General features: G+C 52.7%; 343 protein-coding genes, 8 tRNA genes, 4 pseudogenes and 1 riboswitch (1 of these 356 only partly in view). Of the genes and pseudogenes, 205 read left to right on the forward strand and 150 right to left on the reverse strand.

Features of this window, described 5'->3' with window-relative positions; all coding sequences use genetic code 11:
- On the reverse strand, positions 1-2,203 hold the 5' portion of the coding sequence (gene fadE / locus J1778_RS17795) for an acyl-CoA dehydrogenase FadE (protein ID WP_217174300.1). Its footprint begins 266 nt before the window's first position; only the first 2,203 of its 2,469 coding nucleotides appear in the window; it begins with the start codon at positions 2,201-2,203; its stop codon lies beyond the left edge, outside the window.
- Positions 2,204-2,472: 269 nt separating this feature from the next.
- Here fadE and lpcA point away from each other — a divergent pair, with 269 nt between their 5' ends.
- The gene (lpcA, locus tag J1778_RS17800; RefSeq protein ID WP_120163197.1) at positions 2,473-3,051 is read left to right on the forward strand and encodes a D-sedoheptulose 7-phosphate isomerase; all 579 of its coding nucleotides are present in this window, start codon (positions 2,473-2,475) and stop codon (positions 3,049-3,051) included.
- Between the two features lie 140 nt (positions 3,052-3,191).
- Positions 3,192-3,959 carry a class II glutamine amidotransferase gene (locus J1778_RS17805; RefSeq protein ID WP_015696178.1) on the forward strand — a complete coding sequence of 256 codons (768 nt, stop codon included), beginning with the start codon at positions 3,192-3,194 and terminating at the stop codon, positions 3,957-3,959.
- Here J1778_RS17805 and dpaA read toward each other — a convergent pair.
- The gene (gene dpaA, locus J1778_RS17810; protein ID WP_217174301.1) at positions 3,930-4,655 is read right to left on the reverse strand and encodes a peptidoglycan meso-diaminopimelic acid protein amidase; all 726 of its coding nucleotides are present in this window, start codon (positions 4,653-4,655) and stop codon (positions 3,930-3,932) included. The two genes, J1778_RS17805 and dpaA, sit on opposite strands and share 30 nt — an antisense overlap.
- 280 nt (positions 4,656-4,935) lie before the next feature.
- Between dpaA and dinB the strand changes: the two genes are divergently transcribed.
- A complete protein-coding gene (gene dinB, locus J1778_RS17815; RefSeq protein WP_217174302.1) occupies positions 4,936-6,021 on the forward strand; it encodes a DNA polymerase IV in 1,086 nt (361 codons plus the stop codon).
- Between the two features lie 3 nt (positions 6,022-6,024).
- Here the strand turns inward: dinB and pepD are convergent, their stop codons facing one another.
- Positions 6,025-7,485 carry a beta-Ala-His dipeptidase gene (gene pepD / locus J1778_RS17820; RefSeq protein WP_217174303.1) on the reverse strand — a complete coding sequence of 487 codons (1,461 nt, stop codon included), beginning with the start codon at positions 7,483-7,485 and terminating at the stop codon, positions 6,025-6,027.
- A gap of 293 nt (positions 7,486-7,778) precedes the next feature.
- On the opposite strand from pepD, the gene gpt reads away from it, so the two are divergent.
- The 6 genes from gpt (at position 7,779) to J1778_RS17850 (ending at position 12,854) form a co-directional block, all read left to right on the forward strand.
- Positions 7,779-8,237 (forward strand): xanthine phosphoribosyltransferase, encoded by a 459-nt coding sequence (gpt, locus tag J1778_RS17825; RefSeq protein ID WP_112290918.1) that lies wholly within the window; start codon positions 7,779-7,781, stop codon positions 8,235-8,237.
- Between the two features lie 177 nt (positions 8,238-8,414).
- Positions 8,415-9,665, forward strand: coding sequence for an esterase FrsA (gene frsA, locus J1778_RS17830; protein ID WP_217174304.1), 1,251 nt, complete (start codon positions 8,415-8,417; stop codon positions 9,663-9,665).
- A gap of 63 nt (positions 9,666-9,728) precedes the next feature.
- Complete coding sequence (gene crl / locus J1778_RS17835; RefSeq protein WP_217174305.1) at positions 9,729-10,130, forward strand: sigma factor-binding protein Crl; 402 nt, start codon at positions 9,729-9,731, stop codon at positions 10,128-10,130.
- A gap of 122 nt (positions 10,131-10,252) precedes the next feature.
- Positions 10,253-11,356 (forward strand): glutamate 5-kinase, encoded by a 1,104-nt coding sequence (gene proB / locus J1778_RS17840; protein ID WP_217174306.1) that lies wholly within the window; start codon positions 10,253-10,255, stop codon positions 11,354-11,356.
- A gap of 10 nt (positions 11,357-11,366) precedes the next feature.
- Positions 11,367-12,620, forward strand: coding sequence for a glutamate-5-semialdehyde dehydrogenase (gene proA, locus J1778_RS17845; protein WP_217174307.1), 1,254 nt, complete (start codon positions 11,367-11,369; stop codon positions 12,618-12,620).
- Between the two features lie 158 nt (positions 12,621-12,778).
- Positions 12,779-12,854: transfer RNA gene (locus tag J1778_RS17850), tRNA-Thr, on the forward strand.
- Positions 12,855-13,269: 415 nt separating this feature from the next.
- Here the strand turns inward: J1778_RS17850 and J1778_RS17855 are convergent.
- The 3 genes from J1778_RS17855 to J1778_RS17865 form a co-directional block, all read right to left on the reverse strand.
- Positions 13,270-13,749: an Hcp family type VI secretion system effector gene (locus tag J1778_RS17855; protein ID WP_217174308.1), complete on the reverse strand. Its 480-nt coding sequence runs from the start codon at positions 13,747-13,749 to the stop codon at positions 13,270-13,272.
- 194 nt (positions 13,750-13,943) lie between these two features.
- The gene (locus J1778_RS17860; protein WP_217174309.1) at positions 13,944-14,603 is read right to left on the reverse strand and encodes a hypothetical protein; all 660 of its coding nucleotides are present in this window, start codon (positions 14,601-14,603) and stop codon (positions 13,944-13,946) included.
- 550 nt (positions 14,604-15,153) lie between these two features.
- Positions 15,154-15,570 (reverse strand): hypothetical protein, encoded by a 417-nt coding sequence (locus tag J1778_RS17865; protein WP_217174310.1) that lies wholly within the window; start codon positions 15,568-15,570, stop codon positions 15,154-15,156.
- Between the two features lie 314 nt (positions 15,571-15,884).
- Between J1778_RS17865 and J1778_RS17870 the strand changes: the two genes are divergently transcribed.
- The 4 genes from J1778_RS17870 to J1778_RS17885 are packed head-to-tail and all read left to right on the forward strand — an operon-like array spanning position 15,885 to position 18,360.
- The gene (locus J1778_RS17870; RefSeq protein WP_238484785.1) at positions 15,885-16,076 is read left to right on the forward strand and encodes a hypothetical protein; all 192 of its coding nucleotides are present in this window, start codon (positions 15,885-15,887) and stop codon (positions 16,074-16,076) included.
- A 3-nt stretch (positions 16,077-16,079) separates the two neighbouring features.
- The gene (locus J1778_RS17875) at positions 16,080-17,609 is read left to right on the forward strand and encodes an S-type pyocin domain-containing protein (RefSeq protein WP_217174311.1); all 1,530 of its coding nucleotides are present in this window, start codon (positions 16,080-16,082) and stop codon (positions 17,607-17,609) included.
- The gene (locus tag J1778_RS17880) at positions 17,609-17,860 is read left to right on the forward strand and encodes a DUF7683 domain-containing protein (protein WP_217174312.1); all 252 of its coding nucleotides are present in this window, start codon (positions 17,609-17,611) and stop codon (positions 17,858-17,860) included. Before J1778_RS17875 ends, J1778_RS17880 begins: the two co-directional genes overlap by 1 nt.
- A 32-nt stretch (positions 17,861-17,892) precedes the next feature.
- Complete coding sequence (locus tag J1778_RS17885) at positions 17,893-18,360, forward strand: DUF6392 family protein (protein WP_217174313.1); 468 nt, start codon at positions 17,893-17,895, stop codon at positions 18,358-18,360.
- A gap of 65 nt (positions 18,361-18,425) precedes the next feature.
- On the opposite strand, the gene paoC is transcribed toward J1778_RS17885, so the two are convergent.
- From paoC to J1778_RS17905, 4 genes are all read right to left on the reverse strand, one after another.
- Positions 18,426-20,624: an aldehyde oxidoreductase molybdenum-binding subunit PaoC gene (gene paoC / locus J1778_RS17890; protein ID WP_217174314.1), complete on the reverse strand. Its 2,199-nt coding sequence runs from the start codon at positions 20,622-20,624 to the stop codon at positions 18,426-18,428.
- A 3-nt stretch (positions 20,625-20,627) separates the two neighbouring features.
- Positions 20,628-21,578, reverse strand: a complete 951-nt coding sequence (locus tag J1778_RS17895; protein ID WP_217174315.1) for an FAD binding domain-containing protein — start codon at positions 21,576-21,578, stop codon at positions 20,628-20,630.
- Entirely contained in the window at positions 21,575-22,114 is a 540-nt protein-coding gene (paoA, locus tag J1778_RS17900; protein WP_217174316.1) for an aldehyde dehydrogenase iron-sulfur subunit PaoA, read from the reverse strand. Before paoA ends, J1778_RS17895 begins: the two co-directional genes overlap by 4 nt.
- A 150-nt stretch (positions 22,115-22,264) precedes the next feature.
- A complete protein-coding gene (locus J1778_RS17905; RefSeq protein ID WP_217174317.1) occupies positions 22,265-23,176 on the reverse strand; it encodes a LysR substrate-binding domain-containing protein in 912 nt (303 codons plus the stop codon).
- Between the two features lie 155 nt (positions 23,177-23,331).
- On the opposite strand from J1778_RS17905, the gene J1778_RS17910 reads away from it, so the two are divergent.
- Both J1778_RS17910 and J1778_RS17915 read left to right on the forward strand, forming a co-directional pair.
- Positions 23,332-24,819, forward strand: a complete 1,488-nt coding sequence (locus tag J1778_RS17910) for a UbiD family decarboxylase (RefSeq protein WP_217174318.1) — start codon at positions 23,332-23,334, stop codon at positions 24,817-24,819.
- Positions 24,820-24,866: 47 nt separating this feature from the next.
- A complete protein-coding gene (locus J1778_RS17915; RefSeq protein ID WP_217174319.1) occupies positions 24,867-25,586 on the forward strand; it encodes a DUF554 domain-containing protein in 720 nt (239 codons plus the stop codon).
- Between the two features lie 178 nt (positions 25,587-25,764).
- Here J1778_RS17915 and J1778_RS17920 read toward each other — a convergent pair whose 3' ends face one another.
- Positions 25,765-25,992: a hypothetical protein gene (locus J1778_RS17920; RefSeq protein WP_217174320.1), complete on the reverse strand. Its 228-nt coding sequence runs from the start codon at positions 25,990-25,992 to the stop codon at positions 25,765-25,767.
- Positions 25,993-26,641: 649 nt separating this feature from the next.
- On the opposite strand from J1778_RS17920, the gene J1778_RS17925 reads away from it, so the two are divergent.
- Both J1778_RS17925 and J1778_RS17930 read left to right on the forward strand, forming a co-directional pair.
- On the forward strand, positions 26,642-26,875 hold the full coding sequence (locus J1778_RS17925; protein ID WP_217174321.1) for a putative hemolysin: 234 nt from the start codon (positions 26,642-26,644) through the stop codon (positions 26,873-26,875).
- Between the two features lie 135 nt (positions 26,876-27,010).
- Positions 27,011-28,168 (forward strand): M20 aminoacylase family protein, encoded by a 1,158-nt coding sequence (locus J1778_RS17930; protein ID WP_217174322.1) that lies wholly within the window; start codon positions 27,011-27,013, stop codon positions 28,166-28,168.
- 82 nt (positions 28,169-28,250) lie between these two features.
- Here J1778_RS17930 and J1778_RS17935 read toward each other — a convergent pair whose 3' ends face one another.
- Positions 28,251-30,038 carry a methyl-accepting chemotaxis protein gene (locus tag J1778_RS17935; protein WP_217174323.1) on the reverse strand — a complete coding sequence of 596 codons (1,788 nt, stop codon included), beginning with the start codon at positions 30,036-30,038 and terminating at the stop codon, positions 28,251-28,253.
- A gap of 296 nt (positions 30,039-30,334) precedes the next feature.
- Between J1778_RS17935 and J1778_RS17940 the strand changes: the two genes are divergently transcribed.
- From J1778_RS17940 to J1778_RS17950, 3 genes are read left to right on the forward strand one after another with little or no spacing between them, the layout of a single operon-like run.
- Positions 30,335-32,683, forward strand: coding sequence for a type I restriction-modification system subunit M (locus tag J1778_RS17940; protein WP_217174324.1), 2,349 nt, complete (start codon positions 30,335-30,337; stop codon positions 32,681-32,683).
- Positions 32,680-34,017: a restriction endonuclease subunit S gene (locus tag J1778_RS17945; protein WP_217174325.1), complete on the forward strand. Its 1,338-nt coding sequence runs from the start codon at positions 32,680-32,682 to the stop codon at positions 34,015-34,017. Before J1778_RS17940 ends, J1778_RS17945 begins: the two co-directional genes overlap by 4 nt.
- A complete protein-coding gene (locus tag J1778_RS17950) occupies positions 34,014-37,262 on the forward strand; it encodes a type I restriction endonuclease subunit R (protein ID WP_217174326.1) in 3,249 nt (1,082 codons plus the stop codon). Before J1778_RS17945 ends, J1778_RS17950 begins: the two co-directional genes overlap by 4 nt.
- Before the next feature lie 45 nt (positions 37,263-37,307).
- Here the strand turns inward: J1778_RS17950 and J1778_RS17955 are convergent, their stop codons facing one another.
- A complete protein-coding gene (locus tag J1778_RS17955; RefSeq protein ID WP_217174327.1) occupies positions 37,308-37,604 on the reverse strand; it encodes an Rdx family protein in 297 nt (98 codons plus the stop codon).
- A 49-nt stretch (positions 37,605-37,653) separates the two neighbouring features.
- Positions 37,654-38,556, reverse strand: coding sequence for a LysR family transcriptional regulator (locus J1778_RS17960; RefSeq protein ID WP_217174566.1), 903 nt, complete (start codon positions 38,554-38,556; stop codon positions 37,654-37,656).
- A gap of 122 nt (positions 38,557-38,678) precedes the next feature.
- On the opposite strand from J1778_RS17960, the gene J1778_RS17965 reads away from it, so the two are divergent.
- Both J1778_RS17965 and J1778_RS17970 read left to right on the forward strand, forming a co-directional pair.
- Positions 38,679-39,776, forward strand: coding sequence for an NADH:flavin oxidoreductase/NADH oxidase (locus J1778_RS17965; protein WP_112290884.1), 1,098 nt, complete (start codon positions 38,679-38,681; stop codon positions 39,774-39,776).
- 191 nt (positions 39,777-39,967) lie between these two features.
- Positions 39,968-40,471 carry an SRPBCC family protein gene (locus J1778_RS17970; RefSeq protein ID WP_217174328.1) on the forward strand — a complete coding sequence of 168 codons (504 nt, stop codon included), beginning with the start codon at positions 39,968-39,970 and terminating at the stop codon, positions 40,469-40,471.
- Between the two features lie 80 nt (positions 40,472-40,551).
- Here J1778_RS17970 and J1778_RS17975 read toward each other — a convergent pair whose 3' ends face one another.
- The 12 genes and pseudogenes from J1778_RS17975 to J1778_RS18025 all read right to left on the reverse strand — a co-directional run bounded on the left by J1778_RS17975 (position 40,552) and on the right by J1778_RS18025 (position 47,541).
- Positions 40,552-40,800: a hypothetical protein gene (locus J1778_RS17975; protein WP_217174329.1), complete on the reverse strand. Its 249-nt coding sequence runs from the start codon at positions 40,798-40,800 to the stop codon at positions 40,552-40,554.
- A 327-nt stretch (positions 40,801-41,127) separates the two neighbouring features.
- Complete coding sequence (locus tag J1778_RS24640) at positions 41,128-41,661, reverse strand: VENN motif pre-toxin domain-containing protein (RefSeq protein WP_238484786.1); 534 nt, start codon at positions 41,659-41,661, stop codon at positions 41,128-41,130.
- 284 nt (positions 41,662-41,945) lie between these two features.
- Entirely contained in the window at positions 41,946-42,410 is a 465-nt protein-coding gene (locus tag J1778_RS17985) for an SMI1/KNR4 family protein (protein ID WP_217174330.1), read from the reverse strand.
- A gap of 9 nt (positions 42,411-42,419) precedes the next feature.
- Positions 42,420-42,647: an HNH/ENDO VII family nuclease gene (locus tag J1778_RS17990; RefSeq protein ID WP_217174331.1), complete on the reverse strand. Its 228-nt coding sequence runs from the start codon at positions 42,645-42,647 to the stop codon at positions 42,420-42,422.
- A 52-nt stretch (positions 42,648-42,699) separates the two neighbouring features.
- Entirely contained in the window at positions 42,700-42,939 is a 240-nt protein-coding gene (locus J1778_RS24805; protein WP_338019652.1) for a hypothetical protein, read from the reverse strand.
- A gap of 231 nt (positions 42,940-43,170) precedes the next feature.
- A pseudogene (locus tag J1778_RS24810) lies at positions 43,171-43,344 on the reverse strand (hemagglutinin repeat-containing protein); the annotation flags it as partial.
- A gap of 157 nt (positions 43,345-43,501) precedes the next feature.
- Positions 43,502-43,768: a hypothetical protein gene (locus J1778_RS18000; protein ID WP_113878396.1), complete on the reverse strand. Its 267-nt coding sequence runs from the start codon at positions 43,766-43,768 to the stop codon at positions 43,502-43,504.
- On the reverse strand, positions 43,761-44,078 hold the full coding sequence (locus J1778_RS24750; RefSeq protein WP_217174332.1) for a DUF4258 domain-containing protein: 318 nt from the start codon (positions 44,076-44,078) through the stop codon (positions 43,761-43,763). The genes J1778_RS18000 and J1778_RS24750 overlap by 8 nt, the downstream gene beginning before the upstream one ends.
- 352 nt (positions 44,079-44,430) lie before the next feature.
- Positions 44,431-44,757: a zinc ABC transporter substrate-binding protein gene (locus J1778_RS18010; RefSeq protein ID WP_217174333.1), complete on the reverse strand. Its 327-nt coding sequence runs from the start codon at positions 44,755-44,757 to the stop codon at positions 44,431-44,433.
- A 35-nt stretch (positions 44,758-44,792) separates the two neighbouring features.
- Positions 44,793-45,347 (reverse strand): ParB N-terminal domain-containing protein, encoded by a 555-nt coding sequence (locus J1778_RS18015; protein ID WP_238484787.1) that lies wholly within the window; start codon positions 45,345-45,347, stop codon positions 44,793-44,795.
- 217 nt (positions 45,348-45,564) lie between these two features.
- Positions 45,565-45,894: pseudogene (locus tag J1778_RS18020) on the reverse strand (two-partner secretion domain-containing protein); the annotation flags it as partial.
- A gap of 21 nt (positions 45,895-45,915) precedes the next feature.
- Positions 45,916-47,541, reverse strand: a complete 1,626-nt coding sequence (locus J1778_RS18025; RefSeq protein ID WP_238484803.1) for a ShlB/FhaC/HecB family hemolysin secretion/activation protein — start codon at positions 47,539-47,541, stop codon at positions 45,916-45,918.
- Between the two features lie 378 nt (positions 47,542-47,919).
- Between J1778_RS18025 and recC the strand changes: the two genes are divergently transcribed.
- Genes recC through recD form a run of 3 tightly spaced genes read left to right on the forward strand, consistent with a single transcriptional unit; the run spans position 47,920 to position 57,142 of the window.
- Entirely contained in the window at positions 47,920-51,381 is a 3,462-nt protein-coding gene (recC, locus tag J1778_RS18030; RefSeq protein ID WP_217174335.1) for an exodeoxyribonuclease V subunit gamma, read from the forward strand.
- Positions 51,378-55,094, forward strand: a complete 3,717-nt coding sequence (gene recB, locus J1778_RS18035) for an exodeoxyribonuclease V subunit beta (protein ID WP_217174336.1) — start codon at positions 51,378-51,380, stop codon at positions 55,092-55,094. The genes recC and recB overlap by 4 nt, the downstream gene beginning before the upstream one ends.
- Positions 55,091-57,142, forward strand: coding sequence for an exodeoxyribonuclease V subunit alpha (recD, locus tag J1778_RS18040; RefSeq protein ID WP_217174337.1), 2,052 nt, complete (start codon positions 55,091-55,093; stop codon positions 57,140-57,142). The genes recB and recD overlap by 4 nt, the downstream gene beginning before the upstream one ends.
- Before the next feature lie 52 nt (positions 57,143-57,194).
- On the opposite strand, the gene J1778_RS18045 is transcribed toward recD, so the two are convergent.
- The 4 genes from J1778_RS18045 to J1778_RS18060 form a co-directional block, all read right to left on the reverse strand.
- Positions 57,195-57,437 (reverse strand): hypothetical protein, encoded by a 243-nt coding sequence (locus J1778_RS18045; protein ID WP_217174338.1) that lies wholly within the window; start codon positions 57,435-57,437, stop codon positions 57,195-57,197.
- Between the two features lie 124 nt (positions 57,438-57,561).
- Positions 57,562-57,669 carry a small membrane protein YniD gene (yniD, locus tag J1778_RS18050; protein WP_013574326.1) on the reverse strand — a complete coding sequence of 36 codons (108 nt, stop codon included), beginning with the start codon at positions 57,667-57,669 and terminating at the stop codon, positions 57,562-57,564.
- Positions 57,670-57,693: 24 nt separating this feature from the next.
- Positions 57,694-57,843, reverse strand: coding sequence for a hypothetical protein (locus J1778_RS18055; protein WP_165353117.1), 150 nt, complete (start codon positions 57,841-57,843; stop codon positions 57,694-57,696).
- Positions 57,844-57,940: 97 nt separating this feature from the next.
- Entirely contained in the window at positions 57,941-59,185 is a 1,245-nt protein-coding gene (locus J1778_RS18060; RefSeq protein WP_217174339.1) for an MFS transporter, read from the reverse strand.
- 115 nt (positions 59,186-59,300) lie between these two features.
- On the opposite strand from J1778_RS18060, the gene J1778_RS18065 reads away from it, so the two are divergent.
- The 3 genes from J1778_RS18065 to J1778_RS18075 are packed head-to-tail and all read left to right on the forward strand — an operon-like array spanning position 59,301 to position 62,387.
- Positions 59,301-60,209 (forward strand): LysR family transcriptional regulator, encoded by a 909-nt coding sequence (locus J1778_RS18065; RefSeq protein WP_217174340.1) that lies wholly within the window; start codon positions 59,301-59,303, stop codon positions 60,207-60,209.
- 16 nt (positions 60,210-60,225) lie between these two features.
- Positions 60,226-60,717, forward strand: a complete 492-nt coding sequence (locus J1778_RS18070) for a GNAT family N-acetyltransferase (RefSeq protein ID WP_217174341.1) — start codon at positions 60,226-60,228, stop codon at positions 60,715-60,717.
- A 47-nt stretch (positions 60,718-60,764) separates the two neighbouring features.
- A complete protein-coding gene (locus J1778_RS18075) occupies positions 60,765-62,387 on the forward strand; it encodes a sensor domain-containing diguanylate cyclase (protein WP_238484788.1) in 1,623 nt (540 codons plus the stop codon).
- A gap of 85 nt (positions 62,388-62,472) precedes the next feature.
- Here J1778_RS18075 and J1778_RS18080 read toward each other — a convergent pair whose 3' ends face one another.
- Positions 62,473-62,745, reverse strand: coding sequence for a hypothetical protein (locus tag J1778_RS18080; RefSeq protein WP_217174342.1), 273 nt, complete (start codon positions 62,743-62,745; stop codon positions 62,473-62,475).
- 90 nt (positions 62,746-62,835) lie between these two features.
- The gene (locus J1778_RS18085) at positions 62,836-63,564 is read right to left on the reverse strand and encodes a DUF3053 domain-containing protein (protein WP_217174343.1); all 729 of its coding nucleotides are present in this window, start codon (positions 63,562-63,564) and stop codon (positions 62,836-62,838) included.
- Positions 63,565-63,740: 176 nt separating this feature from the next.
- Between J1778_RS18085 and J1778_RS18090 the strand changes: the two genes are divergently transcribed.
- Positions 63,741-64,802, forward strand: a complete 1,062-nt coding sequence (locus J1778_RS18090) for a DUF1615 domain-containing protein (protein WP_217174570.1) — start codon at positions 63,741-63,743, stop codon at positions 64,800-64,802.
- 365 nt (positions 64,803-65,167) lie between these two features.
- Entirely contained in the window at positions 65,168-65,380 is a 213-nt protein-coding gene (gene cspE / locus J1778_RS18095) for a transcription antiterminator/RNA stability regulator CspE (protein WP_056781364.1), read from the forward strand.
- 731 nt (positions 65,381-66,111) lie between these two features.
- Here cspE and J1778_RS18100 read toward each other — a convergent pair.
- The 4 genes from J1778_RS18100 to J1778_RS18115 form a co-directional block, all read right to left on the reverse strand.
- The gene (locus J1778_RS18100) at positions 66,112-66,249 is read right to left on the reverse strand and encodes a hypothetical protein (protein WP_162940740.1); all 138 of its coding nucleotides are present in this window, start codon (positions 66,247-66,249) and stop codon (positions 66,112-66,114) included.
- Between the two features lie 536 nt (positions 66,250-66,785).
- Positions 66,786-66,989 carry a hypothetical protein gene (locus tag J1778_RS18105; protein WP_217174344.1) on the reverse strand — a complete coding sequence of 68 codons (204 nt, stop codon included), beginning with the start codon at positions 66,987-66,989 and terminating at the stop codon, positions 66,786-66,788.
- Between the two features lie 135 nt (positions 66,990-67,124).
- Positions 67,125-68,375, reverse strand: coding sequence for an L-lactate MFS transporter (locus tag J1778_RS18110; protein WP_217174345.1), 1,251 nt, complete (start codon positions 68,373-68,375; stop codon positions 67,125-67,127).
- Positions 68,376-68,854: 479 nt separating this feature from the next.
- Positions 68,855-69,631 carry an alpha/beta fold hydrolase gene (locus J1778_RS18115; protein ID WP_217174346.1) on the reverse strand — a complete coding sequence of 259 codons (777 nt, stop codon included), beginning with the start codon at positions 69,629-69,631 and terminating at the stop codon, positions 68,855-68,857.
- Between the two features lie 281 nt (positions 69,632-69,912).
- Here J1778_RS18115 and J1778_RS18120 point away from each other — a divergent pair, with 281 nt between their 5' ends.
- From J1778_RS18120 to J1778_RS18165, 10 genes are all read left to right on the forward strand, one after another.
- Positions 69,913-70,278 (forward strand): hypothetical protein, encoded by a 366-nt coding sequence (locus tag J1778_RS18120; protein ID WP_217148112.1) that lies wholly within the window; start codon positions 69,913-69,915, stop codon positions 70,276-70,278.
- A gap of 219 nt (positions 70,279-70,497) precedes the next feature.
- Positions 70,498-72,444: a penicillin-binding protein 2 gene (gene mrdA, locus J1778_RS18125; protein ID WP_217174347.1), complete on the forward strand. Its 1,947-nt coding sequence runs from the start codon at positions 70,498-70,500 to the stop codon at positions 72,442-72,444.
- Positions 72,445-72,770: 326 nt separating this feature from the next.
- Positions 72,771-73,748, forward strand: coding sequence for a sensor domain-containing diguanylate cyclase (locus tag J1778_RS18130; protein WP_217174348.1), 978 nt, complete (start codon positions 72,771-72,773; stop codon positions 73,746-73,748).
- Between the two features lie 567 nt (positions 73,749-74,315).
- Positions 74,316-75,752: a sensor histidine kinase gene (locus tag J1778_RS18135; RefSeq protein WP_217174349.1), complete on the forward strand. Its 1,437-nt coding sequence runs from the start codon at positions 74,316-74,318 to the stop codon at positions 75,750-75,752.
- Positions 75,753-75,783: 31 nt separating this feature from the next.
- Positions 75,784-76,560: a two-component system QseEF-associated lipoprotein QseG gene (gene qseG / locus J1778_RS18140; protein WP_217174350.1), complete on the forward strand. Its 777-nt coding sequence runs from the start codon at positions 75,784-75,786 to the stop codon at positions 76,558-76,560.
- Positions 76,557-77,894: a two-component system response regulator GlrR gene (gene glrR, locus J1778_RS18145; protein WP_217174351.1), complete on the forward strand. Its 1,338-nt coding sequence runs from the start codon at positions 76,557-76,559 to the stop codon at positions 77,892-77,894. Before qseG ends, glrR begins: the two co-directional genes overlap by 4 nt.
- 154 nt (positions 77,895-78,048) lie before the next feature.
- Positions 78,049-78,387 (forward strand): nitrogen regulatory protein P-II, encoded by a 339-nt coding sequence (glnB, locus tag J1778_RS18150; protein WP_013574351.1) that lies wholly within the window; start codon positions 78,049-78,051, stop codon positions 78,385-78,387.
- Positions 78,388-78,797: 410 nt separating this feature from the next.
- Positions 78,798-79,319: a sorbitol dehydrogenase family protein gene (locus J1778_RS18155; protein ID WP_217174352.1), complete on the forward strand. Its 522-nt coding sequence runs from the start codon at positions 78,798-78,800 to the stop codon at positions 79,317-79,319.
- 26 nt (positions 79,320-79,345) lie between these two features.
- Positions 79,346-80,947: a GMC family oxidoreductase gene (locus tag J1778_RS18160; protein WP_217174353.1), complete on the forward strand. Its 1,602-nt coding sequence runs from the start codon at positions 79,346-79,348 to the stop codon at positions 80,945-80,947.
- 10 nt (positions 80,948-80,957) lie between these two features.
- Positions 80,958-82,358, forward strand: a complete 1,401-nt coding sequence (locus tag J1778_RS18165; protein WP_217174354.1) for a c-type cytochrome — start codon at positions 80,958-80,960, stop codon at positions 82,356-82,358.
- Positions 82,359-82,425: 67 nt separating this feature from the next.
- On the opposite strand, the gene hmpA is transcribed toward J1778_RS18165, so the two are convergent.
- Entirely contained in the window at positions 82,426-83,667 is a 1,242-nt protein-coding gene (hmpA, locus tag J1778_RS18170) for an NO-inducible flavohemoprotein (protein WP_274388778.1), read from the reverse strand.
- A 292-nt stretch (positions 83,668-83,959) separates the two neighbouring features.
- Between hmpA and glyA the strand changes: the two genes are divergently transcribed.
- Both glyA and J1778_RS18180 read left to right on the forward strand, forming a co-directional pair.
- Positions 83,960-85,213 (forward strand): serine hydroxymethyltransferase, encoded by a 1,254-nt coding sequence (gene glyA, locus J1778_RS18175; RefSeq protein WP_217148102.1) that lies wholly within the window; start codon positions 83,960-83,962, stop codon positions 85,211-85,213.
- Between the two features lie 163 nt (positions 85,214-85,376).
- Positions 85,377-86,537, forward strand: a complete 1,161-nt coding sequence (locus J1778_RS18180) for a 3-phenylpropionate MFS transporter (protein WP_217174355.1) — start codon at positions 85,377-85,379, stop codon at positions 86,535-86,537.
- Here J1778_RS18180 and csiE read toward each other — a convergent pair.
- Entirely contained in the window at positions 86,534-87,829 is a 1,296-nt protein-coding gene (gene csiE / locus J1778_RS18185; RefSeq protein WP_217174356.1) for a stationary phase inducible protein CsiE, read from the reverse strand. The two genes, J1778_RS18180 and csiE, sit on opposite strands and share 4 nt — an antisense overlap.
- Before the next feature lie 179 nt (positions 87,830-88,008).
- Between csiE and J1778_RS18190 the strand changes: the two genes are divergently transcribed.
- Together J1778_RS18190 and J1778_RS18195 are read left to right on the forward strand one after the other, a co-directional pair.
- On the forward strand, positions 88,009-88,680 hold the full coding sequence (locus J1778_RS18190) for a DUF1007 family protein (protein WP_217174357.1): 672 nt from the start codon (positions 88,009-88,011) through the stop codon (positions 88,678-88,680).
- On the forward strand, positions 88,671-89,690 hold the full coding sequence (locus J1778_RS18195) for a nickel/cobalt transporter (protein WP_217174358.1): 1,020 nt from the start codon (positions 88,671-88,673) through the stop codon (positions 89,688-89,690). Before J1778_RS18190 ends, J1778_RS18195 begins: the two co-directional genes overlap by 10 nt.
- A 96-nt stretch (positions 89,691-89,786) precedes the next feature.
- On the opposite strand, the gene suhB is transcribed toward J1778_RS18195, so the two are convergent.
- On the reverse strand, positions 89,787-90,590 hold the full coding sequence (gene suhB / locus J1778_RS18200) for an inositol-1-monophosphatase (RefSeq protein WP_217174359.1): 804 nt from the start codon (positions 90,588-90,590) through the stop codon (positions 89,787-89,789).
- A 127-nt stretch (positions 90,591-90,717) separates the two neighbouring features.
- On the opposite strand from suhB, the gene trmJ reads away from it, so the two are divergent.
- The 16 genes from trmJ (at position 90,718) to J1778_RS18280 (ending at position 107,272) form a co-directional block, all read left to right on the forward strand.
- A complete protein-coding gene (gene trmJ, locus J1778_RS18205; RefSeq protein WP_112288933.1) occupies positions 90,718-91,455 on the forward strand; it encodes a tRNA (cytosine(32)/uridine(32)-2'-O)-methyltransferase TrmJ in 738 nt (245 codons plus the stop codon).
- Positions 91,456-91,671: 216 nt separating this feature from the next.
- Positions 91,672-92,166, forward strand: coding sequence for a Fe-S cluster assembly transcriptional regulator IscR (gene iscR / locus J1778_RS18210; RefSeq protein WP_101076364.1), 495 nt, complete (start codon positions 91,672-91,674; stop codon positions 92,164-92,166).
- Between the two features lie 323 nt (positions 92,167-92,489).
- Positions 92,490-93,659, forward strand: coding sequence for an IscS subfamily cysteine desulfurase (locus J1778_RS18215; RefSeq protein ID WP_217174360.1), 1,170 nt, complete (start codon positions 92,490-92,492; stop codon positions 93,657-93,659).
- An 81-nt stretch (positions 93,660-93,740) separates the two neighbouring features.
- The gene (gene pepB / locus J1778_RS18220; protein WP_217174361.1) at positions 93,741-95,051 is read left to right on the forward strand and encodes an aminopeptidase PepB; all 1,311 of its coding nucleotides are present in this window, start codon (positions 93,741-93,743) and stop codon (positions 95,049-95,051) included.
- A 78-nt stretch (positions 95,052-95,129) separates the two neighbouring features.
- On the forward strand, positions 95,130-95,993 hold the full coding sequence (gene sseB, locus J1778_RS18225; RefSeq protein ID WP_217174362.1) for an enhanced serine sensitivity protein SseB: 864 nt from the start codon (positions 95,130-95,132) through the stop codon (positions 95,991-95,993).
- Positions 95,994-96,216: 223 nt separating this feature from the next.
- The gene (gene ndk, locus J1778_RS18230) at positions 96,217-96,642 is read left to right on the forward strand and encodes a nucleoside-diphosphate kinase (RefSeq protein ID WP_013574367.1); all 426 of its coding nucleotides are present in this window, start codon (positions 96,217-96,219) and stop codon (positions 96,640-96,642) included.
- A 245-nt stretch (positions 96,643-96,887) separates the two neighbouring features.
- Positions 96,888-98,087 carry a dual-specificity RNA methyltransferase RlmN gene (rlmN, locus tag J1778_RS18235; protein ID WP_274388779.1) on the forward strand — a complete coding sequence of 400 codons (1,200 nt, stop codon included), beginning with the start codon at positions 96,888-96,890 and terminating at the stop codon, positions 98,085-98,087.
- A 100-nt stretch (positions 98,088-98,187) separates the two neighbouring features.
- Positions 98,188-98,925: a type IV pilus biogenesis/stability protein PilW gene (pilW, locus tag J1778_RS18240; RefSeq protein WP_217174573.1), complete on the forward strand. Its 738-nt coding sequence runs from the start codon at positions 98,188-98,190 to the stop codon at positions 98,923-98,925.
- Positions 98,915-99,913, forward strand: a complete 999-nt coding sequence (gene rodZ, locus J1778_RS18245) for a cytoskeleton protein RodZ (RefSeq protein WP_217174363.1) — start codon at positions 98,915-98,917, stop codon at positions 99,911-99,913. Before pilW ends, rodZ begins: the two co-directional genes overlap by 11 nt.
- 42 nt (positions 99,914-99,955) lie before the next feature.
- Positions 99,956-101,077, forward strand: a complete 1,122-nt coding sequence (ispG, locus tag J1778_RS18250; RefSeq protein ID WP_112288928.1) for a flavodoxin-dependent (E)-4-hydroxy-3-methylbut-2-enyl-diphosphate synthase — start codon at positions 99,956-99,958, stop codon at positions 101,075-101,077.
- A gap of 133 nt (positions 101,078-101,210) precedes the next feature.
- Positions 101,211-102,485 carry a histidine--tRNA ligase gene (gene hisS, locus J1778_RS18255; RefSeq protein ID WP_217174364.1) on the forward strand — a complete coding sequence of 425 codons (1,275 nt, stop codon included), beginning with the start codon at positions 101,211-101,213 and terminating at the stop codon, positions 102,483-102,485.
- A gap of 13 nt (positions 102,486-102,498) precedes the next feature.
- Positions 102,499-103,119 (forward strand): YfgM family protein, encoded by a 621-nt coding sequence (locus J1778_RS18260; RefSeq protein WP_217174365.1) that lies wholly within the window; start codon positions 102,499-102,501, stop codon positions 103,117-103,119.
- Positions 103,120-103,130: 11 nt separating this feature from the next.
- Positions 103,131-104,312 (forward strand): outer membrane protein assembly factor BamB, encoded by a 1,182-nt coding sequence (bamB, locus tag J1778_RS18265; protein WP_217174366.1) that lies wholly within the window; start codon positions 103,131-103,133, stop codon positions 104,310-104,312.
- A gap of 210 nt (positions 104,313-104,522) precedes the next feature.
- Positions 104,523-106,007: a ribosome biogenesis GTPase Der gene (gene der, locus J1778_RS18270; RefSeq protein ID WP_217174367.1), complete on the forward strand. Its 1,485-nt coding sequence runs from the start codon at positions 104,523-104,525 to the stop codon at positions 106,005-106,007.
- 66 nt (positions 106,008-106,073) lie between these two features.
- Positions 106,074-107,030 carry an AEC family transporter gene (locus J1778_RS18275; RefSeq protein WP_217174368.1) on the forward strand — a complete coding sequence of 319 codons (957 nt, stop codon included), beginning with the start codon at positions 106,074-106,076 and terminating at the stop codon, positions 107,028-107,030.
- An 11-nt stretch (positions 107,031-107,041) separates the two neighbouring features.
- Complete coding sequence (locus J1778_RS18280) at positions 107,042-107,272, forward strand: zinc ribbon domain-containing protein (RefSeq protein ID WP_217174369.1); 231 nt, start codon at positions 107,042-107,044, stop codon at positions 107,270-107,272.
- Here J1778_RS18280 and J1778_RS18285 read toward each other — a convergent pair.
- The 3 genes from J1778_RS18285 to J1778_RS18295 all read right to left on the reverse strand — a co-directional run bounded on the left by J1778_RS18285 (position 107,257) and on the right by J1778_RS18295 (position 109,854).
- Positions 107,257-107,601 carry a protealysin inhibitor emfourin gene (locus tag J1778_RS18285; protein WP_217174370.1) on the reverse strand — a complete coding sequence of 115 codons (345 nt, stop codon included), beginning with the start codon at positions 107,599-107,601 and terminating at the stop codon, positions 107,257-107,259. The genes J1778_RS18280 and J1778_RS18285 overlap by 16 nt on opposite strands.
- A complete protein-coding gene (locus tag J1778_RS18290) occupies positions 107,602-108,636 on the reverse strand; it encodes a M4 family metallopeptidase (protein ID WP_217174371.1) in 1,035 nt (344 codons plus the stop codon).
- 135 nt (positions 108,637-108,771) lie between these two features.
- Positions 108,772-109,854 (reverse strand): LacI family DNA-binding transcriptional regulator, encoded by a 1,083-nt coding sequence (locus J1778_RS18295; protein ID WP_217174372.1) that lies wholly within the window; start codon positions 109,852-109,854, stop codon positions 108,772-108,774.
- A gap of 214 nt (positions 109,855-110,068) precedes the next feature.
- On the opposite strand from J1778_RS18295, the gene J1778_RS18300 reads away from it, so the two are divergent.
- The gene (locus tag J1778_RS18300) at positions 110,069-111,382 is read left to right on the forward strand and encodes an MFS transporter (protein ID WP_217174373.1); all 1,314 of its coding nucleotides are present in this window, start codon (positions 110,069-110,071) and stop codon (positions 111,380-111,382) included.
- A complete protein-coding gene (locus J1778_RS18305; RefSeq protein ID WP_217174374.1) occupies positions 111,379-113,760 on the forward strand; it encodes a glycoside hydrolase family 31 protein in 2,382 nt (793 codons plus the stop codon). The genes J1778_RS18300 and J1778_RS18305 overlap by 4 nt, the downstream gene beginning before the upstream one ends.
- Before the next feature lie 60 nt (positions 113,761-113,820).
- Here J1778_RS18305 and xseA read toward each other — a convergent pair whose 3' ends face one another.
- Positions 113,821-115,194, reverse strand: a complete 1,374-nt coding sequence (gene xseA, locus J1778_RS18310; protein WP_217174375.1) for an exodeoxyribonuclease VII large subunit — start codon at positions 115,192-115,194, stop codon at positions 113,821-113,823.
- Between the two features lie 168 nt (positions 115,195-115,362).
- On the opposite strand from xseA, the gene guaB reads away from it, so the two are divergent.
- Both guaB and guaA read left to right on the forward strand, forming a co-directional pair.
- A complete protein-coding gene (guaB, locus tag J1778_RS18315; RefSeq protein WP_015689478.1) occupies positions 115,363-116,829 on the forward strand; it encodes an IMP dehydrogenase in 1,467 nt (488 codons plus the stop codon).
- 104 nt (positions 116,830-116,933) lie between these two features.
- Positions 116,934-118,511 (forward strand): glutamine-hydrolyzing GMP synthase, encoded by a 1,578-nt coding sequence (guaA, locus tag J1778_RS18320; protein ID WP_217174376.1) that lies wholly within the window; start codon positions 116,934-116,936, stop codon positions 118,509-118,511.
- Positions 118,512-118,603: 92 nt separating this feature from the next.
- Here guaA and J1778_RS18325 read toward each other — a convergent pair whose 3' ends face one another.
- Positions 118,604-119,377, reverse strand: a complete 774-nt coding sequence (locus J1778_RS18325) for an NAD(P)H-dependent oxidoreductase (RefSeq protein ID WP_217174377.1) — start codon at positions 119,375-119,377, stop codon at positions 118,604-118,606.
- An 85-nt stretch (positions 119,378-119,462) separates the two neighbouring features.
- On the opposite strand from J1778_RS18325, the gene J1778_RS18330 reads away from it, so the two are divergent.
- Positions 119,463-120,356, forward strand: a complete 894-nt coding sequence (locus tag J1778_RS18330) for a LysR family transcriptional regulator (protein WP_217174378.1) — start codon at positions 119,463-119,465, stop codon at positions 120,354-120,356.
- A 47-nt stretch (positions 120,357-120,403) separates the two neighbouring features.
- Here J1778_RS18330 and J1778_RS18335 read toward each other — a convergent pair whose 3' ends face one another.
- A complete protein-coding gene (locus J1778_RS18335; RefSeq protein WP_217174379.1) occupies positions 120,404-121,063 on the reverse strand; it encodes a DUF3313 domain-containing protein in 660 nt (219 codons plus the stop codon).
- 138 nt (positions 121,064-121,201) lie between these two features.
- Positions 121,202-121,636, reverse strand: a complete 435-nt coding sequence (locus J1778_RS18340; RefSeq protein WP_217174380.1) for a GNAT family N-acetyltransferase — start codon at positions 121,634-121,636, stop codon at positions 121,202-121,204.
- 176 nt (positions 121,637-121,812) lie between these two features.
- A riboswitch (TPP riboswitch) is annotated at positions 121,813-121,911 on the forward strand.
- Between the two features lie 34 nt (positions 121,912-121,945).
- On the opposite strand from J1778_RS18340, the gene thiM reads away from it, so the two are divergent.
- Together thiM and thiD are read left to right on the forward strand one after the other, a co-directional pair.
- Positions 121,946-122,755, forward strand: coding sequence for a hydroxyethylthiazole kinase (gene thiM / locus J1778_RS18345; RefSeq protein WP_217174381.1), 810 nt, complete (start codon positions 121,946-121,948; stop codon positions 122,753-122,755).
- Entirely contained in the window at positions 122,752-123,552 is an 801-nt protein-coding gene (thiD, locus tag J1778_RS18350) for a bifunctional hydroxymethylpyrimidine kinase/phosphomethylpyrimidine kinase (RefSeq protein WP_217174382.1), read from the forward strand. The genes thiM and thiD overlap by 4 nt, the downstream gene beginning before the upstream one ends.
- Positions 123,553-123,559: 7 nt before the next feature.
- On the opposite strand, the gene J1778_RS18355 is transcribed toward thiD, so the two are convergent.
- The 3 genes from J1778_RS18355 to J1778_RS18365 all read right to left on the reverse strand — a co-directional run bounded on the left by J1778_RS18355 (position 123,560) and on the right by J1778_RS18365 (position 126,159).
- Positions 123,560-124,408, reverse strand: coding sequence for a hypothetical protein (locus J1778_RS18355; protein WP_217174383.1), 849 nt, complete (start codon positions 124,406-124,408; stop codon positions 123,560-123,562).
- 146 nt (positions 124,409-124,554) lie between these two features.
- Complete coding sequence (locus J1778_RS18360) at positions 124,555-125,241, reverse strand: GntR family transcriptional regulator (RefSeq protein WP_217174384.1); 687 nt, start codon at positions 125,239-125,241, stop codon at positions 124,555-124,557.
- A gap of 81 nt (positions 125,242-125,322) precedes the next feature.
- Positions 125,323-126,159 (reverse strand): AraC family transcriptional regulator, encoded by an 837-nt coding sequence (locus J1778_RS18365; protein WP_217174385.1) that lies wholly within the window; start codon positions 126,157-126,159, stop codon positions 125,323-125,325.
- A 272-nt stretch (positions 126,160-126,431) separates the two neighbouring features.
- Here J1778_RS18365 and J1778_RS18370 point away from each other — a divergent pair, with 272 nt between their 5' ends.
- On the forward strand, positions 126,432-127,841 hold the full coding sequence (locus J1778_RS18370; protein ID WP_217174386.1) for an MFS transporter: 1,410 nt from the start codon (positions 126,432-126,434) through the stop codon (positions 127,839-127,841).
- A 27-nt stretch (positions 127,842-127,868) separates the two neighbouring features.
- Positions 127,869-129,845, forward strand: a complete 1,977-nt coding sequence (locus J1778_RS18375; RefSeq protein ID WP_217174387.1) for a glycoside hydrolase family 127 protein — start codon at positions 127,869-127,871, stop codon at positions 129,843-129,845.
- 54 nt (positions 129,846-129,899) lie between these two features.
- Here the strand turns inward: J1778_RS18375 and J1778_RS18380 are convergent, their stop codons facing one another.
- The 12 genes from J1778_RS18380 to mdtD form a co-directional block, all read right to left on the reverse strand.
- Entirely contained in the window at positions 129,900-131,243 is a 1,344-nt protein-coding gene (locus J1778_RS18380; RefSeq protein WP_217174388.1) for an MFS transporter, read from the reverse strand.
- A gap of 79 nt (positions 131,244-131,322) precedes the next feature.
- Positions 131,323-132,612 (reverse strand): MFS transporter, encoded by a 1,290-nt coding sequence (locus J1778_RS18385; protein ID WP_095923005.1) that lies wholly within the window; start codon positions 132,610-132,612, stop codon positions 131,323-131,325.
- Positions 132,613-132,732: 120 nt separating this feature from the next.
- Positions 132,733-133,746: a Zn-dependent oxidoreductase gene (locus tag J1778_RS18390; RefSeq protein ID WP_217174389.1), complete on the reverse strand. Its 1,014-nt coding sequence runs from the start codon at positions 133,744-133,746 to the stop codon at positions 132,733-132,735.
- Between the two features lie 10 nt (positions 133,747-133,756).
- Positions 133,757-134,971 (reverse strand): D-mannonate dehydratase ManD, encoded by a 1,215-nt coding sequence (manD, locus tag J1778_RS18395; RefSeq protein ID WP_217174390.1) that lies wholly within the window; start codon positions 134,969-134,971, stop codon positions 133,757-133,759.
- A 187-nt stretch (positions 134,972-135,158) separates the two neighbouring features.
- On the reverse strand, positions 135,159-136,172 hold the full coding sequence (gene yiaK / locus J1778_RS18400) for a 3-dehydro-L-gulonate 2-dehydrogenase (protein WP_217174391.1): 1,014 nt from the start codon (positions 136,170-136,172) through the stop codon (positions 135,159-135,161).
- Positions 136,159-137,721, reverse strand: a complete 1,563-nt coding sequence (locus tag J1778_RS18405; protein ID WP_217174392.1) for an MFS transporter — start codon at positions 137,719-137,721, stop codon at positions 136,159-136,161. The genes yiaK and J1778_RS18405 overlap by 14 nt, the downstream gene beginning before the upstream one ends.
- A 241-nt stretch (positions 137,722-137,962) precedes the next feature.
- Entirely contained in the window at positions 137,963-138,853 is an 891-nt protein-coding gene (gene yegS, locus J1778_RS18410) for a lipid kinase YegS (protein WP_217174393.1), read from the reverse strand.
- Between the two features lie 388 nt (positions 138,854-139,241).
- Entirely contained in the window at positions 139,242-140,627 is a 1,386-nt protein-coding gene (trhP, locus tag J1778_RS18415; RefSeq protein ID WP_217174394.1) for a prephenate-dependent tRNA uridine(34) hydroxylase TrhP, read from the reverse strand.
- A gap of 190 nt (positions 140,628-140,817) precedes the next feature.
- A complete protein-coding gene (locus J1778_RS18420) occupies positions 140,818-141,156 on the reverse strand; it encodes a YegP family protein (RefSeq protein ID WP_217174395.1) in 339 nt (112 codons plus the stop codon).
- 168 nt (positions 141,157-141,324) lie between these two features.
- Entirely contained in the window at positions 141,325-142,044 is a 720-nt protein-coding gene (gene baeR, locus J1778_RS18425) for an envelope stress response regulator BaeR (protein ID WP_217174396.1), read from the reverse strand.
- Positions 142,045-143,430 carry an envelope stress sensor histidine kinase BaeS gene (gene baeS, locus J1778_RS18430; RefSeq protein ID WP_217174397.1) on the reverse strand — a complete coding sequence of 462 codons (1,386 nt, stop codon included), beginning with the start codon at positions 143,428-143,430 and terminating at the stop codon, positions 142,045-142,047.
- Positions 143,427-144,902 (reverse strand): multidrug transporter subunit MdtD, encoded by a 1,476-nt coding sequence (gene mdtD, locus J1778_RS18435; protein WP_217174398.1) that lies wholly within the window; start codon positions 144,900-144,902, stop codon positions 143,427-143,429. The genes baeS and mdtD overlap by 4 nt, the downstream gene beginning before the upstream one ends.
- Before the next feature lie 262 nt (positions 144,903-145,164).
- Between mdtD and J1778_RS18440 the strand changes: the two genes are divergently transcribed.
- Positions 145,165-146,118, forward strand: coding sequence for an aldo/keto reductase (locus tag J1778_RS18440; protein ID WP_217174399.1), 954 nt, complete (start codon positions 145,165-145,167; stop codon positions 146,116-146,118).
- 68 nt (positions 146,119-146,186) lie between these two features.
- Here J1778_RS18440 and yegD read toward each other — a convergent pair whose 3' ends face one another.
- From yegD to tal, 3 genes are all read right to left on the reverse strand, one after another.
- Positions 146,187-147,539 (reverse strand): molecular chaperone, encoded by a 1,353-nt coding sequence (yegD, locus tag J1778_RS18445; RefSeq protein ID WP_112288891.1) that lies wholly within the window; start codon positions 147,537-147,539, stop codon positions 146,187-146,189.
- Between the two features lie 137 nt (positions 147,540-147,676).
- Positions 147,677-149,671 carry a transketolase gene (gene tkt, locus J1778_RS18450; RefSeq protein ID WP_217174400.1) on the reverse strand — a complete coding sequence of 665 codons (1,995 nt, stop codon included), beginning with the start codon at positions 149,669-149,671 and terminating at the stop codon, positions 147,677-147,679.
- A 109-nt stretch (positions 149,672-149,780) separates the two neighbouring features.
- Positions 149,781-150,731, reverse strand: a complete 951-nt coding sequence (gene tal / locus J1778_RS18455) for a transaldolase (RefSeq protein WP_217174401.1) — start codon at positions 150,729-150,731, stop codon at positions 149,781-149,783.
- 385 nt (positions 150,732-151,116) lie between these two features.
- Here tal and maeB point away from each other — a divergent pair, with 385 nt between their 5' ends.
- Complete coding sequence (gene maeB, locus J1778_RS18460; RefSeq protein WP_217174402.1) at positions 151,117-153,396, forward strand: NADP-dependent oxaloacetate-decarboxylating malate dehydrogenase; 2,280 nt, start codon at positions 151,117-151,119, stop codon at positions 153,394-153,396.
- Positions 153,397-153,472: 76 nt separating this feature from the next.
- On the opposite strand, the gene uriH is transcribed toward maeB, so the two are convergent.
- The 4 genes from uriH to amiA form a co-directional block, all read right to left on the reverse strand.
- Positions 153,473-154,420 carry a uridine-preferring nucleoside hydrolase UriH gene (gene uriH / locus J1778_RS18465; protein ID WP_217174403.1) on the reverse strand — a complete coding sequence of 316 codons (948 nt, stop codon included), beginning with the start codon at positions 154,418-154,420 and terminating at the stop codon, positions 153,473-153,475.
- A 54-nt stretch (positions 154,421-154,474) separates the two neighbouring features.
- Complete coding sequence (locus J1778_RS18470) at positions 154,475-154,924, reverse strand: YaiI/YqxD family protein (RefSeq protein ID WP_112288886.1); 450 nt, start codon at positions 154,922-154,924, stop codon at positions 154,475-154,477.
- A complete protein-coding gene (gene hemF / locus J1778_RS18475; protein ID WP_217174404.1) occupies positions 154,924-155,874 on the reverse strand; it encodes an oxygen-dependent coproporphyrinogen oxidase in 951 nt (316 codons plus the stop codon). The genes J1778_RS18470 and hemF overlap by 1 nt, the downstream gene beginning before the upstream one ends.
- Positions 155,875-156,007: 133 nt before the next feature.
- Positions 156,008-156,892 (reverse strand): N-acetylmuramoyl-L-alanine amidase AmiA, encoded by an 885-nt coding sequence (gene amiA / locus J1778_RS18480; protein ID WP_120131685.1) that lies wholly within the window; start codon positions 156,890-156,892, stop codon positions 156,008-156,010.
- Positions 156,893-157,168: 276 nt separating this feature from the next.
- Between amiA and J1778_RS18485 the strand changes: the two genes are divergently transcribed.
- Positions 157,169-157,594: a GNAT family acetyltransferase gene (locus J1778_RS18485; RefSeq protein WP_013574419.1), complete on the forward strand. Its 426-nt coding sequence runs from the start codon at positions 157,169-157,171 to the stop codon at positions 157,592-157,594.
- Positions 157,595-157,787: 193 nt separating this feature from the next.
- On the opposite strand, the gene J1778_RS18490 is transcribed toward J1778_RS18485, so the two are convergent.
- The gene (locus J1778_RS18490; protein WP_217174574.1) at positions 157,788-158,186 is read right to left on the reverse strand and encodes a YgiW/YdeI family stress tolerance OB fold protein; all 399 of its coding nucleotides are present in this window, start codon (positions 158,184-158,186) and stop codon (positions 157,788-157,790) included.
- A gap of 204 nt (positions 158,187-158,390) precedes the next feature.
- On the opposite strand from J1778_RS18490, the gene J1778_RS18495 reads away from it, so the two are divergent.
- From J1778_RS18495 to J1778_RS18565, 15 genes are all read left to right on the forward strand, one after another.
- Positions 158,391-158,834 carry a DUF2919 domain-containing protein gene (locus J1778_RS18495; RefSeq protein ID WP_120161602.1) on the forward strand — a complete coding sequence of 148 codons (444 nt, stop codon included), beginning with the start codon at positions 158,391-158,393 and terminating at the stop codon, positions 158,832-158,834.
- A 144-nt stretch (positions 158,835-158,978) separates the two neighbouring features.
- Positions 158,979-159,608, forward strand: a complete 630-nt coding sequence (locus J1778_RS18500) for an RpoE-regulated lipoprotein (protein WP_217174405.1) — start codon at positions 158,979-158,981, stop codon at positions 159,606-159,608.
- Between the two features lie 105 nt (positions 159,609-159,713).
- The gene (locus tag J1778_RS18505) at positions 159,714-160,613 is read left to right on the forward strand and encodes a Dyp-type peroxidase (protein WP_217174406.1); all 900 of its coding nucleotides are present in this window, start codon (positions 159,714-159,716) and stop codon (positions 160,611-160,613) included.
- Positions 160,614-161,361: 748 nt separating this feature from the next.
- Positions 161,362-161,868 carry a fimbrial protein gene (locus tag J1778_RS18510; RefSeq protein ID WP_217174407.1) on the forward strand — a complete coding sequence of 169 codons (507 nt, stop codon included), beginning with the start codon at positions 161,362-161,364 and terminating at the stop codon, positions 161,866-161,868.
- A 100-nt stretch (positions 161,869-161,968) separates the two neighbouring features.
- Positions 161,969-162,640, forward strand: coding sequence for a fimbria/pilus periplasmic chaperone (locus tag J1778_RS18515; protein ID WP_217174575.1), 672 nt, complete (start codon positions 161,969-161,971; stop codon positions 162,638-162,640).
- Between the two features lie 43 nt (positions 162,641-162,683).
- Positions 162,684-165,236: a fimbria/pilus outer membrane usher protein gene (locus J1778_RS18520; RefSeq protein WP_420804089.1), complete on the forward strand. Its 2,553-nt coding sequence runs from the start codon at positions 162,684-162,686 to the stop codon at positions 165,234-165,236.
- A 28-nt stretch (positions 165,237-165,264) separates the two neighbouring features.
- Positions 165,265-165,771 (forward strand): fimbrial protein, encoded by a 507-nt coding sequence (locus tag J1778_RS18525; RefSeq protein ID WP_238484790.1) that lies wholly within the window; start codon positions 165,265-165,267, stop codon positions 165,769-165,771.
- A gap of 17 nt (positions 165,772-165,788) precedes the next feature.
- Entirely contained in the window at positions 165,789-166,748 is a 960-nt protein-coding gene (locus J1778_RS18530) for a fimbrial protein (RefSeq protein WP_217174410.1), read from the forward strand.
- 322 nt (positions 166,749-167,070) lie between these two features.
- The gene (cysP, locus tag J1778_RS18535) at positions 167,071-168,093 is read left to right on the forward strand and encodes a thiosulfate ABC transporter substrate-binding protein CysP (RefSeq protein ID WP_217174411.1); all 1,023 of its coding nucleotides are present in this window, start codon (positions 167,071-167,073) and stop codon (positions 168,091-168,093) included.
- Positions 168,093-168,923, forward strand: a complete 831-nt coding sequence (gene cysT, locus J1778_RS18540) for a sulfate/thiosulfate ABC transporter permease CysT (protein ID WP_112290699.1) — start codon at positions 168,093-168,095, stop codon at positions 168,921-168,923. The genes cysP and cysT overlap by 1 nt, the downstream gene beginning before the upstream one ends.
- Entirely contained in the window at positions 168,923-169,798 is an 876-nt protein-coding gene (gene cysW / locus J1778_RS18545; RefSeq protein ID WP_112290701.1) for a sulfate/thiosulfate ABC transporter permease CysW, read from the forward strand. Before cysT ends, cysW begins: the two co-directional genes overlap by 1 nt.
- Positions 169,788-170,882 (forward strand): sulfate/thiosulfate ABC transporter ATP-binding protein CysA, encoded by a 1,095-nt coding sequence (gene cysA / locus J1778_RS18550; RefSeq protein ID WP_217174412.1) that lies wholly within the window; start codon positions 169,788-169,790, stop codon positions 170,880-170,882. The genes cysW and cysA overlap by 11 nt, the downstream gene beginning before the upstream one ends.
- 115 nt (positions 170,883-170,997) lie before the next feature.
- Positions 170,998-171,882: a cysteine synthase CysM gene (gene cysM, locus J1778_RS18555; RefSeq protein WP_217174413.1), complete on the forward strand. Its 885-nt coding sequence runs from the start codon at positions 170,998-171,000 to the stop codon at positions 171,880-171,882.
- Between the two features lie 258 nt (positions 171,883-172,140).
- Positions 172,141-172,824 carry a response regulator transcription factor gene (locus tag J1778_RS18560; RefSeq protein ID WP_217174414.1) on the forward strand — a complete coding sequence of 228 codons (684 nt, stop codon included), beginning with the start codon at positions 172,141-172,143 and terminating at the stop codon, positions 172,822-172,824.
- Positions 172,805-174,160 (forward strand): HAMP domain-containing sensor histidine kinase, encoded by a 1,356-nt coding sequence (locus tag J1778_RS18565; protein ID WP_217174415.1) that lies wholly within the window; start codon positions 172,805-172,807, stop codon positions 174,158-174,160. Before J1778_RS18560 ends, J1778_RS18565 begins: the two co-directional genes overlap by 20 nt.
- Before the next feature lie 114 nt (positions 174,161-174,274).
- Here the strand turns inward: J1778_RS18565 and crr are convergent, their stop codons facing one another.
- From crr to cysZ, 5 genes are all read right to left on the reverse strand, one after another.
- A complete protein-coding gene (gene crr, locus J1778_RS18570) occupies positions 174,275-174,784 on the reverse strand; it encodes a PTS glucose transporter subunit IIA (RefSeq protein WP_112290707.1) in 510 nt (169 codons plus the stop codon).
- 48 nt (positions 174,785-174,832) lie between these two features.
- Positions 174,833-176,560, reverse strand: a complete 1,728-nt coding sequence (gene ptsI / locus J1778_RS18575; protein WP_217174416.1) for a phosphoenolpyruvate-protein phosphotransferase PtsI — start codon at positions 176,558-176,560, stop codon at positions 174,833-174,835.
- A 50-nt stretch (positions 176,561-176,610) separates the two neighbouring features.
- Complete coding sequence (ptsH, locus tag J1778_RS18580; RefSeq protein WP_013574433.1) at positions 176,611-176,868, reverse strand: phosphocarrier protein Hpr; 258 nt, start codon at positions 176,866-176,868, stop codon at positions 176,611-176,613.
- A 401-nt stretch (positions 176,869-177,269) separates the two neighbouring features.
- Positions 177,270-178,235, reverse strand: coding sequence for a cysteine synthase A (cysK, locus tag J1778_RS18585; protein WP_120132235.1), 966 nt, complete (start codon positions 178,233-178,235; stop codon positions 177,270-177,272).
- Between the two features lie 210 nt (positions 178,236-178,445).
- On the reverse strand, positions 178,446-179,231 hold the full coding sequence (gene cysZ / locus J1778_RS18590) for a sulfate transporter CysZ (RefSeq protein ID WP_217174417.1): 786 nt from the start codon (positions 179,229-179,231) through the stop codon (positions 178,446-178,448).
- Positions 179,232-179,454: 223 nt separating this feature from the next.
- Between cysZ and zipA the strand changes: the two genes are divergently transcribed.
- The 3 genes from zipA to J1778_RS18605 all read left to right on the forward strand — a co-directional run bounded on the left by zipA (position 179,455) and on the right by J1778_RS18605 (position 182,792).
- Positions 179,455-180,453: a cell division protein ZipA gene (gene zipA, locus J1778_RS18595; RefSeq protein WP_217174418.1), complete on the forward strand. Its 999-nt coding sequence runs from the start codon at positions 179,455-179,457 to the stop codon at positions 180,451-180,453.
- Positions 180,454-180,524: 71 nt separating this feature from the next.
- Positions 180,525-182,546, forward strand: a complete 2,022-nt coding sequence (gene ligA / locus J1778_RS18600; protein WP_217174419.1) for an NAD-dependent DNA ligase LigA — start codon at positions 180,525-180,527, stop codon at positions 182,544-182,546.
- A gap of 3 nt (positions 182,547-182,549) precedes the next feature.
- Positions 182,550-182,792, forward strand: coding sequence for a DUF3820 family protein (locus J1778_RS18605; protein WP_217174420.1), 243 nt, complete (start codon positions 182,550-182,552; stop codon positions 182,790-182,792).
- Positions 182,793-182,872: 80 nt separating this feature from the next.
- On the opposite strand, the gene J1778_RS18610 is transcribed toward J1778_RS18605, so the two are convergent.
- Positions 182,873-183,862, reverse strand: coding sequence for a bile acid:sodium symporter family protein (locus J1778_RS18610; RefSeq protein WP_217174421.1), 990 nt, complete (start codon positions 183,860-183,862; stop codon positions 182,873-182,875).
- Between the two features lie 96 nt (positions 183,863-183,958).
- Here J1778_RS18610 and J1778_RS18615 point away from each other — a divergent pair, with 96 nt between their 5' ends.
- Positions 183,959-184,885 (forward strand): LysR family transcriptional regulator, encoded by a 927-nt coding sequence (locus J1778_RS18615; RefSeq protein ID WP_217174422.1) that lies wholly within the window; start codon positions 183,959-183,961, stop codon positions 184,883-184,885.
- A gap of 26 nt (positions 184,886-184,911) precedes the next feature.
- Here J1778_RS18615 and J1778_RS18620 read toward each other — a convergent pair whose 3' ends face one another.
- Complete coding sequence (locus J1778_RS18620; RefSeq protein ID WP_217174423.1) at positions 184,912-185,253, reverse strand: FlxA-like family protein; 342 nt, start codon at positions 185,251-185,253, stop codon at positions 184,912-184,914.
- Between the two features lie 98 nt (positions 185,254-185,351).
- Entirely contained in the window at positions 185,352-185,930 is a 579-nt protein-coding gene (locus J1778_RS18625) for a nucleotidyltransferase family protein (protein WP_420804090.1), read from the reverse strand.
- 223 nt (positions 185,931-186,153) lie between these two features.
- Here J1778_RS18625 and eat point away from each other — a divergent pair, with 223 nt between their 5' ends.
- The 3 genes from eat to eutC are packed head-to-tail and all read left to right on the forward strand — an operon-like array spanning position 186,154 to position 189,788.
- Positions 186,154-187,563, forward strand: a complete 1,410-nt coding sequence (gene eat, locus J1778_RS18630; protein WP_217174424.1) for an ethanolamine permease — start codon at positions 186,154-186,156, stop codon at positions 187,561-187,563.
- Positions 187,564-187,584: 21 nt separating this feature from the next.
- Positions 187,585-188,967: an ethanolamine ammonia-lyase subunit EutB gene (locus tag J1778_RS18635; RefSeq protein ID WP_217174425.1), complete on the forward strand. Its 1,383-nt coding sequence runs from the start codon at positions 187,585-187,587 to the stop codon at positions 188,965-188,967.
- Positions 188,968-188,978: 11 nt separating this feature from the next.
- Positions 188,979-189,788, forward strand: a complete 810-nt coding sequence (eutC, locus tag J1778_RS18640; RefSeq protein WP_217174426.1) for an ethanolamine ammonia-lyase subunit EutC — start codon at positions 188,979-188,981, stop codon at positions 189,786-189,788.
- 104 nt (positions 189,789-189,892) lie between these two features.
- Here the strand turns inward: eutC and J1778_RS18645 are convergent.
- From J1778_RS18645 to J1778_RS18660, 4 genes are all read right to left on the reverse strand, one after another.
- Positions 189,893-189,968: transfer RNA gene (locus J1778_RS18645), tRNA-Lys, on the reverse strand.
- 7 nt (positions 189,969-189,975) lie between these two features.
- A tRNA-Val gene (locus J1778_RS18650) sits at positions 189,976-190,051 on the reverse strand.
- A 43-nt stretch (positions 190,052-190,094) separates the two neighbouring features.
- A tRNA-Val gene (locus J1778_RS18655) sits at positions 190,095-190,170 on the reverse strand.
- Between the two features lie 46 nt (positions 190,171-190,216).
- Positions 190,217-190,292: transfer RNA gene (locus J1778_RS18660), tRNA-Val, on the reverse strand.
- A 263-nt stretch (positions 190,293-190,555) separates the two neighbouring features.
- Between J1778_RS18660 and gltX the strand changes: the two genes are divergently transcribed.
- Entirely contained in the window at positions 190,556-191,974 is a 1,419-nt protein-coding gene (gene gltX, locus J1778_RS18665) for a glutamate--tRNA ligase (protein ID WP_217174427.1), read from the forward strand.
- Positions 191,975-192,063: 89 nt separating this feature from the next.
- On the opposite strand, the gene J1778_RS18670 is transcribed toward gltX, so the two are convergent.
- The gene (locus tag J1778_RS18670; RefSeq protein WP_113876956.1) at positions 192,064-192,855 is read right to left on the reverse strand and encodes a formate/nitrite transporter family protein; all 792 of its coding nucleotides are present in this window, start codon (positions 192,853-192,855) and stop codon (positions 192,064-192,066) included.
- A gap of 353 nt (positions 192,856-193,208) precedes the next feature.
- Between J1778_RS18670 and J1778_RS18675 the strand changes: the two genes are divergently transcribed.
- Positions 193,209-193,284: transfer RNA gene (locus tag J1778_RS18675), tRNA-Ala, on the forward strand.
- Positions 193,285-193,356: 72 nt separating this feature from the next.
- Positions 193,357-193,432, forward strand: a tRNA-Ala gene (locus J1778_RS18680).
- 145 nt (positions 193,433-193,577) lie between these two features.
- Here the strand turns inward: J1778_RS18680 and J1778_RS18685 are convergent.
- Positions 193,578-194,765, reverse strand: a complete 1,188-nt coding sequence (locus tag J1778_RS18685) for a NupC/NupG family nucleoside CNT transporter (RefSeq protein WP_217174428.1) — start codon at positions 194,763-194,765, stop codon at positions 193,578-193,580.
- 416 nt (positions 194,766-195,181) lie between these two features.
- On the opposite strand from J1778_RS18685, the gene J1778_RS18690 reads away from it, so the two are divergent.
- Positions 195,182-196,411, forward strand: coding sequence for an Nramp family divalent metal transporter (locus J1778_RS18690; protein ID WP_112290734.1), 1,230 nt, complete (start codon positions 195,182-195,184; stop codon positions 196,409-196,411).
- A 75-nt stretch (positions 196,412-196,486) separates the two neighbouring features.
- Here J1778_RS18690 and J1778_RS18695 read toward each other — a convergent pair whose 3' ends face one another.
- Both J1778_RS18695 and mgrA read right to left on the reverse strand, forming a co-directional pair.
- A complete protein-coding gene (locus tag J1778_RS18695) occupies positions 196,487-196,918 on the reverse strand; it encodes a DUF2502 domain-containing protein (protein ID WP_217174429.1) in 432 nt (143 codons plus the stop codon).
- 159 nt (positions 196,919-197,077) lie between these two features.
- A complete protein-coding gene (gene mgrA / locus J1778_RS18700; RefSeq protein ID WP_217174430.1) occupies positions 197,078-198,067 on the reverse strand; it encodes an L-glyceraldehyde 3-phosphate reductase in 990 nt (329 codons plus the stop codon).
- Positions 198,068-198,395: 328 nt separating this feature from the next.
- On the opposite strand from mgrA, the gene J1778_RS18705 reads away from it, so the two are divergent.
- The gene (locus tag J1778_RS18705) at positions 198,396-200,054 is read left to right on the forward strand and encodes an alpha-keto acid decarboxylase family protein (RefSeq protein WP_217174431.1); all 1,659 of its coding nucleotides are present in this window, start codon (positions 198,396-198,398) and stop codon (positions 200,052-200,054) included.
- Here the strand turns inward: J1778_RS18705 and J1778_RS18710 are convergent.
- Positions 200,043-200,930, reverse strand: coding sequence for a LysR family transcriptional regulator (locus J1778_RS18710; RefSeq protein ID WP_217174432.1), 888 nt, complete (start codon positions 200,928-200,930; stop codon positions 200,043-200,045). The two genes, J1778_RS18705 and J1778_RS18710, sit on opposite strands and share 12 nt — an antisense overlap.
- Positions 200,931-201,073: 143 nt before the next feature.
- On the opposite strand from J1778_RS18710, the gene J1778_RS18715 reads away from it, so the two are divergent.
- Together J1778_RS18715 and J1778_RS18720 are read left to right on the forward strand one after the other, a co-directional pair.
- Positions 201,074-201,547 carry a multidrug/biocide efflux PACE transporter gene (locus J1778_RS18715; RefSeq protein ID WP_217174433.1) on the forward strand — a complete coding sequence of 158 codons (474 nt, stop codon included), beginning with the start codon at positions 201,074-201,076 and terminating at the stop codon, positions 201,545-201,547.
- A 105-nt stretch (positions 201,548-201,652) separates the two neighbouring features.
- The gene (locus J1778_RS18720) at positions 201,653-202,351 is read left to right on the forward strand and encodes an aspartate/glutamate racemase family protein (protein ID WP_217174434.1); all 699 of its coding nucleotides are present in this window, start codon (positions 201,653-201,655) and stop codon (positions 202,349-202,351) included.
- Here the strand turns inward: J1778_RS18720 and J1778_RS18725 are convergent.
- Positions 202,348-203,610, reverse strand: coding sequence for an ion channel protein (locus J1778_RS18725; RefSeq protein ID WP_217174435.1), 1,263 nt, complete (start codon positions 203,608-203,610; stop codon positions 202,348-202,350). The two genes, J1778_RS18720 and J1778_RS18725, sit on opposite strands and share 4 nt — an antisense overlap.
- A 303-nt stretch (positions 203,611-203,913) precedes the next feature.
- On the opposite strand from J1778_RS18725, the gene glk reads away from it, so the two are divergent.
- The gene (glk, locus tag J1778_RS18730) at positions 203,914-204,879 is read left to right on the forward strand and encodes a glucokinase (protein ID WP_217174436.1); all 966 of its coding nucleotides are present in this window, start codon (positions 203,914-203,916) and stop codon (positions 204,877-204,879) included.
- Positions 204,880-205,062: 183 nt separating this feature from the next.
- Here the strand turns inward: glk and uraH are convergent, their stop codons facing one another.
- From uraH to J1778_RS18745, 4 genes and pseudogenes are all read right to left on the reverse strand, one after another.
- Positions 205,063-205,470: a hydroxyisourate hydrolase gene (uraH, locus tag J1778_RS18735; protein WP_217174437.1), complete on the reverse strand. Its 408-nt coding sequence runs from the start codon at positions 205,468-205,470 to the stop codon at positions 205,063-205,065.
- A gap of 240 nt (positions 205,471-205,710) precedes the next feature.
- Positions 205,711-206,037 (reverse strand): annotated as a pseudogene (locus J1778_RS24895) (LytTR family DNA-binding domain-containing protein); the annotation flags it as partial.
- Between the two features lie 86 nt (positions 206,038-206,123).
- Positions 206,124-206,481, reverse strand: a pseudogene (locus tag J1778_RS24900) (response regulator); the annotation flags it as partial.
- Positions 206,482-206,544: 63 nt separating this feature from the next.
- On the reverse strand, positions 206,545-208,248 hold the full coding sequence (locus J1778_RS18745) for a sensor histidine kinase (protein ID WP_217174439.1): 1,704 nt from the start codon (positions 208,246-208,248) through the stop codon (positions 206,545-206,547).
- Between the two features lie 113 nt (positions 208,249-208,361).
- Between J1778_RS18745 and J1778_RS18750 the strand changes: the two genes are divergently transcribed.
- The 3 genes from J1778_RS18750 (at position 208,362) to J1778_RS18760 (ending at position 210,961) form a co-directional block, all read left to right on the forward strand.
- Complete coding sequence (locus J1778_RS18750; RefSeq protein WP_113876967.1) at positions 208,362-208,898, forward strand: GNAT family N-acetyltransferase; 537 nt, start codon at positions 208,362-208,364, stop codon at positions 208,896-208,898.
- Positions 208,899-209,013: 115 nt separating this feature from the next.
- Entirely contained in the window at positions 209,014-210,273 is a 1,260-nt protein-coding gene (alaC, locus tag J1778_RS18755; protein ID WP_217174440.1) for an alanine transaminase, read from the forward strand.
- Between the two features lie 169 nt (positions 210,274-210,442).
- Positions 210,443-210,961 (forward strand): cytochrome b, encoded by a 519-nt coding sequence (locus J1778_RS18760; protein ID WP_217174441.1) that lies wholly within the window; start codon positions 210,443-210,445, stop codon positions 210,959-210,961.
- Between the two features lie 45 nt (positions 210,962-211,006).
- On the opposite strand, the gene J1778_RS18765 is transcribed toward J1778_RS18760, so the two are convergent.
- Complete coding sequence (locus J1778_RS18765; RefSeq protein WP_217174442.1) at positions 211,007-212,812, reverse strand: DUF4153 domain-containing protein; 1,806 nt, start codon at positions 212,810-212,812, stop codon at positions 211,007-211,009.
- A gap of 188 nt (positions 212,813-213,000) precedes the next feature.
- On the opposite strand from J1778_RS18765, the gene J1778_RS18770 reads away from it, so the two are divergent.
- A complete protein-coding gene (locus J1778_RS18770; RefSeq protein WP_217174443.1) occupies positions 213,001-213,459 on the forward strand; it encodes a nuclear transport factor 2 family protein in 459 nt (152 codons plus the stop codon).
- Between the two features lie 62 nt (positions 213,460-213,521).
- On the opposite strand, the gene csgG is transcribed toward J1778_RS18770, so the two are convergent.
- Genes csgG through csgD form a run of 4 tightly spaced genes read right to left on the reverse strand, consistent with a single transcriptional unit; the run spans position 213,522 to position 215,891 of the window.
- Positions 213,522-214,355 carry a curli production assembly/transport protein CsgG gene (csgG, locus tag J1778_RS18775; protein ID WP_112290757.1) on the reverse strand — a complete coding sequence of 278 codons (834 nt, stop codon included), beginning with the start codon at positions 214,353-214,355 and terminating at the stop codon, positions 213,522-213,524.
- Positions 214,356-214,387: 32 nt separating this feature from the next.
- Positions 214,388-214,780 (reverse strand): curli production assembly/transport protein CsgF, encoded by a 393-nt coding sequence (gene csgF / locus J1778_RS18780; protein WP_217174577.1) that lies wholly within the window; start codon positions 214,778-214,780, stop codon positions 214,388-214,390.
- Positions 214,781-214,840: 60 nt separating this feature from the next.
- Entirely contained in the window at positions 214,841-215,260 is a 420-nt protein-coding gene (csgE, locus tag J1778_RS18785) for a curli production assembly/transport protein CsgE (RefSeq protein ID WP_420804091.1), read from the reverse strand.
- The gene (gene csgD, locus J1778_RS18790) at positions 215,241-215,891 is read right to left on the reverse strand and encodes a biofilm master transcriptional regulator CsgD (RefSeq protein WP_217174444.1); all 651 of its coding nucleotides are present in this window, start codon (positions 215,889-215,891) and stop codon (positions 215,241-215,243) included. Before csgD ends, csgE begins: the two co-directional genes overlap by 20 nt.
- A gap of 718 nt (positions 215,892-216,609) precedes the next feature.
- Between csgD and J1778_RS18795 the strand changes: the two genes are divergently transcribed.
- From J1778_RS18795 to csgC, 3 genes are all read left to right on the forward strand, one after another.
- Complete coding sequence (locus J1778_RS18795; protein WP_238484791.1) at positions 216,610-217,254, forward strand: curlin; 645 nt, start codon at positions 216,610-216,612, stop codon at positions 217,252-217,254.
- Positions 217,255-217,433: 179 nt separating this feature from the next.
- A complete protein-coding gene (gene csgA / locus J1778_RS18800) occupies positions 217,434-217,910 on the forward strand; it encodes a curli major subunit CsgA (RefSeq protein ID WP_217174445.1) in 477 nt (158 codons plus the stop codon).
- A gap of 89 nt (positions 217,911-217,999) precedes the next feature.
- Positions 218,000-218,329, forward strand: a complete 330-nt coding sequence (gene csgC, locus J1778_RS18805) for a curli assembly chaperone CsgC (RefSeq protein ID WP_113876975.1) — start codon at positions 218,000-218,002, stop codon at positions 218,327-218,329.
- 11 nt (positions 218,330-218,340) lie between these two features.
- On the opposite strand, the gene J1778_RS18810 is transcribed toward csgC, so the two are convergent.
- The 13 genes from J1778_RS18810 to hycA all read right to left on the reverse strand — a co-directional run bounded on the left by J1778_RS18810 (position 218,341) and on the right by hycA (position 233,117).
- Positions 218,341-219,366, reverse strand: a complete 1,026-nt coding sequence (locus tag J1778_RS18810) for a HoxN/HupN/NixA family nickel/cobalt transporter (protein ID WP_217174446.1) — start codon at positions 219,364-219,366, stop codon at positions 218,341-218,343.
- A complete protein-coding gene (gene hypF / locus J1778_RS18815) occupies positions 219,359-221,689 on the reverse strand; it encodes a carbamoyltransferase HypF (RefSeq protein WP_217174447.1) in 2,331 nt (776 codons plus the stop codon). Before hypF ends, J1778_RS18810 begins: the two co-directional genes overlap by 8 nt.
- 169 nt (positions 221,690-221,858) lie before the next feature.
- Positions 221,859-224,030, reverse strand: a complete 2,172-nt coding sequence (gene fdhF / locus J1778_RS18820; protein ID WP_217174448.1) for a formate dehydrogenase subunit alpha — start codon at positions 224,028-224,030, stop codon at positions 221,859-221,861.
- Positions 224,031-224,053: 23 nt separating this feature from the next.
- On the reverse strand, positions 224,054-224,599 hold the full coding sequence (hydN, locus tag J1778_RS18825; RefSeq protein ID WP_217174449.1) for an electron transport protein HydN: 546 nt from the start codon (positions 224,597-224,599) through the stop codon (positions 224,054-224,056).
- A gap of 310 nt (positions 224,600-224,909) precedes the next feature.
- Positions 224,910-225,392: a hydrogenase maturation peptidase HycI gene (gene hycI / locus J1778_RS18830; RefSeq protein ID WP_238484792.1), complete on the reverse strand. Its 483-nt coding sequence runs from the start codon at positions 225,390-225,392 to the stop codon at positions 224,910-224,912.
- Positions 225,385-225,864, reverse strand: a complete 480-nt coding sequence (locus tag J1778_RS18835) for a formate hydrogenlyase maturation HycH family protein (RefSeq protein WP_238484813.1) — start codon at positions 225,862-225,864, stop codon at positions 225,385-225,387. Before J1778_RS18835 ends, hycI begins: the two co-directional genes overlap by 8 nt.
- Positions 225,864-226,661, reverse strand: a complete 798-nt coding sequence (locus J1778_RS18840; protein WP_217174450.1) for an NADH-quinone oxidoreductase subunit B family protein — start codon at positions 226,659-226,661, stop codon at positions 225,864-225,866. Before J1778_RS18840 ends, J1778_RS18835 begins: the two co-directional genes overlap by 1 nt.
- Positions 226,661-227,215 (reverse strand): formate hydrogenlyase complex iron-sulfur subunit, encoded by a 555-nt coding sequence (locus J1778_RS18845; RefSeq protein WP_217174451.1) that lies wholly within the window; start codon positions 227,213-227,215, stop codon positions 226,661-226,663. Before J1778_RS18845 ends, J1778_RS18840 begins: the two co-directional genes overlap by 1 nt.
- Before the next feature lie 15 nt (positions 227,216-227,230).
- Positions 227,231-228,955 carry a hydrogenase large subunit gene (locus J1778_RS18850; RefSeq protein ID WP_217174452.1) on the reverse strand — a complete coding sequence of 575 codons (1,725 nt, stop codon included), beginning with the start codon at positions 228,953-228,955 and terminating at the stop codon, positions 227,231-227,233.
- A gap of 44 nt (positions 228,956-228,999) precedes the next feature.
- Positions 229,000-229,953 (reverse strand): respiratory chain complex I subunit 1 family protein, encoded by a 954-nt coding sequence (locus J1778_RS18855; RefSeq protein ID WP_217174453.1) that lies wholly within the window; start codon positions 229,951-229,953, stop codon positions 229,000-229,002.
- A gap of 10 nt (positions 229,954-229,963) precedes the next feature.
- Positions 229,964-231,868, reverse strand: a complete 1,905-nt coding sequence (locus tag J1778_RS18860; RefSeq protein ID WP_217174454.1) for a proton-conducting transporter transmembrane domain-containing protein — start codon at positions 231,866-231,868, stop codon at positions 229,964-229,966.
- Positions 231,868-232,476 carry a 4Fe-4S dicluster domain-containing protein gene (locus J1778_RS18865; RefSeq protein ID WP_113877065.1) on the reverse strand — a complete coding sequence of 203 codons (609 nt, stop codon included), beginning with the start codon at positions 232,474-232,476 and terminating at the stop codon, positions 231,868-231,870. The genes J1778_RS18860 and J1778_RS18865 overlap by 1 nt, the downstream gene beginning before the upstream one ends.
- A gap of 170 nt (positions 232,477-232,646) precedes the next feature.
- Positions 232,647-233,117 (reverse strand): formate hydrogenlyase regulator HycA, encoded by a 471-nt coding sequence (hycA, locus tag J1778_RS18870; RefSeq protein ID WP_217174455.1) that lies wholly within the window; start codon positions 233,115-233,117, stop codon positions 232,647-232,649.
- Between the two features lie 328 nt (positions 233,118-233,445).
- Between hycA and hypA the strand changes: the two genes are divergently transcribed.
- The 6 genes from hypA (at position 233,446) to flhA (ending at position 239,238) form a co-directional block, all read left to right on the forward strand.
- A complete protein-coding gene (hypA, locus tag J1778_RS18875) occupies positions 233,446-233,790 on the forward strand; it encodes a hydrogenase maturation nickel metallochaperone HypA (protein ID WP_217174456.1) in 345 nt (114 codons plus the stop codon).
- Between the two features lie 29 nt (positions 233,791-233,819).
- Positions 233,820-234,608 (forward strand): hydrogenase nickel incorporation protein HypB, encoded by a 789-nt coding sequence (gene hypB / locus J1778_RS18880; RefSeq protein WP_217174457.1) that lies wholly within the window; start codon positions 233,820-233,822, stop codon positions 234,606-234,608.
- On the forward strand, positions 234,599-234,877 hold the full coding sequence (gene hypC, locus J1778_RS18885; protein ID WP_217174458.1) for a HypC/HybG/HupF family hydrogenase formation chaperone: 279 nt from the start codon (positions 234,599-234,601) through the stop codon (positions 234,875-234,877). Before hypB ends, hypC begins: the two co-directional genes overlap by 10 nt.
- Positions 234,877-236,034 carry a hydrogenase formation protein HypD gene (hypD, locus tag J1778_RS18890; protein WP_217174459.1) on the forward strand — a complete coding sequence of 386 codons (1,158 nt, stop codon included), beginning with the start codon at positions 234,877-234,879 and terminating at the stop codon, positions 236,032-236,034. Before hypC ends, hypD begins: the two co-directional genes overlap by 1 nt.
- On the forward strand, positions 236,027-237,049 hold the full coding sequence (hypE, locus tag J1778_RS18895; RefSeq protein WP_217174460.1) for a hydrogenase expression/formation protein HypE: 1,023 nt from the start codon (positions 236,027-236,029) through the stop codon (positions 237,047-237,049). The genes hypD and hypE overlap by 8 nt, the downstream gene beginning before the upstream one ends.
- Before the next feature lie 104 nt (positions 237,050-237,153).
- A complete protein-coding gene (gene flhA / locus J1778_RS18900; protein WP_420804092.1) occupies positions 237,154-239,238 on the forward strand; it encodes a formate hydrogenlyase transcriptional activator FlhA in 2,085 nt (694 codons plus the stop codon).
- Between the two features lies 1 nt (position 239,239).
- Here the strand turns inward: flhA and J1778_RS18905 are convergent, their stop codons facing one another.
- The 3 genes from J1778_RS18905 to J1778_RS18915 are packed head-to-tail and all read right to left on the reverse strand — an operon-like array spanning position 239,240 to position 240,542.
- On the reverse strand, positions 239,240-239,785 hold the full coding sequence (locus tag J1778_RS18905) for a DUF4865 family protein (protein WP_217174462.1): 546 nt from the start codon (positions 239,783-239,785) through the stop codon (positions 239,240-239,242).
- Complete coding sequence (locus J1778_RS18910) at positions 239,782-240,189, reverse strand: tautomerase family protein (protein ID WP_217174463.1); 408 nt, start codon at positions 240,187-240,189, stop codon at positions 239,782-239,784. The genes J1778_RS18905 and J1778_RS18910 overlap by 4 nt, the downstream gene beginning before the upstream one ends.
- A gap of 29 nt (positions 240,190-240,218) precedes the next feature.
- The gene (locus tag J1778_RS18915; protein ID WP_217174464.1) at positions 240,219-240,542 is read right to left on the reverse strand and encodes a carboxymuconolactone decarboxylase family protein; all 324 of its coding nucleotides are present in this window, start codon (positions 240,540-240,542) and stop codon (positions 240,219-240,221) included.
- Between the two features lie 105 nt (positions 240,543-240,647).
- Here J1778_RS18915 and J1778_RS18920 point away from each other — a divergent pair, with 105 nt between their 5' ends.
- A complete protein-coding gene (locus tag J1778_RS18920; RefSeq protein ID WP_217174465.1) occupies positions 240,648-241,529 on the forward strand; it encodes a LysR substrate-binding domain-containing protein in 882 nt (293 codons plus the stop codon).
- 10 nt (positions 241,530-241,539) lie between these two features.
- Here J1778_RS18920 and J1778_RS18925 read toward each other — a convergent pair whose 3' ends face one another.
- Positions 241,540-241,740: a DNA polymerase III subunit theta gene (locus J1778_RS18925; protein ID WP_217174466.1), complete on the reverse strand. Its 201-nt coding sequence runs from the start codon at positions 241,738-241,740 to the stop codon at positions 241,540-241,542.
- 153 nt (positions 241,741-241,893) lie between these two features.
- Here J1778_RS18925 and yghX point away from each other — a divergent pair, with 153 nt between their 5' ends.
- The gene (gene yghX / locus J1778_RS18930) at positions 241,894-242,799 is read left to right on the forward strand and encodes a YghX family hydrolase (RefSeq protein ID WP_217174467.1); all 906 of its coding nucleotides are present in this window, start codon (positions 241,894-241,896) and stop codon (positions 242,797-242,799) included.
- A gap of 52 nt (positions 242,800-242,851) precedes the next feature.
- Here yghX and yghU read toward each other — a convergent pair whose 3' ends face one another.
- Together yghU and J1778_RS18940 are read right to left on the reverse strand one after the other, a co-directional pair.
- Positions 242,852-243,697: a glutathione-dependent disulfide-bond oxidoreductase gene (gene yghU / locus J1778_RS18935; RefSeq protein WP_217174468.1), complete on the reverse strand. Its 846-nt coding sequence runs from the start codon at positions 243,695-243,697 to the stop codon at positions 242,852-242,854.
- Positions 243,698-243,791: 94 nt separating this feature from the next.
- The gene (locus tag J1778_RS18940; RefSeq protein ID WP_217174469.1) at positions 243,792-244,853 is read right to left on the reverse strand and encodes a LacI family DNA-binding transcriptional regulator; all 1,062 of its coding nucleotides are present in this window, start codon (positions 244,851-244,853) and stop codon (positions 243,792-243,794) included.
- A 282-nt stretch (positions 244,854-245,135) separates the two neighbouring features.
- Here J1778_RS18940 and J1778_RS18945 point away from each other — a divergent pair, with 282 nt between their 5' ends.
- The 4 genes from J1778_RS18945 to J1778_RS18960 are packed head-to-tail and all read left to right on the forward strand — an operon-like array spanning position 245,136 to position 249,996.
- On the forward strand, positions 245,136-246,311 hold the full coding sequence (locus tag J1778_RS18945; RefSeq protein WP_217174470.1) for a Gfo/Idh/MocA family protein: 1,176 nt from the start codon (positions 245,136-245,138) through the stop codon (positions 246,309-246,311).
- A 2-nt stretch (positions 246,312-246,313) separates the two neighbouring features.
- Complete coding sequence (locus tag J1778_RS18950) at positions 246,314-247,381, forward strand: Gfo/Idh/MocA family protein (RefSeq protein ID WP_217174471.1); 1,068 nt, start codon at positions 246,314-246,316, stop codon at positions 247,379-247,381.
- A gap of 13 nt (positions 247,382-247,394) precedes the next feature.
- Positions 247,395-248,417, forward strand: coding sequence for a Gfo/Idh/MocA family protein (locus J1778_RS18955; protein WP_217174472.1), 1,023 nt, complete (start codon positions 247,395-247,397; stop codon positions 248,415-248,417).
- Between the two features lie 40 nt (positions 248,418-248,457).
- Positions 248,458-249,996: an MFS transporter gene (locus J1778_RS18960; RefSeq protein WP_217174473.1), complete on the forward strand. Its 1,539-nt coding sequence runs from the start codon at positions 248,458-248,460 to the stop codon at positions 249,994-249,996.
- 43 nt (positions 249,997-250,039) lie between these two features.
- On the opposite strand, the gene J1778_RS18965 is transcribed toward J1778_RS18960, so the two are convergent.
- Positions 250,040-250,567 carry a GNAT family N-acetyltransferase gene (locus tag J1778_RS18965; protein ID WP_217174474.1) on the reverse strand — a complete coding sequence of 176 codons (528 nt, stop codon included), beginning with the start codon at positions 250,565-250,567 and terminating at the stop codon, positions 250,040-250,042.
- Positions 250,568-250,664: 97 nt separating this feature from the next.
- On the opposite strand from J1778_RS18965, the gene J1778_RS18970 reads away from it, so the two are divergent.
- The gene (locus tag J1778_RS18970) at positions 250,665-251,543 is read left to right on the forward strand and encodes a LysR family transcriptional regulator (protein WP_217174475.1); all 879 of its coding nucleotides are present in this window, start codon (positions 250,665-250,667) and stop codon (positions 251,541-251,543) included.
- Between the two features lie 136 nt (positions 251,544-251,679).
- On the forward strand, positions 251,680-252,498 hold the full coding sequence (nlpA, locus tag J1778_RS18975) for a lipoprotein NlpA (RefSeq protein WP_217174476.1): 819 nt from the start codon (positions 251,680-251,682) through the stop codon (positions 252,496-252,498).
- A gap of 261 nt (positions 252,499-252,759) precedes the next feature.
- On the opposite strand, the gene J1778_RS18980 is transcribed toward nlpA, so the two are convergent.
- The 3 genes from J1778_RS18980 to J1778_RS18990 all read right to left on the reverse strand — a co-directional run bounded on the left by J1778_RS18980 (position 252,760) and on the right by J1778_RS18990 (position 257,321).
- A complete protein-coding gene (locus tag J1778_RS18980; RefSeq protein WP_217174477.1) occupies positions 252,760-254,490 on the reverse strand; it encodes a hypothetical protein in 1,731 nt (576 codons plus the stop codon).
- On the reverse strand, positions 254,487-256,175 hold the full coding sequence (locus J1778_RS18985; protein WP_217174478.1) for a hypothetical protein: 1,689 nt from the start codon (positions 256,173-256,175) through the stop codon (positions 254,487-254,489). The genes J1778_RS18980 and J1778_RS18985 overlap by 4 nt, the downstream gene beginning before the upstream one ends.
- Before the next feature lie 396 nt (positions 256,176-256,571).
- On the reverse strand, positions 256,572-257,321 hold the full coding sequence (locus J1778_RS18990) for a hypothetical protein (RefSeq protein ID WP_217174479.1): 750 nt from the start codon (positions 257,319-257,321) through the stop codon (positions 256,572-256,574).
- Positions 257,322-257,496: 175 nt separating this feature from the next.
- Between J1778_RS18990 and J1778_RS18995 the strand changes: the two genes are divergently transcribed.
- A complete protein-coding gene (locus tag J1778_RS18995) occupies positions 257,497-257,712 on the forward strand; it encodes a hypothetical protein (RefSeq protein WP_120133079.1) in 216 nt (71 codons plus the stop codon).
- Positions 257,713-258,047: 335 nt separating this feature from the next.
- On the opposite strand, the gene J1778_RS19000 is transcribed toward J1778_RS18995, so the two are convergent.
- From J1778_RS19000 to J1778_RS19015, 4 genes are all read right to left on the reverse strand, one after another.
- On the reverse strand, positions 258,048-260,723 hold the full coding sequence (locus J1778_RS19000; protein WP_217174480.1) for a DUF927 domain-containing protein: 2,676 nt from the start codon (positions 260,721-260,723) through the stop codon (positions 258,048-258,050).
- Between the two features lie 90 nt (positions 260,724-260,813).
- Positions 260,814-261,800 (reverse strand): phage integrase, encoded by a 987-nt coding sequence (locus J1778_RS19005; RefSeq protein WP_217174481.1) that lies wholly within the window; start codon positions 261,798-261,800, stop codon positions 260,814-260,816.
- Between the two features lie 38 nt (positions 261,801-261,838).
- Complete coding sequence (locus tag J1778_RS19010; RefSeq protein WP_013574516.1) at positions 261,839-262,105, reverse strand: derepression protein; 267 nt, start codon at positions 262,103-262,105, stop codon at positions 261,839-261,841.
- Positions 262,098-262,301 carry a host cell division inhibitor Icd-like protein gene (locus J1778_RS19015; protein WP_217174482.1) on the reverse strand — a complete coding sequence of 68 codons (204 nt, stop codon included), beginning with the start codon at positions 262,299-262,301 and terminating at the stop codon, positions 262,098-262,100. Before J1778_RS19015 ends, J1778_RS19010 begins: the two co-directional genes overlap by 8 nt.
- A gap of 198 nt (positions 262,302-262,499) precedes the next feature.
- Here J1778_RS19015 and J1778_RS19020 point away from each other — a divergent pair, with 198 nt between their 5' ends.
- Positions 262,500-262,706 carry a YlcI/YnfO family protein gene (locus J1778_RS19020; protein ID WP_071882950.1) on the forward strand — a complete coding sequence of 69 codons (207 nt, stop codon included), beginning with the start codon at positions 262,500-262,502 and terminating at the stop codon, positions 262,704-262,706.
- A 49-nt stretch (positions 262,707-262,755) separates the two neighbouring features.
- Here J1778_RS19020 and J1778_RS19025 read toward each other — a convergent pair whose 3' ends face one another.
- The 4 genes from J1778_RS19025 to J1778_RS19040 all read right to left on the reverse strand — a co-directional run bounded on the left by J1778_RS19025 (position 262,756) and on the right by J1778_RS19040 (position 265,870).
- Positions 262,756-262,974: an AlpA family phage regulatory protein gene (locus J1778_RS19025; RefSeq protein WP_013574519.1), complete on the reverse strand. Its 219-nt coding sequence runs from the start codon at positions 262,972-262,974 to the stop codon at positions 262,756-262,758.
- Positions 262,975-263,374: 400 nt separating this feature from the next.
- Positions 263,375-264,610, reverse strand: a complete 1,236-nt coding sequence (locus J1778_RS19030; protein ID WP_217174483.1) for a tyrosine-type recombinase/integrase — start codon at positions 264,608-264,610, stop codon at positions 263,375-263,377.
- A 177-nt stretch (positions 264,611-264,787) separates the two neighbouring features.
- Positions 264,788-264,862: transfer RNA gene (locus J1778_RS19035), tRNA-Arg, on the reverse strand.
- Positions 264,863-264,952: 90 nt separating this feature from the next.
- A complete protein-coding gene (locus tag J1778_RS19040; RefSeq protein WP_217174484.1) occupies positions 264,953-265,870 on the reverse strand; it encodes a formate/nitrite transporter family protein in 918 nt (305 codons plus the stop codon).
- Positions 265,871-266,118: 248 nt separating this feature from the next.
- Here J1778_RS19040 and ccmA point away from each other — a divergent pair, with 248 nt between their 5' ends.
- From ccmA to mlaA, 10 genes are all read left to right on the forward strand, one after another.
- Positions 266,119-266,760: a cytochrome c biogenesis heme-transporting ATPase CcmA gene (ccmA, locus tag J1778_RS19045; protein WP_217174485.1), complete on the forward strand. Its 642-nt coding sequence runs from the start codon at positions 266,119-266,121 to the stop codon at positions 266,758-266,760.
- A 21-nt stretch (positions 266,761-266,781) separates the two neighbouring features.
- Positions 266,782-267,441: a heme exporter protein CcmB gene (ccmB, locus tag J1778_RS19050; protein ID WP_217174486.1), complete on the forward strand. Its 660-nt coding sequence runs from the start codon at positions 266,782-266,784 to the stop codon at positions 267,439-267,441.
- A gap of 225 nt (positions 267,442-267,666) precedes the next feature.
- The gene (locus J1778_RS19055; RefSeq protein ID WP_217174487.1) at positions 267,667-268,404 is read left to right on the forward strand and encodes a heme ABC transporter permease; all 738 of its coding nucleotides are present in this window, start codon (positions 267,667-267,669) and stop codon (positions 268,402-268,404) included.
- On the forward strand, positions 268,401-268,661 hold the full coding sequence (gene ccmD, locus J1778_RS19060) for a heme exporter protein CcmD (RefSeq protein WP_217174488.1): 261 nt from the start codon (positions 268,401-268,403) through the stop codon (positions 268,659-268,661). The genes J1778_RS19055 and ccmD overlap by 4 nt, the downstream gene beginning before the upstream one ends.
- The gene (gene ccmE, locus J1778_RS19065) at positions 268,658-269,152 is read left to right on the forward strand and encodes a cytochrome c maturation protein CcmE (RefSeq protein WP_217174489.1); all 495 of its coding nucleotides are present in this window, start codon (positions 268,658-268,660) and stop codon (positions 269,150-269,152) included. The genes ccmD and ccmE overlap by 4 nt, the downstream gene beginning before the upstream one ends.
- On the forward strand, positions 269,149-271,122 hold the full coding sequence (locus tag J1778_RS19070; RefSeq protein ID WP_217174490.1) for a heme lyase CcmF/NrfE family subunit: 1,974 nt from the start codon (positions 269,149-269,151) through the stop codon (positions 271,120-271,122). The genes ccmE and J1778_RS19070 overlap by 4 nt, the downstream gene beginning before the upstream one ends.
- Positions 271,119-271,670, forward strand: a complete 552-nt coding sequence (locus J1778_RS19075; RefSeq protein ID WP_217174491.1) for a DsbE family thiol:disulfide interchange protein — start codon at positions 271,119-271,121, stop codon at positions 271,668-271,670. Before J1778_RS19070 ends, J1778_RS19075 begins: the two co-directional genes overlap by 4 nt.
- A complete protein-coding gene (locus J1778_RS19080) occupies positions 271,667-272,152 on the forward strand; it encodes a cytochrome c-type biogenesis protein (RefSeq protein ID WP_217174492.1) in 486 nt (161 codons plus the stop codon). Before J1778_RS19075 ends, J1778_RS19080 begins: the two co-directional genes overlap by 4 nt.
- Positions 272,149-273,363, forward strand: coding sequence for a c-type cytochrome biogenesis protein CcmI (gene ccmI / locus J1778_RS19085; RefSeq protein WP_217174493.1), 1,215 nt, complete (start codon positions 272,149-272,151; stop codon positions 273,361-273,363). Before J1778_RS19080 ends, ccmI begins: the two co-directional genes overlap by 4 nt.
- Before the next feature lie 34 nt (positions 273,364-273,397).
- Positions 273,398-274,165: a phospholipid-binding lipoprotein MlaA gene (mlaA, locus tag J1778_RS19090; RefSeq protein ID WP_217174494.1), complete on the forward strand. Its 768-nt coding sequence runs from the start codon at positions 273,398-273,400 to the stop codon at positions 274,163-274,165.
- 100 nt (positions 274,166-274,265) lie between these two features.
- Here the strand turns inward: mlaA and fadL are convergent, their stop codons facing one another.
- Positions 274,266-275,543: a long-chain fatty acid transporter FadL gene (gene fadL / locus J1778_RS19095; protein WP_112287131.1), complete on the reverse strand. Its 1,278-nt coding sequence runs from the start codon at positions 275,541-275,543 to the stop codon at positions 274,266-274,268.
- Between the two features lie 417 nt (positions 275,544-275,960).
- On the opposite strand from fadL, the gene J1778_RS19100 reads away from it, so the two are divergent.
- The 4 genes from J1778_RS19100 to sixA all read left to right on the forward strand — a co-directional run bounded on the left by J1778_RS19100 (position 275,961) and on the right by sixA (position 280,919).
- The gene (locus J1778_RS19100) at positions 275,961-276,293 is read left to right on the forward strand and encodes a YfcZ/YiiS family protein (RefSeq protein WP_217174495.1); all 333 of its coding nucleotides are present in this window, start codon (positions 275,961-275,963) and stop codon (positions 276,291-276,293) included.
- 209 nt (positions 276,294-276,502) lie between these two features.
- Positions 276,503-277,816, forward strand: coding sequence for an acetyl-CoA C-acyltransferase FadI (gene fadI, locus J1778_RS19105; protein WP_217174496.1), 1,314 nt, complete (start codon positions 276,503-276,505; stop codon positions 277,814-277,816).
- Positions 277,813-280,014 (forward strand): fatty acid oxidation complex subunit alpha FadJ, encoded by a 2,202-nt coding sequence (gene fadJ, locus J1778_RS19110; protein ID WP_217174497.1) that lies wholly within the window; start codon positions 277,813-277,815, stop codon positions 280,012-280,014. Before fadI ends, fadJ begins: the two co-directional genes overlap by 4 nt.
- Positions 280,015-280,430: 416 nt before the next feature.
- Positions 280,431-280,919: a phosphohistidine phosphatase SixA gene (gene sixA, locus J1778_RS19115; RefSeq protein WP_217174498.1), complete on the forward strand. Its 489-nt coding sequence runs from the start codon at positions 280,431-280,433 to the stop codon at positions 280,917-280,919.
- Between the two features lie 210 nt (positions 280,920-281,129).
- Here the strand turns inward: sixA and smrB are convergent, their stop codons facing one another.
- Positions 281,130-281,669 carry an endonuclease SmrB gene (smrB, locus tag J1778_RS19120; protein ID WP_217174499.1) on the reverse strand — a complete coding sequence of 180 codons (540 nt, stop codon included), beginning with the start codon at positions 281,667-281,669 and terminating at the stop codon, positions 281,130-281,132.
- A 203-nt stretch (positions 281,670-281,872) separates the two neighbouring features.
- Between smrB and prmB the strand changes: the two genes are divergently transcribed.
- From prmB to J1778_RS19150, 6 genes are all read left to right on the forward strand, one after another.
- Positions 281,873-282,805 (forward strand): 50S ribosomal protein L3 N(5)-glutamine methyltransferase, encoded by a 933-nt coding sequence (prmB, locus tag J1778_RS19125; protein WP_217174500.1) that lies wholly within the window; start codon positions 281,873-281,875, stop codon positions 282,803-282,805.
- A gap of 92 nt (positions 282,806-282,897) precedes the next feature.
- The gene (aroC, locus tag J1778_RS19130) at positions 282,898-283,983 is read left to right on the forward strand and encodes a chorismate synthase (protein WP_217174501.1); all 1,086 of its coding nucleotides are present in this window, start codon (positions 282,898-282,900) and stop codon (positions 283,981-283,983) included.
- A gap of 7 nt (positions 283,984-283,990) precedes the next feature.
- Complete coding sequence (gene mepA / locus J1778_RS19135) at positions 283,991-284,842, forward strand: penicillin-insensitive murein endopeptidase (RefSeq protein WP_217174502.1); 852 nt, start codon at positions 283,991-283,993, stop codon at positions 284,840-284,842.
- A gap of 44 nt (positions 284,843-284,886) precedes the next feature.
- Entirely contained in the window at positions 284,887-285,687 is an 801-nt protein-coding gene (locus J1778_RS19140; protein ID WP_217174503.1) for a sulfite exporter TauE/SafE family protein, read from the forward strand.
- 102 nt (positions 285,688-285,789) lie between these two features.
- Positions 285,790-286,347 carry an elongation factor P hydroxylase gene (locus tag J1778_RS19145; RefSeq protein ID WP_217174504.1) on the forward strand — a complete coding sequence of 186 codons (558 nt, stop codon included), beginning with the start codon at positions 285,790-285,792 and terminating at the stop codon, positions 286,345-286,347.
- Positions 286,348-286,371: 24 nt separating this feature from the next.
- On the forward strand, positions 286,372-286,650 hold the full coding sequence (locus J1778_RS19150) for a YfcL family protein (protein ID WP_217174505.1): 279 nt from the start codon (positions 286,372-286,374) through the stop codon (positions 286,648-286,650).
- Between the two features lie 102 nt (positions 286,651-286,752).
- Here the strand turns inward: J1778_RS19150 and mnmC are convergent, their stop codons facing one another.
- Entirely contained in the window at positions 286,753-288,783 is a 2,031-nt protein-coding gene (gene mnmC / locus J1778_RS19155; protein ID WP_217174506.1) for a bifunctional tRNA (5-methylaminomethyl-2-thiouridine)(34)-methyltransferase MnmC2/FAD-dependent 5-carboxymethylaminomethyl-2-thiouridine(34) oxidoreductase MnmC1, read from the reverse strand.
- 169 nt (positions 288,784-288,952) lie between these two features.
- Here mnmC and fabB point away from each other — a divergent pair, with 169 nt between their 5' ends.
- The 4 genes from fabB to J1778_RS19175 all read left to right on the forward strand — a co-directional run bounded on the left by fabB (position 288,953) and on the right by J1778_RS19175 (position 293,754).
- Positions 288,953-290,173 carry a beta-ketoacyl-ACP synthase I gene (fabB, locus tag J1778_RS19160; protein ID WP_095922883.1) on the forward strand — a complete coding sequence of 407 codons (1,221 nt, stop codon included), beginning with the start codon at positions 288,953-288,955 and terminating at the stop codon, positions 290,171-290,173.
- Positions 290,174-290,404: 231 nt separating this feature from the next.
- A complete protein-coding gene (locus tag J1778_RS19165; protein ID WP_217174507.1) occupies positions 290,405-290,890 on the forward strand; it encodes a DUF2946 domain-containing protein in 486 nt (161 codons plus the stop codon).
- An 85-nt stretch (positions 290,891-290,975) separates the two neighbouring features.
- A complete protein-coding gene (locus tag J1778_RS19170) occupies positions 290,976-292,451 on the forward strand; it encodes a PepSY-associated TM helix domain-containing protein (protein WP_217174508.1) in 1,476 nt (491 codons plus the stop codon).
- A gap of 175 nt (positions 292,452-292,626) precedes the next feature.
- Positions 292,627-293,754 carry an SLC13 family permease gene (locus J1778_RS19175; protein ID WP_217174509.1) on the forward strand — a complete coding sequence of 376 codons (1,128 nt, stop codon included), beginning with the start codon at positions 292,627-292,629 and terminating at the stop codon, positions 293,752-293,754.
- On the opposite strand, the gene pdxR is transcribed toward J1778_RS19175, so the two are convergent.
- Positions 293,747-295,225, reverse strand: a complete 1,479-nt coding sequence (gene pdxR, locus J1778_RS19180; RefSeq protein WP_238484793.1) for a MocR-like pyridoxine biosynthesis transcription factor PdxR — start codon at positions 295,223-295,225, stop codon at positions 293,747-293,749. The genes J1778_RS19175 and pdxR overlap by 8 nt on opposite strands.
- Positions 295,226-295,325: 100 nt before the next feature.
- Here pdxR and J1778_RS19185 point away from each other — a divergent pair, with 100 nt between their 5' ends.
- Positions 295,326-295,781, forward strand: a complete 456-nt coding sequence (locus J1778_RS19185; protein ID WP_217174511.1) for a rhodanese-like domain-containing protein — start codon at positions 295,326-295,328, stop codon at positions 295,779-295,781.
- A 16-nt stretch (positions 295,782-295,797) separates the two neighbouring features.
- On the opposite strand, the gene flk is transcribed toward J1778_RS19185, so the two are convergent.
- Both flk and J1778_RS19195 read right to left on the reverse strand, forming a co-directional pair.
- Positions 295,798-296,847 carry a flagella biosynthesis regulator Flk gene (gene flk, locus J1778_RS19190; protein ID WP_217174512.1) on the reverse strand — a complete coding sequence of 350 codons (1,050 nt, stop codon included), beginning with the start codon at positions 296,845-296,847 and terminating at the stop codon, positions 295,798-295,800.
- Positions 296,848-297,105: 258 nt separating this feature from the next.
- Positions 297,106-298,011, reverse strand: a complete 906-nt coding sequence (locus J1778_RS19195; RefSeq protein ID WP_217174513.1) for a DMT family transporter — start codon at positions 298,009-298,011, stop codon at positions 297,106-297,108.
- 128 nt (positions 298,012-298,139) lie between these two features.
- On the opposite strand from J1778_RS19195, the gene J1778_RS19200 reads away from it, so the two are divergent.
- From J1778_RS19200 to hisP, 15 genes are all read left to right on the forward strand, one after another.
- Positions 298,140-298,931 carry an AraC family transcriptional regulator gene (locus J1778_RS19200; RefSeq protein ID WP_217174514.1) on the forward strand — a complete coding sequence of 264 codons (792 nt, stop codon included), beginning with the start codon at positions 298,140-298,142 and terminating at the stop codon, positions 298,929-298,931.
- A 100-nt stretch (positions 298,932-299,031) separates the two neighbouring features.
- Complete coding sequence (pdxB, locus tag J1778_RS19205; RefSeq protein WP_217174515.1) at positions 299,032-300,159, forward strand: 4-phosphoerythronate dehydrogenase PdxB; 1,128 nt, start codon at positions 299,032-299,034, stop codon at positions 300,157-300,159.
- A 128-nt stretch (positions 300,160-300,287) separates the two neighbouring features.
- Positions 300,288-301,298, forward strand: a complete 1,011-nt coding sequence (locus J1778_RS19210) for an aspartate-semialdehyde dehydrogenase (protein WP_217174516.1) — start codon at positions 300,288-300,290, stop codon at positions 301,296-301,298.
- A gap of 2 nt (positions 301,299-301,300) precedes the next feature.
- Positions 301,301-302,131 carry a tRNA pseudouridine(38-40) synthase TruA gene (gene truA / locus J1778_RS19215; RefSeq protein WP_217174517.1) on the forward strand — a complete coding sequence of 277 codons (831 nt, stop codon included), beginning with the start codon at positions 301,301-301,303 and terminating at the stop codon, positions 302,129-302,131.
- 60 nt (positions 302,132-302,191) lie between these two features.
- Positions 302,192-302,860 carry a DedA family protein gene (locus J1778_RS19220; RefSeq protein WP_112287108.1) on the forward strand — a complete coding sequence of 223 codons (669 nt, stop codon included), beginning with the start codon at positions 302,192-302,194 and terminating at the stop codon, positions 302,858-302,860.
- 264 nt (positions 302,861-303,124) lie between these two features.
- Positions 303,125-304,039 carry an acetyl-CoA carboxylase, carboxyltransferase subunit beta gene (accD, locus tag J1778_RS19225; protein WP_217174518.1) on the forward strand — a complete coding sequence of 305 codons (915 nt, stop codon included), beginning with the start codon at positions 303,125-303,127 and terminating at the stop codon, positions 304,037-304,039.
- Between the two features lie 187 nt (positions 304,040-304,226).
- Positions 304,227-305,513, forward strand: coding sequence for a bifunctional tetrahydrofolate synthase/dihydrofolate synthase (folC, locus tag J1778_RS19230; RefSeq protein WP_217174519.1), 1,287 nt, complete (start codon positions 304,227-304,229; stop codon positions 305,511-305,513).
- The gene (gene dedD, locus J1778_RS19235; protein ID WP_217174520.1) at positions 305,503-306,294 is read left to right on the forward strand and encodes a cell division protein DedD; all 792 of its coding nucleotides are present in this window, start codon (positions 305,503-305,505) and stop codon (positions 306,292-306,294) included. The genes folC and dedD overlap by 11 nt, the downstream gene beginning before the upstream one ends.
- 265 nt (positions 306,295-306,559) lie before the next feature.
- A complete protein-coding gene (cvpA, locus tag J1778_RS19240) occupies positions 306,560-307,051 on the forward strand; it encodes a colicin V production protein (RefSeq protein ID WP_112288114.1) in 492 nt (163 codons plus the stop codon).
- A gap of 30 nt (positions 307,052-307,081) precedes the next feature.
- Positions 307,082-308,599: an amidophosphoribosyltransferase gene (purF, locus tag J1778_RS19245; RefSeq protein WP_217149816.1), complete on the forward strand. Its 1,518-nt coding sequence runs from the start codon at positions 307,082-307,084 to the stop codon at positions 308,597-308,599.
- Positions 308,600-308,730: 131 nt separating this feature from the next.
- The gene (locus tag J1778_RS19250; protein ID WP_217174521.1) at positions 308,731-309,303 is read left to right on the forward strand and encodes a UbiX family flavin prenyltransferase; all 573 of its coding nucleotides are present in this window, start codon (positions 308,731-308,733) and stop codon (positions 309,301-309,303) included.
- A 322-nt stretch (positions 309,304-309,625) separates the two neighbouring features.
- Positions 309,626-310,408: a lysine/arginine/ornithine ABC transporter substrate-binding protein gene (locus J1778_RS19255; protein WP_217174522.1), complete on the forward strand. Its 783-nt coding sequence runs from the start codon at positions 309,626-309,628 to the stop codon at positions 310,406-310,408.
- Positions 310,409-310,514: 106 nt separating this feature from the next.
- Entirely contained in the window at positions 310,515-311,201 is a 687-nt protein-coding gene (locus J1778_RS19260; RefSeq protein WP_217174523.1) for a histidine ABC transporter permease HisQ, read from the forward strand.
- On the forward strand, positions 311,198-311,914 hold the full coding sequence (locus J1778_RS19265) for an ABC transporter permease (protein WP_112288119.1): 717 nt from the start codon (positions 311,198-311,200) through the stop codon (positions 311,912-311,914). The genes J1778_RS19260 and J1778_RS19265 overlap by 4 nt, the downstream gene beginning before the upstream one ends.
- 34 nt (positions 311,915-311,948) lie before the next feature.
- Positions 311,949-312,722, forward strand: coding sequence for a histidine ABC transporter ATP-binding protein HisP (hisP, locus tag J1778_RS19270; protein ID WP_120507148.1), 774 nt, complete (start codon positions 311,949-311,951; stop codon positions 312,720-312,722).
- A gap of 67 nt (positions 312,723-312,789) precedes the next feature.
- Here the strand turns inward: hisP and pepT are convergent, their stop codons facing one another.
- Positions 312,790-314,022 (reverse strand): peptidase T, encoded by a 1,233-nt coding sequence (gene pepT / locus J1778_RS19275; RefSeq protein WP_217174524.1) that lies wholly within the window; start codon positions 314,020-314,022, stop codon positions 312,790-312,792.
- Between the two features lie 158 nt (positions 314,023-314,180).
- Here pepT and J1778_RS19280 point away from each other — a divergent pair, with 158 nt between their 5' ends.
- Positions 314,181-315,776 carry an ABC transporter substrate-binding protein gene (locus J1778_RS19280; RefSeq protein WP_217174525.1) on the forward strand — a complete coding sequence of 532 codons (1,596 nt, stop codon included), beginning with the start codon at positions 314,181-314,183 and terminating at the stop codon, positions 315,774-315,776.
- A gap of 200 nt (positions 315,777-315,976) precedes the next feature.
- On the opposite strand, the gene J1778_RS19285 is transcribed toward J1778_RS19280, so the two are convergent.
- Together J1778_RS19285 and yfcG are read right to left on the reverse strand one after the other, a co-directional pair.
- On the reverse strand, positions 315,977-316,873 hold the full coding sequence (locus J1778_RS19285; protein ID WP_217174526.1) for a TIGR01777 family oxidoreductase: 897 nt from the start codon (positions 316,871-316,873) through the stop codon (positions 315,977-315,979).
- A 153-nt stretch (positions 316,874-317,026) separates the two neighbouring features.
- The gene (gene yfcG / locus J1778_RS19290) at positions 317,027-317,653 is read right to left on the reverse strand and encodes a GSH-dependent disulfide bond oxidoreductase (protein ID WP_217174527.1); all 627 of its coding nucleotides are present in this window, start codon (positions 317,651-317,653) and stop codon (positions 317,027-317,029) included.
- Positions 317,654-317,966: 313 nt separating this feature from the next.
- Between yfcG and yfcD the strand changes: the two genes are divergently transcribed.
- Positions 317,967-318,581, forward strand: a complete 615-nt coding sequence (yfcD, locus tag J1778_RS19295) for an NUDIX hydrolase YfcD (protein ID WP_217174528.1) — start codon at positions 317,967-317,969, stop codon at positions 318,579-318,581.
- 38 nt (positions 318,582-318,619) lie between these two features.
- Here the strand turns inward: yfcD and J1778_RS19300 are convergent, their stop codons facing one another.
- Positions 318,620-319,636 (reverse strand): LacI family DNA-binding transcriptional regulator, encoded by a 1,017-nt coding sequence (locus tag J1778_RS19300; protein WP_113877039.1) that lies wholly within the window; start codon positions 319,634-319,636, stop codon positions 318,620-318,622.
- A gap of 353 nt (positions 319,637-319,989) precedes the next feature.
- Between J1778_RS19300 and J1778_RS19305 the strand changes: the two genes are divergently transcribed.
- From J1778_RS19305 to J1778_RS19325, 5 genes are all read left to right on the forward strand, one after another.
- Positions 319,990-320,433, forward strand: coding sequence for a PTS sugar transporter subunit IIA (locus J1778_RS19305; protein ID WP_217174529.1), 444 nt, complete (start codon positions 319,990-319,992; stop codon positions 320,431-320,433).
- 125 nt (positions 320,434-320,558) lie between these two features.
- Positions 320,559-320,840 carry a PTS sugar transporter subunit IIB gene (locus J1778_RS19310; protein WP_217174530.1) on the forward strand — a complete coding sequence of 94 codons (282 nt, stop codon included), beginning with the start codon at positions 320,559-320,561 and terminating at the stop codon, positions 320,838-320,840.
- 49 nt (positions 320,841-320,889) lie between these two features.
- Positions 320,890-322,266: a PTS ascorbate transporter subunit IIC gene (locus J1778_RS19315; RefSeq protein WP_217174531.1), complete on the forward strand. Its 1,377-nt coding sequence runs from the start codon at positions 320,890-320,892 to the stop codon at positions 322,264-322,266.
- 135 nt (positions 322,267-322,401) lie between these two features.
- Positions 322,402-323,235, forward strand: coding sequence for a transketolase (locus tag J1778_RS19320; RefSeq protein WP_217174532.1), 834 nt, complete (start codon positions 322,402-322,404; stop codon positions 323,233-323,235).
- Positions 323,228-324,181, forward strand: coding sequence for a transketolase family protein (locus J1778_RS19325; protein WP_217174533.1), 954 nt, complete (start codon positions 323,228-323,230; stop codon positions 324,179-324,181). The genes J1778_RS19320 and J1778_RS19325 overlap by 8 nt, the downstream gene beginning before the upstream one ends.
- Before the next feature lie 83 nt (positions 324,182-324,264).
- Here the strand turns inward: J1778_RS19325 and pta are convergent, their stop codons facing one another.
- Both pta and ackA read right to left on the reverse strand, forming a co-directional pair.
- Positions 324,265-326,409 (reverse strand): phosphate acetyltransferase, encoded by a 2,145-nt coding sequence (gene pta / locus J1778_RS19330; RefSeq protein WP_217174582.1) that lies wholly within the window; start codon positions 326,407-326,409, stop codon positions 324,265-324,267.
- Between the two features lie 177 nt (positions 326,410-326,586).
- Positions 326,587-327,789: an acetate kinase gene (ackA, locus tag J1778_RS19335; protein ID WP_217174534.1), complete on the reverse strand. Its 1,203-nt coding sequence runs from the start codon at positions 327,787-327,789 to the stop codon at positions 326,587-326,589.
- Between the two features lie 518 nt (positions 327,790-328,307).
- On the opposite strand from ackA, the gene yfbV reads away from it, so the two are divergent.
- The 4 genes from yfbV to J1778_RS19355 all read left to right on the forward strand — a co-directional run bounded on the left by yfbV (position 328,308) and on the right by J1778_RS19355 (position 332,284).
- Positions 328,308-328,763 carry a terminus macrodomain insulation protein YfbV gene (gene yfbV / locus J1778_RS19340; RefSeq protein WP_112289915.1) on the forward strand — a complete coding sequence of 152 codons (456 nt, stop codon included), beginning with the start codon at positions 328,308-328,310 and terminating at the stop codon, positions 328,761-328,763.
- A gap of 194 nt (positions 328,764-328,957) precedes the next feature.
- Positions 328,958-329,452 (forward strand): YfbU family protein, encoded by a 495-nt coding sequence (locus tag J1778_RS19345; protein ID WP_217174535.1) that lies wholly within the window; start codon positions 328,958-328,960, stop codon positions 329,450-329,452.
- 27 nt (positions 329,453-329,479) lie between these two features.
- Complete coding sequence (locus tag J1778_RS19350) at positions 329,480-330,133, forward strand: sugar phosphatase (protein WP_217174536.1); 654 nt, start codon at positions 329,480-329,482, stop codon at positions 330,131-330,133.
- A 318-nt stretch (positions 330,134-330,451) separates the two neighbouring features.
- A complete protein-coding gene (locus J1778_RS19355; RefSeq protein WP_217174537.1) occupies positions 330,452-332,284 on the forward strand; it encodes an SLC13 family permease in 1,833 nt (610 codons plus the stop codon).
- Here J1778_RS19355 and yfbR read toward each other — a convergent pair whose 3' ends face one another.
- Together yfbR and J1778_RS19365 are read right to left on the reverse strand one after the other, a co-directional pair.
- Positions 332,285-332,884, reverse strand: coding sequence for a 5'-deoxynucleotidase (gene yfbR / locus J1778_RS19360; RefSeq protein WP_217174538.1), 600 nt, complete (start codon positions 332,882-332,884; stop codon positions 332,285-332,287).
- 110 nt (positions 332,885-332,994) lie between these two features.
- Positions 332,995-334,209 carry a pyridoxal phosphate-dependent aminotransferase gene (locus J1778_RS19365; protein WP_217174539.1) on the reverse strand — a complete coding sequence of 405 codons (1,215 nt, stop codon included), beginning with the start codon at positions 334,207-334,209 and terminating at the stop codon, positions 332,995-332,997.
- A gap of 984 nt (positions 334,210-335,193) precedes the next feature.
- Between J1778_RS19365 and lrhA the strand changes: the two genes are divergently transcribed.
- The 22 genes from lrhA (at position 335,194) to menE (ending at position 360,416) form a co-directional block, all read left to right on the forward strand.
- Positions 335,194-336,138: a transcriptional regulator LrhA gene (lrhA, locus tag J1778_RS19370; RefSeq protein ID WP_217174540.1), complete on the forward strand. Its 945-nt coding sequence runs from the start codon at positions 335,194-335,196 to the stop codon at positions 336,136-336,138.
- A 714-nt stretch (positions 336,139-336,852) separates the two neighbouring features.
- Positions 336,853-337,296 (forward strand): NADH-quinone oxidoreductase subunit A, encoded by a 444-nt coding sequence (locus J1778_RS19375; RefSeq protein ID WP_015696460.1) that lies wholly within the window; start codon positions 336,853-336,855, stop codon positions 337,294-337,296.
- Positions 337,297-337,318: 22 nt separating this feature from the next.
- A complete protein-coding gene (locus J1778_RS19380) occupies positions 337,319-337,993 on the forward strand; it encodes a NuoB/complex I 20 kDa subunit family protein (RefSeq protein ID WP_013574590.1) in 675 nt (224 codons plus the stop codon).
- Positions 337,994-338,082: 89 nt separating this feature from the next.
- Positions 338,083-339,882 (forward strand): NADH-quinone oxidoreductase subunit C/D, encoded by a 1,800-nt coding sequence (gene nuoC, locus J1778_RS19385; protein ID WP_037036199.1) that lies wholly within the window; start codon positions 338,083-338,085, stop codon positions 339,880-339,882.
- A gap of 2 nt (positions 339,883-339,884) precedes the next feature.
- Positions 339,885-340,421, forward strand: a complete 537-nt coding sequence (gene nuoE / locus J1778_RS19390) for an NADH-quinone oxidoreductase subunit NuoE (protein WP_238484796.1) — start codon at positions 339,885-339,887, stop codon at positions 340,419-340,421.
- Positions 340,418-341,779 carry an NADH-quinone oxidoreductase subunit NuoF gene (gene nuoF, locus J1778_RS19395; RefSeq protein WP_217174541.1) on the forward strand — a complete coding sequence of 454 codons (1,362 nt, stop codon included), beginning with the start codon at positions 340,418-340,420 and terminating at the stop codon, positions 341,777-341,779. Before nuoE ends, nuoF begins: the two co-directional genes overlap by 4 nt.
- Positions 341,780-341,920: 141 nt before the next feature.
- Complete coding sequence (nuoG, locus tag J1778_RS19400; protein WP_217174542.1) at positions 341,921-344,647, forward strand: NADH-quinone oxidoreductase subunit NuoG; 2,727 nt, start codon at positions 341,921-341,923, stop codon at positions 344,645-344,647.
- Positions 344,644-345,621 (forward strand): NADH-quinone oxidoreductase subunit NuoH, encoded by a 978-nt coding sequence (nuoH, locus tag J1778_RS19405; protein WP_013574595.1) that lies wholly within the window; start codon positions 344,644-344,646, stop codon positions 345,619-345,621. The genes nuoG and nuoH overlap by 4 nt, the downstream gene beginning before the upstream one ends.
- Positions 345,622-345,635: 14 nt before the next feature.
- A complete protein-coding gene (nuoI, locus tag J1778_RS19410; protein ID WP_112289933.1) occupies positions 345,636-346,178 on the forward strand; it encodes an NADH-quinone oxidoreductase subunit NuoI in 543 nt (180 codons plus the stop codon).
- Positions 346,179-346,190: 12 nt separating this feature from the next.
- Entirely contained in the window at positions 346,191-346,751 is a 561-nt protein-coding gene (gene nuoJ / locus J1778_RS19415; protein ID WP_217174543.1) for an NADH-quinone oxidoreductase subunit J, read from the forward strand.
- A complete protein-coding gene (nuoK, locus tag J1778_RS19420; protein WP_004936014.1) occupies positions 346,748-347,050 on the forward strand; it encodes an NADH-quinone oxidoreductase subunit NuoK in 303 nt (100 codons plus the stop codon). The genes nuoJ and nuoK overlap by 4 nt, the downstream gene beginning before the upstream one ends.
- The gene (gene nuoL / locus J1778_RS19425; RefSeq protein WP_217174544.1) at positions 347,047-348,894 is read left to right on the forward strand and encodes an NADH-quinone oxidoreductase subunit L; all 1,848 of its coding nucleotides are present in this window, start codon (positions 347,047-347,049) and stop codon (positions 348,892-348,894) included. The genes nuoK and nuoL overlap by 4 nt, the downstream gene beginning before the upstream one ends.
- A 97-nt stretch (positions 348,895-348,991) precedes the next feature.
- The gene (gene nuoM, locus J1778_RS19430; RefSeq protein WP_217174545.1) at positions 348,992-350,521 is read left to right on the forward strand and encodes an NADH-quinone oxidoreductase subunit M; all 1,530 of its coding nucleotides are present in this window, start codon (positions 348,992-348,994) and stop codon (positions 350,519-350,521) included.
- Between the two features lie 6 nt (positions 350,522-350,527).
- The gene (gene nuoN, locus J1778_RS19435) at positions 350,528-351,988 is read left to right on the forward strand and encodes an NADH-quinone oxidoreductase subunit NuoN (protein WP_112289939.1); all 1,461 of its coding nucleotides are present in this window, start codon (positions 350,528-350,530) and stop codon (positions 351,986-351,988) included.
- A gap of 192 nt (positions 351,989-352,180) precedes the next feature.
- Entirely contained in the window at positions 352,181-352,696 is a 516-nt protein-coding gene (locus J1778_RS19440; protein WP_217174546.1) for a DUF1097 domain-containing protein, read from the forward strand.
- Positions 352,697-352,812: 116 nt separating this feature from the next.
- Positions 352,813-353,121: a DUF883 family protein gene (locus J1778_RS19445; protein WP_112289943.1), complete on the forward strand. Its 309-nt coding sequence runs from the start codon at positions 352,813-352,815 to the stop codon at positions 353,119-353,121.
- Positions 353,122-353,369: 248 nt separating this feature from the next.
- Positions 353,370-354,707: an isochorismate synthase MenF gene (gene menF, locus J1778_RS19450; RefSeq protein WP_217174547.1), complete on the forward strand. Its 1,338-nt coding sequence runs from the start codon at positions 353,370-353,372 to the stop codon at positions 354,705-354,707.
- A gap of 23 nt (positions 354,708-354,730) precedes the next feature.
- Positions 354,731-356,404, forward strand: coding sequence for a 2-succinyl-5-enolpyruvyl-6-hydroxy-3-cyclohexene-1-carboxylic-acid synthase (gene menD / locus J1778_RS19455; RefSeq protein ID WP_217174548.1), 1,674 nt, complete (start codon positions 354,731-354,733; stop codon positions 356,402-356,404).
- Positions 356,401-357,198, forward strand: coding sequence for a 2-succinyl-6-hydroxy-2,4-cyclohexadiene-1-carboxylate synthase (gene menH, locus J1778_RS19460; RefSeq protein ID WP_217174549.1), 798 nt, complete (start codon positions 356,401-356,403; stop codon positions 357,196-357,198). Before menD ends, menH begins: the two co-directional genes overlap by 4 nt.
- On the forward strand, positions 357,185-358,042 hold the full coding sequence (menB, locus tag J1778_RS19465) for a 1,4-dihydroxy-2-naphthoyl-CoA synthase (RefSeq protein WP_013574606.1): 858 nt from the start codon (positions 357,185-357,187) through the stop codon (positions 358,040-358,042). The genes menH and menB overlap by 14 nt, the downstream gene beginning before the upstream one ends.
- On the forward strand, positions 358,042-359,043 hold the full coding sequence (gene menC / locus J1778_RS19470; RefSeq protein ID WP_217174550.1) for an o-succinylbenzoate synthase: 1,002 nt from the start codon (positions 358,042-358,044) through the stop codon (positions 359,041-359,043). The genes menB and menC overlap by 1 nt, the downstream gene beginning before the upstream one ends.
- A complete protein-coding gene (gene menE / locus J1778_RS19475) occupies positions 359,028-360,416 on the forward strand; it encodes an o-succinylbenzoate--CoA ligase (protein ID WP_217174551.1) in 1,389 nt (462 codons plus the stop codon). Before menC ends, menE begins: the two co-directional genes overlap by 16 nt.
- Positions 360,417-360,467: 51 nt before the next feature.
- On the opposite strand, the gene J1778_RS19480 is transcribed toward menE, so the two are convergent.
- Positions 360,468-361,901 (reverse strand): catalase, encoded by a 1,434-nt coding sequence (locus J1778_RS19480; RefSeq protein WP_217174552.1) that lies wholly within the window; start codon positions 361,899-361,901, stop codon positions 360,468-360,470.
- A gap of 321 nt (positions 361,902-362,222) precedes the next feature.
- Here J1778_RS19480 and J1778_RS19485 point away from each other — a divergent pair, with 321 nt between their 5' ends.
- On the forward strand, positions 362,223-362,768 hold the full coding sequence (locus tag J1778_RS19485; protein ID WP_129639044.1) for a YfaZ family outer membrane protein: 546 nt from the start codon (positions 362,223-362,225) through the stop codon (positions 362,766-362,768).
- Between the two features lie 127 nt (positions 362,769-362,895).
- Positions 362,896-364,101, forward strand: a complete 1,206-nt coding sequence (locus J1778_RS19490) for a nicotinamide mononucleotide deamidase-related protein YfaY (RefSeq protein WP_217174553.1) — start codon at positions 362,896-362,898, stop codon at positions 364,099-364,101.
- A gap of 649 nt (positions 364,102-364,750) precedes the next feature.
- Here the strand turns inward: J1778_RS19490 and yfaE are convergent.
- The 3 genes from yfaE to nrdA all read right to left on the reverse strand — a co-directional run bounded on the left by yfaE (position 364,751) and on the right by nrdA (position 368,497).
- The gene (yfaE, locus tag J1778_RS19495) at positions 364,751-365,011 is read right to left on the reverse strand and encodes a class I ribonucleotide reductase maintenance protein YfaE (RefSeq protein ID WP_217174554.1); all 261 of its coding nucleotides are present in this window, start codon (positions 365,009-365,011) and stop codon (positions 364,751-364,753) included.
- Positions 365,012-366,142, reverse strand: a complete 1,131-nt coding sequence (gene nrdB / locus J1778_RS19500) for a class Ia ribonucleoside-diphosphate reductase subunit beta (protein WP_013574613.1) — start codon at positions 366,140-366,142, stop codon at positions 365,012-365,014.
- Between the two features lie 72 nt (positions 366,143-366,214).
- Positions 366,215-368,497, reverse strand: coding sequence for a class 1a ribonucleoside-diphosphate reductase subunit alpha (gene nrdA, locus J1778_RS19505; protein ID WP_217174555.1), 2,283 nt, complete (start codon positions 368,495-368,497; stop codon positions 366,215-366,217).
- A gap of 706 nt (positions 368,498-369,203) precedes the next feature.
- Here nrdA and J1778_RS19510 point away from each other — a divergent pair.
- Complete coding sequence (locus J1778_RS19510) at positions 369,204-372,944, forward strand: autotransporter outer membrane beta-barrel domain-containing protein (RefSeq protein WP_217174556.1); 3,741 nt, start codon at positions 369,204-369,206, stop codon at positions 372,942-372,944.
- A gap of 70 nt (positions 372,945-373,014) precedes the next feature.
- Here the strand turns inward: J1778_RS19510 and ubiG are convergent, their stop codons facing one another.
- On the reverse strand, positions 373,015-373,737 hold the full coding sequence (ubiG, locus tag J1778_RS19515) for a bifunctional 2-polyprenyl-6-hydroxyphenol methylase/3-demethylubiquinol 3-O-methyltransferase UbiG (protein WP_217174557.1): 723 nt from the start codon (positions 373,735-373,737) through the stop codon (positions 373,015-373,017).
- Between the two features lie 259 nt (positions 373,738-373,996).
- Between ubiG and gyrA the strand changes: the two genes are divergently transcribed.
- The 3 genes from gyrA (at position 373,997) to J1778_RS19530 (ending at position 380,560) form a co-directional block, all read left to right on the forward strand.
- A complete protein-coding gene (gyrA, locus tag J1778_RS19520; RefSeq protein ID WP_217174558.1) occupies positions 373,997-376,648 on the forward strand; it encodes a DNA topoisomerase (ATP-hydrolyzing) subunit A in 2,652 nt (883 codons plus the stop codon).
- 137 nt (positions 376,649-376,785) lie between these two features.
- Positions 376,786-379,644 carry a two-component system sensor histidine kinase RcsC gene (rcsC, locus tag J1778_RS19525; protein WP_217174559.1) on the forward strand — a complete coding sequence of 953 codons (2,859 nt, stop codon included), beginning with the start codon at positions 376,786-376,788 and terminating at the stop codon, positions 379,642-379,644.
- 268 nt (positions 379,645-379,912) lie between these two features.
- Entirely contained in the window at positions 379,913-380,560 is a 648-nt protein-coding gene (locus tag J1778_RS19530) for a hypothetical protein (protein ID WP_217174560.1), read from the forward strand.
- 83 nt (positions 380,561-380,643) lie between these two features.
- Here the strand turns inward: J1778_RS19530 and J1778_RS19535 are convergent, their stop codons facing one another.
- The 4 genes from J1778_RS19535 to J1778_RS19550 form a co-directional block, all read right to left on the reverse strand.
- Complete coding sequence (locus J1778_RS19535) at positions 380,644-380,838, reverse strand: hypothetical protein (RefSeq protein ID WP_217174561.1); 195 nt, start codon at positions 380,836-380,838, stop codon at positions 380,644-380,646.
- 285 nt (positions 380,839-381,123) lie between these two features.
- Positions 381,124-381,774, reverse strand: a complete 651-nt coding sequence (rcsB, locus tag J1778_RS19540) for a response regulator transcription factor RcsB (RefSeq protein WP_013574620.1) — start codon at positions 381,772-381,774, stop codon at positions 381,124-381,126.
- 4 nt (positions 381,775-381,778) lie between these two features.
- Positions 381,779-384,472: a phosphotransferase RcsD gene (gene rcsD / locus J1778_RS19545; RefSeq protein WP_217174562.1), complete on the reverse strand. Its 2,694-nt coding sequence runs from the start codon at positions 384,470-384,472 to the stop codon at positions 381,779-381,781.
- A gap of 37 nt (positions 384,473-384,509) precedes the next feature.
- The gene (locus J1778_RS19550; RefSeq protein ID WP_217174584.1) at positions 384,510-385,679 is read right to left on the reverse strand and encodes an MFS transporter; all 1,170 of its coding nucleotides are present in this window, start codon (positions 385,677-385,679) and stop codon (positions 384,510-384,512) included.
- Between the two features lie 686 nt (positions 385,680-386,365).
- Between J1778_RS19550 and J1778_RS19555 the strand changes: the two genes are divergently transcribed.
- Complete coding sequence (locus J1778_RS19555) at positions 386,366-400,207, forward strand: Ig-like domain-containing protein (RefSeq protein ID WP_217174563.1); 13,842 nt, start codon at positions 386,366-386,368, stop codon at positions 400,205-400,207.
- Positions 400,208-400,295: the final 88 nt, after the last annotated feature.

A 400,295-nucleotide genomic window follows, 5' to 3' on the forward strand; every position in this document is an offset into this window, starting at 1 on the left:
CGGCCAGAATATCCTGCAACGCTTCTTCCAGCAGACCGACCGGATTATGCTCGCTTGGCGTCAGATACTGACCACGCCCGATGCGGCTGCGGGTCGCGGAAGGCACCTGAAGAATACGTGCCAGTTCATGATCAAGTCGGTCAGACGGTGCGGCGTGTGAAAGGCCCAGCGGGAAAATCACCAGACGCATCACACCCGCCACGAAACGGTTCGGGAAGTTACGCAACAAATCGTCGATAGCCACTTCAGCCTGATGCAGACAATCCTGCACGCCCCAGTGAACCAGCGGTAAATCCTCTTCGTTACAGCCTTCTTCGTCATAACGTTTCAGCGTTGCCGTCGCCAGATACATCTGGCTGAGGATATCGCCGAGACGGGCAGAAATACGTTCGCGACGTTTCAGACTGCCGCCGAGCACGCCCATCGAAATATCAGACAGCAGCGCCAGGTTAGCGCTCAGACGGTTGATGTGCTGATAGTAACGCGCCGTTTTGTCGTTTACCGGCGTATCGCTGGTGCGCCCGCCGGTCAGACCGAGCCAGAAACTGCGCATTTTATTACTGCCGACATGGCCGATATGGCCGAACAGCGCACGGTCGAAATCGACCAGATCGTTTTTCTCAGCTGCTGCCATTTCACGCAGAACATAAGGATGGCAGCGGATCGCGCCCTGTCCAAAGATGATCATGCTGCGGGTCAGAATGTTGGCACCTTCCACGGTAATCGCAATCGGCGCGCCCTGATAAGAACGGGCCACAAAGTTGCTGGTACCGAGCATAATGCCTTTACCGCCGGTGATATCCATCGCATCCATCACGGCGCGCTGGCCGCGGTGGGTACAGTGGTATTTCACGATAGCTGACAGCACCGCCGGTTTTTCGCCCAGCATAATGCCGTTAGTAATCAAGGTAGCAGCGGCGTCCATCACATACGCGTTACCGGCGATGCGCGCCAGCGGTTCTTCGATACCTTCCATTTTACCGATAGGCAGTTTGAACTGACGGCGGATATAGGCATATGCGCCGGTCGCCAGCGCCAGAGATTTCAGGCTACCCGTGGAGTTAGATGGCAGGGTAATACCGCGACCGACAGACAGGCATTCCACCAGCATACGCCAGCCCTGACCGGCCATTTTCGGGCCGCCAATGATGTAGTCAATCGGCACGAAAATATCGTGGCCGCGCGTCGGACCGTTCTGGAACGGCACGTTGAGCGGGAAGTGACGATGGCCAATTTCGACACCGGCGGTATCTGTTGGGATCAGCGCACAGGTAATGCCCAGTTCGGTTTCGTTGCCGAGCAGATGTTCAGGGTCTTTCAGTTTAAACGCCAGGCCCAGCACGGTGGCGATAGGGGCCAGCGTGATGTATCGCTTGTTCCAGGTCAGACGCATACCGAGGACTTCTTTCCCCTGCCACTGGCCTTTACAGACGATACCGAAATCCGGAATAGCGCCGGCATCAGAACCCGCTTCCGGGCTGGTCAGGGCGAAACAAGGGATTTCCAGACCTTCAGCCAGACGTGGTAGATAATGATCTTTCTGTTCTTCAGTGCCGTAATGCTGCAGCAGTTCGCCCGGGCCGAGGGAGTTCGGCACACCGACGGTGATTGCCAGAATACCGGAAACACCGGCCAGTTTTTGCAACACACGTGCCTGAGCGTAAGCGGAGAATTCCAGGCCGCCGTATTCTTTCTTAATAATCATCGCGAAGAAGCGGTGTTCTTTCAGATACGCCCACAGTTCCGGCGGCAAATCCGCCAGTTCATGGGTAATCTGAAAGTCATTCGCCATGCGGCAGGCTTCTTCTACCGGGCCGTCGATAAAGCGTTGCTCTTCTTCAGTCAGGCGCTGTTCAGGATAATCCTGCAATTTTCTCCAGTCCGGCTTACCGCCAAACAGATCGCCTTCCCACCAGGTCGTCCCGGCTTCGATCGCTTCTTTTTCAGTGCGCGACATGGCCGGCATCACTTTACGGAAGGTACGAAGGGCAGGGGCTGAGAACAATGAACGACGCAGGGCCGGGATATTAAACGGCAGCAAAATGATCGCCAGCGGCAACAAAAGCCACAGCGTCCACAGATGAATGGCACCCATGACAGCGGTAAACGCCAGTAAAATCAGGCTGCTAAGGGCAAGATTGACCTTGTGGTAGAACAACACACCAAGGATCACGACAAATGCAACAATGCTAAGAACCATCATAGTAAAGCTCCTGAGTAGTAGGAGGTCTGACCTGTTGTAGGGATACAATGGTTTTAGTTCATGCTCATTTCTTTATCAATGTGTTTACATACTAATTACAACACAGCTCACAAACCGGCCGCACGAAGCGTCAAAAACTGAAACTATCGGAATCATTACCGCTTCATTGCTTCTCGCTGTTTCGGCTTTCCGTTAAACTGCACAGCGGAACGTTTTATTGCTATCGGCCGTGCGTAAACCGGCTGCAAATGGACATAAAAGAGGCTGCTATGTACCAGGATATTATCCGTACTGAACTGAACGAAGCTGCTGACACGCTGAATAAATTCATCAGCGATCCGGCAAATATTGAGTCTATTCAACGTGCAGCAGTGCTGCTGGCAGATTCATTCAAGGCGGGTGGGAAAGTGATTTCCTGCGGCAACGGCGGTTCACATTGTGACGCCATGCATTTCGCGGAAGAACTGACTGGCCGTTATCGCGAAAACCGTCCGGGCTATCCGGCGATTGCCATTTCTGACGTCAGCCACATCTCCTGCGTCGGCAACGATTTCGGTTACGAATACATTTTTTCCCGTTATCTGGAAGCGGTTGGCCAGAAAGGCGACGTTCTGCTGGGCATCTCCACTTCCGGTAATTCCGGTAACGTGATCAAAGCTATCGAAGCCGCGCGTGCCAAAGGCATGAAAGTCATTACCCTGACCGGTAAAGATGGCGGCAAAATGGACGGCTCAGCCGACGTGGAAATCCGCGTTCCGCACTTTGGTTTCGCTGACCGCGTACAGGAAATCCACATTAAAGTGATACATATCCTGATCTTATTGATCGAAAAAGAGATGGCAAAATAATTCGCCGCACGTGGGTAATACGGCGTTGAAATCTGGCTCAGAATGCTCATTTACTCTGTGTAAACTCCGCTTCTTCGCCAGATTTCGCCTTGTCTTACCTGAGTGCAGCGCATTATAAGAATAATAAAAGGAGGCAGGTGATGTGCGAATTGCTCGGGATGAGCGCTAACGTTCCTACTGATATTTGTTTCAGTTTCAGTGGGTTAGTGCAGCGCGGTGGCGGGACTGGCCCGCATAAAGACGGCTGGGGCATTACCTTTTATGAAGGTAATGGCTGTCGTACTTTTAAAGATCCGACGCCAAGTTTTAATTCGCCCATTGCCCGCCTTGTTCAGGAATACCCGATCAAATCCTGCGCGGTGATTTCTCATATTCGTCAGGCAAACCGTGGCGAAGTGGCGCTGGAAAATACCCATCCGTTTACCCGCGAACTGTGGGGACGCAACTGGACTTACGCACACAACGGCCAGCTTCGCGGTTACCGCCAGCTGGATACCGGCACGCTGCGCCCGGTCGGTCAGACTGACAGTGAATACGCATTTTGCTGGTTGCTGCATAAACTCACCCAACGTTATCCGCGCCGCCCAGCAAGCTGGCCGCCGGTATTTCGCTATATCGCGTCGCTGGCTGATGAGTTACGGCAGAAAGGGGTGTTTAACATGTTGCTGTCGGACGGTAATTTCGTGATGGCATACTGCTCGACGAATTTGCACTGGATCACGCGGCGGGCGCCTTTCGGTAAGGCAACGTTGTTGGATCAGGATGTGGAAATTGATTTTCAGCAGCAGACGACACCGGATGATGTCGTCACCGTGATTGCCACGCAACCGCTGACCGCAAACGAAACCTGGAACAAGATTGCTCCAGGTGAGTTCGCGTTATTTCATCGGGGCGAACGCCAGCTGTGAGGACAGCGGGGTGTTAGACAACGGCTGCAGCACTTCATATTTACCATCACTCACCACGACATTCGGTGGCTGATGGTGTTTCTCAAAGTACGCATATCCCGGCTGCAACTGGCTCCAGAAGCTGTAGTAGCTTGAGTTTTTGTGCGCCTTCATATTGGCATCGGTCATTTTGAACGGGTAAATGCTGATCTGCAGGTTACGCTGCCCGAACTGGAATGCCGCCTGCACATAGGTAAAGATTTCGTCCATGTAGCCGTCGGTCATGGCATAGCAACCGATAGACTTACAGTTCCCGTGGATCATCAGATACTTACCGGAATAGCCCTGCGAGATGTCGTAAGCGTTGGGGAAACCGATGTTGATGGCGCGATAAAAGCGGCTGTCGGGTTTCAGGTGGTGAATATCCACGTTGTAGAAACCTTCCGGGCTTTTGAAATCACCTTCGCGACGTTTATTTCCCAAACCGCCGGAAAAATCGCAGATGCCGTAGCTGCCGATCAGACGAAATTCGCCGTCGAGCTGGGCATACAATTCGAGTTTACGTTCTTGTTTGAAGATCTGGATATAAACCGGAGCGCCTAACAATTGCTTTTTAAGCGTCGCGTTGACCGGGACAGCATCGCTGGCCACGGCGTAATTTGCTGTAAATAAAGGCAAACTGAGGAGCATCGCAAGAAACAGCGCGATTCTGATCATTCTAAATCCTGCTTGGTAATAATTTCGATTATTTTGTCTACAGCTGAACTGCCTGTAAGACCGCCACTGATTTTCTTCTTATGTACTGCCTGTCTGAAACGATGCCATATTAATACTGATTAATTTTTTAGCAATCACCAAATAATGAATAATGAGTTTCCTAATCGGAAATTTATTACCTTGCCATGAATGGTGATGAATTGAGCGAAATTAACCAACATTTTCTGTGTTGGAAATCTCCACATTGAACTGTATACTTATACAGTCTTTGGGGAGGGCTATGCGTAAAATCATTCATGTGGATATGGACTGCTTTTTCGCGGCTGTCGAGATGCGCGACGATCCTTCCCTGCGCGACATTCCCATCGCCATCGGCGGCAGTCGTGACCGCCGTGGTGTCATCAGTACCGCCAATTATCCTGCACGCAAGTTCGGTGTACACAGCGCAATGCCTACCGGCATGGCCCTGAAACTCTGCCCGCATCTGAAAGTCATTCCCGGCAGAATGGACGCTTATAAAGAAGCGTCAAACCACATTCGTGAAATCTTCGCGCGTTATACGCCATTGATTGAACCGTTGTCACTCGACGAAGCTTATCTGGATGTTTCCGACGCTACCCAGTGCAACGGTTCCGCCACGCTTATCGCCGCTGAAATTCGTCAGGCGATTTTCGATGAAATCAATCTGACGGCTTCTGCGGGCATTGCGCCAATAAAATTTCTGGCAAAAATCGCCTCAGATCTGAACAAACCCAACGGCCAGTTTGTGATTACGCCCGATAAAGTGGACGCATTTTTACAAGATTTGCCGCTGAGCAAAATTCCCGGCGTCGGCAAAGTTACCGCCCAGCGATTGCAGGAGCAGGGGCTGATCACCTGCGGCGACGTGCAACGTTACGATCTGGCGAAACTGCTTAAACGTTTTGGCAAATTCGGGCGTGTGTTGTGGGAACGTTGTCAGGGGATCGACGAACGTGAGATCTCCCCCGAGCGGTTGCGTAAATCCGTCGGTGTGGAACGTACGCTGGCCGAAGATATTCACAGCTGGGAAGAGTGCGTGGCGCTGATCGAACGTTTGTATCCTGAACTGCAAACACGTTTAAGCCGTGTCAGCCCGGATCTGCGCATTGCGCGACAGGGCGTAAAGCTCAAATTCCACGATTTCCAGCAAACCACGCAGGAACACGTCTGGCCGGTACTGAATAAAGAAGATTTACTGAAAGTCGCACGTGATGCCTGGGAACAGCGGCGTGGCGGAAGAGGGGTCAGGCTGGTGGGGTTACATGTGACGTTGCAGGATCCGCAGATAGAGCGTCAGCTTCTATTGGATTTGAGCTCCTCCCCCTGCGAAGGGGGAGGAGCTTAAATATCATTTCTTTTCAGGGATCGCTTTCAGCAGGGCCGTCAGCAGTTTCCAGTACAGCTCGACGCTGGCGATTTCAACCTGTTCATCCGGCGAGTGCGGGCCGGTGATGGTTGGCCCGATGGAAACCATGTCCATCTCCGGGTACGGTTTTTTGAACAGACCGCATTCCAGACCGGCGTGGATCACCATGATGTTCGGGGTTTTATTGAACAGCGACTGGTAAGTTTCACGCACCAGCGTCATCACCGGTGAGCTTGGCTCCGGTTTCCAGCCAGGGTAGCTGCCTTTTGCCAGGCTTTTCGCGCCAGCCAGTTCACTCAGTGAGTTGAGCATGCTGACCACATATTCTTTACCGCTGTCGATAAGAGAACGGATCAGGCTGTTGATCGCCACTTCGTCATCTTTCATGGTGACAACACCGACGTTCAGCGAGGTTTCTACCACGCCTTTCACGTCATCACTCATGCGGATCACGCCGTTTGGCGTCGCGTTCAGCAGCGCAAGGAATTTCCCCTGAGTTTCAGCAGTCAGCGCTTTCGCGTTGCTTTCGGCCGCTTCTGTCACCAGGGCGATTTTCTTCTCAACCGCTGACAGTTCGAACTGAATGGTCGCCAGGAATTCCTGTGCTGCCGCTTTCAGTGCGTCTGTTTTATCCGCAGCAACGGCCAGAGTTGCAATCGCTTCACGCGGGATGGCGTTACGCAGTGTGCCGCCGGTGAAATCCAGCAGACGCAGGCCCAGTGTCTCGGCGTTGTCTGCCAGGAAACGCGCCAGCAGTTTGCTTGCGTTACCCAGACCTAAATGGATATCAGCGCCGGAGTGGCCGCCTTTCAGTCCTTTCAGGGTCAGCTTCAGCGTAGTGAAACCGGCCGGAACCGCTTCACGGCTCAGTGGCAATGTGGCGGTAAAATCAATGCCGCCGGCGCAACCCATGTAGATTTCGCCTTCGGTTTCAGAATCGGTGTTGATCAGGATTTCAGACTGTAACCAGTCTGGTTGCAGGCCGAATGCGCCTGCCATGCCGGTTTCTTCGGTCATGGTCAGCAGCACTTCAAGCGGACCGTGCTCTACGCTGTCATCAGCCAGAACTGCCAGCGCGGACGCCATGCCGATACCATTGTCAGAACCCAGCGTGGTGCCGCGGGCTTTTACCCAACCGTCTTCGATGAACGGCTGGATCGGATCTTTAGTGAAATCATGAACGGTATCGTTGTTTTTCTGCGGCACCATATCGAGGTGCGCCTGCAGGGCAACGGCTTTGCGGTTTTCCATGCCTTTTGTGGCCGGTTTACGCAGCAAAATGTTGCCGACTTCATCACGCTCAGCGTGGATACCCTTTTCCTGTGCCCATTCAACGATGTGTTTTGCCAGTTCTTCTTCATGATAAGAAGGGTGCGGAATTGAACAGATTTTGGCAAAAATATCCCACAACGGTTGTGGCGAAAGCTGAGACAGTTCAGACACTATAAGTCTCCTGTAACAGTCAGCTCATTCAGGCTCCGTTTGCAGGGGAACTGATTGAGATGCTGTAGGTTTAAGGTTAAGTAATCCCCGCCAGACTGTGTGGCGAGTGGCCTGACAGAATATCACTTAATCTTAACCTGTGCGCGGGGACGGGGAGAAATTCCGGGTTTTTTGGGGCGCTTTGACCAGATAATCGCTGGTTTTTGTGAGACGGACTCACTATAATCTCGCGCAACCTTTTTTCCCCCCATTATTTATTTAGAAGCCGTTAATTCACTGGCTGGGACACCTTTATGAGCGAAAAATACGTTGTAACCTGGGACATGCTGCAAATCCACGCCCGCACCATGGCTAAACGCCTGCTGCCGGCAGAACAATGGAAAGGCATTATTGCCGTCAGCCGTGGCGGTCTGGTCCCTGCAGCGTTGCTGGCTCGCGAGCTGTGCATCCGCCATGTCGATACCGTGTGTATCTCCAGCTATGACCATGATAATCAGCGCGAAATGCAAGTGCTGAAACGCGCAGAAGGCGACGGTGAAGGCTTCATCGTGATCGACGATCTGGTGGATACCGGCGGCACCGCGAAAGCGATCCGCGAAATGTACCCGAAAGCGCATTTCATCACCATCTTCGCCAAACCTGCTGGCGCACCGCTGGTCGATGATTATGTGATCGACATTCCGCAGAACACCTGGATCGAGCAGCCGTGGGATATGGGGGTCATCTTTGTGCCTCCATTAGTGGGTAAGTAATTTTCCCTTAGTGTTTATAAACGCCTGGCTTATTGCCGGGCGTTTTGCTTTTGTTGACTTGAAATCCTTTCCGCTTGACCTCACCCCTCACTTGTCGCAACGTGGTCGGGTTATAATCCCGTCCAGAAATGATCGCCTGCGGGCGACCTGCTGCTTGCTAACGGAGGATCTTGCATCATGGCTCCAGCCAACCTTACGGAAAAACTGTTTAAACCTTCCTTTAAATATCCGGAAACTTCGACGCTGGTTCGTCGCGTTCATCATCATAATACGCACCCGCCGATGCACACTGCGCTGGAAGGCGACACGGTAAATTGCTGGTACAGAACCATTAACCGCCTGATGTGGATGTGGCGGGGTGTCGATCCTTTAGAAGTCGAAGAAGTGCTGTCGCGGATTGCGGTTTCCAAAGCCGAGCACAGCGATCCGCTGCTGCTGGACACCGTGATTGGCTATCGTAACGGCAACTGGGTTTACGAATGGTCAAATCAGGCGATGGCGTGGCAGCAAAAAGCCGCAGAAGAAAAAGATCCGAACCTTGCCAGCGAATACTGGCTGAAGGCGGCAAACCTTTACAGTATCGCCGGTTATCCGCATCTGAAAGGCGATACCCTGGCAGAGCAGTCAGAAGCACTGGCCAATAAAGCCTTTGAGAAATCGTCAGAACATTCGCCGTATTCTCTCAAAGAGATCGAGTTCAAAATTCAGGGCGGGGCGCCGATCATCGGTTTTCTGCATCTGCCAAACGAAGGCAAAGCGCCGTTCCCGACGGTGATGGTGTGCGGCGGTCTGGATACGTTGCAAAGTGACCATCAGCGTCTGTTCCGTTCTTATCTTGCGCCGATGGGCATTGCGATGCTGACCATCGACATGCCGTCGATCGGGTTCTCGTCGAAGTGGAAACTCACTCAGGACACCAGCTTCCTGCATCAGCAGGTATTGCACCAGCTTGCTGATGTTGCGTGGGTCGATGCCAGCCGTGTCAGCCTGCTCGGTTATCGTTTTGGCGCGAACGTCGCGGTGCGTCTGGCCTATCTCGAACCGCGCCGTGTGTGTGCCGTTGCCACATTAGGCGCACTGGTGCATTCATTGCTGAGCGACCCGAAATGTCAGGAACAGGTGCCGGATATGTATATGGATGTGCTGGCCAGCCGCATCGGCATGTCGAGCGCGTCGGATTCCGCACTCAAAACCGAACTTAATCGATATTCTCTGAAAATGCAGGGGCTGCTGGGGCGCAGAACGCCGACGCCAATGCTGGCCGCCTACTGGGAAAATGACATCTTCAGTCCGAAGGCGGAAGCCAGGTTGATTGCGGATTCCTCATCGGAAGGCAAGCTTTTAGCCATTCAGAACGAGCCACTTTATGAGCATTTTGACAAGGCGTTGCATGAGATTTGTGAGTGGTTGCAAAAGCATATGCGTTAACTTAACAGTTGCTAATTCCTAACGTTTTGCTAAAAAGGATCGTCTTTCAATGGAGGTTGTACTATGACGTTACCAAGTGGTCATCCTAAAAGCAGGCTAATGAAACGTTTCGGTACACTGGGGCCGTACATTAGAGAAGGGAAATGCGAGAACGACCGCTTTTTCTTTGACTGCTTAGCTGTCTGTGTGAACGTGAAGCCCGCGCCAGAGAAGCGTGAATTCTGGGGCTGGTGGATTGAATTACAGGCCGAAGCTGAACGTTTTACCTATGTTTATCATTTCGGTTTGTTCGATAAAGATGGCATCTGGAAAGCGCAAAACATTAAAGATGCTGAAGTTCGTGAGAAGCTTGAGACGACATTAATAGGGTTCCACAAGAACCTGAACAAGATGATTGAAGAGATGTCGCTCAAACTGGAACCCGCTGATGATTTCAGCGAACAACCGGTGAAGCTCTCCGCCTGACTTTCCGTACTACCCATTCCCATACTGAATGCTGCTATTATAGCGTTATGCCGGTTGGCATAACGCTTCTCCCCTGTTAAAAAGACAAAGAAGCACTTCTTATTCACACTAATGGAACGATTATGAGTGGTAGTCAGACACTGGTTGTAAAACTGGGCACCAGCGTGCTCACTGGCGGTTCACGCCGCCTCAACCGTGCTCACATTGTTGAGCTTGTCCGCCAGTGCGCGCAGCAACATGCGGCAGGGCATCGGATTGTGATTGTGACGTCGGGCGCAATTGCCGCCGGGCGTGAACATCTTGGCTACCCCGAACTCCCCGCCACCATTGCTTCCAAACAACTGCTGGCTGCCGTCGGGCAAAGCCGTTTGATCCAGCTGTGGGAGCAATTGTTCTCTATTTATGGCATCCACATTGGTCAGATGCTGCTGACGCGTGCCGACATGGAAGACCGCGAGCGGTTCCTCAACGCCCGTGACACCATGCATGCGCTGCTTGATAACCATATCGTGCCGGTGATTAACGAAAACGATGCGGTGGCGACGGCTGAGATCAAAGTCGGCGATAACGACAATCTCTCCGCGCTGGCGGCAATTCTTGCCGGTGCCGATAAACTGCTGCTGCTGACCGATCAGCGCGGGCTTTTCACCGCCGATCCGCGTACCAACCCGCAGGCAGAGCTTATCCGCGAAGTCATGACGATTGATGATGAACTGCGCGGCGTGGCAGGCGACAGCGTTTCCGGTCTGGGCACTGGCGGTATGGCGACCAAATTGCAGGCGGCAGATGTCGCATGTCGTGCGGGTGTCGATACCATTATTGCCGCAGGCAACCTGCCGGGCGTGATTGGTGATGTGATTAACGGCGTGTCTGTCGGCACACGTTTTCACGCGATGCAGACGCCGCTGGAGAACCGCAAACGCTGGATCTTCGGTGCACCGCCAGCCGGTGAAATCACTATCGACGATGGCGCGGTTTCCGCCATGATGGAGCGCGGCAGTTCACTGCTGCCAAAAGGTATCCGCGAAGTGAAAGGCGATTTCTCGCGTGGCGAAGTGATCCGCATCCGCAATCTGAACGGACGCGACCTCGCGCACGGTGTCAGCCGCTATAACAGCGATGCGATGCGCATGATTGCCGGTCATCACTCTCAGCAGATCAGCGAAATTCTCGGTTACGAATACGGCCCGGTTGCCGTGCATCGTGACGACATGATTGTCAGTTAAGGAGCCACAGATGCTTAACGAGATGGGCAAAGCTGCGAAAGCCGCGTCCTGGCAACTCGCCACCCTCAGCACCGCGCAGAAAAACCGTGCGCTGATGCTGATGGCCGACATGCTTGAGGCCAACAGCCAGAGCATTATTCTTGCCAACGAACTCGACATGTCCGCCGCCCGCGAAAGCGGCATGAGCGAAGCCTTATTAGACCGCCTGTTGCTGACGCCCGCGCGCTTATCGGCGATTGCCAGCGACGTGCGCGATGTCTGCCGCCTGAGCGATCCGGTCGGGCAGGTGATTGACGGTTCACAGCAGGACAGCGGTTTGCGTCTCGAACGCCGCCGTGTGCCGCTCGGCGTGATCGGCGTGATTTATGAAGCGCGTCCGAACGTCACCATCGACGTCGCCAGCCTGTGCCTGAAAACCGGCAACGCCGTAATCCTGCGCGGTGGCAAAGAAACGCACCACACTAATCAGGCGACGGTTAATGTCATCCAGATGGCGCTTGAAGAGTGCGGACTGCCGAAAGCGGCGGTTCAGGCGATCGACAGCCCGGATCGCGCACTGGTCGCAGAACTGCTGCGTCTGGATAAATACGTCGACATGCTGATCCCACGCGGTGGCGCGGCGCTGCATAAACTGTGCCGCGAACAATCCACCATTCCGGTGATCACCGGCGGTATCGGGGTGTGTCATACGTTTGTGGATGAAAGCGCAGATTTCGATAAAGCGCTGACCGTGCTGGAAAGCGCGAAAGTGCAGCGTCCGAGTGCCTGTAACAGCCTGGAAACCGTGCTGGTGCATGAAGCCATTGCCGCCCGATTCCTGCCGGAACTGAGCGACAAAATGTCCCGCGCAGGCGTTACGCTGCATGCCAGCGAATCCGCAATGCCGTATCTGCAAAACGGCCCGGCGAAAGTGCTGGCGGTAACTGAAGAAGATTATTCAGATGAATGGTTGTCACTGGATCTGAACGTGACGGTCGTCGCCGATCTGGATGCCGCCGTGGCGCATATCCGCACCTACGGCACCGAGCATTCCGATGCGATCCTCACGCGTTCTATCAGCAGCGCCGACAGGTTCGTGCGAGAAGTGGATTCCTCAGCGGTATACGTCAACGCCAGCACCCGTTTCACCGACGGCGGTCAGTTCGGTTTAGGCGCAGAAGTGGCGGTCAGTACCCAAAAACTGCACGCCCGCGGCCCGATGGGATTAGAAGCCCTGACGACCTACAAATGGATTGGTTACGGCGACGATTTAGTCCGTCCGTAACAGTCAGCACCGGTGGATTTTTAGTCATGAAGCCGGTGCTAATCCCCTATTTTGCTTAGGGTGATGAGAAAAGCAGCAAACGCACTGCAGGGGGCTTGACGGCAGCGTCATATTTCACTAATTTAGCACCCCGTAGTCCCCCGGTAACACTCCAAAATGCCGACTTAGCTCAGTAGGTAGAGCAACTGACTTGTAATCAGTAGGTCACCAGTTCGATTCCGGTAGTCGGCACCATTTCAAAGTCTTTTCAAGTCAAGTCCCATTAATAAAACCCTTTAAAATCAAACAAAAAAATACCTTTTCCACTCTTTTGGTGTCAACCCGTGTCTATTGAAATGAACACATGATTGGGGTCACGATGCGGGGCATCTCGAGTTCGGTCTAAAAAACTGCGCCTGTTACCGCTCCACTTTGCTTAACCCACGCTGACTGCCGTGGAACGGTGAAGCTGATTTCATAAACTGTCTGACATTTTTCAGTAGCTGCCACATTGTCCTGTAACGGCGTTTACGCGGTACCGTTTCATGCAGCGTAAGCCACAAGAGTTCTATTCTGTTGACCCATAGTGAGTAAACTGGCTGATAAATAACAATAATCTTTGAATTTTACCTTCAGCCACTCCTGTATTACGCGCAGTTATATAGCCTGTTTATGCAACCCAGCGGTTGTTCCACGAATCTTTAAATATAATATTGCCCTCGCAACACTTCCAAGTAATAACTTCATAGCGCATTTGGATTGTTTCAAAGTGCGTTCCCGTCTGACCACCTTGGTATAAGTTCGGTGTAATTGACGTTATTTTTACATTTTCAAGAATTATATTAAAATACTCGGATTCGATGCCTGCATCTAAGATCTGGTACATCTTAAATGTTGCGGATTTCATGGTAAGCCCCTGGCTCAGTCCTTTGTATAAAAGCGGTGTAACCTTATCAAATTCCTTTTGAAATGATAAAGGTGAATGTACCCGCGTTCCCGTTAATCGTCCCGTATTCGAGTCGGTTGGGACCTGTACATTATGAGTCAACGACTTTAATTCTATGGCTCCGACTCGACCAGAAACTAAAGAACCGCCTATAACAGGTGATCCATTTTCATCAGTTAACCATAAATATGCTGGATTTGACATTTTACACACTTATAAATTGTGTAATTTCAAATAACTACATTGGAAAAAATTTATCTAATAATTTCCCCAGAAGATAGACACAGACGGCAAGCGTAAAAATAGAAAGTAGTCTCATTGTCCAGGTTTCGAAGTGGAAAAAGAAATATATTCCCAACCAGACAGCAATCGCGCCTACCAACGCACCCAATATCCCCTTAATGATGCCCATGGTCACCACTCACTTTAGATTCTACACGTTCCAGTATGTTATCAAAGGCGGGGATTCCCTGTTGTCGTCTTACGATCAGAGCATCCACAAAGGGTTTAAGTGCCGGTTCAAACATAAAGTAGAGTAAGTCATAATCTTTTACACGCAGCACCTGATATAATTCAGGTTCGTCTACGCTGAGCTGTTCCGATGTTCTTATACAGCGCTCCTTCATTCCTCCTATAAGCAAAATGTTACCTACAGCACCCCCCCGCAGAGCTACTGTCCAGCCAGCCCGCTGAGCAATTGCCTTAGCTATCGTTGATGAAATCGCAGAATTAGTAACGGCGCGCCCTATTATTGAGAATGAGCCAAGGCTCAACACCTTGTTTTGTTTGCTTACAGATACATATTGATCAAACTTTGAGAAAACAATCTCTATCGCATCTAGAATTCGGTCGTAATTAAGAATTCCGTTCCTCATCGCCTGGATTATTCTGATTGTTTCAGTTTCGTGAGAGTAATGTGAATCAGTGTCGAATACACCATACGCCATATAACCCAGATCGAGAGGTACGGAAATAGCACCGTTAATAAAACCTAATACTGAGTCAGGTGATATAATGATATCGGCAATTCGTGTGGCGATTTCCTCATAATTGCTCATGCTAATTCCTTTTATTAGCCAGTTCCCAGCGTGTGAGTATACTCCCCCTTTTGGCAGTGGATATATAAAAAGAGGTTTCCTCTGTATACATGCCAGCCCTCCCGACTCCACATCTTACGGTTTTGCCACTGCCATGGATTAGATTAGTATTAACCATAACTAATCCTCTGTCGTTTGACGCGAAATATTAATCACATCAATGATTAAGATATATTATGTGTTCCGGTAGTTGGCACCATTTCTGCTTTAATTTTTATATCATAAAACAATTAATTCATTTAAGACCTCACCTTCTGTCTATTTTTTTCCTTTTTTACCCAAAAAAATACCGACTTAGCCAGATCTCCTTTGCCTCAATCATGAGCCAGATCAGGATACTGTCAGCCGAATATCTAAAGTGCTGGATGTGCCTGTTGCCTATTTTTATGCCGAGGAAGACGAGCTTGCTGCGCTGATTATTGAATTCCACGGGAATAGAAAGTTGCCGGGAAAGCTAATTAGCATTCAGGCGTCAGATCATATCTCTGCCGCCTGTGAATTATCACCAATGCTATTTCTCTTCACTTTTCGCAGCAGCAATAAGTTTACCGCATAAAGCTTTATTTTCAGCCGGGCAGGACTCAGATGATAGTGTAATGATCTGATGCAGGTCATCCGTATCCAGCGTGGAATTGATATGCCTCACAACATACTTTTCAAATCCTGAATCGTGAATTATCAGAGATTGCAATTTTGCGTTTTCCGGCCATTCATCAACAAGTATTCTCGCGATTGCTTCTGAATTCCCTTCAGCAATACTGCCATCATCACATTGCGGGTAAGCGACGTAATTCTTTTGTATTGCTTCCCATGAATCCAGATTATCGAAAGCTAAATCAGCAGTTTCAGCATAAAGTACAGTACAACGCTTTGCATGAGTAGTGCCAGAAATGAGAGCCAGTGACAGAAAAATTAGGACAACTTTCATTCTATATCCATTCATTATCATGTGTTATTTTCTGCGATAGATGCGTTTTGATATCGAATTTATCTCGCTTGAAATAATTTAAAAGGCTATTTGTGCCATAAATATTTAATATACTTTTCACTCAATAACTAGGTAATAGTGATGGATATGACTATTGATTTTATCTATTTCTATAAATAAGCAGAATAACTTAATGTGGTTATATATTTTGATTTGTCTCAATGTTTGGGGATTTATATTTTTTGTTCGTTGTGAGTGTTTATTTAAGCTGCTTATTATACCGACTGAATTCACCTCAGCGGACGAAAATAAATATGGAAATGCAATTCACTAATGAACTGAATCAGGAATTACTGGATGTCATTAATGCCTCTCTTTTCACGGCTGAACAGCTGGCTGAAATGGATGAAAGCGCGAGGGCTGTGGTTGAGGAACAGGCCGCATTTGCACGTCAGCATCCTGTGATTGCGATTTACCGGCTGGCGGTTTCGGGCAGCGGAGCGTAACGGATGGGGTATCGTTCAAATTGTTATGGTCGCGGACAGGCGCTGCACGGTGATAAAACCACGACGGGCGCGGTGTGCATCACCTCACTGCCGAATGCCACAGAGCACGGACTTGGCGTGGTCCGCATCGGGGATGTCACAACTGACTGCCCGAAATGTGGTCGTCGCGGAAAAATCACCAGCGGAGAGCCGCATTGCATCTATGACGGTCTTGCTTCTGCCGTGGATGGTTCGCAGGTTTTATGCGGTTGCCCGCCGGGGACGAACCGGGTTATCGCGCCAGCCGGACAATGGATGGGGAGAGGTAAATCACCTTCCGAACTGGCGCGTGAAAAGTGGGAAGCAGAGCGTGCCGCGATATTACGGGTTCAGGCTGAGAAAGAAGCGGCAGAACAGGCCAGACGTTCGATGCCGGTGTTTGCGAAATCCGCGGAATGTGGCGCAGGAAATACCGAAGCACGAACCTGTGAGGAGCAACATCATAACTTCGGGCGGATGTCTTACGGCGTACCGACGCCGGTCGCTGGCATAAAGCCCGAAATTGAGCAGCATGCGCAGGCAGCGAAGCGTAAGAAACCAGCCGGGGATAAAACGCCGTGGTACAAAAAGTTTTTTGGCGCGAAGGCTGATACTCCCGCGCAGTCTGGCATGCCGCTGGCTATCCCTGTGGCAACGGGCAGCGGCACTGAGCTCATTGCGGCGGGCATGAATGCACTGCGCGGCGTGACGTCGATCCGCTCCGGCAGCCTGTTCGTGAATCCGGTAGCCGTGGGTGTCATCGGAATTTTTTATTCGAACAAGCTGAACGCCGGTGAGGAGGATATTTTAAGCGACAGCCAGCTTGCGGCGCTGGCCGGAAAATCTGCCCCGACGCGGATCCGCTTTCAGTGGGTGAAGGATAAATATGGCCGGTTAACACCGGTGGCTTATCACACCGGCGCTGACAGCGGACAGGATCAGGTTCGTGTGCGCGCCATGCGGTGGAACACGTTCACGGGTAATTATGAGTTCCGGGCGGATGGCGCGGAAAAGCCCACCATCATCTGGACGCCAGACGAGCTGGAGTTTAAAGCGCCCACTAATACCGGTAATCGTGACGAGCCGTATTTACCTTCGACCATCACCGTATTACCGTTACCCGGCGCGGAAGAAATGGGCAGTACCTCAACCTCGCTGCCGATCCCGGATGAATCCTCATTTGATGATTACATCCTGGTCAATCTGCCGCATGGCATGCCGCCGGTTTATATTTATCTGAGTAATGACCACAAATACCATGTGGCACCAAGAGGAAATCCTCCCTTGCCAGCATTTCCTGATGCTAAAAGGGCGCCACGAAAAACAGCTATACAAGGTGGGGGGGGATTAAGAGTTAGATGGAAAGATTCTAAAGGTAAGATTTATGAATGGGATTCACAACATGCTACCGTCGAAGTCTATGACAAAAGCGGGCGTAACCATTTAGGTGAGTTTAATCCTGAAACGGGGTTACAAACGAAACCAGCAGATTCAAGTCGGAGAGTTGAAAAATAATGATTGTTTATAGCATTGAAATCTTTGATGAGTTCAGCGAGGAGTTAGTGCGGGAGATAGAGATCCCTGAAGCTAACGTAGATTTTGTCGCTGAAATCATGAAATGGAATGCAACAGATAAAATTTCATTTATCCGTGGGATTGGGGGATTTAACGTTACAAAGACACAAGCATTAGAATTGGAATCTATGCTGGGGATTAAATTTTATGCAGAGCAAAAAATTATTCAAATTTCAGGTGGTGAGATTTAATCATTAACACCCATACGGTATTGATTATACAAATGACAGTGAATATTAAAGCACTGCTTCAATATCTGGGCAAAGGGTACTCGGAAATTGTTGATGCTGAATTAATTCCTTATAAAACTAATCCCAAGGGTGCATCTGGTTCACCAGTGATAATTCTTGAAATGGCAAAAGAAGGCCTATCTTTAGCGTTTAAACGTGAGGGACGCATCCTTATTGAAATAACAATGAACATTCAGCATGAAAAGGTTAATGGATGGGAGTTCCCCAATGAATTGCCGTCTCCGTTACAGAAAACTATGTCGCGGCAGTGGGTTCATGAAACTTTTGGAGAGCCAGAACGTAGCGTTCCTCCAAAAGTGATTATGAAAAAAGCATTTGGCTGGGTTGAGCTGTTTACTGTCGAAGGATTTGCCTTGCCGCTAAGCATGCAATTTGATTATGACCATATGGACAGAGTGAAGGAGGTAGCGTTTATACCCACCTCAGAACTCCGCTGGTAACCCCAAAAATTCCACTCATGCCCGCAGCACCTTCCTGCGGGCATAGATCTTTCTCTCTGACGAACTCACTCCAGATCCGGCAGCCCCTCAATCAGTTTATCCAGCGTCACCGGATAATCCCGCACCCTGACGCCTGTGGCGTTATAAATGGCATTGGCGATGGCGGCGCTGACGCCGCACAGGCCCAGTTCGCCGACGCCTTTGGCTTTCATGGGGGAAGAAACCGGATCGGTGTCGTCGAGGAAAATCACTTCCTGTTCAGGGATGTCGGCGTGTACCGGCACTTCATAGGCTGCCAGATCGTGATTCACGAAATATCCCAACTCTTTGTCGATATTCAGTTCTTCCGTCAGCGCAGCCCCGACGCCCATGGTCATCGCGCCGATCACCTGGCTGCGTGCCGTTTTCGGATTAAGGATCCGGCCCGCAGCGCAGACCGCCAGCATGCGGCGGACACGGGTTTCGCCGGTCGCGATATCCACGCCGACTTCGACGAAATGCGCAGCGAAGGTCGATTGCTGGAACGTCTTATCCAGCCCGCCGAACTCGATGGTGTCTTCCGCTGTGAGGGTGCCGCTGGCGGCGGCTTTGGCGAGCGGGGCGGTGCGCTCGCCCTGACAAATCAGTTCATCGGTAAACACGGCGTTATCCGCATCAAACCCGAGCTTTTCAGCGACAGCTTCGCGCAGTTTCACACAGGCAGCGTACACTCCGGCGGTGGAGGTATTCGCTCCCCACTGGCCGCCGGAACCGGCAGATACCGGGAAGTCGGAATCGCCCAAACGCACCACCACTTTTTCCATGGGAACGCCCATCATCTCAGCGGCGGTCTGGGCGATAATGGTGTAACTGCCGGTGCCGATATCGGTCATATCGGTCTCCACCGTTACGACACCCTGCGCGTCGAGATGCACCCGCGCAGCGGATTTATCCAGCAGATTGTTACGAAAGCCCGCCGCGACGCCCATACCGATCAGCCAGCGTCCGTCGCGAACCTGTCCCGGTGTGGTATTACGACGATGCCAGCCGAATTTATCTGCGCCGGTGCGCAGGCATTCAATCAACTGACGACGTGAAAAGAAACGTTCGGTATTGAGCGGATCCACCTGCGTGTCGTTGATAATACGAAACTCAACCGGATCGACGCCGGCTTTCTCTGCCACTTCGTCGATAGCGATTTCCAGCGCCATCAGGCCGGGCGCTTCTCCTGGAGCACGCATGGAATTGCCTTCGGGCAGATCCAGTTGCGCCAGCCGCAGTCCGATCAGGCGGTTTTTGCCCGCATAAAGCAGTTCGCTTTGCTGAACGGCCAGCTCCGGTGCGCCGCCTGGCAGGTTGCCGGACCAGCTTTCGTGGGCGATGGCGGTGATCCGGCCTTTTACATCCGTGCCTATACGGATGTGCTGAATAGTGGCCGGACGGTGCGTGGTGTTATTGGGGATCAGCGGTCGGGGCAACATCACTTTCACCGGCCGGTGTGCAGCACGGGCCGCCAGCGCCGCCAGCACGGCATCGCAGCGCAGAAACAGTTTGCCGCCGAAACCGCCGCCGATGTATGGCGAAAGCACCCGCACCTTCTCTTCGGGAATATTCAGCGTTTTGGCAAGTTCACTGCGACACCAGGCGATCATCTGGTTCGAGGTGCGCAAGATCAGCTTGTCGCCTTCCCAGACGGCCAGCGAGGCATGCGGCTCCATCGCCATATGGCTCTGATCCGGCGTGGTGTAAGTGGCGTCATGCTGCACCGGTGAAGCAACAAAGGCGGTGTCGAAATCACCTGCGGTTTTGTCTGGCGTATCTTCCGGCGGAGTGGTGACGGCAGGCTTTTGCTCTGCCAGGCTGTACGCACCTTGTTCACGCTGGTAGTCAACGTTGATCAATGACGCGGCGGCGCGTGCCTGCTCGAAGGTCTCCGCCACAACCACAGCAATCGCCTGATGATAGTGTTCAATCTGCGGACCGCCCAGCAGTGCGGCGGTATTCATCTCACCTTTGCCCAGCTTCCCGGCGTTGGCCGCGGTGACGATGGCCAGCACGCCGGGCGCGCTTTCGGCGTCATGCAGGTCCATCGCGGTGATCCGGCCTTTGGCAATGGCGGCCCCGAGGACATAACCGTAAGCGGCGCCCGGCACTTCATTCTGCCATTCATAGGCGTAGGGCGCGGTGCCGGTGGTTTTAAGCGGACCGTCGATGCGGTCATGCGCACGACCAACCACTTTCATCTGGTCGATCGGATTGTCTGTTGCAGGCGTGTCGAATTTCATCTGTTATGCCCTCGCTTCAGTCAGTACGGAGGCGAGCGTTCGCTTCGCCAGTATCAGCTTGAACGCATTCTCAGGCGTCGGTTGCGCAGCGGCGAACAACCGCGCGTAAACCTCTCCCGCACCGTTCGCCACCTGTGCATCGGCTTCTGCCAGCCTCCAGGGTTTATGCGCCACACCGCCGAGTGCGACACGACCGGTGCCGTCGGGCTGTACGATGGCAGCAACCGACACCAGCGCAAAAGCGTAAGATGCGCGGTCACGGACTTTGCGGTAAACATGCGTGCCTCCCGCAGGGGGCGGCAGGATAACGGCGGTGATTAGTTCACCTTTGGCCAGCACGGTTTCCAGATGTGGCGTATCGCCCGGTGCAAGGTAGAAGTCGGCCAGCGGAATGAGGCGCACCGCGCCGTCAGGGTTGATGGTTTCCACTACGGCATCGAGCAATTGCATCGCGACGGCCATGTCGCTCGGGTGTGTGGCGATGCAGGCCGCGCTTGCGCCGACGACGGCATGCTGGCGGCTGAAGCCCCTGATGGCCGCACAACCACTGCCGGGCTGACGTTTATTGCACGGCTGGTTGGTATCGTAAAAATACGGGCAGCGGGTACGCTGGAGCAGGTTACCGGCGGTAGTCGCCTGATTGCGTAACTGGCCGGAGGCTCCCGCCAGCAGCGCCCGCGACAGCACGGCATAGTCGCGGCGGATGCGCAAATCAGCGGCCAGATCGGTATTACGTACCAGCGCGCCAATGCGCAAGCCGCCGTTGCCGTCGGGTTCAATGGTATCCAGTGCCAGACCGTTGACGTCAATCAGATGGGAAGGTTGCTCGATCTCAAGTTTCATCAGATCCAGCAGGTTGGTACCGCCCGCAATAAATTTTGCACCGGGATGCTGTAAGGCACTGCTGGCAGCGTCGGCGGGCGTCTTGACCCGTTCATAGGTAAAAGCCTTCATGGTTTTTGTCCTCCGGCGACGTCTTCAATCGCGGCAAGAATGTTGGAATACGCGCCACAGCGGCAGATATTGCCACTCATGCGTTCGCGGATTTCTTCTGCGGTACGTGGAGGAGGAGAAACCAGATCCAGCGTGACGTGGCTGGGAATGCCGCTTTCGATTTCCTGTAACACGGCGACTGAGGAGCAGATCTGCCCCGGCGTGCAGTAACCGCACTGGTAGCCGTCGTGTCTGATAAATGCAGCCTGCATCGGATGCAGGTTGTCAGGCGTGCCAAGACCTTCAATGGTGGTGACGTCGGCGTCCTGATGCATCACTGCCAGCGTCAGGCAGGCGTTGATCCGGCGACCATCGACGATAACGGTACAGGCGCCGCACTGGCCGTGGTCGCAGCCTTTTTTAGTGCCGGTCAGTTGCAGGTTTTCGCGTAACGCGTCCAGCAGGGTAGTGCGCGTATCAACGACCAGCTGGCGGATCTGGCCATTCACTTTCAGTTTAAGATGGGACTGATGCGTTTCATTGTCATGGTTGCTCATGCCAGACCTCCGGTATTACAAAATTTGACTCAAAAAGGGGGTGACTTCGCGGGTGCCTTTGCGGCATTTTTTTATCACGAAGCCTTAAGCATAGTCGGCGATGGCGTTGGGATTAATCCTGAAGTCCGGCTTCTTCAGTTTGTTCTTCTTTCAGTCCTGCATTTTTCCCTTCACTGGCTTCGTCAGTTCCCGCGCATAACGGATGAAATCCGCCAGTGCTTTGTTTTTCAAATGCCGCTGCCAGCTGAGTGTCAGCGTAGTGGTGGCGCCGGGATCGGTCAGGAAACAGTAATTCACATCGGGGATCATCACTGAGCGCTGGGTTTCCGGGACTAACGTCACGCCCATGCCCATCGACACCAGCCCGATCGCCACCGACACATCGCGTGTGAACTGAATTTTCTGCGGCACAAATCCGGCCTGCTGACAGGCGTTGAGGGCTGACCAGCCGAGGCCGACACCCGCCGGGTCTTTCTGGATAAGGAACGGTGAGTCTGACAGTGAGGAAAGGTCGATTTTTTTTCCTGAACAGGCCGGATGGTCGCGCGGCAGCACAGCGATCAGCGGACGGGTGGCGACGTCGAGATATTCCAGCTCAGGAAACTGCGGCACCGGCGAACGCACCAGCGCGATATCCAGCTGATAATTGAGCAAAAGTGTTAGCTGCTCGTGAACGTTATGTTCCTCAATGACGATATCAATATCGGGTTTATGCTTGCGGTAACCATTAATTAACAGCGCCAGGGCCGGATCCAGAATCGACGATCCGACATAACCGAGTTTGAGTTGTCCTTTGTGCCCGAGGCGCAAACTGCGTGCGTTTTCGAGAAATTTATCGTAGTGGGTGATGGCGATGCGCGCTTCTTCCACCAGTTGCTGCCCCTCAAAGGTCAGCGCCACGTGGCGCTTGTCACGGGTGAAAAGGGGGATCCCCAGTGACTGTTCCAGTTGCTTGATGTGCTGACTTAATGCCGGCTGGGCGATGTTCAGTTGCAGCGCGGCTTTACCAAAGTGCAGCACTTCCGCCAGCACCACAAATGAGTGTAATTGTCGGTAATCCATAGGTCCTCCTGAGCGTTTTACTCATAATAATTCCTTATTAAAAAGCCGTGTATTCTTATTGGACTCTTATCACCAATCCTTTGCAAACTGAGGGGGCAGCGGCGATGAACAACATGCCGCTGCATCCTCGATGAGATGAATTTAAGGGGCATGAGATGTCTGAAAAACAAACAAAAGTGACTGATCTTCGTTCCGCGCTGGAGGTGTTGAGCCAGTACGATGACGAACTGATCTACACCGATGAACCTGTAGACCCGATTGCGGAGTTATCCGGTGTATACCGCTACGTTGGCGCACATGGCACCGTTGAACGTCCGACCCAAACCGGTCCGGCGATGATCTTTAATAAGGTCAAAGGTTACAACGATATGCGGGTGCTGATTGGCCTGCTGTCTTCGCGTAAACGTGTGGCGCGTCTGTTTGGCACCACGCCGGAAAATCTGGCGTTTATGCTGAAAGATTCCGTGTCGAATCCTATTCCGCCGATCGTTATTCCACGTGAAAAAGCGGTCTGTCAGGAAGTGGTTCATCTGGCGACGGATCCGGATTTCGACATTCTGAAAATCCTGCCAGCGCCGACCAATACGCCGGAAGATGCGGGCCCGTATTTCACTCTCGGCATGTGCTACGCCGCCGATCCTGAAACCGGGGAACATGACGTCACCATTCACCGCCTGTGCGTGCAGAGCAAAGACGAAATCTCCATGTACTTTGTGCCGGGCCGTCACCTCGACGTGTTTCGCCAGAAAGCCGAAGCCGCAGGTAAAGCACTGCCAATTACCATCAGCATCGGCGTTGATCCGGCGATTGAAATCGGTGCGTGTTTTGAGCCGCCAACCACACCGCTGGGCTTTGATGAACTGTCCATCGCGGGCAGCCTGCGTAATCAGGCCGTCGAACTGGTGGATGCTCTGACCGTCAATGCGCGTGGTATCGCCAACGCCGAAGTGGTTATTGAAGGTGAACTGGTGCCGAACTATCGGGTTCGCGAAGACCAGAACACCAATACCGGCAAAGCCATGCCTGAGTTCCCGGGTTACACCGGCGCAGCACAGGCCGAAGTGCCGGTGATTAAAGTGAAAGCTATCACGCACCGCCGTCATCCGATCCTGCAAACCTGTATCGGGCCGAGCGACGAACATACCAATATGGCCGGTATTCCGACCGAAGCCAGTATCTTGCAGATGGTAGAACGTGCGCTGCCGGGCTTTGTGCAGAACGTTCACTGCCCGTCACCGGGGACCGGTAAATACCTCGCGGTATTGCAGGTGAAAAAACGCTTTGCGGCGGATGAAGGTCGTCAGCGTCAGGCGGCTCTGCTGGCGTTTGCTGCCTTCTCTGAGCTGAAACACGTGATGCTGGTGGATGAAGACGTCGATGTGTTCGATCTCAACGACGTGATCTGGGCGATGACCACCCGCTATCAGGGCGACGTCAGCACCGTGTTTATTCCGGGGGTGCGCTGCCATCCGCTTGATCCGTCTTCCGATCCGGCGTTCAGCCCGTCGGTACGCGACCACGGTATTGCCTGCAAAACCATTTTCGACTGCACAGTACCCTATAACCTGAAAGCGAATTTCCAGCGCAGCGAGTTCCTCGAAGTGGATGTGAACCGCTTTATTCCAGGTTTTAATAAAAAATAAGCAGGCAGCGGCGGAACTATGAAGTTAATGACCAGGAGTAATAACTCATGATTATCGGACCTTATATCAACGGTTCCGCTGTATTGCTTGGCGGGATTGTCGGCGCGTTACTCAGTCACCGGCTGCCGGAGCGTCTGCGGACTTCCATGCCCCTGATTTTCGGTGCGGCCTCAATGTGTATGGGCATCGTGCTGGTGGTCAAAGTCAGCCACATGCCGGTGATGGTGCTGTCAGTGATCCTCGGCGCGATGCTGGGGGAACTCTGTTATCTGGAGAAAGGCATCGGCAAGCTGGGCAGCAAAGCCCGCAGTCTGGTGGAGATTTTTGTGAAGTCCGATCCGGGTGATCAGGAGTCTCAGGAACAGTTTCTGCAAAGTTACGTGGCGATTATCGTACTGTTCTGTGCCAGTGGCACCGGGATTTTCGGTTCCATGCATGAAGGCATGACCGGTGATACCAGCGTGCTGATCGCCAAATCGTTCCTCGATTTGTTCACTGCGGCGATTTTTGCCACCACGCTCGGCTTCGCCGTGGCGGTGGTCGCGGTGCCGCAGCTCATCATCCAGTTGCTGCTGGCGTACGGCGCAGTATTTATTCTGCCGCTGACCACGCCGGAAATGCAGGCGGACTTCTCAGCCGTCGGCGGTGTCCTGATGTTCGCCACCGGTTTTCGAATTTGCGGCATCAAAATATTCCCTGTCGCCAGTATGCTGCCGGCGCTGATCCTTGCCATGCCAATATCCAGTTTATGGGTTCATTTTTTCTGATTCAGACTATTTCCGCTGTCACCCGCCACTGAGTTTTCTTCGGCAGAGGGTCTCCCGCCTCTACCGGTGTATCGGGTAATAACCCGCTGCAGGGTAAAGCAGAAATGTGCAAATAAGCAGAGCAGTAACCAGCAGTATGCAGAAGAGGCGGCGATTGCCGCCTTTTTCGTGTCTGGGACTAACGGTATTTATGAAAATGATTATTGCGGATCTTGCGATTGATAAAACCATGTAGTCCGCTGCCGGCTTTTGCCATGGCTTTCATATGCTCAACGTCGCTCAATCCTGGCCGGATAGAATTGTAGATATAATGCCAGCCATCTTTAAATTTCACCGTGATGGCATCTTCCGTCGTCGTGAACGCGACGATACCCGAATTGCCTCCCCGGTTCTGGTACCTTTCCATATTCCCCTCCCTGATTGATGAGTTCATTCACGACCTAAATAATCATAGTCATATTTTTTTCTGGTTATGTGAGGTGCAGGTTTTTTAAGTTATTGGTTCATGCCATCAGCCGGGTGGCAAAAATATTCAATCTTCCTCTGAAGACGCGCAGGGAATTTACCCGCACGGTTTCAGGCTGACAGGACAAACGCAATAATGAATGATTCGCGCCAGTACTCTGCTCGCATCAGTGCCTGAGCACAGTGAACATTACCCTTTTATTAAAGGGATTAGCTGAAAGAGCCTGCATCATCCAACAATCTTTGAGGTGGCACATGTTTCCACCCTTCTGATATCGCTGGCGTCCCGGGATTTAATCACCTTTCAAAAATGTGATTCTCCTGGCAATCGTCATTCACCACGCCATCAGATACCTCATCGGCGCGATATATCGGGTAATAATTTTCCCCTGGCATTGGAATGGAAACAGCGACTTCAGTATTCGCGTGAGGCTGGGGCTTTCGCAGCAGATGCGGTGGCGCTTTCCTGAAAGCTGAACGCCTGATAAACGAAGCCCAAACAGCACACCTTTTAAGAATGCGGGAGTAGAAAACTGAAAGCGGCGGGGAATAGAATCCTCCGTCGCTTATTCTTTTTATGAAGGTTTGTTATGAAAAAACTCTTTCTTATCATCATGGTTTCAGCGCTGGCGGGGTGTGTCAGTGAACACCCTAAACCGCAAAGGCATCCGATCGGCATGGCGAATCCGGCCGCAGTCTATTGCCATGAGAGAGGCGGGAGATCGGTGAGTGTGCAAACCCCGCACGGTGTTCGTGCCGACTGCGTATTCCCGGATGGCAGGGGTATCGATGAATGGGAACTGTACCGCAGGGATCACGGATAATAATTAACGTGCCAGGCAGAGGCAAACAACCCGATTTCACGTTTATCGGTTCACGACGGGATGTGATACTTTGAACCCCTTACGTGCCGGTGAGAGCAACTCATCGCTTCGGATTCTGAACAGCACAGAGGGTTTATGGCGGTCATTTCCCAACACATTATTGAGCAGGCAAAACACTGGCGCAGGGACTTCCATATGCGCCCGGAACTGGGGCTGAATGAACATGGCACCGCAAAAATAATCAGTGAGCTGTTGCTGTCATTTGGTCTTGAAGTCCACACCGGCATTGCTGAAACCGGTGTTATCGCCACGTTGCGCAACGGCGAGGGGCCGTCCATTGGCTTGCGCGCGGATATCGATGCGTTGCCTATTCATGAACTGAATGATTTCGCTCACCAGTCGCAGAATCCGGGACTGATGCACGCCTGTGGCCATGACGGCCATACGTCGATTTTGCTGGGTGTGGCAAAACATCTTAGTGAGAGCCGCCATTTTCGCGGCACGGTGCATTTCATCTTCCAGCCTGCGGAAGAGAATTTCGGTGGCGGTGAAATGATGGTAAAAGAAGGGCTATTCGAACGCTTCCCGATGCAGGCGGTTTACGCGTTGCATAACTGGCCGGGCTTACCGGTCGGCGAAGTGGCGGTCAGTCAGGGGCCGATGATGGCGTCGCAGGATAATTTCTATATCACCCTGACCGGAAAGGGCTGCCACGCGGCGATGCCTGAACTCGGTGCCGATCCGGTGGTGGCTGGCGCGCAACTGATTCTATCTCTGCAAAGCCTGATCTCCCGCCGTCTGTCGCCGCTGGAACAAACGGTGATCAGCCTGACACAGCTTCAGGCCGGTGAAGCCATCAACGTGATCCCGGAAACGCTGCAAATGTCGGGAACACTGCGTTGCCTGAGCAGTAAAACCCGTGAAACCTGCTGGCAGCTGATTGAGGAATACGTCAAAGCGGTGCCGCAGCCGTTTGGTGTGAAAGGGGAAGTGCGCTGGGAATATGGCTATCCGGTCACGCAAAATCATGCGGCGCAGGCCGATATTGTGCGCATCGCGGCAGAAAATACGCCGGGCATTCAGAAAGTGCATTTCAACAACGCGCCGTCGATGGCTGCCGAAGACTTTGCTTATTTGCTCGAAGCCTGTCCGGGCGCGTACTTCTGGTTAGGTGCCGATGGCGCAACGCCTTCGGCTTCTTTGCACAGTCCGCGTTATGACTTTAATGACGACATTATCCCGCTGGGTATCGGTGTGCTGACGACGCTGGTTGAGCGGGAACTGAACGCATAACGCCTGCCAGATGCGTAAAAAAAGGCCGGACATTTCACAGTGTCCGGCCTTTTTGCTATTGGGAAAGGGTCAGCGGGAAAGGTTACACCCGGAAATGCCCCACGGCGATGGCCAGGCCGTTCGCTTGTTCCTGTAATGCCGAAGCGGCGCCGGTGGACTGCTGAACCATTGCGGCGTTCTGCTGCACCATGCCGTCGAGCTGAGTGATGGCGCGGTTAATTTCGTGAATGCTCAGCATCTGTTCTTCAGACGCGTGGGTGATTTCCAGCATCACGCTGCTGACATTCGACACATTACTGACGATCTCACTCATGCTGTCGCTGGCCAGCCTGACCTGCGCTGAGCCTGAAGCTACGCTGCTGACGGTGGATTCGATCAGCACTTTGATCTCCTTCGCCGCCTGTGCGCTGCGCTGTGCCAGACTGCGCACTTCACTGGCGACCACCGCAAAACCACGCCCCTGTTCACCGGCACGCGCGGCTTCGACCGCGGCATTCAGCGCCAGAATATTGGTCTGGAAAGCAATGCCGTCAATAACGCCGGTAATATCACCGATTTTCGACGACGCTGTTTCGATACTTTCCATTGTCCTGATAACTTTGGTCACCACTTCGTCACCACGAGTGGCGGCTTCAGACGCCGAACGCGCGGTGCCGGACGCCTGTTTAGCGGAACTCGCCGACTGAGAAACCGTGGCGGTGATTTGTTCCAGCGAAGCCGCTGTTTGTTGCAGGCTGGCTGCAGCGGATTCGGTACGTCCGGACAAATCGTTATTCCCTGCGGCAATTTCATCGGCGGCAATTTTGACGGATTCGCTGGTGGTGCGGATCTCCGACATCACCTTGCTGAGCTTATCGACAAAGGTATTGAACGCGTGCGCGATTTGCGTCACCTCGTCGTGGCCGTCCGCCGGCAGACGTTGCGTCAGGTCACCTTCGCCGGAACTTATGGCGTTGAGCGTATCTCGCACGACAGAAAGGCGGCGGAAGGATTTGCTGATAATCAGCCCGATAACTGCCGCGGAAATCAGCACAATCACAATCAGCGTAATCACCGACGATGTCAGCAGGGATCGCATTCCCGCCGTGGATTCTTTCTGGTCCTGCGCCACCAGCGTATACCATTCCGTGCCTGCTACCGGCATCGCGCGCACGCGTTTCACCACACCATTGAGTTCAATATTCTGCGGTGAATTCGCTGCTAACAGCGCCGGTAAATCCACGCCTTGCGCCAGGGCAGTAAAGGGTTTCAGCGCCAGACTGGCGTCAGGATGTGCAATGATAATGCCCGATTTATCCACCAGCATGCCGAAACTGCCCGGCGTCGGATGTATGGTATTGACGTTATTCACCACGCTGTCCATCGAAACATCGCCTGCCACAATCGCTTTCAGCGTGCCGGATGCCATTACAGGCACGGCGAAAGTAACCACTAACTTACCGGTTCCGGCATCGATATACGGTGGCGTAGCGACCGGATGTCCGGTGCCGGCTGCCTGCGTATACCACGGGCGACCGGTCGGGTCGTAATCTGCGGGCACACCGGTTGGATCGGAGAACTTCGCGGTTTTATTTGCGTATCCGACGTAGACGTTAGTAAACCCACCTGCGCTGGCGATTTGTTTGAGAACCGGGACCGGATCATCCGACAAAGCGACTTGTTGCAGTGAATCGATCATCCCTGTTTTAGAACTTACCCAGTCGCTTATCCCTTGCGTGTGGCTGGAGGTCAGGGCGTTCAGCGTACTGTCTGTCGCCTGACCGTTGTATTTGTTAGCAACGGTGTAACTCAGTAGCGTATTGATAACCAGTGAGCATGCCACGATGGCGATACAGGCTGTGATAATGCGTGAGCGGATGGTCTTTAACATGGGCGTTTCCCTGGAAGGAATCTTAAGTTTATGGTATCGGCAGGAAAGGGGAGAACTTGAAGTAAGTCACAAAAAATAAAGCGTGGTAGCAGTCTGAAAGAGAGCCTTTTGTGCTGGGAATGGAAAAAGGTATAAATAATTCCAATGAATGCTTCCCGCATTAATCATAATAAAAAATTATTTATTTTAAATAAGTCAGATCAATTACCTGTATTTTGATCTGTATTTGGTTTTTATATCTTCATTATCACTAATGTATTCGACTTACCTTTCCGAAAAATAGAAACGGACTTTCCATGTCTAAGATGGATTTTTCCCAAACCGCTGCCTTTATCTGGTCAGTGGCTGATTTGCTACGTGGTGATTTCAAACAGTCGCAGTACGGACGCATCATCCTTCCCTTCGCCTTACTGCGCCGTCTGGAATGCGTGCTGGAAAACAGCAAAGACGCGGTGGTGATACAGGCGCAAAAAGTTCACGCGATGGATTTGCCGGAAGAAGCGCAGGAAAAACTGATTTTGCGCGCCACCGGAGGACTGGCTTTCTTCAACACCTCGCCGATGAATCTCAGCACTCTCGGGCAAAAAGACATCCGGGATAATCTGGAGAACTATATTCAGAGCTTCTCCACCGATGCCCGCGAGATTTTTGAACACTTCAAATTCAGCGAATTTCTCAGTCAGCTCGACGAAGCGAATCTGTTATTCAAAGTGGTGCAGAAGGTTGCCGCGACCGACCTCAGCCCCGCGGCGGTATCCAACCACGATATGGGGCTGGTGTTTGAAGAACTGATCCGCCGCTTTGCCGAAGGATCCAATGAAACGGCGGGTGAGCACTTTACGCCGCGCGACATCGTCCGGCTGACCACTGCGCTGGTGTTTATGAAAGATGATGAGGCGCTGACCCGCGACGGGATCATCCGCACCATTTACGATCCGACGGCGGGGACGGGCGGCTTTTTATCGGCGGGGATGGAATACCTGCACGAGCTGAATCCGGGGGCCGTGATGCGCGCGTTCGGGCAGGAACTGAACCCGGAATCCTACGCCATCTGCAAAGCCGACATGCTCATCAAAGGGCAGGACGTCAGCCTGATCAAACTCGGCAACACACTTTCTAACGACCAGCTTCCCGCCGACAAATTTGACTACATGCTCTCCAATCCCCCGTTCGGCGTGGACTGGAAGAAAATCGAAACCGAGATCAGCGATGAACACACCGTAAAAGGATTTGATGGCCGTTTCGGTGCCGGATTACCCCGTGTTTCCGACGGTTCGCTGCTGTTTTTGCTGCATCTGATCAGCAAAATGCACGATGGCGGAAAAGATGGCGGCGGGCGCATCGGCATTATCCTTAACGGTTCGCCATTGTTTACCGGCGGGGCGGGCAGCGGTGAAAGCGAGATCCGCCGTTATATCCTGGAAGCCGACCTGCTCGAAGGCATCGTCGCGCTGCCGACAGACATGTTCTACAACACCGGCATTTCGACCTACGTGTGGATCCTGTCGAACAACAAAGACAGGACGCGTAAGGGCAAGGTTCAGCTGATCGACGGCTCAAATCTGTGCGGTAAAATGCGCAAATCGTTAGGGTCGAAGCGTAATCTGATGGGCGAAGATGACATCAGACTCATCACCCGCACCTTCGGCGATTTTGCGGTGATCAATCCGACCCCGCTGCATGAGCTGGGATTAGAGAAAGCGCCGGAACAAAAATCCAGCCGGGGTCGTCAGTCCGCCAGCAGTAAAAAAGACGCGCCGAAAACCTTCGCCAGCAAAATCTTTAACAGCACCGATTTCGGTTATCGTCGTCTGACCATTGAACGTCCTCTGCGCCTTTGCGCACAAATCACCGATCAGGCCATTGCCACTTTACGTTTTGCGCCTAAGCCTTTTAACGCACCGATGGAGCGGTTGTATCAGGATTTCGCCGCGCCGTGGAATGCACAGACTTATGGCGATTTTTCGGATATTGAAACTGAAGCCCGCGCCATCATCAAAGCCGATTTCCCTGAGCTGAAAGAGAAGCAGATTAAAGATCTGCTCGATGCCAAACTGTGGCTGGCGCAACGCACGCTGATGGAGAAAGCCCGTCAGATCCAGATGGCCTTTGGTGCAACTGACGGCGGTAAATACAGCGTCAGCAACGATTTCAATCAGTTTGATCACTCACTGAAAACCGCGCTCAGTGTTGCGTGCGTGAAGCTCGACACCCGAGAGAAAAAGCAGTTTATCGACGCGGTCACCACTAAAAATCCTTCAGCCGAACCGGTGGTGAAGAAAGTCCTGAAAGAGAGTGAACAGCCGTTGTATGGCGCGTTCCGCTACAAAGGCAAAGTGGTCGAATTCGAACCGGACGGTGATTTACGCGATAACGAAAACGTCCCGCTCGATCCCTCCGTCGCTACCAGCCTGCTTATCGAAAGCTATTTCGAACGCGAAGTAAAACCGCACGTCAGTGACGCCTGGATCAACGCCGACAAACGCGATACGAAAGACAACGAGATCGGCGTCGTCGGTTACGAGATCCCGTTCAACCGCCACTTCTATGTTTATCAGCCGCCACGCGATCTGAAAGAGATCGACGCCGACCTCGATGCGATCAGTGCCGAAATCATGGCGCTGTTGCAGGAGGTGCATTCATGAGCGGGCGGTATAAGGCGTATGGGGAATATAAGGAGTCTGGGGTTGAGTGGGTCGGTTCAATGCCTAGTCATTGGACAATAGAACCACTATTTTCAAATTGCGACGCCCCGATCGAAAAAAACTCAGATGGAAGAGAAAAAAATGTTCTTTCGTTGAGTTATGGAAATATTATACCCAGAGACGTTGATGATAATTTTGGATTGCTGCCAGAGTCTTTTAATACCTATCAACTAGTTTATCCTCAAAATATAATACTCCGTCTAACAGATCTCCAGAATGATAAAAGAAGTCTTCGTGTAGGATTTTCAAAACAACAAGGGATTATTACATCGGCTTATTTGAAACTTGTCTTTACGAAAAAAATGAGTTCACCATTCATGTATCGTCTTCTTCATTCTTATGATACGACAAAAGTGTTTTATGGCATGGGAGGGGGATTACGACAATCAATGAAGTTTGAAGATTTTAGGAGATTACCCCTTTTAATTCCATCCTTTGCAGAACAAACCCAAATCGCCGCCTTCCTCGATCACGAAACCGCCAAAATCGATACTCTAATCGGCAAGCAGCAACAACTGATTGAACTGCTGAAAGAAAAACGTCAGGCGGTGATCAGTCATGCGGTGACCAAAGGGCTGGATCCTGATGTGCCGATGAAAGATTCAGGAGTTGATTGGTTGGGGGAAGTGCCGGAGCATTGGAAAGTAATTTATATTAAGCACTTATCTGAGGTTAAAAGGGGAGCAAGTCCAAGGCCGATTGATGATCAAAAATATTTTGATGAAGAGGGAGAATATGCATGGACTCGTATTGCAGATGTATCTCTGGCTGGAATGTATCTGAAAGACACTCAACAACGACTTTCAAGTTTAGGGTCATCTTTGAGTGTGAAACTAGAACGTGGTGAACTCTTTCTAAGTATTGCTGGTACTGTCGGTAAACCGTGTATCACTACTTCAAAAGCTTGCATTCATGATGGGTTTGTATATTTCCCTTCTTTGAAAATTAATAACAAATACTTATTTTATATTTTTGATGCTGGGCAGGCATATCTTGGTTTAGGAAAGATGGGAACACAATTGAATTTAAATACGGACACTGTTGGCTGTATTAAGGTTGCATTACCTCCGAGCCTTGAGATTCATGAGATTGTTTCTTATATAGTAAAACAAAAAGAAAAATATGACCTACTAATTACAAGTGCATACGAGTTTATTGAATTAATACAAGAACGCCGTACCGCCCTGATTTCCGCCGCCGTCACCGGCAAAATCGATGTGCGCGACTGGCAGGTACCTGTCACGCAAACTGAATCCGACGAGGTGATGGCATGATGTCGGATCCGACCAAAGAACGGATTTTTCAGGATGAGATAATCGCGCAGTTGTGCGCTAACGGCTGGATCACCGGTAAACCGGACGGCTACGATCGCGAGCGGGCGCTGTATCTGCAGGACGTTCTGACCTTTGTGCACACCACGCAGCCGAAAGAGTGGGAGAAGCTGGCGCGGGTGTATCCGCAGGATACCGAACGTCATTTCTTCGATGCGCTGGTGACGCAGTTAAATAAAGCTGACAGCAACGCCACAGATAAACTTTCGCGCACCTACGGCACCCTCGGCGTATTGCGTCACGGACTGAAGATCCGCAATGCCAGTTTTACCTTTTGTCAGTTCAAACCCGAGCATGACCTGAATCCCGATACGCTAACGCGCTACCGGCAAAATATCTGCCGCGTGGTACCGGAACTGGTGTACAGCCCGTATGCCAGCGCGGAGCATTTTGCAGAAAGCGGGGTGAAAGCCAAAAGCTGGCGCATCGACCTGGTATTGTTCGTTAACGGTCTGCCGGTCGCCACGCTGGAGCTAAAATCCGAGTTCAAGCAGACAGTGCAAAGCGCCATCGCTCAGTACAAAGACACCCGTCTGCCGAAAGATCCGGCGACCAAAAAGCCTGAGCCGCTGCTGACATTCAAACGCGGGGCGCTGGTGCATTTCGCCGTCAGCCAGTACGACGTATTCATGACCACCCGGCTGGCGGGTAAAGATACCTATTTCCTGCCGTTCAACAAAGGCACGCCGGAAGGCGGAAAGGGCAATCCGACGCCCGCCGACCAGACCCGTTACGCGACGGATTATCTGTGGAATGAAGTGTTACTGCCCGATAACCTGCTGACCATTTTGGGCAGTTACGTGCATCTGCAAATCGATGAAAAAGAAGACTGGCAGGGACTCAAATACAAAAAAGAAGCGCTGATATTCCCGCGATATCATCAGTGGGATGTGGTGAATAAACTGGTGCGTGCCGCAACGGAAGAGGGCTGCGGACATAAATACCTGATCCAGCACAGCGCCGGTTCCGGCAAATCCAACTCGATTGCCTGGACAGCGCATCAGCTTTCGACGCTATATGCCGCCGGCGGCCAAAAGCAGTTTCATTCGGTGATTGTGGTCACCGACCGCACGGTGCTCGATGATCAGCTTCAGGACACTATTTACCAGTTTGAACATGCTGACGGTGTGGTCGGGCGCATCAATAATAAGACCGGCGATGGCTCAAAAGCCGAGAAGCTCGCCGCCGCGCTGGAAAACTCGCAGCCGATTATTATCGTCACCATCCAGACGTTCCCGTTTGTGCTGAAAGCGATTGAAAACAGCGTGAGCCTTAAACAGCGGCAGTACGCGATCATTGCTGATGAGGCGCATTCCTCACAAAGTGGTTCGACGGCGCGTCAGCTGAAAGAAGTGCTGATGCTGGAAAATACCGGCGACGACGTTGAGCTGTCTTCCGAAGACATCATGGACGCCACCATGGCTGCCCGCCGCGGCAGCAATAATCTCAACTATTACGCGTTTACCGCCACGCCGAAAGCCAAAACGCTGGAACTGTTTGGCCGTCTTCCCAACCCGGACGAACCAGCGTCCAAAACCAACCGGCCACAGGCGTTTCACGTTTATTCCATGCGGCAGGCCATCGAAGAGGGCTTCATTCTCGACGTGCTCAAAAATTACGTCACCTATCAGGTGGCTTATAAACTGGTGCAGAGACAAACGGATGCAGATAAAGAAGTCGACAGTAAAAAGGCCAAAACCCGGCTGAATCAGTGGGTACGGCTGCATGATCACAATATTGCGCAGAAAGTGAAAGTGATTGTCGAGCACTACAAAAATCACGTGATGAACTTACTCAGCGGGCAGGCTAAAGCCATGGTCGTCACCAGCTCGCGCAAGGAAGCAGTGCGCTACAAACTGGCGTTCGACAAATACATTGTTGAAAATAATTACCAGAAAATCAGCGCCATGGTGGCATTTTCCGGTGAAGTGGAATTTACCGAAAACGACCCGAACAGCAGCGCGCAGCTCGGGCAGAAATTCACGGAATCCAACATGAATCCCGGCCTGAAAGGGCGTGATATGCGCAAGGCGTTCGACAGCGACGATTATCAGGTGATGCTGGTAGCAAACAAATTCCAGACGGGATTTGATCAGCCGAAACTGTGCGCCATGTATGTCGATAAACCACTCGGCGGCGTCGAGTGCGTGCAGACCCTTTCCCGTCTGAACCGCATCTGTCCCGGTAAAGCCGAATCCGGCACTTTTATTCTCGATTTCTTTAACCAGCCGGACGAAATCCTCGCTGCCTTTCAGCCTTATTATCAGACCGCTGAGCTGATGGATGTGTCCGATCCGGCACTGGTTTTCGAACTGTTTGAAAAACTGCGCACCGGCGGGATTTTTCAGTGGAGCGAGGTCGAACAGTTTTGCACCGCCTTTTTCAGCAAAAACAAATCCAGCGCCGCCCTAAGCAATATCAGCAGACCCGCCGTCGTGCGCTGGGAGAAACGCTATGCCTCGGCGATTGAAGCCTATAAGCAGGCGAAAGATATGTTTGAGCGCACCAAAAAAACGCAGGATCCGGTAATTATCGCCAATGCGGAGAACACCTTTAAAGACTGTAAAAAGGAAAAAGACCGGCTGGAAATCTTCAAAAAAGACCTCGGCAGCTTTGTGCGCTTCTACGAGTTTATTTCGCAGATTATCGATTACGACAATCAGGATCTGGAGAAACTCAGCCTGTTCGCACGGCATCTGCGCCCGCTACTGCGGGAACAAAACGTGCAGGAAGATGACGTGGATTTGCAGAATGTGGTGATGAGCCATTACCGTTTATCGAAAATGCGCGAGCAAAGTCTGCGGCTTACCGACAGCAGTGCTGACGACCGGCTGCAACCCGGTAATGACGTCGGCTCGGCGAAACCCAAAGACAAGAAAGAGGATTTTCTGTCGCATGTGCTGGAGCGTTTAAACGAATTGTTTATTACCGATAATCTGACAGATAGAGATTTGATCAGCGGCTTACACACTGTGTGCGGCAAGATTTCTGAAAACCAGACGGTTATGACGCAACTTGCCAATAATACGTCTGAGCAGGTGATGCTGGGAGACTTTCCAAAAGCGGTCGATGAAGCCATCATGGACTGTAACGCCGCCCAGCAGGAAATCATGATGCAATATCTTTCCAGTCCCGCCATCGCTAAAGGTTATGCAAGAGTCATTTTAGATATGCTGAAGGCCGGTTAACACGTGAATGGGCTGCGGCGAAAGCCGCAGCGTCAATGCAACGTCTTACTCTTCACCTATCTTCTTCTTATCCACATGCCCCAGCGATCTCTCCGGGAAGCAGATATCGCGCACGCGCTGTTTGAGCGGCGCAGCATCCGGAAAACCGCCGTCACGTTTACGCTCCCAGATTAACTGGTCATCGACTTTAATCTCGTAGATCCCGCCGGTACCGGGGATCAGCGTCACGGACGCCAGATCGGTACTGAACGAATTCAGCAACTCCTGCGCCATCCACGCAGCGCGCAGCAGCCAGTTACATTGGGAACAATAAGTGATGGTGATGGCAGGCAGTTTTTCCATAGTGCGGACCCTTTTATGAGGATTTTATCGATGTTTTAGAAAGCAGATATTAATGTCCGCTACAGACCTGCGCCAGTTGTTGTCTAAGCCACTGATGCGCAGCAGAAAGATGCGAGCGTTCGTGCCACGCGGCGACTTTAGTAAAGCCGGGAATGTCCAGCGGTGGCGGCATCACTTCCAGTCCTGCCGCGTCGCGCACCAGCCGTTCCGGCACCACGGCGATTAAATCCGTGGTCTGTAAGACCGGCGGCAGCACCAGAAAACTGTTTACCGACAGCACCACATTGCGCTTTTTACCCAGCGCCTGAAGCGCGGTATCCGTCACGCCGGTAAAATTCTCTCCGCTCAGCGACACCAGCGCATGATCGTACTGACAAAAAGTCTCGAGTGAAATCTTCCCTTTATCCAGCGCCGGATGGCCTTTGCGCAGCGTACAAACGTACCGCTCATCGTATAAATGGCGGATATGCAGATCGGGTGGGGTTGTCTCCGGCGTCAGCAGCGCGAGGTCGATTTCACCGCGCTCCAGCCGACCCTGAATGGTCGAATCCTCAACCCGCTGGACTGACAGATGAATGCCCGGCGCCCGCTTCTGTAGCAGGGAAAAGAACGGCACGATAATGACGCTCAGCGCGTAATCGGTGGCGGCGAGGGTAAACGTCATCTCGCAGTCAGCGGGCACAAAGACTTCCGGCTGCAACAGCGCCTCGATTTCCGCCATCACCCGTTTAACCGGTTTAGCCAGCGCCAGAGCGCGTTCAGTTGGCACGATGCCGTAGCGCGCCCGCACAAATAAGGGATCGTCAAAGCTTTCCCGCAGACGCGTCAGCATGCTGCTCACGGCGGGTTGCGTCAGGGAAAGCCGTTCTGCGGCGCGGGTCACGCTGCGTTCGTCGAGCAATGCATCGAAAGTCTTTAGCAGGTTGAGGTCGAGACTTTTCAGATTGCGCATGGGCAGGGCACCGATTGAGTTATAACGAAATTTGATACGCACTATAATATTTCTACACTTCTGCTTATAGCTCTTTGGCAGCACTCTGTGTGCTGAATGTGCCAATCCACCGAGGAAAAATTATGTCTGCACTATTTACGCCGTTTACCCTCAAAGACGTCACCTTAAAAAACCGTATTGCCGTTCCGCCGATGTGCCAGTATTCCGCCACTGATGGCGTGCCGAATGACTGGCATCAGGTGCATTACGCCACGCTGGCACGCGGCGGCGCGAGCCTGGTGATTGTCGAAGCGACGGCGGTTTCACCGGAAGGCCGTATCACCCCGGGATGTCTGGGGATCTGGAACGATGAACAGGCCGCTGAACTGGCGAAGATCGCCAAATCCATCAAAGCCGCAGGCGCGGTACCGGGGATCCAGATCGGCCACGCAGGCCGTAAAGCCAGCGCCAATCTGCCATGGGAAGGGGACGACCATATTGCTGAAGGCGATCCGCGTGGCTGGGCGACCATCGCGCCATCCGCGGTAGCATTCGGCAAACATCTGCCAAAAGTGCCAAAAGAAATGACCAAAGCCGACATCCAGCGCGTGATGGCCGATTTTGTCGCTGCCGCAAAACGCGCGCGCGATGCCGGTTTTGAATGGCTGGAGCTGCATTTCGCCCACGGCTATCTGGCGCAAAGCTTCTTCTCCGTGCATTCCAACACCCGTACCGACGAATACGGCGGTGATTTCGCCGGTCGCAGCCGTTTCCTGATTGAAACTTTCGACGCCGTTAATGCCGTCTGGCCGAAAAACCTGCCAATCACCGCGCGTTTTGGCGTGATCGAATACGATGGCCGTGATGAAGAAACCCTGGCGGAATCTATCGAACTGACCCGTATTCTGCGTGAGAAAGGGCTGGATATGCTTAACGTCAGCGTCGGTTTCTCGACCTGGGAAGCACAGATCCCATGGGGTGCTGGTTTCCTTGCACCGGTGTCGCGCCGCGTGCGTGCCGAAGCCGGTTTACCGGTGGCAAGTTCATGGGGTGTCGCTTCCGCTGAAATCGCCGAACGCTGCATCAGCGAACAAGATATGGATCTGGTGATGATTGGCCGCGCTATGCTCGCCAACCCGCATTATCCGTATGCGCTGGCGAAAGAGCTGGGCGAAGACAACCCTTCATGGGTTCTGCCTGCGCCTTATGCACACTGGCTTGAGCGTTACAGCATCAGCTGATATTCGTTTTACATCAGCGCATTAACCCACAAGGCAGAAGCTTTCTTCTGCCTGTTTTTTTGTCCGGCGCTCAGATATAAAAATAATGAATATTTATTATCAAAATCGGTGATTTCCGTAATATCTCGGCGATGCGTATTCTTTGTGAACACCAGCCAGCAGGCTGTTCCACAGACATTAAGGAAACACACATGAATGCGATCAACTGGCCGGAAGGCTATATCCCCGGCGAAACCGACAACTTCGCGTCTAACGAAATGATCATCACCGGCGTGACCGTGGAAGAACTCTGGGCACAACTTGATAACACTGCCGCCTGGCCGGTTTACTACAGTAATGCATCTGATATTGACTTCCACGACGGCAGCGGACCGGGCCTGAGCGACGGCGCACGTTTTCGTTTCAGCACCTTTGGTTTTCCGGTGGAAGCGCAGATTAATGAATACGTCCCGCCGGTCAAAGGCCAGCCAGCGCGAATGGCGTGGCACGGCTGGGCAGAAGGCGATGCCGACACCCGTCTCGACGTGCATCACGCGTGGCTTATCGAAGAACTGTCCGGCGGCCGCGTACGTATCCTGACGCAGGAAACGCAAAATGGAAAACCCGCACGCGAACTGGCGATAACGCGACCTAATCCGATGATCAACGGTCATCAGGAATGGCTCGACGGGATGATTAAAGCGGCGCGGGGATAGCTGATCATCCGGCTGGCGAGTGAAAAGTAATAAGCTGACGTATAAAGTAAGATCCCGCCAACAAGGGCGGGATTGAGCGATCAACTTAAATCTAAAGAGACGAGTTGCCCGTCATCACCAAAAATAATTGTCACCATTCCGTAAGGGCAATCAGCCGTGATGACTTTGTTTTTAAGCTCTTCATCTATGCAGTGTGAAGTCTTCTGCGTTTGATCATCAAATCGGATTTCAAGGAAATAACCTTCGCCGTTGTTCACATGAGGCAATACATCTTTTTCACCTCGTGTCGCAAGATATTTTTGTATTTCTTCAATATGTATTTTTGCCATTCTCGTTAAACACCTCAAGATATAGGAACAAAAGAACCTTTCTCGATAAGATTTTTCACTTGGTTTGGCCTTATAGGGCCGACAGATATTATCTTCATTTCATTATTTGGTAGTGTGATGCGAAAAATTTTTCATCAACACTTTGTATTACATTGATATGGCCACTCCTTGCTTCATAAACGCATACTGCTGCGGGGTTGTTAGCTAACTTCTGGAGCTCCGCAGCGTTAAGCTTCCCAGATAAATTACCCAACCGCGTGTCATTTAATTGAGCGTACACTCGATCAGCTATATTAAAGATTCCAGTCACCTGAGCGCCTTTTGTCATTACCCAATTAAGGCTAGTGCGCGTTCAGCAGGTAATGAACTTAATAGTGCTAACGCAAAGTTTTCTGGATTTTTTGCATTCAATAATGCCATCACAGTGTCTGATCCTGGATTATTTTCCAAGATAGCTTTGATGACATCCTCAGGTAGATCGCCTTTTATGTATTGATTACGGATTGTTTGTTTTTCTTGAACAGTCAGATTTGGATCTTGCAAAAGCTCTTTTCCTAAAGAGGCGGCACCTTCAAAATACTTACCATCCTGAATACCAAAGGCATCGCCGAGGCTCAGCGCATTATTCTCAATCTCATTCTTCCCGCCCTTAGCCCCATCGATCCCCGAGCTTACATCTCCTCCGACGACGCCACCGGCGATCCCTGAGGCTAACGTTGCCAGCGCAACCACGCCTTGTTTCTCTTCTTCGCTCAGATTTTTGATGTCTTTGCCCGGATAGAGCGCTTCGGCGATGTATTTCGCGCCTGCGGCTGACAGCCCGGCACCGGCCGCGCCCGCAGCGGCATTGCCGCCTTGCATTTCGGCGACGACGGCACCGGCCAGCGCGTGGCTGATTATGCGCTGGGCGCCTTCGGCGGTGATCGCCTGTACGGCTTTCTGTTTATCGCTGCCGGTGCTGAAGTCATTTAACGCGGTGTCAGATTTTTAAAGAGCGTCTGGATTAACGACTTTAGGTCATTTACTAAGTGACTCAGACTTCACCTTTTAAGGAGACCAGCGGGGGTACGCATCGATGTGCTGCTGCAGAATGACAGATAAAAAAATCCCTACCGCAAGGGTTGGGATTTTCCTTTTTAGCTGTATTAACTTAATGCTGCTACGATTTGATCGTAAAAAAAGTCTCCAAAATCATCGTAATATGATTTAAAAGCTGCTGATTGTTCTTTTAGACCCGGAGCCCACAGTAAGATTATATTTCCTTGTTTTTTTGTACAGTCCATCACAACATAATCGCCATCACCTGTTGAACTTACAATCACATAATTTTCAGGTAAATTTGATTCTTGCCGCTCTTTAATGGTTAACCATATAGCATCGGGTATACCGGAATTGATAAAATCTGATTTTATGATTCCATAAAATTCTTGTCCTGCGATATCACCACAACCTAAGTTTTTTAGAAAAAACCTATAGCTATCAGGAAACTCAACACCAAGAGTTTTCTCTGCAAGATCAATAAGTTTTTCTTCTTTAACACCCTCAAAATCAGCATCATCTTGATGCTGATTTATTATAGAGATGGCCTTTCTAACATTATCGACACTCATAATTACCTACTATTTGAAATCATTAGCCCTCTGTTTCCAGTAATCAGAGCGCCATTTGTTAAATTCATTACGATCAATGCCGGAAGGTATTTTGTTATCATTAATATGAATAACACTATGATTATCCTTATGAAAACTCTGCGTAACTTCCGCTATCGGACCATCTTGCTTTTGTAACATATGATGAAGATTTACAGATTGACCATTTGAATCCAAAGGAGCGAGACCTTTCTCCATTCTTTGGATATTGGATCGCCCTCTGGAATCCACAGTATTAGGATCAAATAAATCAGATCGTGCCGTCCGCGACAGCGGAACCGGTGGTGCTGGTGGCGCTGCCGTCGTTGTTCAGCCCGGCGAGCATGCCGTTAGCCATATTGCCCATGAATTGCGACGTGGTGTGGCCGCTGGAGCTCATGCTGGCGCTGCTGCTCTCGACGCTGTAATCGGCTTTGTTGCGGATGTCGTTCCAGCCCAGCGTGCCGGTATCGAGGCGGTTTTTGTCCGACGCGGCACCGGAGGCAATCACGCCGCCGTTAAGCTGGGTGTGGTTGCCGACGGTGATGTCGAAGCCGCCGTTGCCCGCGAATATGCCGCTCTGGTCGGTGACGCTGGCATAGTCGGCGTTCATTTTGTCCTGCGTCAGGCTGATATACCCGCTGCCGCCACCGCCGCCCCAGGTGAAGCTGCCGCCCGCTGCGGCGCTCTGCTGTTTCGAATCGTAATGTTCGGTGTCCTGCAGGCTTTCGACCGTCAGGTTGCGGCCAATCTCAGCGGTGATCTGCTCACCGGAAACCTGAGCGCCTCTGATGTTCAGATCGTTACCGGCATTGATGTTCAGGTTGTTGCCTGCGCCGGTTTCGGAATTCGTCCAGGTGGTGCCGTCGCCGTGGTTTTTGCCTGCGGCAGCGTTGACGTCGGCGAAGATTCTGATGCCAGGTTTTTAAAGAGCGTCTGGATTAACGGCCTAGCTTATTTACTAAGTGAATCAGACTTCACCTTTTCCGGAGGCCAGCGGGGTAGGCAACGATGTGCTGCGGCTGAATGATAGATAACAAGATCCCGGCGACTAGGCCGGGATCTTGTTGTATTTAATGGGTTATTAATATATTTACTAACTTCTCAGCAATAGCACGTTCCACATCTTCATTACCATCCAAACACATGTAATCATTAACAACCCACCGAAGGTAAGTATAGATTTCGTTAACACTTTTTCCTTGATTAAGCATCTCAGAGATTGGGTGTACATATGAGTCATATTCATCCTGAGCGTCTGGTAAATCACTAACACCGATTGGATCCCAATCGTGCAGTAAAATGGTTCTTATTTTTTCATATAGCATTACATTATTCATTTTTCGGTGCCCCTGGAATAACTGTCACAACACTCCCAGTATTTGAGTTAACAATTACACGCAAATTATTTGTCGAATCATAGTAACCAGTCGTCCCAGATTTAGTGGAATATTGTGTTCCAGTCTTGATTGTATTTTCTATTGCTGATGGTGGAATTCCTCTTCCTTGCATACGGTCAACAGCATGGGCTGAGTAATTCCGTTCACCGATAACTGTGGATACGTTGGAGCCTTTAGTATTTATGGGATCCCCACTTCTTCCCGTAGGATTGTATGATCCACCACGTGGCCCTCCGCCTAAATCCACCATCCATCGGATCAACCAAGGATTTACAAGTCATTGGACTACAATTACGCCCCAGCGCATTATTCTCAACAACAACTTTATCCGTTGCGAAGTCGGCCAGTGCACACTAACTTTCCCAGTGCTATCAGTATATTGCAGGCCATTTCCGCCTGTGCATTCTGATGGTCGGACGCCCCCCCCCGACGTGCACTTTTGCACCCTGTAAGCCACTTTCCCCGGCGCTGTTAAAGAGCAGTCAACCACAACCGCAACAGTTTATTTGTGTGATCACTGCCAAACGACCACCGGTCGGGAAGTGGGGCTGACGGCTGACAGGTAAAAAAAATCCCAACCGCAAGGGTTGGGACCTATTTTATTATGGGCCAACCCACGTTAATTTTGGCTTCAAATCGTCAGGCACTATATTAAATAGCTCTTTTATATAAATACAATGCTGATTGTAATTTGGAGATATATCTTCATTACATTTTTCAAAGTAATATTTCGCTTGATTATTTAAAAACCATATATCGTGTTCTTTAAAATCCTTATCTAGGATAGTAAGCGTCAAATTATGAACAAGTTCAGCTTCCAGATAGCAAGATAAATCCACGCTTTTTTCTTTCTTTTCCAGCCGCTGTAGATTTCGTATATAAGGCAGTGCAAGCCCTAACATTTTTACGTATATCTCATTTTTATACATGTATCCATCCTCATGATTAATATGAATAAAACTCATCACTTTCTTGTCGGCATAGAAGAAGCTCCAGCCGGAGCATTTTTAGTCTGAGTCCATGAGCCATTTTGTATAAGCTTTTCTATATACGAAGCATCCCCTGTTTTATTGTATATTTCCTGAGCTGCAACCATCCTGTGATTACCTTCAGATATATAATAATTTCCTTTACTATCAACATATCCAGCAATACGACCCTCAGGCGCTGTAAATTTATAATTACCACTCACCATATCATTTTTAAGCTGATCCACCTGCTGTGGATTCCGTAATCCAACTTGCATACTTTTTATTGCGAACGGAATGCCGCCTTGGGATAAGTTGGTTACGGTAGCTTTTGCTAGTTGTACTAAATCCTTCGCCAGTAACCCACCCGAAACTAGCATGGCCTGATTTTCCGGATCTGAGACAAATACTGCAAACTTCGTCCAGCCTGGGCTGTTTACATCAATATTTGCCAGATCCTGGCCGTTCCACTGCTGAACATAGGCTTTTGCCTCGTTGCTGGTCATTACATCAGCACCGATATTATCCAACCAAGCTGGGCGCTTCGTCATATCGAAACCACCTTGGGCGATTTCTTTATCAATTTCCTGTGCTTCCAGCGGATCGTCTTTCAGCTTCTGATTAGTTTCCGCACTCTGCTTGTCACTGACTTGCTTCCATTTATCGATGATTGACTGGCAGTCACCACCCGATTTCCGGCAGTCCGCGAGTTCTTTATCGAAGGCCAGTGCCTGAGTTGAACTCAGCGCATTATTCTCAACCTCATTCTTCCTGCCCGGCCTTCAGATTAGGGTTGTTCTGGATCAGGCCGCCAAGCTGGCTTTGGGTCAGCCGGTCTGTGCCGTTATTGAGGATTAAGCCTTCGGTGCCGACGTTGAAATTCTGATACTGGTTATGGGATACGCCCGCCTGATTCGGTGTCGCGATGTTAACCACCGGCACGCCGTTTCCTGCCTGATCGACCTGCGTTGCGCCGTTTGCCACCTGCACACCTGCCGCCACGGCAGGCATCACCGGCTGAATGGCGAGAAAGGTCATCAGGGTGTAACTCATCAGACGACGCCAGACAGCGACCGGCGGTAACGTATTCTTTTCCATTTTCGATATCCTTATCAGAAATTACAGCACGACATTCAGGTGGTAATACACCGTGATGCGGTCAGGGGCTAAATCGCCGGGGTAACGCAGGGGCCAGCCGACGGTAAACTGGCTGGAGAAATGACCGGCGCTGCTGCTAAGCCCTACCGCGCCGCCCCACAGCGTGCCTGCCGCGTTAACGTCGTGATTATCATGATGCAGATATCCGCCATCAACCGCGGCCACAGCGTTGATGGCACCCAGCAAAGGCATATTGAACAGCGCCGTGTTGAGTTCATTTCGCCAGTAACCGCCGTTGTCACCGGAAAGATATTGCTCTTTGAAGCCGCGCACCGAGCTTTCACCGCCTATCGTCAGGCGTTCGCTGCCGTATAGACGGTCGCCGGTCCACTGACCGTAAACGCTGGAAAGGAAGGTGACTTTCTGGCTGACCGGCTTGTAGTAACTGCCGGACAGTGACCATTTGGAGAACTCTGCTTTGGGCGCATCGTCAGGTTTGTGTTGATCGTCTTCCGCGCCTAACCAGGGCACGCCGCGGCTGAATGTCGGGTTCAGCGTGGACAATCCTCCCCACAGTTTCTGGCTATGGTTGATGCCCACGCTGACATTGCTGAGCTTGCGGCTGCTGCTGGCCAGCGGTGCATCATTGAGATAGTTACGCGCCATATTGTTGCTGATCCCGACAGATACACCGGTTTTGATATCGCTGTTTCGAAATACGACGCGGGAAAGATTGACGCGATGGGTTTGGGAATCGCCGGTTGACCGCCAGCCGAAGCCCTGAGAATTCACGGTGTTGAGATAGTCGCTGTAGCTGTAACTGTAATTCATCAGCCAGTAGCCATAAGGCACGCTCATGCCAGCCTGCACGCTGCGGGCGTCGTGGCTGCTGGAGAAATCGCTGCTTTTCGCGCCGCTGACAAACCACTGATCCGCCAGTCCGAGCACATTACTGGCGATCAGCGAGCCGTTCATCTGGCCGGTACCGGTGCTTTTTTGCCCGCTGTTATCGAATCCCACCCCAATGCTAAGTGGAAACTCCGGCGTGGCGGTTAAATTCACAATGGAATAACCCGGTTGTTCAGCCGGAAGGATCTCAATCTGGACCGGCGTCTGGCGCAACCGGTTGATTTGTTCCATGCCTTGTTCAATATCGCGCAGATTGAGGATCTTGCCTTTAAGGCCAGGGAAAGCCATCGTCAAAATACGGTCGCTGTGTTTATCTAATTGAATATCCTGAAGCTTGCCTTCCATCACTGTAATATTCAGCTCTCCCCGTGAGAGATCCTGCTCGGAAAGAAAAGCACGGCTGGTGATATACCCGCGTTCGATATAGGCATCAGATATTTCCTGCACGAGCTGGGTAATTCTCTTAATGCCTAAACACTTTCCAATTAAAGGTTTCGTTAACCTGTCTTGAGCGCTGGAAGATAAATGATTGGCTTGAGTAATATTGATGGTGGAAATAGTAAAGCACGGTTTTTCGTCAGAGTGAGCCGGGGCGGGGACGGGTAAAGAGAGCGTCTGGCTTCTTTCCAGCTCATCACGCTGCATTTGCTGTTGTTGCAGGCGATCTCTTTGTTGTTGCTCAATATTGTCCCTGTCTGCCGGACTGAGCAGCGCGGCATGCACCGGAAAGGCGGCCAGAAAGAGAGCCCAGCACGTGGCTTAAATATTCATTGTAAATGTCCTTATTTACGAATCAATTAGTTTTAGTTATGCGACAAGGGCCTGACGCCGTCTTTATATCAGTTTACGTTTCATTACACAAAATCTCATTTCTTAATATTTCTTAAACTCAGATTTTTATTTCAGATAAATAGAAAATTATCAGGATTCTTAGTATTTTATGGAAATGCTTAATTAAACGATTGAATAAAAAGACCGGATAACTGAGAAATAAAGTTAACTCGCCGTGGGATGAGGGTGTCTTCAGGCCCGGCCTCTTTTCTTTTCTGTCCTTTCAATCCTTTCCAAATCAACGCAAAATCTCAACCCTGACAGGCGATAACAAGGGATGCGGGCGTGAATTCAGGTTTGATGGTATTACACGGAAATCACTCAGAAGCGCTGAGGGACGTGCTGGTCTCGTGGATGGCGGCGCATCCGCTGTCGCCGCTGGAAAACGAAGTGATTCTGGTGCAGAGCAACGGCATTAATCAGTGGCTGAAACTGGCGCTGGCGCGTGATGTGGCTGAAGGCGGTTGCGGCATTGCGGCGGCGCTGGATATCAAATTACCGGCACGCTTTTTCTGGCAGGTTTACCGTGCGGTGCTCGGTAAAGAACAGGTGCCGGAATCATCGCCGTTCGACCGTCCGCTGCTGACCTGGCGCCTGATCCGCCTGTTGCCCGAACTGCTTGCCGAACCGGTGTTTGCGCCGCTGGCCCGTTTCTTAAAAGATGACGGCGATATGCGCAAGCTGCATCAGCTCTCACAGCGGCTGGCGGATTTATTCGATCAGTATCAGGTTTATCGCGCCGACTGGCTGGAAGACTGGGGCAACGGGCTGGATGTTCTGCGCACCAGCCGCACAGGCAGCGAGCCGTTGCCGGAAAACCTGCTGTGGCAGCCGCAACTGTGGCGGGCACTGCTGGCGGATGTGCCTGAAAACGAGCGCAACACCAGCCGTGCGGCGCTGCATCAGCGGTTCCTGCAACACGCGCAAACCCTTCCTGAAGATCAGCGTCCGGCCGGATTACCCGCGCGGCTGGTGGTGTTTGGCATCTCCTCGTTACCGCAACAATCTCTCGAAGTGCTGGCGGTACTGGGGCGCTGGACACACATCTTTATGTGCGTGCATAACCCGTGCGAGCATGACTGGAGCGATATCATCGCCGATAAAGATCTGCTGCGTGCGGAACGCAAACGCCAGTTGCGTAAGCCGGGCATGCCGCAGGTGATTGCCGACGATGAACTCCATCAGCATGCCCATCCGCTGCTGGCGGCGTGGGGCAAGCAGGGCCGCGATTATATTGGTCTGCTCAATGAATATGACAACCACGAATCCTATGCCTCGCAGCTCGCACCGGTGATCCCGCGCATCGATCTCTTTACGTCGAACGGCACTGATACCCTGTTGCATCAGCTGCAGGAAGATATTTTGCAGCTGCGTCCGCTGGCTGAAACGATCGATGAATGGCCTCCGGCAGATGTTCAGCACGACGATTCCCTGCGTTTCTACATTACCCACAGCGCTCAGCGTGAAGTGGAAGTGCTGCATGACCGCCTGCTGGCGGCGCTGGCGGCTGACTCGACGCTGAAAGCCCGCGATATCATCGTGATGGTGCCGGATATCAACGGTTATGCGCCGCACATTCAGGCGGTATTTGGCCTGACAGAGCGCAGCGATCCGCGCTATATCCCGTTCACGGTTGCCGATCAGGGGCCGCGCCAGAACAACTCATTACTCGGCGCGCTGGAAAGCCTGCTGGAACTGCCGCAGTCGCGTTTTGCGGTCAGTGATTTGCTGGATTTACTCGACGTACCGTCGGTGCGTCAGCGCTTCGGGATTGAGGAAGAACAACTGCCGCTGCTGCACCGCTGGATCCGCGCCGCCAACGTGCGCTGGGGGCTGCATGCGGAACAGCGTCAGAGCCTCGAGCTGCCATTATCGCCGGAACAAAACAGCTGGTTCTTTGGCCTGCAACGTATGCTGCTGGGTTACGCGGTGGGCAGCGGCGAAGCCTGGGAAAACATCGAGCCGCTGGATGAAATCGGCGGGCTGGATGCGGCGCTGATCGGTCCGCTGTCGCATCTGCTGAACTGCCTTGATGACACCTGGCGTCAGTTGCGGGAACCTGCCGCACCGCAGGTATGGGGCGAGCGCCTGCGCACTATTCTTTCCCAATACTTTGCCGAAGATGACGGCGAGGACGGCTTTATTTTAGTGCGTCTGCACGGCGAACTGGAAACCTGGCTGGAAGCCTGCGAAAGCGTCGATCTGCAGGCTGAACTGCCGTTGTCGGTGGTGCGCGATCACTGGCTGGCGCAGTTCGACCAGTCAGGCCTGTCACAACCGTTTTTCGGCGGCGCGGTGACGTTCGCCACGCTGATGCCAATGCGTGCCATTCCTTTCCGCCACGTCTATCTGCTGGGTATGAACGACGGCGATTATCCGCGTAACCGCGTGCCGATGGATTTCGATCTGATGGGGCGCGATTACCGCACCGGCGACCGTTCGCGTCGTGAAGATGACCGCTATCTGTTCCTCGAAGCGCTGCTTTCAGCGCGTGAACGCTTACATATCAGCTGGGTGGGGCGCAGCATTCATGACAACACTGAGCGTCCGCCGTCCGTGCTGGTGGCACAGTTACGCGACCATCTGGCGGCAGGCTGGAAAGCCGAAAACGGCGAAGATTTGCTGCATGCGCTGACCGTAGAACATCGCCTGCAACCCTTCAACCGTGACTATTTCAGTCGGGAAAGTTCGCTGTTCAGCTATGCCCACGAATGGCGCGCCGGACTGGAAGCGGAAGCTGCGTCCGTGGCCACACAACCGCTGCAACCGGTCGAACAGGAAGGCGCGCTGACGCTGCGTCAGTTGTCGGATTTTCTGTCGGATCCGGTGCGCAGTTTCTTCCGTCAGCGGCTGAATATCTATTTCGAGCTGGAAGATCCCGGCAGTGAAGATCAGGAACCGTTCGATATTAATGCGCTGGAAAACTGGCGTTTGCAGGATGAACTGATCCGCGCGCAAAAATGGGCGCTGGAAGCGGGCGTTTCGCGTCAGGATGTTTTACGTGAGCAACTCGAACGCATTGAGCGGCGCGGCGAGCTGGCACCGGGCGAATTTGCGGCGGTACTGAGTGAAGATCTGGCTGAGCCGATGGACACCTTATTTGCCAGTTATCAGCAGATACTCGATGACTGGCCGCAACCGCTGGCAAATGAGGCGCTGGAGTCTGAAACCGGCGGCGTGATGTTCTCTGACTGGCTGAGTGAACTGCGCGCAAATGCGGCGGGCGACCGTGCGCGCGTGGTGCTGGAAAGTATCGGCATCATGACGAAGGAACGCAGTTACCGCTTCGACCGGCTGCTGCCTTACTGGGTCGCGCATATCGCAGGACATCTTGACGGAAAGCCGATGAACACAGTGATTGTCAGTAAAAACGGCACGGCTGAATTGCCGCCCCTTGAGATAGCTTTTGCACGCAATTTGTGGGAAACGCTGATTGAAACGTGGAAAGCGGGGCAACTGCGGCCGTTGCCGCTGGCAGTGAAAACCGCCTTTGTCTGGCTGAAAAAAGAGGGCACGGAGCAGAGTGCGCCGGACAGTGACGCCTGGTTTGCCGCCCGCGACAGTTATGAAAATCATGATCCGGCGAACATGAAATTTGGTGAGCGTGACAGCAACGCGTATCTGGCCCGCGCGTGGCCGGATTTCGCCTCACTCTGGTCAGACGGTGAATTTGCCCGTCTCGCCGAAACCCTGCTGGCACCGCTGAGAAATCACCTGTCACGCAGCAAAAAAGGAGCGAAGGAATGACGGAGCAGACGTTGCCATCCCCCCTGAACGTGCTGAATTTTCCGCTGACAGGCAGCCGCCTGATTGAAGCCAGCGCGGGTACCGGCAAAACCTTTACTATCGCCGCGCTGTATGTGCGGCTGGTGCTTGGGCACGGCGCGGATAACGCCTTCAGCCGCCCGCTGACGCCGCCGGAAATTCTGGTGGTGACCTTTACCGATGCGGCGACCAAAGAGCTGCGTGACCGTATCCGTGCGCGCTTGTCGCAAGCGGCGGGATACTTTTTAGGTAATCCTGAAGCAGAAAAAGACAGCGACGAATTTCTGCTAAACCTGCGCGCGGAATACACGCCGGAGCAATGGCCGGGCTGCGCCCGCAAGCTGCAACTGGCAGCGGAATGGATGGATGAATCGGCGGTTTCTACCATCCACGGCTGGTGTAACCGTATGCTGGGCGAGCACGCGTTCGACAGCGACAGCCTGTTTACCCAGACGCTGGAAACCGATCAGACCGAACTGCTGATGAATGTGGTGCGGGATTACTGGCGCAGTTTCTACTTCCCGCTCGGTGAGCAGGAAATCCGTACGCTGCGCGGCTGGTGGCGCGCGCCGGAAGATTTACACCGCAGCGTGATGTCGTTGCTGGAATATGCCGAAGAGTTAGGCTCAGACCTGACACCCGCCGAAGTGGTCGAAACGGTAAATAACCAGAAAGCGGCGGAACTGAGCGCGCTGAAACAAAACTGGCCAGAGTGGACGCAGGAACTGCGCACCCTGCTGGAAGGCGCGGTGGCGGCGAAAGTGGTCGATGGCAAAAAAATTCAGGCGCGTTTTTTCAATCCGTGGCTGGAAAAACTGCACACCTGGGCGACGTCTGACGAAATCATTCCTGACCTGAAAACCGGCTGGACGCGGCTGACACCGGAAGGGTTGGCCGAATGCTGGAAGCAGGGCCAGCCGCCTGAGCATCCGGCACTGACTGCGATGGAAACCCTGAAATCCCGCCTTGAGAGTTTGCCGGATGCACGCAGCGGTTTGCTGCAACACGCCTGCCGCTGGATAAAAAATCGTTTTGACCTTGAGCAGCAAAAGCGTGCGCAGATGGGATTTAACGATTTACTGACCCGTCTGGATTCTGCCCTGCGCAGCGACAACGGTGCGCGGCTCGCAGACATCATTCGCGCGCAATTCCCGGTGGCGATGATCGACGAATTCCAGGACACCGATCCGCTGCAATACCGCATTTTTGATACCGTCTATCGTGTGGCAGAAAACGCGCCGGAGCAGGGACTGATCCTGATCGGTGATCCGAAACAGGCGATATACGCCTTCCGTGGCGCGGACATTTATACCTATCTGCGTGCCCGCCGCGATACCGGCGGTCGCCACTACACGCTGGCGACCAACTTCCGTTCCACCCGCGCCATGGTCGCCGCGGTTAACGAAGTGTTTGAATTAGCGGAAAACCGCCGCGCCGGCGAGGGCGCGTTCCTGTTCCGTCAAGGTGATGAAAATCAGGTGCCATTCCTGCCGGTAGAAGCCAAAGGGCGTGCCGACACGCTGGTCATTGACGATGCCGAAGCCACTGCGCTGACGTTGTGGTATCCCGAAAATCAGACGGAAACGTTGCCTAAAACACAATACGTTCAACTGATGGCAGAAGGCTGTGCGGCCAAAATCGTCCAGTTGCTGCGTCAGGGGCAGCAGGGTTGTGCAGGGTTCGGTCAGCCCGGTGAAATGCTAAAACCGGTGATGCCGGGGGATATCGCGGTGCTGGTGAATACCGGCCGCGAAGCCTCGGCGATACGCCTCGCGCTGTCAAAAAGTGGCGTACGCAGCGTTTATCTTTCTGATAAAGAATCCATTTTTGAAAGTGCGCAGGCGGGCGAATTACAGTACTGGCTGGCGGCCTGCGCCGCGCCGGAAAACGACCGTCTGCTGCGGGCGGCTCTCGGGACGCCTTCGCTGAACCTGAGCTGGGAAGCGCTGGACCGGCTGAATCAGGACGAAAATGAGTGGGAACGCTACGTCCAGCAGTTTCAGGCGCTGCGTACCTGCTGGCGTAAACAGGGCATTCTGCCGATGCTGCGCCGCCTGATGTGGGAATTCGACGTGCCGCGCCGTCTGCTCGGACGCGGTGACGAACGTGCGCTGACCGATCTGCTGCATCTTTCCGAACTGTTACAACAGGCCAGTGTGCAGCTCGACGGCGAACATGCGCTGATCCGTTATCTGGCGGAACAATGTCAGGACGAACATCAGGGCGGCGATGCGCGCAAACTGCGTCTCGAAAGCGATGCGGATCTGGTGAAAGTGGTTACCGTACATAAATCCAAAGGGCTGGAATATCCGCTGGTATTTCTGCCGTTTGCCTGTGCATTCCGCGCCGTGAAAAAGCAGGATTCACCGCTGAAATGGCATTCGCCGGAAGGTGAGCTGGAAGTGGCACTGAGTGCATCCGACGAGCAGCTGGTGCTGGCTGACCGCGAGCGTCTGGGAGAAGACCTGCGTAAGTTTTACGTGGCGCTGACCCGTTCGCGTTACGCGCTGTGGCTGGGCATGGCTCCGCTGAAAGAGTTTGAAAAGAGCGCACCCGGCTATTTATTTTTCAGTGACCTTTTTAACGGCGGCGAGACGATGCAGGCTGACGAGTTGCCTGCCAGTTTGCAGGCACTGGAAACAGAGCATATCCGCGCGTGGCCGCTGCCGGTATCTGACGGCGCGGTGTATCGCAGCCAGCAGACATTGCCGGAACTCGGGCCGCGTCCGCCGCTGCGTCTGCATAAAGGTCCGCGCTGGTGGGTGTCGAGTTTCTCCGGCCTGCAAATCGCCCCGGCAGGGACGTATATCGCGCCTGAAACTCTGCTTCGCGACCCGCTGAACCGCGACCCGCAAAGAGAAATCGAAAGCGCCGCGCAGGACAGTTATCTGGAAGATCAGAAAACGCAGAACACTGCGAAGGATCCGCTGCATGAACTGTCGCAGCCCATGACTGGCGAAAATTTATATGCCTTCCCGCGCGGACCTGCACCGGGTAATTTCCTGCACGGTTTGCTGGAATGGGCGGGTGAGGAAGGCTTTGCCGTGCTGGCGGAGGATCCGGAAAGGATCGCCGATCAGGTCGCACGGCGTTGTAATACGCGGGGCTGGGAAAAGTGGATCGTGCCACTGACCGGCTGGCTGACGGCGCTGCTGACGCAGCCGTTACCGTTGCCGGGAGGCAATACTTTTACGCTGGCTGAGCTGCCGCCGTATCAGGTTGAAATGGAGTTCTGGTTCTCCCTGACCCGCGTGCCGACGCGTCGTCTTGATAAGCTGGTTCAGCAATACACGCTGGAAGGCGCGGAGCGGGCGCCACTGCTGGCGGAAGATCTCAACGGTATGCTGAAAGGTTTTATCGATCTGGTGTTTGAACATGACGGGCGTTATTACGTGCTGGATTACAAATCCAACTGGCTGGGTGATGACGCCAGCGGTTATGACCAGGAAAATATGACGCAGTCGATGCGCGATCACCGCTACGATTTGCAGTTCTCGCTGTATCTGTTTGCGCTGCATCGCCTGCTGAAATCCCGCATACCGGATTACGACTACGACCGGCATATCGGCGGCGCGGTGTATTTATTCCTGCGCGGCAGCCACGCGCCGGGTAACGGCGTCTGCGTTCAGCGGCCGGATAAAGCCTTAATGGAACAACTCGACGCTCTGTTCAGCGGCGCGGAGGAACACGCATGAAAATCAACAGCCGTGAAAAGATTGCCCGACTGCTGGCGAGCTGGGTGGAATGTGGCTGGCTGCGTGAACTGGATCGCGCCCTGGTGACGTTTCTGGCGAAAGAAGCGCCGGACGCGCATCCGTTATTATTGCTGGCGACCGCGCTGACCAGCTATCAGCTGGGGCGCGGTCATGTGTGTCTGGATTTGCAGGCCACGCTCGACGACAGTGCATTTTCACTGTCGCTGCCACCGGAAGGGGATCACGCTGACGGCGCGGTGATCTGCCCCGCGGCGGTGCTGGACGACCTGAGTTTGCAGGAATGGATGGCGGCGCTGGCGCACCCGACCCTGGTCGGGCACGGTGAGGGGAATTCTCCGCTGGTGCTGAGCGGGCAGCGTCTGTATCTGCGCCGGTACTGGCAGTACGAACAGAATGTGCGCGCGGCGATTGAACAGCGTCTGACCCGCAGTGCCCTGCATACATTACCGGCTGAATCCCTGCAGGCACCGCTGACGGCATTATTCCCGACGGCGGATTCTGCCACCGCCGACTGGCAGAAACTGGCCTGTGCGCTGGCGGCGGGCAATGCGTTCAGCATTATTACCGGCGGACCGGGCACCGGGAAAACCACGACGGTGGTGCGTCTGCTGGCGCTGTTGCAAACGCTGGCGCTGGAAGAAACCGGCCAGCCGCTGCGTATCCGGCTGGCTGCCCCGACGGGTAAGGCAGCGGCGCGTCTGAATGAGTCGATAGCCGGTGCGGTGTCTAAACTGGATCTCAGCGGGCTCGGTAACGGTGATGCGGTGCGTGAGAGCATTAATACTGAAGTGGTCACGCTGCACCGTTTGCTGGGCAGCCGCCCCGATACCCGCCATTTCAGGCATCATCAGGGAAATCCACTGATGCTGGATGTGCTGGTGGTGGACGAAGCGTCAATGGTTGACCTGGAAATGATGGCGGCGCTTCTTGCCGCGTTGCCAGACCACGCGCGTCTGATCCTGCTGGGTGATAAAGATCAGCTGGCGTCGGTAGAAGCGGGCGCATTGCTCAGTGAGTTATGTCAGCGTGCGAAGGGCGGTCATTATCTGCCGCAAACCCGCGACTGGCTGCAGAGTGCGACCGGTGAGCAGATCCCGGATACGCTGGTAGATCCGCAAGGGTCAGCGATGGATCAGGCGGTGGTCATGCTGCGTCACAGTTACCGTTTTGATGCACAAAGCGGCATCGGTCAGCTGGCGGAAGCGGTCAACGACGGTGATGTTAATGCGCTGAAACAGGTCTGGAAACACGGATATGCCGATCTCGCGCAACTGACATTACGCGCTGACGATGACAGCGAATTGCGCAACTGGGTAGTGAAGGGGTGCGCAGCACAGTTTCCTGCGGCGTCAAAACGCGAAGGCACCGAGCCTCCTGTCGGTTATCAGCATTATCTCAACGTAATGATTCAGGAGCGGCCTGCGGACGACGAACCGCCGGAAGCCTTCAACCGCTGGGCGACCAAAGTGCTGCTGGCCTACAGCCAGTTCCAGTTGCTGTGCGCCTTACGTGGCGGGCGCTGGGGCGTGGAAGGACTCAATCTGCGCATTGCTGAAATTTTGTATAAAGAAGGCTTGCTGGAGGCGTCAGTCGGCTGGTATCCGGGACGTCCGGTACTGGTGACCCGTAACGATTACAGCCAGCGCCTGATGAATGGCGACATCGGCATCACACTGGAAATCCCGCACCGGCTGGCCGACGGTTCGGTGGTGCCGGTGCTGCGGGTGGCGTTTCTGGCCGGGGACGGTACGCAGGATATCCGCTGGGTAATGCCGGGACGTTTGCAGGCGGTGGAAACGGTGTTTGCTATGACAGTGCATAAATCCCAGGGATCGGAATTTACCCATACCGCGCTGCTGCTGCCGGAGAATCTGAGCCCGATTTTAACCCGCGAGCTGATCTATACCGGCATCACACGCGCGCGTCACTGGTTCAGTCTGGGATGTGTCGGAGGCGTGAATGCGGTATTGCCGCAAGCCGTGCAGCGGCGCGTGTTACGTGCCAGCGGATTAATTGAAGGCGCGTAATACCTTGTTTAATAAATGATAAATTTACAGCGAAAAGGTTAAGAGTGGGAAGTCAGTATTCGTATTCGTGAATTCTGACGGGTTTACGCAGAGTACGGGCCTTGTTGCCCGCCACTTTGGTGGCTTTGTCCGGATCACCGGCAACAAATTCCAGCGTCGGTGAGTAATAAAAAGGCAGCCAGCCGCCGTAGCCATTCTCCCACTCCCAGCGAACCGGACAGGGCCACAGAATGTCTTCGTACATGATGTAATAGGTCCATCGCCCGTGAGGACGACGAGGTTTGCTGTTATTCATAAGCAGGCGCGCAGGCTCTTAAAAATCACTGCAGATATTCTGGCTCGCGCAGAAGAAGGTTTCAAGCCCGCTGACCGGGTTGTTGAATATTTAACCAGTGTTTATCGGTCAAATTTGCAAAACTTTACCCCCAGATCATCGCTGCCCAGCGCAACAGCATCAATGCGCCGCAGATACACAGCAATACCACGACCATTTTCCAGTGTTTGGTCATCATCCTTTTCGTTACCATTACTCCTCCTGCCATCAGGGCATTTTAGTGCGCCATGTGTTCATCCACATAGTGAATAACCTGCTCTTTCAGTTCAGGCACCGCCTGATCAGCCAGCCATTCAAACGCTATCAACAGCAGGGCTGCGGCGAGAATCACTGACAAAAGTATAACGGCTTTATTACGTGCTTCCATGGTTCTCATTGTTTCTGTTTTGCCTGTTTTTTAGTCTGCCAGAAAAAATGGCTTCTGGCAGACATTCAGGCGTCTGGTTCCGGAAAGGTTTAGGAAATTATACCTTTCCAGCCGTTTCTAAACTTTGATCCTGTTCCTGCTCACTAGGATTTTGTGCAGTTTTTGCATGACGGGCACCGGGCATGAAGCCGTGCTTTTTAGCTCGCCAGGCGATAATCAGCCCTGCCGCCAGCAGAATCAGCATTGTCTGTGGAAAAGTTTTAACGCCGACGGTTTCCAGCAAAATCCCTCCGGTTAAGCCGCCGCCCGCAATCGCCAGATTCCACGCCACGACCACCATCGACTGCGCCATGTCGGCGTGTTCACCGGTGGCATCGGCGATAGCCGTTTGCAGCAAGGTTGCCGCACCGCCGAACGTCAGCCCCCACAGCGCCACACATAAAACCACCAGCACGGGAGTCTGACTGAAAAACACCAGCATCAGGGAAATCAGGGCAAACAGCAGAAGGCTGAACAGGAGAGTCTGGCGCAATCGCCGGTCAACCAGCAGGCCGGTGATGCCAATACCTGCCAGCGCGCCAATGCCAAAGACCAGTAATATCTGATCAGCCCGTGCGCTAAGCCCGGATAAGTGCAGGAATGGCACGATGTAGGTGTAAAGCAGGTTATGCGTCAGCATCCACAGCAGGATGACCAGCAGAATACTGCGCACGCCAGGCATCATCACCACCTGAAGCAACGACTGGCGCTGGCTGGCGGCCTGTCCGGGATAGTCCGGTACTTTTCTGATAACCCAGACCACCAGAATCAGCGTGAGCGCGGACATCACGCCGAACGCCATCCGCCAGCCGAGCAAAGAACCCATCCAGGTGCCGAGCGGGACACCCACGGACAGCGCCAGCGGTGTGCCGACCATCGCTACTGACAATGCCCGCCCCTGTTGCTCAACCGGCACCATCCGCCGCGCATAGCCTGCCAGCAAACCCCACGCCAGACCCGCCGCGGCACCGGCCATCCAGCGGGCAACAAGCGTCAGGATGTAATGCGTGGAGAAAGTGGTGAGAGTGTTGAAAACCAGAAAGCCGACGATAGCCGTCAGCAACGCCGTGCGGCGGTTCCAGCCCCGGGTGAGTGCTGCAAGGGGGATCACCGCCATCAGCGAACCGGCGGCATACAGCGTGATTAACTGTCCGGCCATGGCCTGCGAAACATTCAGACCGTCAGCGATTTGCGGCAGCAATCCGGCGGGCAGGGTTTCGGTCATGATGGCGATAAAACCGGTCAGCGCCATCGCCAGTAAAGCCGAAAGCGGCAGCGGAGATTTCTGTGCAGCAGTGTTCATGGTGTTATCTCAGTTTCAGAAAGAGTTAAATCACGATAGAGAACTCCCTGTTGCGGAAAAAGTAGGGTAGATTTCCAGAGTATGCGGACGCTGATGTCCGCAATCGGAGGTGAGGGTGGAAAGTCTTAGCAGCCTGAATACGTTTGTGCATGTGGCGGAAACCCGCAGCTTTGTCGCCGCAGGGCGTATCTTAGGGATTTCCGCGTCGGCGGTGGGTAAAAGCATTGCGCGGATGGAAACCAAACTGAATGTGCGGCTGTTTCACCGCAGTACCCGCAGCGTGACGCTGACGGCGGAAGGTTCGCTGTTTCTCGAGCGTTGCCGGCGCATTGTGGCGGAACTCGAGGCGGCAGAAAGTGAGCTGTCGCAACTGGCGGAATGTCCGCGCGGCAGGCTGCGTCTGAGTCTGCCACAGGTCAGTACGCTGTTGTTGCCGGTGCTGGGCGAGTTTATGCGCCGTTATCCCGATATCGAACTGGATCTGGATTTCACCGATCGCATTGTTGACGTTGTGGAAGAAGGTTTCGATGCCGTGGTGCGAACGGGTCAGATGGCTGATTCACGGTTGTCGATGCGCAAACTGGGCACATTCCATCATCTGCTGGTCGGCGCACCGGCATACTTTGAGCAGTACGGCAGGCCGGCGAAACCGCATGATCTGGCCGATCACCGTTGTCTGCATTTCCGCTTTCCCAATAGCGGAAAACTCGAACCCTGGCCTCTGCCGGAATATCAGGATTTAGCGCTGCCGGTTTCGATGGTTTGCAATAATATAGAAACGCGTCATTGCTTTGCCCTGCAGGGGTTGGGCATCGCCTGTCTGCCGGATTTCAGTATCCGCAAAGAACTGGCCCGCGGGCAGTTGGTGACAGTACTGGATGAGTACGTGAAGCGCAGTGCCGACTTTTTTATTTTGTGGCCGTCGGGCGGTTATATGACACCGAAACTTCGGGTATTAATCGACTTTTTCAGCGAACGGGTATTCCCTGAAAACCCGGAGCTGGCACTGCTATGTCCTAATTAAACTCAGGGAGTGTGCGATGAGTCATTCTGTCTTAATTGAACGCTTTTCTGCTGCAGACCAGCGCGGCGTGATTGATGTGATTTTGCCGATTCAGAATCAGGAATTTGGCATTCCGATAACTGAACAGCAGCAGCCAGATTTGCACGATATTCCGCAGTTTTATCAGCGCGGAACCGGGGATTTCTGGATCGCCCGCTGTGAGGGAAAAGTGGTAGGGACGCTGGGCCTGAAAGATATCGGCAATGCACAGGCGGCGCTGCGAAAAATGTTCGTGAGCGCGCCTTATCGCGGCCGAGATTACGGCGTGGCGGCGCTATTGCTGAAGGCGTTACTGCAACATGCACAGGCTGAAAAAGTGAAAGAGGTTTTTCTGGGCACGACCGATAAATTTCTGGCAGCTCATCGTTTTTATGAAAAGAACGGATTTCAGGAGGTGCCGGTATCCGCGTTGCCGGAAGCTTTTCCGCTGATGGCGGTAGACAGTAAATTTTACCGGCTAACTTTCTGACGTTTTAATCGCCAGTAAAACCGTCCTGACTGCGGCATATCAAAAACATGAGTAAACATACTGCTATCCTCTGTAATATTCGTGGTCATTTGCTCAGCGGACAGAGAATGCGGCAGCACCGGCGGTTTGCTTTTGATCTTAAGAGACTGATATTGCTTCTGGCGCTGGTGAGTACGGTTATTACCTTGCTCACCAGTTATCTGGCAATTTTTCAGGTAGAAAAAAAACTTCTCATCGAATCGTCATTACGGGCGAGTCAGTCTTATGCGACCAGACTGTCGCTGACGGCCGACCTGTTTTTCAATGCGGCACAAAAACAGGTCGCTTACAGTGCGGATTTACTGGGCGATGAATTTGATAATATTGATGCCCTCACCGAAGAAGCCGACCGTTTACATGTACAGAGCAAGCGTTTCAGCTCGGTGCTGGTGGTGGATAAAACCGGTGTGGTGCGCGCAACTTCCAGAAATTCGGCGGAAATGGTCGGGTTAAAACTCGTGTCCGATGCCAATACGGCGGCACTTTTGACGCAAAATCCGGTGCTCAGTTCACCGTTTCGCACCGCGCAAGACAGTCACATTATGGTGCTTTCCTCGCCCATCCGTAACGCGCGTGGCGGTTATCTGGGGTACCTGGCGACAGAAATTGACCTCAGCAAAAGCAGCATTATCGATACGCTGATCAATGCCCGCAATTACCGCAAAGACGCCTATATCTATGTCATAGACCGTGAGGGCGATGTGTTGTATCGCGACGCATCGGGATGGGTCGAAAGCGTGCCGCAGGGACATGTGAATAAGGCGCTGTTAGGCGATCGTGAGCAGGGTTATCTGCGGATGGAAAATCTGCAAGGTGAGGCGTCGCTGGCGGGTTTCGCCACCATGGAAGTGGCGGGCTGGACGGTGCTGGTGCTGCATCCCGCCAGAGCCGATGTGGTGCTGTTGTACAACGTGATGATGCAGGTGTTGCTCTACACACTGCCCATTGTCATTCTGGTGTTCATCTGTATCTGGTTGCTGACGCGCTATATTTCGATGCCGCTTCGCCAGCTCGCGTCCCGTGCTGACACCATGGATTCCGAGGACGTTTCTCAGGAAATTGAACAGATCAACGCCTGGTATTATGAATCCTCCAAGCTGAAAACTGTGATGTTGCAGGGGATTCGCCTTTTGCATCAGCGCATCGAAAAGCTCAGCACCGAAGCGCATACCGACCCGATGACAGGTCTGCTGAACCGGCGCGGTTTTTATGAATTAGTGGATAAACAGCTGACAGAGGCTTCACGGATTGCGGTCATTACGCTGGATATCGATCACTTCAAAAAGATTAATGACACTTACGGTCACGATGTCGGTGACGTGGTGATCACGCAGCTTGCACGCCTGATTCTGGACAGTTCGCGGGAAGGGGATTTGCTGTGCCGCATGGGCGGCGAAGAATTCCTGTTACTGCTGCCCGGCGCGTCCGTCACGCAGGCTATCCAGCTCGCGGAACGGTTACGACGTCAGGTCGAGTCTCATCATTTTGAGGGGGCGGAGAACGTTACGATTTCGCTTGGGGTTACGCATTTCTATCCCGGCAGGGACAATATCGACGGTGCACTGAAAGCCGCGGATAAAGCGTTGTATCAGGCCAAGAATGAAGGGCGTAACCGGGTAATCAATCTGTAATGGCGGCTATTTGTAATGGCGGATAGCTGGAATGGCGGATAGTGATAAAAAGGCTCAGGCAGATTGCCCGGGCCTTTTTTGTGTTTTAGCGCGACCCCGGCAACAGAGACTCTGTGCACTTAAAGACATCTTCGCGGAATTTACGTGATGCGTCATCAAGATCGGCCTGATTCGCGACGTCAGCGCGGTTGGCTTCCAGCGCCTGATTGACTGCGACAGTAAACGCGTTTTCCTGGCTGGCATTGAGCACATTGCCGACGCAGCCAAACAGCAGGCGCATGGCAGAAATCTGCACCAGAAGTTCACGGTTTACGCGCTCGAGCTGGTCAACGCGCTTGTTCAGGGTATCGTCATTCATAGGTGTCTCCTTATTTAATTGCCGCACACCATAACAAAAGCATCGCCATGAAAAAACCGCCTTCCGGCGGTCTGTATGCTGGCTGCGGGTTTAACGCACCATTTGCTGCATCTGGCGGCTCAGCTTCATCAGTTGTGCATTGAGTGGCACCAGCTTTTGCTGGATAGCATTGTATTTGTCCAGCTGCTTCTGGTTGGCAAATTGCAAGCGGTTACCGGTGATAGTGACATTTTTACCCTGACTTTTAATGAAATCGGCTTTCTCGACGATCAGGTTCAGCACCTGTGGTAGCAGGTCGAATACCTGTTCAGTGATCGCCGACGGCTGAACGATGGTTTTATCGTAAGCCTGGTCATAGACTTTTTTCAGGTCATCAGGCTGTTTCAGTGCGGCATGTTGCGTGTCGGCCTGCGTTTTCAGCAGCATGATTTTTTCTTTCCAGCGTTCGCTGCTGTCCGCCATTTTCTTTAAATCATCACGCTGTTCAAGCAGGTTATTGACGCTGTTCACGCCATTCATCCCTGCAAAGACCGGCACCAGTGAGGAATCCAGTTCAATGTTCATCTGATGATGAAATCCGGTAATGATGGCGTAATCTTTACTGTAATCGCCAAACTCTTTCTGCTGCGCCTCGGTCAGCTGCGGCACAGCAAGAACGGGTTTATCCAGAATACGGGTCTGAAGAAAATCGATGAATGCTTTACGCTGTGCAGGCTCTTTATCGCCGCAACCGCTGAGGGCAAACATCATCAGCAACAGCATAAAAGGCAGCAAAAATACACGGTGAAGGGGGGGTGTCCGGGTCGCAGAATGCATCATTTCCTTGTTCCTTTATCTCCATCATCAGAGCTTTAACCTTAACGCATAAAGATAATTTTTTGCTAGATCAGCATAGCTATCTTCGCTAACGTCACTCTCAGAGTCATTTATCCAGGGAATGTATAACTTTGAAGCATAAGTCATTTTCGATAAAACACCTTGCGCCGCTGCTGGCTATGATGATCCTTGCCGGTTGTACATCAACGAAAAAAAGTGAGACGCCGGCGCAAAATCCGCATGATGTGAAAGCAGATATTGTGCGGCTGATGCCCGCCAGCGCGCCGGACAAAAAAGGCTGGGCGACGGATATTACCGCCGCATTCACCACGCAAAATATTCCGGCGACCACCGAAAACATCTGTTCGGTACTGGCGGTTGCGCAGCAGGAATCCAATTTCAATCCGAATGCGCCCGTGCCGGGTTTAGGCAAAATAGCGTGGAAAGAGATCGACCGTCGTGCCGATGCGGTTCATGTGCCTAATTTCCTGGTGCATACCGCGCTGCTGTTAAAATCGCCGAACGGAAAATCCTACAGTGAGCGTCTGGATAACGTAAAAACAGAGAAGCAACTGAGCGCTATTTTCGATGATTTCATTGATATGGTGCCGATGGGACAGAAGCTGTTTGGCAACCTGAATCCGGTGCATACCGGCGGTCCGATGCAGGTCAGCATCGCCTTCGCCGAGCAGAACGCTAAGGGATATCCGTATAAAATTGACGGCTCAATTCGTAACGAAGTCTTCAGCCGTCGTGGTGGTGTGTGGTTCGGCGTGAAACATCTGCTGGGCTATCCGACCCATTACTCGCAGTCACTTTATCGCTTTGCCGATTTCAATGCCGGCTGGTACGCCAGCCGTAACGCCGCGTTCCAGAACGCGGTCAGCAAAGTGTCAGGCATTCCGCTGGCGCTGGACGGTGACCTGATAAATTACGGCACCGATAAACCGGGCAGCACTGAACTGGCTGTACGCACGCTGAGTAAACGTCTGGATATCAGCCACGGTGCAATCCGCAAAGCGCTGGAGAAGGGCGAGCAGCTGGAGTTCGAAGACACGACGCTCTATAAGCAGGTTTATGCACTGGCGGATAAAACCACCGGTAAACGTCAGCCGCGTGAAATGTTGCCGGGCATTACGCTGGAAAGTCCGAAAATTACCCGCAAGCTGACCACTGCCTGGTTCGCTAAACGAGTGGACGGGCGACGTGCGGACTGTGTAAAACGCGCCAACGCCAGCTAATCGAAGGTAAACATTCTTAAAGCCTGCCAGATATTGGCGGGCTAATTATTTTTCTTTTCAGGCTACAGCCACCGTCAGTGGCGGCCTGCGCGTTATTTTATACAAAAATAAAAAACCGGGGAATATAACCCCGATGAAATTAACGCTTGCTTAATAAATCCCGCTGTGTGTAAATAGCGTCAACGGTTTGTGGTTAAGACCTATTTATGTAAGACATTTTAGTAAAGCAGTTCCTGGTTCAAGTGATATAGCAAATCCTTTCTCCGACGAATTTCCTTCTCTGATGCATCCATAAGTATTTCAAATAAAAACAGACCTATATTGCCCTATGGCATCATAAAATAAAAACGAAGAAGGTATTTTCTATGTCTAATAAAATGACTGGTTTAGTAAAATGGTTTGACGCTGGTAAAGGTTTCGGTTTCATCAGCCCTGCAGATGGCAGCAAAGACGTGTTCGTTCACTTCTCTGCAATCCAGAGCAATGATTTCAAAACCCTGGACGAAGGTCAGAACGTTGAGTTCACCATCGAACAAGGCCAGAAAGGCCCATCAGCCGGTAACGTTGTCGTTCTGTAATGTCGCCAGATATTGAAGTTAATACTCTGCAATAGCGAAGATGGGTTAAACCCGGAGCAGACAGAATAAATATTTCAGTATCGACATACTAAATGACAAAAATAAGCCCTGGCCAACGCCGGGGTTTATTATTTAAAAGCTTCTGAATTTATTTCCAGGAGCCACAACAGAAAAGCCGGTTGAATTATTCCCCTTCCAGTCGTTTTTTCTGTTGTGAAAAGGCCGTGCTCAGGCCGTGCAAAGTCGGAGTGTACGATGGACGCTTGCACCATAATATGACGGCCGGGAAAGCACCGGCAAATTCCCTTTATCCTTTGGGCTGGCTCTGCGTTGGCCGCCATCACTCACCCCAGTCACATACTAATGTATGCTCCCGGGGACTCGTTCTGTTGCCGCCTTGATCCAACCGCAAATGCTTGCGGGAATTCCCTTTATCCTTTGGGCTGGCTCTACGTTGGCCGCCATCACTCACCCCAGTCACATACTAATGTATGCTCCCGGGGACTCGTTCTGTTGCCGCCTTGATCCAACCGCAAAAGCTTGCGGGAATTGGTTACGTGCGTTTTTGCCGGAAAACAGGCAAAAAAAAGCCCGCACGCGGCGGGCAAAATAACAGGGTTCTACAGGGGTATTACACAGGGACATCACACAACATTTGATGGATTTAAGATATCAAACCCTGTGTATGGTTTTGTCATCACCCGGTAAGGTTAGTCCAGCAGATGTAAGGCTTATTTGTCGGCGTAATGCGAAATGACTTGATCGATTTTGGCGTCTGCCAGCGCAATTCCTTTCTGAATCAACGATTCAGAACCGATGCTTGCCAATACAATGACGACGGCAACAATCATTAATCCTTTGTATGTCATGTTTCAATCCTTCCGCTTTGACTGCTCAATGGCAGCATTATGCGGCGATACCGGTTGTATCGCCACGTGGCAAAACGGAAAAGGAAGAAAAAAGTTACGCGGCCAGGTGGCTGACAGTGAAATGCGTGACCAGACCGATGATGATCAGTAGCGCAATCGCAGCGGCGGTATAGAGGATAATGCGTTTAGGGCTGTAGAATTTCATTTAATATCCTTATTTTTACATTACATACAACGTTGCAGGATTAGAGAAACTCCATCATCAAAGCCATCATGTAACCAATCCCGACAGAGCCTCCGGCCATAATTAACCAAAATGCAGTTGCCTTCATTTCACACTCCTTGTGTTGGTTTGATCATTCAGATAATCAATTCACCGCAGAAATTATATCAAACATAAAAATTATGGGGATAAATATCTGCTCTAATTTTGATCACTTAGTCTGAAAAATCTCATAAAGTGCGGAGCGGTTCTGGTTCAGGAGGAAATCTGTCCGCAAAACGCAAGGCAAGCGCAGGGCTCAGCCACGGAAAATTTATTTCAGATAGTCGCTGCTGGCGGTCAGTTTGTTATGTGCGCTGGCGTCAATGGTCGTGGAAGGGCGGGTACCGCTTTCACTGGCTTTACGGTTCAGTTCAGAAGCCACTTCCTGCGAGCTGGAAGGGTGGAGTGCAGCGACGCTGTTAAACGTGGTCATTGCGATCATCAGGCTGAAAAGAGCGAGGGTGGTGCGTTTCATTTTGCAGGTGTCCGGTCTGTTCACATTTGTCATAAGGGTTGCGTGATTCAGCGGCCGATTTTATATGCTTTATTCATAAGAAACGGGAGCAAATTGTGCTCCCGTTCATCATTTATGATGCGCTCAGCTGCTGCTTTATACGTGCTGGAGCGTATTATGACCTGTTTCTGATTTATTCGGTAAGCGAATCGTGGCAGAAAGAACCAATGATACGATCAATAATGCGGTGATGATGCTGAACGTCACCGCGAAGCCACCGAACAGGGAAGCAACCAGGGAAGCAAAGATGCTGCCGATACCGAAGCCCAGATACAGCAGACCGTAATTTTTGGTCATGTTATTCAGGCCAAAGAAGTCGCTGACCAGTGACGGGTAAACGGTAATGGTACCGCCGAAGCTGAAGGCAACACAGGCGACGGAGAAGAAGAACATCATCTCGTTCATCTGAGTGAATAACATCAGACTCATCCCCGCCAGTGACACAATCTGCGCGATAGAAATAACGCGAATACGCTGCATTTTGTCTGACAACACACCCAGCACCAGACGACCACTCAGGTTAGCAATCGCAATCACGGTCACGGCGTTGGCCGCGGTCAGCGCATCCAGTTTAACCAGGCTCTGACCGATATCTTTCGCCACACCAATCACATACAAACCGCTCATACAGGCAGTCAGGAACATCAGTGCCAGCATCCAGTATTGCGGCGCGCGGATGGCTTCTGCCAGGGTGAAATCACGGGTGTCGTTGGTGCTGTCATTCAGGCTGTTTTCTTCACGGGTGACGTTTGCGGTTTCCTGTTTCGGCGCATCTTTCATCATCATCGCGCCGGCAATAACCATCACCATCGCGATGCCGCCCCAGATCATGAAGGTATTTTGCAGACCTTCAGTCGCCAGCAGATGACCGCAAACGAATTTGAATAACAGACTGCCCAGACCGTAAGCACCGATTGAACAGGCGGAGATCAGACCTTTGCGTTCAGGGAACCATTTCACGCAGTTGGTCAGCGTCAGCAGGTAACCGGCACCGTCCGCCAGACCGACCAGCACACCGGCGCTGATGTAAAGCATCAGAACATTGTCAGAATGTGCCGTCAGTGCAAAACCGGCAGCCATCAGCAAACCTGCGGCAATGGTCACGGTGCGCACGCCAAAACGTTCCTGAAGTTTACCGGCGACGGAAGAGGCCAGCGCCAGACACAGGCTCAGGATCCCAAAGGTCAGTGCCACGCGGCTCACCGGTTCACCCAGCTTCTCAGACAACTGACCGTTAAACAGACTCCAGGTATAAACAGAACCCAGTGCAAGCTGAGTCAGGATAGTGCCGATTAACGTCAGCACGCGTGTGCGGTTGTAATTCTGGATGCCAGATTGGTCACTCATAGTGGGTTCTCCCGGGCGAAGTAGATTCAATTAACTGTGGCTATGATAAGTCTGGCGATGTGGGGCGGCGCATTTGCGGAGTGAGATGCACGAGTTGCGGAATGAAATGCATCTATGATGGTATGAGTCGCCATTTTGGGGCTAAAAACACCCCAGAATTGGACTTAAAACACCGCTGCAGCCCTTGCGGGGCGCGGGTTTTAGTTGATCTGGATCACTAATCCGTCATTTAGTTTTTTCAGACCCGGTTACAAAGGTTTCGTTATTTCATTGGGCAGATAACGCAGGGCTCACCGGAATCTGGTCGTACCCTTCCGGCACTCCTCATTTTTACTTTCATGTGCTGGTTGAAAGCGCCGGGATACCGGAAAACATCAATCTGGCACTGCAATTACGTTCTGCTCCTGAGCCCAAACACGTCAGCTAATTTGCGTACCTGCCTGAGCATCAGGAAGGTATCACTGATTTTTTGTTATGACTTACAACGCCTGTGCATTCAGCGCGGTATTAATTGCCGCCGCCACACCCGTCGGGTTTTCCCACATCATCGAATGACCGGCCTGCGGCACGACAGCGGTCTGAATGCCATGCTGCGGCAGAATGGCGACATCAGGCTCAGGAAGTGAAAACTCACCAAACAATACCGTTGCCGGCATTTTCAGCTGATAAAGCTGTTCGCGCCACGACACCTTTTCGCCATTGACCAGCCCGACGGCCTGACGGTGGATCGCCAGCGGTGAGGCGATGCCCATACATCCTGCCCAGATGTGATCATTTCCGCGAACCGCCACCTTAATCAGATGCCCGTGGCCTTCGCGCAGATAGTCTTCTTCAGAATACTGGGCAACAGCGCGGCTGAACACGCCGCCACCGGCATCCAGATTCGGTTCCGCGACTATCAGGCGCTGGATCAGATCAGGACGTTGCGCCGCCACCATAATGGCGATACTGCCGCCCATGCTATGACCGATTAAGTTGACCTGCGGCACGCCGAGGCTTTCAAGCCAGACAATCACGCAATCGACATGTGCCTGCAGGCTGTAGCTGAAATCATCGGGCTTATCGCTGTAGCCTGAACCTGCCAAATCGAGCAACAGTGAGCGGCGCGGACGTAATGACGCATCAGTCGCCACGCGCGGAAAATCGCAGGAAGACGCACATCCCAGACCGTGAATAAAGACCAGCGGAACCCCCATCCCGGACAATTCATGGAAGCGTAAATGCATTTGCGTACCGGGTACTTTAAACGATTTCATCTCGATCCTTTGCTGACGGCCCACGTACTATTTTGCTTAAGAACAATCTGCGGATTATAGGCAGAAACCTCCTTACCGGCAGCACAAAAAATAAGTAAACAAACAGAGTATGAAAACAGGCAGAAAGCTTATTTTTTTGTCTAAATAATCACCAGCTAAACGTTACTCACTCAATAATTTGGCTTAAAGTATTTGGCCTGTGAATATTTATTTGGCAGGCGCTTTCTATCAGCCAGACAAGTGATAGCATGGGCCTCTTGCTCACTTTATGGATTTATCTGATGGTCAGGTTAGGCGGTTGTGTGGCGGTTATTTTGGCGCTGGCGTCGTTTTCAGCATCGGCTGTCACGCAGTATCAGTGCGTGTTAACTCATCATACTCAGTCTGATGATGGCAATGATGTTTCTGAAGTCGTGAACAAAAATGCCCAGGTTTATGATGCGGGGAATACGTTCAGTTTCTCACCGGATGGCAGCAAAATGGTCACCAGTCCTGAACTGACGGATATCATCGGCAAAGATAATCAGCCCATGAAAGCGGGCGCGCAGGATAACCTGATGTATATTCACGTTAAAGACAGCTTTGTGGTGGCAACCCAGACAGAAGGGTATGTCTACGGTGATTGCAAAGTGAATACCGCGAAGTAAAAAGCGTTAGCCCGCATTTATAATCCCTGTGGGCGCATGAGCCATGTCTCAGCGCCCTGCAATATCGCCCTGCAATAAATAGAAACACTCCTGCCAGTTCATTAGCACACTTCTTATAGTCGTCCGTGGCATGACGGGCTATCCTTTCGCACTTTTCCAGTCTCCGTTTATTCATTTCGCCCGCTTCAAGAAGCAGACAAAAAAGGTATTTGCCCGCTTATGGCCCTACTTAACGACGAAATTCGCGACCATACCGCCGAGTCCGTCCTTTTCGTTCGTCGTGCCGTGATTGCATTTTTGGTCGTGATCCTGCTGTCTTCTGCGCTGGTGTTTAATCTGTACCATCTGCAGGTGGGTATGCACGATTTTTACCAGACCCGCTCAAATCAGAATGACATCAAAATGCTGCCGATCGCCCCAAGCCGCGGGCTGATTATGGATCGCAACGGCGTGGTGCTGGCGCAAAATATTACCCTCTATCAGATTGAAGTGATCCCGGGCAAAGTGCCGGATCTTAACGCCACGCTGAACGCACTGAAACCGATTGTCGATCTCACACAAGACGATCTGGACAGTTTCCACGACGCCATGATCCACGGCCGTCGTTTTGCACAGATACCGCTGAAGCTGGCGCTGACCGATGTGGAAGTCGCGCGTTTTTCCGTGAACCAGTTTGATTTCCCTGGCGTTTCTATCAGTACGTATCAGCAGCGTCGTTATCCTTATGGCGCGGAGCTGGCGCACGTGGTCGGCTACGTGTCTAAAATTAACGATAAAGATGCCAAACGTCTTGATGCCGAAGGGATTTCGGAGAATTACGCCGCTGACCACGATATCGGCAAGCAGGGCGTTGAAAAGTATTATGAAAGTATCCTGCATGGCCGTACCGGTTATCAGGAAGTCGAAGTGGATAACCACGGCCACGTGGTGCGCCTGCTCAAAGAGGTTCCGCCGCAGGCCGGACAAAATATCTACCTGACGCTGGATCTGGGGTTGCAGCAGTACATCGAGAAAGTCCTGAAAGGTCAGCGTGCGGCGGTGGTAGTGATGGATCCCCGGGACGGCGGCATTAAAGCCATGGTCTCCAGCCCGAGCTATGATCCGAATCCGTTTGTGAACGGCATTTCTACTAAGCAATACAGTGCGTTACTGAAAAACCCTGACCTGCCGCTGATTAACCGTGTTACGCAGGGCCTTTATCCACCGGCCTCTACGGTCAAACCTTTTATGGCCACGTCGGCGTTGTTTGAAGGGGTGATCACACCGCAAACCACCTTCTTTGGTGCGCCGACCTGGACGCTGCCGGGCACCGAACGCCACTACCGCGACTGGCTTAAAACCGGCCACGGTATGCTGAACGTGACCAAAGCGATTGAGGAGTCTGCCGATACGTTCTTCTATCAGGTGGCCTATGAAATGGGCATCGATCGTATTCATACCTGGCTGAGTAAATTTGGCTACGGGCAGTCGAGCGGGATAGATCTCGACGAGCAATATAATGGCGTGCTGCCAAGCCGTGAATGGAAAATGAAAGTCCATAAAAAAGGCTGGTACCAGGGGGATACCGTTTCTGTCGGTATCGGGCAGGGCTATTGGGTCGCGACGCCAATTCAGATGGTGCGTGCGCTCAGTGCGCTGGTGAATAATGGTAAGCTGGAAACCCCCCATCTGCTTTATTCAGCGAAAAGCGGCAAAGTAATTACGCCATATAAAATGCCACCGACGCAGCAAATAGCGGATCCGAAATCCCCTGTCTGGGGAATTGTGAAAAACGGCATGTTTGGCATGGCAAATTTCCCGAATGGTACCGGCTATAAATTATTCCACACGGCGCCTTATCAGATTGCGGCAAAATCCGGTACATCGCAGGTTTTCAGCCTGCGTGAGAATCAGGTTTATAACGCTAAAATGACGCCGGTTCGCTTGCGTGACCACATCTTCTACACGGCGTTTGCGCCTTACAAACATCCGACGGTAGTGATGGCGCTGATCATGGAAAATGGCGGCGGTGACGGCGTGGTGGCCGGACCGACCGCGCGCGCCATACTCGACCATATTTTCCTGCCACCGCAGGCGACCATGTGCGATCCGGCCAAAGCGAATAATCCGGCTGACTGCGAACAACCCGTTCCGACACCTAATTCGCTGGGCTTTAGTGAGCATTAATTTGACTTAAGTATGGAACCTGCGACTTTACGGATTTATCCCAGCGAGGTGGTCTGTTAAAGCCGCAGACACTGTATTTCCGGCTTTCGGTTATCGCTGATTTAATTACGATACTAAAATTCCTAATGTAAAAATCGTACAATTCCTGCGACAGGTTTCATCTTGCACAGGTTTTTTGTTATTGTTTTTTTTCACCAGAATATAAAAGAGTCATTATCTCTAACTCTTTCTTTATTGTTTCTTTAAACCCGGGAAATCTGTTTCACCGCTTGGCTGATTTATAATGGCCTGATGTAAGGGTGGGGCATGAAATATGAGGTCTGTGAATGAAAACGCCAGAAATCCCCGCTGACGAGGCGAAGCGTATCCATGCGTTGCGCGCCTATAATCTGCTTGATACGCCACCCGAAGAACGCTTCGACCGCCTGACGCGTCTGGCCAGACGATTGTTTGATGTGCCGATTGCACTGGTGTCTTTAGTGGATGTGAACCGCCAGTGGTTTAAATCCTGTCAGGGGCTTGCTGTCACCGAGACTTCACGTGATGTGTCCTTCTGCGCACATGCCATTCTCGATAATGACATCATGCTGGTGCCCAATACCCTGAGTGATGAGCGTTTTTACGATAATCCGCTGGTAACCGGCGATCCTGGGATTCGTTTTTACGCCGGTTGTCCGCTGATCGTGCCGAACGGCAGTTCTCTGGGGACCTTATGCCTCATTGATGTTAAACCCCGTAATATGGGCGACGATGAGCGTCAGCTTCTGCGAGACTTAGCCAAAATGGCCGAGCAGGAAATCGGGGCGCTGCAAATGGCGACAATGGATGAACTGACGCTGGTCGCTAACCGGCGTGGCTTCGAGGCGCAGGCGCAACAGGCGCTTAACGCCTGTCAGAAGCTTGGCATACCAGCGACCATGCTTTTTTTCGATCTGAATGATTTTAAAGGGATTAACGATCGCTTTGGTCATGCGGAAGGGGATCGGGCCCTGACCGTTTTTGCCGGGATCCTCAGCGGCTTGCTGCGTGAAACAGACGTTGTGGGTCGTCTGGGTGGTGATGAGTTTGTGGCGTTGCTGACCAATGCCAGCCATCTGGAAGCTGCTGAAATTATGCAGCGTTTGCATGAAGCCGTTATTGGCTGGAATCTGCATGAACAGCGCGGCTATGACTTAAAATTCAGCGTCGGACAGATTGAATATGATGCCACCAGACATCCGTCTGTACAGGCCTTACTGGCAGACTCTGATCAGGCGATGTACAGCCATAAGCAGCTCAGTAAAAAGGTTGTCATCAGTCACTGACAGCCCCATGTCATAAAATGGCGACAATGTGCTTACTTGTTGTCTCTTTTTGGAGACATTTAATTTAATGATATTTAAAGGATATTTTTTTATTACTCTATTGTGTTGTTATTTGGCGACGCAAAGGGTGTTTATTCATCAGCTTAACCGTGCTTTTCCGGATGCCTGAAAATGAATTATCAATAAATATCTTTTAAATACAGAGAGATGATAATTTTTATTCAACATTGGCACGTAACGTGCTAGATTAGCGCAGTTGCTCATTCACCTGATTATGATTGGCTCACGCGAAAGCGTTGATATGCTCATAATGCCCGAATGACGCCAAAGAAACGGTGCCTATCGTTCACCCGACCGATAATCGTTGCGCAAGCACGTTATCAAGCATCGAACGACACGTTGAGTGAGGCACCACCTCTTCCGGTTTGCTGAACATCCATCAGGATGTTCAGCAATACCAACCTCTTCTGAATTTCCTGGTTTGTCCTCAAAACTCCTTAGCCCCTTCTCTGACACTGGCTGTTTAAACCGTTGTCCGCTAGCATGACTTTATCTGTGATAAATGAGATGAATGCGTTGAAAAGAGGACGTTTATTCCCCGGCTCCCTACGTCAGCTGGTACTGATGGCTTTCCTGCTGGTGCTGCTGCCGTTGCTGGTGCTGGCATACCAGGCGTATGACAGTCTCGATCAGTTGAGCCGTCAGGCGGCGCATATCAACCGCACCACGCTCAGTGACGCCCGCCGCAGCGAATCAATGTCCAGTATTGCGCTGGAAATGGAGCGCAGCTACCGCCAGTACTGCGTTCTCGACGATCCGACGCTTTCACGGCTTTATCAGAATCAGCACAAACAATATTCCCAGCTGCTGGATGCGCATGCTTCAGTGCTGCCGGATTTACATTACTACCAGACGTTGCGCACCTTGCTGACGCAGCTTACGCAACCGACCTGCCAGAATAACTCCCCGGATAAAGACTCTTCTGCGCGTCTTGAGAATTTCTCACGCACCAATGCCGAAATGGTACAGGCGACGCGGGAGGTCGTATTCTCACGTGGCCAGCAGCTGCAGCGCGCGATTGCCGAACGTGGTCAGTTCTTTGGCTGGCAGGCGCTGGTGCTTTTCCTGCTCAGCGGCGCGCTGGTGGTACTGTTTACCCGCATGATTATCGGGCCGGTAAAAGGTGTCGAACGGATGATTAACCGGCTGGGGGAAGGGCGTAGTCTGGGGGATGTCACCCGCTTTAAAGGCCCGCGCGAAATCCGTTCTCTGGTGCAGCGCATCGTCTGGCTGAGTGAACGTCTGGCGTGGCTGGAATCGCAGCGTCACGAATTCCTGCGCCATATTTCCCACGAACTCAAAACCCCGCTCGCCAGCATGCGTGAAGGAACTGAACTGCTGGCCGATGAAGTTGCCGGTCCGCTGACGTCAGATCAAAAAGAAGTGGTGGCTATCCTGAACAACAGCAGCCGCCATTTGCAGACGCTTATCGAACAACTGCTCGATTACAACCGCAAGCTGGCCGATGCGCCGACGCTGAGTGTGTCCGTTGACCTGACATCGCTGGTTAATGATGTCGTCACGGCGAACAGTTTGCCGGCGCGCGCCAAGAAGATCCGCAGTGAGGTCACGATTGATGCGCCGACCTGTCTGGCGGAGCCGACATTACTGCGGCGCGTGGTGGATAATCTCTATTCCAATGCGGTGCACTACGGGGCTGAATCCGGTACTATTTGGGTCCGCAGCCGGGAATTACACGGACGGGTTATTATCGAGGTGGCAAACACCGGAACCCCGATCCCGCAGGCCGAGCGCGCGATGATATTTGAACCTTTTTACCAGGGTAGCCAGCAACGAAAAGGGGCTGTGAAAGGCAGCGGTCTGGGATTGAGTATCGCCCAGGACTGTATTCGTCGCATGCATGGAGAGCTGCAACTGGTTGCCGTTGAGGATGCGGACGTTTGTTTCCGTATTGAATTGCCCCTGACGGCTGAGAAGAAATAATAATGATGCTATTTGCTGGCTGGTGCGTCTGATGAGCACATTGTCCTTTATCACCCCTGTCACCCTCCGTCTGGTACGCGCCGTGTTGCGCAGCCGGGCGTTTTTACTCAGCGCGCCACTGGCGCTGGCGGGCTGTGTCCCGCATTCTGCCGACAACCGTTATTTCCAGCAGGTGTCCGCTCAGGTCGTCCCTGACAGCAAAGTGATCGACTTTCGTATCGCTCCTTGTGAAACCCTGTGGACACTCGATGACAATGACGCCGTCACTAACTCCCTTTACTGGTTACGGGCGATGGACTGCGCCGACCGGATGAGCGATGCGCAGGCGCGCTATCAGGCGCAGCAGATGCCGGCGACCACCTGGGATCAGGTATTTAAACAAAGTATTCTGCTTTCCGGTGCGGATCCCGATCAGCAACAGCGCCGTGAGTTGCTGGCAAAAGTCAGCGCGTATCGCGGTCAGATGCCGGGACAAATTCGCCCGCTGGTGCAGTTATGGCGTGAACGTCAGAACTTACAGGTTGTGCTGGGTGATGAAAAAGCCCGTAATGCCCGCCAGCTGGCAGTGAATGAAGAAAAACTTCAGGCGATGACTGAGCAGCAGCAGGTTCTGGAAAACAATCTCGCCGATACCCGCCGTAAGCTGGAAAACCTGACGGACATTGAGCGACAGCTCTCTTCGCGCAAACAGATCCAGGGCGATTTGCCGGATAACGATGCAGCTGCGCCTGCTAAAGCGGCCTCCGGTAATCTGGTAAAACCGGCTGAGACTTACACGCCACCGGCTAAGGATTCGAACGCAAAATGACGTTACGTAAAGCAGCCAGTTTATTGCTGGTCGATGACGATCCAAGCTTATTAAAGTTACTGGGTATGCGTCTGACCAGCGAAGGTTTTCGTGTCACTACCGCCGAAAGCGGGGCGGAAGCCCTGCGCGTTCTGCACCGTGAACGTATTGATCTGGTGCTGAGCGATTTGCGTATGGATGAAATGGATGGCATGGCGCTGTTCGCTGAAATCCAGAAATTCCAGCCCGGAATGCCGGTGATTATTCTGACCGCGCACGGCTCTATACCCGATGCGGTGGCCGCGACCCAGCAAGGCGTCTTTGGATTCCTGACCAAACCGGTCGATCGCGATGCGCTGTATAAAGCCATTGATGAAGCGCTGGCACAGTCCAGCCCGTCGGCCGATGAAAGCTGGCGCGAATCAATTGTCACCCGCAGCCCGATCATGCTGCGTTTACTTGAACAGGCCAATATGGTCGCGCAGTCTGATGTCAGCGTGCTGATTAACGGTCAGAGCGGCACCGGTAAAGAAGTGCTGGCGCAGGCGATTCATGGTGCCAGCCCGCGCGGCAAGAAAGCCTTTATCGCCATTAACTGTGGTGCGTTGCCGGAACAGTTACTGGAATCCGAACTATTTGGTCACGCCAAAGGCGCGTTTACCGGCGCGGTAAGCAGCCGCGAAGGGTTGTTCCAGGCGGCGACCGGCGGAACATTATTCCTTGATGAAATCGGCGATATGCCGCTGTCATTGCAGGTGAAATTGCTGCGCGTGTTGCAGGAGCGCAAGGTGCGTCCGCTGGGCAGTAATCAGGATATCGATGTCGATGTGCGTATTATTTCTGCGACACACCGTGATTTGCCGAAAGCGATGGAGAAGGGCGAGTTTCGCGAAGACCTGTTCTATCGTCTTAATGTAGTCGGCCTGAAGCTGCCGACCCTGAGCGAACGCGCTGAAGATATTCCGTTGCTGGCCAATCATCTGCTGCGCGTCGCGGCGCAGCGACATAAACCTTTCGTTCGCAGCTTTTCAACCGATGCTCTTAAACGTCTGATGGCCGCCAGCTGGCCGGGCAATGTGCGCCAGTTAGTGAACGTGATCGAGCAATGCGTGGCGCTGACGTCTGCACCGGTGATCAGCGAAGCCCTGGTTCAGCAAGCGCTGGAAGGTGAAAATACCGCACTGCCGACGTTTGCCGATGCGCGTAATCAGTTCGAACTGAATTATCTGCGTAAGTTGCTGCAAATGACCAAAGGCAATGTCACGCAGGCGGCACGTATCGCCGGGCGTAACCGCACTGAGTTTTACAAGTTGCTTTCACGCCATGAGCTGGAAGCGACCGATTTTAAAGAGTAACGGGAATTTACTTTCAGCGGCTGGAGGTACATTCCTGCGGCTGAACTATGATACCTTTAGCGCCTTCGCATGCCTCTGGCATCCGAAACCAGATTGTGAACCATGCTGCCGCTCAGGAAGGCGGAGAGCAAACGAATGATTATAAGGGTCCGCCATGAAAAAGATTGATGCGATTATCAAGCCATTCAAACTCGACGATGTCCGTGAAGCACTGGCTGAAGTTGGGATTACCGGGATGACCGTGACTGAAGTGAAAGGCTTTGGCCGTCAGAAAGGTCACACAGAACTGTACCGTGGTGCAGAATACATGGTCGATTTCCTGCCAAAAGTGAAAATCGAAATCGTGGTGGCGGATGACATCGTGGACACTTGCGTGGAAACCATTATGACCACCGCCCAGACCGGTAAAATCGGCGACGGCAAAATCTTCGTGTTCGACGTGGCCCGCGTGGTGCGTATCCGTACCGGCGAGCAGGACGAAGAAGCGATTTAATGTTTCATCAGGGCGGGTAATGCGATGTTACCGGCCCTGGGTTTGTCCTCTGTATTCCCCTCCCTTATCTTGTTATACCAATCAGTTTTTAACCAGTTCACTTCTCAACTCTTTGTTTATGCTTTTTTTCCTCTTAATTCTGCTGATCCGCTTTCAAAAATCCCTCGCCGTTAATAACCACAAAAAATGCTATTTGTTAGTTTTATGTGAAGTTTGTGAGGTTTTTATTGTGACTTCATTGAAAAAGTGAGAGTAAAATCACGTTTGTTGTTATACCAGTTCGAATAACCTGTCAGATACGTTGTAATCACCGACTAAAACAATTCAGGGTGAAAGTATCTGACTGCCGGAACTGGTGTGGACTGATCTCCGTTGATCGTGGTTTTCACACCCATTCAAAAGGCTTTGCAATGTCACAACCAGAAAAACCCATACGCATTTCCCGTCGCGTATTTTTAGGGGGCGCACTCGCGGCGCTTTCCGTTCCGCTGATGAACAAGCTTTTGCTCAGCCCGGTTTATGCCGCGCCGGTTGCGGGCTTGTCGCAGGCAAAACAAGACTTCACCCAACTCTCGCTGTATCTGACCGGTCATGACCAGCTGGATCCGGCCCTTTCTGAACGTTATTACCAGACGATGTTGCAGCTGTACCCGGATTTCACTGCACAGGTTCAGGCTTTACGGGCGTTTATCACGGCGAATCATATTGATGCCGCTGACCTGCAAAAAGCGCTGGATACACAGCAGCCTGCGCTGGCGAAATTGCCGCGCAGCATCCTTCAGGCGTGGTATCTCGGCGTAGTCGGCGATGGCAAACAGGCGGTTTGTCTGGCGTATGAAAACGCGCTGATGAATGTCGCGGTTCGCGATCATCTGAATCCGCCGAGCTATGCCTACGGCGCGTACGGTACCTGGGCAAAACAGCCTGTCTGAAAATAACGTTCAAAAAGGGTTAAGTAATGAGTGAACAACTTTCCGCTGACGTCGTCGTCATCGGCTCAGGGATCTGCGGCTCGCTGGTCGCCCAGCGTCTGGCAAAACAGGGTATCTCCGTTATTATTCTCGAATCCGGCCCGCGGATTGATCGCGGTACGCTGACCGAAAATTTCCGTAATTCGCCGCGCAAAAAAGACTTTATGTCGCCGTATCCTTACTCCGACTGGTCGCCGCACCCGGTGTATAAGCCTGAAGATAATGATTACCTGCAACAGCAGGGACCGTATCCGTTCCCGGCGGAATATATCCGCATTATGGGCGGCACTACCTGGCACTGGGCGGCGCAGGCGTGGCGTGTTCTGCCAAACGATATGAAGATCAAAACCCTGTACGGCGTGGGGCGTGACTGGCCGTTATCGTACGACGAGCTGGAACCGTTTTATTACGAAGCCGAAGTGAAAATGGGCGTGTCCGGCGCACCCAATAACGGTTCGCCGCGCAGCCAGCCGTTCCCGATGGAACCGGTCGCCGAATCCTGGCTGCAACAGCGTTTTCGCGAGCGTCTGGCACCGGGCGGTTATGAGGTGATTGTGAACACCACCGCGCGCAACAGCCGCAACTATGACGGGCGTCCGGCCTGTTGTGGTAACAACAACTGCATGCCGATCTGCCCGATTGACGCGCAATATCACGGCGGCATCGCTGCGCAGGCTGCCGAAGCGGCAGGTGCAAAACTCATTACCAGTGCGGTGGTTTATCGCCTCGAGCACGACGAAAAGGGCCGCATTGTTGCCGCGCATTATTACGATCCCGATAAAGGCGAGCATAAAGTCACAGCGAAAAACTTCGTGCTGGCTGCCAACGGCATCGAAAGCCCTAAATTGCTGCTGATTTCTGCCAGCGATAAATACCCGGACGGACTGGCAAACAGCTCCGGTACCGTCGGGCGTCACCTGATGGATCACCCGAGTAACTCGCTGACGTTTGAAACTGAAGAACCGCTGTGGGCGGGGCGCGGGCCAATGAGTCCGGCGTCCATCAACAGCCTGCGCGACGGCGATTTCCGCAAAGATTACGCCTCGTTCCGTATTGATATCGCCAACTCTTCACAAGTGCAGTCAGTGACGCAGGACTTGCTGGCGGAAGGCGTGTACGGCATCAGCCTGGATAATGAAATCCGCCGCCGTGCGTCGCACCAGACCAGCCTGAAAAACGTGATGGAACAGCTGCCGAACTACGATAACCGCATCATTCTTAGCGACAAAAAAGACAAACTGGGTATCCCGAAACCGGCTGCGATTTATCACATGGACGATTACGTCCATCGCGGTATGGCGCGTGCCGTGAAGGAATATACCGAAATTGCCAGACTGATGGGCGGCACCAATTTGCGTTTCAGCAAGCCGGGCGTTTACGGCAATAACCAGCACATTACCGGCACGATGAGCATGGGCCATGACCCGAAAGATTCTGTGGTGGATGCGTTCGGACGTACCCACGACCACGAAAATCTGTTCATCACCAGTACCGGCGTGATGCCAACTTCGGCCACGGTCAACTCCACGCTGACCGCCGTCGCACTGGCGTTACGTACCGCTGATCATCTTGCCAAAACTGCGCTATAGGCTGACTGACATGACTCTGAATCGTTTATCTCAAAAACGTCTGACGGGCGCGTTGCTGGCCTTTGGCCTGAGCCTGATGGCAGGCACGGCTTATGCCGCGCTTTCGCCGGAACAGGATGCGCTGATCAAGAAAGGCGAATACGTCGCGATAGCCGGTGACTGTGTGGCCTGCCATTCCACCGAAGGCGGCAAACCGTTCGCCGGCGGCCTCGGGCTGGCAACGCCGCTGGGCACTATTTACTCGAGCAACATTACGCCGTCAAAAAAAGATGGCATCGGCAATTACACGCTGGAGCAGTTTGAACACGCGGTGCGTGATGGCGTGCGCGGCGACGGTGCGAATCTGTATCCGGCGATGCCTTACACGTCGTATGCCAAAATCAGCGATGACGATATGAAAGCCCTGTACGCATATTTTATGCAGGGCGTGCACCCGGTGGATGCGCCGTCAACGCCAACCGCGCTGCCGTTCCCGTTCAACGTGCGTTTGTCGATGGCGGGCTGGAATTTGCTGTTCCTCGAGAAAGGTGCGTTTAAAGCCGATCCGTCGAAAAGCGATCAGGTTAACCGTGGCGCGTATCTTGGCGAAGCGCTGGCGCACTGCAGCACCTGCCATACGCCGCGTAATGCGCTGATGGCCGAGCAGGGCGATAAAGCGTTGGGCGGCAGCAGTCTGGGTACCTGGTTTGCACCCAACATTACGTCGGATGCAGTCAGCGGAACAGGTAACTGGAGCACTGATGAAATCGCCGGTTACCTGAAAACCGGTCATGCGCCGGGCAAAGCACAGGCAGCAGGGCCGATGGCGGAAGCGATCGATCACAGCCTCAGCCATCTCAGCGACAGCGATTTGCAGGCGATTGCCGTGTGGCTGAAACAAACTACGCCGGTCAGTCAGGAAGGGCAGGCGAGGGCAGCGGACCAGTTCGGTTCACCGGCGAATTATGTCGATACCCTTCGCGGTGTTCCGCGTCCGGCAAATGCTGACAAGATGACCGGCTGGCAGGTGTACGACGGCTATTGCGCCAGTTGCCATCAGCCCGACGGGCGTGGCAGCAAGGACGGCGGCTTACCGTCGCTTATCAACAACACCGCGCTCGGACATCTGAACAGCGACAATCTGGTGATGGCGATCCTTCACGGCGTGCAGCGCGGCGAGGAAAGCAAAGACGTGGCGATGCCTGCGTTTGAGCATTTACTGTCAGACACACAGGTTGCCACGCTGAGTAATCAGTTGTTGCAGCAGTTTGGTAACGATCAGGCAAAAGTGACGCCGCAGCGGGTAAAAGAACTGCGTGCTGGCGGTAAACCTTCGCCGTTGCTTGAACTGGCGCACTGGGGAATGGGGATAGCAGGACTGCTCGTTATTCTGCTGATTGCACTGTACTTTGTGCGTCGTCGCCGCCATTAATCCCTGCTGACGCAGCAACAAAAAAGGCTGACATTCTGTGTCAGCCTTTTTCTTTTCGGGGCAGGGATTAAATCACTTTATGTGGGCCGAAGCATTCATAGTGAATATTTGCTTCGCTGATGTTCATCGCCAGCAGCTGTTTGGCCGCGAACTGCATAAAGCCGACCGGACCGCACAGGTAGAAATGCATCGCCGGATCATTCAGCTTTTCACTGACTTTGCTCAGATCCATCAGCCCCTGATACTGAAAGTCCCCTCCCGGCAAATCATTTGCCTGTGGCTGGTTATACCAGACATGGCTTTCCAGCTGCGGAAGGTTTTTCTGCGCGCTTTTCACTTCACCAGCAAAAGCATGCACCGCGCCGTTTTCTGCCGCGTGCAGCCACTGAACCGGCGCGTGATGTCCGCGTTCTGCCAGTGTGTTGAGCATACCTAACATCGGCGTCTGACCGACACCGGCGGAAATCAGCGCGACCGGCGTGGTATCGCTGATATCCATAAAGAAATCCCCGTGCGGGGCGGCCAGATGAATGATGTCGCCCGGCTGCGCAAAGTTATGCAGGAAGTTAGAGACCGCACCCTGACCTTCGCGTTTTACCGCAATGCGGTAGGTTTTTCCGTTCGGTGCCTGAGTCAGGGAATACTGACGGATTTCCTGATTTTCCAGCGAGGCATCGCGGATATAGACCGCAAGATATTGTCCCGGCTGGAAATCCACCACAGGCAATCCATCGACAGGTTCCAGCAGGAATGAGGTGATCAGTTCACTTTGAGGCTGCTTTTCGGCGATGCGGAATTCACGCGTGCCGCGCCAGCCACCGGTTTTTTCTGCGCTGTCCTGATAAATTTCTGCCTCACGATTGATAAACACATTCGCCAGCACGCCGTAGGCTTTCCCCCACGCATCCAGCACTTCCTGACCCGGGCTTAACATTTCATCCAGCGTCGCCAGCAGGTGAGTGCCGACAATATTGTATTGATCCGGCTGAATGGTGAAGCTGGTGTGCTTTTGCGCAATACGTTCCACCGCAGGCAACAGTGCCGCCAGATTTTCAATATTAGCGGCGTAAGCGCAGATGGCATCGAACAGCGCCTGACGCTGATCGCCGTTACGCTGGTTGCTCATATTGAAGATATCTTTCAGTTCGGGATTGTGTTCGAACATGCGGTCGTAGAAGTGTGCGGTGAGTTTCGGACCGGTTGCTGTGAGCAAAGGAATGGTGGATTTAACGATAGCGATAGTGGATGAATCAAGCATAGTGAACTCCGTCTCTTTTTTGATTTCATTAAACATGTATTTTAAATGCATCTTATATAAATCCACATTTTCTGTAAACACCCCCTAAAGGGGTAAGGGCTTTTTGAGGTGACGGGGGCGATGGGGGCTGAGTCACAAAGCTGAAATTTGTACATGTTCAGATGAATATTTATCCCTTGATTACGGGCAGAGGTTCGCAGATCAAAGCCTTGCTGTATCTGGAGCCAATCGTTTGCCTAAAAACCTCAAACTGACCCTATCCGAAGGCCGCTTAAACATTTACACTGTTGCGCAGAACCCGGAAGGGGCTTTTATTTTTAGTTTGTTGAGTCAGGAGATGCGGATGTTAAAGCGTGAAATGAACATTGCCGATTATGATGCTGAGCTGTGGGCAGCAATGGAAAAAGAAGTTGTTCGTCAGGAAGAACATATCGAGCTGATTGCGTCAGAAAACTATACCAGCCCGCGCGTTATGCAGGCTCAGGGTTCGCAGCTGACCAACAAATATGCCGAAGGCTACCCGGGCAAACGTTATTACGGTGGTTGTGAGTACGTCGACATCGTTGAACAACTGGCTATCGACCGTGCGAAAGAATTGTTCGGTGCAGATTTCGCTAACGTTCAGCCACACTCCGGCTCACAGGCGAACTTCGCGGTGTACACCGCATTGCTGCAACCGGGCGATACCATTCTGGGGATGAACCTCGGCCATGGCGGTCACCTGACTCACGGTTCACCGGTTAACCTTTCCGGCAAACTGTATAACGTGGTGCCTTATGGTATCGACGAAAGCGGCGACATCGATTACGAAGACGTGAAACGTCAGGCCGAAACGCACAAACCAAAAATGATCATCGGCGGCTTCTCCGCATTCTCTGGGATCGTTGACTGGGCAAAAATGCGTGAAATCGCCGACAGCGTTGGCGCTTATTTCTTCGTCGACATGGCACACGTTGCCGGTCTGATTGCTGCGGGCGTTTACCCGAACCCGGTTCCACACGCACACATCGTGACCACCACCACGCACAAAACCCTGGCTGGCCCACGCGGCGGTCTGATTCTGGCGAAAGGCGGTGACGAAGAGTTCTACAAAAAACTGAACTCCGCTGTCTTCCCTGGTGGCCAGGGCGGCCCGCTGATGCACGTGATTGCCGGTAAAGCGGTAGCACTGAAAGAAGCGATGGAACCTGAGTTCAAAACCTACCAGCAACAAGTGGCTAAAAATGCTCAGGCTATGGTCGCTGTGGTTCTGGAACGTGGCTATAAAGTGGTTTCCGGCGGTACGCACAACCACCTGTTCCTGATGGATCTGGTCGATAAAAACCTGACCGGTAAAGAAGCCGATGCAGCACTGGGTCGCGCTAACATCACCGTGAACAAAAACAGCGTGCCTAACGATCCTAAGAGCCCGTTCGTGACTTCTGGTGTGCGTATCGGTACTCCGGCTATCACCCGTCGCGGCTTTAAAGAAGCAGAAGCGCGTGAACTGGCTGGCTGGATCTGCGACGTGCTGGACAACGTGAACGATGAAGCTACTATCGAACGCGTTAAACAGAAAGTTCTCGACATCTGTGCACGCTTCCCGGTTTACGCGTAATATTCGCAAAGCCGTAAAGCTGCTAAAACCCGCTCCGGCGGGTTTTTTTATGGGCATGTATCAGAATTTGTGAGCTGGCAGACATTCCTGGAGTATGAAAGCGTCTGCGGATTGCTAGCGATTGTGAGCTTTGTCAAAGTATTGGCCTCACACCGGAGGATTTATGGAATTACGTTCCACGCGCTGGCTTGCACTCAGTTATTTCACCTATTTTTTCAGTTACGGTATTTTTCTTCCCTTCTGGGGCTTATGGCTTAAAGGCGAGGGCATTTCCTCCGAAAGCATTGGCCTGTTGCTTGGCGCTGGCTTAGTTGCCCGTTTTCTCGGCACGTTAATCATTTCTCCCTCCATCAAAGACCCTTCGCATCTCATCACCGGTTTGCGGATCCTCGCGTTGCTCACGCTGGCTTTTGCCGTCGGGTTCTGGTTCGGTAACGGCTGGGCGTGGCTGATGATCAACATTGCCGGTTTCAGTCTGTTCTTTGGTCCGCTGGTGCCGCTGACTGATGCGCTGGCGGGTACGCTGCAACGCCAGATCAATATGGATTACGGCAAAGTGCGCGTCTGGGGCTCGATTGCCTTTGTGATTGGCTCGGCGGTCACCGGTAAACTGGTCGAAGTTTACGGCCACAACGCGATCCTCTATACGCTGACCGCTGGCGTGGCGGCCATGTTGCTGGGGATGTTGCTGCGTCCGAGCGTGAAACCGGTGGGAGAACCGCGGGTCAGCGGTGCGCCGGCCATTTCGTGGAAAGCGTTGCTCGGCGAAAAACCGGTCTGGCAGTTCCTGTTATGCGTGACGTTATTGCAGGGCGCACACGCCGCGTACTACGGTTTCAGCGCGATTTACTGGCAGGATGTCGGGTATTCTTCGACGACCATCGGCTATTTATGGTCGCTGGGCGTGGTCGCTGAAGTGCTGGTATTTACCTTTAGCAAACAGCTGTTCAGCCGCTGGTCAGCACGCGATTTGCTGTTGCTGTCCGCTGTCTGTGGCGTGGTGCGCTGGGGAATGATGGGCGCATTTACCGCATTGCCGTGGCTGATTGTGATTCAGATTTTGCACTGCGGTACCTTCACGGTATGCCATCTGGCGGGGATGCGGTTTATTGCGGCACGTCCGCGTGATCAGGTCATTCGCCTGCAATCGGTGTATTCCGCGCTGGCGATGGGCGGCGGCGTGGCGGTGATGACCATGGTGTCCGGCTTCCTGTTCGAACATCTGCACGCGGGATTGTTCTGGGTGATGGCGCTGCTGGTGGTGCCGGCGATTTTCCTGCGTCCGCAGGTCACGCCGTCAGCGCCGGAGGTGTCAGCCAGCTAGGGCGCTTCGAGCAGCGAGCGGATACGTTTTCGCTGCTCTTTCGCCAGCGGCAGTTGCGTGTGGATCACCAGCGGATCGGCATCGGTGCTGCGTGTGGCGTAAGGGGTAACAATCATCGCCACCCCGCTCGGGGCACCGAATTTATAGAAATCCGCCAGTGTCTGATATTTGATATTCAGCGGCAGCAACGTCGCCTCGCGGATTTGCTGCTCGACGGCTTCTTCCAGTGCGGGATTATCATGCGTCAGCAGCAAAATCTGTTTTTCCTGCAGGGCGTTTCCCTGCATCAGCCACGCACCGAAAGTAATCGCCACCAGCCCGATTTCATCTTCCGACAGACTGATCAGATATTCGTGCTCAAAACCCACTAACGCCTCCCGGGTAGTGCGCACCAGGCGCGGATACATGCGGTTCACTTCTTCCTGCATCAGATTGTCGATGCCAATGCCGAAATGACAGCGTTCAATCGCCGGACCCAGATGGGCGAAAAGCTGCCCGACCAGCCCTTCGTAGCTGCTGAATTTCATGCCAGCGATGTCCTGAAAACGTGCCACCATATTTTCAATTTCTAATAACAGACGCTGATCTTCCGTCGAACCGGAACTCTGATAACTATGGTTTTTCAGCATCCGCAACATCAGGGTGAAAAACTCACATTCACAGTCATCCAGCAGGCCGTTGCTGAGTTCCTGTAACTGGATGAACAGTTCACGGGCGGCAGGATATTCCGGTTTTTCGCGCAACCAGCGGCGCTGTTGCTCGGTGAAGCGCAATCCGGTCTGGGCGTTGTTCTGCCACAAGCCGTTTTGCCATAAAAAATACTGCAGGCAGATCAGCATCAGCTGGCGGTCATGCCCGCTCAGGGGTTTGGGTAGTAACGTGCCGCAGTCTTCCAGCATCATGCCCAGAATGTCTGTGCGCAGAGCAGCCTTCGGGCAGGTCTGACCTTCGAAGGCGATGTGCAGCCAGGGGATAAAATGGCGGGAAACAAAGTCCGGTGAAATGCGTAATGTGCGGCGCAAACCCTGAAATAAACACAAGCGCTGGGCGAGGCTGTCGCCCTGAATACGGCATTCTTTTTCGCTGTACTGCAAAACATCGAGGCGATGGATGCGCTGAATTTCGCAGGTCACTTCTGCCAGATCTTCCCAGGTCGTGGTTAATCCGACCCCGTTGATTTCACTGATGATCTCCAGCTGAACTGCCGTCAGCGGCGCGTACAGCATCAGCAACACGTGGCAGCGGCGTTGCGTAGCGGAAAGCGCAGGGGAGGGCTGTTTTTCTGGATTCATATCACCTGCCAAAAAGGTATCGCCTGAAATTATTAGTCAAGCATAGCAAAGCGGATGCCCGTAATAAGGCCGCGGTATTGGGTTTTACTCCGGCTTACAACTCAGATCACAGATATTTTTGACGACCGCTTAATTGCACAGCAAAATAGTGTTACTTAGTAACAATATATGGCGCTGATATGGAAATGATGTTACCTCAGGCCCGGAACCGGCCTTTCTCCCGTTATGCCAAATGGCTGGGAGTCGCGCTGTTCTGCCTGCCCGCCACGGTTATGGCGCACCCGCACAGCTTCATCGATATGCAGACTACGCTGGTAGCGAATGAAACCTCCCTGACCGGGCTGAAAATGGTCTGGACGATGGACGAAATTACTTCCGCAGATTTGCTCTACGACGCGCAGAATGCCAAACCCGGTTCAGATATATGGAAAAAACTGGCGGCAGAAGTCATGGCGCGGGTGCTCAGTCAGCATTATTTCACTGACTTTTATCGCGAAGGAAAACCGGTGAAATATCTCGATTTGCCCAGCGAATATCAGTTGTCCCGTAAAGGCGATCAGGCCGTGCTGGAATTTGTGTTACCGCTGGCAAAACCGCAAGTGCTGGAAGGTAAACCGATGGAATTTTCCACCTTCGATCCTTCGTATTTTGTTGATATGACGTATAAGGATAAAACCGCGCTGCATCTGCCGCCGGAGCTGGAAAAACGCTGCACGCTGGCGCTGTTTACGCCTAAACCTGATGCTTCGCTGCAAAACTACGCGCTGTCTCTCGATAAGGCCGATGCGCCGCCGGAAGATATGGATCTTGGTCAGCAATTTGCTCAAAAGGTCACGCTGGAATGTCATTAATTTCCACACCTCCGAAGACGCTGTCCTGGCGCGATCTCTGGCCGCTGGCGATATTTCTGTTGCTGCTGGCGGGTGGCATTTTTCTTCTCATTCATTACTGGCCGCGAATTTTGCTGAGCAGCATTATCTGGCAGCGGGAATTGCATCAGGAACTGGCCGGACTGTTGCGGCAGGTGAAAGAAAATCCGATGCAGTCGGGGATGACGCTGGCCGGTTTCAGCCTGATTTACGGTGTGATCCACGCCATCGGACCGGGGCACGGTAAAATCGTTATTACCACCTATCTGGCAACGCATCCCTCACGGCTAAAAAGCAGCCTGAAGCTGACATTCGCCTCGGCGATAGTGCAGGGGCTGGTGGCGATATTGCTGGTCAGCGTCGTGCTCGGCGTGCTCCAACTTTCCTCGCGTCAGCTGCATCAGAGCAGTTTCTGGATGGAGCGGGGCAGCTTCATACTGGTGATATTGCTCGGCGTATTGCTGTGCTGGCGTGCGCTGAAACGGGTGTGGCAGACGATAAAAAGTTTGCGTCGCGCACCGGCAATGAAAATCCACAGCCTGTCGCCGATGGGCAGTGAAACACATGTCCACGATGAACATTGCGGCTGCGGACATCAGCATGTACCCAGCGATCAGCAGCTTCAGGCAGGCGGGGATTTGCGCACGCAAATAGCGATAGTGCTGGCGATGGGGTTGCGTCCGTGCTCCGGCGCGATCATGGTGTTGTTGTTTTCCAAGGTGATTGGCGTTTACAGCTGGGGCGTGATTTCAGCCATTACGATGGCCATCGGCACTTCGCTGACCGTCTCGCTGATTGGTGTACTGGTGTTTTACAGTCGTGAGCTGGCGGTAAAACTGAGTGCAACCCGCACGCCTGCGGCCTGGCAGCGGATCACCTGGTCATTGCTGGCGCTGACCGGTGGGATTGTCTTGCTGGTGGCGGGCGTGTTGCTCTACAGCACCGGCGGCGGAGACGTTTCGCCGATCACCGGCGGGCCTTTCAGGGGATAACTTCCGTGGCGCAACCTTCATGGGATAAACAGCAGGCATAAAAAAACGGACGCCCGAAAGGACGTCCGTTTTTCTTAGTATCAATAACCGGCGAAATTAACGCTTCAGCGCTTCGCTCAGTTCATCACGCATGGTCATCAGAATACCTTTAACGACACGTGGGTTGCCTGCAACGATGTTGCCAGACGAGAAGTGGTTATGGCCGCCAACGAAGTCAGTCACAACGCCGCCTGATTCACGAACCAGCAGTTCGCCACCGGCGAAATCCCACGGTTTCAGGGCGATTTCGAAGAAACCGTCAACGCGGCCAGCAGCCACGTAAGCCAGATCCAGCGCAGCAGAACCGGTGCGACGGAAGTCTGCACATTCAGTGAACAGTTTGCCAACCACATTCATGTAGCTGGTTGCGTGTTGTTTTGCTTTGAACGGGAAGCCGGTCGCCAGAATGGTGCCGTCGAGATCTTTCGCATTGGTACCGCGCAGACGGTAACCGTTCAGCTGTGCGCCCTGACCGCGGGTCGCGGTGAACAGTTCGTTACGCATTGGGTCGTAAACTACCGCGACTTCAGTGCGGCCTTTGATGCGCACGGCGATAGAAACAGCGAAATGTGGGAAGCGTTTAACGAAGTTGGTGGTGCCATCCAGCGGGTCGATAATCCATTGTACGTCTTTGTCTTCGCCTTCCAGTTCGCCACACTCTTCACTGATGATGGTGTGTTTTGGGTAGGATTTGCGAATGACATCGATAATCATGTGTTCTGCATCGCGGTCTACGTTGGTAACAAAATCGTTGGTACCTTTTTGAGTAGCTTCTACAGAGTCTGGCGTTTCGTAATGTTTGGCAATCAGGTTACCGGCCTTGCGCGCAGCGCGCACGGCGATGGTGAGCATCGGATGCATGGATATCTTCCAACTAGGATGTTAAAGAACGGGAATACGGGAAACGGCACGCAGTATAGCAGGGGTTCTGAAAATTAACTACCGTTGTGTTAGGCTGTTGTGATTTTCCGTCTGGCTAAGAGTTCCTATGCTGCCCAATATCCGCATTGTATTAGTTGAAACGTCCCACACTGGCAATATGGGCTCCACAGCCCGCGCCATGAAAACGATGGGTTTATCAAGTCTTTACCTGGTAAATCCGCTGGTAAAACCTGACTCTCAGGCTATCTCTTTGTCTGCCGGTGCCAGTGATGTCATCGGTAATGCGACAATTGTTGATACCCTCGATGAAGCCCTGGCGGGGTGTAGTCTGGTGATTGGCACCAGTGCGCGTTCCCGCACACTGCCGTGGCCGATGCTTGAGCCGCGTGAATGTGGTGAGCACAGTGCGAAAGCGGCACAAACTGCGCCGGTTGCGCTGGTGTTTGGCCGCGAACGCGTCGGGCTGACCAATGAAGAACTGCAGAAATGTAACTACCACGTGTGTATTCCGGCGAACCCTGAATACAGCTCGCTGAATCTGGCGATGGCCGTGCAGATTATTGCCTATGAAGTGCGTGTCGCGCATCTGGCGTTGCTGGAAGCGGCAAAACCGCAAATCGAATACGAAGAAACGCCTTATCCGCTGGTGGATGACCTCGAACGTTTTTATCAGCATCTGGAAAAAACCTTGCTGGAAACCGGCTTTATTCGTCAGGCACATCCTGGTCAGGTGATGAGCAAATTACGCCGTTTGTTTACTCGTGCGCGACCTGAATCTCAGGAATTAAACATCCTGCGCGGTATCCTGACGTCGATTGAAAAGACAAATAGCAACAAAGAATAAGCGGGAAAAAACGATTATAAATTCATGGTTTATGTATTTTAATCAACAGGTTGTCTGAGTTTTTCTGATGACGAAAATAGTGCGGTTCTGCCCGATCTGTAATACTTGAGTAAATTACTAGGTTAAATAGTTGACTGTTTTACTCGGGAATGGCAGACTCGTTTGCATGTTCCGCACTATTGAATTTTTAAGTCATTTTAAACAGGTAACCATGCTATGAGACTGACATCCAAAGGCCGTTATGCCGTGACCGCTATGCTTGACGTTGCACTGCATTCACAGGAAGGACCAGTACCACTGGCTGACATTTCTGAGCGTCAGGGTATTTCCCTTTCTTACCTGGAGCAGCTTTTCTCGCGCTTACGCAAAAATGGTCTGGTTGCCAGTGTTCGTGGTCCCGGCGGTGGTTATCTGTTAGGTAAAGATTCCGGCGATATCGCGGTTGGCGCAGTGATTACTGCCGTTGACGAATCTGTCGATGCGACCCGCTGCCAGGGTAAAGAAGGCTGCCAGAATGGCGAGCGTTGCCTGACTCACACCCTGTGGCGTGATCTCAGTGAACGCATCAGCGGCTTCCTGAACAACATCACGCTGGCAGAGCTGGTCAACAACCAGGAAATCCTGGAAGTGGCCGACCGTCAGAACGGTGAAATCCGTCGTCAGCCGAATGGCCGCCAGATGGAAACCATCAACGTCAATCTTCGAGCCTAATCCCCGACATCCTTCGCGCCGCCTCTGCGTTGGCTGCTGTTGCAAACCCCGGTCACATACTATTGTATGCTCCCGGGAATTTGCTCCATTGCCGCCCTGATGCGACGCGAATGATTTAGGTTAAGCATGGGAATTTTGATGTGACTGAAAGCCCGCGGAAATGCAGATTTCCGCGGGCTTTTGCTTTTGTGTCGTCAATTCTTACCGATTAGTGCCCGCAAAGTGTCATTTCCCTTTTAAGAATCTGTGAACCCGTTTTAAACTGGTTATCGTTTTTTATTCTTTCGTTCGTAGACGAACGCGCAGTCCGGAGCTTACCTGCCATGAAATTACCTATTTATCTCGATTATTCCGCTACCACGCCGGTTGATCCGCGTGTGGCGAAAATGATGATGCAGTGTTTAACACTTGACGGTACTTTCGGTAATCCGGCCTCCCGTTCTCACCGCTTTGGCTGGCAGGCCGAAGAGGCGGTAGATGTGGCGCGCAACCATATTGCCGGGCTGATTAATGCCGATCCGCGTGAAATTGTCTTCACCTCAGGCGCGACAGAATCAGACAATCTGGCGATTAAAGGTGCCGCCCACGCGCAGCGTGAGAAAGGCAGACATATCATCACCAGCCAGACGGAACACAAAGCGGTGTTAGACACCTGTGCTCAGCTGGAAACCGAAGGCTTCGACGTCACCTATTTAGCGCCCCAGGCCGACGGTTTTATCCCTCCTGCTATGATTGAAGCGGCGCTGCGCCCGGACACCGTTTTGGTATCCATCATGCAGGTAAATAATGAAATCGGCGTGGTGCAGGATATTGCGACAATCGGTGAGTTGTGCCGCAGTCGTGGCATTCTTTTCCATGTGGATGCAACCCAGAGCGTGGGTAAAATTGCGATTGATGTCAGTGAGCTGAAAGTGGATCTGATGTCATTTTCCGCGCATAAGATTTATGGCCCAAAAGGGATTGGCGCGCTGTATGTCAGCCGCAAACCGAAAGTGCGGATAGAAGCGCAAATCCACGGCGGCGGTCATGAGCGCGGTATGCGTTCAGGTACGTTGCCGGTGCATCAGATTGTCGGAATGGGCGAGGCGTATCGTATCGCCAGAGAGGAAATGACCGCGGAAGTGGCACGTCTGAGCGAACTGCGCGATCGTCTGTGGAAAGGCATTCAGCAGCTTGATCAGGTGTTTCTCAACGGCACGCCGAAACATGCTGCGCCAAATATTCTTAACGTCAGTTTTGCCGATGTTGAAGGTGAATCCCTGATTATGGCGCTCAAGGATCTGGCGGTATCGTCAGGTTCCGCCTGTACGTCTGCGAGCCTTGAACCTTCCTACGTTTTGCGCGCAATCGGATTAAGCGAAGAGCTGGCACACGGCTCAATCCGTTTTTCCCTCGGGCGCTGGACCACGGAAGAAGAAATTGATTATGCGATTGCGCTGGTGGTGAAATCAGTCCGCCGCCTGCGTGAATTGCCCCCTGTTTATACGAAATGAAGTGCCACCCGCTGAACGGGTGATTTGCCTGTCATTGATAATGAATATTCATTGAAGATAAAAACAATCAGGAGTCCTGTTATGAGTTCCGAAGTAACGACCAATGAAGCGATGTCCGTCTTCCTTTCCTCTGAGCCAGCTGATGCACGCTGGGGCGAAAAGGCAACACTGAGCACGGATTCTGCCGGTATGACCATTCACCTGAAAGACGGCGATGCGCTGACGGCTATTTCCCGCGCTGCACGCCGCATCGACGGTCAGGGCGTGAAAAACGTCAAACTGGCGGGTGAAGGCTGGGATCTCGAAAACAGCTGGGCATTCTGGCAGGGCTTCCGGGGTCCGAAAGGCACACGCAATGTTGAATGGGCTGACCTGTCTGAAGATGACGCAAACACACTGAAACAACGCCTGAAAATCATCGACTGGGTGCGTAACACCATCAATACTCCGGCGGAAGATTTGTCCCCTGAACAATTGGCTACCCGCGCCGTTGATCTGATGTGCGAATTCGGCAACGAAAAAGTCAGCTACCGCATCACCAAAGGTGACGATCTGCGTCAGCAAAGTTACATGGGGATCCACACCGTCGGTCGTGGTTCTGACCGTCCGCCGGTCCTGCTGGCACTGGATTACAACCCGAGCGGCGACGCAGATGCCCCGGTTTATGCCTGTCTGGTCGGCAAAGGTATTACCTTCGACACAGGCGGCTACAGCCTGAAACCAAGCGCTTCCATGGATTCCATGAAAGCCGATATGGGCGGTGCCGCGACTCTGACTGGCGCGCTGGCGCTGGCGGCGGCTAACGGCCTGAATAAACGCGTAAAACTGTATCTGTGCTGTGCGGATAACATGGTCAGCGGCAATGCGCTGAAACTCGGCGATATCATTCGTTATCGTAACGGCAAAACCGTTGAAGTGATGAATACTGACGCCGAAGGCCGTCTGGTACTGGCCGATGGCCTGATTGACGCGTCTGCACAAAATCCTGAACTGATCATTGATGCGGCAACGCTTACAGGTGCTGCAAAAATGGCGCTGGGCAACGATTACCATGCGCTGTTTAGCTTTGACGATGCACTGGCAGGCGAACTGCTGGAAAGCGCGAAAGCTGAACACGAACCGTTCTGGCGTCTGCCGCTGGAAGAGTTCCACCGTTCGCATCTGCCGTCTAACTTTGCCGAGCTGAACAACATTGCCGGTCCTGCGCACACTGCGGGCGCGAGCACGGCGGCAGCATTCCTTTCTCATTTCGTCACTGAATATAAGAAAGGCTGGCTGCACATCGACTGTTCTGCGACTTATCGCAAAAGCGCGGCGGATCAGTGGTCTGCCGGTGCGACGGGTCTGGGCGTGCGTACCGTTGCTAACTTATTGTTAGCCAAAGCGAAGTAAGTTTCAGAAAGCAATGCATGATGCACAACGGGGCGCTTAACGGCGCCCCGTTTTATACTATTAGCGGAGTCAAGAATCATGAGTGTCCCACACGATCATCTTCCTGCTGGCGCGGCGGCAACTGACGGTGAAAACGAGCTGGAGCGCCTGCTGCGCCTGTCTGTCACTGCACCGGCCTGGCGTCCGGCGTTTTATCAAACTTTGCTGGAATCCACCGTTTTTGTGTTGGGTGATGCAGGGCAGGATGACGCTGAAAAGCAGGGCAGTGTGGCGATAACTGCAGGCAGTGAACTGAATATTTTGCACTGGGAAAAGCAGGACGGCAGCTCGATTATTCCTTTCTTTTCTTCGGTGGATTTTCTGGAAAAAGCCAGTGCCGGTGAAAGCGCGGATGAGCAGGCTTTTGTCGCGCTGCCCGCCCGCGTGTTGTTTGAAATGACGCAAGGGGAAGAATTGTTTCTCAATCCCAAGTCGGAATACGGCAAGGAATTCACCCCAAATGAAGTCACGCTGTTGCTGAGCAATGGCGGACTGAATGCGCCGTCGGAGCTGGTGCTGGATAAAGAAAGCCAGTTGCTGATTGGTCAGCCGGAGGAATATCCTTCTGCAATGATCGACGCGCTGACTACACTCTTCACACAGAAGAAGCCGGTGCGCCGCGCCTTTATGGCGCTGATCCATGATAAAGCCGCAGATGAACAGCCGAATCTGCTGATTGGTGTTGAGGCCGACGGTGATGAGCAGGAAATCGATGCGCTGATCCGCGAGGCGGGGAATGTGGCGAGTGAAACCTCACCCGACGACCGTCCGGTGGATTTCTGTATCGTTTCTGAAAAGGAACGCGGTATCAGCCATTATCTGATCAGCCACACGCAGCCGTTCTATCAGCGCAAATGGGGAAGCTGGTTGCGGAACATTATTCCGTCGTCAGGTCAGGCATAAAATCAGGGGATAAAGCGGGGCTGTACGCCGTTTTGTCCCTGTTTTGTTTAAGGGAAATAGGCTGTTTAGGTTCGTTAGTGAATCAATCACACATTTTTTTAATTAAATGTTGTGATTCGGGTAGGCAATCTTAACTTCGCTCCCTATAATCACCGCCATTTTACGGCAGGTATAACATTAAATTAACCGGCCCTACCTATAAAAGTCAGACAGAGGTTTTTTCATGACTATCGAACGTACTTTCTCCATCATCAAGCCAAACTCCGTAGCTAACAACGACATTGGTGCTATCTACGCACGTTTCGAACGCGCTGGTTTCACTATCATCGCGTCTAAAATGCTGAAACTGACTAAAGAACAAGCTGAAGGCTTCTACGCAGAACACAAAGGCCGTCCTTTCTTCGACGGTCTGGTTGAGTTCATGACTTCTGGCCCGATCATGGTTCAGGTTCTGGAAGGCGAAAACGCAGTTCAGCGTAACCGTGACATCATGGGCGCAACTAACCCGGACAACGCTCTGGCAGGTACTCTGCGTGCAGACTTCGCTGACAGCTTCACGGCTAACGCGGTTCACGGTTCTGACGCTGTAGAATCTGCACAACGCGAAATCGCTTACTTCTTCACCGAAAGCGAAATCTGCCCGCGTTAAGATTTTTGGGTAAGCTCTGCTGGAAGATGTGCCGCAAATTCGCAAGAATTTTGTAACAGGTACCTACCAAACATGGCAACCGTGCCCTAAAATTTGTACAATGTTGCGCCCCGAATGAGCCAGCCTCTTCGGGGCGCAATTTATTTGCAGGCCATCTATTTGTACTGTTTGCACTATATGTAAAAGATACATTCGGCTCTGCACTTCCAATACGCCATAACGTGTAACAACGAGGCCATTTTTTCATGTCAGAATTTAACACGCCCGAGCAAACCTTGTCTGAGACTACTCAAGCTTCTGCAGAAGCCGTCGCCGTTGTCGCGCCTGCTGCCGCAAAAATTAATCTTCTTGACCTTAACCGCAAACAAATGCGTGAGTTCTTCATCAACATGGGCGAAAAACCGTTCCGTGCTGATCAGGTCATGAAGTGGATGTATCACTACTGCAGCGATGATTTCGAGCAAATGACCGATATCAACAAAGCGCTGCGTGAAAAGCTGGCCCGCGTTGCCGAAATTCGTGCACCGGAAGTCGCTTCAGAACAACGTTCCACTGACGGCACTATCAAATGGGCCATTCAGGTAGGCGGACAGCTGGTCGAAACCGTGTATATCCCGGACGGCGACCGTGCGACCCTTTGCGTTTCTTCTCAGGTAGGCTGTGCGCTGGAATGTACTTTCTGTTCCACGGCGCAACAGGGCTTTAACCGTAACCTGCGCGTGTCCGAAATTATCGGTCAGGTGTGGCGTGCGGCAAAAATTATCGGTGCCGCGAAAGTGGCCGGTACGCGTCCTATCACCAACGTGGTGATGATGGGCATGGGCGAACCGTTGCTGAACCTGAATAACGTGGTTCCGGCGATGGAAATCATGCTCGACGATTTCGGTTTCGGCCTGTCAAAACGTCGCGTAACGCTTTCCACATCAGGCGTCGTGCCTGCGCTGGATAAACTGGGCGATATGATTGACGTCGCGCTGGCGATTTCCCTGCACGCACCAAACGACACCATTCGTGACGAAATTGTGCCGATTAACCGCAAATACAATATCGATACTTTCCTGGCAGCGGTTGAGCGCTATATTGGCAAATCTAACGCCAACCAGGGGCGCGTCACCATTGAGTACGTTATGCTGGATCACATCAATGATGGCACCGAGCATGCGCACGAACTGGCAGAGCGTCTGAAAAATACGCCATGCAAGATTAACCTGATCCCATGGAACCCGTTCCCTGGCGCGCCGTATGGCCGCAGCTCGAACAGCCGTATCGATCGTTTCTCAAAAGTGCTGATGGATTATGGCTTTACAGTTATCGTGCGAAAAACCCGTGGTGATGATATTGATGCCGCGTGTGGTCAGCTGGCCGGTGATGTTATCGACCGTACCAAACGTACGTTGAAGAAAAAAATGGCAGGCGAGCAACAGATTTCCGTAAAAGCCGTCTGATCCCAAGGGGCTTCGCCACGGTGTTCCGTCGAAGCCCGCTGTTTTATTGTCGCTGGCAGGGTAAAGGGAATTAAGCATGGCAATGAAGGGCAGTGTGAAAATGTTGATTGCGGCAGGTGTGTCAGTGGTTTTACTGGCAGGCTGTTCCAGTTCACCCAAAGAGTCGCAACCGGCCAGTGGTGCAGCACAAACGCGCCTCGAGTTGGGTATGGCTTACCTGAATCAGGGGAACATGGATGCGGCAAAACAGAACTTGCAGAAAGCCGTTGACGGCGCGCCGAAGGATTATCGGACGCAGCTGGGGATGGCGCTTTACGAGCAAAAAAACGGCAATCAGAAAGCCGCAGAAAGCCGCTACCAGCAAGCGCTGAAGCTGGCGCCGCAAAATGGGACTGTCTTAAATAATTACGGTGCGTTTTTGTGTAGTTTAGGGCAGTATGTACCCGCACAACAGCAGTTTAGCGCCGCAGCTAATGCGCCTGATTACGGTCAGGTTGCTGACAGTCTGGAAAATGCAGGCTACTGTTTTCTGAAGGCCAATCAGAATGAGGAAGCGCGAGTGTTACTAAGCCGGGCATTGAAAGTTGATCCCGATAAAGGCGCACCCTTGCTGACTGAGGCAACCAAAGAATTTGGGGAAGGGAACCGCGCTCAGGCGAAACTATTACTGGATGTATATCAACATGTTCTGCCAGCCACAGCCGACAGCATTATGTTGCAAATTCGATTCGCTGCGTTAGCGGGCAACCCGGATAGCGTTCAACGCTACGGTAAGCAACTTGCGCGTAGTTATCCACAATCTAAACAGTACCAGCAGTTCTTAGCCAATGAATACTGAAGCCCCTCAAGAAAATAATGCAAAACTGACTACAGGCGAACGTCTGCGTCAGGCTCGTGAACAGTTAGGTCTTAGTCATCAGGCCGTTGCAGAACGCCTGTGTCTGAAAGTCTCGACTATTCGCCAAATTGAAGAAGAAACGACGCCGGCCGATCTTGCGCCGACTTTCCTGCGTGGTTATCTGCGTTCTTATGCCAAGCTGGTTCATGTACCTGAAGAAGAATTATTAGGTCTGATCGGTAAACAAGCGCCGATCAAAGTGCCTAAAGTGGCGTCAATGCAAGGTTTCTCTCTCGGTAAGTCTCGCAAAAAACGCGATGGCTGGCTGATGGGCTTTACCTGGCTGGTGGTGTTTGTCGTGATTGGTCTGACAGGTGCGTGGTGGTGGCAAAATCATCAGGCGCAGCAGCAGGAAATCGCTACCATGGCCGATCAGTCATCGGCACAGCTGAATCAGGATAATGGCCAGGGGCAGACCATTCCTCTGGGCGATAACGCAAATTCTGCACCGACCACAGACGATACCTCCTCTGCGCCGGCGACTGCTGCAAACGCACCGCAAGCACAGAACAGCATTCCGTTGAACACAGCACCGGCGTCGACCGCCAACAGTGCGCCAGCGACGACGACTGCGCCGGCAGAACAGGCACCTGCTGCCGTTTCTACCAGCCAGCCAGCAGCCACCGCTGAAAACGGTCTGCCAACCGGTGATGCACAAACTGCTACGGCAGCGGGTGCGGATCCACAAGCGGTCACTTTTACCTTTAAAGCCGACTGCTGGTTCCAGATTGACGACGCGGCAGGTAAAACCCTGTTCAGCGGCATGAAGAAAGGCGGTGAAACCTTCAGCGTGAAGGGCACTGCGCCGTATAAACTGAAAATCGGTGCGCCGGGTGCAGTAGATATCCAGTTCCAGGGCAAACCGGTTGATTTAAGTCGTTTTGTAAAATCAAGCCGTGTTGCGCGCCTGACTTTAGCTGCCGAGTAATCGGCAGTTTGTCAGACGATTGCAACGATGGAGAGTGAAGTAATGCATAACCAGTCACCCATTACCCGTCGCAAATCAACCCGGATTTATGTCGGCAAGGTGCCTGTAGGTGACGGAGCACCGATTGCAGTGCAATCGATGACCAACACCCGCACCACAGATGTCGCGGCGACGGTCGCACAGATCAAATCACTGGAACGCGTAGGTGTCGATATTGTTCGCGTTTCTGTGCCCACGATGGATGCTGCAGAAGCATTCAAACTTATCAAACAGCAGGTGAATGTCCCGCTGGTCGCTGATATTCATTTCGATTACCGCATCGCCCTGCAGGTTGCAGAATACGGCGTAGATTGCCTGCGTATTAACCCAGGTAACATTGGTAACGAATCCCGCATCCGCTCCGTGGTGGATTGCGCGCGCGACAAAAATATTCCTATCCGTATCGGTGTGAACGGCGGCTCTCTGGAGAAAGATATCCAGGAGAAGTACGGCGAACCTACGCCACAGGCGTTGCTGGAATCGGCAATGCGTCACGTTGATATTCTTGACCGTCTCAACTTTGACCAGTTTAAAGTCAGCGTAAAAGCGTCTGACGTCTTCCTGGCCGTTGAGTCATACCGTTTACTGGCCAAACAGATTGTTCAGCCGTTGCATCTGGGGATTACCGAAGCGGGTGGCCTGCGTGCAGGTTCCGTAAAATCGGCGATTGGCTTAGGGCTGCTGCTTTCTGAAGGCATCGGTGACACGCTGCGTATCTCTCTGGCAGCGGATCCGATTGAAGAAGTTAAAGTCGGTTTCGATATCCTCAAATCACTGCGTATCCGTTCCCGTGGTATCAACTTCATTGCCTGCCCGACCTGTTCGCGTCAGGAGTTTGATGTCATAGGCACCGTGAATGCGCTGGAGCAACGTCTGGAAGATATCATCACGCCAATGGATGTTTCGATTATCGGCTGTGTAGTTAACGGTCCGGGCGAAGCGCTGGTATCTACCATGGGCGTAACCGGCGGTCATAACAAAAGCGGTTTCTACGAAGACGGTGTTCGTCAGAGAGAGCGTTTTGATAACAACGATATGATCGATCAGTTAGAAGCTAAAATTCGCGCCAAAGCAGCGCTGATGGATGAGAGTAAACGTATCGTTATCAATCATCTTGAAAAGTAACATCGGTTGCGGGTGTCAGCGTACATCTGCATTATATTGAACCCGACTGGGGTAATGGCGTCTGTGCGTTGAACCACAGCCCACAAAGCCCCTATAATCGGGTTCATTTTTTATAAAACGATAGAGAACTGACGTGGCAAAGAATATCCAGGCCATTCGCGGCATGAACGACTACCTGCCAGAAGACACAGCACTGTGGCAACGCATTGAAGGATCGTTGAAACAGGTGCTCGGCAGCTACGGCTACAGTGAAATCCGTATGCCGATTGTAGAGCAGACCCCATTGTTTAAACGCGCTATCGGCGAAGTGACCGATGTCGTGGAAAAAGAAATGTATACCTTTGAAGACCGCAACGGTGAAAGCCTGACGCTGCGTCCGGAAGGGACGGCGGGTTGTGTGCGCGCCGGTATTGAACATGGTCTGCTGTACAATCAGGAACAGCGTCTGTGGTACATCGGTCCGATGTTCCGCTACGAGCGCCCGCAAAAAGGCCGCTATCGTCAGTTTAATCAGCTGGGTGTGGAAGTCTTTGGTCTGCAAGGGCCTGACGTTGATGCAGAATTAATTCTGCTGACTGCCCGCTGGTGGCGTGCGCTTGGGATTTCCGAGCACGTCGCACTGGAACTGAACTCTATCGGTTCACTGGAAGCTCGCGCCAACTATCGTGACGCGCTGGTGGCTTTCCTTGAACAGCATAAAGACAAGCTGGATGAAGACTGCAAACGTCGCATGTACAGCAATCCGCTGCGTGTTCTGGACTCAAAAAATCCGGATATTCAGGCGTTATTAAACGATGCACCGGAGCTCGGTGATTATCTTGATGAAGAATCAAGAGAACACTTTGCAGATCTGTGTGAACTTTTAGAGCAGTCTGGTATCCCATATACGGTTAATCAGCGACTTGTGCGCGGTCTGGATTATTACAACCGCACTGTGTTCGAATGGGTAACTCACAGTTTAGGCTCGCAAGGTACCGTTTGTGCCGGTGGTCGTTACGACGGTCTGGTCGAACAACTGGGTGGCCGTGCAACGCCTGCCGTCGGTTTTGCGATGGGGCTTGAGCGTCTGGTACTACTGGTTCAGGCCGTAAACCCGGACTTCAAAGCACCGGCAACTGTTGATGCCTACGTGATTTCTTCCGGTGCAGGTACGCAAAGCGCGGCCATGCAGCTGGCGGAAACATTGCGTGATGCGCTGCCTGAGCTGAAAGTAATGACTAACTACGGTGGTGGTAACTTCAAAAAACAATTCGCCCGTGCAGATAAATGGGGTGCGCGCATTGCACTGGTATTAGGCGAAGATGAAGTTGCGAATCAGCAGGTTGTGGTAAAAGACCTGCAAAGTGGAACACAAGAAACGCTGGCGCAGAGCGAAATCGCCGCGCGTCTGGCTTCGATGTTGGGTTAAGGAGAAGGACACTGTGGAAGTCTATACCACTGAGAATGAACAGGTTGATGCTGTACGTCGCTTCTTTGCCGAAAATGGTAAAGCGCTGGCCATCGGCGTTGTTCTGGGTATTGCAGCCCTGGGCGGCTGGCGTTTCTGGCAGAGTCAGCAGGACTCAGCCCTGACGGAAGCTTCTGCGTCTTTCCAGAAAGCTAATCAGTCGATGACTGGCAATAATGCGCAGGGCGTGGCGAGTCTCGAGAAGTTTGCTCAGAGTAATGACAATAATTACGGGGTATTTGCTGCCCTGCAACTGGCTGATCATTTCGTTGAGACCAAAGATTTCGCGAATGCTGAAAAGCAGTTAGTCCAGGCGCAAGGTCAGGCTAAAGAAGATAATTTACGTTCGCTGGTGAATTTACGTCTGGCTCGTATCCAGATGCAGCAAGGCAAATTTGATGATGCACTCAAAACGTTAGATGGCGTGAAGGGTGAAGGCTGGGCGGCTATGCAGCAAGGCATCCGTGGTGATGTTCTGCTTGCGAAAGGCGATGCGAAAGGTGCACGTGAAGCCTACAGCAAAGGACTCGATTCTAAACCCTCTCAAACGCTGCAAACTATGCTGCGTATGAAATTGAACAACTTAGCCAGCTAAGGGGAACCCCGATGCAATTGCGTAAAACACTCTTGGTAGGATGGGTTTCAGTTGCCCTGCTGAGTGGCTGTTCATTGTTTAACAGCGAAGAAGACGTAGTAAAAATGTCTCCGCTGCCAAAAGTTGAGAATCAGTTTACTCCGACCAAAGTCTGGAGCAAATCTGTGGGCGACGGTGTAGGCGATTTCTACTCCAACCTGCGTCCGGCCTGGCAAGACAACACAATTTATGCTGCCGATCGTTTTGGTGTGGTTAAAGCTCTGGACGCTGACAGCGGTAAAGAAAAATGGAGTGTGAATCTGTCTGAAAAGACCGGCTTCTTCTCCAGCAATATTTCAGCACAACTTTCCGGCGGCCTGACGGTTTCCGGTAGCCATGTGTATGTCGGTAGCGAGAAAGCCGTGGTGTACGCATTGAACACCTCTGACGGTACCGTGGCATGGCAGACTAAAGTTGCGGGTGAAGCGCTTTCCCGTCCTGTCGTCAGCGATGGTCTGGTTCTGGTGCATACCGGCAACGGTATGTTGCAGGGGCTGAGTGAGTCCGATGGTACTATCCAGTGGACCGCTAACCTCGATATGCCAACGCTTTCCCTGCGTGGCGAATCGGCTCCGGCCGTGGCGTTTGGTGCGGCTATCGTGGGTGGTGACAACGGTCGTGTCAGCGCAGTGCTGATGAAAGAAGGTCAGCTGATCTGGCAACAACGTATCTCTCAGACTACCGGTACAACTGAAATTGACCGTCTGAGCGATGTGGATACCACACCGGTTATCGTTGATGGCATCGTGTATGCACTGGCCTATAACGGCAGCCTGGTGGCGATGGATCTTCGTTCTGGCCAGATCATGTGGAAACGCGATGTAGGTTCAGTCAACGACATTATTGTCGATGGCGGCCGTATCTATATGGTTGACCAGGATGACCGCGTAATGGCACTTGATACCCAGGGCGGTGTCAGCGTGTGGCGTCAGAGTGAATTATTGCACCGTAACCTGACAGCCCCGGTGTTGTATAATGGTTACATTGTGGTCGGTGATTCCGAAGGTTATCTGCACTGGATTAACACCACAGATGGTCGTTTTGTGGCTCAGCAGAAAGTCGACAGTGATGGCTTCCTGAGCGGACCGATTGTGGCCAGTGACAAGCTGGTTGTGCAGGCGAAAGGTGGCGAAGTTTACTCCTTCACCCGCTAATACCGCGACCTGCGTCAGCCTCTGAGATCGGTTGATCCCGGGCTTTAAAACGGCTCCTGAATTGCTCAGGGGCCGTTTCGTATTCTGAAATCTGCGTAACGGGTTTAAACCGATTGCGCTGTAACAATTTGAATTATAGTGGTTTGTATTGAAATTCTGCAGACCAGCTATTTGCGTTTTGCACCATATTAAAAAAACTGAGGCTTCAAAATGATACCTGTCGTTGCGCTTGTAGGGCGCCCGAATGTGGGTAAATCCACTTTATTTAACCGCTTAACCAAAACGCGTGACGCGCTGGTTGCGGATTTCCCGGGGCTTACGCGTGACCGCAAGTATGGTCGTGCCGAAATTGAGGGTAATGAATTCATCATCGTGGATACCGGCGGTATCGACGGTACCGAAGACGGCGTTGAAACCCGCATGGCAGGGCAGTCTCTGCTCGCTATCGAAGAAGCGGATATCGTGCTGTTCATGGTCGATGCCCGTGCGGGTCTGATGCCTGCCGATCAGGGCATTGCTCAGCACCTGCGCAGCCGTGAGAAAGCCACATTCCTGGTCGCTAACAAAACGGACGGTCTGGATCCGGACAGCGCCACCGGCGATTTCTACTCGCTGGGTCTGGGCGAAGTCTATGCTATCGCTGCTTCCCACGGTCGTGGTGTCACGCAGCTTATCGAACACGTTCTGATCCCGTTCGTGGGCGAAAAACCGGAAGAAGTCGAACTCACCGAAGAAGAGGCGAATGCCGCTTACTGGGCTGAGCAGGAAGGCACCGGCGATGAAATCCCTGAAGACGTGGAAGACGATTTCGACCCGCAGTCTCTGCCAATCAAACTGGCTATCGTGGGGCGTCCGAACGTAGGTAAGTCCACACTGACTAACCGTATTCTGGGCGAAGAACGTGTCGTGGTTTACGACATGCCGGGCACGACCCGTGACAGTATTTATATCCCGATGGTGCGTGACGAGCGTGAGTACGTTCTGATTGACACCGCCGGTGTGCGTAAGCGCGGAAAAGTGACTGAAACCGTTGAGAAATTCTCGGTAATCAAAACATTGCAGGCGATTGAAGACGCCAACGTGGTGATGCTGGTCATCGATGCCCGCGAAGGTATTTCCGATCAGGATCTCTCACTGTTAGGCTTCATTCTTAACAGCGGGCGCTCACTGGTGATTGTCGTCAACAAGTGGGACGGCATGAACGAAGAAGCGCGTGCGCAGGTGAAAGATCAGCTGGAACTGCGCCTTGGTTTCGTTGATTTCGCGCGTATCCACTTTATCTCTGCCCTGCACGGCAGCGGCGTAGGTAACCTGTTTGAATCAGTGAACGAAGCGTATATCTGTGCGACCACGCGTGTAAGTACTTCCTTACTGACCCGTATCATGCAGATGGCCGCTGACGATCACCAGCCGCCGCTGGTTAACGGTCGTCGCGTTAAGCTGAAATATGCCCACGCCGGCGGTTATAACCCGCCAATCGTGGTTATCCACGGTAACCAGGTGAAAGATCTGGCTGATTCCTACAAACGCTATCTGATGAACTATTTCCGCCGTTCACTGAAAGTGATGGGTACTCCAATCCGCATTCAGTTCAAAGAAGGTGAGAATCCGTATGAAGGCAAGAAAAACTCGCTTTCTCCTCACCAGCAGCGCAAGCGCCGACGTCTGATGCAGCACCTGAAAAACAAATCCTAAACGAATGGGGTGCATGAAAATGTACCCCATTTTTTTGTCTTTATTTTCCCGCAAGGAGCTGGCTGGATGTTCTGGCAGACCTGGAGTTTTGCGTTTGGCGTTACGGTTCCCAATTTATTGATCTTGCTGCTGGGCGTGTTTTTACGCCGCACTGGCCTGATGGATGACAGTTTTAACGAAAAAGCCAGCCGTCTGGTGTTCAATATTGCGCTGCCTTGCCTGCTTTTCTTCAGCGTGGCGCAAGGGCACGATTCCTCCGGTTCTAATCTGCCGCTCGCCATTTATGGTGGCCTTGGTACCGTCGTGACCTTTCTGCTGCTGGAACTGGTGGCGATTAAACTGGTGAAAGACCCCCGTGAGCGCGGCATTTTCGTGCAGGGTGGATTTCGTGCAAATACCGGTATTGCGGGGCTGGCCTATGCCTCGCTGGCGTTTGGCAGTGAGGGTATCGCGCTGGGGTCGATGTATCTGGCGGTCACAGTAATCCTCTTTAACGTGCTGTCCGTGATTACGCTGACCCGCAGCCTGAAAGGCGGGCAGGGCAAACGTATCGGCCTTAAACCCATCATGCATGGCATCGTCACCAATCCGCTGATCATCGGTCTGGTGCTGGGGCTGGCGTTTCAGTACAGCCATTTACCGATGCCGGCGACGATTGCCAGCACCGGTGATTTTATTTCAGGTATGGCTTTGCCGCTGGCGATGTTGTGTGCCGGAGCAAGCCTCGACTGGAAAGCGATGTTTCGCAGCTCAAACGTGGCGGCCTGGTCTTCAGCTTCACGCGTGATATTCGTGCCTGCGCTGATGACCTTCGGCGCATGGCTGTTTGGCTTTCGCGGCGCGGCGCTCGGCGTTATATTTCTCTTTTCCTGTACACCCACGGCGGCGGGTAGCTATGTCATGACCCGTGCGATGGGCGGTAATGCTACGCTGGCGGCCAATATTATTGCCGTCACGACGCTGGGATCATTTTTCACGACTGCGCTGGGTCTGTATTTACTGCGGACGCTGGGCGTCATTTAGAGGGGAATACGATGGATGCGTTCTGTCCGGCTTGCGGCCAGCCAATGAGCTGGGTCAGCGGTCACTTTCATTGTGATGCGTGCCATACCGATTATCAGCAAACGGCATTATGCCCGGATTGTCAGCAACCGTTGCAGGAACTGAAAGCCTGCGGCGCGGTGGATTATTTCTGCCAAAACGGGCACGGGATGATTTCTAAAAAATGGATAACGTTTACGTATTCGCCTTATTCGCAAGAGTGATCATCGGGCGGGGCCTGTTTCCATAACTCCACCAGTTCTTCGGGAGTCTCTGTTTCGGGAATAATCACCACCAGACTGGCGGAATGATCTGCCGACGCGTAATAAATTTCGAGACGGAAATAACGCTGGTCACCCCGACCAGCGTTTTCTTTTTCCTGAGCATAAGGCAAGGCTTTGTTGATGAGCTGGCAAATTTCCCGCCGTTTGTCATCACTCATGCCCGAAAGCTCAACCCGTCGCGGTCCGCTGAGTTTGGGGATAAAAGCAACCCCTCCCTCACGGTAGATTTCAATTACCGTATTACTTTCCAGCGAATCTAAAGGTTTCATTTACATCACTCCAACCTGCTCCCAGGCTTCACGAACCGCTTGTGCAACTGCATCGTCAAAGCGTTTGCCCGCGTTTTTGACCGTTAGCTGTGCGAAGGCGACAAAGTCAGCATCTTTCGACAGGGATTTATCGCAGACCGTGTCATACCAGACGTAACCCGCTCGCTCCCAGGCGTTCCCCCCCAGTTTAGTGGCCGCCAGATAAAATGCGCGATTAGGGATCCCTGAATTGATATGTACACCGCCGTTATCGTCGCGGGTGTTTACATAGCCTTTCATGTCGGCAGGCTGCGGATCTTTGCCGAGTAAAGGATCGTCATAGGCCGTGCCGGGATGGGACATTGAACGCAGGCCGGTGCCGTGAATGCCTTTTGCCAGCAAGCCTTCACCAATGATCCAGTCAGCTTTATCGGCAGTTTGCCTGAGATGGAACTGCTTCACCAGCGAGCCAAACACGTCTGACAGGGATTCATTGAGCGCACCCGATTGTCCGTTATAGTTCAGACCGGCTTCAGATTCCGTCACACCGTGGGAAAGCTCGTGTCCCACGACATCAATGGCGATCGTGAACCGGTTGAAGATTTCCCCGTCGCCGTCACCAAAGACCATCTGTTGCCCGTTCCAGAAGGCGTTCTGATAACCTTTGTCGTAGTGAACAGTACCGGGCAGCGCCAGCCCTTTGCCATCGAGCGAGTTGCGTTTGTAGGCCTGCCAGAAGAAATCATACGTCACGCCGAGATAATCATAAGCTTCATCCACGGCGACATCGCCGTTACTGGCCTGACCTTCTTTACGAACCGATTCCCCCGGCAGTTGGGTGGTATTTTTGGCATCGTAAATATCACGCTCAACCTGACCTGCTTTGGCGGTCACAATTTTCTGGGGTTTGGCGTATGGCTGTGCCATCAGGGTATTTACATGCACCAGTGTCTGTTTCGCGCAACGACGCTGAGGTTCTGATCCGTGTTCGATAATACGGTTAAGCATGTAGGGCGGGATAACGCTGTTGTAACGCTTCGCTGAACTATGACTCATCGTGAATCTCCTTATCAAGGCTCACCCGCAGGTGAAAGAAAGGTGTTCTGATCATCGGATACTGAAAGACGGCTAATGTTTCGCCATCAACGTCAGTATAGGCCTGCTCAGCGTCGCGTCCGCAAAAGTTGAGATTTATCTGTCCGGCTGCAGGTCATACAATTTATGCGGATGGGATGTCACGGCACGTCCTGAGGCTTTTCTGACCGAAGCCCGTACCACCAGTTTTCCTTGTAATAACTGCGTGGTCTGGGGGGCGTCAGGTCGGAGCATACGGCGTTGAAGTAAAGCAATCGCTTCTGCGCCCAGTTCATCACGCGGAACATGCACAGAGGTCAGCGGAACGTCGTGGATCTCCGCCAGGTTAAAGCCATCGGTGCTGATAATGCTGATATCGCCCGGTACGGACAGACCGCGTTTCGACAATGCGGCTACAATACCCGACGCCATGAAATCGCCACCGGTCAGTATGGCGGTAGGAAAGGGCTGATCCGGCGATAACGCATCCAGATATTCCAGCAGCGCCCGTTCACTTTCCTGCGCGCCAAATCCGGAAGTATTAATCAAATGCTGCTTGTCGCAGAACGTCTGATGATGGCGTGCAAATGCCTGTTTGATACCGGTCAGACGCAGTTCCATCGTATGGCGGCGCAGGCACTGCACGGTCACTATGTGCGTATGGCCCTGTGAAAACAGATAATCGCAGGCAAAATCACCCGTCGTCTGATGATCGGGGCTCACGCTGTCATGACGCATAAAGCGGTCATAGCAGTTAAGTAATACGCACGGTTTCCCGATCTCGGCAGCGAGCTGGTGAATATGCGGATCGTCTATACCCACCAGCAATATAGCTTCAGTCTGCGGATCGGTCATTTTGGCAATGAACAGTGCGGCGTCGGCGTTTTCTTCATCCAGCGCACAGTAGCGAACACGCACTTCATGACGGGCGATGGTCGCCAGAATGCCCTGGATCACCTTGTAATAAAAAATATCACTGCGCGCATCGAAGGCGCGGGCAGGGGCGAAAATCACAATGTTGTTCAGCATCAGCCTGCCGGTTGAAAGCTCATTAAGCACGCCCTGTGATTTTGCACATTCCAGCACGCGATCGCGTGCCTTGCTGCTGGTGTTATTTTTACCGGCCAGAACCCGTGAAACGGTGCTGATCGATAACCCTGTCTGGTCGGCAATTTGCTGGATATTTAACTTTCCTTTCAAACTGTGATCTCCTTCAAAATCGTCCATGCAAAATTTTTCACCGCAAAAAGGCGGGAGTCGGTTCAGCTTTATCTGCTCTCACTTTGTTTCGCAGTTATAGCGTGAAAGCTTTTGCAAAAAATCACGTTTCACTCACAAATCCGGCTGCCTACTCTGCAGAAGTACCTCACATAACACATCATCTGCGGCCAGGCCGACGGGTGGGAGAGCGGACATGACAATTCAAATAAATACCAGGACGGCTGCGGTTGCAGAACGCAGGAAAATAAAAGCGTTACGCTGGTGGATGCTGGCGCTGTTTCTTCTTGGCGTGACGGTCAACTACGTCACGCGAAATTCTCTGGGTCTGCTGGCGGCTGAACTGAAAACCAGCCTGAACATGACCACTGAACAATATTCTTACATCGTCGCGGCGTTTCAGGCGGCATACACCATTTTCCAGCCTTTATGCGGTTGGCTGATTGACGTGATTGGCCTGAAGCTGGGCTTTCTGATTTGCGCCTCAATCTGGGCGGTCGTTTGCATGATGCACGCGGGGGCGGGCAGCTGGATCCAACTTGCCGTACTGCGCTTCTTTATGGGCAGCGCCGAAGCTGCCGCTACACCGGCAAACGCCAAAGCGATTTCTGACTGGTTTCCGCGTAAGGAGCGTCCGATTGCTGCGGGTTGGGCAGGCGTAGGCTTCTCGATTGGTGCCATGCTCGCGCCGCCGATTATTCTGGTCGCGCATGTGTCATTTGGCTGGCGCGGAGCGTTCCTGTTCTGCGGTGTGCTGTCGATGCTGTGGGTTCTGTTGTGGTGGAAGTTCTACCACTCACCGGAAACGCATCCGAACTTAAGTAAAGAGGAACTGGCGCTGATCCGTTCCGATAACGAACCACAACAGACGCGTCTGCCGTTTATCAAATCGCTGAAAATTGTTTGTAAAAACAAGAAATTCTACGGTATCGCCATTCCGGCATTTCTGGCCGAACCCGCATGGGCTGTATTCAGTTTCTGGGTGCCGCTGTATCTCGCCAACGAACGCGGGATGGACTTAAAACACATCGTGATGTTTGCCTGGCTGCCGTTCCTGGCCGCCGATCTGGGCAGTATTGCCAGCGGATATCTCACCACGCTGTACCGGAAAGTCTTTGGCTGCACACGCATCAACTCCATTGTCGCCAGTTCTGTTACCGGCGCATTCCTGATGCTCTCGCTGGCGTTGGTCGCCGTAACACAAAGCCCGTACGCCGCGATTGCCCTGATCTCCATCGGCGGATTCGGTCATCAGGTGATTTCCTGCATGTTAAGCGCGGTAGTGGTGGAGACATTCGATAAAAATCAGGTAGCGACGGTCAATGGTATGCGCGGTTCTTCCGCATGGATCGCCAGCTTCCTGTTTTCACTGTTGATCGGCGCAGTTGCCGACAAAATGGGTTTCAATCCGCTGTTTATCGCGATGGGTTTCTTTGATTTGATTGGCGCAGTCTTCCTGATTGCCCTGATCGCTGAACGCCGCAATCCGGCAAAAAGGGAGAGTGTATGAAGACGTTAAAACACTGGGAGTTTGCCGGGCAGCATGACGCAGGTGTGGATTTGCGCGTGGATGGCAAACATCTGTTTTCTCTGCGCGTGCTCGAACAAGGTTTAATTCGTGTGTTCATTCAGCGCAACGGCGAACTGGCGCTGGATCGTACCTGGAGCATCGCACCCCAAAATAGTATCGCGCCCCTGAACGATGTGCCCTGGGAAGGGCGTGACAGACTGAGCAACGAAGGTTTTTCCTTACCAGGCTATCAGCTGGAACAGTGCGACGATTGTCTGACACTGACCACTGACGCGCTGCGCGTTACGGTACATCAGCCTTTGTGGCTCGAGTGGGAATATAAAAATGAGGCCGGTGCCTGGCAACCGCTGGTGAAAGATCGCAAAACCGGCGCGTATATGCTCGGTGTTAAAAATGACGCATCGGCGCACTATCAGCTGCGTGAGGCGCAGGATGGCGTGTACGGACTGGGCGAAAAAGCCGGCGACCTCAACCGCAGCGGTCGTCGCTTCGAAATGCGTAATCTCGATGCGATGGGCTATAACGCCGCCAGCACCGATCCGCTGTACAAACATATTCCGTTTACCCTGACGCGCCGCAATGAAGTGAGTTTTGGCGTGTTCTACGACAATCTCAGCAACGTCTGGTTAGATCTCGGCAATGAACTGGATAATTACCATCTGCCATACCGCCGTTTCAGTGCTGAAGCGGGCGATCTGGATTACTACCTGTTCATCGGCCCGACGTCACTGGAAGTCACCAAAAAGCTGGTGCGCCTGACCGGCAAAACCACGTTTGGCCCAAAATGGAGCCTCGGTTACAGCGGCTCGACCATGTATTACACTGATGCGCCGGACGCCCAGCAGCAACTGATGAAATTCATCACGCTGTGTCAGCAACATGAAATTCCGTGCGATTCGTTCCAGCTTTCATCGGGTTACACGTCGATCGGCAACAAGCGTTATGTCTTTAACTGGAACTACGACAAAGTGCCGGAACCCGAAGTGATGTCGAAGGCGTTTCTTGACGCCGGTATTCGTCTCGCAGCTAACATCAAACCGTGTCTGTTGCAGGATCACCCGCAGTACGGGCAGGTGGCGGAACAGGGGTTGTTTATCCGCGACAGCGAAGACAACGTGCCGGAACGCTCTGTGTTCTGGGATGACGAAGGGTCGCATCTCGATTTCACCCATCCTTCTGCCATTCGCTGGTGGCAAAAAGGCGTGACACATCAGTTGCTGGAAAAAGGTATCGGCTCGACCTGGAACGACAATAACGAATACGAAGTCTGGGACAGCGATGCGCGTTGCCACGGTTTTGGCAAGTCTATCGCCATCAAACATATTCGTCCGGTGATGCCGTTGCTGATGATGCGCGCGTCTTTTGAAGCGCAGCAAAGTTTTGCACCGGAAACCCGTCCGTATCTGATTTCACGTTCCGGTTGTGCCGGGATGCAGCGTTACGTACAAACCTGGAGCGGCGATAACCGCACCAGCTGGCAGACACTGCGCTACAACACGCGCATGGGCATCGGTATGAGTTTGTCCGGTTTGTACAACGTCGGGCACGATGTCGGCGGTTTTTCAGGGGATAAGCCTGATGCCGAATTGTTCGTCCGCTGGGTACAAAACGGCGTGATGCATCCGCGTTTCACCATTCACTCCTGGAATGACGATCACACCGTGAATGAGCCATGGATGTATCCGCAGGTCACGCCGCTTATCCGCGACGCCATCCGTCTGCGATACCGCCTGCTGCCGTATTTCTACACCTTGTTATGGCAGGCTCATGCAGATGATGAACCCATGCTGCGCCCGACATTCCTCGATCACGAGCATGACAAAAACACCTTTGCGGAAACCGATGATTTCCTGATGGGGCGTGATTTGCTGGTAGCCAGCGTGGTGGATGAGGGACAACGTGAACGTGATGTTTACCTGCCGGATAACGGAATTGGCTGGTGTGATTTCTATACCGGTGAATGGTTTGCCGGTGGTCAGACAATCACATTGAAGGCGCCACTGGATCGCCTGCCGCTCCTGGTTCGCGCGGGCGCTGCACTGCCTCAATCCTGTCGTCTGGCGCATGTTGATGCCAGCAAAGATACGCTGCGTGAATTGCACGTATTTCCGGCGCCGGGTCAGGCGACCTCGTCAGGGATGTTGTTCGAGGATGACGGCGAAAGCCATCGCTGGGAACAGAATCATGCGCTGTGGCTGAACTGGGATATTGTGAGTGACGATCAGCGAATCAGTATCACGCTGACGCAGCGCGGCGATTTCAAACCTGCGTGGACTGCCCTGAACATCGTGCTTCCGCAAGGCGAGGCGCGTGAAGTTTGGGTGAATGGTGAACGGAAGGAAAGTTATAATCTGTAATTAATTCAATCGCTTCCCCCTGTGAAGGGGGAGGCCGGAAGGGGGTTTTAAATCCAACGCTTATTTAACCGCACGTTTCCGCGCTTTCTTCTCCACCACAATCGATTTCACTTCACTTTCAATCCAGCCATCGGCCAGACGTGTTTTAAGCGTATCGCCCGGCGCGGTCTGCGTGGTTTTCTTCAGCAATGCGCCTTGTGGCGTAGTCGTCACGCTATAGCCGCGGGCGAGGGTCGCCAGCGGACTGACGCTTTCAAGCTGTGTACAGGCGGTACCAAAACGCTGACGGCTTTCAGTAAGCTGTGATGACATCGCCTGTTGCAGGCGATACTGAAGCTGCTGCACCCTTTGCTGGGCGCGGTGAATACGCGGCTGCGGCTGCTGTTGGGTCAGGCGCTGCTGTAAACGGTCGGTGCGGCGCAGCATCTGACGCAACTGGTTTTGCATAGCTTCATCAAGACGACGGCGCAGTTTGAACAGTGTGGTTTGCTGGCGCGCCAGACGTAAATGTGGATGCTGCTGTTGCAGCCGGTGATTCAGGCGCGTGAAGCGCTGCGCAAGTTGCGCGAGATAATAATCCATCGCCATTTCAAGGCGCTGTTGTTGCGACTGGATCTGGCGCAATAATTCCAGCTGATTGCGGCTGATCAGTTCGGCAGCAGCAGACGGCGTCGGTGCACGCAAATCCGCGACAAAATCAGCAATGGTCACATCGGTTTCGTGGCCGACAGCGCTGACCACAGGAATACGGCTGGCGAAAATCGCCCGCGCCACGCGTTCGTCATTAAAACTCCACAAATCTTCCAGCGAGCCGCCACCGCGTCCGACAATCAGCACATCCACTTCTTCGCGGGCGTTAGCCAGCTGAATGGCGCGGACAATCTGCCCTGGCGCATCCACGCCCTGAACGGAGGTCGGATAGATAATGACGGGTAAAGACGGGTCGCGACGCTTTAAGACATTCAGGACGTCATGCAGCGCGGCACCGCTGGCAGAGGTGATCACACCCACGCATTTAGCAGGCGAGGGCAGGGGCTGTTTAAACTGCGCATCAAACAGACCTTCGGCGGCCAGTTGCTGTTTAAGCAAATCGAATTTCTGCTGCAGAAGACCGTCGCCCGCTTCCTGCATACTTTCGGCAATCAGCTGATAATCGCCGCGCGGTTCATACAAGGTAATGGTCGCGCGGACCAGAACCTGCTGGCCGTTTTGCGGGCGGAACGTCGTGCGGCGGTTGGAATTGCGGAACATCGCGCATTTGACCTGAGCGCGGTCATCTTTGAGCGTAAAATACCAGTGGCCGGAAGACGGCTGAGAGAAGTTTGAAATCTCACCGGAGAGCCAGACCTGACCCATTTCGTTTTCCAGCAACTGTCGGACCGTCTGATTCAGGCGGCTTACGGTAAAAATAGGAGGCGAAGAAGGTAGTGACATGTGATCCAGATCAAATTCAAAAACAGAGACTTAATCGAACGATACTACATGCCCGCAAAAGGTAATCAAGAAGTTTTTGAAATAGTTCTGGTCGAAATGCCTACTCACCTGTATACTCCCGCTGCAATATTTTATCTTTTCCGCATCCACCTTGGTGAGATATTGCCCATGCTACGTATCGCAAAAGAAGCACTAACGTTCGACGACGTTCTCCTTGTTCCAGCCCATTCCACAGTTCTGCCCAATACTGCCGACCTCGGTACTCAACTGACCGCTAAAATCCGTCTGAATATCCCTATGCTGTCCGCAGCCATGGATACCGTGACTGAAGCGAATCTGGCGATTGCTCTGGCGCAGGAAGGCGGCCTCGGATTCATTCACAAGAACATGTCTATTGAGCGTCAGGCGGAAGAAGTCCGTCGCGTGAAGAAGCATGAAAGCGGCGTTGTTGCTGACCCTAAAACCGTCACACCATCGACCACTTTGCGTCAGGTTAAAGAACTCACCGAAATTAACGGTTTTGCCGGTTATCCGGTCGTGACCGAAGAAAACGAACTGGTCGGTATTATTACCGGTCGTGACGTTCGCTTCGTGACCGATCTGGAACAGCCTGTGACTGCGGTCATGACGCCGAAAGAGCGTCTGGTCACTGTTAAAGAAGGCGAAGCCCGCGAAGTCGTGCTGCAAAAAATGCACGAAAAACGTGTAGAGAAAGCGCTGGTCGTTGACGCGCAATTCCATCTGCTCGGTATGATCACCGTAAAAGACTTCCAGAAAGCCGAACGTAAACCGAATGCCTGTAAAGATGAGCAGGGCAGCCTGCGCGTCGGTGCAGCGGTAGGTGCAGGTGCAGGCAATGAAGAACGTATCGATGCGCTGGTTGCTGCCGGTGTTGACGTTCTGCTGATCGACTCCTCTCACGGCCACTCCGAAGGCGTTCTGGAACGTATCCGTGCCACCCGCGCTAAATACCCGGATCTGCAAATCATTGGCGGTAATGTTGCGACTGGCGCAGGTGCTCTGGCACTGGCGAAAGCAGGCGTGAGCGCAGTGAAAGTCGGTATCGGTCCTGGCTCCATCTGTACCACCCGTATCGTTACCGGCGTTGGTGTTCCACAAATCACCGCTGTTTCTGATGCGGTGGAAGCGCTGGAAGGCACCGGTATTCCGGTTATCGCTGACGGCGGTATCCGCTTCTCCGGCGACATCGCAAAGGCTATCGCTGCCGGCGCAAGCTGCGTGATGGTTGGCGGGATGCTGGCTGGTACAGAAGAATCTCCGGGTGAAATCGAGCTGTATCAGGGCCGTTCGTACAAATCCTACCGCGGCATGGGCTCTTTGGGCGCGATGTCCAAAGGCTCTTCTGACCGTTACTTCCAGACTGATAACGCCGCTGACAAACTGGTACCGGAAGGTATCGAAGGTCGCGTCGCGTATAAAGGCCGTCTGAAAGAAATCATCCACCAGCAAATGGGCGGTCTGCGCTCCTGTATGGGGCTGACCGGTTGTGCTACCATCGACGACCTGCGCACCAAGGCTGAGTTTGTCCGCATCAGCGGTGCAGGGATCCAGGAAAGCCACGTACATGACGTGACGATTACCAAAGAGTCACCGAACTACCGCATGGGATCCTGATCCTAAAGACAGCGAGCTAAAGGCTCGCTGTCTGCTTTTAAGATTGTTAGAAAATTTAACCTGTTGTTTTAACGCTTTTATTGCTTTCTGGAAAACGCCCCCTCATGAGCGAAAATATTCACAAGCACCGTATCCTGATCCTCGATTTCGGCTCCCAGTACACCCAACTTGTTGCACGCCGCGTGCGTGAACTGGGTGTCTATTGCGAACTCTGGGCCTGGGACGTAACCGAAGCCCAAATCCGCGAATTCAATCCAAACGGGATCATCCTGTCCGGCGGCCCGGAAAGTACCACCGAGCATGACAGCCCGCGCGCCCCTGATTACGTCTTCGAAGCCGGTGTGCCGGTTCTGGGCGTCTGCTACGGCATGCAAACCATGGCGATGCAGTTAGGCGGCCATGTTGAAGGCTCAAACGAGCGCGAATTTGGTTATGCGCAGGTTGAAGTTCAGACTGAAAGCGCGCTGATCCGCGATATTCAGGATGCCCTGAGCGAGAACAACAAACCGCTGCTCGACGTCTGGATGAGCCACGGCGATAAAGTGACGGCTATCCCGTCTGATTTCGTGACCGTTGCCAGCACTGAGACTTGCCCGTTTGCCATTATGGCCAACGAAGAAAAACGCTTCTACGGTGTGCAGTTCCACCCGGAAGTGACGCACACCCGTCAGGGCCTGCGTATGCTCGAACGTTTCGTGATGGATATCTGCGAGTGCGAAGCTCTGTGGACACCCGCGAAAATCATCGAAGACGCCGTTGAACGCCTGCGTGTGCAGATTGGCGACGACCACGTGATCCTTGGCCTGTCCGGTGGCGTAGATTCCTCCGTGACCGCGATGCTGCTGCATCGTGCCATCGGTGAGCGTCTGACCTGCGTTTTCGTCGATAACGGCCTGCTGCGTCTGAATGAAGCGGATCAGGTTCTGGAAATGTTCGGTGACCGTTTCGGCCTGAACATCGTTCACGTCGCTGCCGAAGATCGTTTCCTGTCTGCGCTGGCGGGTGTTGATGAACCTGAAGCCAAACGTAAAATCATCGGTCGCGTCTTCGTTGAAGTATTCGACGAAGAAGCCTGCAAGCAGGATGAAGTGAAATGGCTGGCGCAGGGCACCATCTACCCTGACGTGATTGAATCTGCCGCTTCTGCTACCGGCAAAGCGCACGTGATCAAATCGCACCATAACGTGGGCGGTCTGCCTAAAGAAATGAAACTGGGTCTGGTTGAGCCGCTGAAAGAGCTATTCAAGGACGAAGTGCGTAAAATCGGTCTGGAACTCGGTCTGCCATACGACATGCTTTACCGTCACCCGTTCCCTGGACCTGGTTTAGGCGTTCGCGTGCTGGGCGAAGTGAAGAAAGAGTATTGCGACCTGTTGCGTCGTGCCGATGCGATTTTCATCGAAGAACTGCATAAAGCTGATTTGTACAACAAAGTCAGCCAGGCCTTCACCGTCTTCCTGCCCGTCCGCTCCGTTGGCGTGATGGGCGATGGCCGTAAATATGACTGGGTGGTTTCCCTGCGCGCAGTAGAGACTATCGACTTCATGACCGCGCACTGGGCGCACCTGCCGTACGATTTCCTCGGCCGCTGCTCCAACCGCATCATCAACGAAGTTAACGGCATTTCCCGCGTGGTGTATGACATCTCCGGTAAGCCGCCGGCAACGATTGAGTGGGAATAAGTTTTAGCGAAAGCTGAACCTGACCCCATAAAAACGCCAGTGTGATCGCAAGATCCACTGGCGTTTTTTATGCCTGAAAATCACTCAGAGTATTATTTCAGATGCGCGGCAAACCCTTTTCTCTCTGGCGTAATGTCCGCTTTTAGCGTCAGTGCCGGAATATCATAATCACCGCCATTTTGCTGACGGAATGGAACAGGCGATGTACTGTCCAGTGTATTCAGCCTTTCCGCCAGTTCGTGGCGCATGTGCGCATAACGGGTTTCATCCGTGCGGTCGGTGCGATAAAACACCAGCGGCGGAAGGACGGTGAACCCCGGATAGTGCAGGATGCCGTGGTTGATCGGGAACAGCAAATCATCGATCGGGCCATTGATACCCCGCGCACTGTAATGCGGTTCCCAGCCGCCGGTTGTGACCATCAGCATGGCGCGTTTACCGGCCATGTTGCCTTCTCCGTAACGGTCCCCCCAGTGTTTATCGGAATGCTCGCCGACGCCGTAAGCAAAACCATAGGCGTAAACGCGTTCCACCCAGCCTTTCATGATCGCAGGCATAGAGAACCACCACAGCGGGAACTGGAAAATCACGGTGTCTGCCCACTGTAACTTTTCCTGCTCGGCGGCGATGTCAGGGCTTTGCGTACCATTCTTGTAGGCGCGTTGAGAATCCTGCGATGGCTTGAAAGGTCCCGGCGCAGGCGCGGTATTGTCTCCGGCATCCAGCGCGGCTTTCCACTGCATGGCATACAAATCTGAAACCTGCACATTGTGCCCGGCAGCCTGTAAATGACTGACAGCAAAATCCTTCAGGGAACCGTTTAACGATTGTGATTCGGGGTGGGCATACACGATCAAAATATTCATGACGACATCTCCGGTGAGTGATGAACGCAGAGTAGGCCGCTCTGGGGTATAGTTAAAATGAATTGATCATATAACAGGTATAGTGATGAGTAATTTCGGGCGTTTGGATCTGAATTTATTACTGACGCTGGATGTCCTGCTTGCAGAGCAAAACGTCACACGTGCTGCGCAGCGTCGTCATCTTTCACAGCCATCGGTCAGTGTGCAACTGGCGAAACTGCGTGAATTTTTCGACGATCCGCTGCTGCTGCCGGGTCCGCGGGGAATGCGTCCGACTGCACGTGCCGATGAATTACGTGAACCGCTACGACAGGCACTGGCTGCTCTCGAAAATGCTGTCGCGACGGGTGAAACCTTTGACCCGTCGACAGCGAAGAATACCTGGAAACTGGGCGCCGCGGATTACGGCGAATCCACCATTGTATTACCCGCATTGCAGGCGCTGCGTGTGGCCGCGCCTTCCGCGCGACTGGCTATTTTTGAAACGTCGCCTGCGCGCATTATCCGTAAAATGGAACAGGGTACGCTGGACCTGGCATTCCACACCGGTGAGGCGGTCATGAACAGCCTGCACAGCAGATTGTTGTTTGCCGAGCGATATGTTCTGGTGAGCAGAAAACAGCATCCGCAGGTGAAAGGCGAGATATCCCTTTCAGATTTTTGCACACTGGAACATGTGATCGTTTCACCCGATGGGGGTGGTTTCTCTGGCAATACCGATATCGCGCTGGCGGCGATGGGTTTATCCCGCCGCGTCGTAATGTCGGTGCCGCATTTCCTGTTTGTCGTTCAGGTGCTGATCACGACAGATCTGGTGTCGATGCTGCCGGAACGTCTGGTACGTGGAAATTCTGCTTTGCACATGACGGAACCGCCGCTGGATGTGCCGGGTTTTGAGATGTACATGGTGTGGCACGAGCGCGCGCATCGTGACCCTTCACACCAGTGGCTGCGCGAGTTTATTGTGGATTCGGTATGAAAAAAGGCAGCCATCTGGCTGCCTTTTTTGTGATGCTGTGACGAGAATTATTCGTTAAACAACTTGGTATCGTTTGCCAGACTATCGACCACGACTTTCAAATCGTTCGCGGTAACTTTTTGTGTATCGTTAGAAACTTGTTTGCCGAAGCCTTTACGGACAACTTTGATCACCGGTTTACCGGTTGCTGAGTCAATCAGCTCACCTTCAAAGTAAACTTCGGTATCACGGGTACGGTGGCCGGTCGCCGTTTCAGTACCGGCAATGACCAGGGCAACCGGGATCACTTCATAGAATTGCAGACCTTCAGCAGAAGTATCCACACCGGTGATTGCACCTTTAAAGATTAAGGTACGCGGCCCCGCGTGATCGGTCAGCGGCAAACGCTCCGCGAGCGCAGGTTTCATACGGCTGTTAGCGTAATCGAGTACACCCTGAAGCGTCTCTTTACTGATTTGTTCAGTTGGCTGAGGTTCAGGATAGAACTTAATAGGTTCGTATTTAATGTAGGAATAATTTTCTTTCTTGAAAGAAGGATCTATCCAACGAAGTACAGGGGTACCCGATGCGGTTTTAACTTCCTTCAGCCCGGAATAATCTCCTAAAAAACCGGAGAATTTTTCAGTCTTAGTAATGTGGCTGGTGCAACCGGCTAAAAACAGTGCGCCAGCGACTGCAGCAACCTGCATCAGTTTTGTTCTTTTCATTCGTACCCTCGGAAATTTTAAGGAAGACAAAGTATGTATAGCACCGCTGTGGAATTTAACCTCTTAACTACAAAGAAAAATTGATATCCGTCAGGATCGCGAAAATACTGTTGCGTGAGGTAATCATTTCGTCCCCATTTATTTTTTTGATGAATGAAACAGATAGTATTCGCCCTTTGGGCTTTCCCCCGTAGAGATGATGTTCCAGCCTTTTGACAGATAAAAAGCGACCGATTTTTTACTCTTTACTAAACATTTCAGCGAGCCCCGACGGGTAAACGTCTCTTCCGCAGCCTGAAGCAATGCCGAACCTGCGCCGGTTCCCTGATATTTGGGATCGACAAACAGGTTATGCAGGAAATCCTCCTGAGTGAAAATCGAGACAAATCCCAGCAAATGTCCGTCACGTTCTGCAACCAGTATCTTTTCGCCAATCACTGCGCGATCGAAATCCTCCAGCTGAAAATCGTCTTCCAGCCACGTCCAGGTGTGCTTCCGGGAGGCCAGAAAAAGCGTGCGTAAAAACGGACGATCTGCTTCCTCATAGGGCCGGATATTGAGGGGTAATGACAAAAATTAAGCCTCCTTTAAAACGATGGGATGATTGCTGTCACGAGCGCGCAATCTACGACTGATACTGCCAGCGGCTTTGGGTAAGTTCAATTTGGTTTTTCCACAGGGCAACTGCAAGGAGTATTACAAGCTTACCAATTCATGATTGATCTTCTGCCCCTCGCCGCCAATAATGCTCCCTTGACTCGGGGTGCCCGCTGCAGAGCAGGGCTGAGATTTTACCCGTATTACCTGATCTGGATTATGCCAGCGTAGGGAAGTCAGGTATCTCTCCTGATACCGCCTTCTTTAGCGCCGGTAGGGAGTCTTATGAATATCCGACCTACCTTGTTGCCCGGCTCTTTAGCTGCCACTTCTCTGAAACAACTCCGCCTTTCTGCGCCGCTGGTCCACTGCCTGACCAACGATGTGGTGCAATCTTTTACCGCCAATGTTCTGCTGGCGCTGGGTGCGTCCCCGGCGATGGTGGTTGATCCCACCGAAGCCGCGCAGTTCAGTGCCATTGCTGATGCCTTACTGGTGAATGTCGGAACGCTGACCCGACCTCACGCCGATGCGATGCTGGCGGCTGTTCACGCGGCAGATCTGGCCGGAAAGCCGTGGGTACTGGATCCGGTCGCTGTCGGTGGCCTGAGCTGGCGAACCGAATTTTGTCTTGAACTCATCAAACGAAAACCCGCCGCCATCCGTGGTAATGCGTCCGAAATTCTTGCACTCAGTGGACTCAGCGCCTCCGGTCGCGGCGTTGACAGCGGCGACGACTCCCTGTCAGCTTTACCTGCCGCACAACAGCTGGCACGTAAAACCGGCGCGATTGTCGCTGTCACGGGTGAAACGGATTATGTCACTGACGGCGAACGCAGCCGGTCCGTAGCAGGCGGACATCCGATGATGACCCGCATTGTCGGCACCGGATGCGCCCTGTCAGCCGTGGTGGCGGCCTTTGTGGCTTTACCGGGCGACCGGCTGGATAACGTTGCTGCTGCCTGCCGCGTGATGTCATGTGCCGGTGAGCGTGCCTGTGCAGCCACAAACGGACCGGGCAGTTTCACGCCTCAGTTCCTCGATAATCTGTATTTGATAGATGAGCAGTGGCTGAACGGGGAGGAGAGGCAATGAAACGGATTAATGCACTGACGATTGCCGGCACGGATCCGAGCGGCGGAGCGGGGATCCAGGCAGATTTGAAAGCCTTCTCGGCGCTGGGTGCGTACGGTACCAGCGTGATCACCGCGCTGGTGGCGCAGAATACCCGCGGCGTGCAGTCGGTTTATAACATTGAGCCGGAGTTTGTTTCAGCGCAGCTGGATTCCGTCCTGAGCGACGTTCGTATCGACAGTACGAAAATCGGCATGCTGGCAAACAGTCAGATTGTGGAAGTGGTTGCGGAGCGGCTCAGACATTATCAGCCGCCGTTTGTGGTGCTGGATACCGTGATGCTGGCGAAGAGTGGCGATCCGCTGTTACTGCCGGAAGCCGTGGATGCCGTGCGCCGTTTGCTGATCCCACAGGTGTCCATTATTACGCCAAACCTGCCTGAAGCCGCCGCGTTGCTGGAGTGTGCGACAGCCACCAGTGAAACCGAAATGCGTGAGCAGGGAGAAGCCTTGCTGGCGATGGGATGTGGCGCGGTGTTGATGAAAGGCGGGCATCTGAGTGATGAGGAAAGCCCTGACTGGCTGTTTATGGCCGGTTCACGCGAGCGGTTTACCGCGCCGCGTGTCGACACCCGTCACACTCATGGCACGGGATGTACCTTATCAGCGGCACTGGCAGCATTGCGACCGCGACATAACAACTGGGCCGATACCGTACGCGAAGCCAAAGAATATTTGCAACAGGCACTGATGCAGGCCGATTCCCTGGAAGTCGGCCACGGCATCGGGCCGGTACACCATTTCCACGGCTGGTGGTAACAGCAGGTTAAGCGCGGCGCTGGGTTTCGCTCAGCGCCTGTTCAGCCTGATGAAATTTCGTCAGGGCCTGTTGCAGATGCCCGGCGTCAAACGGGTTAAGCGGATAGAATTTCTCTTCTTTACGCGGGCGCAGCATGATGCGGATGTTGTTTGCTGAAACCCGTTCAAAAAGATAGCTGGCGATCTCCTCGTTTTCTTCGTCCTTCCACGACAGCAGCAATGCTGCGTGCTCGCCGGTGCGGCGGCCAATAAATTGTTCGTGGGACCACAGACCTTCAAATTCGCCATCTTTTTGGAGTTTTTTACCGCTGAACCACGGTGATTCTGCCAGTGTCCACAAAGCCTGCGGTGAGATTTCCTGATGTAACTGACGCCACAGTGGGCGGTTGTTGTCCATCTGCCAGCAGGCCATACCGAGATAATCATTCAGCTCGCGCCAGTCGCTTTCCAGCCTTTCCCGCAACTCAGGTTCCTGCAAATGGATGAATTGTTGCAGGCCGGTCGCCTGATCGCCGAGTTTGTTATAGGCAATAACGGTCATGGTGCGGGGTTTGCGACGGAAGGTCACCCACAGTAAAAATTTAGGGATGCGGAAGGTAATCGCCTGTACGGTGAGCTTGTAACGGTTGCCACGGGATAGCACCAGTCCATTCGAAGTGCCGCGTTTATCCTGATAATTTCTCACTACCACCACGCTGTTCTGGCCCATCCAGCCCGTCACGTAATGTTCTTTTTCACTTTCAGCCACATCCAGATCTTGCACGATCTGCGTGATTTTCTCGTTATCGAGTTGAGAGAGGGAAAGGGACTGATCTGCGCTGTAATAGCTTTTTTTCAGGGGGACGGCAGCTGGCATAAGAGTATCCACGGTATTGATGTGGTTTACAGCTTACACTAAGTTGTCATACAGATTTTAGGGCTAACCCGCAAAAATTGAACGCCGTCGCGTGAGGCGTATTTTATTGCAGTCTGAGAAAATTTGCTTATCAGAGGGGACATCAGTTATTCGGCATCAAACCAGTCGCTGTTCTGTTCGGCAATGGGTGTGATGGTCGAAATCATCTCCTGCAGATGGATACGGATGGCTTTTTCCGCGGCATCCGGGTCACGTGCTTTTAGCCCTTCGAAGATGGCGTAATGCTGCGCAATCAGACTTTCCGGAGGTGACACCTTACTTAGCGTCAAAAAGCGTACGCGATCCATGGTCGCTTTAATGTGTTCGACCGTTTCCCACGCCAGTTTGCAATCAATGATTTGCGCAATTGTGCGGTGGAATTCATCGTCGAGCAGTAGAAATTCCTGCGTCTGCAGGCTTTTTGCTGCCAGCGTCTGGCGTTCGAGATTGTGTCCGAGCAGCGCCAGATCTTTGTCTGTCGCGACCATTGCCGCACGACGCACCACAGCAGTTTCGACGGCTTCACGAATGAAACGGCCGTCAGCTACCCGTTTTGATGAAATCTTCATCACATAGGTACCGCGCTGCGGCAAAACCTGAACCAGTCCGGCTTCCGCCAGTTTGATAAAGGCTTCGCGAACCGGCTGGCGGGATACGTTGAAACGGGTGGATATTTCTTTTTCCGACAGAAATGCTCCCGGTGCGATAGCACAGGTGACGATGTCCTGACGCAAGGTGCGGTAAATCTGCTGATTAACCGGCACATTACTGAGAAATTCAAAGGAGTCTGTCATGGGCAAATGTTGTCTTTATAGTCGGGAAGCCACAATACTAACATGAGTTTTCTCAGGATTTTGAGATTGTTAGCGCAAGAATTACTGTGAATTGATATGTTCACGACAATACAGTTTTTTGTAGGCAGCGGGTGTGATGCCCAGCAGTTTGCGAAATACCCGCCGGAAATACGCCACATCATTAAAACCGGTCAGACGTGCCACATCTGCAACGTTTCCGGTATTAGCCAGTAAAAGCTTTTCAGCCGCCGTCACCCGTTGCTTATGCAGCGCATCGGTCAGTGTCATCTGGAACGTCAGACGGTACACCCGCCCAAGATAATCTGCGTTGCAATGCAAGCGTTCAGCCAGCTCTGTCGCACCCAGCGGCAAATGAAATTGTGTGGTGATCAGCTGTCGGGCTTTATACGCCAGCGCCACGCCGGGACCATCAGGTTCGACGTTTTCCGGCCAGGCGCGGCAGACTTCTTGTAAAAGTAATATCAAAAACAGCTCAAGTGAGTTTCCGCCACGTTCCTGCTCATATAAAAATAATCTGAACAACGTCAGAATAGTTTCTCTGTCTTTGACTTTACAGTGTTGTGGAATATCCAGCTGTAAAGAGGGATTATTTTGCTGTGATTGAATCATTGCCACATCTTTCACGAAATCAAAATGCAGCCAGTAAAATTTTAAGTCAGAATCGAAAGTGGTTAAGCCTTTATGTTCACGCCCGGGAAATAATAATAAGCTTTCGCCTTCATGCAGATCAAAACGGGTATTTTCTTCCTGCAACGACAGGGTGCCACGGACCACGTAAATTAACTCATGCGAACTGAGTCTCCGGGTCGGATGTGTGCCAATCCCCCTTGAAATGAATAAGCCACCATTTTGAACCTTCAACGGGTAATTTACTGGAAACGCGAGAGATTCAGTCATAACTCAGGCTCCTGGCGGGATGTTAAAGCATGACAGTAGCACAGGGATGGGCGACTGCCGGTGACGTGGCGGGAGGTTTTGATCTGCTTCACAGATTGAAACGACAAGTCGGAATTGTCCCGTTTAACTACTTTATCCTCCTCTTGTTGACGTGATGCCTCTGTGCCAGATTGACCTCGTACCTTATTTATTCTTCGGAATGATGTGAATAATCAGTCTTATTTATCCTGTTCCTGTTGCTTATTAATAACGATATAAAAGCGAGGAAAAAAATGTCAACGGATTCTATTAATACCGGCACATCCCCGGTAGCGGGTGAGGGCGGAATAATTTCAGCCAGCGCCAAACTTTCTGTGAGTGAGAAAATAGGTTATGGGTTAGGAGATGCTGGCGGCACGATAATTACCTGTCTGATCACCAGTTTTCTGACATTCTTTTATACCGATGTTTTCGGCCTGACGCCTGCGATTGTCGGCACGCTGTTTATTTCCCTGCGTGTGATTGACGCGATTTCCGATCCGCTGATGGGCATTCTGGCTGACCGCACGCAAAGCCGCTGGGGACGTTTCCGGCCGTGGCAATTGTGGATTGCGTTGCCGATTGGCATCGTGGGTTTCCTGACGTTTACCGTGCCCGGCCTGAGTGGCGACGCCAAAATTGCCTACGCCTTTTTTACTTATTTTCTGCTGTCAGTGTCTTACACGGCGATCAACGTGCCGTACTGTGCCCTGATTAATACCATGACCACCGATCATCGTGAGGTCATTTCCTGCCAGTCATGGCGTTTTGTGCTCTGCGGTGTGGCGGGATTCATGGTTTCTGTCGGGTTGCCGTGGCTGGTTCAGGTGCTGGGTAAAGGGAACGCTGCCGCCGGATATCAGCAGGGTGTCGGTCTGTTGTGCGCCCTTGCAGTGGTGATGTTTCTGTGGTGCTTTTTCACTGTGCGTGAGCGTCTGCCGCTGGCGCTGCTCGGCCAGTTCAGCGTGAAAGAACACATCCGCGGGATGTTGAAAAACGACCAGTTGCTGCTGGTATTGCTGATGTCTTTCCTGCTGATCAACGTGTTTAACCTGCGCGGTGGCGGCTATATGTATTTCATCACTTACGTGCTGAAAGGGGGCGCGGGCTATGCCTCGATGTTCTTTGGTATGGTGACACTGGCGTCGATTCTCGGCGCGGTGATCGTCAATCAGCTGACCAAATTTGTCGACAGCGTTCGGTTGTACATGATCACCAATCTGGTGCTGGCAGTCTTTTCTCTGCTGCTGTGGTTTGTGCCTGCCGGTGAGCAGCATCAGACGCTGTGGCTCGGCATCATCTTTGTTCACTGCGTGATCCTCGGTTTCACGCTGCCTCTGCACTTTTCCCTGATGGCCTTCGCTGACGATTACGGACACTGGAAAAACGGCATCCGTTCCTCCGGCATGAACTTCGCCTTCAACCTGTTTTTCATCAAATTAGCCTGGGCATCGAGCGCCGGGATCATCAGCCTGGTGTTCATTCTGGTGTCCTATCAGGCCGGCGCGGAACACCAGACTGCGGCGTCGCTGAGCGGGATCACTCTTCTGGAAACCCTGTTGCCTGCGGCGATGCATCTGCTGCTGGCGGGCACGCTGATGTTCTGCAAACTCGATAACACATTGCTGACGCGGATGTCGCATGAACTGGCCGCGAAAATTTAATCGTTATTATCCAATTCAGGAGGTTGTATGTCGTTTTCTCCGGTTGAGTCTTTAGAAGTGCCGCTCGATAAGGTCAATATTTCTGACGCGTTCTGGCTGGAATATCAGCGGCTGGTCAAAGACGTCGTCGTGCCTTACCAGTGGAAGGCCCTGAATGATGAGGTCGCAGATGCAGAACCGAGTCATGCCATAGAGAACTTCCGCATCGCTGCCGGGCAAAGTGCGGGGGAGTTTTACGGTATGGTTTTTCAGGACAGTGATGTGGCGAAGTGGCTGGAAGCCGTCGGCTATTTACTGGCGAAAACGCCGGATCCTGCGCTGGAAGAAACGGCAGACCAGGTGATCGAACTGCTGGGGGCGGTGCAGCAACCCGACGGCTATCTGAACACGTATTTCACCGTGAAAGAGCCGCAACAGCGGTGGACGAATCTGGCCGAATGTCACGAGCTCTATTGTGCCGGACATCTGATCGAAGCCGGCGTGGCTTATGCTCAGGCAACCGGGAAAACGCGTTTGCTGGAGATTGTCTGTAAGCTTGCTGATCACATTGCGGATGTTTTCGGGCCGGGTGATAAACAGCTGCACGGCTATCCCGGTCATCCGGAAATCGAACTGGCACTGATGCGTTTATACGAAGCTACCGGTGAAACCCGCTATCTCGGGCTGACCCGATATTTTGTCGGGCAGCGCGGCGCAGAACCGCATTTCTACGATATTGAATATGAAAAACGTGGCAAAACATCGCACTGGAATACTTACGGTCCGGCGTGGATGGTGAAAGATAAAGCCTATAGTCAGGCCCATCTGCCGGTTGCGTTACAGAAGACGGCTATCGGACATGCGGTGCGCTTTGTGTATCTGTACGCCGGCGTCGCTCATCTGGCGCGGTTGAGTCAGGATCAGGAAAAGCGCGAGGTCTGCCAGCGGTTGTGGCAAAACATGACTCAGCGGCAGATGTATATCACCGGTTCCATCGGCTCACAAAGCAGCGGCGAAGCATTTTCTTCCGATTACGATTTGCCGAATGACACGGCTTACACCGAAACCTGTGCCTCGATCGGGCTGATGATGTTTGCCAACCGTATGTTGCAGATGGATCCGGACAGTCGCTATGCCGATGTGATGGAGCGCGCGCTCTATAACACCGTGCTGGCCGGGATGGCGCTCGACGGCAAACATTTCTTCTACGTGAATCCGCTGGAAGTGCATCCGAAAAGTATTCCCTTCAATCATATCTATGATCACGTAAAACCGGTGCGTCAGCGCTGGTTCGGCTGTGCCTGTTGTCCGCCGAACATCGCGCGGCTTCTTGCATCCCTCGGCCATTACATTTATACCCAGCGGCCGGATGGCGTGGACATCAACCTGTATATAGGCAGTGACGTGCAGGCGATGGTCGGCGGCAAACCGTTGCGGCTCAGGCAGTCCGGTGGTTATCCGTGGACTGAGCACGTTCAGATTGAAATAGATACCGATCAGCCGCTGCACGCCACGCTGGCGCTGCGTTTACCTGACTGGTGCGCCAGTCCGCAGGTGACGCTTAATGGTAAACCGCTGGCGCTTTCCGCTCTGACGCGCAGCGGATATTTACGTCTGACGCAGGACTGGCAGAAAGGCGATCGCATTGAAATGACATTACCGATGCCAGTCACGCGCGTGAAGGGAAACGCCCTGTTGCGGCACGTTGCAGGAAAAGTGGCAATACAGCGAGGCCCGCTGGTGTATTGCCTTGAACAGGCCGATAACGGCAGTGAACTGCATAATGTACGCCTGCCGCAGGATGCAGAGTTCCGCCTGATTTCAGGCAGCGGACTGTTCGCCGGTAAAGCCTTATTGCAGACACAAGGCGAGCGCCGGTTATCGGTTCAGGCCGATCAGCAGCCGTTATATAGCTTTAATCCTCCGGCAGAGGAAACCACGTCACAAACCCTGACGTTCGTGCCTTATTTTACCTGGGCAAATCGCGGGGAAGGGGAAATGCGGGTTTGGATAGATCAGATCTAAACCTGTTGATGATGACAAAACCCGGCGTGGGAGCCGGGTTTTGTTTTTCGGGGATCACTGCTTCCAGCTGTGATATTCGCTCCCTCTTCGTCGCGGTGCGGTTTCCGGTAACAGGGCCAGACCAATCACAGAAACAACGCCCAGCACGATCATGTAAATGGCCAGCCCGTGATAATCGCCGCCGGTCATTTGCAGGATTTTTACCGCCACCAGCCCGAGGATCCCGCTGCCGATGAGTGATCCGATTTGCCAGATCAACGCAATACCGCTGCAGCGGATCCGTGTCGGAAACAGTTCCGGGAAGTAAGATGCCTGCGGGGCATAACACATGCTGTGACCGAATGTCAGCGCCACAATCATTGCTATCTGGGTCACCCAGAAAATATCCAGTTTAAGGGCGAGGAAGAAAGGAATAATCCCGACAGCCAGCAGTACCGCACCTGCCATATACACCGGTTTGCGGCCAATGCGGTCGGAAAGTTTTCCCATTAACGGGATAGAGAAAATTTCGAGGATCACCGCCACAATCATGGTTTGCAGCAGGATACTTTCACTCAGATGATTAGCCTTGCCGAATGCCAGCACAATGACCGTAAACATAGCGAAGGCGCAGGCTTCGATCAGTTTGGCGCAGACGCCTTTCACGATAATTCCCGGATACAGTTTGATGACTTCCACTACCGGGCGCGATTCCACCGCTTTGGTTTTGCGGATTTCAGCAAACACCGGCGATTCATCAATGCGCAGGCGGATGAACAACCCGACGATCACCAGCAACAGGCTCAGCAGGAACGGAATACGCCAGCCCCAGTCGAGCATTTGTGCCGCGGAAAGTTGTGAAGTCAGTAAAGCAAAAAGCGCCGACGGCAGCAGGAAACCCAGAGGCGCTCCGATCTGCACCCAACTGGCGAAGAAACCACGACGCTCCGGCGGAGAATATTCTGCGGTCATCAGCACCGCACCGGCCTGTTCGCCACCGACGCCGAATCCCTGCAATACGCGGATCAGGATCAACAGAACCGGAGCCCAGAAGCCGATTTTTTCATAGGTCGGCAGAAGCCCGATACAAAATGTCCCCAGTCCGACGATCAGAATGGTGATCACCAGCGCTTTTTTTCTGCCGACTTTGTCGCCGATATGGCCAAACACAATGCCACCTAACGGACGGGCAAGAAAACCGACGGCATAAGTGGCGAAGGCCGCCAGCGTACTGATAAGAGGATCATGACTCGGGAAAAATAACTGACCGAAAAATAGAACGGCTGCCGTTCCATAGGCGAAGAAATCATAATATTCGGCGGCCGTACCAATGGCAGAAGCACCAGCGACGCGTCTTAATAAACCACGCTGTTCATTTTCAGATGCTTTTGAGAGGGGCTGTGATGATATTTGTGACATGGTGAAATGCTCCGGTTTAACAATGACGCGGGTAGCAATGCGCCGCTCCCGAAAAGAGAGCGGCTTTTCATTCAAAACATCAGTTGTGAGACAGGGTGGTGGCTGGAGTATGTTTTGGTGGCTTTATCACGAAGAACACCAGAATTGCGCCCAGTGCGGCGACACCACCGGCCAGAATAAAGGCGCTGTCGAAGCGACCCGTGTTTTGGACGATGAAACCGGTGACGACCGGACCGATGATGCCAGACACACTGCCGACCAGGTGGATAAATCCGCTGGTGCCGCCGACGCGGGATTTATGCACCACGTCCTGAATAATGGCCCAGTAAATTGCACCGGTGGTGTACAGGAAGAAAATAGACACCGACATCAGAATAACCGCCGGAACTACGCTGGTGACCACACCGGCCAGAGCAACACAAATCGCTGCGGCTAACAGGCTGACCACTAATATAATTTTTCGCGACAGCAATAAACGGCCTGTGATATTAAAAATCTTATCGGAAATATACCCCCCCAGCGCCAGACCGACGAAGCCGACAATCCACGGAATAACCGTTGTCAGGCTCATCTCTTTAATATTCAGGCCGTGCGCCTGCACCAGATAAGCCGGGAACCAGCTGAGGAAGAAGAATAAAATGTAGTTGTAACAGAAGAAGGCGAAAGCGGTAACCAGGATAATGGGCTGGCGTAAATAATAACCCAGACCGTGTGCGGCCTGTGCCAGATCTTCTTCTTCACTGATATTTTCGTTCTTCATCTGATCAACTAAACGTAATTCTTCCGGTGAAACTCGTTTGCTCTTCAGCGGATTATCCGCGACGGTAAAGAACCAGACCGCCATCCAGACAATCCCGATGGCAGCGATCACCATAAAGGCCGGACGCCAGCCGAAGGAAATTGCCAGATACCCGACAATCGGCCCGGCAACAGCGCCGCCCAGAGGCGAACCGGCGCTGAGCAGTCCCATCGCGGTGGCCGCCTGTTTCTTCGGGAACCATCCGTTGATCATCTTATTTGCCGAAGCACAAATAGGCCCTTCGGCCATACCGAATAATACCCGTAAAATTAACATGGAATAAAAACCGGTCGCGATAGCGGTCATACCACAAAATACCGACCATAATCCGACAGCTAATCCCATCACCAGCGTCGGGCCGAATTTATCTACGGCCAGACCACCGATAAAGTTAAATATCGCGTAACCGAAGAAGAAACTGCCAAATATCATGCCGAATTGTTCGGGATTAATGGTCAGCTCTTTTTCTATCATCGGAACAGTAATCGACAGCGCAACGCGGTCGAGGTAATTGATCATGTAAACCAGGAACAGCAGGAATACGATGATCCAGCGTAAGTTCTTGAACATAGGTGCTCCACTTGTTGGTGTCGTTTTAATAGTGTTGCGTTTTTTGTAGGTAGAATATGAGGTACTGCAGACGGGAGGATATTTAAAATCCCCCCGTCATTTTTCAAAAATAGTCAAATATCAGAATGTCAGTAAAACCTTGCAGCAGGAACGCTGATCTTTCTCAAAAAGCGTTAATGCGGCTTCCACTTCGCTGGCAGGCATCCAGTGCGTCACCAGCTTTTCGGGCGCGATTTTCCCTTGTTCCATCCATTCAATCACCTGCGGGAACCGGTGGCTGTTCAGGCGAGATGAAAACAATGAAATCTCCTTGCTGGTAATACTTTGTTGCGTCACCGAGCTTGGCTCACCGGAAAAACCCATCATGCCGATACGTGCCGCAGGCGAGGCCAGCAGAATAGCTTCCTGTAAAATAGCCGGATGGCAGGCGGCATCGACAATCAGCGTCGGGCGCAAACCTTCGGCGGCCAGTTCATCCGCCACGCTGCGCTCGCTGTTATTGATGATCCAGTCTGCGCCACTTGTCTGTGCCATTTGCAACCGCTCGTCGATACGGTCGGCGACAATCACTTTCTGTACACCGTAAACGCCTTTCAGCACCTGAATCACCGTCAGTCCCATCGGGCCAGCGCCGTAGATAAGCGCAGTGTCCTGAGGTGTCGGTTTGAGAAAGGCGGTGATATTGGCCGCGATAGTAAAGGGTTCAACCATGCTGGCGAGTTTGTCCGGAATAGCGTCCGGAACCACGTAGGCGTTTTTCGCCGGCGCGCAGGCATAATCACTAAAACCGCCATCGCGGTGGACGCCGATCACCTGCAATTGGGCACACACATTCGGGCGACCAATCGAACATGGATAACAATGTCCGCAGCTGACGACCGGATCGACCACGACCCGTTCTCCGATGCGCGAAGCCTCTACGCCTTCCCCCACGCTGTCGATGTGGCCGAAAAATTCATGACCAATCACCCGCGGGTATTTAGCGAACGGATTGTGACCGTGATAAATATGCACATCGGAGCCGCAGATACCGGCGTAACTGACCCGAACTCGTACTTCGCCGGCGGCAGGTACCGGCAAAGCACGTTGCTCGATGACTAATTTTCCGGGCTCTTGTATAACGACGCTGTTCATTTTTGTTCCCTCACCAGTTCCACAAAGTACCGTCTTCCAGACGGGCTACCGGCAGATAGGCCGGTTCATACGGATATTTTGCGGCCAGTTTTTCGTCGAACTCGATACCCAGCCCCGGCTTCTCGCCCGGATGCATATAGCCGTTGTCGAATGTCCAGTTATGCGGGAAGACTTCCAGCATCTGTTCGGAATATCCCATGTATTCCTGCACGCCAAAGTTCGGCACCCACAGGTCGAAGTGCAGGGCGGCGGCCATGCAAACGGGTGAGAGGTCTGAAGGCCCGTGTGAGCCGGTACGTACCTGGTACAGCGAGGCGAAATCGGCAATACGACGCATACCGGTAATGCCGCCCGCATGGGTAATCGTGGTGCGGATATAGTCGATCAGTTGCTCTTCGATCAGCTGTTTGCAATCCCAGATGCTGTTGAACACTTCGCCAACCGCAACTGGCGTCACCGTGTGCTGGCGGATCAAACGGAAGCTTTCCTGATTCTCAGCCGGGGTCGGATCCTCCATCCAGAACAGGCGATATTCTTCGATGCTTTTGCCAAAGCGCGCGGCTTCAATGGGGGTCAGGCGGTGGTGCATGTCATGCAGAAGATGTTCATCAAAACCGAATTTATTACGTACGGCTTCAAACAGTTTAGGCGTGAAATCGAGGTATTTTTCTGTCGACCACAATTGCTCTTCCGGCCAGTTACCTTTCGTTGCCGGTTCGTAAGCCAGGCCTTTGCCTTTCGCCATACCGTACGTTGTTTTCATGCCCGGCACGCCGCATTGCGCGCGAATGGCCTTGAACCCAAGCTCTTTATGTTTGGCGTAATCGTCGAGCACTTCATCAATGGAATGGCCGGTTGTGTGGCAGTAAACCATCACGCCGGTGCGGGATGCACCACCCAGCAACTGATACAGCGGCATATTGGCGGCTTTAGCTTTGATATCCCACAGCGCCACATCGACGGCAGAAATGGCCGACATGGTGACCGGCCCGCGACGCCAGTAAGCGCCTTTGTAGAAGAACTGCCAGATGTCCTCGATCTGATGCGCGTCACGGCCGATCAGTTGCGGGCAAACGTGATCTTTCAGATAGGAAGCGACCGGCAATTCGCGGCCGTTCAGCGTGGCATCCCCGATACCGGTCAGTCCGCTGTCAGTGGTGATTTTTAACGTAACAAAGTTGCGCCCCGGGCATGTGACAAAGACTTCAGCATTCACGATTTTCATCGGTTACGACCTTCTGCAGTAAAAGTAGGATGCATTTTCTTTGGCTATAAATACGCCACATGCAAACTACCATACAAGTATGTAAATCGGTTTTTGCCGGAGAAGATCACACTTTCGTTGCAGGAATTTAACGGGATGAAAAGAAAGCGCCTGTCTGTGACAGGCGTTTTTTAGGCTGGGTACTGACCTATTCCGCCAGTCGTACCACTTCATCCCAAACCGTTTCATCTGCCGGGATCCCCAGACGGCGGTTTTCCTCGCGGTTGGCGGCGGCTGTCTGGCCGGGATAACGGACATCGTGACTGTTTTCTGCCGGTTCCGACTGATTCACGTAATCCGCGATGCTGTCTGCCATGCGTTCGGTGAATTCAGCGCCACCTAACTGTGTCGGGTCGAATACCATGAAAATCTGGCTGGCGCCGGTGCAGCTCCCTTTGCCGATTTTGTCTATTTCATTGGTGGGCGATCCCGCTGAAAGCAACGCGGCCATGGCGTCCAGCACAATCGCCAGCCCGGAACCTTTCCAGTAACCGGTAGGTAAAATGCGCATGGAGGCTTCAATCGGGCCCGGATCATCTGTCAGATTTCCTTCTTTATCGTAGCCGCCGGGGAAGGGCAGCTTTTCGTTTTTCAGCCGTGTAACCTGCAATTTGCCGTAGGAATACTGTGACATTGCCATGTCCAGTACAATCGGACCCTTGGTTCTTGGTACCGCCATCACAAACGGGTTATTGCCGACACGGGTATTTTTTCCGCCCCAGGCGGGCATGCAGGATTCCGTATTGGTCCAGCAAATCGCCGCCATGCCTTGTTGTGCTGCGTGCCAGCCATAACTGCCACCGCGCATCCAGTGACTGCTGTTTTTCAGCGCCACAATTCCAACGCCATACTCTTTCGCCATTTCAGTGGCTTGTTCGACGGCAAATAAAGCATTGGTGATGCCGATCCCGCGGTTGCCGTTGTAAATAGCGATGGCACCGAGGTTTTTTTCCAGTTCCGGTTTGGCGTGAACATCAATCCAGCCTTTGTGAACATAATCGACAAAACGCGCCACCCGGTTCAGACCATGTGATGCAATACCGTCACAACTCGACTCTGTATGGATCTGCGCACAGGTCCGTGCGTCTGCTTCATCAAGTCCCGCTTTTTGCAGGGCGCGCTGGATAGTTTGTTGCATCAGGCTGAATTCAATTCTTTGCATGGTCGGCTCCGGTTGAAAGATCATCAGGCGTCAGAGGTGATAATTCTTCTGTCTGGCTAAGAATATTATTATCTCCCCAACATTTTTCGTACGGCCAGCCGGTAAGTTGCTCGGCGATTAAACGTGTTTCCGGTGTGACATCATATTTACTGCCACCGGCTTTCAGGCGTTCAATTTCATTTACAAGCAGGGCATGGTTATGGCGGGTAAGGCGGAATTTCATTGAACTGTATAATCCCACCAGCAGGAAAATAACTGAGCCCGCGCCAAATACCAGTGTGATACCGTAAACGGCTTCGACAGGTTGCGTGGCACTTTTCGGTGTGAATCCGTAATGCTGTAATAACAGACCTGCTCCAAATAACGCCACCGCCTGAACGGCTTTACGCACGAAAGTCATTACGCCGGCAAAAATACCTTCCCTCCGTTTCCCTGTGAGCATTTCATCCACATCAGGAATAAAACTGTAAATATTCCAGCAAACATAACTGGTACCGGAACGTCCCACGCCCATTAAAATAACCGAGAGATAAATGAGCGCCATATTAAACGGAAGTTGCAGAAGATGGATGGATAAAAATAACCCAACGCTGGCCAGCATAAATAATTGCGCAATACGATATGATGCGCCATTGCCTAATTTCATACACAGGAAGATAAACAGCGCGACGCAGACGAACTGCACCAGCGTCATTAATGTCATTGCATTAGAAGCCGTCACCGCATTTTGGCCGAGAACAAAAATAATATAATACGCCAGCACAGCGCCAAGGACGTCGAGCGCCACATAGCCTCCCAGATACATCCCGACATGCTGGCGGAAGGTGCGTACTTTCATGGTCGAAACCAGCGATCTGAACAGATGCTTCATATCCCGGCGGAATGATAATTTAGGCGCTGTTACATCCACAGGAATTGGTCGTTCCCAGGTGTAGAAATAGAGCAGCAGGATTACGACGGCAAACAGAACACCGAAAATCACCCCCATAATCAGGAAAGATGACGAGGAATCCTCACCGAGATAGGCAATAATCCGCCCCGGTAACCAGGCAGCTAAAATAGCGGCACCGGTTGAGAAAAACATTCTGACACCGGTCAGTTTGGTGCGCATTTTAAAGCTGGAGGTCATTTCTGCCGCCAGCGTTTCATAAGGTACAATAGCCAGCGTATAAGCAGCATAGAATAGAATATAGGTAAGCAGGTAATACCAGAACCCCATGCCGCTGACCCACATAATAATGTAAGTCACCATGATAAGCGGGGCACCAAATAAGAAGAAGAAACCCCGGCGACCATATTTTTTACCCAGCGGATTTCGGTAAAAATTGTCTGTGACATATCCCATCAGCGGATCAAAGAAAGCATCCAGCAAACGTGCAGTGGCAATAACAGCTCCGGCCTCTGCGGGGCTTAGTCCGGCATAGGTGGTGTAGAAAAACATAATCCACAAACCTAATACCGCAAAACATCCGCCGCCGAAGAAATCTCCTCCGCCGTAGGCCAGCATATTTTTTACCGATATCGGTCTTTCTTTATGATGATTAATCATACTACCCCTGCATTCCGTCACCGGATTAATAAGAGTCGTCAAAAGAAATGCGTCGTTTGTGCCCGCAGAAACTCAGAAATGAATTATTCAGCGACATCGGCAAAGTAAAGTTAGGTAAGGCGAGACTACCATACAAGTATGAAAATAAGGTTTTAGCGGAGAAGATCACAAAAACAAAGGCAGGTTGGCTCTGTACTGCAGGAGGGATCACAGTACAGAGAATGAACAAAAGAAAAGAGGGTTAGCCTAAAAGTTCGCAGTGAGGGGGTAAGCGGCACTGAATGGCAGAAGGAAGAACTTCAATTCTGAATTGTTTTCCGGTCAGTGGCTCGCCGTCGAGATTGAACGTCATATCGTGCGGCGCAGTGATTTCCAGCCAGGGCAGACTGGCGGACACAATGTTTTTATTCTCTTCATTATTGAGCAAGCTGCGCAGGAAAGACGGCAGCAGCTCCTCGGATGTCAGCAGACGTAATTGCAGCAATCCGTCGTTAATCAGTGCATCCGGACATATTTGTTGCCCGCCACCTGCCTGGCGGCCATTACCAATACCGATGACCAGCGCATCGCCTTCCCACTGAAAATCCGGGCCTGTGATTTCACAGCGGTCGGCTTTCAGCGTATCCAGACGTAACAGTCCGTGGATGAAATAGGACACGCCGCCAAGTGCTGCCTTGAGTTTTTCTGGCGTCTCGGTTGTGATGCGTGTGCCGAATCCCCCGGTCGCCATGTTGATAAAGAAATGCTGGTCATTCACTTTTGCCAGATCGATATCGGCCGCGCGACCTTTGACAGCCAGCTGTAACGCCTGCTCCGGCTGGAGGGGAATATTACAGGCCGTGGCGAAATCATTGGCGGTACCCAACGGCACGATGCCGAGCACGGGGCGGTGTTGTCCCTCGTATTGTGCCAGCGCACCCGCCACTTCATTAATGGTGCCGTCGCCACCACCGGCAACCACGGTTTCACAGCCCAGTTCAATGGCTTCATTCACATAACGCGCGGCGTCCCCGTACTCCCAGGTGACACGCACATTGAGATCTTCGCCCTCTTTGCGTAGCGCGCCGATGGCTATCCGCAGCTCTTCGTTGCCTGCGCCTTTTCCATTTAAAATCAGCATTGCTGTGGTCATGTACGCTCCTTTTATCTATCTGTATCAACAATAGATGATAGTGATGGTATTTGGCTATCGGATAAATCAGCGAAAAGTTGACTATGGGGTTAAATAATTGCACTGCCATTAATTAGAACGGACGTTTATTTTTCGGAACCGTATTTTTATTCAAGCGACAGAATGTCACGTTATTAATCTGAATAACTGAAAGAGTTTACTTAAATAAGAAGAGTTTTATTCAATGAATACAAAAAGAAAAGCCAGCTCAAGGGAGATTGAGCTGGCCAAGGAGGTGGTTCCTGGTATAGTCCGGTGCTTTATTTTGCATTCGAAGTAAATTGCGAATGCATATTATCCAGCCCGGTCAGAAATAGATGTGATCGAATTCTTGTTTTCGACCAAAACATTATTTCGAATGCGGATTACGGGTGTCCGTTTCTTCCAGATTACGCAATAAAATGGCGAACTCCAGATTGACGTCTTCCGGCAGTGCGACATACACCATGTGGCCGTTACCCGGCGCCACGTCGGTTGGCTGGCCTTTCTTATTGCGCAGGGCTTCCAGTTTGAACTGAACGTTGCCTTGCGGCGTCATCATTTCCACACTGTCACCGACGCAGAATTTATTCTTCACATCAATTTCTGCCCAACCATCCATCCGATTACCGGTGAATTCGCCGACAAACTGCTGGCGGTCGCTGACAGAGAAACCATATTCGTAGTTCTGCTGTGCATCGTGAGTATGGCGACGCAGGAAACCTTCGGTGTATCCGCGATGCGCCAGACCTTCCAGCGTGGAGAGCAGCGTCGGATCAAAAGGCTTACCGGCGACAGCATCGTCAATGGCCCGGCGATAAACCTGTGCGGTGCGCGCGCAATAATAGAAGGATTTTGTACGTCCCTCGATTTTAAGCGAATGCACGCCCATTTTAGTCAGAGTTTCCACATGCTGAATGGCGCGCAGGTCCTTGGAATTCATAATATACGTGCCGTGTTCGTCTTCAAACGCGCTCATGTATTCGCCAGGGCGCAGGGCTTCTTCCAGCATAAAGACTTTATCTGTCGGCTGGCCGATGCCTAATGTCGGTTCTGCGGCTTCCACCTGCTGAACCTGGATCGGTTCGTACTGATGCACGATATTGCCGATGGCGTCTTCTTTGCCTTCCTGCACTTTGTATTCCCAGCGACAGGCGTTAGTACAGGTTCCCTGATTCGGGTCACGCTTATTGATGTAGCCGGAAAGCAGGCAGCGGCCGGAATACGCCATGCACAGCGCACCGTGAACGAAGATTTCGATTTCCATATCCGGCACCTGTGCGCGGATCTCGGCGATTTCTTCCAGCGACAACTCGCGCGATAAAATCACACGGGTCAGGCCCATTTGTTTCCAGAATTTCACCGTCGCCCAGTTCACGGCGTTAGCCTGCACCGAAAGATGAATGTCCATCTGCGGGAAGGCTTCGCGCACCATCATGATAAGACCCGGATCGGACATGATCAGGGCATCGGGCCCCATGTCGATAACGGGTTGCAGATCACGGATGAAGGTTTTCAGCTTGGCGTTATGCGGGGCAATATTCACCACCACATAGAATTTTTTCCCCAGAGCATGGGCTTCATTGATGCCGATTTCCAGATTCTGGTGGTTAAATTCGTTATTACGAACGCGCAGGCTGTAACGTGGCTGACCGGCATAAACCGCATCAGCGCCATACGCGAAGGCGTATCGCATGTTTTTCAGGGAGCCGGCAGGGGAAAGGAGTTCCGGAACAAAAGAATCGCGGGTAAACATAGTCAATCTCAGTCTGATCACAGGTCAGGGCCGTCCCGGATGCGGGGCGACGAAAGGTCAGAATTGTAACGTCTGAGTTGATCAAAAGCAGCCATTTCGTGTGGGTATTACAGCGCTATTTCGACTATTCAGGAGCCAGATCAATTTCCTCCTGTGCTCCTGAATAGCTAAAAACGGAAATCATTGAGAACTACTGCGTCAAATCGCGGATATCAGTGCTTGCGCCGTTTTTCACCACCGACTGAACACCTTTTTTCGATGCGCTTTCCGTGGTGTACATTTCGCTGATACCAATTACCTGATGATTTTTAGCCTTCAGCACAAAGTAGAACTGACCATCTTTTGAGGGTTTAACTTCGTATTGTGCTTCATCAGGGGAGTTGGTCTGAACCGATGTAATCCCGTTTTCTGCTGATGCTTTACTGGCATACATTTCACTGGTGAGAATAATCTCTCCGTTCCCGGCCTTCAGGTTAAAGTGAAACTGTCCATTCTTCGCTTTTTTCAGATCGTAGTGACCATTAGCCATAAAGGTAATCTCCATCAGAGGGGTTATTTTCCAGAGATAAGTGTAGTTAATGGAAACAGTTTCGCGGCGGCAGGAAAGATTTAAGACATGAAATGTGAACTGGCCGACAGACTTTCAGAAACTTTACAAAACTGAATTGCCGGCCATTTATTCGTTATAAGTTATTCGTTATGCCAAATGACAGGGTTCCGCTTCCCAGCGATAGCCCACGCCATAGACGGCGCGAATAAACGCCTTTTCTCCATCCAGTGATTCGAGTTTACGGCGCAGGTTTTTGATATGGCTGTCGATGGTACGGTCTGTGACGACGCGGTAGTCGTCATAAAGATTATTGAGCAGTACTTCGCGGGTAAACACGTAACCCGGTTTGACGGACAGCGTTTTAAGCAGGCGGAATTCTGCCGGAGTCAGTTCCAGTTCATGCCCCTGGAACGTGGCCTGAAAGCGGGCTTCATCAATGTGCAGACCGTTATCTCTGGGTACATTTTCATCCTGACGTACGCAGCGGCGCAAGATAACCTTCACGCGGGCCACCACCTCACGGGGGCTGTAAGGTTTGCAGATATAATCGTCGGCACCGATTTCCAGCCCGAGCAGGCGATCGATTTCTTCCGTTTTTGCCGTCACCATCATGATCGGCACATCGGAAAACTGACGGATATCCCGGCAGATCGACAGGCCACTGCTGCCAGGCAACATCAGATCTAACAAAATCAGTGCCGGCGGCTGGCTTTTAACCTGCGCGATAACGTCATGTCCGTCCGCCAGCCATTGCGTGGCATAGCCCGCCGCTTCGAGATAATCGATTAACAGCTGAGCAAGTTTAGGCTCGTCTTCCACAATCAGAATTTTTAACGGCGCCGGGCCGGACAATGCAGAGTCGTTCATTCAGTTTCTCGGGCCTGATGTAACAGAGAGCGGCAGGACGATCGTAATACGAACGCCACCCGCCGGAGAGTGGCTGGCGCTGATCTGCCCGCCGTGCGCTTCGACAATATTCTGGCAAATGGCCAGACCTAACCCCGAACCGCCACTGGCGCGATTGCGCGAGCCTTCGGTGCGGTAAAAACGTTCGAAAATACGGCCAAGCTGTTCATCGCTGATGCCCGGCGCGCTGTCCTGGAACATCAGATAAAGTGATTTATCCCTTATTTCGCCCCGGATCTCCAGACCGCCATTCGGGTCAGTATAGCGCAGACTGTTTTCCAGCAGATTATTGAAAAGTTGCGACAGACGCTGCGGATCGCCAAATACTTCGGCGCTTTCCGGCAGATGGCTGGTCAGGGTTAACTGCTTGGCATGGAAACGATCGCGCGAACCAGCTTCCGCCAGTTGCACCAGATGTACAACGTCGGTGTCCACTTTGCGGTATGCCAGCGCACCGGCATCGGAAAGCGAAAGCTGATGCAAATCGTCCACCAGCTTGGTCAGAATCGAGACTTCGGATTGCAGTGATTCCAGCGAGCTGACACTCATCTTACGCACACCATCCTGCATGGCTTCCAGTTCGCCACGCAGAACGGCCAGCGGAGTGCGTAATTCATGGGAAATGTCCGCCATAAACGCCCGGCGCATCTGCTCATTTTTCTCCAGTGTCATCGCCAGCTGGTTAAAATCCTGCGCCAGTTTTCCCAGTTCATCTTCACTGTCGACCTTCACCCGCGTGCTGAAATTTCCCGCAGCCAGCTGATGGGTACCGTTCACCAGCCGTTTCACCGGCGCAAGCATTCCGCGGGATAAAACCCAGGTGACAGCAGCAGCCAGCAAGGCGGTAAAGGCCACAATCATCCAGCTGGTGCGGCTTTGCTGGCGTTCGAAATTAATATCAGCGTCACGGGTCAGGCGTTCGGCAGGCGTCGAAATCACCGAGCCGATGACCACGCCATTGACGGTCATCACGCGGCGCGGACCTTGTAAATCCGGTGGAACAGGCTGGTCATACCCGCCGATCCGATGATCGTGACTGTCGAGGATCCAGAACTTCGTGCGCCATCCCTGCGGCGGCATTTTCGGGCTGCTATTTTGTTCGAATGAACGCATTATCTGATAGATCAACCGGTCATTGGTTTCGAGAAACTCCCAGCTGCCATGCTGTTTGTACTGCTCCTGCAAGGTGTCAGCCAGCAATTCGACGCGCTGTTCGTTGCTCTGACGGATGTAGTCGATAAAGCCCCGCTCGAAGCTCATCCGTACGCCCCAGTTCATGGTGATCAGCACCAGTGCGCAGGTACAAAAAATGGCCATAAACAACTTGGCGGTAATACCAGGTTTCATGATTTTCTCATCGGATCAGGGGAGCCGGCCGCAGCGCGACGACGGTCGATAATGGCATTTTTCTGCGTATCAGGTGGTACTTTGGAGAATACCCAGGCTGGCAGGGCGATCACCAGCGCCATCGACATATAACAATACAGGAACGCGGTGTGCATGGTGGCGCTGTCCGGTGTAATGGCCTGCTGATGGGCGAACACTCCAATCAGCAAACCGGCGACACTGACGCCTAGACTCATCGACAACTGCATGATCATCGACAGCAAACTGTTGCCGCTGCTGGCAAGGCGCGACGGCAGGTCTTTAAGCGTCAGCGTATTCATCGACGAGAAGCGCAGGGAGTTCACCATTCCCTGGAAGAACAAGACAATCGGGATCATCCAGACCGCACCGTAAATCGCCACCAGCGGGAAAATCAGTGTGATCAGCGCCAGCAGCAACGTCGCGCTGACCAGCGCATTCCGGTAACCCAGTTGATTGACCAGCCGGACAACCACGCGTTTCATCCCCATACTGCCGAGCACCATCGGGATCATCATCAGTCCGGCGTGGAAAGGTGTAAAGCCCATACCGAGTTGCAGAAACACCGGTGTCATAAACGGCAGCATGCCGCTGCCGATACGCCCGAGCAGACTGCCGATCAGGCCAATTTTAAAGGTCGGGGTATGGAACAGGCGCAGGGAAAACAGCGCGGAAAGATTGCCGCGAGCATGCATCCAGTAAATACCCAGAGCACCGCCGCCGACAACTACCAGCAGGACAATTTCCAGCACGCTCAGCCCCATACTGCGGCTGCCTTCCAGCGCCAACGTCAGCGTGGCCATACACACCGCCAGCATCACAAACCCGCTGATATCAAAGCGTCGTGTCTGCATTTTGTAATTGGGCATAATCATTAAGGTGGCGATACAACCGGCCAGACCGACCGGAAGATTAATCAGGAAAATCCAGTGCCAGCTGGCGTATTGCACCAGAAAACCGCCCAGCGCCGGACCGAGTAACGGGCCGACCTGACCGGGTAATGTCACCATGGTCATCGCTGCCATGTATTCGCTGCGCGGGACGATTTTCAGCACCGTCAGCCGCCCGACCGGCACCATCATCGCACCGCCGATCCCCTGAACGATGCGCGACATCACCAGTTCACGCAGGCTTTCCGATTGTGCGCACAACAGCGAGCCAAGCGTAAACAGCACAATGGCCGAAAAGAATACCCATTTAACGCCGACTTTATCCGCCAGCCAGCCGCTGGCAGGCAGCATCACGGCGACCGTCAGCACATAAGCAACGACGACGGAATGCATGTGCAACGGGTTTTCGCCCAGACTGCGTGCCATCGAAGGCAGCGCGGTATTCACGATTGTGGTGTCCAGGGCCTGCATAAAAAAGCCGAAGGCGACAATCCACAACTGCCAGCGCACCGAAGGCGGCAGGGGAGCAGAGGGCGCTAAGGTATCAGTGTTTTCAGATTTCATGAGTCATCACATCAGCACAATCATTGTCGCGGCATTTCAGGAGGGAAATCCACCATTAGACCAGGCTCACAGTGTAGCCAGAATGTTTCAGCAGAAAATGGAGGAAATAAGGAGAGTCTTTCCCATTTTTTGACAATTCTTCTGACAATAAAGAATAGCTTTCAGCCTGACATTTTATATCAAAATGCTATGGTTGACCTTTGATCACAAATCGTTCGCATGCAAAGTAAGTTAAATCAGACCTTATGAAAGGGAGAGAATAATGAGCAAAAGAGAACTGGGTCGTTCAGGTATTCAGGTGCCGTTGCTGACGTTTGGCGGCAATGTTTTTGGCTGGACGGTCGATCAGACGGCTTCCTTTAATCTGCTTGATGCCTTACTGGATCATAAACTGAATTTTATAGACACCGCGGATGTGTATTCGAGTTGGGTTGAAGGCAACAAAGGTGGGGAATCGGAAACCATTATCGGCAACTGGCTGAAAAAAACCGGTAAGCGTGACCAGATCATTCTGGCGACGAAAGTCGGCAAACCGATGGGCGAAGGTAAAGTGGGTTTATCGCCACGCTATATTAAAGAAGCCGTGGAAGCCTCGCTGAAACGCCTGCAAACGGATTATATCGATTTATATCAGTCGCATGATGATGATGCCGATACGCCACTGGCCGAAACCATGGCGGCATTCGATGCTCTCATCAAAGAAGGGAAAGTGCGTGCCGTTGGCGCTTCAAACTACAGCGCGCCACGTCTGGCCGAAGCGCTAAAAGTCAGTCAGGAAAACGGGCTGGCACGTTATGAAACGCTGCAACCGCAGTACAATCTGTACGACCGCAAAGTGTATGAAGAAGCGCTGGAAAAAGTCGTTACGGATAACAGTTTAGGCGTGATTAACTTCTACGGTCTGGCCGCCGGCTTCCTGACGGGAAAATACCGCACTAAAGCCGATGCCGGTAAAAGTAAGCGCGGTGAAAGTGTGATCGCGCGATGCCTCAACGAACGCGGCCTGAAAGTGCTGGCGGGGCTGGATCAGGTGGCTGAAAAGCACGGCGCACAGCCAGGGCAGGTGGCACTTGCCTGGCAGATCGCCCGCCCAGGCATTACCTCGCCGATTGTCAGCGCGACGTCACTGCAACAACTGAATGAGCTGGCACAGGCTGCAACCCTTAAACTGGATGACGCGGATATTAAGACTTTAAATGACGCCAGCGCCTGGTAAAATTGGGTTCTGAAATATAAAAAAACCGCCTGATTCAGGCGGTTTTCGTTTATCTGCATCTTTAAAACTTAGCGAAACAACGTTTGTGCCCAGCGTGCCAGACCGGCGGTGACTGAGCCGAAATCATTGCCACCGACCAGCGGGATACCCGGTAACTGCGTCTGTAATGCAGCACGCAGCAGTGGCGAACGCGCACTGCCGCCGGTCAGGTAAATTACGTCAGGTTTAATTTCACTGCTGGCCAGCGCCAGACTGACCTGTTCCTGAATGCGTTCCAGCGGCTGAGAAATCGCGTCACTCAGTTGTTGCTGACTGATAGTTTCCGCCAGACCGGATTCAATGAAGTCCATGGCAGCCGTTACGCTTTCGCGTTCAGAAAGGGCAATCTTACTTTCTTCTGCGGCACGCACCAGACGATAACTCAGACGCTGTTGCTGGACTTTCAGCAGGCGTTTGATGAGATCCGGTTGCGCAGCATCGCGGATCAGATCCCGCAACATACGGCCATTTGCCACGCTGTAGAAATCTAACTGCGCAGGAACATCGTTCGTCGCCACAGCATTCCAGTAAGGCAGGGCCGGAATAGCGATACCTTTTTGTGTCTCGCTGCCCATACCAAACTGCGGCGTGAGCTGTTTGAACGCGGTCATGATGTCCAGATCGTTACCGCCAACGCGGCAACCACTGTGTCCGAGCAGGCTGTTCTGACGCTCAGCTTTATCGCGCCACTGCGGGCCCATCAGCAATACCGAGCAGTCTGTGGTGCCGCCGCCGATATCGACGACCAGCACGGTTTTCTCTTCCGTCAGGGTGGCTTCGAAATCCAGACCTGCGGCGACCGGCTCAAACTGGAACGCTATATCGCGGAAACCGGCGCGCTCAGCGGCACGTTGTAAAATGCCCTGCGCCTGAGCATTGGCCTCTTCACCGCCCATACCCTGGAAGTTAATCGGGCGGCCGATCACGGTCTGTTCAATACTTTCCTGCAATACGGATTCAGCCTGACGCTTGATGTGGTACATCATTGCGCAGACCAGATCTTCAAACAGGGCAATCTGTTGAGGTTTCAGGCCGTTCGCACCCAGGAAGGATTTAGGCGAGCGGACAAAGTACACCTCTTCCGGATCTTCCATATAGGTCGACAATGCCTGCAAACCGAAATGCACGCTGTTAGCATTAACCGGAATATCTTCCTCACGGTTAAAGCTGATGCTGCGGCGCAACAGTGCCAGATTTTCATCACTGCCTGCCGGAACCTGTCCGTGACGGTTCAGCCACTCGCTGACCGCTTCACGTGTCGGCGCACAAAGCATGGAGGGTAAATAAGGATCGTTATTTTCTAACGCCAACAGATGGGCGTTATTATCGCGCATTACCGCAACTGAGCAATTCGCAGTACCGTAGTCAAATCCAATAAACATCATTGTTCCCCATGCCAAAGAAGGGACGGGACTTTACCGGAGAGATGCAGATTCATCAAGTCAGTGGGGCGGAAATAGAAGGAATTCCCTCTCCTGAGACGAGAGGGAATAAACTACACAGAATGACTTCACTTCTTTTACTTCAAGAGCGCCTGCGCTTTTGCGACAACATTATCAACCGTAAAGCCGAACTCTTTAAACAGTTGCTCTGCTGGCGCTGATTCCCCGAAGGTAGTCATACCGACAATTGCGCCGTTAAGGCCGACGTATTTGTACCAATAATCGGCGATACCGGCTTCTACCGCCACGCGCGCGGTCACGGCTTTCGGCAGCACAGATTCGCGGTAAGCCTTGTCCTGTTTGTCGAACACATCAGTCGAAGGCAGGGAGACGACCCGCACTTTAGTACCCGCTGCGGCCAGTTTATCCGCAGCTTCTACCGTAATGCCGACTTCAGACCCGGTGGCGATCAAAATCACTTCCGGTGTGCCTTCAGAGTCTTTCAGCACATAACCGCCACGAGCCACGTTTGCCAGCTGTTCAGGGGTACGCGGTTGCTGAGTCAGGTTCTGACGAGAGAAGATCAGTGCAACCGGACCATCATTTCGCTCGATCGCATATTTCCATGCTACGGCGGATTCCACCTGGTCAGCCGGACGCCACAGGCTCATGTTGGGTGTCACACGCAGGCTGGCCATTTGTTCAACCGGCTGATGAGTCGGGCCATCTTCCCCTAAACCGATCGAATCGTGGGTATACACGAACACGTTGCGGATTTTCATCAGCGCCGCCAGGCGAACCGCGTTACGGGCATATTCGACGAACATCAGGAAAGTCGCAGAATACGGCAGGAAACCGCCGTGCAGCGCCAGGCCATTGGAGATAGCCGTCATGCCGAATTCACGGACACCGTAATGGATGTAGTTACCCGCGAGGTCTTCAATCAGCGATTTTGAGCCCGACCACATGGTCAGGTTACTTGGCGCAAGGTCTGCGGAACCGCCAAGGAATTCAGGCAAAATTTTGCCAAACTCTTCCAGCGTATTTTGCGAGGCTTTACGGCTGGCGATATTCGCAGGTTTGGCCTGCAAACCTTCGATGAATGCCTGTGCTTTGGTTTCCCACTCAGCAGGCAATTTGCCATTTACGCGTCGGTCAAATTCAGCCGCCAGTTCAGGATACGCTTTGGCATAAGCCGCAAATTTATCGTTCCAGGCTTTTTCTTTGGCTTTACCGGCTTCTTTGGCATCCCAGGCGTCATAAATATCTTGCGGGATTTCAAAGGCCGGATAGTTCCAGCCCAGCGCCTTGCGGGTGGCGGCGACTTCATCGGCGCCCAGTGCGGCACCATGCGCCTCGTGGCTACCCGCTTTATTCGGAGAACCAAAGCCAATCACCGTTTTGCACATCAGCAGGGAAGGACGGTCAGTGACTTGATGAGATTCTTCAATTGCCGCTTTAATAGCGTCGGAGTTTTGTCCATCAATTCCACGGATGAGATGCCAGCCGTATGCTTCGAAACGTTTGGCCGTGTCATCGGTAAACCAGCCTTCGACGTGACCATCAATGGAGATGCCGTTGTCATCGTAAAACGCGGTCAGTTTGCCGAGTTTCAGGGTACCGGCCAGCGAGCAGGCTTCGTGGGAAATCCCTTCCATCATGCAGCCATCACCTAAGAAAACGTAGGTATGGTGGTTGACGATTTCGTGATTTTCGCGGTTAAACTGCGCGCCAAGCGTACGTTCCGCAATCGCAAAACCCACGGCGTTGGCAACACCCTGACCCAGCGGGCCGGTGGTGGTTTCCACACCTGGCGTATAACCGTATTCAGGATGTCCTGGCGTTTTGGAATGCAACTGGCGGAAGTTTTCCAGTTCGCTCATTGGCAGGTCGTAACCGGTCAGGTGCAGCAGGCTGTATTGCAGCATCGAGCCGTGGCCATTGGACATCAGGAAGCGGTCGCGATCTGCCCATTTCGGATTGGTGGGATTGTGATTCATGTAATCACGCCACAAAACTTCGGCGATGTCAGCCATCCCCATCGGGGCGCCGGGGTGTCCGGAATTCGCTTTCTGGACGGCATCCATGCTCAGCGCACGGATAGCATTCGCTAGTTCTCTACGAGAAGGCATATTTTTCTCCGGATTGGTTACTTTACTGAGTCAAATGACAGAAGCGCGTAAGTGCCACTACTCTGCCAGCTGACTCAGCTGAGATTAGATTTTCAAACTACGGCTGAAACTAAAGTTGTGCTGAAAGCATATCTTCGAGTTTCTTCTGATCGACGGCGAACGCGCGAATACCTTCCGCCAGTTTTTCAACGGCCATGGCGTCCTGATGGTGTTCCCAGAGGAATTCAGCCTGCGTAAGAGGTGCTGGTTTTTTCCCACCTTTAACGGAAGGCTGTAACTTACGTTCAACCGGTTCATTGCTGGCTTTCAGTTCTTCCAGCAGGTTTGGAGAAATGGTCAGACGGTCACAGCCTGCCAGCGCCAGGATTTGTTCCACTTTACGGAAACTGGCACCCATGATGACGGTCGGATAATCGTGAGATTTGTAATAGTCGTAGATATCGCGAACAGATTTCACACCCGGATCTTTTTCCACATCATAAGTCGCGTCGGGATCTTTGGCTTTGTACCAGTCATAGATGCGGCCAACGAACGGGGAAATCAGATAGACACCGGCTTCAGCACAGGCACGGGCCTGAGCGAATGAGAAGAGCAGAGTCAGGTTACAGTTGATCCCTTCTTTTTCCAGTTTCTCTGCGGCTTTGATCCCTTCCCAGGTTGAAGCCAGTTTGATCAGAATGCGCGATTTATCAATGCCCTGATCCTGATACAGGCCAATCAGTTTACGGGCCTTTTCGATACATAATTCACTGTTGAATGACAGACGGGCATCGACTTCTGTCGAGATGCGGCCTGGCACGCTTTTCAGGATTTCCACCCCGATATTAACGGCCAGTTTATCTGTGGCATTTACCACCTGAGTCTCTTTGCTGCCGCCTTGCTTACGGGCATAGTCCAGCGCGTCTTTAATCAGGTTTTGGTATTGCGGCAGGTCGGCTGCTTTGAGGATCAGCGAAGGATTGGTGGTCGCATCCTGAGGCTCGAAATGACGGATAGATTCAATGTCACCGCTGTCGGCAACGACGGTGGTGATTTTTTTTAGTGCGTCTAACTGGTTCATCTCTTAGCTCCTTAGCGAGAAAAAACGATACAGCAATAAGGTCGACTGACTCTGATTCGTAGGGCTCCTACCCTGCATCATTCTGTTAACAAACTGAATGCGCTTTTTCTGATTACTGCAATGGGTCTCAACAATGGCGGCCTTTGTTGCTGCGTAAACTGGGCGTCTGACGAGAAAAGCGCAAGGACAAACTTTAAGCTTAGTTGATTTTTACGAGACGTCTTCCATGAATGAAAAGCAAACAATGTAACGGTCAATTTTTGGTCGATATTCATCCTTTGTCGTGGCAGGGTTATCTATACTGGTCAGCGGGAAAACTGATGCTGATGTTTCCCCGTACCTGTTGTCTCTGCAAAAAAATAAGAAACAAGAAAAGGACCCTACGATGGACGAACAACTCAAGCAAAGTGCGCTCGATTTTCATGAATTCCCGGTGCCCGGAAAAATTCAGGTCTCGCCCACCAAACCCCTCGCCACACAACGTGATCTGGCGCTGGCTTATTCACCTGGCGTGGCCGCCCCCTGTCTGGAGATCGCCAAAGATCCGCAGGCCGCTTACAAATACACAGCTCGCGGCAATCTGGTGGCCGTAATCTCGAACGGAACCGCGGTTCTCGGCCTGGGGAATATCGGCGCGCTGGCCGGTAAACCCGTGATGGAAGGGAAGGGGGTGTTGTTCAAAAAATTCGCGGGTATCGACGTGTTTGATATCGAAGTCGATGAAAACGATCCGGATAAACTGATCGACGTGATCGCCGCGCTGGAGCCGACGTTCGGCGGCATCAACCTTGAGGACATCAAAGCGCCGGAATGCTTTTACATTGAGAAAAAGCTGCGCGAACGTATGAAGATCCCGGTGTTTCATGACGATCAGCACGGCACCGCGATTATCTGTACGGCGGCGGTCCTCAACGGTTTACGCGTGGTGGGTAAAAATATTTCGGATGTGCGGCTGGTGGTGTCCGGCGCGGGGGCTTCTGCTATTGCCTGCCTGAATCTGCTGGTTGCGCTCGGACTTAAACGCCACAACATTACGGCCTGTGATTCCCGTGGTGTTATCTATAAAGGCCGCGAAGAAAATATGGCAGAAACCAAAGCGGCGTACGCTATTGACGACAACGGGCAGCGCACGCTGGCCGATGCCATTCCGCAAGCTGACATCTTCCTCGGCTGTTCCGGCCCCGGCGTTCTGACGCAGGAAATGGTGATAACCATGGCGAAGGATCCGCTGATCCTGGCGCTTGCCAATCCTGAACCGGAAATTTTGCCACCGCTGGCGAAAGCGGTTCGCCCTGATGCCATCATCTGTACAGGTCGATCTGATTATCCCAATCAGGTCAACAATGTGCTGTGTTTCCCGTTCATTTTCCGTGGCGCGCTGGACGTAGGTGCAACCACCATTAATGAAGAAATGAAACTGGCCTGTGTTCATGCGATTGCCGATCTGGCGATGGCAGAACAAAGTGATGTGGTGGCATCAGCCTATGGAGAAGAAGAGCTGTCTTTCGGCCCGGACTACATCATTCCGAAACCCTTCGATCCGCGCCTGATTGTGAAAATTGCACCCGCCGTGGCGAAGGCTGCTATGGATTCCGGCGTGGCGACGCGGCCCATTGAGGATTTTGATGCTTACGTCGAGAAGCTGGCCGAATTTGTTTACAAAACCAATCTGTTCATGAAACCGATTTTCTCGCAGGCGAAGAAAGATGCCCGACGGGTGGTGATGGCGGAAGGGGAAGAAGAACGGGTATTACAGGCCACGCAGGAGTTGATTTCCCTTGGGCTGGCCAAACCTATTCTGGTTGGACGGCCAAGCGTTATTGCCATGCGAATTAAGAAACTGGGGCTGCAACTGGAAGCTGGCCGGGATTTCGAAGTGGTGAATAACGAATCTGATCCGCGCTTCAATGAGTACTGGCGCGAATATTATGAACTGATGAAACGACGCGGCGTGTCGCAGGAGCAGGCGCGGCGGGCGGTGATTGGTAATCCGACACTGATTTCCGCCATCATGCTGTTGCGCGGTGAAGCTGATGCGATGATTTGCGGCACGGTCGGCACCTATCATGAGCATTACGACATCGTGGAGAAAGTGTTTGGTTTTCGCGAAGGAGCGCACGTTGCCGGTGCCATGAATGCGTTGCTGCTGCCAAGCGGCAATACCTTTATTGCAGACACTTACGTTAACGACGATCCGACGCCGGAACAGCTTGCAGAAATCACTCTTATGGCGGCAGAAACGGTGCGGCGTTTTGGTATTGAGCCAAAAGTTGCGTTGCTTTCGCATTCGAGTTTTGGCACTTCAGACAGTCCGGCTGCACTGAAAATGCGGCGCACGCTGGAACTGGTGAATGAGCTTGATCCTGAGCTGGAAATTGACGGCGAGATGCATGGTGATGCTGCGCTGATGGAAAGTATCCGTCAGGACATCATGCCGGACAGTCCGCTGAAAGGTTCGGCTAATATTCTGATAATGCCGAATATGGAATCGGCACGTATCAGTTACAACCTGCTGCGGGTATCGTGCTCTGAAGGCGTGACCGTCGGACCGGTACTGATGGGAGTATCGAAACCGGTACATATTCTGACACCGATTGCTTCGGTACGCAGGATTGTGAACATGGTGGCTTTAGCCGTGGTGGAGGCGCAGACCGAGCCTCTTTAATCCTGACTCTTTAAACCTGCCTCTTTAAGCCTGAAAGGGCGCCGCAACAGGTGCCCTTTTTAATGAAATGACGGGCTCAGTATTTCACTTCGCCGATCCGCTCCAGCGCATCGACGATCAGATCCCAGAAACGCTGATGGTCGAGTTTTACCGCGACCTGCGTATGGCAATCCGGCGGCGGTGGGGCGCGGAAATCGGCAACGGTCATGCCCAGCGTCAGCGTGCCGGTCAGCTCAATATCCACGGGCACTTTTTGCACCGTCATGACGTTCGGATCAATCACGTAAGCCACGGCGCAAGGGTCGTGAACCGGCGGCGAATCAAAGCCCTGACGATCTTTGTAACTCAGGCCGAAGAAATCGAGCAGCTCACCGACAAATTTGGCGGGCTGAGTGCCAACCGCAGCAATACGCGCAGCGACTTCCGGCGTGGCAAGCGCCTGATGCGTGAGATCTAATCCGACCATGGTCAGCGGCCATTTTTCGTTGAACACGATATGGGCGGCTTCAGGATCAATCTTGATATTAAACTCGGCGACTGCGCTCCAGTTACCGACATGATAACCGCCGCCCATCAGCACCACTTCTTTCACGCGGTCAGCAATACGCGGCTCTTTACGTACCGCCATCGCAATATTGGTCAGCCCGCCGGTCGGCACCAGCGTGATCGTTTTCGGTGGATGGGACATGATCAAATCAATGATCAGGTCGATGGCGTGAACCGGCTCCAGTTTGATGGCCGCTTCCGGTAGCACCGGCCCGTCGAGACCTGATTCGCCGTGAATTTCATCAGCCACTTCAATCTGGCGTACCAGCGGACGCGTTGCGCCTGCGGCAAACGGCACGCCGGTGAGATTGATCACGCGTGCGACTGCCAGCGCATTGCGGGTGACTTTTTCCAGTGTCTGATTGCCGACCACAGTGGTGACGGCCAGCAGTTCGATGTCAGGGTTACCGTGAGCCAGTAACATCGCGATTGCGTCGTCATGCCCCGGATCGCAGTCAAGGATGATCTTTTTGACCATTTCTTATTCCTTTAATTAATGTAGTGGTACTTCGGTTTCGACAGCCAGACCGGATTATTTTTTGGCTTGTTGCAGCCACTTATCCAGTTCATTGGCAAATTGCTGGCGGTCGCGCTGATTAAGCGCAGGTGGTCCACCGGTCTGCACGCCGCTGGCGCGCATGGTGTCCATAAAATCACGCATATTCAGGCGCTCTTTAATGGTTTCAGTGGTGTAACGTTCGCCGCGAGGGTTGAGCGCTACACCGCCTTTTTCAATCACTTCCGCTGCCAGAGGAATATCTGCGGTGATGACCAGATCACCGGGCTCGGTGCGTTTGACGATTTCGTTATCCGCGACGTCAAAACCGGCTTCCACTCGCAGAGTTCGCAGGAATTTCGACGGCGGTGTGCGTATGATTTGGTTAGCCACCAGCGTCACCATCATGCCGGTACGCTCAGCGGCGCGGAACAGCACTTCCTTGATGACATTCGGACAGGCGTCGGCATCAACCCAGATTTGCATTAGCTTTGCTCTCCGTTTACAGAGGGTCCTTTTTCAGCCAGCCAGTCGCGAACCGGCAGAAAATCGCTGTACAGCGCGGCTTCCGGGCTGCCATCTTCCGGCTCGTAGCCATATTCCCAGCGCACCAGGGGCGGCATCGACATCAAAATAGATTCTGTACGCCCGCCGGTTTGCAGGCCAAACAGCGTCCCGCGATCCCACACCAGATTGAATTCAACATAGCGGCCACGGCGGTAAAGCTGGAACTGACGCTCGCGTTCGCCCCACGGCATTGCTTTGCGTTTTTCCACAATCGGCAGATAGGCGTCGGTGAAGCCGTTGCCGACGGCCTGCATAAAGCTGAAACAGGTATCGAAATCTGGCGAGTTCAGATCGTCAAAGAACAAACCCCCGATCCCGCGCGCTTCATTGCGGTGTTTGATAAAGAAGTAATCGTCGCACCACTTTTTATATTTCGGATATACATCCTCGCCAAACGGCTGGCAAAGCTGCTGCGCGGTCAGGTGCCAGTGGCGGGCATCTTCTTCAAAACCGTAATACGGTGTGAGGTCGAAACCTCCACCGAACCACCATACCGGCGCTTCACCTGGTTTTTCGGCAATGAAGAAACGCACATTGGCGTGGCTGGTCGGAATATAAGGATTCAGCGGATGAATAACCAGTGAGACACCCATCGCCTGAAAACTGCGACCGGCAAGTTCAGGGCGATGTGCCGTGGCGGAAGCCGGAAGGGTGGCACCGGAAACATGTGAGAAGTTCACGCCAGCCTGTTCGAATACTGCGCCATGGGTCATAACCCGGCTCTGACCACCACCGCCTTCTTCGCGAACCCACTGGTCTTCAGCAAATTGACCTTTGCCATCGGCAGCGGCAAGTTGCTGGCAAATGTGGTCCTGAAGCTTGAGCAGGAAGGTTTTGACTTGCTGGATGTCGGGAATGGATTGGCTCACAGGCTAACTCGCAGACGTTGACTGAAAAGACATTCAGCGCCTTGCGGGCGCTGAATGATAGAAAAGTGGACATTATTATATACCCAAAACCCTGCGGGTCACCAAAGGCGCTGCTTTTGGTGTGGGAAAGAGGTTATCGGGGTTTACGCTCGTTGGCGTCGAAGTAACTGAAAAAGTTAACGATACCCTGGGAAATCGCCTGTGCAATTTCACGACGGAACGCCGTAGTGCTGAGCAGCTGTTCTTCCTGATGGTTGGTGATAAATGAGGTTTCTACCAGAATTGACGGGATCGAGGGTGATTTCAGAACGGCAAATGCGGCCTGTTCAGTTTGCTGACTGTGCAGATGATGGATAGGCCGGATCCTGTCGAGCACGTGATGCCCCAGCGTCAGGCTGTTTTTAATGGTGTCGGTCTGCACCAGATCGAATAACACCTGTTGCAGGTAATTGTTGTCTTCTTTAGCGTATTTCGCTCCGGCAACCAGGTCGGCGTCATTTTCTTTTTTCGACATATAACGCGCCATGGCACTGCTGGCACCGCGGTTTGACAGGGCAAAAACCGACGCACCAGAGGCGGTCGGACTGGTGTAACCATCGGCGTGAATGGAAACGAAAAGGTCTGCCTGATGCTGATGCGCCAGTTCAACACGCTGATAGAGCGGAATAAAGTGGTCAGAATCGCGGGTCAGTTTGACTTCAATATGGCTTTGCTCACCTAAGAATTCCCGCACATAGTTGGCGATTTCCAGCACCACGTGTTTTTCTTCCGACCCCTCATGGCCGACAGCGCCGGAGTCAATACCACCGTGGCCGGGATCAATCATCACCAGCTTTTTTGCGCCCGGTGGCTTAGGCGCCGGTGCCGATTTGGTGATGTGTTCCTGTTGTGCCGCACTGGCAGAGCGTGAACCAAAGGCGGCAATCGCTAAACCGAGTCCGGAAAGCAGTAACTGGCGGCGTGTGGCGGCAGCAGGAAGCGGCTGGAAATGCAGAAATTTGTTCAGGGGGTTTAACATCAGTCCGTTACCGTCAGAAAAAAGGCAGAATGCTCTATGTTATAGAGTATCTTTTTTATAGATTCGATCTGAGAACTATTACTTTTTATGAATATTGTGTCGCGGATGAAATTAAGGGCGAATAAATATTCGCTGATAAGAAGGGAATATCCTCTGCTGGTGCTGAATTTGCGGTTTAAATTCATTCATAAAGCAGACAATCTGTGATTTTGATGTTGCGTATCAAACAGATCACGCGATAATCAAATAAACCCCTATTAACAGCGGCGAACAGTGATGGAAATTCGCGTATACCGTCAAGAAGATTTTGAAGAAGTACTGACCTTATGGGAGCGTTGCGATCTGCTGCGCCCGTGGAACGATCCTGAGCTGGATATCGAACGTAAAATCAACCACAGCCCGGAGTTTTTCCTGGTGGCTGAAGTGGGTGGTGAAGTGGTAGGCACCCTGATGGGAGGTTACGACGGTCATCGCGGTTCGGCTAATTATCTCGGGGTCCATCCGGATTATCGCGGACGCGGCATTGCCAACGCTTTGGTTAATCGTCTGGAGAAAAAACTGATTGCCCGTGGCTGCCCGAAAATGAATTTAATGGTACGTGCTGAAAACGATGCAGTGGTCAGCATGTATGAAAAACTGGGTTATGAAATCTCTGACACTTTGCTGCTCGGCAAACGTTTGATCGAAGATCAGGAGTACTAATCTACCCATTGTTCTTCAAGTTGCAGATGCGTTGGCTGCTTTTACTCGCCCGAATCACTAACTTATGTAAGCTCATCGGGACTCACTCACTTGCCGCCTTTCTGCAACTCGAATTACAAAGGGTATATATGTTGTGTAATAAATAAAAAAGCCCCGGCAGAATCACTTCTGCCGGGGCTTTTAACTTTCTGGATTACTTGATGATTTTGACGCTCTTCACGTCCACTTCCACAGAGTTCCAGTCTTTATCGACTTTACCTTCGATGCGGATTTTATCTTTTGGCGAGACGTTCTGTCCCTGCCAGCGTTTACCGTCAATTTCTACATTCAGGGTGCCGGTATTATCGCGGAAAATGTACTTATCGTGGTCGATACGCTGATCCAGATAGCCTTCCAGCATGATCCATTGATCATCTTTCATGGTCTGGGCATCTTTCACGGTGCTCAGCGCAGTGGTACCGGTGAAGCCGCCCTGTGCTGCGGGCTGTGCCTGGGATTCCTGTGCTGACGGGCCGTTAAAGCCGCCGGTTTGCTGGGCAAACGCCGTCGCTGAACAAAGTGCAATGAGGGTTGCCAGAGTGATCTTCTTCATCATAATAGGTCTTCCTTAATTTAATGTTTCCGGTGTACCGGCAACTATGACATCGTTTCGGATGTCTTGCCGTGCTGGAGACCATTAAAGCAGACTGTTCTTAACAGTTTCTTAAGTGCATACCCGGCATACTTCAAATTATTTTGGATGTGTCCTTGAGCGATTGTTAACTTTCACCTTATTTGCAGGAACGTTGTTCTTTTTATGAACCCGGATGATTATAACGACCACGGTATGTTGCGATTGCCACTGTGGTTCTGGACGATTTTAATTTTGCAGGCACGAACCTGGTTGTTGTTTGTGATGGCGGGTGCTTCCCGCCAGCAGGGAAGTGATTTGCTGACGCTGTTTTACCCCGATCAGCAAAGTTTCTGGTCCGGGATGTTGCTGGGCTTGCCGCCTGCGCTGGTGTTTTTGCTCAGTGGTCGTCGTCATGTCTGGCCACGCATCTGGCAGGCCGGGTACTGGCTGCTTCTTGCCGGGATGTTTGTCACTTTTGCATTGCAGGCTCTGGGATTATGGCAAAGTACTGACATGATTTCTGGTGTGGATATCGTGCTGGCATTACTGGATGCGGCAGCACTGGCGTATTGGTTATTGAGCCGCCGTTTGCGCGCCTGTTTTGACGCCTCACACCGTCTGGCCTGAAGCATATTCCCCTTTGGACTGAACTTTTTTGCCAGAAATACACTCGAACTGGCGCTTAACAATAATTGTTAAAATATTAATTCACTGTCGGTTTGTCCGCCAGGCCGTGCCGGCCAACGGGAACGGGCAGAAAAGGAGTATGGAATGACTGTTCGCTTGCGTGTTCGCCCCCTGTTGCTGGTGCTGCCACTGATCCTGACTGGCTGTTCGTCGATGTCTAACATGTCGTGGCCAAGTGTTTCATGGTCGGGCATGAATCCGCTCAACTGGTTTGGCAGCAGCCTGACGGTCAGCGATAAAGGAGTCGGCGGGATAACAAGCAGCACGGCGCTGACAGAAACGGCCATTAAAGATGCGCTGGACGGTGATTATACCTTGCGTAGTGGCATGTCGATGAGCGGCGGAAAAATGCTGAGCTTCTTCCAGGCGATGGATGGCAAGGACGTGAAAATGTCGATCAGCGGCGAACCAAAAGGCAACGTTCAGCGTGTTGACGTGCTGGATCCTAAAGTTGAAAGTGAATGGGGCGTTAAAATCGGCACGTCCTTCAGCAGCCTTTACAGCAAAGCCTTTGATGTGTGTGTGAAAGGCGAGGGGGATGACGCGCAGAATATCGAATGTAAAGCGCCGCAAAGTGCTCACGTTACCTATGTCTTCAGCGGGATCTGGCATGGCCCGGAATCCCTGATGCCGTCGGACGACGCGCTCAAAGACTGGAAGGTAAGCAAAATTATCTGGCGGGCTAATCCGGTTCAGGCTTCAACCGCTCAGTAAAACCTGTTTCTCAGCTTAATAACTCCTCAATGCCTTGCCTTCGCGCAAGGCATTTTTATTGACATCCGGTATGATGTCGCCGGTCAAATTAACGAGGATGAGAAGATGACTCAGGTTCAGAGCGGCATTTTGCCCGAACATTGCCGTTTCGCGATTTACATCGAAGCGAAAGCTCAGGGTGACCTGGATGCGCTCCGGCAGGGCTGCCGTGCATTTGTGGCCGTACTGGAAGACATGCAGAAAAAATTTCCCACCGAACATCTTGGTGCGGTCGTGGCCTTTGGCAACGATGTGTGGCGTGATTTATCCGGCAATCAGGGCGCGGATGAACTGAAATCTTTCGAACCGCTGGGCAAAGGTCTGGCACCTGCTACGCAGCGCGATATGTTGTTGCACATACAGTCCCTTCGTCATGATGTTAATTTTGCGCTGGCGCAGGCGGCACTGAAAGCGTTCGGCAGTTCTGTTGTGGTTGAAGAAGAAATCCACGGTTTCCGTGCGCTTGAAGAACGTGACCTGAGCGGTTTTGTCGACGGCACTGAAAACCCGAAAGCAGAAGCCCGCGCACAGGTGGCGATTATTCCTGAGGGCAGCGTCGATGCCGGCGGCAGCTATGTAATGGTTCAGCGCTGGAAACATAATCTGGTGCAATGGGAACGCTTCTCCGTGCAACAGCAGGAAGAAGTGATTGGCCGCACCAAAGAAACTGATGAAGAACTGGATTCAGAAACTCGCCCGGACACTTCCCACGTCAGTCGCGTTGACCTTAAAGAAGATGGCAAAGGCCTGAAAATTTTGCGACAAAGCCTGCCTTATGGCACGGCCAGCGGCGAACACGGTTTGTATTTCATCAGCTATTGCGCCCGTCTGTGGAACATTGAAAAACAACTGCTGAGCATGTTTGGTGATCTCGATGGTAAACGTGACGCGATGCTGCGTTTCACTCGTCCGGTGACCGGCAGCTACTATTTCGCGCCCTCACTGACGCGTCTTTTAGCGCTTTAAGTTCCTCCAGCACATCCCCCATGGGCTGAGAAATACCCACATAAAATGACAGGCATAGAGATTTATATTCTTAATTATTAAGTAATTAATACGATGAGATAACTCTATGCCTGCCCTGTACTATGTCATAAATTCTTTAAAGTTAGGCTGACTTGTGATGGCCGTTAGCTGCCACTGATGAGTTGTGAGGCTCCATCGGCACTGACGGAAGGTCGGGATATATGACCATTTTCCGGGAGCTCTTGCTCAATGTTTCAGCCCGTAATCCTCCATCACCAGCAGCATCAAGTGAGCTCTTAATGGCTCATTGGTTACAAACAACGTAATTTTCACGGCCAGAACGAAGAGTGTGTCAGGTACTGATCCTGCCCCGGAAGAGTGAACCAGAAAGGCGATGCATAACATCACCAATGTTGGCTATTTCACGCAAGACAGCGTTATCCAGGAGTAAATAGAATTGTTTACAGATTCAACTACTACATCGCTGGATGTCCATTTGTAATTAGCTTTGCTTAATATATTATTAATGTTTTGTTTATGTATTTTTTTGGAGTTTATTAATTCAGGGGTAATCAATGAGTTATAAAAAACTTTCCATTATTTTTTGGCGTGAACTTTAATTTCGGTGGGGATTCATTCTCTCCATCTATGTGATTTTGCTTAATAATAAGTATAATCTCCGCAATGAAATATTTGATGTATATATATATTAATGTCATGGATGTTGGTTTCTTATAAAGGAATTATTATGCGGAAATTAGTATTACTTTGCGGCGTCGTGGCGTTGCTTTCAGGTTTGGCACAAGCGCAGAGCGGAAAAATTAATTTCACTGGTGAGATTATCGACACTGCATGCGAAGTGGATACAAATTCACAAAATTTGGATGTTAATCTGGGCAGAGTCAGCAAAACGGATTTTAGCGGTGCGGGAACTGTTGCATCAGAGACTGCATTTAAACTCAATTTGAAAAATTGCCCTGAAGTTACAACGGCAACGATCAAATTCGATGCGACACCTAAAGATGGCGATTATAACGTTATTGATATCAGTGCAGATAGCGGTGCCGCGAAAGGAGTGGGTGTACAAATTCTGGACTCTGCTCGTAAAGTGGTGCCCCTGTATACGGCTTCCAGTCTCTATGACCTGGCAGTGGGTGATAACTCGCTGAAGTTCACAGCGCGCTATTACGCTACCGGAGAGGTTACGTCGGGCCCTGCCAACGCGGTTGCAAACTTCACTGTTAATTACAACTAATTGATGCCCTGATAATAATAGCCTCTTTGAGGCTTTTATTATTACGACTAGAAAAATTAACATTTCAATATTCGTTTTATATGAAGATATTTGTTAAATGATGAAGTCCTTTAAATATGTTTTATCCGGATTCTTACTCACGTATATATATGCTGCACAGGCAGGTGTTATCGTAGGGGGTACGCGTGTTATTTATGATGGTGCCAAAAAGGAGATGTCACTCAGCGTTGAGAATCCGGATAAAATTGAATATTTAATTCAGTCCTGGGTGGAGAATATTGAGGGAAACAATTCCAAAGCTCCGTTTGTTATCACGCCTCCTTTATTTCGTCTGGACAGCGGACAAAAAAATATTCTGCGCATTGTAGGTACGGGGAATTTGCTTGCTGATCACGAATCATTGTTCTGGCTGAATATTAAATCTATTCCTTCCGTTGAGAAGCGTGACAACACGTTGCAACTGGCGATTAAAACCCGAATCAAACTGATCTACCGGCCGGAAGCGCTGAAAGGTGTTTCTCCAGAGGAGGTCACAGACAAACTCGTCTGGAAAAAACAAGGTAATAAATTGCTTGTTAATAACCCGACGGCCTATTACATGAATTTCTCTACAGTGACCATTAACGGCACAGCCGTAAAAGATGCACTGTGGGTCGCGCCGCGTTCTGATGCCACATTTTCATTACCAGCCGGTTCATCCTCAAATGAGGTGCATTGGAAATTGATCAGTGATTATGGGGCGGCAGGAAATGATCACCATGCGGGCATATAAACTTTTTCTGACACGTACAGATAAGATCCGCGCAATAAGAAAGATGAACAGGAAATGTAGCGATAAGGTGGATCCGTTTCGGTTCTCATGCCTTGCTTGTTTCGTTACGGTCTGTCTGACGGCAGATTTGAGTAAGCCCGTCTTTGCTGAGCGCTATTTCAACCCGGCATTGCTGGAGCTTGACGGCCCATCGCAGGGTAAAACTGATATCTCTCTTTTTGAAAAAGGAGGGCAGTCGCCCGGAACATATCGCGTTGACGTCTGGCTGAATCAGCAGATGGTGGATTCCCGCGACGTGGAGTTCAAACTGGTTGAAAGCGCTGACGGCAAGAAGGTTCTGCAACCCTGTCTGTCAGCATCCATGCTTGAGAGCTATGGTGTAAAACAGGCGTTATTAACCGGTATTTCCGCCACAGAAACTTGCGTGAATTTATCGGTTATCGAGCAGGCTTCCAGCGATTTTGACTTCGCTCGCCAGCGTCTGAGCCTGAGTTTTCCTCAGGCATCTCTGGATGTTCATGCCAGGGGTTATGTCTCGCCAGACCGCTGGGACCAGGGCATTAATGCGCTATTGCTGAATTACAGTTTTTCCGGCGCGCAGAACCATGCGTTTAACGCAACCGGTGAAGATAACGACAATCAGTATCTTAACCTGCGACCCGGTTTCAACATTGGCGCGTGGCGCTTGCGTAACTATTCCACCTGGTCGCGTGACAGCAATGGTCAGTCAAATTGGGATTCTGTTTATACCTTGTTGCAACGCGATATCCTTGCCTTGCACGGGCAGATGACGCTGGGGGACAGTAACTCGTCTTCAGACGTCTTCGACAGTGTGCCATTTCGCGGGGCGCAAATCGCCTCGGACGATGAAATGCTGCCAGACAGTCTGCGCGGTTATGCGCCAATCGTGAAAGGGATCGCCCGTACCAACGCAGAAGTCACGGTTCGCCAGAACGGTTACGTCATCTATCAAACGTCGGTCGCACCGGGTGCGTTTGAAATTACCGATATGTACCCCACCGGCAGCAGCGGCGATCTCGACGTCACCATAAAAGAGACGGATGGCAGTGAACAGCATCTGATACTGCCTTACGCCAGCCTGCCCGTTTTGCAACGTGAAGGCCAGTTAAAGTACAGCGTGACGGGCGGCGGTTATCGGGCTTATGACGGTGATATCAATAAGACGCAGTTTATCCAGAGTACGGCAATTTATGGTCTGCCGTGGAACACAACGGTCTATGGCGGCCTGCAGTCAGCCGGGGATAAATACAGCGCACTTGCAATGGGGATGGGGCTCAACCTCGGTATCGTCGGCGCGTTATCGGCGGATGTCACTGTGGCGAAATCATCGCCTATGAATGAGGACACCAGGCACGGTCAGTCCTGGCGATTTCGCTATAGCAAAAACATGGTGGAAACGGGAACCAACTTTGCGATTGCCGGCTACCGCTATTCTACCAGCGGCTATTACGGCATGCAGGAACTGCTGGATACCTGGCGAAACGATGACAGCTATACCGCGCCTGACCGCCGTCGTAATCGTTTTGAAATCTCGATGAACCAGAACTTGTGGCAAGACGCCGGTGCTCTCTCGTTGAGCCTGGTGAAAGAGGATTACTGGAGTACCGATCGCGATATGCGCTCCATGACGGCTGCTTATAACAACAACTGGCGTGGGACCAGCTATTCACTGAGTTATAGCTATAACCGCAACACCACGTCGGAAGATAACGATAAGGTTTATCAGTCAGATCAAATTTTGTCTCTGAATATCAGTATACCTCTCGACAAGTTTATGCCGGATACGTGGGCCAGTTATGGCATGAATACCCGACGCAACGGCGGTACGACCCACAGTGCAGGTCTTAATGGCTCAGCGCTGGAAGACAAAAACCTGAACTGGAGCGTTCAGGAAGGTTACAGCACCGACCAAACGGGCACTATCGGTAATGTCAATCTGGACTACAAAGGCTCACGCGGAAATATTTCCGCGGGCTATGGCTATGACAACGACTATCAACGCCTCAATTACAGCGCGCAGGGCGGCATTGTGCTGCATGGCGATGGTATTACATTCTCACAACCGCTGGGCGATACGGTCGCGCTGGTGAAAGCCCCGGGCGCAGGCGGCGTCAAAGTGGAGAATCAGACCGGGGTGCGAACGGATCCCCGTGGCTATACCACGCTACCGTACCTCAGCGTCTATCGGGAAAACCACATCGACCTGGAAGGCGAGAGCCTGCCGGATAATGTCGATCTGTCATTGACCTCAAAAACCGTAGTGCCTACCCGTGGTGCAGTGGTTCGGGCCAACTTCGACACTCATATCGGTGCCAGAGCGTTAATCACTCTCATGAAAACGGATCATCAGCCAGTACCCTTCGGTGCAATCGTATCGGCAGGCTCAGATAAAGAGAGGATCGCTGCCGCCATGGTCGGTGACGATGGGCAAGTATATGTGACGGGATTAACGCCGCAGGGCGATCTCCAGGTGCAATGGGGGCGACTGGACGGGCAACATTGCCGTATTCATTACCAGTTGCCAGCAGTGGATCCCAAAAGTGGCATTGTGATGTTAAGCGGCGTATGTCGTTAAGAAACATTATCGATTTCAGGAAAATATGATGAAGAAAATCACAGTATTAATTGTTACTGCATCGCTTTTCACTCTACCAGTGCTCGCCAACACTACCACCATTAATATTACCGGCAAGGTAGTCGCGTCTCCGTGCTCGCTAAGTCAGGAAGGGGCGCTGTCAGTCGATCTGGGGCAGAGCCTGCAGGCGAAAGATCTTGAAACAGCCGGTACAGGTTCAACCTGGGTTCCCTTTACGCTGGGCCTGGTGAGTTGCCCGACGGGTACAACCTCCGTGAAGGCCACGTTCTCCGGCACCCCGGACACCAGTGATGCAACCCGATTGTATAAAAATAGCGGTACAGCGGGGAATATTGCTTTGGAATTGCAGGACAATAAAAATACGCCGCTGGGCAATGGCTCTACCTTAACGGGAACCATTGATACCTCTCATGCCTACACTTATAACCTCAAAGCACGGGCGTTCACCGCGCAGGGTGGAACGACGCCAGGCACCATTGCTTCTGAGGTGATGGTGGCGTTTACTTATAATTAACCCGCAGGTCAGTCATCATGATGTACGGTAAATTCGGGGCGTTGGGGGCTTTATTATTGGTTTCCGGCTATGTTCATGCGGGCTACACAACGGTAACGAATGTGGAAAAACAAACGGTTGGCTACGATCTGAGCGCTATCTCGATACCTGATCAGCCGGGAGGAGCCAGTGCCTGGAAGGAAAACAACTCGTTATCGGTGGTTTATGATTGCGGGGCCAATGGCTCTGTGACCTATTCTCTGAATGTGGCTGGAGTACAAATCGACAATAAGACCTGGAAAACCAGTAATGAGGGCGTGGGGATACGTTACAAACTGGAAGGCGCTTACGATTTTTTCCCCTCCGTAGAAACTTACCCTTACACAACGAAACAACCAACATGCAAAGAGGGGAAAGAAACAACTACATACGTTCACGTCAGATATCAGTTGGTGCGATTAGCCGCACATGTACCGGCTGGCGGTGTCGGACCACTGCCGAATGTTACTGTTAATGTGAATAACGATGATCCTGCCGCGAAGGATTTCAGTCAGCTTTTCTTAAGCGGGATTGCGAAAAATATTAAAGTGAACGGATGCGCTATTGACGCGCCATCGCAGGTTACCCTGCCCGATCTCTATACTGCCGATCTGTTGGCTGGCGTGAACCTGCAAACCACACGGATTCCGATCACCCTGAAAAACTGTCCGGGGGCTGTGAATAACATTACCTATAAATTCTCGCCTGCTAATGGCACGATGAGTTATGCCAATGGCGAGATGAAGACGGCACCGGGTTCTGCGCGAGGCATTTATTTGAGATTAACGAAAGAGAATGGACAACCCTATTCACTGAATGGCATTTTTGCCATCGATCATTATCAGGGAAGTGGTGATTACTCATTGCCTGCCAACATCTCTTATTATATTCACTCGGTGAATGATGTAAGACCTGGGCCAGTCAACGAGGCCATAACCTTGACGGTGGATTATAACTGATCCTCTTCGTGCTGCCCGTATTAGCCGCCCGATTATTTCGACGATGCCGCTGATAAACGCGAAACGGCGGCGTTATTTCGCGGCGTAATCATCGCGATGACCAGCTACCTCATCGCCTTTAGCCCATACGCCTGGAGCCAGCCAGGCCATCCCCTTCTGTTATTCCCCCTGCGTTTGTTAATGCCTTATAGCTTTTCATGCTTGAAAATCACCAAATGGTATATAAAACCGTTACAGCCTGACCCTCAGTTATAAATACACTGTGTGATATTGAGCGGCATTTATCAGCGTCGCATATCGGTTCACTCACCTAAGGCTAAGCATGAAAACACTCGGATTTACAGGCGGCGTGCTGAAAGGTTCCGTGGCGGCATTGCTGCTGGCCAGCGGAGCGGCTTCGGCGACTGAATTGCTCAACAGTTCTTATGATGTGTCCCGTGAACTTTTTGCTGCACTGAACCCGCCATTTCAGAAACAGTGGGCTGATCAAAACAACGGTGACAAACTCGATATCAAGCAGTCGCATGCCGGTTCTTCCAAGCAGGCACTGGCGATTTTGCAAGGTCTGAAAGCGGATGTGGTCACTTACAATCAGGTGACCGATGTGCAGATTTTGCATGACCGCGGCAACCTGATCCCTGCCGGCTGGCAAAGTCGCCTGCCGAACAATAGTTCGCCGTTTTATTCCACCATGGCGTTTCTGGTGCGCAAGGGCAATCCAAAGAACATTCACAGCTGGGACGATTTAGCGCGTCCGGGCGTCAGCCTGGTGTTCCCGAATCCCAAAACCTCCGGCAATGGCCGTTATACCTACCTGGGTGCCTGGGGCGCGTTCAATCTGGAAGACAATAAAAACCAGACGCAAACCCGCGAGAAGATGGCGAGTTTCCTGAAAAACGTGCAGGTGTTTGACACCGGCGGCCGTGGGGCGACGACCACCTTTGTGGAGCGCGGACTGGGTGATGTGCTGATCAGTTTCGAATCTGAAGTGAACAATATCCGCAAACAGTACGGTGATGATCAATACGAAGTGATTGTGCCGAAAGTGGACATTCTGGCGGAGTTCCCGGTGGCCTGGGTGGACAAAAACGTCGAGAAAAATGGCACTGAAAAAGCCGCAAAAGATTATCTGAATTATTTGTGGAGTCCGCAGGCGCAGAAAATCATTACCAGTTTTAACTACCGCGTGTATGACAAAACGGCGATGGCAGCGGCGAAAGGGCAGTTCCCGGATACCAAACTGTTCAAAGTTGAAGAGCAGTTCGGTGGCTGGCCACAAGTGATGGAAACCCATTTCAGTACCGGCGGTGAGCTGGACAAACTGTTAGAGCAAGGTCACAAGTAATGTTGTTGTCGAGCAAACGCGTATTACCCGGATTCACCCTGAGCCTCGGCAGCAGCCTGCTGTTCGTCTGCCTGGTGTTGCTGCTGCCGCTGAGTGCGCTGGTGATGCAGTTGTCACAAATGACGCTGGCGCAATACTGGGATGTGATCACCAACGGTCAGGTTGTTGCGGCCTATAAAGTGACACTGCTGGCGGCAGGTGTGGCGAGTATTTTTAACTGTTTCTTCGGCATGCTGATGGCGTGGATCCTGACCCGTTACGAATTTCCCGGCAAAAGCCTGGTGGACGGGCTGATGGATTTGCCGTTCGCATTGCCGACGGCCGTGGCCGGCTTAACGCTGGCCGGCCTGTTTTCTACCACCGGGTTTTACGGTCAGTGGCTGGCGCATTTTGATATCAAAGTGGCTTACACCTGGCTCGGTATTGCGGTGGCAATGGCCTTTACCAGCATCCCGTTTGTGGTGCGTACCGTGCAACCGGTGCTGGAAGAATTAGGTCCGGAATATGAAGAAGCCGCTGAAACGCTGGGCGCTTCGCGCTGGCAGAGTTTCCGTCGCGTGGTATTGCCGGAAGTCATGCCTTCTTTGATGGCGGGCACTGCGCTGTCCTTTACCCGCAGCCTGGGCGAATTCGGTGCGGTGATTTTCATCGCCGGTAACATCGCCTGGAAAACTGAAGTGACCTCGCTGATGATTTTCATCCGCTTGCAGGAATTTGATTATCCGGCAGCCAGCGCGATTGCGTCGGTAATTCTGGCCGCATCGCTGCTGTTGCTGTTCGCGATTAACACCTTACAGAGCCGTTATGGCCGTCGTCTGGGAGGCCAGTAATGTCTGATATTCCGGCTTTTGCAGGCGAAAAACGCCAGCGCATCGACTGGGTGAAATGGTCGCTGATCGGCACCGGTTTACTGATTTGTATTCTGCTGCTGGTAATCCCAATGATTAGCATTTTTGTGCTGGCATTTTCCGACGGGATTGCCGCAGTGTGGAAGAACCTGTCGGATTCCGACATGTTGCATTCCATCTGGCTGACCGTGCTGATGGCGCTGATCACCGTGCCGGTGAACCTGATTTTCGGCACGTTGCTGGCCTGGCTGGTGGCGCGCTTTAATTTCCCGGGGCGTCAGCTGTTACTGACGCTGATCGACATCCCGTTCGCGGTTTCGCCCGTGGTTGCCGGTCTGTTGTATCTGCTGTTTTACGGCACCAACGGCCCGATTGGCGGCTGGCTGGATGCGCATAATATTCAGTTCATGTTTGCCTGGCCGGGCATGGTGATGGTGACCGTTTTCGTCACCTGTCCGTTTGTGATCCGTGAGCTGGTGCCGGTGATGCTGAGCCAGGGCAGCCATGAAGATGAAGCCGCGGTGTTACTGGGCGCTTCAGGCTGGCAGATGTTCCGCCGTGTGACCTTGCCGAATATCCGCTGGGCATTACTGTACGGCGTGGTGCTGACCAATGCCCGCGCGATCGGGGAGTTTGGTGCGGTTTCTGTCGTTTCCGGTTCTATCCGCGGCGAAACTTACACGCTGCCATTACAAGTTGAATTACTGCATCAGGACTACAACACCGCAGGCGCGTTTACTGCCGCTGCGCTGCTGACCCTGATGGCGATTGTCACACTGTTTCTGAAAAGCGGCCTGCAATGGCGTCTGAAACGCCATAACGACCGTCTTGAGCGGGAGGAAAGTCATGAGCATTGAAATTAACGGTATCAACAAATATTTTGGCCGCACCAAGGTGCTCAATGATATCTCGCTCGATATTGCTTCCGGAGAGATGGTGGCGCTGCTCGGGCCTTCCGGTTCCGGTAAAACCACGCTGCTGCGAATTATCGCCGGGCTGGAAAACCAGAGTGCCGGTCACCTGAGTTTTCACGGCAAAGACGTGACGCGTCTGCACGCCCGTGACCGTCAGGTCGGGTTTGTATTCCAGCATTACGCGCTCTTCCGCCATATGACGGTGTTCGACAACATCGCCTTTGGCCTGACTGTACTGCCGCGTCGTGAGCGTCCGAACGGCGAAGCAATAAAACAGAAAGTCACTAAATTGCTGGAGATGGTGCAGTTAGCCCATCTGGCAAACCGTTATCCGGCACAGCTTTCTGGTGGTCAGAAACAGCGTGTGGCACTGGCCCGTGCGCTGGCGGTTGAACCGCAAATTCTGCTGCTTGATGAGCCTTTCGGGGCGCTGGATGCACAGGTGCGTAAAGAGCTGCGCCGCTGGCTGCGTCAGTTGCATGAAGAACTGAAATTCACCAGCGTGTTCGTGACCCACGATCAGGAAGAAGCGATGGAAGTCGCGGACCGCGTGGTCGTCATGAGCCAGGGGAATATCGAGCAGGTGGGCGCGCCGGAAGAAATCTGGCGTGAACCGGCAACCCGCTTCGTGCTGGAGTTTATGGGTGAAGTGAATAAAATCGGCGGTGAAATTCGCGGTTCTCAGTTGTATGTCGGCGCGCATCACTGGCCGCTGGAGAACCCGCCACTGCATCAGGGGGCGGTAGATTTGTTCCTGCGCCCGTGGGAAATGGAAATTACCGCCCACAGCACTGCGCGCTGCCCGTTGCCGGTAAAAGTGCTGGAGGTCAGCCCGCGCGGTCATTTCTGGCAGCTTATCGTGCAGGCGGATGGCTGGCACGAAGAACCGCTTTCAGTGGTACTTTCTGAAACCCACGGTAATAACGCACCTCAGCGCGGCGATCGTTTTTATGTCGGCGGGCTGAATGGTCGCCTGTATGCCGGGGATCAACAGCTACAACCCGTTGCGTTAGCGAAGAGCGCCTGATATTTTTTAATCAGCGTGTTTCTCAGGGCGGTCTCCGAGCCGCCCTTTTTATCGTCTGATATCTGTTTATGTGTTTTTTATCAGTTAATATACCTTTTTAATATAAGGCAAGCCCGTGAGTACGCTCGAACACTACATCGGTAATACACCTCTGGTGAGATTACAGCGTCTGACTGAGGGACTCGACAGCGAGATCTGGGTCAAACTGGAAGGCAATAACCCCGCGGGCTCAGTGAAAGACCGTGCAGCGCTGTTCATGATTGAGCAGGCGGAAAAGCGTGGTGAAATTCATCCGGGTGATACGCTGATTGAAGCCACCAGTGGTAATACCGGTATTGCGCTGGCGATGATTGCGGCACTGAAAGGCTATAAGCTGAAATTGCTGATGCCGGAAAATATGAGCCTCGAGCGTCAGGCATCAATGCGTGCTTACGGCGCTGAATTATTGCTGGTCAGCCGCGCGCAGGGGATGGAAGGTGCGAGGGATCTGGCACAGGAAATGGAACAGCAGGGGCAGGGGAAGGTGCTGGATCAGTTCAATAATCCCGACAACCCGCTCGCACACTTTACGACCACCGGCCCGGAAATCTGGCAGCAGACGCACGGGCGTATTACGCATTTTGTGTCAAGCATGGGGACTACCGGCACCATCACGGGCGTCAGTCGCTTTCTGCGCAGTCAGCATGCGGGTGTGCAAATTGTCGGGTTGCAACCTTCTGAAGGCAGCAGCATTCCGGGTATCCGCCGCTGGCCGCAGGAATATCTGCCAGGCATTTTCAACCCTGAGCTGGTCGATGAAGTGATGGATATGGGGCAGAGCGAAGCGGAAGACACCATGCGCGCTCTGGCGCGGGAAGAAGGTATCTTCTGTGGCGTGAGTTCCGGCGGCGCTGTTGCGGGCGCATTGCGTGTCGCCCGAAACCATTCCGGCAGTGTGATTGTAGCGATTGTCTGCGATCGCGGTGACCGTTACCTTTCGACCGGTGTATTTTCTGATTAAGAACTCGCGGCGATATACGCGGTCACATTATAAAGGCAGGCCTTCGCGCCTGCCTTTTGCTTTCTGATTGACGCTAACAGATTGATTTTAATCTTCTATAATAGAAATAGTGTCAAACATGACAACTTTGTTCCTTACACTGCGCTTTCAGCGATATGAAATTCTGTCAGAGACTGTGTAAAAAAAGAGTAAAAGCGGCTGCGTAATGCAGGGTTAGTGGTAAAAATGACCAAAATTTTAGCCAGGCGGAAATAAAGAATGAAAATTTTATTAGTCGATGACGATCTCGAATTAGGGACCATGCTCAGCGAATATCTGATTGCAGAGGGTTTTGACGCTTCTCTGGTGCTGACCGGTAAAGCGGGCGTGGAAGGGGCGATGTCTGGCGAATATACCGCGATGATCCTCGACATTATGCTGCCGGATATGAGCGGTATTGATGTTCTGCGTCAGGTGCGTAAAAACAGCCGTCTGCCGATCATCATGCTGACCGCTAAGGGCGACAACATCGACCGCGTTATCGGCCTGGAAATGGGTGCCGATGATTACATGCCTAAACCTTGTTATCCGCGTGAACTGGTTGCGCGTCTGCGTGCGGTATTGCGCCGTGTGGAAGAGCAGCAGGAATCGCACTCTGATTCTTCATCCGTGAACTACGGTGACCTGACGCTGAATCCGGCTACCCGCAGCAGCGAATGGCGCGGGATTCCTTTTGACCTGACGGCTTCTGAATTCAATCTGCTGGAGCTGTTACTGCGGTCTCCTGAACGCGTGGTATCAAAAGACGAGTTGTCAGAAAAAGGCCTCGGGCGTCCGCGTGAAGCTTATGATCGCAGTATTGATGTTCACATCAGTAATATCCGGCAGAAACTGGGGTCACTGGAAGGTGGCGATATCCTGACTATAGAAACGGTGCGCAGCATTGGCTATCGCATACGCTAAACGACTGCGCGGAAAACTGTTCTGGAAAATCCTGCTGGGATTCTGGTTCACGTTTGTGGCGATCACTCAGGGACTCTGGGTGGTTTTTGCTTTTTATAATCCGCACGAACCGCCGGAAAGCGGCATTGCGCGGCGCTTTGTAAAACTGCAAATTACCTCAGCGGTGTCGACGCTGCACAGCGGCGGTATGCCAGCGCTTAACGCGATGATGGCCGACTGGCCGGACGATGACCGGCAGTTTTTCTCCGTAACACCGTCGTTGTTGCCCGCGACAGGCAATACGATTAAGGATCTGGAACCCGGTAAAATCCCCCATGAAGTCGTGCAGTTTGTGCAGGGGCCGGACGGGCAGGGCTACCGGTTGAAATATGATGTGGACGGGCTGATGCATGAATATCGCCCGAGACGTCACCGGGACTGGCTGAATATGCCCCCGCCATTGCTATGGCTGGGCGGACTGGGCGGATTGCTGTTCAGTGCGATGCTGGCATGGAACCTGACCCGACCTATGCTGCAAATGCGTAAAGCTTTCGGGCGGGTAGCGCAGGGCGATTTATCGGTACGATTGTTTACCAGCATGGGCAAGCGGCACGATGAGCTGTCAGAAGTGGCTCGCGACTTCGACTCCATGGCCGAACGTTTGCAGGTTCTGGTGAAGGCGCGTGAAGAACTTCTGCATGACGTTTCTCACGAGCTGCGTTCTCCACTGGCGCGTTTACAACTGGCTATCGGCCTGGCGCGGCAGAATCCTTCAAATGTTGAAAGCTCGCTGAGTCGCATTGAACATGAAGCGGGACGTCTGGACAAGATGATCGGGGAACTGCTGGCGCTGTCGCGAACTGAAAGCAGTGAAATACCGGATGAAGAATACTTCGACCTGTACGGGCTGGTAGAAGCGGTGGTGAACGATGCGCGCTATGAGGCGCAGTTGCCGGGCGTCGAGATTGTGCTCTATCCCGAATCAGCGGATGACCTGGATTATACCGTGAAAGGCAACGCAGAGCTGATGCGACGCGCTATCGATAACGTGGTACGTAATGCGCTGCGTTTTTCAGCGCGCGGGCAAACTATCCGCGTTTCTCTGGCGCAGGTTGAAGAGTATTTGCAGATTGAAGTGGCCGATCAGGGGCCGGGTGTGGAAGAAGATAAGTTGTCGAGCATCTTCGACCCGTTTGTGCGAGTGAAATCGCCGCTGTCAGGCAAAGGCTATGGTCTTGGGCTGGCCATCACCCGCAAAGTGATGCTGGCGCATGAAGGTAAAGTGGATGCCCGTAATGCGCAGCCACATGGCTTAATCATCAGCCTTCAAGTCCCGCACTGGAAATCCGCTTCATAATTCGGGCCGCAGAGGCGTCGGCTACTCTCAGCCACCTCAGGTTTACAGACAATAAAAAAACGGCGCTGATTAGGCGCCGTTTTTAACTTCTTGCATTACAACTCGCTGAGCGAATTACTTCTTGATGCGGATGATTGGGGTTTCGCCCACAGTCACGCTACCAGTCAGTTTAATCAGCTCTTTGATCTCATCCATGTTAGAGATGACAACCGGAGTCAGGGTAGACTTCGCTTTCTCTTCCAGCAGAGGCAGATCAAACTCGATAACCAAATCGCCTTTCTTAACACGTTGACCTTCTTCAGCGATGCGTTTGAAGCCTTCGCCTTTCAGTTCAACGGTGTCGATACCGAAGTGCACGAATAACTCAATGCCACTGTCGGATTCGATTGAGAAAGCATGGTTAGTTTCGAAGATTTTACCGATAGTGCCGTCAACCGGAGCAACCATTTTGTTGCCAGATGGTTTGATAGCAATACCGTCACCCACGATTTTCTCAGCGAAAACAACGTCAGGCACATCTTCAATGTTGACAATCTCACCAGAGATCGGCGCTACGATTTCAATAGTGCCAACGTCTTTTTTATCATCAGAAACCAATGATTTCAGTTTATCGAACAAACCCATGATCTTCTCCTAAGCATTAATTTGGGCAGCTATACCAGCATCGCGCAATTAGCAGAGTGTTTTTTCTTCAATGAACTTGTTAACCAGGTTCATCAACTCTTGCGCCGTAGGTTGGGCCAGGGCCTGATCTGCCAGCGCTTTCACATCTTCGAAGTTTGTATTGCGAATAATTTTCTTGATGCGTGGGATAGAGATAGCGCTCATGCTGAACTCATCTAACCCCATGCCCAATAGAAGAAGTGTAGCACGTTCGTCACCGGCTAGCTCGCCGCACATCCCTGTCCATTTACCGGCAGCATGAGATGCGTCAATAACTTGCTTAATTAAACCAAGTACTGACGGAGACATTGGGTTGTAAAGATGAGAAATCAGTTCGTTACCGCGATCCACAGCCAAAGTATACTGGGTAAGATCGTTTGTACCAATACTGAAGAAATCGACTTCTTTTGCCAGGTGATGAGCAATCACTGCAGCAGCCGGCGTTTCAACCATCACGCCAACTTCGATAGTTTCATCGAATGCCTGGCCTTTTTCACGCAACTCAGCTTTCAGCATTTCCAGTTCTGCTTTCAGTTCACGCACTTCTTCAACAGAAATGATCATCGGGAACATAATGCGCAGTTTACCGAATGCAGAAGCACGCAGTATACCTTTCAACTGGTCGTGAAGAATTTCTTTACGGTCCAGACAGATACGGATTGCACGCCAGCCCAGGAACGGGTTTTCTTCTTTTGGCAGGTTCATGTACGGCAGGTCTTTGTCACCGCCGATGTCCATGGTACGGACGATAACTGCCTGGGAGCCCATCGCTTCAGCAACGGCTTTATAGGCCTGGAATTGCTCTTCTTCGGTAGGCAGGCTGTCACGGTCCATGAACAGGAATTCTGTACGATACAGGCCGACACCTTCAGCGCCATTGCGCTCTGCACCGGCGACGTCGCGCACGGTACCGATGTTGGCACAAACTTCCACCTGATGACCATCCAGCGTGATTGCTGGCAAATCTTTCAGTTTAGTCAGTTCGTCTTTTTCTGAGATGTACTGGTTCTGAACGGCTTTCAGCTCGTCAATAACGTCTGCTGTCGGGTTGACATAGATTTTATTGTTCACAGCGTCGAGGATCAGATAGTCATCGTTTTTGACTTGTTTGGTCACATCGCTGGTACCTACGATTGCAGGTAATTCCAGGGAACGCGCCATGATTGAGGTGTGAGAAGTACGACCACCCAAATCAGTGATGAAGCCCAGAACCTTATTCAGGTTCAGCTGTGCAGTTTCTGACGGTGTCAGATCGGTAGCAACCAGGATAACTTCGTCCTGGATGGAACTCAGATCAACGATGGTCATGTCGAGAATGTTGCGCAGAAGACGTTTACCGATATCACGCACGTCAGCCGCACGTTCTTTCAGGTATTCATCATCAAGCTCTTCCAGGGCTTTCGCCTGGCCTTCAATGACAGAGAAAGCAGCAGCGTCAGCAGAAGCATGCTCGTCTTTGATAAGGGCTATGATTTCCTGTTCAAGCTCTTCGTCTTCCAACAACATGATGTGGCCTTCGAAGATGGCTTCTTTCTCTTCACCGAAGGTTTCACCGGCTTTGGTCTTGATCACTTCCAGCTGAGCTGAGGCTTTCGCACGGCCAGCGAGGAAACGTTCAACTTCCTGATCAACTTGCTCAGGAGAGATTTTTTTCCGGTTGATGACAATTTCATCTTCTTTCAACAGAAGTGCTTTGCCGAAAGCGATACCGGGAGATACTAAAATGCCTGAAATCATAACCCTACCTTTCTCTTGACTGGTTTAAACGATATAAGAGCGGCTGAGTGTTACTCGAGCTCTGCCATCAGTTTTACCAAGTGTTCAACGGCTTTCTGCTCGTCTTCACCTTCAGCTGAGAGGGTCACAACGGTACCTTGGGTCAGGCCCAGAGTTTGCAGTTTAAACAGGCTTTTAGCACTGGCGCTTTTGCCGTTTGACGTCACAGTGATATCAGAAGCGAAACCTTTAGCTTCTTTCACGAACTGTGCAGCAGGGCGAGTGTGCAGACCATTAGGAGCGGTAATAGTAACTTCTTGCTGGAACATTGTTGTTTCCCCAACTTATTAAAGTAATGTTGTGGAGCTAAAGTTTAGCTTATGCGCTTCACTTTAGCCTGTAGAGATTAGCGCCTGACTATGGTTCAGGGGCAGGTTCAGATGCAACAGAAAAGAGAAAATAACGCACTCAGCGATAAAACTCTTTGCCCTAGATCTAGGCTTTTCTGTTATTCCTCCATTATGCCGTGATTTTCCCTCTTGTAACAAATCGGTAAATCGATTCAGCGGGCGGTTGGATGGAGGCTATTAATTTCGCGCATCGAAATAATTGACCGGTTAAATACTAAACCTGGCGGGTAAAATCAATCACAGAGTGGTATAAACTTTGATGTAGCCCACAAAAAAGCACCCCGAAAGGTGCTTTTTTATCCGCTTTTAGGGATGTGGCATTATTGTTGCAATTCTTTTTCAGTAAACAAATCTGCAAACAATGCGGTACTCAGATAGCGTTCGCCGGAGGATGGCAGGATAACCACGATGGTTTTGTCCGCAAACTCGGGTTCTTGAGATAATTTGACCGCAGCTTCCACGGCAGCACCGGAAGAAATCCCCGCCAGAATACCTTCTTCTTCCATCAGACGGCGTGCCATCTGAATGGATTCATCGTTAGTGATCAGCGTGACGCGATCCAGCAATTCCAGATCCAGGTTGCCCGGAATGAAACCAGCACCGATGCCCTGAATTTTGTGCGGGCCCGGTTTCACTTCTTCGCCATTCAGCGTTTGAGTAATCACCGGCGAATCCGTTGGCTCAACGGCCACCAGCTTCACGCTGCTTTTTTTGCTTTTCAGATAACGACCCGTACCGGTGATGGTACCGCCGGTACCCACGCCTGCAATCAGCACATCGACTGCGCCATCAGTATCTTCCCAGATTTCCGGGCCGGTGGTTTGCTCATGGATAGCCGGGTTAGCCGGGTTGCTGAACTGCTGAAGGATAAGATAACGGGAAGGATCGCTGGCCTGAATTTCTTCGGCTTTTGCAATTGCGCCTTTCATACCTTTCGCGCCTTCGGTCAGCACCAGATTGGCGCCGAGGGCTTTGAGCAGTTTACGACGCTCAACGCTCATGGTTTCCGGCATGGTCAGCGTCAGTTTATAACCGCGCGCGGCAGCGACGTAAGCCAGTGCAATACCGGTGTTTCCGCTGGTCGGTTCAACCAGTTCGATATCTTTCGTCAGGATGCCTTTCTTTTCAGCGTCCCAAATCATGTTTGCACCGATGCGGCATTTCACGCTGAAGCTCGGGTTACGCGACTCGACCTTAGCCAGAATACGACCATTACCGATACGGTTCAGGCGAACCAGTGGCGTATGGCCAATTGTTAATGAATTGTCTTCATAGATCTTGCTCATAACCCGTCCTTTAACTGTATGAAATATTCACGGTGTGAAGCTTTCAACACTATGAAATTAGTGGGAATCAGGAAAGCATACGCGAACCGCTTTCCCAGTGAAGTAAGGTTTTGGTATTTGGTATATCGATACGTTATTAAGAAATAAGTTTGAGAATGAAAAGTCAAGCATAGCAGGCAGCCGCCCGCAGGCGGCTGTGAAGAAAACGCGTTATTTCCGGCTGGAATTCACGTCGACATTGTTTTTAACGTAAACATCGCGATAGCGGTCACACCACATGGCTGTCGCCCCGCACACCGCTACCGGCAAGATCACCAGATTCAGCACTGGGATCATCGTAAACAGGCTGACCAGCGAGCCAAACTGCATATTGTCGATTTTGTTACTGCCGAGCGAGCGGCGCATATCGGCAAAACTTACTTTGTGATTATCGAACGGATAATCGCAATATTGGATCACCACCATCCAGGCGCTGAAGAAGAACCACAGCACCGGCGCGGCGGTCTGGCCAATCACCGGAATAAAGTAGAGTGCAAATAATACTACGGCGCGTGGCAGGTAATACGCCAGTTTCTGCCATTCGCGCTTCATGATGCGCGGCAGATCTTTCATGATGTCCCAGATGCCGGTATCTGGCAGCGGTTTACCGGTCAGACGTGCTTCGAGTTGTTCGGCGAGCAATCCGCTAAACGGTGCGGCAATCCAGTTGGCAATGGTGCTGAAGAAATAGCTGAACACCAGCACCACGGAAAGTACAGCTACCGGCCAGATCAGATAATCCAGCCAGCTCAGCCAGGCCGGCACCTTACTCATCATGGCGGGGATCCATTCTCCCAGTTTGGTAAACAGCCACCAAAACGCGCCGCCCATCAGCAATACGTTGACTGCCAGCGGTAAAATCACAAAACGTCGTATCCCTGGTAAGGAAATGAGCGTCCAGCCCTGTTTGAAATAATGCACGCCGTTTGCTTGTCTGGCGCTTTGCGATGAAGTCATAAACGAAATTTTCTCTCTGAGTTGAATGACATGGGCTATCATATCGGTATGATTTTCCACTGGCTACCAGTGGATTGGCTGAAAAAACAGCAAAAAAAGGTGCAACTGCCCTATTTATTAGCAGAAAGTAGAGTCCAGACTTGCACTTATCTACGTGGGCAAATAGAGTTAATATTGTGAATGTTTGCCGTGGTGGCAATGTATTAGAACAACAGAGATAGCAATGATGCAGGATTTGCGTCTGATATTAATCGTTGTTGGCGCGATCGCCATAATAGCGTTGTTGTTACACGGTTTGTGGACCAGCCGTAAAGAACGCTCTTCGCTGTTTCGCGATCGTCCAGCTAAACGTGTGAAAAAAGAACGGGAACAATCTCCGCCCGACGATTTTGTCGATGGAGTGGGGGAAGTGCGCGTGCGTCCTGCTTATCCTCAGGATGAACCGACTTTTGGTCAGTATGATGAGCCAGAACAGACTGCACCGCCACGTCAGCCGCAGGGTCAACCTGCGCAGCCAGCGCCAGCACCTGTTGCTCGTCCTCAGCAACCGGCTCAGCCACAGCACCATGCTGTGCAGGATGATCCGTTGCTGAGTGGTTATTCAGCCGCTGAACCCGCAGTTGCGCCGCGCCGCGAACCTGTTGCTGATTTTGCACCTCAGGAATATGCGCCTGAACCTAAAGCGCAAGCACCGGTTCCGCCGCAGGAAATTCATGCGGACGCGGCACCTGCTGCCAAAGCTGAACCTCAGCCTGCGCCTTTTGCTCCGGCAGAAGAAACCCCGGCTGAGAAAGCGAAACTGAAAGAAACGGTTCTGGTTCTGCACGTTGCAGCACATCAGGGCGGCGTTATCGGTGGTGAAGTGCTGTTAAACAGCGTGCTTCAGGCCGGCTTCCAGTTTGGCGCAATGAATATTTTCCATCGTCACGTAAGCCCGGCGGGCAGTGGTCCGGTGTTATTCAGTCTGGCAAATATGGTCAAACCGGGTTCTTTTGACCCTGACAATATGTCCGACTTCTCTACACCTGGTGTGACGTTGTTCATGATGGTGCCTTGCTACGGCGACGCGCATCAGAACTTCAAACTGTTGCTCCAGTCTGCCCAGCGCATTGCCGATGATGTCGGCGCGATGGTGCTCGACGATGAGCGTCGTATGATTACGCCGCAGAAGCTCGAAACGTACAAAGCGCGGATCCGCGAGGTCCTCGAGGCGAACGCCTGATTCTGGCGTTCGTGAAATACCCTTTCCCCTAACCCCCGCTTGTCGGGGGTTTTTTATCTCCACGGTGAGTCATGGCCACTATCGAAGAACAGATCAATCACTTACGCACTCAGCTGCGCCATCACGAATATCAGTATCATGTTCTGGACGCACCGGAAGTGCCTGATGCCGAATATGACCGTCTGATGCGTGAATTGCGGGAACTGGAAACCGCGCATCCTGAGCTGGTCACTGCGGATTCCCCGACGCAGCGGGTGGGTGCCGCACCGCTATCCGCTTTCGAACAGGTAAAACATCAGGTGCCGATGTTGTCGCTGGACAACGTATTTGATGAAGAAAGCTATCTGGCGTTTTACAAACGCGTTCAGGATCGGCTGAAAACCACTGAGCCACTGACGTTCTGCTGTGAGCTGAAACTTGATGGTCTGGCGGTAAGCCTGCTGTATGAAAATGGCGAACTGGTGCAGGCGGCCACGCGTGGCGACGGCACGACCGGTGAGAACATCACAGCGAACGTGCGGACTATCCGCGCGATCCCTTTGCGTTTGCACGGGGATAATATTCCTGCCCGTCTTGAGGTTCGTGGCGAAGTGTTTATGCCGCAACCGGGCTTTGAAGCGATGAATGACGAAGCGCGCCGCACCGGGGGCAAGGTATTTGCTAACCCGCGTAATGCCGCCGCCGGTTCGTTGCGTCAGCTGGATCCGCGCATCACCGCCAAACGTCCGCTGACCTTCTTCTGCTACGGCGTGGGATTGCTGGAAGGCGGCGAACTGCCTCGCAGTCATATTGCCCGTCTGCAACAATTTAAAGCCTGGGGTTTGCCGGTCAGTGACCGTGTCCGCCTGTGCACCGGCAGTGAGGAAGTGCTGGCGTTCTATCGTCAGGTCGAAGCCGACCGTCCGTCACTGGGCTTTGATATTGACGGCGTAGTGGTGAAAATTGACTCGCTGGATATTCAGGAAACGCTGGGCTTTGTGGCGCGTGCGCCGCGCTGGGCAACGGCCTTCAAATTCCCGGCGCAGGAACAAATTACCCTGGTTAAAGACGTCGAATTTCAGGTTGGCCGTACCGGTGCGATTACGCCGGTGGCTCGTCTGGAGCCGGTTCTGGTCGCGGGCGTGATGGTCAGCAATGCCACGCTGCATAACGCCGATGAAATCGAGCGGCTTGGCCTGCGTATCGGCGATACCGTGATTGTGCGCCGTGCAGGTGATGTTATCCCGCAGGTGGTGGGCGTGGTGCTGGATGAACGCCCCCAAGATGCCCGCGAAGTGGTATTCCCGACGCATTGCCCGGTCTGTCATTCAGACGTCGAACGCGTCGAAGGCGAAGCTGTGGCGCGTTGCACCGCTGGCCTGATTTGCGGCGCACAGCGCAAAGAAGCGCTGAAACATTTCGTCTCCCGCCGAGCCCTGGACGTCGACGGTATGGGCGATAAAATCATCGATCAGCTGGTCGAGAAAGAATATGTCAAAACGCCAGCGGATTTGTTCCGTCTGAGCGCGGGTAAACTCACCGGTCTGGATCGCATGGGGCCGAAATCGGCGCAAAATGTGGTAAATGCGCTGGAGAAAGCCAAAGAAACCACACTGGCGCGATTCCTTTACGCGCTGGGTATTCGTGAAGTGGGCGAAGCTACGGCGGCAAATCTGGCCGCGCATTACGGTTCGGTGGAAGCCTTACGGGCTGCGGATATTGAATCGCTGAAAACCGTGCAGGATGTCGGTGAAGTGGTCGCCAAACACGTGGTGAATTTCCTGTCGGAAGAGCATAACCAGCAGGTGATTGATGAGCTTTTAAGCCCGGAAATCAATATTCACTGGCCGGAAGTGCAGGTCATTGTACCGGAAGAAATCGACAGTCCGTTTGCCGGTAAAACCGTAGTATTAACCGGATCACTCTCGATCCTGTCACGCGATGAAGCCAAAGATCGTCTGATCGCACTGGGCGCGAAGGTGTCCGGCAGCGTGTCGAAGAAAACCGATCTGGTGATTGCCGGTGAAGCGGCGGGTTCCAAACTGGCGAAAGCGCAGGAACTGGGCATCGACGTGATCGACGAAGCGGAGATGATCCGCCTGTTGGGTGAATAAACCATGGAAAAAGAAGATTTGATCCAGATTGCCAACATGGTGATGCCGTTCGGCAAATATGCAGGACGGGTTCTGATCGACTTGCCGGAAGAATATTTGCTGTGGTTCGCGCGTAAAGACGAATTTCCGCAGGGGAAACTGGGGGAACTGATGCAGCTGACGCTGGCGATTAAAACGGAAGGGCTGCAGAGTCTGATTAATCCGCTGCGTCGCAATGGCCCCGGATTAAGCGGTACCGACGAATAAACGCTATTCTGGCCGGGTCACTGCTCTGAAATAAAGGCGCTGAACTCAGCGCCTTTTTTCTGCCTGTCGTTCCACTCGCGTTATTCACTGACAGGCGCTTGTTTCAGCGCCGCTTCCTGTTGTTTTTTCTGGTAACGTTTCGCCAGAACCGCGCAGGTCATCAGCTGAACCTGATGGAAAATCATCAGCGGCAGCACCATCATGCCAATCGCGCTGACCGGGAACAGAATGTTCGCCATCGGGATGCCGTTTGCCAGGCTTTTCTTAGAACCGCAGAACACAATGGTGATTTCATCCGGTTTGCTAAAGCCCATCCAGCGCGCCATGTACGTGTTAATCACCAGAATAAAGGCCAGCAGTACCAGACTGAATACCACGATAAACAGCAGCGAACCGATGCCCACCTGATGCCAGATCCCCTGTGTAACGGCTTCGCTGAAAGCGGAATACACCACCAGCAGAATCGATGTCTGGTCAGTCTTGCCGATCATTTTACGGTGACGCTCTACAAAGCCGCCGATCACCGGACGCAACAAATGTCCGGCGATGAACGGCACCAGAAGTTGCAGCACGATATGTCCGACCTGCGCCAGACCATTGCCGGTTTCGCCCTGAACATGCATCAGCAAACTGACCAGCAGCGGCGAAACAAATATCCCCAGCAGACTTGACGCTGATGCGCTGCATACCGCTGCCGCAACGTTCCCGCCCGCCAGTGAGGTAAACGCAATCGCCGACTGCACGGTGGCAGGCAAAATGCACAGATAGACAAAGCCGCTGTAAATCTGCGGGCTGACATCTACCGGATGCCACCACTGGAACAGCAGGCCGAGTATCGGGAATAAAATAAAGGTGCTGAACATCACCCATAAGTGCAGCCGCCAGTTATTGCTGCCCTGAAAAATCGCTTCACGGGAAAGTTTGGCGCCGTGCATGAAAAACAGCAGGCCGATGGCGAAAATCGTCAGATTATTGAAGAACGCCACAAACATGCCGCTGGCTGGAAAGAAGGTGGCCAGCAGCACGACGGCGATGAGTGTCAGGGTAAAGCGATCGGGTAAGAAGCGCATAACAAGTCTCGAATAGTTGTTTCTGATGCAGCTATTCTGTGCCTTTGAGATACAATTAAAAAATTGATTTATTTAATCCATTGATGCAGAAAATTCATGAATTATTCGCTCAGGCAACTTCGCGTATTTGTGGCGGTTTCGCGCTACGGCAGCTTCAGCCGGGCTGGTGAGGCTATTGGTTTAAGTCAGTCGGCGGTCAGTCATAGTATGAAAGAGCTGGAAACCGAAATGGGCGTGCGGTTGCTGGACCGAACCACGCGTGAGGTAGCGCTGACTGACGCCGGTCTGCGGCTGGCGAACCGTGTCGAACCGCTGCTTGATGAACTTCACGCCATGCTGCTCGATACCCGCAGTTTCGGCACGCAGCACAATGGCCGCGTACGGATTGCTTCCAGCCAGACTATTTCCGCACAGCTCATGCCGCAATGTATCGCCAGCGGTGCACTGCAATATCCTGATATCCGCGTGTTACTGCGCGACCAGCCTCAGCAACTGGTGCTTAACAGTGTGAGAAATGCGGAAGTAGATTTTGGGATTGTGATTGATCCCGGTGAGAATACTGATCTGGATTGCGAACCGATTTTGCATGAACCCTTTCTGATGATGTGCCGCGAAGATCATCCTCTGGCTGCGCTGCCGGAGGTTAAATGGCAGGCGCTGAACGGTCAGAAACTGGTGCTTCAGGATTACGCATCAGGCAGCCGGATCCTGATCGATGGCGCACTAAAGGCGCAGAAAGTGAAGGCGGAGATTGTCCAGGAAATCGGTCATCCGGCCACGTTATTCCCGATGGTGGAAGCCGGAATTGGCATCAGCGTTATCCCGGCGCTGGCGTTGCCGGGGCCGGAAGGGAGCAAGCTGGTGGTTAAAAGTCTGGTGCCGGAAATCAACCGTGTACTGATGCTGGTGAAACGTAAAAACCGGTCTTTATCGCCCGCGGCGCAGGCTATCTGGCAGGTAGTCAAAGAGCAGGCGTTAGTGCTGAGTGAAAAACGCAGCCAGCAGGGCGTGCAGGGATCCTGACGTCTTGCCGGCTGTTTCAGGCGTTATTACACGTAAATGTCGATGGCGTTGGTGTCCGAAGGTTTATTAACGCCTTCATCTTTTTTCGCTTCGGCAGCGGCTTGCTGTTGTTGCTGCTGCTGAAGTGCCTTCTGGGCCTGCTGCTGTTCGATTTGCGCAATCTGCTGCTGCAGCATCTCGATTTGCTGTTGCAGAAGTTCCTGTTGCTGCTGAACGTCTTCAGAGCTGCCGCCTGAGTTGCTCAGGTTTTTCACCTGTTCAGTCAGTTTGGCAATCTGTTTAGTCAGCTGAGCAATCTGGCTGGAACTGCCGGAGTCACTGGAGGACGCCGTGCTCACCGAACTGCTGGTGGCGCTGATAGTCGTCATAAAAGCCTCACTTTGTAGGAATCAAATTTTTTTGCACGTACGGGTGCTTAACTGGTATCGGCGGCGCGCTGTGAGGCTTTACCTGCTTTTCATATTCCTTACAGATTTAATGATTTTCTTTCGTTCATGGCCTGCACACTGAGCTTCGGCCAGCGTTCCAGCCAGCCTTTACTGCTGACACGCTCTGCAAATACGGTGGCAATCGCATGGCGTGGGTTAGGTGTGATGGTGAAGGTAAAGAGCGTATCAAGCCCGAGCGGGGCATTTAGCTCAATATGTCCGGCAACATTCATTCTTGCGCCGATGGCTGTCTCCACCTCGACCCAGTGACTCATCGCTTCGGCGCTCGATGCATAAGGCGAATGCCCGTGGCGTTCATGCATGCGGGCCTGATTTTTTACCGACCAGGGTAAATCAGGGGATTTCTCCAGCAGAAGCTGCTCGTAACGTTCATCCGCAGCAACAGAACAATCCTCATGATTGAAATACACCACGTCGATATCATTAAGCGGTGTGGCATTTTCATACCCGTGCAGCCGGTCCCAGACCAGATTGCGGACAAATCCCGCTGCCAGCCAGGCATCATTCAGCTCCAGTTCGCTGGCCTGCACCAGCGCCCGCAGGTGCAAGGGTTCTTCCCTGAGCCAGGTGATGATTTGCTGTTCCCGGTTGATCACGTGCAGTTCTCCTTTTTTGGCGATGCCCGGATTGTAGCGCGATTTTGTGAAGTTTTTTCAACGCACCGTTTCGGGTTCGCCGCTCTCAGCGCTCGCGCCAAAATGAAGCAAACCGTTCGGGAATGCGGCGGCAGACCGCGGTGGCTATGGGTTTCTTAAGTGGTACAACCTTTGCAACACTCTGCCTGACACTATTGCATTATCACCGGGCAGGGGATCATTTATGCAAACCACAAAAGTCACACCGGTTTTAAAACGTACGCTGGGCAGTTTTAAACTCTGGGGTATTGCCGTCGGGCTGGTCATCTCCGGCGAGTATTTTGGCTGGAGCTATGGCTGGGCGCAGGCTGGCACACTCGGCTTTCTGATCACCGCGCTGGTGATCGCCGCGATGTATTGCGCGTTTATTTTCAGTTTCACTGAACTCACCACGTCGATTCCTCACGCGGGCGGGCCTTTCGCTTATGCTTACCGGGCGTTCGGGCCAACAGGCGGATTTGTCGCGGGATTTGCCACGCTGGTGGAATTCGTGTTTGCACCGCCTGCGATTGCTATGGCGATCGGGGCGTATCTCAACGTGCAGTTCCCGTCCATTGAACCGAAATGGGTGGCTGTCGGCGCGTATCTGGTGTTTATGGTACTGAACATTCTGGGTGTCAGTATTGCTGCGACTTTCGAACTGCTGGTCACATTGCTGGCGATTTTTGAATTGTTAGTCTTTATGGGCGTGGTGGCACCGGGCTTTGAAATGTCGAACTTTATTCACGGCGGGTGGGCGGGTAGCGATACCTTCAGCCCGGCGGCGTTTTCCGGCATTTTTGCCGCCATTCCCTTTGCCATCTGGTTCTTTCTGGCGATTGAGGGCGCATCGATGGCGGCTGAAGAGGCGAAAGATCCGCAGCGTACCATTCCGAAAGCCTTTATCGGCGGCATTCTGACCCTCACCGTTCTGGCGCTGGGCGTCATGTTATTTGCCGGCGGTGTGGGCGACTGGACCAAATTATCGAACATTAACGACCCGTTACCGCAGGCGATGAAACTGATTGTTGGCAGTAACAGCGGCTGGTTGCATATGCTGGTCTGGCTGGGGTTGTTCGGCCTGATTGCCTCATTCCACGGCATTATCATGGGCTATTCGCGGCAGATTTTTGCACTGGCACGCGCCGGATATTTGCCCAAGCGACTGGCCAGCGTCAACGCCCGCTTCCAGACGCCACATCTGGGTATTATTGCGGGAGGCGTGGTGGGCATTGCGGCGATTTTCTCCGATTCATTGATCGTGATCGGCGGACAACCTCTGACGGCGAATATCGTCACTATGTCAGTGTTCGGCGCGATAGTGATGTACATCATTTCGATGGCGGCACTGTTCAAATTGCGCCGCAGTGAACCCAATCTTATCCGTCCGTTCCGTGCGCCACTCTATCCTTTTGCGCCTGCACTGGCGCTGGTGCTGGCGGTGGTCTGCCTGATAGCTATGATTTACTACAACACCTTACTGTTTCTGATCTTCGCCGCCATGATGCTGCTGGCTTATGCGTGGTTTCGCCTCACCCATCAGGCACGGACGGATGCCGCAGAAGATTTGCAATTACGTGGTCTGCGACCGTTGCCTGCAAAAAGTGGTAAATAACCCGGCCAGCTAAGGAGTGTTATGTTTCAGACGACATTAAGTCACCGCAGTTATCAGTTTAAGGATTTGCGCGAACTGATGGCAAAGGCGTCGCCCGCACGGTCGGGAGACTATCTGGCTGAAGTGGCTGCCGCCAGCGCGGAGGAACGCATGGCGGCAAAAATGGCGCTGGCCGATGTGCCGCTCAAAACGTTCCTGCAACAGTTGCTGGTGCCTTATGAGGAAGATGAGGTCACCCGGCTGATTATTGATACCCACGATGTCGCGGCGTTTGCCGCGATTTCGCATCTGACCGTCGGGGATTTTCGCGACTGGCTGCTGAGTGAAAAAACCGACAGTGGTGTACTGGCGGCGGTTGCCCGTGGGATCACCCCGGAAATGGCGGCGGCGGTCAGCAAGCTGATGCGCAATCAGGATCTGATCCTGGTGGCGAAAAAATGCCGGGTGATCACTAAATTCCGCAACACCATCGGGCTGCCAGGCCACATGAGCGTGCGCCTGCAACCGAATCATCCGACGGATAATTTGCAGGGGATTGCCGCCAGTATGCTCGACGGCTTGCTGTACGGCTCCGGCGATGCGGTGATCGGTATTAATCCCGCCAGCGACAGTCTGCCGTTGCTGGAAAACCTGAATTACATGCTTGATGACATCATCACGCGCTTTGACATCCCCACGCAGTCCTGTGTGCTGACGCATGTCACCAACACCATCAAACTGGTGGAACGTGGCGCGCCGGTGGATCTGGTGTTTCAGTCGATTGCAGGTACCGAGGCGGCGAACAGCGGTTTTGGTATCAATCTGGCTTTACTGGCGGAAGCGCAGCAGGCGGCTCTCAGCCTGAAACGCGGCACGCTGGGCGACAATGTCATGTATTTCGAAACCGGGCAGGGCAGTTGTTTATCCGCGAATGCGCATTTCGGGGTCGATCAGCAAACCTGTGAGGCGCGCGCGTATGCCATCGCACGGCATTTTTCGCCGCTGCTGATCAACACCGTGGTCGGTTTTATCGGCCCGGAATATTTGTATGACGGTAAACAAATCATCCGCGCCGGACTGGAAGATCATTTCTGCGGCAAATTACTTGGCGTGCCGCTGGGTTGTGATGTTTGCTATACCAATCACGCTGAAGCCGATCAGGATGATATGGACACTTTGCTGACGCTGCTCGGCACCGCCGGACTGACGTTCCTGATTGGCGTACCGGGCGCAGATGACATCATGCTCAATTATCAGAGCACGTCTTTCCATGACGCGTTGTACATCCGTGAACTACTCGGGCTGAAACATGCGCCGGAATTTGCCGTCTGGCTGGAGAAAATGAAAATAATCGATCCGCAGGGCGCATTGCAGGACACCCGGGCGTCCCATCCGTTACTGCGTCAGTTGCCGCAACTGAGCTGAGGTCTGTACTGATGAATAAAGAAAAAGGGCAGGAGCTGTTGCCTCTGGTGCATAACAACCCGTGGGAGACGTTGCGTCAGTTCACCGCCGCACGTATCGCGCTGGGACGCACCGGTTCGAGTCTGCCGACGGACGAACTGTTGCGCTTTGGTCTGGCCCATGCGCAGGCGCGTGATGCGGTGCATCAGCCTTTCGACAGTCAGTCGCTTGAGCCTGAATTATTCGCGCTCGGGCTGGAAACATTGACCGTCGCCAGCGCGGCACCCGACAGGGCTACTTATCTGTGCCGTCCCGATCTCGGGCGTAAATTATCTGAACAAAGCCGTCAGGCATTGCAGCGTCTGACGGCGGAGCCTGCTGACGTCGTGCTGGTCATCGCCGACGGTTTGTCATCGAAAGCGGTACACCGGCAGGCGGTGCCGCTGATTGCGGCGTTATTGCCCTATCTGCGCACGCTGGAGCTCAAATCAGGACCGGTTGTGCTGGCGCATCAGTCGCGGGTTGCGCTGGGCGATGATATTGCGCAGGCGATGAAAGCCAGAGCAGTGGCAATTTTGATCGGCGAGCGTCCGGGATTGTCATCTCCCGACAGTCTGGGGATTTACATGACCTGGGGGCCGCATACCAAAAGGCTGGAATCAGAACGAAATTGTATTTCGAATGTACGTCCGGAAGGGCTGAACTATCCGCAGGCGGCTTTTAAGCTGGCGTGGCTGCTCGAACAATCTTTTCAGCGCAAATTGTCGGGGGTAAATCTGAAGGATGAAAGCGATAACCCGGCGCTGCACAATAAAGTCGTGCCGATGTTTAAGCTGGAATAGGGGGAGGGGGATTAAAATTGAACCAGCAGCTGGTTCGCCTCCATCACGGATTTTCTCCGGAGTACAGATACGAAAAAAGCGCCTAAAGGCGCTTTTCTCTGAATTGGTGGGCCGTGCTGGATTCGAACCAGCGACCAATTGATTAAAAGTCAACTGCTCTACCAACTGAGCTAACGGCCCGCAGAAGTGGTGGGCGATGACGGGCTCGAACCGCCGACCCCCTCCGTGTAAAGGAGATGCTCTACCAACTGAGCTAATCGCCCACTTCTGGGTACTTCCCCATGTAAGAAGAAACTTGCTGAGAAATGGTGGGCGATGACGGGCTCGAACCGCCGACCCCCTCCGTGTAAAGGAGATGCTCTACCAACTGAGCTAATCGCCCATTTCTCAATTCTTCCTACTTATCACAACGCGGCACTCTTAAAGAGTGGTGGGCGATGACGGGCTCGAACCGCCGACCCCCTCCGTGTAAAGGAGATGCTCTACCAACTGAGCTAATCGCCCCCGTCGTGATGGAGTCGCATTATAGGGATACTTGAAATTACGTCAACGCTTTTTAAAAACAAAAATGATCGTTCGGCTTATTTTTAGACAACATGACGCGTTTCTCGCCCGCGTAGTCGATTCTTTACGCATTCATGGCCTTAAACCATACGACTGCCCGTGGTTGTGCGTTGAGGAATCAGGGCAGAGTGGTAGAATGTCAGCCACTTTTTGTTAATTGATAGCGACGTTTTTCGGCGTTGCGTTATTAAGGTTGCACCCAGATGAAAATCAAAACCCGTTTTGCCCCAAGCCCGACCGGCTATCTGCACGTCGGTGGCGCCCGTACCGCGCTTTATTCCTGGCTCTTTGCCCGCAACCTTGGCGGTGAGTTTGTGCTGCGTATCGAAGATACCGATCTCGAGCGTTCCACCCAGGAAGCAATCGACGCGATTATGGATGGCATGAACTGGCTGAATCTGGACTGGGATGAAGGCCCGTATTTCCAGACCAAACGTTTTGACCGCTACAATGCAGTTATTGATGAGATGCTGGAAAACGGCACTGCGTATAAATGCTATTGCTCTAAAGAACGTCTGGAAGCGCTGCGTGAAGAACAAATGGCCAATAACGAGAAACCTCGTTACGACGGCCGTTGCCGCAACAGCCACGAACATCACGCTGCGGATGAGCCTTGTGTGGTGCGTTTTCGTAACCCGCAGGAAGGTTCAGTCATCTTTGACGACCAGATCCGCGGCCCGATCGAATTCAGCAATGATGAGCTGGATGATCTGATCATCCGCCGTACCGACGGTTCCCCGACTTATAACTTCTGTGTTGTAGTTGATGACTGGGATATGGAAATCACTCACGTTATCCGTGGCGAAGACCATATCAACAACACCCCGCGTCAGATCAACATCCTGAAAGCGCTGGGCGCACCGGTACCGGTTTACGCGCACGTTTCCATGATTCTGGGTGACGACGGTAAAAAACTGTCCAAACGCCACGGCGCGGTCGGCGTAATGCAATACCGCGACGACGGCTATCTGCCGGAAGCGCTGCTGAACTATCTGGTGCGTCTGGGCTGGTCTCATGGCGATCAGGAAATCTTCAGCCGTGATGAAATGAAAGCGCTGTTCTCACTGGAGAACGTCAGCAAATCTGCCAGTGCGTTTAACACTGAAAAACTGCAATGGCTGAACCATCACTACATTAACACGATGGATCCGCATTACGTGGCGACCCATTTGTTGTGGCATGTGGAGCAGGCGGGAATCGAAACCCGTAACGGTCCGCAATTGTTCGAAATCGTGACCCTGCTGGGCGAGCGCTGCAAAACGCTGAAAGAAATGGCGGAGTCCTGCCGTTACTTCTACGAAGACTTTGCAGAGTTTGATGCCGATGCGGCGAAGAAACACTTACGTCCGGTTGCTCGTCAGCCGCTGGAAGTTGTTCGCGCCAAACTGGCGGCTATTACTGACTGGACCGCTGAAAATATTCACCACGCTATTCAGGGCACGGCGGATGAGCTGGAAGTCGGGATGGGTAAAGTCGGCATGCCACTGCGTGTTGCGGTAACGGGCGCAGGTCAGTCTCCGGGTGTTGACGTGACCGTTCACGCTATCGGCCAGAGCCGTGTGCTGGCGCGTATCGATATGGCGTTAGCTTTTATTGCTGAGCGCGAAACACAAGCACAGTAATCGCTGTTAAATCATCATAAAAAAAGCCAGCCCGGGAAACCGGCTGGCTTTTTTGCTTTCTGCGAAACGCTCGCGTGAAAACGTCTTAATTAACGTTGTTCAGTTGCTGGTGCCTGAGCGGTAGGGCGGTAGGCGAGGAAGTACATCAACCCGACGAAACCCGCGCCACCGACAGCGTTACCGAGGAACACGGCTACGAAGTTCGGGAAATACTGTGACCAGCTCAGCGCACCAGCAAAAATAGCCGCCGGCACGATGAACATATTCGCCACTACGTGCTGGAAGCCAATAGCCACGAACGCCATGACCGGGAACCACATGCCGATCACTTTGCCGCCCACTTCTTTACTGGCGAAGGCCAGCCAGATCGCCAGACACACCAGCCAGTTACAGCCGATACCGGAAATAAACGCGTGCATGAAATCAGCGTTCACTTTCGCGGTGGCGGTGGCCACGGTTTTGCTCAGGAAGGCGCCTTCCGTCAGCCCCAGAACGTGGCCGAAGAAATAGGCCACGGCCAGGCTGCCCAGCAGGTTAGCGAGGGTGACCCAGAACCAGTTACGCAGAACGGCGTAAAGGCTGATCTGACGTGCGAACCAGGCGATAGGCAAGGTCATCATGTTACCGGTCAGCAGTTCTCCCCCTGCTAAAACGGTCAGAATGATGCCTACGGGGAACACCGCCGCGCCCAGCAAGTTACTGAATGAACCCCAGGATGCAGGTAACGTCCCTATTACGTGCAGATCCAGAAGGAACCCGGTGGCGATGAACGCACCAGCCAGGAAGCCCAAAATTAACAAATTCAACACGGAAGCGTGGCTTTTATTAACGCCCGCCGTAACAGCGATGGATGCGATTTCTTTAGGTGAATACAAGGACATGGGATAGCTCGAAAGTAGTTAGTTATGATTATAGCGCGAGCAGTCTATTCTGAGATTTATCTCAAAACAAGACGATTTTCATAGTCTGCTAACATTCCATTAATCATTCAGACATAGATGTTAACGAAATGCGTAGGCAGATCAGAAAGCTAGGAAAAATGCGGCCTGGCGGCCAAATTGTAAAACAATGCATCGGACCAAAAATTTCCGTCAGGGCAGGAGATTTTTCCCTGCGAAATGGGGTATTTGGCGGCTTTTTCAGCGCTTGAATTCAGAAACAGATTTAGCCGTTGACAGGGGTAGCGACGTTTCATATTATGCGCCCCGTTCACTCGTTTTTACGGGCATGAATTGGGGGTATAGCTCAGCTGGGAGAGCGCTTGCATGGCATGCAAGAGGTCAGCGGTTCGATCCCGCTTATCTCCACCAACTTCCTTTCCAGAGCAAGTTGGCTGTTTCCTTACCAGGGGAAACAAAAAGTAAATGTGTACGACCTCGTGTGGGGGTATAGCTCAGCTGGGAGAGCGCTTGCATGGCATGCAAGAGGTCAGCGGTTCGATCCCGCTTATCTCCACCAAATATTTAAGAAACCCGCTTCGGCGGGTTTTTTGCTTTCTGCGATCCGCTATTTCCCCTGGTCCTTAACGCTGCGTCTTCTGCGAATTGCAGCCATAAAAAAACCCGCCGAAGCGGGTTTCTTTATCTTTCAGTCGTTTGCTTACTTACGCCAGTACCAGACCCGCGATAGAAGCAGACAACACGCTGACCAACGTTGAGCCGTACAGCAGTTTCAGGCCGAAGCGTGAAACCACGTTGCCCTGGTGTTCGTTCAGGCCTTTGATAGCACCGGCAACGATACCGATTGAAGAGAAGTTTGCGAATGACACCAGGAACACGGACAAGATGCCCACGCCGCGTGGTGACAGTTCGGTCGCAACTTTCTGCAGGTCCAACATCGCAACGAATTCATTGGAAACCAGTTTGGTCGCCATGATGCTGCCGACTTGCAAGGCTTCGTGGCTCGGCACGCCCATCATCCATGCGAATGGATAGAAGACATAACCCAGCACGCCCTGGAAGCTGATGCCGAATACGACGTCGAACAAGGCATTCAGGCAGGAAATCAGTGCGATGAAACCAATCAACATGGCTGCAACGATGATAGCCACTTTGAAACCGGCCAGGATGTATTCACCCAGCATTTCAAAGAAACTCTGACCCTGGTGCGTGTTACCGATTTGCAGGTCTTCTTCTGAATCAACTTTATAAGGGTTGATCAACGACAGTACGATGAAGGTACTGAACATGTTGAGCACCAGCGCAGCAACAACAAAGCGCGGTTCCAGCATGGTCATGTACGCACCCACAATCGACATAGAAACCGTCGACATGGCGGTGGCTGCCATGGTGTACATACGTTTTTCAGACATTTTGCTCAGAATATCTTTATACGCGATAAAGTTTTCTGACTGACCCAAAATCAGGGAACTGATGGCGTTGAAAGATTCCAGTTTTCCCATGCCATTAATTTTCGACAGAACCGTACCGATAATACGGATGACGAAAGGCAGTACGCGAATGTGCTGTAAAATACCGATCAGTGCAGAGATAAACACGATCGGACACAAGACTTTCAAGAAGAAGAACGCTAATCCTTTATCGCTCATGCCTCCAAATACGAAGCCGGTCCCTTCCGCAGCGAATCCTAATAATTTCTCAAACAAGTCAGAGAAGCCTTTCACAAAACCTAAACCTATTGAAGAGTTCAGGAAGAAATAGGCTAATAAGACTTCGATGACCAAAAGCTGAACAATGAAACGTAAACGGATATTCTTCCGGTCACGGCTCACCAGTAAAGCGAGTACAGCGACAACGGCCAACGCTAATACAAAGTGCAATATTCGGGACATGGGTGCTCCAAATTAGAGGCAGGCTATATTTCGACGGACATTTTATGTAACGCGTACATTTAAAACGTGAAGTCGATTGCAAATATAGAAATTACAAACACGAATTGCAACAAATCGCGGCCTATCACACAAAAAATCAAGATGTTAATAAAACTAAGCACAATTAGCTTTCCTGTGCTAGTTTTATCATGTGCCGTAATGCATTCTGAATCTGGCCTGTAAATGTCTTTTTTAGGAAAGTGCGCTGCGTCTGGCTTTCTGAAGTCGGGTGAGCGATTCACCTTTCAGTTATCACCCTCTCGCTTACTGCTACTGCCTATCAGAGTAATTACTCAGATCATCCTAAATGCACTTGATAATCATTATCAATTAGATATGATTGATGTAAGCGTAATCATTGTAAGGGTTAACTAACTATGCTGAACAGCCGGGCCGAATCCTCAGGCCGCGCGTCCAGAAAGATGAAGCTTTCACTGATGGGGCCAGCTTTTATAGCCGCCATCGGTTACATCGATCCGGGCAACTTTGCGACTAATATTCAGGCCGGTGCCTCTTATGGCTATCAGTTGCTGTGGGTGGTGGTCTGGGCCAACGTCATGGCGATGTTGATCCAGCTGTTGTCTGCCAAACTCGGTATTGCGACCGGTAAAAATCTCGCCGAACATATTCGCGACCGCTTCCCGCGCCCGGCCGTCTGGGCTTATTGGGTGCAGGCGGAAATCATCGCCATGGCCACCGATCTGGCCGAATTCATTGGCGCCGCCATCGGCTTCAAATTGCTTCTCGGCGTCTCGCTGTTACAAGGCGCAGTGCTTACCGGGATTGCCACCTTTATTATCCTCGGGCTGCAAAAACGCGGGCAAAAGCCGCTGGAACTGGTGATCGCCGGTTTACTGTTGTTTGTCGCAGCGGCTTATATTGTCGAATTGTTCTTCTCGCAGCCAAGCATGATGGCACTCGGTAAAGGGATGTTGATCCCCTCTCTGCCGACGGCGGATTCTGTCTATCTGGCCGCCGGTGTCCTCGGTGCGACCATCATGCCGCACGTCATTTATCTGCACTCATCGCTGACCCAGCGGGGCGGCAAGGCATCTAAAGCGCAGCGTTATTCTGCCACCAAGCTGGATGTCGGTATTGCCATGACCATTGCGGGTTTCGTGAATCTGGCAATGATGGCAACTGCTGCTGCCGCGTTCCATTTCAGCGGACACAGTGGCATCAGCGAACTCGATGAAGCTTATCTCACCCTGCAACCGCTGCTCGGTCACGCAGCTGCGACCACTTTTGGTCTGAGCCTGGTCGCTGCAGGCTTGTCTTCGACCGTTGTGGGCACGCTGGCTGGTCAGGTAGTGATGCAGGGCTTCGTGAAGTTCTACATTCCGCTGTGGGTGCGCCGCACAGTTACCATGATGCCGTCATTTATTGTGATTTTGATGGGATTAGACGCCACGCGCATTCTGGTGATGAGTCAGGTATTGCTGAGTTTCGGGATTGCGCTGGCGCTGTTGCCGCTGCTGGCCTTTACCGGTAATCGCAGCCTGATGGGCGACATGGTCAACACCAAAACCGTGCAGTGGGCGGGACGGCTGATTGTGCTGATTGTCGTCAGCCTCAACCTTTATCTGCTGATTGGCATGCTGAAATAGTGTCCTGAACAACGTCGGGCAATAAAAAACGGGACAGTTTGCGCTGTCCCGTTTTTGTTTCTGTCATTCGCTGGATTAATGACGGTGATCGCCATGCCAGCCATGATGATCATCATGACCGCGACCCCGGTCGTGTCCGTGACCGCGATCCGGCCCGCGTCCGTGATCATAATGCGGGCGGCCGTGATCTCCATGATAGCGGTGCGGCGGTGGCATCGGGCGACGCGGCGGATGGCGCTGATCCCACCAGCCCTGATCGCGCCAGCGGTAACCATCCCAGTAATGACCACGTGGCCCACGATAACCATAATGGTGACCGCGGTAGCTATTCCACCAGCCAGGATTACGCCAGTCGTAGCCGTCCCAGTAATAACCCCGGTTATCACGGTCTCCGATATTGATAGAAAGGCCCGGCGTATTCAGGCTAAAGCTGCTGGCCTGCACGGCAGGTACCGCGGCAGGGAGCAGGGCAAAAAACAATGTGGCGAATAATACTGGCTTTAACATGAGCGGCCCCAGATTCCTTATAATTTATGCTGACAGTTATAAGGTGAAGCGGACTCGGGTTCTATTGCTTACAATCCTGTTTTGAATGATTTACGCGCCTTAACGGAAAGCTTACACACTCTCCATAAAGGCGCGTTTTTTGCTCATTCAGGTAAGCGTTTACACCAGAATGCTTTCGATTGATGCCAGCTCTTCAGCGCTGAACTGGCGGTTGGCAATCATGCCCACAGCATCATCAATCTGGCTGGTTTTACTGGCACCAATCAGCACGGAGGTCACGCGGTCGCCGCGCAGAACCCAGGCCAGCGCCATCTGTGAAAGTTTCTGACCGCGCGCCTGCGCAATATCATTTAGCTTACGCACTTTCTCCAGCTTTTCTTCCGTCAGCTGATCGGTGGTCAGGAATTTACTGTCGCTGGCAGCTCGTGAATCTTGCGGAATGCCCGCCAGATAACGGTCCGTCAGTACGCCGCCCGCCAGTGGCGAAAAGGCGATAGAACCCACGCCATTATCCGCCAGCGTATCCAGCAGATCGGCCTCCACCCAGCGCTCAAACATGGAGTATTTTGGCTGATGAATCAGGCACGGTGTACCAAGATCTTTCAGGATTTCAAAGGCTTTTTTAGCGCGGTCGGCCGGATAATTCGATAAACCGACGTACAGCGCTTTACCCTGACGCACGATCAAATCCAGCGCTGCCATGGTTTCTTCCAGCGGCGTGTCCGGATCAGGACGGTGATGATAGAAAATATCCACGTACTCCAGACCCATGCGTTTCAGGCTCTGGTTAAGACTGGCGACCAGATATTTTTTCGAGCCCCAGTCACCGTAAGGGCCGTCCCACATGGTGTAACCAGCTTTGGAAGAGATGATCAGCTCATCGCGATAAGGCAGTAAATCTTCCTGCAGGATGCGGCCAAAATGCTGTTCCGCAGAGCCCGGAGGCGGGCCGTAGTTATTGGCGAGGTCGAAATGGGTGATCCCGTGGTCGAAAGCATGGCGGATCAGTTTCCGGCCATTCTCAAAATGGGCGTTATCGCCGAAGTTGTGCCACAGACCGAGTGAGACGACAGGCAGTTTTAAACCGCTCTGGCCGCAGCGACGGTATTCCATATTTTCGTAACGAGTTGGACTGGCTTGATACACCATGTGAGTCCTTATAATAAATTCAGGAGTGAACAGAAGGTTATAAATGTCATAAAAAAACGATTTTAGTGTATGCGCTTTCACAAGCATTTCCAGCTATTCAGATCACATACGGAACAATCCTTAAGACCAGGGCGGTTGATAACCGTGACTATTCTTCCTGCGTATTACCATAACTGCTGAATAAAATGCCCTGCGTTAATCCGGTGCAGGGCTGTAACTCTGCGTTTCCATCACCTGTTTCGGATAATAAATATCCTATTTTCCGAATTAGAGTAATACTTCAGTTAGTGGGATTAACTGTTTACTCTATTTTTAACAGAGGATCGTCATGGCAAATGAATACACCGTAGGTGACTATCTCTTAGACCGCTTGTCATTTAGCGGGATCTCCGAACTGTTTGGCGTGCCGGGTGATTACAACCTGAAATTCCTCGACAGCGTGATTAATCATCAGCAAATTACCTGGGTTGGCTGCACCAACGAATTAAATGCGGCTTATGGCGCAGATGGCTATGCGCGTACCAAAGGGATTGCGGCCTTGCTGACCACCTTTGGTGTCGGCGAGCTGAGTGCGCTGAACGGCATTGCCGGCAGTTATGCCGAATATGTGCCGGTGGTGCATATTGTGGGCGCACCGGCGCTGACGTCGCAGCGTAAAGGCGAATTGCTGCATCATACGCTGGGCGATGGTGAGTTTTGCCACTTTATGCGGATGTCAGAACCCGTCAGCGTGGCGCAGGCTTCCCTGACAACGGAAAATGCGCTGGCCGAAATTGACCGTGTCGTCGAAGAAGTGATGTACACCTCGCGTCCGGGTTATCTCTTACTGCCAAGCGACGTTGCCGCGCTGCCGGTCAGCACCCGAGCGCATCCGTTACCAGCCAGGCAGCCGCCTTTCTCGCCTTCCTCTCTTGAAGCTTTTGTTGCCGCCGCTGAAAAGCAGCTGCGTGGCGCAAACCGTGTATCGTTACTGGCGGATTTTCTGGCAGATCGTTTCAACGTCAAAAAGGCGCTGGAACAATGGATGGAAGAAGTGCCGCTGGCGCACTCCACACTGCTGATGGGCAAAGGTTTATTCAACGAACAGCAGGCGCACTTTGCCGGAACATACTCGGGAGCCGCCAGCGCGCCCTCAACCAGAGACGCGATCGAAGGGGCGGATGTAGTGATTACCGTCGGCGTGAAATTCACTGACACCATCACGGCCGGTTTTACCCAACAGCTTCCGTCCGGTAAATGCATTGACCTCCAGCCCTTTTTTGCCCGTGCAGGCGACCAGATCTTCCACCAGTTGCCCCTGGAAAAAACGGTGAATGTGATGCACCGTCTGACTGCCGAACTGGGCTGCGGCTCAGCGCCTTACGCCGTTAAACGTAACGCTCTGCCTTTGTCGCACGATGCCAGCCTCGGGCAATATGCCTTCTGGCAACAGATTCAGGATTTTCTGCAACCTGGGGATGTGCTGGTCGCCGAACAGGGTACCGCCTGTTTCGGGGCGGCGGCGCTGAATCTGCCTGAAGATTGCCAGTTTATCGTCCAGCCGTTGTGGGGTTCTATTGGCTTCACGCTGCCCGCCGCATTTGGTGTGCAGATCGCCGTACCGGACCGCCGTGTGGTGCTGCTGATTGGCGACGGTTCTGCGCAACTGACCCTTCAGGGATTAGGTGCCGCCATCCGTTACGGTCTGCCGCCGATTGTTTTTGTGATTAATAACGACGGGTACACCGTCGAACGGGCGATCCACGGCGAAACCCAGCGTTATAACGACATCGCGCAGTGGAACTGGACGCAGTTCCCGGCAGCGTTTGGCGGCAAAGAGGTATTCAGCGCGCGGGCTGATTCGCCGCAGGCGTTGAAAGACGCGATAGAAAAGGCCACAGCACGACGGCAGATGGCCTGGATAGAAGTTGTTTTGCCGAAAATGGATATTCCAGAGCTGCTGAATTCCGTCACCAAATCGCTGGCGAAGCGTAACTCAGGGCAGTAAATCGGTTTCCGGTGATGGCGGGTCCGTCAGCTGGTCGATGAACCAGCAACCCGCCGGACCGGGCTGATTGTTTTTACTCCACACCGCATCCACCGATATCTGCTTCGGCCAGCCGCGCAGCGGCAGACTGACCAGTTTGTCATGTCCGAACTGTTTCACCAGCCAGTGCGGCAGCGTCGCCCAGCCAAATCCCTGTTCCGCCATTTCCAGCAGCATCAGATAACTGGGCGCTGACCAGATTTGCCCCTGCGCCCTGGGCATTTCCCGGCGGCTGTAAGGCTGAAGGCAGAGCTGACGGAACGTGTGCAATTGCTCGGGTTGCAGGTCCGTCATTTTTGCCAGCGGGTGCCCGCGGCTGCAAAAAATCGACATATCCGTTTGCTCCGGCAGGCGCGCCACGCCGATATCAGGCGGATAACTCGCCTGCACTTCCACCATGCCGATATGCGCGCGGCCTGACTGCAACAGGTCGATGACGTCCTGATCTTCGGCAATCTGACACTCAAATTCAATATCCGGATACCGGCGTTCAAAACGGCGCAGCAGCGCTTCGTGATGGGTCGGCTGATAAGTATCTGAGAGCACAAATGTCAGGCGGGTTTCCACCTGTGTTGATAAACGTACCGCCAGTTCATCAAGCCTTTCGCTGGCGGCCAGAATGGCCTGAACGTGGCTTAACACGCGCTGTCCTGCAGGTGTCAGCACCGGATGCCGGCTCTGGCGGTCAAATAATGTGACACCTAAATCCACCTCCAGATTGGCAATAGCGGTACTGACGGTGGACTGACTTTTGCGCAGTTTACGTGCCGCCGCAGAAAACGATCCGGCATCGGCAGCCTCGACAAAGGCTATCAGTGCTTCCGGGGAATAACGCATAAAAGGATCCTCTGATTTCAATCCATCTATTTTATCGATACTTCCTATCTTTTACCTATCTCATTTAGTGATGATAATGGCCGCCTGTGACAGCCGTCACATAGCAATTCACGTAACAACAATCAGGAATCAGGCAGGTTTTTATGTCTAAGCAAACACGGAACATCTCTCAGAAAACATTCGGCGAACGCATCTTCCATGCGGTAGGCTTTGAAACCCTCGCGGTGCTGATTTCGGCACCGACCGCGGCGTGGCTCCTCAATAAACCGGTCTGGGAAATGGGTGCTCTGGCTATCATGTTATCGACGACAGCGATGGTCTGGAACATCGTCTATAACAGCCTGTTTGACAAATTCTGGCCGGTTTCCCGTGTGGTGCGGACCTTTAAAATCCGCGTGGCGCACGCCCTGGGCTTCGAAGGCGGATTCATCATGATTGGTCTGCCGATTGCCGCGCTGTGGCTGGGTATCGGGCTGCTGGACGCCTTTATGCTGGAAATCGGGTTCTTCCTGTTCTTCCTGCCTTATACCGTGGCATACAACTGGGTTTACGACACACTCCGTCAGCGCTGGATGCACCGTCGTCTGGCTGCTGAGGATTGCCCGGCTAAACATTAATTGGCATTGCCTTAAAGCAGCACAAGAAAGCCCGCCGACATTTTCTTTGTTCGCGGGCTTTTTGTCGGTTATGGTTTTGGCATCCGGAAAATACAGGGTGTACAGATGAAAACGTTAGGGCTGATTGGCGGCATGAGCTGGGAATCCACCGTGCCGTATTACCGCATGATCAATGAACATGTAAAGCAGCAACTGGGCGGCCTGCATTCGGCCAAACTGTTTCTCTACAGCGTCGATTTTTATGAAATCGAAAAGCTGCAAATGGCCGGTGACTGGCAGCAGGCGGGCGAGATCCTCGGTAACGCCGCGAATTCACTGGCGCGCGCTGGCGCTGACGTCATCGTCGTGTGTACTAACACCATGCATAAAGTGGCGGACGATATTGAACGTATCGGCGGCCTGCCGCTGTTGCATATCGCCGATGCGACGGCTGAAAAAATCAAAGGGCAGGGGCTGCGTAAAATCGGCCTGCTCGGCACCCGTTTCACTATGGAACAGGATTTCTATCGCGGACGTTTGCAGGAAAAGCATCAGATTGACGTGGTAACGCCGGACGAAGCCGACCGGGCGATAGTCCACCGCATCATTTACGAAGAGCTGTGTCTGGGCATTATCAAGGACGATTCCCGCGAGGAGTATCGCCGGATTATTGGCAAATTAGAACAGCAGGGCGTGGAAGGGATCATTTTGGGATGTACCGAAATCACCCTGCTGGTGGGGGCAGAAGACGCGCGCGTACCGGTATTCGACACCACCGCCATTCATGCGCTGGCGGCGGCGGAATTTGCTTTAGAACAGCATTAATCTTCTTCTGTAATCTGCCGGTTTAGCCGCTGTTTTGCGACCTGCATCAGCGGCTTACCGGCCAGCATCAGCCAGGCTGGCAGCATAACGATGCACAGCAACGGCAATAATTTCAGCCCCGGTACCACGGCGGCGGCCATAAACAAACTGAGCCAGCCGTCGCGTGTGACCACCAGCACCATGCCCATTACCGCGCAGGACACCGTCACTGCCGCCGGCACATCCGGTGCGTACTGATGCAGCATCAGGCCGAGCGATACCCCGACAAACACCGCCGGGAAAATGCGCCCGCCACGAAAACCACAGGCCGCCGCTACCACTAACGCCGCGAGTTTGGTCAGGGTGATGGCCAGCAACGGCCCCATCTCAAACAATGCGTTGGAATGCGCCAGTTCTTTCATTTCATCCAGCCCTTTGAACAGCGTGATTTCTCCGCCGATCAGTGCCAGCAAACCCAGCACAAAACCGCCAAGGCCGAGACGTAACATCGGATTCTGAATGGTATTGAACAGCCGGTGCATATGCGGGAACAGCCACACGGCGATCATTCCCAGTGCGATGGCGATCAGCACCACGACGGAGCCGCTAAAAATGTCGATCAGGCTGGACGAATCATAAGATGGAATGCTAAGCGAGAAATCCGGCTGGAAAAACTGATCGGTCGTCAGCGCACCGGCACTGGCGGCAAGCAAGGGCGCAAACAGACGATCCCATAACGGGACATCTTTATTGGTACCGAGGGTTTGCGAGAAAATCAGCGCCGCCGCGACCGGCGTACCAAACAGTGCGCCAATAGTACCGGCCGCCGCCAGGATCACCCAGTCAGTGGTTGGCACTCCGGGCATCAGACGTCCACCCAACCACGCTACCAGTGCGATATTAATCACTGCAATCGGATGTTCCGGCCCGAGGCTTACGCCACCGGCCAGCCCGAGCATCAGCGCCAGCGCAATTCCCGGTAATGCATTCACCGCCACAGGTGCGCCAATCAGCGATTCTGTGGCCGGATCCGGCCCCGCGTGGCCTGGCATATACTTGATAAGCGCGCCAACACCGATGCCGGTCAGCGTCAGCATAAACAGTGTCCAGCTGGCAGATTCCGTATTCACCTGTAAAACGGCAGGAATGTGCTGCCACAGCAGGTTTTGCAGAGCACCGGCAATGATCATCACGAAGACCAGAATCAGGCTTGACAGCACGCCGATAATGACCGCAGGCAGGGCGAAAGCCAGCATAATTCTGGCGCGGGGATGAAACATGCAAGAATTTCCTTATTTATCGTTATCGCTTTGTTTGCCCTAATAGCTTAGATGAATCCTGGCAAAGTCTGTTTGCGGGCGCTCAACATTATTGTGTGTGACATGCCGCATAAATGTGCGCGGGTTTAAAACTGCGTTGCAGCGTATAGCAATTACCGCTATTTTGCCCACACGAAACTGTAAGCTTTGCCCCACGGGCGGGGTTTCGCCAGTCGCTTTAATTGATGAAGACAACTTACATCTGCGTGTCTGGCAGCGTACTCTTTAGCGCAGCATAACGAATTTACTTTTGCGGAGAATAACATGACCAAATACTCCCTGGTGGGCGATGTCGGGGGCACTAACTGCCGTCTGGCGCTTTGTGCGCTGGACAGCGGCGAGATTTCGCAGGCGAAGACCTTCTCCGGGCTGGAATATGACAGCCTCGAAGCCACAGTCCGTGAGTATCTTACTGAGCAAAAACAGGAAATTGAAGATGCCTGCATCGCCATTGCCTGCCCGATCACCGGCGACTGGGTGGCAATGACTAACCACACCTGGGCATTCTCCATTGCAGAAATGAAGAAAAGTTTAGGTCTGCAACATCTGGAAGTGATCAACGATTTCACCGCCGTTTCTATGGCGATCCCGATGTTGAAAGAAGAGGATTTATTGCAGTTCGGCGGCAAAAAAGCGCAGGACGGAAAACCAGCAGTGATTTATGGCGCCGGTACCGGACTGGGTGTGGCGCATCTGATCCACGCCAACAAGCAGTGGCTTAGCCTGCCGGGCGAGGGGGGTCATGTTGATTTCGCACCAAACAGCGAAGAAGAAGACATTATTCTTGAGCAGCTGCGTACCGAAATGGGCCACGTGTCTGCCGAGCGCATTCTTTCCGGTCCGGGGCTGGTGAATCTTTATCGCGCCATTGTGAAATCTGACAAGCGCGTGCCGGAAAACTTCAAACCGAAAGACGTCACTGAGCTGGCACTGTCTGATGAAAACGTCGATTGTCGCCGCGCGTTGTCCCTGTTTTGCGTGATTATGGGTCGTTTCGGCGGCAACCTGGCGCTGAACATGGGGACGTTTGGTGGTGTTTACATCGCCGGCGGCATCGTTCCGCGCTTCCTCGAATTCTTCAAAGCGTCCGGTTTCCGCGCCGCATTTGAAGATAAAGGCCGCTTCAAAGATTACCTGATGGATATTCCGGTATTCCTGATCACGCACGATCAGCCAGGGCTGCTGGGTGCAGGTGCGTACTTACGTCAGTCAATTGGTATGACGATCTAAGTTTCTGCTGCTCTGCGTAGAGGATTTTGCTGCTCTGCTTAGAGGATGAGGTCTGGCTCGATCTGCTCCCTCCCCTGCGAAGGGGAGGGGTGGGGTGGGGTATTAATGCTGAATCAATAAGCTGAAGTGTGCTTTAACCAAGTGTTAGCCCTTAAAACTCCTGTCATTAGTTCTTTTCTGACTTTAATTCCCGCGGTAAGTCGAGAAACCGTAAGGACTGACAAGCAGAGGAATGTGATAGTGAGGCACTGAACCATCCGCTTTAAAAATAACGGGGATTTCCGGAAAAAATGAAGCGGTATGGTGCTTTTCAAACCATTCTCCGGTTTTGAACGTTACGCGATAACTCCCTTTCTCCATCACATTTTCATTGGGATACAGCGCCGGAATTCTTCCCTGTTCGTTGGTCACTCCGCTGCTCAGTTGCACCCATTTGTTACCTTCCTGCTTCTCGAGGGAGACGCTTACACCCTCTGATGGCAGCCCGTTTTGCAGGTTCAGAACGTGGACGCTAAGAGGATTAGCTGCAAAGGCAGATGTCAGACACAGAGCATTGATAATACCGGCCAGTAATAATTTATTTTTAAACATATGTTCGTCCTTTTGAACTCAATGTTATTTGTTAATAACGCAGAATATTTTGCAGAGCTATATTTATAACTTCCCTCATCACAGCGATGGGAAAGTGCGAAATAACCTCTGTCTTGACGAAACAAAGTCTACTTTTTACTGGCTAACCTGAAGATGACGGGTTGATGACATTTTTGTAATAATTCAGATTCAGATGTCTGGAGATAACGCTCTCCAGCTCAAAAACCCGCCAGCCTCACATCAGAACCGCATTAACTGCCTGAATTCTTTAACCTTGCTGCGACTTACCGGCACCTCGAAATCTAAATCACTTAAGCGCAAAATATAGGTGTTATTGAACCACGGCACGATCTCGCGGATTTTTGACAGATTCACGCAATATGAGCGATGGCAGCGGAAGAAATGCTCCTCCGGCAAGCGGTTGCACAATTCGGTGATATTCATCGGCATGGTGAATTCTTCTTTGCGGGTATATACCTGCGTGACCTTTTCCTGCGCGGCGGCGTAATAAATATCGTTGATATCAGTGACGATAATCCGTTCGTCTTTGATCAGATTAATACTGTGACTGACGCGCTGCGCGTTACCCGTTACCGGCAGGATCCCTTCCTGTTTCTCTGCGGCCTCTTTACCGGCCAGTTCTTTATCACGGCGAAAATGCGACTCCAGCTTTTGCAGCATAGTGACAATGCGTGACTCGTGATAAGGCTTGAGAATGTAATCAAACGCTTCTATTTCAAAGGCTTCGGCAGCGTGTTCTTTATAGGCGGTGATGAACACGATATAAGGTCTGTGGGCAAATTTACTGATATTTTGCGCCAGCAATACGCCGTCGAGCGACGGAATGCTGATATCGAGAAAAATCGCATCCACTTCATGCGATTGCAGGTATTTAAGCACGTCCAGTCCGTCATCAAATACCGCTTCAACCTGAATGCTGCTGTGCGTATTAATCAGATAACTCAGCTCTTCCTGAGCCGGTACTTCATCTTCGACGATAATTGCTTTCACTGAATTATCTCCCTGGTGCGGTGGCCCGAAAGGCGGGCGGGTAAAACGAAAAACGCTCTGCGGTCAGGCAATCTGGCTCTGTATGGCCGCCGTGACTTTCGCAGGGGCATGAGTAATTACAAAAGAAATATCGGTGCCCGGCTCCAGTCGCCGGATAGTCAGACCCTGCCCGTATAACAACGAAACGCGGTGATGCACATTCAGCAGGCCGATTTTATTGCCGGGCATTTCATTGCGCGCCACGCGGTCAATGGTTTCCTGATTAATGCCATGGCCGGTATCTTTCACGGAAACTTTAATCCCCTCAGCCTGATGCTTAACTGAAATCACCACCACGCCTTTTCCGCTGCATTTCTGGATGCCGTGAACAATCGCGTTCTCGACCAGTGGCTGGATCAGCAGACTGGGAATTTTCACCGAAATATCGTCATCAATGTCATAAATTACCGTGAGTTTGCTGCCAAAACGCGCCTGTTCGATGGCGATGTAATCCTGTACCTGATGCAGTTCTTTGCGCAGGTCGATCAGCTCGTCGTTCAGTTCAAGGTTGTAACGCAGATAACGGGAAAGATTGATGATCAGCTGGCGCGCCACGTCCGGTCGTACGCGGATCGATGATGAAATCGCGTTCAGCGCATTAAACAAAAAATGCGGGTTTATCTTGCTCTGTAACGCGCGCATCTCGGCCTTATTGGCCATCTCGCGCAGTTGTTCAGTTCGTGAGACTTCCATCTGTGTGGACATAATTTGCGACAGCCCGATAGCCATCACTTTAAGCGAATATGTAATACGGTGCGGGTCACAATAATAGATTTTCAGCGAGCCGGTCACTTCGCCTTTTTCCCACAGGGGAATAATAATCAGCGAGTGGATTTGCGGCGTGCGGTGCATTTCATCGTTATTTCTGACCGTGATTTCGCCGCTTTCCAGCGTGGCTTTGGTCATCTCACTCAGGGATTCATGGCCGATATTGTATTCATCCGCGCCGACGCCGACGTACGCCAGAATGTTTTTGGTATCCGTGATCGCCACCGCGTCAGCATCGATATCCTCGCGGATAATGCGGCAGATGCTGGCCAGCGAATCGGCGTTGATATCCCGGAAATAGGGCAGCGTTTTATTGGCGATATCCAGCGCCAGCCGTGCCTGTCGCGCGGCGATGACCTCTTTTTCATCTTCGACGCTTTGCACCAGTAACACAATCAGGCCGATGGAACTGGCACCCAGGATCAGCGGTGCGGCGATGTTCATAACGATGTCCAGCCCGAGCGAAAATGGCCGTGCCATTAGCAAAATCAGCACCATGGTCAGCGTTTCACACAACATCCCGGCGATGATCCCGACTTTCCAGTGCAGCGCTTTTTTGACGTTTTTATTGATGTAGCCGGAAAGGAAACCTGCCGTAATACTGGTGATCAGGCACGGAATTGACGTAGGCCCGTGAATGTCGATCAGGAAACGGTGCGTGCCTGAAATCACGCCGGTGATAATCCCGACCCACGGTCCGAATAAGATCCCACCGGACATAATGGCGATGGTGCGTACGTTAATCAGCGAGCCTTCGACGTTGATCCCGGAAAGCGTACCGAAAATCGCAAACAGCGAGAAAATGGCGGTAACGGCCGTCAGCTCCAGGGGCGTGTGGCTCTCGTTTTCTTTATGCAGCAGTTTACGGAACAGCGGAGTACGCGTGAGGAAAAACAGACAAATGAGCATCAGCGCCGCACGGTCAAAGACCGCCAGCAGCATATCGAAAATGTGAGGCATAGCAGATTAACTCTTTGCGCGCCGTAAAGATAAGCGTGCCAAATGGATTCAGCCGTTATTATATGTAAAAGGTCAGACTTTCACCATCGGCAGACACAGGAGAGCCAACTGAGATGATTTCGTTATCCACGCCGCGGCTGATTATGCAGCCCATCCAGGCTGACGACTGGGCATTTTTCTTGCGGTTGTATCAGACGCCGGAGGTCATGCGTTTTATCGGCGATATCGAGATGCCTGCTCAGGTTCATACCCGCTTTGAACAGCGGCTGGGCAACTGGGATCGCTATTGCGACTTTTGGTTATGCCTGCTTATACGCGAAAAAGAGACCGGCGCTGCCGTGGGGCTGACCGGATTTTTCCCGGACTGGCGACCTTACAAACAGGGCGAAGTGGGGTTTATTCTCGCGCCGGAACATCAGCGCAAAGGCTACGCGGTGGAATCCCTGCGCGAAGTGCTGAACTTTGCTTTTGACCACTGCGGATTTCACCGCCTGCAGGCCAACGTGCTCGAAGGCAATGACGGTTCGCGCCGCGTGCTGGAGAAATGTGGTTTCCAGATGGAAGGGCGTTTGCGCGACAGTTACCGGATTGGTGACGAGTGGAAAAATGACTGGCTGCTGGGTTTGCTGGCAACCGATCCGCGTCCGTAAAAAAAAACGCTCAGTATCTCGACAGTTGTTTTTCTCTGCGATATGTTCGTTGAAGGTCGCAACGCGGCCAGCGTCGCTCGGACGGTCCGGGCGCTTACGTATCCCAGAGGAAATTATGGCTGATTCCAGTTCACCACGTCGTTTTTCACGTATTGATCGTCTTCCCCCTTATGTTTTCAATATCACCGCTGAACTGAAAATGGCCGCGCGCCATCGCGGCGAAGACATTATTGATTTCAGTATGGGCAACCCTGACGGCCCGACACCGCCACACATTGTGGAAAAACTGGTGCAGGTTGCGCAGCGCGAAGACACCCACGGTTACTCAACGTCACGCGGTATTCCGCGTCTGCGTCGTGCGATCTCCCGCTGGTACGCCGATCGTTATCAGGTGGAGATCGACCCGGAAAGCGAAGCTATCGTCACTATCGGTTCAAAAGAAGGTCTGGCGCATCTGATGCTGGCGACCCTCGATCATGGTGATACCGTTCTGGTGCCAAACCCAAGTTATCCGATCCACATTTACGGCGCAGTGATCGCCGGTGCTCAGGTGCGATCCGTGCCGCTGGCAGAAGGTGTGGATTTCTTTGCTGAACTGGAAAAAGCCATTCGCGAAACCATTCCCCGTCCGAAAATGATGATCCTCGGCTTCCCGTCCAACCCGACGGCGCAATGCGTAGAGCTGGACTTCTTCGAACGTGTGGTCGCGCTGGCTAAACAATACAACGTGCTGGTTATTCACGATCTGGCCTACGCCGATATCGTGTATGACGGCTGGAAAGCGCCGTCGATCATGCAGGTGCCGGGCGCGAAAGATATCGCGGTAGAGTTCTTTACCCTGTCGAAAAGTTACAACATGGCAGGCTGGCGTATTGGCTTTATGGTCGGCAATCCTGAGCTGGTCAGTGCACTGGCGCGTATCAAAAGCTATCACGATTACGGGACGTTCACGCCGTTACAGGTTGCCGCGATTGCGGCGCTGGAAGGCGATCAGCAATGCGTGAAAGACATTGCCGAGCAATACCGTCAGCGTCGTAATGTGCTGGTGCGCGGGCTGCATGAAGCGGGCTGGATGGTAGAAAATCCGAAAGCGTCGATGTACGTCTGGGCAAAAATCCCGGCAGCGTATGCGCATTTAGGTTCGCTGGAGTTCGCTAAACGTCTGCTGGCTGACGCGAAAGTCTGCGTGTCACCGGGCATCGGTTTTGGTGATTACGGTGATACGCATGTCCGTTTCGCGCTGATCGAAAATCAGGACCGTATCCGTCAGGCTGTTCGTGGAATTAAAGCAATGTTCCGTGCTGACGGTTTGCTGGCACCGAAAAAGGCCGCGGGAGAAACGCCTGCTGAGCAGGATCCTTCCGCCGGCGCGTAAGTCGCCTCAGCACATCAGACCGGGCTTCGGCCCGGTTTTTTTATCTCAATGCGTTAACTTCTTTACCCTTACCGCCCGGCCATATCCACAAAGTCTGCGTAATTTCTTTCTATACTCAGTCTGTCACTCATGATCTCGCGTTTAATATTCTCCGGCCAGGAAATTTCTCATGAAAAACCGTTATGCGCTGTCGCAGATCAGCCTGCACTGGGCAACGTTGCTGATGATTATTCTGACGTATACCGCGATGCTGACCCGCGACTATTTTCCGGAAGATAATCAGCCGCTGGTACGTTTACTGCATTTTAATTTTGGGATTTGTGTCTGGCTGCTGATGTGGGTGCGTGTTTTCCTGCGTACACGCTATGCAACACCGGTGATCACGCCGCCTTTGCCTCGCTGGCAGATTGCGGCATCTCACGCGGTACATGGCGCGTTGTATCTGTTATTTCTCTCGCTGCCGGTGCTGGGCGTACTGACCCTGGAATTTGGCGGACGCGACTGGGTGTTGTTTGGCTGGCAGGTGCCGCAGTTCGTGACGCCGGATCCTTCCGTGCGCAGCACGGTGAAGCAGACGCATGTGTTTCTGGCGAACTGCGGTTATTACCTGATTGGCTTACATGCGCTGGCGGCGATTTATCATCATTACTTCCGTAAAGATGACACCCTGTTACGCATGACGCCTTAACGGCGGGCTCACCGGCAGAAATCCTGCCGGTGACTGGCGTATAAATCAGTTTTCATCCTGCTGGTAATGCACAACGCGACGCTTCCCTTCAATCTGGATATCTACCCATTTACGCGGTGCGGGTTTAACTTCACCGTTGCGCAGTGCCTGGATCAGCGTCTCTTTATCCTTTTCCTGATACAGATAAAGCTCACCGCTTTGCGCCCACTGACCGGCCTGTCTTGCGTAAACCCGGCAGTTGACTGAAGGCGCATCCAGCGTATTACAGAGCAGGATTTCTTTCTGTTTGTCATTATTGAGATCCAGCGTATTAACGATACACACGCCCTGAACGCTCAGACAATCGCGAAGTGTGCTGCGGTATTGTTCCAGCACTGGAAGACTTTTCCACCAGCCGTCATCCGGCTGCACTGCGCCTTTCGCCAGCGTGATCATCTTTTTCGCCTCCTCAATACGATAATTTTTAGCCAGCGCATCGGCCTCTTTATCATTGTAGGAGCCCCAGCGTGAGGTCAGCGCAATAGTATTTTTCACCGTGGCAAGCAGGCGCGGGTCCGAGGTAAAAGCAGGAGATTGCAGCAATTTTTCCAGTGCTTCGTTGCCACGACGACCTGTTTCAAAACGCAGTAATTTGAGATCAAAATCTTTCGCCTGCGTTTTACCGCTGTCGAGCCGTGCAATCTGACTGTTCACGCTGAGACGGTAAGGATCGAGCAGCGGGCTGTTGACCGCGATAACCAGCAGCACGACTAACAATGACAGCGGTTTATTGAACTGATTCAGACGCGACAGCCAGTCCGGACGTTTATCGAAAACGGAAAAACTGTAGCAAAGCGAGGCTGTCAGCGTAACCGCAATAATTACCACCGCCCACAGACGCTGCGGCGTCCAGCCGTATTGTGAAACGCGAATGCCCGTAGCGTACAGCGCCAGCGCGGCATACACCGGCAGCAGCAGGATAGCTGCATTGACCAGCCAGCGGACAGCCTGCGGATAAGGCTTCACTCCGCTGTCCGTTTCGCGCACAACGTTCACCAGCGCCAGCAGGCTTATCGCCATAATTGTCAGCAGACTGGCGGCGGACCAGGTTTGCGACAGCGCCGTCAGGCCGGTGAACGGCAGGGCGAACAGAAAGATCAGCGCAACGAACGCCACCAGAGGCAGCAGGCCTTTGAGAATGAAACGGATAATATTGCGCGTGGTATTCATCAGCGCCGGTTGTGTGCGGCAGGTGATGATGCTTATCCCCAGCAGCAGCCCGAAAACCAGATGCATAAACAGCGGTGTATCGAAAAACAGCTCGTGGAAGTATTCAATGCCAATCACCCGGAACAGCGCAGCGCACAGCGCCAGCACGCCGACGGTCAGCAGCATCAGCAGGAAAGTGAGCATCGCGCACAACATATTCTGGCTGTAGCAGGCTGCAAGATGGGCGTAACGGTAACGGTTATGCGCCGGGAACGTCTGCACCTGTAACCAGGGCAGCACAAAAAATACCATCGCCACCAGCGAAAGGTTATACGGCACCATCACCGAATCTGCCGGTGTGCCGGTCACATTACTTTTCACCCACGTCGCCATCCCCGCCAGCAGCAAGGTCATCAACCCCATTGCGCCCCAGAACCGGCGGTCATTCAGCTGCACCAGCGACAACGAAATCAGCACCGGTAATGTGAATGCCATAGTCTGGCCGTAAATATTGTGGGAGAAAGCCGAACGCGTTACCGCCTGGCTGTCTGAGAAAAAGTAATACAGCAAAAGTCCCTGCAGCAGGCAGACAAACATGATAAGCCAGCGGGAGGGAACGGGCAGAGGGGGCAAACTGAGGCCCGCCCGATTGAACTGAGACATCCGTGACTCTCCGAAAGTGTAAGAGGAAGTAAGGGTAAAAACGTACGCCAGTGTAATGGGTTCCGTGCTCCGGTGCAGAAAACTCTTTTAAGGAGCAGGCTGGACATTTTGTGAGCATCACCACATAACTGGCAAAATCAGCCGCAGTCACTAGGCTTAGGTACTGGATGGAGAATTTCGAGGTGAAAATGTCAGAACACGAACTGAAAGAAAAACGCATTGAAATCGTTAAGAATTTCTACGCCAAACTGGATCAGGCAGATGCGTCTTTGCTGGATCTCTTTGCGGAAGATGTGGTGCTGTTTTTTCCGAAATTTGGCACCGCGCAGGGGAAGTCATCCCTGGGAGAACTGGGAAAACGCTTCGCGCTGGAAATCGACAAGATCCAGCATATTCAGGATGCTTTCCGGTTTCTCAGCGATGGCGACACCATTGTGCTGGAAGGGCAGATGCGTGGCGTGATGCAAAATGGCGACCGCTGGCCAACCTCGGAAGCAGGGAGTCATCATTTCTGTACGGTGTTTGCGTTTGAGGATTTGCTGATTAAACGGCTGAGTATTTACCTCGACCCGGACTTCAATCTTGAGGACAAAAAGCGGGTGAGCAACTACCGTCAGGCGGTGAAAGGCGAAGAGAATAAAGCCTGATGCTGGCTTAAAAAAGAAGGGAAGCGGTGTCAACCCACCCCTTCCCTTCGCCAACTGCCCTATCAGGATTCGGCAGGGACAACGCTGTTTTTGTAGCGTTGCAGTATCGGCGAATTCACTTCCGACGGATTCTGCAATTGCCACAGATTACGGTCGATACCGTCATTGACCAGATAAATAACCCCGGATTCAATAGCCGACATCAGGCACAACATCACTGGCTCGTTGGTGGTATAGCCTAGTTCGCCTTCCAGCAGACGCTGATAGTCGATAAAGCGGAACACCCCGGCCTGCACTTCATACGACAAAATCGTCTTGCTGGTATTCACAGACGACAAAACTTCCCCGGTATTGACGTCGACAGCACGCAGGTTCACGGCTATCTGGTCCAACTGGTATTGCGTACTGGCACCGATACCGAAGTAACGCGCCCCTATGCCGCCCGATTTCACATTGCTTTCATAGCCGATAATCGAGCCTTCAATCAAAATATTTGCCGCCACTAAAGAGGAAAGCGGACGCTGGTTATTGATAGCGACACTGCCGTTTTCCTGTGCTGCGCGGATAATTTTGCGTTCATTCAACAGATTTTGCAGTCCCTGACGTTCCAGCGGAATAAACCATTTAGAGTCTTTTAACGCCGAAACCAGCATCGCCGTGGCACTTTGCGGCACCGCAGTCGAGAAGTTACTCGCCGGATACGGTTTGAACTGACCGGTTTCATCCTGAATATTATAAACAGAGACAAAGACACGTCCCTTCGGGGCCGGGAGATGAGTCAGATCGGTATAACTCGGTGCCCGTGGCAATAATGTCGGTCTGGCGGCTTCTTTCGGGGGCGCTGTGAGACACCCGCTCAACACAAAAACTGCGATGAGTAATAAATAGCTGCGCATGATGTTGTTCCTGTTTTTATTGGTCGTCGGAATCAGTTGGTAGTGGCAGACAGGCCCTGAACCTGAATGGTGGAAATCTTGCCTGTTTTACGATCTGTAACGTTCATTACCAGTTGCCCGTCGGTATTCTGGATATCCACAATAAAGTCCTGCGTCACCAGCCGCCCCGGTTTGCCCTGATTCACATTGCCCATGAGACTGCCCAGCAACTGCGACTGAATCGACGCCGTGAAGTTATCCAGCGCAGTGGTACCGGTAGTGCCGAAATCGTACGAATCCGGATCCTTATAGGAGTTTTGCGCCTGGGCTTCATTTAGCAGGAACGCGCCATTATTCGGGTTGCCGCCGAAATTCGGGTTAATGAACTGGAAAACCATATTGCCTCCCCAGGAAACCGGGGACGCCGTCAGTAATGCCAGCAGCATGACTGAGCGCGAAGCTGAGACTGGAATATTCACGATGCTCTCCTTAAAAGAGGCAGTGCATTAAAATTCGTCATGGGCAAGATCCCCGGTGCCAAGTAATGCTTTGTCCAGCTGGCGTCGTGATAACGCCTCCGTCACGCCGGCCAGTGCGGTATCGACGTCCTTCTCAAAGTTGTGACGGTTAGGAAACAGCAGGGTTTGATAAAGGGTGTCCTGACCTATTCTTATGGTGATCCAACTGCCCCAGCGGGCGCTGGGTCTTTCTGAAATCGTGATGGTTTCCGGGTAGTTCTGCTCCCATTTGGCGGTGAAGCTGCGATAAAAATCGTGACCCACCGACGTCACTGTCCGGTCGGTAATCAGCCCCGGGTCTTTGATATCCGCAGCCTGTACGTGCAGGCAGGTGGCGCAGAGTAGCGCCAGCCAGAGCCAGAAGGTTCTGATGCCAATAGTCATGATGTCAGCGCTTGAGATTGTCATTCGCCCAGGACGCCGCCTGAGTACGGTTTTTTACCGAGATTTTTCTAAATAAATTATAAAGATGCGTCTTAACGGTGTTCTCACTGATAAACAAAAGCTGTGCGATTTCCGTGTTTGAGGCACCCACACGTAATTTATTGAGGATCTCTTTTTCACGATGGGTCAGACCGGTATCTTCCGTATTCATATGCCGGAAAGCACCGGACTGATTGATCAGATAGCTGGCGAAGCCCTGGGAGAAGTAGCATTCCCCGCGGATCACGCTGCGTATCCCTTCCACCAGATGCTCTTCGTCAGTAGAAAGATAAAAAACAGCGCTTATTCGCGGCCAGGTTTCTATTTCCCGAAAATGGTAATTATCGGGCGTATTTAATAATAATAACTTCACACTCTCGTGATAACGGTTAATGGCGGACTGCCAGACCTCAATAGTCCGCCGGTCAGCTTCCATCATGTCGAAAAGAATAAGCGTCTGATGAAGGTACTGATCCTCAAGTGTTTTATGAATGCTGTGTAATCGGGTATTGACACAAAGTTGCTGTTTTAATTGCTGCAATAAAGCACTGGCTTGTAATGATGGTTTGGTCACTAATAAAAGAATATTATTATTGATTGCTGCTTCATTACTCATAATGAAACCCTGCCCTGATTTTTATAGCCACAGCCTGCCGCGTCTTTGTATAAACAGACCAGTAAAAGGCTGAGATTTTATTTTGCTAAATCTATAGCTTTATATTTTCTGTGCATATCTGAAAGTAGCAAATATACGCAGCGTGAGGCACACAATATTTTGACTCGCTTTATGTGCAGTACAGACTCAATTTAGCTTTTGGCTTACCTTACGCAAGGCTTATTTATGTTTCAAAATGTAACGTAAAATGTATAAAGTTTTCTTAATGTATTGCCATCATCATGAGCTGCGCCTCTTAAATAAATCTTAAGTAATGAATTTACACTCTCTTAACGTTTGGCCTTGTTATGACAGCACATTTAAATAATTACCGGTCTGAATAATCGGCGGGATACAGCAACCTGGCGCATGATTCCTCTTTAATAACTCAAATAACTGGATCCTGTATAATCGATTTCACTTAGGTTAGGCCGTTTTCAGAGCAGATTATCCCCGCATAAAGCACCGTGCGGGTACAAGAAATACCGTGGAAGACGGAATGTTAAGGGCTGGAAATGTGGCGGCGATCTCTTTTAAGTCCTTTTTTATGCCGCAGGGATATTAGGAATAGTTGCATTTGTGTGATTATTTACACCCGAGTTTCCTGGCACTTTAGGATTAATGCCATGAGGTTGATTAGCGTCACTGACGTATTCCTGAAACATTCTGGTCAATCCGCATGAGAAGTGACGTCTCATACTTTTTAATGAAGGTGAAAATTAAAATACTCCGTGCGGGTGAGTTTCTTATTCCCGACAAACACCATAATCAATCCGTCAACAGCAATAACCCGGTGAGCCAATACACAGTCATCGGTGATATACAGGGTGACGAAATGAAAAAGATTTTACTGACCCTGGCGTTACTTTCAGCATCCTGGGTCGTTCACGCTCAGCAATTTGATATGGCTTATTCAGAAATGAGTTCTGATAGTTCGGATCAAGTTTTTGCTGGTGCGAGGAATTCATCGGGGAATTCATCAACGATTTACCAGAATGGTAATAGCAATCTGGCTGCAAATAATCAGACGGGATACGGTAATTCCAGCGTCATCCGTCAGTCAGGGTCAGAAAATACTGCGGTGGTAAATCAGCGAGGTAATGGAAATAACGCCGATATATCCCAAAGCGGCAGCGATAACTTTGCTTATATTTCGCAAAGCGGCGGCGGGGATGCATCCATTACGCAACAGAATTTTGGCAATACGGCTTACATTCTGCAAAAAGGCCGGAGTGTGACGGAAATTCGCCAGAATGGTACGAACCAGAGCAGCGGTGTCGTACAAAACTCGTCAGGAATGGCGATTAGAGTGACACAGCATTAATACACAAAATTTTACTCAAATAGTTCGAGGTGCAGGAAGGCGGCAAGGTCGGGCAGCACTGGAGCTTAGATAACTAAGCGACGGGTGCGAGCGAGCGCAGCTAACGCATCTGCAACTCAAAATATGAAGAGTAAAACGTTTTTTATGACATCCGATATTTAACCAATGGGGTAGGCATCATGAAACTTTGGAAAATTGTGGCAGTCTCCGCTTTAGTCGTCAGTGGCAGTGCGTTTGCAACCGGTTCAAATCATGGCGGCGGCGGTGGCGGCGGTAATCCGTCAACCCCTCCATCCACAGTGCCGACATTCACTGCGACTCAGTGGAATTCTGAAATTCAGATTTACCAGCAAGGTACCTCAAACCTGGCGAATGCCACTCAGACTGGCGCTCAAAAATCGCTGACAGCGGTAAACCAGGATGGCTACAGAAACAGCTCCAGCACCAATCAGACCGGTGATGGCAGCCTGATCAGCGTAGTGCAGAAAGGGGATTACAACGGTGCTAACGTGGCGCAGAGCGCAAACGGCAGTAAAGTGCTTGTCTCCCAGAATGGTTCAGGCAACTACGCTCAGGCGTCACAAAGCGCCAATGGCTCTCTGACCAGCATTACTCAGGTCGGTACAGCTAACCTGGCGTACGCGTCACAAAACTGATAACGCTCCCTCTCCTGCGAAGGGGAGGATCACAGCAAAACAGGGCACTAGCCCTGTTTTTTTTCGAATGAACTCTGAGGATAAACGCCATGCATTTGCTCCTGATTGCCGCCGTGATGTCCAACCAGCTGTGGTTCGACACCCACAACGACGCGCAGACCTATGTCATTACCCCGATGGTCAGTCTCACTAAAGCCTGCGCCTGTCAGGTGGCGGTTTCCGTTTCACAGGAAGGCGTGTCCGGCAGCAGCACCAGCCGCCAGAGCAGCAATGTCAATCTGACCGCTAACCAGCCACAACCGCTGGGCCGTATGCGTTTCTCCGTTCAGCCGGGCAGTAAAACCCAAATTATGATCACGGTGACGGACGGTGGATCGCTGCGTCTGGAAAAACAGATCACCTTGCCGAACGACGCCTGATTTTAAGAGGATCATATCGCCAGATTGTCATAGCCTTTACGGCGGTAATTGAGCGCAGAGATGCCCCAGAACACCAGGAAAATCGCCACGGCGGCGTAGCCGACGCTGCCCATATTGTCATTAAGACGTTCGACAATTGCCCATAATCCGCCGTGCAAATCGAGTTTGTCTGCCAGCAGTCCGAGTGCTTCCAGACCGCCGATAAACAGGGCGATCACCACGCTGGTGGCGGTAATGGTCATGTTGTAATAGAGCTTGCGTACGGGTTTATCAAACGCCCAGCCGTAGGCTCCGACCATGACAAAGTTATCCAGTGAATCGACCAGCGCCATGCCGCTGGCAAACAGTGCCGGAAATACCAGAATGCTCCACACTGACATGCCGGAAGACGCACCTGCGGCAGAAATACCCAGCAGGCCGATTTCAGTCGCGGTATCAAACCCCAGTCCGAACAAAAATCCCACCAGATACATCTGCCAGCTTTTATTCACCAGATTAAAGGCGAAGCTGAAGATCCGGCTCATCACCCCGCCTTGTACCGCCTGCATTTCTTCTTTAGCGGCAAAGTTTTTTCCCTGTTTCACTTGCTGAAAACGTCGGTAAACGTCCCGCAGGATCAACGCATTCAGCAGCGCCATCAGCAGTAAAAACAGTGCTGAAACCAGCGTACCGATGGTGCTGCCGTAATCATGCAGCCAGCCGATTTTATTGCCGAAGACCAGCGACGTGGCGGCAATCGCCACGCAGGCCAGCACCACAATGCTGGAATGTCCGAGCGAGAAAAATGCCCCGACGGCGACCGGCCGCTGGCCCTGTTGCATCAGCTTGCGGGTCACGTTATCGATAGCCGCAATATGGTCGGCATCTACCGCGTGCCGCAGCCCGTAGCTGTAGGCCAGTAACGACGCGGCGATCAGTGCCGCATTGTGACGAAACACCGCCACTGCCCATCCCCAGGCAAGCAAATTCACGGCCACCAGTCCGGCCAGCAGCCAGAAAGCGCGACGGTTCGAAGAGAAAAATTGACGGTTAATCATGGAGATCCTTATTTTTAAAACCAGAAGAATTTGAAGCAGAAGCATGTTGCAGACGCGCGCAGGCAATGAGGGCCTGACCCAGCGCCAGACCGCCATCACCGGCGGGAATATTTTGTGGCATCAGCACATTCAGGGGCGCTAAATAACGATGTAAAAGCTGGCGCAGCAGACGGTTATGCAGCACGCCTCCGCCGGTTGCGACGGTGCGGATGCCGGTCCTGACCGCGTGATAACGGGCGAGGGCAGCGAAGCCCTGAGCGAGTGCGTCATGAAAAGCGAAAGCCCGTGCGGCGGGCAGTGCCTGCCAGTCGAGCCATTGGTGCCAGAACGTCGCAAGATCCAGAAACGTCCCGTTTTCGGTATGCCGCAGCGGCATTGTGACGGGATGTGAAATGCCGTGTGCCTGATGTGCCAGCGCTTCCAGCCGGCTGGCGGCTTCACCTTCCCAGCTCAGATGCGGCGGCGCACAGCCAAGCGCGGCGGCGACGGCATCAAATAAACGTCCGCAGGAAGACGCCAGCGGAGAATTGATTCCGGCAGCAATCGCTTTTGACAGCGGCTGCCAGGGTTGTGAAAGCAGTGATTGCGCTTGCGGACGCGTCTGCCAGTCCGGCACGAACGCCTGCCAGTGCGCCAGTAAATTACGCCATGGCTCGCGGGCGGCACGGTCACCCCCCGGCAGGGCGACAGCCGGTAATCCGCCCAAATGGTCGCAATGCAGATAACCGGCCAGCAAACATTCGCCGCCCCACAGACGGTCTTTTTCGCCATAACCGAGGCCGTCCAGCGCCAGACCAATCACCCTGGTGCCATCCAGCGGCCAGTGATGTTCCGCCAGACAGGCGGCGATATGCGCGTGATGATGAAAGACATCGACTGTCCGCACTGCGTGGCGCTCAGCCTGATGGTGACTGACATATCCCGGATGCGCATCGCGGGCGACAGCCACCGGTGTGCAATCATAAAGTTGCTGAAAATGTTCAATCGCCTGCTGCTGTTGCTTCGCGATATCGCTGTGCGGCAGCGAGCCGAAATGTGCGCTGAGAATGGCCTGATGGCCGCGCACCAGACAAAACGTATTTTTCAGGTCGCCGCCCAGTGCCAGCAACGGTGGCTGAAAAGCGAAACCCGGCGGCAGCGGCAGCGCATCAGGCACGTAACCGCGCGCACGACGCAACACCTCTGTTCCCTGTGCGGTCAGCCGCACCAGCGAATCATCGGCCCGCTGAACGATATCGCGGTTGTGCAGCAACCACAGATCTGCAATATCGCCGAGCTGCGTCAGTGCATCGTTATTGCTCAGCACGGGCGCACAATCGCTGGCATTGCCGGAGGTCATCACCAGCGGCGTCTGAACCGCCTGCATCAGCAAATGATGTAAGGGTGTGAACGGCAACATCAGGCCGACTTCATTAAGCTCCTGCGCGATGGCTTCACACAGCGGTGACGCCGCACTTTTCGTCGTCAGCACAACCGGCGCGGCGGGGGATTTAAGCAGTTCACACAGCGCAAACTGCGGACTGTCGTCGCTGCATCGCGCCAGCCAGCTGACATCGGGAAGCATCACTGCCAGCGGTTTTGACGGCCGATGTTTTCGCGCACGCAGCCGCATGACCGCGTCTTGCTGCGTGGCATCACAGGCCAGATGAAAGCCGCCCAGCCCTTTGATGGCGACGATTTTCCCCGCCTGCAATGCGGCAACGGCGTGTGCCAGCGCGGCCTGATCCTGCGCCTGTATTTTGCCATCCTGAAATGTGGCACTCACCTGCGGGCCGCAGTGCGGACAGGCTACCGGCTGGGCGTGAAAACGCCGGTCAGCAGGATTGGTATATTCCTGCTGGCAAGCCGGACACAGCGCAAACTGCGCCATGCTGGTGGAAGGGCGATCGTAGGGCATTGCGCGGATCAGCGTAAATCGCGGGCCGCAATGGGTGCAGTTGGTAAAGGCATAGCCGTGACGACGATCGCCTGCGCGGGTGATGTCTTTCAGGCATTCCGGGCAGGTCGCCGCATCGGGCGCCACCTGCGTGTCCATCTGACTTTGACGACTTGGCGTGATGGTGAAATCTTTCGGAGGTATTTGCCAGTCGAAAGGGGCGACACTGATGCTGTCGATGCGCGCCAGCGGCGGGCAATCGCGTTGTAACTGACCGATAAAGGTTTCGATGTTAACCGGTGCAAGCAGCCTGATTTCGACACCGGCGCTGTCATTGCAGACTTCGCCGTAAAGCCGCAGACGATCGGCCAGCTGCCAGACAAAAGGCCGAAAACCGACGCCCTGGACTTTGCCGCAGATGCGAATGAGCAGACCGGAATCAGACATAAATACCTCATACCCTTCATACTTCGAGCCGCAGATTCGTTGGCTGCACTCGCGAACCCGAATCACTGACCAGTGTCAGCTCATCGGGATTCACTCGTTTGCCGCCTTTCTGAGACTCGAATTATTTTGGGTATCAATGGTGATTTTTACCCAAAAACCAAATTAAAAACTAAACCTCAACCACCGGGATCACATCTTCGACGGCACTGCGCAGGCGCGCTTTCATGTCGCTGTAGGTTTGCTGGGCGTAGTTTTCGGCCCAGCGCTGATCGGCGATCTGTTCAACTTTTACGGCGCAGTATTTGGTTTCCGGTGTTTTGGAAATCGGATCGAGATTGTCCTGCGTCAGTTCATTACAGGCACCGATCCACCACTGGTAGGTCATGTACACGGCACCGTTGTTGATACGCTCGTTGTAGTTTGCGCGTGAAATGACTTTGCCGCGGCGTGATGCCACCCAGACCAGTTGCTGGTCACGGATACCCAGTGACTGGGCATCCGCCGGATTCATCTGTACGAAACCGGGTTCATCGGCCAGTGTTTGCAACGCAGCACAGTTGCCGGTCATCGAGCGGCAGGAGTAGTGACCGACTTCGCGCACGGTACACAGTACCAGCGGATAATCGCCATCCGGCACTTCGGCAGGCGCACGCCACGGGGCGGCAAACAGCTGGCCTTTACCGGTCGGCGTATCGAAGTGATTATCGGCGTAAAGGAACTGTGTCCCCGGACTTTCCAGCGTGGTGCAAGGCCACTGAACGTGTCCGAGTTCGCCCATTTTTTCGTAGGTTGCGCCGTAGAACAGTGGGCACAGGCTGCGCATTTCGTCCCAAATTTCCTGGTTATCCTGATAATGCATCGGATAACCCATCTCCGTCGCCAGCAGGCTGATGATGTCCCAGTCGCGTTTGACGTTATATTTCGGCTCGATGGCTTTCTCGAAACGCTGGAAACCGCGATCCGCGCAGGAGAACACACCGCCGTGCTCACCCCATGAGGTGGCCGGTAAAATGACATCCGCCTGTTCAGCGGTTTTGGTCATGAAGATGTCCTGTACTACGACGAATTCAAGCGCCTCAAACCCTTTGCGTACCAGCCCTAAATCGGCTTCGGTCTGCAACGGATCTTCGCCCATGATGTAATAGGCTTTGACCTTGCCCTCAATCGCCAGATGCGGGATTTCAGTAATGCGCAGGCCGACTTCGGCGTCCATCTGATTGACGTCGATACCCCAGGCATCCGCGAACTTCGCGCGGACTTTGGGATCGGTGACCGACTGATAACCGGGGAATTCATTGGGTAACACGCCCATATCGCACGCACCCTGCACGTTATTCTGACCACGCACCGGACCGACGCCGACGTTGGCGCGTCCGAGATTACCGGTCAGCAAGGCCAGACCCGCCAGCCCTTTGACCACGTCCACGGCCTGACCAAACTGGGTGACACCCATGCCCCACATGATGGTGGCAGAAGGCGCAGCGGCATAGGTGCGCATAGCCTGACGGATTTGTTGCGCAGAAACGCCGGTCTGTTCTTCAACGGCTTCCGGCGAGTAATCCGCTACGTTTTTGCGGTACTCCTCGAAGCCTTCGGTGTACTTGGCGACATAGTCGTGGTCATACAGATTTTCTTCGATCAGCACATGAGCGAAAGCATTCACCAGTGCCATGTTGCAGCCGTTTTTGATTTGCAGATGCTGATCGGCAATACGCGCTGTTTCGATGCGGCGCGGATCGCAGACGATAATCTGCGCACCTTTTTCTTTGGCTTTGATGACGCGACGGGCGACGATCGGATGGGAATCGGCGCAGTTATAGCCGATCACCAGCAGACATTTTGAGTTCTCGATATCGCCGATGGAATTACTCATCGCGCCGTTGCCGAGCGTGGCCTGTAAACCGGCGACGGACGGACCGTGACACACGCGGGCGCAGCAGTCGACGTTGTTAGTGCCGATAACTGCACGGGCAAATTTCTGCATCACGTAGTTGGTTTCATTGCCGGTACCACGGGAAGAACCGGTGGTCATGATGGCGCGCGGGCCATGTTTTTGTTTGATTTCTTTCAGACGCTGCGCGGTGTAACGGATGGCTTCGTCCCAGCTCACCGCTTCAAATTTTCCGCCTTTCTGACGGCGGATCATCGGCTGTGTCAGCCGCGGTGTCAGCAGTTTGGTGTCATTGAGAAAATCCCAGCCGTAATAGCCTTTCAGGCACAGTTCGCCCTGATTGGTCACGCCGTTCGCGGCTTCGGCGCGAATGATTTTTCCGTTATCCACCACCAGATTCATTTTGCATCCGGCGCCGCAATATGGGCAGACAGTAGTAACTTTGTTCATTGAATGACTTCCTCTATCCGGGGTTAAAACAGCAGGGGTGAAGTGCTGTCGAGCGCAGCGCGGCGGCGTTTTTCTGCGTTCATTTCCTGTAACTGGTTGCGGTCGATGGCATAGAGCGCTTTGGTCGGGCAGATTTCCATGCAAGCCGGGCCTTCGCTGCGCAAATAGCACAGGTCGCATTTATGCGCTTCGGCTTTATCAGAGGTCGCGACCATCGCCGCGCCGTTCTGGCGGAAAATCGGTTTGGTGACCACTTCCATCGCGCCATACGGGCAGGCGACGACGCAGGTTTTGCAGCCGATGCAGCGTTCCTGCATCACCTGAACGTGGTCGCCGGTGCGCGCAATCGCGCCGTTCGGGCAGACATTGGCGCAGGGGGCGTCTTCGCACTGACGACACATGACGGCGGTGCTGAGATTGACGCCTTTGATCACATGTAAACGTGGCGCGAACGTCGCGGCATTGAGCAGCGAGATATCCTGTGAATCGCTGTGCGCCATCACGCAGGCAATTTCACAGGTACGGCAGCCGATGCATTTTTTAGGGTCGGCGATAATGAACCGGTTCATTTTTCTCTCCAAATCCCCGTCGTCCTTGACATCGCAGGTGCGTTGGCTGTGTTCACTCGCCCGAATCCTGACTCATGTCAGCTCATCGGAACTCCTTCGCTTGCCGCCTTCCTGCAATGCCAGGCCTTAGGGGATTTCAGTGTGCTTTCAATTGAGGTGGTAAAAGGTTTTCATCTACTTCTATACATAAAGCGTGCCAGTTCCTGTTTTTAATTTTTAATAATTAAATTCAGCAACTTATATTTATCTGATGCGCCGCTGACGAAATTTATCCCTGACGTCATGTCTGACGTCGTCACCGTATCGACAGTTATGTCGACAGAGTAAAAGGGGCGATCCCCAGACCGGTTTCCAGTCGCGGTAACAGCTGATGCAGACGGCTGACCGCCTGTTCCACGGCGGCGCTCATCGGGTAATAAAACGCGACAACGTCGGGCTGAATGCCGACAAACGTGATCTGCGGGATATCCTCGCGCAGTTGCTGCATCAGAAAGGTCAGCGGCAGATTGTGGGTGGTCATCATGAACATGTCGGCGATGTCTTTTTCGGCGATAATGCGCATTTCGCCGGGGGACAGCCCCATGTCGGTCGCGTCGGCAATTACCAGATGCTGTGGACGCAGCTCTCGTAAAAAGCCGATGTCGTTTTCCGGGGCGGCACCGCCGTCCACCACCGTCCAGCCGGGCAGCGGTTTTTCCGCGCACAGTTCAGCCAGACGCGGACCGGCGCCGTCGTCACCCATCATGCTGTTGCCCACGCACAACAGTGCGTAGCGGGAAGTCGGATCAGGCATCGTATCTCCTGACCATCAGGTACATGGCGGGGTCGTGTTCAATTTGCGTGAGCAGGGCGATAAGCTGATCGCTCCAGCCTTGCTGCCCGGCATTCATCTGCGGTCGTGCATCGCGCAGCGCCAGTGCCAGCAAATGCGTGTGGCTGCTGTCGATATTGATCTCGCCAAAACGCTGGACTCCTGCCAGTTTGCGGCGTGCTTCACTGTGTTCCGGCAGGCAATTTATCCATTGCAGATAACCGTCGAGCGGGCATTCGAGCCGTGACTGCAGACAGTCGATCACCCCGAGGTGGTGACCGATAGCCAGGCTGTAATAAATCACCTCCTGCGCTTTCTGCGAACTGCGTTTCTGTGCGCTTTTCTCATCGACAAACTTGCTGCTCAGCGAATAGAAAATGACTTTGTTTTTGTCAGGCGTATGACCGGTATAAGGCTGATGGCGCGCGTAGCGCTGGTCGTTGACGGAAGTCATCACAGACGCACCTCGCCGCGCAGCACCTGCTGATAAATGTGTTGCAGATTGCCGACGATTTCGCTCAGGCGCAGGTCACCCTGTTCCGCCAGATATGCCGAAACGCGCTGTTCCACCGGCTGTAAACCGGGCGCAGCGACGAGTTCCATAAACTGATCGGCTATCTGGCGACCATAGCGGTAACCTGCCATGCGCCGCGCTTCGCGATCCAGCAGTACGCGCAGCGGCTGCGGCAATTCCGGATGCAATAAAGCGGCCGGTTCTGCGGCAGCTTCGTCGTGTTGCTGGCCTTTGATTTTTTGATCCAGCAAACCCAGTGCCATCGCGAACCCGTAAATGGTGGCCGCCGGTGTCGGCGGGCAGCCGGGGATATAAACGTCAACTGGCACGATTTTGTCAGTGCCGCCCCAGACGCAATACAGGTCATGGAAAATGCCGCCGCTGTTACCGCAGGCACCGTAGGAAATACAGATTTTCGGATCCGGCGCAGAATCCCAGGCGCGCAGGGCGGGCATACGCATGGCGCGGGTGACTGCACCGGTGAACAGTAAAATATCCGCGTGGCGCGGCGACGGAACCACTTTGATGCCAAAGCGTTCGGCGTCGAACAGCGGCGAAATGGCGGCGAAAATCTCAATCTCGCAGCCGTTACAACCGCCGCAGTCCACACGATAAACGTAGGCCGAACGGCGGATATTGTTCAGTAATGTTGATTTCAGCGCGGCGATGCTTTCATCAAGCGTAACGGGCACCGGCAGGCCATTCTCATCACGTGGCGCAATCGGGTTATGGCTCATCAGCGGGCCTCCGTAGTCATATGGCGGCCTATATCAATGCGGTCGCTGGAAGAGAGACCGTGCATTTTTTTGCACGTCGGACAGGTTTCATACTGCACGCGGCGATCGCTGATCTGACGGTCGCTCAGCGCGGCGCTTTCCTGTAACAGGCTGAGCGCAAAGTCGATTTCTTTTTGGACGGCGTAAGGTTTGCCGCATTCCCGGCAATGGCAGACAGGGAAATCTGCGGTTTCATACAGGTCTTCTTTGCGCCAGACCGCCAGTTCGAACTCCTGAGACAATTTGATCGCCGTCGTCGGACAGACTTCCTCACACCGGGCGCAGAAAATGCAGCGCCCTAAAAACAATTGCCAGCGGATTGTTTCACCGTCTTCTGCCGTGGACATAGTCAGCGCGTTGGAAGGGCAGGCATTGGCGCAGGCGCCGCAGGCGATGCACTGCTGCGCGGTGTATTGCGGCTTACCACGAAAATTGGGGGCTAAATCCAGCGGCTCGAAGGGATAACCCACCGTCGCGGTGCCGGTTTTGAGCACTTTTTTAATCAGTTTCAGCATGATTTGAGCGGCTCCTTAAAGCGGCGAATTTTTGCGTTCGATGCCGTAACGTTCGATCTCTTTGTAGGGCACGACGATGGACGTTCTCTTGCGTACATCGACCACCGTCATGCGGTCGGTGCAGGAATAGCAAGGGTCGAGGCTGCCGATAATCAGCGGTGCATCGGAGACGGTATTGCCACGCAGCATGTAGCGCAGCGTCGGCCAGTTGGCATAGGTCGCCGCACGGCAGCGCCAGCGGAACAGCTTCTGATTGTCGCCGGTCATGCTCCAGTGAATGTCGTCACCGCGTGGCGCTTCGGCAAAACCGAGGGCAAAACGGTGAGGAATATAGGTAAAGCCTTCTACCGCCAGCGGACCACCAGGCAGGCTTTGCAGGCCAAACTCGATCATATTCAGGGAGTTAAAGACTTCGTGAATGCGCACTTTCAGGCGGGAATAAACGTCGTTGCCGGTTTCGCTGTACAGTTCAAACGGCAGTTTGGCGTAACCGGCGTAAGGGTGATCCTGTCGCATATCGCGGCGGTGACCGCTGCCGCGCACCATAGGGCCGACGTTGCTGAAATCGCGCGCCACCTGCGGATCCAGAATGCCAACGCCCATGCTGCGTTGTTCGGTATTGGCGGTACTCAGCAGAATATCCACCAGCTCATTCAGGTCACGGCGCATGCCGCCCGCCAGCGCAATCGTGGCAATCATGTCGTCTTTTAAGATGTCGCGACGGATGCCGCCGATCAGGTTCATTCCGTAGGTTTTACGCGCACCGGTCAGGATTTCCGCCATCTTCATCGACTGCTCACGGATGCGGAAAAACTGCATAAAACCAGAGTCAAATCCGACAAAGTGACAGGCCAGCCCGAGGTTCAGCAGATGGCTGTGCAGGCGTTCTACTTCCAGCAAAATGGAGCGGATCATCTGGGCGCGTTCCGGTACCACAATCCCCATCGCGTTTTCGACCGACGAGGTATACGCCACGCTGTGGGTAAACCCGCAAATGCCGCAGACGCGGTCAGACAGGAACGTCACTTCGTTGTAACCCATGCGGGTTTCGGCCAGTTTTTCCATGCCGCGATGCACATAGAACAAGCGGTAATCCGCGTCGATAATGTCTTCGCCATCGACAAACAGACGAAAGTGTCCGGGTTCGTCAGAAGTGACGTGCAGCGGACCAATCGGCACGATTTTGCTGCCTTCTTTGGCCTCAGAAATAAACGGATAGGTTTCTTCATCCGTGGTGGGTGCAGGGCGCTGACGGTAATCCATGGCGTCTTTGCGCAGCGGATACAAATCGTCCGGCCAGTCATCCGGCAGCACCAGACGGCGTTCGTCCGGCAGCCCGACCGGACGCAAACCGTACATATCACGCACTTCACGTTCGCCCCAGACCGCCGCCGGTACGCGCGGTGTCACGGAAGGAAATTCCAGTGAAATCGGATCCACCTCGGCGCGCACGGTAATCCAGCACTTCACGCCTTTTTCCATCGACAGCACGTAATACAGCGCGTAGTTGCCGCACAGCGTGCGTTCGTCGTTACCGAACAGTACGGAAAGCCAGCCGCCTTGCTGGTAGTACAGCCATTCGACCACTTCCGGCAGCCAGTTCAGCCTGATAGTGACGGTCGCCTGCGTGTCGGTCTGCCATTCGCTGCCCAGAATCGCCGAGGGGAATTGCTTCGCCAGCGCAGCCAGATACTCTTTGCCGACCGGGTTTTGATTTAATGCGGTGTTCAACTCACTCATTGCAAAGCCTCTTCCCGCCGTGGCGGGATAAGAAAAATGTCAGGTCAGCCTGCGACCAGCCAGGAAACCAGCGCCAGAAACGCCAGACCGAACCCCGCCCAGGTGGTGCGGGAGGTTTTAAGAAAGCGCAGACGGGCGACGCTGTTCTCGATAAGCGCGACCACAAATACCGCGATCAGCAGTTTCAGCAGACAGACGATCACGGCGGTCAGCAGCGTCAGCGGTGTCAGGTGATCTGCCAGTCCAAACGGAAAGAACAGGCCGAGAAACAATTGCAACACCACCAGCTGTTTCAGGCTGATGCCCATTTTCAGCACGCCTAACGCCGCACCGGAATACTCGGTCAGCGGGCCTTCCTGTAACTCCTGCTCGGCTTCGGCCATATCAAACGGCAGCTTGCCCATTTCGATATAGGTGGCGAACGCACAGGCCAGACCGGCCAGAATCAGGGTTAAGGAAGATGAAACCGGCCAGTGCAACACCCGCGCTGCAATCGCGCCGAGTGACGTGGAACCGGCGACCAGCGCCGCCACCCACAGGCCGAGCAGCAGAATGGGCTCAACCAGAACGCCGAGTACCGCTTCGCGGCTGGCACCGATGCCGGTGAAGGTGCTGCCGGTATCGAGTCCGGCGATGGCAAACACAAAGCGCACCACCGCAAACAGATAGATAACCGTGATCAGATCACCCGCTGCGCCCGCTGGCGACGTCAGCGTCACCACCGGCAGGGCGGTGGCGATCACCAGCAAACCGCCGGTCAGCAGATACGGCATACTGCGAAACGCCATGCCTGCCGCCGCAGGCGCGACGCTCTGTCGCCCGAGTAATTTGGCGATATCACGGTATTCCTGTAATACACCGGGCCCGCGCCGGTTGTGCATCCGCGCACGCATCACGCGGCTGAACCCGGCAAATAACGGAGCGACAGCCAGCAACGCCGCCGCCTGAATCAGCGCCAGCGGCCACAGCGAACCGGCCAGCAGGGAAGGAAAGTTCATAGTCAGTTCCTCAGGCAAAAGCCACGATCAGTAATACGGCCAGTTCGATGAACGCCAGACGACGGCAGAACGCCCCCAGCCAGCCACGGTGCAGGGCTGAAACCAGTGACGCCGGTGTCGCATGGCTGCGCAGACGGTAAAGCGGGGCAAACATCACGCGCAGCGGCTGGGCGAAACCGGTCGCCGTCACCACCATGTCGGCGGAGTGCGCGTAACCACAGGCCCAGGCGTCGCCCCGTGAACGGTTTGGCAGCCGCGCACCACGCAGAGCCACGGCAATAAGCCACGGCACTAACGGCATCGCCAGCAGCAAAATAGCCACCATCGGCGCTGATACCGCAGACGTCGGCGAGAACGCCATGCCCTGCTGTGCAGCCAGTAAAACGGGGGTGTTCAGTACGGAGGCGGCGACGGCGGAGAACTGCGGAATAATCCAGGGTGAAGCCACGCCGGAAATCACGCACAGCAACGCCAGCAATACCGTGCTGAGGGTCATGGCGCAGGGTGCCGGCGTGGCTTCTGCCGCCGCCTGACTGCGCGGTGTGCCAAGGAATGTGACGCCAAAAACTTTGGCAATACACATCAGCGCCAGCGCGCCGGTCAGTGCCAGACCGACCGCCAGCAGCGGCCCCATCAGGCGGGCGATAAAGACGTGGCTGGCGCTCAACTGGAACAGGGACTGATACAGCAGCCATTCACTGGCGAAACCGTTTAGCGGCGGCAGCGCGGCCATCGACATTAATGCGATCAGCATTGCAGCGGCTGTCCACGGCATAAGACGGGCAATGCCGCCGAGTTTTTCCATATCCTTTATGCCGGTCTGCATTTCAATTTCCCCGGCACCGAGGAACAGCGCCGTTTTAAACAGCCCGTGGTTGAACAGATGGAACAGACCCGCCAGCAGCGCAAGGGAAGCCAGCACCGGCAGATTGAGCGCCACGCCGGTCATTGCGCCGCCGACGCCGAGCAATATAATCCCGACGTTTTCCAGCGTGTGATAGGCCAGCAGACGGCGGATATCGTGCTCCATCAGGGCATACAACCCGCCGATAAATGCGGTCAGGATCGCCAGAAGCAATACCATCAGGCCCCACCAGAGTGGCGGTGCGCCCAGCAGATCCAGACCGACTTTTACAATGCCGATAATGCCGATTTTCATCAGCGCAGAAGAAAACAGGGCAGCGGCGTGAGCGGGCGCGCTTGAATGTGACTGCGGTACCCAGGCGTGCAGCGGGATAATCCCGGCGTACAGTCCGAAACCGGCCAGCGCCAGCAGGAAGGCCACCGATTTAATGACTGGCGTGAACGTCGTGTGGCGCAATACGTCAAAATCCAGACTGCCGCTGGCGTGATGCAGCAGGGCGAAGGCCAGGATCAGACACAGTGTGCCGAGGCGGCCGGATAAAAACTGATTCAGACCGGCACGGCGGCTTTTCACATCGTCGGCCTGAACAATCATGAAATAGGCGCACAGCGCAGCCATTTCCATCATCAGGATCAGTTCCACTGCGCTGGCCGACATCGCCGCCGCTGTCAGTGCGGCCATCAGCAGATTGCACATCAGACCGGTGCGGGCGCGCTTAGGGGCTCTGACATTTGCCAGCCACGCACAGGCGTACAGGCTGCAGATGGCCGCGGTGACGGACATCGCCAGCAGGATTAAGGCATTCAGCGCAGTCAGTTCAGCGTGAAAAGGCACCACGGGCAGTACGGTCTGAACCGCCGCACCGCCCTGCAAAATCTGTAACGCCGCCACGATAACGCACAGCGCCGCTGCCATGCCGCCCAAACCGGAAATCAGGCTGCTGACTTTCGCCATGGCCGCCAGAAGCCAGCCGCCAATGCCGCTCAGCACCCAGATCAGCAGCGCCAGCGCCAGTAACGACGCCGGTTCACCGGTAAATAAAGTCGTCATTATTTAGCCTCCGTATCAGGGGCGTTCAGTGAAGTCAGTCCGGCGGGAAAAACGTTCATGGCATTGAGGCGTTTTTGCTGGCTGGAATATTCAGACAGGCTGGCGGTAACCAGTGTGATGGCCTGCGTCGGACAGGTTTTAATGCACGCCGGACCTTCAGGGCTGAAGCTGCATAAATCGCATTTCACCGCCACGGCGCGAAGCCCCGGTACGCAGTCGAGAAAGGGGCTGACAGCGCGTGGCGCACGCGGTGCGGGCAGTGCTTTCGAGGTATTGCAGTCACGCGGGATATCGACAGGCGTACTGGCGGAAAACGTAATTGCCCCGAACGGACAGGCGATGCCGCACAGTTTGCAGCTCACGCACAGGCTCTCGTTAAGATGAATGGCGTCGTTTTCACGGGTGATGGCGTTCACCGGACAGACCTGCGCGCACGGTGCGTCTTCACACTGGTGGCACATCACCGGCGCGGAATCGAGCCGGTTGCGCATCACCTGCAGGCGGGGCTCGGATTGCAGGCCGTGAAGCTGGTGCTCCTGCGAGCAACTCGCCATGCAGGTATTGCAGCCGATACAAAGTTTGGGGTCCGCGATCACATACTGATTCATGGCGGCCATATTGCGCATGAAGTCTCCTTGGTATTTCGTCAAAGGTGACGAAATCGGCACTTAAATTGACATTTCGACATTTATGTCGGCATTGGAACCGTTAAATACCGGTCAATATTGTGGGTGAAAAGATAATTCCCACCTGACCGTAAAATAATGTTTTGGGGTTTTTATCCGGCGTGGCGGAGTAATTTTTCTAATTGCGGATGAACCGGCTGATTACTGTGCAGGGAATCAAACAGGCACTGATAAATAGCGGAGATTTTATTCAGATAATGTTCCAGCACGGCGTTCTTATCATGGATATCCACCGTGCCATCCACGCGGCCATCCTCGCTTAATCTGGCCTGTGCGAAGGCTCTGAAATCCGCTTCCTCCTGGCCTTGCGCCATGTTCAGGCTGTAGAGGATGTCCTGACTGTAAAAGTCATCGCCCTGATGGATGCTCACAACAAAATGATTGAACAGCACAAAGCGGATATCCTGTTCTTCCCCGCAGTTAAACTCATGATTTATCTTTTTATTTGATGTGGTGACGGCCTGGATCAGGCTGTTCTGATAGGTATGCCACTGTGATTTCATCTGGCTGTTTTTGCTGGCGATGTAGTCGGCTTTAGTGGTCAGTTCGCTGAGAGTGCTCATGTTCATTATCCGTTGTTAATTGATATGTCGGGTGACGACGAAAATACGACGCATAACTCTCTGTTGGCATAAAGCGTGCCAGTTTCTGATTTATTCTGATAAATGCTTTTGAATTAACGGGTTGGATAAGTTTCGGCTTTCGTTATGTGTCAGAGGAGGAAATAAATGACATGTCGATGACACCTTATTTCGACAATTATGACGGGCGGCGACCGTTTATTTCTCCACATCATTAAATGAGCGATTTTTTGCATAAAAGCCAGGTGTCGAAATTTCTGGCACTAATATTGCAAACTCTCTTAATTGTTCTCCTGAGGGAGGGGAAATAATGCACGAAATAACGTTATGCCAGAATGCCGTGGAAATAATGCAGCAGTTCGGACGGCAACATAATGCGCAAAAAATTACGGCGGTGTGGATGGAAATCGGCGCGTTTTCCTGCGTCGAGCCGGAGGCTGTGCAGTTTTGTTTTGAGCTGGCGTGTCGCGAAACGCTGGCGCAGGGATGTCAATTGCATCTGGACACACCGGCAGCAGAAAGCTGGTGCCGCACCTGTCAGCAGGATATCGCGCTGATCAGCCCAAACGTGCTGATTTGCCCGCAGTGTGGCGGACGCGATTTGCGGGTGATTGCCGGTGACGGCATGAAAATTAAACGTATCGAAATCGAATAACGGGCGTTTGTTTGCCCGGGGAGAAAGCTATGTGCAGTACCTGTGGTTGTGCCAGCGGCGAACTTCGTATTGAAGGCGTCATTAGCGAACACGCTCATCATTCTCATGACCCTTCACACGATCATCATCACGATCATTCCCATTCCCACGGTCTGCCGTTTGCAGCGCGTCGTCTGGTGGATATCGAAATGGATGTGCTGGCGAAGAACAATCATATTGCCGCCCACAACCGCGAGCACTTTGCTGAGGCGGGGATTCTGGCGTTGAATCTGGTGTCCAGTCCCGGTTCCGGAAAAACCACCTTACTGACCAGCACCCTGACCCGGCTGGCACCCTATTTCGACTGCGCGGTAATTGAAGGCGATCAGCAAACCACCAACGACGCCGACCGGATCCGCGCCACCGGCGTTCCGGCCATTCAGGTTAATACCGGTAAAGGCTGTCATCTGGACGCGCAAATGGTTCACGATGCGCTGCATCATTTATCGCCAAACAACAACAGTCTGTTATTTATCGAAAATGTCGGCAATCTGGTGTGTCCTGCCAGTTTTGATCTCGGCGAACTGCACAAAGTCGCGGTGCTTTCCGTGACCGAAGGCGAAGACAAACCGCTGAAATATCCGCATATGTTTGCCGCTTCCCGCCTGATGATCCTCAACAAAATCGATTTGCTGCCTTACGTCAGTTTTGACGTTGAGACCTGTATCGCCAATGCACGTCAGGTGAATCCACAGATTGAAGTGATTCAGCTTTCCGCTACCACGGGCGAAGGCATGGATCAGTGGCTGCTCTGGCTGGAGCAGCAACGATGTGCATAGGCATTCCGGGACAAATTGTCGCGTTGCATGAAACTCAGCCCGATCACGCCTGGGCACAGGTATGCGGATTGCGCCGCGAGGTCAATATCGCGCTGGTGTGTGAGGGTGAACGCGACGCGCTGATCGGCTGCTGGGTATTAATCCACGTCGGTTTTGCCCTGAGCAGGCTTGATGAGCAGGAAGCGCTGGATACTCTGGCCGCGCTGCATGCGATGGAAGAAGTGGAAGCCGACGTCGCATTATTTTTGGGTGCAGGAGAATCAAGATAATGCGTTTTGTTGATGAGTTTCGGGATCCGAAACTGGCGAAGACATTAATCCAGCGCCTGCATCAGCGGGCGGCACATCTGCCTTACAGCGCAGAGAAGCCGATGCAAATAATGGAAGTGTGCGGCGGTCATACCCATGCCATTTTCAAGTTCGGACTGGATAAACTGCTGCCCCCGCAACTGGAGTTTATCCACGGTCCGGGGTGTCCGGTGTGCGTGCTGCCAATGGGGCGTATTGATGCCTGCTGTGAAATCGCGGCGCATGACGGCGTGATTTTTTGCACTTTTGGCGATGCGTTGCGCGTGCCGGGAAAACAGGGTTCGCTGTTGCAGGCACGCGAGCGCGGCGCGGACGTGCGGGTGGTTTATTCCCCGCTGGATGCGCTGAAGCTGGCACGTGAAAATCCGCAGTCACAGGTCGTGTTTTTTGCGCTCGGTTTTGAAACCACGCTGCCGGTGACCGCGGTCACGCTGCAACAGGCGCGGCGGGAAGGCCTGAATAATTTCACCGTCTTCTGCCAGCACATCAGCCTGATGCCCACGTTGCGCAGCCTCCTGCAACAGGACGATGTTCGCATCGACGCCTTTCTGGCACCCGGTCATGTCAGCATGGTGACCGGCACGGCGCCGTATCATTTCATCAATGAAGAATTCGGTAAGCCGCTGGTGATCAGCGGTTTCGAGCCGCTGGATATGCTGCAAAGCGTACTGATGCTGGTGGAACAAGTTTGCGAGGCATCGTGTAAAACAGAGAACCAGTACCGGCGTGTCGTGCCGCAAGAGGGTAATCTGCTGGCACAGGAAGCGATACGCGAGGTGTTCCGGCTTTCCGGTAGCAGCGAATGGCGCGGGCTGGGGGTTATCGAAGAATCCGGTATTTCCCTGAGCCGGGCTTACGCAACGTTTGATGCGGAGATTCGCTTTCGACCGCAGGCGCAGCCGGTGGCGGATGATCCGCGTTCCCGTTGTGGCGAGGTGCTTACCGGCCGTTGCAAGCCGCATGAATGCCCGCTGTTTGGTACCGGTTGTACGCCGCACAACGCGTTCGGTGCGCTGATGGTGTCATCCGAAGGCGCCTGTGCCGCGTGGTATCAGTACCGGCATCAGGAAAGCGCAGCACAAGAAAGAACAACAGAAGGTGTGGGACAGGATGAGTGAGCATAAAGAAGTCGTCACCATGGCGCACGGCAGCGGCGGGCGGGCGATGCAGCAGATGATCGAACGGCTGTTCCTCAGCGCTTTCGATAACCCGTGGCTCAGCGAGCGCGAAGATGCGGCGCGATTATCCATTGCCAGCCTGAGTGCGCAGGGCGACCGGCTGGCGTTTACCACCGACAGCTATGTCATCGATCCGGTGTTTTTCCCCGGCGGTAACATCGGCAAGCTGGCGGTGTGCGGAACCGCGAATGATCTGGCCGTCAGTGGTGCAACACCGGCATATCTTTCCTGCGGATTTATTCTCGAAGAAGGCCTGCCGCTGGAAGACTTGCACAAGATCGTGAATGCGATGGCGCAGACCGCACGTGAGGCGGGAATTGCCATTGTCACCGGCGATACTAAAGTGGTGCAGCGCGGCGCGGCGGACAAGATTTTTATTAATACGGCGGGGATCGGCGTGATCTCAGGGGATGTTCACTGGGCTGCCAGCCACATTCAGGCCGGAGACAAAGTGATCGTCAGCGGCACGCTGGGCGATCACGGTGCCACGATCCTTAATCTTCGCGAACAGTTGGGAATGACGCTGGAGGTGGAAAGCGACTGTGCCGTGCTGGCGCCGATGATCGCTCCGCTACGCGCACTTTCGGGTGTACGTGCGTTGCGCGACGCCACGCGGGGCGGGGTGAATGCGATCCTTCATGAATTCAGCGCCGCCAGCGGGTTCGGGATTTGCATCGACGAAACGGCTATTCCGGTGAAACCGGCGGTACGCGGAATTTGCGAACTGCTCGGGCTGGAGCCGCTCAATTTCGCCAACGAGGGAAAACTGGTGGTGGTGGTGTCGGCGCAGGAAGAAAACGCGGTGCTGAAAATATTGCGCAGCCACCCGCTGGGTGCCGATGCCGCGACGATAGGTGAAGTAACAGAAAATCGGCAGGTGTGTCTGCGCGGTGCGCTGGGGGTTTCACGCCAGTTAATGTTGCCTCATGCGGAGCCATTACCCCGCATTTGTTGATCTCGTCAGGGGAGCGCGCCGCCATGAAGGCGTAAACTTTCTTTATGGTTACTTCAAAACGCTTTGAATCAAAAGCCAGAGTTAACGCTATGCAGAGTGCAACAATGAGCACGACCAAACATAAAGGATTGCTGGAACTGACGCGCACACTGCTGCTGCAACAGACGATGACATCGCTGCTGGAAACGCTCACGCAGGTGGTGCAGAGTGCCGGTATTGCGGACGCCGTGACGCTGGTGTTGTTCGACAGTAACAGCGAGCGGGTCAGTTTTTATGGTATCGATCCCCATCATCAGCCGGTCAGCTATGAAGATGAAACGCTGCTGGCGACCGGTCCGGTGCATGCCCTGCTGAATAACCCGAAAACTCAGGTCTGGCGCAGCGATGCTTTGCATCTGCGTTATCCGCAATTAAGCGCACTGAATCTGTATCCGCCGTTCACCGGATATTGTCTGGTGCCTTTGCTGGCTTCTTCCGGTTTGCTGGGGGGCTGTGAGTTTATCCGCCAGAATGCAACACCGTTCAGCGAAGAAGACAAAAACGGTTTGTATGAACTTTGTATGCTGGCTGCCATTGCGGTTGAACAAATCCAGCTGCGTGAAAATGCGCTGTTTCAGCAGTCTCAGCTGCGCCACGAGCGCGACGATTTCCGCATTCTGGTGGATATCACTAACGCGGTTCTCTCAAAGCTGGATCTTGATGAGCTGACCGGTGAAATTGCCAAAACTATCCATCATTTTTTCCACATCAATGCCATCAGCATTGTGCTGTGCGATGCGGACAAAGACAGCGAACAGGCCAGTGTTTACGCCACGCATTATGTTCAAACTCACGTTGCGGAACGCGAACAGTCGCGCATGACCCTGAGCGGTTCCCTTGAGCAGCAGGTGATGAAAAGCGGTGAAATGCTGCTGACCAATGTACGGCCTTCGGAAGAATGTGAGAGCGATGAGAGCACGCTGTTCCAGCTGCTGTGGCGTGATCAGACCAAAACTCTGTGCATCCTGCCGTTACGTTTTGGTCATAAAACGCTGGGGGTGCTGAAACTGGCGCAGTGTCAGCCGGATAATTTCAATACTGCGAATTTGCATGTTTTACAGCAAATTGCCGAACGTATTGCGATTGCGGTAGATAACGCGCTGGCTTATCAGGAAATCAAAAGCCTGAAGGAAAAACTGCAGCACGAAAACCTGTATCTTACCGAGCAGATCAACAGCAATAACCCGGATTTCAGCGACATTGTCGGGCGCAGTCCTTCCATGTCTGCGGTGCTGAAGCAGGTCGAGATTGTGGCGAAAAGCGACTGCTCGGTACTGATACTCGGTGAAACCGGCACCGGCAAGGAACTGATCGCCCGCGCTATTCATAATCTGGGCGATCGCCGTGAGCAGCGCATGGTGAAAATGAACTGTGCAGCGATGCCGGCTGGCCTGATGGAAAGCGATCTCTTCGGTCATGAAAAAGGCTCTTTCACCGGCGCTACGGCGCAGCGCATGGGGCGTTTCGAACTGGCGGACAAAGGCACGTTATTCCTCGATGAAGTGGGTGAAATCCCGATTGAACTGCAACCCAAGTTGCTGCGTATTTTGCAGGAACAGGAGTTTGAGCGCGTCGGCGGCAATAAACTGATTTCAGTGGATGTGCGGATGATTGCGGCGACTAACCGCGACCTGCGCCAGATGGTGGCCGACAAAGAATTTCGCAGTGACTTGTATTACCGGCTGAACGTGTTCCCGATAGTCATTCCACCGCTGCGTGAGCGTCCGGAAGATATTCCGCAGCTGGTGAAATTCCTCACCTATAAAATCGCCAAACGCATGAAGCGCACCATCGACAGTATTCCCGCCGAAACCCTGCGACTGCTGAGCCGTATGCCCTGGCCGGGCAACGTGCGCGAGCTGGAAAATGTCATTGAGCGGGCGGTATTGCTGACGCGCGGAACGGTGCTGGATTTGCAACTTCCCGAGCTGAATTATCCGTTACCGATGGCACCCGTGGTCGCCTCTCCTGTCCGCGAAAGCGCGCCCGCCCCGCAGCTGTGTGAAGACGACGAGCGGGAACGCATTCTGCAGGTGCTGAAAGAAACCAACGGTGTGGTCGCCGGACCCCGTGGCGCGGCACAGCGGCTGGGATTAAAACGCACCACGTTGTTATCGCGGATGAAAAAACTGGGGATTACCGCGCATTGATTTAATTCGTCTTCGTTACCGCACCGGACAAGGAAATATGGCCGATGCGGTAATGCTGCCCGTCACCGTCCAGCGGGTTTCTTCCCGCAGTAAAATGTATTTTCTTCCAGTTTGTCGTGTCCATGGCGATCACCTCGATAAGGGTGTCACTCACCGTTTGCTGATTAAGTGGCGCAAGGTCACTGAAAGGTGCAATGTCAGTAATCTCTCTTTTAGCGAAAACGGCTGCCGCAATGTCTGCGCTGACGTGCGCTGTCAGCACAGGATAAACCCGGACCTGCGGCCAGCCGAAGGCTCTGGCGACGCCTTGAAAACCGGCACCTGAAATAAAGCGGTTCATACTTTGCACGTCATGCCACAGGTAAAACGGCGCGTACAGATTTTCTGCGCTGCCGGTTTGCGAGCAGTCGCGGCGGGCATAAAGATAAGTTTTGAAGATAAGCCCGGCAAAGCCATCCATCAGATGGCCGTTATCAGCAATGCGCTTTTCGATAATGCCCATGTCGTAATCGGCAGGCAGCGTAAAGGTATATTGCATGGCAATCATAAAAACACGCCTTGTGGAATGTTGAACATCTCACCATGACTGAACGACCAGTCTTCCGGTTGGGTAAAGCTCACCACCACCATCACATCAGCGGGAGAAATCCCCAGCGCAACGTGCAGTTTTTCAGCCAGATGACGGAACAGTTCCTGCTTCTGGTAACTGTTACGCGGTTTGCCTGCGGTGATGTGAAACAGCAAAAAATCCTCTGAGCGGTGATGATTTTCCCCGGCCAGATAAGTCGGATTGATCACCCGCTGGCGGCGGCTGGCCGGTTCGAACAGCTGAAAACAGTCATCTTTGGGCACAGAAAAATGATCAACCAGCGTGTCCTGCAATATGGCTGAAATGGCGTCCTGCCAGCTATCTGCGCGGTGTGCAGGTAAAGAAATTCGGCTAAAAGGCATCGGTTGTTCCTCCGGTTACGGGGCGCGGGTTACTGATCATTAAGCGCGGTGAAGCGTATCAGGGCAGATGCAGCGGCGGGCCAGCCGGCATAAAACGCCAGATGGGTGATCACCTCTGAAAGCTCAGCGTGTGTGACGCCGTTTTTCACCGCCAGACTCAGATGAAAGGGCAACTGCTCGCTGCGGTTCAGGGCAATCAGTGCGGCAACGGTGATCAGGCTGCGGTCACGCGGGGACAGTTGGTCTCTTTTCCACATATCGCCAAACAGTACCTGTTCTGTCAGTTCTGCAAATTTCGGCGTCAGGCGCGACATCGCGTCCAGTGTCTGCGTTTGGGAGGGCGTTGTGCTCATATATGACTCCTTTTTCCGGGTGTGAAAAGGAGCATAAGGCGTTATGATTGTCCTTAATATCGAAAATATCAGCATTATTAATCCGTAAAAACAGGACGATCAGGCATGGCGAAAAGACCGATGACTTTTGATGCAGAAGCGTTGCGCAGTTTTGTTACCGGTATTGAGCTGGGGAGTTTTGTACTGGCTGCCGACCGGCTGGGGCGCTCGACCTCTGCGGTCAGCGCACAGCTGAAAAAGCTGGAGCAGCAGGCCGGTACGGAGCTGGTAAAGAAATCAGGGCGGCACCTGATCCTGACAGAACGCGGGGAAGTGATGCTGGGCTATGCGCGGCGGATCCTCAGTCTCAACGATGAAGCCAGCGCCATCATGCTCGCCAGCGCCCTGAGCGGCAGTCTGAATCTGGGCATGCAGGAAGATTTCGGCGAGGCCCTGTTACCGGCGCTCCTCGGCACATTTACCCGCACACATCCGCAGGTGCAAGTCTCTGCCAGCATTACCCGCAACCAGCAATTACTCGATGGGATCCGCCATAACGAGTTTGATCTGGCGGTGTGCTGGCAGACGGATGACGCGCTGCTCTTTCCGTCGAGCCGGTCGCTCGGGCGTGTACCGATGCGCTGGATAGGTCCTGAGAATTTCGATCTGAAACATTATCAGGAACCCGGCGAGCCTGTGCCGTTGCTGGTTTTTGAAGCGCCGTGTCTGATGAGAAATGCCGCGACATCGGCGCTGGATAAAGCGGGTATTCCCTGGCGTATCGCGTTTACCAGCCGCAGCCTGAGCGGGATCTGGGCCGCGATGTCGGCGGGATTAGGCGTTACGGTGCGCACCGATTTCGGCATGCCGCCGACGGTCAGAATTTTGAATGATTTACCCGAACCGGGTGAGGTGGGGATCAGCCTGCATCAGAGTCAGACGCCACCCGGTGAGGCGGCAGGGTATCTGATTCAGGCGATAAGCGAATTCTTTGCGGTACGCGGTTAAATCCAGGCAGTTACTTCTTTGCGGGTTGCTGGCGATAATGTGCCAGACGCTCGCGGAAATAGGCCCGCAGATGCGCCGGTTGCTCCATTTCCACTTCGTCTGCATTGACCGGCAGATTATTGCGCTCACGCACCGCGACTGTCCCGGCGGCCAGCCCGGCACTGACTTTGTCCATTTCTTCTTTACTCAGCCCTTCGAGATTGTTGTTCATAGCGTCTCCTTTTAATTCTACGGAGTTTAGCATTCTCAGCCCGCAAAAGGTTCTGAGCAGGGTCGGATTGGCATTCAATTTCACAATTGGTTTACAAAATCGCCAAAAGCAGGCCATTATTTATCCTTCTTTTGCATGGAACGGAGCCTGAAAATGACGCGAATGACAGCCAAAGATTTCCCTCCTGAACTCCTCGAATATTTTGATTTCTACGTACACGGCAAAATGACCAAGCGTGAGTTTCTCGATCTGTCAGCTAAATTTGTTGCGGGCGGATTGTCTCTGGCTGCACTGACCACACTGATGACGCCCAATTACGCCTATGCCGAACAGGTGGAATTCACGGATCCGGATATTGTGGCGGAGTATATTCAGTACCCGTCACCGCAGGGGCACGGCAGCGTGCGGGCGTATCTGGTGCGTCCGGCTAAAGTGACAGGCAAGGTGCCAGGCGTGGTGGTGGTGCACGAAAATCGCGGGCTGAATCCGTATATCGAAGACGTGGCGCGGCGGGTAGCGAAAGCCGGATTTGTCGCGCTGGCGCCGGACGGTCTGAGTTCAGTCGGCGGGTATCCGGGCAATGATGAAAAAGGGCGCGAGCTGCAACAAAAGGTCGATCCAGCCAAACTGATGAACGACTTTTTTGCTGCGGTTGAATTTCTGATGCATCACCCAACGGCGACCGGCAAAGTCGGGATCACTGGTTTTTGTTACGGTGGCGGCGTCGCCAATGCGTCAGCGGTGGCCTATCCGGAACTGGCGGCTGCTGTGCCGTTCTACGGGCGTCAGCCAAAAGCGGAAGATGTGCCGCGCATCAAAGCGCCGTTATTGCTGCATTACGCCGAGCTGGATAAACCGATCACTGAGGGCTGGCCGGCATATGAGGCGGCGCTGAAAGCCAACAATAAAGTCTATGAGGCGCATATTTATCCCGGCGTGAATCACGGTTTCCACAATGATTCGACACCGCGCTACGATAAAGCCGCAGCGGATTTAGCCTGGGAAAGAACCATCGCCTGGTTCAAAAAGTACCTCGAGCCGCAAACAGAAAGCGCATAAAAGAAAAGGGCGGGATCGTAAAATCCCGCCCTTTTTTTCTGCTGTCAGTGCATTATGACTTCAGTACACCCTCGAAATCAGATGCATCGTGGCGTTCTTCCAGCTGTTCGTCGCCCCATGTGCGGTTGACGATACGGCCACGTTTCACCGCCGGACGGCTGGCGATATCAGCGGCCCAGCGCTGGAAATGCTTATAAGATTTGATGTCGAGGAACTCGGCGGATTCGTACAGGCCGCCCTGCGCCAGACTGCCGTACCAGGTGAAAATAGCGATATCGGCAATGGTGTATTCTTCACCGGCGATGAAACGGTGCTCTGCCAGCTGGCGATCCAGCACATCCAGCTGACGTTTGGCTTCCATCGTAAAGCGGTTAATGGCGTATTCGATTTTCACCGGTGCGTAATGATAAAAATGTCCGAAGCCGCCGCCCAGATAGGGCGCGGAGCCTTGCAGCCAGAACAGCCAGTTCAGGGTTTCGGTGCGACCAGCGAGATCTTTCGGCAGGAACTTACCGAATTTTTCGGCCAGATAGAGCAGGATATTGCCGGATTCAAACACGCGGATCGGCGGCGTGGCGGAGTTATCCAGCAGCGCCGGGATTTTCGAGTTGGGGTTAACGTCAACAAAGCCGCTGGAGAACTGATCGCCTTCGTTGATGCGGATAATAAATGCATCGTATTCCGCACCGCTGATGCCCTGTTCCAGCAATTCTTCCAGCAGGATCGTCACTTTCTGGCCGTTCGGTGTGCCTAGCGAATAAAGCTGAAGCGGGTGTTTACCGACCGGCAGCGTTTTCTCATGCGTCGGGCCCGCTATCGGGCGGTTGATGTTCGAGAACTTGCTGACTTCGTCTTTATTCCAGGTCCAGACTTTCGGTGGCTGATACTGTTCTGACATGACATTCTCCGCATCTTTTTTTGAGGTTAAGACTCAAAAGTCTAGCAGGAGATAATCAACGATGACGCTGAGAATGTGCCTTCAGGCAATGCGGCTAACTGGCCGCAGGATACAACCCTTTGCGCTTCCATTTCACATCGGCCACTGTCTGGCCGGTATGAATGTTGCCTTGCAGCAACAGATTGAATTTCGCACCCGTGGCCCGCATTAAACGGCTCTGCAGGATATAAACCGCCTCTGTCCCCAGTTCACGGCAAGGCAGATGCACGGCTGTAAAGCCTTTTGCCTGGGTGTTTTTGGCATCGTGGGCAAAATCAATACTCATCACCGACATGTCTTCCGGCACGTTGATGCCATGTTCCGTCAGCACTTCCACAGTCGCCAGCGCCATGGGATCGCCACCGCAAATAATGGCGGAAGGCAGCATTTCCCGCTTATGTTCCCGCAAGTATTTATCCATGGTCTGTCTGGCCTGTTCTTTAGCGTTGCCATGGTTGATCAGCAGATGACTGGCTTCGTCGAACACAATGTGATGTTCGAGGCAGGCACGTTTAAAGCCATCGAGGCGTTGCATCATGGTTTCGCGACGCAGGTCGGTAAACAACAATACCGGGCGATGTCCTTTAAGAAACAGGTAATTGGCCGCGCTGTAGCCAATGGAATAATGGTCTGCCGACACACAATCGAGCCGCATTTCGCTGTCCTTGGCATTAATCATGACCACCGGTTTGGCAGATTCCGCCGCCAGCCGGTACAGCATGACGTCATCTATCCCGATGATGACGATCCCGTCCACATCCGCCTGGTGCAGCGCCTGCATAAAAACCGCGATATCCGGCTCATTGACCGCCAGCGCACATTTGCGGACATGAATATCAAAGCGCGCGACTTCCGTGATTATTTCCTGGATCACTTCATAATAATAACGGTCTTCGTGCGGAGAAAATGCCGCCGGTGGCGCACAGATCAGGAGGCAATTCATTAACAATCGGCTCGCCGGGATGTCACGTAAAATACCCATTCTTCTTGCATGGTCAAATACTTTTTCTTTTGCCTGCGGACTGACATTGGCTTTACCCGCCAGCACACGGGAAACAGTGCTCGGAGAAAGCCCGGTTAACTCCGCAATTTGCCTGATTTTTAATTTTCCCGTCATTTTGTGATCAACGCCTCATATGCAGATGGACTTATTGCCACGGTTAACCATTTGTAATTCATGGACTATTAAGGATGATAGCAAACTGTGCAAACTGCGCTGCAATTCCTGTCACAAATAGCAGTTGTTGGAAAAAAAAACCATTACTACTCTCCGGAATATAAATCTCAGGAACACAAAATAAGTTTTTATATGCGCTGAATATTTAAAAGTTTCAACGCGATGATCCCTGTGTCTGGCTTAAATCAGCCTGCTGTCCGCTTTAATTGAAGGAGAAAGATAATGCTCAAAATAGCAATTATTGGTACGGGTAATATTTCGCATAATCATATTCAGGGATATTTAGAGTTTGCCGATCGTTGCCAGATTGTTGCGCTGGTAGATATTTATCCTGAAAAGGCGGAAGAGAAAAAACGTCATTATGGCCTGACCCATGCCAAGGTCTATGCCAGCCATGAGGAAATCCTCGGCGACACTGAAATCGACGTTTTTGACGTGTGTACGCCACCGTATGTCCATGCCGAAATTTCTATTAACGCGCTGAATGCGGGCAAGCATGTGTTGTGTGAAAAACCGATGGCGGCGTCATTACAGGAGTGCGACGCGATGATAAGCGCGGCACAGACCAGCGGCAAAACGCTGTCAATCATTGCGCAAAACCGCTTCACCGATGCGTTCTGGCGGCTGAAAAAAGTGCTCGACTCTGGCGAAACGGGCAAAGTCTGCCATGCGCAGGTCGATTCCTTCTGGTGGCGTGGTCATTCCTATTACGATTTGTGGTGGCGCGGTACCTGGGAAAAAGAGGCGGGCGGTTGCACGCTCAATCATGCCGTTCACCACATTGATGCAATCCAGTGGATGCTCGGTTTCCCGTCTGAAGTGGTGTCGATGATCACTAATGCCGCGCACGATAACGCCGAAGTGGAAGATCTCTCGGCAGCCATTTTCAAATATGATTCCGGCGCGCTGACCCAACTGACGGCCTCCGTTGTGCATCACGGTGAAGATCAGAAAATTGTCATTCAGGGCGAGAAAGCGCGAATTTCTGCCCCGTGGGATAAATACGCCAGCATATCTGCCCCTAACGGTTTCCCGATTGATGCGCGCGATACGGATCGTGAAAATCAACTGGAGGACATTTATCAGTCGATCCCCAAACTCACTCATACGCTGCACATCGGTCAGATCGACAATTTCCTGACAGCACTGGAAACCGGCACTGCACCGCTGATTGACGGCGTGCAGGGCAAGCGTTCGCTGGAACTTATCGCCGCCATTTATAAATCCGCCATCACCCGCAGCATTGTGACCCTGCCGCTGGCTTCAACCGACCCGTTCTATCAGACAGGCGGCCTGGTTTCGCTGGCCCCGCACTTTTATGAGAAATCTGCATCAGTGGAAAACTTCGCCAATGAAGACGCGATCCCGCTGGGTAAAAACATGGATAAAGGAGCCTGAACATGAGCAATAAAGACGGTATGAACTATGCGCCGGTGGGCAAACCGCAGCCGGTGGTGAAACCGGGTGAATTTGTGATTGCCGCCGCAGCGTTGGATCACGGGCACATTTACGGCATGTGTAACGGATTGATTGAAGCAGGAGCCAGCCTGAAATGGGTTTACGATCCTGATCCGGTAAAAGTCGAGATATTTGTCGCGCAGTACCCGCAGGTTAAGGTCGCGAAATCGCTACAGGTCATTCTCGATGATAAGGAAGTGCAGATGGTGGCGGGGGCGGGCATTCCGGCCGAACGCTGTGCGCTGGGGCTGAAAGTGATGGCGGCCGGGAAAGATTATTTCACCGACAAAGCGCCACTGACCACGCTGGAGCAACTGGCGGCGGCGAAGGCAAAAGTGACTGAAACCGGACGTAAATATGCGGTGTATTACAGCGAACGGTTGCACGTGGAAAGCGCGGTTTTTGCCGGGCAATTAGTGCAGGAAGGGGCGATAGGCCGCGTGATCCAGACGCTTGGCACCGGTCCGCATCGCGAAGGCGAAGGGCGACCAGACTGGTTTTACGAACGGGAACGTTTCGGCGGCATTCTGTGCGATATCGGCAGCCATCAGATTGAACAGTTTCTGTTTTACACCGGCAACAGCAATGCCCGCGTGGTGGCGGCTCAGGCGCTGAATTTCAATCATCCGCAATATCCGAAGTTTGAGGATTTTGGCGACACCATGCTGGAAGGTGAAAACGGCGCGCGCGGTTATTTCCGCTGCGACTGGTTTACGCCAGAAGGACTGAGCACCTGGGGGGACGGGCGTCTGACGTTGCTCGGCACTGAAGGTTATATCGAAATCCGCAAATATGTCGACCTCACCCTCGGCGAGCAGGACGTGGTGTATCTGGTGAACCGGGAAGGAGAATTCCGCTATCCGGTTTCCGGCAACGTTGGCTTCCCGTTCTTCGGCCAGCTGATACTTGACTGCCTGAACCGCACTGAAAACGCCATGACGCAGGAACATGCGTTTAAGGCCGCCGAACTGTGCGTACGGGCGCAAATGCTGGCAAACGGCACGCACTGACAGGGGGCTCTCTATGAAAACGCTTCAGGCGGCAGTGATCGGTTGCGGTTCCATCCATACCTGCCATGTGGCAGCGATTGAACATGACTCTGACAGCCAGCTGCGCGCCATCGCAGAAACCGATATCGCCAAAGGTCAGGCACTGGCGCAGGGTTATGGTTGCGATTTTTATGCGGATTATCATCAGATGTTGCGCGATCCGCTCATCGACGTGGTGCATATCTGTCTGCCGCATCATTTGCATCTGGAAGCGATTCTCGCCGCGCTGGCGGCGGGAAAACACGTGTTCACGGAAAAACCGCTGGCACTCAATATCGGTGAAGTGCAGGTTCTCCGGCAGGCCGCTGAAAAGGCACAGGGTCAGGTGGGCGTGTGTTATCAGAACCGCCTGAACCCGTCGAGTCAGAAAATCAAAGCGCTGCTGGACAGCGGGCAACTGGGCAACATGCTGAGCATAAAAGCCGTGTTGACCTGGTCGCGCAGCGGGACATATTACAGCGAAAGTCCGTGGCGCGGACGCTTTGAAACGGAAGGCGGCAGCCTGCTGATCAATCAGGCGATCCACACGCTGGATTTAATGCAGTGGTTTGGCGGCGGTGTTTGCGCACTGAAAGGCGCGGTGGAAAGAACGTTTCTCAGCGATCTGACTGAAAATGAAGATACTGCGATGGCCAGTCTGAAAATGGGCAACGGTGCACGTGGATTTTTTTATGCAACCAACTGCCACAGCACCGATTCGCCATTGTTGCTGGAAATACATTGTGAAAAAGGACTGCTGCAGCTGCATCACAATGCGCTGTGGCTGATTGAAGGAGAAAATAAAACGCTGCTGGTCAGCGATCAAAGCCCTGCAGGCAAAATTAAAAGCTATTGGGGCGACAGTCATCGCCAGGCAATTTCTAATTTCTATCACTCTGTTCGTCATCCTGAAGAAAAAAATTATATCTCTGTTTCACAGGCTGAAGTTTCCCTGAATATTGTCGGGGCTATTTACCGCTCCTCACAATCCGGGAGATGGATAACACTGGCTGATTAAATAATTTTAATAATAACCTTACCTTAATAGGATAATAATAATGAAACCTACTGAGCGCAGAGTGGGTTACGGCACGGCTATAGGCTATGGCGTAACTGACTTATTTGGTGGCGGAGCCTTTGCCGTTATCGGTACCTGGCTTTTATTCTTCTATACTATGTATTGCGGATTAACTGTTCTGGAAGCGGGATCTATTTTTGCCATAGCCCGTGTGATTGATGCTGTATTAAGCCCGATCATGGGCTATATTACCGACCACTTTGGCAATACCTGGCTGGGTAAACGATTTGGCCGCCGGCGTTTTTTCCTGTTAATCAGTTCTCCGCTGATGTTCCTTTATGCACTTGTCTGGATAAAGGACATGGGCTACTGGTATTATCTCGGAACGTATTTATCGATTGAATTACTGTCGGCGATGGTGCTGGTGCCGTGGGAAACGCTGGCTGCAGAGATGACCAACCGTTTCGGCGAACGTACCCGCCTGGCCGGTGTACGCATGATCTGCTCGCAGCTTGGCGGTTTTCTTGCCGTGTCTGTACCGGGCGTGATCATGATGTTTACTGGTAAAGATAATCCGATGACGTATACCTATACCGGGATGTTCTTCGCCACAGTATTTTGTATCGCGGTATTCACCACCTGGTTGTGTACCTGGGAAGCGAAGGATGTGCGGGATCCGAATGAGCCTGAACCGGAAATGGAAACGGGCGGCAGCCTCTGGCATCATCTGAAAAGTCTGGTGCTGGATTTTATTTCGTCCTTTAATATTCGCATGTTCCGTCAGCATATTGTTATTTATATTGCCTCATTCACTGCAATGGACGTATTTGGTGCTGTATTTACCTATTATGTAGTTTATGGCTTGCATCAGGATGTTGGAGCCGTGTCGGGATATTTAAGCGTCGCCGCTTTTGTTTCCGTACCCTCGACCATTGTTTATATGATGGTAATGGAAAGGCTGAATGTTTCGCCTTCGGCTGCGTTGCGGATAGCTTATGGCTGTATCTTCTTTGTACTGGCTGCTCTGTTTTATATTTATATTACCCACACAGCGGTACCGCTAATTCTCTTCACTTCCATCTTCGTTGTTTTAGGCTTCGGTCGTTCAGGGCTCTATTATATCCCGTGGAATATTTACAGCTTTATTCCCGATGTCGATGAGATAGTCACCAAAAAACGTCGCGAGGGGATTTTTGCCGGTGTCATGGTATTTACCCGTAAAAGCACCGTTGCGATTGCCATTATGATTGTGGGGCTGGTGCTGGAAGAAAGCGGATTTGTGAAAGGGCAGGGCGCACAACCGCTCAGCGCGCTACATGCGATTATCGGGCTGATGATCTTTGCCACCGGGGCATTGCTGGCAATCAGTTTCTATATGACCTTCAAATTCAAGCTGACGCGGGACACACATAAAATTCTGATCAAAGAAACTGCTCGCCTGAAACTCGGCGGCGCACAGGAAGATTGTGACCAGGTATCGCGTAAGGTGATTAAAGACCTGACCGGTTACGAATACAATGAAGTGTGGGGCGGCAGCGCAACGCAAAAAACCACCAGGGAAAAATTAGCGACAGAATAATCAGTAAAATGCGGGCAGATATTCTGCCCGCCTTCATTTCCGGTCAGCTCTCCTGCGCAGGCAAGGTCTGATTCCCGTCACCCAGCGCACGCTGCATAAACACCGTGTCCAGCCAGCGACCGTGTTTGAAACCGACAGAATGCATGGTGCCTTTCACCTGAAAACCGGCAGAGAGGTGCAGATTAATCGACGCCTTGTTTTCACTGTCGCCGATATTCCCCACCAGCTGGCGAAAACCGTGCATTTCCGCCCAGTCGATGGCGCGGCGAAGTAACGCTTTACCTGCGCCGCGTTTCTGAAAACCGGGATCGATATAAATCGAATCCTCGAGCGTATAACGGTAAGCAAAACGCTCGCGGTAACGCCCCAGATAGCAATACCCCTTCACTTCCCCCTCGTGCTGCACAACCAGCCACAACAAACCGGCTTCCTGAATTTTTTTCAGGCGCAGCGCCATTTCATGTTCATCAGGCGGCTGAGTTTCAAACGAGGCCGTGCCATGCAAAACATGCCAGGCATAAATTTTCTGCATGGCAGGAATATGTCTTTCATCTGCTTCAATAATTTCCATCTTTCCGGTCTCGTGGGGGATTTCGCTATAGCCTACTCTTTCCGAAAAGGGGCTGGGAGGGCAAACTGTTTATCACCGGTATAAGGAAAACTTTGAGATGCCCAGCCTTAATCTTGATCACCTGACCACATTTAAACTGGTCGCCAGCCGGAAAAGCTTTTCCGGTGCTGCTGACGCGCTCGGGCTTTCGCAACCTGCGGTCAGCCTGCAAATCCGTCAGCTTGAACAAACTCTGCAGGCCCGTCTGGTTGAGCGCACGGGCAGGGGGATCCGCCTGACCGCTGCCGGGCAAACATTGTTGCCACACATCAGTCATATCGATCAGGCCGTGAGTGCCGCGCTGCTTTCGGTGGCGGCAACGACACAGGAAGTCAGCGGAACCGTAACTCTTGGAACGGGCGCAACGGCGTGTATCCATCTGCTGCCGCCGCTTTTAGAGCAATTGCGCACTGAGCATCCGTTGTTAACCGTGCGTGTCCGAACGGGCAATACTCAGGAAATTTTGCAGGCGGTGGAAGATAACCGCGTTGATATCGGCCTCGTCACGATGCCTGCGGCGGGGCGCAATCTGCATATCAGCCCGGTCACGCAGGATGATTTCAAAGTCATCATGAAAAAGGATGACAACGCGACGGACAGAAGTATGACGGCGGCAGAGCTTCAGACATTACCGCTGATCGTTTCTGAATACGGCAGCGGAACCCGCGCATTAATCGACGGCTGGTTTCAGGCGGAAGGGATTGCCGTGCAGCCGGTGATGGAACTCGGCAACATCGAAGCGATTAAAAAAATGGTGCAGGCCGGTCTGGGCTACAGCATCGTGCCGGGAATGTCGGTGGCCAGCCCGCAGGACCGGATTGGATTGAGTGTGATGGCATTGCAGCCTGTTCTCACCCGTCCGCAGGGTATTGTGATGCGACAAGATAAAACGCTGACGAAAGGTATGGCGGAGTTGCTGAAGTTAATCGGCGGCTAAACTCGCCGCCACCTGCCGGATTTCGTGCATATGCTTTTTTCATCTTACAGATGCTTTTTTTGTTTTTTAAACCGCCGCAGTCCTGCTGCTATAGTCATTTTCTTACGCATTAGCGGTTATTTTTTAAGGAAAAAAAGTGAAACTGACCTTACCTCATTTACGGACTGGCGCTGTGGTATTGCTGGCGGGATTACTGCTGGCGGGTTGTGACCAAAAAAGCAGTGATGCAAAACACATTAAAGTCGGCGTGATTAACGGCGCGGAGCAAGATGTCGCGGAAGTCGCTAAAAAAGTCGCGAAGGACAAATACGGTCTGGACGTCGAACTGGTCGGTTTCAGCGGCTCATTACTGCCGAATGACGCAACCGAACACGGCGAACTGGATGCCAACGTTTTCCAGCATCGTCCGTTCCTGGAGCAGGATAATAAAGCTCACGGTTATCATCTGGTGGTGGTCGGCAACACTTTCGTCTTCCCGATGGCCGGTTATTCGAAAAAGATTAAAACTGTGGATCAACTGAAAGATGGCGCCACCGTGGCGATCCCGAACGATCCGACCAATTTAGGTCGCGCGCTTCTGCTGATGCAAAAAGAGAAACTGATCACCCTGAAAGACGGCAAAGGCCTGCTGCCAACGGCGCTGGATATTGCTGAAAATCCGTATCACCTGAATATTATGGAACTGGAAGGCGCACAGCTGCCGCGTGTGCTGGACGATCCGAAAGTTGATGTAGCCATCATCAGCACCACTTATATCCAGCAAACCGGATTATCGCCTGTACACGACAGCGTATTTATTGAAGACAAAAACTCGCCGTACGTGAACATTCTGGTTTCACGACCAGACAATAAAGATGCGCAAAACGTGCAGGATTTTCTGAAATCGTATCAGTCACCGGAAGTGGCGAAAGCAGCTGAGAAAATCTTTAACGGCGGGGCGGTTCCGGGCTGGTGATGGGGTTTGTGGGGGATATCTTGAGGAACTAAAAATGGTGTCCCCTACAGGAATCGTATTTAATATTAACCATATGTTTTTGTTTGATTTTATTTTTATTGTGAATATATATACCCATTTATGTACCCATCATGATAGTGATAGGAGTCATCCTGCGACAAAAATGTTAAAGGCGATGTATCAACCTTCAATCATATGCATAGTTAATGAGTGCTTTAATGTAAAATGTAACTCTGTATGTGAAAATAAATACAACATATCCTAATCAAAACTAGATTCCTTATTTGTCCGCAGATCGATCTCTTCTTCAAATTCCGTAACAAATGCCATTAATGGTACTGGGAAACGATTAACTCTGCTTGCCAGAAACAAAATAGGTAGATAATCACTTCTAATCACTGACAGTTCTTCATATCCTTTAGTGACTTTTGCCTCCTTAACTATTTCATCCAAGAAACATTCGGCTTCCTTATGAATAGGTATATTTGACAATGCTAAGCCATGATTCCTTTCACCATTGTAGTAAAATTCTTCGGATTGTACGGAGGGAAACCAAATCTGAATGTTAGTATGTGAAAGATGCTTCAGTTTTAAGTTTTGCAATGATTCATAAGTATTGATGTCGTTAAACAGCGAAGCAAAAAAAGCAAGATAGGAATAAAGAACACTTGCCTTTGTAACTTCTTTTTTGTATTCCTCATGATTGTTTTTATCTAAAAAATCCAAATATTTGAACAATGTTCTTGGATAGTTCCTATTTGTTTCGAATGAATAGGTTATTCTTTCTGTGATCGCATGTATCCAATCTTTGACTAATTGATCATATTGACTATCTAAACTTAAAAAGTAAATTGCTAGAGCTAATTCTATAGAATTTTCATCTTTAAATGGTAAATATACACTAGAATTATTAATAATTAACTTGGCTAAAGTAGCTTGTAATAAATGGACTCTATGTGCTAAGTCATCAATAGGAAGTTCTGCTTCATAATTTTCCCGCATTGTCCAAATAAGCCATATTCCATAAGTTGCGAACCTGCCAATGACATCATAGACTTTAAAGTTTATGGCGTACTTACAGTGAGGGTAAACCCCCAAAGAAACTCCATCTCTAAAGTCTGCTAAAGGCGATATCTTATCTACTAATAATTCGTTGTTTAATATTAGGTACTGGTCAATTATCTTGTGGAATATTTCATTTATATTTTGTTTTACTTTACTTTCTTTTATTTCTTTTACTATATCCCAGCATGCTAGAATGCATAGTTCAGAAGATAAATAGGCAGATTCTATGTTTTTCAAATCCCTAGACCACGAATGAAGGATCCAAAGGCATAGGCTGATTTGACGAAGTAAAGTTATTGTGTTCTTATTTACGTCTCCTTTTCTTTTTTTTCTTTCCAATAATAACCCCTTTATAACATCCCGAAAATACATGACAGATGATTCTGGATCATCAATCATGGCCAAGGATTTTCTGAGGTTTTTTCTGATAGGCTCTGGTAATAATGACTCATTGAGAAGATGTGTCATTATTAGTTGAGCTAAGTGGTCACCATTCCAAATTTCATAATTAATATTTTCGGTGGTGTTGTTTTTAATATATCCATTAACATCTGCTTGAATCGTTTCATTAATAACACCCCCAAAGCATAGACAGATGGTAATTTTACCCTTTCTTTGATTTTTTGATAGTTTTGAGTTTAAATAACTATCTTTTATTTCATCTAAGGAAGGTCTTAAAGCTTGATTTTGAGGGCCAGACCAATCTGTGCGAGTTAAATCTCCAGCTTTGATAGAGAATAAGTATGTAATATCCTCTTGTTTTGAAGATTTTTTTATAGCTGCAATATCCACTCCATTTTGCTTAGTACCCCTGCCTGGAGTTGATGTAACAATCATTCCCATTTGGCTCAATAAGTCTGGAAGAATTGCATCTAATTCATCCCTTTCACGTAATGATGAAATGTATTGCTTAAGAATTAATCTCATTTTAATTCTCCAAACTTATACTTTATTAACATTAATTCTAGACCAGTTGTATCCGTAACTAACATTGCAGGACGTTCAAATGAATGCTCAAAAGTTCCCATTGTCATTTCTTGCCTCACTGGAGGGGTATTTATGCTTTCAGTATAATATATGGAACCATTACCATAGAGAATATGTAAAGGGGTTGCAAATTGAGAGAGTATTGAGTTTTTATGGGCTTGCTTATACACTTCTTCCATTTCTTTATGTTCATTTACTTCGAATTCATTTGTTAAGCTTGCTGAATTTTTTAACTCATTTACCATCCATGATATATTTGCTTGTTTTTTTAGTGTTTCGATTTTATTTTGAAAGTCCTTAGCTAAGGCAGATTCTAAATGTAATTTTAAGTATTCATCTATAGTTGCAAGGTAGTTAGATAAAAAAACATCAGTTATCACATGCGCGGAAGTTAGTCTATTTTTTTCATCTAGTTTTTCATACAGCAATACTATAAATTCTAATGCTAATTTGGGATGAAAGAAGAACCAGCCTGAACTTCGTATGATTATATATTTAAGTTGTCTTTGAGTGAGGTTTTCAGTCTCTAAAACACGATTCTTAAATTTGTAATTATTGGCATCGTTAATGTTTTTATGGATTGAATCAATAATGGGAAATAGCTTGTCATTTCCTTCTGAAAACCATTTTATTACTATTTTTTTAAATATTTCTTCATTTTGAGCTATGTGATGTTCTATAGATGATAATTTACTTAGATATTCAATATTTTTTCCCCTTAAACCCATGGTCTCAATGAATTCTATTGTTTTATTATCGCTTCCGCTGTCGATTAAATTATATATTATGCTGTTTAGTATCGGGGCGTTTTCATCATTCAATATTGTTTCATTCTTAACCTTATTTGACAGATAGTCAAATAAGGTCTCATCAATTGTCGTCCTCTTATGGAAAAGACAATTTGCAAAGAAGTCAGAGTCCTCATTAACATTAGTTTGGATTATATCAATCAATTCCGTCGTTGTGATTAAATTTACCTTAACAAAGTTTATCAGAGCTGAAATTGCTAATTCTTTAAGCTCATTTAGACTCTCATCATCAAGGATTTCGAGCATTTTTATACACACTTCTTTTTTTTCAATTTGGTTGTGATCTAAAAACACCAAACATTGATTGATTATTTCAATTTTTTTAGAATTCAATAAAGGGATTAAGTATGAAATTAAATATTCGTCATTAGATTCCTTTGTTGATAAAAGTATAGGAATTATTAGGTTTTTACTTTCTTGTGGCGAAGATATTAACCATTCTACAATTTTTTCTGATTTTTCTACGCCTATATAATTACTACATAGGTTTTCCTCGAACCTACTAAAGGATTTTGGACTCAAATATATACGATTCTGATGTGTAAATTCTGTTAATAAAATGGCATCCTCTAGAGTAAGTCTTAACTCAGGTAGTAATTTCTCAATTAATTGTGATCTTCCAAAAAATCCGGAACCTTCAGTGTTAGCTGTTTTTTTTGTAAGAATATCAATAAGTGAAATCTCACCCGAACTATAAGTATCTGATATCATTTTGACTAATTCTAAATGTTCATCCGAATTGACTATCATTCTTATCATCTCTGATAAAAATAAATCAGTATTTTCGCTTAGTTCTATTAGTTCAGGTTTGTTCATTTTTCACTCAATCTTTGGTTGAAATAACTATTACTAGATAGAACTATTAATAATTATTTAAAACGGTTATTAAGATGGCGCGCAATGCTATCCCCGCCACGCCTGCCCGCTTTTGATATCGCTTTTAATGCATATGCATGGACGCGCTCAGAGCACGCCAGAGCAGGTCTTAAGGTTATTGAAAAATACTCGTTTTAAAATGCAAAAGCATGCAGTCAGAATGCACCACTCATTTAGAGAAAATCAATGATTTGGTCGAGGTTTTAACGTAAATTTTTGAATGGGAGCAGATTAGTTCTCGAGCAAGAAAAGTGGCGGGATTTTTTGATAATAATGGGCATCTCATAAGCATGATCATGCTGAGATACCCATTTTGGGGATGAGCAATTTGGGCAGTTATGGTGCCGTTGTGCCGAGCTGCTCTTCCTTACGCTTAACGGCTGCAAAAGCCATTGAACGACCGCCACCGCTGGCGAGTTTCGCGCTGAAAAACTTCGTCTCAGGCCGGTGAACACCAAGTTGTGCTAAAACAGGTTCCTGAGCCATGTCGAATCTGTAGCGCGTCATCTCATCTTTCAGATACTGATTAATTTCTTCAAAAATGACGGCGTCCGGACTGACTTCGTAGTCGCTCAGCCTGCCCCCCAGCGTTACGGTAGCCTGCTGGTATCTTAAGGCTGTACGTTTCAATGATACTGCCCGGATTAGCGTCTCAAGGCCTGCTGACAGCGCCTTTTTCAGTTCCTGTTCTGCATAGGCCATTAACGCACTTTCATGGCTGTCTAAAAGCGCTTTGCCAGAGCCTGAACAGGTAATTTCCTGACGGTCTTTTTCAATGTCCAGACTGAGAAGCAGGTGTCCCAGCTCGCGTGACATTTCCTGATTTGCCAGACGTTGCAGTTGCTGCGTTTTCATTTCGTCGCTGACCTGACCGCGCATTTTCAAAAAGGCCTCGCGCCACTGGCCACCGGACTGCTCACTGAGATTATCTATTTCCTCTTTTTGATTTTTGCAGCGGGTCATGTCGGCAATTATCTCCTCCATTTTATTCACATTCCCCTGCTGGGTCTGCTTGGTATCGAGATAACGCGAAATAGCCTGCTGCACGGCAGGTGATAATTCTGACTCAGGCGTATTGGGTTTCATAAATGGCTCTCACGTTGGGTCGGTTAATATCAATAATTATGAGCCTGACCGGAGAGCGTTTCTATTGAGGCAGGACGTACTGTAGACGGCAGAACGGCGGAAGCTAACGCATATTTTTCAATGCTGTAATCTAAGCATATCGCTAATAACTTCAGGAAAGAAAGGGGAAATATCAATGCTCACACTCAAACTCGGCACCCAGCAAATCACACTCACTCAGCGTGATGCCATGCGGTTAATTGAAGGCATGATGTTAGCAATCAAAGACCCTGCCGGCGCGGGCAGGAATGCGCTACATCTTGGGGATTTGACTCTTTCCTCTCAGCCGCAGTCTGTGAATAAGCCGGTAAATTACTCTTCAGGCGCGAAGGACACGCTGACAAACTGTTGAGGGTATTTGTTACCCGTCGGACGATGAAAAAAACGCCTGCCAGAAATAAACGCTTCGGGTTTCTGTATTATTCAGTAATTCTCGGCGCGTACATGTAGTACAGGTGCGTACACCTATGATTTGCAATGTAAAATACTGTACTACATGCCACATTTACACCGCGTACATGTAGTACAGTTGGGGACATGTAATGACAAATCAGCCGTGTACGACATGTACTACACGCTATTGCCGATGTAGTACATGAAAAAACCTTTAAATATCATAGCTTGTACGCGGTGTACGACATGTACTACATGGATTAATAATAAAATAAGATACGCGAGGCACTGACCTCAGCCGATGACCTCCTGATTGAGCACGTAAACAAACTTCGGCCCTATTTCTGGCAGGCGAATTTGCTTTTGTATCCGGTTTTCGCTGGTTTCCGTGATCCAGCCGTTTTCACGGCACAGCAGGGCGGTTTTCTTCTGGTCTGATGTGCCGCAAATCTCTTTCCAGCCGCTTGGCAATACGTAAAAAGTGGTCACCGCATCACTGGCATTATCACCTCTTACCACTCTGCGATAGCCCACCATATTGGCAGGCCGGTTTTTATCATCATTCCAGTCTGCAAAACGGGTGAACTGATTGGCCGTGATGAAACGCCGTATCCGCTCCAGCGCATCCGCTTCTTCCTGATTGGCAGAGTGGCCACGGTCTTTCAGCCACGCATCAAGACAGGCTTGTGCGGCACGAAGCGCCTCGCCGGATGGCCATCCGGTAATGCCTGCAAGCGAGGCCAGCTCGCCCGCCACGGCCAGCAGGGCAAAGCGATCTACGATGCGCCCCACTTGTTTACCCGATTCGGCAGGGAGCAGGGTACGTTCATACTCTTTTTTCAGCGTCTTGGCGCGGTGCGTGACGTCCTGAAGGTTCGCGGTCAGGTAGCGTATCCAGTCGCGAAAAGGCGCGCCGTGGTACTGCTTGCTGGCCTGTTCAAGATGTTCCGCAAAATCCTTACCGCTGTCGAAACCGTGCAGGTTTTCAAAGGCACCGTGTACGCCGGTATCGCTGGGGATTTGCACCATGCGTACCCCCACGCCCGCGCCGGTGCGTTTTTCGCCTGCCTCGGCGGCATGTTCCATAATGGAGACCTCGCCAGTTGACATGTAGAGCATCGACCACGTCACCGGATCACGTACGCTGCCATCAACGCGACCGCGCGCCTTACCCTGACCGTTACCCAGCATGTAAGCAATCCGGCTGGCCTCTTTGCCGTCCACTTCGCTGATCTCATCGAGCATCAGGGCGGCATCATTGCGCCGCAGGGCGATACCTTCCAGCGCGTTACCGGTGGCGCGCCACGTTTTCCAGAAGTCGGGACTGCCGCACAGTGAAGCGGCCACCTTCATGGTGGTGGTTTTCCCGTCGGTAGACTCGCCTTTCAGGTGATAGCCACCGCCGCCCGCGCCGATTAAGTGGAGCAGCGGCGCCGCCAGTGCGAGGCTGACGCAAAAGGTCAGGCGTGAGTTATGAATACAGTAACGGCCTATCTGTTCGACCCATTCCGCCGTGGTGCCCGCCGTTCTGAAATCGTTCTTGGAAGAATAGGCCGACTGCAAAATCACAGACTCAGCACCGCTGCCTATGACCTCATCCTGCAAAACATACACGGAGCCGTGCCAGCCGGTTTTGTTCACGCAGGTGACCTTACGCACGGGGCGGCAGGTGGAGATATATTCCATCAGATAGCCCCGCGCTGAACCGTTCACGCTGATAAAGTGCAGGCCGTTCTCCAGCAGCACCTCCCGCAGCTCCTGACCGCTACCGGCCAATACGGTCATGGGCATTGCCCACTGATGATTAATCCCGTTTGAGTCTTCCCATTCCAGCAGGCGGCCAAACTTTCCGCCGTCGGCATCACAGCTGATGGCCGTCACCCGCAGCGGGCTGCAAATTTTGATTTGCCTGACCTGACCGCTGTCGCCGTCATCGTTGACCGGCTTATCGAACCACAGAAAATCCTTTGTCAGGCGAAAGCCGTGAGGCAGACGGGTTTCAGTGTCGTTAGGGTTCACCATTTCATCGGTAAAAGCGTCACGGGCTCGCTGGACGCCAAATTCACGCCGGAAATCATCCCAGTCCGCTTTAAACTGGCCAGAGGGGATGGTTACCCACCCGTTGACGGCCTGCGCGGCCTGAAATGCTTTCTCCCGACCGGGATTATCTTTCCCGTCGGCAAAGTCATTATCACCGGCGATCACCAGACGGGTATCAGGCCACTTTTCCCTCAGCGCCTTGGCCACGTTGAGCAGATTGTTTGCCGATACGGCGGCGATGCACCAGCCTTCACTGAGGCCTGAGACGGTGATAGCCGTGGCAAAACCTTCTGTAATAATGACCCGTTCAGGATAGTCATCCGGTACGGGCGTGACGGCCAGAAAAGCCCCCGACATTTTTGAGCCAGAGAGCAGGCATTTATCGCCCGTGGGGCTGATGAGCTGTGCGCCGGTGGTCTGATTATCCAGCGTGACCAGCGGCAGCAGGAGAGAGCCTTCCGCAAAGGTCATTCCCGCCAGTGAAACAGGGTGAGCGGTCAGCGGATATTGATGACCGATGAGTCCCTTACCTTTGAGATAAAGGCTTTCCCCCTGAGAGGACTGAGCGGAAAGAGCCTGATAAGTTTTTATCAGCTGAGCCCTTTTTTGTGCGTCAGAGGTATTTTTCTTGGCAGGCGCGGGGGCAGTGGCCACTTTACCGGCCAGCAGTTTTTTTATTTCAGCGGCCGCGGCTGACTTATTCTTTCCTGATATCAGGCAGAGTAAATCCAGACCGTCACCGTTCCCGCACTGATTACAAAACCATGTGCCGCGTCCGTCTTTATCGTCGAAGCGAAACCGGTCTTTACCGCCGCATTTAGGGCAGGTTCCATGTTTGTTATTTTCAGGAACATTTATCCCTAACGCTGGCAAAATAAAAGGCCAGTTTCCGCAGGCGTTTTTTAACGTGCCGGAGACGTGCATATTCATAAATATATACCTCAGATGTAAGCGACCCTGCGCTTTCGCGCATCAGTAATAGCCGTTTATTCAACGGGGCTACCGGAGCTTAATGAGTCTTTAAACCGTGATGGAATTTAACGGGTTGAATGTAATGGCATCCTGAAGATATCCGGGTGCAAAATGCGCGTAGGTCATCGTTTGCTGGATAGTGGCATGCCCTAATACGCGCTGAAGCGTAATAATATTCCCGCCGTTCATCATAAAATGGGTGGCAAAGGTATGACGTAATACGTGCGCCGCTTGACCCTTTGGCAGGTCGGGCTTTACCTTTCTTAATGTCATGCGAACCGTATTGTAATTTGAAACAAAAAGTCGCCCGCTGGCTTTTGTTTTTATGGCGCGCACCAATTCATCCGAAACAGGGACTGACCTGCGTTTGCCGTTTTTAGTTTTCATGAACGTGATGACGTTCTTGATAATATGCTCACCTTTGAGGTTAGAGACTTCTCCCCAGCGGCCACCGGTGGCCAGACATAACTGAGCCACTTTAAGATTATCGCCCTCAAGCGTTTGCAGCAGTGCCTTAATCTCATCCGTGGTTAAAAACGCCATCTCTGTTGTTCCTTCCCTGAGCTTTTTGACCTCCCTGAAAGGATGCGCGTTATGGTACTCACCGGCACTGATTAACTTGGTGAACATGCCGCTCAGAATGGCCTGATGTCGGTTAATGCTGGCGGGTTTGAGCCCCAAATCCAGCATCATAATCCGGTAATCAATAATCGCTTTATGGGTAAGCTGGTCTGCGCGGGTGACACCCATTTCTGACAGGTGATTGACGATGCTGTGCAGGCGGCTCCGGTCAATCTCTCCCCGCACATGATGCTTGCCGTGATATACCCACCAGAGGCTGAGAAGCTCGGTCAGCTTTCGTCTGTCAGCGCTTTTATCTAACCACGCTTTATCCTGATAACGGGCAATAATATAGCGCTCGAAAATCTGCGCTTCGCCTTTGGTATTAAATTTGCGGCGTATACGTTTTCCGTCGCAGCCTTGTGGCCGAATATCTACAAGATATGTAGCGTCCGTGAGTTTTTTAATTGACATAATAATTACCTATAAAGAAAGAGTAGAGGCGCTGATTTTTAAAAATTCCCGCACATCCCTTTTTCTTTTAATTCTGCCAATACAAAAGACAAATCTTCGTCCACATAGCTGAGGATATGAGGCAGATAAAATGGCGTCAGCCCGTCGATTTCTCTTTTTCTTAAATCACATCCTAAAAAATAGGTCAGCTCCTGTGAGCGGTTAAGCTTGCGAAATGCTTCAAGGCTGAGTGTTACTTTTACATCATTGCTAACATCATCGATTTGAGCTGTAACCTGAGTTTTATTATCTGTTTGGTTATGCATGAGTAACCTCCAGAACTGGCAGGCGACCTGCAAAGAAAAGGATGAACTTATCAGAGAGTAATTTCCTAGCCGCTTGCTCATTAGCGGCTATCACTGCTTTACGATGGGGTAGCTTAGGAGCGTCAGTACGGCTTACCGCGAGGAATAACCAATAATATACAGTTGGTGTCTGTGTGATATCATTCTTGGTAGTCATAGCGTAAATCTCGATTACGTTGTGATTAAACGCCTCGGCAGTGTTGCAAGCACTTCGGGGCGTTGCTTTTTGTAGTATCTGATAACGATGCTGTGCGCACAGTATGTTTCTAAGTGTGCGCACATGTCAACTCTTACATTCCGCCATTTTTTGCTGTATCGTGTGCGCACATGACAATGACAGTTTTGAGGCGTAAACGTGACTAGTGGTAATACAAACAACAAATCGGCCAAGAAAAATATTCGCTTTCCCCATGAATTAATTGACGAGATAGATGCGAGTATTGAACGTGAAAAAAATAATTCTCCTGGAACTAACTTTTCCTCATGGGTGCTTGATGCTTGTGAAAGAAAACTCAAGGCAGAGTTGCGTAAAAAAGGGCAGCAGACGATAGTCAAAGATTGAATAGTTATCATGTTGACCAGATACCTCTCTGGAATAAAAAGGGGAGGTATTATTGCTGTAAATAACGTTGGTTTTTTTGTGCTTCTATCCATTCTTCTATCTCTCTTTCAATCCATGCAACTGTGCGAATACCAGTCTTAATTTGCTTAGGAAATGCATTGTTTTTTATATCCTCATAAATTCTCGTCCGCGACTTCCCTGTTTTCTCAATTACCTTTGGGAGGCGAATTAATTTATAAGAGGTTTCACTTTGAGTTTGCGAATGCATTTTCTACTCCTGAATGATTGTTAATTAGTTTTATGGCAGTAAGTTATGGTTGCTTACGGGACGTCAAAATAATAAACAAAACATTGTTGACTTGTAAAACGCTGCATAATAACGGGTGGTTGACAAAATAATGAATAAGGCGAAAAGCAATATTGGAGAGTAGGAACAGGTCTAAGTGGTTCTAAGTAGTTTTGAAAGTTGGAAGATAAAATTTTTTAAATAGGTTGGAGTAAGAACTCGTGGATAAGTTGCTTTTATTTCGTCCGGTTGAACCTTTAGGAAGAAAATTTCATGTTTGTTTTTGTGATCCTTGTCACAATTTTGAATGTGAGTTTATTAAGAAAGTTTGGTATTTCATATTAGAAAAGGTGTATTAATGTTCATAATACACCCTAATAGGTTAATTACTTTCCCAATTAAATGCGTAAGGAGGAATGAATTCCCCTCTACAAGCTTCAAGGTAATCTGCCCACCATTGCAGCATTGGTCTACGTTCTTCCATATGTTCCGCTTTATGAATGTAAGCAGCTCGGACGCTGTTCCTTTCCTGATGGCTCATTTGACGTTCCACGGCGTCGCGCGACCATCTGCCTGATTCAATCAATGCGCTACATGCCATTGCCCTGAATCCATGACCACAAATTTCTGTTTTCGTATCGAAACCCATCGTGCGTAAAGCTTTATTAATCGTATTCTCGCTCATAGGCTTATGTTGGTAATGATCTCCGGGAAACATTAACACTTCATCACCAGAGAGTGCCTCAAGCTCTTCTATAAGCACCAGCGCCTGATTTGAAAGAGGAATTAAGTGAGGCATTTTCATTTTGCTGCCACGATAAGAAAAGCGTACTTTTTCCAATTCTTCGCGATTCGCTGGAATTTCCCATAGACGATGCTCTTTGTTAATTTCAGTCCATCTCGAAAATCTTAGTTCGCTTGAGCGAATGAAAATCAGCAGATTTAATTTAACGGCAATTTTGGTCAGATTCCGGCCGCTATAACTGTCGATTTTTTGCAATAGTTCAGGGATTCTTTCAAGTGGCAAAGCAGGCCGATGCTGTGACTTATGGGTTTCTATCGCTCCAGTCAGCTCTTGTGCAGGATTGTATTTAATAAGACCGCTTTGTACTGCATATCGCATTATTGAAGTCGTGCGTTGCTGTAAACGAGAGGCTAATTCGTGTTTCCCAGTTTCTTCAATTGCTCTAAGCGGAGCTAAAAGGTCTTGAGTGGTTAACCGATTTATCGCTTTGCTGCCGATTTCAGGGAAAAGATGAGTCTCGAAGGCTCGCATGACATTGAGAGAGTGTAGGGAAGACCAAGTTTTCTTTCTGGCATGCCACTGCCGCGCAATCTCTTCAAACGAGGCGATTTTTTCTTTTTCTGCATGCAAAGGATCGATCCCTTGAGACAAACTTTTCAGAAACTCATCCCGCGCCTTCCTTGCTTCTGCAAGTGTCATTATTGGGTACATGCCTAACGCCCGAGTGGTGTCCTTCCCATTAATAGTGCGTCTGAAGCGCCAATACTTCGAACCATTAGAATGCACCAGAAGATATAACCCATTGGAATCACTGAGTTTATAGGGTTTATCTTTTGGCTTCGAGCTCCTGATGCCTGTGTCAGTTAATGGCATGAAATTTCCTTAGTTCGACGGGTACAAATTTTATCGAACCAATTATACCCGTTTTTATACCCGAGAAAAAATGGGCTGTCGTGGGGTTTTATGGGATTAGATGGGATGTTATTTCTATTTTACTTTTTGATTTTAATGGGTTTTTTGTACTTGGCGGGATGTCGTGGAAAGTGGTTATGGTGTCCCCTACAGGAATCGAACCTGTAACTAGCCCTTAGGAGGGGCTTGTTATATCCGTTTAACTAAGGAGACACGGGCGCCTGTGGAAAGCGCCCGCGTAGTATACTCGTTTTTCTCGCAATAATAAGGCGTCAGGGGTCTGTTTGGTCGTTTCGTCGCCAGTCAGGGTTTTGACGCTTCTTTCTTCGCCGCTTCCATTTCCTCTTTCTTCGCTTTGGCTTTCTTCTGATTACTCATGTCGTTACGGATCTGAGCGTGGCTGATCAGTGCGAAGATAAAGGTGCCGCCGATGATGTTTCCGGCAAGCGTCGGCAGGGCGAATGGCCAGATAAATTCATACCAGGGAATGGCGCCCGAGAACACCAGATACAGCACTTCGACCGACCCGACCACAATATGCGTCAGGTCGCCAATCGCCACCATATAAGTCATCAGCATGATCACCCACAGTTTGGCGGTGCCTGCGGACGGGATCATCCACACCATCGTGGCAATCAGCCAGCCGGACACCATGCCGCCGACGAACATGCCTTCGGGGTCTTTTTCCATGATCTCCAGACTGATGGTGCGAAAAGCTTCGTCAGTGGCGGAATCAAAGAATGGCACCAGATGAAACACCAGCGCGGCCAGTCCGCCGCCGATAACGTTGCCGGCCAGCACGATGCCCCACAGGCGCAACAGCAGCAGAATGTTTTTGCTTGTGGTTTTTTGCATCACAGGCAATACGGCGGTGACCGTGTTCTCGGTAAATAACTGCTGGCGCGCCATGATGACGATTATGAACCCGACGGTATAACCGATGTTTTCGATAAAGAAGCGTTCCGGGCTGTCGGGTAGTCGGGCGTGAAGAATGCCCTTTGCCATCAGCGAGGCACTGATGGAAAGTCCGGCAGCAATCGCCGACCACAGTAATGCCTGTCCGTCGCGCTCAAGTTCTTTCTCACCCTCCATGCGGATGACTTCATGCACCGCAGCCGCTTTCGAAGGCAAATTCTCTTCCCCGGTTTCAATCTCTTTGCCCTGAGAATGTTCGTCGCTGTCGACATCTTTGTGGTCAGGATGTTGTTTTTCGGCGGTCATGGTAATTCCCCAAAAGTACGTCAAAGTGGTTTTGAATGTGTTCCGAGATAAGCATAGGCGAGGCTGCGAGATTATGAAGAGATATACAGAAAAGTTACAAAGCATTAACCCATGAACCTTATGGGACATTTTGCGGATTGTTTGCTGGATTTCAGGGTTTTCAACCCTGTAAACTGTGGGGCCCTAAGCTGCGTCGCGCCTGACGCCTGTGATATGATGCGCGCTTGTGAAAAATAAGAGACATCACCATGTTTGAAGCCCTTGACCTGAGCTGCGTACGCGATGAGCGAACTTTGTTTAGCGGCTTAAGTTTCACGATCGAACCGGGTGAAATGGTGCAAATCGAAGGCCGCAACGGCGCCGGTAAAACCAGTTTACTGCGAATTCTTGCCGGATTGTCCTCTCCGGAGGCCGGTGAAGTCCGCTGGCAGGGCGTGAATACCCGCCGCCAGCGTGACGTTTTCCATCAGCAGCTGTTGTATCTCGGCCATCAGCCTGGCGTGAAGTCAGTGCTTACTGCGTATGAAAACCTTGCCTTCTATCTGTCCGTGAACGGGCAATCCGCCAACCAGGCTGCCGATGCTGATGCTATTTATCAGGCGTTAGAAAATGTCGGGCTGCTGGGTTATGAAGATGTCACGGTGGCGCAGATGTCCGCCGGGCAGCAACGGCGTGTGGCGCTGGCGCGTTTGTGGCTGAGTGACGCACCGCTGTGGATACTCGATGAACCGCTGACCGCCATTGATAAGCAGGGCGTGACCACGTTGATTGAACTGTTTGAACAACACGCGCAGCAGGGCGGAATGATATTGCTGACCACGCATCAGGATTTACAGGGCGTGAACCGCGATGTGCGAAAAATTCGTCTGACCAGCGCTGAGCTGGCGTGACGCGAAAGGAAAATAAACGGGATGTTTACTAAAGTTCTGCGCCGCGAGCTGAAAATTGCCTTTCGCAAAAGTGCCGAAATCATTAACCCGCTGTGGTTCTTCCTGATCGTCATTACGCTTTTCCCGCTGGGGATTGGTCCTGAGCCGAAACTACTGGCGCGGATTGCACCCGGTATCGTCTGGGTCGCGGCGCTGCTTTCTTCTTTGCTGGCGCTGGAAAGGTTGTTCCGTGATGACTATCTCGATGGCACGCTCGAACAGCTTTTGTTATTGCCTTCGCCGCTGGCGCTCACGATTCTGGGGAAAGTATGTGCTCACTGGGTGGTGACCGGTTTGCCGTTGCTGATCCTTTCCCCGCTGATCGCCTTGCTGCTTTCGCTGGATTTTGAAACCTGGAAAGCCGTCGCGCTGACGATTTTACTGGGGACGCCGACGCTGAGTTTTATCGGGGCGATTGGTGTGGCGCTGACCGTCGGGCTGCGCAAGGGCGGCGTTCTGCTGAGTCTGCTTGTGCTGCCTTTGTATATTCCGGTGCTGATTTTTGCCACCGGCGCGATTGATGCGGCATCGATGTCGATGCCGATCGGCGGCTATCTGGCTATTCTCGGCGCGATGCTGGCGGGCAGTGCGACGTTAGCACCCTTCGCGACAGCCGCCGCCTTGCGAGTCAGTGTTCACTAACCCGTCATACTTAGAGCCGCAGATGCGTTGGCTGATTTCGCCATTATTTTACGTGTCGTTACAATAGAGAAGAAAAAGCGCAACCTTTGACTAACATCACACTTCTCTATAGTGAACAATAGAGGCGCCGATAATAACTGCGGATGATTTTTAACTGACCGCATAAGAGCCCGGTGAGGCTTCACGGCATCACACAGTGACATTTTATAGTGAGCAACGATAAGAATGTGGAAATGGTTACATCAACTCGCAAGGCCTGAGCGGCTTTACCACCTCTGCGGCCGGTTCATTCCCTGGCTCGGAATTTTGGGTATTGCCTGTCTGCTGACTGGCTGGGTGTGGGGCTTTGGTTATGCACCGCCGGATTACCAGCAAGGTAACAGTTACCGGATTATGTATATCCATGTTCCGGCGGCGATCTGGTCGATGGGCATTTACAGTTCGATGGCGATTGCCGCTTTTATCGGGCTGGTATGGCAGATGAAAATGTCCGACATGGTGGTTTCCGCGATGGCACCCGTAGGCGCTGTTTTCACATTTATCGCACTGGTTACCGGCTCCGCGTGGGGCAAACCGATGTGGGGCACCTGGTGGGTGTGGGACGCACGCCTGACGTCCGAACTGGTGTTACTGTTCCTCTATCTTGGCGTGATTGCGTTGTATAACGCCTTCGACGACCGCCGTCTGGCTGGCCGTGCCGCCGGTATTCTGGTGCTGGTGGGCGTGGTGAATATTCCCATCATCCATTACTCCGTACAGTGGTGGAATACGCTGCATCAGGGCTCGACCAACATGCAGCAGACCATCGACCCGAGTATGCGTTATCCGCTGCGCTGGGCGATTTTCGGTTATCTCTTCTTCTTTATTACCCTGACGCTGATGCGTTTACGTAACCTGATTTTAATTCAGGAGCGCCTGCGTCCCTGGGTAGCCGGTCTTGTGAATAAGGAGCGCCGCGGATGAGCCCTGCATTCTCCAGCTGGCATGATTTCTTTGCGATGGGCGGCTATGCATTTTATGTCTGGCTGTCGGTCGCGGCGACGCTGATTTCCCTGATTGCGCTGGTGGCGCATACCTTTATTCAGCGCGGTCAGATCCTCGATGAAGTTCGGCGCCGTCAGGCACGCGAAAAACGTATTAGTCAGTCTCAGTCTAAAAAACAGCAAGGCGCGCAGACGTCACCGCTGGAACCGGACACTTCCCCGGAGAAGTTATTGTGAATCCACGTCGTAAAAAGCGTTTGTCGCTGGCGCTGGTGGTGCTGATTGGCCTTGGTCTGAGCATTTCACTGGTGATGTATGCGCTGCGCTCGAATATTGATTTGTTCTATACACCCAGTGAAATTCTGCAAGGCAAAGGCGAAAACCACGAGATGCCGACGGTCGGTCAGCGCCTGCGTATTGGCGGTATGGTGATGCCCGGTTCGGTGAAGCGTGATACGAAAAGCCTGCAGGTGAGTTTCAAAATCTACGATGCGCGCGGCGCGATCGCGGTGACCTATAACGGTATCCTGCCGGATCTGTTCCGTGAAGGGCAGGGCGTGGTGGCGCAGGGCGTGATGGAACCTGGAAATGTGGTGAATGCCATTCAGGTTCTGGCGAAACACGACGAAAAATATGTGCCGCCGGAAGTTGCCGACGCCATGAAAGAAAACCACAAAGGCCCGGCTTCGGCTTATGTGGGTAACGATAAAGGAAATGACCGCTCATGATGCCGGAACTGGGAACATTTGCACTCTGTCTGGCGTTAGGTCTGGCGGTTTTACTGAGTATTTACCCGCAATGGGGCGCAGCGCGACAAGATAACCGGATGATGGCGATGGCGCGACCGTTGTCCTACGGTATGTTTGCCTGCATCGTGCTGGCGTTTGCCATTCTGGTTCATGCGTTCGTGGTGAATGATTTCACCGTCGCGTATGTCGCCAACAACTCCAACACACATTTGCCGGTCTATTACCGCGTGGCGGCGACCTGGGGCGCGCACGAAGGTTCGCTGCTGCTTTGGGTGTTATTGCTGAGCTGCTGGACGCTTGCCGTAGCCTTGTTCAGCCGCCGTATGCCGCAGGATGCGGTGTCGCGTGTGCTGGCGGTGATGGGCATGATCACCGGTGGTTTCCTGCTGTTTATTCTGCTGACATCCAATCCGTTTATCCGCTCGTTGCCGAATTTCCCGGTGGACGGCAGTGACCTGAATCCGGTATTGCAGGATATCGGGCTGATTTTCCATCCGCCATTGCTGTACATGGGTTACGTCGGTTTCTCTGTGGCGTTCGCGTTTGCCATTGCCTCGCTGATGGCCGGACGTCTCGACACGGCGTGGGCGCGCTGGTCGCGTCCGTGGACACAAGCCGCATGGGTGTTTCTCACCATCGGTATCGTGCTCGGATCCGCCTGGGCGTATTACGAATTAGGCTGGGGTGGCTGGTGGTTCTGGGATCCGGTTGAGAACGCTTCCTTTATGCCATGGCTTGCCGGTACAGCGCTGATCCACTCACTCGCCGTGACCGAAAAACGCGGGACGTTCAAAGCCTGGACTGTGTTGCTGGCGATCACCGCCTTCTCGCTGTGTCTGCTCGGGACTTTCCTGGTGCGCTCCGGCGTGCTGGTTTCGGTTCACTCATTTGCCTCAGATCCGGCGCGCGGCATGTTTATTCTCGCGTATCTGGTGATTGTGATCGGCGGTTCGCTGCTGCTGTACGCCTTTAAAGGTAACTCGGTGCGCGCACCAAGCCGTCACGAGTTACATTCCCGCGAAAGCTATCTGCTTGGGAATAACGTGCTGCTGGTCGCAGCGATGCTGGTGGTGTTGCTTGGTACTTTGCTGCCGCTTATCCACAAACAGCTCGGGCTGGGCAGTATTTCAATCGGCGAACCTTTCTTTAATACCATGTTTACCTGGCTGATGGCGCCGCTGGCGCTGCTGTTAGGCATCGGCCCGCTGGTGCGCTGGCGTCGTGATGAGCCGGGCAAACTGTGGCGTCGTCTGGGTGTTGCGCTGGTCGTCACGCTGGTCTTGTCGATTCTTCTGCCGTGGTTGTTGCAGGACAAAATTGTTGGCATGACCGTGGTCGGTCTGCTGATGTCGGTGTGGGTGATTGTGCTGACGCTGATGGAACTGCACGAACGCGCCACCCATCGTCATTCCTTCTGGCGCGGTCTGACCAAACTTTCCCGCAGCCACTGGGGCATGGTGCTCGGGCATCTCGGTGTGGCGGTGACGGTTATCGGTATTGCGTTCAGTCAGAATTACAGCGTTGAACGCGATGTGCGCATGAAGTCCGGCGACACCGTAGATATTCATGATTATCACTTTATCTTCCGCGACGTTCGCGACATCACCGGCCCGAACTATACCGGCGGTGAGGCGAATATTGATGTGACGCAGAACGGCAAGAAAGTCACCACGTTGCATGCTGAAAAACGTTTCTACAGCGTGGCGCGCAGCATGATGACGGAAGCGGCTATCGACGGCAATCTGGCGCGCGATCTGTATGCCGCGCTCGGTGAAGAGATGGACGACGGATCCTGGGCGGTGCGTTTGTACTACAAACCATTTGTCCGCTGGATTTGGCTGGGCGGCCTGTTTATGGCAGCCGGTGGCGTGCTGTGTATTCTCGATCCGCGTTATCGCATGAGTAAAAAACTCAAGAAACAAGGTCTGGCGGAGGCTGAAGACGCATGAACCGAAAACTCCTCTTTATTCCGCTGATCCTTTTTCTGGCGCTGGCTGCGGCATTTTTAGTGCAGCTGACGCGCAATGCCAACGGTGATGACCCGACGCTGCTGGAGTCCGCTCTGATCGGCAAACCTGTGCCGGTGTTCAAACTGGAATCACTGGCGCAGGCGGGTAAAACCTACGATCAGTCGGTACTGCGCGATGGCAAACCGATGTTGCTCAACGTCTGGGCGACCTGGTGCCCGACCTGCCGCGCCGAGCATGATTATCTGAATACGCTGGCGGCAAAAGGTGTACGCGTGGTTGGTCTGAACTACAAAGACGACCGGCAGAAAGCAGTTAACTGGCTGAATACGCTGGGCAATCCGTACATGCTGAGTCTGTACGACGGTGACGGTATGTTAGGGCTTGATCTCGGTGTGTACGGTGCGCCGGAAACCTTTCTGATCGACGGAAAAGGCATAATCCGTTATCGCCATGCCGGTGATTTGAATGAAAAAGTCTGGCAGAAAGAAGTATTGCCCCTGTACAAAAAATACGGAGGCAACGCATGAAGCTGATTTCTTCATTACCTGCATTGCTGCTGGGCATGATGCTGAGCATCAGCGCCTTCGCGGCCATCGATACTTATCAGTTTTCCTCTCCGGCTCAGGAGCAGGAATACCGTGATATCACGGCGCAGCTGCGCTGTCCGAAATGTCAGAATACTAATATTGCCGCGTCGGATTCGATTATCGCTGCGGATATGCGCACCAAAGTTTTTCAGCTTCTGCAGCAGGGGCAGAACAAACAGCAGATCGTTGCTTATATGGTCGCGCGTTACGGCAACTTTGTGACCTACGAACCGCCGGTGACGCCATCTACGGTGATCTTGTGGCTCGGGCCGGTGCTGGTGGTCATTATCGGCGCAGGGATGATTTTCATGCGCTCCCGCCGTGGCGAAGTGCGTTTGCAAAATACGACCGAAGAAATGTCAGAACAAGAGAGACAGCGCCTGGCGCAGTTACTTAAAGACAGCGACAGGAAAGGATCATGAGTATTTTTTGGCTGTGCATTGTAGTGATGCTGGTTATTGCGCTGGCGCTGTTTATTGTGCCGGTTATTCGCGGCGACCGGGCGGAACACACATCCCGCGATGCGCTGAATAAAGCGTTTTATCATCACCGTTTGACTGAGCTTGAAGAAGACGAAGCGCAGGGCGTGGTGGACGAACGTCCGGCGCATATTCAGGAATTGCAGGAAAACTTACTGACCGACATTCCGGCGGGTCAGGCGCCCGCCGCCATTCACCCGATTGGTCGCTGGACGCTGGTGCCCGGTGCTATTTTGCTGGTGATCATCACGCTCGGTTTGTATCTCTATGCCGGAGGTCTGGGGCAGGTGAGTGCGTGGAATCAGGTGATGCAGCACATGCCGGATTTGCGGCAACGTATTGCCGATGACCACGGTGCGCCGCTGACCGCTGCGGATGTGCAGGATTTAGGGCTCGGATTGCGTACCGATTTACAGGCAAATCCGGATAATGTGCAGGACTGGGTAATGCTTGGCCGCGTGGGTATGGCACTGAATAATGCCGCCACCGCGACGCAGGCCTATGCTCATGCATATCAGCTTGCACCGAACGATATGTCGGTAAAGCTCGGTTATGCCGAAGTGCTGACCCGTTCATCTGATCCGCAAGATAACCTTACCGGCGGCAATCTTTTACGCAGTATGCTGGAAAAATCTCAGGGTGATCTGCGTGTATTAAGTCTGCTGGCCTATAATGAATATGAACAGGGTCATTACCCGCAAGCCATTGGCGCGTGGGAAGTTATGCTGAAGATTCTTCCGGCAGGTGATAAGCGTCTTGAGATGGTGAGTGCAAGCATTGCGCAGGCGAAACAGAAAGCCGGTCTTGATCAGGTTAAACTGGGCGTAAACGTCACGCTTTCCTCTGCTGCTCAGCAGAAACTTCCACAGGATGGCACGGTCTTTATTTCCGTGACAGATGGCACCAGTCCGGTGCCGGTTGCGGTCAAAAAGCTGCCGATGAGCCGCTTCCCGCTGGCGGTTACTGTGGATGACAGCAACGCAATGATGCCGGAACGCTTGCTTTCTTCGCTACATCAATTAAAAGTACGCGTTCGTATTTCACAAAATGGTCTGGCAACACCGGCCACAGGTGACTGGTACGGCGACAGTCCGCTGACTGATTTTGCCGGTAACGGTCAGGTTAGCATTGAAATTAATCAGCAGGTTCCTTAATCAGGAACCGACGATCAAAAACAGGGAGATATCCATGAACTTACGCCTGACTGGGCTGGCGTTTGCGACAGTTTTGCTGGTTGGTTGTGCCGGCACATCCGGATCATCAGACAGCGAGCAGCAGGGACGTTCTGATCCGCTGGAAGGTTTCAACCGGGTGATGTTCGACTTCAACTACAACTATATGGATCCGTACGTTTTGCGGCCTGTAGCGGTAGCATGGCGTGATTACGTGCCGCAACCTGCGCGTAACGGAACCAGCAACTTCCTGAGCAACCTTGATGAACCTGCGAGCATGGTCAACTCATTGCTTAAAGGCGATCCGTACCGTGCTGCAATCCACTTCAACCGTTTCTTCCTGAACACTCTTCTGGGGATGGGCGGTCTGATTGACGTGGCCGGTATGGCGAACCCGAAACTGGCGCGCGAAGAAGCCCAGGGCTTCGGCAGCACGCTCGGTCATTACGGTGTCGGTTACGGTCCGTACGTGGTTCTGCCTGGTTACGGCAGCGCGACGATACGTGATGAAGGTGGCGATCTGGTTGATGATTTGTATCCGATGCTTAGCTACCTGACGTTCTGGATGTCAGCTGGTAAGTGGGTGCTTGAAGGCGTTGAAACCCGTGCAGAATTGCTCGATTCCGATGGCCTGATCCGTAACTCTTCTGATCCGTATCTGTTTATCCGTGAAGCTTACTTCCAGCGTCACGACTTCCTGGCACGAGGCGGTCAGCTGACGCCACAGGAAAACCCGAACGCGGCATTGATTCAGGGCGACCTGAAAGATATCGACTCGGAATAACGGTTCCGCAGACAAAAAAAAGCGCCTTTCGGCGCTTTTTTCATTTCAGGTATCACACTCAGTTGATCAGAAGCTGTGGTCTGTCAGCCGCTATAGTTCATCAGAAGCTATAGTTGAAGTTCGCGCCGTACAGCATCGCGGTGCCTTTAGCCTGGAATTCATAGTTCGGCACGCCGTCAGCCACTTTCTCGCTGATATTCACAGTCTGGCCATGCATGTAAGACACACCGACATCGACGGAAGCATCTTTATTGAAGGCATACGTGGTACCCGCAGATACCCAGAAGCGGTCCTGATCCGGGATAGAGATGGTGCGGTTATCTGCCGGAACCGGGCTGTCATCGAAGGCGATACCGGTACGGAACGTCCAGTTATCATCGTAATAATAGGTGGTACCCAACGCGATGCGGTAAGCGTCGTGATAGCCTTCTTCTTTCTGGAACAGCGTCTGGCCGTTAGAACCGGTGGCTTTCAGCTCCTGGAACTGGCTCCAGCTGGTATAAGCCAGGCTGTAGTGAATCGCCCATTTCGGTGCCACTTTGTTATACCCGGACACTTCCCACATTTCTGGCAGATTCAGGGTCAGGGAACCCGGAACGGTGTGACCGCCCGTGCCGCCTAACGCCTGCGGAATGCCGTTGCGGTATTCGCCGTCAAAGTCGATTTTAACTTCTGAGCGATAAGTAAAGCCGTAACGGTTATTGTCATCGACTTCATAAAGAATACCGGCATTCCAGCCGTAGCCCCACTCGTCGCCTTTCAGCTTGGCGGCTTCAGTATCTGCTGGCAGTAAGCCGCCGGTTTTGATCGGCACCAGTTCACCGGCAGTACGACGGATTTTCGCTTTCGCGTAGACGGCATCAAAGCCCACACCGAAGCTGAAATTCTGGTTCAAACGGTAAGCAACACTTAAGTTAGTGTTTATGGTGGTGAGATCTGTTTCACCGCCAATCGGGCCTGCCGGATAATTATCGCTAAATTCTGTCGCCAGACCGTAGTTAGAGGTCGCAGATGCGCCGACTGCCCATTGGTCATCAAGCGGCATAATAAAGTGGATATTGGGTACCCACTGATTTGGCGCAATATTATCATCACTGGTGCTGGCGCCGGTGACCGGGGATTTCCCTGTCACACTGACGTCCGGGTCGACATAAATCGCGCCCATAGAAAACGCCGGGCGGTTAAACATGGTCATGGTTGCCGGGTTACGGCTACCGGATGCGGCGGTGTCAGCGATAGCACCTTCGCCTGAGAATGAACGACCTAAACCCGCAGCAGTATATTCATTTAACTGAAAACCTGCTGCGTATACGTTGGAGGAAACAATTGCCACTGCAGCTGCCAGAGCTGATCTTTTAAACAGGTTTTTCTGGTTCATGACCAAAACCTCAATATTATGTTTTTTATCAAACAATGTTACATGGAGTAACAATGAGCGCGGGATTGTAGGGTTCGTTATCAGTCTGACAAATCAGACCAGTGAGCGAAGTATAGGTCTGACCTGTGGTGTAGTTGCAATAATGTTTCATTGATATTTAAAAATTGATGCAAGAAATTGGATCCACTTAACAAAAAACCAACAATAAAAGTTCAATTAAGAAACGTTAAAGTGAGAACGATGACTTAGTTTTAATCGATTACTTACATATACGTGATCTGGATCACTTCAAAGGCACATAATAAGTAAGTGCTAGTGTGTTGTCAGAAGGGTGGCGTAAAATACAGGCTGGAAATAAAACTTTATTCGCAAACAGGCCAGACGGTGGACGTTGCCGTTGATGCCGGGGAGAAAATTATGTCTGACGTAACCATGTCCTCTAAATCCACCCAACCTCTGCACTCCATCAACAAATGCGGCGCAGAAGAAACCGCAGCCTGCTGCTGTGTTGATGTGGGTACTATCATGGACAACACCGATTGCACCGCATCTTACAGCCGCGTTTTTGAAAACGAAGCTCAGGCAAAAGAAACGCTGGAAGCCCTGACCGCACGCGCACGTGGCGTCGAATCAGAACCTTGCGAAATCAACAGTCGTATGGAAAAAGTAGAGGGCGGCGTTGAGCTCAATATCGATTTCACTTTCAGTTGCCAGGCTGAAACCATGATCTTCCAGTTAGCTTTACGCTGATCCCCGTCTGGATAAAAAATACCGCTTATATAAGCGGTATTTTTTTGTCTGCTATTTGTTCCCGCCGCTCTCCCTTCTCATTCTTATTTCAGAAAAATTTGCTGTTGCTCGCACTTCATTGCCTTTCACTTTGCCAAATGTAAATACATAGTTAAAACTGAGTTATCAGGTCTGACCTCTTAAGACCCTATTTTTTCTCAGGAGCTTGTATGAATAAAGTCATTCCACTGGTGACACGTGAAGGCGATCGCATTGCGATTGTCGATGGTTTGCGTACGCCGTTTGCCAAACAGGCCACCGCCTATCACGGCATTCCCGCCGTAGACCTCGGCAAAATCGTGGTCAGTGAGTTACTGGCGAAAAGTGGGATCGACCCGAAGGTCATCGATCAGCTGGTATTCGGGCAAGTCGTGCAGATGCCGGAAGCCCCAAACATTGCGCGCGAAATTGTGCTCGGCACCGGCATGAATGTGTCGACCGACGCCTACAGCGTTTCGCGTGCCTGCGCCACCAGTTTTCAGGCGGTCGCTAACGTCGCTGAAAGTATTATGAGCGGGACGGTCAGCGTCGGGATTGCAGGCGGAGCGGATTCCTCTTCGGTACTGCCGATTGGCGTCAGCAAACGTCTCGCCCGCGCCCTGGTGGACGTCAATAAAGCGCGCACGTTGTCGCAGCGGCTGTCTATATTCAGCAAACTGAAACTGCGCGACCTGATGCCGGTCCCGCCTGCCGTGGCCGAATATTCCACCGGCCTGCGCATGGGTGATACCGCGGAACAGATGGCGAAAAGTCATAATATTTCCCGCGAACAGCAGGACGAACTGGCACACCGTTCGCACACGCTGGCGGCACAGGCGTGGGAGCAGGGCTATCTGAATTCTCAGGTGATGGCCGCGCAGGTTCCGCCTTACCGTGAGGTGCTGCAAAAAGACAACAATATCCGCCTGAACTCTGAAATCGGGCAATACGCCAAATTGCGTCCGGCGTTTGATCGCAAACACGGCACCGTGACCGCCGCGACCAGTACACCGCTGACTGACGGCGCGGCAGCCGTACTCATGATGAGTGAATCGCGGGCGCGTGAACTCGGTCTGCAGCCTCTTGGTTATCTGAAAAGTTTTGCGTTTGCCGCCATCGACGTATGGGAAGACATGCTGCTCGGTCCGGCTTATGCCACACCCCTGGCGCTGGATCGTGCCGGACTGACGCTTGGTGATCTCGACCTGATTGATATGCACGAGGCGTTTGCCGCGCAGACATTGGCGAATATCAAAATGTTGGCCAGTGATGAATTTGCTCGTGAAAAACTCGCGCGTACTCAGGCAGTTGGCGAAATAGACTGGGATAAATTTAACGTTCTCGGCGGTTCGCTGGCTTACGGGCATCCTTTTGCCGCTACAGGCGCACGAATGATTACCCAGACGTTGCATGAATTGCGCCGTCGCGGTGGAAAATACGGGCTGACGACCGCCTGTGCGGCCGGTGGGTTAGGCGCAGCCATGATCCTGGAGGCAGCGCAATGAGGGACAATATGGAAAACCCAAACATTCCGGAAATCACCCCGGCAGAAACGGTTTCTGCTTTTTCGCTGATGTTTACCGCGGAGCACGTGGGGATTATCACCATCGACGTTCCCGGCGAAAAGGTGAATACCTTAAAGGCTGAATTCGCTCAACAAATTTGCGCCATTTTGCAAAAAGCCCAGCAATACCCCAGCCTTAAAGGCCTGGTGCTGGTTTCCGGCAAACCCGACTCTTTTATCGCGGGTGCGGATATCACCATGATATCGGGCTGCAAGACGGCGGCAGAGGCAAGCAATCTGGCGCAAAAAGGTCAGACTGTCATGTCGCAGATTGCTTCGTTTCCGGTGCCTGTCGTTGCGGCCATCCACGGTGCCTGTCTGGGCGGCGGTCTTGAGCTGGCGCTGGCGTGCCATGCGCGCGTCTGTTCCCTCGATGATAAAACCCAGCTCGGCCTGCCGGAGGTTCAGCTTGGCCTGCTGCCAGGATCCGGCGGTACGCAGCGTCTTCCACGTTTAATCGGCGCGCCGAAAGCGCTGGATATGATGTTAACCGGTCGCAGCATTCGCGCGAAACAGGCGCTGAGAATGGGGCTGGTGGATGACGCCGTGCCTTACTCTATTTTGCTGCAAACTGCGCTGGAGCGTGTGGCTAAAGGGCGTAAGTCGCGTCCGCCATTGCCGTGGCAGGCGCGGCTGGCCGGTGGCCCGTTGGGTAAAAGTGTGCTGTTTCATTTTGTGCGCAAACAGACCCGTGCCAAAACGCACGGTAATTACCCGGCGACCGAAAAAATTATTGATGTGGTGAAAACCGGTCTCGATCAGGGCAGCGGCAACGGCTATCAGGCTGAAGCGAAAGCCTTTGGCGAACTGGTCATGACGCCGGAATCCGCGGCATTACGCGGCCTGTTCTTCGCATCCACCGCACTGAAAAAAGAAAAGGGCGGCGATGCCGAACCTTTACCGGTGCGTCGCGTCGGCATTCTGGGCGGCGGGCTGATGGGCGGTGGTATCGCCAACGTGACTGCCATCAAAGCCGGACTGCCGGTACGCATCAAAGATATAAATCAGGAAGGCATCCGTCATGCGCTGAAATACAGCTGGGATTTGCTGGAGAAAAAGGTGCGCAGCCGCAGGCTCACCCGTAACGAACAGCAACGCCAGATGATGCTGATTTCCGGCACTACCGATTACAGCGGTTTTGCGCAGATTGATATCGTGGTGGAAGCGGTCTTTGAAGATTTATCCCTCAAGCAGTCGATGGTGGCGGAAATTGAAAATAACGCCGCTCCGCGCACGATATTCGCTTCAAACACGTCTTCACTGCCTATCCATAAGATTGCAGAGCAGGCCAGCCGGCCTGAACAGGTGATCGGCCTGCACTATTTCAGTCCGGTAGATAAAATGCCGCTGGTTGAAGTGATACCCCATGCAGGAACCAGTGCGCAGACGATTTCGACCACAGTTTCACTGGCGAAGAAACAAGGGAAAACAGCGATTGTGGTCGGTGACAGCGCCGGGTTCTATGTAAACCGCATTCTGGCGCCGTACATCAATGAAGCTGCCCGCTGTCTGCTGGCGGGCGAACCTGTCGATCACATCGATAAAGCGCTGGTGAATTTCGGATTCCCGGTCGGCCCGATACAGTTGCTGGATGAAGTGGGTATTGATGTGGGCACCAAAATCGGTCCGATTCTGGTGGAGGCATTTGGTGAGCGTTTTGCTGCGCCATCGGGTTTTGATGCAGTGCTGAAAGACGACCGCAAAGGGCGTAAGAACGGCAAAGGTTTCTATTTGTACGGGCAAAAAGGCCGGGCGGCGAAGAAGAAACAGGTCGATCCTGCCATTTACCGGCTGCTGAATGTCACACCGAAAGCGCAGCAGTCAGAAGAAGAGATCGCGCAGCGCTGCGTGATGCTGATGCTCAACGAAGCGGTACGTTGTCTGGATGAGCAGGTTATCCGCAGTGCGCGGGATGGTGATCTGGGTGCGGTGTTCGGCATTGGTTTCCCGCCATTCCGTGGTGGACCGTTCCGTTACATCGACACACTCGGTGTCACGAACGTTGTGAAAACCCTTCAACAGCTGGCACAACGCTATGGCGAGCATTTCCTGCCATGCGAAGGGCTGGTGCGCAGGGCAGAGCAGGGCGAGCCTTGTTTTTTGACAGACGGCGCAAACGAAAAGGTCAGCAAAGTGTGACTGCGGTCACTGCTTATTTCTGAGTTTCGCGGGAATCTGGAATAGATCCTGCTTGTGGCCAGACGAAGGCCTGCGGGATCTTTTTTATGGTGAGACTGACTTTGTACAGAAACGATCCCAAACGATTGATCTACAACCCGAGTGGTTAAATAATCGCCTGAATAGTTTACAAGCAGTAAGTGTTGGTGTAAAAAACAGCGTTTTCTTTACGTGAACTTTCAGGCAAAATGCCCGACCGCTGATACTTACCATGCAAAGCATGTGGGCACAGCCGGTTAAGTGGATGTACTGCCTTACAGCTATCTTGTAATGAGAAAGGTCATTTGAAACATGATGAAAAACAGCTGGGCAATGGGTAATACAGCACGCACGGCGTTTCTGTATAGCGCTATTTTTGTTAACAAAAGCGGTGCAATATGCAAGTTGTAATTATGCGTCACGGTGATGCAGTTCTCGAAGCTGCAAGCGACTCAGTTCGCCCGTTAAGCGAATGCGGATGTGACGAATCAGTACATATGGCGGCCTGGCTGAATGGCCGTGGCGTCAAAATTGATCGCGTTCTGGTCAGTCCTTACCTGCGTGCGCAGCAGACGCTTGAAAAGGTTCGCCAGTGTCTGTCTCTGCCTGAAAACGTAGAAATTGATATTCTCAAGGAACTGACGCCGGGCGGTGATCCTGCTCTGGTCGCCAGTGAACTGCAACATCTGGCGCTGACCGGCGTCAGTGCCGTGCTGGTGGTGTCCCACCTGCCGCTGGTCGGTTATCTGGTTGCAGAACTCTGTCCGGGCGTGTGCCCGCCGATGTTCGCTACGTCAGCCATGGCCAGCGTCGAGCTGAATGGTGAAACCGGGCAAGGGACTTTCGACTGGCAGTTCAGCCCGTGCCAGGTGATGGCCAAAGTATAATCCCCGTTATACTTCGCATTGCAGATGCGTTGGCTGCGCTCACTTACCCCGGTCACATAGTTATCTATGCTCCCTGGGATGCGTTCACTTGCCGCCTTCCTGCAATCCGAATTATTTAGGGGATCTGTTCTGAGACAGACAGGTCAGCGACAGACAAAAGAAAGGCACAGCTCCGGCTGTGCCTTTCTCGTTTGCGGAAGCCGGGATGGGTCAGCTGATTTTGTCGTCCAGCTCCACCAGCACCAGCAGGGCGGCGGTGCCACCGAGTTCTTTCGGGGCCTGATGGAAGGCTTCGACGTCAGGATGCTGCGCCAGCCACAGCGGGGTTTGCTGCTTGAGAATATGCTTGCCGTGTCCGTGCATCACGCAGGCGCAATGCACGTGTTCGCGGCGGCAGGCGGCGATCAGGGCACCCAGTTCCTGCTTGGCTTCTTTCTGCGTTAAACCGTGCAAATCAAGAAACAACTCTGGCGAGTAATCCCCGCGGCGTAATTTTTTCAATTCAAAATGACTGACGTCTTGCCGGATATGGCGGACCGGGCCGTCTTCCTGCAACATCGGCTGGAATTCATCAGAAAAATAATAACTCGCGTCCACCTGCTCCTGAAGCAGCTTTTTAGGCGACAGTTCTGCCCTCTTTTTTCTCGGCGGGCGGTGAGTAATTGTATCGTTTTTCAGGCGCTTGACGCCCGGTACAGCTTCACGGAATAACGCCGTTTCTTCCGGGCTGAGCAGGTGTTTTTTCTTCATCTTTTCATCGTCATTTTCGCTCAATTCACACAGTGTACCTTCCGTCACCCTGCGGTTTAAAGAAAACTCAGGGTTAAATTCTTCGAGACATCGCGCAAGTGCGTTGACTAGCTGCTGATTTGTGGCGGGCTTCGTGGCAAACTATGCGGCAAATAATGGGTTAAACGTCTGTTAAAAACCCGTGCACTGCCTGGAGAATAAAATTGGACAAAATTTTCGTCGACGAAGCTGTCAGTGAACTGCATACCATTCAGGATATGCTGCGCTGGACCGTCAGCCGCCTGAACGCGGCCAATGTCTATTACGGTCACGGCACCGATAACCCGTGGGACGAAGCAGTGCAGCTGGTTTTGCCAAGCGTGTTTTTGCCGCTGGACATTCCTGAAGATATGCACACTGCGCGTCTGACTTCCAGCGAGCGCCACCGTATCGTTGAGCGAGTGATTCGCCGTGTTAACGAACGCGTACCGGTCGCCTATCTGACCAACAAAGCCTGGTTCTGCGACATGGAGTTTTATGTCGATGAGCGCGTGCTGGTGCCACGTTCGCCGATTGGTGAGCTTATCAACAACCGCTTCGCCGGGATTCTGCAGGATAAACCGCAGCACATTCTCGATATGTGTACCGGCAGCGGCTGTATCGCTATCGCCTGTGCTTACGCGTTCCCTGAAACCGAAGTGGATGCGGTTGACATTTCTGCCGACGCGCTGGCTGTGGCTGAACGCAATATCGATACACACGGCATCGAGAACTGGGTGACGCCAATTCGCTCAGACCTGTTCCGCGAATTACCTGCGTTGCAATACGACCTGATTGTGACCAATCCGCCGTATGTCGATGAAGAAGATATGTCTGATCTGCCGCAGGAATACCGCCACGAACCTGTTCTGGGTCTGGCTTCCGGCAGCGACGGTCTGAAACTGACCCGCCGCATTCTGTCCTGCGCGCCGGATTACCTGACCGATAACGGCGTACTGGTTTGTGAAGTGGGTAACAGCATGGTGCATCTGATGGACCAATATCCTGATATTCCGTTCACCTGGCTGGAATTTGAAAACGGCGGCGACGGCGTATTCATGCTGACCAAACAGCAACTGATCGATTGCGCTGAACATTTCAAAGCGTACCGCGACTGATCAAATACACGCGCTTGATCGACGTCAAAAACAATGGCCGGTTCATCACCGGTCATTCAGAAAATACTCTACATAATGGTTAAGGAGCCGTGATGGCTGGGAACAGTATTGGGCAGTTTTTCCGCGTCACTACTTTTGGCGAATCTCACGGTGTGGCACTGGGCTGTATTATTGACGGCGTGCCGCCGGGTATTGCGCTGACCGAAGCAGACCTGCAACACGATCTCGACCGTCGTCGTCCGGGTACCTCGCGTTACACCACGCAGCGCCGCGAAGCCGACGAAGTGAAAATTCTTTCCGGCGTGTTTGAAGGCGTGACCACCGGCACCAGCATTGGTCTGATTATCCAGAATACCGATCAGCGCTCGCAGGATTACAGCGCGATCAAAGACGTGTTCCGTCCGGGACATGCGGATTACACCTACGAACAAAAATACGGCGTGCGCGATTACCGTGGCGGCGGCCGTTCTTCTGCCCGTGAAACTGCCATGCGCGTTGCTGCAGGTGCAGTTGCCAAGAAATATCTGCTGGAAAAATTCGGCGTTAAAGTGCGCGGTTACATGTCACAGATGGGTGACATCACCTGCGAACTGAAAGACTGGGATCTGGTCGAAACCAATCCGTTCTTCTGTCCTGATGAAAGCAAGCTTGAAGCGCTGGACGAACTGATGCGCGCGCTGAAAAAAGAAGGCGATTCCATTGGCGCTAAAATCACCGTTGTAGCGGAACATGTGCCGGTCGGCCTTGGCGAGCCGGTGTTTGACCGTCTGGATGCCGATCTGGCGCATGCACTTATGAGCATTAACGCGGTGAAAGGTGTGGAAATCGGTGATGGTTTTGCAGTCGTGACTAAACGCGGCAGCGAAAATCGTGACGAAATCACGCCGGACGGTTTCGAAAGCAACCACGCGGGCGGCATTCTTGGCGGGATCAGCAGTGGTCAGCCGGTTGTTGCCCATCTGGCGCTGAAACCGACCTCCAGCATCACCGTTCCGGGACGCACAATCAACCGTGACGGCGAGCAGGTCGAGATGATCACCAAAGGTCGTCATGATCCTTGCGTGGGTATCCGTGCAGTGCCGATTGCCGAAGCGATGATGGCGATCGTGCTGATGGATCACTTATTGCGTCAGCGCGCCCAGAATGGCGACGTTAATTCTTCCGTGCCACGCTGGTAAGCTACCAATGAAAACCTTCCGCAATTTTCCTGCGATACAAGCCGTCTGCGCCAGTCTTCTGGCGCTGGCGCTTTGCGCACCTGCGATGGCAGCAACGCCATGGCAGAAAATCACCCATCCTGTGGCAGGCACGCCTGAAGCGATCGGCAGTTATGCCAATGGTTGTCAGGTGGGAGCTCAGCCATTGCCGCTGAACTCGCCGGCTTATCAGGTAATGCGCACCGATCAGCGCCGTTATTTCGGGCAGCCGGATTTACTGGCGTTTATTAGCCGTCTCGGCACTCAGGCGCAGCAAAAAGGTCTGGGCACTATGCTGGTTGGTGATATGGCGATGCCAGCCGGCGGGCGTTTCAGCAGTGGTCACGCCAGTCATCAGTCAGGACTGGATGTGGATATCTGGCTGCAACTGCCGCGACAGCGCTGGAGCGAGCAGATGTTGCTGAAACCACAGCCTATCGATCTGGTCAGTGCGAACGGTAAATCCATTGTGACGAGCCAGTGGCAACCGCGGATCGAAACGCTGATCAAAATGGCCGCGCAGGATAAAGACGTCGTGCGGATCTTCGTCAATCCGGCCATCAAACAGCAATTGTGTCTGGATGCCGGAACGGATCGCGAATGGCTGCATAAAGTGCGTCCGTGGTTTGGTCATCGCGCGCATATGCACGTTCGTCTGCGTTGTCCGGTCGGTAATCTTGAGTGTGAAAATCAGGCACCACCGCCTCCGGGTGATGGCTGTGGCGCTGAGCTGCAAAGCTGGTTCCTTCCGCCGAAACCGGGCAGCGGAACCCCTGTGAAAAAAGAGCCGCCTCCGTTACCGCCTTCATGTCAGGCGCTGCTGGATAAACACGTTCTTTAACAGGTTTCACTTACTCTTCGCCACGCATAGCGAGCTGACAAAAAATGGACTGGTTGATTGTTGCCCCGTGGGTTTTGGTTGTTTTATTTTTCGTTGCACTGTTTGCCGGTTTCATTGATTCCATCGCGGGTGGCGGCGGGCTGATCAGCCTGCCAGCGCTGCTTGCGGCAGGTGTTTCCCCTGCGCAGGCGATAGCGACCAATAAGCTGTCCTCTATAGGCGGATCCTTTTCAGCCAGCCTGTACTTTGTGCGGCGTGGCGTGGTGGATCTTAACGATCAAAAGCTGAATATCGCCTGTACCTTCGTGGGTTCAGTGGTTGGCGCGATCCTTATCCAGCACCTGCGTGCGGACATGTTGCGTCAGGTGTTGCCGCTGCTGATCATCTGCATCGGTTTATATTTTTTACTGACGCCACGTCTGGGCGAAAGTGATCGGGCAAGACGCTTAAATGCATTACCCTATGCGCTGGTGGGGGGCGGTTGTGTCGGTTTCTATGACGGATTTTTTGGTCCCGGTGCCGGTTCTTTCTATGCACTGGCCTTCGTGACGTTATGCGGGTTTAACCTGGCAAAAGCCACGGCACATGCGAAAGTCCTGAATTTTACCTCGAACCTCGGCGGCCTGATCTTCTTTATACTGGGCGGCAAAGTGATTTGGGTGCTGGGATTTGTCATGGCCGTCGGGCAGTTTATCGGCGCAAGACTGGGCGCACGTATGGTGCTCAGTAAGGGGCAGAAGATGATCCGCCCGATGGTAGTTGCTGTTTCCGTCGTCATGAGTTGCAAGCTGATTTACGACAATCATGGTGCCGAAATTCACCAATGGTTAAGCCTGCATTTATAATGTCCGGTGCAGCAGAATGCTTGCCCAAAGTCATGAAAACACGCGTTTAAACAGGGGTATATTGTCGCCCCTGATCTTACTTTAACGAGTTTCACTGCAATTATGTCTGATTCGACTGCAACACATAACTATCATCAATTGATCGACATTTTTGATTCCTGCTTCTTTGAGGAATTCAATGTTCGCTTAGTGAAAGGCGACGACGAACCGATCTATCTGCCTGCTGATGAACAACAACCGTTTAACCGTATTGTGTTCGCACACGGTTATTACGCCAGCGGCATGCATGAAATTTCCCACTGGTGCGTGGCCGGTGCCGAACGCCGTAAACTGGTGGATTTCGGCTACTGGTATTGCCCGGACGGTCGTGACGCACAAACGCAAAGTGAATTTGAGAAAGTGGAAATCAAACCACAATCTTACGAATGGCTGTTCTGCGCGGCGGCGGGTTTTCCTTTCAACGTCAGCTGCGACAACCTGAGCGGCGATTGCGAGCCTGACCGTGTGGGTTTCCAGAATAAAGTCCGTGAAGAAGTGTTGCGTATGCTGGAGCAGGGCATTCCTGAAAGACCGGCGCGCTTTATTAAAGCGTTACAATCGTTTTACAATACGCCCCCTTTGACGCCTGCAGATTTCCCTGCATTGCAGCCGATAGAATAAGAACTGAACACGAGAGGAAGAGTCATGATCGCAGAATTTGAAACGCGGATTTTAACGCTGATCGACGATATGGTCGAAAGCGCCAGCGACGATGAGTTATTTGCCAGTGGCTACCTGCGAGGCCACCTGACCGTCGCTGTGGCAGAAGCGGAAGAGAACGGTGAACACACCGCCGAAGCGCTGAAAATCCGTGTTCAGGATGGTCTGGACAAAGCCATCAGAGCCGGTGAACTTTCGCCTCGCGATCAGTTACTGGTGCAGGGGATGTGGGAAAATTTGTATCAGGCTTCCCTGCCTAAGTAATCCCCATCTTGCAGCTCGAATTATTTTGGGGAGGCTAGTTTGTGAAAAAGCGCAGCGACGGATTAACCGGCTGCGCTTTTTTATTGCCTGAGGAGAGGCGGGTTAATGCGATTCGACCGGTCGGCCTTTTAGCAATTTTCTGACCCACATGCGGTTCGGGTTCAATGCCGCCAGCGTTTCACTGTCCAGAGGTATGGGTTCACCGGCAATCTGCGCAGCCAGTATTTCTGCACCCAGCGGCGCGGAACTTAGCCCGCGCGAGCCCAGCGCACCAAACAGGAACAGATTTTCATACACCGGAGCTTCTGCAATGGGGCGGTGACGCTGAACATCCAGATCCAGCTTTTTATAACTTTCCAGTAATGCATCGTAATCCGACACGGATCCGATCATCGGCAGGTGATCCCGCGTCGCACAACGCACGCCGTTACGCGCTTCACCTTCACTGACGTCCACGTCGTGCGTCCATTGCTGTTCCGGCAGACAGTTGATCAGCCGCTGGCGGTTTTCCTGCTGATCGTCGTCGCGGTAATCCGTGCATTTGTCTGCGCGGTGATAGCTTGCGCCGATGCAATGATGCTGATTTTGCGGGCTGACCGGTGTCATGTAGCCGTCGTAACACAGCACCTGATTCAGTTTGCTCAGCGCCGGTGTAGTCGGAATATGCGAGACCTGACCGCTGACCGCGTAAACCGGCAGTTTTTCAGTCTGGCTGAAATCCGTAATGTCCGCGCCGTTCGCCAGTACGACTGCCTGGTGATGAGCTGTATGCCCGTCGGCAAAGGTCAGCGTCCACTGTGAATCCGCGTCAGATTCTAATGTGGTTACACGATGACCATAATGCACAGTTAAGCCTTGTGTTTCGGCAAGCGAAATCAGTGAGGCGGTCAGTTCCGCCGGGCACAGCCAGGCGCCGAGCGGATAAGTAATGCCACCGCTGCCGCATGGCAATCCGCACAATGTTTCTGCGTCTTCTTCACTCAGTCCTTTTGCCAGTTCTTCCGGCCAGCCGCCTTTAAGGATCCCGTCAATTTTACCCTGACTTTTTTCGTCATAACCGAGTTGGGTCACGCCGCTCCAGCCGTGATCGAAAGGGACATCCAGTTTTTCAAGCTGCGCATACTGACGGCGGGCGAAGGTGAAGGCGTGAGCAAAGAAGTTTTCCAGCGTATCACCACGGCCATTGAGCAGCGGATAGACTGCGCCCTGACGGTTGCCGGAAGCGCCGAGTGCCGGTTTTTCATCGGCGCAATACAGCGTGACGGCGAATCCACGGCGAAGTAACGCCAGCGACAACACGGCGCTGGCAACACCGCCGCCTGACACCGCAAATTCTGTGGCATTTTTCGCTGCCGGACGCACATACCACGGCGCGGGATGCGGTACATCAATTTTTGCCGGTAACACACCGGCTAACATATGTCGCTTTTCGCCGAATCCTGGCACCTTACCGATGTCGAAACCGGCGTCCTGCAAACCGCGGCGAACGAAACCGGCCACGGTAAATGTCGCGAAGGTGCCTTGTGGACGGGTCATTTTCGCCATTGAACGGAATAAGTCTTCGGTCCACATGTCGGGATTTTTGGAAGGCGCGAAGCCATCAAGAAACCAGGCATCTATCTGCTGATTCATACTGGTGTCACATGCGGGCAGCAGGGTAGTCACATCGCCGAACCACAGGTCGAGCGTGATGCGCCCGCCCGCCAGCAGCAGGCGATGGCAGCCGGAAAAGGCCATCGGCCATTGTTCGCAAAGCTGTGCTGAATATGCGGCGAGTTCGGGCCACTGCGTATGTGCTGTCGCGAGATCACGGGCAGACAACGGAAATTTTTCGTAGCTGATGAAATGCAGACGTTGCAATGTGGCGTCAGGGTTTTCGGCGTGAAACGCCTCGAAGGCCTGCCATAACGACAGGAAGTTCAGACCGGTGCCAAAACCCGTCTCCGCGATGATACACAGCGGGCGAGGGTGCGCGGCAAAACGCGCCGGAAAATGGTTGCCGTTGAGAAAAACATGACGGGTTTCCAGCAGGCCGTTCTGATTGGAAAAATAGACGTCATCAAAATGTCGGGAAACAGGTGTACCCTGTTCGTTCCAGCTTAATTCGGCGGGCGTGATCGGGTTATGGCTCACGTGAAACTCTCTCAGTTCAAGGCGATGCCGGAGTTTAACGCTGCGTTTGACCCTGCGCAAATTTACCACGATTTACACAAGGATTTGCTGATCGGACTTGTTCGGCGTACAACTGTACGCTAGAGTGCGTGACGAAATCCCAAATGGTGAATAGTACAAGAGGTATTAAATGAAACGTGCAGTGATTACTGGCCTGGGTATCATCTCGAGCATCGGTAACAACAAGCAGGAAGTTCTTGCATCTCTGCAGGAAGGTCGCTCTGGGATCACCTTCTCGCAAGAGCTGAAAGATGCCGGGATGCGTAGTCACGTCTGGGGTGATGTCAAATTAGACACCGCAGGCCTTATCGATCGTAAGATTGTGCGTTTCATGAGTGATGCCTCGATCTACGCTTATCTGTCCATGCAACAGGCGATTGAAGACTCCGGTCTGACTCCTGAAATGGTCTCCAACGAACGTACCGGCCTGATTGCAGGTTCCGGCGGCGGTTCACCACGCAACCAGGTTGCGGGTTCCGACGGTATGCGTGCCAAAGGCCTGCGCGGCGTTGGTCCATATATGGTGACCAAAGCGATGGCATCCGGCGTTTCTGCCTGCCTCGCGACGCCGTTCAAAATTCGCGGTGTTAACTATTCCATCAGCTCTGCCTGCGCCACCTCTGCACACTGCATCGGTAACGCGGTAGAAATGATCCAGCTGGGCAAACAGGACGTTGTGTTTGCCGGTGGCGGTGAAGAACTGTGCTGGGAAATGGCGTGTGAATTTGACGCGATGGGCGCACTGTCCACCAGCTACAACGAAACACCAGACAAAGCTTCCCGTACCTACGACAAAGCGCGCGACGGTTTCGTTATCGCAGGCGGCGGCGGTATGGTTGTTGTCGAAGAGCTGGAACATGCTCTGGCACGTGGCGCACACATCTACGCAGAAATCGTTGGCTACGGCGCAACGTCTGACGGCGCAGACATGGTGGCTCCATCTGGCGAAGGCGCAGTGCGTTGCATGAAAATGGCAATGAACGGCGTTGATACCCCAATCGATTACGTTAACGTGCACGGGACATCTACTCCGGTCGGCGACGTGAAAGAACTGGGTGCTATCCGTGAAGTGTTCGGCGATAAAACCCCGGCGCTGTCTTCTACCAAAGCCATGACTGGCCACTCTCTGGGTGCTGCTGGCGTCCAGGAAGCTATCTACACCTTGCTGATGGCTGAACACGGCTTCATCGCGCCAAGCATCAACATCGAAAACCTCGATGAGCAGGCAGAAGGCATGGACATCATCACTAAACCGACTCAGCGCGAGCTGACGACGGTGATGTCTAACAGCTTTGGCTTCGGTGGCACCAACGCCACGCTGGTCATGCGTAAGCTGAAAAACGACAAATAATTCCCGTCGTTGATGTCTGAATAAAAGCCTGCTTCCGAGCGGGCTTTTTTACATCCATCATCCTTCGAGCCGCCTTTGCGTGGGTTCGTTCATTCACCTCAGTCACTTACTTTTGTAAGCTCCTGAAGATTCATTCTCTCGCCGCCTTGATGCAACTAGAATGATTTTGGATATGTTTATCAACAATTCAGGTACAATTTCGCCGCTTCTTATTTTCACCTTGTTGACATAATGCTCTCACTCAGACACATCCATCATCGACATCTGCATGTTCCGGCCTGGCTCGGAATTGTGGCGATCCTGATGTTGTTTATTGCGCCGGTGATTTCCAAATCACTGGTGGCTGAGGGTGCGCAGCATATGATGATGCCCGGCATGGTGATGTCCGATATGGACATCACCATGCCGGACCCGGATATGGCTGACATGGAGTTGTCAGACCATCACGTCTCATCGATGGAACATTGTCAGAAGCAAACCTGTAAATCAGCGCCGCAGGATGCGGTGAAGGCTATGCTCTCCGGCGACATGAGCGATGCCGCGTGCGGTTATTGCGTGCTGCTGGTGCATTTACCGATGCTCGATTTACAGGCCATGCCGATGCTATGGTCGCTGGATTTCTCCAGCCGTGCCCCTCCGCGCGCTGTTAAACAACGTCTGATCCCTTCGCTGTTCTTCACGGATTCTCAACCCCGCGCACCGCCTGTTTTTCTGTAACTGCCACTGAATTAATTCTTTCAAGTTAACCGCGAGTGTTATCGCTGTTGACGGCGTGCTATTTGAAATTCAGGAAATCAGAATTATGAATCAACCTGCAAACCTGCCTTCCAGCGCGGGTAAGAAAATGCCTGCGCAAGCGGCCTTTATGGCGTTGCTGCGCCGTGTGCATTTTTACATTGGCCTGTTCGTCGGACCCTTTATTTTTGTCGCGGCACTGACCGGCACGTTATATGTGCTGACCCCTCAGATCGAAAATTATCTCTATTCTGATGCGCTCTTTACTTCCTCACAGGGCGAACCACAGCCACTTTCGCGACAAATTGATGCGGCACTGAACGTAACCGGTCAGGATAAACAGATTTATGCGGTCAGACCGTCGCCGTCTGTGGGGGAAACGACGCGGGTGATGTTTTCAGATCCGCATCTCGGAGCATCCAAAAGCCGCGCGATTTTCATCGATCCCATCACGCTGGCAGCGAAAGGGGATATGACGGTATACGGTACCAGCGGAATTTTGCCTTTCCGTACCTGGCTGGATGATTTACATCGGGGCTTGTTGCTTGGTGATGCGGGACGGATTTACAGCGAGCTTGCTGCTTCATGGCTGTGGGTTGCCGCGCTTGGTGGACTGGTCCTCTGGCTGACCAGTCGCAAATCCCGTACCTCGCGCAAACTGAGTAAAAAAATCGAGAAACAGCAGTACAGCCGCCGCTGGCACAGCTCGCTTGGCCTGATATTACTGGCCGGATTGTTGTTCTTTTCCGCTACCGGCCTGACCTGGTCGCAATGGGCCGGAGACAATATTGGCGTACTGCGCGCTTACATGGGCTGGATGACACCTGCCGTGAAAACCAGTCTGGATCCGCTGGCAGAGGCTGCACCGGCCGATGAACATGCGGAGCATCATGCGCAGATGGCAGATATGCCTGATATGGCGGGGATGGACATGTCTGATCACGTAATGCCTGCTGTACCCCAGACTGTCACGGTTTCTTCTCCGGCTTTTGATGCCGTTGTTCAGGCGGCGCGTAACGCCGGGATTGAGGCGCATAAAATCGAAATCCGCCCGGCTTACTCAGCCGGCAAAGCCTGGACGGTGACGGAAGTTGACCGCAGCTGGCCGACGCAGGTGGATGCGGTTTCAGTCGATCCCCGTTCAATGCAGATTGTCGATCACACCCGTTTTGCCGATTTCCCGCTGCTCGCCAAACTTACGCGCTGGGGTGTGGATGCGCATATGGGAATTCTGTTCGGCGTCTGGAATCAGGCCATCCTGGTGATTTTTGGTATCGGGCTTTGCGTGATGATTGCCTGGGGATACCGCCTTTGGTGGCTGCGCAGAACCGTCAGCAATGACGGCAGTAATCCGGCTGTTACGCTGCTGCAAACCTGGAAGTCCGTGCCGTTCAGGCTGCAGTGTGCGATTTTTGTCATCACTCTCGGGCTGGCGATTTCCCTGCCGGTGATGGGGGCGAGTCTGGTGATTTTCCTGCTGATAGATATTTTCCGCTGGCAGAGAAACAGACGTGCAGTAAAAGTTATTTCTGCGGTCAGTTAATCCTGCGCGGAAGCGACATGAAATAAACAATGTGCGGGTCATCCCGCAACATCATGACGGGGCTCTGTATGAGCCTCGTTTTTTTTGCGCGATGTTGCGGAGAAATCATTTTTGCAGTGGCAGAGGTTTGATTCTTCGGGTAACGTCAGCGCATCTTGTTCAGCGAAGAATAACCATGTTGATAGCGGCGTTTGGCACTGTATTGAAACCTTTTTTACGGGACAGATTTTTGCATCTGCTGATTGTGCTGGGTATCGCACTGACCCTGTTTCAGCCTGCAAAAATACTCCAGTTCCCGCAGTTTGTTGACTGGGACACCATCGTCACATTGCTGGGATTGCTGATGCTGACCAAAGGTGTTGAGGTCAGCGGTTATTTTGATTTTGTCGGCCGCAAGATGATCAACGCCATCGATAATGAACGCAGGCTGGCGCTGTTTCTGGTGATGGCGGCAGCGGTACTTTCCACGTTTATGACCAACGATGTGGCGCTGTTTATCGTTATTCCGCTGACGATCACCCTGAAAAAACTGACGTCGTTGCCGGTAACACGACTGATTATATTTGAAGCGCTGGCGGTGAATGCGGGTTCCCTGCTCACGCCGATAGGCAACCCGCAAAACATTCTGTTGTGGAATAAGTCCGGGTTGTCCTTTTTGCATTTCATCGGGCAGATGGCGCCGCTGGCGTTAATCACGCTGGTCGCGCTGCTGGCGGTGACCTGGTTCTGTTTTCCCTCACACAGCCTGAAAAAGCTGAAGAGCAATCAGGGTTACCCGTTCCAGAAACCTTTACTGGTTTGCTGCGTGGCGCTGTACCTAGTGTTTATCGCCTGTGTGGATCTGGGGCTGGCGCTGTACGGTTTGCTGGCGGTGATTGTATGTTTCCTGCTGCTGGCACGCAGCGTTCTGCTGCGCATTGACTGGCCGCTTATTTTGGTTTTCATCGTGATGTTTATCGATGTGCGCCTGATTGTAGGCTTACCGGTTTTACAGCCGGCATTTGCGCAGATCCACGGGCTGCCGGATTACGCACATTATCTGCTCAGCATCGGACTTTCTCAGGTGATCAGCAACGTACCGGCAACGATTCTGATGATCAACTATCTGCCTTCCGGCGCATTGCTGGCCTACGCCGTGAATGCGGGCGGTTTCGGGCTGGCTATCGGATCGCTGGCAAATCTGATCGCGCTGCGCATGGCGAATGACAAAAAAATCTGGCTCAGATTTCACTATTATTCCTTCCCGTTCCTGCTGTTCAGCGGCGGGGCAGGCTGGGTGTTGCTGGCGCTGTTCGCTAAATAACGGGCACTTTCAGCGAGGCCAGACGGTTCACGGCAACCGTGATTTCAGCAGGCGTTAATGCTGAAAATCCCATCAGCCAGCCGTCCTGATGCTGGCCGGTATTGCCGAAAAATAGCGGGGAAAGGCGCGGTGTTTCCATTCCGGCATGCGCGGCGAGCGTGCTGAAATATTGCTCCTTTCCGGCAGGAAGATAAGCGGCAAGCTGTAATCCGCCCTCCGCCACCTGTGGAGTGAGCCAGTCAATTTTCTGTCTGATTTGCTCAAGCAGATGATCACGGCGACTGTGGTAAAGCTGACGGGAGAAACGCAGGTGTGAGGCGAAATGTCCGGCTTGCATAAATTCGGCAGTAACGGCTTGCATCAGCTGCGAAGAATGTCCGTCATTCACCGTACGCAGTGTCACCATCGGCGCAACGAGGGCGGGCGGTAATACGACGTAGGCCAGCCGCAAAGACGGGAATAATACTTTAGAGAAAGTGCCGAGATAAATGACCTGCTGATGTTTATCCAGCCCCTGCATGGCAGGCAGTGGTCGTCCGTCATAATGCAGTTCGCTGTCGTAATCGTCTTCGATGATCCAACTGCCGTGACGTTTTGCATAATCGAGCAGGTGCAGACTGCGCGGCAAACTCAGGCTGACACCGGTCGGATAATGATGCGAAGGCGTCAGATATATCAGGCGCGGCACCGGTAAACCGGGTTCCGGTGCCATCCCCTGACCATCAACAGGAACAGCGCAAATGTCGGCTTCAGCGCTGGCAAAGGCGTTTCGTGCGCCTAAATAACCGGGTTGTTCCAGCCAGACAGTATCACCTGGGTCGACCAGCAACATGGCCAGCAACTGAAGCGCCTGCTGGGAACTGGTGGTCATCAGGATTTGTTCCGGGCTGCACAGTACGCCCCGCGATTGTTGCAGATAGCTGGCGACCGCCTCACGCAGAGGCAGATACCCCTGCGGATCGCCATACCCCAGCAATTGTTCGCCCTGCATCCGCAGCTGTCTGGCGGTGATTTGCTTCCAGATCTTCAGCGGAAAAGCACGCAGATCAGGCGAACCGGCGGCGAAGGCTACCGGTGACAGCGGGTCACGGCATCCGCCAGTAGCCACCATTTTGTGTCCCCGTGCTGACAATCTGGAAAGCCCCACTGAGGCGGTTTTGTTTTTGCGCGATACGCGAGTTTGCGGCAGCGATGTGCTGACAAAAGTGCCTTTCCCGGTCTGGCGTTGTAAATATCCCTCGGCTTCAACCTGTGCATAAGCGGCTTCCACGGTGACGCGTGAAAGTTTGAGGTCGGCTGCCAAAATCCGCGAAGAGGGTAGCCTTTCACCACTCGCGAGAGCACCGGTGATCATTGCCTGACGCAATGCCGCACACAGCCTGTCCCGTAGACCTGTGGATGTTCCTGACGCAGTGGCTGCCGTGTTTTCGAAAAGCGTAATCAGTGCGGATGGGCGAAGTTGCGCTGGCATAATGGGTCTTGTGGTTGCACGGGAATTGGCATTAATCATAAGACCAAAAACAGCCATGATGGAACTGTTTTCAGTCACATCACTATATGAGGAAGCGTTTATGCAACAAGAGTCATATGTCCTGGGATTTGCCCCCCCTTCGCCGGAAATTAGTGCTGCGTATCTGTTGTCGAAACTGAGTTTTTATACCGATGCTGCTGATGTCGCTGCGGATTTACAAAATGGGGTGAGCGGGATTGTGGTTATTGATACCCGTTCTGCTGAACATTATGCGCGCGGTCATGTGCCGGGCGCGGTCAGCTTTCCGCATAAATTAATGACGGCAGAAAGCACCCGCGAACTCAGCAAAGAGCGGGTGTATGTGACGTATTGCGACGGGATCGGATGCAACGGTTCGACGCAGGGCGCGTACAAACTGGCGAAGCTGGGATTCAGGGTGAAGGAAATGATTGGCGGACTGGACTTTTGGATCCGCGATCAGCACCCGCTGGCGACAGGTGAAGAACGCGGAAAATATTCGAAGGCGCTGGCACCGGATGATTGCGGCTGCGCCTGACGTTTTGCTGCGGTGTTTAAAACACGATCCACAGCAGGATCACGACGACCACGAACGCAATAAACAGCAGCGGTTTGCCGCCAATCGCCTGCATGGAAGGCGGCAACATAGCGATCAGCGGATTCATAACCGGCTGCGGATCGGTGCGGGAAACGGTCGTGAATGTATCGTCGGTTTCATCCGCACGCGGTGAACGGTCAACGCGCTGGCTGAACAGCACACCGATCAGGTCGCTGACCTGTGCCTGATTGAGCGGTGTAGTCAACGTCGCACTGAAGCGGTTATCGGCATATTCGGTCAGCTGATGAATTTCATGTGTACTGGCCGGTTGCTTGAGCACGCTGAGCAGCGTGGTCAGCGTCGGAGCCGTAGTCTGCTGGCTGAGTGAGGCTTTCACCTGCAAAAACTGGCTGAGCACCTGGAAATGTTTTGCCGGGATAGGTTCACCGACTTTAACGCCCACCAGCGTAAACAGTGCCTGCCATACTTTCACCGGTGCTTCGCCGGTCGCTGCACTCAGACGGGTTACCAGCTGCTGCAGGCTGTTGTGCTCGGCAGGCAGTAAAGGACGGTCGGTGACCGGCGTCTGCTGTGGTTGCGGAATATTCATCTGACGGGTCTGGATTAAGTCCAGCACCTGTTGCAACTGCGGGTGCGTCAGCTGACTCAGCACGGTGTGTCCGAAATTCTGGCGGATGAAATCACTCACAGCCTGACGGTTATTGCCCTGCGGCAACAGCTCGGTCAGTTGCAGCATCAGCTGGCGCGATGCATGGCTGTCCTGCGCCTGAGTCAGCTTTCCCTGTAACAGCGATTCCGCCTGCGGGAACTGCTGTGAGGTGATTTCCGCACCATGCGGCAGCGAAAGTTCATGACGCAGGCTGGCCCAGATCTCAGCGGATTTGACTGGCGTCAGTGCCATCAGCTTGACGATCAGTTTTTCCAGCGTCGTGCGCTGTACCGGTGTTAACGGCAGCTCAGCGCCTGTTTTACCAGGAACGGTTTGACCCTGTGGATGTGTTCTGTTGTCGCCAACCGGCATACCCGGGCCGCTCAAAGGTTGCATATCACCGTCCTTCGCTGGAAATTAAAAACGTCACTTAAACTTAAGGTCAATAAACCAGGGTTAAAAGTAACAAGTACGGCGCAGAGCGCGGAAGCGCCTCATCATACCTGCAAAGTGTTTTCACCGACACCGTGAAAAGCAGGCTGGCGGAGATTCCTGAAGATATTGTTGCTTAAAACGGCGGGTAAAAACGTATTGCGGGGCGCGAAAGCGAAAAGCAGGAAGAAGCGCCATCCTTTTTCCGGATGGCGCAGGGGCTTAGCCGATATCTTTTTCTGTCGCAGGTGACTTGCGGGAATACAGCGGTTTACGCAGACGTTGAGCGAGAATCACGCCGGCAAGCGTGATACCGCCACCGATCAGGTGATAGCTGTGCAGTTGTTCATGCAGGAACAGTACGGCGATTACTGCAGTGAAAATTGGCGACAGGTTCATGAAAATAGACGCTTTATTGGCACCGAGTCGGATAACCCCCTGGATCCACAGGAAGGGCGCAATAATCGAGGCAGGGATCCCGGCGAACAGCACCAGCGGAATGTTATGTGCGTTCAGGCTGACATCACTGGCGAGCAGGAAGTTTGGCAACAGCAGCAACACGCCGAAAATGATCTGCACGTACAGAGACTGCCAGTTTGGCAACGATATCGCCCAGCGTTTGGTTAATACACCGTACAACGCATAGGAAGCGGACGCGGCGAACATCATCAGTTCTCCCTTGCCAATGCCATGCTGCAACAGCTGTGACGGATCGCCGGCACTCACCAGCCACAGTAAGCCGCCGAGTGAAATAATACTGCCCAGCGCGACACCCACGGTGGGCACAATACTCAGTACTACCAGACCAATCAGGACGGTCAGTAAAGGGATCAGGGAATTGAGGATCCCCATAAACAGTGCGCTGACGCTATGGGCGGCGTAGTACGCCAGGCTCTGGTACAGCACCATGCCCAGCAGACCGAGGATCAGCAGTTTCCACCAGTATTGTTTTACCGCTTGCAGGTTACGCAGCAGGCCTGGCAGCACAAAAGGGGTGAGCGTCACTAAAGCCAGCAGCCAGCGGTAGAACGAGATGGCTGCCGGATCGATCGCGGAAGCCGAGGCTTTACTCACCACCGCATTCAGCGACCAGATGAGTACAGCAAAGAGAGGAAACAGCGCATTCATTGATTATTATCCCTGAGTAAATCGTCACGTCAGTGTACGGTTGTCTTATTTCTTATATATAACGATAATCAGACAATACATCGCGTAATTCAGACAACCCTCGCGTGGCTCACAGACAAAAGGTTTTTATGCTCTCTCCCCGTTCAGCGCCTCCCCGATATTATCCGCCTCTGCCCGAGAAGATGCCGGTCACGTTGCTTTTTCGCGGTGAGATTGTGGAAGGGAATTCTGAATATGTGCGTCATGCGCATCCGTGGAGCCAGATTATCTGCGTGAAATCAGGTGTTCTCGCCATGCTGGTAGCCGGTCAGCGTTATCTGGCCCCGCGTGAATTTGCTATCTGGGTGCCTGCCGGAGTTGAGCATTCCAGCTATAACCGTAAGACCACGCGTTTTTGCGCCATCGATATCGCCCCGGAGCTTGATACGGATTTGCCCGCCGAGCCTTGCCTGCTGACACCGACGGCCATTTTTAATGCCATTGCCGATGACTGTTTCTCACGAAATATGACTGAGCCGCATACCGAAGCGGATCTGCGTATGTGCCGCGTTCTGCTTGATCAAATCAGTCTGGCACCACGGCAGAATACTTATCTGCCCACGTCTGACAATAAGCTACTTGCGCCGGTGCTGAACGCCCTTGAGAAAAATCCGGCGGATAATACGTCGCTGGCGCAATGGGCAAAACAGGTCTATACCACCGAACGCACTCTCTCGCGGCGCTGTCAGCAGGAAATGGGAATGAGTTTTGCACAATGGCGTCAGCGGTTGCGTTTTCTGCATTCGATCTCCCTGCTCGAGCAGGGGAAAACGGTGCATGAGGTTGCGCTCGATCTCGGTTACAGCTCGTCTTCTGCGTTTATCGCCATGTTCCAGCAGATTTCCGGCACGACGCCGCAACGTTTTCGTAACGACAGGTAAAGGTGTGCCCTGAAAGTTGGGATCTGACCTTGTATCGTGGCAAAATCAATGCCCTCTTTATTTTCTATTCTTTCTTTAGGCCATGCTGCCGGAGACAAACGTGAAAATCCTGGTTGATGAAAATATGCCGTATGCCGTCGAGCTTTTTAGCCGGCTGGGGAACGTGCAGGCCGTTCCCGGCCGTCCAATCCCGCAAGATGCCCTGAATGATGCCGATGCGCTAATGGTGCGTTCTGTGACTAAGGTGAACGAAAGTTTGCTGGCGGGAAAACCGGTGAAATTTGTGGGGACCGCCACTGCGGGCACCGATCACGTTGATGATGCATGGCTGGCCAGCGCGGGGATTGGCTTCTCTGCGGCGCCTGGCTGTAATGCAATTGCGGTGGTGGAATATGTTTTCTCATCCTTGCTGATCCTTGCCCAGCGCGACGGTTTCCAGCTGCGTGATAAAACGGTCGGTATTATCGGCGTCGGTAACGTGGGATCACGCCTGAATGCCCGCCTCGAAGCGCTGGGTGTGCGCACTTTGCTGTGCGACCCTCCACGTGCTGATCGTGGCGATGCCGGTGAATTCTGGCCGCTGGACAAACTGGTCGCAGAAGCGGATATCCTCACTTTCCACACGCCGCTGAATATGTCCGGCCCTTACGCGACGCATCATCTGGTGGATGCGGATTTGCTGGCGCGTCTGCCCGCTGATCGCATTCTGATCAACGCCTGCCGCGGCGAAGTGGTGGATAACGCGGCACTGCTCGATGCGCTGAGCGGCAATAAAAAACTGACCGCTGTGCTGGATGTCTGGGAACCGGAACCTGATTTGTCGCTGGCGTTGCTGGAGAAAGTCGCCATCGGCACGGCGCATATCGCCGGTTACAGTCTGGAAGGCAAAGCACGCGGCACGACGCAGGTGTTTGAAGCATTCAGCCAGTTTATCGGTCAGCCACAAACCGTGCCGCTGGACTCTTTACTTCCTGCCCCTGAATTTGCCGAAGTGACGCTGAGTGGCGCGCTGAGCGAAGCCAAACTGCTGCGTCTTATTCACTTAGTGTATGATGTGCGCCGCGATGACCGGCCTTTACGCCGTGTCGCCGGAAAACCGGGCGAATTCGACAAGCTGCGTAAGTTCTATGAAGAACGCCGTGAGTGGTCATCTTTACGGGTGATTTGCGACGATGCAACCACCGCTGATGTGCTGAAAAAACTGGGCTTTAACAGCCAGTTAAAATAATTGTCTGACCCTAAAGTTTTCAGTTGCCTCCAGGTGACTTGAAAGATGACTGGCGCACACTTTAAACACGGGGCGGTGATGTCATCGCCCCTTTGTATTTTGTACTTTTATTTCTGGAGAATACCAACATGTCTGATGGCTGGAATATTGCGCTGCTTGGCGCAACGGGCGCAGTCGGTGATGCGTTACTGGAATTATTGGCTGATCGTCAGTTCCCGGTTGGTGAGCTCTTCCCGCTGGCAAGTGAGCGCAGCGCCGGTCAGACCGTGCGTTTTAACGGCAAAAGCCTGCGTGTACAGCAGGCGTCGGAATTCGACTGGTCTCAGGTTCAGCTGGCGTTTTTTGTCGCCGGTTCTGAAGCTTCTGCGCTTTATGCAGAAGAAGCGGCAAATCAGGGCTGTCTGGTGATTGACAGCAGCGGCCTGTTCTCGCTTGAACACGATATTCCTCTGGTGGTGCCGGGCGTTAACCCGGACGCACTGTCACATTATCGCAACCGCAACATCGTGGCCGTGGCCGACAGCCTGACCAGCCAGTTGCTGACTGCCATTAAACCGCTGACCGAGCAGGCCGGTTTGTCCCGTCTGCATGTCACCTCTTTGCTTTCTGTTTCTGCGCTGGGCAAAGCCGCTGTTGACGATCTGGCCGGTCAAAGCGCTCGTCTGCTGAACGGTATTCCGGCAGAAGAAGGCATTTTCAGCAAGCAGCTGGCTTTTAACCTCTTACCGCTGGTGAGCGATGAAGAGGGCAGCGTGCGTCAGGAACGTCGTCTGGTCGATCAGGTGCGTAAAGTGTTGCAGGACGAGGGTCTGCCGATTTCTGTCAGCTGTGTGCAGTCGCCGGTATTTTACGGCCACGCGCAGGTGGTGCATCTCGAAGGTCTGCGCCCGCTGTCAGCTGAAGAAGCACGTGCTGAACTCGAACGTGTTGATGACATCAGTCTCAGCGATGAAGATGATTTCCCGACTCAGGTCAGCGACGCCTCCGGCAACGCGAATCTGAGTATTGGTTGTATCCGTAATGACTACGGTATTCCTGAGTTACTGCAATTCTGGTCCGTGGCTGACAACGTTCGTTTCGGCGGCGCGCTGATGGCGGTGGAAACCGCAGAGAAGCTGATCAACGAATACTGGTACTGATTATGTCCGAAGAAGTTATCGCTGACGTTGGTGCGGCCCCGGTCGCCGGACGTGTGGCGTTAGGCATTGAATACAACGGCAGTGCGTATTTTGGCTGGCAGCGTCAGCAGGGCGCGGCCAGTGTCCAGGAATGTCTGGAAAAAGCGCTGAGCCGCGTGGCCAATACGCCGATCGTGGTGTTCTGCGCCGGGCGAACTGACGCTGGTGTCAGTGCCACCGGACAGGTGGTGCATTTTGATACGCCGGTTCTGCGTAAAGATGCCGCCTGGACGATGGGCGTAAATACCCATCTGCCAAAGGATATTGCGGTACGCTGGTGCGCGAACGTGAGCGAGGATTTCCACGCCCGTTTCAGTGCCACTGCCCGCCGGTATCGTTATGTTATTTACAATAACCGCTATCGTTCCGCGATTTTGCACACCGGTGTGACCCATGTGCATATGCCGCTGGACGTGGAAAAAATGCAGCTGGCAGGGCAGGCGTTACTGGGCGAAAACGATTTTACGTCTTTCCGCGCATCTCAGTGCCAGTCGCGTACGCCGTGGCGTTACGTCATGCATCTCAACGTCAGCCGTCACGGTAATTACGTGGTGGTGGACATCAAAGCGAATGCCTTTGTGCATCATATGGTGCGCAATATTGTCGGCAGTCTTGTTGAGATTGGTGCGGGCAATCAGCCGGTCGGCTGGATGTCAGAATTGCTCGCGGCGAAAGACCGTAATCTCGCTGCGGCGACCGGTAAGCCTGAAGGTTTGTATCTGGTATCTGTTGATTATCCTGAGAAATTTGCATTACCTCAGGTGAATATGGGGCCACTGTTCCTGGAAGATTAAGGGACACTTTTGACGTTTATCTAAAACAGCGTTTTTGACCAGGAAGAGGTGGAGGATCTAATGGGCTTTATTCACTTTGTCATTGATTTCATTTTGCATATTGATGTGCATTTAGCGGAACTGGTTGCGCAGTATGGCATCTGGGTATACGGCATTTTATTCCTGATTTTATTCTGCGAAACGGGTCTGGTGGTCACGCCGTTCCTGCCGGGGGATTCGCTGCTGTTTGTGGCGGGTGCGCTGGCGGCATTACCCAGCAATGATCTCAATGTTCACGTGATGGTCGCACTGATGGCGATTGCGGCGATCGTGGGTGATGCGGTGAATTACACTATCGGTCGGGTATTTGGTGAACGTCTGTTCAGTAATCCGGACTCGAAGATTTTCCGTCGCAGTTATTTGGACAAAACGCACAAGTTTTACGAGAAACATGGCGGCAAAACGATTATTCTTGCGCGCTTCGTGCCGATCGTCCGCACGTTTGCGCCGTTCGTGGCCGGTATGGGACATATGTCCTACCGTCATTTTGCTGCGTATAACGTGATTGGTGCGCTGGTTTGGGTGCTGTTATTTACCTATGCTGGCTACCTTTTCGGAGATCTGCCGATTGTTCAGGAAAATCTGAAATTACTGATCGTCGCTATCATCGTAGTGTCAATCCTGCCAGGTGTGGTTGAAATCTGGCGGCACAAACGCGCAGCGGCGAAAGAAAAGCGTCAGCAGGATTAATCTCTGACGTTTTTTTGTGCGAGCGCTTTAAAATTTAAGGCATTAAACCTGAGGGTAAGACCAGTTTTTTATCCACAGTGTCTGGCCGTTATGGTTTAATGAGCGACAATTTATGGTCTGTTCCTGCGAACAACCCTTCTGTGGCGCGGTGTGTGAGTTTTTTTATCACCTGCGCACACAGGCGATTTTGGGTAGGTTTCAGGGGACTTGTTACAGCATGAACAGCGGACTGGCTTCGGCCGGGTTCAAACAGAAAGGTTATCGATGAGCTGGATTGAACGAATTCTTAGTAAGAGCACTGACTCGCAAACCCGTAAGGCAAGCATTCCTGAGGGCGTCTGGACTAAATGCGACAGCTGCGGGCAGGTTCTTTACCGCGCCGAGCTTGAGCGCAATCTCATGGTCTGCCCTAAGTGCGACCACCATATGCGTCTTAGCGCACGTATGCGTCTGTCCACTTTCATGGATGAGGGCAGTGAGATTGAATTAGGCAGCGAGCTTGAGCCTAAAGATGTTCTGAAGTTTAAAGATTCCAAGAAATATAAAGATCGTCTGGTGGCTGCTCAGAAAGAAACCAACGAAAAAGATGCACTGATCGTCATGAAAGGCACCCTGTACGGTATGCCAATTGTGGTCGCATCTTTTGAATTTGCTTTCATGGGCGGTTCAATGGCTTCAGTTGTGGGCGCGCGTTTCGTACGTGCCGTCGAACAGGCGCTGGAAGATAACTGTCCTCTGGTGTGTTTCTCTGCCAGTGGTGGCGCTCGTATGCAGGAAGCGCTGATGTCGCTGATGCAGATGGCGAAAACCAGTGCAGCATTGGCGAAATTACAGGAACGCGGCCTGCCGTACATTTCTGTACTGACTGACCCAACCATGGGCGGTGTTTCTGCCAGTCTGGCTATGTTGGGTGACATCAACGTCGCTGAGCCGAAAGCGCTGATCGGTTTCGCCGGTCCACGTGTTATCGAGCAAACTGTACGTGAAAAACTGCCGCCGGGCTTCCAGCGCAGTGAGTTCCTGATCGAGAAAGGTGCGATTGATATGATCGTACGTCGTCCGGATATGCGCGCCAAACTGGGCAGCGTTCTGGCGAAACTGACCGGGCAACCGGAGCCGAACGTGGTTGACGTCCATGTTCCTGTCAACGGTTCTGCCGCTGACAACCAGGACGCCTGATCGAACAGGGTAAAAGCCGGTCAGTGAGTCGGGCGGTCATCTGATGTTGTGCCGCCCGCTGTTTCTCTGCAAAACAGGCAGCCCGTGCTTTTACTCTGTCGGTGAATTCTGACAAAGAGGGCATTGCCTGCTTTCACAGTCTGGTGATGTAGTGTCGAAGTGAACCTGATAAGGTTGAACGGGACTCATGCAAAATCAACTTATTCCCCAAGCCACGTCGCCTTTGGCCACGTGGCTTTATTATCTCGAACATCTCCATTCTCAGGCCATAGAGCTTGGCCTTGATCGGGTCAGAGCGGTGGGTGAAACACTCGATTTACTGACCCCTGCGCCGTGCGTTTTCACCGTCGCCGGAACCAACGGTAAAGGCACGACGTGCGCGACACTTGAATCTGTCCTGATGGCTGCCGGATACCGTGTGGGTGTTTACAGTTCCCCACATCTGGTGCGTTATACCGAGCGTGTGCGTATTCAGGGCGAAGAGTTGCCGGAATCTGCACACTGCGAATCTTTTGCAGCTCTCGAAGCCGGACGCGGCGATATCTCGCTGACCTATTTCGAATACGGCACGTTGTCGGCATTGCAGCTGTTTAAACAGGCTGAGCTGGATGTGGTCATCCTTGAAGTCGGGCTGGGCGGGCGTCTGGATGCGACCAATATCGTCGACGCCAGCGTGTCTGTCGTCACCAGTATTGCACTCGATCACACTGACTGGCTAGGTTCTGACCGTGAAAGCATTGGTCGCGAAAAGGCCGGTATCTTCCGTGCCGCTAAACCAGCGGTGGTCGGTGAGCCGGATATGCCTCAGTCCATTGCGAATGTCGCACAGGAAAAACAGTCGGATTTATACCGCCGCGATGTGAACTGGCAATTTTCTGCTGATGCAGGACACTGGCGCTGGGCGGCGCTCGAAGCGGGCAAAGAAGTGAATGTTCTGGACGCGTTGCCGTTGCCTAATGTGCCGCTGGCTAATGCGGCCACCGCGCTGGCAGCACTGTATTATTCCGGTCTGAACGTTTCTGAAGCTGCGTTGCGCAGCGGGTTACAGCGTGCCGCTTTGCCGGGGCGTTTTCAGACGGTGAGTGAATCGCCGCGTCTTATTCTTGATGTCGCCCACAACCCGCATGCTGCAGCCTATCTGGCCGGACGCCTTGCTGAACAGCCGCGTAATGGCGGCAAAGTGCGCGCCGTCGTCGGAATGTTGAAAGACAAAGATATTGCCGGTACGCTGGCTTGTCTGTCGCCTCAGGTCGATGAATGGTATTGCGCACCGCTGGAAGGCCCGCGCGGTGCCAGCGTTGCCGAACTGACGGTACATTTACCGCAGGCACGCCCATTTGATGATGTGGAGTCTGCCTGGAAACAGGCTATGCAGGAGGCGGCTCCTCAGGATATTGTGATTGTCTGCGGCTCGTTCCATACCGTAGCTCACGTAATGGATGCTATAGACACGGGGAAAACCAGTGGCAAGTAAGTTTCAAAATCGTCTGGTCGGGACCATCATTCTGGTGGCTTTGGGCGTCATCATTTTGCCCGGTTTACTCGACGGCAAGAAAAAGCATTACGAAGACGAATTTGCGTCGATTCCCCTGGTGCCAAAACCGGGTGATGTTGAGGAACAGGATTCGGTGCCTCCGGTCACGCAATCGCTGCCAGCTCAGCCACCTGAAGGTGCAGATCAGTCCATGACGGGCGGGCAGAATACTGACAGTTCTGCCAACAACACCAACGCCGCGAATCATGGCAATGTGGCACCGGGTAATACCACGGTGGAATCCCAGCCGCCGGTCACCACGATGCCTGAGCAGAAAAAAACCGTGCAGACGGCTCCTGTCAAACCAGTACAGCAGAAGCCGAAAACGATTGAGCCTAAGCCGATGGCCGAAGCCAAACCGACGGTGAAACCTAAACCTGTCGAACAGCCGAAGCCAGTTGAGCAGCCAAAAGCCGTTGCTGAACAGCCTAAACCTGTTGAGCAGCCAAAACCTGCGCAGGAAGAAAAAGCACCGGCAGGGCAGTCCTATGTCGTACAGCTGGGTGCGCTGAAAAATGCCGCTAAAGCCAATGAGATTGTGGCTAATCTGCGGTTATCCGGTTTCCGCGCCTATACCGTGCCAGCAACGCCGGTTCAGGGGCAGATCACGCGCCTGTACGTGGGCCCGGATGCGTCGAAGCAGAAACTTGAAGCGTCGCTTCCGCAACTGCAACAGCTGAGCGGATTGGGCGGGCAGGTTCGGGCATACAGCGCGCACTGACTTTGCTCCTCTCCCTGCGAAGGGGAGGGAGTCGTTAAAACATAAAAAATACCACGGAGGGCACAAGCGATTTGTGCCCTTTTTCTATAAGATCCTCTGGTTGGGTTTTTATAGGTTTATGCTGCGATTGAGGTTTTTTTAATCGCTATTATTAATTTGTCTGACCGGCAGATTTCCCCTACGCAAACGTTTTCTTTTTCTGTTAGAATTCGCCGCGAACTGGATGCCGGGGTAGACGTGACTGGATTAGACACTGGAATAGTTAATGGTCTGGATTGATTACGTCATCATTGCGGTTATCGGATTTTCTGCTTTAGTCAGTTTGATCCGTGGCTTTGTTCGCGAGGCTTTATCGCTGGTAACCTGGGCTTGCGCCTTCTTTGTTGCCAGCCATTATTACCCTTATCTCGCCATCTACTTCACGCGTTTCGAAGATGAGTTAGTTCGAAACGGGATCGCAATTGCCATCTTGTTCATCGCGACGTTGATCGTAGGTGCAATTGTCAACTATGTGATCAGTTCGCTGGTGGAAAAAACCGGGTTGTCCGGCACTGACAGGGTGTTAGGTGTGTGTTTCGGCGCACTGCGCGGGGTGTTAATTGTCTCCGCGATGCTGTTCTTCCTGGATACCTTCACCAGTTTTTCACAAAGTGAAGACTGGAAACAATCCCAGTTGATCCCACAATTCAGTTATATCATCAGGTGGTTCTTTGACTACCTGCAGAGCACGTCGAGTTTCTTGCCAAAACATATTTAGTTCAGGCAGCGCTGAAGAGGAAAAGACAACATGTGCGGTATTGTCGGTATCGCCGGTTTCATGCCGGTAAACCAGTCGATTTATGACGCGTTAACGGTGTTACAACACCGTGGGCAGGATGCCGCAGGCATCGTCACCATTGATGCCAATAATAACTTCCGTTTACGGAAAGCGAATGGCCTGGTGAAGGATGTTTTCGAAGCCCGCCATATGCAACGCTTACAGGGCAACATGGGTATTGGCCATGTGCGCTACCCAACGGCTGGCAGTTCCAGCGCTTCAGAAGCTCAACCTTTTTACGTCAACTCTCCGTTCGGCATCACCCTTGCTCATAACGGTAACCTGACCAATGCTCACGAATTGCGAAGCAATCTGTTCGAAGGCCAGCGTCGCCATGTGAACACCACTTCCGATTCAGAGATCCTGCTTAATATCCTGGCGAGTGAACTGGATCGTTTCCAGCATTACCCGCTGGAAGCCGATAACATTTTCGCTGCGGTTGCTGCGGTGAATCTGAAAATCCGTGGCGCTTACGCGTGTGTGGCGATGATCATCGGTCACGGCATGCTGGCGTTCCGTGACCCGCACGGTATCCGTCCGCTGGTTATCGGTAAGCGCACGCTGGAAGACGGCCGTAATGAGTACATGGTGGCGTCTGAAAGTGTGGCACTCGATACGTTAGGCTTTGAGTTCCTGCGTGACGTTGCGCCGGGCGAAGCGGTGTATATCACCGAAAAAGGCCAGCTCTACACTCGCATGTGTGCAGAGAATCCTCAGTACAATCCGTGCCTGTTCGAGTACGTGTACTTCGCGCGTCCTGACTCCTTCATCGACAAGATTTCCGTCTACAGCGCCCGTGTTCGTATGGGTGAAAAGCTGGGCGCGAAAATTGCCCGTGAATGGGAAGATCTGGATATCGATGTGGTCATTCCTATCCCGGAAACCTCCTGCGATATCGCGCTGGAAATCGCCCGTATCCTGAATAAACCGTACCGTCAGGGTTTTGTGAAAAACCGCTACGTGGGCCGTACCTTTATCATGCCGGGTCAGCAGGAACGTCGTAAATCAGTACGCCGTAAACTGAACGCCAACCGTGCCGAGTTCCGCGATAAAAACGTGCTGCTGGTGGATGACTCCATCGTGCGCGGTACCACCTCTCAGCAGATTGTTGAGATGGCACGTGAAGCCGGTGCGAGACGTGTTTATCTGGCGTCAGCGGCGCCGGAAATTCGTTTCCCGAACGTTTACGGTATCGATATGCCAAGTGCCAACGAGCTGATTGCGCACGGCCGTGAAGTCAGCGAAATCAATCAGATGATTGGTGCTGATGCGTTAATCTTCCAGGATCTGAGCGACCTTATCGCTGCAGTGAAAGAAGACAATACCGATATCGAGAAATTCGAATGTTCAGTCTTTGACGGTGTTTACGTGACTAAAGATGTTGACCAGAACTATCTGGAATACCTCGAAGCCCTGCGTAACGACGACGCTCAGGCATTGCGTGGTCAGCAGGAAGCGGAAAACCTTGAGATGCACAACGAAGGCTGATTAGCGGGTTGCTGACATCCGCATAAACGCGTCCCTCCGGTGAACAACCGGGCGGGCGCGTTTTTTTATGTCTGAATTTATGTCAGTATTGGCAGCATAGGGTCTGGTTACATTTTTCTAAGGCAGTGTTCATGAAACGACTTATCGTCGGTATTTCAGGCGCCAGCGGCGCAATTTATGGTGTCAGGCTTTTGCAGGTTTTGCAGGGCGTGCCTGATATCGAAACTCATCTGGTGATGAGCAATGCCGCCCGCCAGACGCTGACCCTGGAAACGGATCTGACGCTACGTGATGTTCAGGCACTGGCGGATGTGGTGCATGATTCGCGTGATATCGCCGCCAGCATTTCTTCCGGCTCTTTCAAAACAGCAGGAATGGTGATTTTACCCTGCTCGATTAAAACGCTTTCCGGGATCGTAAACAGTTACACCGACGGTTTGCTGACGCGTGCTGCGGACGTGGTGCTTAAAGAACGCCGCCGTCTGGTATTGTGCGTGCGCGAGACGCCGCTGCATCTTGGGCATTTGCGCCTCATGACGCAGGCCGCTGAGCTTGGCGCCATCATCATGCCGCCTGTTCCGGCGTTTTATCACCGCCCGACGTCTGTTGAAGATATTATCGATCAGACCGTAAACCGGGTGATTGATCAGTTTGATATTGAGCTCCCTGAAGACTTATTTGTTCGATGGCAGGGCAGTCGCTGATCTTTCTTCTCCCAATCCGCACTCATTTCGCGCAGTTCAGTTACATTGCACCAACAATGATCACAATTTGATTCATTAAGGTGCAGTGTTCCTTGCCCCTTCAGCTATTCTTCCTTCAGACCTTTGAAAACTTTCATTATCCCGATGCTTTTTTGACCGGTTTTCGTTCTCTCACCGCGTAAAGTGGCTGTGCTGAGAAACGGCACGAAAAGTGCATGAGAAAATCTGGCAAAAAGCCATTTGCATCGTTCAGCAAACTATAAAAAGACGTTCATTCACGCACACACAACCACAACAGATGAATAATCACTGAGGCTAATGTATGAAAAAGTTGTTCAAGGTTCTTCCGCTGGTTCTGGTCTTAGCCAGTGCAGGTAGTGCATTTGCTGCCGTGCCTAAAGCAATTAATATCGGTACTGATCCGACTTACGCCCCATTTGAATCAAAAGACTCCAGCGGCAAGCTGGTTGGCTTTGATATCGACCTGGCTAACGAGATGTGTAAACGTGCAGCCATCAAATGCACTTATGTTGAAAGTGATTTCGATGCACTGATCCCCTCTCTGAAAGCCAAGAAAATTGATGCGATTATTTCCTCATTATCCATCACCGAAAAACGTCAGCTGGAAATTGATTTCACTGAAAAACTTTATGCCGCTAACGCCCGCCTTATCGCGCCTAAAGGCTCCAAAATTCTGCCCACTCTGGATGCCCTGAAAGGCAAAAACGTTGGCGTATTGCAGGGTTCCACTCAGGAAGCCTATGCCAACGCACAATGGCAGCCAAAAGGCATCAACGTGGTGGCTTACCAGAACCAGGATCTGATTTATGCAGATCTGGCATCTGGTCGTCTTGACGCAGCATTCCAGGATGAAGTGGCAGGCAGTGAAGGCTTCCTGAAACAGGCTGCGGGCAAAGACTATGCGTTTGCAGGCCCTGCAGTGAAAGATGATAAATTCTTTGGCGTGGGCACCGGTATGGGTCTGCGTAAGAATGAAACTGACCTGAAAGATGCCCTGAACAAGGCGTTTGACAGCATGCGTAAGGACGGGACTTACGACAAACTGGCGAAAAAATACTTCGACTTTGACGTTTACGGCGGCTGATTCGCGCTGTGAGATGTGCCAAAGGGAGCGGCTCGCCGCTCCCTTCGGTTCTGACGCGGGTTGCGGTTTTGCCTGCGCAGGGATCCATTAAAGACAGGAAAAAACCATGCTGTATGGGTATTCCCAGGTAATTATCCAGGGCACGTTGGTGACACTGGAGCTGGCGATTTCGTCAGTGATTTTAGCGCTGGTGATAGGGCTTATCGGGGCTGGTGGGAAACTGTCGAAGAGCCGGATTATTTCTGGTTTTTTTGGTTGCTATACCACGCTTATCCGCGGCGTACCTGATCTGGTATTGATGTTATTAATTTTTTACGGTCTGCAGATTGCACTCAACAGCCTGACTGAATCCGTCGGCATGGCGCAGATTGATATCGATCCGATGAGCGCTGGCATCATCACGCTGGGATTTATTTACGGCGCGTACTTCACAGAAACGTTCCGTGGCGCATTTATGGCGGTTCCGCGCGGGCAAATCGAAGCGGCGACCGCGTTTGGTTTCAGCGGCTCGCAAATTTTCCGTCGGATTCTGTTCCCGGCCATGATGCGTTTTGCTCTGCCCGGTATTGCCAACAACTGGCAGGTTATCCTTAAAGCTACCGCGCTGGTGTCATTGCTTGGCCTGAATGACGTGGTCAAAGCCACGCAGCTGGCCGGTAAAGGCACGTATCAGCCATTCTACTTTGCGATTGTGGCGGGTGTGGTTTATCTGATTTTCACCACGCTGTCGAACGGCGTGCTGGTATGGCTTGATCGCCGTTATTCGCTGGGTGTGAAGAGGGCCGATCTATGATCGAAATTTTACAACAGTACGGTATGTCCCTGCTCTACAGCGACGGTTACCGTTTCACCGGTCTGGCAATCACCCTGTGGTTACTGATCAGCTCCGTCGTAATAGGTGGATTGCTGGCGGTGCCGATGGCGGTGGGGCGCGTGTCTTCCAACAAGTTCATCCGCTATCCGATCTGGCTGTATACCTATGTTTTCCGCGGTACGCCGTTGTACGTGCAGCTGCTGGTGTTCTACTCCGGGATGTACAGTCTGGAAATCGTGCGTGGCACGGATTTTCTCAATGCGTTCTTCCGCAGCGGGCTGAACTGTACGATTCTGGCACTGACACTTAATACCTGCGCGTATACCACCGAGATTTTTGCCGGTGCGATCCGTTCTGTTCCGCACGGTGAAATTGAAGCGGCCAATGCCTACGGATTCTCACGCTTCAAACTGTACACCTGCATCATTTTGCCGTCTGCATTACGCACTGCGCTGCCCGCATACAGTAATGAAGTCATTCTGATGCTGCACTCCACTGCGCTGGCGTTTACCGCCACGGTTCCGGACGTGCTGAAAATAGCCCGCGATATTAACTCGGCGACGTATCAGCCGTTTTATGCTTTCGGGATTGCAGCAGTGATTTATCTTTGTGTTTCTTTTGTCCTGATTGGTCTGTTCCGCAAGGCGGAAAAACGCTGGCTGGCGCATGTTAAGCCTCAGTCTGCCCATTAAAAAAGCCAACCAATAATTATTGCGGATAAAAACTATGCCAGAAAACAAATTAGCGGTTCTCGATCTCCACAAGCGCTATGGCGACCATGAAGTGCTGAAAGGCGTTTCGTTGTCTGCCAATGCGGGGGATGTGATCAGTATTATCGGCTCATCAGGATCGGGGAAAAGTACCTTCCTGCGCTGTATTAACTTTCTTGAGAAACCAAGTGAAGGTTCCATCAGCGTCAATAACCAGGATATCCGTATGGTGCGCGACACCGACGGTCAGCTGAAAGTGTTTGATAAAAAACAGCTGCAACTGCTGCGTACCAAACTGACGATGGTGTTCCAGCATTTCAACCTGTGGAGTCACATGACGGTGCTGGAAAACGTCATGGAAGCGCCGGTGCAGGTGCTGGGGTTGAGCAAAGCCGAAGCGCGTGAACGTGCGGTGAAGTATCTCGATAAAGTGGGCATCGACGCCCGCGCACAGGGTAAATATCCGGTGAATCTGTCAGGTGGTCAGCAACAGCGCGTGTCTATTGCCCGTGCGCTGGCGATGGAACCGGAAGTGCTGCTGTTTGATGAACCGACTTCCGCGCTCGATCCTGAACTGGTTGGCGAAGTGCTGCGCATTATGCAAAAACTGGCAGAAGAGGGGAAAACCATGGTGGTGGTAACGCATGAGATGGAGTTTGCCCGCCATGTCTCCAGCCACGTCATTTTCCTGCATCAGGGCGTGATCGAAGAGCAGGGCGATCCTTCCGCAGTCTTCGGCAGCCCGAAAAGTGCGCGCCTGCAACAGTTCCTTTCAGGTGCATTGAAGTGATATCCGTATTCCTTCCCCTCTCACGAGGGGAAGGCTGGGGTGTGGGTTTTGCTCAACTAAAACAGGATCAGCCTTTCGCGGCCAGCAGGCACAGCTGAACGGTCAGTTCATAGGATTTCACAAACGAATTCACCGGCAGGAACTCGAATTTCGAGTGGAAATTATGTGCTCCGGTGAAGTAGTTCGGCGTCAGTAAACCTTTGGCTGACAGCGCTGCACCGTCGGTGCCGCCGCGCATCGGGATCACTTTTGGCTCCACGCCAATCTCTTTCAAACCCGCAAAAATTAAATCAATCGCCCGGCGATCTTCGCCGATAGCGCTGCTGATATTGCTATAGGTATCACTGATCTCAACGGACACTTTCGCCGCCGGATACTGCGCGGCAATCTCTTTCGCGACATCCTGAATTTTTTGCTTACGGGCGGCAAAACTGGCGCTGTCGAAATCACGGATTGAAGCTTTCAGTTCTGCACCTTGCTGCGACGCGCTCATGCCGTTGAACCAGACATAACCTTCACGGCCTTCGGTATTTTCAGGCGTTTCTGCACGATCAAAATGACTGATGAAGTCTTGCGCCATCAGCAACGGATTGACCAGCACTCCTTTGGCTGACATTGGGTGCGCCGTCACGCCGGTGAAGGTGATTTCTGCTGCTGCCGCATTGAAGTTTTCGTACACCACTTCGCCCAGTTCACAGCAGTCGATGGTATAAGCAAAATCAACATCGAAGCGTGCGAGATCCAAAGCTTTCGCGCCGCGCAGGCCGATTTCTTCATCCGGCACAAATGCCACCACGATATCGCCATATTCCTGCTCAGTGGTCAGATTTTCCAGCAACGTCATTACCACTGTCACCGCGGCTTTATTATCTGCACCCAGCACGCTGGTGCCGTCGCTGAAAATAATGTCCTGGCCTTTATAAGGCAGGATCTCAGGGCGTTCGGCAGGGCGCAGCCAGATATCCTGCTCCTTATTCAGGCACACATCTTCGCCGGTAAACCGCAAAGTTTGCGGGTGAATGTCCGGGCTGAGGCCGACATCCACGGTATCAATATGCGTGATGAAGCCGATACGCGGCCCGCCTTTTTTAGTACCGGATTTTACGGCGGTGACGGTCGCGTATTCATCGATCTGAATGTTTTCCAGGCCGAGCTGGTGCAACTCATCGGCCAGTAAACGCGCCATATCATGCTGGCCCGGCGTGCTTGGCAGAGTGGTTGCGCTGGCATCACTTTGTGATGTCACGGAAAGATAGCGGTAGAAACGTTCGGTAAGCTGTTTTGCAATTGTTGTCGACATCTTGACCTCTGAATGTGCGCAAATATTGTTCCCTGTTATAAGATTTTCATATATAACAAAGTATTACTACGTGTTATCCAGATGTTAATCTGTTTTTGCTTTATGTTCCACGATGAAGAAGATTTAAACACTCTCCGGACAGGGAAAAAGGGAAAATAATGAAACACAACCTATTAAAAATAAGCACAGGTTTACTGGCGCTGGCCATCACGGGTGGCGTATCTGCAAAAACGCTGGTGTATTGCTCCGAAGGTTCGCCTGAGCAATTCAACCCGCAACTTTACACCTCCGGCACTTCTGTGGATGCCAGCGCGGCACCGATTTATAACCGCCTGGTGGATTTCAAAATCGGGACCACGGAGCTGATCCCAAGCCTGGCGGAAAGCTGGGATGTCAGTGAGGACGGTAAAACCTATACCTTCCATCTTCGTAAAGGCGTGAAGTTCCAGAGCAACAAGTTGTTCAAACCCAGCCGCGATTTCAATGCTGACGACGTGATCTTCTCGTTCATGCGTCAGAAAGATGAAAATAACCCTTACCATAAGGTTTCCGGCGGCACGTACCTGAACTTCGACAGCCTGAAAATGGGCGACCTGATTGGCAGTATCGATAAGGTGGATGACTATACTGTCCGCTTTAATCTGACCCGACCGGAAGCCCCGTTCGTGGCAGATCTGGCGTGGTATTTTGCATCGATCCTCTCGGCGGAATATGCCGATCAGATGCTCAAAGCCGGTACGCCGGAAAAAGTCGATCAGGATCCGGTCGGCACCGGACCGTTCGAACTGATGCAATACCAGAAGGACACGCGTCTGCTGTACAAAGCCTTCCCGGAATACTGGCAGGGCAAATCTAAGATTGACCGTCTGGTGTATACCATCACGCCTGATGCCTCGATGCGTCTTGCTAAACTTGAGAAAAACGAGTGTCAGGTGATGCCGTTCCCGAATCCGGCCGATCTTGAGCGTATGCGCGCCAATAAAGACATCAATCTGCTGAGCAAGGCTGGCCTGAACACCGGTTTTCTCTCGTTCAATACGCAGAAAGCGCCACTGGATAATGTGAAAGTGCGTCAGGCACTCACCATGGCGATTAACAAACCGCAAATTATCGAAGCGGTATTCCATGGCACAGGAACCGTGGCCAAAACTCTGCTGCCGACCGGTGTCTGGAGCTACAACGACAAGCTGGTGGATTACGATTATTCGCCTGAGAAAGCCAAAGCCTTGCTGGCCGAAGCGGGAATGCCGAACGGTTTTGATATTGATTTGTGGGCGATGCCGGTTCAGCGTCCATATAACCCGAACGCCCGTCGCATGGCGGAGATGATCCAGGCGGACTGGGCGAAAATCGGCGTCAAAGCGCATATCGTCAGTTACGAATGGGGCGAATACCAGACCCGTATCCGTAACGGTGAGCACATGGCAGCGCTGATGGGCTGGACGACGGCGAACGGTGATCCGGATAACTTCTTCGGTCCGCTGTTTACCTGTAATGCCGCGAAGGGCGGTTCGAACTCAGCCAAGTGGTGTTACGCACCGTTCGACAAGCTGATTACCGAAGCGAAAGAAACCACCGATCATGCGAAACGCGTCGCACTTTACGAGCAGGCCCAGCAGATGATGCACGATCAGGCTCCGGCGGTGATGATCGCCCACTCGACCATTTTCGAACCGGTCCGCAAAGAAGTGACCGGCTATGAAGTGGATCCGTTTGGGAAACATGTGTTTTATCAGGTGGATGTGAAGGAGTAAAACGATCCGTGCAGTTAGCTCCCTCCCCTGCGAAGGGGAGGGCTGGGGTGGGGGTATTAAAGAAATATCAGAAATTTGAAGTGTGCATTACTCACGGTGTTAGTCCTTAATACCCCCTCCCGTCCTCCCCCTTCGCAGGGGGAGGAGCAACGCCAAAACGGTTTTTCTTCACTTGCAGCTCCCCCGGGCTGCCAAACCCTTCACGCCAGCAGATCCTCCAGTGCTTCTTTCAATTCCTGATGCTTAAACTCAAACCCTGCGGCTTCCAGCCTGCGCGGCACGGCACGCTGGCCTCCCAGCACCAGCACAGCGGATTCGCCCATCAGCAGGCGCACTACGGGGGCAGGTGCGCGCATAAACGCCGGGCGGTGGAGGACTTCACCGAGCAGGGCGCTGAATTGTTCGTTACGTGCCGGATAGGGCGATACCATATTGAATGGCCCGGAGAGCGTTTCGTGGGCGAGCAGGAACAGGATCCCGTCAATCATGTCGCTGATGTGGATCCAGGGCATATATTGCTGACCATCACCGATCGGGCCACCGAGACCGGCGCGGAATGGCAGCACTATTTTTGCCAGCGCACCGCCTTTTTCGGCCAGTACGATCCCGGTTCGCAGTAAACAAACTCGCGTGACCGGACTTTGTGCGGACATCGCCAGGGCTTCCCAGCGGGCGCACAGTTGCCAGGTAAACTGTTTGTTCGGCGGCTCATCTTCCGGCACCAGCGCCTGACCCTGATCGCCGTAATAGCCCACCGCCGAACCGGAAATGAAGACTGAAGGCGGCGTCTGACTGGCATTAATCAGCGTCGCCAGTTTTTCAGTGAGCTGCCAGCGACTTTCACATAACAAGGCTTTGTGTTGTTTCGTCCAGCGTTTGTCCGCGATCGGCTCACCGGCAAGGTTGATGACGGCGTCGAAACCGTCGAGGGTGGTTTTGCCTTCCAGCGTTTCCCAGACCTGAACCTGCGAACCTAACAGCTTCGCTGCTCGTTCAGGGGCGCGGCTCAGTGCGGTAATCTGATGAGATTGCTCAAGAAGCCGCCCGGTGAGTTTTCGGCCGATGAGCCCGGTAGCGCCGGTTATCAGGATTTTCATATCGTGATCCTTAACTGTCTGAATTCGCGGATGAACTGTCTCTAATCATAGATGAGTCACCGCCATTAACTCGCGATATGGAGCACAATTAAGTGTTTTTATTTTGCAGAAGGGAAAAACACCTCCGGCAAAGTACGGAGGCATCGGGGCAGATTATGCCTGCGCTAAAGCATAGGCTTTTTGCGTCGCAGGACGGCTTTTCACCCGCTCAAACCAGTTGCGTACGGCAGGAAACTCCGCCAGATCAACTCGCTGGCGCTCATGCGCAGCCACCCACGGGTAAGTGGCAATATCAGCAATGCTGTAATTCTCGCCAGCGATATAGGCATTTTTCTCCAGCTGACGGTTCAGCACGCCATATAACCGCCGGGTTTCCTGCAGGAAACGTTCGATGGCATAAGGTACAGGCTGCGGAGCGTAGTGGGTAAAATGGTGATTCTGGCCCAGCATCGGGCCAAATCCGGCAACCTGCCAGGTCAGCCATTGCAGCGTGAGCGTTCGTTCGCGCAGTTCCTGGCTGAGGAATTTGCCGGTTTTTTCTGCCAGATACTGCAAAATTGCGCCAGACTCAAAGACACTGATCGGTGCGCCGCCATCAACGGGCTCATTATCGACAATCGCGGGGATTTTATTGTTCGGCGAGATAGCGAGGAATTCAGGCCTGAATTGCTCTCCGGCGCTCATATCAATTCGATACAGCCGGTATGCCAGGCCACTCTCTTCAAGAAAAAGAGAAATTTTATGGCCGTTGGGTGTGGGTGCGTAATAGAGATCGATCATATTGCCTCCTGCGTTTTAATCTGACTCCGCGACTTGCGGGGCGGAATGCGCCAATGGGGAATTGATAATCACAAACTTAATATCCTGAGTAATAGGTTATCATAATGCATATGAACGGCTGTCTATGTCAGAGTTGTCTGATGGCGAACTTTGTGGGCTAACATAACTTTTACCAGGTATCAGCGCACCCATAGCTATTGAAGCGACATAGCAGACCCAGATAGAATCTCCGGACATTATCGACGTGTTGCAAAATCACAGCGCACAGACTTATTGCGCAAAGACCAGCGCTTAAAAGAGAAGGTTCCAGCGGATGTCAGAACAAGAGCAAAACATCAGTACGGATGAGTGGGTTGATATCGTCAACGAAGACAACGAAGTCATTGCCCAGGCCAGCCGACAACAAATGCGCGCTCAGGTCCTGCGTCATCGTGCCAGCTATATCGTGGTTCATGATGGCATGGGAAATATTTTGATTCAGCGCCGGACTGAAACCAAAGATTTCTACCCGGGCTGGCTGGATGCAACCGCAGGTGGCGTGGTGCAGAGCGGTGAAAATATTCTGGACTCTGCGCGCCGTGAAGCCGAAGAAGAGTTAGGGATTGCCGGCGTTCCTTTTGCCGAGCACGGTCAGTTCTATTTCGAAGAAGAGAACAAATGCCGCGTCTGGGGCGCACTGTTCAGCTGCGTTTCCCATGGGCCGTTCGCTTTGCAGGAAGAAGAAATCGATGCAGTGCGCTGGATGACACCGGAAGAAATCACTGCACGTTGTGATGAATTTACGCCTGATTCTCTGAAAGCGTTGTCATTGTGGATGACGCGCAATAATGAGAAAGAGCACGGTAAACCTCTGACGCGTGAAGAGACAGTTCCGGCAGCGGAAAGTGTGAAAGCGGATGAAGACCCGTCCGCTGAAAATGAAATCTGATAAGCATCTCGCGGGCGATATACTATCGCCCGTGGTTTTTAGCAGCTGTCCCGCTTACACAATGACGATGCGATCGTCACCTCTTCCCATTCCTCATCATTAATCCTCGCCAGTAACGCCTGTGCGGCACGTACCCCGATTTCTTTATGAGGAATCGCGATGGTGGTCAGCGGTGGCTGACAGACTTTGCTGACGTCCGAATTACCAAAACCCACCACTGCAAGATCGTCCGGCACTTTGATTCTTCTGCGCTGACATTCATACAGCGCACCGCAGGCGAGATCGTCTGACACACAAACCAGCGCGTCGAGTTCAGGCCAGGCCAACAGAAACTCAGGCAGTTGCTGGGCTCCGGTAGAAAAGCAGGCAGGTTCCGCAGCGTTAATCACCCGGTGCGGCGACATGTGCGCTTTCAGCATCGCTTTACGCCAGCCCTGCAAATGTTGCTGGAAAATCCACTGTTCCTGATTAGCGCACAGCATACCGATGTTCTGATAACCCTTTGCTACCACGGTCTGCGTCAGCTGAAACATTGCCTCGACGTAATCAATACCGATATTCATGTCGATAGGGGAATCAGTCAGCGCACCGATCTCCAGCACCGGAATCGTCAGGTTATCCAGCCATTGCCGGACATTCGCGGAATGCTCGACGGAAAGCAAAATAGCGGCTGCCAGATTGTAAGACAGCAGCGTTTCCAGCAGCTTTTCCTCACGCTCCATCCGGTGCTGGGATTCCGCCAGCATGATCTGGTACCCCGCCGGTTGCAGCACTTTTTGCAATCCGGCAAACATCTCAGCGCAGCCGGATTCAGACAGACTGGGCACAATCATTGCAATGGTATTGGATGAGGCTGATGCCAGTGAACTCGCGGCCTGATTGGGCAGATAACCCAGCTGGCTGACGGCTTCTTCGATTTTTTCCCGCAGTTTGTCGGAGACCTGCTCCGGGGTTCGCAGCGCGCGGGAAACGGTCATGCTGCCCACGCCTGCAAGCTGCGCGACATCCGCCAGAGTCACTCTTCCGGTACTGCGTCTTTTCTTGTTAATGGACATTCACGATCCTGACCTTAACTGCGCATCTTGCGCACAATGTATACCCACAGGTATAGCGAAAAAAGCGGGCCGCAGCAGGACCGGCAAAACGGGAACCACGGCAGAATTCGGTAAATTATCGGCAATTTCCTGACAAAGTATACCGTTATTTATGCGATCCGCTGGCCGGTGATACCGCTGGGGGACTATTTTTGATAGCGCTATCACAGATCTCAATGATAGAAGTTTGGTAGCGCTATCTTTGTGAGATGTATCACAGATGTTAACGCTACCGCTGAAGTAGAGTCTGGATCGTTGGTGCGGACTGGGGGAAATTTGACCGGCCATCTTCAAAAATAAAACGGAGCATCACTATGCTGAATGATTGGCTGACATCTGAACGAATTCAGATCAGAACGGATATCACGGACTGGCGGCAGGCAGTGGAAGTGAGCGCTGAACCACTGCTGAAAGAAGGGACAATTACCCCTGATTACCTGACCGCAATTTTTGCGCAGCGGGAAAAGCTGGGGCCGTATTTTGTTCTGGCACCGGGCATCGCAATGCCACACGCCAGACCGGAAGAGGGAGCAAATGGACTGGGGTTATCGCTGCTGACGTTACCGCAGGGGGTTAAATTTAATTCGGAGGATAACGATCCGGTGTATACCGTCGTTATGTTATCCGCGCCCGATAAGCACAGTCATATTGAGCTGATTTCTGAGCTGGCGGAATTATTTTCCAGTGATGAAGATATGCAGAAAATCCATCAGGCGAAAAGTATCAGTGAAATACAGGATGTGATTTCCCGCTTTTAATTTGAGTTAATACCGTAACAAGGAAGATCATTTCAGTCAGGAAATATAAACAGTCAGAGGCCTGAATACGGTCAACTGATACGCTATGTTACGCATTCAAAACAGATAAAGAACAGGTGAATAAAATGAAAATTATGGCGATTTGCGGTTCCGGTTTAGGCAGCAGCTTTATGGTTGAAATGAACATTAAAAAAGTGCTGAAGAAACTGAATATTCAGGCGGAGGTTCAGCACTCTGATTTGTCTTCTGCCATTCCCGGTGAAGCCGACCTGTTCGTGATGGCGAAAGACATCGCTGCCAGCGCCAGCATCCCGGAAAATCAGTTAGTGGTGATCACTAACATTATTGATATTAATGAACTTGAAACCAAACTGATTGCGCATTTTGAAAAACACCCAGTGTCCTGACGGTACTGGATAACCCTACAAATAAAACAAATAGACAAACGAGGTGGATATGTTTATCCAGGAAACGCTCAAGTTTGTGGTTGATATATTAAAAGTGCCTTCCGTACTGGTAGGGCTCATCGCATTAATCGGCCTGGTCGCGCAGAAGAAAAACTTTTCTGATGTGGTCAAAGGTACGGTAAAAACAATACTGGGCTTTTTAGTATTGGGCGGTGGTGCCACGGTATTAGTCGGCTCTCTTAATCCATTAGGCGGCATGTTTGAACACGCCTTTAATATTCAGGGTATTATTCCAAATAACGAAGCCATCGTTTCCATCGCGCTGGAGAAATTTGGTGCACCGACCGCGTTAATTATGGCGTTCGGTATGGTGGCTAACCTGATTGTGGCGCGTTTCACCCGACTGAAATATGTCTTCCTGACCGGACATCACACGTTCTATATGGCCTGTATGATCAGCGTCATTCTGACTGTTGCCGGTTTCGAAGGCGTTTCTCTGGTCTTCACCGGTTCCCTGACGCTCGGTCTGATCATGGCGTTTTTCCCGGCGCTTGCACAACGCTACATGCGTAAAATTACCGGCAGTGACGACGTAGCGTTCGGGCATTTTGGCACCATCGGTTACGTCTTATCAGGCTGGATCGGCAGTAAAGTCGGTAAAGGCTCCCGTTCAACGGAAGAAATGAACCTGCCGAAAAACCTGAGCTTCCTGCGCGACAGTTCCATTTCTATCTCACTCACCATGATCATTATCTATCTGATTATGGCGGTGTTCGCCGGTCAGGTCTTTGTTGAAGCGACGTACAGCGCGGGCCAGAATTATCTGGTGTACGCCATCATCATGGCGATTACCTTCGCGGCAGGTGTGTTCATCATTCTGCAAGGTGTGCGTCTGATCCTGGCAGAAATCGTTCCGGCATTCGTCGGCTTCTCTGAAAAACTGGTGCCGAATGCCCGCCCGGCGCTGGACTGTCCGGTAGTTTATCCGTACGCACCGAATGCTGTACTGATTGGCTTCCTGTTCAGCTTCCTCGGTGGTCTGGTCGGCCTGTTCCTGTTAGGGCAAATGCATCTGGTGCTGATCCTGCCAGGCGTGGTGCCACACTTCTTCACCGGCGCCACGGCGGGTGTCTTTGGCAATGCGACCGGCGGACGTCGTGGCGCGATGGTCGGTGCGTTTGCTAACGGTGTGCTGATTACCTTCCTGCCGGTTTTACTGTTGCCGGTACTGGGTGCGCTGGGCTTTGCCAACGCGACCTTCTCTGACGCGGACTTCGGCGTCATCGGCATCCTGCTGGGCAATCTGGCGCGCTTTATGTCGAAGGAAGGCATCATGGCGCTGATTGTCGGTATCTTCGCGGTACTGGTTGCCTGGAACTATCTCGGCAAAAAAACCGTGGCTGAGAAAGAAGTCACTGAGAAGTAATTCCCTGCATCAAACCGTTTTTAACTAATACGCTTTCAAACAAATACGTTTTTTAACTCCATCCGGGAAACACTGTCCTGCCTGTTAGAAATAACAGGCCAGGATAAGTGCTCACTAAATTAAGGACCAATAAAGATGAAAGATGTCCAGGAGGTTCGTGATCTGGCCCGCCATATCCGCATCGAGACGCTGAAAATGCTGACCGGTCTGGGATTCGGGCACTATGGCGGCAGCATGTCAGTGGTGGAAACGCTGGCTGTTCTGTATGGCGATGTGATGCGCATCGATCCGAAAAAACCCGACTGGCAGGATCGCGATTATTTCGTGTTATCCAAAGGCCATGCGGGACCGGCGCTGTACGCGACGCTGGCGCTGAAAGGCTATTTCCCGGTCAGTGAATTGCAAACGCTGAACCAAAATGGCACCCGTCTGCCGAGCCATCCCGACAGGCTGCGCACCACCGGCGTGGACGCGACCACCGGTTCGCTGGGGCAGGGTGTTTCCATTGCTGCGGGCATGGCGCTTTCGCATAAACTGGCAGGTCGCACTAACCGTGTATTCTGCATTCTTGGCGACGGCGAACTCAATGAAGGCCAGTGCTGGGAAGCCTTCCAGTTTATTGCGCACCATAATCTGCACAACCTGACACTGTTCATCGATTACAACAAACAGCAACTGGACGGCATGCTGGATGAAGTGATCAAACCTTTCGATCTGGCCGGAAAATTCAGTGCGTTTGGCTTCGATGTGCAGACCATTAAAGGCGATGACATTGTGGCTATCAGCGAAGCGGTTACACCGGTTCGTCATGCCGAACAGCGTCCGCTGGTGGTGATCCTCGACAGCATAAAAGGGCAGGGCGTGAAGTATCTCGAGCAACTGGCGAACTCACACCATCTGCGTTTAACGCCGGATATGAAACTGGAAATCGAAAACGCTATCGCTGAGCTGGAGGCCACCCATGTTTGAAGTCTCTCTTGAATTACAAAAAGACGCGGTGGAAATGCGTAAAGTTTACGCTAATACCGTGCGTGAAAAGATTGTGGAAAATACGCCGATTATCGCGCTGGAAGCCGATTTGATGAGCTCGATGGCGATGGACGGCGTGCATAAAGATCACCCTGAACACGTCATCAATTGCGGCATTATGGAAGCCAACGTTATCGGTGTGGCGGCGGGTTTATCGCTGACCGGTCGCGTGCCGTTTGTGCATACTTTTACCGCTTTCGCCAGCCGACGTTGTTTCGACCAGTTGTTTATGTCGCTGGATTATCAGAAGAATAATGTCAAAATCATCGCGTCCGATGCCGGTGTCAGCGCCTGTCATAACGGTGGCACACATATGTCGTTCGAAGATATGGGCATTGTGCGCGGGCTGGCGAATTCTGTGGTGATGGAAGTGACGGATGCAGTCATGTTCCGCAATATCCTGCTGCAGCTGATGGATTTAAAAGGTTTCTATTGGGTGCGCACCATCCGTAAACAGGCCACGCAGGTTTATCGGGAAGGTTCGACATTCACCATCGGCAAAGCCAATGTGCTGCGTGACGGAACGGACGTGACGCTGATTGCCAACGGTATAATGGTCGCAGAAGCGCTGAAAGCAGCTGAAATGCTGGAACGCGAAGGGGTCAGTGCGGCGGTGATTGATATGTTCACCCTCAAGCCGATTGATAAAGACATTATCATCAAATACGCCGCGAAAACTGGCAAAATTGTGACCTGTGAAAACCACAGTATTCACAACGGGCTGGGCTCTGCGGTGGCGGAAGTGCTGGTGGAAAATCAGCCAGTGCCGATGCGCCGTGTTGGCGTGAAGGAACGTTACGGTCAGGTCGGGACGCAGGAGTTCTTACAGCAAGAATATGGCCTGACGGCTGAACATATTCTGGAAGCCGCGAAAACGTTGCTCTGATTTATCAAAAAAACCACTAAAAAAACGCCGGACATTTAGCCCGGCGTTTTGCGTTCAGAAACTTTCTGTTTAAAAGTTCTGGCTTATTTAGCCGCAACCGCTGCTTCGGCCTGAGCAGACTGAATCGCGGTCAGTGCCACGGTGTAGACGATATCGTCTACCAGGGCGCCACGGGACAGGTCGTTAACCGGTTTACGCATACCCTGCAGCATCGGACCGATAGAAACCAGATCCGCAGAACGTTGTACCGCTTTGTATGTGGTGTTACCGGTGTTCAGATCCGGGAAGATGAACACGGTCGCTTTACCCGCAACCGGCGAGTTTGGCGCTTTGGATTGTGCAACGTCAGCCATGATGGCGGCGTCGTATTGCAGCGGACCATCGATGATCAGGTCAGGACGTTTTTCCTGCGCCAGACGGGTCGCTTCACGCACTTTCTCGACATCGCTACCTGCGCCGGAGTTACCGGTCGAGTAGGAGATCATCGCAACGCGTGGTTCGATACCGAATGCCGCTGCGGAATCCGCAGACTGGATCGCGATTTCAGACAGCTGCTCAGCGGTTGGATCCGGGTTGATCGCACAGTCGCCGTACACCAGAACCTGGTCAGGCAGCAGCATGAAGAACACAGAAGAAACCAGTGAGCTGCCCGGCGCGGTTTTGATCAACTGCAAGGGTGGACGAATGGTGTTTGCAGTGGTGTGAACAGCACCGGAAACCAGACCGTCAACGTTACCTTGTTCCAGCATCAGGGTGCCCAGAACCACGTTGTCTTCCAGTTGTTCACGGGCTACCACTTCGGTCATGCCTTTGCTTTTACGCAGTTCAACCAGACGTGCCACGTATTCTTCGCGCACAACAACCGGATCAACGATTTCGATGCCTTTACCCAGCGTCACACCCTGAGCTGCAGCAACGCGTTTGATCTCATCAGGATTACCTAACAGAACACATTCCGCGATACCACGTTCAGCACACAGCGCTGCCGCTTTCACGGTACGTGGCTCGTCGCCTTCCGGCAGAACGATGCGTTTACCGGCTTTACGTGCCAGTTCAGTCAGCTGATAACGGAAGGCTGGCGGAGACAGACGGCGTGAACGCTCGGAGTGGGCACTCAGGGAGTTGATCCAGTCAGCATTGATATGAGAAGCCACGTACTGCTGCAGTTTCTCTACTCGCTGATGGTCATCTGCAGGAACTTCCAGGTTGAAGCTTTGCAGGCTCAGGGACGTCTGCCAGGTGTTGGTATCGACCATGAAGACAGGCAGGCCGGTCTGGAAGGCGCGTTCGCACAGGCTGTTGATGCGCTCATCAATTTCGTAGCCGCCGGTCAGCAGGATCGCACCGATTTCCACGCCATTCATGGCGGCCAGACAGGCTGAAACCAGCACGTCAGGACGGTCAGCAGACGTGACCAGCAAGGAACCCGGACGGAAATGCTCCAGCATATGAGGAATGCTGCGTGCGCAGAAGGTCACGGATTTCACGCGGCGGGTTTTGACGTCGCCTTCGTTGATGATGCGTGCGTTCAGATGCTTCGCCATGTCGATTGCGCGGGTGGCAATCAGCTCGAAGCTCCATGGGATGCAACCCAGAACCGGCAGCGGGCTGTTGGCGAACAGCTGAGTCGGATCGATGTTAGCCACGCTGGCTTTGGTGGAGTCATCAAAAATTTCTGACAGATCAGGACGGGTACGACCCTGATCGTCAACCGGTGCGTTCAGTTTGTTGATGATAACGCCGGTGATGTTTTTGTTTTTGCTGCCGCCGAAGCTGGAACGCGCCAGTTCGATACGTTCTTTCAACTGTGCAGGAGAATCATTGCCCAGCGCCAGAACGAAGACGATCTCTGCGTTTAGGGTCTTAGCGATTTCATAGTTCAGCGCGTTGGCGAACTGGTGTTTACGGGTAGGGACTAAGCCTTCCACCAGCACCACTTCTGCGTCTTTGGTGTTTTCGTGGTAACGCGCGATGATTTCTTCCATCAGCACGTCCTGCTGGTTTGAGCTCAGCAGCGTTTCAACGTGGCTCATTTTCAGCGGTTCAGCTGCAGTCACGGTGGAGTTAGCACGAATGATCGTGGTGGTCTGGTCAGGAGCATCACCACCAGCACGCGGTTGAGCGATTGGCTTGAAGATGCTCAGGCTGACGCCTTTTTGTTCCATGGCACGGATCACACCGAGGCTGACGCTGGTCAGACCAACGCTGGTGCCTGTTGGGATCAACATAATTGTACGGGACACGGCTAAACCTCTTTAACGGTTGCCAGGCAGGGACATTCGCAGGTTTGTGCAGAGGGGATAATGATCAGCATAAGCGCGATGATTATCCTGCGCGGTGCGTTCAAACGGGCGGCGTTTGCCTATGGGTGAAAAATTGCCCGCATTACGCGGGCAGTCTCAGAATTATGCAGTCAGACGCGCGGCGTCTTGTGCAATCACCAGCTCTTCGTTGGTCGGGATGACCAGAGCGGTGCGGGTGCCTTCTTTGTTGATGGCACCGGATTTGCCGAAGCGTGCAGCCAGGTTGCGTTCGTGGTCAACTTCAAAGCCCAGCAGACCCAGTTTGTCCAGAGACAGTTCGCGAACCATCGCAGCGTTTTCACCGATACCGCCGGTGAAGACGATAGCGTCCAGACGGCCTTCCATCAGTGAAGTGTATGCACCAATGTATTTCGCCAGACGGTGGCAGAAGACGTCCATAGCGCGTTTAGCGTCAGCTTTGGTCGTGTAGTTGTCTTCAACATAACGGCAGTCACTGGTCACTTCAGTCAGACCCAACAGGCCAGATTCTTTGGTCAGCATTTTGTTGATTTGGTCAACGCTCATGCCCAGTGAATCGTGCAGATGGAAAATGATTGCCGGGTCGATGTCACCGCTGCGGGTACCCATCACCAGGCCTTCCAGTGGGGTCAGACCCATAGAAGTATCGACACATTTACCATTACGGATAGCACTCACAGAACCGCCGTTACCCAGATGGCAAGTGATCAGATTCACTTCATCCACTGGCTTGTTCAGCATTTTTGCAGCTTCCTGAGTCACGTAGAAGTGACTGGTGCCGTGTGCGCCGTAACGACGGATATGGTGATCTTTATACAGGCTGTACGGCAGGGCGTAGAGGTAAGACTCTTCCGGCATGGTCTGATGGAAAGCGGTGTCGAAAACGGCAACGTTTTTATCAGCCAGTTTAGGGAAGGATTTCAGCGCTTCGTCGATACCGATCAGGTGAGCCGGGTTATGCAGCGGCGCAAACGGAATAGATTCTTTGATACCTTCAATGACAGCGTCGTTGATCAGCATTGACTTGGTCAGCTTTTCGCCGCCATGAACGATGCGGTGGCCGATTGCAACCAGCTCTGCGGACAGCTCAGGTTTTTTGCTCAGAATGTTGTTAACGATGAATTTCAGCGCTTCACTGTGTGCGGCACCCGCACCTAAAGCGGCTTCTTCTTTGCCACCGTCCATTTTCCATTTAATACGTGCTTCTGGCAGATGGAAACATTCGGCTAAACCTGAAATGTGCTCTTCGCCGTTTGCAGCATCAATGATGGCAAACTTAAGGGAAGAACTACCACAGTTAAGAACCAGTACAAGCTTACTCGACATGGAAGTACCTATTTATTGTTGGTGCTGTTTAAGAAAAACAATACACGTGGTTAATAAATCGTCAATCTGACATCAAGCGTAGCGCATAATGGCGGTGACAATTATGATTAACATCATGCCGGAGAGCCAAAACCGGCATGATGATGAAAAAGCTGGAGAATCGCCGGGCTTTACTTGTTTAAGCCCTCTGATAACAAAGAAATAACCTGTGCACGGGCACAAAGTTTCTCTGTTATGCGCCTTCAGGATGTTACTAATCAGTAAAAACACTAACAAAAAATACAATAACTAATTACAAAACCACCCAGAGCAAGGCACTATGCTTAATATAGGGAGCAAACATTGCAATTACCGTTTGTACCCCAACTTTATTATGATGTCGTTGCCTGAGAGGGTTGCGAGGCTGCGATAGAATACCGACAGTGTCAGTAAAAACAAAATATATTTTATCGTGGTAAACTCCAGTTTGTGTTTTACAACTATTTTTTAAATTTTATGCGTGAAGTTGAGGTGCAGATATGACGAGTAAGCCAACGGGCTCTGTAAGCTGGTTCCAGATCTTCCAGCGCGGACAGCACTACATGAAGACATGGCCGTCAGATAAGCGCCTGGCTCCGATGTTTCCGGAGAACCGCATCTCCACGGCCACTCGTTTCGCCGTGCGTATTATGCCGCCGGTTGCGGTATTTACCCTGACGTGGCAAATCGCGCTCGGTGGTCAGCTTGGGCTTGCGGTGGCCACGGCGATTTTTGCCTGTAGTCTGCCAATGCAGGGATTGTGGTGGCTCGGTCGTCGTTCGGTGACGCCGCTGCCTCCTGGTTTACTCGGCTGGTTCCATGATGTGCGCAATAAGCTCGCTGAAGCGGGGCAGGCACTGGCACCGATTGAGGGCACCCCGACCTATCAGTCTTTAGCTGACGTACTTAAACGCGCGTTCAAGCAACTCGATAAAACATTTTTAGACGATCTGTAAGCCTGAGTTCCCGCTGACCCTGTCAGCCATCATCTATAGTCTTTCATGAGTGGCATAACACCGGAGGAAAGTCCCCTCCGGTGATTATTTCAGATGAGATCCCGACTCAAATCAAAGAATGGTGTGCTTGCGATTTCGCAGAACTTTGCGCTATGCCATGCTTTGCTCATTATGCAGACATGAGGATTTTCACGATGGAAATGACTAACGCTCAACGCCTGATTTTGTCGAATCAATACAAAATGATGACTATGCTGGATCCCGATAACGCGGAACGGTATCGCCGGTTACAGACGGTCATTGAACGCGGTTTTGGTTTGCAAATGCGCGAGCTGGACCGAGATTTCGGCGAACTGTCGGAAGAAACCTGTCGCACTGTGATTAATATTATGGAAATGCACCATGCCATGCAGGTGTCGTGGACCAATCTGAAAGACACGCAGGATTTGGATCGTCGCCGTATCGATTTCCTGGGCTTTGATGCTGCCACTGAATCCCGTTATTTAAGCTATGTTCGCTTTATGGTGAACACCGAAGGACGTTACACTGACTTCGATGCAGGCACGCATGGCTTTAACTCGCAGACTAAAATGTGGGATAAATACCAGCGTATGCTGGCCGTGTGGCAATCGTGCCCGCGTCAGTACCATCTGAGTGCGGTAGAGATCGCGCAAATCATTAATGCTTAATGTGAAATAACCAAAGGGGAATTGCCTGTGGAGTGCAAAGGTTTCTTGTTCGACCTTGATGGGACGTTAGTGGATTCATTACCGGCAGTTGAGCGTGCATGGATTAACTGGGCGCTCAGCTGGGGAGTAAGTCCTCAGGATGTTCTGGCGTTCATTCACGGCAAACAGGCGATAACTTCCTTACGTCATTTCATGGAAGGCGAAAGTGAAGAAACGATTCAGAAAGAGTTTCTCAAACTGGAACAAATCGAGGCGACTGACACTGAAGGCGTCACTGCGCTTCCCGGCGCCCATTTGCTGTTGAGCGAACTTAACCGCCAGGATATTCCCTGGGCGATTGTGACCTCCGGTTCAATGCCTGTCGCCAGCGCCCGTCATAAAGCGGCACACTTGCCTGAGCCCGAAGTATTTATCACTGCCGAGCAGGTGAAACATGGTAAACCCCAGCCGGATGCCTATCTGCTGGGCGCCGAACGTTTAGGTCTGGCACCGGAAGATTGCGTGGTTGTTGAAGATGCGGCTGCCGGTGTGATGGCCGGTCTGGCTGCGGGCTGTAAAGTCATTGCAGTGAACGCGCCTGACGACACGCCAGGAATTGAAAATGTCGATTTTGACCTGACAACCCTGGAAGTTCTGTTGATCAGTCGTACCGATGAGGGTGTAAAAGTCAGCCTGCGTTAAGTACAGAAAAAACACAGTTTCCTTCTTTAAATTGATATAAACCTCGCCTGTGCGAGGTTTTTTTATGCCATTCTGATACCCGTCATACTTCAAATCGTCTCCGCGTTGGCTGCGTTACTCGGCACATCCATGGGCCTCGCTCCAGAAGGAGTCGCTGCAAGCAGCGTTCCAATCTGCTCCGGGCAGATTGGTCGCAAACCCCGGTCACTTACTTATGTAAGCTTCCGGGGATTTACTCAATTGCCGCCTTGATACAATTCGAATTATTCAGGGTATCAGGTGAGTTATCGTCCCTTCTCAACGCAAACGGAGTGTGTTTTGACCGGTGAATTATTTTGGGTAGTCACGTTACTTGTTATTGCTATGGTGCTGTTTGCGCGAAATACGCTGCGAATGGATATTGTTGCATTGCTGGTGATCGTTGCCTTCGTGCTAAGCGGCACGCTGACCATCAATGAAGCGCTGGCGGGATTCAGTGATCCCAACGTGATTCTGATTGCCGCACTGTTTGTCGTCGGGCATGGTCTGGTGAGAACCGGCGTGGCTTATCAGGTCGGTGACTGGCTGATGAAGGTGGCGGGTAACAGTGAAACACGCATGCTGGTTTTACTGATGCTCACGGTGGCCGGTCTGGGTGCTTTTATGAGTTCCACTGGTGTGGTGGCGATCTTCATTCCTGTTGTCATCAGCGTTTCTGCCCGCATGAAAACCTCTCCTGCACGACTAATGATGCCGCTGAGTTTCGCCGGGCTTATCAGCGGCATGATGACGCTGGTAGCGACACCGCCCAATATGGTGGTGAACAGTGAGTTGCTGCGCGAAGGATTCGACGGTTTTGGTTTCTTCGGCGTGACACCGGTCGGGCTGGTGGTGCTGATTATGGGTGTCGGCTATATGCTGATCGCCCGCCGCTGGCTCTCTTCGGATAACGCCTTGCAGGATAAACAACGCTGGAAACGCCGGACTTTTCGCGATTTGATCCGCGACTATCGTCTTACCGGCCGGGCGCGAAGGGTGACTGTCCGCCCCGGCTCTCCGCTGGTCGGACGTACGCTGGATGATTTACATCTGCGTTCGCGTTATGGCGCAAACGTGGTAGGCATTGAACGATGGCGTAAGTTTCGCCGTGTGATGGTCAGCGCGACAGGGAATACCGAACTGTTTGCCCGCGATGTCTTGCTGCTTGATATGTCCGATTCCGGCATATCATTCAGGCAGTTTTGTACCGATGAAATGCTTGAGCCGATGGTGCTACGTGGCGAGTATTTCTCTGAGCAATCAAGGGATGTCGGCATGGCCGAAGTGTCGTTAATCCCTGATTCCGAGTTATTGGGTAAAACACTGCGTGACGTGGCTTTCCGTTCGACCTACGGCCTTAACGTTGTTGGCATCCGCCGTCAGGGAGAAGCGCTCGAAGGCAGACTGGTGGATGAGGAATTACAGCTCGGTGATATGTTGCTGGTGATTGGTGACTGGAAACTCATCCGTCAGCTTCAGCAACAGATGCATGATTTCATTGTACTTAATCTCCCCGCTGAGGTGGACGAAGTCGCGCCTGCGCTGAGTCAGGCTCCTCATGCACTGTTTTGTCTGGCGCTGATGGTCGCGCTGATGCTCACCGATGACGTACCCAATGCAATTGCCGCCATCATTGCCTGCATCCTGATGGGAAAATTTCGTTGTATTACTATGGAGGGCGCTTATAAAGCCATTCACTGGCCAAGCCTGTTGTTGATCATCGGGATGATGCCTTTTGCACTTGCACTGCAAAAAACTGGCGGTGTGGCGTTGATTGTTAAGGGATTGATGGAGGTCAGTGGCGGTTATGGTCCGTATATGATGCTGCTGAGTTTATTCATTCTCTGCGCGGGCATCGGCCTGTTTATTTCCAATACGGCGACTGCCGTGCTGATGGCGCCGATCGCGATTGCTGCGGCGCATCAGATGGGCGTCTCGCCTTACCCGTTCACCATGATCATTGCGATTGCCGCGTCTGCTGCCTTCATGACCCCGGTATCTTCACCGGTGAACACGCTGGTAATGGTGCCGGGTAACTATAAATTCGGCGACTTTATCCGCATCGGTGTACCTTTCACTTTGCTGGTGATGGTGGTCAGCGTGTTTCTGGTACCGGTGCTTTTCCCGTTCTGATCAGAGCGGGGAATCGAGGCTGATTTCATCCAGTGACAGACTGAAGCTCGGAATAAAGACTTCCATAAAATAGTCCATCTCCGGGCTTTGTCTGTCTGCCAGCGTTTTTTCCAGACGAGCCTTTGCCAGTGTGAATTCGTTATTTCCCGCAGACAATTCTTCCAGGCATTTCAGGTAGGCGCACAGCGCATCAGCCTGTTTGACCGTCAGCTTTTCATCCTCAGTGTAATAATGCTCGTCGATCAGAGGGCGGAAATCTTCCTGCAATTCCTTCGGCAACATTTCAATCAGTTTTTGCTGAGCAATTTTCTCGATCTTTTTGTATTCATGCGCAATTTGCGGATTGTAATACTTGATGGGTGTCGGCATATCGCCGGTCAGCACTTCACTGGCATCATGATACATCGCGAGCAAGGCAACGCGTTCAGCGCTCAGATTGCCGTTAAATTTACGGTTTTTAATGACGGCTAAGGCGTGAGCCACGAAAGCAACCTGCAGGCTATGCTCTGAAACATTTTCTGTGCGAACGTTGCGCATCAGCGGCCAGCGGCTGATCAGTTTGAGACGGGAAAGATGGGCGAAAAAATGACTCTGATTCATAGCACTCTCAATAACAACGGTGAATGAGCGTCCATTGTGAGCAGTGCGGGGCAGTGATGTAAATAGGTGAAAGAGAAAAGGGCGCAGCTGTTGAAGCTGCGCCCTGAAGATTACTGGCGGTAGGTCTCAAGGAAACGGCCCAGTTTGTTGACGGCCATTTCCAGTTCGTCTACGCGCGGCAGCGTGACGATGCGGACGTGATCCGGATACGGCCAGTTAAAGGCGGTACCCTGAACCAGCAAGACTTTTTGCTGAAGCAGCAAGTCGAGCACCATTTTCTGGTCGTCATGGATGTTGAAACGTTTGGCATCAATGCGCGGGAACATATACAGCGCGCCTTTCGGCTTCACGCAGGAAACCCCCGGAATTTCATTGATCAGTTCCCATGCGCGGTCACGCTGCTCAACCAGACGTCCGCCAGGCTGAATAAACTCGCTGATGCTCTGGTATCCGCCCAGTGCGGTCTGAATAGCATGTTGCATCGGCACGTTGGCACACAGACGCATCGAGGCCAGCATTTCCAGACCTTCGATATAACCTTTCGCATGTTTCTTCGGCCCGTTCAGGACCATCCAGCCCTGACGGAAACCGGCAACACGATAGGTTTTTGACAGACCGTTAAAGGTGACGGTCAGCAGGTCCGGCGCCAGTGAAGCGATAGAAATATGCTGAGCCTCGTCATACAGAATTTTGTCGTAAATTTCGTCTGCGAAGATAATCAGGTTGTGCTCGCGGGCGATGTCCACAATCTGCATCAGCAATTCTTTGCTGTAGACAGCACCCGTCGGATTGTTCGGGTTGATGATGACGATGCCACGGGTGCGCGGGGTAATTTTGTCTCGAATATCTGCGATGTCCGGGAACCAGTCTGCACCTTCGTCACACAGATAATGCACTGCATTGCCGCCGGAAAGTGAAACCGCTGCTGTCCACAACGGATAGTCCGGCGCAGGCACCAGCATTTCGTCGCCGGTGTTCAGTAATGCCTGCATAGACTGAACGATCAGCTCAGAAACACCGTTGCCGATATAGATATCTTCAACCGTGATGTCCCGCATATCGCGCGCCTGATAGTGCTGCATGATCGCTTTACGGGCAGAAAACAGACCTTTGGAATCACAGTAACCCTGCGCCGTGGGCAGGTTGCGGATGACATCGACCAGAATTTCATCCGGTGCTTCAAATCCGAATGGCGCCGGGTTGCCGATATTCAGTTTGAGAACTTTGTTACCTTCTTCTTCAAGGCGTTTTGCTTCTTTAAGCACCGGGCCGCGAATGTCATAACAGACGTTGTCCAGTTTGTGGGATTTTTCAATCGGGGACATGTAAATGAGAGCCTTTTGCAGTAAAGCCTGGTCTTCCCTGGCGACGAGCGGCCGCAGAGCAGTGCGAATGGCACAATTTACTCCCCGACAGAGGGCATGAGAAGGGCTTTGCACCGTTTTGGTGAAAAACAGCAGTAAAGTCAGCTGAGGCGGGCTTTTAACAAAGTGATTGAATCGCAGGATGGTTTTTAATTCTTATATTTGTGTGTTTTGCATTTTTATATTTTGCAAAAGTACGCTTTCTGACCAATAAATTCACTGTTTTCGCTGACTACACTGCCTTATGCGTTGCCCCCCCAGAGCGAATGTTGAGCTGAACATCATGAAAACTTACCAAAGCTCGACAAATTCTGAAAAAAAATCAGGCCGCCTTGCTTTATTGATAAACATTCTTAACAACAATCAGTGTTATTTCGCTAATGTATAATAATGAATGCTGGATAGATGATCATGTTCTTAATGATATCTGAAACCTATTTCATTAAAATATGTAAATGCTTCAGAAGCATATATTTTAATTTTTCTGCATAAACAAATTTTGAAGAAACTAGAAAAATCTTAATCTTGCTTTAACAATGCCCGACGGAGAAAAAAAGTTATTCACGTGACTCGATGAATTTGTTGAATTATATTTTCACTAACTGGTTTTATTAATTAATTTCACTTATGTTTTCTGCGCCTGAGATTGCGCGTATTTTCGACTATTGCAGACAGAATGCGCACGCCGGCGGGTTATGGAAGGGTTCAGCAGGACAGACTATATTAATTAAGATGCTCTAATCATTTAGCCTTTATGGGGTTTTGTGGTGCGCAAAGTTAATGCCCGGATACTTACAATGACCAAAACTTTCATGCACAAATATTTCTCAATTTAGGTTATCAAATGAGTGAGTATCCGACATATCTGGTATTCTGCTTTTTGCGGGTACTTTGACGCACCATCAGGGTAGCTTGTTATTAGATTCTATAAAGTGAAGAAAAACTATGACAATTGCAAATCGTCCAATCCTCAATCTCGACCTTGACCTGTTGAGGACATTTGTAGCTGTTGCTGATTTAAATACGTTCGCTGCGGCTGCTGCTGCTGTGTGTCGTACTCAGTCGGCGGTAAGCCAACAAATGCAACGTCTAGAACAACTGGTTGGAAAAGAACTGTTTGCCAGACATGGACGCAATAAATTATTAACTGAACATGGTATTCAGTTATTGGGGTACGCACGCAAAATCCTTCGTTTCAACGATGAAGCCTGCACCTCTTTGATGTACAGCAACGTTCAGGGCGGGATAACTATTGGTGCGTCAGATGATACTGCTGACACCATTTTACCTTTCCTGCTCAGCCGTGTGACCTCGGTCTATCCTAAGTTGTCGATTGATGTCCGCGTTAAACGCAGCCCTTTCATGTTGTCGATGCTGGAAAGTGAGGAAGTGGATTTGGCCATCACCACGATGACCAATACCGATCATCCGCACATCGTTCTGCGCACTTCGCCTACGCTCTGGTACTGTTCAGCGGATTTTGCTTATCCTTCGGGAGACAGCGTGCCTCTGGTGGTGCTTGATGAACCAAGCCCGTATCGTTTAATGGCGACTGAGCATCTTAATCAGGCGGGGATCCCGTGGCGTATTGCGTACGTGGCTTCAACATTGTCGGCTATTCGTGCTGCGGTGCGTGCGGGGCTGGGCGTAACTGCGCGACCTATCGAAATGATGAGTCCGGAGTTGCGTGTGTTGGGTGAGCAGGATGGTTTACCACGACTGCCGGACACGCAATATGTGCTGTACAAAAATGCGCGTTGTGAAAATGAACTGGCTATGGCAATTTTCAATGCCGTTGAGCAGGGGAATGATCCCTATTCGTTAAGCGCTTATGGTCCGCGTCCCGTAGTGGATGATGATCAGGAGTTCCTGGCAGATTCCCAAAACTAAGATTTTGCCCCAGCTTTACCTTCCGCCTCCGTTTAACGAGGCGGGGGTAAAGGCTTCTACCTCTTTTGAGGTGTAAGAGTTATACTTTTAGTTACTTTGTATTCTGTTTGGTGCAAAACCCACGTTTTTTCTACTTATCTCCCCGCGTCCCCCGTAAAGACGCTTATCCGTAACATTCCTCATCTACAATTTTGTGACTAACTGGCGAAAAAATCAGCGCTTTTCAACGTTAAAAAACAACATCAAATTTATCTGTAAATCGCTTGTCGTTTTTTGAAAATCAACAAAACTTGTTAAAAGTGTGCCTTTTTTTCTATCAAAATTGACAGAACTCTGACACAGATCAAAAAAATAACCCTATTAAGAGAGTGGAAGCGCTGCCTATTCCTGCGACAATAGGAAAGTACGAAAGATGTCATAACTCCCATCACAGGCTCATGCTTTACCACAGTATTTTACTGACACGATTTAGCTTAAGTACCGGCGCATGATATGTTAATTAAATGCTATGCATGTAAACTAATGTGGAGATACTTTTGTCAAAGTTGACAAAAGGTTATAGAAAAGGGTAAAAAGCCCACAACAAATCACTGGCTTAATGCCTTGTTGAGCCGTGAACTGTGTGGTTTTTAATCCTTCCCTTGAATCGATGTGGTGCGCAAGCTGCCGACCTTACAGAGCAGATGCCAAAGTGCCACTTTTGATGAGTAAGCAATGAGTATGTCAACAGCCACTGAAGTCATCGCTCAACACTGGGCGTTCGCCGTTTTTCTTATCGTCGCAATGGGTCTTTGTTGCCTGATGTTACTGGGCGCCGCGTTTCTTGGCGGGAGAGCCAGAGCGCGTTACAAAAACACGCCTTTTGAATCAGGTATCGCCTCTGTCGGCACCGCCCGGCTGCGCCTGTCTGCCAAGTTCTATCTGGTCGCCATGTTCTTCGTTATTTTCGACGTTGAAGCTCTGTATCTGTATGCATGGTCAACGTCTATTCGCGAAAGCGGCTGGACCGGATTCGTTGAAGCCACCATTTTCATTTTGGTACTGCTGGCTGGTTTGTTCTATCTGGTGCGTATTGGCGCGCTCGACTGGACACCAACACGTTCGAAAGGACCTGTTAAACCAAGCCCGGCGATTAATACCAACAGTCACCCTCAGTAAGCAGTCATAGCGAGGCATTAAGATGGACTATACGCTCACCCGCATAGACCCGGACGGTGAGAACGACCGTTACCCCCTGCAATCTCAGGAGGTCGTCGGCGATCCTCTTCAGGAACAGGTTAAACGCAGCGTCTTCATGGGAAATCTCCAGGAATCACTGCATGGCATGGTGAACTGGGGTCGTAAGAATTCCCTTTGGCCGTATAACTTCGGCCTTTCATGCTGTTACGTGGAAATGGTGACGTCATTCACTGCGGTGCATGACGTTGCGCGTTTTGGTGCAGAAGTTCTGCGTGCTTCACCACGTCAGGCTGACTTTATGGTGGTTGCCGGAACCTGCTTCACTAAAATGGCGCCGGTTATTCAGCGTTTGTACGATCAGATGCTGGAACCAAAATGGGTCATTTCGATGGGAGCCTGTGCGAATTCCGGCGGTATGTACGATATTTATTCTGTCGTTCAGGGCGTGGATAAATTCCTGCCTGTCGATGTGTACATCCCGGGATGTCCGCCGCGTCCGGAAGCCTATATGCAAGCTCTGTTACTGCTGCAGGAATCCATCGGCAAAGAACGTCGCCCATTGTCATGGGTTGTTGGCGATCAGGGTGTTTACCGCGCGAATATGCAGTCTGAAAAAGAGCGTAAACGTGCTGAGCGTATTGCCGTGACAAATCTGCGTTCGCCGGACGAGATTTAACACTGCGGTCTGAGAGTCAACCCTGAGGGGAGGTGTTTATGAATATCCCCCTTACGGCATAAATGACCATTTAGTGTGGTGAAAAAAATATGACAGATTTGACGACGCAAGATTCCGCCCTGCCAGCATGGCATACCCGTGATCATCTCGATGATCCGGTTATCGGCGAATTGCGTAACCGTTTTGGGCCAGAGGCCTTTACTGTTCAGGCGACCCGTACCGGAATTCCCGTGGTGTGGTTCAAACGTGAACAGTTACTGGAAGCGATTACCTTTTTACGAAAACAGCCAAAACCTTATGTCATGCTTTTCGATTTGCATGGCTTTGATGAGCGTTTACGTACTCACCGCGACGGTTTACCGGCCGCGGATTTTTCCGTTTTCTATCACCTGATCTCGGTCGAGCGTAACCGCGACATCATGATCAAAGTAGCATTGGCAGAAAACGATCTTCATGTTCCGACCATTACTAAAGTGTTCCCGAACGCTAACTGGTATGAGCGCGAAACGTGGGAAATGTTCGGTATTACCTTCGATGGCCACCCGCACCTGACGCGCATCATGATGCCGCAGACCTGGGAAGGGCACCCGCTGCGTAAAGACTATCCGGCACGCGCTACCGAGTTCGATCCTTACGAGCTGACCAAGCAGAAAGAAGAACTCGAGATGGAATCGCTGACCTTCAAGCCTGAAGACTGGGGCATGAAGCGTGGTACCGAAAATGAGGACTTTATGTTCCTCAACCTCGGTCCTAACCACCCGTCCGCGCATGGTGCATTCCGTATCATTTTGCAGCTTGATGGCGAAGAGATTGTCGACTGTGTTCCGGATGTCGGTTACCACCACCGTGGTGCTGAGAAAATGGGCGAACGCCAGTCCTGGCACAGCTACATTCCTTACACCGACCGTATCGAATACCTCGGCGGTTGTGTTAACGAAATGCCTTACGTGCTGGCTGTTGAAAAACTCGCCGGTATTGTGACGCCGGATCGCGTTAACACCATCCGTGTCATGCTGTCTGAACTGTTCCGTATCAACAGCCATCTGCTGTACATCTCTACGTTTATTCAGGACGTGGGCGCGATGACTCCGGTGTTCTTCGCCTTTACCGATCGTCAGAAAATCTACGATCTGGTGGAAGCAATCACTGGTTTCCGTATGCACCCGGCCTGGTTCCGTATTGGTGGCGTAGCGCATGACCTGCCGAAAGGCTGGGAGCGTCTGCTGCGTGAGTTCCTTGACTGGATGCCAGCTCGTCTGGATTCCTACGTCAAAGCAGCGCTGAAAAACACCATTCTGATTGGCCGTTCCAAAGGTGTGGCTGCGTATAACGCAGATGACGCTCTGGCCTGGGGCACTACCGGTGCGGGTCTGCGCGCAACGGGTATTCCGTTCGACGTGCGTAAATGGCGTCCATACTCTGGCTACGAAAACTTTGACTTTGAAGTCCCGACAGGGGATGGCGTCAGTGACTGCTACTCCCGTGTCATGCTCAAAGTTGAAGAACTGCGTCAGAGCCTGCGCATTCTGGAACAGTGCTACAAAAACATGCCGGAAGGCCCGTTCAAGGCGGATCATCCGCTGACCACGCCGCCACCGAAAGAGCGCACGTTGCAACACATTGAAACCCTAATCACGCACTTCCTGCAAGTGTCGTGGGGGCCGGTGATGCCTGCGCAAGAATCTTTCCAGATGGTTGAAGCAACCAAAGGGATCAACAGCTACTACCTGACCAGTGACGGCAGCACCATGAGCTACCGCACCCGTGTCCGTACGCCAAGCTTCCCGCATTTGCAGCAGATCCCGTCCGTAATCCGTGGCAGCCTGGTATCCGACCTGATCGTGTATCTGGGCAGTATCGATTTTGTAATGTCAGATGTGGACCGCTAACGATGACAGATATCAATAAAGACTCAGAAGTTCAGTACATCAACGTCAGCGAGCCAGTCTCGCCGCCGGTGTTTGTGCTGAGCGACGCTGAACGTGAAGCGATTGAGCACGAAAAACATCACTACGAAGATGCCCGTGCGGCCTCTATCGAAGCGCTGAAGATCGTACAAAAAGCGCGTGGCTGGGTGCCTGATGGCGCTATCTACGCGATCTCCGATGTTCTGGGCATTCCTGCCAGTGACGTTGAAGGTGTGGCGACATTCTACAGCCAGATTTTCCGTCAGCCGGTTGGCCGCCATGTGATCCGTTACTGTGACAGCGTGGTGTGCCACATCACCGGTTATCAGGGGATCCAGGCTGCTCTGGAACAACAGTTGCACATCAAGCCGGGCGAGACGACCGAAGACGGGCGTTTTACCCTGCTGCCGACCTGCTGCCTCGGTAACTGTGACAAAGGCCCGTCAATGATGATTGATGAGGACACGCACAGCCATCTGACGCCAGAAGCGATCGGCTCGCTACTGGAGCGCTACGCATGACATACATTCCAAGACACATCGAACGCACGCCGGAGATGCACCCGCTGACCTGGCGTATGCGTGATGATAAACAGCCTGTCTGGATTGACGAGTACCGTAGCAAAAACGGTTACGTCGGTGCAGAAAAAGCCCTTAAAGGCATGGGTCAGGAAGAAATCGTCAATCTGGTAAAAGACGCTGGCCTGAAAGGGCGCGGCGGCGCAGGTTTCTCCACGGGTCTGAAGTGGAGCCTGATGCCGAAAGACGAAAGCATGAACATCCGCTATCTACTGTGTAACGCCGATGAGATGGAACCGGGCACGTATAAAGACCGTATGTTGATGGAGCAAATGCCGCACCTGCTGGTGGAAGGCATGTTGATCTCGGCATTCGCGCTGAAATCTTACCGTGGCTACATCTTCCTGCGTGGCGAATACATCGAAGCTGCTGTGAATCTGCGTCGCGCGATTGCGGAAGCCACTGAAGCGGGCCTGCTGGGTAAAAATATTCTCGGCACCGGTTTTGATTTTGAACTGATTGTTCACACCGGTGCAGGGCGTTACATCTGTGGTGAAGAAACCGCGCTGATCAACTCGCTGGAAGGCCGCCGTGCTAACCCGCGTTCCAAACCACCGTTCCCGGCGTCTGCCGGTGCCTGGGGTAAACCGACCTGTGTTAACAACGTCGAAACCCTGTGTAACGTGCCAGCGATCCTTGAGCACGGCGTGGACTGGTACAAAGGTATGTCTGCGGGCAAAAGTGAAGATGCCGGCACCAAACTGATGGGCTTTTCCGGTCGGGTAAAAAACCCTGGCGTCTGGGAACTGCCGTTTGGTACGACCGCACGTGAAATTCTCGAAGACTATGCCGGTGGCATGCGCGATGGCCTGAAATTCAAAGCCTGGCAGCCTGGCGGGGCAGGGACCGACTTCCTGACCGCCGATCATCTGGACCTGCCAATGGACTTTGCCAGCATTGGTAAAGCCGGCAGCCGTCTGGGGACTGCGCTGGCGATGGCCGTCGACCATGAAATCGGTATGGTTCCGCTGGTGCGTAACCTGGAAGAGTTCTTCGCCCGTGAATCTTGTGGCTGGTGTACACCGTGCCGCGATGGTCTGCCGTGGAGTGTGAAAATTCTTCGTGCGCTGGAACGCGGTGAAGGCCAGCCGGGGGATATCGAAACTCTCCTGCAGCTTTGCCGCCAGCTTGGCCCGGGCAAAACCTTCTGCGCACACGCGCCGGGTGCCGTGGAGCCATTACAGAGTGCGATTAAATATTTCCGGGAAGAGTTTGAGGCGGGTATCGCCAAACAGCATTACAACAACGCACATGCGATTGCGGGCATTCAGCCAAACAATCTGCTGAAAGAGCGCTGGTAGTGAAGGCAACAGGCAGCGGACGTGAGCCCGCTGTGCGCGAATTTCCGTAACAAGGGACGCGCTGTCGAATGATATACGCCAACCCGGCAAGAATTTTTGATTAACGCCCGTTTAGGCGGGCCACGTGGAAGCATGCTGACTATGGCTACGATTCATGTAGACGGCAAAGAATACGACGTAGACGGAGCGGACAACCTGTTACAGGCTTGCCTCTCTCTCGGCCTCGATATTCCTTATTTTTGCTGGCATCCGGCGCTGGGAAGCGTCGGCGCTTGCCGCCAATGTGCGGTTAAGCAATACCAAAATGCGGAAGACACGCGCGGTCGTCTGGTAATGTCATGTATGACACCAGCGTCTGATGGCACCTTCATTTCCATCGACGACGGAGAAGCAAAAGAATTCCGTGAAAGCGTCGTGGAATGGCTGATGACCAACCACCCGCATGACTGTCCGGTGTGTGAGGAAGGCGGTAACTGTCACCTGCAGGATATGACAGTCATGACCGGCCACAGTATGCGCCGTTACCGTTTCACCAAACGTACCCATAATAACCAGGATCTCGGGCCGTTCATCTCTCATGAAATGAACCGCTGTATTGCCTGTTATCGCTGTGTCCGTTACTACAAGGATTATGCGGACGGCACCGATCTGGGCGTTTATGGCGCGCACGACAACGTCTATTTCGGTCGTCCGGAAGATGGCCCGCTGGAAAGCGAGTTTTCCGGTAACCTGGTAGAAGTGTGTCCGACCGGCGTATTCACCGATAAAACGCACTCCGAACGCTATAACCGTAAATGGGACATGCAGTTTGCGCCGAGCATCTGTCAGCAATGTTCTGTTGGCTGTAACATCAGCCCGGGCGAGCGTTATGGTGAGCTGCGTCGTATTGAAAACCGTTATAACGGTACCGTAAACCATTACTTCCTGTGCGACCGTGGTCGTTTCGGTTATGGCTACGTGAACCTGAAAGATCGTCCAAAGAAACCATTGCAACTGCGTGGGAACGACTGGATCGAACTTAACGCTGAACAGGCGATGCAGGGCGCGGCAGACATTATCCGTCAGGCGAAGAAAACTATCGGTATCGGTTCTCCGCGCGCCAGTCTCGAAAGCAACTTTGCTTTGCGTGAACTGGTCGGAGCCGAAAACTTTTACACCGGTATCAACGCAGCAGAGCAGGGCCGTCTGCAACTGATGCTGAACGTACTGCGCAACAGTGGTGTTCACACACCGGCGCTGCGTGAAATAGAAGAGTACGACGCGGTTCTGGTGCTGGGCGAAGATTTAACACAGACCGGCGCGCGTATTGCTCTTTCTGTGCGTCAGGCCGTCAAAGGCAAGGCCCGCGCGATGGCTGCGGCTCAGCGTGTTGCCGACTGGCAAATCGCGGCTGTCCAGAACATCGGTCAGCACGCCAAACATCCGCTGTTCATCACCAACGTAGACAACACCAAACTCGACGATATCGCGGCATACAATTACCGTGCACCGGTCGATGAGCAGGCGCGTTTTGGCTTTGCTATCGCCCATGCGCTGGATAATTCTGCGCCAGCGGTCAGCGATCTGGCTGATGGCCTGAACAAGAAAATCGACGTGATCGTGCAGGCACTGACAGGTGCGCGCAAGCCGCTGATCATCACCGGTAGCAGCTCCGGTTCTGACGCCATTATCGAAGCAGCCGCGAATATCGCGAAAGCCCTGAAAGTGGTAGGCAGCGATGTTGGCATTACGTTTGTGGCTTCTGCGGCTAACAGCATCGGTCTTTCGATGATTGGTGGCGGCTCGCTGGACGAAGCACTTGAATTGCTGACTCGTGGTGATGCCGACAGCGCTATCGTGATGGAAAATGACCTTTACCGTCAGGCGCCTGAAGCGAAAGTTGATGCGGCATTAGCGAATGTGCAGAACCTGCTGGTTGTTGACCATCAGCGTACGCGCATTATGGATAAAGCCAGCCTGATCCTGCCTGCGGCAAGTTTCGCAGAAAGCGACGGCACGCTGGTCAATCAGGAAGGCCGCGCACAGCGTTTCTTCCAGGTTTACGATCCGGCTTACTACGACACAACGGTTGCCATGCTGGAAAGCTGGCGCTGGATGCACTCGCTGCATTCCACCATCAACAGCCGTCATGTTGACTGGACTCAGCTGGATCACGTCATCGAAGCCTGCGTTGAAGCACTGCCACAGCTGAAAGGCATGGTTGAAGCTGCGCCAAACGCCAGCTTCCGTATCCGTGGTCAGAAACTGGCGCGTTCTCCGGCCCGTTACAGTGGTCGTACCGCCATGCGCGCGAACATCAGCGTTCATGAACCGCGTCAGCCGCAAGACAAAGACACCATGTTTGCCTTCTCAATGGAAGGGAACAACAGCCCGACAGCTGACCGCAATCAGGTGCCATTCGCCTGGGCGCCGGGCTGGAACTCACCTCAAGCCTGGAACAAATTCCAGAGCGAAGTTGGCGGCAGTCTGCGCCACGGTGATCCGGGTGTGCGTCTGATTGAAGCAGGTGAGGGGACACTCGATTACTTCACCGCTATTCCGGCTGCCTTTACTGCTCAGAGCGATAACTGGCGTGTCGCGCCTTACTATCACCTGTTCGGCAGCGAAGAGATGACACAGCGCTCGAAGGTGATCCAGCAACGTATGCCAGAAGCCTACGTGATGGTTAACCCGGCAGACGCCGCACAGTTAGGGGTGAACGCAGGTTCTCAGGTGGAATTCACCTGTGCCGGTCAGACCCTCAGACTGCCGGTTCGTCTGAGTGAAACATTGAGTCAGGGCCAGGTTGGCCTGCCGCTGGGCTTGCCGGGCATTCCTCCGGTACTGGTTGGCGCAACGGTTGAAAATCTGCGGGAGGCAGCACAATGAGCTGGTTTACACCTGTAGTCATCGATTCATTGATCGCCATTCTGAAAGCGGTGGTGATCCTGCTGGTTGTTGTGACCTGCGGGGCCTTCATGAGCTTCGGCGAGCGTCGCTTGCTGGGCCTGTTCCAGAACCGATACGGGCCAAACCGTGTCGGCTGGGGCGGTTCCCTGCAGCTGGTCGCTGACATGATCAAAATGTTCTTTAAGGAAGACTGGGTACCTAAATTCACCGACAAAGCCATCTTTACGCTGGCACCGATGATTGCGTTTACGTCCCTGCTGATTTCCTTTGCGATTGTTCCGGTCAGCCCGACCTGGTTCGCCGCAGACCTGAACATCGGTATTTTGTTCTTCCTGATGATGGCCGGTCTGACCGTCTATGCCGTGTTGTTCGCTGGCTGGTCCAGTAACAACAAATACTCGCTGCTTGGCGCGATGCGTGCATCCGCTCAGACGCTGAGCTACGAAGTGTTCCTTGGCTTATCGCTGATGGGCGTTGTGGCACAGGCGGGTTCCTTCAATCTGCAAGACATCGTCAATTCTCAGGCGCATGTGTGGAACATCATTCCGCAGTTCTTTGGCTTCGTGACCTTTGCGATTGCCGGCGTTGCCGTTTGCCACCGTCATCCGTTTGACCAGCCGGAAGCCGAGCAGGAACTGGCTGACGGTTACCACATTGAATATTCCGGTATGAAGTTCGGTCTGTTCTTTGTGGGGGAATACATCGGTATCGTGACTGTCTCTGCGCTGATCGTCACCTTGTTCTTCGGTGGCTGGCAGGGTCCGTTCCTGCCGCCGTTTATCTGGTTTGCGCTGAAAACCGCTTTCTTCATGGTGATGTTCATTTTGATCCGTGCTGCTTTGCCGCGTCCCCGCTACGACCAGGTGATGTCATTTGGCTGGAAAGTTTGCCTGCCACTGACCTTACTTAATCTGCTGGCGACCGCTGCGGTCATCTTGTACAACGCGCAATAAGGGGTGATGAAACCATGACATTGAAAGACATAGTGGTCGGGTTCGGTACCCAGGTTCGCAGCTTGTGGATGATAGGCATGCATGCCTTCGCCAAGCGCGAAACCCAGATGTACCCTGAAGTTCCGGTCAATCCACCTCCGCGTTACCGTGGCCGTATCGTGCTGACGCGTGATCCGGACGGTGAAGAGCGCTGCGTTGCCTGTAACCTGTGTGCGGTAGCCTGTCCGGTAGGCTGTATTTCTCTGCAAAAAGCAGAAATGAAAGACGGTCGCTGGTATCCGGAATTCTTCCGCATCAACTTCTCACGCTGCATTTTCTGCGGTCTGTGCGAAGAAGCTTGCCCGACAACAGCCATTCAGCTGACGCCGGACTTCGAGCTGGGCGAATTCAAACGCCAGGATCTGGTGTACGAAAAAGAAGATCTGTTGATTTCTGGGCCGGGTAAATATCCGGAATACAATTTCTACCGGATGGCCGGTATGGCGATTGACGGCAAGTCGAAGGGCGAAGCTGAAAATGAAGCCAAACCGATCAACGTCAAAGGTCTGTTGCCTTAAGGAGCCGCAAGCATGGAATTTGCATTTTATATTGCAGCCCTGGTGGCCGTGTTGGCGACATTGCGTGTTATCACGCATACCAACCCGGTTCATGCACTGCTGTATCTGATCGTCTCTTTACTGGCGATTGCTGCGGTCTTCTTCTCGCTCGGTGCGTACTTCGCCGGTGCCCTGGAGATCATCGTTTACGCCGGCGCCATTATGGTGCTGTTCGTCTTCGTCGTGATGATGCTTAACCTCGGCAATGTCGAAGAACAGGAACGTGCATGGCTCAAGCCTGCCACCTGGATCGGACCTTCTGTTCTGTCAGTCATCCTGCTGGTGGTGATGATCCTGTCCATCCTTGGGGTGCACGATCACGGCATTAAAGGCGACATGATTGACGCGAAAGCGGTGGGTATTGCGCTGTTCGGGCCTTACGTTCTGGCAGTCGAACTGGCGTCAATGTTGCTGCTGGCCGGTCTGGTCGTGGCATTCCATATTGGTCGTGAACACAAACCGGGTGAAGTCTTCGGTGACGCACCGGTTACGACCGAAATGGCAACAAAAAGAAAACCGGAGGAGAGAGCATGATCCCTCTACAACATGGTCTTATTCTGGCCGCGATCCTCTTTGTTTTGGGGCTTACCGGGCTGCTGGTTCGTCGTAATTTGCTGTTTATGCTGATCAGTCTTGAAGTGATGATTAACGCGGCAGCGCTGGCGTTTATCGTGGCGGGAAGCTACTGGGGTCAGGCAGACGGGCAGGTGATGTATATTCTGGCCATCAGCCTGGCTGCGGCGGAGGCCAGTATTGGTCTGGCGTTGCTGCTGCAGCTGTATCGCCGTCGCCACACTCTCAATATTGATACTGTCAGTGAGATGCGCGGATGAACTTACTCTATTTAACAATTCTGTTCCCGCTGATTGGCTTCCTGTTACTGGCCTTTTCTCGCGGTCGCTGGTCTGAAAATACCTCCGCTACCATTGGCGTGGGTTCCATTGGTCTGGCAGCACTGACCACCATTTATGTGGGCATCAACTTCTTCAGCCAGAAAGCGGCGGGCGTTGAAGTCTTTAACCAGCATCTGTGGAACTGGATGCAAGTTGGTGACTTTAATATTCCAGTCACACTGACGCTCGATGGTTTGTCGATGACCATGCTGTCTGTGGTGACCGGCGTCGGTTTCTTCATCCACATGTTCGCTTCCTGGTACATGCGCGGTGAAGAGGGCTACTCACGCTTCTTCGCTTACACCAACCTGTTTATCGCCAGCATGGTGATTCTGGTACTGGCAGACAACCTGTTGCTGATGTACCTCGGCTGGGAAGGGGTGGGTCTGTGCAGTTACCTGTTGATCGGTTTCTACTACACCCATCCGGCTAACGGCGCGGCAGCGATGAAAGCGTTCATCGTGACCCGTGTGGGTGACGTATTCCTGGCTTTCGCACTGTTCATTCTTTACCGCGAACTGGGCACGCTGAACTTCCGTGAACTGATGATCCTGGCCCCGCAGAAACTGGCAGTCGGTGACACCGCGATCACCTGGGCGACCCTGATGTTACTGGGTGGCGCAGTGGGTAAATCCGCACAGCTTCCGCTTCAGACCTGGCTGGCAGACGCCATGGCCGGTCCGACGCCGGTTTCCGCGCTGATCCACGCCGCGACCATGGTCACCGCCGGTGTTTATCTGATTGCACGTACTCATGGCCTGTTCCTGATGGCGCCTGAGATCCTGCATCTGGTGGGCATTATTGGTGCGGTAACGCTGGTTCTGGCAGGTTTTGCTGCGCTGGTGCAAACCGATATCAAACGTGTCCTCGCGTACTCGACCATGAGCCAGATTGGTTACATGTTCCTGGCGCTGGGCGTTCAGGCATGGGATGCCGCTATCTTCCATCTGATGACGCATGCATTCTTCAAAGCCCTGTTGTTCCTTTCTTCCGGTTCGGTCATTTTGGCCTGCCACCACGAACAGAACATTTTCAAAATGGGTGGATTACGTAAATCCATTCCTCTTGTCTATATCTGCTTCCTGGTCGGTGGCGCGGCGCTGTCCGCCTTGCCAATCATCACTGCGGGCTTCTTCAGTAAAGATGAAATCCTCGCGGGTGCGCTGGCTAACGGCCACCTGAATCTGATGGTTGCGGGTCTGGTCGGTGCGTTCATGACCTCGCTGTACACCTTCCGCATGATCTTCATCGTCTTCCACGGCGAAGAGAAAATCAAAGCGCATGCGGGTAAAGGCATCACTCACCACCTGCCGCTGCTGGTGTTACTGGTTCTGTCCACCTTCATTGGCGCGATGATTGTTCCGCCACTGAGAGGCGTACTGCCGGATACCACTGAACTGGCGCATGGCAGTGTGCTGACGCTGGAAATCACATCAGGCGTGATTGCAATTGCTGGCATTCTGCTGGCGGCGGCCCTGTATCTGGGTAAACGCTCGCTGGTCAACAGCATTGCGAAAAGCGCACCGGGCCGTTTCTTCACGACCTGGTGGTTCCATGCCTGGGGCTTCGACTGGCTGTACGACATGATTTTCGTGAAACCCTATTTACTGGTTGCGAAACTCCTGCAACGTGATCCTCTGAACTCGATGATGAATCTGCCTGCGCTGTTTGCCCGTCTGGGTAACCGTGGTCTGACTCTCAGCGAAAACGGTCAGGTACGTTGGTACGTCGCGTCAATGGGGCTCGGTGCAGTGGTTGTTCTGGCACTGCTGCTGGTGATTTAAGCCTGCATTACGGGTGTAGTTATCAATGCCGGTCTGTTCGCGTAACGGACCGGCAAGTGAAATAGCCTTCGGGCATAAAAGAAGGGAACGACACGCCATGCTATTACCTTGGCTAATATTTATCCCCTTTATCGGCGGGCTGCTGTGCTGGCAGACTGAGCGCTTTGGGAGCAAAGTACCGCGCTGGATCGCGTTAATTGCGATGGGGCTGACGCTGGCTCTTTCCGTGCAATTGTGGTTGCAGGGAGGATATTCATTAACGACGCCTGCGGGTATTCCACAGTGGCAATCCGAGTTCTCGGTGCCGTGGATCCCTCGTTTTGGCATCAGCTTCCATCTGGCGCTGGACGGTTTGTCCCTGCTGATGGTGGTTCTGACCGGTCTGTTGGGTGTTCTGGCGATCCTCTGTTCGTGGCGTGAAATCCAGAAGTATCAGGGTTTCTTCCATCTGAACTTACTGTGGATCCTCGGCGGCGTGATCGGCGTGTTCCTCGCCATCGACATGTTCCTGTTCTTCTTCTTCTGGGAAATGATGCTGGTGCCGATGTACTTCCTGATTGCCTTGTGGGGACACAAAGCATCAGACGGTAAAACGCGTATCAGCGCAGCAACCAAATTCTTCATCTACACGCAATCAAGCGGTCTGGTGATGTTGATTGCCATCCTCGGTCTGGTGTTTGTGCATTACAACGCCACCGGCGTGTGGACATTCAACTACGCTGACCTGCTGAAAACGCCAATGTCTCACGGTGTTGAATATCTGCTGATGCTCGGCTTCTTCATCGCCTTCGCAGTGAAAATGCCGGTTGTGCCATTGCACGGCTGGTTGCCAGATGCACACAGTCAGGCACCAACCGCGGGTTCCGTCGACTTAGCCGGTATCTTGCTGAAAACTGCAGCCTACGGGATGCTGCGTTTCTGTCTGCCGCTGTTCCCGGAAGCGTCTCACCAGTTCGCGCCGATTGCCATGTGGCTGGGTGTGGTGGGTATCTTCTACGGTGCGTGGATGGCGTTCTGCCAGACTGATATTAAACGTCTGATTGCGTACACCTCTGTTTCGCATATGGGCTTCGTGCTGATTGCCATCTACACAGGCAGCCAGCTGGCGTACCAGGGTGCAGTGATCCAGATGATCGCTCACGGTCTGTCCGCAGCCGGTATGTTCATCATTTGTGGTCAGTTGTACGAACGTCTGCATACCCGTGATATGCGCCAGATGGGCGGATTGTGGGGACGCATCAAATACCTGCCAGCGTTGTCGCTGTTCTTCGCCGTCGCCACCTTAGGGATGCCGGGTACAGGTAACTTCGTCGGTGAATTCCAGATCCTCTTCGGCAGCTACCCGGTTGTTCCGGTGATCACTGTCATCTCAACCTTTGGTCTGGTGTTTGCTTCGGTTTACTCACTGGTGATGATGCAGCGCGCTTACTACGGCAAAGCAAAATCTGACGAACCGCTGCCGGGCATGACCTCACGCGAACTGTCGATCATCTTGTTACTTGTTGTATTGCTGGTGGCACTGGGCTTCTACCCGCAGCCAATTCTGGATACTTCAAGTGCCGCGATGAGCAACATTCAGCACTGGTTCGGGTCTTCAGTTTCCACTATTTCAACGACAAGGCCGTAACTCGCCATGACATTTACACTTCAAAATCTGATCGCACTATTACCGCTGATGATCGTCGGATTGACGGTGGTGGTGGTGATGCTGTCCATTGCGTGGCGACGCGACCATTTTCTTAATGCCACACTGACAGTCATCGGGCTGAACGTTGCCTTACTTTCCCTTTACTACGTCGGGCAGGTCGGCCCGCAGGACGTCACACCGCTGCTGCGCGTTGACGGTTATTCGATGTTCTACATCGGATTGGTGCTGCTGGCGAGTCTGGCCACCAGCACGTTTGCCTATCCATGGCTGGCCGGTTATCCGGACAACCGCGAAGAGTTCTACCTGTTAGTTCTCATTGCGGCTATGGGCGGCATTCTGCTGGCATGTTCTAACCATCTGGCGTCAATGTTCCTTGGGATCGAACTGATTTCCCTGCCATTGTTCGGTCTGATTGGTTATGCCTATCGCCAGAAACGCTCGCTGGAAGCGGCTATCAAATACATGCTGCTGTCAGCCGCCGCGTCATCCTTCCTGTTGTTCGGTATGGCGTTGTTGTACGCACAATCCGGTGATTTGTCCTTCGCGTCTTTGGGCAAAAATCTGGGCGATGGCGTGATGCTGCACCAGCCACTGCTGATGGCCGGTCTGGGCATGATGATTGTTGGTCTGGGCTTCAAGTTGTCACTGGTTCCGTTCCACCTGTGGACGCCAGATGTCTATCAGGGCGCACCGGCACCGGTTTCGACTTTCCTGGCAACCGCCAGCAAAATCGCAATCTTCGCCGTGGTTATGCGTTTGTTCCTGTATGCGCCGGTGGCTGACAGCGAATCGATTCGTATCGTGCTGGCGATTATCGCCTTCTGTTCGATTCTGGTCGGTAACCTGATGGCGATCAGCCAGAGCAACATCAAACGTCTGCTCGGTTATTCTTCTATCGCTCACCTCGGTTATCTCCTGGTGGCGCTGATTGCAGTACAAACGCATCAGCTGTCGATGGAAACTGTCGGTGTTTATCTGGCCGGTTACCTGTTCAGCAGCCTCGGTGCTTTCGGTGTGGTCAGCCTGATGTCCAGCCCGTACAAAGGTCCGGACGCAGAATCGCTGTTCTCCTACCGTGGTCTGTTCTGGCATAAGCCAATCCTGTCTGCGGTAATGACCGTGATGATGCTGTCACTGGCCGGTATTCCGATGACGCTGGGCTTTATCGGTAAGTTCTACGTGATTGCGACCGGTGTGACCGCGCATCTGTGGTGGCTGACCGGTGCTGTGGTTGTCGGTTCTGCGATTGGTCTTTACTACTACCTGCGCGTAACGGTGAGTTTGTATCTGAGCGCGCCTGAAACGCTGGTTCGTGATACGCCGAACAACTGGGCGCTCACGGCGGGTGGGGTCGTCGTACTGATTTCCGCGATTTTGGTGCTGTTGTTGGGTATCTTCCCGCAGCCACTGATCTCGCTGGTTCAGATGGCACAGCCGCTGCTCTGATTTAGCGCCAGAGTCTGACAAAGCCGCTCTCATGAGCGGCTTTTTTAATCGCATCGATGTATTTGTGTGATGCAAATCACATTTATATGTACGTTCAGCAAATTATTACATTAGTTTTGTGATCTCTCCCATTCCATTATTCCTGCCAATGCGTACACTGCGCGCTTGTTCCGATTCGTACAGGTTTACACCATGAATGTTTTAGTGATGATTGCCATAACCACCGGCATCCTCTCCGGTATTTGGGGCTGGGTGGCTATCAGCCTTGGTCTGATAAGCTGGGCGGGCTTCCTCGGGTGTACGGCGTATTTCGCCTGTCCGCAGGGCGGATTGCGCGGATTACTGATCAGCACACTGACTTGTCTCAGTGGCGTATTCTGGGCGGTAGTCATCATTGCGGGCAGCGCCATGCGTCCCGAATGGAGCATTCTCGGTTATATGCTGACCGGCATCGTCGCCTTCCTGATGTGTATTCAGGCACGACAGCAGTGGCTGGCGTTTGTACCGGGAACCTTTATCGGTGCCTGTGCAACTTTTGCCGCGCAGGGCGACTGGCGCCAGGTAGTGGTGTCATTGCTGGTCGGTCTGGTATTCGGTTACGCGATGAAAAACAGCGGATTATGGCTGGCGAAACAGCGCGAAAAGCAGCAGAGCAGTGCTAAAAAGGCCACCGTTTTTACAGATGTTAAAGGGTCAGAAGGTTCTTAAAACCCCGTTTTTACGACAGTTTTTGATGATCTGTCGGGCAATTAAAGCGGAACTGCGCTAGGGTTAATGGCAGCAGAAGTTTTTAGAAGACCCGAACACATCATAAGGAGATAACCATGGCTGACCAATTTGAGACACAGCAGAATTCGTTAGATGACGATTTGCGTATGCTGACTGAAACTCTGGAAGAAGTGCTGAAATCTTCCGGCGATAAAGCGGATGAGAAATACGTGCAAATTAAAGCACGTGCTGAAAACGCACTGAAAGACATCAAATCCCGTATTGATCCTTCCGCCCGTTCTTACTGCAAGAAAGCACGTCACGTCGCGGAACAGACGGACAGCTATGTGCGCGAAAATCCGTGGCATGGCGTAGGTGTGGGTGCCGCTGTCGGCCTGGTTGTCGGCCTGTTACTGCGTCGCTAATGTCATTTCTTCAGGGGCAGCGTCCTGCTGCTCCTGTTCTCCACGCACCTGCTCTCCACGCATTTGATAACTCCTTTGTCTGCTCCTATACTCCCTCTTAGCTAACAGCACTCACTTCAGCTTGATCTGTCGCATATTTTCATTTTTCGTATCGCCGCATAATTCATCCGTAATTGATCCAACCCGTTTTTTGATCCAGAAGGGTATTTCTGCCCGTCACTAAACATCCGGTATGGCCCGAGGTAGCGGTGAAACAAATATCAGCAATCATTGAGCAGCTCGATACAACGCTTGCAGGCGAATGGCCTGATACAGCGGGGATCCGGCAGTTCAGTTATTCCCTGCAAAAACAGCCAGACACCGGCCTGCTGGAATGGTTGTCTGCGCAACCTTGCTACCCGAAATTTTACTGGCAACAGCGTGATGGTAATGAAGAAGCCGCGGTTTGTGGCGATGCCTATGCTTTTGGCGATACCGCACAGGCTCAGGCTTTCATTCGCGAACATCAGGATGTGCCGGATCTGCATATCTGGGGGCTGAACGCCTTCAACGGTGCCGACAGTTCCGCCTTTGCTGCCAACGCACTTTTTCTCCCGCGCATCGAACTTTGCCGGCAGGGCAGCCGCTACTGGTTACGTTGTACGCTTTTCAGTGCCCGTTCGTTACGTGAGGAAGCGCGCCGTACCCGTTTGTTCCTGCGTTCTCTGGTCGTCAGCCAGGCTTTACCGCCGATCACCTCCCGCGTATTACAGCACCAGCATTTACCGGCGCAGCCCCAGTGGAATCAGCTCATTACCCGCGCACTGAACTGCATCGAAGCGCAGCAATTTGACAAAGTGGTGCTGGCGCGCAAGACAACGCTGACTCTCAGCCAGCCGCTGAATGCCTGCGCATTTCTGGCTGCAAGCCGTGCGGTGAATCACCACTGCTACCACTTTATGCTGGCGTTCACGCCACAACAGGCATTCCTGGGCTCCAGCCCTGAACGCCTGTTCCTGCGCAACCACGATGAGCTGTATACCGAAGCACTGGCGGGCACAGTCGCCAATGATCCTGATGATTTTAAAGCACAGCAACTGGGCGACTGGCTGCTGAATGACGGTAAAAATCAGCGCGAAAATTTGCTGGTGGTCGATGACATTTGCCAGCGTCTGCAGGGCGGGGCGCAATCACTCGACATCATGCCCGCGGAGATTTTACGTCTGCGCAAAGTGCAACACCTGCGCCGAAGCATTCATGGCGAACTCACAGATTCTGATGACGCCGGGTGTCTGCAACGTCTGCAACCTACGGCCGCCGTCGCCGGATTGCCGCGCCAGGCAGCCCGCGAATTTATCGCTGAATTTGAGCCTTTTGACCGAGAATGGTACGCCGGTTCTGCCGGATACATCAGTGCTGAACAGGCGGAGTTTACCGTTGCGCTGCGCTCTGCGGCGGTGAAAGGACATCATCTGGAACTCTATGCCGGCGCAGGAATTGTCGCCGGTTCTGACGCTGCACAGGAATGGCAGGAAATCGAAAACAAAGCCGCAGGTCTGCGTACTTTGCTGGAAGAGCACTACACGCCTGCCGTTCAGGCCGGATAATCCTTTGCCGGAGTGAGTTGACCATGTCTGTTGCCGTTTTTAACCGCCGCTGGGCGACGCTGCTCCTCGAAACCCTGACCCGCCATCAGGTGCAGCATGTCTGCATCGCACCCGGTTCCCGCTCCACGCCGCTGACCCTTGCCGCCGCTGCGCATCCGCACCTTATCTGCCATACCCATTTTGATGAACGCGGCCTTGGCCACCTGGCGCTCGGACTGGCAAAAGCCAGCGGGCAGCGTGTGGCGATCATTGTCACCTCCGGCACGGCGGTAGCCAATCTTTATCCGGCGCTGATTGAAGCCGGGCTGACCGGCGAAAAGCTGGTGCTGCTTACCGCCGACCGTCCGCCGGAACTCATTGACTGCGGCGCAAATCAGGCGATCCGCCAGACCGGGATATTCGCCAGCCATCCGGTACAAACCCTGGATTTACCGCGTCCGACTCCGGAAATCAGCGCCCGCTGGCTGGTTTCTGCGCTGGATAATACGCTGGCGCAGCAGACGCACGGTGCGGTGCATATTAACTGTCCGTTCGCCGAACCGCTGTATGGCGAAGACAACGGCGAACATCTGGACTGGTTGCAACAGCTTGGCGACTGGTGGCAGGGACATCAGCCGTGGCTCGGTTACTCACCGGTTGAACATACCACCGCACAGCCGGACTGGTTTTCATGGCGGCAAAAGCGCGGCGTGATTATTGCCGGTCGCATTTCAGCGCAGGAAAGTGGGTTAGTTGCCCGCTGGGCCGAACAGCTTGGCTGGCCGCTGATCAGCGACGTTCAGGCTTCAACGGGAAATCCGCTTCCCTGTGCCGATTTATGGCTTGCTTCACCGCAGGCGCAGGCCGTGCTGGAACGTGCCCAGCTGGTGATTCAGTTTGGCGGTGGTTTAACCGGTAAACGTTTACTGCAATGGCAGGCGGCGTGTGAACCCGAAGAATACTGGCTGATTGATACGCTGCCGGGTCGTCAGGATCCGGCGCAGCACCGGGGGCGTCGTATACAGGCGACGGTCGCTGACTGGTTGCTGACGCATCCGGCTCAGCCACAGCCTGACTGGGCGGAAGAACTTGACGCCTGTTCACAAAGGGCCAGTCTGGCAGTAAAAACTCATCTCGATGGCACGTTTGGGGAAGCCGCCGCCGCATGGCAGCTTCCTGCATTATTGCCCATACACGGCCAGTTATTCCTCGGCAACAGCCTGATTGTCCGGCTGGTCGATGCGTATGCCCAACTGCCAGCCGGTTATCCTGTTTTTGCCAATCGCGGCGCAAGCGGTATTGATGGCTTGCTTTCCACCGCTGCGGGCGTGCAGCGCGCCACCTGCAAACCGACGCTGGTGCTGCTTGGCGATATCTCTGCACTTTATGATTTGAACGCGCTGGCGCTGATGCGTCAGTGCTCTGCACCCACTGTCATCATTATTGTTAACAATAACGGCGGACAGATTTTCTCGCTGCTGCCTACGCCAGAGGCTGAGCGCCAGCGTTTTTACTGCATGCCGCAGAACGTCAGTTTCAGTCATGCGGCGGTAATGTTCGGGCTTGATTATGCCTGTCCGACATCCATGCCTGCGCTATATCAGGCTGTCACCGAATGCTGGCAGCATGGCGGCGTGAAGCTGATCGAGCTGAAAGTGAGTGAAACGGACGGAGCAGAAAGCCTGCGGGCGCTGGTCTGCGAGATGAGCGCGTTATGACGCTGGCCTGTACTTCGCTAAATGCCGGAGCCACTGGCCGTCCGTGGCTGGTATTTCTCCACGGCCTGCTGGGCAGTGTGCAAGACTGGCAGCCGTTACTTCCAGCACTCGAAGGCTGGCCTTGTCTGTTTGTTGATTTGCCGGGGCATGGCCATTCGGCCAATGTGACCGCAGCCGGTTTTGCGGATGTCAGCCAGTTACTGACCGATACTTTGCATCAGCAGGGGATCTCGTCGTACTGGCTTATCGGCTACTCGCTCGGCGGACGTATCAGCCTGTATCACGCGTGTCAGGGTGATCGCAGCGGATTGCAGGGCGTGCTGGTCGAGGGGGCGCATCCGGGACTTAACTGTCAGGCAGAACGCGCGCAACGCCGGCATCACGATCAGCAATGGGCAACGCGCTTTTTGCAACTGCCCTGGAAACAGGCGCTCGCCAGCTGGTATCGCCAGCCGGTTTTTTCCAGCCTGACCGATGAACAGCGACAGCAGCTGATTTTGCTGCGGGAAAACAACAATCCGCATGTCGTAGCTGCGATGCTCACGGCGACATCGCTCTCGGTGCAACCCGATTTGCGCGGGGAACTCCATCAGCTTTCCGTGCCGTTTGTGTGGTTATGCGGCAGCCATGACACCAAATTTATTCATCTCGCGCAGCATTCCGGTTTTGAACTGCGCACTATCGCCAATGCCGGGCATAACGCCCACCGTGAAAATCCGGCGGAATTTGTCCGTCAGGCGCTGGCATTTATTATTTCACCTGTCTTAAAGGACGTTGCACATGATTTATCCTGATGAAAAAGAACTTTACGCGCCGGTCGAATGGCGTGACTGCACCGGTGAGTTTGAAGATATCCGTTATCACAAATCCACCGATGGCATCGCTAAAATCACCATCAACCGTCCTCAGGTGCGTAATGCATTCCGCCCGCTGACGGTGAAAGAAATGATCCGCGCCCTCGATGACGCCCGTAATGATGAAGGTATCGGCGTGATTGTGCTGACCGGTGAAGGCGAAAAAGCCTTCTGTGCCGGCGGCGATCAGAAAGTCCGTGGCGACTACGGCGGTTATCAGGATGCCAGCGGTGTGCATCATCTGAATGTGCTGGATTTCCAGCGCCAGATCCGTACCTGTCCGAAACCTGTCGTGGCGATGGTGGCAGGTTATTCCATCGGCGGCGGCCACGTGCTGCATATGATGTGCGACCTGACCATTGCGGCTGATAACGCCATCTTCGGCCAGACTGGCCCGAAAGTCGGTTCGTTCGACGGCGGCTGGGGCGCGTCGTATATGGCGCGGATTGTCGGGCAGAAAAAAGCCCGCGAAATCTGGTTCCTGTGTCGTCAGTACGATGCCAAAGCCGCGCTGGACATGGGGCTGGTCAACACCGTGGTTCCGCTGGCGGATCTGGAAAAAGAAACCGTGCGCTGGTGTCGTGAAATGCTGGAAAACAGTCCGATGGCGCTGCGTTGCCTTAAAGCCGCTCTGAACGCCGATTGCGACGGTCAGGCTGGTTTGCAGGAACTGGCGGGTAACGCCACCATGCTGTTCTACATGACTGACGAAGGTCAGGAAGGCCGCAACGCGTTTAACGAAAAACGTCAGCCGGACTTCAGCAAATTTAAGCGGAATCCATAATGCGCCGCGCCACGGTGTACCGGTATAGCCTGCCAATGGAAGCGGGCGTGGTGCTGCGCAACCAGCGTCTCAAAACGCGCGACGGGCTGCTGGTTTCATTGTGGCAGGACGATAAAACCGGCTGGGGCGAGATTGCGCCGCTGCCCGGTTTTAGTCAGGAAGACTTGCCTCATGCGCAGGAAGCCGCCCGGCATGGTCTGAGTCAGTGGATGCAGGGTGCGTCGCTGACAGCGGTTGCTTCCGCATTCAGTGCGTTGCCTTCGGTGGCTTTCGGGCTGAGCTGTGCCGATGCCGAATTGCGCGATGAACTGCCGCAGGTGCTGAGTACGCGCTGTGCGCCTTTGTGTCACGGTGATCCGAATGAGCTTTATGCTCGCCTTGGCGCATTACCCGCAGATGCGCATGGCCGGAAGGTCGCCAAAGTTAAAGTCGGGTTGTATGAATCTGTCGGCGACGGCCTGAATGTCAGCATGCTGCTGGAAGCCTTGCCGGATTTGCATCTGCGTCTCGATGCTAACCGCAGCTGGACGCCGGTTAAGGCCGCGGGATTTGCCCGCCACGTCGCGCCGGAACTACGATCCCGCATCACGTTTATCGAAGAACCCTGTCTGACCCGCGAACAGTCCCGCGACTTTGCCCGTCTGACCGGTATAGCGATCGCCTGGGATGAAAGCGTGCGTGAAGCCGGTTTTACCGTACAGGCTGAACCGGGCGTGGCAGCTATCATCATCAAACCTACGCTCACCGGCAGTCTGATGCGTTGCCGTCAGCTGATAGCGCAGGCGCATGCCGCCGGGCTGGAAGCGGTGATCAGCTCATCCATTGAATCAAGTCTGGGGCTGACACAGCTGGCGCGTATCGCGCAGTGGCTGACTCCGGATGCGGTTCCGGGACTGGACACGCTGGATCTGATGCAGGCGCAGCTGATTCGTTGCTGGCCGGATTCAGCGCTTCCGCTGAGGGATGTATCCGCGCTGGAGGTGATATGGCAGAGCAAGTAATGACTGACTGGCCATGGCGTCAGTGGTCTGCGCAGACCCCTTTTGCGATGGCGCTCAAAGCCGGAGATGTCAGCTGGTGCTGGCGTGATTTACAGCATCGTATTGATTCACTGGCCGCCGGATTTATTGCGCAGGGTGTGACAGAAGGTACCGGTGTGGTACTGCGCAGTAAAAATAATCTGGATGCGTTGCTGAGTTATCTGGCGCTGTTACAGACAGGTGCGCGCTTATTGCCGCTTAATCCACAATTGCCTCACGCGTTATGCGACGAACTGCTTTCTCAGCTCAATATTGATTTTATGCTCGATCTGGCTGAAACGGCGCTTGATCTGAATATTCCCGCACTCTCGTTGCAAAATGCCTGGTCCGTCAGCGCCGTCGCATGGCGACCGGACCGCGTGGCCACCCTGACGCTGACTTCCGGCTCCACGGGTTTACCTAAAGCCGCCGCGCATACCGCTGCCGCGCATCTCGCCAGTGCGGCAGGCGTGCTGGGACTGATCACTTTTACACAGCACCACAGCTGGATGCTCTCTTTGCCGCAATTCCACGTTTCCGGACAGGGCATCATCTGGCGCTGGCTGCTGGCCGGCGCGACGCTGGTGCTGGCCGACGGACAACCGTTTGATGTGGCGCTGGAACAATGCAGCCATGCCTCACTGGTACCGACCCAACTCTGGCGTCTGCTTAAAGGCAGGTCGCTGCCTGAAAAACTCAAAGACGTTCTGCTGGGTGGCGCGCAGATCCCGCCGGAATTAACCCTGCAGGCGGAACGCGCCGGTATCCGCTGCTGGTGCGGGTATGGCATGACCGAAACGGCGTCTACTGTGACGGCAAAACGCGCGGAGGGTTCTGCGGGCGTCGGGCAACCGCTCAGCGGGAAAGACGTCAAAATCGTCGATCAGGAAGTTCTGATCCGCAGCGACAGTCTGGCCTGCGGTTACTGGAAAAATGGCGCACTGACGCCAGTTGTCAGTGCTGATGGCTGGTTACATACCCGTGACCGGGGAAAATGGCGTGATGATGAACTGCTGATCGCCGGGCGGCTGGATAATCTCTTTTTCAGCGGCGGGGAAGGGATACAGCCTGAAGATATTGAGAAAGTGCTGGTGAGCCATCCGCAAGTTTCTCAGGCGTTTGTGGTGCCGGTGGAAGACGAGCAATTTGGTCAGCGGCCGGTCGCAGTGCTGGAAGCACAAGCCGGGCTGTTGTATGAGGAACTCAATCTCTGGCTGAGCAATAAGATCCCGCGCTTTCAGTTGCCGGTGGCCTATCATTCGCTGCCTGAAACGCTGGCGCAGGGCGGGATTAAAATCTCGCGTGCCAGTGTCCGCCAGTGGATAGACAGGCTTTCGTCCTCCCTGCATGTGTAAGCAACAAAAAGGGCCGCGTATTGCGGCCCTCGTCATTTCTGCAGCGCAAAATCAGTCTTTCAGGGCTTTCTCAACACCTGCGCCATAAGCCGGGGAGACTTTATAGAACAGCGCCAGCTGGCGTGCCTGCGTATCCGGCGACGCATGTTTCAGCTCACCCGCAATACGCGCAAACATACGCTGATGTTCGGCTTCCGACAGCAGATTGAACAGCAGGCGCGGCTGGGTGAAGTAATCATCATCTTCACGGTGATTCCAGTGATCGGCCGCGCCTTCAATGCTCAGTGGCGGTTCGCTGAAATCAGGTTGTTCCTGGAACAGACCTGCGTTGTTCGGCTCGTATGTCACGCCGTTGCCGCTGTTACCGTCCACACGCATTGCGCCATCACGATGATAGTTATGGAACGGACATTTTGGTGCATTAACCGGGATCTGATGATGGTTCACACCCAGGCGATAACGGTGCGCGTCGCCGTACGAGAACAGACGTCCCTGCAACATACGATCGGGTGAGAAACCGATACCAGGCACCACATTCGCGGGGCTCATGGCAACCTGTTCCACTTCAGCAAAGTAGTTTTCCGGATTGCGGTTCAGCTCGAATTCACCGACTTCGATCAGTGGATAATCGCTGTGCAGCCAGACCTTGGTCAGGTCAAACGGGTTGTAAGGCAGTTTTGAAGCATCCGCTTCCGGCATGATTTGCACGAACAATTTCCAGCGCGGGAAATCGCCACGTTCAATCGCTTCGTACAGGTCACGCTGAGAGCTTTCGCGGTCGGTGCCCACCAGTTTTTCTGCTTCATCATCCATCAGGTTTTCAATACCCTGCTGGCAACGGAAGTGGAATTTCACCCAGAAGCGCTCGTTTCCGGCATTGATAAAGCTGAATGTATGGCTGCCGAAACCGTGAATATGGCGGTAAGAGGTTGGCAGGCCGCGGTCACTGGCGTCGATGGTCAACTGATGCAGGGCTTCCGGAAGATGAGAGAAGAAGTCCCATTTATACGCCGGATTACGCAGGTTAGTGCGCGGGTCACGTTTTACAACGTGGTTCAGGTCAGGGAATTTAAGCGGATCGCGCAGATAAAACACCGGCGTATTGTTGCCGACTAAATCCCAGTTGCCTTCTTCGGTGTAAAACTTCATCGAGAAACCGCGGATATCACGCTCAGCATCCGCCGCACCGCGTTCGCCGGCCACTGTTGAGAAACGGATAAACATGTCCGTTTGCTTGCCGATTTCGGAGAAGATTTTTGCGCGGGTGTAAGCGGTAATATCGTGCGTGACGGTAAACGTACCGTGAGCACCGGACCCTTTGGCGTGCATACGACGTTCAGGGATCACTTCACGGTCGAAGTGCGCTAATTTCTCAAGAAACCAGACATCCTGCAGAAGTAACGGGCCACGGCGGCCTGCAGTCATTACGTTATTATTATCGACGACAGGCGCGCCAGCGGCAGTAGTTAAACCTTTCTTGGTCATAACAAATTCCTTTCAGTGAAAACGGGTGTTTGTAGGTCAAAGAAGATGCAGCAGATAATAACAATCCTTGTTAGCGGTTTTTTCCCTAAGCCAAATTGACTCTACCCATTACAAATAAACCATATGTTGATCAGGGGCAAATAGGTGGGAGTTATCATTTCGACGGGAAAGCTTCGTTTCATCAATGAGAACGATGTTTCTTACAATTTTCCCTGCCCCGCTGAATGTTTAAAAGTTCCAAAAAGTTGTTACAACAGAGTGAATTGCTTTAGACTTCTGGCGGAAGATTTAATGTCGTTTAGCTATTATTTGGGAAAAATAATGAAAAAGATCCTTGTCGCTGGCGCCGCTGCCAGCCTTATGTTTGCCGCGGCTTCTGCGAACGCCATCAGTGTTAACGGTGAAGTCGGCGAACACTACACGCACCTAGGCGTGGGCTTTGGTACCACTTCTCCGGGTCTTGCACTGAGCGGTGATTACACTCATAACGATGACGACGGTGATGTGGCAGGCTTAGGTTTGGGTTACAACATTCCTTTAGGGCCTTTCATGGCAACCGTTGGCGGTAAAGGTCTGTATACCAATCCGAAAGACGGCGACGAAGGTTACGCTGCTGCGGTCGGCGGTGGTCTGCAATTGCCAATCGCAAAAATGTTCACCCTGTACGGTGACTATTATTATTCTCCGGATTCACTCTCCAGTGGCATCGCAAACTATGAAGAAGCGAACGCAGGCATCCGTCTGACCGCCATTCCACTGGTGACCGTGAGCGTGGGTTACCGCTACATGGCGATGGACGGCAAAGACGGCAACCGTGACAACGTCGTGGCTGACGGTGCATATTTAGGCGGCGCCATCAATTTCTGATTTTGTCTGAAGCAAAATCTGAAGGCTCGCATTCGTGCGAGCCTTTTTGTTTTCTGCGGTACGGAGATTGTTTTTCTCTCTCAGCCTTTCTACAGTGGAATGACAAAAAAACCAGAAGGAGAACGGGATGCTTAGGGTTGAGATGCTGAGTACGGGTGACGAAGTGCTGCACGGCCAGATTGTGGATACCAATTCGGCGTGGCTGGCGAATTATCTGTTCGAACAAGGTCTGCCGATGACCAGCCGTGAAACCGTGGGCGACAGCCTGGAGGCGCTGGTGGCCGTTCTTGAAGAACGCAGCCATATCGCCGATGTGCTGATTGTGAACGGCGGTTTAGGACCAACCACTGATGATTTAAGCGCGCTGGCCGCGGCCAAAGCCTGCGGTGTGGAGCTGGTGGAAAATGCCGGTTGGATTGAAACCATGCAGGCATTCTTCAACGAACGGGGCCGTCCGATGGCTGAATCCAACCGCAAACAGGCGCAGATCCCTGCCAATGCTGAGCTGCTGGATAACCCGGTCGGCACCGCCTGCGGCTTCAGTGTGAAGCTCAACCGTTGCCAGATTTTCTTCACACCGGGCGTACCTTCAGAATTCAAAGTGATGGTGGAGCAGCAAATCGTTCCGCGTCTGCATAAACAGTTTCCGGCGCTGGAAGCCCCACTGTGTCTGCGTCTCACGACGTTCGGTCGCGGTGAAAGTGATCTGGCCACGGAACTGGATACACTCGAACTGCCGGAAGGCGTGGTGATGGGCTACCGCTCTTCCTCGCCGATTATCGAGCTGAAAGTCACCGGCCCGCGCTCGCAGGAAGTTGCCATGCACAAAGCGTTCGAGCGCGTGCGTGAAGTGGCGGGGGAGAGCACCATTTTCGAAGGGCTGGGCAGCCTGCCGGATCGTCTGGCGGAGCGTCTGCTGGCGCAGGATTTGCGTCTGGCGGTCAGCGAAAGTTTCACCGGCGGCCTGCTGAACTGGCGTCTGCAAAGCGCCGGCGTTCCGCTGGTCAACGGCGAGTTATTGCCGCAGGGCGGCGAAGCCTCGCCGGAAAAATCCCTCGAATGCTTACTGGCGCGCGCGCAGAATCTGGCTGAAACCACCGGCGCACAACTGGCACTGGCCATCGGCGCGCTGTCAGGGGATCAACTGAGTCTGGCACTTCATACGCCATCCGGCACCAGCGGATTAACCATTCGTTACACCGCGACGCGGCACGGTCTGGCATTACGCCAGGAGACGATGGCGATGGTGGCAATGGATATGTTGCGGCGCTATCTGAACGGCTGGGAGCCGGTGGCGGATTATCCGTGGCTGGATCGGGTCGCTAAGGTTTAGCTTTTACAAAAGCCAGGTCAAGACCTTGGGTTGCCACCCAAACTGGCCTCAAGAGGCGCCTATCGCCGCGCCTCTTAAGAATCTCCGGCTCTTTTACTGCGTGCTCCGCTCGCTGGCTATGTTTCAGTTACCGCAGTGGCAGGCTGGAAATCTTGACGCTGCGCGGTGCCTTCATTTCGGGATTGCAGCCTTTGGTCTGCAACCTCTCATTCAGCAAGCTTTCTGAAACGCCCGTACGATCTTAAATTCAAAAGAAGACTGTTTGCCTCTTTTAAAAAAGTTGATTGGCGTGATCAAAATTCAGCTGAACGGAGCGGCTTCGAGACCATCGGCTCGGGTCGAGCTCTGCGAGACAACGTCACGAAGTGACGGCCCGAAGGGTGAGGCCGCAGGCCGAGTAACACCGAGAGAAGGCAGTGCGAAGCACCTGGATTTGCGCCACTCACTATTGCGCTGGAACATGTCCGTCGTACCTGCGACAGCGCGCAGTGAAAGAGCCCGGGGTTCTTAGGGGTGGCGGCGATAAGCCACCCCTAAGGCCAGTGTGGGTGGCAACCCACGGTGTTGATATTAAGGTCAGTTTGGGCGGCGAGCCCAATATCTTGATGTTGAAGGCTAAAAGCTAAAGGCAGGCATGGGCGGCAGCCCATCAAAACGCAATCTCAATATCCCCAACCGGCATACAACAGCATGGCAAAATCTCGCCGTCAGAGATGAAAGCTAAGGGCTTTTCACTGTATTTAACGGCACCGTTTATCAGCTTCATCCGGCATGACCCGCAATAGCCCTCGCGGCACTGATATTCGACTTCAACCTGATGATGTTCAAACACTTCCAGCAAATTGCGGTGCTCTGGCTTACACGCCAGTTGCTGGCCGTTTGCTGAAAGTGTGATCGTTCTTTCCGTCATTTACAGCTCGAAATCACTCAGGTCGTCTGCGTGTACTTCAGAGTCGATCTGACCGACCAGATAGGAGCTGACCTCCACTTCCTGCGGCGCAACCTGCACGTTATCAGACACCAGCCAGGCGTTGATCCACGGGATCGGGTTGGAACGGGTTTTGAACGGCGCATCCAGACCTACCGCCTGCATACGGATGTTGGTGATGTACTCGACGTACTGACACAGAATGTCTTTGTTCAGACCAATCATCGAACCGTCTTTGAACAGGTATTCCGCCCAGTCTTTTTCCTGCTGTGCCGCGAGGACGAACAGGTCGTGACATTCCTGCTGACATTCCAGGGCGATTTCTGCCATTTCCGGATCGTCCTGACCTGAACGCAGCAGGTTCAGCGCGTGCTGAGTCCCGGTCAGATGCAGGGCTTCGTCACGGGCAATCATCTTGATGATTTTCGCATTGCCTTCCATCAGTTCACGTTCAGCGAACGCAAATGAACAGGCGAAGCTGACATAAAAACGCACGGCTTCCAGCGCGTTCACGCTCATCAGGCAGATGTAGAGTTTTTTCTTCAGCTCACGCAGGTTAACCACGACGGTTTTGCCGTTGACCTGATGCGTGCCTTCGCCCAGCAGGTGATAGTAGCTGGTCATCTCGATCAACGTGTCGTAATAACCTGAGATGTCTTTCGCGCGCTTGAGGATTTCTTCGTTAGTCACGATATCGTCAAACACAATCGCCGGATCGTTCACGATGTTACGGATGATGTGCGTGTAAGAACGTGAGTGAATGGTTTCAGAGAACGCCCAGGTTTCTACCCAGGTTTCCAGTTCCGGGATAGAGATCAGCGGCAGCAGCGCCACGTTCGGGCTGCGGCCCTGAATGGAATCGAGCAGCGTCTGGTATTTCAGGTTGCTCAGGAAGATATGCTTTTCGTGATCCGGCAACGCCTGGAAGTCGATACGGTCGCGGGAAACATCAATCTCTTCAGGACGCCAGAAGAAGGACAGCTGCTTTTCAATCAGTTTTTCAAAGATTTCATGCTTCTGCTGGTCGAAACGGGCAACGTTAACCGACTGGCCAAAGAACATTGGCTCAAGAAGCTGATCGTTTTTATTCTGGGAAAAAGTACTGTAGGCCATAACTTCCTCGAAATTCTCGGCAAAAACCCCCTGACGGGGGTTTTGAATAATATATTGAGTTAAAACAGATGATTAGATTTTGCAGGCGCCGCTTTCGCAGTCGTCAGCCACGTCGGCTTTCATGTCTTCCTGCACATCATCAGCACCGTCACGGGTGTTCTGATAATACAGAGTTTTGACGCCAAATTTGTAGGCTGTCAGCAAGTCTTTCAGCAACTGTTTCATCGGCACTTTACTGTTCGGGAAGCGCGACGGGTCGTAGTTGGTGTTAGACGAAATCGCCTGGTCGATGAATTTCTGCATCACGCCAACCAGTTGCAGATAGCCGTCGTTGTTCGGCATATCCCACAACAGTTCGTACTGATCTTTCAGACGCTCATACTCCGGCACAACCTGACGCAGGATCCCGTCTTTCGATGCTTTGATACTGATGTGTCCGCGCGGTGGCTCAATACCGTTGGTGGCGTTGGAGATCTGCGAAGAGGTCTCGGACGGCATCAGGGCGGACAGCGTGGAGTTACGCAGGCCGTGCGTTTTGATGCTTTCACGCAGCGTATCCCAGTCCAGATGCAGCGGCTCGTTACAAATCGCATCCAGATCTTTCTTGTAGGTATCCACCGGCATGATGCCTTGTGAATAGGTGGTTTCATTGAACCACTGGCACGCGCCTTGTTCTTTCGCCAGTTCGTTCGACGCTTTCAGCAGATAATACTGAATAGCTTCAAACGTTTTGTGCGTAAGATTGTTTGCGCTGCCGTCGGAATAACGCACGCCGTTTTTCGCCAGATAGTAAGCGTAGTTAATCACGCCGATACCCAGGGTACGACGACCCATCGCGCCACGTTTTGCGGCCTTGATCGGGTAATCCTGATAATCGAGCAGGGCGTCGAGGGCACGAACCGCCAGAACTGCCAGCTCTTCCAGATCGTCCAGGCTTTCGATCGCGCCGAGGTTGAAGGCAGACAGCGTACACAGTGCGATTTCGCCGTTTTCGTCGTTAACATCGTCCAGCGGTTTGGTTGGCAGCGCAATTTCCAGACACAGGTTGGACTGACGAACTGGCGCGATAGCCGGATCAAACGGACTGTGGGTGTTGCAGTGGTCAACGTGCTGAATGTAGATACGTCCGGTTGAAGCACGTTCCTGCATCATCAGGGAGAACAGTTCAACCGCCTTCACTTTCTGCTTACGGATGCTGGCGTCCTGCTCGTATTTCTCATACAGACGCTCGAATTCGTCCTGATCGGCAAAGAATGCATCGTACAGGCCAGGCACGTCGGACGGGCTGAACAGGGTGATGTCGCCGCCTTTTACCAGACGCTGATACATCAGTTTGTTGATCTGCACGCCGTAGTCCATGTGACGGACGCGGTTGCCTTCAACACCACGGTTGTTTTTCAGAACCAGCAGGCTTTCCACTTCCAGATGCCACATCGGATAGAACAACGTCGCTGCGCCGCCACGAACGCCGCCCTGAGAACAGGATTTCACCGCAGTCTGGAAGTGCTTGTAGAACGGGATACAACCGGTGTGGAACGCTTCACCGCCACGGATCGGGCTGCCCAGCGCACGGATGCGACCGGCGTTGATGCCGATACCGGCACGTTGTGAAACGTATTTCACGATGGCGCTGGAGGTCGCATTAATGGAATCCAGGCTGTCGCCACATTCGATCAGAACACAAGAACTGAACTGACGGGTTGGGGTGCGCACGCCGGACATAATCGGCGTAGGCAGAGAAATTTTGAAAGTAGAAATCGCGTCGTAGAAACGTTTGATGTAATCCAGACGGGTTTCGCGCGGGTAGCCGGAGAACAGGCAGGCCGCTACCAGAATGTAGAGGAACTGAGCGCTTTCGTAGATATCGCCGGTCACACGGTTCTGTGCCAGATATTTCCCTTCCAGCTGCTTAACCGCTGCGTAGGAGAAATTCATGTCACGCCAGTGGTCAATAAAACTGTCCATCTGCTCGAACTCTTCAGCCGTGTAGTCTTCCAGCAGATGTCTGTCGTATTTGCCCATTTCAACCATGCGGGTCACCTGGTCGATCAGTTTTGGTGGTTCAAACTGGCCGTAGGCTTTTTTGCGCAGGTGGAAGATAGCCAGACGTGCAGCCAGATATTGGTAATCCGGTGCATCTTTAGAGATCAGGTCAGCCGCTGCTTTGATGATTGTTTCGTGAATGTCAGCGGTTTTGATCCCGTCATAGAACTGGATGTGTGAACGAAGTTCTACCTGAGAAACTGATACGTTTTGAAGACCTTCCGCTGCCCAGTCAATGACACGGTGGATTTTATCAAGATTGATGCGTTCTGTGCGGCCATCACGTTTAGTTACAAGCAGACTTTGGTTCATTCGGGGCGATACCTCAAAGGTTTATAAAGGGTCTGACCCGACCACGCAAAACACGCGCGGCAGCACAAGGAGTCCCTAGTGTGCTGGTCAGGATATAAACACAATATATTGTGGGTTTGTTATTTTCTGATGACAAGATAGTGACTGAATGCCCCTTTTGCAAGTGAACAAAATGGCCGGTTTTGTGGATAAGTTGGGGAGAAATTTTTGAGCCCAGCCTGAAGAGTACGCCATTGCTGGCGCGACAATCCTGTCAATATCTCAGATACGATTTTCTTATATTTTTAAGAAAGGTGATCGACTGCCGGTTTATTAAACGTTAGAAAAAAATGCTATATTGATCTGGATAACTATTCTAAAAAATCATGTTGCGACCAAAGGTGCGGCCAACGCTCTAAAAACTAACGTTTTAACCGCGTCGTCCCCCTTGCCATAACGCAAATTCCCTCAAAGCCACCAAAAAATGACTTGCAACCGCTGACGATTTGGCATTGCGGCACTGGCCGGAAAGCGCTGCAGAGTAGCATTACTACACACGTTTGTTCATTTTCTCAACGGTGCGCTTTTGAGAAAAATGAGTCTTATTATAAATACTTATCATGAATAAATGATGTTGTTTATATATTCTAAATTTATCATTAAGTGGCCTCCCAGCCCCGTGCATATTACCTTCCCCGCTCTTCATCAGGTGTGGGAATGAATTGCAATGGTATTTAATAAAATCACGATGTGTTTGTTTTTAGCCTGTAATTTACAGTCTTTTTCAGAGGCCGTTTTTGCAGACACCCTGCCGGCCTGTTCAGGCATGCAGATAACCGAAAGTTGTGATGCGGGCGCCACCACCCTGGGAAATCAAACGCTCAATACCTACACCGTTGCCGATGGCGCTGAAATGATTTTCTCCGGCGAGACGGTGTCCTACGCATCCGGCGGTGCTGTTCACCTGGACAGTAATACGTCGCTGGCGATCCTCCCCGAAAATTCAACCGGTTCCAGTTTGTTTACAGATAATCACAGCAGCGGCAGCGGCGGGGCGATTTATGCTAATGAAAACTCTTCGGTTTATTTAGAAAACACCGGCTTTACGGATAATGTTGCCAATGATTATGGCGGCGCAATCTATATGAATGGGTCGAATGACCGCGGTGTGGGTGATCTCACCATTATCAATGGCGTATTTTCAGGCAACATTGCCAGTGAAGGTAAGGGCGGTGCCATCTATTCCCTGAATAATAAAGTTCGCCTGACGAATGTTTTATTTGAGGATAATCAGGCGAAAACCAGCGGAAACGGGAATAACGGAAATGGCAGCGGCGGCGCAATAGACGCCACAGACAATACGACAAATTCGCATGGCAACCTGGTGATCACCAACAGCGAGTTTACCGGCAATCAGGCAGAGGGGCAGGGCGGCGCGATTTATACCAACAGCATGTCTACGCCGTTCCTCATTGATATCAGAATCGACGAGGATTATGACGATAACAATGGTGTGGCGTACTACCACGACAATGTTGCAGACAACTACGGCAATGAACCTGACGCGACGGGCGGTGGGTTTATGTATCTCGGTCACAGTGAGGCTGATTTTAATATTGCCGCAGATAAAAAATTGGTTATCGGCAGTACGGAAAACGACGGTGCCTATGACTCGATCGCCGGTTATGGTGCGATTTTCAAACGCGGTGCGGGTGAGCTGGTACTTAATGCTGATAACAGCGGTTTTACAGGTGTCTTCGATATTTTAGAGGGCACGGTCACGCTCGGGCGTGACGATACCTTAATTAACGTCGGCGAAACCCCTTGCCAGGCCGGCCAGGGATCCTGCCAGGGCATCATATTAGGCAGTGATACTGTCGCGAATAATACGGCGATCCTCAATGTCGGCAGCACTCAGCAAACCTTCAAAAATACCTTTACCGGCTACGAAAACAGCACGCTCAATATTGATGCCGGTGGCAATGTGATTGTTAACAGCGGCACCATGGCGGGGACGACTACCGGGGCAGGTGACCTGACAGTGGCAGAAAACGGCAGTTTTACCCTGACCGGCGCGCAGTCCATGGGGCTGGAAGGCGACATTGTGGTGGAACAAAACGCTGTGCTCAGCGTCCAGGGCGATGCTGATGATTTAGCGATATTGCAGGCCGATCCGCAGTCCATCGTGCTCGACGGCGGTGTACTGGATTTATCAGATATGTCGACGTTTAACGGTACAACGAATCAGATAAACGACGGCCTGGCAATCACAGGTTCAGGCGGCACGGTCATTGGTAATGCCGATCTGGTTACTCTCGGGGCGGGCAATGACTATCACATCGGTGACGGTACCTCAGCCGGTGATGGTGTGTATGTGGTGATTAATGCCGGAAACGGACGCGTCACGCTGGCAGATAACAATGCTTATCTGGGCACAACACAAATTGCCTCCGGCACATTGCAGGTCACCGCTAATTCTCAGCTCGGCGATGAAGCCTATAACCGGCAGGTGATTTTCACCGATCCGGCACAGGCCAGTACGCTGGAAGTGGCTGCTCCTGGCGATGCCAGCGGGCAGGTCGATACCACCTCCGCACAAACCGGTGAGGCGCGGGATATTGAAATGCGGGCCTCAGGGACGATGCAGGTGGACGACGGCGTGACCACGCAATGGGGCGGCCTGACGGCAGACAGCACCGGCGCGCAGGCGGACGTTAACACCACGTTCACGAAAACCGGCAACGGTACGCTGATACTGGATGATTCAGGCAGCAGCCATTCCGCTGTGCGTGTCGAGCAGGGCACCTTGCAGGGTGGCGCGAAAAATATTATCGCTGACGCCTCTTCATTGTATGTCGGCGCAAATGCCATGTTCGTCACCGGCCTGGATCAGCAGGTGCGAAGCATTGATACAGATTCCGCCGGTAAGGTGTTGATTTCCGATGACACTCAGCTGGTACTGACCCATCAGGACACGGCTTCGGCGCTGGATGCCAGCCTGTTTACAGGCGCTGGCGGCACGCTGGTGAATGCCACGTCCGGTATGGCGTTGCAAGGCACGCTGAACACGAATATGTCCCTCGACGCATTGACGTATTTATCCGGTGTGACGGTAAACGGCAGCCTTGATAACAGTACGGGAACCGCCAGCCTTGAGAACGGCACGGCAGGGGATTCACTGACAGTTAACGGCGATTACACCGGCGGCGGCACTCTGGTGCTGGAAACGGAAATGAATGGCGACGCATCGGCAACCGATCAACTGATTCTTAATGGCAATACAGCCGGTGATACCGCCCTGGCGATAGTGCCGGTCAGTGGTATCGGACAGGCCACGCAAACCGGGATCAAAGTCGTCGATTTCGTTGCTGATCCGCAACTTTATAATAATGCGGCAGATTTCCATCTGGCGGGCGATCAGCAATACATCAATATGGGTGCCTACGACTATTCGCTGGTGCAGGATAATCAGGACTGGTATTTACGTTCGCAGGTGGTAACGCCAGATCCGCAACCTGAGCCTGTTCCCGGTGCTGATGATTTTTCACCGGTGCTGAACCCGAAAACGGGCAGTTACATGAGCAACCTGCGTATCGCCAATAATGCGTTCAGCATGACTGCGCAGGATCACGCTGGCGCCGGTCATGACAATATTAAGCTACGGGTGGATTCGTCGCGCGACAGCTCAACCTTCAGCCACCAGATTGACAGCAGCAATGACACCACCGTCGCGCAGATCAGCGGCAATTTCCTCAGAGATAACCTGGGCGAAGGCGAAATCCTGGCCGGTGTCGTCGGCGGCTACAGTAACAGCCACGGCGACAGCACCAGCGCGCTGACCGGGCGTAAATCAGATAATGATAGTCAGGGTTATGCCGTGGGGCTGACCGGTTCGTGGTATCAGGATGCGCACGACCATCAGGGCGCGTATCTCGACAGCTGGTTGCAATATGCCTGGTTTGATAACAGCGTCAGTGAAGACGGCACGGGTGACGATAATTATCACTCTTCCGGTCTTCTGGCCTCACTGGAAGGCGGATACCGTTTCACTCTGATGCAGGGAAATCAGTGGAACTGGACCTTGCAACCGCAGGCGCAGGTGATTTATCAGGGCGTGAAGCAGAAAGATTTTACCGCCTCGAATCAGTCGAAAGTGACACAAGACGGCGATAGTAACGTTCAGACGCGCTTAGGGTTGCGCAGCGAATGGGATATTCATCCGACGCCGGCGCTGCATCTCAAACCTTTTATCGAAGCGAATTATCGCCATAACAGTGCGGAAACTTCCCTGAATGTGGATGGAGTGGATTTTACCGACAACACCGCTAAAGACAGTGCCGAACTGAGTACCGGGATCAGTGGCAATTTGGGCGAGAATACTACGGTCTGGGGCAAGGTCGGGCAACAGGAAGGGTCAGATGATTTTTCCCAAACCGAAGCGGCCGTTGGGGTGAGTATACGCTGGTAAATCAGTGGATTAGCCAGAAAATAAAAAAAAGGGTACAGCGCAAACTGTACCCTTTTATGCAGGCAAAATATTACAGTGCCTGAGTGTGGATCATGTAGTTCACATCTACATTTGGCCCGAGTTTGAAATGGTCGGTCAGCGGGTTGTAGTGAAGACCCATAATGTGACGCTCGTACAGCGATGTGCGGTCAATCATGCCGAGCAATTCAGACGGCTTGATGAATTTTTTGATGTCGTGCGTGCCTTTCGGCACCATTTTCAAAACATATTCAGCGCCGAAAATCGCCATCAGCCAGGCTTTATTATTGCGGTTGATGGTGGAGAAGAACACATGACCGCCGGGTTTGACCAGACGCGCGCAGGCGGCAACGACTGAAGCCGGATCCGGCACGTGCTCCAGCATTTCCATGCAGGTCACCACATCATATTGCTGCGGATGTGCTTCGGCATGTGCTTCTACCGTTTCCTGCACGTAATCGACTTTCACACCACTTTCCAGCGCATGCAAACGTGCTACCTGTAAGGGTTCGCCGCCCATATCCAGACCTGTGACTTTCGCGCCCGCCACCGCCATGCTTTCACTCAAAATCCCGCCGCCACAGCCGACGTCCAGCACGTTCTTGCCGAACAGGCCGTCAGCGCGTTCGAGAATATAGTTCAGACGCAGCGGATTGATGCGGTGCAGCGGTTTGAATTCGCCTTCCAGATCCCACCAGCGCGAGGCCACGGCTTCAAATTTGGCGATTTCTTCATGGTCGATGTTTTGCGGTGTTGCAGACGGTGTGGTTGTCATGAGCGTGAGTAACTCCTTATAACTTGATTAGCGGATTATACATATTCCATCTGCTTTGGCTCAGTTTTGTCGTTTTGGCTAATGTTTATACGAAATGAAGCCTGGCGTGCAAAGGTTTGAAACGCGTTGGATAATAGTACGCAAAAGGGGGCGGTTGTTTTCCACGTTTGGCTGGTTTGTGGTATAGTTTTACACCTTTGCGCTATATATGCCTACGTGGGCAGCGGCCATGAATAATCAGTAGAGGGATAGCAGCTCCATGAGCGACCTTGCCAGAGAAATCACACCGATTAACATCGAAGAAGAGCTGAAAAACTCTTATTTGGATTATGCGATGTCCGTTATTGTCGGACGTGCGTTACCAGATGTGCGCGATGGTTTGAAACCGGTGCACCGCCGCGTACTTTTCGCAATGAATGTCCTCGGTAACGACTGGAATAAAGCCTACAAAAAATCGGCCCGTGTGGTCGGTGACGTTATCGGTAAATATCACCCACACGGTGATACCGCGGTTTATGACACCATCGTTCGTATGGCTCAGCCTTTCTCACTTCGCTATATGCTGGTGGACGGGCAGGGTAACTTCGGGTCAGTGGATGGTGACTCCGCAGCCGCCATGCGTTATACCGAAATCCGCATGTCAAAAATTGCTCACGAATTGCTGGCAGACTTAGAAAAAGAAACTGTCGATTTCGTGCCAAACTATGACGGCACCGAACAAATTCCTTCTGTTATGCCTACACGCATTCCAAACCTGCTGGTTAACGGCTCGTCTGGTATCGCGGTAGGTATGGCGACGAACATTCCGCCGCATAACCTCACCGAGGTTATCAACGGCTGTCTGGCGTACATTGAAGATGAAAACATCAGCATTGAAGGGCTGATGGAACACATCCCGGGGCCAGACTTCCCGACAGCGGCAATCATCAACGGTCGCCGTGGCATCGAAGAAGCTTACCGTACCGGCCGTGGCAAGATTTATATCCGTGCCCGTGCTGAAGTGGAAGCGGATGCGAAAACCGGTCGCGAAACCATCATTGTTCACGAGATCCCGTATCAGGTGAACAAAGCCCGTCTGATCGAAAAGATCGCCGAGCTGGTGAAAGAAAAACGCGTTGAAGGTATCAGTGCGCTGCGCGATGAGTCTGACAAAGACGGCATGCGTATCGTCATTGAAATCAAACGTGATGCAGTCGGTGAAGTGGTGCTGAATAACCTGTATTCACTGACGCAACTGCAGACGTCTTTCGGTATCAACATGGTGGCACTGCACCAGGGTCAGCCGAAAATTCTCGGTCTGAAAGAAATCCTGTCTGCGTTCGTTCGTCACCGCCGCGAAGTCGTCACGCGTCGTACCATCTTCGAACTGCGTAAAGCCCGCGACCGTGCTCATATCCTTGAAGCACTGGCCATCGCGCTGGCAAACATCGACCCGATCATTGAATTAATCCGTGCTGCACCGACACCGGCTGAAGCGAAAGCAGGCCTGGTCGCGCGTTCATGGGATCTGGGTAACGTGTCAGCCATGCTGGCAAGTGCCGGTGATGATGCCGCCCGTCCTGAATGGCTGGAGCCGCAGTTTGGTATTCATGATGGAAAATACTTCCTGACTGAGCAGCAGGCACAAGCCATTCTGGATCTGCGCTTGCAGAAACTGACCGGTCTTGAGCACGAAAAACTGCTGGATGAATACAAAGAGCTGCTGGTACAAATCGCCGAGCTGCTGTTCATCCTGTCCAGCCCTGACCGTCTGATGGAAGTCATTCGTGAAGAACTGGAAGCGATCCGCGATCAGTATAACGATCCGCGTCGTACCGAAATCACTGCCAATACCTCTGACATCAACATCGAAGACCTGATCAACCAGGAAGACGTTGTGGTGACCTTGTCGCATCAGGGCTACGTGAAATACCAGCCTCTGACCGATTACGAAGCGCAGCGTCGCGGCGGTAAAGGCAAGTCAGCAGCACGTATTAAAGAAGAAGACTTCATCGACCGTCTGCTGGTGGCTAACACCCATGACACCATTCTGATGTTCTCAAGTCGCGGACGTCTGTACTGGATGAAAGTCTATCAGTTGCCGGAAGCCAGCCGCGGTGCCCGCGGTCGTCCTATCGTCAACCTGTTGCCGCTTGAGCCGAACGAACGTATTACCGCCATTCTGCCAGTACGCGAGTATGAAGAAGGCCGTCATGTGTTCATGGCAACGGCGAGCGGTACCGTGAAGAAAACCGCACTGACCGATTTCAGCCGCCCACGCAGCGCTGGCATCATCGCCATCAACCTCAACGAGGGCGATGAGCTGATTGGTGTTGACCTGACTGACGGTAAAGACGAAGTCATGCTGTTCTCTGCGGCCGGTAAAGTGGTGCGCTTCTCTGAACAAGCGGTCCGCTCGATGGGCCGTACGGCGACCGGTGTTCGCGGTATCCGTCTGGGCGAAGGCGACAGCGTTGTGTCACTGATCATCCCACGCGGTGACGGTTGTATCCTGACTGTGACTGAAAACGGCTTCGGTAAACGTACTGAATCCACCGAATACCCAACCAAATCTCGTGCAACGCAGGGCGTTATCTCGATCAAAGTGAGCGAGCGTAACGGACCGGTTGTTGGCGCGATCCAGGTTGATGAAGCGGATCAGATCATGATGATCACTGATGCCGGTACACTTGTACGTACCCGTGTTTCCGAAGTGAGTACCGTAGGCCGTAACACCCAGGGTGTGACGCTTATCCGTACCGCAGACGGTGAGCACGTGGTCGGCCTGCAACGTGTTGCAGAACCGGTAGAAGATGAAGAACTGGATGGCGTAGCCACCGAAGCGGGCGAACTGGAAGCGGCACAAGCGGCCGATTTACCAGACGACGCGGAAGGTGAAGACGATCAGCCAGCTGACGACGAAGAAGAATAAGTTTTCTTCGTCAGATGACAAAAAGGCATAACATTTGTTATGCCTTTTTTATTAACTTCATATTTTTGAGAAACTACCGCTTAGTGTATTCTGTTACTCAATCCGCTCTGAAGAGCCGCCAGAATTATGGTTAATCCTTGAAATATCTTGCTTCGTTTCGAACAACGCTAAAAATATCCCGCTATCTGTTCCGGGTGCTGGCGCTCATGTTGTGGACACTGGGTGTGTTGCTGACCACCTTTTATGTGCTCAATATTTTCCATAACAAAGAATCCGAAATCCGTGATGAAGACAACTTCAATTACGATCTCGCGCAGAGCTACATCAAGAACTCCAATGACGTCATGCACAGTATTAAGTTCATGGCGGAAAAGCGGCTGAGCGATTCAATGAACGGGCTGGATATCATCAATGGCATGATCAGCACCAAAAACGTTCAGCCGACGTATCTTTCCCTGTTTCCTGAATCCGATTGTTCGCAGATTAATGACAGCTACCGTAACTCCCTGAGTACTCTCGGTAACATGATCCACTACTGGAAAGATAATTTTTCCGATGCGTACGATCTGAACAGGGTGTTTTTCATTGGCGGAGCGAACCTGTGTCTGGTTGATTTTGGTATCAGCAGCGAACCGTTCGAGCGTGCCAGTCAGGATCAGCTCAAATCATTGCATGAAAAAATCCTGCAATACCGTAACGGCAAGAGTCAGGATAAAGAAAACAGTCTGTACTGGGTGTCGCAGGGCAGTAATAAAGATTCCGGTTACCTCTATGTTCTGACACCGATTTATGTCGGCAATAAGCTGGAAGCGCTGATGGGCATTCAGCAAAATCTTCGTATGGAAGATTTGGTCAATCCGAATGCGCAACATACCTCCGTCACGCTGCTGGATGCGGACGATCAGCCGCTGCTGAACATTTCTGAGGATAACCGTGCCACCGCGCCACTGGCCAATATCCCTGAAGAAAGCTCATTCTTTGGTTATGTGAATGGCTACAAGGATCTGGTCTATAAAAAACCGCTGACGCCTTCCTCACTGAGTGTGGTGTATTCGATGCCGTTTAATACGGTCATCGAGCGATTTAAAATCCTGATATTTAATGCGGTGTTACTTAATATTTTCTCAGGCCTGCTGTTATTTATTCTGGCCTGGGTCTTTGAGCGCAAAATGTTTTTACCCGCCGAGGAAAACGCCTTCCGTCTCGAAGAGCATGAGCAGTTCAACCATAAAATCGTGGCCTCAGCACCGGTCGGCATTTCGATTCTGCGTATCAGCGATGGCGTCAACATTTTGAGTAACGAACTGGCGCACAACTACATCAATATGCTGACACAGGAAGACCGGCAGCGTATTACGCGCATCATCTGCGACCAGCAAACCAACTTTGTCGATGTCATCACCAAGAACAATAACAACATCCAGCTGAGCTTCGTGCATTCGCGTTATCGTAATGAAGACGTGGCAATCTGCGTGCTGATCGACGTCAGTTCGCGCGTCAAGATGGAAGAATCGCTGCAGGAAATGGCCAATGCCGCCGAGCAGGCCAGCCAGTCGAAATCGATGTTTCTGGCAACCGTCAGCCATGAACTACGCACGCCGCTGTACGGCATCATCGGTAACCTTGATTTACTGCAAACTCAGGGGCTGCCGCAGGGTGTTGACCGGTTGGTGACGGCGATGAATAACTCCTCGGCGCTGCTGCTTAAAATTATCAGCGACATACTCGATTTCTCGAAAATTGAATCCGAGCAGCTGAAAATAGAGCCACAGGAATTCTCCTGTCGTGAAGTTATCACGCATATTGCCGGTAACTATTTGCCGCTGGTGGTGAAAAAGCGTCTGGGGCTTTACTGCTTTATCGAACACAACGTGCCGCTGTCATTCAATGGTGACCCGGTACGTTTGCAGCAGGTCATTTCCAATATTCTCAACAACGCGATTAAATTCACCGATACCGGCTGCATTGTTCTTAATGTCAGAACCTGCGGAAATTACCTCGAATTCCAGGTACGTGATACCGGCGTGGGGATCCCGGAACGTGAGATCACCCGTCTGTTTGACCCGTTCTTCCAGGTCGGTACCGGCGTGCAGCGTCATTTCCAGGGCACCGGTCTCGGACTGGCGATTTGCGAAAAACTGATCAACCTGATGGACGGTGATATCGATGTTGAATCCGAGCCGGGGCTGGGTAGTTCATTTACGGTGCGTATTCCGCTCTATAACGCCACTTTCCCGTCGGGCGAACCGCTGGATAACTGGCAGGACAAAACCGTCTGGCTGGATGTGCGTAATGCGTATCTGGAAAGCTACCTGATGCAGCTGATGCGCTACTACGGTGCGAATGTTCAGCGCTGCGAACCGGGGCTGCAAAGCCAGCGTGAAGACGTGTTAATCACCGATACTCCGCGCATCCATCAGGGTGAACTGGCGGCGCAAATCGAGTTCTCTATCGATCATATCGGTCCGCCGGTCGAAACGCGTCCGGGTTACTGGGTGCACAGCACGTCAACGCCGCTGGAAATCACCGCGCTGCTTAACCGCATTTATCGTCTTGAGGCTGAAACGGAAGAGGGCATTCCGGCGCTTCCTGAAGCCACGGCGCAGGATTACAGCGATGTCACTTTGCTGGTGGTCGATGATCATCCGATTAACCGTCGTCTGCTTGCTGACCAGCTGGGCACCATGGGGTATATCGTGGTAACGGCAAATGACGGGATGGATGCGCTGGACGCCATGCGTGCGCATGAAATTGATATTGTACTCAGCGACGTTAACATGCCACGACTCGATGGTTATGGACTGACGCAGAAGCTGCGCGAACTCGGCCACACGTTGCCGGTGATTGGCGTGACTGCGAATGCGCTGGCCGAACAGCGTCAGCGCTGTCTGGAAGCCGGTATGGATAACTGTTTATCTAAGCCGGTCACGCTGGAAACCCTGCGCGATACGCTGCGTTATTACAGCGCGCTGGTTCGAAGAAAGCGCCAATCCTGACAGGTAAAATAAGTAATAAACAAAGCACCTCCGGGTGCTTTTTTTTAGGCTATTGTTCCTGTTGTTTTTTTTGAAGAGAGTGGTGAATTAAATAACTCATATCCTGTCTGTTGAAAATTACTTAATAATATATTCACTTGATAAATGTATGCTGTTTATAGAATATGGTCCGATTATGAAAAAAGGATATTGCAGTGTATTTATTATCCAGACAGGTTGTCATTTAATTAACTAAATTTCTTAAAAAGAATACCATTATAAAAACACTATGCTTGAAAATATAAAATCACTTCGCGATTATGCTATTTTGAATTCAAAAAACTGCGCCTTTACCGGGGAAATTAATGCCTGGGTTTTGATCTGGTATCCTGAGAATCATCACTTTGGGCATGCTGCGATGGTGATTGGAGACTTAAGTTCGAAATCTTCTTACGTCAGTTGGTGGCCGGAAAAATCCCGAAGTGGTCTTTCCTCCTTTTTATTTAAATCGCCAGCCGTCAGAGAAAACCTCTTCAATCACCGGGCGCATCGGTTTGAGTTTACTACCAGTGACTATGAAAGTGATGTTTCATCTGAGGGCGATTGTCCACATGTTATCTTTGGTCTGAGAGAGTTTGATTCGCGTAACATGCAGATAATGTGGGATAAAATAATAAGTGGTGGCGCGCCTTCGTTTTCTCCACTTTCAAAGAACTGTGCCACTATCGTGAGTCGGGTTATGAAAGCGGGTTTAAAAAACTCTCCTTTACGGCAAAAGGTATTTGGCCTATTTGGCGGTGAGCAATATGTCTGGACGCCTAAAAGAATCGCTGTGGCATGTAATATATTACGTGATAAGAACTACGCGTTGAAAATTAATATTTCAGGGCGTAATAGCGAATATAATTTCTTTAAGAAATTGGTTCGCCTGAGATAATAAAAAGGCACCACCCGGTGCCTTCAGCTGTACAGATATCTTATATAAGACGTGTGGAATACTGAAAGGAGCTTGAAAGGCTATTAATGCACTGAAGCACCAGCTTCGCTTAGTGTCAGTTCATTTATATCAATATCCATCAGGTTACTGCCTTTGCGTTTCATCAACGTCGCCATTGAGATAGCCAGCGCCAGCAAATATTCATCTTCAGACAATCCAGTATCTTCAGCGATTTTTTCGATTGTATTGACCAAATTCTCTACAACCTGAGTTCTCATTATCTATTCCTTTAGTTATTGCACTGATGTGAGTGCAGGTAAACCTGCCAGCCATTAATGATCTTGACCTGTCATCTCCAGACAACTATTTATCTGAGTTAATGCATCCCTGGGCCAACGAACGGCTTATGATGGTAAGAGAGTCGGTGCAAATCCACAACACCTGGCATCTCAATTTGTAGTAAAAAAAACAAAACGCCCGATGAGATTCATCGGGCGTTTAAAGGCTGAAAAGGGTCAACCTATATCAGGACGGGTCACGGTAATAACATCGCTTTCTGAACGTTAGTCTTTATCCACCGGCTGTGAGCTGACGGAAGACAGGTAGTTCAGCAGGGCGATATCATTTTCCACGCCCAGTTTCAGCATCGCAGATTTCTTCTGGCTGCTGATGGTCTTGATGCTGCGGTTCAGCTTTTTAGCAATCTCAGTCACCAGGAAGCCTTCTGCGAACAGGCGCAGAACTTCACTTTCTTTCGGAGACAGGCGTTTGTCGCCGTAACCATTGGCGCTGATTTTTTCCAGCAATTTCGCCACGCTGTCCGGCGTGAACTTCTTGCCTTTCTGCAATGCAGCCAGTGCTTTAGGCAGGTCAGTTGGCGCGCCTTGCTTAAGCACAATCCCTTCGATATCCAGATCCAGAACAGAGCTCAGGATCGCCGGGTTATTGTTCATGGTCAGAACAATAATGGATAACTGCGGATAATGGCGTTTGATGTATTTGATCAGCGTGATGCCATCGCCGAATTTGTCACCCGGCATGGACAGGTCGGTGATCAGAACATGGGCGTCGAGTTTGCTTAAGCTGTTAACCAGTGCCGTGGAATCCTCGAACTCGCCTACAACATTCACCCATTCAATTTGTTCAAGGGACTTACGAATACCAAACAGGACGATAGGATGGTCATCAGCAATAATTACGTTCATATTATTCATGTGATTAGCTACCTTGCTGGAGCAGTCTGGAGACAAAAGAATCAATGTGATTGATGGTTTCAGTAATCTGTAATGCATCGCCATCTGCGATGTATTGTTCTAACGATTCACACATTTGCTTGCCCGGGGTCAGGTTCAGCATTGCGAACACCCCCTTGAGACGATGTGCTGTTTGTGACATTGACGTGAAATCACGACGTTGGTTCTCATTATACAGTTTCTCAAGATCTTCCGGTACTGTCTCAACGAAAAGCTGATAGTAATCGCTTGATTTTAACTGCTTTTCATAATGGTCGAGAGAGTCTTCACCGGGTTCTTCGGATGAAACACTGTCATCGGAAACAGAAAATTGCTGTTCGATTAACAGTAGGGTTGCGTCAATCAGCGCACTGCTGATGTTGTAATTGACGCGAATATAATGCTTTTCAAGCTGCTGGAAACCTGACTCATCGTCGGTCAGCAAAAGCGTAAATTTGTCGCTGTTCTGCGGGTTATCTGTCAGTAAAACGTCGTATTCCCGCGCGACCTGCCGGTCATCAGCCACGATGCACACGGCACCATAGGCATTCATGGTCCGGGTGATAATACCGCGAACTTCCTCAGACGTGATGTCGAGCAAGACCGTGACATCATTCAGTAATTTCTCATGCTCAGCTTCAAGCTCCTGCGGTTCCTGACGCTGTTTAACCCGTACAGTATAGCGTGTGCCAATATCTAGCTTACTGCGGATTTCTAACTGGCCGCCAAGCTTTTTACACAGCTGATTACACAGGAAGAATGTCAGGCCGGAGCCGTGATTAAAACGGTCAACCAGTGTCTGGCTCAGGAAAGGATAATTCAGATTGCTCAATTCTTCCTTGGAAATTCCGCTGCCGGTGTCGTTAATGTGGAAAATCAACTGATCCGGGCGATCTTCGTCCTGTTCGCTGGTCAGTGTCACCTTACCCAGAGAGGTGGTGACGATGGCGTAATCGAGCAGCAGTGAAAGGATTTTCTTCACCGCCTGCACGTCGCCGATAAAGGTCGCTTCCGGGGCAATATTGAAGTGATTCAGCAAGCCCAGACCTTTCTGGTTCAGGCGGGGCAGGGCTTCAAGCAACAGTTCATCAATCATGGCGGATAACACATACTTTTCGCCAGCCGGTTGCCAGTCCTGCGTTTCCAGCCGCGTCAGCAGCGTGATGTTGTCAACCAGCGTCAGGGCATTGCGTGATTCATTGAGCAGCTTGCCTTCCAGCGTCTGGCGCTCTTCCGGGCTTTGCTCTTCCACCAGCGCCACCGCCAGTCCGTTCAGCTCCTGCAGCGGCTGATTCAGTTCAATGCCTAAATTGTGCAGCATCAGTTTGCGGGCCTGCAGGTTTTTCTCAAACTCGCGTTTTGCCTGTTGCAGTGTGCGGTTCACCATCACTTCTTTATCCTGATCATGAAGCATAAACAGGTAAGTTTCCGGTGAGATCTGACTGCGGATCATACGGATTTCATAGACTTCGTTATTCACGGTGGCCTGAATGGTGCCGTGATGCTGTTCGGCCATGTTGGCGATTTTATTCAGGCTAAGATGCGGGAGCAGCTGATCGGCAATTTTATTGCTCAGCACCACACTGTGATTGCTGAAGTTATACACCAGCAAACCGAGCGGCAGTCCGGAGATAATTTCCTGGTTCAGCGCCTGCTGCATCTGCAACTGCGCGGCCATATTTTCGCTCGGCCGGATGTACTGATGGCGGATAAAGTAAATGCTGGCCATCGCCAGTCCCATCAGGAACAGATTAATCAGGATCAGCCAGAAGTTATTGCGCGAAAGGTCAACGACCAGGCTAAACAGCGGAACGTGATAGGTCAGCGACAGCGGCGAATTACTCAGCGGAACGTCAAAGACCAGCGACCAGCCCTGCATGACGATGCTGCTTGCCGCGGCACTGTCGTCTTCCTGATCCCCTTCATTTACCGCCGTGGTGTTGCCGTTTAACTGGAAATTGTCCCGCGCCATGTTGTACGGGATCAGATCGGTTATCGGCAAATCAAACGCGATAACGGTCGCCAGATGTCCGGGGTTATTAAACGTGGTGCGCAAGGAGAATGAATAGTCGCTGCCCTGACGCGGTTTTCTCAGCCCAGAATAGCTTTCACGTTCATCAAGTGTATTGGCCTGTTGCAGCATTTCAGCGCGACGCGCCTGCAAGGTGCTGGTGACGGCATTTTCCTTCAGACGCGAATCTTGTTGCTGCAAGGGCGCCGTAGTGACCACCAACATACTGTTGTCCTGACCGTTCAGGTAATACAGCGAGTAGGGCAGGGTATTTGAACCCCACTGGTCATCCAGAAACGACGAAATCTTCAGGGTTAAATCCAGCGTTGAGCTGTCATGAGTACCGAAAATAAGCGCATCGGTTTTTTTATGAGGTTTGGAGACAAGATACATGTCCTGACGCAGGCGGATTTCCTGCGCATTGACCGCATCCGGCGTCATAGGCTGACCAGAATAGTTGTCATAAATCTGGTAGGTCATATAACGGAATTTATCGATACGTTTTTGCAGCAGTTCGGCGGTGTTTTGCACCGTTCGCATTTTATCGTTCAGATAAGCATTGGTGTAGTTGTAACCATACAGGCCCAGTCCCATCACCAGAAGGACAATGAACAACCAAAAGAAGCGCGTGATATTGGTCGATGTCAGCGATAAATATTTACCAGCCATGATGATGAGTTTTTTCCTTCATTCTTGTTATTACTCTTTACCGGACAACGGCTCTGGCGCAGGCAGTGACGCAAAGCATCATCGCGGCAACGCAACCTAATGCAAAAGACAAGCTACTGACCTGTGCGATAAAACCTATCAGCGCAGGACCCGCCAAAATACCGGCATAACCTAAGGTTGTCACGGAGGCGATAGCCATGCTGGCAGGCATTGATGTCTGATTGCCTGCCGCGCTGAACATAATCGGCACCAGATTCGAGGCACCAAATCCGATCATGACAAAGCCCAGACCGGCAATCCACAGATTATCCACCAGCGTCAGCAACACCAGTCCGAGGCTGGCACAAAGACTGCCGTACATCAGCACCTTATAACGTCCGAACGCCGCGATAATTTTGTCACCCGTCAGACGTCCGGCGGTCATGGCGACCGAGAAAACAGCGTAACCCAGTCCGGCCTGATGGGCCGCAACGCCGCGTTCCGTGGTAAGAAACAGCGCGCCCCAGTCGAGCATCGACCCTTCGGTCAAAAACATCACAAAACATAAAAAGCCCAGCAAAATGACCCAGCCGCGGGGCAGGACAAAAATCGGACCCTCGCCGTCATGGCGGGTTTCCCGCCATAAATGCGGGCTGGTCAGCACCACCAGAACAGCCAGTAAAATCACGACCAGCATGACTGATACAAAAGGCGTCAGCCCGAAAAATAATAAACCGGTGACGGCCAGCGCGCCAAAAATGCTGCCCATACTGAAAAAACCATGAAACCCGGACATCATCGCGCGGCCACTGGCTTTCTCAACCACAATTGCGTGGACGTTCATGGCTACATCAATCATGCCTATTGCGGCCCCAAACACCAGCAGCACCACGGCCATACCGGCGGTGCTGTCCATCAGCGTCAGCAGGGGCAATGCCAGCAGCAGTAACACGCTGGCAATCAAAATCACGGTCTTACATCCCAGTTTTCCGGTCAGAAAACCGGTCAGCGGCATTGAAAAGGTCGAGCCTGCGCCAATGCACAACAACAGTAATCCTAACGTTCCGTCACTGATCGCCAGCCGCAATTTCACAAAGGGCACCAGGGGTGCCCAGGCGGCCATGGCAAAACCGGACAATAAGAAAATCAGCCGGGTGGCATGTTGTTGCGCTCTGCCCGGAACCGGGGCAGCAGTCAGGGAATATTCAGGTGACGACGCTGTCGTCATCGGTTCTGGAGACATCTTTGGAAATTCCTTTTAGGCATAACTTTCACAGATGCCTTTTCGATACAAAAACACTCACGCAGTTTCCACCTGTCTGACTGACCGGACACTTTATCAGAAAGCATAAGTCACTGTGATTGCACATAGTCTTAATTATTTTGCCGCGGAATACATTAGCGATAAATAATCTAAAACACGATCACACAATTGGTAAGTCATTTTGATGGGTATTGAAGCGTGCTAATGTTTGATTTTATTAATAATGATCACGCTCATTCTTTGCGTAAAGGTTAACAAGATGTTGTTTTTTATTGATTTGTTTTAATTCTCAGTAAGCTAGAAGACGATTCACTCTTCGTCAAACTGATGTTTTGTGATTCTTTGATGAAATTTTCTTGTCATGATGATTGTGTTTTTTTATAGCACTTATCTCAAATCATGCATATAACTTATGGAGTTTCGGACATAAAACTACCGGAACAAGCAATCATTGAAGTCATAAAAAATATCTTAATGTATTCACGACGCTTTTATTTGTTCGATTTGTAGTCTATGGCATTCCCTGACACCAGTTGGAAGTATACCCATTTTTCTTAATGGTCTTCACATCACGACACGCCGCTTTTTCCTGCAAAAGGAGAGCGGCGTTGAGCGTGTGTGGGCAACAACTGGTGTAACAGGGGTACAACATGGCTCAGAACGGTAGCGTTGTTATTGATATTCTTTCTCGTACTAATGGTGCAGTGGTCTCACAGGTCTCAAACGCCAGCCAGGACGTAACCCTTAATCAAATCAGTATTGTACGCGTGCATGCGACGCGCGACGCCGTCACCAGCTATGAGCGTGTCGGCAACGATCTGGTCATTCATATGAAAGATGGCCGCACAGTCCGCTACCACAGCTTCTTCGATACCGATGGCAAAGGGCACCACAGCGAACTGATTTTTGATGACGGCGTACACCCTATTGAACATGCCGCGTTTGTCGATACCGGCGCGACGGCTGCTGCTGTACCCATTATCCCTGCATATGAAACCATTCCTGACGTCGGTGCTCTGGTCCTCGACTCCTCTAATTTTGATCCCGCTGTTTTAGGTGCTGTGCTGGGCGTGCTTGCGCTGGGTGCCGGTATTGCCATTGCCGCAGGTGGCGGCGGTGGCGGCGGTGGCAGCAGCAGTAACACTGGCGGCAGCGACGGCGGTGGAAACACGGGCGGCGGTAATACTGGCGGGGGCAACACGGGCGGCGGTAATACTGGCGGGGGCAACACGGGTGGCGGTAATACCGGTGGGGGTAATACGGGTGGGGGCACTGTCGGCGGCGCAGCACCAACCCTGACGCTGGCAACGTTTGCCAATGAAAATATCGTCAACCAGTCTGCTGCACAAAGTACTCAGACTTTCAGCGGCAGCTCAACCAACGCCGCCGCAGGCAGCACTATCGTGCTGACCATCAACGGCAAAACTTTCACGACCACGGTGGATGGCAGCGGTAACTGGAACGTTCCGCTGTCTGCCAGCGAACTGCAAACACTGGCCGACGGGACTTATGTTATTTCCGTTACCCTGACCAATACGTCTGGTGAAACCATCACTAAAAGCGTGACCGTGGTGGTGGATACCACGCCGCCAACGCTGACCGTTGATCCCATCGACGGCGACAATGTGATTGATGCCAATGAGCATCAGCAACCTCTGACTCTCACCGGCACGGCATCCGTTTCTGAGGCAGGCCGGTCGGTGGATGTGGTACTCAACGGCGTGCATTACAGCGCCACCGTCGGCGCGGACGGCGTCTGGTCTGTGACCATCCCGGCCAGTGTCGTTTCTGCGCTGGCAGAGGGTAATTACCAGCTGACGGCTTCCCTGACCGATGCGGCGGGTAACTCGACCTCCACGCCGGAAAGTTTTGTCATCAATGACAGCGCGGGCATTCTGACCGTCAACCCGATTTCAGGTGACGGACAACTGAATGCCAGCGAAGCACAAAGCGCGCTGGTGATCACCGGCACGACGTCCAATGTGCCAGCCGGCACACAAATTACCGTCACCGTAGGCAGCACGGTGTATAACACCACCACCACGGCGGGTGGCGGATGGAGTCTGACGCTTTCCCCGGCTGACTTGCAGGCACTGACCGACGGTTCGACGATCGTGACGGTCAGCATGGTGGATTCTCAGGGCAATACCATCAGCCAGAGCACCGATCTGAATGTGGCAATCCACGGTGTTCCGCCGACGCTGGATCCGGCATTCGGTGGCGACAATACGCTGGATGCCAGCGAGTCCACCACCAGCCAGACGCTGACCGGCCACACCGGTCTGACCGGCGACGGCCAGACGGTGACCGTCACCATTGGCGGCCAGCAAATTACTGGCACCGTAGCCCCTGACGGCACGTTTAGCGTCACGGTGCCGTCATCCGTGCTCGGCATACTGCCGCAGGGCAGCAATAATATCGTGGTCACCGTGACGGATCCGGCGGGCAACCACAACACCATCACCACCCCGGTGAGCGTGGACACCGTCGCGCCGACCCTGACAGTCAATCCGCTGGAAGGCGACGGCTATATCAGCGTGGCGGAAGCCTCCGCGCCAATGACCCTGACTGGTACGGCGTCAGTATCTGAAGCCGGTCGTCCGGTTGTCGTCACCATCAACGGCGTTGATTATACGGGCGCGATTGTTCAGCCGGATGGCAGCTGGAGCGTGAACATTCCGGCCGGCTCCCTGAGCAATCTCAGTCAGGATGTAACGGTCACTGCGACGCTGACGGATGCCGCGGGTAACGCCACCACCAACACCAGCACTATTCACGTTGCTTCTGACCCGGCTCTTCCGCCGCTGATCACGGTGAATACCTTCGCGTCGGATAATATTGTCGATGGTGCTGAGCGCCAGACCGCACAAACGTTAAGCGGTACCACGACGCGTGTTGAAGCCGGGCAAATTGTCACCATCACCCTGAACGGGCACACCTATACGGCGACCGTGGGGACCGGCGGAAACTGGAGCGTGATTGTTCCGGCGGCGGATATGATTGTGCTGGCTAACGGCCCGCAAACCATTACGGCTACTGTGTCTGATAAGGCCGGGAACGAAGCTGCGCCGGGCACCGATACCTTTAACGTGGATGCCACACAGGACGGCATCGCGATTGATCCGGTAACCGGCGATAACGTCATCAACGCTGTGGAAACTGCGAACGGTATCTTAGTGTCTGGTACGACATTGGGTGCTGACCCGGCTTTCCAGGTAGAGGTGACTTTCCACGGACGTTCATATTTTGCGAATTTACTTTCAAACGGGCGCTGGTCGTTAACTATCCCTTCCGGAGATTTGGATGGGATAGATATAAGTACGTTACAACTTACTGCAACAGCTCAGGCCATGGGGGGAGGAACCCTTACCAATAGCATCTCTGTCGGCGTGGATAATCTGGCACCCGTGCCAACCCTCAACACGCCGTTTGGCGATGGCTATCTGAATATTGCCGAAGCGGCAACGGCTGAAACCCTGAGCGGCACCACCGGCAAAACCGGCGACGGTCAGACGGTCACCGTCACGATTGGCGGGCATACCTATAACGCCACGGTGGATGGTGCAGGTGTATGGTCGGTGAGCCTGACTTCTGCTGATTTGCAGGCATTACCGCCAGGCAATAATGCGATTGTGGTGAATGTCACTGACAGCGCGGGTAATACCGCGACGCTTAACGGTACTGCCACTGTCGATTTAACCGCGCCAACCCTGACCATCAATCCGGTTTCCGGCGATGGTTACATCAACAACGCCGAAGCGGCGGCTGATATTGCCGTGACCGGTACCGCGTCAATTACCGAGGCCGGCAACACCGTCACGGTGACGATAAACGGCCAGCCTTACACCGGCATTGTGGCGGCAAACGGGCAGTGGACGGTGACGATTCCGGCAGGTGCCATGACGGGCGTAGCGGACGGGCAATATCCGGTCACCGTGCAGCTTTCGGATGCGGCAGGTAACAGCACCACGATTACTTCAAATGTTCAGCTGGCAGCCGATCCTGCGTCAGCGCCGACCATCACCCTGAACGCCTTTACCGGTGACAATATTCTCGACGGTGCAGAGCAGCAAACGGCTCAGACCATCAGCGGTACGACGACGCATGTTGAAGCCGGGCAGATTGTTAACATTACCCTTAACAGCGTGGTGTACAACGCGACCGTGCAGGCTGATGGCAGCTGGAGCGTCAGCATTCCGTCTTCTGCATTGGGCGCACTGACCAACGGCACACTACAAATTGACGTCGCTGTACTGGATAAGGCCGGAAATCAGGCCACCGGCAGCGAATCGTTTACCGTGGATAACACGCAAAGCGGCCTGTCTGTGGATCCGGTCACCGGCGATAACCAGCTGAATGCCAGTGAGGCCGCGGCAGGCATCACCATCAGCGGCACCTCGGCCAACGTGCCGGTCAACGGTGTGGTGACGATTACCCTCAATGGCAAAACCTATACCGCGACAGTTGGCGTGGGCGGCGGCTGGAGCACACAGGTTTCTGCGGCAGATCTGGCGACGCTGAGTGACGGTAAACATACCATCACCGTCAGCGCGACCGATGCCGTCGGGCAAACGGTCACCGGCAGCGATGTGCTGAATGTCATCATTCACAATCTGCCTGATGCCACACTCGATACGCCGTTTGGCGACAACATTCTTAATGCCGCTGAAGCAGGCGTCAGCCAGACACTGACCGGGAATACCGGCGTTTCCGGCAGCGGCCAGACGGCTGTGGTGACCTTTGGCGGGCAAGATTACACCGCTGTTGTCGCCGCAGACGGTTCATTCTCGGTTACCGTGCCGTCATCGGTTCTGACGGCTATCGGACAAGGTCCGACGGCCGTGCAGGTGGCGGTGACTGATGCGGCTGGCAACACCAGCAACATTTCTGTGCCGGTATCAGTGGATACCGTCGCGCCAGTTGTCACCATCACCACTCCGGTTGCGGGCGACGGCATCATCAATGCCGCAGAAGCCGGGGCCGTTATTCCGGTCAGCGGTACGGCGGGTGCGGGTGAGGTGGGTGATACCGTTACCCTCTCGCTTGGCGGGCACACTTACACCGGCACGGTAGCCGCTGGCGGCGCATGGACCGTTAATATTCCGGCCGATGCACTGGCGAATGTGGCGAACGGGACTTATACCCTGACGGCGACGGTCACTGATGCCGCGGGCAACGCAGGCACTGCGACGGCACCGGTCACCGTGACCGCAGATCCGACGCTGTTGCCGACCATTGCAATTGATCTCTTTGCCGGAGACGGCACGTTAGACGGCGCGGAACGTACCAGCCCGCAAACCGTCAGCGGCACCACCACTCACGTGGAAGCCGGACAAATCGTCACTGTGACCATCGGCGGCATTGATTATCAGGCCACGGTGCTGGCCAGCGGCGCATGGAGTGTCAGCGTTCCGGCAACCACCTTGCAGACGCTGCTGGACGGCACGGCAACCATTGAGGTTTCAGTCACCGATATAGCCGGTAACCCTGCTGTTAACAGTGAAGACTTCACCGTTAATAGTGCGCTGGGCGGCGTGACCATCAACCCGATCACCGGCGATAACAAAATCGACGCCACTGAGGCGGGTACCGGTTTTGATATCAGCGGTAAAACAGTCAATGTGCCGGAAGGAACCGACGTTACCGTTCAGCTGGGCACGGTGACTTACACTACGCAGACTGATGCTGACGGCAACTGGACCGTCAATGTTCCTTCAACGGATGTCTTCAATCTGGCGGATGGCACCAGCCATGTAATTGTGACCACCGTGACCACCGATCAGGGACAGGTGACTACCACACAGGATTTGGGCATTTACACCACATTGCCGGTACCGACTCTGAATCCGCCGTTTGGCGATGGTCAGTTAGGCACCGACGAAGCGGCTGCCACACAGACTCTGACCGGTTCCACCGGGCTGACCGGCGATGGTCAGACGGTGACCGTGGTGATTGACGGTAACACCCTGACAGGTACCGTAGCGACTGACGGTACCTGGACCGTCACCGTACCGGCTGGCACATTAACCGGTTCGGCAGAAGGCCCGACGCCGGTGGTCGTCAACGTTACTGATGCCGCAGGTAACACGGGCACCATCACCGGTTCTGTGAATGTCGATTTCACATCACCAACGCTGACGCTCAACCCGGTGGCGACGGATAACGTGATTAACGCGCAGGAAGTGGCAGGCATCATTGTGTTGTCAGGTACCGCTGATACGGGGGATGCCGGTCAGATTGTCACGCTGCAATTTAACGGTCAGACCTATCAGGCGACCGTACAGGGTGATGGCTCCTGGTCGACAAACGTTCCTGCGGGCGCGCTGGCCGGTCTGGCCGACGGTAGCTATACGCTGACAGCCACGCTGTCTGATCTGGCGGGTAATACCACGACCGTACCGGAAACGGTTACCGTGGTGGTTTCCAATCCGCCGGTGCCAACCATTGAAACGCCATTTGGCAATACTTTCCTTAATCAGCTGGAAGCGGACACCGATCAGACACTCACCGGTACCACCGGCGTCACGGGCGCAGGTCAGTCTGTCGTCGTAAATATCGGCGGGGTGGATCATACGGCGACTGTCGATGCGGCCGGTATCTGGACAGTTAATATCAGTGCGGCTGATTTGCAGGCGATACCGGAAGGTTCGCAAAACATTTTGGTCACTGCCACTGACAGTGCCGGAAATGCGGGCACCGTCACCAGTGCCATCACCGTGGATTACACGCTGCCAACGCTGACCTTTGATCCGGTGGCGACCGACGACATCATCAATGCTGCCGAAACGCTGCAACCGGTAGTGATCAGAGGTACCTCTGACATCCCGGATGCAGGCCAAACGGTTTCTGTGGTGCTGAGTTTCAACAATGTGACTTACACCGCGATTGTCCAGCCGGATGGTACCTGGAGCTTCACGCTGCCTAGTTCTGTGGTGCAGGCGCTGGCCGATACCACTTACACGCTGTCAGCGTCTATTACAGATGCTGCGGGTAACGTCACAACAGGCACTCACACCTTTACAGTCGATGCGGCGGCGGCTGACTTGCCAACGCTGACCATCACGGCGGTGTCGGGAGATGATTACATTAATGCGGCAGAGAAAGGCGCCGATATCCCGATCACCGGGACATCCACCAATCTCGAAGTCGGACAGACGGTAGTGGTGAGCTTTAACGGCAAAAACTACAATGCCCTCGTCGGTGCGAATGGCGACTGGACGGCAACCGTGCCGCTGGCGGATCTGGCTACCTTGTCCGACGGGCCGATTACGGTAACAGCGACCTCAGCTGATACCGCCGGCAACCCGGCGTCAGCGTCACATAACGCCACCGTGATCGCCCAGCCGGGCGACCTGCCAACGCTGACCATCAACGCCATTTCCGGCGATGATTACATCAATAACGTCGAACACAATCAGGGCATGACCGTCAGCGGCACCTCCACCCACGTTCCTGTGGGTGGCACGGTGACGGTGGTTATTACCGGCGAAGCCTATACCGCGACCTTTACTGCTACCGTGCAGGCTGACGGTAGCTGGAGCTTCCCGATGACGGCGGCTCAGGTTCAGGCAATGCCGGCGGGTAATAACACCTTTACGGCTACCGCGGATGACGTGGCGCAAAACGTTGCGACGGCAACGCATGACGTGGCTGTTGATACAACTCCGCCGATACTGACTGTGACCGTGGATACCGGCGGTGATGACATCATCAATCTGGCAGAAGCGGCGCTGGGTATCCCGGTCAGTGGCACCACAGATCCAAACCTGACCGTGACCGTCACGCTCAACGGAAAAGAGTACACCACCACCGCAGACGGTACAGGTGTCTGGAACCTGACCATTCCGGGCGTGGATGTGCAGGCCATTACCACTGATGGTACCAAAACCATCGGCGTCAGCGTCACCGATGCTGCGGGTAATAACGTGACTGCCTCGTCTGATTTCACACTCTCCTCGCATGCATTACCAACGCTGTCGATTGGCGTGATTGCCGGCGACGGTATTTTGAATATCACTGAAGCCGCCAATGGTTTCACCCTGAGCGGAACCAGCTCAGGTCTGGCGCCGGGAACTGCTGTGCAGGTTACGGTGCCGGGGCTGGCGGATCCAATTAACGGAACGGTGAACCCTGACGGACTCGGCTGGACTGCCATCGTTCCGCCAAACCTGCTCAGCGGGCTGACTAGCGGTATCGTGCAGGTGACCGTGACGGCAGAAGATGTGGCCGGTAACCCGGCGTCTTCCAGCGCCAGTCTGGATATCGAACTGTCTGCGCTGCCTTTACCGACCATCAATACCCCGTTTGTGGATGGTGTTCTTAACGCTACCGAAGCAGCGGGTAATCAGCTGATTACCGGCACAACCGGCATAACCGGCGCGGGTCAGACCGTGCTGGTGACTGTCGATGGCACGCCGGTGCTGGCCACCGTCGCCAATGATGGCACCTGGACGGCGACCGTGCCTTCCGGCGTGCTTCAGGGGCTGGCGGATGACACGCATACCATCAGCGTGACGGCAACCGACAGCGCAGGGAATACCAGTGCGGCCGGTACCCTTGATTTCACGTCGGTGACGCAGGTTCTGCCAGTGGCCGGAATCAATACGCCGTTTGGTGATGGCATCCTGAATCTGGATGAAGCGACCGCGGGCGGCAGCATTACCGGTACCACCGGTATCACTTCGCCGGGGCAAACCGTCACTGTGGTCATTAACGGTAACGCGGTGCCGGTGGTGGTGGATTCTGCTGCCGGAACCTGGACGGTTACCCTGACGCCTGCGCAGTTGCTGGGCTTGCAGGATGGCACCTGGCCGGTCGTCGTGACCGTGACCGACAGTGCGGGCAACACCTCGCCGCTGACGGCATCGGTTGATGTGCGGATCAATAACATTCCGCAACCGACGATTGATCTGCCATTCGGTGACGGCACGCTGAACATTGCGGAGTCTGCGGCTGTTGACGGCCAGACGCTCACCGGATCCACCGGCGTAACTGGCGCAGGACAAACCGTCAGCGTGGCGATCGCGGGCATGACCGGCAGTCCGTTTGCGGCAATCGTGGACCCGGATACCGGAAACTGGACCCTGAACCTCACGCCAGCTCAGATGGCAACGCTGGGGCTGGCGACCGCGCAGCATGATATTACCGTCACGGCAACCGATGCCGTCGGTAACCATAACGAGACGACCATCAGCTTCACTTCACATCTGTCCGGACCGGTACCGTCTATCGACACGCCATTTGGCGACGGTAGCCTGAATATATCCGAAGCGGCCGGAGTGAATATCATCACGGGTAATACCGGGATTACCGGCGACAACCAGAACGTCAAACTGACCATCGATGTGAACGGCACGACCTATACCGCCACTGTCGATCCGGTCACCGGCGACTGGTCTGTGACCCTGCCTGCGGGTGTGCTGAATTCTCTGGGCAGTGGCGCGCATGATATTAACGTCACGGTGACGGATGCCGCGGGCAACAGTACGCCAGCGACACTGCCGTTTAACAGCTATCTCACCGTGCCAGATGTCACCATCAACACGCCGTTTGGCGATGGTTATCTGAGTGCCGCCGAAGCTGCGACAGCACAGACCATTACCGGAATGACCGGGCTGACAGGCGCGGGACAAACGGTGGTGGTCACCATAGGCGGTCTGACAATTCCGGGCGTGACGGTGGATGCGAACGGCAACTGGACGGCGCCTCTGTCAACCAGTGAAATCGCCGATCTGCCGCAGGGCGCACAGCAAATCTCCGTCACCGTGACGGACGCTGGCGGTAATACCGGTTCGGCCTCGGCCGAAGTCGGCATTGCCGTGACGCAACTTCCGGCCGTGGCGGTTACGTCCTTTGCCGGTGCCGGTTTTGACCTGACCTACGCAGAAAGCCAGAGCACGCAAACTATCACCGGTACCACGGTGAACGTGCAGGCCGGACAGCAGGTGACGGTTTCAGTTGGCGGCATCAGCCATCAGGCAACGGTGCTGGGCGACGGCACCTGGAGTGCCACCTTTACCCCTGCGGAACTGGCAACGCTGGACAGCGCGGACACGATCACCGCTTCTGTTAATGACCTGGCAGGTAACACGGCAAATCTGCTGGCGCCTCAGGCCATTACGGTCAACCTGACGCCGCCAACATTCGCCATCACCATTGATCCGGTGACCGGCGATAACATCATTAACGTGGCGGATGGCAATCCGGCGAACATTACCGTTTCGGGTAAATCAATCAACGTCCCTGACGGTACGCTGGTCAATATCACCGTCGGGGGTGTTCCGCATCTGGCGACAGTCACTGGAGGAACATGGTCGGTATCTGTGGCTGCCGCTGAATTTGTCAATGGCACCACCACTACCGTTACCGCTTCAACACTGATCCCGGCGACCAGTGCCACACAAGGCGTGCTGGTGGATACCACGGCGCCAACCCTGACCATCAATGCCTTCACGGGCGACGATGTCCTCAACAGTACCGAGTCAAAATCCGCGCAGGTGATTACCGGTACGGCGGATACCGGCGATGTGGGGCGTGTTGTCGCCGTCACATTGAATGGCAAAACTTACAACGGTACCGTGCAGGCAGGCGGCACCTGGTCAGTCAGCGTACCGGCAGCCGATTTGCAGGCATTGCCACAAGGCAACGGCGCAACTAACGTGATCTCCGCGACCCTGACGGACGCGGCAGGCAACGTGGGGACAGCCGTTCCGCACACCGTCACCGTCGATACTTCCGCGCCATTACTGGCGCTGGATGTGGTCGCCGGTAATAACGTCATTAACCTGGCGGAATCGCTGCTCAACGTACTGGTTGGCGGGACGTCCAGCGGCGCGGACGGTCAGACCGTCAACGTCACACTGGGCGGTGCGTCAATTGGTACGGCGGTTATTCAGCCGGGCGGGGCGTGGTCGCTCAACCTGACGCCAGCACAGTTGTTGCTGCTTAACGACGGCACCCTGACACTGGCGGCGACGGTAACGGATCAGGCGGGTAACACCACCAGCGTCAGTACCGGTCTGGATATCTTCTTCAACAAACTGCTCGCGCTGAATGTGACCAGCGGTCTGGGGCTGACGGATGGCTTCCTCAATCTGGCGGAATCGCAGGTGGCGCAAACCATCAGCGGCACGGCGATTGGGGCAGGCGTGGGTTCCGTTGTGTCGACGGTTATCAACGGCACGCCGCTCTCGGCAATTGTCGGGGCGAACGGTGCGTGGTCACTGAATATTCCGGCGGCGGTACTCGGTGCGCTGGGTGACGGTCAGCAGGTGCTGAACCTGAACCTGACCGATGCGGCAGGCAACGTGACAGCCTCTGTGCTGAATCTGGACGTCATTAAAACGCTGCCGGTGCTGGGCAATCTGGATCCTCTCTTCGGCGGCAATGGCTTGCTGAATGCGGCGGAATCTCTGCTGGCGCAAACTATCGGCGGGGTCGCGACGGCGGTTGACGGTACTCTTGTGACCGTGACCCTCGGCGGCAAAACCTACAACACTACCGTGACGGCGGGCACCTGGAACATCCAGATCCAGCCAGGCGATCTGGGTGCACTGCTTGATGGCAATCTGAATCTGGGCATCACCCTGACAGACCCGGCGGGCAATACGTCTACCACCAATATTCCGGTGGGAATTGCCATCCACAATCTGCCGCAGGTTGTGCTCAATACCGTGTTTGGTGACGGCGTGCTGAATATCGCCGATCTGCTGGTCAATCAGACCATCAGCGGTACGGTTTCCAACGTGGCAGCGGGTACAGCCATTGCGGTGCAGGTCGGTACACAAACCATTAATGGTGTGGTCGATGCGACGGGGCATTTCCTGGTCACCGTTCCGCCGTCCGTTCTCGGCTTACTGAGTGGCACGACCGCAGCGGTCAGCGTGACGGTAGCCGATGCGGCGGGCAACGTCGGCAGTGCGGCGGCGAACGCGGTGCTGGAGCTGGTCAAACCGGTTATTAACCTCACCTCGGTCCTGGGCGACGGCTTGCTGAATGCGGCTGATGCGCTGACCACGCAGGTGATTGGCGGTACCGTCAGCGGCGTCACGGCGGGTACGCAGGTGCAGGTCACACTGGGCGGGAAAACCTTCCTCGGCGCGACCGACGGCACTGGCGCATTCAGCATCACCCTGCAACCGGGTGACCTGAAAGCACTGGGCGATGGCACCTTCCCGGTCGTGGTTTCTGTTACCGATGCTGGCGGTAATACCAGCACCAGCAGCAGCACGCTGACTTCCATCATTAACGCAGTACCGAAAATTGTGCTGGATCCTGTTTTCGGCGCAGACGGCATCCTGAACGCGGCGGAAGCACTGCTGACGCAAACCATCAGCGGTACGGTCACCAACGGGCATGTCGGTGAAACAGTCAACATTAACGTCGGCGGCGGCCTGATTAACCTGACGGCAACCGTTGGAAGTGACGGCAAATTCTCCGCGTCACTGACCCCGCTGCAACTTGCCGGATTGCTTGACGGTAATCTGACCATCGTCACTACCGTGACTGATGAGGTGGGTAACACAGCGTCAAATACCGTGGGGCTGAATGTCGGTATTCACAATCTGCCGTCGATCGTCCTGAATCCGGTCTTTGGCGATGGCGTGCTGAACGTGGTTGATCTGCTGACCGGCCAGACCATCAGCGGTATCGCGACCAATGTCGCGCAGGGCACACAAGTTCAGATTTCCCTGAATGGCAAAAACTACCTTGCCAATGTGGGTGTCGGCGGGGTGTTCAGCGTGACCGTACCGGTGACCGATCTGGGCGCCATTCTCAACGGCACACAGTCGGTGGTCGCCAGCCTGGTGGATGGCTCCGGTAACACGGCATCCGTCACCAATCTGCTGAACGTCGTGTCGCAGTCGCTGCCAACCATTACGCTTAACCCGCTGTTTGGTGATGGCCTGCTGAACGCGGCAGATGCGCTGCTCACGCAGACCATCAGCGGTACCACCACCAACGCGCAGGGATCGACCGTGACCCTGAACGTCGGCGGCAATACCCTGACGGCGCTGGTGAAAGCGGATGGCACCTTCAGCGTCGCTGTTCCGCAGCTGACGCTGGCGAGCCTGCTCGACGGTACGCTGAATGTCGGTGCGTCAATCACTAACGCCGCCGGTCATTCAACCAGCGGCAGCGCAACGGCAACGGTCGGTATTCATACTCTGCCAACGCTGTCACTTGGCTCACTGTTTGGCGGTGATGGTTATCTGAACGCCGCCGAAGCGGGCACTGACACCAATATCACCGGGACCTCCAACCTGCTCAACGGCACAGTGTCGGTCAGTATTGGCGGCGTGACTCACACCGGCACTATCACTAACGGTACGTGGAGTGTGCCGTTCACCTCGGCAGAACTGAAAGGGCTGGCGGATGGCTCAACGCAGGTTTCCGTCTCGGTCGCTGATCTGGTGGGCAACACCTCTGTTATCTCCAACCCGCTGAGCGTACTGACGCATGCACTTCCGCAGGTGGCGCTGAACCCGTTGCTCGGTCTGACGCTGGGTGTGGTAGGCGGCATTCTGGGTGGTCAGGGGCTGACCCTGAGCGGGACCAGCCGCAACATCGCACAAGGTGGTCTGGTCAGCGTTACCCTGCTGGGCAATACGCTGGCCGGTACCGTGCAGGCGGACGGTTCATGGACGGTGAAACTTTCCAGTGCGCTGCTGAGCAGTTACGGGCTGGTGGGCTTGCTGAACGCGCTGCTCGGCGCAGTGGTTGAACTGAAAGCGGTCGATGCGGCCGGTAACGGATTCGATGCGCACGTCGGGCTGACGGTAGGTTCTTCATTACCGGCGGAAACTGCAACGCTTATGGCAACGTCGCTCTCTGTAGACGATACCCATACGCTGGCGGCGGTTCACACCACGGATACCAGCACAACTACGGATACCTCGGTCACACACGCTGCCAGCACGCTGACGGATCCGCTGGTCACTGCGGATACCAGTGCTTCAACCACCACCACGCACGACACCACCACGGCGGACACTACCGCGCACGCGGACACGGCGTTCTCCATTGGCGGTATCACCATCGACCTGACGGCCACTGACGGCGTGGCTGTCGGTGGCGCGGGCGACGACACCATCTCGGTTCATACTCTCGATTTCTCGCAAATCGACGGCGGCACCGGTGTCGATACCTTGCTGCTGGCGGGCACCAATCAGCATCTGGATCTGACCGTCCTCGGGCTGAAAGTCGAGCATATCGACATCTTTGACCTGGGTAATTCCGGCACCAACAGCATCTCGCTGAACCTGCATGAGGCGCTGAACGTGAAGGACAATCCAACCGATGAAGTGATTATCAAAGGGGGCGAGGGCAGTCTGGTCAATCTGCAAATGGGCACCGACGGGGCATGGAACGAAACCGGGCAACGCACGGTGGATGGCCTGACCTTCGACGTTTACCACAACGCGTCAATGGATGCATCGAACACCCTGGGAGACGTTCTGGTGCAACACGGTCTGCACGTACAACAGAGTTAATTTCTGTACTCCTCCCCCTGCGAAGGGGGAGGCGGGGAGGGGGTTTTGCTGGCGACTGCGATGCCATTGATACCCCACCCCAACCCTC

It is taken from the genome of Rahnella bonaserana (assembly GCF_019049675.1).
Classification (GTDB): Bacteria; Pseudomonadota; Gammaproteobacteria; order Enterobacterales; family Enterobacteriaceae; genus Rahnella; species Rahnella bonaserana.

Coding starts and splice junctions, on each gene's coding strand:
- mgrA (WP_217174430.1), bottom strand. CDS start 198,067: ATGGTGTATCAAGCCAGTCCAACTCGTTACGAAAATATGGAATACCGT.
- cysK (WP_120132235.1), bottom strand. CDS start 178,235: ATGAGCAAGATCTATGAAGACAATTCATTAACAATTGGCCATACGCCA.
- ccmB (WP_217174486.1), top strand. CDS start 266,782: ATGTTTACTAAAGTTCTGCGCCGCGAGCTGAAAATTGCCTTTCGCAAA.
- nrdA (WP_217174555.1), bottom strand. CDS start 368,497: ATGAACCAAAGTCTGCTTGTAACTAAACGTGATGGCCGCACAGAACGC.
- gyrA (WP_217174558.1), top strand. CDS start 373,997: ATGAGCGACCTTGCCAGAGAAATCACACCGATTAACATCGAAGAAGAG.
- mdtD (WP_217174398.1), bottom strand. CDS start 144,902: ATGAAATCTGAAAACACTGATACCTTAGCGCCCTCTGCTCCCCTGCCG.
- J1778_RS17905 (WP_217174317.1), bottom strand. CDS start 23,176: ATGGATTACCGACAATTACACTCATTTGTGGTGCTGGCGGAAGTGCTG.
- J1778_RS18075 (WP_238484788.1), top strand. CDS start 60,765: ATGAGTAAACATACTGCTATCCTCTGTAATATTCGTGGTCATTTGCTC.
- J1778_RS18190 (WP_217174357.1), top strand. CDS start 88,009: ATGGAAATGATGTTACCTCAGGCCCGGAACCGGCCTTTCTCCCGTTAT.
- ndk (WP_013574367.1), top strand. CDS start 96,217: ATGACTATCGAACGTACTTTCTCCATCATCAAGCCAAACTCCGTAGCT.
- J1778_RS18015 (WP_238484787.1), bottom strand. CDS start 45,347: ATGACGAAGCGCCCAGCTTGGTTGGATAATATCGGTGCTGATGTAATG.
- J1778_RS17865 (WP_217174310.1), bottom strand. CDS start 15,570: ATGAAAGTTGTCCTAATTTTTCTGTCACTGGCTCTCATTTCTGGCACT.
- J1778_RS19375 (WP_015696460.1), top strand. CDS start 336,853: ATGAGTATGTCAACAGCCACTGAAGTCATCGCTCAACACTGGGCGTTC.
- nuoM (WP_217174545.1), top strand. CDS start 348,992: ATGCTATTACCTTGGCTAATATTTATCCCCTTTATCGGCGGGCTGCTG.
- J1778_RS17860 (WP_217174309.1), bottom strand. CDS start 14,603: ATGAGCAATTATGAGGAAATCGCCACACGAATTGCCGATATCATTATA.
- cysW (WP_112290701.1), top strand. CDS start 168,923: ATGTCTGATATTCCGGCTTTTGCAGGCGAAAAACGCCAGCGCATCGAC.
- J1778_RS18950 (WP_217174471.1), top strand. CDS start 246,314: ATGAGCAATAAAGACGGTATGAACTATGCGCCGGTGGGCAAACCGCAG.
- csgA (WP_217174445.1), top strand. CDS start 217,434: ATGAAACTTTGGAAAATTGTGGCAGTCTCCGCTTTAGTCGTCAGTGGC.
- J1778_RS19280 (WP_217174525.1), top strand. CDS start 314,181: ATGAAACACAACCTATTAAAAATAAGCACAGGTTTACTGGCGCTGGCC.
- J1778_RS19250 (WP_217174521.1), top strand. CDS start 308,731: ATGAAACGACTTATCGTCGGTATTTCAGGCGCCAGCGGCGCAATTTAT.
- J1778_RS18090 (WP_217174570.1), top strand. CDS start 63,741: ATGATGATCCTTGCCGGTTGTACATCAACGAAAAAAAGTGAGACGCCG.
- J1778_RS18365 (WP_217174385.1), bottom strand. CDS start 126,159: ATGACTGAATCTCTCGCGTTTCCAGTAAATTACCCGTTGAAGGTTCAA.
- ptsI (WP_217174416.1), bottom strand. CDS start 176,560: ATGATTTCAGGCATTTTAGTATCTCCCGGTATCGCTTTCGGCAAAGCA.
- paoC (WP_217174314.1), bottom strand. CDS start 20,624: ATGAAATTCGACACGCCTGCAACAGACAATCCGATCGACCAGATGAAA.
- J1778_RS18055 (WP_165353117.1), bottom strand. CDS start 57,843: ATGGAAGCACGTAATAAAGCCGTTATACTTTTGTCAGTGATTCTCGCC.
- J1778_RS17985 (WP_217174330.1), bottom strand. CDS start 42,410: ATGAGTGTCGATAATGTTAGAAAGGCCATCTCTATAATAAATCAGCAT.
- proA (WP_217174307.1), top strand. CDS start 11,367: ATGCTTAACGAGATGGGCAAAGCTGCGAAAGCCGCGTCCTGGCAACTC.
- J1778_RS19555 (WP_217174563.1), top strand. CDS start 386,366: ATGGCTCAGAACGGTAGCGTTGTTATTGATATTCTTTCTCGTACTAAT.
- J1778_RS18915 (WP_217174464.1), bottom strand. CDS start 240,542: ATGAGCACAACGCCCTCCCAAACGCAGACACTGGACGCGATGTCGCGC.
- J1778_RS19070 (WP_217174490.1), top strand. CDS start 269,149: ATGATGCCGGAACTGGGAACATTTGCACTCTGTCTGGCGTTAGGTCTG.
- J1778_RS19025 (WP_013574519.1), bottom strand. CDS start 262,974: ATGCATTCGCAAACTCAAAGTGAAACCTCTTATAAATTAATTCGCCTC.
- J1778_RS18715 (WP_217174433.1), top strand. CDS start 201,074: ATGTCTAAGCAAACACGGAACATCTCTCAGAAAACATTCGGCGAACGC.
- J1778_RS18840 (WP_217174450.1), bottom strand. CDS start 226,661: ATGAGCCATAACCCGATTGCGCCACGTGATGAGAATGGCCTGCCGGTG.
- J1778_RS18080 (WP_217174342.1), bottom strand. CDS start 62,745: ATGAATGACGATACCCTGAACAAGCGCGTTGACCAGCTCGAGCGCGTA.
- J1778_RS18690 (WP_112290734.1), top strand. CDS start 195,182: ATGCTGAACAGCCGGGCCGAATCCTCAGGCCGCGCGTCCAGAAAGATG.
- mlaA (WP_217174494.1), top strand. CDS start 273,398: ATGAACTTACGCCTGACTGGGCTGGCGTTTGCGACAGTTTTGCTGGTT.
- J1778_RS18695 (WP_217174429.1), bottom strand. CDS start 196,918: ATGTTAAAGCCAGTATTATTCGCCACATTGTTTTTTGCCCTGCTCCCT.
- J1778_RS17885 (WP_217174313.1), top strand. CDS start 17,893: ATGACAGTGAATATTAAAGCACTGCTTCAATATCTGGGCAAAGGGTAC.
- J1778_RS18115 (WP_217174346.1), bottom strand. CDS start 69,631: ATGAAATCGTTTAAAGTACCCGGTACGCAAATGCATTTACGCTTCCAT.
- J1778_RS19380 (WP_013574590.1), top strand. CDS start 337,319: ATGGACTATACGCTCACCCGCATAGACCCGGACGGTGAGAACGACCGT.
- J1778_RS17950 (WP_217174326.1), top strand. CDS start 34,014: ATGATGTCGGATCCGACCAAAGAACGGATTTTTCAGGATGAGATAATC.
- J1778_RS18180 (WP_217174355.1), top strand. CDS start 85,377: ATGGAATTACGTTCCACGCGCTGGCTTGCACTCAGTTATTTCACCTAT.
- J1778_RS18845 (WP_217174451.1), bottom strand. CDS start 227,215: ATGCTGAAACTGATTAAAAAAGTGCTCAAAACCGGCACCGCGACGGTG.
- J1778_RS18120 (WP_217148112.1), top strand. CDS start 69,913: ATGGTCAGGTTAGGCGGTTGTGTGGCGGTTATTTTGGCGCTGGCGTCG.
- J1778_RS18160 (WP_217174353.1), top strand. CDS start 79,346: ATGAGTGAACAACTTTCCGCTGACGTCGTCGTCATCGGCTCAGGGATC.
- baeR (WP_217174396.1), bottom strand. CDS start 142,044: ATGAACGACTCTGCATTGTCCGGCCCGGCGCCGTTAAAAATTCTGATT.
- J1778_RS19445 (WP_112289943.1), top strand. CDS start 352,813: ATGGCTGACCAATTTGAGACACAGCAGAATTCGTTAGATGACGATTTG.
- hycI (WP_238484792.1), bottom strand. CDS start 225,392: ATGCCTGATCCGACTTCCCGCTACGCACTGTTGTGCGTGGGCAACAGC.
- J1778_RS18510 (WP_217174407.1), top strand. CDS start 161,362: ATGCGGAAATTAGTATTACTTTGCGGCGTCGTGGCGTTGCTTTCAGGT.
- yiaK (WP_217174391.1), bottom strand. CDS start 136,172: ATGCAAAGAATTGAATTCAGCCTGATGCAACAAACTATCCAGCGCGCC.
- J1778_RS18560 (WP_217174414.1), top strand. CDS start 172,141: ATGAAAATTTTATTAGTCGATGACGATCTCGAATTAGGGACCATGCTC.
- J1778_RS18705 (WP_217174431.1), top strand. CDS start 198,396: ATGGCAAATGAATACACCGTAGGTGACTATCTCTTAGACCGCTTGTCA.
- J1778_RS18725 (WP_217174435.1), bottom strand. CDS start 203,610: ATGTTTCATCCCCGCGCCAGAATTATGCTGGCTTTCGCCCTGCCTGCG.
- csgD (WP_217174444.1), bottom strand. CDS start 215,891: ATGAGTAATGAAGCAGCAATCAATAATAATATTCTTTTATTAGTGACC.
- proB (WP_217174306.1), top strand. CDS start 10,253: ATGAGTGGTAGTCAGACACTGGTTGTAAAACTGGGCACCAGCGTGCTC.
- J1778_RS18130 (WP_217174348.1), top strand. CDS start 72,771: ATGAAAACGCCAGAAATCCCCGCTGACGAGGCGAAGCGTATCCATGCG.
- cysT (WP_112290699.1), top strand. CDS start 168,093: ATGTTGTTGTCGAGCAAACGCGTATTACCCGGATTCACCCTGAGCCTC.
- J1778_RS18300 (WP_217174373.1), top strand. CDS start 110,069: ATGACAATTCAAATAAATACCAGGACGGCTGCGGTTGCAGAACGCAGG.
- J1778_RS19210 (WP_217174516.1), top strand. CDS start 300,288: ATGTCTGATGGCTGGAATATTGCGCTGCTTGGCGCAACGGGCGCAGTC.
- J1778_RS18370 (WP_217174386.1), top strand. CDS start 126,432: ATGTCAACGGATTCTATTAATACCGGCACATCCCCGGTAGCGGGTGAG.
- J1778_RS18495 (WP_120161602.1), top strand. CDS start 158,391: ATGAACCCGGATGATTATAACGACCACGGTATGTTGCGATTGCCACTG.
- pta (WP_217174582.1), bottom strand. CDS start 326,409: ATGTTGATCCCAACAGGCACCAGCGTTGGTCTGACCAGCGTCAGCCTC.
- flk (WP_217174512.1), bottom strand. CDS start 296,847: ATGCAACCTTTGAGCGGCCCGGGTATGCCGGTTGGCGACAACAGAACA.
- yegD (WP_112288891.1), bottom strand. CDS start 147,539: ATGTTTATTGGATTTGACTACGGTACTGCGAATTGCTCAGTTGCGGTA.
- thiM (WP_217174381.1), top strand. CDS start 121,946: ATGAATATCCGACCTACCTTGTTGCCCGGCTCTTTAGCTGCCACTTCT.
- folC (WP_217174519.1), top strand. CDS start 304,227: ATGCAAAATCAACTTATTCCCCAAGCCACGTCGCCTTTGGCCACGTGG.
- J1778_RS18745 (WP_217174439.1), bottom strand. CDS start 208,248: ATGCCTCACATTTTCGATATGCTGCTGGCGGTCTTTGACCGTGCGGCG.
- fadJ (WP_217174497.1), top strand. CDS start 277,813: ATGAGGGACAATATGGAAAACCCAAACATTCCGGAAATCACCCCGGCA.
- J1778_RS17855 (WP_217174308.1), bottom strand. CDS start 13,749: ATGTCAAATCCAGCATATTTATGGTTAACTGATGAAAATGGATCACCT.
- gpt (WP_112290918.1), top strand. CDS start 7,779: ATGAGCGAAAAATACGTTGTAACCTGGGACATGCTGCAAATCCACGCC.
- hypD (WP_217174459.1), top strand. CDS start 234,877: ATGCGTTTTGTTGATGAGTTTCGGGATCCGAAACTGGCGAAGACATTA.
- gltX (WP_217174427.1), top strand. CDS start 190,556: ATGAAAATCAAAACCCGTTTTGCCCCAAGCCCGACCGGCTATCTGCAC.
- yghU (WP_217174468.1), bottom strand. CDS start 243,697: ATGTCAGAACAGTATCAGCCACCGAAAGTCTGGACCTGGAATAAAGAC.
- csgG (WP_112290757.1), bottom strand. CDS start 214,355: ATGCGCAGCTATTTATTACTCATCGCAGTTTTTGTGTTGAGCGGGTGT.
- J1778_RS18835 (WP_238484813.1), bottom strand. CDS start 225,864: ATGACTTCCGTCAACGACCAGCGCTACGCGCGCCATCAGCCTTATACC.
- J1778_RS18525 (WP_238484790.1), top strand. CDS start 165,265: ATGAAGAAAATCACAGTATTAATTGTTACTGCATCGCTTTTCACTCTA.
- J1778_RS19100 (WP_217174495.1), top strand. CDS start 275,961: ATGTCTGACGTAACCATGTCCTCTAAATCCACCCAACCTCTGCACTCC.
- J1778_RS18910 (WP_217174463.1), bottom strand. CDS start 240,189: ATGCCTTTTAGCCGAATTTCTTTACCTGCACACCGCGCAGATAGCTGG.
- J1778_RS18380 (WP_217174388.1), bottom strand. CDS start 131,243: ATGTCACAAATATCATCACAGCCCCTCTCAAAAGCATCTGAAAATGAA.
- alaC (WP_217174440.1), top strand. CDS start 209,014: ATGGCTGATTCCAGTTCACCACGTCGTTTTTCACGTATTGATCGTCTT.
- J1778_RS19040 (WP_217174484.1), bottom strand. CDS start 265,870: ATGACCGCCGAAAAACAACATCCTGACCACAAAGATGTCGACAGCGAC.
- baeS (WP_217174397.1), bottom strand. CDS start 143,430: ATGAAACCTGGTATTACCGCCAAGTTGTTTATGGCCATTTTTTGTACC.
- eat (WP_217174424.1), top strand. CDS start 186,154: ATGCAAACCACAAAAGTCACACCGGTTTTAAAACGTACGCTGGGCAGT.
- glyA (WP_217148102.1), top strand. CDS start 83,960: ATGTTAAAGCGTGAAATGAACATTGCCGATTATGATGCTGAGCTGTGG.
- J1778_RS18760 (WP_217174441.1), top strand. CDS start 210,443: ATGAAAAACCGTTATGCGCTGTCGCAGATCAGCCTGCACTGGGCAACG.
- J1778_RS18290 (WP_217174371.1), bottom strand. CDS start 108,636: ATGAGTCATAGTTCAGCGAAGCGTTACAACAGCGTTATCCCGCCCTAC.
- J1778_RS18285 (WP_217174370.1), bottom strand. CDS start 107,601: ATGAAACCTTTAGATTCGCTGGAAAGTAATACGGTAATTGAAATCTAC.
- J1778_RS18280 (WP_217174369.1), top strand. CDS start 107,042: ATGGATGCGTTCTGTCCGGCTTGCGGCCAGCCAATGAGCTGGGTCAGC.
- nuoN (WP_112289939.1), top strand. CDS start 350,528: ATGACATTTACACTTCAAAATCTGATCGCACTATTACCGCTGATGATC.
- J1778_RS17955 (WP_217174327.1), bottom strand. CDS start 37,604: ATGGAAAAACTGCCTGCCATCACCATCACTTATTGTTCCCAATGTAAC.
- J1778_RS18215 (WP_217174360.1), top strand. CDS start 92,490: ATGAAATTACCTATTTATCTCGATTATTCCGCTACCACGCCGGTTGAT.
- J1778_RS18440 (WP_217174399.1), top strand. CDS start 145,165: ATGAGCAAAAGAGAACTGGGTCGTTCAGGTATTCAGGTGCCGTTGCTG.
- J1778_RS18375 (WP_217174387.1), top strand. CDS start 127,869: ATGTCGTTTTCTCCGGTTGAGTCTTTAGAAGTGCCGCTCGATAAGGTC.
- J1778_RS18925 (WP_217174466.1), bottom strand. CDS start 241,740: ATGAACAACAATCTCGAAGGGCTGAGTAAAGAAGAAATGGACAAAGTC.
- J1778_RS19310 (WP_217174530.1), top strand. CDS start 320,559: ATGAAAATTATGGCGATTTGCGGTTCCGGTTTAGGCAGCAGCTTTATG.
- nuoH (WP_013574595.1), top strand. CDS start 344,644: ATGAGCTGGTTTACACCTGTAGTCATCGATTCATTGATCGCCATTCTG.
- J1778_RS19185 (WP_217174511.1), top strand. CDS start 295,326: ATGCAACAAGAGTCATATGTCCTGGGATTTGCCCCCCCTTCGCCGGAA.
- nuoE (WP_238484796.1), top strand. CDS start 339,885: ATGACAGATATCAATAAAGACTCAGAAGTTCAGTACATCAACGTCAGC.
- nuoJ (WP_217174543.1), top strand. CDS start 346,191: ATGGAATTTGCATTTTATATTGCAGCCCTGGTGGCCGTGTTGGCGACA.
- J1778_RS18990 (WP_217174479.1), bottom strand. CDS start 257,321: ATGAAACCCAATACGCCTGAGTCAGAATTATCACCTGCCGTGCAGCAG.
- glrR (WP_217174351.1), top strand. CDS start 76,557: ATGACGTTACGTAAAGCAGCCAGTTTATTGCTGGTCGATGACGATCCA.
- paoA (WP_217174316.1), bottom strand. CDS start 22,114: ATGAGCAACCATGACAATGAAACGCATCAGTCCCATCTTAAACTGAAA.
- nuoL (WP_217174544.1), top strand. CDS start 347,047: ATGAACTTACTCTATTTAACAATTCTGTTCCCGCTGATTGGCTTCCTG.
- ligA (WP_217174419.1), top strand. CDS start 180,525: ATGGCCACTATCGAAGAACAGATCAATCACTTACGCACTCAGCTGCGC.
- J1778_RS18960 (WP_217174473.1), top strand. CDS start 248,458: ATGAAACCTACTGAGCGCAGAGTGGGTTACGGCACGGCTATAGGCTAT.
- J1778_RS18100 (WP_162940740.1), bottom strand. CDS start 66,249: ATGACATACAAAGGATTAATGATTGTTGCCGTCGTCATTGTATTGGCA.
- J1778_RS19480 (WP_217174552.1), bottom strand. CDS start 361,901: ATGACCAAGAAAGGTTTAACTACTGCCGCTGGCGCGCCTGTCGTCGAT.
- J1778_RS18155 (WP_217174352.1), top strand. CDS start 78,798: ATGTCACAACCAGAAAAACCCATACGCATTTCCCGTCGCGTATTTTTA.
- truA (WP_217174517.1), top strand. CDS start 301,301: ATGTCCGAAGAAGTTATCGCTGACGTTGGTGCGGCCCCGGTCGCCGGA.
- J1778_RS17920 (WP_217174320.1), bottom strand. CDS start 25,992: ATGGAAAGGTACCAGAACCGGGGAGGCAATTCGGGTATCGTCGCGTTC.
- J1778_RS19485 (WP_129639044.1), top strand. CDS start 362,223: ATGAAAAAGATCCTTGTCGCTGGCGCCGCTGCCAGCCTTATGTTTGCC.
- J1778_RS18305 (WP_217174374.1), top strand. CDS start 111,379: ATGAAGACGTTAAAACACTGGGAGTTTGCCGGGCAGCATGACGCAGGT.
- hisP (WP_120507148.1), top strand. CDS start 311,949: ATGCCAGAAAACAAATTAGCGGTTCTCGATCTCCACAAGCGCTATGGC.
- J1778_RS18970 (WP_217174475.1), top strand. CDS start 250,665: ATGCCCAGCCTTAATCTTGATCACCTGACCACATTTAAACTGGTCGCC.
- J1778_RS17970 (WP_217174328.1), top strand. CDS start 39,968: ATGAATGCGATCAACTGGCCGGAAGGCTATATCCCCGGCGAAACCGAC.
- hydN (WP_217174449.1), bottom strand. CDS start 224,599: ATGAACCGGTTCATTATCGCCGACCCTAAAAAATGCATCGGCTGCCGT.
- J1778_RS19165 (WP_217174507.1), top strand. CDS start 290,405: ATGCTCTCACTCAGACACATCCATCATCGACATCTGCATGTTCCGGCC.
- csgE (WP_420804091.1), bottom strand. CDS start 215,260: ATGACAATCTCAAGCGCTGACATCATGACTATTGGCATCAGAACCTTC.
- J1778_RS19005 (WP_217174481.1), bottom strand. CDS start 261,800: ATGTCAATTAAAAAACTCACGGACGCTACATATCTTGTAGATATTCGG.
- ccmA (WP_217174485.1), top strand. CDS start 266,119: ATGTTTGAAGCCCTTGACCTGAGCTGCGTACGCGATGAGCGAACTTTG.
- trmJ (WP_112288933.1), top strand. CDS start 90,718: ATGCTGCCCAATATCCGCATTGTATTAGTTGAAACGTCCCACACTGGC.
- J1778_RS18515 (WP_217174575.1), top strand. CDS start 161,969: ATGAAGTCCTTTAAATATGTTTTATCCGGATTCTTACTCACGTATATA.
- dpaA (WP_217174301.1), bottom strand. CDS start 4,655: ATGATCAGAATCGCGCTGTTTCTTGCGATGCTCCTCAGTTTGCCTTTA.
- sseB (WP_217174362.1), top strand. CDS start 95,130: ATGAGTGTCCCACACGATCATCTTCCTGCTGGCGCGGCGGCAACTGAC.
- J1778_RS18500 (WP_217174405.1), top strand. CDS start 158,979: ATGACTGTTCGCTTGCGTGTTCGCCCCCTGTTGCTGGTGCTGCCACTG.
- hypE (WP_217174460.1), top strand. CDS start 236,027: ATGAGTGAGCATAAAGAAGTCGTCACCATGGCGCACGGCAGCGGCGGG.
- J1778_RS19140 (WP_217174503.1), top strand. CDS start 284,887: ATGGACTGGTTGATTGTTGCCCCGTGGGTTTTGGTTGTTTTATTTTTC.
- iscR (WP_101076364.1), top strand. CDS start 91,672: ATGAGACTGACATCCAAAGGCCGTTATGCCGTGACCGCTATGCTTGAC.
- J1778_RS18865 (WP_113877065.1), bottom strand. CDS start 232,476: ATGAATCAGTATGTGATCGCGGACCCCAAACTTTGTATCGGCTGCAAT.
- crl (WP_217174305.1), top strand. CDS start 9,729: ATGACGTTACCAAGTGGTCATCCTAAAAGCAGGCTAATGAAACGTTTC.
- J1778_RS19300 (WP_113877039.1), bottom strand. CDS start 319,636: ATGTCCATTAACAAGAAAAGACGCAGTACCGGAAGAGTGACTCTGGCG.
- J1778_RS18385 (WP_095923005.1), bottom strand. CDS start 132,612: ATGTTCAAGAACTTACGCTGGATCATCGTATTCCTGCTGTTCCTGGTT.
- J1778_RS18060 (WP_217174339.1), bottom strand. CDS start 59,185: ATGAACACTGCTGCACAGAAATCTCCGCTGCCGCTTTCGGCTTTACTG.
- J1778_RS17875 (WP_217174311.1), top strand. CDS start 16,080: ATGGGGTATCGTTCAAATTGTTATGGTCGCGGACAGGCGCTGCACGGT.
- J1778_RS19075 (WP_217174491.1), top strand. CDS start 271,119: ATGAACCGAAAACTCCTCTTTATTCCGCTGATCCTTTTTCTGGCGCTG.
- J1778_RS18485 (WP_013574419.1), top strand. CDS start 157,169: ATGGAAATTCGCGTATACCGTCAAGAAGATTTTGAAGAAGTACTGACC.
- J1778_RS17975 (WP_217174329.1), bottom strand. CDS start 40,800: ATGGCAAAAATACATATTGAAGAAATACAAAAATATCTTGCGACACGA.
- J1778_RS18105 (WP_217174344.1), bottom strand. CDS start 66,989: ATGAAACGCACCACCCTCGCTCTTTTCAGCCTGATGATCGCAATGACC.
- J1778_RS19170 (WP_217174508.1), top strand. CDS start 290,976: ATGAATCAACCTGCAAACCTGCCTTCCAGCGCGGGTAAGAAAATGCCT.
- J1778_RS19315 (WP_217174531.1), top strand. CDS start 320,890: ATGTTTATCCAGGAAACGCTCAAGTTTGTGGTTGATATATTAAAAGTG.
- yniD (WP_013574326.1), bottom strand. CDS start 57,669: ATGGTAACGAAAAGGATGATGACCAAACACTGGAAAATGGTCGTGGTA.
- J1778_RS18615 (WP_217174422.1), top strand. CDS start 183,959: ATGAATTATTCGCTCAGGCAACTTCGCGTATTTGTGGCGGTTTCGCGC.
- J1778_RS18110 (WP_217174345.1), bottom strand. CDS start 68,375: ATGAGTGACCAATCTGGCATCCAGAATTACAACCGCACACGCGTGCTG.
- J1778_RS19305 (WP_217174529.1), top strand. CDS start 319,990: ATGCTGAATGATTGGCTGACATCTGAACGAATTCAGATCAGAACGGAT.
- J1778_RS19535 (WP_217174561.1), bottom strand. CDS start 380,838: ATGAGAACTCAGGTTGTAGAGAATTTGGTCAATACAATCGAAAAAATC.
- J1778_RS18530 (WP_217174410.1), top strand. CDS start 165,789: ATGATGTACGGTAAATTCGGGGCGTTGGGGGCTTTATTATTGGTTTCC.
- aroC (WP_217174501.1), top strand. CDS start 282,898: ATGGCTGGGAACAGTATTGGGCAGTTTTTCCGCGTCACTACTTTTGGC.
- uraH (WP_217174437.1), bottom strand. CDS start 205,470: ATGTTTAAAAATAAATTATTACTGGCCGGTATTATCAATGCTCTGTGT.
- J1778_RS18000 (WP_113878396.1), bottom strand. CDS start 43,768: ATGAATAATGTAATGCTATATGAAAAAATAAGAACCATTTTACTGCAC.
- J1778_RS24750 (WP_217174332.1), bottom strand. CDS start 44,078: ATGGTGGATTTAGGCGGAGGGCCACGTGGTGGATCATACAATCCTACG.
- J1778_RS18710 (WP_217174432.1), bottom strand. CDS start 200,930: ATGCGTTATTCCCCGGAAGCACTGATAGCCTTTGTCGAGGCTGCCGAT.
- J1778_RS19175 (WP_217174509.1), top strand. CDS start 292,627: ATGTTGATAGCGGCGTTTGGCACTGTATTGAAACCTTTTTTACGGGAC.
- der (WP_217174367.1), top strand. CDS start 104,523: ATGATACCTGTCGTTGCGCTTGTAGGGCGCCCGAATGTGGGTAAATCC.
- smrB (WP_217174499.1), bottom strand. CDS start 281,669: ATGAAGAAAAAACACCTGCTCAGCCCGGAAGAAACGGCGTTATTCCGT.
- J1778_RS18995 (WP_120133079.1), top strand. CDS start 257,497: ATGCTCACACTCAAACTCGGCACCCAGCAAATCACACTCACTCAGCGT.
- rcsB (WP_013574620.1), bottom strand. CDS start 381,774: ATGAATAATATGAACGTAATTATTGCTGATGACCATCCTATCGTCCTG.
- J1778_RS18605 (WP_217174420.1), top strand. CDS start 182,550: ATGGAAAAAGAAGATTTGATCCAGATTGCCAACATGGTGATGCCGTTC.
- yfcG (WP_217174527.1), bottom strand. CDS start 317,653: ATGATCGATCTCTATTACGCACCCACACCCAACGGCCATAAAATTTCT.
- ackA (WP_217174534.1), bottom strand. CDS start 327,789: ATGTCGAGTAAGCTTGTACTGGTTCTTAACTGTGGTAGTTCTTCCCTT.
- J1778_RS18635 (WP_217174425.1), top strand. CDS start 187,585: ATGTTTCAGACGACATTAAGTCACCGCAGTTATCAGTTTAAGGATTTG.
- J1778_RS18810 (WP_217174446.1), bottom strand. CDS start 219,366: ATGATTAACCGTCAATTTTTCTCTTCGAACCGTCGCGCTTTCTGGCTG.
- ccmD (WP_217174488.1), top strand. CDS start 268,401: ATGAGCCCTGCATTCTCCAGCTGGCATGATTTCTTTGCGATGGGCGGC.
- guaB (WP_015689478.1), top strand. CDS start 115,363: ATGCTACGTATCGCAAAAGAAGCACTAACGTTCGACGACGTTCTCCTT.
- J1778_RS17990 (WP_217174331.1), bottom strand. CDS start 42,647: ATGGAGAAAGGTCTCGCTCCTTTGGATTCAAATGGTCAATCTGTAAAT.
- fdhF (WP_217174448.1), bottom strand. CDS start 224,030: ATGAACAAAGTTACTACTGTCTGCCCATATTGCGGCGCCGGATGCAAA.
- glk (WP_217174436.1), top strand. CDS start 203,914: ATGACCAAATACTCCCTGGTGGGCGATGTCGGGGGCACTAACTGCCGT.
- J1778_RS19345 (WP_217174535.1), top strand. CDS start 328,958: ATGGAAATGACTAACGCTCAACGCCTGATTTTGTCGAATCAATACAAA.
- maeB (WP_217174402.1), top strand. CDS start 151,117: ATGGACGAACAACTCAAGCAAAGTGCGCTCGATTTTCATGAATTCCCG.
- csiE (WP_217174356.1), bottom strand. CDS start 87,829: ATGAATCCAGAAAAACAGCCCTCCCCTGCGCTTTCCGCTACGCAACGC.
- tkt (WP_217174400.1), bottom strand. CDS start 149,671: ATGCCTTCTCGTAGAGAACTAGCGAATGCTATCCGTGCGCTGAGCATG.
- hypC (WP_217174458.1), top strand. CDS start 234,599: ATGTGCATAGGCATTCCGGGACAAATTGTCGCGTTGCATGAAACTCAG.
- dinB (WP_217174302.1), top strand. CDS start 4,936: ATGCGTAAAATCATTCATGTGGATATGGACTGCTTTTTCGCGGCTGTC.
- J1778_RS18770 (WP_217174443.1), top strand. CDS start 213,001: ATGTCAGAACACGAACTGAAAGAAAAACGCATTGAAATCGTTAAGAAT.
- rcsD (WP_217174562.1), bottom strand. CDS start 384,472: ATGGCTGGTAAATATTTATCGCTGACATCGACCAATATCACGCGCTTC.
- J1778_RS18360 (WP_217174384.1), bottom strand. CDS start 125,241: ATGACAGACTCCTTTGAATTTCTCAGTAATGTGCCGGTTAATCAGCAG.
- recD (WP_217174337.1), top strand. CDS start 55,091: ATGAAAATCAACAGCCGTGAAAAGATTGCCCGACTGCTGGCGAGCTGG.
- J1778_RS18850 (WP_217174452.1), bottom strand. CDS start 228,955: ATGAGTGAGTTGAACACCGCATTAAATCAAAACCCGGTCGGCAAAGAG.
- hypF (WP_217174447.1), bottom strand. CDS start 221,689: ATGTCTGATTCCGGTCTGCTCATTCGCATCTGCGGCAAAGTCCAGGGC.
- J1778_RS17965 (WP_112290884.1), top strand. CDS start 38,679: ATGTCTGCACTATTTACGCCGTTTACCCTCAAAGACGTCACCTTAAAA.
- menE (WP_217174551.1), top strand. CDS start 359,028: ATGGCAGAGCAAGTAATGACTGACTGGCCATGGCGTCAGTGGTCTGCG.
- csgF (WP_217174577.1), bottom strand. CDS start 214,780: ATGCTGCTGGCATTACTGACGGCGTCCCCGGTTTCCTGGGGAGGCAAT.
- yegS (WP_217174393.1), bottom strand. CDS start 138,853: ATGACCACAGCAATGCTGATTTTAAATGGAAAAGGCGCAGGCAACGAA.
- mepA (WP_217174502.1), top strand. CDS start 283,991: ATGAAAACCTTCCGCAATTTTCCTGCGATACAAGCCGTCTGCGCCAGT.
- J1778_RS19530 (WP_217174560.1), top strand. CDS start 379,913: ATGCTTGAAAATATAAAATCACTTCGCGATTATGCTATTTTGAATTCA.
- bamB (WP_217174366.1), top strand. CDS start 103,131: ATGCAATTGCGTAAAACACTCTTGGTAGGATGGGTTTCAGTTGCCCTG.
- ccmI (WP_217174493.1), top strand. CDS start 272,149: ATGAGTATTTTTTGGCTGTGCATTGTAGTGATGCTGGTTATTGCGCTG.
- J1778_RS18860 (WP_217174454.1), bottom strand. CDS start 231,868: ATGACGACTTTATTTACCGGTGAACCGGCGTCGTTACTGGCGCTGGCG.
- yfbV (WP_112289915.1), top strand. CDS start 328,308: ATGACGAGTAAGCCAACGGGCTCTGTAAGCTGGTTCCAGATCTTCCAG.
- cysP (WP_217174411.1), top strand. CDS start 167,071: ATGAAAACACTCGGATTTACAGGCGGCGTGCTGAAAGGTTCCGTGGCG.
- ptsH (WP_013574433.1), bottom strand. CDS start 176,868: ATGTTCCAGCAAGAAGTTACTATTACCGCTCCTAATGGTCTGCACACT.
- J1778_RS19000 (WP_217174480.1), bottom strand. CDS start 260,723: ATGAATATGCACGTCTCCGGCACGTTAAAAAACGCCTGCGGAAACTGG.
- J1778_RS19285 (WP_217174526.1), bottom strand. CDS start 316,873: ATGAAAATCCTGATAACCGGCGCTACCGGGCTCATCGGCCGAAAACTC.
- J1778_RS18720 (WP_217174434.1), top strand. CDS start 201,653: ATGAAAACGTTAGGGCTGATTGGCGGCATGAGCTGGGAATCCACCGTG.
- yghX (WP_217174467.1), top strand. CDS start 241,894: ATGACGCGAATGACAGCCAAAGATTTCCCTCCTGAACTCCTCGAATAT.
- J1778_RS19150 (WP_217174505.1), top strand. CDS start 286,372: ATGATCGCAGAATTTGAAACGCGGATTTTAACGCTGATCGACGATATG.
- J1778_RS18620 (WP_217174423.1), bottom strand. CDS start 185,253: ATGACGACTATCAGCGCCACCAGCAGTTCGGTGAGCACGGCGTCCTCC.
- J1778_RS18965 (WP_217174474.1), bottom strand. CDS start 250,567: ATGGAAATTATTGAAGCAGATGAAAGACATATTCCTGCCATGCAGAAA.
- pdxR (WP_238484793.1), bottom strand. CDS start 295,225: ATGCCAGCGCAACTTCGCCCATCCGCACTGATTACGCTTTTCGAAAAC.
- J1778_RS18470 (WP_112288886.1), bottom strand. CDS start 154,924: ATGCAAATCTGGGTTGATGCCGACGCCTGTCCGAATGTCATCAAGGAA.
- J1778_RS19325 (WP_217174533.1), top strand. CDS start 323,228: ATGTTTGAAGTCTCTCTTGAATTACAAAAAGACGCGGTGGAAATGCGT.
- J1778_RS19030 (WP_217174483.1), bottom strand. CDS start 264,610: ATGCCATTAACTGACACAGGCATCAGGAGCTCGAAGCCAAAAGATAAA.
- accD (WP_217174518.1), top strand. CDS start 303,125: ATGAGCTGGATTGAACGAATTCTTAGTAAGAGCACTGACTCGCAAACC.
- yfbR (WP_217174538.1), bottom strand. CDS start 332,884: ATGAATCAGAGTCATTTTTTCGCCCATCTTTCCCGTCTCAAACTGATC.
- J1778_RS19490 (WP_217174553.1), top strand. CDS start 362,896: ATGCTTAGGGTTGAGATGCTGAGTACGGGTGACGAAGTGCTGCACGGC.
- fadI (WP_217174496.1), top strand. CDS start 276,503: ATGAATAAAGTCATTCCACTGGTGACACGTGAAGGCGATCGCATTGCG.
- cysZ (WP_217174417.1), bottom strand. CDS start 179,231: ATGACTTCATCGCAAAGCGCCAGACAAGCAAACGGCGTGCATTATTTC.
- yfaE (WP_217174554.1), bottom strand. CDS start 365,011: ATGACGGAAAGAACGATCACACTTTCAGCAAACGGCCAGCAACTGGCG.
- J1778_RS18985 (WP_217174478.1), bottom strand. CDS start 256,175: ATGAACAAACCTGAACTAATAGAACTAAGCGAAAATACTGATTTATTT.
- J1778_RS17880 (WP_217174312.1), top strand. CDS start 17,609: ATGATTGTTTATAGCATTGAAATCTTTGATGAGTTCAGCGAGGAGTTA.
- J1778_RS18325 (WP_217174377.1), bottom strand. CDS start 119,377: ATGAATATTTTGATCGTGTATGCCCACCCCGAATCACAATCGTTAAAC.
- eutC (WP_217174426.1), top strand. CDS start 188,979: ATGAATAAAGAAAAAGGGCAGGAGCTGTTGCCTCTGGTGCATAACAAC.
- J1778_RS18520 (WP_420804089.1), top strand. CDS start 162,684: ATGAACAGGAAATGTAGCGATAAGGTGGATCCGTTTCGGTTCTCATGC.
- menD (WP_217174548.1), top strand. CDS start 354,731: ATGTCTGTTGCCGTTTTTAACCGCCGCTGGGCGACGCTGCTCCTCGAA.
- J1778_RS19055 (WP_217174487.1), top strand. CDS start 267,667: ATGTGGAAATGGTTACATCAACTCGCAAGGCCTGAGCGGCTTTACCAC.
- hycA (WP_217174455.1), bottom strand. CDS start 233,117: ATGAGCACTCTCAGCGAACTGACCACTAAAGCCGACTACATCGCCAGC.
- uriH (WP_217174403.1), bottom strand. CDS start 154,420: ATGGTCAAAAAGATCATCCTTGACTGCGATCCGGGGCATGACGACGCA.
- nuoC (WP_037036199.1), top strand. CDS start 338,083: ATGACAGATTTGACGACGCAAGATTCCGCCCTGCCAGCATGGCATACC.
- J1778_RS18045 (WP_217174338.1), bottom strand. CDS start 57,437: ATGAATAACAGCAAACCTCGTCGTCCTCACGGGCGATGGACCTATTAC.
- hypA (WP_217174456.1), top strand. CDS start 233,446: ATGCACGAAATAACGTTATGCCAGAATGCCGTGGAAATAATGCAGCAG.
- hmpA (WP_274388778.1), bottom strand. CDS start 83,667: ATGCATTTAAAATACATGTTTAATGAAATCAAAAAAGAGACGGAGTTC.
- J1778_RS19220 (WP_112287108.1), top strand. CDS start 302,192: ATGGGCTTTATTCACTTTGTCATTGATTTCATTTTGCATATTGATGTG.
- pepT (WP_217174524.1), bottom strand. CDS start 314,022: ATGTCGACAACAATTGCAAAACAGCTTACCGAACGTTTCTACCGCTAT.
- recB (WP_217174336.1), top strand. CDS start 51,378: ATGACGGAGCAGACGTTGCCATCCCCCCTGAACGTGCTGAATTTTCCG.
- ubiG (WP_217174557.1), bottom strand. CDS start 373,737: ATGACAACCACACCGTCTGCAACACCGCAAAACATCGACCATGAAGAA.
- nuoF (WP_217174541.1), top strand. CDS start 340,418: ATGACATACATTCCAAGACACATCGAACGCACGCCGGAGATGCACCCG.
- frsA (WP_217174304.1), top strand. CDS start 8,415: ATGGCTCCAGCCAACCTTACGGAAAAACTGTTTAAACCTTCCTTTAAA.
- trhP (WP_217174394.1), bottom strand. CDS start 140,627: ATGTTTACCCGCGATTCTTTTGTTCCGGAACTCCTTTCCCCTGCCGGC.
- cvpA (WP_112288114.1), top strand. CDS start 306,560: ATGGTCTGGATTGATTACGTCATCATTGCGGTTATCGGATTTTCTGCT.
- J1778_RS18610 (WP_217174421.1), bottom strand. CDS start 183,862: ATGCGCTTCTTACCCGATCGCTTTACCCTGACACTCATCGCCGTCGTG.
- J1778_RS18940 (WP_217174469.1), bottom strand. CDS start 244,853: ATGACGGGAAAATTAAAAATCAGGCAAATTGCGGAGTTAACCGGGCTT.
- manD (WP_217174390.1), bottom strand. CDS start 134,971: ATGAAAATCGTGAATGCTGAAGTCTTTGTCACATGCCCGGGGCGCAAC.
- J1778_RS19550 (WP_217174584.1), bottom strand. CDS start 385,679: ATGACGACAGCGTCGTCACCTGAATATTCCCTGACTGCTGCCCCGGTT.
- J1778_RS18955 (WP_217174472.1), top strand. CDS start 247,395: ATGAAAACGCTTCAGGCGGCAGTGATCGGTTGCGGTTCCATCCATACC.
- J1778_RS18855 (WP_217174453.1), bottom strand. CDS start 229,953: ATGAACTTTCCTTCCCTGCTGGCCGGTTCGCTGTGGCCGCTGGCGCTG.
- nuoK (WP_004936014.1), top strand. CDS start 346,748: ATGATCCCTCTACAACATGGTCTTATTCTGGCCGCGATCCTCTTTGTT.
- J1778_RS18195 (WP_217174358.1), top strand. CDS start 88,671: ATGTCATTAATTTCCACACCTCCGAAGACGCTGTCCTGGCGCGATCTC.
- J1778_RS19010 (WP_013574516.1), bottom strand. CDS start 262,105: ATGCATAACCAAACAGATAATAAAACTCAGGTTACAGCTCAAATCGAT.
- cysA (WP_217174412.1), top strand. CDS start 169,788: ATGAGCATTGAAATTAACGGTATCAACAAATATTTTGGCCGCACCAAG.
- J1778_RS19510 (WP_217174556.1), top strand. CDS start 369,204: ATGGTATTTAATAAAATCACGATGTGTTTGTTTTTAGCCTGTAATTTA.
- J1778_RS18085 (WP_217174343.1), bottom strand. CDS start 63,564: ATGATGCATTCTGCGACCCGGACACCCCCCCTTCACCGTGTATTTTTG.
- zipA (WP_217174418.1), top strand. CDS start 179,455: ATGATGCAGGATTTGCGTCTGATATTAATCGTTGTTGGCGCGATCGCC.
- rodZ (WP_217174363.1), top strand. CDS start 98,915: ATGAATACTGAAGCCCCTCAAGAAAATAATGCAAAACTGACTACAGGC.
- J1778_RS18905 (WP_217174462.1), bottom strand. CDS start 239,785: ATGATTGCCATGCAATATACCTTTACGCTGCCTGCCGATTACGACATG.
- menB (WP_013574606.1), top strand. CDS start 357,185: ATGATTTATCCTGATGAAAAAGAACTTTACGCGCCGGTCGAATGGCGT.
- J1778_RS19195 (WP_217174513.1), bottom strand. CDS start 298,011: ATGAATGCGCTGTTTCCTCTCTTTGCTGTACTCATCTGGTCGCTGAAT.
- J1778_RS17870 (WP_238484785.1), top strand. CDS start 15,885: ATGGAAATGCAATTCACTAATGAACTGAATCAGGAATTACTGGATGTC.
- J1778_RS19260 (WP_217174523.1), top strand. CDS start 310,515: ATGCTGTATGGGTATTCCCAGGTAATTATCCAGGGCACGTTGGTGACA.
- J1778_RS18335 (WP_217174379.1), bottom strand. CDS start 121,063: ATGAAAAGAACAAAACTGATGCAGGTTGCTGCAGTCGCTGGCGCACTG.
- J1778_RS18920 (WP_217174465.1), top strand. CDS start 240,648: ATGGCGAAAAGACCGATGACTTTTGATGCAGAAGCGTTGCGCAGTTTT.
- J1778_RS18405 (WP_217174392.1), bottom strand. CDS start 137,721: ATGATTAATCATCATAAAGAAAGACCGATATCGGTAAAAAATATGCTG.
- flhA (WP_420804092.1), top strand. CDS start 237,154: ATGAGCACGACCAAACATAAAGGATTGCTGGAACTGACGCGCACACTG.
- J1778_RS18795 (WP_238484791.1), top strand. CDS start 216,610: ATGAGAAGTGACGTCTCATACTTTTTAATGAAGGTGAAAATTAAAATA.
- rlmN (WP_274388779.1), top strand. CDS start 96,888: ATGTCAGAATTTAACACGCCCGAGCAAACCTTGTCTGAGACTACTCAA.
- yfcD (WP_217174528.1), top strand. CDS start 317,967: ATGTCAGAACAAGAGCAAAACATCAGTACGGATGAGTGGGTTGATATC.
- suhB (WP_217174359.1), bottom strand. CDS start 90,590: ATGCATCCGATGCTCACCATCGCCGTGCGCGCTGCGCGCAAGGCCGGT.
- fadL (WP_112287131.1), bottom strand. CDS start 275,543: ATGAACCAGAAAAACCTGTTTAAAAGATCAGCTCTGGCAGCTGCAGTG.
- J1778_RS17940 (WP_217174324.1), top strand. CDS start 30,335: ATGTCTAAGATGGATTTTTCCCAAACCGCTGCCTTTATCTGGTCAGTG.
- J1778_RS19365 (WP_217174539.1), bottom strand. CDS start 334,209: ATGTCCCCGATTGAAAAATCCCACAAACTGGACAACGTCTGTTATGAC.
- mrdA (WP_217174347.1), top strand. CDS start 70,498: ATGGCCCTACTTAACGACGAAATTCGCGACCATACCGCCGAGTCCGTC.
- sixA (WP_217174498.1), top strand. CDS start 280,431: ATGCAAGTTGTAATTATGCGTCACGGTGATGCAGTTCTCGAAGCTGCA.
- J1778_RS19015 (WP_217174482.1), bottom strand. CDS start 262,301: ATGACTACCAAGAATGATATCACACAGACACCAACTGTATATTATTGG.
- J1778_RS17915 (WP_217174319.1), top strand. CDS start 24,867: ATGATTATCGGACCTTATATCAACGGTTCCGCTGTATTGCTTGGCGGG.
- J1778_RS17930 (WP_217174322.1), top strand. CDS start 27,011: ATGGCGGTCATTTCCCAACACATTATTGAGCAGGCAAAACACTGGCGC.
- J1778_RS18765 (WP_217174442.1), bottom strand. CDS start 212,812: ATGTCTCAGTTCAATCGGGCGGGCCTCAGTTTGCCCCCTCTGCCCGTT.
- nuoI (WP_112289933.1), top strand. CDS start 345,636: ATGACATTGAAAGACATAGTGGTCGGGTTCGGTACCCAGGTTCGCAGC.
- J1778_RS18490 (WP_217174574.1), bottom strand. CDS start 158,186: ATGAAGAAGATCACTCTGGCAACCCTCATTGCACTTTGTTCAGCGACG.
- tal (WP_217174401.1), bottom strand. CDS start 150,731: ATGAACCAGTTAGACGCACTAAAAAAAATCACCACCGTCGTTGCCGAC.
- J1778_RS17960 (WP_217174566.1), bottom strand. CDS start 38,556: ATGCGCAATCTGAAAAGTCTCGACCTCAACCTGCTAAAGACTTTCGAT.
- J1778_RS18355 (WP_217174383.1), bottom strand. CDS start 124,408: ATGCCAGCTGCCGTCCCCCTGAAAAAAAGCTATTACAGCGCAGATCAG.
- pilW (WP_217174573.1), top strand. CDS start 98,188: ATGTTGATTGCGGCAGGTGTGTCAGTGGTTTTACTGGCAGGCTGTTCC.
- J1778_RS18070 (WP_217174341.1), top strand. CDS start 60,226: ATGAGTCATTCTGTCTTAATTGAACGCTTTTCTGCTGCAGACCAGCGC.
- lrhA (WP_217174540.1), top strand. CDS start 335,194: ATGACAATTGCAAATCGTCCAATCCTCAATCTCGACCTTGACCTGTTG.
- cspE (WP_056781364.1), top strand. CDS start 65,168: ATGTCTAATAAAATGACTGGTTTAGTAAAATGGTTTGACGCTGGTAAA.
- J1778_RS18945 (WP_217174470.1), top strand. CDS start 245,136: ATGCTCAAAATAGCAATTATTGGTACGGGTAATATTTCGCATAATCAT.
- xseA (WP_217174375.1), bottom strand. CDS start 115,194: ATGTCACTACCTTCTTCGCCTCCTATTTTTACCGTAAGCCGCCTGAAT.
- J1778_RS18135 (WP_217174349.1), top strand. CDS start 74,316: ATGAATGCGTTGAAAAGAGGACGTTTATTCCCCGGCTCCCTACGTCAG.
- J1778_RS19255 (WP_217174522.1), top strand. CDS start 309,626: ATGAAAAAGTTGTTCAAGGTTCTTCCGCTGGTTCTGGTCTTAGCCAGT.
- J1778_RS17925 (WP_217174321.1), top strand. CDS start 26,642: ATGAAAAAACTCTTTCTTATCATCATGGTTTCAGCGCTGGCGGGGTGT.
- J1778_RS18670 (WP_113876956.1), bottom strand. CDS start 192,855: ATGTCCTTGTATTCACCTAAAGAAATCGCATCCATCGCTGTTACGGCG.
- J1778_RS18165 (WP_217174354.1), top strand. CDS start 80,958: ATGACTCTGAATCGTTTATCTCAAAAACGTCTGACGGGCGCGTTGCTG.
- menH (WP_217174549.1), top strand. CDS start 356,401: ATGACGCTGGCCTGTACTTCGCTAAATGCCGGAGCCACTGGCCGTCCG.
- J1778_RS19440 (WP_217174546.1), top strand. CDS start 352,181: ATGAATGTTTTAGTGATGATTGCCATAACCACCGGCATCCTCTCCGGT.
- J1778_RS18505 (WP_217174406.1), top strand. CDS start 159,714: ATGACTCAGGTTCAGAGCGGCATTTTGCCCGAACATTGCCGTTTCGCG.
- menC (WP_217174550.1), top strand. CDS start 358,042: ATGCGCCGCGCCACGGTGTACCGGTATAGCCTGCCAATGGAAGCGGGC.
- purF (WP_217149816.1), top strand. CDS start 307,082: ATGTGCGGTATTGTCGGTATCGCCGGTTTCATGCCGGTAAACCAGTCG.
- J1778_RS18685 (WP_217174428.1), bottom strand. CDS start 194,765: ATGTCCCGAATATTGCACTTTGTATTAGCGTTGGCCGTTGTCGCTGTA.
- pepB (WP_217174361.1), top strand. CDS start 93,741: ATGAGTTCCGAAGTAACGACCAATGAAGCGATGTCCGTCTTCCTTTCC.
- J1778_RS18390 (WP_217174389.1), bottom strand. CDS start 133,746: ATGAACAGCGTCGTTATACAAGAGCCCGGAAAATTAGTCATCGAGCAA.
- hypB (WP_217174457.1), top strand. CDS start 233,820: ATGTGCAGTACCTGTGGTTGTGCCAGCGGCGAACTTCGTATTGAAGGC.
- thiD (WP_217174382.1), top strand. CDS start 122,752: ATGAAACGGATTAATGCACTGACGATTGCCGGCACGGATCCGAGCGGC.
- fabB (WP_095922883.1), top strand. CDS start 288,953: ATGAAACGTGCAGTGATTACTGGCCTGGGTATCATCTCGAGCATCGGT.
- ispG (WP_112288928.1), top strand. CDS start 99,956: ATGCATAACCAGTCACCCATTACCCGTCGCAAATCAACCCGGATTTAT.
- J1778_RS19080 (WP_217174492.1), top strand. CDS start 271,667: ATGAAGCTGATTTCTTCATTACCTGCATTGCTGCTGGGCATGATGCTG.
- J1778_RS18420 (WP_217174395.1), bottom strand. CDS start 141,156: ATGGCTAATGGTCACTACGATCTGAAAAAAGCGAAGAATGGACAGTTT.
- J1778_RS18010 (WP_217174333.1), bottom strand. CDS start 44,757: ATGTATAAAAATGAGATATACGTAAAAATGTTAGGGCTTGCACTGCCT.
- J1778_RS17910 (WP_217174318.1), top strand. CDS start 23,332: ATGTCTGAAAAACAAACAAAAGTGACTGATCTTCGTTCCGCGCTGGAG.
- qseG (WP_217174350.1), top strand. CDS start 75,784: ATGAGCACATTGTCCTTTATCACCCCTGTCACCCTCCGTCTGGTACGC.
- J1778_RS17945 (WP_217174325.1), top strand. CDS start 32,680: ATGAGCGGGCGGTATAAGGCGTATGGGGAATATAAGGAGTCTGGGGTT.
- amiA (WP_120131685.1), bottom strand. CDS start 156,892: ATGTTAAACCCCCTGAACAAATTTCTGCATTTCCAGCCGCTTCCTGCT.
- J1778_RS19145 (WP_217174504.1), top strand. CDS start 285,790: ATGTCTGATTCGACTGCAACACATAACTATCATCAATTGATCGACATT.
- nuoG (WP_217174542.1), top strand. CDS start 341,921: ATGGCTACGATTCATGTAGACGGCAAAGAATACGACGTAGACGGAGCG.
- J1778_RS19265 (WP_112288119.1), top strand. CDS start 311,198: ATGATCGAAATTTTACAACAGTACGGTATGTCCCTGCTCTACAGCGAC.
- J1778_RS19200 (WP_217174514.1), top strand. CDS start 298,140: ATGCTCTCTCCCCGTTCAGCGCCTCCCCGATATTATCCGCCTCTGCCC.
- lpcA (WP_120163197.1), top strand. CDS start 2,473: ATGTACCAGGATATTATCCGTACTGAACTGAACGAAGCTGCTGACACG.
- J1778_RS18750 (WP_113876967.1), top strand. CDS start 208,362: ATGATTTCGTTATCCACGCCGCGGCTGATTATGCAGCCCATCCAGGCT.
- nrdB (WP_013574613.1), bottom strand. CDS start 366,142: ATGGCCTACAGTACTTTTTCCCAGAATAAAAACGATCAGCTTCTTGAG.
- J1778_RS18330 (WP_217174378.1), top strand. CDS start 119,463: ATGAGTAATTTCGGGCGTTTGGATCTGAATTTATTACTGACGCTGGAT.
- J1778_RS17805 (WP_015696178.1), top strand. CDS start 3,192: ATGTGCGAATTGCTCGGGATGAGCGCTAACGTTCCTACTGATATTTGT.
- crr (WP_112290707.1), bottom strand. CDS start 174,784: ATGGGTTTGTTCGATAAACTGAAATCATTGGTTTCTGATGATAAAAAA.
- glnB (WP_013574351.1), top strand. CDS start 78,049: ATGAAAAAGATTGATGCGATTATCAAGCCATTCAAACTCGACGATGTC.
- J1778_RS17895 (WP_217174315.1), bottom strand. CDS start 21,578: ATGAAGGCTTTTACCTATGAACGGGTCAAGACGCCCGCCGACGCTGCC.
- J1778_RS24640 (WP_238484786.1), bottom strand. CDS start 41,661: ATGCAAGGCGGCAATGCCGCTGCGGGCGCGGCCGGTGCCGGGCTGTCA.
- J1778_RS18275 (WP_217174368.1), top strand. CDS start 106,074: ATGTTCTGGCAGACCTGGAGTTTTGCGTTTGGCGTTACGGTTCCCAAT.
- J1778_RS17935 (WP_217174323.1), bottom strand. CDS start 30,038: ATGTTAAAGACCATCCGCTCACGCATTATCACAGCCTGTATCGCCATC.
- guaA (WP_217174376.1), top strand. CDS start 116,934: ATGAGCGAAAATATTCACAAGCACCGTATCCTGATCCTCGATTTCGGC.
- csgC (WP_113876975.1), top strand. CDS start 218,000: ATGCATTTGCTCCTGATTGCCGCCGTGATGTCCAACCAGCTGTGGTTC.
- J1778_RS18980 (WP_217174477.1), bottom strand. CDS start 254,490: ATGAGATTAATTCTTAAGCAATACATTTCATCATTACGTGAAAGGGAT.
- J1778_RS19320 (WP_217174532.1), top strand. CDS start 322,402: ATGAAAGATGTCCAGGAGGTTCGTGATCTGGCCCGCCATATCCGCATC.